The organism is Pseudarthrobacter sulfonivorans (genome assembly GCF_031454915.1).
Lineage (GTDB): Bacteria > Actinomycetota > Actinomycetes > Actinomycetales > Micrococcaceae > Arthrobacter > Arthrobacter sulfonivorans_C.
The window spans coordinates 114,156-575,528 of the sequence record NZ_JAVDRS010000001.1; the positions used below are offsets into that span (position 1 = coordinate 114,156).

At 64.2% G+C, this 461,373-nt stretch carries 401 protein-coding genes, 8 tRNA genes, 5 pseudogenes and 1 riboswitch (1 of these 415 cut by a window edge); of the genes and pseudogenes, 256 read left to right on the forward strand and 158 right to left on the reverse strand.

Annotated elements, in window-relative coordinates:
* Nucleotides 1–126: 126 nt before the first annotated feature.
* The 3 genes from J2808_RS00545 to J2808_RS00555 form a co-directional block, all read right to left on the reverse strand.
* Nucleotides 127–1,341 (reverse strand): AI-2E family transporter, encoded by a 1,215-nt coding sequence (locus tag J2808_RS00545; RefSeq protein ID WP_309810064.1) that lies wholly within the window; start codon nucleotides 1,339–1,341, stop codon nucleotides 127–129.
* 127 nt (nucleotides 1,342–1,468) lie between these two features.
* Nucleotides 1,469–2,149, reverse strand: coding sequence for a FadR/GntR family transcriptional regulator (locus J2808_RS00550; RefSeq protein ID WP_309810066.1), 681 nt, complete (start codon nucleotides 2,147–2,149; stop codon nucleotides 1,469–1,471).
* 6 nt (nucleotides 2,150–2,155) lie between these two features.
* On the reverse strand, nucleotides 2,156–3,379 hold the full coding sequence (locus J2808_RS00555) for an MFS transporter (protein ID WP_309810069.1): 1,224 nt from the start codon (nucleotides 3,377–3,379) through the stop codon (nucleotides 2,156–2,158).
* A 131-nt stretch (nucleotides 3,380–3,510) separates the two neighbouring features.
* On the opposite strand from J2808_RS00555, the gene J2808_RS00560 reads away from it, so the two are divergent.
* Nucleotides 3,511–5,121 (forward strand): CYTH and CHAD domain-containing protein, encoded by a 1,611-nt coding sequence (locus J2808_RS00560; RefSeq protein WP_309810073.1) that lies wholly within the window; start codon nucleotides 3,511–3,513, stop codon nucleotides 5,119–5,121.
* A 67-nt stretch (nucleotides 5,122–5,188) separates the two neighbouring features.
* Here the strand turns inward: J2808_RS00560 and J2808_RS00565 are convergent, their stop codons facing one another.
* Nucleotides 5,189–6,625, reverse strand: a complete 1,437-nt coding sequence (locus tag J2808_RS00565) for a PucR family transcriptional regulator (protein ID WP_309810077.1) — start codon at nucleotides 6,623–6,625, stop codon at nucleotides 5,189–5,191.
* Nucleotides 6,626–6,778: 153 nt separating this feature from the next.
* Between J2808_RS00565 and J2808_RS00570 the strand changes: the two genes are divergently transcribed.
* The 8 genes from J2808_RS00570 to J2808_RS00605 all read left to right on the forward strand — a co-directional run bounded on the left by J2808_RS00570 (nucleotide 6,779) and on the right by J2808_RS00605 (nucleotide 16,481).
* Nucleotides 6,779–8,209: a gamma-aminobutyraldehyde dehydrogenase gene (locus J2808_RS00570; protein WP_309810082.1), complete on the forward strand. Its 1,431-nt coding sequence runs from the start codon at nucleotides 6,779–6,781 to the stop codon at nucleotides 8,207–8,209.
* Between the two features lie 119 nt (nucleotides 8,210–8,328).
* Nucleotides 8,329–9,711: a 4-aminobutyrate--2-oxoglutarate transaminase gene (gabT, locus tag J2808_RS00575; protein WP_309810085.1), complete on the forward strand. Its 1,383-nt coding sequence runs from the start codon at nucleotides 8,329–8,331 to the stop codon at nucleotides 9,709–9,711.
* A 488-nt stretch (nucleotides 9,712–10,199) separates the two neighbouring features.
* Nucleotides 10,200–10,763 carry a soluble NSF attachment family protein gene (locus J2808_RS00580; protein ID WP_309810089.1) on the forward strand — a complete coding sequence of 188 codons (564 nt, stop codon included), beginning with the start codon at nucleotides 10,200–10,202 and terminating at the stop codon, nucleotides 10,761–10,763.
* Nucleotides 10,760–12,211 (forward strand): GT4 family glycosyltransferase PelF, encoded by a 1,452-nt coding sequence (gene pelF, locus J2808_RS00585; protein WP_309810091.1) that lies wholly within the window; start codon nucleotides 10,760–10,762, stop codon nucleotides 12,209–12,211. Before J2808_RS00580 ends, pelF begins: the two co-directional genes overlap by 4 nt.
* Nucleotides 12,195–13,856 carry a polysaccharide biosynthesis protein gene (locus J2808_RS00590; protein WP_309810093.1) on the forward strand — a complete coding sequence of 554 codons (1,662 nt, stop codon included), beginning with the start codon at nucleotides 12,195–12,197 and terminating at the stop codon, nucleotides 13,854–13,856. Before pelF ends, J2808_RS00590 begins: the two co-directional genes overlap by 17 nt.
* Nucleotides 13,856–14,866, forward strand: a complete 1,011-nt coding sequence (locus tag J2808_RS00595; RefSeq protein WP_309810096.1) for a hypothetical protein — start codon at nucleotides 13,856–13,858, stop codon at nucleotides 14,864–14,866. The genes J2808_RS00590 and J2808_RS00595 overlap by 1 nt, the downstream gene beginning before the upstream one ends.
* Entirely contained in the window at nucleotides 14,863–15,693 is an 831-nt protein-coding gene (locus J2808_RS00600; protein ID WP_309810099.1) for a hypothetical protein, read from the forward strand. The genes J2808_RS00595 and J2808_RS00600 overlap by 4 nt, the downstream gene beginning before the upstream one ends.
* The gene (locus tag J2808_RS00605; RefSeq protein ID WP_309810102.1) at nucleotides 15,690–16,481 is read left to right on the forward strand and encodes a spherulation-specific family 4 protein; all 792 of its coding nucleotides are present in this window, start codon (nucleotides 15,690–15,692) and stop codon (nucleotides 16,479–16,481) included. Before J2808_RS00600 ends, J2808_RS00605 begins: the two co-directional genes overlap by 4 nt.
* A 12-nt stretch (nucleotides 16,482–16,493) precedes the next feature.
* On the opposite strand, the gene rarD is transcribed toward J2808_RS00605, so the two are convergent.
* Nucleotides 16,494–17,501, reverse strand: a complete 1,008-nt coding sequence (gene rarD / locus J2808_RS00610) for an EamA family transporter RarD (RefSeq protein ID WP_397427957.1) — start codon at nucleotides 17,499–17,501, stop codon at nucleotides 16,494–16,496.
* Between the two features lie 84 nt (nucleotides 17,502–17,585).
* Between rarD and J2808_RS00615 the strand changes: the two genes are divergently transcribed.
* The 7 genes from J2808_RS00615 to J2808_RS00645 all read left to right on the forward strand — a co-directional run bounded on the left by J2808_RS00615 (nucleotide 17,586) and on the right by J2808_RS00645 (nucleotide 26,521).
* Nucleotides 17,586–18,584 carry a DNA topoisomerase IB gene (locus J2808_RS00615; RefSeq protein ID WP_309810107.1) on the forward strand — a complete coding sequence of 333 codons (999 nt, stop codon included), beginning with the start codon at nucleotides 17,586–17,588 and terminating at the stop codon, nucleotides 18,582–18,584.
* A gap of 136 nt (nucleotides 18,585–18,720) precedes the next feature.
* Nucleotides 18,721–20,154, forward strand: coding sequence for an FAD-dependent oxidoreductase (locus J2808_RS00620; RefSeq protein ID WP_309810110.1), 1,434 nt, complete (start codon nucleotides 18,721–18,723; stop codon nucleotides 20,152–20,154).
* 80 nt (nucleotides 20,155–20,234) lie between these two features.
* The gene (locus J2808_RS00625; protein ID WP_309810112.1) at nucleotides 20,235–21,623 is read left to right on the forward strand and encodes a helix-turn-helix domain-containing protein; all 1,389 of its coding nucleotides are present in this window, start codon (nucleotides 20,235–20,237) and stop codon (nucleotides 21,621–21,623) included.
* A gap of 159 nt (nucleotides 21,624–21,782) precedes the next feature.
* Nucleotides 21,783–23,309, forward strand: a complete 1,527-nt coding sequence (gene exaC / locus J2808_RS00630; protein WP_309810115.1) for an acetaldehyde dehydrogenase ExaC — start codon at nucleotides 21,783–21,785, stop codon at nucleotides 23,307–23,309.
* Nucleotides 23,310–23,367: 58 nt separating this feature from the next.
* Nucleotides 23,368–24,390, forward strand: a complete 1,023-nt coding sequence (adhP, locus tag J2808_RS00635; RefSeq protein ID WP_309810118.1) for an alcohol dehydrogenase AdhP — start codon at nucleotides 23,368–23,370, stop codon at nucleotides 24,388–24,390.
* Nucleotides 24,390–24,797: a DUF779 domain-containing protein gene (locus J2808_RS00640; protein ID WP_309810120.1), complete on the forward strand. Its 408-nt coding sequence runs from the start codon at nucleotides 24,390–24,392 to the stop codon at nucleotides 24,795–24,797. Before adhP ends, J2808_RS00640 begins: the two co-directional genes overlap by 1 nt.
* 176 nt (nucleotides 24,798–24,973) lie before the next feature.
* A complete protein-coding gene (locus J2808_RS00645) occupies nucleotides 24,974–26,521 on the forward strand; it encodes an amino acid permease (protein ID WP_309810123.1) in 1,548 nt (515 codons plus the stop codon).
* A 163-nt stretch (nucleotides 26,522–26,684) separates the two neighbouring features.
* On the opposite strand, the gene J2808_RS00650 is transcribed toward J2808_RS00645, so the two are convergent.
* Nucleotides 26,685–27,320 carry a DUF2461 domain-containing protein gene (locus J2808_RS00650; protein WP_309810126.1) on the reverse strand — a complete coding sequence of 212 codons (636 nt, stop codon included), beginning with the start codon at nucleotides 27,318–27,320 and terminating at the stop codon, nucleotides 26,685–26,687.
* 261 nt (nucleotides 27,321–27,581) lie between these two features.
* Here J2808_RS00650 and J2808_RS00655 point away from each other — a divergent pair, with 261 nt between their 5' ends.
* The 4 genes and pseudogenes from J2808_RS00655 (at nucleotide 27,582) to J2808_RS00670 (ending at nucleotide 29,817) form a co-directional block, all read left to right on the forward strand.
* Nucleotides 27,582–28,571, forward strand: a complete 990-nt coding sequence (locus J2808_RS00655; RefSeq protein WP_309810130.1) for an ABC transporter substrate-binding protein — start codon at nucleotides 27,582–27,584, stop codon at nucleotides 28,569–28,571.
* Nucleotides 28,525–28,776, forward strand: a pseudogene (locus tag J2808_RS00660) (ABC transporter permease); the annotation flags it as partial. The gene J2808_RS00655 and the pseudogene J2808_RS00660, both read left to right, overlap by 47 nt.
* Nucleotides 28,773–28,940: pseudogene (locus tag J2808_RS00665) on the forward strand (ABC transporter permease); the annotation flags it as partial. The pseudogenes J2808_RS00660 and J2808_RS00665, both read left to right, overlap by 4 nt.
* Nucleotides 28,930–29,817, forward strand: coding sequence for an ABC transporter ATP-binding protein (locus J2808_RS00670; protein ID WP_309810132.1), 888 nt, complete (start codon nucleotides 28,930–28,932; stop codon nucleotides 29,815–29,817). The pseudogene J2808_RS00665 and the gene J2808_RS00670, both read left to right, overlap by 11 nt.
* Before the next feature lie 10 nt (nucleotides 29,818–29,827).
* On the opposite strand, the gene J2808_RS00675 is transcribed toward J2808_RS00670, so the two are convergent.
* The 5 genes from J2808_RS00675 to J2808_RS00695 form a co-directional block, all read right to left on the reverse strand.
* On the reverse strand, nucleotides 29,828–31,855 hold the full coding sequence (locus J2808_RS00675; protein WP_309810135.1) for a DUF6541 family protein: 2,028 nt from the start codon (nucleotides 31,853–31,855) through the stop codon (nucleotides 29,828–29,830).
* Nucleotides 31,856–31,862: 7 nt separating this feature from the next.
* Nucleotides 31,863–33,068: a polysaccharide pyruvyl transferase family protein gene (locus J2808_RS00680; protein ID WP_309810138.1), complete on the reverse strand. Its 1,206-nt coding sequence runs from the start codon at nucleotides 33,066–33,068 to the stop codon at nucleotides 31,863–31,865.
* Nucleotides 33,069–33,174: 106 nt separating this feature from the next.
* Nucleotides 33,175–34,659: a catalase gene (locus J2808_RS00685; RefSeq protein ID WP_309810143.1), complete on the reverse strand. Its 1,485-nt coding sequence runs from the start codon at nucleotides 34,657–34,659 to the stop codon at nucleotides 33,175–33,177.
* Nucleotides 34,660–34,666: 7 nt separating this feature from the next.
* On the reverse strand, nucleotides 34,667–35,149 hold the full coding sequence (locus J2808_RS00690; RefSeq protein WP_309810146.1) for a Fur family transcriptional regulator: 483 nt from the start codon (nucleotides 35,147–35,149) through the stop codon (nucleotides 34,667–34,669).
* A 30-nt stretch (nucleotides 35,150–35,179) separates the two neighbouring features.
* Entirely contained in the window at nucleotides 35,180–35,932 is a 753-nt protein-coding gene (locus tag J2808_RS00695; protein WP_309810149.1) for a hypothetical protein, read from the reverse strand.
* A 76-nt stretch (nucleotides 35,933–36,008) separates the two neighbouring features.
* On the opposite strand from J2808_RS00695, the gene J2808_RS00700 reads away from it, so the two are divergent.
* Entirely contained in the window at nucleotides 36,009–37,280 is a 1,272-nt protein-coding gene (locus J2808_RS00700; protein WP_309810153.1) for an MFS transporter, read from the forward strand.
* Nucleotides 37,281–37,351: 71 nt separating this feature from the next.
* Nucleotides 37,352–38,218, forward strand: coding sequence for a zinc metalloprotease HtpX (gene htpX / locus J2808_RS00705; RefSeq protein ID WP_309810156.1), 867 nt, complete (start codon nucleotides 37,352–37,354; stop codon nucleotides 38,216–38,218).
* 77 nt (nucleotides 38,219–38,295) lie between these two features.
* On the opposite strand, the gene efeB is transcribed toward htpX, so the two are convergent.
* From efeB to J2808_RS00725, 4 genes are all read right to left on the reverse strand, one after another.
* Entirely contained in the window at nucleotides 38,296–39,573 is a 1,278-nt protein-coding gene (gene efeB / locus J2808_RS00710; protein WP_309810159.1) for an iron uptake transporter deferrochelatase/peroxidase subunit, read from the reverse strand.
* Between the two features lie 11 nt (nucleotides 39,574–39,584).
* Nucleotides 39,585–40,793 carry an iron uptake system protein EfeO gene (gene efeO / locus J2808_RS00715; protein WP_309810162.1) on the reverse strand — a complete coding sequence of 403 codons (1,209 nt, stop codon included), beginning with the start codon at nucleotides 40,791–40,793 and terminating at the stop codon, nucleotides 39,585–39,587.
* Nucleotides 40,794–40,830: 37 nt separating this feature from the next.
* On the reverse strand, nucleotides 40,831–41,688 hold the full coding sequence (gene efeU / locus J2808_RS00720; RefSeq protein WP_309810164.1) for an iron uptake transporter permease EfeU: 858 nt from the start codon (nucleotides 41,686–41,688) through the stop codon (nucleotides 40,831–40,833).
* A 241-nt stretch (nucleotides 41,689–41,929) separates the two neighbouring features.
* Nucleotides 41,930–42,421, reverse strand: coding sequence for a YajQ family cyclic di-GMP-binding protein (locus tag J2808_RS00725; RefSeq protein ID WP_309810167.1), 492 nt, complete (start codon nucleotides 42,419–42,421; stop codon nucleotides 41,930–41,932).
* Nucleotides 42,422–42,623: 202 nt separating this feature from the next.
* On the opposite strand from J2808_RS00725, the gene J2808_RS00730 reads away from it, so the two are divergent.
* From J2808_RS00730 to J2808_RS00740, 3 genes are all read left to right on the forward strand, one after another.
* Entirely contained in the window at nucleotides 42,624–42,878 is a 255-nt protein-coding gene (locus J2808_RS00730; protein ID WP_309811806.1) for a hypothetical protein, read from the forward strand.
* 180 nt (nucleotides 42,879–43,058) lie between these two features.
* A tRNA-Tyr gene (locus J2808_RS00735) sits at nucleotides 43,059–43,140 on the forward strand.
* 288 nt (nucleotides 43,141–43,428) lie between these two features.
* A complete protein-coding gene (locus J2808_RS00740) occupies nucleotides 43,429–43,860 on the forward strand; it encodes a CBS domain-containing protein (protein ID WP_309810171.1) in 432 nt (143 codons plus the stop codon).
* 98 nt (nucleotides 43,861–43,958) lie between these two features.
* On the opposite strand, the gene J2808_RS00745 is transcribed toward J2808_RS00740, so the two are convergent.
* Together J2808_RS00745 and J2808_RS00750 are read right to left on the reverse strand one after the other, a co-directional pair.
* Nucleotides 43,959–44,924, reverse strand: coding sequence for a LysM peptidoglycan-binding domain-containing protein (locus tag J2808_RS00745; protein WP_309810174.1), 966 nt, complete (start codon nucleotides 44,922–44,924; stop codon nucleotides 43,959–43,961).
* A 381-nt stretch (nucleotides 44,925–45,305) separates the two neighbouring features.
* Nucleotides 45,306–46,040 (reverse strand): potassium channel family protein, encoded by a 735-nt coding sequence (locus tag J2808_RS00750; protein WP_309810177.1) that lies wholly within the window; start codon nucleotides 46,038–46,040, stop codon nucleotides 45,306–45,308.
* 70 nt (nucleotides 46,041–46,110) lie between these two features.
* Between J2808_RS00750 and J2808_RS00755 the strand changes: the two genes are divergently transcribed.
* Nucleotides 46,111–46,668 (forward strand): acyl-CoA thioesterase, encoded by a 558-nt coding sequence (locus J2808_RS00755; RefSeq protein WP_309810182.1) that lies wholly within the window; start codon nucleotides 46,111–46,113, stop codon nucleotides 46,666–46,668.
* A 113-nt stretch (nucleotides 46,669–46,781) separates the two neighbouring features.
* The gene (locus J2808_RS00760; protein WP_309810186.1) at nucleotides 46,782–47,204 is read left to right on the forward strand and encodes a thioredoxin family protein; all 423 of its coding nucleotides are present in this window, start codon (nucleotides 46,782–46,784) and stop codon (nucleotides 47,202–47,204) included.
* A gap of 86 nt (nucleotides 47,205–47,290) precedes the next feature.
* Here the strand turns inward: J2808_RS00760 and J2808_RS00765 are convergent, their stop codons facing one another.
* Nucleotides 47,291–47,569: a putative quinol monooxygenase gene (locus J2808_RS00765; protein ID WP_309810189.1), complete on the reverse strand. Its 279-nt coding sequence runs from the start codon at nucleotides 47,567–47,569 to the stop codon at nucleotides 47,291–47,293.
* Between the two features lie 72 nt (nucleotides 47,570–47,641).
* Here J2808_RS00765 and J2808_RS00770 point away from each other — a divergent pair, with 72 nt between their 5' ends.
* Both J2808_RS00770 and J2808_RS00775 read left to right on the forward strand, forming a co-directional pair.
* Nucleotides 47,642–49,318 carry an AMP-binding protein gene (locus tag J2808_RS00770; protein WP_309810193.1) on the forward strand — a complete coding sequence of 559 codons (1,677 nt, stop codon included), beginning with the start codon at nucleotides 47,642–47,644 and terminating at the stop codon, nucleotides 49,316–49,318.
* A gap of 152 nt (nucleotides 49,319–49,470) precedes the next feature.
* Nucleotides 49,471–50,385, forward strand: a complete 915-nt coding sequence (locus tag J2808_RS00775) for a hypothetical protein (RefSeq protein ID WP_309810195.1) — start codon at nucleotides 49,471–49,473, stop codon at nucleotides 50,383–50,385.
* A gap of 77 nt (nucleotides 50,386–50,462) precedes the next feature.
* Here J2808_RS00775 and J2808_RS00780 read toward each other — a convergent pair whose 3' ends face one another.
* From J2808_RS00780 to J2808_RS00790, 3 genes are all read right to left on the reverse strand, one after another.
* Nucleotides 50,463–51,269, reverse strand: coding sequence for an ABC transporter permease (locus J2808_RS00780; RefSeq protein WP_309810199.1), 807 nt, complete (start codon nucleotides 51,267–51,269; stop codon nucleotides 50,463–50,465).
* Complete coding sequence (locus J2808_RS00785) at nucleotides 51,269–52,237, reverse strand: ATP-binding cassette domain-containing protein (RefSeq protein WP_309810202.1); 969 nt, start codon at nucleotides 52,235–52,237, stop codon at nucleotides 51,269–51,271. Before J2808_RS00785 ends, J2808_RS00780 begins: the two co-directional genes overlap by 1 nt.
* 187 nt (nucleotides 52,238–52,424) lie before the next feature.
* The gene (locus tag J2808_RS00790; protein ID WP_309810207.1) at nucleotides 52,425–53,396 is read right to left on the reverse strand and encodes a DNA-3-methyladenine glycosylase family protein; all 972 of its coding nucleotides are present in this window, start codon (nucleotides 53,394–53,396) and stop codon (nucleotides 52,425–52,427) included.
* Nucleotides 53,397–53,526: 130 nt separating this feature from the next.
* Here J2808_RS00790 and J2808_RS00795 point away from each other — a divergent pair, with 130 nt between their 5' ends.
* From J2808_RS00795 to J2808_RS00815, 5 genes are all read left to right on the forward strand, one after another.
* Nucleotides 53,527–53,919 (forward strand): VOC family protein, encoded by a 393-nt coding sequence (locus J2808_RS00795; RefSeq protein WP_309810211.1) that lies wholly within the window; start codon nucleotides 53,527–53,529, stop codon nucleotides 53,917–53,919.
* Between the two features lie 43 nt (nucleotides 53,920–53,962).
* Nucleotides 53,963–55,348, forward strand: coding sequence for a cystathionine beta-synthase (locus tag J2808_RS00800; RefSeq protein ID WP_309810214.1), 1,386 nt, complete (start codon nucleotides 53,963–53,965; stop codon nucleotides 55,346–55,348).
* A gap of 13 nt (nucleotides 55,349–55,361) precedes the next feature.
* Entirely contained in the window at nucleotides 55,362–56,525 is a 1,164-nt protein-coding gene (locus J2808_RS00805; RefSeq protein ID WP_309810217.1) for a cystathionine gamma-synthase, read from the forward strand.
* A gap of 66 nt (nucleotides 56,526–56,591) precedes the next feature.
* Nucleotides 56,592–57,083 (forward strand): winged helix-turn-helix transcriptional regulator, encoded by a 492-nt coding sequence (locus J2808_RS00810; protein WP_309810220.1) that lies wholly within the window; start codon nucleotides 56,592–56,594, stop codon nucleotides 57,081–57,083.
* A complete protein-coding gene (locus J2808_RS00815; protein ID WP_309810223.1) occupies nucleotides 57,080–58,411 on the forward strand; it encodes an MFS transporter in 1,332 nt (443 codons plus the stop codon). The genes J2808_RS00810 and J2808_RS00815 overlap by 4 nt, the downstream gene beginning before the upstream one ends.
* Here the strand turns inward: J2808_RS00815 and J2808_RS00820 are convergent.
* From J2808_RS00820 to J2808_RS00830, 3 genes are read right to left on the reverse strand one after another with little or no spacing between them, the layout of a single operon-like run.
* Nucleotides 58,408–59,934 carry an APC family permease gene (locus J2808_RS00820; protein ID WP_309810226.1) on the reverse strand — a complete coding sequence of 509 codons (1,527 nt, stop codon included), beginning with the start codon at nucleotides 59,932–59,934 and terminating at the stop codon, nucleotides 58,408–58,410. The two genes, J2808_RS00815 and J2808_RS00820, sit on opposite strands and share 4 nt — an antisense overlap.
* Nucleotides 59,935–59,965: 31 nt before the next feature.
* Nucleotides 59,966–61,195: a glutathionylspermidine synthase family protein gene (locus J2808_RS00825; protein WP_309810229.1), complete on the reverse strand. Its 1,230-nt coding sequence runs from the start codon at nucleotides 61,193–61,195 to the stop codon at nucleotides 59,966–59,968.
* Between the two features lie 2 nt (nucleotides 61,196–61,197).
* A complete protein-coding gene (locus J2808_RS00830) occupies nucleotides 61,198–61,761 on the reverse strand; it encodes a Tat pathway signal protein (protein ID WP_309810232.1) in 564 nt (187 codons plus the stop codon).
* Between the two features lie 182 nt (nucleotides 61,762–61,943).
* On the opposite strand from J2808_RS00830, the gene J2808_RS00835 reads away from it, so the two are divergent.
* The 4 genes from J2808_RS00835 (at nucleotide 61,944) to J2808_RS00850 (ending at nucleotide 65,696) form a co-directional block, all read left to right on the forward strand.
* Nucleotides 61,944–62,600: an MOSC domain-containing protein gene (locus J2808_RS00835; RefSeq protein WP_309810233.1), complete on the forward strand. Its 657-nt coding sequence runs from the start codon at nucleotides 61,944–61,946 to the stop codon at nucleotides 62,598–62,600.
* A gap of 418 nt (nucleotides 62,601–63,018) precedes the next feature.
* Nucleotides 63,019–65,226, forward strand: coding sequence for a DEAD/DEAH box helicase (locus J2808_RS00840; RefSeq protein ID WP_309810235.1), 2,208 nt, complete (start codon nucleotides 63,019–63,021; stop codon nucleotides 65,224–65,226).
* Between the two features lie 263 nt (nucleotides 65,227–65,489).
* Nucleotides 65,490–65,561 (forward strand) — tRNA-Thr (locus J2808_RS00845).
* Nucleotides 65,562–65,622: 61 nt separating this feature from the next.
* Nucleotides 65,623–65,696, forward strand: a tRNA-Met gene (locus tag J2808_RS00850).
* A gap of 613 nt (nucleotides 65,697–66,309) precedes the next feature.
* Here J2808_RS00850 and J2808_RS00855 read toward each other — a convergent pair.
* On the reverse strand, nucleotides 66,310–66,972 hold the full coding sequence (locus tag J2808_RS00855; RefSeq protein ID WP_309810240.1) for a hypothetical protein: 663 nt from the start codon (nucleotides 66,970–66,972) through the stop codon (nucleotides 66,310–66,312).
* A 145-nt stretch (nucleotides 66,973–67,117) separates the two neighbouring features.
* Nucleotides 67,118–67,798 carry a hypothetical protein gene (locus J2808_RS00860; protein WP_309810243.1) on the reverse strand — a complete coding sequence of 227 codons (681 nt, stop codon included), beginning with the start codon at nucleotides 67,796–67,798 and terminating at the stop codon, nucleotides 67,118–67,120.
* A gap of 190 nt (nucleotides 67,799–67,988) precedes the next feature.
* Here J2808_RS00860 and J2808_RS00865 point away from each other — a divergent pair, with 190 nt between their 5' ends.
* Complete coding sequence (locus tag J2808_RS00865; RefSeq protein ID WP_309810246.1) at nucleotides 67,989–69,086, forward strand: Shedu anti-phage system protein SduA domain-containing protein; 1,098 nt, start codon at nucleotides 67,989–67,991, stop codon at nucleotides 69,084–69,086.
* A 524-nt stretch (nucleotides 69,087–69,610) separates the two neighbouring features.
* Here the strand turns inward: J2808_RS00865 and J2808_RS00870 are convergent.
* A complete protein-coding gene (locus J2808_RS00870; RefSeq protein ID WP_309810249.1) occupies nucleotides 69,611–69,757 on the reverse strand; it encodes a hypothetical protein in 147 nt (48 codons plus the stop codon).
* Nucleotides 69,758–69,970: 213 nt separating this feature from the next.
* Between J2808_RS00870 and J2808_RS00875 the strand changes: the two genes are divergently transcribed.
* From J2808_RS00875 to J2808_RS00895, 5 genes are read left to right on the forward strand one after another with little or no spacing between them, the layout of a single operon-like run.
* Nucleotides 69,971–72,448 (forward strand): type I restriction-modification system subunit M, encoded by a 2,478-nt coding sequence (locus J2808_RS00875; RefSeq protein ID WP_309810253.1) that lies wholly within the window; start codon nucleotides 69,971–69,973, stop codon nucleotides 72,446–72,448.
* Entirely contained in the window at nucleotides 72,445–73,677 is a 1,233-nt protein-coding gene (locus J2808_RS00880) for a restriction endonuclease subunit S (RefSeq protein ID WP_309810257.1), read from the forward strand. The genes J2808_RS00875 and J2808_RS00880 overlap by 4 nt, the downstream gene beginning before the upstream one ends.
* A complete protein-coding gene (locus tag J2808_RS00885) occupies nucleotides 73,674–74,618 on the forward strand; it encodes a GIY-YIG nuclease family protein (protein WP_309810260.1) in 945 nt (314 codons plus the stop codon). Before J2808_RS00880 ends, J2808_RS00885 begins: the two co-directional genes overlap by 4 nt.
* Nucleotides 74,615–77,713: a type I restriction endonuclease subunit R gene (locus J2808_RS00890; protein ID WP_309810263.1), complete on the forward strand. Its 3,099-nt coding sequence runs from the start codon at nucleotides 74,615–74,617 to the stop codon at nucleotides 77,711–77,713. Before J2808_RS00885 ends, J2808_RS00890 begins: the two co-directional genes overlap by 4 nt.
* Nucleotides 77,700–78,428, forward strand: coding sequence for a M48 family metallopeptidase (locus J2808_RS00895; RefSeq protein ID WP_309810266.1), 729 nt, complete (start codon nucleotides 77,700–77,702; stop codon nucleotides 78,426–78,428). Before J2808_RS00890 ends, J2808_RS00895 begins: the two co-directional genes overlap by 14 nt.
* 19 nt (nucleotides 78,429–78,447) lie before the next feature.
* Here the strand turns inward: J2808_RS00895 and J2808_RS00900 are convergent, their stop codons facing one another.
* The 3 genes from J2808_RS00900 to J2808_RS00910 all read right to left on the reverse strand — a co-directional run bounded on the left by J2808_RS00900 (nucleotide 78,448) and on the right by J2808_RS00910 (nucleotide 80,286).
* Nucleotides 78,448–79,122, reverse strand: coding sequence for a helicase associated domain-containing protein (locus tag J2808_RS00900; RefSeq protein WP_309810273.1), 675 nt, complete (start codon nucleotides 79,120–79,122; stop codon nucleotides 78,448–78,450).
* A gap of 5 nt (nucleotides 79,123–79,127) precedes the next feature.
* On the reverse strand, nucleotides 79,128–79,265 hold the full coding sequence (locus J2808_RS00905) for a hypothetical protein (RefSeq protein ID WP_309810276.1): 138 nt from the start codon (nucleotides 79,263–79,265) through the stop codon (nucleotides 79,128–79,130).
* Between the two features lie 562 nt (nucleotides 79,266–79,827).
* Nucleotides 79,828–80,286 (reverse strand): hypothetical protein, encoded by a 459-nt coding sequence (locus tag J2808_RS00910; protein WP_309810278.1) that lies wholly within the window; start codon nucleotides 80,284–80,286, stop codon nucleotides 79,828–79,830.
* Between the two features lie 98 nt (nucleotides 80,287–80,384).
* Between J2808_RS00910 and J2808_RS00915 the strand changes: the two genes are divergently transcribed.
* Entirely contained in the window at nucleotides 80,385–80,639 is a 255-nt protein-coding gene (locus J2808_RS00915; RefSeq protein ID WP_309810281.1) for a helix-turn-helix domain-containing protein, read from the forward strand.
* A gap of 203 nt (nucleotides 80,640–80,842) precedes the next feature.
* On the opposite strand, the gene J2808_RS00920 is transcribed toward J2808_RS00915, so the two are convergent.
* Together J2808_RS00920 and J2808_RS00925 are read right to left on the reverse strand one after the other, a co-directional pair.
* Entirely contained in the window at nucleotides 80,843–82,522 is a 1,680-nt protein-coding gene (locus J2808_RS00920) for an ATP-dependent nuclease (protein WP_309810282.1), read from the reverse strand.
* A 167-nt stretch (nucleotides 82,523–82,689) separates the two neighbouring features.
* On the reverse strand, nucleotides 82,690–83,790 hold the full coding sequence (locus J2808_RS00925; protein ID WP_309810285.1) for a helix-turn-helix domain-containing protein: 1,101 nt from the start codon (nucleotides 83,788–83,790) through the stop codon (nucleotides 82,690–82,692).
* Between the two features lie 128 nt (nucleotides 83,791–83,918).
* Here J2808_RS00925 and J2808_RS00930 point away from each other — a divergent pair, with 128 nt between their 5' ends.
* Entirely contained in the window at nucleotides 83,919–84,104 is a 186-nt protein-coding gene (locus J2808_RS00930; protein ID WP_309810288.1) for a hypothetical protein, read from the forward strand.
* Nucleotides 84,105–84,356: 252 nt separating this feature from the next.
* Here J2808_RS00930 and J2808_RS00935 read toward each other — a convergent pair whose 3' ends face one another.
* Together J2808_RS00935 and J2808_RS00940 are read right to left on the reverse strand one after the other, a co-directional pair.
* Complete coding sequence (locus tag J2808_RS00935) at nucleotides 84,357–85,013, reverse strand: hypothetical protein (RefSeq protein ID WP_309810291.1); 657 nt, start codon at nucleotides 85,011–85,013, stop codon at nucleotides 84,357–84,359.
* 166 nt (nucleotides 85,014–85,179) lie between these two features.
* On the reverse strand, nucleotides 85,180–86,970 hold the full coding sequence (locus tag J2808_RS00940) for a cutinase family protein (RefSeq protein ID WP_309810294.1): 1,791 nt from the start codon (nucleotides 86,968–86,970) through the stop codon (nucleotides 85,180–85,182).
* A gap of 529 nt (nucleotides 86,971–87,499) precedes the next feature.
* Between J2808_RS00940 and J2808_RS00945 the strand changes: the two genes are divergently transcribed.
* Complete coding sequence (locus tag J2808_RS00945; RefSeq protein ID WP_309810295.1) at nucleotides 87,500–88,327, forward strand: TM2 domain-containing protein; 828 nt, start codon at nucleotides 87,500–87,502, stop codon at nucleotides 88,325–88,327.
* A gap of 243 nt (nucleotides 88,328–88,570) precedes the next feature.
* Here the strand turns inward: J2808_RS00945 and J2808_RS00950 are convergent, their stop codons facing one another.
* The 4 genes from J2808_RS00950 to J2808_RS00965 all read right to left on the reverse strand — a co-directional run bounded on the left by J2808_RS00950 (nucleotide 88,571) and on the right by J2808_RS00965 (nucleotide 91,381).
* Nucleotides 88,571–88,774, reverse strand: coding sequence for a hypothetical protein (locus J2808_RS00950; protein ID WP_309810299.1), 204 nt, complete (start codon nucleotides 88,772–88,774; stop codon nucleotides 88,571–88,573).
* A 100-nt stretch (nucleotides 88,775–88,874) separates the two neighbouring features.
* Entirely contained in the window at nucleotides 88,875–89,606 is a 732-nt protein-coding gene (locus J2808_RS00955) for a hypothetical protein (RefSeq protein WP_309810302.1), read from the reverse strand.
* Between the two features lie 516 nt (nucleotides 89,607–90,122).
* Complete coding sequence (locus J2808_RS00960) at nucleotides 90,123–90,800, reverse strand: hypothetical protein (protein WP_309810307.1); 678 nt, start codon at nucleotides 90,798–90,800, stop codon at nucleotides 90,123–90,125.
* A gap of 269 nt (nucleotides 90,801–91,069) precedes the next feature.
* Nucleotides 91,070–91,381 carry a helix-turn-helix domain-containing protein gene (locus J2808_RS00965; RefSeq protein ID WP_309810310.1) on the reverse strand — a complete coding sequence of 104 codons (312 nt, stop codon included), beginning with the start codon at nucleotides 91,379–91,381 and terminating at the stop codon, nucleotides 91,070–91,072.
* Between the two features lie 119 nt (nucleotides 91,382–91,500).
* Between J2808_RS00965 and J2808_RS00970 the strand changes: the two genes are divergently transcribed.
* On the forward strand, nucleotides 91,501–92,694 hold the full coding sequence (locus tag J2808_RS00970) for an RNA-guided endonuclease InsQ/TnpB family protein (protein ID WP_309810312.1): 1,194 nt from the start codon (nucleotides 91,501–91,503) through the stop codon (nucleotides 92,692–92,694).
* A 795-nt stretch (nucleotides 92,695–93,489) separates the two neighbouring features.
* On the opposite strand, the gene J2808_RS00975 is transcribed toward J2808_RS00970, so the two are convergent.
* The 4 genes and pseudogenes from J2808_RS00975 to J2808_RS00990 form a co-directional block, all read right to left on the reverse strand.
* Nucleotides 93,490–93,756, reverse strand: a complete 267-nt coding sequence (locus tag J2808_RS00975) for an endonuclease VII domain-containing protein (protein WP_309810315.1) — start codon at nucleotides 93,754–93,756, stop codon at nucleotides 93,490–93,492.
* 2,574 nt (nucleotides 93,757–96,330) lie between these two features.
* Complete coding sequence (locus J2808_RS00980; protein WP_309810318.1) at nucleotides 96,331–106,452, reverse strand: Tc toxin subunit A-related protein; 10,122 nt, start codon at nucleotides 106,450–106,452, stop codon at nucleotides 96,331–96,333.
* Between the two features lie 81 nt (nucleotides 106,453–106,533).
* Entirely contained in the window at nucleotides 106,534–107,367 is an 834-nt protein-coding gene (locus J2808_RS00985; protein WP_309810322.1) for an encapsulin, read from the reverse strand.
* Between the two features lie 279 nt (nucleotides 107,368–107,646).
* A pseudogene (locus J2808_RS00990) lies at nucleotides 107,647–107,838 on the reverse strand (ATP-binding protein); the annotation flags it as partial.
* A gap of 72 nt (nucleotides 107,839–107,910) precedes the next feature.
* On the opposite strand from J2808_RS00990, the gene J2808_RS00995 reads away from it, so the two are divergent.
* From J2808_RS00995 to J2808_RS01025, 7 genes and pseudogenes are all read left to right on the forward strand, one after another.
* Nucleotides 107,911–108,372, forward strand: coding sequence for a transposase (locus tag J2808_RS00995; protein WP_309810325.1), 462 nt, complete (start codon nucleotides 107,911–107,913; stop codon nucleotides 108,370–108,372).
* 455 nt (nucleotides 108,373–108,827) lie between these two features.
* Nucleotides 108,828–116,408: a SpvB/TcaC N-terminal domain-containing protein gene (locus tag J2808_RS01000; RefSeq protein WP_309811808.1), complete on the forward strand. Its 7,581-nt coding sequence runs from the start codon at nucleotides 108,828–108,830 to the stop codon at nucleotides 116,406–116,408.
* A 133-nt stretch (nucleotides 116,409–116,541) separates the two neighbouring features.
* On the forward strand, nucleotides 116,542–116,691 hold the full coding sequence (locus J2808_RS01005) for a hypothetical protein (protein WP_309810328.1): 150 nt from the start codon (nucleotides 116,542–116,544) through the stop codon (nucleotides 116,689–116,691).
* Nucleotides 116,692–117,215: 524 nt separating this feature from the next.
* On the forward strand, nucleotides 117,216–117,410 hold the full coding sequence (locus tag J2808_RS01010) for a hypothetical protein (protein WP_309810331.1): 195 nt from the start codon (nucleotides 117,216–117,218) through the stop codon (nucleotides 117,408–117,410).
* Nucleotides 117,411–118,839: 1,429 nt separating this feature from the next.
* Nucleotides 118,840–119,964 (forward strand): ankyrin repeat domain-containing protein, encoded by a 1,125-nt coding sequence (locus J2808_RS01015; RefSeq protein WP_309810334.1) that lies wholly within the window; start codon nucleotides 118,840–118,842, stop codon nucleotides 119,962–119,964.
* 180 nt (nucleotides 119,965–120,144) lie between these two features.
* Nucleotides 120,145–120,714 (forward strand): annotated as a pseudogene (locus J2808_RS01020) (IS3 family transposase); the annotation flags it as partial.
* A gap of 1,938 nt (nucleotides 120,715–122,652) precedes the next feature.
* Nucleotides 122,653–124,350, forward strand: a complete 1,698-nt coding sequence (locus J2808_RS01025) for an esterase/lipase family protein (protein ID WP_309810337.1) — start codon at nucleotides 122,653–122,655, stop codon at nucleotides 124,348–124,350.
* Between the two features lie 1,721 nt (nucleotides 124,351–126,071).
* Here the strand turns inward: J2808_RS01025 and J2808_RS01030 are convergent.
* From J2808_RS01030 to J2808_RS01045, 4 genes are all read right to left on the reverse strand, one after another.
* Nucleotides 126,072–126,452: a helix-turn-helix domain-containing protein gene (locus J2808_RS01030; RefSeq protein ID WP_309810342.1), complete on the reverse strand. Its 381-nt coding sequence runs from the start codon at nucleotides 126,450–126,452 to the stop codon at nucleotides 126,072–126,074.
* Complete coding sequence (locus tag J2808_RS01035) at nucleotides 126,449–126,844, reverse strand: hypothetical protein (protein WP_309810344.1); 396 nt, start codon at nucleotides 126,842–126,844, stop codon at nucleotides 126,449–126,451. Before J2808_RS01035 ends, J2808_RS01030 begins: the two co-directional genes overlap by 4 nt.
* A gap of 1,205 nt (nucleotides 126,845–128,049) precedes the next feature.
* Nucleotides 128,050–128,445: a hypothetical protein gene (locus J2808_RS01040; RefSeq protein WP_309810347.1), complete on the reverse strand. Its 396-nt coding sequence runs from the start codon at nucleotides 128,443–128,445 to the stop codon at nucleotides 128,050–128,052.
* A gap of 259 nt (nucleotides 128,446–128,704) precedes the next feature.
* Nucleotides 128,705–128,932, reverse strand: a complete 228-nt coding sequence (locus J2808_RS01045; protein WP_309810349.1) for a helix-turn-helix transcriptional regulator — start codon at nucleotides 128,930–128,932, stop codon at nucleotides 128,705–128,707.
* A gap of 345 nt (nucleotides 128,933–129,277) precedes the next feature.
* On the opposite strand from J2808_RS01045, the gene J2808_RS01050 reads away from it, so the two are divergent.
* Nucleotides 129,278–130,426: a tyrosine-type recombinase/integrase gene (locus tag J2808_RS01050; protein ID WP_309810352.1), complete on the forward strand. Its 1,149-nt coding sequence runs from the start codon at nucleotides 129,278–129,280 to the stop codon at nucleotides 130,424–130,426.
* 29 nt (nucleotides 130,427–130,455) lie between these two features.
* Nucleotides 130,456–130,550 (forward strand) — tRNA-Met (locus J2808_RS01055).
* A 67-nt stretch (nucleotides 130,551–130,617) separates the two neighbouring features.
* On the opposite strand, the gene J2808_RS01060 is transcribed toward J2808_RS01055, so the two are convergent.
* A complete protein-coding gene (locus J2808_RS01060; RefSeq protein ID WP_309810354.1) occupies nucleotides 130,618–131,154 on the reverse strand; it encodes a hypothetical protein in 537 nt (178 codons plus the stop codon).
* Nucleotides 131,155–131,543: 389 nt separating this feature from the next.
* On the opposite strand from J2808_RS01060, the pseudogene yidC reads away from it, so the two are divergent.
* The 3 genes and pseudogenes from yidC to J2808_RS01075 all read left to right on the forward strand — a co-directional run.
* Nucleotides 131,544–132,321: pseudogene (gene yidC / locus J2808_RS01065) on the forward strand (membrane protein insertase YidC); the annotation flags it as partial.
* A 56-nt stretch (nucleotides 132,322–132,377) separates the two neighbouring features.
* Nucleotides 132,378–132,935 (forward strand): dihydrofolate reductase family protein, encoded by a 558-nt coding sequence (locus tag J2808_RS01070; protein ID WP_309810357.1) that lies wholly within the window; start codon nucleotides 132,378–132,380, stop codon nucleotides 132,933–132,935.
* A 35-nt stretch (nucleotides 132,936–132,970) separates the two neighbouring features.
* Nucleotides 132,971–133,627 carry an SDR family oxidoreductase gene (locus J2808_RS01075; RefSeq protein WP_309810359.1) on the forward strand — a complete coding sequence of 219 codons (657 nt, stop codon included), beginning with the start codon at nucleotides 132,971–132,973 and terminating at the stop codon, nucleotides 133,625–133,627.
* A gap of 37 nt (nucleotides 133,628–133,664) precedes the next feature.
* Here J2808_RS01075 and J2808_RS01080 read toward each other — a convergent pair whose 3' ends face one another.
* The gene (locus tag J2808_RS01080) at nucleotides 133,665–134,867 is read right to left on the reverse strand and encodes an ROK family protein (RefSeq protein ID WP_309810361.1); all 1,203 of its coding nucleotides are present in this window, start codon (nucleotides 134,865–134,867) and stop codon (nucleotides 133,665–133,667) included.
* A 221-nt stretch (nucleotides 134,868–135,088) separates the two neighbouring features.
* Between J2808_RS01080 and J2808_RS01085 the strand changes: the two genes are divergently transcribed.
* The 8 genes from J2808_RS01085 (at nucleotide 135,089) to J2808_RS01120 (ending at nucleotide 143,200) form a co-directional block, all read left to right on the forward strand.
* Nucleotides 135,089–136,408, forward strand: a complete 1,320-nt coding sequence (locus tag J2808_RS01085; RefSeq protein WP_309810363.1) for an ABC transporter substrate-binding protein — start codon at nucleotides 135,089–135,091, stop codon at nucleotides 136,406–136,408.
* Nucleotides 136,409–136,434: 26 nt separating this feature from the next.
* Complete coding sequence (locus J2808_RS01090) at nucleotides 136,435–137,370, forward strand: carbohydrate ABC transporter permease (protein ID WP_309810365.1); 936 nt, start codon at nucleotides 136,435–136,437, stop codon at nucleotides 137,368–137,370.
* Complete coding sequence (locus J2808_RS01095; RefSeq protein WP_309810368.1) at nucleotides 137,370–138,254, forward strand: carbohydrate ABC transporter permease; 885 nt, start codon at nucleotides 137,370–137,372, stop codon at nucleotides 138,252–138,254. Before J2808_RS01090 ends, J2808_RS01095 begins: the two co-directional genes overlap by 1 nt.
* 49 nt (nucleotides 138,255–138,303) lie before the next feature.
* Nucleotides 138,304–140,025 carry a glycoside hydrolase family 13 protein gene (locus J2808_RS01100; RefSeq protein WP_309810370.1) on the forward strand — a complete coding sequence of 574 codons (1,722 nt, stop codon included), beginning with the start codon at nucleotides 138,304–138,306 and terminating at the stop codon, nucleotides 140,023–140,025.
* Nucleotides 140,026–140,071: 46 nt separating this feature from the next.
* A complete protein-coding gene (locus J2808_RS01105) occupies nucleotides 140,072–141,013 on the forward strand; it encodes an aldo/keto reductase (RefSeq protein ID WP_309810371.1) in 942 nt (313 codons plus the stop codon).
* Nucleotides 141,014–141,109: 96 nt separating this feature from the next.
* Entirely contained in the window at nucleotides 141,110–141,973 is an 864-nt protein-coding gene (locus tag J2808_RS01110) for an HpcH/HpaI aldolase/citrate lyase family protein (protein WP_309810374.1), read from the forward strand.
* Between the two features lie 40 nt (nucleotides 141,974–142,013).
* Entirely contained in the window at nucleotides 142,014–142,955 is a 942-nt protein-coding gene (locus J2808_RS01115; RefSeq protein ID WP_309810378.1) for a DUF2797 domain-containing protein, read from the forward strand.
* A 20-nt stretch (nucleotides 142,956–142,975) separates the two neighbouring features.
* Complete coding sequence (locus J2808_RS01120; protein ID WP_309810381.1) at nucleotides 142,976–143,200, forward strand: DUF3188 domain-containing protein; 225 nt, start codon at nucleotides 142,976–142,978, stop codon at nucleotides 143,198–143,200.
* Here the strand turns inward: J2808_RS01120 and J2808_RS01125 are convergent.
* Both J2808_RS01125 and J2808_RS01130 read right to left on the reverse strand, forming a co-directional pair.
* Nucleotides 143,190–144,866 carry a SulP family inorganic anion transporter gene (locus tag J2808_RS01125; RefSeq protein ID WP_309810384.1) on the reverse strand — a complete coding sequence of 559 codons (1,677 nt, stop codon included), beginning with the start codon at nucleotides 144,864–144,866 and terminating at the stop codon, nucleotides 143,190–143,192. The genes J2808_RS01120 and J2808_RS01125 overlap by 11 nt on opposite strands.
* The gene (locus J2808_RS01130; RefSeq protein ID WP_309810387.1) at nucleotides 144,863–145,243 is read right to left on the reverse strand and encodes an ArsR/SmtB family transcription factor; all 381 of its coding nucleotides are present in this window, start codon (nucleotides 145,241–145,243) and stop codon (nucleotides 144,863–144,865) included. The genes J2808_RS01125 and J2808_RS01130 overlap by 4 nt, the downstream gene beginning before the upstream one ends.
* Before the next feature lie 111 nt (nucleotides 145,244–145,354).
* Between J2808_RS01130 and J2808_RS01135 the strand changes: the two genes are divergently transcribed.
* The 3 genes from J2808_RS01135 to J2808_RS01145 are packed head-to-tail and all read left to right on the forward strand — an operon-like array spanning nucleotide 145,355 to nucleotide 147,382.
* On the forward strand, nucleotides 145,355–145,822 hold the full coding sequence (locus J2808_RS01135) for an FAS1-like dehydratase domain-containing protein (protein ID WP_309810392.1): 468 nt from the start codon (nucleotides 145,355–145,357) through the stop codon (nucleotides 145,820–145,822).
* 2 nt (nucleotides 145,823–145,824) lie between these two features.
* Nucleotides 145,825–146,262, forward strand: coding sequence for a MaoC family dehydratase (locus J2808_RS01140; protein WP_309810395.1), 438 nt, complete (start codon nucleotides 145,825–145,827; stop codon nucleotides 146,260–146,262).
* 52 nt (nucleotides 146,263–146,314) lie between these two features.
* Nucleotides 146,315–147,382: a UDP-N-acetylmuramate dehydrogenase gene (locus J2808_RS01145; RefSeq protein ID WP_309810397.1), complete on the forward strand. Its 1,068-nt coding sequence runs from the start codon at nucleotides 146,315–146,317 to the stop codon at nucleotides 147,380–147,382.
* 2 nt (nucleotides 147,383–147,384) lie between these two features.
* On the opposite strand, the gene J2808_RS01150 is transcribed toward J2808_RS01145, so the two are convergent.
* Nucleotides 147,385–147,876, reverse strand: a complete 492-nt coding sequence (locus J2808_RS01150) for a hypothetical protein (RefSeq protein ID WP_309810399.1) — start codon at nucleotides 147,874–147,876, stop codon at nucleotides 147,385–147,387.
* 37 nt (nucleotides 147,877–147,913) lie between these two features.
* Between J2808_RS01150 and J2808_RS01155 the strand changes: the two genes are divergently transcribed.
* Complete coding sequence (locus J2808_RS01155; protein WP_309810404.1) at nucleotides 147,914–149,011, forward strand: winged helix DNA-binding domain-containing protein; 1,098 nt, start codon at nucleotides 147,914–147,916, stop codon at nucleotides 149,009–149,011.
* A gap of 93 nt (nucleotides 149,012–149,104) precedes the next feature.
* Here J2808_RS01155 and asd read toward each other — a convergent pair whose 3' ends face one another.
* From asd to J2808_RS01210, 11 genes are all read right to left on the reverse strand, one after another.
* Nucleotides 149,105–150,235 (reverse strand): aspartate-semialdehyde dehydrogenase, encoded by a 1,131-nt coding sequence (gene asd / locus J2808_RS01160; RefSeq protein ID WP_309810406.1) that lies wholly within the window; start codon nucleotides 150,233–150,235, stop codon nucleotides 149,105–149,107.
* 88 nt (nucleotides 150,236–150,323) lie between these two features.
* A complete protein-coding gene (locus tag J2808_RS01165; RefSeq protein ID WP_309810409.1) occupies nucleotides 150,324–150,737 on the reverse strand; it encodes a hypothetical protein in 414 nt (137 codons plus the stop codon).
* 310 nt (nucleotides 150,738–151,047) lie between these two features.
* A complete protein-coding gene (locus tag J2808_RS01170) occupies nucleotides 151,048–151,266 on the reverse strand; it encodes an NF038396 family protein (protein ID WP_309810411.1) in 219 nt (72 codons plus the stop codon).
* A gap of 1 nt (nucleotide 151,267) precedes the next feature.
* Nucleotides 151,268–151,852 (reverse strand): dihydrofolate reductase, encoded by a 585-nt coding sequence (locus tag J2808_RS01175; RefSeq protein WP_309810413.1) that lies wholly within the window; start codon nucleotides 151,850–151,852, stop codon nucleotides 151,268–151,270.
* Complete coding sequence (locus J2808_RS01180; protein WP_309810415.1) at nucleotides 151,849–152,652, reverse strand: thymidylate synthase; 804 nt, start codon at nucleotides 152,650–152,652, stop codon at nucleotides 151,849–151,851. The genes J2808_RS01175 and J2808_RS01180 overlap by 4 nt, the downstream gene beginning before the upstream one ends.
* A 186-nt stretch (nucleotides 152,653–152,838) precedes the next feature.
* Entirely contained in the window at nucleotides 152,839–153,228 is a 390-nt protein-coding gene (locus tag J2808_RS01185) for a GntR family transcriptional regulator (RefSeq protein WP_309810417.1), read from the reverse strand.
* Nucleotides 153,225–154,694, reverse strand: coding sequence for a hypothetical protein (locus tag J2808_RS01190; RefSeq protein WP_309810420.1), 1,470 nt, complete (start codon nucleotides 154,692–154,694; stop codon nucleotides 153,225–153,227). Before J2808_RS01190 ends, J2808_RS01185 begins: the two co-directional genes overlap by 4 nt.
* 120 nt (nucleotides 154,695–154,814) lie before the next feature.
* The gene (locus J2808_RS01195; protein WP_309810422.1) at nucleotides 154,815–155,783 is read right to left on the reverse strand and encodes an NUDIX hydrolase; all 969 of its coding nucleotides are present in this window, start codon (nucleotides 155,781–155,783) and stop codon (nucleotides 154,815–154,817) included.
* A gap of 8 nt (nucleotides 155,784–155,791) precedes the next feature.
* The gene (locus J2808_RS01200; RefSeq protein WP_309810425.1) at nucleotides 155,792–158,041 is read right to left on the reverse strand and encodes an RNA degradosome polyphosphate kinase; all 2,250 of its coding nucleotides are present in this window, start codon (nucleotides 158,039–158,041) and stop codon (nucleotides 155,792–155,794) included.
* A gap of 148 nt (nucleotides 158,042–158,189) precedes the next feature.
* On the reverse strand, nucleotides 158,190–159,161 hold the full coding sequence (gene mshD / locus J2808_RS01205; RefSeq protein WP_309810428.1) for a mycothiol synthase: 972 nt from the start codon (nucleotides 159,159–159,161) through the stop codon (nucleotides 158,190–158,192).
* A gap of 226 nt (nucleotides 159,162–159,387) precedes the next feature.
* Entirely contained in the window at nucleotides 159,388–160,086 is a 699-nt protein-coding gene (locus J2808_RS01210; RefSeq protein ID WP_309810431.1) for a winged helix-turn-helix transcriptional regulator, read from the reverse strand.
* A gap of 380 nt (nucleotides 160,087–160,466) precedes the next feature.
* Here J2808_RS01210 and J2808_RS01215 point away from each other — a divergent pair, with 380 nt between their 5' ends.
* The 6 genes from J2808_RS01215 to J2808_RS01240 all read left to right on the forward strand — a co-directional run bounded on the left by J2808_RS01215 (nucleotide 160,467) and on the right by J2808_RS01240 (nucleotide 165,951).
* Complete coding sequence (locus J2808_RS01215) at nucleotides 160,467–161,201, forward strand: permease (RefSeq protein WP_309811809.1); 735 nt, start codon at nucleotides 160,467–160,469, stop codon at nucleotides 161,199–161,201.
* A gap of 169 nt (nucleotides 161,202–161,370) precedes the next feature.
* Complete coding sequence (locus J2808_RS01220; protein WP_309810434.1) at nucleotides 161,371–161,985, forward strand: nitrobindin family protein; 615 nt, start codon at nucleotides 161,371–161,373, stop codon at nucleotides 161,983–161,985.
* Between the two features lie 77 nt (nucleotides 161,986–162,062).
* Complete coding sequence (locus J2808_RS01225) at nucleotides 162,063–162,800, forward strand: flavodoxin family protein (RefSeq protein WP_309810442.1); 738 nt, start codon at nucleotides 162,063–162,065, stop codon at nucleotides 162,798–162,800.
* A 110-nt stretch (nucleotides 162,801–162,910) separates the two neighbouring features.
* The gene (gene ygfZ / locus J2808_RS01230) at nucleotides 162,911–163,996 is read left to right on the forward strand and encodes a CAF17-like 4Fe-4S cluster assembly/insertion protein YgfZ (protein WP_309810444.1); all 1,086 of its coding nucleotides are present in this window, start codon (nucleotides 162,911–162,913) and stop codon (nucleotides 163,994–163,996) included.
* Nucleotides 163,993–164,433: an ankyrin repeat domain-containing protein gene (locus J2808_RS01235; protein WP_309810447.1), complete on the forward strand. Its 441-nt coding sequence runs from the start codon at nucleotides 163,993–163,995 to the stop codon at nucleotides 164,431–164,433. Before ygfZ ends, J2808_RS01235 begins: the two co-directional genes overlap by 4 nt.
* Before the next feature lie 3 nt (nucleotides 164,434–164,436).
* Nucleotides 164,437–165,951, forward strand: coding sequence for a DHA2 family efflux MFS transporter permease subunit (locus J2808_RS01240; RefSeq protein WP_309810450.1), 1,515 nt, complete (start codon nucleotides 164,437–164,439; stop codon nucleotides 165,949–165,951).
* A gap of 7 nt (nucleotides 165,952–165,958) precedes the next feature.
* Here J2808_RS01240 and J2808_RS01245 read toward each other — a convergent pair whose 3' ends face one another.
* The 5 genes from J2808_RS01245 to J2808_RS01265 all read right to left on the reverse strand — a co-directional run bounded on the left by J2808_RS01245 (nucleotide 165,959) and on the right by J2808_RS01265 (nucleotide 170,031).
* Nucleotides 165,959–166,675, reverse strand: coding sequence for a GNAT family N-acetyltransferase (locus J2808_RS01245; protein ID WP_309810453.1), 717 nt, complete (start codon nucleotides 166,673–166,675; stop codon nucleotides 165,959–165,961).
* A gap of 27 nt (nucleotides 166,676–166,702) precedes the next feature.
* On the reverse strand, nucleotides 166,703–167,728 hold the full coding sequence (locus J2808_RS01250) for an ATP-dependent 6-phosphofructokinase (protein WP_309810456.1): 1,026 nt from the start codon (nucleotides 167,726–167,728) through the stop codon (nucleotides 166,703–166,705).
* A gap of 253 nt (nucleotides 167,729–167,981) precedes the next feature.
* Nucleotides 167,982–168,233 (reverse strand): PspC domain-containing protein, encoded by a 252-nt coding sequence (locus J2808_RS01255; protein WP_309810459.1) that lies wholly within the window; start codon nucleotides 168,231–168,233, stop codon nucleotides 167,982–167,984.
* A gap of 3 nt (nucleotides 168,234–168,236) precedes the next feature.
* Nucleotides 168,237–168,530 carry a hypothetical protein gene (locus J2808_RS01260; protein ID WP_309810462.1) on the reverse strand — a complete coding sequence of 98 codons (294 nt, stop codon included), beginning with the start codon at nucleotides 168,528–168,530 and terminating at the stop codon, nucleotides 168,237–168,239.
* Nucleotide 168,531: 1 nt separating this feature from the next.
* Complete coding sequence (locus tag J2808_RS01265; RefSeq protein WP_309810465.1) at nucleotides 168,532–170,031, reverse strand: PspC domain-containing protein; 1,500 nt, start codon at nucleotides 170,029–170,031, stop codon at nucleotides 168,532–168,534.
* Nucleotides 170,032–170,155: 124 nt separating this feature from the next.
* On the opposite strand from J2808_RS01265, the gene J2808_RS01270 reads away from it, so the two are divergent.
* Entirely contained in the window at nucleotides 170,156–171,583 is a 1,428-nt protein-coding gene (locus J2808_RS01270) for an ATP-binding protein (RefSeq protein ID WP_309810468.1), read from the forward strand.
* The gene (locus J2808_RS01275; RefSeq protein WP_309810473.1) at nucleotides 171,580–172,263 is read left to right on the forward strand and encodes a response regulator transcription factor; all 684 of its coding nucleotides are present in this window, start codon (nucleotides 171,580–171,582) and stop codon (nucleotides 172,261–172,263) included. Before J2808_RS01270 ends, J2808_RS01275 begins: the two co-directional genes overlap by 4 nt.
* A 115-nt stretch (nucleotides 172,264–172,378) precedes the next feature.
* Here the strand turns inward: J2808_RS01275 and J2808_RS01280 are convergent, their stop codons facing one another.
* Nucleotides 172,379–173,596 (reverse strand): pyridoxal phosphate-dependent aminotransferase, encoded by a 1,218-nt coding sequence (locus J2808_RS01280; RefSeq protein WP_309810476.1) that lies wholly within the window; start codon nucleotides 173,594–173,596, stop codon nucleotides 172,379–172,381.
* Nucleotides 173,597–173,866: 270 nt separating this feature from the next.
* Here J2808_RS01280 and J2808_RS01285 point away from each other — a divergent pair.
* The 9 genes from J2808_RS01285 to rplL all read left to right on the forward strand — a co-directional run bounded on the left by J2808_RS01285 (nucleotide 173,867) and on the right by rplL (nucleotide 180,407).
* Nucleotides 173,867–173,939: transfer RNA gene (locus J2808_RS01285), tRNA-Trp, on the forward strand.
* A gap of 81 nt (nucleotides 173,940–174,020) precedes the next feature.
* Nucleotides 174,021–174,305 carry a preprotein translocase subunit SecE gene (gene secE / locus J2808_RS01290; protein ID WP_164205861.1) on the forward strand — a complete coding sequence of 95 codons (285 nt, stop codon included), beginning with the start codon at nucleotides 174,021–174,023 and terminating at the stop codon, nucleotides 174,303–174,305.
* A 116-nt stretch (nucleotides 174,306–174,421) separates the two neighbouring features.
* Nucleotides 174,422–175,303: a transcription termination/antitermination protein NusG gene (gene nusG, locus J2808_RS01295; protein ID WP_309810480.1), complete on the forward strand. Its 882-nt coding sequence runs from the start codon at nucleotides 174,422–174,424 to the stop codon at nucleotides 175,301–175,303.
* 130 nt (nucleotides 175,304–175,433) lie between these two features.
* The gene (rplK, locus tag J2808_RS01300; protein WP_024365990.1) at nucleotides 175,434–175,865 is read left to right on the forward strand and encodes a 50S ribosomal protein L11; all 432 of its coding nucleotides are present in this window, start codon (nucleotides 175,434–175,436) and stop codon (nucleotides 175,863–175,865) included.
* A gap of 126 nt (nucleotides 175,866–175,991) precedes the next feature.
* Nucleotides 175,992–176,699: a 50S ribosomal protein L1 gene (gene rplA, locus J2808_RS01305; RefSeq protein WP_309810491.1), complete on the forward strand. Its 708-nt coding sequence runs from the start codon at nucleotides 175,992–175,994 to the stop codon at nucleotides 176,697–176,699.
* Nucleotides 176,700–176,822: 123 nt separating this feature from the next.
* Nucleotides 176,823–177,935 carry a GNAT family N-acetyltransferase gene (locus J2808_RS01310; protein WP_309810494.1) on the forward strand — a complete coding sequence of 371 codons (1,113 nt, stop codon included), beginning with the start codon at nucleotides 176,823–176,825 and terminating at the stop codon, nucleotides 177,933–177,935.
* A gap of 8 nt (nucleotides 177,936–177,943) precedes the next feature.
* Nucleotides 177,944–179,062 (forward strand): GNAT family N-acetyltransferase, encoded by a 1,119-nt coding sequence (locus J2808_RS01315; RefSeq protein ID WP_309810497.1) that lies wholly within the window; start codon nucleotides 177,944–177,946, stop codon nucleotides 179,060–179,062.
* A 305-nt stretch (nucleotides 179,063–179,367) separates the two neighbouring features.
* A complete protein-coding gene (gene rplJ / locus J2808_RS01320; RefSeq protein ID WP_309810499.1) occupies nucleotides 179,368–179,949 on the forward strand; it encodes a 50S ribosomal protein L10 in 582 nt (193 codons plus the stop codon).
* A gap of 80 nt (nucleotides 179,950–180,029) precedes the next feature.
* Nucleotides 180,030–180,407: a 50S ribosomal protein L7/L12 gene (gene rplL, locus J2808_RS01325; RefSeq protein WP_164205871.1), complete on the forward strand. Its 378-nt coding sequence runs from the start codon at nucleotides 180,030–180,032 to the stop codon at nucleotides 180,405–180,407.
* Between the two features lie 126 nt (nucleotides 180,408–180,533).
* Here the strand turns inward: rplL and J2808_RS01330 are convergent, their stop codons facing one another.
* Nucleotides 180,534–181,031: an aminoacyl-tRNA deacylase gene (locus J2808_RS01330; protein WP_309810505.1), complete on the reverse strand. Its 498-nt coding sequence runs from the start codon at nucleotides 181,029–181,031 to the stop codon at nucleotides 180,534–180,536.
* Complete coding sequence (locus J2808_RS01335) at nucleotides 181,031–182,230, reverse strand: acetyl-CoA C-acetyltransferase (protein WP_309810508.1); 1,200 nt, start codon at nucleotides 182,228–182,230, stop codon at nucleotides 181,031–181,033. The genes J2808_RS01330 and J2808_RS01335 overlap by 1 nt, the downstream gene beginning before the upstream one ends.
* A gap of 246 nt (nucleotides 182,231–182,476) precedes the next feature.
* On the opposite strand from J2808_RS01335, the gene J2808_RS01340 reads away from it, so the two are divergent.
* From J2808_RS01340 to J2808_RS01380, 9 genes are all read left to right on the forward strand, one after another.
* Nucleotides 182,477–182,944, forward strand: coding sequence for a hypothetical protein (locus J2808_RS01340; RefSeq protein WP_309810511.1), 468 nt, complete (start codon nucleotides 182,477–182,479; stop codon nucleotides 182,942–182,944).
* A 295-nt stretch (nucleotides 182,945–183,239) separates the two neighbouring features.
* Complete coding sequence (gene rpoB / locus J2808_RS01345; RefSeq protein ID WP_309810518.1) at nucleotides 183,240–186,749, forward strand: DNA-directed RNA polymerase subunit beta; 3,510 nt, start codon at nucleotides 183,240–183,242, stop codon at nucleotides 186,747–186,749.
* A gap of 119 nt (nucleotides 186,750–186,868) precedes the next feature.
* The gene (locus J2808_RS01350) at nucleotides 186,869–190,768 is read left to right on the forward strand and encodes a DNA-directed RNA polymerase subunit beta' (protein ID WP_309810521.1); all 3,900 of its coding nucleotides are present in this window, start codon (nucleotides 186,869–186,871) and stop codon (nucleotides 190,766–190,768) included.
* 347 nt (nucleotides 190,769–191,115) lie between these two features.
* On the forward strand, nucleotides 191,116–191,490 hold the full coding sequence (rpsL, locus tag J2808_RS01355; protein ID WP_011692814.1) for a 30S ribosomal protein S12: 375 nt from the start codon (nucleotides 191,116–191,118) through the stop codon (nucleotides 191,488–191,490).
* Between the two features lies 1 nt (nucleotide 191,491).
* The gene (gene rpsG, locus J2808_RS01360) at nucleotides 191,492–191,962 is read left to right on the forward strand and encodes a 30S ribosomal protein S7 (RefSeq protein WP_011692813.1); all 471 of its coding nucleotides are present in this window, start codon (nucleotides 191,492–191,494) and stop codon (nucleotides 191,960–191,962) included.
* A gap of 69 nt (nucleotides 191,963–192,031) precedes the next feature.
* On the forward strand, nucleotides 192,032–194,146 hold the full coding sequence (fusA, locus tag J2808_RS01365; RefSeq protein WP_309810531.1) for an elongation factor G: 2,115 nt from the start codon (nucleotides 192,032–192,034) through the stop codon (nucleotides 194,144–194,146).
* A 266-nt stretch (nucleotides 194,147–194,412) separates the two neighbouring features.
* Entirely contained in the window at nucleotides 194,413–195,603 is a 1,191-nt protein-coding gene (gene tuf / locus J2808_RS01370; RefSeq protein ID WP_309810534.1) for an elongation factor Tu, read from the forward strand.
* A gap of 157 nt (nucleotides 195,604–195,760) precedes the next feature.
* Nucleotides 195,761–200,020: a hypothetical protein gene (locus tag J2808_RS01375; protein ID WP_309810537.1), complete on the forward strand. Its 4,260-nt coding sequence runs from the start codon at nucleotides 195,761–195,763 to the stop codon at nucleotides 200,018–200,020.
* Nucleotides 200,021–200,047: 27 nt separating this feature from the next.
* Entirely contained in the window at nucleotides 200,048–200,176 is a 129-nt protein-coding gene (locus tag J2808_RS01380; protein WP_309811894.1) for a hypothetical protein, read from the forward strand.
* Nucleotides 200,177–200,183: 7 nt separating this feature from the next.
* Here the strand turns inward: J2808_RS01380 and J2808_RS01385 are convergent, their stop codons facing one another.
* Nucleotides 200,184–201,620: a GH1 family beta-glucosidase gene (locus J2808_RS01385; protein WP_309810540.1), complete on the reverse strand. Its 1,437-nt coding sequence runs from the start codon at nucleotides 201,618–201,620 to the stop codon at nucleotides 200,184–200,186.
* A 453-nt stretch (nucleotides 201,621–202,073) separates the two neighbouring features.
* Here J2808_RS01385 and rpsJ point away from each other — a divergent pair, with 453 nt between their 5' ends.
* From rpsJ to J2808_RS01540, 31 genes are all read left to right on the forward strand, one after another.
* Entirely contained in the window at nucleotides 202,074–202,382 is a 309-nt protein-coding gene (rpsJ, locus tag J2808_RS01390; protein WP_038464699.1) for a 30S ribosomal protein S10, read from the forward strand.
* 17 nt (nucleotides 202,383–202,399) lie between these two features.
* Nucleotides 202,400–203,050 carry a 50S ribosomal protein L3 gene (gene rplC, locus J2808_RS01395; RefSeq protein WP_108599010.1) on the forward strand — a complete coding sequence of 217 codons (651 nt, stop codon included), beginning with the start codon at nucleotides 202,400–202,402 and terminating at the stop codon, nucleotides 203,048–203,050.
* 4 nt (nucleotides 203,051–203,054) lie between these two features.
* Complete coding sequence (gene rplD, locus J2808_RS01400; RefSeq protein WP_164205889.1) at nucleotides 203,055–203,678, forward strand: 50S ribosomal protein L4; 624 nt, start codon at nucleotides 203,055–203,057, stop codon at nucleotides 203,676–203,678.
* Complete coding sequence (gene rplW / locus J2808_RS01405; protein ID WP_018773664.1) at nucleotides 203,675–203,980, forward strand: 50S ribosomal protein L23; 306 nt, start codon at nucleotides 203,675–203,677, stop codon at nucleotides 203,978–203,980. The genes rplD and rplW overlap by 4 nt, the downstream gene beginning before the upstream one ends.
* Before the next feature lie 29 nt (nucleotides 203,981–204,009).
* On the forward strand, nucleotides 204,010–204,849 hold the full coding sequence (gene rplB, locus J2808_RS01410) for a 50S ribosomal protein L2 (RefSeq protein ID WP_164205891.1): 840 nt from the start codon (nucleotides 204,010–204,012) through the stop codon (nucleotides 204,847–204,849).
* A 12-nt stretch (nucleotides 204,850–204,861) separates the two neighbouring features.
* Nucleotides 204,862–205,143 (forward strand): 30S ribosomal protein S19, encoded by a 282-nt coding sequence (rpsS, locus tag J2808_RS01415; RefSeq protein ID WP_011692805.1) that lies wholly within the window; start codon nucleotides 204,862–204,864, stop codon nucleotides 205,141–205,143.
* A gap of 38 nt (nucleotides 205,144–205,181) precedes the next feature.
* Nucleotides 205,182–205,547, forward strand: coding sequence for a 50S ribosomal protein L22 (rplV, locus tag J2808_RS01420; protein ID WP_003803798.1), 366 nt, complete (start codon nucleotides 205,182–205,184; stop codon nucleotides 205,545–205,547).
* A complete protein-coding gene (rpsC, locus tag J2808_RS01425) occupies nucleotides 205,548–206,381 on the forward strand; it encodes a 30S ribosomal protein S3 (protein ID WP_309810553.1) in 834 nt (277 codons plus the stop codon).
* Nucleotides 206,382–206,798, forward strand: coding sequence for a 50S ribosomal protein L16 (rplP, locus tag J2808_RS01430; protein ID WP_190987321.1), 417 nt, complete (start codon nucleotides 206,382–206,384; stop codon nucleotides 206,796–206,798).
* 2 nt (nucleotides 206,799–206,800) lie between these two features.
* On the forward strand, nucleotides 206,801–207,130 hold the full coding sequence (gene rpmC / locus J2808_RS01435) for a 50S ribosomal protein L29 (RefSeq protein ID WP_066293285.1): 330 nt from the start codon (nucleotides 206,801–206,803) through the stop codon (nucleotides 207,128–207,130).
* A complete protein-coding gene (rpsQ, locus tag J2808_RS01440) occupies nucleotides 207,127–207,435 on the forward strand; it encodes a 30S ribosomal protein S17 (protein WP_309810563.1) in 309 nt (102 codons plus the stop codon). The genes rpmC and rpsQ overlap by 4 nt, the downstream gene beginning before the upstream one ends.
* Nucleotides 207,436–207,866: 431 nt before the next feature.
* Nucleotides 207,867–208,235, forward strand: coding sequence for a 50S ribosomal protein L14 (gene rplN / locus J2808_RS01445; RefSeq protein ID WP_024366126.1), 369 nt, complete (start codon nucleotides 207,867–207,869; stop codon nucleotides 208,233–208,235).
* 3 nt (nucleotides 208,236–208,238) lie between these two features.
* Complete coding sequence (gene rplX, locus J2808_RS01450) at nucleotides 208,239–208,598, forward strand: 50S ribosomal protein L24 (RefSeq protein ID WP_024366125.1); 360 nt, start codon at nucleotides 208,239–208,241, stop codon at nucleotides 208,596–208,598.
* Nucleotides 208,598–209,179, forward strand: coding sequence for a 50S ribosomal protein L5 (rplE, locus tag J2808_RS01455; RefSeq protein ID WP_164205897.1), 582 nt, complete (start codon nucleotides 208,598–208,600; stop codon nucleotides 209,177–209,179). Before rplX ends, rplE begins: the two co-directional genes overlap by 1 nt.
* A gap of 79 nt (nucleotides 209,180–209,258) precedes the next feature.
* Nucleotides 209,259–209,657 (forward strand): 30S ribosomal protein S8, encoded by a 399-nt coding sequence (gene rpsH, locus J2808_RS01460; protein ID WP_056425243.1) that lies wholly within the window; start codon nucleotides 209,259–209,261, stop codon nucleotides 209,655–209,657.
* A gap of 18 nt (nucleotides 209,658–209,675) precedes the next feature.
* A complete protein-coding gene (gene rplF, locus J2808_RS01465; protein ID WP_309810574.1) occupies nucleotides 209,676–210,212 on the forward strand; it encodes a 50S ribosomal protein L6 in 537 nt (178 codons plus the stop codon).
* 2 nt (nucleotides 210,213–210,214) lie between these two features.
* Nucleotides 210,215–210,598 carry a 50S ribosomal protein L18 gene (gene rplR, locus J2808_RS01470; RefSeq protein ID WP_058931720.1) on the forward strand — a complete coding sequence of 128 codons (384 nt, stop codon included), beginning with the start codon at nucleotides 210,215–210,217 and terminating at the stop codon, nucleotides 210,596–210,598.
* Nucleotides 210,595–211,326, forward strand: a complete 732-nt coding sequence (rpsE, locus tag J2808_RS01475; protein ID WP_309810578.1) for a 30S ribosomal protein S5 — start codon at nucleotides 210,595–210,597, stop codon at nucleotides 211,324–211,326. Before rplR ends, rpsE begins: the two co-directional genes overlap by 4 nt.
* A gap of 3 nt (nucleotides 211,327–211,329) precedes the next feature.
* Nucleotides 211,330–211,536, forward strand: a complete 207-nt coding sequence (gene rpmD, locus J2808_RS01480; RefSeq protein WP_164205902.1) for a 50S ribosomal protein L30 — start codon at nucleotides 211,330–211,332, stop codon at nucleotides 211,534–211,536.
* The gene (gene rplO, locus J2808_RS01485; RefSeq protein ID WP_309810585.1) at nucleotides 211,537–212,031 is read left to right on the forward strand and encodes a 50S ribosomal protein L15; all 495 of its coding nucleotides are present in this window, start codon (nucleotides 211,537–211,539) and stop codon (nucleotides 212,029–212,031) included.
* A 218-nt stretch (nucleotides 212,032–212,249) separates the two neighbouring features.
* Nucleotides 212,250–213,560 (forward strand): preprotein translocase subunit SecY, encoded by a 1,311-nt coding sequence (secY, locus tag J2808_RS01490; RefSeq protein ID WP_309810588.1) that lies wholly within the window; start codon nucleotides 212,250–212,252, stop codon nucleotides 213,558–213,560.
* A gap of 5 nt (nucleotides 213,561–213,565) precedes the next feature.
* Nucleotides 213,566–214,135, forward strand: a complete 570-nt coding sequence (locus J2808_RS01495; protein ID WP_309811810.1) for an adenylate kinase — start codon at nucleotides 213,566–213,568, stop codon at nucleotides 214,133–214,135.
* 70 nt (nucleotides 214,136–214,205) lie between these two features.
* The gene (gene map, locus J2808_RS01500) at nucleotides 214,206–215,033 is read left to right on the forward strand and encodes a type I methionyl aminopeptidase (RefSeq protein WP_309811811.1); all 828 of its coding nucleotides are present in this window, start codon (nucleotides 214,206–214,208) and stop codon (nucleotides 215,031–215,033) included.
* Nucleotides 215,034–215,179: 146 nt separating this feature from the next.
* Nucleotides 215,180–216,190 (forward strand): P1 family peptidase, encoded by a 1,011-nt coding sequence (locus tag J2808_RS01505; protein WP_309810590.1) that lies wholly within the window; start codon nucleotides 215,180–215,182, stop codon nucleotides 216,188–216,190.
* A gap of 172 nt (nucleotides 216,191–216,362) precedes the next feature.
* On the forward strand, nucleotides 216,363–216,584 hold the full coding sequence (gene infA, locus J2808_RS01510) for a translation initiation factor IF-1 (protein ID WP_009358723.1): 222 nt from the start codon (nucleotides 216,363–216,365) through the stop codon (nucleotides 216,582–216,584).
* Between the two features lie 69 nt (nucleotides 216,585–216,653).
* Nucleotides 216,654–216,767, forward strand: a complete 114-nt coding sequence (rpmJ, locus tag J2808_RS01515; protein ID WP_009358722.1) for a 50S ribosomal protein L36 — start codon at nucleotides 216,654–216,656, stop codon at nucleotides 216,765–216,767.
* Between the two features lie 176 nt (nucleotides 216,768–216,943).
* Nucleotides 216,944–217,318: a 30S ribosomal protein S13 gene (gene rpsM / locus J2808_RS01520; protein WP_066293239.1), complete on the forward strand. Its 375-nt coding sequence runs from the start codon at nucleotides 216,944–216,946 to the stop codon at nucleotides 217,316–217,318.
* A 104-nt stretch (nucleotides 217,319–217,422) separates the two neighbouring features.
* Nucleotides 217,423–217,824, forward strand: a complete 402-nt coding sequence (gene rpsK / locus J2808_RS01525) for a 30S ribosomal protein S11 (protein ID WP_018769149.1) — start codon at nucleotides 217,423–217,425, stop codon at nucleotides 217,822–217,824.
* Between the two features lie 132 nt (nucleotides 217,825–217,956).
* Complete coding sequence (locus tag J2808_RS01530; RefSeq protein ID WP_056344331.1) at nucleotides 217,957–218,967, forward strand: DNA-directed RNA polymerase subunit alpha; 1,011 nt, start codon at nucleotides 217,957–217,959, stop codon at nucleotides 218,965–218,967.
* A 77-nt stretch (nucleotides 218,968–219,044) separates the two neighbouring features.
* On the forward strand, nucleotides 219,045–219,674 hold the full coding sequence (gene rplQ / locus J2808_RS01535) for a 50S ribosomal protein L17 (protein WP_309810598.1): 630 nt from the start codon (nucleotides 219,045–219,047) through the stop codon (nucleotides 219,672–219,674).
* 31 nt (nucleotides 219,675–219,705) lie between these two features.
* Nucleotides 219,706–220,599 carry a tRNA pseudouridine synthase A gene (locus J2808_RS01540; protein ID WP_309810601.1) on the forward strand — a complete coding sequence of 298 codons (894 nt, stop codon included), beginning with the start codon at nucleotides 219,706–219,708 and terminating at the stop codon, nucleotides 220,597–220,599.
* 39 nt (nucleotides 220,600–220,638) lie between these two features.
* Here the strand turns inward: J2808_RS01540 and J2808_RS01545 are convergent, their stop codons facing one another.
* Nucleotides 220,639–222,300, reverse strand: coding sequence for a sensor histidine kinase (locus J2808_RS01545; protein ID WP_309810602.1), 1,662 nt, complete (start codon nucleotides 222,298–222,300; stop codon nucleotides 220,639–220,641).
* Between the two features lie 256 nt (nucleotides 222,301–222,556).
* Between J2808_RS01545 and J2808_RS01550 the strand changes: the two genes are divergently transcribed.
* A complete protein-coding gene (locus J2808_RS01550) occupies nucleotides 222,557–223,450 on the forward strand; it encodes a response regulator transcription factor (protein ID WP_309810603.1) in 894 nt (297 codons plus the stop codon).
* Between the two features lie 7 nt (nucleotides 223,451–223,457).
* On the opposite strand, the gene J2808_RS01555 is transcribed toward J2808_RS01550, so the two are convergent.
* The 18 genes from J2808_RS01555 to J2808_RS01640 all read right to left on the reverse strand — a co-directional run bounded on the left by J2808_RS01555 (nucleotide 223,458) and on the right by J2808_RS01640 (nucleotide 239,341).
* Nucleotides 223,458–223,919 (reverse strand): Hpt domain-containing protein, encoded by a 462-nt coding sequence (locus tag J2808_RS01555; protein ID WP_309810604.1) that lies wholly within the window; start codon nucleotides 223,917–223,919, stop codon nucleotides 223,458–223,460.
* A gap of 92 nt (nucleotides 223,920–224,011) precedes the next feature.
* On the reverse strand, nucleotides 224,012–224,896 hold the full coding sequence (locus J2808_RS01560; protein WP_309810606.1) for a type II secretion system F family protein: 885 nt from the start codon (nucleotides 224,894–224,896) through the stop codon (nucleotides 224,012–224,014).
* A gap of 7 nt (nucleotides 224,897–224,903) precedes the next feature.
* Complete coding sequence (locus J2808_RS01565; protein WP_309810608.1) at nucleotides 224,904–225,839, reverse strand: type II secretion system F family protein; 936 nt, start codon at nucleotides 225,837–225,839, stop codon at nucleotides 224,904–224,906.
* Nucleotides 225,836–227,104: a CpaF family protein gene (locus tag J2808_RS01570; RefSeq protein WP_397427979.1), complete on the reverse strand. Its 1,269-nt coding sequence runs from the start codon at nucleotides 227,102–227,104 to the stop codon at nucleotides 225,836–225,838. The genes J2808_RS01565 and J2808_RS01570 overlap by 4 nt, the downstream gene beginning before the upstream one ends.
* Before the next feature lie 248 nt (nucleotides 227,105–227,352).
* Nucleotides 227,353–228,549: an AAA family ATPase gene (locus J2808_RS01575; RefSeq protein ID WP_309810615.1), complete on the reverse strand. Its 1,197-nt coding sequence runs from the start codon at nucleotides 228,547–228,549 to the stop codon at nucleotides 227,353–227,355.
* Nucleotides 228,546–229,304, reverse strand: coding sequence for a Flp pilus assembly protein CpaB (gene cpaB / locus J2808_RS01580; RefSeq protein WP_309810618.1), 759 nt, complete (start codon nucleotides 229,302–229,304; stop codon nucleotides 228,546–228,548). The genes J2808_RS01575 and cpaB (J2808_RS01580) overlap by 4 nt, the downstream gene beginning before the upstream one ends.
* A 30-nt stretch (nucleotides 229,305–229,334) precedes the next feature.
* The gene (locus J2808_RS01585; RefSeq protein ID WP_309810622.1) at nucleotides 229,335–230,399 is read right to left on the reverse strand and encodes a pilus assembly protein TadG-related protein; all 1,065 of its coding nucleotides are present in this window, start codon (nucleotides 230,397–230,399) and stop codon (nucleotides 229,335–229,337) included.
* Nucleotides 230,387–230,761 carry a TadE/TadG family type IV pilus assembly protein gene (locus J2808_RS01590; protein ID WP_309810626.1) on the reverse strand — a complete coding sequence of 125 codons (375 nt, stop codon included), beginning with the start codon at nucleotides 230,759–230,761 and terminating at the stop codon, nucleotides 230,387–230,389. Before J2808_RS01590 ends, J2808_RS01585 begins: the two co-directional genes overlap by 13 nt.
* Nucleotides 230,762–230,847: 86 nt before the next feature.
* Nucleotides 230,848–231,042 (reverse strand): Flp family type IVb pilin, encoded by a 195-nt coding sequence (locus J2808_RS01595; RefSeq protein ID WP_309810629.1) that lies wholly within the window; start codon nucleotides 231,040–231,042, stop codon nucleotides 230,848–230,850.
* A 259-nt stretch (nucleotides 231,043–231,301) separates the two neighbouring features.
* The gene (locus J2808_RS01600) at nucleotides 231,302–232,180 is read right to left on the reverse strand and encodes a type II secretion system F family protein (protein WP_309810632.1); all 879 of its coding nucleotides are present in this window, start codon (nucleotides 232,178–232,180) and stop codon (nucleotides 231,302–231,304) included.
* A gap of 9 nt (nucleotides 232,181–232,189) precedes the next feature.
* Nucleotides 232,190–233,131 (reverse strand): type II secretion system F family protein, encoded by a 942-nt coding sequence (locus J2808_RS01605; RefSeq protein ID WP_309810635.1) that lies wholly within the window; start codon nucleotides 233,129–233,131, stop codon nucleotides 232,190–232,192.
* Nucleotides 233,132–233,134: 3 nt separating this feature from the next.
* Nucleotides 233,135–234,448: a CpaF family protein gene (locus tag J2808_RS01610; protein ID WP_309811812.1), complete on the reverse strand. Its 1,314-nt coding sequence runs from the start codon at nucleotides 234,446–234,448 to the stop codon at nucleotides 233,135–233,137.
* Nucleotides 234,449–234,606: 158 nt separating this feature from the next.
* Nucleotides 234,607–235,806, reverse strand: coding sequence for an AAA family ATPase (locus J2808_RS01615; RefSeq protein ID WP_309810638.1), 1,200 nt, complete (start codon nucleotides 235,804–235,806; stop codon nucleotides 234,607–234,609).
* Nucleotides 235,803–236,570, reverse strand: a complete 768-nt coding sequence (gene cpaB / locus J2808_RS01620) for a Flp pilus assembly protein CpaB (RefSeq protein WP_309810642.1) — start codon at nucleotides 236,568–236,570, stop codon at nucleotides 235,803–235,805. Before cpaB (J2808_RS01620) ends, J2808_RS01615 begins: the two co-directional genes overlap by 4 nt.
* A 62-nt stretch (nucleotides 236,571–236,632) precedes the next feature.
* On the reverse strand, nucleotides 236,633–237,688 hold the full coding sequence (locus J2808_RS01625; RefSeq protein ID WP_309810645.1) for a pilus assembly protein TadG-related protein: 1,056 nt from the start codon (nucleotides 237,686–237,688) through the stop codon (nucleotides 236,633–236,635).
* Nucleotides 237,676–238,083, reverse strand: coding sequence for a TadE/TadG family type IV pilus assembly protein (locus tag J2808_RS01630; RefSeq protein ID WP_309810648.1), 408 nt, complete (start codon nucleotides 238,081–238,083; stop codon nucleotides 237,676–237,678). The genes J2808_RS01625 and J2808_RS01630 overlap by 13 nt, the downstream gene beginning before the upstream one ends.
* Before the next feature lie 124 nt (nucleotides 238,084–238,207).
* Nucleotides 238,208–238,399 (reverse strand): Flp family type IVb pilin, encoded by a 192-nt coding sequence (locus J2808_RS01635; RefSeq protein ID WP_309810651.1) that lies wholly within the window; start codon nucleotides 238,397–238,399, stop codon nucleotides 238,208–238,210.
* Nucleotides 238,400–238,675: 276 nt separating this feature from the next.
* Complete coding sequence (locus J2808_RS01640) at nucleotides 238,676–239,341, reverse strand: prepilin peptidase (RefSeq protein ID WP_309810654.1); 666 nt, start codon at nucleotides 239,339–239,341, stop codon at nucleotides 238,676–238,678.
* A gap of 295 nt (nucleotides 239,342–239,636) precedes the next feature.
* Here J2808_RS01640 and rplM point away from each other — a divergent pair, with 295 nt between their 5' ends.
* On the forward strand, nucleotides 239,637–240,080 hold the full coding sequence (gene rplM, locus J2808_RS01645; RefSeq protein WP_309810659.1) for a 50S ribosomal protein L13: 444 nt from the start codon (nucleotides 239,637–239,639) through the stop codon (nucleotides 240,078–240,080).
* Between the two features lie 38 nt (nucleotides 240,081–240,118).
* A complete protein-coding gene (gene rpsI, locus J2808_RS01650) occupies nucleotides 240,119–240,625 on the forward strand; it encodes a 30S ribosomal protein S9 (RefSeq protein WP_309810661.1) in 507 nt (168 codons plus the stop codon).
* A 484-nt stretch (nucleotides 240,626–241,109) separates the two neighbouring features.
* Here the strand turns inward: rpsI and J2808_RS01655 are convergent, their stop codons facing one another.
* Together J2808_RS01655 and J2808_RS01660 are read right to left on the reverse strand one after the other, a co-directional pair.
* Nucleotides 241,110–243,050 (reverse strand): glycosyltransferase family 39 protein, encoded by a 1,941-nt coding sequence (locus J2808_RS01655; RefSeq protein WP_309810663.1) that lies wholly within the window; start codon nucleotides 243,048–243,050, stop codon nucleotides 241,110–241,112.
* Nucleotides 243,047–244,285, reverse strand: coding sequence for a bifunctional glycosyltransferase family 2/GtrA family protein (locus tag J2808_RS01660; protein ID WP_309810666.1), 1,239 nt, complete (start codon nucleotides 244,283–244,285; stop codon nucleotides 243,047–243,049). Before J2808_RS01660 ends, J2808_RS01655 begins: the two co-directional genes overlap by 4 nt.
* Before the next feature lie 157 nt (nucleotides 244,286–244,442).
* Between J2808_RS01660 and J2808_RS01665 the strand changes: the two genes are divergently transcribed.
* Nucleotides 244,443–245,576 (forward strand): acyltransferase family protein, encoded by a 1,134-nt coding sequence (locus J2808_RS01665; RefSeq protein ID WP_309810670.1) that lies wholly within the window; start codon nucleotides 244,443–244,445, stop codon nucleotides 245,574–245,576.
* Nucleotides 245,577–246,060: 484 nt separating this feature from the next.
* Nucleotides 246,061–247,422 (forward strand): phosphoglucosamine mutase, encoded by a 1,362-nt coding sequence (gene glmM / locus J2808_RS01670; RefSeq protein WP_309810673.1) that lies wholly within the window; start codon nucleotides 246,061–246,063, stop codon nucleotides 247,420–247,422.
* Nucleotides 247,423–247,493: 71 nt separating this feature from the next.
* On the opposite strand, the gene mscL is transcribed toward glmM, so the two are convergent.
* Both mscL and J2808_RS01680 read right to left on the reverse strand, forming a co-directional pair.
* Nucleotides 247,494–247,883, reverse strand: a complete 390-nt coding sequence (gene mscL / locus J2808_RS01675) for a large conductance mechanosensitive channel protein MscL (RefSeq protein ID WP_309810675.1) — start codon at nucleotides 247,881–247,883, stop codon at nucleotides 247,494–247,496.
* Between the two features lie 71 nt (nucleotides 247,884–247,954).
* Entirely contained in the window at nucleotides 247,955–248,803 is an 849-nt protein-coding gene (locus tag J2808_RS01680) for a hypothetical protein (RefSeq protein WP_309810678.1), read from the reverse strand.
* A gap of 258 nt (nucleotides 248,804–249,061) precedes the next feature.
* Here J2808_RS01680 and J2808_RS01685 point away from each other — a divergent pair, with 258 nt between their 5' ends.
* Nucleotides 249,062–250,210: a hypothetical protein gene (locus tag J2808_RS01685; protein ID WP_309810681.1), complete on the forward strand. Its 1,149-nt coding sequence runs from the start codon at nucleotides 249,062–249,064 to the stop codon at nucleotides 250,208–250,210.
* A gap of 12 nt (nucleotides 250,211–250,222) precedes the next feature.
* Here J2808_RS01685 and J2808_RS01690 read toward each other — a convergent pair whose 3' ends face one another.
* Together J2808_RS01690 and coaA are read right to left on the reverse strand one after the other, a co-directional pair.
* Entirely contained in the window at nucleotides 250,223–251,080 is an 858-nt protein-coding gene (locus J2808_RS01690; RefSeq protein WP_309810683.1) for a M15 family metallopeptidase, read from the reverse strand.
* 20 nt (nucleotides 251,081–251,100) lie between these two features.
* Nucleotides 251,101–252,066, reverse strand: coding sequence for a type I pantothenate kinase (coaA, locus tag J2808_RS01695; RefSeq protein WP_309810686.1), 966 nt, complete (start codon nucleotides 252,064–252,066; stop codon nucleotides 251,101–251,103).
* Nucleotides 252,067–252,154: 88 nt separating this feature from the next.
* On the opposite strand from coaA, the gene glmS reads away from it, so the two are divergent.
* From glmS to J2808_RS01745, 10 genes are all read left to right on the forward strand, one after another.
* On the forward strand, nucleotides 252,155–254,047 hold the full coding sequence (gene glmS, locus J2808_RS01700) for a glutamine--fructose-6-phosphate transaminase (isomerizing) (protein WP_309810688.1): 1,893 nt from the start codon (nucleotides 252,155–252,157) through the stop codon (nucleotides 254,045–254,047).
* Between the two features lie 191 nt (nucleotides 254,048–254,238).
* A complete protein-coding gene (locus J2808_RS01705) occupies nucleotides 254,239–255,564 on the forward strand; it encodes a sensor domain-containing phosphodiesterase (RefSeq protein WP_309810691.1) in 1,326 nt (441 codons plus the stop codon).
* Between the two features lie 116 nt (nucleotides 255,565–255,680).
* A complete protein-coding gene (locus tag J2808_RS01710; RefSeq protein ID WP_309810693.1) occupies nucleotides 255,681–256,028 on the forward strand; it encodes a holo-ACP synthase in 348 nt (115 codons plus the stop codon).
* 37 nt (nucleotides 256,029–256,065) lie between these two features.
* Nucleotides 256,066–257,613 (forward strand): NAD(P)H-hydrate epimerase, encoded by a 1,548-nt coding sequence (locus J2808_RS01715; protein WP_309810696.1) that lies wholly within the window; start codon nucleotides 256,066–256,068, stop codon nucleotides 257,611–257,613.
* Nucleotides 257,614–257,685: 72 nt separating this feature from the next.
* Complete coding sequence (locus tag J2808_RS01720; protein ID WP_309810699.1) at nucleotides 257,686–260,484, forward strand: hypothetical protein; 2,799 nt, start codon at nucleotides 257,686–257,688, stop codon at nucleotides 260,482–260,484.
* 221 nt (nucleotides 260,485–260,705) lie between these two features.
* Nucleotides 260,706–262,961 (forward strand): glycogen debranching protein GlgX, encoded by a 2,256-nt coding sequence (gene glgX / locus J2808_RS01725; protein WP_309810700.1) that lies wholly within the window; start codon nucleotides 260,706–260,708, stop codon nucleotides 262,959–262,961.
* On the forward strand, nucleotides 262,958–265,270 hold the full coding sequence (treY, locus tag J2808_RS01730) for a malto-oligosyltrehalose synthase (protein WP_309810702.1): 2,313 nt from the start codon (nucleotides 262,958–262,960) through the stop codon (nucleotides 265,268–265,270). Before glgX ends, treY begins: the two co-directional genes overlap by 4 nt.
* Nucleotides 265,267–267,033, forward strand: a complete 1,767-nt coding sequence (treZ, locus tag J2808_RS01735; protein ID WP_309810705.1) for a malto-oligosyltrehalose trehalohydrolase — start codon at nucleotides 265,267–265,269, stop codon at nucleotides 267,031–267,033. Before treY ends, treZ begins: the two co-directional genes overlap by 4 nt.
* A gap of 92 nt (nucleotides 267,034–267,125) precedes the next feature.
* Entirely contained in the window at nucleotides 267,126–268,163 is a 1,038-nt protein-coding gene (gene mgrA / locus J2808_RS01740; protein WP_309810708.1) for an L-glyceraldehyde 3-phosphate reductase, read from the forward strand.
* A gap of 168 nt (nucleotides 268,164–268,331) precedes the next feature.
* The gene (locus J2808_RS01745) at nucleotides 268,332–269,417 is read left to right on the forward strand and encodes an inositol-3-phosphate synthase (protein ID WP_309810711.1); all 1,086 of its coding nucleotides are present in this window, start codon (nucleotides 268,332–268,334) and stop codon (nucleotides 269,415–269,417) included.
* 86 nt (nucleotides 269,418–269,503) lie between these two features.
* Here J2808_RS01745 and J2808_RS01750 read toward each other — a convergent pair whose 3' ends face one another.
* Nucleotides 269,504–270,127 (reverse strand): MerR family transcriptional regulator, encoded by a 624-nt coding sequence (locus tag J2808_RS01750; RefSeq protein WP_309810714.1) that lies wholly within the window; start codon nucleotides 270,125–270,127, stop codon nucleotides 269,504–269,506.
* A 94-nt stretch (nucleotides 270,128–270,221) separates the two neighbouring features.
* Here J2808_RS01750 and J2808_RS01755 point away from each other — a divergent pair, with 94 nt between their 5' ends.
* Nucleotides 270,222–270,737, forward strand: a complete 516-nt coding sequence (locus J2808_RS01755; RefSeq protein WP_309810717.1) for a DUF2306 domain-containing protein — start codon at nucleotides 270,222–270,224, stop codon at nucleotides 270,735–270,737.
* 40 nt (nucleotides 270,738–270,777) lie between these two features.
* On the opposite strand, the gene J2808_RS01760 is transcribed toward J2808_RS01755, so the two are convergent.
* The 3 genes from J2808_RS01760 to J2808_RS01770 form a co-directional block, all read right to left on the reverse strand.
* Entirely contained in the window at nucleotides 270,778–272,460 is a 1,683-nt protein-coding gene (locus J2808_RS01760) for a formate--tetrahydrofolate ligase (protein WP_309810720.1), read from the reverse strand.
* A gap of 9 nt (nucleotides 272,461–272,469) precedes the next feature.
* Nucleotides 272,470–273,762 (reverse strand): D-inositol-3-phosphate glycosyltransferase, encoded by a 1,293-nt coding sequence (gene mshA / locus J2808_RS01765; protein ID WP_309810723.1) that lies wholly within the window; start codon nucleotides 273,760–273,762, stop codon nucleotides 272,470–272,472.
* 61 nt (nucleotides 273,763–273,823) lie between these two features.
* Nucleotides 273,824–275,311: a family 4 glycosyl hydrolase gene (locus tag J2808_RS01770; protein ID WP_309810726.1), complete on the reverse strand. Its 1,488-nt coding sequence runs from the start codon at nucleotides 275,309–275,311 to the stop codon at nucleotides 273,824–273,826.
* 70 nt (nucleotides 275,312–275,381) lie between these two features.
* On the opposite strand from J2808_RS01770, the gene J2808_RS01775 reads away from it, so the two are divergent.
* The 6 genes from J2808_RS01775 (at nucleotide 275,382) to tsaD (ending at nucleotide 280,803) form a co-directional block, all read left to right on the forward strand.
* Nucleotides 275,382–276,473: a carbohydrate kinase family protein gene (locus J2808_RS01775; RefSeq protein WP_309810729.1), complete on the forward strand. Its 1,092-nt coding sequence runs from the start codon at nucleotides 275,382–275,384 to the stop codon at nucleotides 276,471–276,473.
* Between the two features lie 125 nt (nucleotides 276,474–276,598).
* Nucleotides 276,599–277,864 carry an alanine racemase gene (alr, locus tag J2808_RS01780; RefSeq protein WP_309810732.1) on the forward strand — a complete coding sequence of 422 codons (1,266 nt, stop codon included), beginning with the start codon at nucleotides 276,599–276,601 and terminating at the stop codon, nucleotides 277,862–277,864.
* Nucleotides 277,861–278,463 carry a tRNA (adenosine(37)-N6)-threonylcarbamoyltransferase complex ATPase subunit type 1 TsaE gene (gene tsaE, locus J2808_RS01785; protein WP_309810735.1) on the forward strand — a complete coding sequence of 201 codons (603 nt, stop codon included), beginning with the start codon at nucleotides 277,861–277,863 and terminating at the stop codon, nucleotides 278,461–278,463. The genes alr and tsaE overlap by 4 nt, the downstream gene beginning before the upstream one ends.
* Complete coding sequence (gene tsaB / locus J2808_RS01790; RefSeq protein ID WP_309810737.1) at nucleotides 278,463–279,134, forward strand: tRNA (adenosine(37)-N6)-threonylcarbamoyltransferase complex dimerization subunit type 1 TsaB; 672 nt, start codon at nucleotides 278,463–278,465, stop codon at nucleotides 279,132–279,134. Before tsaE ends, tsaB begins: the two co-directional genes overlap by 1 nt.
* 53 nt (nucleotides 279,135–279,187) lie before the next feature.
* Nucleotides 279,188–279,694, forward strand: coding sequence for a ribosomal protein S18-alanine N-acetyltransferase (gene rimI / locus J2808_RS01795; protein WP_309811814.1), 507 nt, complete (start codon nucleotides 279,188–279,190; stop codon nucleotides 279,692–279,694).
* Nucleotides 279,691–280,803 (forward strand): tRNA (adenosine(37)-N6)-threonylcarbamoyltransferase complex transferase subunit TsaD, encoded by a 1,113-nt coding sequence (gene tsaD / locus J2808_RS01800; RefSeq protein WP_309810740.1) that lies wholly within the window; start codon nucleotides 279,691–279,693, stop codon nucleotides 280,801–280,803. Before rimI ends, tsaD begins: the two co-directional genes overlap by 4 nt.
* A gap of 120 nt (nucleotides 280,804–280,923) precedes the next feature.
* On the opposite strand, the gene J2808_RS01805 is transcribed toward tsaD, so the two are convergent.
* Nucleotides 280,924–282,075: a glutamate--cysteine ligase gene (locus tag J2808_RS01805; protein ID WP_309810744.1), complete on the reverse strand. Its 1,152-nt coding sequence runs from the start codon at nucleotides 282,073–282,075 to the stop codon at nucleotides 280,924–280,926.
* Between the two features lie 371 nt (nucleotides 282,076–282,446).
* Here J2808_RS01805 and J2808_RS01810 point away from each other — a divergent pair, with 371 nt between their 5' ends.
* Together J2808_RS01810 and J2808_RS01815 are read left to right on the forward strand one after the other, a co-directional pair.
* A complete protein-coding gene (locus J2808_RS01810; RefSeq protein WP_309811815.1) occupies nucleotides 282,447–283,892 on the forward strand; it encodes a glycoside hydrolase family 3 protein in 1,446 nt (481 codons plus the stop codon).
* A 39-nt stretch (nucleotides 283,893–283,931) separates the two neighbouring features.
* Complete coding sequence (locus J2808_RS01815) at nucleotides 283,932–284,762, forward strand: shikimate 5-dehydrogenase (RefSeq protein ID WP_309810747.1); 831 nt, start codon at nucleotides 283,932–283,934, stop codon at nucleotides 284,760–284,762.
* A 37-nt stretch (nucleotides 284,763–284,799) separates the two neighbouring features.
* Here the strand turns inward: J2808_RS01815 and J2808_RS01820 are convergent, their stop codons facing one another.
* Nucleotides 284,800–286,035 (reverse strand): class I SAM-dependent methyltransferase, encoded by a 1,236-nt coding sequence (locus J2808_RS01820; RefSeq protein ID WP_309810749.1) that lies wholly within the window; start codon nucleotides 286,033–286,035, stop codon nucleotides 284,800–284,802.
* Between the two features lie 55 nt (nucleotides 286,036–286,090).
* Here J2808_RS01820 and J2808_RS01825 point away from each other — a divergent pair, with 55 nt between their 5' ends.
* The 3 genes from J2808_RS01825 to groL all read left to right on the forward strand — a co-directional run bounded on the left by J2808_RS01825 (nucleotide 286,091) and on the right by groL (nucleotide 288,676).
* Entirely contained in the window at nucleotides 286,091–286,474 is a 384-nt protein-coding gene (locus J2808_RS01825) for a hypothetical protein (protein WP_309810752.1), read from the forward strand.
* Nucleotides 286,475–286,694: 220 nt separating this feature from the next.
* Entirely contained in the window at nucleotides 286,695–286,988 is a 294-nt protein-coding gene (groES, locus tag J2808_RS01830) for a co-chaperone GroES (protein WP_056344177.1), read from the forward strand.
* Nucleotides 286,989–287,065: 77 nt separating this feature from the next.
* Nucleotides 287,066–288,676 carry a chaperonin GroEL gene (gene groL, locus J2808_RS01835; RefSeq protein ID WP_309810756.1) on the forward strand — a complete coding sequence of 537 codons (1,611 nt, stop codon included), beginning with the start codon at nucleotides 287,066–287,068 and terminating at the stop codon, nucleotides 288,674–288,676.
* A 133-nt stretch (nucleotides 288,677–288,809) separates the two neighbouring features.
* Here groL and J2808_RS01840 read toward each other — a convergent pair whose 3' ends face one another.
* A complete protein-coding gene (locus tag J2808_RS01840; RefSeq protein ID WP_309810759.1) occupies nucleotides 288,810–289,412 on the reverse strand; it encodes a dihydrofolate reductase family protein in 603 nt (200 codons plus the stop codon).
* A 76-nt stretch (nucleotides 289,413–289,488) separates the two neighbouring features.
* Between J2808_RS01840 and J2808_RS01845 the strand changes: the two genes are divergently transcribed.
* From J2808_RS01845 to J2808_RS01910, 14 genes are all read left to right on the forward strand, one after another.
* The gene (locus tag J2808_RS01845) at nucleotides 289,489–291,012 is read left to right on the forward strand and encodes an ATP-dependent DNA ligase (RefSeq protein WP_309810762.1); all 1,524 of its coding nucleotides are present in this window, start codon (nucleotides 289,489–289,491) and stop codon (nucleotides 291,010–291,012) included.
* A 117-nt stretch (nucleotides 291,013–291,129) separates the two neighbouring features.
* On the forward strand, nucleotides 291,130–292,764 hold the full coding sequence (locus tag J2808_RS01850) for a response regulator transcription factor (protein ID WP_309810765.1): 1,635 nt from the start codon (nucleotides 291,130–291,132) through the stop codon (nucleotides 292,762–292,764).
* A gap of 118 nt (nucleotides 292,765–292,882) precedes the next feature.
* Complete coding sequence (locus J2808_RS01855; protein WP_309810767.1) at nucleotides 292,883–293,176, forward strand: hypothetical protein; 294 nt, start codon at nucleotides 292,883–292,885, stop codon at nucleotides 293,174–293,176.
* Nucleotides 293,173–294,303, forward strand: coding sequence for a flavin-containing monooxygenase (locus J2808_RS01860; protein WP_309810769.1), 1,131 nt, complete (start codon nucleotides 293,173–293,175; stop codon nucleotides 294,301–294,303). Before J2808_RS01855 ends, J2808_RS01860 begins: the two co-directional genes overlap by 4 nt.
* Nucleotides 294,304–294,419: 116 nt before the next feature.
* The gene (locus tag J2808_RS01865; protein WP_309811817.1) at nucleotides 294,420–296,486 is read left to right on the forward strand and encodes an acyltransferase family protein; all 2,067 of its coding nucleotides are present in this window, start codon (nucleotides 294,420–294,422) and stop codon (nucleotides 296,484–296,486) included.
* Between the two features lie 218 nt (nucleotides 296,487–296,704).
* Nucleotides 296,705–298,216, forward strand: a complete 1,512-nt coding sequence (guaB, locus tag J2808_RS01870; RefSeq protein ID WP_309810773.1) for an IMP dehydrogenase — start codon at nucleotides 296,705–296,707, stop codon at nucleotides 298,214–298,216.
* A gap of 175 nt (nucleotides 298,217–298,391) precedes the next feature.
* Entirely contained in the window at nucleotides 298,392–300,251 is a 1,860-nt protein-coding gene (locus J2808_RS01875) for an ABC transporter ATP-binding protein (protein WP_309810777.1), read from the forward strand.
* An 80-nt stretch (nucleotides 300,252–300,331) separates the two neighbouring features.
* Nucleotides 300,332–301,468: a GuaB3 family IMP dehydrogenase-related protein gene (locus J2808_RS01880; protein ID WP_309810779.1), complete on the forward strand. Its 1,137-nt coding sequence runs from the start codon at nucleotides 300,332–300,334 to the stop codon at nucleotides 301,466–301,468.
* 80 nt (nucleotides 301,469–301,548) lie between these two features.
* Complete coding sequence (locus J2808_RS01885; RefSeq protein ID WP_309810782.1) at nucleotides 301,549–303,288, forward strand: glycerol-3-phosphate dehydrogenase/oxidase; 1,740 nt, start codon at nucleotides 301,549–301,551, stop codon at nucleotides 303,286–303,288.
* Nucleotides 303,289–303,333: 45 nt separating this feature from the next.
* Entirely contained in the window at nucleotides 303,334–303,822 is a 489-nt protein-coding gene (locus J2808_RS01890) for a PTS sugar transporter subunit IIA (protein ID WP_309810785.1), read from the forward strand.
* A 113-nt stretch (nucleotides 303,823–303,935) separates the two neighbouring features.
* Nucleotides 303,936–304,781, forward strand: a complete 846-nt coding sequence (locus tag J2808_RS01895) for an SURF1 family protein (protein WP_309810791.1) — start codon at nucleotides 303,936–303,938, stop codon at nucleotides 304,779–304,781.
* Nucleotides 304,778–305,278, forward strand: a complete 501-nt coding sequence (locus tag J2808_RS01900) for a DUF3817 domain-containing protein (protein WP_309810793.1) — start codon at nucleotides 304,778–304,780, stop codon at nucleotides 305,276–305,278. Before J2808_RS01895 ends, J2808_RS01900 begins: the two co-directional genes overlap by 4 nt.
* Nucleotides 305,279–305,381: 103 nt before the next feature.
* Nucleotides 305,382–306,971 carry a glutamine-hydrolyzing GMP synthase gene (gene guaA / locus J2808_RS01905; RefSeq protein ID WP_309810796.1) on the forward strand — a complete coding sequence of 530 codons (1,590 nt, stop codon included), beginning with the start codon at nucleotides 305,382–305,384 and terminating at the stop codon, nucleotides 306,969–306,971.
* A gap of 127 nt (nucleotides 306,972–307,098) precedes the next feature.
* Nucleotides 307,099–311,199, forward strand: coding sequence for a DUF4011 domain-containing protein (locus J2808_RS01910; RefSeq protein ID WP_309810799.1), 4,101 nt, complete (start codon nucleotides 307,099–307,101; stop codon nucleotides 311,197–311,199).
* A gap of 31 nt (nucleotides 311,200–311,230) precedes the next feature.
* On the opposite strand, the gene cpaB (J2808_RS01915) is transcribed toward J2808_RS01910, so the two are convergent.
* From cpaB (J2808_RS01915) to J2808_RS01925, 3 genes are all read right to left on the reverse strand, one after another.
* Nucleotides 311,231–311,977, reverse strand: coding sequence for a Flp pilus assembly protein CpaB (gene cpaB / locus J2808_RS01915; RefSeq protein WP_309810802.1), 747 nt, complete (start codon nucleotides 311,975–311,977; stop codon nucleotides 311,231–311,233).
* Between the two features lie 156 nt (nucleotides 311,978–312,133).
* Entirely contained in the window at nucleotides 312,134–312,397 is a 264-nt protein-coding gene (locus J2808_RS01920; RefSeq protein ID WP_309810805.1) for an FmdB family zinc ribbon protein, read from the reverse strand.
* 135 nt (nucleotides 312,398–312,532) lie between these two features.
* Entirely contained in the window at nucleotides 312,533–313,153 is a 621-nt protein-coding gene (locus J2808_RS01925; protein WP_309810809.1) for a 5-formyltetrahydrofolate cyclo-ligase, read from the reverse strand.
* A 121-nt stretch (nucleotides 313,154–313,274) separates the two neighbouring features.
* Between J2808_RS01925 and galU the strand changes: the two genes are divergently transcribed.
* The 6 genes from galU to J2808_RS01955 all read left to right on the forward strand — a co-directional run bounded on the left by galU (nucleotide 313,275) and on the right by J2808_RS01955 (nucleotide 318,504).
* Nucleotides 313,275–314,180: a UTP--glucose-1-phosphate uridylyltransferase GalU gene (galU, locus tag J2808_RS01930; protein WP_309810812.1), complete on the forward strand. Its 906-nt coding sequence runs from the start codon at nucleotides 313,275–313,277 to the stop codon at nucleotides 314,178–314,180.
* A 5-nt stretch (nucleotides 314,181–314,185) separates the two neighbouring features.
* Nucleotides 314,186–314,803 carry a GNAT family N-acetyltransferase gene (locus tag J2808_RS01935; RefSeq protein ID WP_309810815.1) on the forward strand — a complete coding sequence of 206 codons (618 nt, stop codon included), beginning with the start codon at nucleotides 314,186–314,188 and terminating at the stop codon, nucleotides 314,801–314,803.
* 106 nt (nucleotides 314,804–314,909) lie between these two features.
* Nucleotides 314,910–315,839, forward strand: a complete 930-nt coding sequence (locus J2808_RS01940; RefSeq protein WP_309810818.1) for a hypothetical protein — start codon at nucleotides 314,910–314,912, stop codon at nucleotides 315,837–315,839.
* A gap of 82 nt (nucleotides 315,840–315,921) precedes the next feature.
* A tRNA-Ala gene (locus tag J2808_RS01945) sits at nucleotides 315,922–315,994 on the forward strand.
* 224 nt (nucleotides 315,995–316,218) lie between these two features.
* The gene (locus J2808_RS01950) at nucleotides 316,219–316,707 is read left to right on the forward strand and encodes a DUF805 domain-containing protein (RefSeq protein ID WP_309810821.1); all 489 of its coding nucleotides are present in this window, start codon (nucleotides 316,219–316,221) and stop codon (nucleotides 316,705–316,707) included.
* A 201-nt stretch (nucleotides 316,708–316,908) separates the two neighbouring features.
* Nucleotides 316,909–318,504, forward strand: coding sequence for an ABC-F family ATP-binding cassette domain-containing protein (locus tag J2808_RS01955; protein ID WP_309810823.1), 1,596 nt, complete (start codon nucleotides 316,909–316,911; stop codon nucleotides 318,502–318,504).
* 37 nt (nucleotides 318,505–318,541) lie between these two features.
* Here J2808_RS01955 and corA read toward each other — a convergent pair whose 3' ends face one another.
* Genes corA through J2808_RS01970 form a run of 3 tightly spaced genes read right to left on the reverse strand, consistent with a single transcriptional unit; the run spans nucleotide 318,542 to nucleotide 320,459 of the window.
* Nucleotides 318,542–319,537, reverse strand: coding sequence for a magnesium/cobalt transporter CorA (corA, locus tag J2808_RS01960; RefSeq protein ID WP_309810827.1), 996 nt, complete (start codon nucleotides 319,535–319,537; stop codon nucleotides 318,542–318,544).
* 1 nt (nucleotide 319,538) lies between these two features.
* A complete protein-coding gene (locus J2808_RS01965) occupies nucleotides 319,539–319,964 on the reverse strand; it encodes a DUF1761 domain-containing protein (protein WP_309810831.1) in 426 nt (141 codons plus the stop codon).
* 9 nt (nucleotides 319,965–319,973) lie between these two features.
* A complete protein-coding gene (locus tag J2808_RS01970; RefSeq protein ID WP_309810834.1) occupies nucleotides 319,974–320,459 on the reverse strand; it encodes an Lrp/AsnC family transcriptional regulator in 486 nt (161 codons plus the stop codon).
* Nucleotides 320,460–320,627: 168 nt separating this feature from the next.
* Between J2808_RS01970 and J2808_RS01975 the strand changes: the two genes are divergently transcribed.
* Entirely contained in the window at nucleotides 320,628–321,866 is a 1,239-nt protein-coding gene (locus J2808_RS01975; RefSeq protein ID WP_309810836.1) for an MFS transporter, read from the forward strand.
* Between the two features lie 17 nt (nucleotides 321,867–321,883).
* On the opposite strand, the gene J2808_RS01980 is transcribed toward J2808_RS01975, so the two are convergent.
* Nucleotides 321,884–322,387: an Lrp/AsnC family transcriptional regulator gene (locus J2808_RS01980; RefSeq protein WP_309810838.1), complete on the reverse strand. Its 504-nt coding sequence runs from the start codon at nucleotides 322,385–322,387 to the stop codon at nucleotides 321,884–321,886.
* Between the two features lie 148 nt (nucleotides 322,388–322,535).
* Nucleotides 322,536–323,792 carry an MFS transporter gene (locus J2808_RS01985; RefSeq protein ID WP_309810841.1) on the reverse strand — a complete coding sequence of 419 codons (1,257 nt, stop codon included), beginning with the start codon at nucleotides 323,790–323,792 and terminating at the stop codon, nucleotides 322,536–322,538.
* A gap of 102 nt (nucleotides 323,793–323,894) precedes the next feature.
* Between J2808_RS01985 and J2808_RS01990 the strand changes: the two genes are divergently transcribed.
* Complete coding sequence (locus J2808_RS01990; RefSeq protein WP_309810843.1) at nucleotides 323,895–324,881, forward strand: LysR family transcriptional regulator; 987 nt, start codon at nucleotides 323,895–323,897, stop codon at nucleotides 324,879–324,881.
* Between the two features lie 62 nt (nucleotides 324,882–324,943).
* Nucleotides 324,944–325,921 carry an N-acetylglucosamine kinase gene (locus J2808_RS01995; protein WP_397427959.1) on the forward strand — a complete coding sequence of 326 codons (978 nt, stop codon included), beginning with the start codon at nucleotides 324,944–324,946 and terminating at the stop codon, nucleotides 325,919–325,921.
* Here J2808_RS01995 and J2808_RS02000 read toward each other — a convergent pair.
* The gene (locus J2808_RS02000) at nucleotides 325,907–326,935 is read right to left on the reverse strand and encodes a pirin family protein (RefSeq protein WP_309810846.1); all 1,029 of its coding nucleotides are present in this window, start codon (nucleotides 326,933–326,935) and stop codon (nucleotides 325,907–325,909) included. The genes J2808_RS01995 and J2808_RS02000 overlap by 15 nt on opposite strands.
* Before the next feature lie 295 nt (nucleotides 326,936–327,230).
* Here J2808_RS02000 and J2808_RS02005 point away from each other — a divergent pair, with 295 nt between their 5' ends.
* The 6 genes from J2808_RS02005 to J2808_RS02030 all read left to right on the forward strand — a co-directional run bounded on the left by J2808_RS02005 (nucleotide 327,231) and on the right by J2808_RS02030 (nucleotide 333,000).
* Nucleotides 327,231–328,331, forward strand: a complete 1,101-nt coding sequence (locus tag J2808_RS02005) for an ABC transporter ATP-binding protein (RefSeq protein WP_309810848.1) — start codon at nucleotides 327,231–327,233, stop codon at nucleotides 328,329–328,331.
* Complete coding sequence (locus J2808_RS02010; protein ID WP_309810851.1) at nucleotides 328,331–329,041, forward strand: ABC transporter permease; 711 nt, start codon at nucleotides 328,331–328,333, stop codon at nucleotides 329,039–329,041. Before J2808_RS02005 ends, J2808_RS02010 begins: the two co-directional genes overlap by 1 nt.
* A complete protein-coding gene (locus tag J2808_RS02015; RefSeq protein ID WP_309810854.1) occupies nucleotides 329,038–329,784 on the forward strand; it encodes an ABC transporter permease in 747 nt (248 codons plus the stop codon). Before J2808_RS02010 ends, J2808_RS02015 begins: the two co-directional genes overlap by 4 nt.
* Nucleotides 329,781–330,740 carry an ABC transporter substrate-binding protein gene (locus J2808_RS02020; RefSeq protein ID WP_309810857.1) on the forward strand — a complete coding sequence of 320 codons (960 nt, stop codon included), beginning with the start codon at nucleotides 329,781–329,783 and terminating at the stop codon, nucleotides 330,738–330,740. The genes J2808_RS02015 and J2808_RS02020 overlap by 4 nt, the downstream gene beginning before the upstream one ends.
* Before the next feature lie 135 nt (nucleotides 330,741–330,875).
* Nucleotides 330,876–332,096 (forward strand): pyridoxal phosphate-dependent aminotransferase, encoded by a 1,221-nt coding sequence (locus J2808_RS02025; RefSeq protein ID WP_309810859.1) that lies wholly within the window; start codon nucleotides 330,876–330,878, stop codon nucleotides 332,094–332,096.
* Nucleotides 332,097–332,145: 49 nt separating this feature from the next.
* A complete protein-coding gene (locus J2808_RS02030) occupies nucleotides 332,146–333,000 on the forward strand; it encodes a polyphosphate kinase 2 family protein (protein WP_309810861.1) in 855 nt (284 codons plus the stop codon).
* On the opposite strand, the gene J2808_RS02035 is transcribed toward J2808_RS02030, so the two are convergent.
* Together J2808_RS02035 and xseA are read right to left on the reverse strand one after the other, a co-directional pair.
* Entirely contained in the window at nucleotides 332,997–333,215 is a 219-nt protein-coding gene (locus tag J2808_RS02035; protein ID WP_309810864.1) for an exodeoxyribonuclease VII small subunit, read from the reverse strand. The two genes, J2808_RS02030 and J2808_RS02035, sit on opposite strands and share 4 nt — an antisense overlap.
* Nucleotides 333,196–334,521, reverse strand: a complete 1,326-nt coding sequence (gene xseA / locus J2808_RS02040) for an exodeoxyribonuclease VII large subunit (RefSeq protein ID WP_309810866.1) — start codon at nucleotides 334,519–334,521, stop codon at nucleotides 333,196–333,198. The genes J2808_RS02035 and xseA overlap by 20 nt, the downstream gene beginning before the upstream one ends.
* 200 nt (nucleotides 334,522–334,721) lie before the next feature.
* Between xseA and J2808_RS02045 the strand changes: the two genes are divergently transcribed.
* Nucleotides 334,722–335,573: a hypothetical protein gene (locus J2808_RS02045; protein ID WP_309810869.1), complete on the forward strand. Its 852-nt coding sequence runs from the start codon at nucleotides 334,722–334,724 to the stop codon at nucleotides 335,571–335,573.
* Between the two features lie 9 nt (nucleotides 335,574–335,582).
* Complete coding sequence (locus tag J2808_RS02050; RefSeq protein WP_309810872.1) at nucleotides 335,583–336,662, forward strand: 4-hydroxy-3-methylbut-2-enyl diphosphate reductase; 1,080 nt, start codon at nucleotides 335,583–335,585, stop codon at nucleotides 336,660–336,662.
* A 65-nt stretch (nucleotides 336,663–336,727) separates the two neighbouring features.
* On the opposite strand, the gene J2808_RS02055 is transcribed toward J2808_RS02050, so the two are convergent.
* On the reverse strand, nucleotides 336,728–337,960 hold the full coding sequence (locus J2808_RS02055; RefSeq protein ID WP_309810873.1) for a DNA recombination protein RmuC: 1,233 nt from the start codon (nucleotides 337,958–337,960) through the stop codon (nucleotides 336,728–336,730).
* Nucleotides 337,961–338,124: 164 nt separating this feature from the next.
* On the opposite strand from J2808_RS02055, the gene ychF reads away from it, so the two are divergent.
* Nucleotides 338,125–339,210, forward strand: a complete 1,086-nt coding sequence (ychF, locus tag J2808_RS02060) for a redox-regulated ATPase YchF (RefSeq protein WP_309810876.1) — start codon at nucleotides 338,125–338,127, stop codon at nucleotides 339,208–339,210.
* A gap of 337 nt (nucleotides 339,211–339,547) precedes the next feature.
* Here ychF and J2808_RS02065 read toward each other — a convergent pair whose 3' ends face one another.
* Complete coding sequence (locus J2808_RS02065; protein WP_309810879.1) at nucleotides 339,548–339,709, reverse strand: hypothetical protein; 162 nt, start codon at nucleotides 339,707–339,709, stop codon at nucleotides 339,548–339,550.
* Nucleotides 339,710–340,126: 417 nt separating this feature from the next.
* The gene (locus J2808_RS02070) at nucleotides 340,127–341,164 is read right to left on the reverse strand and encodes an LLM class flavin-dependent oxidoreductase (RefSeq protein WP_309810882.1); all 1,038 of its coding nucleotides are present in this window, start codon (nucleotides 341,162–341,164) and stop codon (nucleotides 340,127–340,129) included.
* A 245-nt stretch (nucleotides 341,165–341,409) separates the two neighbouring features.
* Here J2808_RS02070 and J2808_RS02075 point away from each other — a divergent pair, with 245 nt between their 5' ends.
* From J2808_RS02075 to J2808_RS02095, 5 genes are all read left to right on the forward strand, one after another.
* A complete protein-coding gene (locus J2808_RS02075; protein ID WP_309810885.1) occupies nucleotides 341,410–343,173 on the forward strand; it encodes an ABC transporter family substrate-binding protein in 1,764 nt (587 codons plus the stop codon).
* A gap of 274 nt (nucleotides 343,174–343,447) precedes the next feature.
* A complete protein-coding gene (locus J2808_RS02080; protein ID WP_309810888.1) occupies nucleotides 343,448–345,133 on the forward strand; it encodes a peptide ABC transporter substrate-binding protein in 1,686 nt (561 codons plus the stop codon).
* A 133-nt stretch (nucleotides 345,134–345,266) separates the two neighbouring features.
* Nucleotides 345,267–346,196 (forward strand): ABC transporter permease, encoded by a 930-nt coding sequence (locus J2808_RS02085; protein WP_309810890.1) that lies wholly within the window; start codon nucleotides 345,267–345,269, stop codon nucleotides 346,194–346,196.
* The gene (locus J2808_RS02090) at nucleotides 346,186–347,136 is read left to right on the forward strand and encodes an ABC transporter permease (protein ID WP_309810893.1); all 951 of its coding nucleotides are present in this window, start codon (nucleotides 346,186–346,188) and stop codon (nucleotides 347,134–347,136) included. The genes J2808_RS02085 and J2808_RS02090 overlap by 11 nt, the downstream gene beginning before the upstream one ends.
* 11 nt (nucleotides 347,137–347,147) lie before the next feature.
* Nucleotides 347,148–348,863, forward strand: coding sequence for an ABC transporter ATP-binding protein (locus J2808_RS02095; protein ID WP_309810897.1), 1,716 nt, complete (start codon nucleotides 347,148–347,150; stop codon nucleotides 348,861–348,863).
* A 90-nt stretch (nucleotides 348,864–348,953) separates the two neighbouring features.
* On the opposite strand, the gene J2808_RS02100 is transcribed toward J2808_RS02095, so the two are convergent.
* Nucleotides 348,954–349,838 carry an SGNH/GDSL hydrolase family protein gene (locus tag J2808_RS02100; protein WP_309810901.1) on the reverse strand — a complete coding sequence of 295 codons (885 nt, stop codon included), beginning with the start codon at nucleotides 349,836–349,838 and terminating at the stop codon, nucleotides 348,954–348,956.
* Between the two features lie 269 nt (nucleotides 349,839–350,107).
* On the opposite strand from J2808_RS02100, the gene typA reads away from it, so the two are divergent.
* On the forward strand, nucleotides 350,108–352,036 hold the full coding sequence (gene typA / locus J2808_RS02105; protein ID WP_309810903.1) for a translational GTPase TypA: 1,929 nt from the start codon (nucleotides 350,108–350,110) through the stop codon (nucleotides 352,034–352,036).
* A 142-nt stretch (nucleotides 352,037–352,178) separates the two neighbouring features.
* Here typA and J2808_RS02110 read toward each other — a convergent pair whose 3' ends face one another.
* A complete protein-coding gene (locus tag J2808_RS02110) occupies nucleotides 352,179–352,427 on the reverse strand; it encodes a putative acetyltransferase (RefSeq protein ID WP_309810906.1) in 249 nt (82 codons plus the stop codon).
* A gap of 130 nt (nucleotides 352,428–352,557) precedes the next feature.
* Here J2808_RS02110 and fdxA point away from each other — a divergent pair, with 130 nt between their 5' ends.
* The 3 genes from fdxA to J2808_RS02125 all read left to right on the forward strand — a co-directional run bounded on the left by fdxA (nucleotide 352,558) and on the right by J2808_RS02125 (nucleotide 355,560).
* Nucleotides 352,558–352,884 (forward strand): ferredoxin, encoded by a 327-nt coding sequence (fdxA, locus tag J2808_RS02115; RefSeq protein WP_056344030.1) that lies wholly within the window; start codon nucleotides 352,558–352,560, stop codon nucleotides 352,882–352,884.
* 13 nt (nucleotides 352,885–352,897) lie between these two features.
* Nucleotides 352,898–354,046: a succinyldiaminopimelate transaminase gene (gene dapC / locus J2808_RS02120; protein ID WP_309810910.1), complete on the forward strand. Its 1,149-nt coding sequence runs from the start codon at nucleotides 352,898–352,900 to the stop codon at nucleotides 354,044–354,046.
* A gap of 230 nt (nucleotides 354,047–354,276) precedes the next feature.
* Nucleotides 354,277–355,560, forward strand: a complete 1,284-nt coding sequence (locus tag J2808_RS02125) for a citrate synthase (protein WP_309810912.1) — start codon at nucleotides 354,277–354,279, stop codon at nucleotides 355,558–355,560.
* Between the two features lie 204 nt (nucleotides 355,561–355,764).
* Here the strand turns inward: J2808_RS02125 and galE are convergent, their stop codons facing one another.
* Nucleotides 355,765–356,778 carry a UDP-glucose 4-epimerase GalE gene (galE, locus tag J2808_RS02130; protein ID WP_309810915.1) on the reverse strand — a complete coding sequence of 338 codons (1,014 nt, stop codon included), beginning with the start codon at nucleotides 356,776–356,778 and terminating at the stop codon, nucleotides 355,765–355,767.
* Between the two features lie 65 nt (nucleotides 356,779–356,843).
* On the opposite strand from galE, the gene J2808_RS02135 reads away from it, so the two are divergent.
* Nucleotides 356,844–357,455, forward strand: coding sequence for a TetR/AcrR family transcriptional regulator (locus J2808_RS02135; RefSeq protein ID WP_309810916.1), 612 nt, complete (start codon nucleotides 356,844–356,846; stop codon nucleotides 357,453–357,455).
* Between the two features lie 94 nt (nucleotides 357,456–357,549).
* Nucleotides 357,550–358,161 (forward strand): hypothetical protein, encoded by a 612-nt coding sequence (locus tag J2808_RS02140; RefSeq protein WP_309810919.1) that lies wholly within the window; start codon nucleotides 357,550–357,552, stop codon nucleotides 358,159–358,161.
* Between the two features lie 33 nt (nucleotides 358,162–358,194).
* Here J2808_RS02140 and J2808_RS02145 read toward each other — a convergent pair whose 3' ends face one another.
* The gene (locus tag J2808_RS02145) at nucleotides 358,195–359,055 is read right to left on the reverse strand and encodes a transglycosylase SLT domain-containing protein (RefSeq protein ID WP_309810922.1); all 861 of its coding nucleotides are present in this window, start codon (nucleotides 359,053–359,055) and stop codon (nucleotides 358,195–358,197) included.
* Nucleotides 359,056–359,059: 4 nt separating this feature from the next.
* Complete coding sequence (gene dapD / locus J2808_RS02150) at nucleotides 359,060–360,088, reverse strand: 2,3,4,5-tetrahydropyridine-2,6-dicarboxylate N-succinyltransferase (protein WP_309810926.1); 1,029 nt, start codon at nucleotides 360,086–360,088, stop codon at nucleotides 359,060–359,062.
* Nucleotides 360,089–360,137: 49 nt separating this feature from the next.
* Here dapD and dapE point away from each other — a divergent pair, with 49 nt between their 5' ends.
* Nucleotides 360,138–361,271 carry a succinyl-diaminopimelate desuccinylase gene (gene dapE / locus J2808_RS02155; protein WP_309810929.1) on the forward strand — a complete coding sequence of 378 codons (1,134 nt, stop codon included), beginning with the start codon at nucleotides 360,138–360,140 and terminating at the stop codon, nucleotides 361,269–361,271.
* 75 nt (nucleotides 361,272–361,346) lie between these two features.
* Here the strand turns inward: dapE and J2808_RS02160 are convergent, their stop codons facing one another.
* The 4 genes from J2808_RS02160 to J2808_RS02175 all read right to left on the reverse strand — a co-directional run bounded on the left by J2808_RS02160 (nucleotide 361,347) and on the right by J2808_RS02175 (nucleotide 364,675).
* On the reverse strand, nucleotides 361,347–362,204 hold the full coding sequence (locus J2808_RS02160; protein ID WP_309810931.1) for an amino acid ABC transporter permease: 858 nt from the start codon (nucleotides 362,202–362,204) through the stop codon (nucleotides 361,347–361,349).
* Nucleotides 362,201–362,851: an amino acid ABC transporter permease gene (locus J2808_RS02165; protein WP_309810933.1), complete on the reverse strand. Its 651-nt coding sequence runs from the start codon at nucleotides 362,849–362,851 to the stop codon at nucleotides 362,201–362,203. Before J2808_RS02165 ends, J2808_RS02160 begins: the two co-directional genes overlap by 4 nt.
* Before the next feature lie 107 nt (nucleotides 362,852–362,958).
* Nucleotides 362,959–363,846: a glutamate ABC transporter substrate-binding protein gene (locus tag J2808_RS02170; protein ID WP_309810936.1), complete on the reverse strand. Its 888-nt coding sequence runs from the start codon at nucleotides 363,844–363,846 to the stop codon at nucleotides 362,959–362,961.
* Nucleotides 363,847–363,919: 73 nt separating this feature from the next.
* Nucleotides 363,920–364,675 carry an amino acid ABC transporter ATP-binding protein gene (locus J2808_RS02175; RefSeq protein ID WP_309810939.1) on the reverse strand — a complete coding sequence of 252 codons (756 nt, stop codon included), beginning with the start codon at nucleotides 364,673–364,675 and terminating at the stop codon, nucleotides 363,920–363,922.
* Between the two features lie 115 nt (nucleotides 364,676–364,790).
* On the opposite strand from J2808_RS02175, the gene J2808_RS02180 reads away from it, so the two are divergent.
* The 4 genes from J2808_RS02180 (at nucleotide 364,791) to J2808_RS02195 (ending at nucleotide 367,665) form a co-directional block, all read left to right on the forward strand.
* Complete coding sequence (locus J2808_RS02180) at nucleotides 364,791–365,576, forward strand: LOG family protein (protein WP_309810942.1); 786 nt, start codon at nucleotides 364,791–364,793, stop codon at nucleotides 365,574–365,576.
* 23 nt (nucleotides 365,577–365,599) lie between these two features.
* The gene (locus tag J2808_RS02185; protein ID WP_309810947.1) at nucleotides 365,600–366,019 is read left to right on the forward strand and encodes a DivIVA domain-containing protein; all 420 of its coding nucleotides are present in this window, start codon (nucleotides 365,600–365,602) and stop codon (nucleotides 366,017–366,019) included.
* Complete coding sequence (locus J2808_RS02190; protein ID WP_397427961.1) at nucleotides 366,016–367,263, forward strand: hypothetical protein; 1,248 nt, start codon at nucleotides 366,016–366,018, stop codon at nucleotides 367,261–367,263. Before J2808_RS02185 ends, J2808_RS02190 begins: the two co-directional genes overlap by 4 nt.
* Before the next feature lie 234 nt (nucleotides 367,264–367,497).
* Complete coding sequence (locus J2808_RS02195) at nucleotides 367,498–367,665, forward strand: DUF3117 domain-containing protein (protein ID WP_009357720.1); 168 nt, start codon at nucleotides 367,498–367,500, stop codon at nucleotides 367,663–367,665.
* Between the two features lie 47 nt (nucleotides 367,666–367,712).
* On the opposite strand, the gene J2808_RS02200 is transcribed toward J2808_RS02195, so the two are convergent.
* Nucleotides 367,713–368,345 carry an O-methyltransferase gene (locus J2808_RS02200; RefSeq protein ID WP_309810950.1) on the reverse strand — a complete coding sequence of 211 codons (633 nt, stop codon included), beginning with the start codon at nucleotides 368,343–368,345 and terminating at the stop codon, nucleotides 367,713–367,715.
* Nucleotides 368,346–368,576: 231 nt separating this feature from the next.
* Between J2808_RS02200 and sigE the strand changes: the two genes are divergently transcribed.
* The 3 genes from sigE to J2808_RS02215 all read left to right on the forward strand — a co-directional run bounded on the left by sigE (nucleotide 368,577) and on the right by J2808_RS02215 (nucleotide 370,531).
* On the forward strand, nucleotides 368,577–369,191 hold the full coding sequence (gene sigE, locus J2808_RS02205) for an RNA polymerase sigma factor SigE (protein WP_309810953.1): 615 nt from the start codon (nucleotides 368,577–368,579) through the stop codon (nucleotides 369,189–369,191).
* Nucleotides 369,192–369,199: 8 nt separating this feature from the next.
* Complete coding sequence (locus tag J2808_RS02210; RefSeq protein ID WP_309810955.1) at nucleotides 369,200–370,045, forward strand: anti-sigma factor; 846 nt, start codon at nucleotides 369,200–369,202, stop codon at nucleotides 370,043–370,045.
* Nucleotides 370,046–370,114: 69 nt separating this feature from the next.
* Complete coding sequence (locus tag J2808_RS02215) at nucleotides 370,115–370,531, forward strand: Sec-independent protein translocase family protein (protein ID WP_309810957.1); 417 nt, start codon at nucleotides 370,115–370,117, stop codon at nucleotides 370,529–370,531.
* 51 nt (nucleotides 370,532–370,582) lie between these two features.
* Here J2808_RS02215 and J2808_RS02220 read toward each other — a convergent pair whose 3' ends face one another.
* Genes J2808_RS02220 through J2808_RS02230 form a run of 3 tightly spaced genes read right to left on the reverse strand, consistent with a single transcriptional unit; the run spans nucleotide 370,583 to nucleotide 373,747 of the window.
* Complete coding sequence (locus J2808_RS02220; RefSeq protein ID WP_309810960.1) at nucleotides 370,583–371,710, reverse strand: Mrp/NBP35 family ATP-binding protein; 1,128 nt, start codon at nucleotides 371,708–371,710, stop codon at nucleotides 370,583–370,585.
* A gap of 11 nt (nucleotides 371,711–371,721) precedes the next feature.
* The gene (locus J2808_RS02225; RefSeq protein WP_397427962.1) at nucleotides 371,722–372,471 is read right to left on the reverse strand and encodes a DUF1003 domain-containing protein; all 750 of its coding nucleotides are present in this window, start codon (nucleotides 372,469–372,471) and stop codon (nucleotides 371,722–371,724) included.
* Complete coding sequence (locus J2808_RS02230; protein WP_309810963.1) at nucleotides 372,464–373,747, reverse strand: magnesium transporter MgtE N-terminal domain-containing protein; 1,284 nt, start codon at nucleotides 373,745–373,747, stop codon at nucleotides 372,464–372,466. Before J2808_RS02230 ends, J2808_RS02225 begins: the two co-directional genes overlap by 8 nt.
* A 77-nt stretch (nucleotides 373,748–373,824) precedes the next feature.
* Between J2808_RS02230 and J2808_RS02235 the strand changes: the two genes are divergently transcribed.
* Nucleotides 373,825–374,769, forward strand: a complete 945-nt coding sequence (locus tag J2808_RS02235) for a YflT domain-containing protein (protein ID WP_309810966.1) — start codon at nucleotides 373,825–373,827, stop codon at nucleotides 374,767–374,769.
* 97 nt (nucleotides 374,770–374,866) lie between these two features.
* Here J2808_RS02235 and J2808_RS02240 read toward each other — a convergent pair whose 3' ends face one another.
* The 4 genes from J2808_RS02240 to J2808_RS02255 all read right to left on the reverse strand — a co-directional run bounded on the left by J2808_RS02240 (nucleotide 374,867) and on the right by J2808_RS02255 (nucleotide 379,965).
* Nucleotides 374,867–375,700 (reverse strand): carbohydrate ABC transporter permease, encoded by an 834-nt coding sequence (locus J2808_RS02240; protein ID WP_309811824.1) that lies wholly within the window; start codon nucleotides 375,698–375,700, stop codon nucleotides 374,867–374,869.
* An 80-nt stretch (nucleotides 375,701–375,780) separates the two neighbouring features.
* Nucleotides 375,781–376,767: a carbohydrate ABC transporter permease gene (locus tag J2808_RS02245; protein ID WP_309810969.1), complete on the reverse strand. Its 987-nt coding sequence runs from the start codon at nucleotides 376,765–376,767 to the stop codon at nucleotides 375,781–375,783.
* A gap of 31 nt (nucleotides 376,768–376,798) precedes the next feature.
* Nucleotides 376,799–378,169 carry an ABC transporter substrate-binding protein gene (locus J2808_RS02250; RefSeq protein ID WP_397427963.1) on the reverse strand — a complete coding sequence of 457 codons (1,371 nt, stop codon included), beginning with the start codon at nucleotides 378,167–378,169 and terminating at the stop codon, nucleotides 376,799–376,801.
* A 197-nt stretch (nucleotides 378,170–378,366) separates the two neighbouring features.
* Nucleotides 378,367–379,965 (reverse strand): aminopeptidase P family protein, encoded by a 1,599-nt coding sequence (locus J2808_RS02255; RefSeq protein WP_309810972.1) that lies wholly within the window; start codon nucleotides 379,963–379,965, stop codon nucleotides 378,367–378,369.
* Between the two features lie 82 nt (nucleotides 379,966–380,047).
* On the opposite strand from J2808_RS02255, the gene J2808_RS02260 reads away from it, so the two are divergent.
* Nucleotides 380,048–380,896 carry a PHP domain-containing protein gene (locus J2808_RS02260; protein WP_309810975.1) on the forward strand — a complete coding sequence of 283 codons (849 nt, stop codon included), beginning with the start codon at nucleotides 380,048–380,050 and terminating at the stop codon, nucleotides 380,894–380,896.
* 1 nt (nucleotide 380,897) lies between these two features.
* Here J2808_RS02260 and J2808_RS02265 read toward each other — a convergent pair whose 3' ends face one another.
* The 4 genes from J2808_RS02265 to thiE form a co-directional block, all read right to left on the reverse strand.
* Entirely contained in the window at nucleotides 380,898–381,770 is an 873-nt protein-coding gene (locus J2808_RS02265; RefSeq protein ID WP_309810978.1) for a DNA-methyltransferase, read from the reverse strand.
* Nucleotides 381,771–381,778: 8 nt separating this feature from the next.
* Entirely contained in the window at nucleotides 381,779–383,479 is a 1,701-nt protein-coding gene (locus J2808_RS02270; RefSeq protein ID WP_309810981.1) for a DEAD/DEAH box helicase, read from the reverse strand.
* Nucleotides 383,480–383,771: 292 nt separating this feature from the next.
* On the reverse strand, nucleotides 383,772–385,262 hold the full coding sequence (locus tag J2808_RS02275) for an RNB domain-containing ribonuclease (protein ID WP_309810984.1): 1,491 nt from the start codon (nucleotides 385,260–385,262) through the stop codon (nucleotides 383,772–383,774).
* Between the two features lie 63 nt (nucleotides 385,263–385,325).
* A complete protein-coding gene (gene thiE, locus J2808_RS02280) occupies nucleotides 385,326–386,054 on the reverse strand; it encodes a thiamine phosphate synthase (RefSeq protein WP_309810988.1) in 729 nt (242 codons plus the stop codon).
* Nucleotides 386,055–386,081: 27 nt separating this feature from the next.
* Nucleotides 386,082–386,201, forward strand: a riboswitch (TPP riboswitch).
* Between thiE and thiO the strand changes: the two genes are divergently transcribed.
* The 4 genes from thiO (at nucleotide 386,194) to J2808_RS02300 (ending at nucleotide 389,300) form a co-directional block, all read left to right on the forward strand.
* The gene (thiO, locus tag J2808_RS02285) at nucleotides 386,194–387,516 is read left to right on the forward strand and encodes a glycine oxidase ThiO (RefSeq protein ID WP_397427964.1); all 1,323 of its coding nucleotides are present in this window, start codon (nucleotides 386,194–386,196) and stop codon (nucleotides 387,514–387,516) included. Its footprint overlaps the riboswitch before it by 8 nt.
* A complete protein-coding gene (gene thiS / locus J2808_RS02290; protein ID WP_309810989.1) occupies nucleotides 387,513–387,749 on the forward strand; it encodes a sulfur carrier protein ThiS in 237 nt (78 codons plus the stop codon). Before thiO ends, thiS begins: the two co-directional genes overlap by 4 nt.
* 4 nt (nucleotides 387,750–387,753) lie before the next feature.
* The gene (locus tag J2808_RS02295) at nucleotides 387,754–388,569 is read left to right on the forward strand and encodes a thiazole synthase (protein ID WP_309810992.1); all 816 of its coding nucleotides are present in this window, start codon (nucleotides 387,754–387,756) and stop codon (nucleotides 388,567–388,569) included.
* Nucleotides 388,570–388,631: 62 nt separating this feature from the next.
* Nucleotides 388,632–389,300 (forward strand): 4a-hydroxytetrahydrobiopterin dehydratase, encoded by a 669-nt coding sequence (locus J2808_RS02300; RefSeq protein ID WP_309810995.1) that lies wholly within the window; start codon nucleotides 388,632–388,634, stop codon nucleotides 389,298–389,300.
* 37 nt (nucleotides 389,301–389,337) lie between these two features.
* Here the strand turns inward: J2808_RS02300 and J2808_RS02305 are convergent, their stop codons facing one another.
* From J2808_RS02305 to J2808_RS02315, 3 genes are all read right to left on the reverse strand, one after another.
* Nucleotides 389,338–389,640 carry a hypothetical protein gene (locus tag J2808_RS02305; protein ID WP_309810997.1) on the reverse strand — a complete coding sequence of 101 codons (303 nt, stop codon included), beginning with the start codon at nucleotides 389,638–389,640 and terminating at the stop codon, nucleotides 389,338–389,340.
* Between the two features lie 66 nt (nucleotides 389,641–389,706).
* On the reverse strand, nucleotides 389,707–389,931 hold the full coding sequence (locus J2808_RS02310; protein ID WP_309811000.1) for a DUF3107 domain-containing protein: 225 nt from the start codon (nucleotides 389,929–389,931) through the stop codon (nucleotides 389,707–389,709).
* Nucleotides 389,932–389,981: 50 nt separating this feature from the next.
* On the reverse strand, nucleotides 389,982–390,647 hold the full coding sequence (locus J2808_RS02315) for a TetR/AcrR family transcriptional regulator (protein ID WP_309811003.1): 666 nt from the start codon (nucleotides 390,645–390,647) through the stop codon (nucleotides 389,982–389,984).
* A gap of 84 nt (nucleotides 390,648–390,731) precedes the next feature.
* Here J2808_RS02315 and moeB point away from each other — a divergent pair, with 84 nt between their 5' ends.
* Nucleotides 390,732–391,931, forward strand: a complete 1,200-nt coding sequence (moeB, locus tag J2808_RS02320; protein ID WP_309811006.1) for a molybdopterin-synthase adenylyltransferase MoeB — start codon at nucleotides 390,732–390,734, stop codon at nucleotides 391,929–391,931.
* A 93-nt stretch (nucleotides 391,932–392,024) separates the two neighbouring features.
* Here the strand turns inward: moeB and J2808_RS02325 are convergent, their stop codons facing one another.
* The gene (locus tag J2808_RS02325; protein WP_309811009.1) at nucleotides 392,025–393,338 is read right to left on the reverse strand and encodes a glutamyl-tRNA reductase; all 1,314 of its coding nucleotides are present in this window, start codon (nucleotides 393,336–393,338) and stop codon (nucleotides 392,025–392,027) included.
* A gap of 158 nt (nucleotides 393,339–393,496) precedes the next feature.
* Here J2808_RS02325 and hemE point away from each other — a divergent pair, with 158 nt between their 5' ends.
* The 10 genes from hemE (at nucleotide 393,497) to hemL (ending at nucleotide 404,451) form a co-directional block, all read left to right on the forward strand.
* Complete coding sequence (gene hemE / locus J2808_RS02330) at nucleotides 393,497–394,591, forward strand: uroporphyrinogen decarboxylase (RefSeq protein ID WP_309811012.1); 1,095 nt, start codon at nucleotides 393,497–393,499, stop codon at nucleotides 394,589–394,591.
* 4 nt (nucleotides 394,592–394,595) lie between these two features.
* On the forward strand, nucleotides 394,596–396,023 hold the full coding sequence (gene hemG / locus J2808_RS02335; RefSeq protein WP_309811015.1) for a protoporphyrinogen oxidase: 1,428 nt from the start codon (nucleotides 394,596–394,598) through the stop codon (nucleotides 396,021–396,023).
* A gap of 101 nt (nucleotides 396,024–396,124) precedes the next feature.
* Nucleotides 396,125–396,952, forward strand: coding sequence for a hypothetical protein (locus tag J2808_RS02340; RefSeq protein WP_309811016.1), 828 nt, complete (start codon nucleotides 396,125–396,127; stop codon nucleotides 396,950–396,952).
* 117 nt (nucleotides 396,953–397,069) lie between these two features.
* On the forward strand, nucleotides 397,070–397,771 hold the full coding sequence (hemQ, locus tag J2808_RS02345) for a hydrogen peroxide-dependent heme synthase (RefSeq protein WP_309811017.1): 702 nt from the start codon (nucleotides 397,070–397,072) through the stop codon (nucleotides 397,769–397,771).
* A complete protein-coding gene (locus tag J2808_RS02350) occupies nucleotides 397,768–399,024 on the forward strand; it encodes a ferrochelatase (protein ID WP_309811018.1) in 1,257 nt (418 codons plus the stop codon). The genes hemQ and J2808_RS02350 overlap by 4 nt, the downstream gene beginning before the upstream one ends.
* On the forward strand, nucleotides 399,021–400,004 hold the full coding sequence (hemC, locus tag J2808_RS02355; protein ID WP_309811020.1) for a hydroxymethylbilane synthase: 984 nt from the start codon (nucleotides 399,021–399,023) through the stop codon (nucleotides 400,002–400,004). The genes J2808_RS02350 and hemC overlap by 4 nt, the downstream gene beginning before the upstream one ends.
* A complete protein-coding gene (locus tag J2808_RS02360) occupies nucleotides 399,991–400,878 on the forward strand; it encodes a uroporphyrinogen-III synthase (RefSeq protein ID WP_309811030.1) in 888 nt (295 codons plus the stop codon). The genes hemC and J2808_RS02360 overlap by 14 nt, the downstream gene beginning before the upstream one ends.
* Entirely contained in the window at nucleotides 400,875–401,855 is a 981-nt protein-coding gene (hemB, locus tag J2808_RS02365; RefSeq protein ID WP_309811033.1) for a porphobilinogen synthase, read from the forward strand. Before J2808_RS02360 ends, hemB begins: the two co-directional genes overlap by 4 nt.
* Nucleotides 401,856–401,940: 85 nt before the next feature.
* Nucleotides 401,941–403,047, forward strand: coding sequence for an LLM class flavin-dependent oxidoreductase (locus J2808_RS02370; protein ID WP_309811036.1), 1,107 nt, complete (start codon nucleotides 401,941–401,943; stop codon nucleotides 403,045–403,047).
* A gap of 84 nt (nucleotides 403,048–403,131) precedes the next feature.
* Nucleotides 403,132–404,451, forward strand: a complete 1,320-nt coding sequence (gene hemL / locus J2808_RS02375) for a glutamate-1-semialdehyde 2,1-aminomutase (protein ID WP_309811039.1) — start codon at nucleotides 403,132–403,134, stop codon at nucleotides 404,449–404,451.
* Nucleotides 404,452–404,564: 113 nt separating this feature from the next.
* On the opposite strand, the gene J2808_RS02380 is transcribed toward hemL, so the two are convergent.
* The 4 genes from J2808_RS02380 to J2808_RS02395 form a co-directional block, all read right to left on the reverse strand.
* Nucleotides 404,565–405,302: an amino acid ABC transporter ATP-binding protein gene (locus J2808_RS02380; RefSeq protein WP_309811042.1), complete on the reverse strand. Its 738-nt coding sequence runs from the start codon at nucleotides 405,300–405,302 to the stop codon at nucleotides 404,565–404,567.
* Nucleotides 405,299–406,063, reverse strand: coding sequence for an amino acid ABC transporter permease (locus J2808_RS02385; protein ID WP_309811046.1), 765 nt, complete (start codon nucleotides 406,061–406,063; stop codon nucleotides 405,299–405,301). Before J2808_RS02385 ends, J2808_RS02380 begins: the two co-directional genes overlap by 4 nt.
* Nucleotides 406,064–406,081: 18 nt before the next feature.
* Complete coding sequence (locus J2808_RS02390; protein ID WP_309811049.1) at nucleotides 406,082–407,017, reverse strand: ABC transporter substrate-binding protein; 936 nt, start codon at nucleotides 407,015–407,017, stop codon at nucleotides 406,082–406,084.
* A 298-nt stretch (nucleotides 407,018–407,315) separates the two neighbouring features.
* Nucleotides 407,316–408,026, reverse strand: coding sequence for a 3'-5' exonuclease (locus tag J2808_RS02395; protein WP_309811052.1), 711 nt, complete (start codon nucleotides 408,024–408,026; stop codon nucleotides 407,316–407,318).
* Nucleotides 408,027–408,089: 63 nt separating this feature from the next.
* Between J2808_RS02395 and J2808_RS02400 the strand changes: the two genes are divergently transcribed.
* The 3 genes from J2808_RS02400 to J2808_RS02410 are packed head-to-tail and all read left to right on the forward strand — an operon-like array spanning nucleotide 408,090 to nucleotide 415,488.
* Nucleotides 408,090–408,506, forward strand: a complete 417-nt coding sequence (locus J2808_RS02400) for an MGMT family protein (protein WP_309811056.1) — start codon at nucleotides 408,090–408,092, stop codon at nucleotides 408,504–408,506.
* 32 nt (nucleotides 408,507–408,538) lie between these two features.
* Nucleotides 408,539–411,949, forward strand: coding sequence for an ATP-dependent helicase (locus tag J2808_RS02405; RefSeq protein WP_309811827.1), 3,411 nt, complete (start codon nucleotides 408,539–408,541; stop codon nucleotides 411,947–411,949).
* Nucleotides 411,946–415,488, forward strand: a complete 3,543-nt coding sequence (locus tag J2808_RS02410; RefSeq protein ID WP_309811059.1) for an ATP-dependent helicase — start codon at nucleotides 411,946–411,948, stop codon at nucleotides 415,486–415,488. Before J2808_RS02405 ends, J2808_RS02410 begins: the two co-directional genes overlap by 4 nt.
* Here the strand turns inward: J2808_RS02410 and J2808_RS02415 are convergent.
* Entirely contained in the window at nucleotides 415,475–416,785 is a 1,311-nt protein-coding gene (locus J2808_RS02415) for a macrolide 2'-phosphotransferase (protein ID WP_309811062.1), read from the reverse strand. The two genes, J2808_RS02410 and J2808_RS02415, sit on opposite strands and share 14 nt — an antisense overlap.
* Before the next feature lie 168 nt (nucleotides 416,786–416,953).
* Here J2808_RS02415 and nudC point away from each other — a divergent pair, with 168 nt between their 5' ends.
* The 3 genes from nudC (at nucleotide 416,954) to J2808_RS02430 (ending at nucleotide 420,832) form a co-directional block, all read left to right on the forward strand.
* Nucleotides 416,954–417,976, forward strand: a complete 1,023-nt coding sequence (gene nudC / locus J2808_RS02420; RefSeq protein WP_309811065.1) for an NAD(+) diphosphatase — start codon at nucleotides 416,954–416,956, stop codon at nucleotides 417,974–417,976.
* Nucleotides 417,977–418,073: 97 nt separating this feature from the next.
* Nucleotides 418,074–420,209 (forward strand): ATP-dependent DNA helicase UvrD2, encoded by a 2,136-nt coding sequence (locus J2808_RS02425; protein WP_309811068.1) that lies wholly within the window; start codon nucleotides 418,074–418,076, stop codon nucleotides 420,207–420,209.
* Complete coding sequence (locus tag J2808_RS02430) at nucleotides 420,206–420,832, forward strand: M48 metallopeptidase family protein (protein ID WP_309811070.1); 627 nt, start codon at nucleotides 420,206–420,208, stop codon at nucleotides 420,830–420,832. Before J2808_RS02425 ends, J2808_RS02430 begins: the two co-directional genes overlap by 4 nt.
* A gap of 10 nt (nucleotides 420,833–420,842) precedes the next feature.
* On the opposite strand, the gene J2808_RS02435 is transcribed toward J2808_RS02430, so the two are convergent.
* Entirely contained in the window at nucleotides 420,843–422,357 is a 1,515-nt protein-coding gene (locus tag J2808_RS02435; protein WP_309811075.1) for a zinc-dependent metalloprotease, read from the reverse strand.
* A 132-nt stretch (nucleotides 422,358–422,489) separates the two neighbouring features.
* On the opposite strand from J2808_RS02435, the gene J2808_RS02440 reads away from it, so the two are divergent.
* From J2808_RS02440 to J2808_RS02460, 5 genes are all read left to right on the forward strand, one after another.
* Nucleotides 422,490–423,683: a PDZ domain-containing protein gene (locus tag J2808_RS02440; RefSeq protein ID WP_397427965.1), complete on the forward strand. Its 1,194-nt coding sequence runs from the start codon at nucleotides 422,490–422,492 to the stop codon at nucleotides 423,681–423,683.
* A gap of 137 nt (nucleotides 423,684–423,820) precedes the next feature.
* A complete protein-coding gene (locus J2808_RS02445; protein ID WP_309811078.1) occupies nucleotides 423,821–426,799 on the forward strand; it encodes a UPF0182 family membrane protein in 2,979 nt (992 codons plus the stop codon).
* An 89-nt stretch (nucleotides 426,800–426,888) separates the two neighbouring features.
* Nucleotides 426,889–426,962, forward strand: a tRNA-Met gene (locus J2808_RS02450).
* Between the two features lie 383 nt (nucleotides 426,963–427,345).
* Nucleotides 427,346–427,422: transfer RNA gene (locus J2808_RS02455), tRNA-Met, on the forward strand.
* 130 nt (nucleotides 427,423–427,552) lie between these two features.
* Entirely contained in the window at nucleotides 427,553–428,485 is a 933-nt protein-coding gene (locus tag J2808_RS02460) for a cytochrome b/b6 domain-containing protein (RefSeq protein ID WP_309811080.1), read from the forward strand.
* A 27-nt stretch (nucleotides 428,486–428,512) separates the two neighbouring features.
* Here the strand turns inward: J2808_RS02460 and J2808_RS02465 are convergent, their stop codons facing one another.
* The 3 genes from J2808_RS02465 to J2808_RS02475 all read right to left on the reverse strand — a co-directional run bounded on the left by J2808_RS02465 (nucleotide 428,513) and on the right by J2808_RS02475 (nucleotide 433,007).
* Nucleotides 428,513–429,949, reverse strand: a complete 1,437-nt coding sequence (locus J2808_RS02465; protein ID WP_309811086.1) for a cryptochrome/photolyase family protein — start codon at nucleotides 429,947–429,949, stop codon at nucleotides 428,513–428,515.
* Nucleotides 429,950–430,047: 98 nt separating this feature from the next.
* Complete coding sequence (locus J2808_RS02470) at nucleotides 430,048–430,839, reverse strand: PspA/IM30 family protein (protein ID WP_309811088.1); 792 nt, start codon at nucleotides 430,837–430,839, stop codon at nucleotides 430,048–430,050.
* A 110-nt stretch (nucleotides 430,840–430,949) separates the two neighbouring features.
* A complete protein-coding gene (locus J2808_RS02475) occupies nucleotides 430,950–433,007 on the reverse strand; it encodes a TPM domain-containing protein (RefSeq protein ID WP_309811095.1) in 2,058 nt (685 codons plus the stop codon).
* 288 nt (nucleotides 433,008–433,295) lie between these two features.
* Between J2808_RS02475 and J2808_RS02480 the strand changes: the two genes are divergently transcribed.
* The 4 genes from J2808_RS02480 (at nucleotide 433,296) to J2808_RS02495 (ending at nucleotide 437,685) form a co-directional block, all read left to right on the forward strand.
* Nucleotides 433,296–434,885, forward strand: coding sequence for a S1C family serine protease (locus tag J2808_RS02480; RefSeq protein ID WP_309811098.1), 1,590 nt, complete (start codon nucleotides 433,296–433,298; stop codon nucleotides 434,883–434,885).
* A 258-nt stretch (nucleotides 434,886–435,143) separates the two neighbouring features.
* On the forward strand, nucleotides 435,144–435,935 hold the full coding sequence (locus tag J2808_RS02485) for an electron transfer flavoprotein subunit beta/FixA family protein (RefSeq protein ID WP_309811830.1): 792 nt from the start codon (nucleotides 435,144–435,146) through the stop codon (nucleotides 435,933–435,935).
* A gap of 14 nt (nucleotides 435,936–435,949) precedes the next feature.
* The gene (locus J2808_RS02490; protein ID WP_309811101.1) at nucleotides 435,950–436,903 is read left to right on the forward strand and encodes an electron transfer flavoprotein subunit alpha/FixB family protein; all 954 of its coding nucleotides are present in this window, start codon (nucleotides 435,950–435,952) and stop codon (nucleotides 436,901–436,903) included.
* 2 nt (nucleotides 436,904–436,905) lie between these two features.
* Nucleotides 436,906–437,685 carry a PIG-L deacetylase family protein gene (locus J2808_RS02495; protein WP_309811104.1) on the forward strand — a complete coding sequence of 260 codons (780 nt, stop codon included), beginning with the start codon at nucleotides 436,906–436,908 and terminating at the stop codon, nucleotides 437,683–437,685.
* 4 nt (nucleotides 437,686–437,689) lie between these two features.
* On the opposite strand, the gene J2808_RS02500 is transcribed toward J2808_RS02495, so the two are convergent.
* The 4 genes from J2808_RS02500 to J2808_RS02515 form a co-directional block, all read right to left on the reverse strand.
* Nucleotides 437,690–438,565, reverse strand: a complete 876-nt coding sequence (locus tag J2808_RS02500) for an anti-sigma factor (RefSeq protein ID WP_309811107.1) — start codon at nucleotides 438,563–438,565, stop codon at nucleotides 437,690–437,692.
* Between the two features lies 1 nt (nucleotide 438,566).
* Nucleotides 438,567–439,175 carry a sigma-70 family RNA polymerase sigma factor gene (locus tag J2808_RS02505; protein ID WP_309811110.1) on the reverse strand — a complete coding sequence of 203 codons (609 nt, stop codon included), beginning with the start codon at nucleotides 439,173–439,175 and terminating at the stop codon, nucleotides 438,567–438,569.
* A 197-nt stretch (nucleotides 439,176–439,372) separates the two neighbouring features.
* Nucleotides 439,373–439,840 carry a tRNA (cytidine(34)-2'-O)-methyltransferase gene (locus tag J2808_RS02510; RefSeq protein ID WP_309811112.1) on the reverse strand — a complete coding sequence of 156 codons (468 nt, stop codon included), beginning with the start codon at nucleotides 439,838–439,840 and terminating at the stop codon, nucleotides 439,373–439,375.
* 48 nt (nucleotides 439,841–439,888) lie between these two features.
* Entirely contained in the window at nucleotides 439,889–440,854 is a 966-nt protein-coding gene (locus tag J2808_RS02515; protein ID WP_309811115.1) for a J domain-containing protein, read from the reverse strand.
* Nucleotides 440,855–441,130: 276 nt separating this feature from the next.
* On the opposite strand from J2808_RS02515, the gene J2808_RS02520 reads away from it, so the two are divergent.
* On the forward strand, nucleotides 441,131–441,799 hold the full coding sequence (locus tag J2808_RS02520) for a hypothetical protein (RefSeq protein WP_309811832.1): 669 nt from the start codon (nucleotides 441,131–441,133) through the stop codon (nucleotides 441,797–441,799).
* Here the strand turns inward: J2808_RS02520 and J2808_RS02525 are convergent.
* Entirely contained in the window at nucleotides 441,796–442,218 is a 423-nt protein-coding gene (locus J2808_RS02525; RefSeq protein WP_309811118.1) for a hypothetical protein, read from the reverse strand. The genes J2808_RS02520 and J2808_RS02525 overlap by 4 nt on opposite strands.
* A gap of 117 nt (nucleotides 442,219–442,335) precedes the next feature.
* Between J2808_RS02525 and J2808_RS02530 the strand changes: the two genes are divergently transcribed.
* Nucleotides 442,336–442,971 carry a helix-turn-helix transcriptional regulator gene (locus J2808_RS02530; RefSeq protein WP_309811121.1) on the forward strand — a complete coding sequence of 212 codons (636 nt, stop codon included), beginning with the start codon at nucleotides 442,336–442,338 and terminating at the stop codon, nucleotides 442,969–442,971.
* Nucleotides 442,972–443,004: 33 nt separating this feature from the next.
* Nucleotides 443,005–444,237 carry a cysteine desulfurase family protein gene (locus tag J2808_RS02535; RefSeq protein WP_309811124.1) on the forward strand — a complete coding sequence of 411 codons (1,233 nt, stop codon included), beginning with the start codon at nucleotides 443,005–443,007 and terminating at the stop codon, nucleotides 444,235–444,237.
* Here the strand turns inward: J2808_RS02535 and J2808_RS02540 are convergent.
* Nucleotides 444,213–445,469, reverse strand: coding sequence for an NAD(P)/FAD-dependent oxidoreductase (locus J2808_RS02540; RefSeq protein WP_309811127.1), 1,257 nt, complete (start codon nucleotides 445,467–445,469; stop codon nucleotides 444,213–444,215). The two genes, J2808_RS02535 and J2808_RS02540, sit on opposite strands and share 25 nt — an antisense overlap.
* Nucleotides 445,470–445,678: 209 nt before the next feature.
* On the opposite strand from J2808_RS02540, the gene mnmA reads away from it, so the two are divergent.
* The 7 genes from mnmA to J2808_RS02575 all read left to right on the forward strand — a co-directional run bounded on the left by mnmA (nucleotide 445,679) and on the right by J2808_RS02575 (nucleotide 453,905).
* Entirely contained in the window at nucleotides 445,679–446,803 is a 1,125-nt protein-coding gene (gene mnmA, locus J2808_RS02545) for a tRNA 2-thiouridine(34) synthase MnmA (RefSeq protein WP_309811130.1), read from the forward strand.
* 189 nt (nucleotides 446,804–446,992) lie between these two features.
* A complete protein-coding gene (locus tag J2808_RS02550) occupies nucleotides 446,993–448,633 on the forward strand; it encodes an ABC transporter substrate-binding protein (RefSeq protein ID WP_309811132.1) in 1,641 nt (546 codons plus the stop codon).
* A 91-nt stretch (nucleotides 448,634–448,724) separates the two neighbouring features.
* Nucleotides 448,725–449,807, forward strand: coding sequence for an ABC transporter permease (locus J2808_RS02555; protein WP_309811136.1), 1,083 nt, complete (start codon nucleotides 448,725–448,727; stop codon nucleotides 449,805–449,807).
* Nucleotides 449,807–450,799 carry an ABC transporter permease gene (locus J2808_RS02560; RefSeq protein ID WP_309811139.1) on the forward strand — a complete coding sequence of 331 codons (993 nt, stop codon included), beginning with the start codon at nucleotides 449,807–449,809 and terminating at the stop codon, nucleotides 450,797–450,799. The genes J2808_RS02555 and J2808_RS02560 overlap by 1 nt, the downstream gene beginning before the upstream one ends.
* A complete protein-coding gene (locus J2808_RS02565; RefSeq protein WP_309811141.1) occupies nucleotides 450,796–452,508 on the forward strand; it encodes an ABC transporter ATP-binding protein in 1,713 nt (570 codons plus the stop codon). The genes J2808_RS02560 and J2808_RS02565 overlap by 4 nt, the downstream gene beginning before the upstream one ends.
* A 9-nt stretch (nucleotides 452,509–452,517) precedes the next feature.
* Nucleotides 452,518–452,904, forward strand: coding sequence for a chorismate mutase (locus J2808_RS02570; protein ID WP_309811144.1), 387 nt, complete (start codon nucleotides 452,518–452,520; stop codon nucleotides 452,902–452,904).
* Entirely contained in the window at nucleotides 452,895–453,905 is a 1,011-nt protein-coding gene (locus J2808_RS02575; RefSeq protein ID WP_309811146.1) for a uroporphyrinogen decarboxylase/cobalamine-independent methonine synthase family protein, read from the forward strand. Before J2808_RS02570 ends, J2808_RS02575 begins: the two co-directional genes overlap by 10 nt.
* 94 nt (nucleotides 453,906–453,999) lie before the next feature.
* Here the strand turns inward: J2808_RS02575 and J2808_RS02580 are convergent, their stop codons facing one another.
* A complete protein-coding gene (locus J2808_RS02580) occupies nucleotides 454,000–454,713 on the reverse strand; it encodes a DUF4166 domain-containing protein (RefSeq protein ID WP_309811148.1) in 714 nt (237 codons plus the stop codon).
* A 159-nt stretch (nucleotides 454,714–454,872) separates the two neighbouring features.
* Between J2808_RS02580 and mtrA the strand changes: the two genes are divergently transcribed.
* The 6 genes from mtrA to J2808_RS02610 all read left to right on the forward strand — a co-directional run.
* A complete protein-coding gene (gene mtrA, locus J2808_RS02585) occupies nucleotides 454,873–455,547 on the forward strand; it encodes an MtrAB system response regulator MtrA (RefSeq protein ID WP_190989387.1) in 675 nt (224 codons plus the stop codon).
* On the forward strand, nucleotides 455,519–457,354 hold the full coding sequence (gene mtrB / locus J2808_RS02590; protein WP_397427966.1) for an MtrAB system histidine kinase MtrB: 1,836 nt from the start codon (nucleotides 455,519–455,521) through the stop codon (nucleotides 457,352–457,354). The genes mtrA and mtrB overlap by 29 nt, the downstream gene beginning before the upstream one ends.
* A gap of 14 nt (nucleotides 457,355–457,368) precedes the next feature.
* Nucleotides 457,369–459,084 carry an LpqB family beta-propeller domain-containing protein gene (locus tag J2808_RS02595; protein ID WP_309811836.1) on the forward strand — a complete coding sequence of 572 codons (1,716 nt, stop codon included), beginning with the start codon at nucleotides 457,369–457,371 and terminating at the stop codon, nucleotides 459,082–459,084.
* A 63-nt stretch (nucleotides 459,085–459,147) separates the two neighbouring features.
* The gene (locus J2808_RS02600) at nucleotides 459,148–460,065 is read left to right on the forward strand and encodes a ComF family protein (RefSeq protein WP_309811152.1); all 918 of its coding nucleotides are present in this window, start codon (nucleotides 459,148–459,150) and stop codon (nucleotides 460,063–460,065) included.
* 160 nt (nucleotides 460,066–460,225) lie between these two features.
* A complete protein-coding gene (gene hpf / locus J2808_RS02605) occupies nucleotides 460,226–460,951 on the forward strand; it encodes a ribosome hibernation-promoting factor, HPF/YfiA family (protein ID WP_309811157.1) in 726 nt (241 codons plus the stop codon).
* 32 nt (nucleotides 460,952–460,983) lie between these two features.
* Nucleotides 460,984–461,373, forward strand: partial view of a winged helix-turn-helix domain-containing protein gene (locus J2808_RS02610; protein ID WP_309811160.1) — the beginning only. 879 nt of this gene lie beyond the right edge of the window; the window shows 390 of its 1,269 coding nt (coding positions 1–390); it begins with the start codon at nucleotides 460,984–460,986; its stop codon lies beyond the right edge, outside the window.

Sequence of the window (461,373 nt, forward strand, 5' to 3'; positions counted from 1 at the left end):
GCAGACTCCCCAGTGACGCGGACATTCCCTGGCGACGCGCACATTCCGTGGCGCCCCCGATATTTCCAGTGCGCCAGGGAAGGTGTGCGTCGATTTTGAAGATTCCGGGTCGAAATCGGGAAGCCCTCAGACGGGTTGGGTGTTGGGTGGCGGAAGGTCCGGGTTCATGTCCTGGAGGTGGGGATCCTCGGCGGTCCACACCTGGATGACCGCCCAGATGACGGCCGCCAGCGGGACGGACAGGACGGCGCCAATGATGCCGGCGAGGATGGTGCCGGCCGTCAGGGCCATCAGGATCACGAGTGCGTGGAGCTGGAGCGACTTGCCCATCACGATCGGCTGCAGCAGGTCACCCTCCAGCTGGTTCACGGCGATCACCACGGCCACCACAATCAGAGCCACCACCGGACCGTTGGCCACGAGGGCCACCAAGGCCGCAAGAATGCCGGCAACAGTCGCCCCCACCAGCGGGATGAAGGCGGTCATGAAGATGATGATGGCCAGCGGGAACGCCAGCGGAACCTGCATGATCAGGAGTGCTGCACCGATGGCCACGGCGTCCACCAAAGCCACAATGGCGGTGCCTCGGACGTAACCGCCGAGTACCTCCAGCGTGCGGCTGCCAACCCTGCGAAGTTTTGCTTCGCGCTGCCCGCTGAACGGCCGCAGGAAAAAGTTCCAGATCTTGGCGCCGTCTTTGAGGAAGAAGAACAGGATGACTACCATCAGGGCGCTCCCGGCCAGGAACTCCGTCACCACCGACAGCCCCGTGATGGCACCCGAGCGGACCTGGCTGCTGGTGGCAAACTGGATGATCCCTTCCCGCGCCTGGTCCAGCTGCTCCCGGTCGATCGGAATGGGGCCGTTGAGCAGGAACTGCTCCAGCTCGTCCAGCCCAGAGGATGCCTGCTGCGCCAGCTCGGCCCACTGGCTCCGCACGGAGAAGTAGATGACCGTGCCCACACCGGCCAGCAGGAGCAGGAGGGCCACGAACGCCACCCCCGTAGCCGCGGCGCCGGGCAGCCCGCGGCGGCGGAGCAGGTTCACGAACGGACCGATGGCGGCCGCAAGGATCAGTGCGATCAGGACCGGGATGACCAGGAGCTTGATCTGCATCAGGGCGTAAACCGAGACCACGGCCACCGCAAGGATCAACAGGACCTGGGCGGCGCGGATCCCCACCCTGCCCAGCCCGTCGGCCCACAACTCGCCCGGCGGCTTCCGCTCGCGCTGCTGGACGGGTGCCTTAAGATTTGGGGCCGGCTCGTTCGGGGCCCCTACAATCGGGGAATCCTCGCCCGGGTTCTCTGCGTGGATGTCCTGATGGGGTGCTCGTGACATGGAAACTCCTCGTCATCGGCGGGCACCGGAGTGCGGGTGGCACCCGGGGCGTTACGGCCTACGTCAGATCGTAAGCCTACTGATTTCCCCGTCAGGGCAGAAACTCCGGCCCCACCCGTCTGTCAGGCTAGGCCCGCAGCCACTCCGCGCAGGAGTTCAGGTTCTGGTTGACGCTGGCCACGGCGGCTTCGGCGTCGTGGGCCTCGATCGCATCCACCACGGCACCGTGGCCCTCGTTAGTGAGACCGTCCAGGCGGCCCTTGCGTTGCTGCTTGAGCAGGTCCTGGTGGAAAACGTCGCCGAAGCTGACGTAGAGCTCGTGCAGCAGCGGGTTCCCTGAAGCCTGGGCGACCCGCGCATGGAATGCCCAGTCGGCCTGGGCCCACCCTTCGTAGTCGGCCGCGTTCCAGGCGACCTCCCGGGCGGCGAGCACGGCACGCAGGGCCGCGACGTCGTCGGCCGTGGCGTGGCGCGCGGCCAGCCGGGCAGCCTGCGTGTCCAGGCCGAGCCTGACTTCGAGAATGTGCTCATCCGTGTGGTCCTGGTACATCCGGCGGGCGGCACCGGAGATTTCGCTGGTGGCGCGGACGTAGGTGCCGTCGCCGCGGCGGACCTCCAGCATCCCGCTGTGGGCCAGGGCTTTGATGGCCTCGCGGAGGGTTCCACGGGAGACGCCCAGGCTCTGGATCAGTTCCGTCTCGGAGGGGATGCGCTGGTGCAGCTGCCATTCGCCGGAATGGATCATCTGCCGGAGTTTGGCGGTGACTTCATCGGCGAGGGGTGGGCGGTGTGAGGTGCTCAGGGTCATGGCGTCCTACTTTTTCCGGGTCACGATGGGGCTGCGTGAGATGAGGTGGGCCACCACAACCTGGACCACGGCGAGGCCCAGCAGCAGTGCCACCGGCAGGGTCCAGCTGCCTGTGCCGCCGTACAGCAGGCCGGTGCCGAACGGACCGGCCGTGGCCAACAGGTAACCCGTGGACTGCGCCAGGGTGGACAGCGCAGTGGTCTCGGCGGTGCTGGTCCCACTGCGGCTGATCATCACCATCACCAGCGGGAAAATGCCGAGGCCAAAGCCGAGCAGGACAGCGGGAATGAAGGCCAGGCTCACGGGCAGGACCAGCAGTGACGCCAGGCCGGCCATCATGATGGTGCTGACCAGATACAGGGCAGGCCGGAGCATCCGGGGCCGTGAGCCGATGGCGAGGATCAGCATGCCGGCCGGCACGGACACCAATTGCATTAGCCCGAACAGCAGTCCGCTGTCCGCCGCGTTGAGGCCCATGCTGGTCAGCATCGAGGGGAACCAGCTGATGAGCGCATAGGCCAGCAGCGCCTGCAGGGTGAAGATGGCAGTGAGCAGCTGGCCCTTCCGGGTGCGCAGCAGGGGCCAAGGCGAGATGTTCGCGGCCGTGCTGCGGACGCTGTTGCGGTGCGTGTGCAGGACCATCGGCAGGAAGCCCAGGAACGCGGCCACCGCCACGAAGCCGAGGGCGCCCACCGCGGCTGACGGTGAACCCAGTGCCATGGACAGTGGGACGACGGCGACCGCGGCCACGGTGGCGCCGGTGGTCATGGTTACGGTGTACAACGCCGTCATGACCGACGTGCGGTGGGCAAAATGCTCGCGGATGAACGAGGGCATGGCCACATTGCAGACGGCCAGGCCGGACATTCCCACCACCGTGCCCGCAAGCAGCATGCCTGTGGCCGGGATCCCGCGCAGCAGGAGCCCGCCGGCCAGGAACGCCAGGGCCAGCAGGATGGCCTTTTCAACACCCAGCCGTCCGGTCAGCCATGAGGTCGCCGCCCCTGCCAGCGCAAAGCAGAGGGTGGGGATGGAGGGGATGACGGCTGCCACCAACGGTCCATAGCCCAGGACCTGCTGCAGGTCGTGCAGGAGGGCTGACGCGCCCGCGATGCCGGTCCGAAGATTCAGCCCGATCAACACCAGTGCCACCACGCCGAAGACGACGACGGTGCGCGGCTTTGGAGGTGCGGCGGGCAACGCGGGCGGAGCGGAAAGTGAAGCAGTCATCTCTTTAGGTTAGACGTTAGACGTTTGATGTCTAGGGTTCTGTGGGGAACCTCTCCCGGCTGTTAACGTGGCGGGCATAGACTCGGGCCAGCAGGCCGCTAGGCCCGATCGAAGTGGAAGGACGGCTGGTCATGGCTTCCGAGGACGTTGAGGTTGAGAAGAAGTACGACGTCGGCGAGGACGCCGAGGTGCCAGACCTTACGGAGCTCCCCGGCGTGGCCCGAGCGGGGGACCCGCGTGTGGACACCCTGGAAGCGGTGTACTTCGACACCGGGCGCCATACGCTCGCGGCCCGTGGCGTCACCCTGCGCCGCCGCACCGGAGGCGCGGACGCCGGCTGGCACCTGAAGCTGCCGCCGGAGTTCGTCGGGGGTTCGAAGGACGCCGATCCGAAAGACGCGGGGTCAGCTTCAGCACCACAGCGGCGCCGCGAGCTTCGCGCCCCGCTGGGCCAGCCCGACGTCGTACCTGACAGCCTGCTGGCTTATGTGCTGGCGTACCTGCGCGGCGATGATCCGGCGCCGGTGGCCCGGCTGGAAACGCACCGGACCACCCACCCGCTCTATGGCGACGACGGCGTCCACCTCGCAGACCTGGCCGATGACAGGGTCAGCGCCCACATTCTCGAAGGTGGTGCCCCGCCCGCTGAGGAGGCCAAAGCGCGGCGGTGGCGTGAGTGGGAACTGGAACTGGTCCACGGGAGCCCTGACCTTTTCCCGGCGGCGGCAGGGATCCTGGCAGCCGCCGGAGCCAGTCCGGCCGGCCACAGGTCCAAGCTGGCGAAAGCCCTGGAAGGATCAGGCACGGAAGAAACCCGGGACAACGGGGTCTCCGCTCCGGCGCCCAAGCCGCCACGCAAGAAAGGGCCGGTCTCCGACCTCTTGACCGCCTACCTCGCCGAACAGATCCGTGAAATCCTGGCTCACGATCCTGGCGTGCGGCTGGAGCAGCCAGAAGCGGTACACGATTTGCGCTCCGCCACCCGCCGCGCCCGTTCGGCGCTCGCAGCCTACCGGCGGATTTACAGTGCAGTGACCGTGCGGCGGCTCCGGGACGAGCTGAAGTGGCTCGGCGGGATGTTGGGATCGCCGCGCGACGCCGAAGTGATGCTGGACCGGCTGCGCGGACACGCCGCGGAGCTGCCCCCGGGACCCGTGTCGAAAGCGGCGGCAGACCGGCTCGAAGAAGAACTCGGCAATACCCTTGACACTGGCTACCGGAAACTCCAGAAAACGCTGCTTACCGAACGGTATTTCCGGCTCCTGGATGACCTCGAAGCCTTCCGGGACCATCCACCAACACGGCCGGACGGGGCAGCGCCGGCCCGTAAGGCGGCCGCCAAGCTCGCGGGCAAAGCGGCGAAACGGCTGCAGCGGGCAGCCCGGACGGCCAAGCGTGCCCGCCGGGGAACCCAGCACGAGACCGCCCTCCATCAGGTCCGTAAGGATGCCAAACGGCTCCGCCACGTGGCCGAGTCCATAGGCCCCGTGCACGGCAAACGTGCCAGGAAAATTGCCAAGGCCGCCCACCGCCAGCAGAAGATCCTCGGCGATTTCCAGGACAGCGTGGTTTCCCGGGACGTGCTCGCCAAGCTGGCGGCAGCGCCGGACCTGCCGGAATCCATTGCATCGGCCTACCTCACGCTCCATACCCGGCAGGTCCAGTTGGCAGCCGAGGCCGAAGCCAAGTACTGGAAGGCGCGCAAGAAGTCCCGGACGATCCTCCAACGCGGGGTCATTTAATGCCCATCCGGGGCCGTTTATTGGGCGGGAAGTGACCCCGCGTTGCAGTTGTCAGGCGTAGCCGTGGTCAGGTCCCTTGCCGCGCTCCGAGCCGCGAAACGGCCAGCGCCAGCCACAGCTGCACACGGTCCGCCGTGACCGAAGGATCGTAGCCCGTGAGTTCGGTGATCTGCGCCAGCCGGTACCGTACGGTGTTCCGGTGCAGGGTCAGGGCTTCGGCGACGGCGGCCACTGAACCGTTGTTGTTGAGGTAGCTTTCCAGCGTGGTCACCAGCTCCGACCCGTGGGCGGCGTCGAAAGTGCGCAGCGGGTTCAGCGACTCATGGGCCATGTCGGCCAGGGGAACGTCTTCGCTGGCAAGCAGCAGGGACGTCAGGCTAAGGCGTTCAGGTTCGTTCACCGGAAGGCCGTGGCTGGCCGCGTCCCGGGCCTCAAAGTAGCTCCAGCGCAGGCCGTTCGGTTTGGTGTACGCACCGCCGATCCCGATGGTCGCGTGGATCCCCGCCTCAGCCAGGTGGTCGCTGAGTTGCCGGGCCAGGGCGGGTGCCGCGCCGCCGTCGTCGTGCACCACGATCACCAGGTCCTGCCCGACGACGGCGGCCACCGCGTTCTCCAAAACCTGCGGCACCGAGGTGCTCACCAGTGCCTTGTGATGCGCGGCGGAAACCGCCAGCAGCACCACATTCCGGCGAGTGCTGTTCAGGCCCACGCCGGCCAGCCGGCGCTGTGCCTCGCTGGTCTCCAGGGCGCCGTGGATGACGTCCTCCAGGACCTGGCCGCACAGGGCACGCTGGGCCTGGCGCTGCTTGACCATGTTGTTCAGCTCCACGCTGATCAGGTTCTGGGCGTAGCCGATGATGCCTGAATCCTCGAAGGGCTGGCGGACCCACAGCGTGCAGGCATCGCGGCGGCCGGTGGGAATCGGGTAGGAGGCCCACGTGTCCGCGGTGGGGAGTCCGGTGCTGCTGTTGTACAGGTGGGCGGTGAACTGGGTGAGGGCAATGTCAGTGCGCAGCATGCCGCCGAGGTGCTTGAGGAGCTGGCTCAGGCCGCCGCCGGTGAGGAGTGCCCGGGCCAGGATCTGGTGGCCCGCGATCAGGCGTTCCAGCTTGGCAACGTGATCCGCGGACTGGGCGTCGGCCACCAGTTTTCCGATGGCGATGAACGGCGTCTCGTAGGGGACACGGACCACGGGAAGCCCCCAGCGGTTGGCCTCGGCAATGAGGGCCGGCGGCACGTCGTCGTGCGTAAGTCCAGTGCCGAACCCGATCCCCACAGCACCCGCGCGCTGGACCTGGCGGACAAACCGCCGCTGCTCCGGCGCCGACCGCAGCCGCATCCCGGTGGTCAGCACCAGTTCGCCGCCGTTGAGGAATCGCTGCGGGTCCTCAAGTTCGGTGACGGCCACCCAGTTGATGTCGTGGTGCCAGGTGGTTTCGGCCAGGCCGGCCTTGGACAGGCGGAGGGACTGCACGCCGAGCAGCATCGCGAGGGAAATGGCCATGAATCTAGGATAGCCAGGCGCTGGGCGACCGCACTAAACATGTAACCGAACGGTGTGCAGGTGACTATTCCATGAGCGGGGGCGGGGGCATAGGCTCGAAACATCGCACGTACCGCACCAGCGCTGGTTTTCCCCTGAAAGAGGTTGTACATCGTGGTTCAGACCTTGCAAAACTTCATTAACGGTGAGTTTGTCACCCCGGCAGGCACCGGCTTGCTGGACATCGTCAACCCCACCAATGGCGAGGTGGTGGCAAAGTCGCCGGTCTCCGTGCAGGCCGACGTTGACGCCGCCATGACCGCCGCGAAGGATGCCTTCAAGAGCTGGAAGCACGTCACTCCCGGCCAGCGCCAGCTGATGCTGCTCAAGCTCGCGGACGCCATCGAGGCCAACAGCGACGAACTCGTTGAAGCCCAGCACCGCAACACAGGACAGGTCCGTTCCCTCATCGCCTCCGAGGAAGTTGCCGCCGGGGCCGACCAGCTCCGTTTCTTCGCCGGCGCGGCACGCATCCTGGAAGGGAAGTCCGCCGGCGAATACTTCGAGGGCCACACCTCCTACGTACGCCGCGAACCCATCGGCGTAGTGGCCCAGGTGGCACCTTGGAACTACCCGTTCCTGATGGCCATCTGGAAGATTGGCCCCGCCCTGGCCGCTGGCAACACCGTGGTCCTCAAGCCCTCCGACACCACACCGGAATCCACCCTGGTGCTGGCCCGTCTGGCCGGCGACATCCTGCCCGCCGGTGTGCTGAACGTGGTGCTGGGAACCGGCGAAACCGGTGCCCTGATGGTGGAGCACAAGGTTCCCGGCCTGGTTTCCATCACCGGCTCGGTCCGCGCCGGCATTGCCGTGGCCTCAGGCGCCGCGCGTGGCCTCAAACGCGCCCACCTGGAACTCGGCGGCAAGGCCCCGGCCATCGTCTTCAAGGACGCGGACATCAAGAAGAGCGCTGCGGCCATCGCCGAGTTCGCCTTCTTCAACGCCGGCCAGGACTGCACCGCCATCACCCGGGTCCTCGTGGAGGACTCGGTGCACGACGACGTGGTGGCGGCCATGGTGGAGCACACCACGACCCTGCACACCGGCTCGCAGAACGATGAAGACAACTACTTCGGCCCGCTGAACAATGTGAACCACTTCAACGCCGTGACCTCCGTGGTGGAGCACCTCCCGGACAACTGCAAGATTGTCACCGGCGGCCACCGGGCGGGCGAGAAGGGGTACTTCTTCGAACCCACCATCGTCACAGGCGCCAAGCAAACGGACGACATCGTTCAGAAGGAAACGTTCGGCCCGGTCATCACGGTGCAGAAGTTCACCACTGAGGCAGAGGCACTGGAGCTGGCGAACGACGTCGACTACGCCCTGGCATCCAGCGTCTGGACGTCCGACCACGGCACTGCCATGCGGATGAGCCGCGACCTGGACTTTGGTGCCGTCTGGATCAACACCCACATCCTGCTCACGGCCGAAATGCCGCATGGCGGCTTCAAGCAGTCCGGCTATGGCAAGGACCTCTCCATGTACGGCGTTGAGGACTACACGCGCATCAAGCACGTGATGAGTGCACTTGATGCCTAGCTCAGCCGCCTGACTCACTTCTCCGGTGGTTGAGCTTCCCCACCGGCGCCCTAACCTCGCTTCGCTTCGGCCAGGGAACCCTGCCGGCGTGGCCCCATTCAGTCAAGAAAGGTTTCTCCATGACCGCCACCGCAAATGACATCACGTTCCGCCTGGAACAGAAGCGCCGTGTCCAGGCCGACTTCCCGGGCCCCAAGTCCATCGCCCTGACCGAACGCCGCAAGGCAGTGGTTGCCGCGGGCGTCGCCTCCAGCGTCCCCGTGTACGTGGCGGATGCCGACGGCGGGATCATCCACGACGTCGACGGCAACTCCTTCATCGATCTCGGCTCGGGCATCGCTGTGACCAGCGTCGGCGCCTCCGATCCCGCCGTCGTCGGGGCCGTCAAGGAAGCGGTGGAGCACTTCACGCACACCTGTTTTATGGTCACCCCGTACGAAAGCTACGTGGCCCTTGCCGAGCAGCTGAACCGCCTGACCCCCGGTGACCACGAAAAGCGCACCGTGCTGTTCAACTCCGGCGCCGAGGCAGTGGAGAACGCCGTTAAGGTGGCCCGACTGGCCACGGGGCGCGACGCCGTCGTCGCCTTTGACCACGCCTACCACGGCCGCACCAACCTCACCATGGCACTGACCGCCAAGGCCATGCCATACAAGTCAGGCCCGGCAGGCAGCTTCGGCCCGTTCGCGCCCGAGGTCTACCGCCTGCCGATGAGCTACCCGTACCGCGAGGAAAACCCGGAGATCACAGGTGCCGAGGCAGCCCAGCGCGCCATCACCATGATCGAAAAGCAGATCGGCGGGGAACTGGTCGCGGCGATCATCATCGAACCCATTCAGGGCGAGGGCGGCTTCATCGTCCCGGCCGAAGGCTTCCTGCCGGCACTGGCCGCCTGGGCCAAGGACAAGGGCATCGTGTTCATCGCCGACGAGGTCCAGTCCGGCTTCTGCCGGACGGGCGAATGGTTCGCCGTTGATCACGAAGGCGTTGTCCCGGACATCATCACCATGGCCAAGGGCATCGCCGGCGGGATGCCCCTTTCGGCGATCACCGGCCGCGCCGACCTGCTCGACGCCGTCCATGCGGGCGGACTGGGCGGCACCTACGGCGGAAATCCCGTGGCATGCGCCGCGGCGCTGGCCGCCATCGGTTCCATGGAGGAATACAACCTCGCCGGCCGGGCCCGGCACATCGAGGAACTGGCCACCGGCCGGCTGCGGGAACTGCAGGCCGAGCTGGCCGATGCGGGCAAGGCCGTTGTGGGCGACATCCGCGGCCGCGGCGCGATGCTGGCCATCGAACTGGTCCGTGCCGGTTCGAAGGAGCCCAACCCGGAGCTGACCAAAACGGTTGCCGCTGCCTGCCTCAAGGAAGGCGTCATCATCCTCACCTGCGGCACGTACGGCAACGTCATCCGCCTGCTGCCGCCGCTGGTCATCACCGACGCGCTGCTGAACGACGGCCTGGACGTCCTGGCGGCAGCCATCAAGGCCAACGCCTAGCACGCGGGCACCACCGGCAGGCGCCATCCCAAACAATGGGCGCTGAGCCCTAACTGAGTGAGTAAGGCAGTACCCGGCCACGGCCGGGTACTGCCTTTTTTCGTTCTGTACTCGCTTTCCGGCCGCTGCGCTAGGGGAAACTACCTAACCCCCCAGCCCTGCGGGGCATCAGTGAGTAAGTACCCCTAAGAAAATTTTTAGAGTACCAGTTACTCGTGTTCGCCGTCAGGAACGACCGTATGTTGATCGCAACGGAGGCGAAAACATCGGCTCCGGACAAGATCCACCTGTGAGGAGATGCACTTCCTGCCCCTCGATGCTGGCTCGTTGGCAACGACGTCAGCAGCGGGTAGCAGGCACCTCCCGTGGAGCGCGCTGAAGTCCCTGGGGCGTGGCGCGGTGCAACCCGGCAAAGGCGCCGCGGTCTGCAGGGTCTGCATACAGGAATTCAGCCAACGAACGCATCGCTCAAGACAAGGGGAATCTCAATGACTCAGCTGTCAACAGAAACTGAGGATCTTAAGGCCCACACCGCAGTCACGAGGGCGCCCTCTGTCAACGAGGTCCGCCGTCCCGGTCGTCGCCTGTCCGCACGCCACGACCTGCCTCCCGTGCGCCCGAATGCCGGATCCAACCCGGGCGTTTCGCCGATCAGCCAGGGCGAGGACCTGTGGGACGAGGGGCGTCTGGCTGCCCGTTCGGGGAACCACGAGAAGGCCATCACCTGTTTTGTCCGCGAAGCTGAGGCACGGACCGCGGAAGGCAGCCACGGCCGCGCCGCCATAGCGTTCCGGACGGCGGCGGAAGAGGCCCGCACGCAGGGGCAGGCGGAGCTGGGCGACCAGTTGCTCGACCGCGCCGCATCGGCCTACACGGAAGCAGCAGGGCGCACCGGACTTGCTCCGGGCACCGCGCACCAGGCATGGATCTCGGCGGCCAAGTGCTTCCTGCAGCTCCAGCAACTGGACCGGGCAGCGTCCTGCATCGAAGAGGCTCGACGCGTCGCAGCGGGCACCCACCGCCGCCTCGACCCCGCCCGGTCTGCGTCATGAGGATCCTGCTGACCACTGAGAGCACGTATCCATACTTCCAGGGGGGCGTTTCCACGTGGGCGCATGCGCTGGTCACCGGCATGCCCGAGCACGAGTTCGTGGTGGGGGCGGTGGTCGGTAACCCGTATGTGGACCGCGCCTTCGAGGTCCCGGCCAACACGACTGTGGTGAGCATCCCCCTGTGGGGGACGGAGACGGTGGCCGAATACGTCAAGCCGAGAGCGCGCGTCGGAAATCGGGGCGCGGGCCGGAGACGGTTACAGGAGCGTGCCTTCGCGGACCTGTTCCTGCCGGCGTACGAGGAAGTGATCGGAAACCTGCTGGAGCAGCGCGAACCGCGGGCGCTCGGTGTTGCCATCGCCGACATCGCGGAGTACTGCGAGGACCACGATCTGCGTGAGGCGCTGCGTGATCCCCGATGCTGGGAGCTGATCCGCACCCGGCTTGCCGAGCACCCGCTGCTCGGCGACATTTCGATGGCGGACGCCATCGACTTCGCGCGGTCCCTGTACCGCTACCTCATGCCGCTGGCCGTGCCCCTCCCCAACGTCGACCTGGCCCATGCATCGGGCGCCGCACTCTGCGCGCTGCCCGCGATTGCGGCCAAACTGCGCAAGGGCGTCCCTCTGCTCCTCACCGAGCACGGGGTCTATGTGCGCGAACGTGTTCTTCAGCTGGTCCGGGACGACACTCCGCTGCTGCGTAAGACGCTGCTTGGCAATCTCTACGGAGCGGTCGCCCGTTGCGCTTACGCGTACGCCGACGCCGTCCTGCCGGTCTGTGAGTACAACACCAGGTGGGAATACCAGCTGGGTGCCGATCCCAGCCGCCTCCAAGTGGTGTACAACGGCGTCGACCCGGACCAGTTCGTCCCGCAAACGGTCGAGCTGGACCGGCCGACCATCGCCTATGTCGGACGCATCGAGCCGCTCAAGGACGTGCTGGGGCTCATTACCGCAGTCGCCCGGATCCGGCAGGCGATCCCGGACGTGCTCTGTCGAATCTACGGTCCCGTCGATGACCCCCGTTACGCCGAGCGCTGCCGCGCCGCCGTCGGTACCTTCGGCCTCGAGGGGAATGTGGTGTTTGAAGGGACCACGAAGGACCCGGCCCAGGCGTACCAGGACTCGGACGTTGTGGTGCTCTGTTCCGTGTCCGAGGGCTTCCCCTACACCGTGGTGGAGGCGATGTGCAGCGGTCGTCCCGTCGTCGCGACGGCGGTGGGCGGTGTCCCGGAGGCATTGAACCGTCCCGAGCTGCTGGTCGAACCACAGAACCCGCAGGCGCTGGCCGACGCCGTCGTCGACCTCCTCCGGAAGACCCCCGCGGAACGCGTGGCCATCGGCGAAGAGTTCCGGGAGCGGGCCGTCCGGCTGTTCTCCCAGGAGCGCTTCCTCGAGGAGTACCGCGCCCTCTACCTAGGAGCTGTCAATGAGCAAGCTGCCTGATGACGCCGTCCTGGCAGACCTCATCACGGACCTCGACGATCTCGGGCCGGACCTGCACGCCGAGGCCCGATCGGTCGCCGGCCGCACGCGCCAGGCACAGGACGCCTTCGAAGTGGCCGTCATCCTCGGAACCGTGGGCTACAACGACCAACGCGCGCGCGAACTGGGCTGCCGGGACGTCTTCGACCTCTCGGAGAAGATCGTTTCACTCCTGCCCCTGTTCGACGGGCCGGCGGACGAGCCTCCGGTGGGCACCGTGGACCACATCGCCGAGCCACCGCCGGGCCCCGATCGGATGAGCCTGGGACTGATCGGACTGTCGCTGCTGTACTCGGCCCCGTGGATCGTCGCGGTGGTTGCGCTGGTGGTCGGTCGGGTGTCCTTCTGGTCCACCATCACCGCGCTGCAGTTCTCCACCACGACCAGCCTGGCGTTGTTCGCCGCGCTGGTGGTGACCGGCGGGTTCATGCAGGCGTTCGCCAGGAGGGGCCTGTTCTATGCCCTGCAGCACAACGCGCCCCTGTTGCGCTGGACGCTGTGGCGGACACTGGGGGCCGGCCTCGCGGCCATGCTCGTGGTGGTCGGAGGCGGTTACCTGATCCTCGAGTTCGTGCTGCAGGCTTACACGCCTGCCTCGAACCGGTCGTTCCTGTTCTTCGGGATTTCCATCGGAATCCTGCTGCTTGCCTTCTCGCCGCTGTACCTCGCCCGGGCACTGCGTGAAGTGGTGATCGCAGCCTGCGCCGGCGGGCTGGTTGCCATTGTCGGTGCGTGGTGGATCACGGATGAAAACTACATCAACCTTTACCTCGCGCAATCAGTGCAGTTCGCCGCGATATGGACTGTGATCATCGTGGCCGTGGCGTTCGATATTCCTGTCCTCCGACGGCTGGCCGCACCACCGGTCACGGTGGTGGGGGACCAGGCTATGGAGGAGCGGCGCGTCCTTGCGCCCCGGCTTGGCCCGGTGATGCGCACAGTGCGTGCCTACTGGGCCTACGGGAGCGGTTTCTTCGTCCTCCTCGTGATCGATCAGCTGATCGCGGGAGGCCTGTGGCACGGGGAGTTCAACTACAACGGGGTGTACCAGGTCGGTGTCGGTACCGGTCTGCTCGTCCTTATCCCGACCCTCACCTACGCAATCGCCGCCAGCTACCTGCTGCCAGCGCTTGTGCGGCGCCTGATGACCGGAAACCGGGTCTCCGGCAACGACGTGATTAACCGCGTACTCCTCAGCTTCTACCGCAAGCATTTGGCGATCACCCTGCTCGTCGGGCTGGTGAGCGGTGCTCTGCTGCTCGCTGCCACGGACTGGCTCACCACGGTGACCCTGCTCACGGTGGGCCTCGAGTCGGCACGGGACATCTACACCTACGCCTTGGCCGGCTACATGTTGCTGGGCATTGGAGCCTTCAACACCGGGCAGTTATTCAGCATGGGCCTGGCGCGCTTGCCCGCGGCAGTCGTGTGGACCGGAGCCGGGGTTTCCCTGGCCACAGGGCTTATTCTCTCGTCGCTGGGGAGCCCCCTGATGGGTCCCGTCACCGGACTGTTGGCCGGTTCCGCGGTGTTCGCCACCGTGACATCGGTGGCCGCCTACCGCATGTTCCGTCGTTTCGATCTCAGCTACTACAGGGCGTTCTGATGAAAAAGATGCGAACCACCATCCTTGCCGCCGTCGTTGTCCTCGGACTTACCGGAGCCGGTTTTGCTGCCGCACGCGCCGGCGAAAGCCCCACGCCTATCGCCTCGTCCCTGCAGTGGAACCTGCTGCGAACGGCCGAGGGAATCCTCATGGACGACCCGTTCAAGGAGGCCATCCCCAGCAGGGAGGTCCAGGACTCCTACGAATTCAACGGGGACACCGAGGACGCCCGGACATTCGTCCGGGCCACCGCCGGCGGCCTCGAGGTGGGGGTGAACCCGGATCCGCTGCGCCAGAGCCACAGCGGTCACTTCGCGGTCACCCACGACGCCTATCCGGAGACCAGCATCTTCCATGTGCGGATGTCGAAACAACCCGGTCAGGTCAAGTCGGCGGACGAGGTGGGCCAGGCGGTCTTCGCCGTCCAGACGGCCTCCACCAAGATCACCGGCCTCATCAACTTCATCGTGCTGTCAGCTGACAGCACAGAGGGGATGACCTCCTGGCGGGTGGGGTACATGTACGGGCATGTGAGGGACGCCGAGTACATCGGCTACTGGGGTACCGAGCCGTCGGTGAACGAGCCGGACACCCAGGACATCACCCTCCGCACGAACGGCCACAACACGCTGACTGTCTGGTTCGGCGAGAAGGAGGTGTTCCACTCCGATGACCTCGACATGGACATTGGGGCGCCGTACCAGCCGTACCTCGAGGTACAGGCCGTGAGGACACCCTTCTACTCCTCGTTCCAGGACTTCTGGATCGTGGAGAACGACACCATTCGACTGAGTGGCGCCCCGGCCGGGGCACATGTTGCGCTGGTCGCTGACGGAGTGACGCTGTCCGAGGAGACTGCCACGCCAGGCGGTGAAGCAAACCTGACCTTGCCCCCGTACGCCGCGAAGGGCAGTGGCACGTTGGAGATTACCGAGCCGGGGCGCGAGCCCGTACGGCTGGGGTCCTTCGACTACGCGGGCGGCGACCAGCTGCAGCTGGCCGTGAAATGACGCCTTGGAGGCTGGGTTCAGCGATTCTGGAGTCCGCACGCCGGGTAGTCCCCACGCTCGCGCCGAGCCCTGCCCCCTTGGGGCAGGGCTCGGCGGTCCGGCCCTTCGCGATCTACTACGGGTGGCCCAGCTACGTGAACGGGGCAAACGGCAAGGTGGGCAAAGCCGTCGGCGCATTCGAGGGCTACGGCGTGGTGGTGTTCGGTGACGACTCCGCGACCTCGGAGGGGGATCCCCTGACGGCCCCGATCATGGCGGGGGTCGCTGCCCGCGGCGGAGAACCGTACGGGTACGTCACCGTCGGTGTCAGCGACGGCGAGCCGAACCACTCCCTGGACGAGCTGCGAGCGCGGCTGGAAGCCTGGCGTCGCCTCGGCGCCCGCGGAGTGCTCCTCGACTGCGCCGGTGCGGACTACGGGGTGAGCCGGGCCAGGTTCGACGCCGTAGTGCAATATACGCACTCGCTGGGGATGCACGTGCTGGCGAACGCATGGAATCCCGACGACGTCCTGGCAGGCTCGCGCACGATGGGACCGGGGGACGGCTACTTGGGGGAGAACGACGTGCTCTCCGACGGCCGGTTCCTGTCGCCGGCCACCTACCAGCCGAAGCTGGCGAAGATGGCGAAGTACAAGGCGAAGCTGGGGATCACCCTCTACGAGACGTCCACAAGCTGGGACCTCCAGCACGCCGACGCCCTGACGGCACAGGTACTGGCCGCACTGAAGGACTATCCAATCGACGCGCTCCAGCTGAGCGACCCGCAGTACTGCTGCCTGGACAACGTCCTGATCAGTCCTCCGGCAGCGCTCAGGACCGGTCAGTGAGACTGATTCTGCGTCGGCTGCGGCTCCAAGCCACTGCTCTGTTGGCTGCCGCCGTGCTTCTTTCGCTCACCGGTTGCGAGGTGGGCGACTCCGGTCCACCCCCGGCAGCAGAGGCCGGGATGCGGATCGCCGTCCCCGCCTACGTCAACCCGCCCGACACGGCGTTCTGGCAAGCGTTGATCGATGCCGTCCCAAAGGTTCGCGACGTCATCGTCAACCCCGACAGCGGGCCGGGGGCGGCTGCGTCCGAACCTTATGTCCAGCTGATCAAGTCCTTGCGCGAGGCTGGCATCCGGGTGCTGGGCTACATCCCAACCGAGTATGGTGCCCGTGACAAGGCCCTGGTCAACGGGGAGATCGACCGCTGGCGGGAGTGGTATGGCGTCAACGACATTTTCTTTGATGAGGTGACGGCCGTTGCCAAGGGCGTTCCTACCTACGCTGCCTACGCCGCCACCGTCCACGAGGCTGGGGGTGCCGCGGTACTCAACCCGGGGTTGATGCCTGACCGCGCCTACTTCGAGTTCGCCGACGCAATCGTGACGTTCGAGAGTCCCGTGAGCTCATACTTCAACATGAAGGAGCCCCCTGCGTGGCTTCGCTCGGAGACGCGCACCGAGGTGTGGCATATCGTCAGTACTGCTCCGCTGGACAAACTTGGTGAGGTGGTGGACCGGGCCCGGCAGTACGGCGCAGACCATCTTTATGTCACCGACGACAGGGAGCCCAATCCGTACGACAGCCTTCCGTCGTACTGGGGGGCCCAGCTGGACGCCGTCGGGGGATAGCGGAGGCTACCGCTATGGGCTGGCGAGCCGCTTGGCCACGGAGTTCCGGCGGGCGGCAGTGAGCATATCCACTGTCAGTACCAGCAAAGCCAGCCACACCACGCCGAAGCCGATCCAGCGGTCCGGCGTCATGGCCTCGTTGAACACCACGAGCGCCACAACGAACTGCAGCACAGGCGCCAGGTACTGCAGCAGCCCGATGGTGGTCAACGGCAGCCGGCGTGCAGATGCTCCGAAGAACAGCAGCGGCACCGCGGTGAGTACGCCGGACGCCACCAGGAGCCAGAAGTGCCCCGGGCCCTGGTTGGCCAGGGTGGCCGAGCCGCTCAGGCCCAGGAACACCATGGTGGCCGCGGCGACCGGGGCCAGCACCATGGTCTCGACGCTGAGGCTGGTCACGGCATCCACCTTGGGGCCTACGCGCTTCTTCACGAACCCGTACAGCCCGAAGCTGAAGGCCAGTGTCAGGGCGATCCACGGCAGTTTGCCGTAGCTCACCGTGAGAACGCCCACCGCCACAAAACCGATCCCCACGGCGGCCCACTGGAGGACGCGCAGCTTCTCCTTGAGGACAATCACGCCGAGGAGAACCGAGACAAGGGGATTGATGAAGTATCCGAGGGAGGCTTCAACCGCCTGGCCGGTGGTCACGCCGTACGTGTAGGTCAGCCAGTTGACGGCAATGAGGGCGCTGGCGATGGCCAGGGCGCCGAACACCGCGCGGTTCCGGAAGGCAGCGGCCAGCGCACGCCAACACCGCGTGACGGTGATCAGCAGGACACAGAAAAGCAGCGACCAGACCACCCGGTTGGCCACGATCTCCACCGCTCCGGCGGGCAGCAGCGCGAAGAAGTACAGGGGCAGCAGCCCCCACAGCCCGTAGGCGCCGATGCCAAAGACGATGCCCGCCGTCGTCTCTTTGTCCACGGCCTTGAGGCCGGAAGCCCCGGGCCCACCCGCAGTCACTGCGGTGGCTTGAGTTGCGGAGGCTGGACCATGGGGAGTAGGCACGCCTTCCATAACACCATGCTCCGGGCAGGTATTCCGCCAAGTAGTCAGTAGGCTTGCCTTTATGGAACGGACGAATCTGCAGGATGCCGCGCCGTGAGGCTCCGCCGCAGCAACGCGAACGGCCGCGGCTACCGGCGCGTGGCCGCGGGGACGGGCTTCAGCTACCGCGACCTGGACGGCTCCACCCTGCCACCCGGCCCCATCCGGGACAGGCTTGAAAGCATCGGGATCCCGCCGGCCTGGACTGATGTGTGGATTGCGCCGTTCGACAACGGGCACATCCAGGCGACAGGCCTGGACGCTATGGGGCGGCGGCAGTACATCTACCACCCGGAATGGCGTGAGCGGAAGGACCGGCTGAAGTTCGATCGCGCCCTGCAATTGGCGGAGTCGCTGCCCACCGCCCGCCGGCTGGTCACCCTGGACCTGCGCAGCGACGGTCCCAGCCGCGAACGCGTGCTGGCGGCGGCCTTCAAGATGCTGGACAGCGGATCGCTGCGGGTGGGATCGGAGCGGTACACGAACGAGAACGGCAGCCGCGGCCTCGCCACGCTCCTGTGCGCGCACGTCCACGTCCACAAGGAGCGCCTGGAACTGAAGTTCCCCGCCAAGAGCGGGAAGGATTGGGAATCGGAAATCCACGACGCCGACCTCGCCGCCCTGGTGCGGACGCTGAAGCGGCGCGGCGGCAACGCCCGGCTGCTGGCGTTCAAGAACGGCAGGACCTGGCATCCGGTCACCAGCGCCGACATCAATGCCTATGTCAAGGAGCGCACCGGCTCGGACTTCACGGCCAAGGACTTCCGGACGCTGCGCGGGACCGTGGCCGCCGCCCTGAGCCTCGCGCGCAGCGGGCCCCAGGAAAAGGTGGCTGCGCGGAAGCGTGCCATCAGCATCGCCATGGAAGAGGCGGCCGCGGTCCTGGGGAACACGCCGTCGATCGCCCGCAAAAGCTACGTTGATCCCCGGTTGCTGGACCACTTTGCCGCCGGTGAGACCATCGATCCCCACCGGCCGCAGTCCGCGGAGTCGGAGCTCCGTGCGCTCCTGTACAGAGAAGGTGACGTGGTGCCGCTGCAGCGAAGCGGCTAGGCCTTCGCGGGACGCCGCATCAGTGCACGCACGTTTCGAACCCAGGCACATTTAGAATAGGGACACTGTCCGCAAGAGCACTGTGCGCTGCACGAAGCGCCTACGGCGCGAAATCCTCCTTCCAGAAGGGCTCCCGGTGTCCAACACAGGCGAAACCACCTCCAAGCGTCCACTCCGCGTTGCCATTGTCGGCGCGGGACCGGCAGGTGTTTATGCGGCGGACATCCTGACCAAGTCCAACGGCGTCAAGGACGGGGACTTCGAAGTCAGCATCGACCTGTTTGAGGCCTACCCCGCGCCCTACGGCCTGATCCGCTACGGCGTGGCGCCTGACCACCCGCGCATCAAGGGCATCGTGAACGCGCTGCACAAGGTCCTGGACCGCGGCGACATCCGCTTCCTGGGCAACGTCACGTACGGCCGCGACCTCACCCTGCATGACTTCCGGGCCTTCTATGACGCTGTGATCTTCTCCACCGGCGCCATCAAGGACGCGGACCTGCCCATCCCGGGCATCGACCTCGCCGGCTCCTTCGGCGGGGCAGACTTCGTCTCCTGGTACGACGGACACCCTGATGTGCCGCGTGAGTGGCCGCTGGATGCCAAGGAGATCGCCGTGATCGGCAACGGCAACGTGGCCCTGGACGTGGCCCGGATGCTGGCCAAGCACGCCGAGGAACTTCTCACCACCGAAATCCCGGACAACGTTTACCAGGGCCTGAAAAACTCCCCCGTCACCGACGTCCACGTCTTCGGCCGCCGCGGTCCCGCCCAGGTAAAGTTCACCCCGCTGGAGCTGCGCGAACTGAGCCACATGAAGGATGTGGACATTGTGCTGTACCCGGAGGACTTCGAATTCGACGAGGCCTCCGATGACGCCATCCGCAGCAACAACCAGATCAAGACCATGGTGAACACCCTCACCAACTGGCTCGTGGAGGAGCACGCCGAAGCGGAAGAACCGTCCTCCCGCCGCCTGCACCTGCACTTCCTGCACAGCCCCGTAGAGGTATACGACGACGGCGGGTCCGGCCGGGTGGCGGGCATCAAGTTCGAGCGGATGGAGCTGGACGGGACCGGCAACGTCAAGGGCACCGGCGAGTTTGTGGACTACCCCGTCCAGGCCGTGTACCGCGCCATCGGCTACCACGGCTCGCCGCTGGATGAACTGGAATACGATGCCAAACGCGGCGTAGTCCCCAACGAGGGCGGCCGCGTGCTGGACGCCGAGGGCAACACAGTCCCTGGAATCTACGCCACCGGCTGGATCAAACGCGGGCCGGTCGGCCTGATCGGCCACACCAAGGGCGACGCCCTGGAGACCATCGGCTTCCTGCTGGAGGACCGGCTCACCCTGCCCCCTGCCCAAAACCCGGATCCGCAGGCTATTATCGATCTCCTCCATGAGCGCGGCATTGAATACACCACGTGGGAGGGTTGGATCAAGCTCGATGCGCACGAAGCAGCCCTCGGCGCAGAATGGGTGGGAGACGACGGGACAGCCGACGTCGTCCGTGAACGCATCAAAGTAGTACCGCGCGAGGACATGATCAACATTTCCCGCGCCTAATACGAGTTTTTGTCCAGGTAATGCGCGCCATTTCGGGCGGCCAACCGGCATTATCTGGACAAAAACTCCGAGGGAGTTCGATGACGAACCTGATCCAGCCGCCGGCTTCCGCCGGCGAAGTGTCAGCGCTGGCCCAGCGGCATGCCCTGGCCGCCCACGAGCAGCTCGACGCCCGCGCGTTTCCAGACGCGCCGGAATTGCCCGGGCTGCGCCGGCTGATCCGGGAATCCTGGCAGCGGTCCGCGCGGTTGAAGGCCAATCCGGACAATCCCGAAGCCCCCCTCGCCCTGGACCAGGACGAGCTGGAGGAGTACCGGCGGCAGCATCCGCTGGCCAGCATCATGCCCGTGATCCAGAAACTGCTGGTCCAGCCCAGCCACGACAGCGGACTGCTGGTGGCCGTGGGGGACGAGGTTGGCCGCCTCCTGTGGGTGGAGGGGGATCCAGCCCTGCAGCGCCGCGCGGAAGGCATGATGTTCGTTCCCGGCGCTGACTGGTCAGAGGCCACAGTGGGCACCAGCGCCCCGGGAACAGCACTGGCGTTGGGCCGCGGCATCCAGATCTCCGGGGCGGAGCACTATCAGCGGTCCGTCCACTCGTGGAGCTGTACTGCCGTTCCCTTCCATGATCCTGATTCCGGCGCGCTGCTGGGCGTCGTGGACATCACGGGCAAGGCCACCGCCGTGGCGCCGCACACGCTGTCGCTTGTCGAAGCCACGGTGGCTGCTGCCCAGGCGCAGTTGCGGGTTGAGCGGCTTCAGCTGGCGGCGACCCTTGCCAGCAGGCCGGCCCGACGGCGGAACTCCAGCACCGCGCCCGGGTCCAGCCGGGCCGGGGGAGCGGGCGCCGGCGGCGGGAAGGAAGGCAGCCTCTACCGCAACAGCCTCCAGCTCCTGGGCCGCGACCAGGCTGTGCTCAGCATCGAAGGCAAGACTGTGGTCCTGTCCGCCAGGCACAGCGAAATCCTGGCCCTGCTCAGCACCCACCCGGACGGCCTCACGGCCGAGGAGCTCAGTGACCAGCTCTACCCGGGCGGCGGTTCCACCATGACGCTGCGCCCGGAAATGGTCCGGCTCCGGAAAGTGCTCCAGCAGCTCAATCCGGCCGCCGTCCCCGAATCCAGGCCGTACAAACTCAGCATGGACCTGGTCCCGGACAGCGGCCAGGTGCTGAACTGCCTGCAGCGGGGAGCCCACCGCATTGCGCTGGAAATCTACCGCGGCGCGGTTCTGCCGCGGTCCGAGGCGCCCGGCATCATCAGCCTCCGGGAGCGCGTCTCCTCCCTGATGCGCGAAGCGGTGCTGACCGACGGCAGCGCCGAGACGCTGCTCAAGTACGCGGCGCTCCCGGAGGCAAGGGACGACGTCGACGTCCGGACTGCCGCGCTCAAGCTGCTGCCGCCGCGCTCACCGAAGCGGGCCGCCGTCGTCGCCGACCTTGAGCGGCTGGAAGCCGAACTGCGCGCTTGACTCCCACCGCCGGTGGTTGAGCTTGTCGAAACCAGGCTCGACCTCTGCTGTGACCTGGCTCACTGGCGCGCAACCTGACTGCAACCTCCACACTCCTACGCTGAAACCAACGGCGGCCCCAGTATCAAGGCCACCTCATGCACAGCAAAGGAGCTAGCAATGACTGTTTACGCACAGCCCGGTACCGAGGGTTCGAAGGTCACTTTCAAGGACCGCTACGAGAACTGGATCGGCGGCGAGTGGGTTGCCCCCGTCAAGGGCCAGTACTTCGAAAACATCACCCCCGTCACCGGCAAGGTCTTCTGCGAAGTTGCCCGCGGAACCGCCGAGGACATTGAGCTGGCCCTGGACGCCGCCCACAAGATCGCGCCGTCCTGGGGCAAGACCTCGGTGGCCGAGCGCGCCGCCATCCTGAACAAGATTGCCGACCGGATCGACGAGAACCTTGAAATGCTGGCCGTCGCCGAATCCTGGGACAACGGCAAGCCCGTCCGCGAAACCCTGAACGCGGACATGCCGCTCGCCGCGGACCACTTCCGCTACTTCGCCTCCGCCGTCCGCGCCCAGGAAGGCAGGCTGTCCCAGCTCGACGACGACACTACCGCCTACCACTACCACGAGCCGCTCGGCGTGGTAGGCCAGATCATCCCCTGGAACTTCCCCATCCTGATGGCCGTCTGGAAGCTGGCCCCCGCGCTCGCCGCCGGCAACGCCGTGGTCCTCAAGCCTGCCGAGCAGACACCCACGTCGATCCTGGTCCTGATGGAGCTCATCGGTGATCTCCTCCCGGCCGGCGTCCTCAATGTAGTCAACGGCTTCGGCGTCGAGGCCGGCAAGCCCCTCGCGTCCAGCCCGCGCATCCGCAAGATCGCCTTCACCGGCGAAACGTCCACGGGCCGGCTGATCAGCCAGTACGCCAGCCAGAACCTGATCCCGGTCACCCTGGAACTGGGTGGCAAGAGCCCCAATATCTTCTTCAACGATGTGGCGGCGGACACCTCCGACGCGTTCTACGACAAGGCCCAGGAGGGCTTCGCGCTCTTCGCGTTCAACCAGGGCGAGGTCTGCACCTGCCCGTCGCGTGCCTTGGTTCAGGAAGACATCTACGACTCCTTCATGGCCGACGCCATCGCCCGGGTAGGAAAGATGATTCAGGGCAATCCGCTCGACACCGAAACGCAGGTGGGTGCCCAGGCCTCCAACGACCAACTGGAAAAGATTCTCTCCTACATCGACATCGGCAAGCAGGAGGGCGCCAAGGTGCTCATTGGCGGCGGCCGCGCGGAGCTCCCCGGCGATCTGGCGGGTGGCTACTACGTCCAGCCCACCGTCTTCGAGGGCCACAACAAGATGCGGATCTTCCAGGAGGAGATCTTCGGACCTGTTGTTTCCGTGACCCGCTTCAGCGACTACAACGACGCCATGGGCATCGCCAACGACACCCTGTACGGCCTCGGCGCGGGCGTCTGGTCCCGCAACGGCAACGTCGCTTACCGTGCGGGACGCGAGATCCAGGCTGGCCGCGTCTGGGTCAACAACTACCACGCCTACCCGGCCGGCGCCGCGTTCGGCGGGTACAAGTCCTCCGGCATCGGACGTGAAAACCACTCCATGATGCTGGACCACTACCAGCAGACCAAGAACCTCCTGGTCAGCTACAACGAGAACAAGCTCGGCTTCTTCTAAGCCCGGTTTACGTCCCACCGCATGACAACCGCTTCAAACTACGCAAGGGATTTCGCCAATGACGACGACAATGCAAGCAGCAGTAGTAACCGAATTCGGCAAGGATCTTCAGATCCAGAGCCTCCCCATTCCCACACCGGGCCGGGGCGAGGCGCTGGTCAGGCTCATCACCACCGGCGTTTGCCACACAGACCTCCATGCGGCGGAGGGGGACTGGCCGGTCAAGCCGGCCCCGCCGTTCATCCCCGGCCACGAAGGTGTAGGCGAAGTGGTTGCCCTGGGCGAGGGTGTCACGGACCTGGCTGTCGGCGACCTCGTCGGTAACGCCTGGCTTTGGTCCGCGTGCGGAGACTGCCAGTACTGCCGCACCGGCTGGGAGACACTCTGCGAGGTGCAGAAGAACGCCGGCTACAGCGTGGACGGTTCCTTCGGGGAGTACATGCTCGTGGACACGCGCTTTGCCGCCCGCATCCCGGCGGGCTCGGACCCCATTGAAGTTGCCCCGGTGCTTTGCGCCGGCGTCACGGTCTACAAGGGCCTGAAAATGACCGAGGCCAAGCCCGGCCAGTGGGTCACCATCTCCGGTATCGGCGGGCTCGGGCACATTGCTGTCCAGTACGCCGTGGCGATGGGCCTGCGCGTAGCTGCCGTGGATATCGCGGACGACAAACTCGCCCTGGCCAAGAAGCACGGTGCGGAGCTCACCGTCAACGCGCTGCACGAAGATCCCGCCGAAGTCATCCAACGCGAAACCGGAGGTTGCCATGGAGTCCTGGTCACCGCAGTACACCCGTCTGCTTTTGGCCAGGCGATCGGCATGGCCCGCCGGGGCGGGACGATTGTGTTCAACGGCCTGCCGCCGGGCGACTTCCCGGCGCCTATCTTTGAGATTGTGCTCAAGGGCCTGACGGTCCGCGGCTCGATCGTGGGTACCCGGCAGGACCTGGAGGAAGCCCTTGAGTTCTACGCGGAGGGCAAGATCCACCCCACTGTGTCAACGCGGGAGCTTTCCGAGGTCAACGCTGTTCTTGACGAGATGAAGCACGCCAAGATCGACGGCCGCGTCGTCATCAAGTACTGATGACGGAGGCGAGGCTTGACGCAGCAGTGACGCTGCCTGGGGAAGACATCTCCCGAGTGGCGCTCACGGCCGAGGCCGTGGAACTGCTCAGGAAACTGTGGGGCCAACACGGGCCCCTTATGTTCCATCAGTCCGGCGGTTGCTGCGACGGCTCCTCGCCCATGTGTTACCCGGCCGGGGAGTTCATCACCGCGGAAGCGGACGTACTCCTGGGGCTTTTCGACATCGCCGACGGCGTGCAGCCGCAGCCCCTGGAGTTCTGGATGTCCAGGGAGCAGTTCAACTACTGGAGCCACACCCATCTGACCGTGGACGTGGTCCAAGGCCGGGGGAGCGGTTTCTCGGTTGAGTCGCCGGAAGGCAAACGGTTCCTGATCCGGTCGAAGCTGATGGACTGGCCCGTCTAAGCGGTTCGGCATATAAGCCCTTGCGGCCCTCGAAAAGGAGGGCTGCAAGGGCTTTTTCGCAATTATCTTCGGCATTAGTGGCGTCTCACCATGCGGGACAATTGGGACCGTTCAGTGGGTGGACGGTAAAGTTGATAAGTCTGTTTCCTACACTATTCAGGATTGTGGAACCACTTATGAACCTTCTCCGGACCAAATCCATCGAGCAGTCCATAGCTGACGCCGATGAACCCGGACGCAAGCTCAAGCGGTCGCTCAGCACCTGGGACCTGATGATCATGGGTGTCGCTGTGGCCGTCGGAGCCGGGATCTTCTCGGTGGGCGCCAAGGCTGCGGCCAACTTCTCCGGGCCGGCCGTGACGGTCTCCTTCGCCATCGCCGCCGTGACCTGTGCCCTGGCCATCATGTGCTACGCCGAGTTCGCCACCGCCATCCCCGTCGCCGGGTCCGCCTACGTCTTTACGTACGCCACCATGGGCGAGCTGCTGGCGTGGATCATCGGCTGGAACCTGATCCTGGAACTCTTCACCGCCGCGGCTGTGATCGCCAAGTACTGGGGCATCTACCTCAGCAACGTCTTTGCGCTGATGGGGGCCGACGTTCCTGCGGCCGTTTCCATCGGCGGCGTGGACCTCTACTGGGGTGCCTTCCTGATTGTTGCGGTGTTCACGGTCCTCCTGGTGCTCGGAACCAAGCTCTCGGCCCGCGTGGGCAACGTCTTTACCCTGATCAAGATCGGCGTCGTGCTGTTTGTGATCGTGGTGGGCTTTACCTACGTGAAGGTTGAGAACTACAGCCCGTTCGTCCCTGCGGCTGAGCCCACCGCCGGCGGTTCTGCTGACGTCCTCAAGCAGTCCTTCTTCGGCTTCCTCACCGGTGCCGCCCCTGCGCAGTACGGCACTCTCGGCGTCTTCGCCGGCGCTGCCCTGGTGTTCTTCGCGTTCATTGGCTTCGATGTGGTGGCCACCTCCGCTGAGGAAGTCAAGAACCCGCAGAAGACCCTGCCGCGAGGCATCTTCGGCGGCCTCGCGGTGGTGACCCTGCTCTACATCCTGGTCTCCCTGGCGCTGACCGGCATGGTGTCCTACACCGACCTCGCCGCGGCCGAAAACCCCACGCTCACCACCGCGTTTGAGGCCGTCGGCAACACTACTGCCGCCAAGGTCATTGCCTTCGGTTCGCTCATTGGCCTCACCACCGTCATCATGGTGCTGCTGATGGGACTGTCCCGCGTGGTGCTGGCCATGAGCCGCGACGGCCTGCTGCCGCGGTCCCTGTCCAAGACCAGCGACAAGCGTTCGACGCCGGTCCGCCTCCAGATCATCTGCGGCGCTGCCGTGGCACTCGTGGCAGGCCTCACCAACGTGGATCTGCTTGAGGAAATGATCAACATCGGCACACTGTCTGCGTTTGTGATGGTCAGCCTGGGCATCCTGGTGCTGCGCAAGAAGCGCCCCGACCTGAAGCCGTCCTTCCGGGTGCCCTTCGGCAAGGTCCTCCCGGTGGTCTCCGCCGTGCTGTGCCTGTACCTTATGACCAACCTGGCCGTTGAGACGTGGATTTTCTTCGCCGGCTGGCTGGTCATCGGCATCATCATCTACTTTGCGTACGGCCAGAGGCACTCCCGCCTGAACGAAAAGTTCGCCGCGGCCAAGTCCGCGGTGGACAGTGGAAAACCAGGCGTCCAGGCGGCAGCCGAGGACGAGGCGCTCACCCGCCGGTAGGCCGGACGGCTGCAGCACCAAGACACAACCGCGGCACGCAGCTGCGTGTAGCAACAACAGAGGCATCCGCCCACCACCAGGTGGCCGGGTGCCTCTCTTGTTTGGAACACGCCAGGTCGTTACTGGCAGGGCCCGCCCCGCAACCGTAGAGCAAGCAGAGCTGTCACGGCGCGGCGTGCCGGCCCACCCATTCCACCAGGGGCCGTAGCTGGTCCCACAGCTCGGCCACCTTCCGGGCCGCCTCAGGCGTGTCCACCCACGCTGGCTGGCCCAGTTCGATTCCGGCGGAGAGCGACTTGTGCTTGAGCAGTTCGCCCCGGGCATGGTCCCGGTCATATCCGCGGGGTACGGTCTTGAGCTTCTCGCCCTCCACCACAAAGCCCGCGGCGGCCACGCCGTCCACGATGTGCCGCAGCGACTCACCCGTACCCGAGGCATCCACCGAATTCCGGAACCGCGCCAGCTGCGCCGGGGTATGGGAGTGGTAGCCGCCGCCGACCAACAGCCCGTCAGCGCTGACCTGCAGGTAATAGCCCACGCCTTCCTGCGCCGACGCGAAGGCGCCCTGGGCGGTCTTGTACGGCGACTTGTCCGGCGAGAACCTGATGTCCCGGTTGGGCCGGAAGATCTTGCCCGGCCCGAACCGCGGCTCCAGCTCGGCCAGCAGTGCCGTGACCGGGTCCCGGACCAAGGTGTCGTAGCTGTCCTTGTGCTCCAGCCACCACTCGCGGTTGTTGTTGTGCTCAAGTTCGGCGTAGAACTCAAAAGCCCCCGTGGGGATCCCCTGGAATGTACTCATGCAGTGATCCTAGGTAGTGAAATGACCTCCAGCCAGAGCCCACCGCGGCTATGTGGAAAGCTCCACCACCAGCCACGGATCCGGAAGTCGGACCCCTGTCCACCATGCGGTTGCATACGTATCATGAGGATAACGATGGGCCGATCTAGTTGACGCTTCAACGTCCCATGGCAGAGGCTTTCAGTTGAACGTCTGTTCGGACTGCGGATAGCGTCGGCTTGGGGGCGCCGTTGCTCCCATGCCCGTGCACAAAGGAGTGACATGAAACGTCGTACTGTTATCGCCGCCCTCGCCGCAGCATCCGTCCTGGGCTTGTCAGCCTGTGGGTCCGGTTCACCGAGTTCCCCAGGCGGCGGCACGTCCACTGCCGGTGCCACCGGGAGCACGGACCTGACCAAAGTCAGCGTTGGGGTGATCCCGATCGTCGACTGCGCACCGATCTACTTGGGTGACAAGCAGGGGTTCTTCAAGGAGGAGGGCCTGCAGCTGGACATCCAGACGGCCACCGGCGGGGCGGCAATCGTCCCGGGTGTGGTCAGCGGGAGCTTCGACTTCGCATTCTCCAACCTGATTTCGGTCATGGTTGCCAAGGACAAAGGCCTGGACCTGAAATTTGTCGCCAACGGCGTGTCAACCACCGGTGAAGAGGGGAACGACATCGGCGGCGTCGTCGTCCCGGCCGGGTCGGGGATCAAGTCCGCGAAGGACCTCGCCGGCAAAACCGTCTCGGTGAACAACCTCTCCAATATCGGCGACACCACCATCAAGTCGGTCATCGAAAAGGACGGCGGCGATCCCAGCGGCGTGAAGTTTGTTGAGGTGGCCTTCCCGGACGCTCCGGCGGCCCTGGCCAACAAGCAGGTGGACGCGGCGTGGATCCTGGAACCCTTCCTCTCCAAGGCTGTGTCCGAAGGCGGAACAATCGTCTCTTCGAATTTCGTGGAGATGAGCCCGGAATTGGACATCGCCGGCTACTTCACCAAGGGGGACACCATCAAGGGCAAGGCCGACCTGACTGCCAAGTTCACCCGTGCCATGAACAAGTCCCTTGAGTACGCCCAGGCGCACCCGCAGGAGGTCCGCGACATCGTGGGCACCTACACCAAGATCGACGAAGCCACCCGGGCCAAGATGATCCTGCCGCGCTACCGAGTCGAATTCAACCAGGATGCCTTCAAGACCCTCGGTGACGCCGCCGCCAAATATGGCACGCTGGCCAAGGCGCCGAACGCCGGCGACCTCCTCCCGTGAGCTCAGGCCTGTGGCGCTGGTGCGGGACTTCGGCCTGACCGCATTCTGGATCGCGGTGGGCGAAACCATGACGGCTTGGTTCCTTGGACTCATCATCGCCGGCGGCCTGGCCGTGCTGCTGGGCTTCGTCATTGGCTCCAGCGGCTTCCTGCGGAAGGCGACCAACTCCACGGTGGAGTTCCTGCGGCCCATCCCGTCCGTGGCTTCACCATCGTCCAGTTCCAGCGCTCCTTCGCCATCCCGGAAATGTGGTCCGGCATTGTGGTGCTTGGTCTGCTGGGCGGGGCCATGTCATTCATCTTCCAGTGGGCGGAGCGGAACATCCTGCGCTGGTACCACGGCCAGAAAGAGGTAGAAAATGCAGCCTGACGCATCCCCGGCCCCGTCCGGGAAGACTCTGCCGGAGGCGATGCTCTCCGTCCGGAGCCTGAAGAAGGTGTACCAGACCGACGGCGGCGACGTCGAGGCGGTGCGCAATCTGACCTTCGACCTGCGCGCCGGCGAACTGGCCTGCCTCGTGGGCCCATCCGGCTCCGGCAAGACAACGCTCCTGAAGTGCATCTCCGGGCTGATGGCACCCACCGAGGGCGAGGTGTTCCTGGACGGGAAGCGCGTGTCAGGGCCGCCCAAAAAGATGGCCGTGGTCTTCCAGGAATACGGCAGGTCCCTGTTCCCCTGGATGCGGGTCCGGGAAAATGTGGAGCTGCCGCTGAAAAACCAGGGTGTGGGCAAGGCCGAGCGTGACAGGCTTGTGGACGAGGCCCTCGAAGCCGTGGGCCTGTCCCACGTCCCGCGCTCCTACCCTTGGCAGCTTTCCGGCGGCATGCAACAGCGCGTAGCGATCGCCCGCGCCATCGCGTACCAGCCCGAGGTGCTGCTGATGGACGAGCCGTTTGCTGCCGTGGACGCCCAGACCCGTGCGGACCTGGAGGACCTGATCCGCACCGTGTGGAAAAAGCTCGGGATTACCGTACTGTTCGTGACCCACGACATCGACGAATCCGTCTATCTCGGCGAACGCGTCATCATCCTCTCCTCCTCACCCACCGTGATCCAGGAAGATATTGTCATTGACCTCCCGGAAGAGCGCGACCAGCTCAACACCAGGGCCCTGCCGCGCTTCACCGAGCTCCGGCACCACGTCTACGAACAGATCCAGATCGCCAAGAAGGGCCACCGCCCCGCGTCGGCAGGCACGCCCGCTGCGGCTCCCGCAGCGGCGCCGGGGGGCCCGACGGCGGGCTAGGCGCCCGTGCCTAGCCGCAGGCCGTGATCTTGTAGAGGGTGCGGCCATCAGCTGACGCCACTTTCTCCAAGCCTCGGCCGGTGGGCACGTTGTAGAAGCCGGGCCATCGCTTCAGGCTCGCACTGCCGTGGGATGCACCTGGAACGTCCTCGTAGAAGTGTGTGGCTCCGACGTCGAGCACTGCCTTGCAGATCGACTTGTCGGTCGCAAGTCGGTTGAACCCGGTGCGGAGCAGTTCCTTGGCAGGACTCCCGGACGTCGGGGACCCGAGCTGCGTGTACACCACGTGCCGTCCGGTTAGGGCGTAGAAGTAGGTTTCGCCATTGAACGGGTCCCCGATGACCACTGCGTCGGCCGGAAGCATCGCGCCGGACCGCTGTATGAAGTCCTGTTCGCCCCTGGAGAGGACGCCGGTGCCAGGCTTGTCGGACACCACGTAGTTCTGTGCGGCCACTGCCACCCGCTCCACCGACCGATAGCTCCCCGACCCCCAATACATTCCGCACGTCACGACGGCAACGGACAGGGCGACGAGGATCGCCGGAAGAGTCCTCCTGCCAACGGTGCGGGCGGAAGGCAGCCGCGCCGAGACTGCCCGATGAGCGGCCCTCGCCAGCACCGCGATGGCAAGGGCCGCCAGCAGGCTGCCCGTCATCGCGATGAACGGGGCGATCCTTTGCGTGTCCTTGTACCAGAAGCCCGTCAGCCACCGCAGCGCGGTTTCAGGTCCGGCGGCAAGCACATAGAGTGCGACAAAGGCCAGCCAGGAGACGGCAAGCGGCCTCGCATCCCTGATAAGGACCGCCGCGGCACCGCCAAGGATCACAAGCAGCCCCACTGCGAGGTTGAAATCGTCCGGAGCAGTCGGGGACAGGGCCGGAAACCTCGGAAGGTCGAAGAACGCCAGAAGCAGTGAATCCGGGACTTCTGCCCGCACCGCCCGCGGGTAGGCCATCACACCGGCGAGCACCCGGGAGTCGGCCAGCACAGAGTAGGCCGCCGCCGCGGCAGCAATGGAGGCTCCGGCCGCGGCGACCGCACGCCAGGGGCGGCTGCGAGCACCTCGCACAAAGAGCGGCAGCAAACCGGCTGCCACGAAGGGCAAAACAGCAACTGCTGTGGCAAAGACGGCACTCGGGTGCGCGGCAACACAGCCGCCGAGGACGGCGGCCAGCACAGCGGCAGGGAGGACATGCTCCCGGGCCGGCGTGCTGGCCCGCTCTGCGGAGGTCAGGCGCCTCAGAATCAGGACGCAGAGGGCCACAGCTGCCGGGACCAGGGCCGTGGCGAGACCGTTGGGCCACTGGCCGCTGCGGAGCAGCTGCGAGTAAGGAAAGCTGACGAACGAGGCCGCGAACAGCGGTGTCAGTGCCCAGGCCACCGGGTGCCGGGGCAGGACCGCCGAGGCGAGGAAGGTCAGGCCGATGGGCCAGATAATGCCGCCAATGACGAGCGAGGACAGGTTGGCCGTTTCCGTCAGGCTGCCGGGGACAAGCGACACAAAGCTGTGCCAGCCCGTGGGGTAGTACGTGGGCCGGCCGGCACCGAATATGGGAGCCACGCCCCACGGCGTGGCACTGCCGGACTCTTGGATCCACCGCAGCACGTTCAGATGGAAGATTGGATCCCAACCCTGCGAAACTGTGGCGGGGTCGCCGATTCCTCGGAGCAGCGCCAGGCAGGTCACCACGGAACCGATGGCCACACCCACACCGACAGCAAGTTTCACCGGCAAGCCGAGGCCTGCGGGACACAGCGGTGAGCGGAGGCTGAACCGCCTCCCTATCAGCCAAGCGGCAAGGACCGGCGGCACGGCAGTAAGGGCGGCCGTGGCGGCGTTCCATGGCACGCCCATGGAGTCCGTCACGAGGCTTCCGGCCAGGAATATCAGAAGGCTGATGGCCGGCCCGAGGGCGATGGCGGCGGGCAGGCCCGGTTTCAGCGGCAGGAGGACCAGCAGTCCCGGAAGGAAAGATACGGCGACAAGAAGAACTACGGTCAGAGCGTGGGGAAGCAGCTCAAGAAGCCAAGTCAGCATGGGTGTGTCAGCGCGCTCCGGACCGGATCTTGTTCTTCCGGGAAGCGGCCAACGCTTTGTTAAAAAGCTTGCCGGCCCCGGCTGTGAGGGATCCGCTCTTGCCGTCCAGTAGTGGATAGATATTGCCGGCCTCTTCACGCTTCTGCGCGCTGAGTGCAGGCAGGTCATCCCTCAGCTTTCCGCGCTGCTGCGGGATCGCTGGAGTGTCGCCGTCCAGGGCAACGGACCAGCCGCTACCCAGAGCGGCCAGCGACTCGTGCTTGACGTCGTAGTAGCCCTCTTTCACCCCGACAGCAATACCGCGGGCACCCACGGCTGCCGCCAGCAGGTGGAGATGGAAACGGGTCGTGACCCAGGTTTGCTCAGCGGAAAGCGGGAGGCCATCGGTCCACACCTGGGCGAACGGCACAAACCGGGATTCCGGGATGAGATCGTCCAGGCATTCGTAGGCGGCCCGGTCGGCTCCCGGAATCGCCTCGACATAGAAGGCCTTGATTCCCCGCCTGCTGGCGAGTTGGATTTCTGACCTTGCCAGTTCCACCGCGGCCTGGAACCGTCCCGGATCAGCCATGTCGCGTTGGATGCACACATAAAGCCCGGCAGGAGCTTCGTTGCGCCCGATTTCTCCGGCAATGCCCAAGAAGGCGTCGTCGAGGCCCAGTTCCAACCCGTGGGCGGCCGCGCTGGGGGCGTCGCGCGCCCTGGCGTACCCGAAGTTCTTGAACAGGGGAGTTTCCCCCGGGATCGGAGTAAGAGCCGGCATGAGGCCCTGTCCGGTGGCGAAGAGCCGGGCACCGGTCAGTTCGCTGACGGCCCGCATGCCGGCGATGAGGCCGGCGTGGTGCGGCCAGGTGTCATTGACAAAGCCCCCGCCGATTAGGTGGAGCGACTCGGCTTCCCGCATCTTGATGATGCCCAGATCGTACGCCGGGGTGCCCAAACCTGTGACGCGTTCGCGGATGTTTTTCGCCGCCACGTCGGCCGGGAACTCTGCGCTCTCGTGCACCAGGCGCCAGAGGGTGTTGGTGACGCGAAGCCGAGGATGCATGCCCTCGAACAGCACCTGCGCCATACCGGGCTGGGGGCTGTCCAGCCAGACGTCGGTGTCGGGCCGAGCTACAGCCAGGTATTTCAGCCACGCGGCGGCAATAAACTCATCGCCGAAATTGGGGTGGCCGGAGGTGCCCACCAGGTAAATGATTCCCGAACTCATTCACCCGACTATAGTGGCGCGCTCGTGCCGTGGCGAAAGAACACCCCGCCGCGGTGCTCCGCGTCGGGGTGTTCCGCAGTGCGGCTCAGGGCCGCGAGAGGACTGACTAGCCGATCTTGTTGGCAGCCTCAGCGTCGGAAGCAGCAGCGCCGGCGCCCAGGTTGGCGCGCAGCTTGGCGCCGAGTTCGGCGTCAACGTTGGTCCAGTACTGGATGGCGCGTTCCTTGATTTCGGCGGTCTTCACGCCGCCCACGGCACCGGTGATGGTCTCGAGCAGGCGGGCCTTGGCGCCGTCGTCGAACACTTCGCGGTACAGGGTACCGGCCTGGACGAAGTCGCCGTCCTCGGCACGGAGGGAGTGCGCGGAAAGCGTCAGCTCGCCGTCGTTCTCCCAGCCACCGGCGGGGGATGCCGGCTCAACAGCGGCAGGGCCGCCCACGGAGTTCGGTGCGTACACCGGAACGGAGGGAGCGTTGAACTGGTAACGCCCGGCGCCGTCCTGGCTGTAGTTGTTGACCTGGCTCTTGGGCTGGTTCACCGGGATCTGGGCGTGGTTGGTGCCCACGCGGTAGCGGTGTGCGTCGGCGTAGGAGAAGATGCGGGCCTGCAGCATCTTGTCCGGCGAGGCGGCGATGCCCGGCACGAAGTTCGACGGCGCGAAGGCGGCCTGCTCGATCTGCGCGAAGTAGTTCTCCGGGTTCTTGTTCAGCTCCATGGTGCCCACGTGGATCAGCGGGTAGTCAGCGTGCGGCCACACCTTGGTGAGGTCGAACGGGTTGAAGCGGTACGTCTTGGCGTCCTCGTAGGGCATGACCTGGACGTGCAGTTCCCAGGACGGGAAGTTGCCCTCGGCGATGTTTTCCTGCAGGTCGCGGATGTAGAAGTCCGCGTCCGAGCCGGCCAGTTCTTCGGCCTGATCGCCGGTCATGGCCTTGACGCCCTGGTTGGACTTGAAGTGGTACTTGACCCAGAAGCGCTCGCCCTCGGCGTTGATCCACTGGTAGGTGTGCGAGCCGTAGCCCTGCATTTCACGCCAGGAAGCCGGCAGGCCGCGGTCGCCCATGAGCCAGGTGACCTGGTGTGCGGACTCGGGGGACAGGGTCCAGAAGTCCCACTGCATGTCGGCGTCGCGCAGGTGGGTGCCCGGGAGGCGCTTCTGGGAGTGGATGAAGTCCGGGAACTTGATGCCGTCGCGGATGAAGAAGACGGGAGTGTTGTTGCCCACGAGGTCGTAGTTGCCCTCGGAGGTGTAGAACTTGACGGCGAAGCCGCGGGGATCGCGCCAGGTGTCAGGGGAGCCGCTCTCGCCGGCAACGGAGGAGAAGCGGATCAGCATGTCCGTCTCGGTGCCCGGCTGCAGGAACGCTGCCTTGGTGTACTTGGAGACGTCCGAGGTGGTCTTGAACGTACCGAACGCGCCGCCGCCCTTGGCGTGCACTACGCGCTCCGGCACGCGCTCGCGGTTGAACTGGGCCAGCTTTTCGATCAGGTAGTGGTCAGTCAGGATGATGGCACCGTCGGCACCAACTGACTGGGAGTGCGCGTCGGACGTGACGGGTGCACCTGACTGGGTTGTTGAAATGGCAGTCATTGTTCTCCTATTTCTCTGTTACTTGGTTACGTTCGGAAGGAAGTTTTTGGGACTGCTGGCAGTCCTGGCAGATGCCCTGGTACATCACATCTGCAATCTGGATGGTCATCGGCTTGGCGTTCTCATCCCAGTGCGGGGTAAGGCACGGGGCGTGCCCGACGGCGCATTCGACGTCTTCGACGCGCCCGCAGCTGATGCAGATGGCGTGGTGGTGGTTGTCGCCGACGCGCGTCTCGTACAGGGCGGGGGAGTGCGGGGGCTCGAAGCGGCGCAGCATGTGGAGGTCGGTCAGGTCCCCGAGGACCACGTAGACAGACTGCGCGGTGAGCTCAGGGAGTTCGGTGCGTGCAGCGGCAAGGATACTCTCCGCCGGGGAGTGGGGGTGGTGTTCGACGGCGTTCAGCACGGCGAGCCGCTGCTTGGTTACGCGGCGGCCATGGGAGCGCAGGGCAGCAGCCCATGCGTCGTGGCCGCCAAAGTGTTCCGTCATGCTTCTATTGAAACACTTATTATGAGTTCATCACAATAAGGCTTGGCTAACTTTCGGCAACGCGAGAAACTCCTGCAGGGGGTTGACGGACTCGCCTGCCGAGCGGCCAAGGGCGTGGACTTCCAGCCGTCCGGAGCCCGGATCCGGCACCACACAGCTCAGGCCGGTGACGCCGCGGCGTTCCGTCAGCCCCTGCAGCGCGGCGGCGAGCGCCAGCAGGTGCCCGGAGGTCAGCGGTCCGTCCGACTCCGGCGACAGGACAATGTGGTGCGGGCCGGCCTTCGCCGGGGGAGGGGACGCCGCCAGCCCTGGCAGAGGGACGTCCTCCGGAATCTCGGACGCGGCGGCTGACCGCTCCACAGCGAGGCGGCGCAGCGCGGCGCGGAGGCCGCCGTCGTACTCCACGAGCCCGTCCGCGGAGGCAGGCACACGGCGCTGGGTGGGAAGAAGCAACTGGTGTCCCGGGGTGACCGGCTCGCCGTCCCAGCGCCCGAACAGGTGAAACGTGGGGGTGGAGGACTCCACCTCCGGCTCGCCGATCGAGGCCCCGATCGGGTGCCACTGGTGTGCAAACAGCACCGTGCAGCGCGTGGCGCCGAGGACCTCGGCGAGGGCGCGCCGGGCGGCATCGTGGCACAGCAGCCAGTCGGCGGCGGAGCGAAGGTCAAAGGCAACGGCGGGGTTGGTGAGCCGGATGAGCAGATGGCCGGCGGTCAGCGCGGTCCGGGGCCGGACAATCTCCCAGATGTCAGATGCGTAAAGAAGCCGCCTGGACAGACTCATAAGCACCTCCTTTCCCCGCCTGAGGATACCAAGCGTGTGGCGCCCCGGGACACGGACGTCCCATTAGGGTTGCGGGGTGGGGAAATTACTGGCCGACATCACACCGCTCCGGGAGAGCCCTGCCTTCCGCCGTCTCTGGCTGGGCTCCGCAGTGGCCGCCGTCGGCAGCCAGCTCACCCTGGTAGCCGTCAGCCTGGAGGTCTACCGGCTCACGCAGGACAGCTTCTACGTGGGGCTGCTGGGCGTCTTCGCGCTGGTGCCGCTGGTGTTCGGCGGGCTGCTGGGCGGGTCCATCGCCGATTCCCACAACCGCCGCACCGTGGCGCTGCTCGCCACCTCGGTCCTCTGGCTCACCACCGGCCTGATCGCAATCCAGTCCTGGCTGCAGCTGGGAAACGTCTGGATTCTCTACCTCCTGGTCGCGCTGCAGAGTGGTGCCCAGGCGATTAACCAGCCTGCGCGAAGTGCCATCATCCCCACCCTGATCCGCAAGGAACTGCTCCCGGCAGCGAACGCGCTGAGCATGATGTCGTTTGGACTGGCCATGACGGTGGGGCCGCTGCTGGCCGGCGTGCTGGTGGCGTGGGTGGGATTCGGCTGGACCTACACCATTGACTTCATCTGCTTTGTGTTTGTCCTGTGGGCCGTATTCCGGTTGCCGTCGATGCCGGCGTCGGGGAGTGCCGGGCGGGCCGGGATCCGGTCGGTCATCGAAGGGTTCCGTTTCCTGAGCACACGGCCCAACCTGCGGATGACCTTCATCATCGACCTCGTGGCCATGATCCTGGCCCAGCCGCGGGCCCTGATGCCCGCCATCGCTGCGCTGATGATCGGCGGCGGCGAATCCACGGTGGGCATCCTGCTGGCCTCCACTGCCGTCGGCGCGTTCCTGGCCGGTCTCTTCTCCGGGCCGCTGGGCCGGGTCCGGTGGCAGGGGAGTGCGGTGGTGTGGTCGGTGATGGGATGGGGCGCCTCGATAGCGGGCTTCGGAGTGGTGGTGCTCCTGGCCGGCCGGACGGACGACGGCGGGGCCACCCTGTGGTTGCTGCCGGCGGCTCTGTGCTGTGCCCTGGCCGGGATCGCAGACTCCATCAGTGCCGTCTTCCGCAACACCATCCTGCAGGCCGCCACCCCGGACCATCTGCGGGGACGGCTCCAGGGGGTGTTCATCGTGGTGGTGGCCGGCGGCCCTCGCGTGGGGGACCTGCTGGCAGGCGGCGGGACTAAGATTTTGAGTGAGGGCTGGGTCCTGCTCCTGGGCGGGGCGTTGTGCGTAGTGGTGGCCTGGCTGGCGGCGCAGCTCCAGCCGGGTTTCCGGAAGTACGATGCCCACAACCCTGTGCCGTAGGGCCCCGGTTCCTGGAGCGATCTGTCCCCGAGATATTCACAGGGCGGTCTGGGCGATATGGAGGAGTGGACGTGCACAAGCATTACAACGGCCTCAAGACTGCAGCGCTGTTCGGTGTGCTCTGGGCTGTGCTGCTGGGCCTGGGCGGCCTGATCGGGCTCAACACCCGCAGCTCCGCTCCCATCTGGATCATGGCCGTGATCGGCGTGGCCACCACGGCTTACGGCTACTGGAACAGTGACAAGATCGCCATCCGCTCCATGCAGGCCTACCCCGTGACCGAGGCGCAGGCACCGCAGCTGTACCAGATCGTCCGGGAACTCTCCGTCCGGGCCAACCAGCCCATGCCGCGCATCTACCTCTCGCCCACCATGAATCCGAACGCGTTCGCCACGGGCAGGAATCCCAAAAACGCCGCCGTCTGCTGCACCGAAGGGATCCTGCAGCTGCTCGACGCCCGGGAGCTGCGCGGTGTCCTGGGGCACGAGCTGATGCACGTGTACAACCGGGACATCCTCACATCCTCGGTGGCCGCCGCGGTGGCCGGCGTCATCACGTCGGTGGGCCAGATGCTGCTGTTCTTCGGCGGCGACCGGCGCAACTCCAACCCGCTGGCCATGCTGGCAATGGCGCTCCTGGCCCCGTTTGCCGCCTCCCTGATCCAGCTCGCCATTTCCCGGACCAGGGAGTACGACGCCGACGAGGACGGTTCGCAGCTCACCGGCGATCCGCTGGCGCTCGCCTCAGCCCTGGCCAAGATCGAGCAGGGTGTCCGGATTGCTCCGCTCCCGCATGACCAGAAGCTCGTCAACACCTCGCACCTGATGATCGCCAACCCGTTCCGCGGCGGCGCGATGACCAAGCTGTTCGCGACGCACCCGCCCATGCGTGACCGGATCGCACGGCTGGAACGGATGGCGGGGCGGCCGCTCAACTGAGGGCAGCCGAATAACCCGGGTGCCGCCGTCGTAGTTCCGGATGGACAAAACCGGTCCGAACTGGTCCGAACGGAAAGCTAGGCGGAGAACAACCCCTCGCCCACAAAGCCGCCGGGGCGGATGCCGGGCGGAACGGCGAACAGCCCGGAGCCCGTGTGCACCAGGTACTCCACGGACAGCGTGTCCTGCCGGGCCATGGCGGTCTGCATGGGCACGTAGTGCGAGCGCGGGTCCTTCACGAAGGCGATGAAGAACAGGCCGGCGTCGAGGTGCCCCAGGCCGTCCGAGCCGTCGGTGAAGTTGTAGCCGCGGCGCAGCATCCGCACGCCCTTGTTCTGCCCGGGGTGGGCTATCCGGACATGCGCGTCGGCGGCGATCAGCGGCTCGCTGGCCCGGCCCATGGCGGCGAAGTCGGGAGCGGTGAATTCCGTTCCGCCGGAGAGCGGGGCACCCTCGGACTTGGTCCTGCCGATCAGGCCCTCCTGTTCGCGCAGCGAGGTCCGGTCCCAGATCTCGATGTGCATCCGGATGCGGCGGGCCACGAGGTAGCTGCCGCCCTCCATCCACGCTTCCGGGGCCGGTGCGCCGGCAGGCACCCAGACGTGCTCGTCCAGCAGTGCTGAATCTTCGGACTTGACGTTGTTGGTGCCGTCCTTGAAGCCGAAAAGGTTCCGCGGCGTCTGCTGGGCCCGCGAAGTGGAGGACGTTCGTCCGAAGCCCAGCTGGGACCAGCGGACATGCGCTTTGCCGAACGCGATGCGGGCCAGGTTCCGGATGGCATGGACTGCCACCTGGGGGTCGTCGGAACAGGCCTGGACCACCAGGTCCCCGCCGGTGCGCTGTTCCTGGAGGTCATCGCCCGGAAAGTGCGGCAGGTCGATCAGGGCAGCCGGCCGGCGGCCCGCCAGGCCGAAGCGGGCCGCACCGTCCTTTTCGAACAGCGTCGGACCGAAGCCGAAGGTCAGCGTCAGCCTGCCCGCGGTCAGTCCCAGAGCCTCCCCGGTATCTTCGGGCGGGGCATCGTACGGTCCGTTGACTGCGCCGGTGGTGCCCGCTTCCTTGCCCGCCGTCATCGCGGCGGCAGCAGCGGTCCACTCTTTGAGCAGCGCGATGAGCTCTTCGCGGTCATCCGTGATTACGTCGAAGGCCGCCATATGCAGCCTGTCCTGGGCCGGCGTGGTGATGCCCGCCTGCCGGTCGCCGTGGAACGGGACCGTGTCGCTTGCTGGCTGCGGGGCCGCGCCTGTGCCCGCCACGGCGTCATGGCCCAGGAAGCCCGCGGCGAGGCCGGCAGCTGCCCCGGCCCCACCGGCGCCGGCCAGGGCGAGGAGCCCGCGGCGCGAGACTTTTGTCATTGCTTCCCTGCCTAGAGGACGACGGCGGCGGTCAGGTTGGAGAGCGGCTCGCCGAGGGAGTCCACCAGGGTTGCCAGCTTCTGGACCTGGTCCGGCGTGAGCTCGTCGTAGTACACAAATCCGTCACCCTTGGCGTACTTCGACAGCTCAGTTTGCAGCGCCGCGAACTTGGTCTCAAGCTCTTTGGCCAGCTCAGGCTGCTTCTGGTCCAGGACCGGGCGCAGGTTTTCGAAGGCGATCCGGGCGCCGTCCACGTTGGCCTGGAAATCCCACAGGTCCGTGTGCGACCAGGCTTCCTCTTCGCCGGTGACCTTGCCGGTCGCCACTTCGTCCAGCAGTTCCTTGGCGCCGTTGCCCAGCTTGTCGGCCGTCAGCTCCACGGTGCGGGTACGGGTGAACAGGTCTTCGGTGTCCGTTACGAGCTGGGCGGCGATCTTGGCCCGTTCGGCGGCGGTCATGGCGGTGTAGCCGGCCGGCGGGAACAGGTCCTTCTCCGCACGGTGCCAGCCGGTCCAGGCTTCGCCCGGCTGCAGGTCTGCCTCGCGGAGGTCCAGTTTGGGGTCAAGGTCCCCGAAGGACTCCGCCACGGGTTCAATCCGCTCCCAGTGCAGGCGGGTGGCGGCGTACAGGTCCCGGGCCTTGGCGGCGTCGCCGGCGGCGAATGCTGCGGCGAAGGTCTTGGTGCCTGCCAGCAGCTGCTCGGTCTGGTCCTTCACGTACGCCGTGTACTGGGCCGTGGCCGTGTCGGTGAGCCGCTTCAGGTCGGTGTCGACGGCTATGGCGGTGCCGGAGTCCTTGACCGTGAATCCGGACCGGATGCCGTCACCCTCCATGCCCGGCTTGCAGGCGGTGACATATTTTCCGGCGGGAGCGGTGACCACCAGGTTGCGGCTGATGCCGGGGCCGATGTTTTCGACCTCGCCCACGATGCGCAGACCGTCCTCTGCGAGCAGATAGAACTCGGTGACCTGATCGCCGTCGTTCTTGACGGAGAAGGTGAGGTTCCCGCTGGGAGCCTCCGCGGCGGAGACTTTGCAGGCGTCGCTGGTGCTGGAAACCGTGATGGGCCCGTCGGCGGCCGCCGACGGCTTGGCGTTGTCCGTGCAGCCGGCCAGCGCGAGCGGGATCAGGGCGATGCCGGCCAGCAGGTTCAGCCGGGAGCGGAGGCCGCGAAGGGTCCGCTGGCGGGGAGGTCGGGGTGGGCGGGGGGAAACAGTCATGAGGGGTCCTTGAGGGGGTGCGTGGGGAGGGATGCTGTTAGGGGTTGGTGGCTTTGACCGGCTGGCCGGCGGTGGGGACAGCCGCCCGGCGGGTGTTTCGGCGGTGCGCGGTGAAGTAGAGGTAGAGCGTGGGTATGACGTATAGGACCCAAGCGGACGCTTCGAGCCAGGTGGTGGCGGGGGAGAAGTTCAGCGTCCCCTTCAGCAGCGTGCCGTACCAGGACGATGGCGGGACGGCGGCCGAGACGTCGAAGGCCAGCAGGTGCAGCCCCGGCAGGATGCCGGCCTCCTGCAGGTCGTGGATGCCGTAGGCGAGGACGCCGCCCGCGATGATAATCAGGGCGGCCCCTGTCCAGGTGAAAAAGCGCGAGAGATTGACCTTGAGCACGCCGCGGTGGAGGAGGTATCCCAGTCCTGCGGCGACCAGCAACCCCAGCAGGGCGCCGAGCAGCGGCACTGTGGACTCGCCGGTGGCCTGGGCGGCGGCCCACAGGAAGAGGGCCGTTTCCAGGCCCTCCCTGCCCACGGCGAGGGCGGCAACTATGACCAGTCCCCAGCCGCCGCCGGCCGCGGCCTTGTCGACGCTGCTGCGCAGGTCCTGCCCGAGCGATCGGGCGGTCCGGGCCATCCAGAACACCATCCACGTGACCAGCCCGACCGCCACGATGGAAAGGCCGCCGCCGATGGCCTCCTGGGCCTCGAACGTCAGGCCGCGCGGTCCGAAGGTGAGCAGCGCACCGAAGCCGATGGAGAGCCCCGCAGCGAGACCTACGCCCGCCCAGATGCGGGGGATGAGGTAGCGGCGGCCTGTCTTGACCAGGTAGGCGAGCAGCAGCACAACGATCAGCGAGGCTTCGAGGCCTTCGCGGAGGCCGATCAGGAAATTTGCGGTCATGGTCCGGTACTTTCGGGATGATGGAACCAAGCTAAGGCTCACCTAACCCCCGAAGATACTCCCGGGACGGCATTAAGCAAAACTGATATGCGCTAATTACGAACTTCGATGGGGAATTGCGGATCTGGCGGGGACCCCTGATGCGCTGAAACTGGCTTGTGGACACGAAAAAGGTCCGGGGACCACCAGAATGGGTGGTCCCCGGACCTTGGTCGGGCGGCGCTGCGCCGTATGTGTGTGGCTAGCTGCGGAAGTTAACGAACTGCAGGTCCGCTTCTTCGAAGTCCTTCAGCAGGTTCATGGTGGCCTGCAGGTCATCGCGGGACTTGGATGAGACGCGGAGTTCGTCGCCCTGGATCTGGGACTTGACGCCCTTTGGTCCCTCGTCGCGGATCAGCTTGTTGATCTTCTTGGCCAGATCCTGCTCGATGCCTTCCTTGATGGAAGCTTCCAGCCGGAATTCCTTGCCGGAGGCGAACGGCTCGCCGGTGTCCAGGGACTTCAGGGAGATGCCGCGGCGGATCAGCTTGGACTGGAGCACGTCCAGCACTGCCAGGACGCGCTCCTCCGAGTTGGCCTTCATCAGGATCTTCTCGCCGCTGAAATCGACCTCGGCGCCCACACCCTTGAAGTCGTAGCGCTGGACAAGTTCCTTCTGCGCCTGGTGCAGCGCGTTGGCTACTTCCTGCTTGTCCACTTTGCTTACGACGTCGAACGTTGACTCGCCTGCCATGACTCTCCTTGTGCTGGTGGGTGCCCTGAAAATGCCTGTGCAGGGCGTGGATCTCTGTATTCCAGCCTAATACGGATCGGCTCTGGCGCTACCGCGGAGCAGGCACGAGTGGATTCACAGTTCCCTCATAGCGGACGAACTGCGGGAACGAAGCCGGGCAGGAGAGAGTTGAATGAGTTGGAAGAAGCACGAAAGGGAAGCAATGCAACATCACGCCGTCCGTTACGTCACCCGAACCACCGCCGTCGCCGCTGGGGCAGTTGCCACCGCCGCCACCTCCGTCGCTGCAGCAGCCCTGGCCGGCTCCATCATCTTCAGCCCGGTGCCCGACGCCTCCGCACGGATGGATGGCGTCAGCGAGGACCTCCGGCGGGCCGTCCAGCTGAATCAGATCACCGAGGAGCAGGCTCTGAAGTTCGAGGCGAAGCTGGCCGGACGGATTCTTGGCGAAGCCTGACAGTCCGGTTTTCCGCGGAATTGCACGGCTTTTGGGGCCCGTATCCGTGGCGCAGAGGCTCGATTCGATTCTTCGGCAGAAGTTCTGTAAAGTTGTCTTGCCCGCGGTTACTGGAAGCGGAACGGCCCGGAAACGGACGTTCTGCAGACTGCAGCCGGGGGTGATCTTCTTTTGAAGTTCGGCAGATTACCCGAGCGGCCAAAGGGGGCTGACTGTAAATCAGCTGGCAACGCCTACGGGGGTTCGAATCCCTCATCTGCCACCCAAGGAAAAGCCTCCGGAACCACCAGGTTCCGGAGGCTTTTTTGTGCCCTCGGCCAAGGACGGGCGTGAATTACCGCCTGTCGGGAGCTTGTTCGCAGCTCCTTGCCGTGACGGTTGGGATCCGCGAACAAGCCCAGGAATTTTGCGCTGACAGGCCAGCCGGCACGGCCAAAATCAGGGGAGGAACCGTCGTCGACAGGTATTCACGGCCGGGCGTAGGCTGGCATCATCGGCGCATGTGACTCCGATGCCCTGCGTCGATTCATCCATCGATGAAGGAGGACCAATGAGTGCTGTACGTGAATTCATGACTACGGATGCCAAGTGTATTAAGGAAGACCAGACGCTCGAAGATGCCGCACGGATGATGCTGGACCTCGATTGCGGATCATTGCCGATCTGCGGTGATGACGGGAAGTTGAGGGGCATGATCACCGACCGCGACATTGTGCTCAAATGCGTAGCCGCAGGCCGGAATCCCCGCGAGGTGATGGCCCGCGAACTCGCCTCTGGCAAGCCTCACTGGGTGGACGCGGATGCAAGTGTTGATGATGCCATCGAAATCATGGAACGGCATCAGGTCCGCCGGCTCCCGGTCATCGCCGACCACAAACTGGTTGGCATCCTTAGCCAGGGTGACATTGCGCGCAACTACAGCGAGGAGCGCGTGGGCGAGTTGGTGGAGCACATTTCGGAGCGCCACCACATGTCTGCCTAGGCACAACACCGCACTAAACGCATTCAACATGACCTTGTCCGCGGTTCCTTGCCTTGAAGGCTGGGAACCGCGGACAAGCTTTGTGTGGGCCCGCCTTGTCAGTTCAGGGCGATCAGCAGCATCTGGCTGGTCCCCGGGATGCAGGTCTGCAGGATCGCCCGGGGGAATCCGCCGAATACCCGGAGGACGTCGTTCGTGGTGCCAGGATTTGGTACCTGGCCTCTCGCCGTCGCCTTGTACGTTCCGTAGCCGGGGATGCTGATGGTCTCACCCACGGCAATGCCGGAGAACCGGGCCCAGCCGCCACAGAAATCGTGCTCTGTGATGAAGAGTGAGTAGCCGTCATTCGGCGTGTAATGGATCGGCCCGATGCACGCGTCGACCATTGCCTGCCCGCCGGCACCTGCCACGTAGATGGTCCGGACCGCAGGGGCTGCCGGGGCCGCGGGAGCCGCCGCACGGGCAGGAGCCGGTGCAGCCGCCGGCGCAGCGGCAACGGGAGCCGGGGCGGGCGCTGAAACCCTGACGGCGGGACCCGTGAGTTTCAGCGTCTGGCCGGGAACGATGGTGCTGTAGGCATTCAGTCCGTTGGCGGCAAGCATCGCATTCATGTCCACGCCGTACCTGGCTGCGATCCCACCCACGGTGTCGCCGGGGACCACCGTGTAAAGGTTCGAACGGCTCGCCGCCGCGGGTTTAGACGCAGCCGGGGCCTTCGCCGGCGCGGCCGTCGGTTTTGGAACGGAGGCGGGATCAACTGTGTCCGGCTCCGTTGCGGCGGCATAGGGTTCGTCCAGAGGCGCGGGGGCCAGAGGCCGGGTGACGCGCACCACGGTTGAGTCCGCCGTCGTGATGGCCCCCGCCGGTGCAGGTGCCCCCGGCGTTGTAGCGGCGGGCCCTGTCAACGAGGCAACGCTGACGGAGGCGACCACGATGGCGCCCGCCATGCCCGCCCAAAGCTTGTTGCTGACCGGTTTGTGGCCTGGCATGAGATCGACCCGGGGGGCGTCTGTTTCGAAGTTTCGGCGGGGAGGCTCGGAGTTGTTTGCGGTCGGCTGGTTCATAGGTGGCCCATCAAGGGGTCGGCCCGGCAGCGGGTTGGGCGGCGATGCCACTAACTCCGGCTGCAGGACGGATCGGGGTGTGATGCGCTGCGCCGGTCCCGGTCTGTGACCGGCTCCGCGTAGCGCACGATGGGGGCGCCCGCATACCCAGAAGATACGGATGCTCCACAATGAAGCGGCATCATCCACCCCAGCATTGGAGGATGCGCCGGCAACTTTGTACGGCCCTAGGAATTTCGAGTCTAGGAAGTACGCGCAGGCTGGGCACGAGTAGGGGCTACCCTAATATTCCGGCTGGATACTTGGCCCTCCGGAATTTTCCTACTCGGCACTGTGGGAGTGACTACCTACGCCCGGCGATAGCCTGTCGGGACGCGCGGGTCAGGAGGCGCGGGATTCCTTCAGCTCGGCCACTTCGCGCCGCAGCGCCGCGATCTCCGACACCAGATCAGCCAATTCCGCCCGCACAGGTTCCTCGGCGGATTCCGCGGCAGCCTCGGTGGACTCTTCAACGCGCTGGACCAGCCAGGACGCGATGGATGCGGTGACCACACCCAGCACGGCAATGCCACTCATCATGAGAGCCGCGGCAACCACCCGGCCAATTGGCGTCACCGGGTACATATCGCCGTAACCCACTGTGGTGATGGTGGTGACGGCCCACCAGACGGCGTCGCCGAACGTCAGGATCTTGGCGTCGGGGGCAGTCTGTTCAACATCCAGCACCGCGAGCGCGCCCACAAACACCAGGAGCGCCGCTGATCCGGCCACATAGGTGACCACCCGGCCCCGAAGGGTCTCGCCCACTGTGCGGTGCAGTACGGAAATCAGCGTCACCAGCCGGAGCAGCCTGAGCGGACGGAAGAACGGGAGCGCCACAATCAGGAGCTCGTGCAGGTTCCAGAGGAACCAGCGGCGGCGGTTATCGGCCAGCCACAGGTTTGCGGCGTAGTCCAGTGCGAAAATCCCCCACGTCAGCCACATCAGGGTTTCAAGCCATGCCGCACCGCTGCCCTCGACGCGGCCCACCACCTGCCACGCGTAGGCCGCCAGGAACACCAGAGCCGTCCCCATCAGCGGCCACTCGGCAAGATCCCGGTAGCGTTGTTGCGTCATTTTCCACATCCTACGCGGCTGCCCGGAATCACAGATTTGCCACTAAGTTACCGCCGGGTAACATGGGCGTATGCACCTGCTTCTGCGCACCCTCCTGATGCTGTTCACGTCCACCCGCCGTTCGGCGCTGACCATCTGGGATTCTTCCTCTCTGCCGCTGCGGGTCCTGCCAACGGACATCGACATTGCCATGCACGTCAACAACGGCATGTACTTTTCCCTCATGGACCTGGGCCGCTTCGACCTGATGGTCCGCAGCGGCGTGTGGAAGAGGATGCGCCGGCGTGGCTGGAGTCCGGTGGCCGCAGGGGAGACCATCGCCTTCCGGAAGTCGCTGCAGCTGTGGCAGCACTACACCATCGAAACGAAGATCATCGGCCTGGACGCCAAAGCCATCTACTTTGAGCAGCGCATGGTGGCGGACGATGAGATTTACGCCCGTGCCTACATCGCTACGCGCTTGGTCAGCAAGGGCAAACCAGTCAGCCAGGAGGAGATCCTGCGCGAATTTGGCGAGCCGCCGGCGGACCTGGTCCTGCCCGAATGGATCCACCACTGGCGTGAGACCAATGCCCTGCCTGGCAGCCGGACTCCCGCGCCGCACCTGTGGGACGCCGCCACGGTCTGACACGCGCGGGGCGGATCGCAGCTTATATGCCGCGGATATTCCCGATGACGCGGGGAGCGAACAGGCCGTCCCCGGCCGGGACATCCACTCACGCCTCGCGTACCGTTGACACCATGGCAACACTAGACATCACAGGTGAACAGTTCGCATCGACCATCGAAGGCAACGACATTGTCCTGGTGGACTTCTGGGCTGAATGGTGCGGTCCCTGCAAGCAGTTCGGGCCCACGTACAGCGCCGTGTCGGAGAAGCACTCTGATGTCCTGTTCACGAAGGTGGACACCGAGGCCGAGCAGCAGCTTGCCGCCGAGGCCGGCATCACGTCCATCCCCACGCTGATGGCCTTCCGCGAAAAGGTCCTGGTCTTCTCCCAGCCCGGTGCGTTGAACGCCCAGCAGCTCGAGCAGGTTGTGGACGCCGTCAAGGCCCTGGACATGGACGAGGTCCACGCCCACGTGGCGCGCTCGCAGGCGGAAGCCGCGGCGGCCGCAGGCACCCCGGCGGGACCCCAGGACGGCACCCAGATCCCCGAGTGACTCTTAAGCCAACGCGGGGTCACATTTCGCCCAATAACTTCGGTTCTTTGGGCGAAATGTGACCCCGCGTTGTTGTTTGCGGAGAGCTACAGGCGTTCGACCTTCACCGGTTCGGCCAGCAGCGCGCTCAGGGATTCGTTGAGGTCCTGCACTGCGATGCCCTTGGAGTGCTTCTCCAGGTCTTCCTCGGATGCCCACTGTTCCGTCAGGACCAGTTTCTCGTCGGTGGCCTCGGTCAGCTCGTAGCTGATGCAGCCGGGCTCGTTCACCACCTCGTCGATGGCGATTTCCAGGGCGAGCTTCACACGGAAGAATTCGCCGTCGTTGGGGATGAACGTTGCCTGCAGGTCGATGGGTGCACTCATGGTTTTCACAATACCGGCCGGTGCGCTTCTCATATGCTTTTATTGCCCGGCTCCAGTTGGTAGCGTGCCAGCATGCGCGCCTACACAGCCGGGGACACTGACGTTCCGCTCCTTGAGGAAACCATCGGTGAGAACTTTGAGCGGGTGGCGGCCGAGTTTCCCTTCCACGACGCGCTTATCGAGGCCGCGGCGGTGCCCGGCGGTGACGCCCGCCGCTGGAGCTACACCAAAATGAACGACGACGTCGACCGCCTCGCGCGTGCGCTCCTCGCCTCCGGTGTCGCCAAGGGGGACCGCGTGGGCATCTGGAGCCCGAACTGCGCCGAATGGACACTCCTTCAGTACGCCTCCGCCAAGGCCGGCGCCATCCTGGTGAACGTGAACCCGGCCTACCGCAGCCACGAACTGGAATTTGTGGTCAAGCAGAACGGCATGCGGATGCTGGTCACGGCGCCGTCGGACCGGAACAGCGACTATGTGGGGATGGCGCGCCACGCCCTGGCGGGCTGCCCGGACCTGCACGAGCTGGTGTTCCTGCCGGATCCCGGGGTGGAAGGGCTCGACGCCGGTGACCCCCAAAGTGAGGCCGAGCTGACGTACGCCGAGCTGCTGAAGCGGGCTGACGCCGTCGGCCATTCCGGGCTGAAGGCGCGGATGGCGGAGCTGGACCCGCACGATCCCATCAACCTGCAGTACACGTCGGGCACCACGGGCTTTCCCAAGGGCGCGACGCTGACCCACCACAATATTCTGAACAACGGCTTCTCGATCGGCGAACTGCTCGGGTACACGGAACACGACCGGGTCGTGATTCCGGTGCCGTTCTACCACTGCTTCGGAATGGTGATCGGAAACCTGGCCGCGCTTAGCCATGGCGCCGCCACCATCATCCCGGGCCGCGGCTTCACGCCAGCGGCGGCGCTGGAGGCGGTCCAGGATTTCAGCGGCACGTCGCTCTACGGCGTCCCCACCATGTTCATCGCCGAGCTCGCGCTGCCCGACTTCGCCTCGTATGACCTGGCCACCCTGCGGACCGGGGTCATGGCCGGATCGCTGTGCCCCATCGAGGTGATGAACCGGGTCATTTCAGAGATGCACATGGTGGATGTGGCCATCTGCTACGGCATGACCGAGACCTCGCCCGTGTCCACCATGACCCGGAACGGTGACACGCTGCAGCACCGGACCGAGACCGTGGGCCGCACCATGCCACGGCTCGAAAGCCAGATTGTGGACCCCGGCTCCGGGGAAGTCCTCGAGCGCGGGAAGATCGGCGAGCTGTGCACCCGCGGGTATGCCGTCATGCAGGGGTACTGGGACCAGCCCGCCAAGACTGCCGAAGCCATCGACGTCGACGGTTGGATGCACACGGGCGACCTCGCCCAGATGGATGACGAGGGCTACGTGGTCATCGAGGGCCGGATCAAGGACATGGTCATCCGGGGCGGCGAAAACATCTACCCGCGCGAGATCGAGGAATTCCTGTACAGCCACCCTGCCATCCAGGACGTGCAGGTGATTGGCGTCCCGGATGCCAGGTACGGCGAGGAACTGATGGCCTGCATCATTCTGAAACCCGGGGCGGAACGGCTGGACGAGGCCGCGGTCGCGGAATTTTGCCGCGGCAGGCTGGCGCACTACAAAATCCCGCGCTACGTGGATGTCCGCGAAAGCTTCCCGATGACCGTCTCCGGCAAGATCCGCAAGGTGGAGATGCGCGAGGAAGCCGTAGCCCGCCTGGGCCTCTGACCCACCGTCTACCGCACCCACTGCAACGCGGGGTCACTTTTCGCCCGATAATTCGACGGTATTGGGCAGAAAGTGACCCCGCGTTGCAGTGGTGAGGGTGGCCTGTGGATAACTTAGGACGCTGTTCCTCCGGAACGCGCACACTTGGTGCCATGGTTACTGCTAAGCCACTCCCCGGGGATCTCGCCAAGCTACCCTTCACGGTCTACCAGGCGCGAGCCCTCGGTGTTGCACCAAAACGTTTGCATGCCAAGGACATGGTTGGCGCAGGGCGGCTGATTCGGGCGCACGCAGGCCGGGACGTTTCCTTGGTCGAGCGGGCACGCGTGCTCTGCGCTGCTACCCCGGACGCCTGGGTTTCTCATGAGACAGCGGCTGTATTCTTCGATTTGGGCCTCCCTCCTTGGTTGGGCCAGGAGCCGGCGATCCACCTCAGCAAGCCGCACGGATTGCCCAGGGTCCGGCGGGCTGGCATCATCGGTCATCGCGTGCACGTGATTCCAGGTGAAGTGGTGGAGATCGACGGAATCAGGGTTAGCGTACCGCCTCGGACATGGCTGGACCTGGCCCATGAGCTACCACTGCGGTACGTCGTGGCCATGGGAGACCAACTGATTCGCACGCCGCGGCCGGAGCTGGAGTTCCGCAGCCTGCCGTTCGCCCATAAGGAGGGACTGCGCCTGTTGGTCCGGCAGCATCCCAACATGAAGGGCGTCGAAAAAGCCCGGCTGGCCTTGGACGAGATGCGGGTTGGGTCGGACTCGTTCCCCGAAACGTTCCTTCGGCTGGCGCTCCTGGACGCGCACCTGCCTGAACCCGAATTGCAGCTCCGGCTTGATCCAGACAATCCGAGGTCGCCCGCAGCCGACCTTGGTTACCGAAAGCACCGGATCGCGGTGCAGTACGACGGCGCGCATCACCGGTCGAGGGAACAGCAGTCGCGGGATAACCGCCGCGACGAATTTTTCATCCGCGCCGGCTGGTCCTATTTCAAGCCGAACGCGGACGACCTCGCCGGCGGCTTTCAGGAGCTCATCGCCAGAATCAAACGGGCACGCCGCTCCTAGAGCAACGCGGGGTCACTCCTCGCCCGAAAACCGGCGTTTATCGGGCGAAAAGTGACCCCGCGTTGCAATAAAGGCGGTTAGCTGATGTTGCGGTTGATGGCCCGCACACCCACTACAAGTCCGACGGCGGCCGTCACCGATGCGGCGAGGAGGCCCAGCAGGGTGTCCGTCCCGACGCTGCCGGCGAACAGCTCACGCTCGGCGTTGACCAGATAGGTCAGCGGATTGAACAGGCTGGCCGTCTTCATCCAGTCCGGCCCGGCCTCGATGGGCAGCATGATCCCGGACAGGATCATCAGCGGGAAGAGCAGTGTCTGCTGCACACCCCAGAAGATCCACTCCTTGTTCTGCGAGACCAGCGCCAAGGCATAGGAGAGCGCGCCGAGTCCGATGCCGAAGATCCCCAGGATCACCAGTCCGAACAGCACGTGCAGCGGATAGAAAACGAAGCCGAACGGAATGCAGACCAGGGCGATCAGCAGGCCCTGAACCACCAGCGGCGCCCACTCCTTCAGTGCCCGCCCGATCATCAGCGACGAACGGGACAGTGGAGTGGCCAGGATCCGCTCGTAGGAGCCGGTCATCAGCTCGTACTGCAGGTTGGAGCCAGTCATGGACGTGCCAAACAGGGCAATCATCACCACCACGCCGGGCAGGAACCATTGCAAGGTCGACTGGCCACCAAAGGCCGGTGCTCCGACAGCGGCGCCAAGGAGCGGCCCGAACAGGCCCAGGAACACCAGCGGCTGGAGGAGCGAAAAGACCAGCGAGAACGGGTCGCGGAGCGGCAGCAGCATCTCGCGCCAGAACACGTATTTGGTGTCGCGGAGAATCTGGCCGAGGCCCGGCTTTTCCAGGTTCTCAACAGTGCTTTGGACAGCCATCAGCGGTCTGCTCCTTCCCGCAGGTTGCGGCCGGTGAGCTCCAGGAACACGTCGTCCAGCGTCGGAGGCTTCAGCTCCAGCGACTGGGCGGGAGCGCCGGCGTCGTCCATTTCCTTCAGCAGCGCCGGAGCCAGCCGCGCGCCCTCGGTGAGCCGGAGGCGGAAGCGGACCACGCCGTCGTACACGTTTTCGTTGATCTCCCCGCCGGCCGCGGCACGCCCCAGCAGCCCCCGGACGCTCTCGGCCGAGTCCGCCGCCACTTCGACGGCGAGCAGGTCTCCGGCCAGGTTGGCCTTGAGCCGGGCTGCGGTGTCGTCGGCGATGATCTGCCCGTGGTCGATCACAATCACGCGTTCGGACATCAGGTCTGCCTCGTCCATGTAGTGCGTGGTCAGCACGATGGTGGTGCCATGCTCGGCCCGCATCCGCATGATGTGTTCCCACAGGTTGGCCCGGTTCTGCGGGTCCATGCCGGTGGACGGCTCGTCGAGGAAGAGCAGCCGCGGCGAGTGCATCAACCCCAAGGCGACGTCCATCCGCCGCCGCTGCCCGCCGGACAGCTTGACCACGGTGCGTTTGGCGAGGTCGGCCAGGTCCAGCGACTTCAGCAGTTCCTGGGCCCGGGCGGTGGCATCGTTGGTGTTCATGCCGTAGAAGCGGCCCTGCATGATCAGCTCGTCAATCACCCGGAAGCTGTGGCCGCCGCCGTTCCCCTGTCCGATGTAGCCGATCCGGGACCGCACACCGGCCGGGTCAGCGGCCACGTCCACGCCTGCCACGGTGGCCGAGCCGGAGGTGGGCCTGAGCAGGGTGGTCAGCATCCGGAGGGTGGTGGACTTGCCCGCGCCGTTCGGGCCGAGGAACGCCACGAGTTCGCCAGGGGCAACGTCAATGTTGACGCCCTTGACGGCTTCCACCGTCTCTTTTTTGACGGTGAAGGTCTTGGTCAGGTTGTCAGTGTGGATCATGCGTGACTCCAGAGGATGCGGAAATCCGGGGCTCTGGTGCGGGCTCCATGGCGCCACGCTATACCCATCAGGCGCCCATCGCCAGAATTAACCGGTCCCGTCCCAGCCAGAACGCGGGGTCACTTCTCGCCCAATAAACCCCGATTATCGGGCAAGAAGTGACCCCGCGTTGCTGTTGGCCAGGACGTCAGTGCCGGCGGTGGTCCTGGATGGTCATCCGCGGCCCGAACGTGGGTTTGCGGAAGCCGCTGAGGCCGATCATCCGCACTACGCGCTGCCGCTGGCCCTTCCACGGCTCCAGCAGCGCCAGCATCCCGGCGTCGTCCGTCCGGTGTCCGGTCAGGGCCGCGCCCACATAGGCGGCGAGGTGGTAGTCGCCCACGGCGATGGAGTCCGGGCAGCCGTGGGTCCGCTGCACCACCTCGGCCGCTGTCCATATCCCGATCCCGGGAATGGTCTGCAGCTTTGCCGCCGCCTCAAGGGCCGGCAGGGCAGCCAGCCGTTCAAGCGCGACGGCGGATCGCAGCGCCCGCATGACCGCTGCGGACCGCTGGGGGCCCACTCCGGCCCGGTGCCACTCCCAGGAGGGGATCCGCAGCCATTGCGCCGGGGTGGGCTGGACGCGGAGCCCTTCGGGCGCGGCTGCGCCGGCCGCCGGGGCGGGGGAGCCAAAGCGGTACATCAGGTACCGGTAGCCGCGCCGGGCCTCGATGACGGTGACCTTCTGCTCCAGGATGGTGGGCACGAGGCAGTCAACCACCCGCCCGGTGGAGGGCAGGCGGACAGCCAGGTTCCGGCGTCGGGCCTCACGGACCATCCGGGGCAGGGTTGCGTGGAAGGCCGGTTCATCAAAGGCTGCCCAGTCGTCGTCGGCGCCAAGCAACCGCGGCACGCCGGCGAGCCCTGCTGCGGAGCCGGGACCCCAAGCCTGGGCGTCAACAGCCCCGTCCGCAGCGGCGGTGAGGCGCAGCGTGACCGGGCCATCCGGCGTCGCAAAAGCAGTCCACAGCCCGTCCGGCCGCAGCGAAAACGACGGATCCCCGGTGCCCCGCAGGAGCGTGCCCAGCGTCTGGTTCAGGCTGTACGGGCCGTCCGGATGCCACCGGAGGGACGCGTCCGCGGCGGCGGCCAGCCGGGCGGGTGCGTCAGCAATGGTCATGTATTCATCGTCCCACGGTGGGCTGACAACGGAGCTTCGGGAGGCCCTTACAGTCCGAAGATGCCGGGACTAGACTCCAAATGTGGCGCGGGGCGTCCGCGCTTTCCCCTCGCATTCAAAGGAGCATGCAGTGGCTGGAGTTGTGCATTTCGAGATCCCCACGGAAAACAAAGAACGCGCCAACACCTTCTACCAGACCGCGTTTAGTTGGAACCTGATCCCCATGCAGGGGATGGACTACACCAGCGCCATCACCACGCCCTCGGACGAGCAGACAGGCATGCCCAGCGCGCCCGGAGCCATCAACGGTGCCCTGTTCCCGCGTACGGACAGCCTCAAAACCCCCATCCTCACCATCGATGTGGACGACGTCGACGCCGCGCTGGCGCAGGTCGAATCCGCCGGCGGGTCCATCGCCCAGGCCAAGGACGCCGTCCCCGGGATGGGCTGGTACGCCTATTTCAAGGACACCGAAGGCAACATCATGGGCCTGTGGCAGACGGATTCCTCGGCGGGCAACTGACCCCCGGAAAGGGCAGGACGCGGCAGGCGGTAACTTTGTACCTATGAAGTACGCGCAGTCCGTCCTGGACCTCATCGGAAACACGCCGCTCATCAAGCTCAACCACGTGACGGAAGGCCTCAAAGCCACTGTCCTGGTCAAGCTGGAATACATCAATCCAGGCGGCTCCATCAAGGACCGCATCGCGGTGAAGATGATCGAAGAGGCGGAACGGACCGGCAAGCTGCTTCCCGGCGGCACCATCGTTGAGCCGACGTCCGGCAACACCGGCGTGGGGCTGGCGCTCGTGGCCCAGCAAAAGGGCTACAAGTGCATCTTCGTGGTACCGGACAAGGTGGGCGAGGACAAGCGGGCCGTGCTTCAGGCTTATGGCGCCGAGGTGGTGGTCACGCCCACGTCCGTGGCACCCGACAGCCCGCAGAGCTACTACAGCGTCTCGGACCGCCTGGTCACGGAAATTCCGGGTGCCTTCAAACCCGACCAGTTCTCCAACCCGGCCGCCCCGGGCAGCCACTACGAGAGCACCGGTCCGGAGATCTGGCGCGACACGGACGGCACCGTCACGCACTGCGTGATCGGCGCCGGCACCGGCGGCACCATCACCGGCACCGGCCGCTTCCTCAAAGAGGTGTCCGCGGACCGTCCCGAGGCCGACGGCGGCCGGGTCAGGATCATCGGGGCCGATCCGGCAGGTTCGGTCTACTCCGGCGGCACCGGACGCCCGTACTTCGTTGAAGGCGTCGGCGAGGACATGTGGCCGGCCAACTACGACAAGTCCGTGCCGGACGACGTCATTGCCGTCACTGACGCGGATTCCTTCGCCATGACCCGCCGCCTGGCCCGCGAGGAAGGGCTGCTGGTGGGCGGCTCCTCCGGCATGGCAGTGGTGGCCGCTTTGCAGACCGCCCGCGACCTCCCGGAAAGCGCCGTGGTGGTGGTCATCCTCCCGGACTCGGGCCGAGGCTACCTGGCGAAGATCTTCAATGACCATTGGATGCGCTCCTACGGCTTCCTTTCCGGCGGCGAGGAAGCGTCCGTGGGCGAGGTCATCAAGACCAAGAACGGAGAACTGCCGGACCTGGTGCACATCCACCCCAACGAGACCGTCCGCGATGTCATCAACATCATGAACGAGTTCGGCGTCAGCCACATCCCGGTCCTCTCGCAGGAACCGCCCGTGGTGATGGGCGAGGTCCTTGGTGCCGTGGACGAGCGGAGCCTGACCTCTAAGCTGTTCCGCGGCGAAGCGAAGCTGACGGACAAGATCTCCGAGCACATGGGGGAGCGGTTGCCGGTGATCGGATCGCTGGAAACCATCTCCGCAGCCCGCGAGCTGCTCTCCGACGTGGACACCGTGATGGTGACTTTCGTCGGCGCACCCGTGGGAATCCTCACCCGCCACGACCTGCTCGCCTACCTCAGCAACTAGCCAAAGGAACTCAATGTCTGTTTCTGAAAACCAGGGCTTCAACACCCGCGCCGTCCACGCCGGCCAGGCCTTTGAGCCCCGCACCGGCGCCGTAGTCCCGCCGGTTCACTTCAGCTCCACCTACGCCCAGGACGGCATCGGCGGCCTCCGCGACGGCTACGAATACGGCCGCGGCACCAACCCCACCCGTGACGCCCTGCAGGAACAGCTCGCGGCGCTTGAGGGCGGAACCCACGCGTACTCCTTCAGCTCCGGCCTCGCGGCGGAGGACTCCCTGATCCGGGCGCTGACGCGGCCCGGAGACCATATTGTCCTGGGCAACGACGCCTACGGCGGCACGTACCGGCTCATCAGCCGCGTGCTCGGCGACTGGGGGATCGGCAACACCCCCGTGGATATGGCGGACCTGGATGCGGTGCGCACTGCGGTGGCCGCGAACAAAACCCGCTTCGTCTGGGTGGAGACCCCCTCCAACCCGCTGATGAAGATCACCGACATCGAGGCGCTCGCCAAGGTAGCGCACGACGCCGGGGCCCTCCTGGTGGTCGACAACACCTTCGCGTCGCCCTACCTGCAGACCCCGCTCGCCCTGGGTGCCGACGTCGTGGTTCACTCCACCACCAAGTACATCGGCGGCCACTCCGATGTGGTGGGTGGCGCGATTGTGGTCAAGGACGCGGACCTCGCGGAGAAGATCGGCTTTGTGCAGTTTGCCGTGGGCGCAGTATCCGGCCCCATGGACGCGTTCCTCACCACCCGCGGGCTGAAGACGCTGGGTGTACGCATGGACCGGCACAGCGACAACGGCCAGGCCGTGGCGGAATGGCTGCTGCAGCGCCCCGAAGTGGAGGCCGTCCTGTACCCGGGCCTGCCCTCCCACCCAGGCCACGATCTGGCTAAGAAGCAGATGAAGAAGTTCGGCGGCATGGTGTCCGTCCAGTTCAAGGGCGGCGAAGCGGCGGCCCGCACGGTCGCGGAGAACACCTCGGTGTTCACCTTGGCGGAATCCCTGGGCGGCATCGAATCGCTGATGAACTACCCGTCGGAGATGACCCACGCCTCGGTCAAGGGCACCGAGCTGGCCGTTCCCGTCAACCTGATCCGGCTCTCCTGCGGCATCGAGGACGTGGAAGACCTGATCGCAGACCTGGAGCACGCCTTCACGTTCCTGAAGTAACCCCGCTCGTCCTGGTTCCCCGAAGGCACCCTGGCTTTCTTCAAGAAAGTTAGCTAGGGTGCCTTTATGGCACTTCGATCCGACTGGTCCCAACGCACCTGCAGCATGGCACGCGGCCTCGATATCCTGGGCGACCCGTGGACCATGCTGGTGCTCCGCGAGGTCTTCTTTGGCAATGGGCGCTTTGACGCCATGAAGTCCCGGCTGGCAGTGGCCGACTCCGTGCTCACCAAGCGGCTGGCGGGGCTCGTGGAGTCCGGGCTGCTGACGAAAAAGGCGTACGACGACGGCGGCCGCCCCCGTCAGGAGTACGTCCTGACGCCCAAGGGGGAGGACGCCCTTCCGGTCCTCAACGCTGTGGCCATCTGGTCCGAAAAGCATCTTCCCGCACCCTCCGAGCAGGCCCACATGTTCGTGATCCATTCCGGCTGCGGGCAACGGACCGGCTCCGCAGACACGTGCACGCATTGCGGGGAGCGGCTCACGGCCGCCAACACCAGCTGGCACAGCCTCACCCGCTCGGAATCTCCCGTCGAACTCGCAACGGCCACCGCATGAGCGGCACCGGATCGCGCCAGCGCCGCCGCCTGCACCCCGCCTGGACCGTTGCGGCCGTGGCCTTCCTTGCCCTCGTGGGAGCCGCCGGATTCCGGGCGGCGCCGGGTGTCCTCATGGTGCCGCTCCAGCAGGAATTCGGCTGGTCCACCACGGTGCTTTCGGCAGCCGTCAGCATCAACCTGGTGCTGTTTGGCCTGACCGCCCCGTTTGCCGCCGCCCTGATGGAACGCTTCGGGATCCGTGCCGTCACGGCCACCGCCCTGGTGATGATCGGTGCCGGCAGCGCGCTGACGGTCCTGGTCAACCAGTCCTGGCAGATCCTGCTCACGTGGGGGCTGCTGATCGGCCTCGGCACGGGGTCCATGGCGCTCGTCTTCGCCGCCACCATCGCCAATACCTGGTTCTCCAAGAGCAGGGGCCTGGTGATCGGCATCCTGACCGCCGGGAGCGCCGCGGGCCAGCTCGTGTTCCTGCCGTTCATCGCCATGCTGGCCCAGGATCCGGGCTGGCGGCAGGCCTCACTGCTGATCGCCGCCGGCGCGCTGGCAGTGGTTCCGCTGGTGCTGAAGTTCCTGAAGAACTCACCGGCCGACGTCGGGGCGTTGCCTTACGGCGAAACGGCACCTGAGGAGGGAGCGGCTGAGCCTGCTGCCGCTACAGGCCCGGCCGTGGACAGCGAACGCAGCAGCAACGCCGCCGTGCGCGCCCTCCAGGTCCTCAAGCGGGCCAGCCGGGAGCGGACGTTCTGGGCGCTGGTGGCCGGCTTCGCGATCTGCGGCGCCACCACGAACGGCCTGATCGGCACCCACTTCATCCCCTCCGCGCATGACCACGGCATGCCGCAAACCACCGCGGCAGGCCTGCTTGCCGTCGTCGGGATCTTCGACATCCTTGGGACCATCGCCTCCGGCTGGCTGACAGACCGCTACAACCCGAAAGTCCTGCTGGCCGTTTATTACCAGTTCCGGGGGATCGGGCTGCTGGTGCTGCCGCTGCTCCTGAGCGCCACCGTCCAGCCGAGCATGATCGTGTTTGTGGTGATATACGGCCTGGACTGGGTGGCCACGGTCCCGCCCACGGCAGCCATCTGCCGCAAGACGTTCGGCGCGGACGGCAGCGTGGTGTTCGGCTGGGTCTTCGCGGCCCACCAGCTCGGTGCGGCTGCGGCTGCCCTCGGCGCCGGTGCCATCCGTGACGCCACCGGCGAGTACACCTACGCCTGGTTCGGCGCCGCGGCCATGTGCACCATCGCCGCCGTGATCAGCGCGACCATCCGCAAGGACAAGTCTGACAAAGACCCCGCACCGGTCCCGGTGGCCGCCGCCTAGGCTGACGTTGTGGTGCCGGCCGCGGCGGCGGGCTTCCCGGTGAAGTACTCCCGCGTTGACGGCAGGAACCGGCACACCACTGCCAGCACAACGCCCAGAGCCAGGAGAACCACGCCGCTGACGAACGCCCCGCCGATGCCGAAGATCTGCGTGTCGCCGTAGGCCGGGTCCCACATCTGGACGGCGGAAATGAAGAACGCGGCGGTCAGGATCAGCGCCCCAAGCAGCGGAAGGATGCCGCGGAACCAGAGGTTGCGGGCAGATTCGCTGAGCGTACTCCGGAAGTACCAGCCGCACGCGAAGCCCGTCAGCGCATAGTAGAACGCGATGAACAGGCTGATGGCGCTGATGGAATCGGAGAGCAGATTCTCGCTGAGGAAACTCATGGCCACGTAGTACACCACGGCGGCGACGCCCATCACCTGGGTGGAGAATCCAGGAGTTTGGTTGCGCGTGTGGACCTCGCCGAACTTCGGTGGCAGCGCGCCATGCACACCCATAGACAGCGTGCCGCGGGCCGTCGGAAGGATGGTGGTCTGCGTGGAGGAGAGCACGGAGGCCAGCACGGCCACCACAATCAGCCAGCCCCACGGACCCAGGACCACATCCTTCATGGCCAGGAAGACATCGCTTTGGTTCGCTTCGTTGCCCAGCCCGATGCCTTCGGTGCCCACTGTGGCGTACATCATCACCAGCAGCGCCACCGAGACATAGATGGCCACGAGGACAAAGGCCGAAATTACGGCGCCGCGTCCGGGGGTGGTGGACGGGTTTTCGGTTTCCTCGTTGACGGCGAGGCAGGTGTCCCAGCCCCAGTAGATAAACAGAGCCAGCAAAGCGCCGTGCACCCCGGCGCCGGGATCGGCAAAGGCCCCGGCCGGGTTGAACCACTCGATGTCGAAGGCCTGGCCCTCGGGGGCGCCGCCCGCGATCCTGATGATGATCGCAAGCGCGAAGATGCCCAGCGAGACATATTGCACGTAGGTCAGGACGCGCTGGACATGCTCGCCCAGCCGGATGCCCCGGTAGTTCACCAGGGTCATAAAAGCAATGAACAGCACACCCGTGGCGGTTACTACCAGCTTGTTGTCGGCCAGCGAACCGTCGCCGATCAGTAGCCACAGGTACTGCCCCGCAACCTGCGCCAGGTTGGCCAGGACAACGATGCCTGCCAGAGCCACGCCCCAGCCGCCCAGCCAGCCGGCCCAAGGACCGAACGCCCGGCGCGACCACGTGAACGTGGTGCCGCAGTCCGGCATGGCGCTGTTCAGCTCACGGAAGGCGTAGGCGATGAACAGGACAGGAATGAAGCCGAGCACCAGGATCAGCGGAGTGTAGATCCCGTTGACGGCAACGATCAGCCCCAGCGTGGCAGCCAGCGAATACACGGGCGCCGTGGACGCAAGGCCCAGCATGACAGAGTCGCCGAGATCCAGGATTCCCGCGCGGAGTCCCTTGGCCGGGACGGCACTGCCGGACGGTCCGCCGGAGCCGCCGCCCGCCGTCGTCGTCCTCGCGCTCATGCTGTCACCGGGCTCGGAAATGTCAGGGGGCTCATAGTGCAATACCTGCTTTGCTTGATTTGCTGGATGTGCTGGACAGGGCCTGCGCTGAAAGCGGCGCCGGGGCGTCAATGGTGTTGGGCACAAAACGGCAAAAGTAGTCGGTGATGGGGCCATCCGATTCCCGGATCCCGCAGCCCACGGACTCGCCGTCCACCACCCACAGGCCCAGGACCGGATGGTTGCCGTCGAAGTCGGGCAGCGGCTGGAACTGCTGGTAGCACCAGCCTTCGCGGCCGTAGCCGCCAGGCTGCTCCAGGCTGATGCCCTTTGCGTGAATTTTGATGTTGTCACCTTCGCGCCCGTGGAGAGGCTTGGCCACCCATTCTTTGAGTGGCCCCGGCTCGTTGAGGTAGGCGGGCAGGAGGTTGGGATGGTCCGGGTACAGGTGCCAGAGGGCGGCGAGCAGGGCTTTATTGGAGAGCAACATTTTCCAGGCTGGTTCCACCCAGCGGGGACTGTGCGCACGTTGAAGCAGCCGGTGCCCGAACGGCTCCTTCATCATCAGCTCCCACGGGTACAGCTTGAACATGGTGCTGATCATGAAGTTGTCCAGATCCACAAAGCGGTTGAGGTTGGGGTCCCAGCCGATGTCGGACATGTTGATGCCGATGGTGGTCCAGCCTGCCTGGCTGGCAACATCGCGCATATAGGCGGCCGTCATCCAGTCTTCGCCGGACTCCTCGGCTTCGGAGTGGGCTATGTGCAACGTGCTCATCCCGGTGCGGTACTGCAGCTTCTTCCACTGCCGGATCAGGGCTTCGTGGATGCCGTTCCACTGGTCCTTCTCCGGGAACACGTCCTGCAGCCAGAACCACTGCGCGACGGCGGCCTCGATCAGTCCGGTGGGGGTGTCGGCGTTGTACTCGAGCATCTTGGCCGGGCCGCCCTGGCCGTCATAAATAAAGTCGAAGCGCCCGTACACGTCCATGTCGCCGGCCTGCAGCGACTCGGCGGCAAGCTCCAGGGCCTGCGGGCCGATGCCGATGTTCCCCATGGCGCCGGTGGCCAGGAACTTCGCCGCTTCCAGGCACATCTTGTGCATGTCCTCGGCCTGGATCTCGAGTGACTCCACCTCATCCATGGTGAATTCGTAGTAGGCGGCCTCGTTCCAGTATTCGATCTTCTTCCCACCAGGCATGGTGGTGGTGGAGAAGACCAGGCCCTGCTCTTCGATCTTCTGCTTCCAGCCGGGCCTGGGCTCCGATAACAACCGCTTCACGCCTAACCCCCCGTGCTTCCGCCCTTGGAGCTGCTGCCGAAGCCGCCCCTGCTGACGGTGCCGCCCTTGGTGCTGTACCCCGTGGACGCCTTGGCGCCGCTGGGGATGGTACTCGTGTAGCTCGGATATGCGGAGCGGTTCTGGCCCACGCCCGGCACACTGGCGCCGCGGGAGTAGAAGTACCACGCGTAGAGTGCGCCGCCGCGGCCCGCCGAACTGTTGCACTGGGCATCTTCCACCCGCTCGCCGGTCTCATCGTTGAAGCAGACCTGGGCGTACTCGGGCTCATCCTCGTTGCTTGCCACAATTGCGGTGATGGTGCCGGCCAAAAGGGCAGTGACGCCCAAACCCACGACGACGGTGCGCCGCTGGGAGCGCTTCTTGCGCGTGGCTGCCTCATGGGCCTGGCGCTCGCGGTCCCTCGCGAAGGGATCCACGGGAGTGACAGGTTCGTTCAGGAGTTCGGGGCGCAACTCCGGCTTGGGTACTTGCCATGGCGGGGGCTTGGGCGCGTCTTTGCCTTTGTCCTTGTCCGGACCGTTGGTTGGGTCGTTGTCCGCGTCCATGACATCCCCCCTCGGTAGTCCGTGCTGAAATCCGTGCTGAAAGCGGGCGCAACCGTGCGCCGGAAGCTGAATCCTGAAATCAGCCTAGCCGCTGCCCCGGCCGGCTGCGAGCGGGGACCGGGGGAGAAGTCCCCGCCCCGCCGCACCGACTTAAGGAACGTGCCGGAACTTACACTGGAGCCATGGAAACCGCATCAGTGCTTGCCGTCTGCCGCGTCCACCAGCTTCTCGCCGATGAAGGGACCGTCGGCGTCACGGCTATCGACAAACGCCCGGTGGAGGGTCCCGTTCGGGTCCATCGCCTGGGCTTGCACGGGGACGTCCAGGCGGACCGGATCAACCATGGCGGGGAGGACCAGGCCGTCTACGCCTATTCCCAGGCCGACGCCGACTATTGGACCGGCGAGCTCCAGCGCGACCTCCCACCCGGCATTTTCGGCGAAAACCTGCGCGTTGCCGGCATCGAAACCACCGGCGCCATCATCGGCGAACGCTGGAAGATCGGACTGGACGTCGAAGTGGAGGTCACGTCCCCGCGCACGCCGTGTGCTGCGTTCCAGCGGCACATGGACGAGCCCCGCTTCGTCAAGCGCTTCACCGAGGCCGGCCGCGTAGGCGCGTACCTCCGGGTGATCCGCACGGGAACCATCCAGGCCGGCGACCACATCCACCGCATTTTTGTGCCGAAGCACGGAATCACCGTGGGCAAGTGGTTCAGCGAACCTGACCTGGAGTCCATGGAGGCGCTTCGGGACGCCGACGCCGACGGCGAGATCCGCCTGCAGCAGCCTGAATTCGGGGTGAAGTTCGAACGGCTGGAGCGGCAGCTGGCCCGCTAGCCGCCCCGCAGGAGTGCCCGCCTAAGAGGCACCACCCGCGGCTATGTGCGCAAGCTCACCGCCGCCGTCGTGCGCTCAATTAGCCGCAATGCGGATTTGTACCTTACACTTGAAACATCCCCCACTCCGGAAATCCCTTATTCCTGCCCAATTTTTGAGGCAGGACTGGCAAGTGTTGGGGCCCGCACAAGCGATGCGGGCATTTTCATAGGGAGAGCCGGCTAAAGAAAACGCTGTACAGACTGCTGGGATAGCAGCCAAGAGATGCAGCGGGAAGTCCTGCCACGGGATTGCGAAAGCGCCGGACTTCTAAGTGACCGGCCGGTCAATGTATGCCCGGCACCCACGGCACACGTACTGCGGCTCCGCTCACCTCGGGTAGTGCCGCTTGGCCCCCTATGGATGAGGAAATTTCCCTATGCCCGAAAATCAGAACGACGCCACCGCCGAAGCGGTAACCGCCGAAACCGCTACCGTCGAGTTCACCGAGGCCGTTGTCCCCGCAGCAGAGCCCGCCACTGAGACTGAAGCTCCCGCAACCGAAACCGAAGCGCCTGTGGCCGAAGCGCCTGCCGCCAAGGCCGAAGAAGCGCCCGCCGCTCCCGCCAAGGCTGAGGAAGCACCCGCCGCCCCGGCTGAGGAAGAGGAAGAGGGCATCAAGTTCGCCGATCTCGGCATCGACGGCCGCGTCCTCGCCGCCCTGCAGGACGTCGGCTACGAAAAGCCTTCCCCCATCCAGGCAGCCACCATCCCGCTGCTGCTTGAAGGCCGCGACGTCGTGGGCCTCGCCCAGACCGGTACCGGTAAGACTGCAGCATTCGCAGTACCGGCACTGTCCCGCCTGGCCGAGCTCCACGACCTCAACGGCCCGTCCCGCAAGACCCAGGCCCTGGTCCTGGCTCCGACCCGCGAGCTGGCGCTCCAGGTTGCCGAGGCCTTCACCTCTTACGCCAAGCACATCGATGACTTCACCGTCCTCCCCGTCTACGGCGGCTCCGCCTACGGCCCCCAGCTCGCCGGCCTGCGCCGGGGTGCCCAGGTTGTCGTCGGTACCCCGGGCCGCGTGATCGACCACATCTCCAAGGGTTCCCTGGACCTGTCCGAACTCCAGTACCTGGTGCTGGACGAGGCCGACGAAATGCTGCGCATGGGCTTCGCCGAAGACGTGGAGCAGATCTTCCAGCAGACCCCGTCGGACCGCCAGGTTGCACTGTTCTCGGCCACCATGCCGAGCCAGATCCGCCGGATGTCCAAGCAGTACCTGAACAACCCCGCCGAGATCTCGGTCAAGTCCAAGACCACCACCGGTGCCAACACCCGCCAGCGGTACCTGCAGGTCATGGGCCCGCACAAGCTCGACGCCCTGACCCGTATCCTCGAGGTGGAAGAGTTCGACGGCGTTATCGCCTTCGTGCGCACCAAGATGGCTACCGAGGACCTGGCTGACAAGCTGAAGTCCCGCGGCTTCCAGGCTGCCGCCATCAACGGCGACATCCCGCAGCAGCAGCGCGAACGCACCGTTGACGCGCTCAAGGAAGGCCGCATCGACATCCTGGTGGCCACCGACGTCGCCGCCCGTGGCCTTGACGTTGAGCGCATCAGCCACGTGGTCAACTACGACATCCCGCACGACACGGAGTCCTACGTCCACCGCATCGGCCGCACCGGCCGTGCAGGCCGTTCCGGTGACGCCATCCTGTTCATGACGCCGCGCGAGAAGTACCTGCTGCGTTCCATCGAGAAGGCCACCCGCCAGCCGGTGGAGCAGATGCACCTGCCCACGGCCGAGACCGTTAATACGCTGCGCCTGGGCAAGTTCGCCGAGAAGATCACCGAGACCCTCGAGTCCGAGGACGTTTCAGCCTTCCGCGACCTCATTGCATCCTACGAGCAGGAGCACAACGTTCCCGCCGCGGAGATCGCTGCCGCGCTGGCCGTCATGGCACAGGGCGGACAGCCGCTGCTGGTCAAGGAACTGCCCGCGGCTCCTGAGTTCCAGAAGCGCGAGCGCTCCAAGGACGGCTTCGGCTCACGTGGGCCGACCCGTACGCTCACCGAGGGCAACGCCACCTACCGGATCGCCGTCGGACGCCGCCAGCGCGTTATGCCGGGCTCCATCGTGGGCGCCATTGCCAACGAGGGCGGCATTTCCTCGGCCCAGATCGGCGGCATCGACATCCGCTCGGACCACTCCCTCGTGGAGCTCCCGGCGGACCTGAGCCCCGAGCAGCTGCGCGCCCTGTCCCGCACCCGGATCGGCGGCGAGCTGATCCACCTTGAGCTGGACAACGGCCGCAAGCCTTCCGGTGGCGGCGAGCGTGGCGGCTACCAGGGCAACCGTGGCGGCGGAGACCGCGGCGGTTACTCCGGCGGCGGTGACCGTGGCGGCAACTTCAAGGGCAACGGCGGGTTCAAGAAGGAATTCCGCAAGTCCGACGGCGAGCGTTCCTCCGCTGACCGCGGCGGCCGCTCGTACAGCGACCGTTCAGAGCGCAGCGTTGGTGCCGAGAGCGGTTCCAGCCGCGGCCAGGCCAGCGATTCCCGCTTCGCCGGCCACGGCGACGGCTCGCGCAAGCCCCGCACCGAAGGCAGCCAGGGCGGTTTCAACCGCAAGGGCAAGTGGTAACCGTCAGCTAGTCTGACAAGTTTTTCCCCGAGGGGCCGGCTTTCGAGCCGGCCCCTCGGCATTTAACCCGGCCATAAGCCCGACCATTCAGTTGCCCGGATGTTCGCTTCGTCACATCAGTGCCGCGGCCGGGTTCCAATGGCTCCCCAGCAGGCCCCCGAAGGTACTTATTAGCCCGGATTTAGGCGGTTTTTCGTGTCCCGGGCCGTATCCGGCCGCCGATTTGTTGGTGGCCAAATCTTCCGGTAGAGTATTTACTCGTTGCCCCCCTAGCTCAGTGGTAGAGCGCGTTCTTGGTAAGAACGAGGTCACCGGATCGATTCCGGTGGGGGGCTCTGGATGAGGGCCTGTGTCAAGGCGGTTTTGACCGGCTTGATGCAGGTTTTTCTCATTCGTGGCGGTGTAGCTCAGTTGGTTAGAGCGCACGACTCATAATCGTGAGGTCGGGAGATCGAGCCTCCCCACCGCTACAGGCTAAGCCCCCGGAATCCCCCGAGATTCCGGGGGTTTCTAGTTAAAGAGAATTAACCCTTGACAGGTGGCCAATCTCCTGCATCCCCTTGTGTGATCGCCAAATCTCTAAGACGTGGCTACTAAATGGATGTTCCTCGAGCGCTCATCGGTTCATCCTGGCCGTGCGGCCTTCAGTCGCCCCTACAAGGGACTGGCGCCCTGCAGAGGCTGCTCAGGGCATCCGAACCTTCCTGGAGCCGCAGAAGGCGCTTGAGCGCCCAGTTGGCGACGCAGGCAAACCGCTACGAACATATCGAAACGTTCGCTAAGTGTGCCGGACATGGCCAAGGCCGGGATTTTCCTGCCAGGGCTAAGGCTTTAGGTAAACGGCAGCTCCGACGATGCGGGGCTATAGGCCTCGCCCGGTTTTGCGGTTGTCTCAGAGGCTTCTACAGGCGCGACCCTCATTTTGTTCCCGCTGATCAACCTCGGTGGATTCAAAGAATGACCAGAATGTCGGGGGGGCGAACCAGAAGTGCGCCCACTCACGAAGCTCGATGGGATGATTCCAGTGGCACTTTCCGATCAAGCCGGTGTGCCGTTAGTCACCGGGGACGCAGCGCGCAAGAATTAACTAGCGGCGGCTAACATTTCTGCCAGTATCGTCACACGGCTGTCGGTACCTGAATGGCGCCAGTCATTGACGGAGGTCAGGAGGTCTTCCCACGAGTCCACCTCTCGTTCTATACGACGCTGTCTTTCGTCAACACTTTCCGGGTCGGGGCTTGGTCCTCCTGCCTGAGCAACAGCAGCGGCGTATGCTCCCACAGCGTCCAACAACTCGGTTGCCTCATTTTCATGGGCATCCAATCGTGCTGCTGCAATCAAGGCGAGCAGAGACGAAATGGGAGGTCGAGATGGCACATTGATACCTGGTCCACCGCGGTTGATGTTAAACATGTTCGCCCTTACGGCAGCATCGTGGGCTCTCAGCGCCTCTATTCGCTCTGAAACCCCGACGTAGAGATCTTTGAGTGCGGAGTCGAACCTTAGCTGTTGTTCGAACCGCAAGCGGTGATCCTCTGCCTCGACCCGAGCGGTTTCAGATCTCTCGGCGATATTGCGGGCCTGCCACGCGATAACGACTGAAACTACTGCGACGGAGAACGAGGCCAGACCAGCGAGTGATGGAATGACAAGTTCTGACCAGGTCAGAAACGAGTCATCATCGGAAAGCTTCATCGTGAGCGCAACTACTTTCATGGCAATGGACGGAAGAATCACGGCGTGCATATAGCGAAGGCTATCCACCGCATGTAGCCGTAGCGCAAGGAAGGGCTGGCTATATCGCCCGTGCTCCAGACCGCGCCCCCCACACGGTGCGGCGTGACAGGTACTGCTCGGCCGTCCGACGGCCCGTCATCCGGGCGTCGTTAATCTAGCTGCCCATCTCCTCCCCATACTCCGCTCGCATCTCCGCCTCGAAGTCGGCGCGCATCTCCGCCTCGAACTCACGTTGTTCGGCGAGGAAATCCTCCTGTGCCTCGCCGTAGGCCCAAAGCACATCGATTCCGGCAGACACCATGTTGTATGTCTCCTCAAGGCACTTTCTAAGGCCATGGAAGTCGATGAAGTCCTGCGTGTCGGGAAGCCCACCAGGGTAGCGGAAGGTCTGGCCCTTCGGATCAGCCTCAATGAGCCAAGAGAGGGTGCGGCGGGTGTCGTTCGGCATTTCGGGTAGGTCGAGATGAGCGAAGTGTCCGGCTAACTCGGTAGCTATATCCCTCAGGCTGTGCGTCCTGTTGAGCCATCCCCGAAGTTTCTCTGGATCGAGCGACGCATCCTGTTCGCCGTTCGCCCGCCGGAGTTTGGCTGCATACTTGATCTGTTGTTTCAGCGATAGTTCAACTGCATGCCGCCATAGGTACATGAACGGCATAAGGATTGCGTCATCGATCGGCTGCCCACGGAATGAGGCAGCGAGTCGCTTTGCTGCCTCGACATACCCGAACTCGACGTCAGAGTCGCGTTGATACGGATAGCGAACGATGAGGCTCTCGCGATCTTCACTTGCGAAAACTTTGAACAGGTGCGGGCTTTTCTGTGGTTTGTTCCCCATCAATAAAGCATAGGGCTGGCATTGTCAGGAAACCGACTAGCCTCGCCCAGCACGCGGCAGGCGCCGAAGGCGCCGCGATGGCTTGGAGCGGGTGGCAAATCAGGGCTTGCTCACGTCAGGTATGGGAAGCCCTGCCTAGGACGCGTTAATACAAACCAAATGCGGATTCTGTCTCTGACAGAATTCTTCTATGTCTGCTGAGAAAGAGCTTCTGCTGCGATTGCGAACGGATTTAGCGAATCCCAACCTCCTCTCGATTGAAGATGTAGTTGTCAAAGCAGGTCCCCGTGCTTGGAAGACCGCTGCCCTCCTCACCTTCGGCGATAAATCGACGGGTGAGGTCAAGGGCCGCACCTTTGTCGTCCAAACTTGGGAGCGGAACACGCAGAGCTCCTACCAGTTCGAGAAACGAGCGGAGTATCGCTGGTTCTGTGAAGACGACGAGATCAACGCGGTCCAAGCCCTTCTCAACGAAAATCTTCCCAGCGACGGTAAGTTTGTTGTTGTCGAGGAGAACTCAACGGTGGTACTTCTGCAGAGACTTGCCAGGGGAGACTCCGCCCCAGCTGTCTCGCTAGTATCCGATCTCCTTAGGATGCCTGAGGTTCGTGAGGCTCTGTCAAAAAGTGATGCTGTGGCGGCGGGAAGTTCGTTAGTAGTCGCGCAGCGTCAGCGCGCCGCGCTGGCAGTTCTAGAGGCTGCAGTCAACAACCCCGACAGCAGTGAGCACGCACTGCAGTCAGCTTTGGATAACCAGTGGTGGCTCTTCGGGGGCCAATACATGGGGCAAAACCAGAGGCGGCAGCTAACGGCTCTCGACCAGTTGGATATCCCGTTGCTGCGTGCAGACGGGAGTATCCATGTCGTCGAGCTGAAGCGAGCCCACATTCCCAGGCTCGTGGAGCCGTATCGCAGTCACCTCATCGTTGGTAGCGATGTTCATCAGGCTGTAGGACAAACGATGAACTATTTGCGGGCGCTCGATGAGCAATCGGCTTCCATTCAGCAAACCCTGGGGATTGATGTGCGACGAGCAACGGCGACTGTGGTCATCGGCCACCCTCAGTTTCTGAACGGCAACCGAAGCGCAGTGGATGTGTCCCAGACGCTGCGCACCTATAACAGCCACTTATCTAGGGTTCAGGTGATTACCTACGCCGAGCTGATCGACGGAGCGAAGGCAGCGCTTCGGCTCGTTGATGTCCAGCCTGAGCTCTCCGAGGAGCACCCTGCTGACTTCCCAGGGCCGGATCCGGCATCCGGCTGGGAGAGCGAACCGCCGTTCTGAATCTGTGGCAGGGATCGGCCAATGTGGACTCGGGGATGGTTCAAAGCGCTGGCCTTGCACCGCCGGGCCAGTGGAGAGCTACGTCGACATCTCTGGCAGACCAAGATTGTCCGTGCCGTTTTGCCGTTAGTCGCAGAACTTCTACCAACTCCATATAGCGCGCGTACCTTCCGGGGCCGACGAGAGCGTGAGGCCCAAGCTCTCTAAGCCGGCATGGGCGCGTCGGTCATATACCGCCATGCGCTCAGGTACTGCTGCCAGTAGAACAGCTGACGCTAGTGCGTCCCCCTTTTGGAAACCAGGCAACGGTGACAATGCAGCCCTCCCGGCAGAAGCAGCTTTAGATACGGGCAGCAATGCGTCATTGACGGTCATTGACGGCAGACACGGCCTTCTCCGTTACATCCCGAACTTCCTGATCTTTCAAGATCATCAGGTCTCGAACCCATGGCGTGTCCGCACGGAGTCGCTTCCAGAAGCAGTGCCCCGATATCGGCCTTGCCAATGCTGGACCTCTCCCGAATTCAGTCAGCGCCCTCGATGAGCACCTCGTCGTGTGCCGGAGAGGTACCGGACATGTAGGCCGCGAGGGATTCGTGAAGTGTCTCCCAGACTTGCGGTTCGTCTACAACTCCAAGTGCTTCGTCCGGCTCGTCCCTAGCTCGAAGCATGCCACAATTTGACCAATCGTCCTGTTATGGCGAGCGGATGGGGCCGCGAGGGTTCTTAACGACGAGCAACCGTGGCTTTTCTGTGTCCAACGTTATTCGTGGGTCCCCGCTATGGCTTCGGTTAACTAGGTTCTTTCGTCGGCCAGATAGCGGCCATGATAGAGATTGAGTTTAAGACTAGATGGTGACCGTCGTGTGAGCTGGAACTGCCACATGACAGGTTCAACCGAATCGGGATCAACGCAAGGGGTACGGGCCGTGGCGCTCAAGAAATCGGATCTTTACAGCTCACTTTGGAAGAGCTGTGATGAACTGCGCGGTGGCATGGACGCCAGCCAGTACAAGGATTACATCCTGACGATGCTGTTCGTGAAGTACGTGTCGGATAAGTTCAAAACTGACCCGGACTCTCTGATCGTGGTACCAGTCGGCGGCTCTTTCGACGACATGATCGCAGCCAAGGGCGACAAGGAAATCGGCGACAGGATCAACAAGATCATCGCCAACCTCGCTGAGGCCAACAGCCTTCAGAAGGTCATCGACCTGGCCGATTTCAATGACGAAGAAAAGCTGGGCAAGGGTAAGGAGATCCAGGACCGGCTGTCGAAGTTGGTCACCATCTTCCAAGACCTCGACTTCCGCGGCTCTCGCGCAGAGGGCGATGACCTGTTGGGAGACGCCTATGAATACCTTATGCGACATTTCGCAACTGAGTCGGGCAAATCTAAGGGTCAGTTCTATACGCCGGCCGAGGTCTCACGAATTCTGGCCAAGCTCCTCGGTATCAACGCCGAGACGCAGTTTTCGGAGACAGCCTACGACCCCACTTGTGGCTCCGGATCCCTGTTGCTTAAAGTCGGCGATGAAGCCCCCAACGGCCTAACCCTGTATGGCCAGGAGAAGGACAACGCGACCTGGGCATTGTCCAAGATGAATATGATCCTGCACGGTAATGAGATCGCTGATATCCGCAAGGGTGACACGATAACGAGCCCCCAATTTACCAAGCGTGACCAGCTCGAAGTGTTCGACTTCGTGGTGGCCAATCCGCCCTTTTCGGTGAAGTCCTGGAGCAACGGTCTGGAGAATGAGTTCGGCCGTTTTGAATACGGCAGGCCACCAGAAAAGAACGGTGATTATGCGTTCCTGTTGCACATCCTGAAATCAATGAAGAGCACCGGCAAAGCGGCAGTTATTTTGCCGCATGGCGTCCTGTTTCGAGGGAACGCTGAAGCCGCCATCCGCAAACGGCTATTAAAGCAAGGCTTCATCAAGGGCATCATCGGGTTGCCCGGCAACCTCTTTTATGGCACGGGCATCCCCGCCTGCATCATCGTTTTGGACAAGGAAAATGCGGCAGCCCGGACCGGCGTGTTCATGATCGATGCTTCCAAGGGGTTCATCAAGGACGGCAACAAGAATCGACTACGTTCGCAAGATCTACACAAGATCGTTGATGTCTTTACTAAGCAGACCGAGCTCGAACGCTATTCGCGGATGGTCCCGCTGTCTGAGATTGCGGATGACAAGAACGACTACAACCTGAACATCCCCCGCTACATCGACTCCTCGGAGCCGGAAGATATTCAAGATCTCCAAGCCCACATCCACGGCGGAATTCCAGAGCGCGACGTCGCCGCCCTTGCTGGGTATTGGGATGCCTTTCCAACCTTCCGCTCGACACTTTTCCAGCCGAATCGCCCCGGTTACAGTGACCTAGCAATTGACGTCGCTGATGTGCAACAAACCATCCTCGATTCCATGGAATTCAAGCAGTTCGCCAAGGAGATTGGTGCTGAAGTTGACAACTGGTTCGGTGCCCACCGAGCCAGATTGGAAGCAATCACCGAGGACACGAAGCCAAATGCTCTCATTGCCGAGCTGGGCGAGGACTTGCTGGCTAGATTCAGGCACACCCCGTTACTAGACGAGTACCGCGTGTACGAGCAGCTCATGTCCTATTGGCACGATGTGATGCATGATGACGTCTTTCTCATCATGAATGACGGCTGGGCCGGCGCGGCAACCCCGCGCAAGACAATTGACGACAAGGAACGCAAACTGGCGGAGAGGCCTGACTTGGTCATTGGCTCCGGCCGTAGTGCCGCTAGGTACAAGATGGATCTAATTTCACCCGCGCTTGTCGTTGCCCGCTATTTCGCCGCTGAACAGATCAAACTGGACGAACTAGCTGTTGCTGCCGAAGAAGCCAGCCGCAGCGTCGAGGAATACACAGAGGCGCATGCCGTCGACGAGGGACTGCTTGCCGACGCCATGGACGATGACAAGATCACGAAGGTCCTTGCAACTGCACGTCTGAGGGCTGCCAGACGTGAAGCCACGGACCCAGAAGAAGTAAAAGCGTTGGAGCACCTTGTCGGGCTCTATGACTCCGAAACGGCAACCAAGAAAGCGGTCAAGGAAGCGCAAGTCGACCTCGACCTCGCTGCACTCAAGAAGTACGGCGACCTGGAAGCGGAAGAAATCAAGCAGCTTGTGCTCGATGACAAGTGGCGAGCTGCGATCGGCGGCCGTATTGCAGGCGAAGTGGATGGGCTCACCCTTGGACTGGTCGCACGGATTCAGGAACTGGGTGGGCGGTATGCGGCAACCACCACCGACCTAGACAGCATGCTTTCGGAGCTAGAAGGCAGGGTCTCCCTCCACTTGGCCAAGATGGGGATCAAATGACAGCATTTCCCACGGCGACTGTCCGGTCCTTGAGCGAGGTTGTTACGAAGGGCACTACACCCACTTCGCTCGGTCGTGCCTTCGTGTCGAGTGGTGTTCGCTTCATTAAGGTTGAAACCATCGCCACAAATGGAACTTACTTACCAGACAAAGTCGCTCATATCGATGCGGATACGCACAACTTGTTAGGTCGTTCTCAGCTACGTCAGGACGACATTCTGTTTTCAATTGCTGGTGCGCTCGGCCGCACGACGATCGTTGACAAGTCTTGGCTACCTGCAAATACCAATCAGGCTTTTGCCATTATCAGGCCCTGCAAACGGAGTGGTATCGATTCCCGGTACCTCCTCTGGGCGCTGAGGAGCCAAGCCATAGGAAGACATATATCGGAAATTAATGTTCAGGCTGCACAGGCGAACCTGTCTCTCGAACAAGTTAGATCATTCGAAATACCGGTCCCCGAAATGGACACTCAGAAGCTGATCTCCAAGGCCCTCGATGACGCCGATAACCTGATAACCACGCTGGAACGTTTGATCGGCAAGAAGCATGCGATCAAACAGGGAATGATGCAGCTGCTTCTTACCGGCAAGACCCGCCTGCCCGGATACACAGAGCCGTGGACGAAACAGCGCCTTGGAGCACTTGGTACCCTCTTAAAGGGCCGTGGAGTCAGGCGTGATGACGTGCGTGCATCCGGGATCCCCTGTATCCGGTATGGCGAGATATATACGGTCTTCAATGACTACACGCGATCTGCGAAATCTTTTGTTTCGCCGGAGATTGCTTCGACTGCGCTACCAATAAAAACGGGTGACCTTCTGTTTGCCGGATCCGGGGAGACCCGCGATGAGATCGGGAAATGCGTCGCCTATATCGGACCCATTCCAGCAGTCGCGGGCGGTGACATCGTGGTGCTTCGCGGTGATGTATTCAACTCCGTCTACTTGGGCCTGCTTGCCAATACTTCAGTCGTTGTCGATCAGAAATCCCGAGCCGGCCAGGGGGACGCCGTCGTCCATATCAGCAGCCAGGCTCTTGCTGACATTGAGGTGGAGCTTCCGCCTCGCAACGAACAAGACGCCATTGCTGAGGTTGTCGTCGATGTGGATCGTGAGATTCGTTTGCTTCGTGGCCGGCTGACAAAAGCCAAGGCTATGAAGCAAGGCATGATGCAGGATCTCTTGACTGGCCACACCCGCCTCGCCGTTGCGGACGTCGATGCATGAGTGCTGGCAAGTCGGTTCGTCTCTTCCTGGCTGATGGAACTCCAGGCGGTCTGTTGACGGCCGAGATCATGAACTGGACGGGGCATGTCGTGGCAGCCCCACGTTCGGATCTTGGGTCGCTGTTGAAGCGCCCTGAGGCCGGCCGCACCGGCATCTATATTCTTCTCGGTGATGATCCGGACAGTATGGGCGGTTCGCTGGCATATATCGGGGAAGGCGATGACGTAAGTAAACGGCTATACCAGCATTCCCGCACAGAGGACCAAGGTGGAAAGGACTTCTGGGAGCGGGCCATCGTACTCACGAGCAAAGACTCCAATCTCACCAAAGCCCATGCCCGTTATCTGGAATCTCGCTTAATTACATTGGCGCGACAGGCGAGCCGGGCTCGTCTTGTGAACGGCACTGCTCCCGCACCATTGCCCCTGCCCGAGTCTGACATATCGGATATGGAGTACTTCATCTCACAGGCCAAGATTGCGCTGCCGGTGTTAGGGGTGAATCTGTTTCGGAACACAAGCGTTTCAACCGCACCAATTGATCCGGTTGAGCCCAATCCGGCAAGTCAGCCTTCCGTCTCACCGCTTTTCGAAATGCGTCTAAAGAAGGATGGCATTGTGGCCACCGCTCACGAAGTAGACGGTGAGTTTACCGTGTTGGAGGGCTCCCTCGCTCGGCCCTCGTGGATCGGCGTTGAGGACGGTTATCGCCGGTTGCGGGACAAGCTGGAACAGGATGGCACCTTGGTCCCAACCGCTGATGGCAGGCTGGCTGTCTTCGCTCGGAGCCAGGTATTTGCCTCACCATCGGCCGCAGCTGCGATCGTGAGCGGACGAAATTCCAACGGCCGCGCGGAATGGAAACTTCACTCAAGCGGCATGTCATATGGCAGTTGGCAGAATCAGGAAATAGAACTAAATCTCGGGGGATCTGGCTTATGAGCGAGGTTGGACAGGTTGAACGCAAGACACAAATCCGGGTAGTGAAGCTGTTTCGAGAACAGCTTGACTATGATTATGGCGGCAATTGGGAGTACCGCGAGGGTAATTCCCACGTTGAAACTGAACTACTCGAACAGAACCTCCGGGCGCGAGGCTATGACGACAACCTGATCAACAAAGCCCTTGAGCAGCTCAAGAGGGACGCCTCACTGGGTGGCGGCCGTAAGCTCTACGAGGCCAACCGTGATGTCTACAACCTCCTGCGCTATGGCGTTAAGGTCAAGCCTGGCATCGGCGAGAACACCAAAACTGTCTGGCTGATCGACTGGGAGAACCCCGAAGCCAATGACTTCCTGGTGGCGGAGGAAGTCTCAATCAAGGGAGAGCACAACAAGCGCCCGGATATCGTGCTCTACGTTAATGGCCTGGCACTCGGTGTCATAGAGCTTAAGCGCTCAAAGGTCGGTGTCTCTGAAGGTATCCGCCAGAACATAGGAAATCAGCGCCAGGACTTCATCCGGCCATTCTTCACAACTGTTCAGTTGCTTTTTGCCGGCAATGACATCGAGGGCCTGCGCTACGGAGTCATCGAGACACCAGAGAAATACTGGCTGTCATGGAAGGAACCATCTGAGACAGAGGATCCACTGGATCGTGGGCTACTTCAGATGTGCCGCAAGGAGCGCTTCCTTGAGTTGATCCATGATTTCATCGTTTTTGACTCCGGCACCAAAAAAACCTGCCGTCACAACCAGTACTTTGGAGTCAAAGCAGCGCAGGAGCGCATTGCCAAGCGCGAGGGCGGCATCATCTGGCACACCCAGGGATCGGGTAAGTCCCTGACCATGGTGTGGCTGGCCAAGTGGATCCGTGAGCACAAGACTCAAGGTTCGGAGCAGGCCCGAGTCCTCATTATCACCGACCGCACCGAGTTGGACGAACAAATCAAGAAGGTCTTCAACGGGGTCAACGAGGACATCTATCGCACCAGCTCAGGACCCGATCTGATTGCGGCGCTGAACAAGCACGAGCCCTGGCTCATCGGGTCCTTGGTGCACAAATTCCGGTCTGGCGACGATGACCAGGCACGGGACGAGGCCAGTGGCGCCTTCATCGCCGAGTTGAACGCCACGATTCCCGCCGGCTTCTCTGCCAAGGGGAACCTTTTCGTTTTCGTAGACGAAGCACACCGCACCCAGTCGGGGAAGATGCATCAGGCCATGAAGCGGCTGCTGCCGGGCGCGATGTTTATTGGTTTCACCGGCACGCCGCTGCTAAAGAGGGACAAGGCGACCAGCATGGAAACCTTCGGTACCTTCATCCACACCTATAAGTTCGATGAAGCAGTCGACGATGGCGTGGTGCTGGATCTACGCTATGAAGCCCGCAATATCGATCAGGAATTGGTCTCCCATACCAAGATCGATCAATGGTTTGATTCCGCGACGAAGAACATGACCGACGTATCCAAGGCCGAGCTTAAGAAGCGCTGGGGCACGATGCAAAAGGTCATCAGCTCGGAGCCACGATCGAAGCAGATCGCCATGGACATCATGTTCGACATGGCCACCAAACCACGCTTGATGGATGGCGCGGGCAACGCCATGCTCGTCGGCGCCAGCATCTACCAGGCCTGCCAATTCTATGAGATGTTCAACCAAACCCACCTCAAGGGCAAGGTCGCCATCGTTACCAGCTACAAGCCGCAGCCGGGGGACATCTCCAAGGAAGACACCGGCCACGGCGCAACCGAGAAAATACGCCAATACAACATCTACCGGCAGATGCTCGCCGACTACTTCAATGAGCCTGCCGACCAGGCAGTGACGAAAGTCGAACAGTTCGAGAAGGAAGTCAAAGAACGGTTCATCAACGAACCGGGCCAGATGCGGTTGCTGATCGTCGTCGATAAGCTCCTCACCGGCTTCGATGCACCTTCCGCCACCTACCTCTACATCGACAAAAAGATGCGTGACCACGGACTCTTCCAAGCCATCTGCCGTGTCAACCGACTCGACGGTGACGATAAGGACTACGGCTACATCGTGGACTATCAGGACCTCTTCAACTCGCTTGAGGACGCGATCACTGATTACACCCAGGGAGCGTTCGAGGATTATGACGAGGATGACGTCAAAGGCATCATGAAAGACCGTCACGTCCAAGGACGGAAGGATCTTGACGATGCCCTGGAGCGCGTCCGTGCCCTCTGCGAGGCGGTGCTGCCACCCAAGCAACCGCAGCAGTATCAGCACTACTTTGTGGCCACCGAAGTCGGCAACGCCTCGCAAATCAAGGCCAATGAAGCCAAACGCGTAGAGCTTTACAAGTCTGTAGCTGCCCTTACACGCGCTTATGCGGCTATCGCCACCGACATGGATAAGGCCGGCTATAACGACGCTCAGGCAGCATCTATCGCAGCTGAGGTCAAGCACTACGTTGACGTCGTGGCCGAGGTGAAGGTTGGTGCTGGCGAGAACGAGGACTTCAAGCAGTACGAAGCCGACATGCGCTTCCTCCTCGACACCTACATTCGAGCCGATGCCTCGCAGGTCGTCGCAGACTTCCAAGACGTCGGGCTGGTGCAACTCATCGTCAAGGAGGGTGTCGCCGCCCTAGACAAGCTCCCCGAAGGCCTCAAAAAAGACCCAGAGGCCATGGCCGAGGTGATCGTCAACAATATTCGGCGGGTTATCGTCGACGAGCAAGCGATGAACCCCAAGTACTACGACACAATGTCTTCCCTGCTCGACGCCATCATTGAGAAGCGGCGTCTGGGGGCACTCGAATACCAGGAATACCTCCACGAGTTGATTGCACATGCCAAAGCTGTTGGAGCCGAAGGAACCGGCAACAACTACCCCGCATGGGCAGTAGACGGTGCGCAGCGGGCGCTCGTGGATTTCGACTTCGAAGATCCAAACCTGGCGGTGCAGGTTGACGCCGCTATCCGCGGTGGCAAGCCCCACGATTGGGTAGGCAACGTCATGAAAGAGAAGGTCGTAAAGCGAGCGATTCAGCGCGTTTTGCCCGATAGTTTTGATCGCTTCGACGAACTGTTTGATCTCGTGAAGGCCCGGCATGAGTACCGCTAACGCCTACATTCGAGTTGCCGGCATTGATGTGGACGTCGTCTACAAACACATCAAGAACATGCATATCGCCGTTTACCCACCACTGGGACGAGTGCGCGTGGCAGCTCCGGAGCGCCTGGATGATGACGCCATTCGACTGGCAATCGTTCAGCGGTTGCCCTGGATCAAGCGCCAACGGGAGCAACTGCGCAACGCCGTGCGCCAGTCCGAACGCGAGATGATAGCCGGGGAATCTCACTACGTCTGGGGACAGCGTTACAGGCTCCACGTCATCCACACGCCAGGACGGATTCGCTTCGACACCTCCGGCAACAAACTGATCATGCACGCGCCGGAAGACAGCGCACCAGAAGCCAGGCGAGATGCGCTGGATAAGTGGTATCGGCAGGCATTGAAATCTGAACTCCCAGCTCTCATGGCGAAATGGGAGCCAATCATTGGGCCTAAAGCCGCCAAGTGGTCAGTTCGCCGGATGAAGACCAAGTGGGGATCATGCAACCGGGAGTCGGCCCACATCTGGTTCAATACGGAGCTGGCCAAGAAACACCCAAACTGTTTGGAATACGTCGTCGTACACGAGATAACCCATTTGCTTGAACGCAACCACAACGAACGCTTTGCCGAGCTTATGGACGCTTTTCTGCCTGATTGGAGAGCGCGCCGGGACGAACTGAACACAGCGCCATTATCCGAAGAAAAGTGGGGCACGGCGTAGCTCAGGGGCCCCCGGCTGATCAGGCGCGAGGGACGTACCGGGCTCCGCGTGGGCGGCCGCGCGTCCTACCGTCACGCCAACCGGGAAGGAGCGTGTTGAGCTGTGTTTCTTTGTCTTGGTCCAGTTCGTTGCGGCGGTATTTAATGCGTTGGATGTGCAGCCACATGCCCAGGACACGTTCTTCTTCGGTGTCCGTCTTCTTATGGCGGGGCCAGTCATTCCCGGCAACCATGTAATCAGTGAGTTCACGCAGGCGTTCGTTCCACCGTTTTTGGTCGTCGTCTTTGCGGGTGCGCTGTTCCCAGCCGGGGATTTGATGCAGGCCGTCCCTGTAGATAGGGACGAGGGTGCCCCGGTCGTGGTCCTGCCGCCGGTTGACGAGCCAGGTGGCCAAGGACCGTTCCCGAGCAGAGGCGGATTTGGACGAGGGGAGCCGGCCCTCGGCCTTGTACAGGGCGATGGTGTCTTGGAGGTTTTGCAGCCCGGCGGGAGTGATGCGTGTGGTTTTGGTTGGGCGGGCTGCGTTGCGGTGGTCGTCCCGGAGGGACGGTTCCGCGGCTGCGGCGATGGCCAGGTGGTAGCGGACGGTGTTTTGAGCGGCGTCCGTTGTGGCGGCGATTTGGGTGGTGGTGAGTCCTTGCCGGTACATCTGGACCCATTCCGGGTGCGGGGCGGTCCGCTTTTGTTCGGGCATGCCGGTCAGCTGTCCGTTCGGACAGCGGTCAGCTTCGTGCCCTCCGGGCTGGCGGCTTCGGGTGCGGCCTTCGCCATCGCGGCGCTGTCGCAGTGGGCGATGGTGCTGGCGTTTGCCCTTTGGGGCGTTCGGGTGGTTTCCACCGGATCAGCCTAGTTGGCTCTCCTGGTTGGGGGCTGCTGGGCTGCCAGGGCATCGGGGGCGCGGTGCAGCCGCTGTGCGTGAGGGAGACAGGCCACGGCCGTGCGCCGGCGAGTTCGGTGGCCGGAGTGTTCATCCAGGCTGTGAAGTAGTTGGGCGGGACGCCCAGTTCCATACCGTGCCGGCACAGAGAGCCTACGTTGCCAAGCTGGCTGGCGGGGAGGAACTGAAAGCCCGGGCAGTAGGTGCCTCGCCGATGAAGACCCGGACGAGCTGCGCATCAAGGGGGCCGGGCCCGCGAAGGTGTTCCAGGAGAACTCATCTGGCGCATTTCCGACGAAATACCCGCTTAAACGGAGCCTGCAGGGTAGGGGCAGCTCCTTAGTTACGGTCCGCTGCCGCACATGACAGTCAACCGGCCTGCGCTCCAAGTGGCACTAAGACCCGAGTCACTAGCGCCCCGGCAGTCCCACGGGGACGAAGCGTTATGCATGAAGAACCCGCCAGAACCTTTGGGCAACTAGGTCACGGTGCCGACGGCAGCAACCACAGGCTACCTACCGTCTAGCTCGGTTTCTTCTGCAACATCCGTCGGTGCTGCCTGAACCATTTGCTGTACTTGGGTCGGCCAGTCTTCAAATCTCCCTCGATGTTCCGCAGCCAAGATACTCCCGCCCCATCCCGAAAGGATATCCGCGGCACTTCCAGGCTCCTGTACTTCGTCTCCTCGCCAGGGTGCAGTACCTGTCGTGCTCCTTGCTCAATGTACCGGCCAATGTGGTAGTAGAAGTGGACATCGTAAACCGACTCGTCGCTGTTGTTGCGGATGTGGAACCAGCGGTCCTCCATCGGTTCACCCGGAATAAAGTAGCTGAAGTAGTACACGATGCGCCGGGCCTGAGACGTGCGGCGCAGCTTTGAATCTCTGCGGATGACGTAGAAGGTGGCGAAGAAGGCCAAGCCGGCGAAGACCGCTGACGCCCATTGCCCGACTGTTCCCCACAATGACGACTCAAATTCCATGCGGTCAGTCTGCCAGAAATAACGAGCTGCCTAATCGAGCAAGTCGGAAGGGCCGGCCAACCACGTAGGAACGGGATTCGCCCGCATACGATAGGGCTATGCCCGTACCCGACAAGCACGCAGCGCGCTTCATGACCATCGAGCAGGTTGCCGAAGAGCTCAATGTCGGCATCCCCCAAGTCCGTTCATTGCTAAAGAGCGGGGAGCTGCGAGGGTTGCAGATTGGTGCCCGGGGGCTGTGGAGAACAAGCGTGCAGGACTTCGAGGATTACATAGCCGAGGCGTACCGTCAGGCAGCCGAGCGGGTTGAAGCCGGACTTGTCGAAGATGTGCCGTCAGAGACCGACGCATAGGGCAGGGGAGTCAGCGACAAGGTTGTGGGGCATAGTTACGAGAAATTCTGTTCTCTGTCGAACCTGTTCGATTCCACGAAATTAAGGCACGGTGCTCGTCCCACGGTTCAGTCGGCGAGACGTTGCATTTCCTAGAGATACGTGACGTGGATCAGCGAGCTCCCCTGATACAGAACCTGCCGGTCGATTCTCATGTCGAATGCCTACCCTGCCGAGTTGATCACTCCCTGTTGAATCTTGAGTGCCTTGTCTAGGACAGCACACACCAATGTCCACCGCGCCGACCATTCCGTATCGCGATCGGCCTCGGCGCGTGTTTTGAGGGCGTTGCCGAAAGCGGTTTTTGAATTGTCCTTCAGCCGAAATTTCATCAGGTCTCCTCCGGCATCTACTTGAAAATCGATGAAGTGATTAGCGCTAGATAAATAGTGATCGGAAACCCAGTTATCGGGGAACAGGCCCTCGATAGCGAATCCGGAACGCACATAGACGTACTCGCGATTTGAGTTAAAGGGGATCCCCACGTTGCCGAAATAAGCAGAAAGGTCGCTGACGGCTTTGATCCCTGCGTCGTCACCGTCAAAAAGACTGATGGTGGGCTGCTCCTTGCGGAGAATTTCGTAGTTAGCACGTACAAACCCTGCCAAGTGGGACGCGCCCCCGCGATCGCTAATCGTGGCGGCTCGCAAGTGTGGCCATTCGCCGTGCTCCCAGTCTTTCGATAGATCAAGGAACCAGCGGAGATACATCGAATCCGATTGACCTTCGGTCAGCACCGTTGAGGTCCCGAGCGAGAAGTAGTCAGCAAAACGAAGCCCTAGCCCTTTGCGTAGGATGGCCGTCGCCTTTTCGTGTGAACTGAAGTTGATGAGCGCGGTGTTCCCCTCGGAATCAAGCTGCGTGCCGACGACTCTCCGTGGATCGTGCGGTACGAACGCCATCGAGTGACTAGTCATGACCACGTTTGATGACGCGCCCAATTTCTCAAGTAGCTGTGTTGCGCTGCGTGATAGCTCTGGGTGCAAGAATGATTCAGGTTCTTCAATAAGCCAAATAGGCCGTTTTCCAGACTCGGACTCCTTTTCCGACACCCATTGGAGTGCAGCCATGAACGCTAGACTTTGAGTCCCTTGGCCCTTCCTTGCGAGCGGTGTTTTGTACGGGTCGCTCAGGTAGAAGTCGAAGCCGCTCAGCATGTTGTCAATGGAACCACCCTGGAATCCGAAAGAAGCCGAGAGACCGACTACACCGCTGCCGGCCAAGGCAGTCGTAATGTTCTTGGACACGTCATCCAGCTCTGACTGGATACTGTCCAAGAGCGGCTCGAGAACTCCGACTACCACACCTTGCACAAACGGCGTCAGCACATCATCGACCAGCTCACGCATGCTCTTCTCTGAGGGAATGAAGTGGCAGTGAAACTGGCCTAGGAGTTCCACGACGAGCTGTTTTTGGAGCCTGCTGATATTAGACTGAGCGGTTCCTTCGCGAGGTCGCTTTTGATTTGGAAAGAAGTTATAGATCGGCGTGCCAGAGGGTGAGAAGGTTAGGTAAAGAGTGACACCCTCGCTCGGACGCGTGAGCCCATACATTGAATAGAGGCGGTCGAGATCTGCGTAAAAATTGAGGTCCTGGCCGGTGGGATCACCGTCGAAATACCCGACGATACTCGTCCGGGATCCCTTTCCGCGAGGTGAGTCGTCAACCACGGAGTATCCATGCATGTTGTCGTATCCAGTGAAGAACATTTGGATCGACTGCAACAGGTTCGTCTTGCCACTGTTATTAGGGCCGATGATTGTCATGGTTTGGGTGAGGTCGAGGTACTGCTCCTGAGCCGAAACAGTTCTAAAATTCTTGACTCGAACGCCGTTGATACGCATCCCACGACTGTAATGGTGAGCCAAGCACCTTTAACGCAGGCATTCCGGAACAAACCCTGCCGGAACGACCAACGCGACTCGATCACCCGCCCAACATCAACCGGCAGCTCACCGCTGGTGGAGGCTAAATCGAACCTGTCACCTGTTCGTTCCGTATGCCCTTGAGTTCAGACGAGCGTTTGGACGGCATTCTGAGACTGGGTTAGAGCCTCGTCGGCTTGCGTGATCAGTTGGTTCAGGCCGTCGCCATCGAGCGTGGTCAGGAGACTCTGAACGTCAATCGTCAAGACCGTGATTTGTGCGGCTGCGATCTCGAAGAAGTCGTTGTAGAGCTGCCGGTCGCCATGACTTAACAGTTCCCAGGTCACTGGTCCCGACCCGACTTGGCTCCTGATTTGGTTCTCCCACCGGTTGAGTGCGTGGCCGGCATGTACCGCGATGTAGTCGAGCGTTTCGGTTGCTCGTGGGAGTATGTTCTGGAGCGCTTTGAAGCCAGGGGTGGTGGCGTCGAGTTCGGCTTCTGCCCGCTTTAGCTTTGCGTCGAATTCCTGCTGTCTTTTGCGGTTGCGCTTGGCGATCTCGACGATGCCGAAGGCGGCCAGGGGGGCCGCAGCGAGGATGGGCAGCACCATTGCGCCGCCGGCGCCAGCGGCTGCCAGTTGGGCGGCTCGTTTCAGCCAGACAAGTTGGAAGTCGGTTGCTGCCCCGCTCGTACTTGATGCGGGCGGTTGCGGGACGCCGTCTGTGGCAACTTGAACCTTGCTGTCTATGACGTCGATCGGGTCTTTGCCGTGGAGCTGTGTCGGATCGGGTTGTCGTGCGCCTTCAATGCGCCCCGCGATCTCAGTGAACTTTCCGAAGAAGTCATCGAGAGCCCGGTCCCGCGCCTCATTGAATACCCGGCTGAGGTCGGTGATGTCCCGTTTCCGCGCATCGATCTCCTGCTCAATCCGCCTATACCGATCCTTGGACCCTTCCGGGCTTCGAGACTCGGTAGCAGTGGCGTCGGCGGTGGCCGCCTCGACGTTTTCGACCGTCTGCCGGGAGACTCTCGTTTCCAACTCCTCCCGGGTGAGCCCGAGCGCTTCCGCAACACCGTCGAGCCGTTCGGCCCCCGGCCTCAGTTGTCCATTCTCCAGGCGTGAGATCGAAACACCGGCACCGCTGCGGTACCCGGCCTTAGTCCCGAGTTCGTCCTGGGTTAGCTTCTTCGCTATTCGGAGTTCCCGTACCACCTGCCCGAGAACCTGCATATGGTCTTGTGTCATGATCACACCGTATCGCACTAAATTAGTACGAGCTAGTTGACATATAGAAATTTAGCTAGCTAAATTGAGCTAAACCAAGGCAATTAGCTGAGGCTTCATTCGATCCGCCCCAACATGAGAAGGACTCAATGACTCGCATCAACCCCACCCAGCAGTCGCCCGACCGGGCCAACCTTGTTCGCCGTCTATACAGGCTTTCGCAGAACGACGCGGTCCGGGATGCCGGAAGAGACGCCACCCGCGACGCCACAAGCGTGACCAAATCCGTAAGGAAGCTGGTTGAGGTTATCCGCGATACCTGGCGGCGCGATTGAATGCGCCAGATCGAGGAGGAACAAGGGCGGGCCAGTAATTCAGACATCGAGCGCAAGTGACTTCGGATGCCATGGGCCTTTGGAGAATTCGCCTTTGCAAGATCGTTCTGAAAGTGGCCACTCGTGGGATTATCCGACTACACGACTTCTCCCGGGCGACTGCGGCCACAGTTCCACGTAGGTCATTGGACTGCTCCCCCGAACTGGGTCTGCGGAAGAACCGCAGCCGGGTAGTGAGCGGATAGAACCTGGTTAATCCTCGCGACTGCGCATGTACAGCCAGATGGCGTGATCCAGGACTCGCGGATCAACGTCGAGTTCGGCCGCGGCGGCGTTGACCAGCCTGCGCACGTATTCGTCGGAGACCGGCCCATGAGTTTCGAGGACGAGCTTAACGAAACCTTTGAGCCAGGTATCAGGCTTTACATCATGGGCGCCGATGAGCATCGTGAAGTAGTACCAGGTTACCGGGCCGAGTCCGGGCACGTTCACATAGGCAGCTCGATGGGCGGGGTCCTTGGGGTCGGTGTCGGCGGCAGTTTCAACGCCGATGCCGGAGAGGGCTCGGGCGGCCCGTACGATGGCCGCAGCCTTCGTTTCCGAGCCCGTCATCTGATGGTTTTGCAGGACCTCGGCAAGCTTTACCTCGTCGAAATCGGCGAGACGTGACAGAGAGTTCGGGGTCTGGTCGCCGAGGGCGTCCTTGTAGCGGCGCACTGCGGCACGTACGCCGGTGTCGGCTTTGCCGTAACGGGCGCGGATGGACAGGACGGCGTCGATAAGCGCCGCTTCGACCTGGTCCAGGTAACCGCCTGGCCATTCCGGGAATGGCTTCGGTAGCCGGGCATCTATTCCGGCCAGGAGGACCTTCAGGTCCTGATCGAAGTCTCGTGGAGCAATGTCTGTCATACGGTCCCCCGGGTAGTCGTCGACCGCCGTTCGGCGGTCTCCTTGTATTGATACATGAGAGCAGCCTCTTCGTCCCCTCCATCCACTTGCACCGCGGCTGCTCCGATACAAGGTGTCATGCGAGCCCGACTGAAGCCGAACTCATGTCGGCAGCTGCACAGGCTATTTACTGCGGCACCGTCACCTGAACGAAAGCATTTGCCGAATAAGGCTGGCCGTCGGGACCGTACGCTGTCTCTGAGACAGAGTTGCCGACCAAGTCCATGCTGCCATTGAGATAGTCCTCGTTCACTGTGCTCGAGCAGGACACCGTGAGGGACTGGCCGGGCGAGAGCGTACTCAACGGCAAAGGTACTGAGCCACAGAGCGACGAACTGAGCGGTCTTGTACTGACCGTCACGTTGCCGCTATTGAGAAGCGTGATCGTCCAGTCAGTGTCATAGCGGGTCCGCGGCGTCCCCGCCACGTCAAGGGTCAGCATCTGCACTGGGACAACGACTTGACTCGATGCGGTCTGCGTCGGGATCACCACAGTGTTGGCTACGTTGGAATAGTCAGACGAAGCGAATACCGCGCCGGCGGCCGTGAAGAAGCCCTGACTGATGTCAGCTGGCGTCAGCGGGTGCCAGCAGTCCCAGGCCCACTCCTCTCCCGGCGATACGTATGAATAATCTTGGGGGGCTTGGCCCGTCGTACCCCAAGTCTGCATCGGGATCGAGCATTCGGAAGTCGTCATGCCCGGCCAGAACTTCTCGGTTCCGTTGTTCTTGACCAGTACGTGGTAGGTCGCGTTGTAGCCCACTGCTGAGTACTGCGCCGGAACAGGGTCTGCAACGATGCGAACTGCCATGTCGTACGAGTTGGTCATCGGACTGACCGAAATAGTCGCCGTGCCTTGAAATGTCTGTCCGACTCGATCGCTGGCCCGGTACGTGAACGTCCAGCTGCCGACTTGCGTCGGGATTCCCGAGACACCATTCACACCTCCCCAAGTGAGCCCGGGTGGCAGGTTACCTGAGGTCATGACCATGTTCGTGAGGGGGTATCCGCTCTCCCGAGTGAACGTACCCGTGTAGGCAGCACCCACCGTCGCTGCAGCCGGGGAATAGGACACCTGTAGCTGATTCACCGCCATGGTTGTGAGGGCGAGTTGTCGACCGGCTTCCACGACCGCATGGTTCTTCTTGGTGTAGCCGTTCTTGTGAGCATTGACGCCGTACGTCAGCCCGGCGATCAGGTCCGTGGGGAACGGCCCTGCTGTAACAGCGCGTCCGTGGTCGCAGACAATGTCGCCGTAGTCGCAGACCTGGAACCAGCGTGAGTTCAAGCCATGCCCGACGTATGAGAGATGAGTGCTGGTCGCGACGAAGGATGCCCCCGAGGGGTAACCTGCAAGCCCAACCCCGTAGTCTAGCCCCTCCGTCGGCGAGCTTCCCAAGGTCACAACGTCGTCGAAGGCAACCCGGTCGCCGTCGCCTATTGTTGCAACAGCGTCGATCTTCGGGAGAATCCGATCGAGCACGCTACCAAGTGGGGCGCGGCTGAGGTCGAACACGACACGGTGGATCACCATGCCACCCTGGGAATATCCAGCCAGGACAAAACGTTCGTCAGGACAGTTGTGGGTGCGGTTGATAAGAGTGGCTTCTAATGAATGTACGCCACCATCAATGCTGGCAAAATATCCTTCCCACGCTATAGGTCCCCACACCGTCATGCTTTCGGCAACAGGCACGTCTGCTGCCGCGTAGTCGATGCCGGTCGCTGCGATTCGTCTGTTCTTCACGCTCGCGGTGAAGCTGTTGTATACATCCTCGACGCGCCGGCCCATGCCCCATTTGCCTTCATTCGGCTTCTCTCCGGAGCCGCGCACGCCCAAGAAGACAACGTCTTGACAGGGGGTTGTGTTGGTGAGGCGGACAATAGTGTTCCCGCTACTATCTTTGGCTGTAGCCATTGTCGCTGTGCTAACCACCAGCACCAACACAAGCAGCCCAGCGGCGAGTCTCCGAATCATCTTGGCCCCCCCAATTCATGCGGCCGGTTACCTCCGACGGCGATGTGCCAATCCTCAATGATCCAAGCGGCCGTGGCAAGCATTACTTTACGAGACTGATTTGGGCTGTTCATGTGGCTAATGCACCTTCGTTCTGAACTGGATCACGTCGAGGAGTGATCGGACCGGTTTAGTTGGCCAGGTTCCGGACGCCGAGGGCGGCCGCCGGGCCAGGGCCGAAGTGGTTAGCCGGCGTGAGGGGCCTGTAAAGAAACGAACTCCGGACTGGGCGTCCCCAGCACCGCCGACGCTGGTAGGAACAGGGGCCGCCCCGTGCGTTTGCTTCTCAGCTTTATCAAAGCATTGGATCAAGATCCGTATTACACGAGGGATCCCATGAGACGATTCACGCAAGCTGCAGGTCATGCGCAACGACGCATAAGCATTTCGGAAATCAAAGTACTTTAAATGGGGGAATCAATTGGGAAATATGAAGGGCAACCGTCTCAATACCGCTGCAAATGTCGGCACTTTTGTAACTAGCCGCCAGCAGCTGGAGCAGCAGAGGAAACTGGCAGCAGACACCAGTGCACTGCTGGACATTCAGAGGCGGCAGGCCTACGAAGCCGACTATGACCGGCTGCTGAACCGTACGGACCGGGATGTGGCAGAGGGGCGAATCACGCGGGGTCAGGCGGACTATAGCCTGCTGGCGGCCCGCACGGACCGTGCGGTGGTAGAGGGTCGCAAGACGCCGACCGACGCCTTCTATGACCTGCTTGTGGCACGAGCCGAGCTGGATGTGGCGGAGGGACGATTGACCCGCAACGAGGCGGATACGCATATCGAAATGGAGTGGTATAACCACATCAACCCTGCGCCCAAGCCAGGATCCCGCGTCACGCACTCATTCGGCGCCATGCTTAACGCGAGCCTAGGCTCGGCAACGGCCGGGTGGTACAACACGGAGACGGGTGTGGCCCGCCGCTGGGACGGTGCAAGATGGACGCTGGAGACCACATCTGCGACTACCGCCAAGGAGATAGCCCGCCACGAATGGCTGTCAGTCACAGCTGAAGGACGCGTCCAAAAGTCGCGGACGACGGCCGGGATCTTGGGGATCTTACTCGGCTTCGTCGGGGCGCACCGGTTCTACTTGGGCGACAAGGGCTGGGGCTGGTTGCAGCTTTCCGCGTTCCTCCTGACGTTCCCACTCACCTTCGGGCTTGTGAGCTTGTGGGGCATCATCGAGGGCATCATGATCCTATGCAAGGCGAATACTTTCAGCCGTGACGCTTTTGGGGTGCCGCTTAAGTAGACGCTCAGCCCCTTGCCGCGCGCACTAGCCAACGGGCAGAGGGTTTTGCGTCAGTCATCGTGGCCACTCCCACCAAGGGGGTGGCCACGGTCGCGTCGCCAGAGGTGGCTTGAACTGTGCCTGATGACTGTCCGGTCACTTCTGTAAGGTGCGAATCTAAGCTGGCAAGAATGGTACTGGCAGGTCGATCTCTTCGACCGACAGGGCCGGGCGCCCCTTGCCCGCGTTCGGGGGAAGGGACTGCTATCCTGCCACGATGCCGCCCAGTTTTTGCCTTACGGTTTCTATGCTTTTACCTGAAATCACCCAGTTCTTGCCGCCGAGAATGCGGTAGCCGAGTTTCTCCGTGTAGATACTCATTGCGGCAATTTGGTCGTCACGAGCAGACTCAGACGGCGCAATGCCCAGTAGAGTTTTGTCCTCGCATGCTAGCGCGGTAGTTTTCACGTCTGTTGGCTTGGAGCACTGTCCCACTTCGACGTATGCCCGTCGTCAGTCCTCAATAGTCGAGTAAACCTGCTGTCCATCCGGCGGCGCTGGAGTAACGCTAGCTTTCGCTGGCCGCGTCGGGGTTTGATACGGCTCTTTTTTGGTCTTCATATTCAGCGATTAATTCCATCTGCTCATTTCGGTATTCCTCGTAGCTCTCCAGATCGTCACTCAATTTGTCGTAATTCTGCGGGCGGGCGCTTGCTGGTTCCTGATCCTCACCTAGCGATATGAGGCCCAATAGCCAGTCATGCACGATGTCGAGGCGGACCCATTCCGGTCTGATGAAGTGGTCCAGAACCTGATCATCGTCTACAAGTCGTTGCATGAACGCAAGTTCGCCACGGAGCGCTTCGTCATTAATCAGCGACACTGCCTCATCGAAACGGATGCCCATAAGGTATTTGTCTCGTGCAGTCGCAAACGCTGCTTCATTATGCATGTTGAAATTCAGTGCTTTCAGGTGGCCTATGATTGCGAGGCAGTCCCGCAAACTGCGTGAGTCCTGGTGTTTTTGCTCGTGAACGCGTACGTGCGCGCGGTCCGCTGTTCTCTCGTCCACGAGGATGTGTCGTTCCATCCGCCACAGCCAAGCGGCCCCCCCGAATGCGACGGCGCTGCCAACAAAACTACCGATCAGGCCGGACCAAAATGCCTGGTGTTCGGGGGCCAGCGACGGTAAAGCGAGAAACCCGAAATAGATCAGCGCGGAAGCCAAGATTAGGCTTATTCCGATTGCCACCCAGAGCTGACGTGGAGTTTTGGTTCGATGTTGATCTGAATTTTGCACAACCAACAGTTTGGCACAGGTCGGTGATGCTGACCGGTGCCCCGGCCTACCAGAATTTACACACTCATCAGTTGCCCGCATGGTGGCCCAAGCATCAAGATGTGGGCTGTGTTTCAAGATAGACCGGTCTCAGGTGATCAGTTGATCTGCGGTTGAAATAGCCTCTTCCCGGCCTTCTGTAGACTTCTGAGGGCGGCCCTGCCGAATTGAGGTTCAGGCCTCTGGTCGCCGGCTCTTTGCATCGCTAGGGGACCGCCGCGGTAAGGACTGTCCGGCCGATCCGCCGCTAAGAGGAATCAGCCACATCGCCCCCAGGACTCCGGCGATACCCAAGGCGCTGGTGAGGTGACACACTTCCGGCATCAGGGCGTACATTGATTCCTTGAACCTATAGCAGCATATGGGCGTTAATTCCCGAATTCGCTCCCGCCAATCTACCTTCATCCATAAAGCGCCCCCCGGCAGCACGGAACCGAATCTGAAAGCGCGCCGCGGGCCCTTGTTGCGTCCGCGGAGTTAGTCGCCGGTCAGAGAGGTCGCCGACCAGTAAACGGTGTGTGAGGTCGGATAGGGCCGTCTTCTCGTGCGTGGGTTGAAGTCTGTATCCATGGCCTCGACGATCTCTAGACGTCCGTCGTCAATGACCATCGTCTCCAGATCGGATCCGCTCAATTGCTCGACCAGCCTTTGCCGGACGGGCTCGATCACCTCGAAGAGCAGGTCGTCTGCGATTTCCATCAGTTTTTGGAAGCGTTCCACCAGCGGCGGTGGCAACGTCTGTGACACGGTCGCAGCCGTCACATCCCGCACGCAAAGTGTTTCTGCATCAAGGACGCCCATGGCGAATGTTGTTGCGAGTTTGGATTGGGAGTGGGCAACCGTGGTGTTCCTGAAGGCACCCACCAGCCGGTGTACGTCGGCGAGGTCGTCGGGGATGTCGATGTAGTCGGTCAGCGGCTTTCTCACGTTCGAGGGGAAATACGTACGGCAGTATGCGATGACCGCAGAGGCGATCAGGTAGGTTGCCGCGTCCTCGAGCTGAGAGCCCTCGCCGCGTGACTGGATCGCGAGATCGAGGGCATGACGAGCCTCAGCCAGATCCGCCCCGTAACTCGACAGGTCGACGAACAGTCGGGCGTCTGCGGAGTCCGGCACGGTGACTACGTCGAAAACTGGTCCCTCAGTGCTGTTCACAGAACCATCATTGCCGACATCGACCTTCTTGGCGTCTATTGCGAATGTCGCGGCTTGAGGCAGTCAGGCAGGTTGCGGTATGCGCCACCGCTGGCGCCCAAATGGAAGTGGGGTGAGAACTACGCAGCCGCGGAACGTGTGCTGCACGTCGGCCGGGGCGCCTAGATCGATGGAACGACTTCTGGATGGTGCCTACCCCGCCGGAGGCGATACGTCGGCGGCGGTGGTCGACTTCCGCGTACGGCAAATGATTTAAGCCTTTTCCGGGCCTACTGGCCCATTGGTCGCCGGCCGCCTCGATATGGCGTGCTCTTCACTGACGAATCCGGCGGGAGGAGGAGCTCGGTCACAGGTATGTCGAGTACGTCGGCGATGTCCCAAAGGCGCTCGTAAGCCACGCTCTTCTTGCCCCACTCAATCCCAATAATCATGTTCCGGCTTAAGCCGGACTCCAGTGCCAAAGCTTCCTGGGACAGAGCCTGCTCAAGCCGCAGCTGCCGGATTCGCGCCCCGACCATTGCCCGGCGTTGCGCCCACCGGAGCGTCTGCTCCTCGGAGGACTGGTGCGGGCGAGTGGGCATCCATCCATGTCAGCTGACAATGTTAGCCTTGTCTGCTCTACTAGTGGTACATGCATGATTTGGTGCATCCTTTCAGACAAGGTCGGTGCGGACTTTATGGATACCTGCGGACGGATGTCATGATCCGGACCTACAAGTTCCGCATGGACCCGACGGCGAAGCAGGAGGCCTCGCTCGTGGCGATGTTGGACGACTTCCGATTCCTCTACAACGCCGCACTGGAGGACCGTAAGTACATGTGGGAGCGCCACCGGATCAACGTAACCGTCCGCACCCAGGATGCCCAGCTCAAAGAGATCCGCGCCGACAACCCCGACTACGAGCGCTGGTCCGCGGCCGCCGAATCCCAAACCGTCCTTCGCCTGGACAAGGCCTTCCAGGCGTTCTTCCGCCGCATCAAGGCTGGCGCGAAGAGGGTGGGCTACCCGCGCTACAAGGCGGCCACCCGCTTCAACACGGCCGTCCACCGCGCCGTCACGGGCGCGAAGTGGGACTCAGCGCCCCATCTAACGCAGACCCGGGCCTATTTCAAGGGCGTCGGGCACGTCAAGGTCAAGCAACACCGGCACGTCGTGGGGCTGGTAAAAACACTTACCATCAAACGGGAAGGTCGACGCTGGTATGTCATCCTCGCCGCCGAGCAGGAGTTGCAGGCGCCGCTCCCGAAGACCGGAGCCACGATCGGGATCGACCTCGCCACCGGCCACAATGGTCTGGCGTATACCTCCCAGGGGGAGCGGATCGGGAACCCGGCCTACAGGAAGGCTTCCCCGGGGAAGCTGGCAGAGGTCCAACAAGCCCTGTCCCGCACGAAGCAGCGATCCAACCGCCACCGTAAAGCCCGGGAGAGGGTCTCCGGCGTGTACCGGAAGATCAGCAACCAGCGGCGCGACTACCTACACAAAGTGTCCCGTCAGCTCGTGGACAGCTACGACGTTATCGTGGCGGAAGAACTTAACATCGCAGGCATGACCCGGCGTGCCGTCCCCCGGCCCGACGGAGCCGGGGGCTATCAACCCAATGGAGGGAACGCAAAGAAGGGACTGAACCGCTCCATACTCGATGCAGGCTGGGGAATACTCCTGGAATTTATACGCGCCAAGGCTGAAAGCGCCGGTCGTCAGTTCATCCAGGTCAACCCTGCCTACACCTCCCAGACCTGCAGTGAATGCGGGCACCGGGAGGCGGCCAACCGGAACGGCAAGGAATTCCTCTGCCTTTCCTGCGGGCACCGGGCAGACGCCGACAAGAACGCGGCGGTCAATATACTCAGGGCCGGGCTGGTCCTGCGGGAAGCGGCGCAGGCCGCCTAACGAGAAGGGCGCCGGGTCCTGAATGGCCACAGTTGACGCGGTGCAGCCACAGGTAGATTTCTTCGCCCCCCAGCCAAACCCGAGGCGGCCATCTGTTCCAGATTGAGGGTGGCATCGTCACGAACGGGCACGCTAAGCACCCGCAACGTCGTCCCGAGTGTCGTGATTCAGCAAAGTTCGTCCTGCCCAGCCGACTGGCTGAGGCCGTGGGGTGACCGAAAACCTTGGGCCGGCAGCCTGTTGGACTTCCTGCTATTCATCCGCACGTACACGCGCGTCTCTTGCCACCGTGCAACAGAGTACTAGAGCGCACGTGCGTCTCTCGCGACGCACGACGAATGCGTGCGGTGCGTCGCGAATGCACCTGCGTCTCTCGCGTGCGGACGGTGCGTCGCGGCACCTGCGTCTTGCACACAGCCATGGCTCGTTGTGCACCCACCTCCGCATCTTGTGAAGCGGATCCCTTGCCCTCGCGTTCACCTGCACGACAGCTCTGGACCCCTCCGGCCTCTCGCGCCTGAACGAGCGAGAGCGTTGCCCAACTGGCGCCGCGCCCACAGCCGGAAAACCCCAACTTTGGATCAGGCCCGACCTCCGGTGCGGGCGTGCCGAGGCGTTGTCGAGAATCCCAAGCACCTCCCCATCCAGACGCAGTGAGGCCACGACCGCCGGCAACCCCTCGCGTGGGTTCTCCACCACGATGGGACTGTCCCGTGGCATGCGCTTCAGCCTCATGGCCACAAGGTCCAGTGCATAGATGGCGCTCTCGGTCTCAAGGATCACGGTTCTCCTCCGTCAGTCCATCATGTCTTTGTGATAGGTGATGTACTCCGCTGCGGCTAGCAGCCGGTCGGCATCGTCATTGAACATGCCCATGCCAGTGTTGCAAGGCCTACACACCAGCCCCCGCACCTTCCCGGTAATGTGACAGTGATCGACGTGCAGTGGGCGCAACTTCTCGCATACGGCGCACAGGTTGTGCTGGTCCAGGAGCATCGCCGCATACTCGACGGCCGTGATGCCGTAGCGCTGGCGAATGCGGACGGCAAGCAACGGGTCCACACTGGCCACTGTGCAGCTCGTGCACATGACCAGCGCTATGCCACGGGCAAAGAAGTCAGCCATGGGCTTGAATCGCCCGCAGGTGTGGCATTGGATAGTCCCACGCGCAGGCATGCTACCTCCCCGTTCCGAGCAGCGAGAGCACCCGCTGCATCTGCTTGCAGTCGTCCTCAGAGTGGGGCGTGCGCCCCATCACCTTTGTGATCAGAGTACGGGCAAGACCTGCCACCGTGGGCTGACGTGTGCCAAGGTCGCCCGCTGCGGGTTCCTGGACAGCTCAATCCCCTCAGACCCCTGGGGGAGACCCAAAAGCGCTCACTGCGCCTTCCCGGCCGTGGTAGCGCCCGCGGTGCCGTACGGGTTAAGAAGCGATTAAGTATGACTTATTACTCCGGTAGTCTGCCTGGGCGAACGACGCCCCGGTAGCACCCGGCTCGTTCCGATACCGAGCCATCGGCCCCGAAGGGCTGACAGGTCGGCGAAAAGCATCCATCCAGGTCCGCGACACTTGACGTGTCGAGGACGTTTCAACACCCCGCATATGGGGTTGCCCACCGAGGGCAACCGTGCCGCTACAAGCCGGCAGGGCGGTGGTCGCCCAAGCGACCTTACCTTTCGTGTCATTGGTCCAGGGAAGAGTTTTTTGCCGTCAGGGCGCACCGGGCCACAGTGCCCTGACGCCGCAGATGGCCATAAAGTTCGCAAGCCTTCCGGCTATAGCTCTCTTTATTTATAGTGGTGTTTTTAGAACGGCGGCCAGTATCCCTGCCAGGGGAGGCGGGGTCCAGAGTTCCGGGTCGAGGCTGCCCCACCACGCGATTTCCTCGACGGTCCAGCAATGCCAGTAATCGGTCGTCCGGCTGCACCTCGCCCGCTGAAGCGACTACGCCGGGGATGAGCAAGGTGTGGATCGAGCTTTTATGAACCTCTCCTGGCTTCCTAAAGAGACCTGAGCGCGAGCCTTTTGAAGTGTTCGGTGATAGTACCTCATCCCGTATCCCAGCGATGAGACACAGGCTCGCCCTGTCAATCGTGGTTACGCCGCCGGCGGAGTTGTCGACCAGGGCATGCCGCGTGTCCAGCCGATCGTGGGCACCTTCCCTGTCGTGGAGCCGGGATTGTGGAGGTCCCACTCTCCGCGTCGTGGAGCCGAGTTCTCTTCCTCGATCCGCCCCGGGAAGGGTTGTTATAGGCCCTCGGTGGGGAATTTCTGAGAACGGTACTGGGCATGGCCTCCGGAGTACGCACTTGCCTATCAGCGTCAGTAATTTCGCCGTGGGAAGCGCTGCTAAACAATAGCAAATCGAGGGAGTGTGACTATGACGGGTTTGGATGGCCCCGGTATGACGGTAATTTTTGGCCCCACTTCCTGAAGTAACCCTAGGGGCGCGAAAGCCCGGCGCGACCTCGCGCTCGTGCCAAGGGCGGATGATGAGCGTGCCCGCGGGCGGCAACGCCGACTCTGTCGCGTCATCATCGAGAATCTCTGACGGGCGATCATCTTGTCATGGCCTTTCGCATTCCTCTCAGTCTGCGACCACTCACATGGCGGAAGATCCGGCCCTCTCCACGGCCCAGTCCCCCTCGGTTGTCAACCGGCAACAGTCTGGTATGTTCCGCCAGGAAGGCGTCGGCGCATCGCCCATCCGAGGGCCGCCGCTCACCGTCGGCTCACTGGCGCGCGGAATGGGTTTCCTTGACGGCGCCGAAGCGACAAGCCTCGCGCCAGGCGGGTGCCTGCGGTCACGGACGAGCTCCGCATCAGGAAGCCGATGGAATCGCGATGCCTGCTACGAGCCCTACCTCGGTGACGAGCACCCGCTCCGGGCCAGATGACTCAGTCAGAAGAGCGGTGTCCGGTCCTGGACCCGACATGATGACCAAGCAGAGTTCCAACGATCGCTACTAGGGGAGAAAGCACGGAGCTGACAACTCCTGGAACATTTTGAGTGCTGTGCTCGATCCATACGACGATAAGAACGAGCGCAACAGCTGTTATGAGCAGACTGGCCAGTAACCAACCCACAAACTTCAGGTTTACGAGTGTCGGAGGCGTATCTGGAGTGGATTTGGATTCGCTGTTCATCAATTTACTCCCGGAATGCTCATGCCTATTCAGAAACAGGGTGGCAGATTCTATGCATTGCCGTGCAGTTTAGTTGCGGCAAACCGTGGTGCCTGCTCACCTGGCCAAGAGTTCAGCTGGCGGTAGGGAGCTTGACTTCACCTTCCCTAAAGCCGACTTCCATACGTCCGGCTGGTGCTGCGCCAATGGACGTCCGCCGTCGTCCCATGTCCAACGATCGGACCGCGCGTGCGCGCCTCAACGCGCGGACGGTGTCGCCGCCCCTGTACCGCCGACGGCCGACTGTACGGAGTCACGGGTTGCATGCCGTCCGGGTCGGGTAACGGGACCAGGTCCTCAGCACCAGAGAATAGCAAGACGTCCGTCGTCGTGGGCCGGAACAACCTTCGCCGTGCGTCGGGCAACCTCCGCACCCGCGCGGTATCCAACCGAGACTTAATACGCCGTGAGCAGCGGCGGAATCGCATCCGACGTGGCCTGCGTCATGGTCATGACCGTCCTGCCTGTACGGGCGCCAGACGCCACCAGAAGGCGAGGACTACATCAGTCGGCTCGAGCGGGGCAGAGGACGTGGTCGCCGCGACGGTCCATGACGTCGATGCATTCTTGCTCACGGTGATAGGGGTCCACGGCCACGATGAGCCAGGGCTGGAAGACTGGGGTAGCGGATCTTCCTCGAAGTCAAACTCGTAGAGAGCCGCTCCGTCCTGTCTCGTGAGAGGTGTACCCCAGGGGATCGGAGGCTGGTCGTCGGAAGCGTAGGCACCCGCGGGGGCCGTGATAGTCAGCGGAGGGATGTCTCCCGAGGTCGGGGCGGGGCTACGGACGTAGAGGCTAACTTTCCAGATGGCAATGACCCGGTCGTGTACGAGGAACGGAAAGCGGTCGGTGCCGATCGAGATGGTCTGCGACGTTGGTGGGGAGCTGTTCAGTCTGGACCATTCGGTGGGCCATTCGTGGCGCAGGCTGACTGCCCGGACCAGCATGCCCTCGGCCCCGCTGGCGGCCACGTGCGCGTTCTGTGTGGCGAGCATGGTCCGGACCCGTTTGCTTGCGTCGTCCTTGAGCGCCGCACCCCCGTCGCGGGCGGTGTAGCGCAGGTGCAGCACGAGGTCGGTGATTGAGCCGTAGTCGAAGGAGCGGAACTCCGTGGGAAGCTCGAAGCGCCACCTGGAGATGGCTCCTGCACCCTCGAATGGCAGGTACCGCTCGTCGCGGAAGTTCAACTCGAACAGCCCCGAGTCACTCAATGCCGTGCTGATTGCCACCGATTGTACCGGGACGACGTCGCGCCGGTAGTCGGTCTGCTCGTTTCCCTTCGGGACGGTCGCGTTGGCCCGGACGGTGTTCTCCACAAGTGTGAGCGACCCGGCGACGCTCGTGTACGGCCCGACGACACAGGGCAGCGAGACCGATACGGTCCTGATCCGACGGAAATAGTGTCCGGCAAAATCCAGGTCGTAAGCGATCTCAGGGATTGCGAATTCGCACGATCCGCTGGTCTGCAGTTGCAGCAGCGCCATCGGGTCGAACATGGCCAGCGACACGGGCTTAGTGATCTCCAGTTCGCGGCGGTTCCGGTCCGCGTATGCCGCCTTGAGCCGCTTAAGATCGAGCGACAGCCGCTCACCGGCAAGCAGGCCACGGTGAGCCTCGTCCCAGGCGCCTCGGGTGACGATACCGGGGTCGGGGCTGCCGAGCTCGAACGCGAAGGAGCGTTGCGCCCGGCGGGCCACGTCATAGGCGAGTTGGTAGGCGCCTGAGTGCGCTTCCCCGAGCCGGTCAGCCATCCACTGGTACAGCTCGGTCGCAGTGAATTTCTCCCGCATGAATTGGTCGACCGACTTCGCGTTCTTTTCCTGCCGCTCATGCTGCTGGATCTCCCTCGCCGCCAGGTCGACACGGATCTGCGCCGCGAGGATCTGCTTGTCGACTGCTTCGAACTCCTTGGCGGCGGCATTCGACTGAAGTACCCACTCGTCATAGCGGCGTTGATGCCCGGCGATGATGGAGCTGCGGGCGGCCTGAAAGTTGGCGTTGCTGGCAAGCAGGGCGAAGAACTGTCCGACGGCGCCTAATGCAGACCCAATGTGGGAGCCGCCGAACTTGGCGTCCGCGTAGATTAGGTGGATGATCGCATCGGGGATGAGGTGTGCGATGCCGGCGGCGGTCTGGAAAGCGCCGCTGGTGAGCGAGTAGTTGTTGCCCACGTTGAGCCAGCCAAGATGGTCTGCCTCTTCGAGAGTGAGTCCATAGCCGCGGAGGTCAGGGTCCACCCGGTCGCTCGTCGCGGCGCCCAACTGCAGCCGGGAAGGCTCTAATGCCACTGGCTCGTTCTCAGGCGGTGTAGTGATCGCCCTCTTGCCCAACAAGCGTTGGTAGTGCCGGTACCGGACCTCCACCGAGGATCGGGACTGGCGTAGCGCGGTGAGGTTTGCTTGCACTTCATCGAGTTGGCGCTGCTTGAACTCACCGATTAGCTTCAGCAGCGACACTTCTTGGGTGGACCGCAGACGGGAAAGGTCCTCGGCATCCCTTTTCTCAAGTGCGCTGAGCAGTGCCGCGCCGAAGGACTTGACCTCGGCACACAGTTCCTCGGCGAGTCCGAGAGCGATGCTGAACCGGTAGGGTGTCGGCGGGGCGAAGGTCTCATTGAGGACACTTGTCACGTCCAAGCCGGCGGCGACCGCTTGCACGAGTAGAGCCGGGTCGATGCGCGGTTCGAACAGCGTGAGCCGGCGGTGAACGCCCTCAATGTTCTGGCTATTGCGTATTTTGACGAGCCTGTCTTCAGCGACGTCCCAGTAGCGGTCGAGCCGTTCGTTGCGGGGAACACCGAAGTTCAACGAATACAGGGACACTAGGACCCGCAGCCGCTCCACCGCCGTGTAAAAGGCTGCGGTGCCCCCCATTCCGTGCTGCACCAAGTACTGGAGCCATGCTAAGAGTTGCTTGAAGAACGGCGTGTCGGTCAAGGGGACCCAGTCGTCTGCGTTCCCGGCCCGGATAAGACTGGCAAACGTCGGCGGCTCACCTTGCGACGGTGGAGGCGGCAATTCAGCCGGACGGCGGCCGAGAAGTTCGTTTGCCAGTAGGTACAGCTGAGTGGCCTCGTTAATGGACTCGATCGTGTCCCGGCGGAATTGCTGGTCGCCCCAGGCGATGAGTACGTCGAGGTACTTGAAAACAACCATCCATTGGTAGGCCCGTACCCGCATACGGGCGATCCCGTCGGGCCGGAACGGCGAGGAGCGCGAGAAGTCCAGCTGGGCCTGGAAGAGGGCCTGCTCCTGCGGCGAGAGACGGCCGGCGGAGAAGTCGGTCAGCAGCAGGTCAATACCCGACCCGCTGCCTGAGGCGGCAAAGGGCGGGAAACGCCACCACTGCTGCTTGCCTGTCCCGCCGGTGGCGGTGGGGTCGAAGATCGTGTGTAGCCATCGCAGCGCCTCCCCGTATCGTTGATGGGTTGCCAAGGCGTGGGCTATCAGCATCGGTGCGTGAAAGAACAGCTCCCAGTCGTAGCCGGCGTACGGCAGGGCACGCTCGAACTGTGGATCATCCGCGTGGAAGGGCGCCGCAACGTCTGGAGCCAGGATGATGCCGTTGCCCTGGCCCGCGCTATGGTCCGGGAGTGTGATTAGTCGCAGCTCTTCCTGGTCCTCATCAAGGTTGCGCTGAACCCCGGCGTGAGCCGCTTCGGTTGCCGGCAGGAACGTCAGCTCGTCACGTTGCCCCTTAGTGACGAAACCAGCGGAGGCGGATGTCTCCGCCTCAAGGTATACAGGCCAATCGAGCGCTGTCGCCGCATCGCTGGCAGAGGCGGAAACGAAGATCCGTTCCTGACTCGCAGTCTTGGGATCGGGATTACCGAGTTTGGTACCGAAGACCTCTACCGGATCGCCGGCTGAAAATTGAAAACCCGACCTGTAGTGTTCTGCATTACCGACCCATGCGAGTTCCGCGGCCGCCTTCCAAGTGGCATCGCGTTGCCACTGCACCCCCGAGGTTGACCCCCAGTATCCGGAGGCGATAGGGAAGAGTCGCAACCGCCGGTTCGGGTCGATCTCCTTAGCGACATCATCACCTGTACTTTTCTGCCCAAGGTCGAAAACAAACCCAAACCGCGCATCGTGGTTCTCGATTATTAAAGTGCCGTTGTCGTCGCGTAGTAGTTCGACATCGAGGGATTCCTGCAGGGGGGCCCTGTCCCCAAATGTGGCCTTCGCGTGGATTGTCAGCTTCTTCTTACTAACTGCCCAGAAAAGGTCGCGGACGGCAATCTCGGTTTCGTACACGCCTTCACCCTTATAGGTAAGACGCACGGGGACAGTGGGTGTGCCGTATCTGAACGGCAGCCCAAAAATCGTACCAGGCGTTTCTGCCCAAATCACCACGTCGCCGCCGACGGGCTTATCGATGGTCGCCCCTGGTAGTACTATGTGGCGCTTGGGATTGTCGGTGGTCGCTCCCAAGACTTGGGCATGCACCTTAACGATGGGAAAGCCATCTAGTAGCCGTGGGGGTGGGGGGGAAATGACAACCCCCTTTCGTTGCCACGGGACCGGGTCAGGCCTCGGCTCACCGTCATCGGAGGACCCCCCGAAGCAGCGCACCAGAAGCCCATTGGGACCGGTAGGCTCCACGCGCAGGGCGAAGGTGGTGGCGACTTCCTTGTTGATTGCCTTCTGGTGAAGGATCGCGTTCGACGATTTCTGGGGCGCCAGCCATCCGCGTTGGTCGCGCCGACTCCAGGCCAGCCGCACAGCCCACAAAGGTGTCCCGACACCAGCTGTCGTGTCCGGGGTGCCAACCATTCCGTTTTCAGAGGTATCGCTCGTTTCCGCGGTGTTGACGTCCAGCCAGGCGACATACGGTCGGCCGTTTCGGACGAACACGACGAGGTGCTGCGTGTCGCCGACCACCTCGAGTGGCTCCCACGGGTCCCAGGACCCGGCGGCTCCCTGTGTCCGCCACTGTCTATAGAAGTACTTGACCGGATTGTTCGCGGTCTTGCCGACCAGATGCACGATGCCCTTCCGGGGCCCGACTGTCTCGTGGTACATCGCAATGACAGTGAGGCGGCTGATGTCGTCGAGGCCGTCCAAATATTGCCGCAACGCGTCGACCGCGCGCTCTGATGTGACCTCCGACTGCATGAGTGTGCTCTCAAGCGCAGCGAAAAGGTGGCTCTTGTCGTCTCGGAGGCTCGGTTCCAGCCAGTTTTCGGTGAAGAGGAGCACGTTCCGGTTGGCTTCCCAGACGCGATAGCTCCGGATCCACTCCCACGCTTTGGCGAAGTCCGTGGGTACGGCGGGAAGGTCTGTACGCTCGAGGTTCATCACCCATCGCTGGGTGAACAGCTGGACGGAGGAAATTGCCTGCTTGATCCTGGAGGTGCGCATGTCCGCCCCCATCTGCACATCGAGCAGATAACGGGCGTGCAGGTCCGCGGCGTCCAGGATACCGTCTCGGTGGACGAGGTAGTCGACGAGAGCCGTCCGCTGCCGTTCCCGCACCGCGTTCATGGCGGCCCGGACCCCGTCGGCGGCGTCCTCCGGCCCGTACTTGCCCGCAAAGAGTCCACGCGCAGCGGCTGCTGTTTCCTCGGACTGTTCGAGCGCGCACAGGCTCGCCGAGACATCAGCGGTCGCACCCAGCCGGCGCAGGATTTGCGCCGCGCGGATCACCTGGGTCAGCAGCAGCGGATCGCGCAGGTCTCCCGGTTGCGTGACCAGGCCATCCAGATGCAGAACCTTGGCTGCATCGGCGGGCAGCTCGTGGGCGCGTCCGATAATCGTGAGGATGGTATCGACTGTCTTCGTCGACTCGGTCGCCTCGCGTATCGCCTCGAGCGTGGCCGCCCCTGCGGGGACACGGTCTCGCAGCGCGTAGAGGGAGGACGCGCGGTGCCAGGCGTGGAAGGTGTCGGCGCCCGTCCTTTGTGCGGGTTGTGAGAAGCCCATCTGGGCGACGCCGGCGAATCCGTGCACCGGGTGGAACCAGTCTCGTTCCGTCGGGTGCACGCGCAGTGCAGAGAGCAGGGCAGCGACCCGCCGTAGCTCTGCCGCGGACCACAGCCAGGCTTGCATGAGGGCGTGTTTGGGATCTGCTGCGGCCTCGTGGAGGTTCCCCGTGGCGAACTCCCCCGAGCACAGTGGTGCTAGCACATCGGTAGGTGGGCTGGAGACTTGGGCGGTGAGGTCGAGGGCATCGAAGAGAGTGAGGTCGATGCCGAAGTGGTTGGCGGCCACCCGTGTGAGAACGCGGCGGCGTGCCGGCACTGACAGGGCCTCGTGCGCGGTCGTGAGGCGGGTTCGCGGGGAGGTCTCGCGCAATATCATGTCGCGCACGGCCGACGCGGATAACAGCGGCGATCCGCCGCGCCGCTCGAGGTGTTTGTCCGCGCTGGTGGCAAGACTTTGCACAGCTGCGGTGAGTAAGGGGTCATCGAAGTCGGCGGTTGCTGCTGTGCGCTCGGACGAATCCAAGTAACCGGCGAGGACGAGTTCCCGGGTGGTGCTGTCATACCGCAGGCGCCCGGTCGGGTCTGAAAGGCCGGGGGGGACGGGGCCGGGAAAGGTGAACGCAAGCCTGGTATCGGGCAGGTCGATGGACTGGAGCCAGACGGCGACACGGGAAACCTGCCGTTCCAGGCTCTCCCATTCGGCCCTGAGCTGGGCCGACGGTGAATTGGCGTCGGCGAGGGGGCCCAGACCAGGCACCGCCCCGAGGTCGGCGAACCGGGCTTGAACATCGGCGCCCGCGAGAGCTTCAGGGTCTGCGGTCAGCAAGTATGAACCGGGAACGGACCCGGGCTCGATCGCGAAGGGTGACCCGGCGGGCATGTGAGGGGTACCGGCTCGTGTGATGCTGACTGACAGGCGTAGGGTCGAGGCCAGGCCGACACCTGTCAGCCCGCCCGAAATGACCCGGTCGATCGCCCCGGGTGGCCAGCCTGCTGCCGCGAGGAGGGTGCGGACCCCGCTTTCCGTTGGATCCGCGGCAGCAGGCGTTGTTGCGGCACGTAGACCCGATTGGACGTCGGTCAGATCCTGCAGGAGCCTGGTAGAGGTCGCGCGTTGGGTTGCCAGGTCAGTCGGCGGGGTACCGATTGCCTCTCCGACCTGGTCCACGGTGAATCCGGACGCGCGCACCGCATCCACCAGATCGCGGAATCGAACCAGCCGCCGTGCCCGCTCGTCAGCGGGCGTCGCAGTGGGCTTTGGAAAGACGTCTTCTCCCGCGAGAGGAAGCAGCCGCCAGTATTCGGCCACGGTCAAACCCAGTGCCCGCGCGAAGGTGACGTGACGCGCCAGATCCGTCAGACCCGCCAGGGTCAGCCTGTCAGACGTGATCGCGGCCGGCGGCGTCAGAGCGGGCGGGACATCGACCGGCCTCAGGTGAAGAGCGCGGCAGATCTCGGGGAACTTATCGGCAATGTTCTTAAGTACGGGCGGGTCGATTTTCGCCTCCCTCTGGGCAGTGATATATGCCAACTCGGACCGATCCCGATCGAGTGCGAAATCCGGGTCCTTCATGCCGTCGGGTGTACTCAGGAGGAAGGTCCGTGCGTAGTAGCTCGATTGGACGGCTTCGGAGGCCGAGCGATAATCGGTGTGCTCGCCCGTCCCGGTGGCGCCGACCCAGAGGGCTACTACTTGCAGCGGTGCATCGAGCCCGTTGGCGAGTTCGTGCAAGGCCGCCAGAGCCTGGACTGCTGAATCGTCCAGTGAACGAGTGAAGCCGGTGGTGACTGCTTCGAGGACTAGGTCGAGGTTACCAGGCGCCCAACCTGTGATCCGCTGCAGCCGCAGGAACTGGTGCAGCCGGCCCAGCGTTGATTCGTTGAGGCCTGTGACCGTGATGCGGCCGACCCGGTTCTCCTTTTCGGGTACCAGAGCGGGAACGAGCCCACCGCTGACGTACCGTGAGGACAGCGACCCACGCAGGATCGGTAGGTCTACACCGCAGCGGTGCAGAAGGACCGAGAGGCGCGACAGAGCCCCGACCCAGTCGTCGGCGATAGGAGGGGCACCGGCGTCGCCGGAGGGTTCAGCGACAATGTTGCCGACATTCTTCAGGCCCCACAAGGAGCTGGGCCCACCTAGCGGGTATGGGGCCGTCAACTGGGCGAGCTGCCCAGCGCAGGTCTGCAGGACCTCGCTCGCGTCGAGAACCGAGCTGTTGCGCAGTGCGGGGCGCAGGGCCCGGATAAGTTCGAGGCGCGGCGTGCCCGCGGTCGCCAAACATGCGCGGACCTCTTCAGTGAACAGGTCGAACGGAAGCGACCATGGATATCGTGCCCCGGTCAGGACCTTGTAGGCGCGTGGATTGCGGTTTTCAGGGAACGCTGTTGGGTCGCTTGCGGACGTGGAACTGGTGAACGCGAGCCCGGTCAGCGTAAGCCCGCCGGGCGCATATGAAACAGCGTAGGTGTCCAGCGTTGAGAGGATCCACCGTCGTGAGGTGGCCGTGTCAGCCCGAATGGCATAGGTGCGGCGGGGGAGCATATTGGCGATGTACTCTGGCAGGCGTCCTTGGTCGAGGTCCTGGGCCAACAATGCCACGAGGTTGGCGCCGTCGCGGATCAGGTCCGTCACTATCGCTTCGCCCGCGACATGCTGAAGCGTGACGGCCCCACCGCCACCACCGCTCCAAGAAAGTGCAACAGCGACCGCTCGCCCCACGTCGAGGTCATACTGCTCCACTTCTCGTGCTGACCTAACCCGGGAAACAGTCGGCGTCTCCTCGACCGGCAAACGGTTCTCTGGAGCTAACAGCAGGAGCAATTCCGGCGGAACCGACCCGTCCCGCAGCGTTTCCCGTACGAGGTCGACCAGCTCGTCGGGCACCTTGCTGGTGCGTTGTCCTCTGCCCTTATGGAGGTAGGTGATCTCCTCTCTGCTCCGCAGCGCTTCCCACCGGCGATGCCTGTTTTTGAACGTTATCTCGCCGGGTGCCGACTCGGCGGGGTTCGGCAACGTGATCTCGCCGTCCAGCCGGTTTACTGTGGATTCCAGTACGTCGTGGACGGTCTGTGGCACCACATTCGCATCGAGCTGGTCCTGTTCAGCGGAGGTCAACCCGATGTCAGCGATCGGGAAGCAGACCGCGTTTTCCAGGATTTCGAGCACTAGGTCGACGTACGGCAGTTCCGTGTCGGTGTTGGCGCAGGTGAGTTCCAGCATGGCGATGTCCGGTCGCCGCTGTCGAAGAGCATCTTCTACACCGGTCCGACGAAGGGAGTTGAGCAGGTCGACTAGGTAGGCTGCCGGGCCCAAAACGCTGCTGCAGTGGCGGGACGCGCGGGTGGACAAGTCGCCGAAGACCTGACCAAGGCTCGGGAACCGGGTCAGAAGGGCCTGGCGGGCCGCGGATTCTGCGGGTGCCGGGGAGTCCGAACCTGCCAGGGCGGGTATCTGGGGTCCCATCAGCGCCGGCACCGTCATGCCTGCCACACCGAGTGTGGCGCCAACAATGAGGGTCGCGACAGAGTGGATCTCCTCGATCCTTGAAACGGGGACACGTCCGGCCAGCAATTCCGGCAATGCGTCGGGGCCGGCGGAGAATACGTCGACGGCAGATGTCAATCCCGCGCGCAGCAGTTCGAGCGCCTCGGTTTGGGTCGTGCCTAGGTCCAGCAGCCGTTGAGTAGTTTGCACCGCAGAGGCCAGCTCAGCGTCGCCCTGCAGACCTCGGTCGATCAGAAAGGGCTCGATGGGAGTCGACCTGAGATCGAAGTCGGGATTGGTGGCCAGGAAGGCAGACACTTTTTCTGTAGGAAAACCGTCGACGTCCACGGCGCCGCTACGGAGCTTCGCTTGGAAGGCCAGCGACGGCTGCTGTCGTTCGACGGCAGCAGCCAGGCGGGCTGCGACTCCCTCGACGTCGCTCATCGGCAGCGAGGAATGAGCCTCGGCTGCAATCGTGATCCAATCGTTGGCGCTCAGATTTGCTAGGTGGGCGACCGTCCCGTCCGGATCGGCGGGCAGATGCCGTTGCAGGACCTTTGCCAAACTCAGGTCGCCGTTGGTTGCTCTGGCCACTGCCAACGTGCTGTGGATCGCGGCCTCCTGCTGCGGTGACAGGGCAGCCCGGCTCGGCAACACCAGGTTTTCTGTACCTGAAGCAGTCCCGGTGGTCACCAGTATCTGGAGCTGTGAGGGCGACAGAGTCAAGTTCCCCGGCAGCGTGTCAAGCAGGTCTAATGTGGCCTCCCAGCCGGCGGCGACCGGGGCCTCACCAGAAGGCAATCCAGGGGTCTCTCGACCCTTCCCAAAATCAGCAGGCTCGGACGCATGGACTCCGACGGTTACGGTCCGATCAGACCGCAGCTCGGGCCTGTCCGAAGGATCCAACAACTGGAGCGCTTCGCCGCGGGGGACATCGCCACTCTCAATTGCGTCAGCGGTCGCTACATCGACCATCCCGGTCGGTGGCAAGCCTCTTTCTTTCTGAACGGCCACGATGAGCCGCCTCGTCGCCGCGCCGAAAAGGCGCATGGCCGACTCGGCGGGATCCACTGAGTATCCCAAACCCAAGAGTTGGCGGTGCAAACGGGCAACATGCTCGCCCTGATCGTCCAAACCTAGAATGCGCCGTTCGATCATTTCACCCGCCAATTCAAGCTACCTACCGTGATGTTGACTCGACAGAAAGAAATCCCAACGCTGACAGTGCTCTGATTCGCACTACTTTTTCTCGCCCTCAGGTTGCGGCTGCAGCCTCAGCAGGACCGCGCTACGGGTTTCCTTGAACCGGGTAATGTACCGTTCGTATAAGCGCCACAGGCGCAGTTCATCCAATGCGCCGTCCGCCGGCTCATTGCGCAGAAACTCCGCAACAGCTGCAACCGCCACCGCACGGTCGATTCGCCCTGCTCCAACAGACAGCACCAGGGCCTCGTCCTCGGGCAGAACCGTACACCGATGGACAGGACCGTCGCCCATCAGCCCACGGACGGCCACGATCGGCAGGTCGGCCGCGCCAATTGCCCTAGTGTGAAGCAGCCTATATAGAAGCGGCCCGGCCACCATAGCGTAGCCCGAGCGGTAGCCGTCGGTGTCTAGAGCGAACACGGCTCCGGCAGTGGCAGCAACCAAACCTTCGCCGGTCAGATTATCGGCCACGTCCGAGACTCGTTCGACCTGCGCGACCTTCTGGTAATTGTCTTTCCCCTTCCCCTCTTCGATCGCATCACGGATTCCCGTCCTGAACACCCGCTCGTCGTCGCCGCGGCTCAGCCGCTGGGCCGCCCGGCGCACGATAACCTGAGCGCTGGTCAAATCCGAATCTTCAGCCTGGGCTCGCGTCAGCCTGAACAGCTCTTGGCGCTCCTCCAACGGGATCTGCGTCACATCATCGACCGCGCCACTCTCGTAGTCGAATACGTCGGAAGCGACAGAGCGCGCGGACGCTGGCATCGGAAATTCCGGAACCACTCTGTGCGCTAAACGCGAGTCGGTTATCTCCTGCTGATACGCATGGGTGAAGATCTCCATCTGCGCATCTGTCCACTGGGTCATGCTGAGCCCCCGTAATTGATCGAAGACGAGCCCCTACCGGGGCTGGGCAATGTCGCCCCGTACTCAAAAGAGAAACCTGTGACTCTACGGCTGTCGTCGGGCGGCCTGCCTGCCTGATTTACTATGCGCCGAGTGGCGTTACCAGCGCGTTACCGTCGGGGGACCCACGGTTCCAGCGACCGAGTGTAGGTTCGATTGTCGGCTTCAGTGCTGAGTGTTCACGCCGACCGAAAGTCGGGCCAGTTTTGCCGATTAAAAACAGGGCTACGGGTTGTTGTTCTATGGGGCGGAAGCGGGTTCTTGTCTTGTACCGGAGCAGGTAGCGGCTTCGGTGACGTTCAGGACCTCGGCGTAGTGGACAATCCTGTCGATCATGGCGGAGGCCACGGTTGCGCCGCTGAAGACCTCACTCCAGCGGCTGAAGACGAGGTTGCTGGTGAGAACCAGGGATGCGTGCTCGTAGCGAAATGAGTCGCAGGAAGAACAGCGCGCCACCGACCTCGGCATCGATGCCCGCACAGCCATCACGGGGCGCAGGTCACGATGATCGCCGGGTGGGCAGAGGACGCCTCGACCACAGTAGACCAGCGGATCGCCCGGCAAGAAGCCACCCGGCGTGCTGCCGCGGTCAAGGACGCCGACCGGCACCTGCGCCGCATGAAAGCCCAGCTGAAGGAACTCGTCGACCAGCTCGCCCCCGGATTTCTGGTCCGCCCGGGCATTGGTTCTGTCACCGCGGCGGTCATCCTCTGCGCGTATTCGCACCACGGCCGGATACATTCCGAAACAGTTTTCGCCGCCCTTGCCGGCGTTTCCCCGCTGCCCGCGTCCTCCGGGAACACCGTCAGGCACCGCCTGAACCGCCACGATGACCGGCAGCTGAACATGGCCTTGGCCCTGGACATCATCGTGAAAGTCCGCTGGTCCGCGATGAGGCCACCAGGCTCTACACACAACGCCGGACCGGCGAAGGCCGGACCTACCGGGAAATCAAACACACTCTGAAACGCGTCTGCAGCCCGCGCAATCTTCCGCGAGCTGCAGACCCTCTTTGCTTGACAGCCGTCATAGAAAGGTCTCTTGAACCCTCGCCGGGCACCTCTACCGTGTCAGGACCGCCTGCAACTTTTTCATGCCAAGGCCAAAATTTTGTCTCAGAATGCCCCGACTTAGAGGCATTCGACCACGGCACCAAAGTCCCCCTTGGATCGGAGGCTCCCAGTCAGCTCCCGAGGAGGGAGGCAGTAACGGCCCGGTAACACTAGGGCTTGTATAGTGCTGCTCGGCGTCGATCTTTAGGCGGATCATTCGAGCCATGCGCGCACTCCTGATCACGCGATCCCGATGCCGGCCTTTTATGCGGAATACAACTTGGGGATGGGGGCGACGGATTGGACGCTGCGGAGCAGGGAGGCAGTTCGGCCGCGGACCGCAGACGCGTTTCAGGCGGCGATCAAGTGGTGCGAGGCCCCGGCCCGAACATAACAGCCCCACAGCTAGCCGCTGGTGCGGAGACCCCGGCCGTCACCGTTCCCAAGGGTGGTGGCGCGGTCCGTGGGATTGGTGAGAAGTTCTCTGCCAATCCAGCGACCGGGTGTGCTGGCCTCACCATTCCATTGCCGTTGAGCCCCGGCCGTGCCGGCTTCACGCCAGATCTTTCGCTCACCTACGACTCAGGTCAGAGTCAGGGAGTCTTCGGGCTGGGGTGGGCCCTGGCGCTGCCGATAATCTCGCGGAAGACCGAGAAGGGAGTGCCCCTCTACGACGGGAGCGATGTGTTTCTGCTGTCGGGGGCTGAGGACCTCGTGCCAATGCTGAACTCCACCGGCAAACCAGACGAGCACGCGCGGACCCTCGGCAATCTCAGTTATTCCGTACTGCGATACCAACCACGAATCGAAAGCTCGTTCGCGCGGATCGAACGCTGGACCCGCAGTGACGGCGATGTCCACTGGCGCTCGATCAGCCGGGAGAATATCAGCAGCGTCTACGGTCTTGACCTGCATTCGCGAATCGCCGATCCAGATGATCCTCTCCGCATCTTCAGCTGGTTGATCTGCGCCAGCTACGACAACAAGGGCAACGCCACCGAATACGAATACGTCCCCGAGAGCAGTGACGGCGTGGATCTCGCCGCCGCGCACGAGCGACACCGCACCGATCAGGGACGCTCGGCCAATCGCCTTCTCAAAGCAGTGCACTACGGAAACCGCGATAGTCAGCTCGTGTACGAGACTCTGGCGCCGGACCGGTGGATGTTCACTCTGGTCCTCGACTACGGTGAACACGACATGGACAATCCTGCGCCACACCATTCGGGCAGGCGACCTTGCCGGCAAGATCCCTTCTCCCGCTATCGGTCCGGCTTCGAGGTGCGCACCTACCGACTGTGCCGCAGGGCCCTGATGTTCCACCACTTCCCGGACGAAGCCGTCGGCGCGAACTGCCTTGTCAGATCGATGGCGTTCACCTACCGGCAGGACGGCAAAGAGGACACAGCGGATCGGCCGGGTCAGCCCTTGGGCTCGGTCTTAGAGTCGGTGACGGTCTCCGGCCATCGCACCGATCCAGCGGGCGGCTATATGTCACATTCGCTGCCGCCGCTCGAACTGGACTACACCGAGGCCGTCCTGTCCGATCAGGTACATACTCTTGACGCTGCGAGCTTGGAGAATCTGCCGGCCGGAATCGGAACCAGCGGCTATGAATTCGTCGATCTTGATGGTGACTCGACGCAGGGCATTCTGACCGCCCACGGCGAGTGGTATTACAAGCCTGCGTTGGGTGACGCGAGATTCGGTGCCCTTCAAAGTTTGCCGCGCCATCCGTCGGTATCGCTGACGGAACGACACACCCAGCTCCTGGATCTTGCAGGTGACGGAAGCTTGGACGTCGTGCAATTCACCGGTCCAGCGCCTGGGTTCTTCGAGAGGAACGACGACGGCTGGTCACCGCATCGCCCCTTTGTCTCTATGCCTCAGATCGATTGGGCCGACCCCAATCTGGCGCTCATCGATCTGACTGGAGATGGCCTCGCCGACGTGATGATCACGGAGGGCGACGCACTGATCTGGTATCCCTCCCTCGGAGAGGACGGCTTTGGCCCCGGGCGGCGCATCTCGGTCGCCAAGGATGAGGATCACGGGCCTCGGATCATCCTGTCCGATGGCACCGGGACCATCTTCCGGGCGGACGTTTCCGGGGACGGTCTCATGGATCTGGTCCGGATCCGCAACGGCGAGATCTGCTACTGGCCTGGGCTCGGTCGTACCTTCGGGGCCAAGGTGACGATGGACAACGCCCCGCACTTCGACCGGCCCGAGTTGTTCGACCCGGCGCGACTCCGAGTAGCCGACTTCGATGGCAACGGCCTGATCGATGTAATGTACCTTGCCGGTAGCGGCGTGGACTTGTACCGAAATCAGATGGGAAATGGCTGGGCGCCGCCCACCAGCCTCGCCGCCTTTCCGCCGATCAGCGACATTACAAGTGTCCGTGTGGCCGACCTGTTCGGTCGCGGCACCGCATGCCTGGTCTGGTCGTCGGAGCTGGCTGCGGATACCGCTCGTCAGATTCGCTACGTCGATTTGATGGGTGAAAAGCCGCACCTGTTGCGACGAATCCGAAACAACCTGGGCGCCGAAACGCTTATCAGCTACTCGACTTCCACCATCCAGTACCTGGCCGATAAGGCGGCTGGCCGTCCCTGGGTCACGAAGGTGCCGTTCACGGTCCATGTGGTCGCCAAGGTTGAGATGTTCGATCACGTCAACCGCACCAGATTTGTCAGCAGGCACCGGTACCGCAACGGACGCTTCGACGGTCCCGAGCGCGAGTTCTGCGGCTTCGCTATGACCGAACGGGAGGACACCGAGCAGTTCGCCGCACTGGTCGGAACCGACGAACTGCCGACCGGCGTCAACATCGATCCCATCAGCCATGTGCCGCCCGTCCTGACGAAGACCTGGTTCCATACGGGAGCTTTCGTCGATAGAGAACAGCTTTCCACCTTCTTGGAGCATGAGTACTACCCTCCCCCGCACCATGCGCTCCCGGAGGCCCCGAACTGGCGGCTGGACGATTCGGTCTTAGACGGCGTGACGACGCTAAAGGCTGAGCGCGAGGCCTGCCGCGCGCTTAAGGGGCGGCCTTTGCGACAGGAGATCTACGCATTAGACGGGAGTGATCTCGAACCTCATCCATACAGCGTCGTCGAGTACAACTACACGGTGCGTCAACTGCAGGAGCCTGCGAAGGGGCGCCCCGGGGTCTTCGCCGTTGACCCACGGGAGACCGTGACCGCAACCTGCGAACGGCAACCGGCACAGGCCCGGGTCGCGCATGAACTGGTGCTCGACGTGGATCCATTCGGGACGGTGCTGAACTCCGTGACGATCGCCTACCGGAGACCGGTCGCAGATACTGCGTTGCCGCAGCGCACCCAGGAGGTGCAGGCCACAACACTTCTCATGCAGACACTGGTAAGGGTGACCAGGATCGTCGATACCAGCCCCGATGCCGCGGACCGCCACTCTCCAGCCGACCGTGACAGCTACCGTGTGCCGCAGGCGTACGACGTGTCCAGTCGGCAAATCTCCGGATCGGCCGTCGACGCCGCCTCGGCCCGGCTCGCCCGAAGCGAGGTTACCCGACTACTTCAAGGCCCACTTGCGGCTGGGCTGACGTCGCGTCTCGTCTCGCGGCAGCGGATCCAGTTCGCCGTCGAGACGGACCCGCATACCGCCAGACCGTTCGGGCAGGCAGGCCCACTCGGCATCGTCCACCAGTCCTTCACGCTGGCGATGCCGCAAACGCTCGTCAATCAGGTGTACGGAAACCGGATCGCTGCGAGCGACCTGAGGGCGGCCGGATACGTCTGGGCCGGATCCGCCTGGTGGTTGCCGTCCGGGACAGTCCGCTACACCCCGCCCAACACCAGCGCGCCCGCGGCAGTCGCGGACTTCGCCAGGAAACACTTCTTCCTCCCGCGCCGATTCGTCGACCCGTTTGCCGCGGCTGCCGGTCTCGAACATGGCGTCTCGGTGGAGTACGACCTCCACGACTTGCTCGTCGTGGAAACCGTTGACGCGCTGAGCAACCGGATCACGGCTGGGGAGCGAGCTGTGTCGGACGAGCGGCTGTCCCGGCGGCTGGATTACCGGACGCTGGCGGCGTCCCTAATAACAGATCCCAATCGGAACCGAACGGCCGTCGTGCGCGATGCACTTGGTCGGGTGTCCGCCACGGCGGTCATGGGCAAACCGGAGGACGACACCCAGGACCGCGCTGTCGCCGTGGACACCGATCCGAACGAAAGTGTGCTTGCCGCATTCTGGGCAGATCCGCAGGGGCAGGCCGCTGCACTCCTCGGGTCCGCCACCACCCGGTTCGTCTACGACACCGATGCTTATATGCGGACCCGCACCCAGAGTGATCCGCAACCCTGTTGGATCGCCGCGTTGGCTCGTGAGCGGCATGTCGAGATCGCCGGCGCCCCAAGCCCAGTGCAGCTGTCGATCTCATTCCATGGCAGTACCGGCCAAGAGATCCAGAACAAGATGCCCGCGGAACCAGAGGTGTTGCCCGGAGGCGGTCGCGGGCCATCGCGATGGGTGACCACCGGCTGGGTGGTGCTTAACAATAAAGGCAAACCAGTCCGCCAGTATGAGCCATTCTTCTCCGGCACGAATGAATTTGAATTCGCCGCGAAGGCTGGTGTCAGCCCGGTGCTGCTCTACGATCCCCTGGGGCGTCTCGTAGCCACGCTGCATCCCCACCACGTCTTCCACAAAACGATCTACGGCGTCTGGGGCCAAACGGTGTGGGACGTCAACGACACCATCGCGATCAGCGACCCGCGGCAGGATGCCGACGTGGGGACCCTGCTAGCCAGGCTTCCAGAAATCGATGTCGTGCCGACCTGGTACCGGCAGCGATCCGGCGGTGCGCTTGGGATTGCGGAGCGGACGGCGGCGGAGCGGACCCTTTGGCATGCGGACACGCCTTCCCGGGTGGAGCTTGATCCGCTCGGGAGGCCGGTTCTTACAATCGGACATAATCGGACTCCGCCCGATCGAGCTGCGCCCGCCCGGGATGGCTGGCATCGCGCCTTCTCGGTGTTGGGCGTGAATGGTGACGAGATCGCGGTCCTGGACTGCCCGGACGACGCTCCCGGCCCAACGACTATCTCGCAGGATCGTCTCGTCGCGCGCTACACGAATGATCGAGCGGGACGGCGATTGCTCGAGGAAAGCATGGAGGCCGGGTCTGAGCGTGCGCTGTATGACGTGGTTGGTCAGCTTGTTATGCAATGGCGACCGGTGGCTGATCCAGCACAGGCTGGGGTCGAGCAGAGGACTGCGATTACTTTTGATCGACTTCGGCGTCCGGTCGACACCGTCTTGACGCTGAATGGTTCGCCGTCGGTGACCGAGCGCAGGACGTACGGGGAAGGCGCGCCGGATGCGGCGGTGCGGAATCTGCGCGGGCAGGTCTGGCAACTGCGTGACCAAGCGGGCTTAGTCACCACAGCCTACGACGTCCAGGGCAATGCGGTTTCGGCCTCGCTGCAATTAGCCCGTGAGTACCGCGGCATCGTCGATTGGACGTCGGCCACGCCGGAAAAAGCGAGCCACGTATCGATAGCTGAGTACGACGCCATCAAACGCCTTAAGGTGCAACATCATCCGGATGGAACGGCGGTGCATCACAGCTATGATGTGCGGGGGATGCTCCGTACGGTGCGCGCAGAACTGCCCGGTCAGCCATTGGGCCAGATATTCGTTCGTGACATCCGCTATGACGCGCATGGGCGGCGCACGATCATCGATCTGGGCAATGGCGTCCGGACGACACATACGTACGATCCGCTGACGTTCCGCCTTCTCCGTCTGGAGACCTCACGGGGTGCTGCCAAACCGCCTGGCGGACCGTATTTTCCGCAGGACGAGCCGGTACCGCCGGATAAGAGGCGCGGGGTGCAGAACCTGACGTATACGTATGATCCCGGGGGAAACATCACGAACATCGTGGATGACGCCCAGCCGCGCGTGTTCAACCTCAACACCAAGATCGATGCGAGCACTGATTATGTGTACGACGCGCTCTACCGGCTGGTGGAGTCGCGCGGCCGCGAACATCTGGGCCTGCAGTCCGCTCAACTGCGACCACCCACACCCACGGGTTGGAACGACATCCCTCGGGTCAACCCGGCCGACCGCCAGGCACTTGGGCTCTACGCCGAGCACTTTAACTACGACACGGCCGGGAACCTCCTGGAGCTTCGTCACAGCGGTCTCGCCCCTGGTGCTGCTGGCTGGCGGCGTGTGTTTACATACCGCTCGGCGGCACAGCTTCCGCAATCCGCAGGTATTTTCAGTAATCGACTGACCTCGACCACGGTGTTTCCAGCCAGCGGGCCGCCACTTACCGAAACCTACACCTTCGACGCGCATGGCTGTCAGACAGCGCTTCCGCCGATGCAGTCGATCATCTGGAACTTCCGGGGTCAGCTGGCGTCGTCGACGCGTCAGGTGGTGTCCACGGCGATGACACCGCAGGTAACCTACTACGCGTACGGTGTCAGCGGCGACCGGGTCCGTAAGGTGAGGGATCGATCGGGGGCTGTTCCTTCTCCTGAGTCAGAGCGTATCTACTTCGGGAACTATGAGGTGTATCGGGAGTTCTCTGGCTCGACCGCGCTTTCGCGCACGTCAGTGCACATCATGGACGGGCAGCAGCGGGTGGCCGTGATCGAAACCCGCTCCGGTAGTGCGCCTCTTGTGCGGTATCAGCTGAGCAATCACCTCGGCTCCGCAACGGGGGAGCTAGACCAAGCCGCCGAATGGATTTCGTATGAGGAGTACTACCCGTACGGCTCAACGGCGCTGTCCTTCATCCGCAACGGGGTTCCACCCAAGCGCTACCGCTACACCACGAAGGAGCGCGACGAGGAAACCGGGCTGAGCTACCACAGCGCCCGCTACTACGCTCCCTGGCTCTGCCGCTGGACCAGCGCAGACCCTTCGGCACCAGATGCAAATCGGTATTGGTACGTCGGAGACAGTCCTGCAATGCTGTCCGATGCGACGGGGAGATACGGAACAGCGGGCCACTACTACACCGTATTGTTCGTCTCTTTAGCCGCTGGATTCAGTCCGCAACGAGCATTCGAGAACGCGTTCTTTGCCCAGCTCCCGGACCAGATAGAATCCGTGCACGCGGTGTCCGCCGGGCTCCGCTTTGGGCAAGGCGTCGCAAACAATATGGGAAATGCCGTGCGGTCTGTGGCGCAGGATGCTCAAGCGCTCCCAAGCGGCATTGGTGAATGGCTGGAAAACGGGTTCAGGGGCTTGCTTGGGGTATCACCGGGAATGAACGAAGAACGCTTGTCCCGTGATCGCCAGCGTCACTCAGAGCAGGAGGCCTGGTCAGCGATTGCGGCCAATACGGCGGATGTGCAGTCTGGCTTCCACGTGCTCAACAGCCGATCTACCGCAACTGAGCGTCCCTATCGTCAAGCGATCACTCTGTCATTGTCAGGTGACCCAGTCGGACAGGGGCTTTCGCTGCATCCCGTGGGGGACAGCTACGCACACTCAATGCTGGATGATCCTAAACATCTTTATCCACCTGTCACGGGTCACTCGATTGAGCTCTGGGAGGGACACGAGCCCGACAAGATCTCACGGCGGCCGCGCCTTTACGAGAATTACGTCCTCTCGTTGACGCGCTTGTTGTCAAAAGTGACCGGGCGAACTCCGCTACTAGGAAGGCAATTGCGTGATTTCGTGGATGCTGTCGCGGCTGCTCCTGAAGAGGAACAGCCAGGAGTAATACGGGATTTGATCCGAAAGCAGTTCGGCATAGAGCCCCCGGCCTACCGACCTGAGAACCACGCTGCAGGAACACTTGATGATGTCCGGCAACAACCGGATGTGATCAACCCGGGGCTGATCGATCCGAGTCGCAGTTATCGCAATCCCATACCGTCTAACCTGACGGAGAATGCTCTCCTGAATTATGCACGAGATTGGCGTTGACATGACCGATCCAACAGAATCCGGGAGGGTGCGCAATTTCTCAGTGATGGGAACGGTGCGCAACCAGAATTAGCTGCCCCTGCCGGATGTCCGTGTAAAAGTGTTCTCTGTGCGGCTTCGTGAGGAAACGCTTGTGGGAGAAGCTGTTACCAATGGGGACGGCGGGTACTCGATGGAGGTGAAGCGATCCGAGGCCCTGCGGGTTCGCCTGTTTGACGATTCGGGCGAGCTGGCGGCGTCCCCGGTCCGGTTCCCTACGCTGGCGGTCACGTTCTTGCCCTGAGACACGGCATTCACGGCGGCCTGGCTGAGCGGGGTGGCGGCGGTTTGCCCTTCGGCCTTGGCTGGCACCGCCGTCGATCTGTTGCTGCAGGTGGTCTTTCACCAGCTGGCCTGTGTAGGCCTCGCTGATCGCGCGCGACCAGCGACGCATCTCCTGCCCTACGTGCCCAACGGGAGCGGGATGCCAGAGCAAGGGAGAACAGGATGAGGATCTCCGAAATCATCTCGGTCGTTCACCCGGATGATGAAAGTGACGGTGAAAGAATGGCGGCGGAACGCTTACGAAGGCTGTTTGGGGAGGGTCCGCGATAGGAAAATGACAATTCTCAAGCCCTACATCACGGCATTCAGTCACGCCGCCGTCCAATGCGGGAAGGGAAATCCCAAGGGTGTGCACATACTCGTGTGTGAGACGTGGAACGGTCCACGCCCGTCCGCCGACATGCACGCTGCCCACAACAACGGAAAGCCTCTGGACAAACACCCTCCAAAACCTTCGCTGGGCCACGCCAGAAGAGAACGGTCATGGCAGGGGTCCGTCACGGGACAGCCCGTCGAGGCACCGCCGACCATAATGCGAAGCTGACGCAGGAAAAGGCCAGGGCTATCCGCGCTCAACTCCCGGGCACATGGGGAACGATCAATCGTCTGGTGCGGGAGTACGGCGTGACCAAATCGGCGATCACCAATATCCGCGACAACGTCACCTGGAGGGAGTAACGAAACCCTGTGACACCCCCTTCGAGCAGCGAAGTGGGGGCATGAGAGTCTGACCTGAATATAGGAGTGGCAATTTCGTGAGCGGGCGGAGCCCTGACAGGAAGGTGCTTAGCGCCTGATTTGAGTATTCCGGTCTAAGCGGCTCTGCCATTGGTCATGGGCGATATTCTCCACATTCTGGAACGCTTCGGTTCCATGACTTACACATTACTGGCGTCAATGCTCGCCTTCGCATTCGTGCTTCCCTCCGCGGCGAACTCTGCGGACCACTTTAGAGATTCCATTAATGGCATCTTCGGCGGGACTAAGCCGCGCCGCACACGGAAGTGTTTTGGACCGCAAAGCCGTCAGTCGGACTTCATGACATGGCTATCGCCCTTAGTTGGGATTGGTTCGGGACCCAGGTGGACGACTTCCAGATCTATTTGACGGCACCCGCTCGTCATGAGTTGATGGTAAATGCTGCGACTTTTGGTAACTTCTTGGGCCGCGTCGTTTACTCACTTTTGATTGCCAAGACGACATCATCACCGGTTCGCGCTCTTGCCGCCGTATTGATATGCACCGCCGTGTTGGCTGAATTGGGGGAACCAACTTGGCTGTTCCTCGTAGGAGCTTTGGCGCTGTCGGTCGGTGTGGCCGTTGCTACGGCCTTGGTTGAGCGCTTAGGGCTGTCATCAACGTGTGCTCTGAGCTGTCCACGGTGTCGTTGCGGAACCATTGGAAGGCTATTGCCAAGGTCCACGCTGATTCTGTTCCAGCAAGATCGCGAGAAACCGACATCGAACCTGTCACGGCGTTGGCTACGGCGGGAATCGAGCTACCTACGCGTCGCCTACTACGTCAACTTAACACAGGGAACAAGGAGCTGCCGACCGATCCGGAGAGCATGGTTCTTGAAGCTTGGCGGGTTCAAGCATTTCTCTCCGCACTCGCTCGGCTTGTCGCCGAAAACTGCACAGAAGCAGAGGCAGAGACTCGATTGCAGTCAGAGTGGGAAGCTGCCGCGCAGCGACTTCGACGCCCACTAACGATCGGGCTGCCCGGGGTATCACCGAAGCAACGGCGTCTGTACCAGGTGCAGCGCGAGGACACGACCGTCGAGGCCCCGGATCTCCCCTTAATCTCAGTTTGGCCTGCACATTACGAGGGAGCCTCCGACTCTGAGATTGAGTCCTCGGCCACCGCGCTATTGGTTGCGCATCAAGCCATCGCCGACGACTCCATGGGGATAATGATGCCTACCGTCCCCTCCGGCCGGCGTGTGGTTTTGCGGACTCCGAAGTCATGCGCCAGATCTGCCCCTTGGTAGACCCAGCGTGTCCAACCGGATCGCACTGAAGGCGATGTGCAACGATGTCCCCAATGCTCAGATCTGACTGAGCGCTCGATCCTTCAAATCATTTCGATCCATTGGGAGTACTCATCAATGGCAGCGTTCGCCGGTATTGCCTCGTTCGTCATAGCTCTCTATCTGAGCTACCAGATCTTTCCAGACCCGGGTACGGGCGACATGGGGTATGCGGGGGGACGATTCATCTTCACGGCTGCGGTGACCACCATCGTTTCAGTCGTGGCCACCAGAGTGAGCAAGAGTCATTGGGAAGCGGAACGACGGGAAACGGAACGTCGTGAGGTGGCACTGAGACGCGAAGCGGGTAAACGGGAGGCCGAACTGCTGAGCGAGATTGAGCGCCTGCGTGAGGCCAAGCAGCAGTTCGAGGTAGAGCGAGAAACCGCGAACGAGGCGGCGGTAGACCGTGATCATTCACTTGGGGAAGTGCCTGAAGAAGCTCGCGCTGCGGCTAGGCATTCTCCTGGCGATCTCGAATTGGCTGACGATGCAAGAACCGCGAACACGTTGGTTGCACAAAAGTCGGTGGCTCCGATCGGAGCATCTGAAGCGGACCAAGAGCAGGACACCAACGTCGCCGATGAGCGAGCCTGGATTCTTCGCCAGTATTCGTCGATCGACAGTGCCGTCGCTGGCCAACGCGCGTTCGCATCCCTGTCATTGATCAGCGAGGGCGCGGCCTCCGCGGGAGGACAGTGGGGCTTGCACGCTGCGGTACATCGATCAGAGGTAGTGGAATGGCTGTTGAATGGGGCCCCGATCAATGGAGTGGCACGGATCGAGTATGGCGACAACCTCGTGCACTGGGAGACGCCACTTCTCACCGCATTCATCGATGGACACCTAGAAGTGGCTGAGGCACTTATTGAGAACGGCGCCGACGTGGACGCACCGAACATGGTTAGGTTCCCCAACGGCAGTGGGTTCGCTCATACGAGCCTGCACATGCTTGCCCAGCGGGGCGACAACTCGGGCGTAGCTCGTTTGATTGAGGCAGGCGCAGACGTGAACCGGCGGACGACTCTCGGCACAACGCCGTTGCACTTCGCAGCCGGGGAGGACAACCCTGAGTTGGTTGAGATGCTCCTGAGGGCAGGAGCCAATCGCAACGTGCGAGAGTTTAACACTGATCAGCCGGGAAGCCTAGGAGATCTCCCAGTGGAGAAGGCGGGTCCGAGGACTCGGTCATTGCTTTGCTGACGGCGTCGCTGCGGCCGACCGACTCACGCTTCGTCGATATCTTGGAGCGGGTTCGCGTCGACGCTCCATTTACCTTCGCAGGAGCGGTCTTAGTGGACGGCGACCGCACAAAAAATACAGCAGAGCGGATTGAGACCGCTCTGTCTCACCTCACAAAGGAGCGGCATTCAGTGATGATCGCGGGGCCTGAACCGGCAACCGGGCCCACCGGTTCACGATGATCTGGTGGAACGCGACTTCACCGCCGCTGCCCCGAACCAGCTGTGGCTGACGGACATCACCGAGCACCCCACGGCCGAGGGGAAGCTCTACCTCTGCGCGGTGAAGGACGTCTATTCCGGAAGGATCGTCGGGTATTCGATGGACCCACGGATGAAGGCCTCGCTGGCGGTCACCGCGCTGGAGAACGCTGTGCGGGCACGCCGCCCTGCCGGAACGATTGTTCATTCGGATCGTGGCTCCCAGTTCCGGTCCCGCCGGTTCGTGGAATCGCTCCGGCACCACGGGCTCACCGGATCCATGGGAAGGGTCGGTGCGTGCGCGGACAATGCCGCGATGGAATCGGTCTTCTCGCTGCTGCAGAAGAACGTCCTGGATCGTCAGCGGTGGACCAGCAGACAGCAACTCCGGTTGGCCATCACGACCTGGATCGAAAGGACTTACCACCGCCGGCGGCGGCAGAGACGGCTGGGAAAACTCACGCCCATCGAATATGAAACAATCAACCGGACCGCGCTCACAGCGGCCTAAGACCCCGAGTCAACAAAAGCCGGGGCAGTCCCATCGGTTGGGCGGTTCGTTTCGAACTATTGTGGTTTTGGATATATCTGGTAGGAACACCTTTTCTCGGCGTTGCATACCTCCTGGTCCCTGCTCTCGTCGTCAGGGGTCGCCACTGACTCGAACGGCAATCGCGGGATTTCATTCCTTCCCGAGTCATGTAGAACCCCTCCGTCCTCGATAGGGGTAGGAGGCTTGTCCCCTCCCATCTCCTCAATGCAATACGCCCCCGCTTCGTTTCCGGCGGGCGTAGTGCAGGGCGCCGTTACCTACGGTCCGTGCTGCCGGTCGATTCGGTCCGGGAGAATTGTCTCATCAATGAAACGGGCAGCCACTCCTTCCAAGTTGAGGGCGGCATCCTCATGCACGATATTAGGTCCCCGAAGCCGTCCCGCTCGCCGTGCAAGGCGACGCTTCCTCCGCTGGCCCGAGAGCACCGAGTGGATGAGGGTCAGCGCTGGGGAGAACCAGGACACCCGGTCACTCAATCGCCCGGGCACCTGCGTCTTTCGCCCCCGTGCCATGTGGGATCTGGCGCACCTGCGTCTCACTCGGACGCACAGCGCGTCCCCTGTTTCACCTGCGTCTCTTGCTATCGCACCGTGCGTCGCGGATTCACCTGTCTTTCGCGCACGTTCACGGCTCGCTGTGCACTCACCTCCGCGTCTTATCCACGCGGATGATCGGCACTCGTTCCCCCGCTACAGGGCACTGGATCCTCTGGCCTCTCCTGCGTGCCCCCAGCTGGCGCTGCCCATGGTCGCCAAAATCCCCACCTGGGATCAGGCCTGAAGTCCGGGCCCATGAGTGCCGAGGCGTCGTCAAGAATTCCCAGCACACGGCCTCTCGTGAGGGTCCCAGAGCCAGTCACCCACGGCTACATGCCACGCCATTGCATCCGTGCGGCTTGGATCAAAAATCGGGACCTCATTGCGAAGGGCCAGGCCCCACGCACTGGTGAGCGCTGCCCGAGAATCAGGCAGAAGGGACAGAGTATTTGGAGCTGCGTCGACTTGCTCCGAACCTCTCACCGTTATTAGCAAAACTGGGTTTGAGCCCTTGGGCCGCTGGGCATCACCCTAGCGAGAACTCTGACCTCGCAGGCCCGGCAACAAAGATCCCGGACAATAGTTCGGTTTAGAACTACGACAACCGGTACTTCAACGAAGGTGCCAGCCGGGGCGCCTCACACGCTTGCGAGACGTCGGCCATTTACGGCTCGCGAGGCCTATGTCCGCAAGTAGGCTTCGCGACAGGCCCGGCACGCTGAAATCCGGTTACTCCGGGTTCTCGGCCTGCAGCTTTTTCCGCTTGTGCCTGAGCAGATGCCAGCCAAGGGCGGCGACGAGGGCTGAGCCCACGAAACCGGCACTACCCCAGCCGGTGACTCTTCGCCCACGCCGGCAGCCTCCCTGGGGTCGCATACGCTGCGTCGACAGTTGCATGTGTGACACTTAGAAGCGCAGACGGCTCGTTGGTGCCGGCCAACCAATACGGTTGTCGCATATTCTCCGCACAGGTCTGCCGCGTGTCCTTTCTGCGGTATCGCTGCCACCCCGGTGGGTGCTGGTCGGCAGTCGGTCCGGCCCCATCAATGCCGTCTCGACTGGGAGGACAAGATGCTTGGCCGGGAATCGTGTTCGTGTGCGTAATCGGCCTTTCCCAGGTTCAGCGCCTTGATGCCTAGGATGCCCGTGGCTGGTGGGCGACCGTTACCACGTCTGGCCCTGGGATCTCCCTGGGTAGTAACGCATCAGTAACGCGGGGTTGAGTAACCTCTCTTCATGCCGCGTATTCACGGGACCGATGCACCGGTAAGCCGCTAAATGAAGCGAAGGAGTTACGCCCACGCCTGGTGAATTGAGATTGCCTCGATAAAACGGTTTCCTTAGCAAGGAGGGCGGGGCGATGGAGGCCCGTGCAGCAGCCAAAAAAGGCATGCTCGTTTACGTCCCAAGCATTAACTGGCGTCCGAGCCATAGCCAAGAGCTACTAGATCGCTTGGAAGATGATGGTTGGCAGGTACATATCTTCGAGCACAACAAGCGGACCTACAGCCTCTACCGAGCTGAAGACCTGGTGCAAAAGTTGTGTGTTCACATGCGTGCTTGGTCAGGCGAGAACCATGGTGACGACCGCCCAGGAAACATAGTCATGGTGGGCCATAGTCTAGGCGGGCTACTAGTCCGTGATGCACTCATGTCTGATGATGACGATGCCAGTATTGCGCAGCGTGGGATGTTGCCCGGTGCAACGCCTTGGACTGATCGAGTTTCAAGAGTGGTTCTAATAGCGAGTCCCAATGCCGGATACGATTTTCATTCCGAACCGTGGTTTCGGAAGTGGTTGTACGTACTCGCTTCACTTTTCGGTCAGTTCATGGTTGAACAATTCGAGATGGGCTCACCATATATGACGGAATTGCGTCTGCGATGGTACAAATACATGGTGCGACGAAGCGGCGATGATAACAACCGGTCACGTAGAGCCATCCGACTAGTGCAAGTGTTCGGCGATGAGGATAGGCTTGTTTCTTCCCGAGCCAATGAGGTTGATCCGACTGTTTTGACCAATGCCGCTGTGATTACTATTCCGGGAGCAAGTCACGGTAACATAATCAAGCTAAAATCTGCTGACTCTCATGACCGCTACGAGCTTTTATACAATGCCGTCAATGGTGATTTTCGCAATATGGCGATTCCTGCGACTCCGGAGGCGCAGGAGCCGGTTGTGTTCATACTGCACGGTGCGCGTTCGTCCAGTTACGGGAATTGGGTATCCGGGAGTGCCAGGTTGCTAAAAAATCCCGCGCCCGGGCACGACAGAACTTGGATGAAGGCGACTATTGTCACGGAATCCTACGGATACTTTGGTATTTTCAACTTTGTTAATCCATGGATTCGCCGAAGGAACGCGCGCCGCCTCCTACTGTCGTATGGCGAAAAGTTTATAACCCACAACCCGAATAATATGTATTTTCTTGGCCACAGCAATGGCACTTACATGCTCGGACGATGCTTGGAAAAGGTCCCCAGCATGCGCTTTCGACGAATTTATCTGGCTGCCACTGTACTGCCCAAAGAATATGAATGGAAAAAGATATTTGCCCGGCAGCAGGTGGGCCATTTTTCCAGTGGTAAATGGGTGAATGGAGACGTACATTGTGACAGGGGACGTCACGATGTACCTGTTGGATGGCTCTGCTCCATACTTCATGGACTCACCAAGGATATCGGGACTGGCGGGTTCGAGGGATTCTTAGAGTCGCCGCAGGGTCTGAAGGAACATAACTACGGTTACGCGGGCGGCCATAGCAGCATGCTCTTACCTAAAGTGAGTGCCGGGGAGCGGTCGGCGGCGACGGAACGTCGTTTGACCGAGATAGCGGCTTTTATTCGACATGGTCACGATCACACCGAACCAACATCGGGACCACCAAACGTGTTGTTCGCATTGGCCAGCAGAGTGCTGGGCGAAGTGTCCCAACCGTGGAGCCTGGCTTTTTTAGTCGTCATTGCGCTGAGCATCAGCTCGGGAGCCGCTTGGTATCTTCCTGTTGTGCTGGCCTCCGTTTACGCGGTAGTTACGCTGGCACGAGCAGCATAGCGGAATGATGCTCTGACCGTGCTTCGCCATTCGATGGTTGTGGCTCGCCTGATTTAGTTTGAAGTTTTTCAGAACGGTGGTGACGGCCGGTCGTCCCGCTAAGGCGGAGTGACCTTGGATCCGGGGCAGGGGTCCGTCCGCCAAGCAATCTCTTCAGATGACCAGATATGCCATCCGCCGAGAGGTTTTCCCTGTATCTCGTCATCCGACGCCGCCCGCATCGGGCAGAAAGTTGGCCCCTGGAATGCGGCATGTGTGGATGGAAGTGCTGTTCCACCTGGCCTCACTCTTCAAACGATCGGCGGTGCGAGCTTTCTTCCAATGTGCAGTGACTGTCGCTTCTGCGTTCAGGCCGGTGAGCAAGGAAGCCGTCAAAAGGTCATGCGGTCTGTCGTCTGCCTGCGTGGTCAACCATCGCTTGCAGTGTCCTTTTCACTGGCATTTTTAGCGATGATTCGTCAACCGCTTCGCGGCAAGCGTCGACGGTCCAGTAGGGACCGTTGGTTCTTCAACCCAGCGGCGGGCTCCATGGAGGGCCCTGATAGTCACTATGTCCCGTCGCAGTGTGGATGTTCCGCGGCGGGATGTATCTGACAGCTTGACTCCAATCGATGTACTGCCCCGTGCCCGCGCTCCCGGAAGATGGGGGCGCACGATGCGTTAGCGCGCGCTGCGTAGGGAATGAGGTGATGCACCGGAGCGGCCGTTCTCAGCAGATCAACCGAGCGGCCCGTACCCCGCAAGAAGGCTTCAGAGACGTTTCATTGACGTTCGGAGCCGACAGAGCTCCTGCAGGTGCCGCCTAATGCACCGTTGTCAAAATTTCGGCGTCTATAGCCTGTCTGGGCCTGTTCCCGGGCTGAGCCGCGGGGAGAGCTTTGCTCCGCGGCGTGGACTTGAGGAATGCCAACGGTTTGTCCTCTTCAGCGGAAACGTGTCAACGAGGGGCTGGCACTCCCGGCAGGGTGGCTTGGAGCGGGAGAAGCCGAGCTGATGGCCCCATGCCGCTTGGGCGGCGCAGGGGGAGCAGAGGCCCAAGCTTCCATAGTGCTTCTTGATGGAATCAAATGTGCTGGCTTGCCGAAGGGTCTCGACCCTCTTTCCCTTGGCTGGCCGGGGCGCGTTGTCGAGCATAGTTTTCCCCTCTTAGGACGATTGATCGCGGGCATGGATGACTGGTGCACCGCAGGAAAGTTGTTGAGTTACGCGGAGCTTGCTCCGCCCTCCGGGCTGCGGCGGCGCTCCAATTTCCTGGACCAGCGCTAGCTGGCCAGAACCAGTGCGGCCTCCTTCTGCCGTATCTTTGACGCCGGTGATGTCCTTGCCCCAAGGCAAGGTCATCGACTTCCTTGACCAGGTAATCGTTGGCCCGGACCGGATGTATGGCTCCTCGTCGGTCAAAATGGTTCCTTGCCCGAAGGCAAGTCCACCCGCGCCCTTCAGGGCGGCCGCATCAACTCCGGTGTTAGGGCATCGTTCTGCTGAGGTAGAACAGACCATGGGGTAGTTAGGCGCGGCATTTATCGATGACGGTGTCCGCCGCCCTTTGGGGGGCGTCGGCCATGAGGTAGGGCCATGAGGTAGTTGGAGATGAGGTAGATCATTGGGGTAGTTAGGTGCCGGCTTTGTCGCGGTTCGGGGAGCCGCATTTCCGGGGTACCCAATGAGTGACATTCTCTGGGTACCCCGGCGTTACTGCTGTGTGGGATTGAGGAGTTCGTCTACAGACGTCCGGCTTCGATGTCGTCGACGATGTCCTTTATCCACGGGGGCGGCTCCGAGGCTTCTTCGGCAGGACTCTGTATAGACACGTCTTCCCCGGTGGGAACCGTTATGGTGTACAGGATCGACGTGTTAGTACGCCGAACCTTGCGCAAGTAACCCCTCGACTCGGCCGTACCGGTGTGCTTGGAAACCACCGCCTCGGACAACCCCACAGCCTCCGCAAGGGTCTTCACCGAGGGCCATGCCTCACCCGTGTAGTTGTCAGCGAAGGTAGCCAGGGCCCAGCACGTGGCGCGGACGCCCGACGGAAGACCGGACTTCGCAATGGCATTGGCATACTGCAAAGGCTGCGCCTTCTGGCGCGGAACTGTGCTCACAGTTCTCCCTCCGGAATCAGCAGCGTCCAACCGTACCGGCGGCGGCCAACACCGTCGTAGAAATTGCGGTCAATGTATCCTTTCGACTGGAGTTCGGACATGATCTCCAATGACGTGAGATCCCGCCTCTCCCGCCCAAGCGAGGCATTAATCCGCTGCCAGTCCGTAAAGGACGCGCGCCCGATGCCAACGGAAAGGGCCATCACCTTCGCCACCCCGAGCGTCTCAGGCGGGAGGCTGACGTCGCTGGCGATTGCCTCGAGCCAGCGATCCAAGAAAGGGTTCCGCGCCGCGAACGCGGAGTTGCTGCCGCCGTGATCGTTGGACGTCGGCGGCTCACCTGCCTGCTTCACAGGAACCGCCTCAGGCGCCGGTTCGGTCAACTGGGTCATTAGTTACCTCCATTTTTTGGGTCAAAAAGGGCACGACACGGGCAGGAATTGCCCTGTCGGGTCTGAAACGAGATGATCGAGCGGTGAGCTACCCTGGTCCGGCGACGAGGCTGGTGGCGGAAACTAAACCGCGTCCCGGCTGGCTCATCCCGGCCCGGGTGGACCTATCCACCCCATGCCACCGCAGGGGCGGGCTGGACTCTTTCGTTTGGCTACTGGCAGCGCTCAGGGCACCTAAGGACGTTGCCAGTAGCCAAGAGGCGTCCTTGGTGCCATGCGCCGTACCGTTGTCAGATATTCGCCGCACACGGCCGCTACTGCCCAGCAAGTGGCGTGGACGGCCCGAGGGAATACAAGCGTTGGCCACGGCCGTCGGATACTACAAGGCTGGGGACGGCAAACTGGGAGCGGAAATCCTTACTCCTTTATCCCGGAAGCGTCAGCAGCCATCCGTGCGAGTGGGCACCCCCGTTACCCAGATAGCCGGCAGACTGAAGCTCCGAAATGCTGTCGAGTACTGCCAGATTCGTCCGTTCCCGGCGGAGCGAAACGTTCAAGCTCTGCCAATCGGTGGGCGCGACGTTCCCGCGCCCCATGGCGCAGGCAATGGCCGACGCAACCAACCAAGCCCCGCGGCTCACTGCCTTATCCTTGATGACGGCCCGTAGCCAGTCGTCCCTGTATGCGTTCATCGCGGCGGTCACAGAGCCTCCGCCCCGGCAATGCCGCAGAGGAGCGGCCGTGTGATAGCGCCCCCGGTCTGCCGGGTAAAGATCCGGTCCGATATCATCCGGTGCAACTCGGGGCGGGGACGCAACTGGTGCGCTGTAATGCATGTGTACATGGATTTCCTTCATTGATGGTTGCCAAATAAGGCATGAATGTGAGTTGACATGGACGGCCAGACTTGGCTTGGAAGATGCACGAACTAAGCGAGGTGTGATTTACCGGAAGCCATTGGGCCTGGCGCACCATGGATCCGGGTTGGGGAAGCTATCGGGTCGCCCACTGCTGGCGGGGCCCAGCTGATGACATCGACACGCAGGTAACGAGCTTGAGAACCAAACTTGGAAGCCTGGCCTTCGGAAAATTCGAGCAAAGGTGGCAATCGCCCAGCAGGTCGCCTTGACTCCCCGACGGCAGATTGGACTCCCGAACGGCTACCGCGTACTGCAAAGGACGCGAGGGCTGGCTCGGTACCTAGCTCACCGTTCCCCGTCCGGAATAAGCAGCAACCAGCCGTAGACGAATCGGTCGTCAGCATCCCGGTCGAGGTATCCGCCCAACTCGAGTTCTGACATGGTCTCGAACACCGCGAGATCCCTCCTGTTGCGCCCGAGAGCGGCGTTGATCCGTTGCCAGTCCGTGAAGGCCACGCGGCCGATGCCGGCGGACCGGGCCATGACAGTTGCCACGGCAAGCGCTTCGAACGGCAGACTGCCGTCGCTGGCGATGACGTGGAGCCAGCGGACCAGGAACAGGTTCATCGAGTTGATCGCTGCGAACGCGGGGCTGTGGGCGATCTCTGCGGCGGTCGGTGGCTCGCCCGTCTGCTTCGCAGGAACGGCCTCAGATGATGACTTATCTATCAACTGGCTCATTGGTACCTCCATTTTTGGGTCAAAAAGGGCACGACAAAGGCAGGAAAGTGCCTGGTCGGTTTGTAGCGAGATGATCGGGCGGATGCGCTGCTACCGCCGTTAGTGGGACATACGGTCCCAGGCTGGCTCACTGCACAGGCAGTGGGTTGGCGCAGTGGCCGTCATTCAGTCGAGCCGTTCCGGCTTGCCATGAGTGCGGTGACCATCACCGACTTCCGGCAGGTGGTAGTCCGGCGGCGGCACGTAAGCCGTCCTCTCCTTACCGGGTGATCTCCTGCTGTCGCATCCATTCCTCGACATCGGAGAGGCGGTAGACAATCTTTGATCCAACGCGCAAGCGCTTCGGGCCGTCAGTGAGGTGGGTGGCAAGGAATTTCTCGCTCATACCCATGAACGCCGCCGTGGTGCGGCGGTCCATGTAGAGAGACTGGGAAATCTGCTGGGCCTTTTCAACAGTGGCTGCGATGTGAACGGGGGGACGGGACAAAGAAACTCCTTGTGGCGGGGGCCGGTTGGCTGAAAGGCCGACCGGCGGCGAGATTCGTGTTGAGCGGACAACGAGGGGCGGTTGTTGGGGAATGTGACGGATTCAGTAAAAGGGGGACCGCTAGCGCCGCAAGGGCCCTTGAACAGATTCGCGGTAGCTCCGGGATCTGCAGAGGGTTTAGGAGAGGTCCTCATGTATCTATTCTGGTCGGCTGCGCGCTCTCAAATGAAAGGCAAGGAACCGCAAAATGTCCGCTTTTCGCCTGTTAGGCTGCGCGGGTTGCGGCCCCTCGGACGGCCGCGCCCTATGCTCGCGAATGCACGACTTTTTGGCTACAGTTGCGGTATGGCAATCAACAGGCTTCCCAACGGGATGTACCAGCATGACTACAGGGTGGATGAACAACGCCGCTACAAGCGGTTCCGCACGAAGGCTGAAGCCCAGGCCCACGAGCTGGAGATCCGGATTGCCAAAGCAGGTGGAACGCTGATGGACACCCGTAAGGGTGGCAAGATCAGATTCCACGACCTCTACCTGGAGTGGGTAGGGCGCATCGAACGCGTGGGGGCGAGGGGTGCCCGCCCCGCATCCCCTGTGACAGTGGCAGGCTACAGGCGCATTTATGAATCGCACATGCGTCGCCACTTCGAGAACCGGGCCCTCGCGACTGTAACCCTGACCGTGATCAATGAATGGTTGAAGACATTCTCCAGCGACGACGCCCGGCGACGGGCTTACCGTCAACTCGGCCGGATGCTTCAATTCGCCGTTGACTCCGGCTACATCGCTGCTAACCCTGCGCGGAACGCGACGATTAACAACGTGCCCACACCTTCGCCCACGCGGGAACCAGCCGCCTTGACTGCCCCGCAACTTAAAACGCTTGCAGAGCAGGCCGCAGGAGGTGGCCGATACGCGGGGAGGTCACACGACGCCTACGGGCTCATGATCCTATTTGCTGGCACTACGGGGCTGAGGTGGTCTGAGATCTCCGGACTCAAGGTTGACGCTCTCACGCTCGGCGACAGTCCAGAGGCTGTAGTCCGAACAACCCTCGTGCCCGTGGATGGGCGGTTGGAGTTCAGGACGACGACCAAGGGGCGAAAGCCCCGCGTCGTGCCGATTCCTCCCTCTGTTGCGGTGGAGCTTGAGGCGCACGTCAAGGGCAAGCCCGCCAAAGCCCTGGTCTTTACGTCGCCGTCAGGTGCGGAGCTGAGATCGTCCAACTTTGCACGTCGCGTATTCCATCCGGCGGTAAAGCGATGTCAAGCGTTGGACCCAACGTTTCCAGAGATCGTGTTCCATGACCTGCGGCGCACTGCCGTGACATTGGCGATCAGCACCGGAACCAACCCTAAAATGGCCCAGCTACTTGCGGGCCACAGTTCGGCCGTGACCACGATGGATGTTTACGCTCAACTATTCGCTCATGATGGGCAGTCGTCGGCGCGGGCCGTCGATGCCCTGCTGACCGCCCCCGCCGCAGCCAAGTGAGTGGCCACGGAAAATAGGGGCTACAAAATGGCTGTGCCGTAACCAGTGATCCTTGTGTTATAAAGGGATTACCGCACGACTCATAATCGTGAGGTCGGGAGATCGAGCCTCCCCACCGCTACCAAGAGGGCAGGTCAGAGGCTTTGAGCCCCTGACCTGCTTTTGTTTTAAGGACCGGATCAAACAGCTCGTTACTTCGGGCAGCGCAGGTCCGGGTTGTAGGCTGCGAACATGCCGGCCGGGTTGTCCCTCCATACCCAAGCGTGGAGTGCCCAGGATTTGGGGAACGGACCCGTCTCGAACTTGACACCGGCAATCGAAGGCTTCTTGGCTGCCGTCGATATGAATTCAACGGCTACCAGCCTGTACCGCCCATACTTATTCGGCATGTATACGAGAACCTCAGGCTTTCGGGCCTGGGTCTTGTTATCGATCAGATCCTGCTTCGCGTAGTGGTAGCCCATTGCCCCCACGCCGGGCTTTTCGATGCATCCAGTGATTCGCTTGTAGCCGTCCTTCTCCGCGTTCTCCAGCCAGCGATAGTCGTCGGTCACGTGGCGCAGGATCCTGACCAGCCGGCGCTGATCGTCATTGTCCCGCCAGTCGTCGCTGCGGTCCGAGCCCCCGTGCCCGGATCCTCCATGCGCGACCGCGGTTCCGGGAGCAAGTCCCATGGCAAGGACGGCAGCGGTGGCCATCGATAGGAGCCCGGTCTTGGTGCGATTCATCGTTGATCTTCTACCCCTCTGAGACCAATCTGTTCTGTTTGTGGGATGCGAAGCGTGGGAAGGGAGTCCCGCCACCTTCGCCAAGAGGCCGGCAGATTTCCCCGCGAACTGCCGGCGGATGGGCCGCTCGGACTGTTTGATCGTCCATCGACTTGAGCGGCGTATCCAGTATGCTCCTACTCCAAAACGCGGCGCTACGCTACGGGCGGGTAGTAGGGGTTGTGGGGGTGGGATATCGAGCCTCCCACCGCTACAGGCTAAGCCCCCGGGAACCACGCGCGCTTCGGGGGGTCTATCTCCAGACAGGGCAGCATGCTTTCACGCCACGGGGCAGTGACAAGCGCCGCTTTTCGCCGTAGCTTTGGCAGCACCTGGCGATGGGGATATCGGTGGACTTCTTCGAAACAATCTTGGTTCCGTTCAAGTGGCTGGTGTCCGCCGTCATGGTTTGGTTCCACGATGTCTTGAGCAGCGTCGGCATGCCGGCTGCGAACGGCTGGACGTGGACGGTGTCCATCATCGGGCTGGTGGTGATCATCCGTGCCGCATTGATCCCGGTGTTCCTGAGGCAGGTCAACGCCCAGCGCCGGATGCGGCTCCTCCAGCCGGACCTGAAGAAGCTGCAGGACAAGTACAAGGGCAAGACCGATCAGCTCTCCCGGCAGGCTATGGCGCAGGAGCAGATGGCACTGTACAGGGAACACGGCACCAATCCTCTCTCCGCCTGCCTGCCCATGCTGATCCAGGTGCCGTTCTTCTTCGCCCTCTTCCAGGTTCCTCTCCGGAATTACTTCTGCGGCCGGGCGAGGCCAGGGCATCGGCGCAATGAGTCACGAGCAGGTGGTGCAGTTCGACCAGTCGAGCATTTTGGGTGCCGGCCTGTCAGCGTCGGTGCTGCATGGCGGTCCAGGTGAGCCGGCGGCGGTGGCGGTCCTGACTGTCCTGATGATCCTGGCCATGACGGCCTCGCAGTTCATCACGCAGAGGCGGATCATTGCCAGGAGCATGCCTGAGGAAACCTCGGACAACCCCTTGATGCGACAGCAGAAGATGATCCTCTATGTCCTGCCGCTCATCTTCGGCGTTGGCGGCATCCTGTTCCCCATCGGCGTCCTGATCTACTGGACTACCACTAACCTCTGGACCTTGGCACAACAGTTCTTCATCAAGTGAGGGTTAGGCGGCGCCTATCCAACGGCGCACGACGGCGGCACAATGGGCGCATGGGCCAGCTCATTTACACAGGCATCGCGTCCCTCGACGGGTACATGGCGGACCGGGACGGCAACTTCAGCTGGAGCGAGCCGGACGAGGAAGTACACACCTTCGTCAATGATCTCGAACGCGATGTTGGCACCTACCTTTTCGGCCGCCGCATGTACCAGGTCATGGCTGTGTGGGAAACCTTCGATACGCCCGACCTGCCGGACTATATCCGGGACTACGCCCGGATCTGGCAGTGGGCAGACAAAGTTGTCTACTCCTCCTCGCTCGCCACCGTCAACACAGCGCGGACCAGGATCGAACGGACATTCGACGCCGACGCAGTCCGCATGCTGAAGGACGGCACAGACAAAAACATCGGCATCGGCGGCCCCACACTCGCAGCGGCCGCCCTGCAGGCCGGGCTCGTGGACAAGTGCCAGCTGTTCGTCAACCCGGTGGCGGTGGGAGGCGGCTTACGGTACCTGCCCGACGGCCTGAACCTGCGGCTTGAACTCCTCGAAGAGCGCCGGTTCGGAAACGGCGTGGTCTACCTTAGCTACCGAACCCTCGCCTGACAGCGTCCGAGGGTGTTGGGGGGCAGAATGGGGGCATGACCCGCATCGCTATTATCGGCGGCCACGGCAAAGTGGCCCTCCACCTGTCCACGCTCCTCGCCACAGAGGGACACAGCGTCACCTCGATCATCCGTAACCCGGACCACGCCGCAGACGTCGCGGCAACGGGGGCAATGCCGGCGGTCCTGGATGTTGAAAACTCGACGACGGCGGAAATCGCCGAAGCGATCAGCGGCCACGACGCCGTGGTCTGGTCAGCCGGTGCCGGCGGCGGGAATCCGACGCGCACCTATGCGGTGGACCGTGACGCGGCCATCCGGTCCATGGACGCGGCGGCGGAGGCCCGCGTCGGACGCTATGTCATGGTGTCCTATCTGGGCGCCGGACCGGACCACGGCGTCCCCGGGGATAACTCCTTCTTCGCTTATGCGGACGCCAAAGCGGCGGCGGATGAGTACCTGCGCGGCACGCAACTCGCCTGGACCATCCTGGGTCCCGGCAGCCTGACGGACCAGCCAGCCACCGGCCTGATCGAGGTCAACCCGCCGCGGGACGGCAACGGGGCAACCTCCCGCAGCAACACGGCCAGTGTGGCAGCGGCGGTGTTGGACCTGCCCGAGACTGCGGGGCGGACCATCGAATTCCGCGACGGCACCCTGCCCATTGCCGCAGCGCTCGAACCGAAGCCGTAGCGCCCAAGGCCGGGGCGGCGGCACCCCGATAGCGGGTTCAGGCGCTCACGGCGAGTTCCAGGTCCAGGCTGTTCTTCTCCACGTAGTCGAGGGCGCAGCGGACGGCGCCCACCGTCACCACGGAAGCGCCGAGAGGGGACACGGCAACCCGCGGGGGTGTGGCCGTGTAGCGGGGCAGGCGTTCGGCGATCGGCCCCAGGAGCACACCCGCGGAATTGGCCACGGCGCCTCCGATCACCACCAGTTCAGGGTTCGTCATGGTGGCGATGGACCCGATGACCCTCGCCATCCTGTCGGCCAGGCGTGCGAGTATTTTTAGTGCCACAGCATCGCCGGCCGCTGCGGCCGCGAAGACCTGTTCAGCCTCGGCGCCCTCGGCGGCAAACTCCCGGAGCGATGTTTTGGCTTTGCCGGCGACGGCATCCGCGGCCCACGTCCTGGCCATCGCGGCGATGCCGTACGTGTCTCCCACGCCCTCCAGGAATTCGAGGTAGGCGAGTTCGCCGGCGCCGCCGCCGCGGCCGTGCAGCAGCCGCCCGCCGTCGATCACCCCTGAACCCAGGCGTTCGCTGGCGAGGATCACCACCACATCGTCCACACCGGCCGCGGCACCGCGCCAGCGGTCCCCGAGGGCGGCCAGGTTGGCGTCGTTCTCCAGCAGGACAGTCCAGCCGCGGCGCTGGTACATGGCGGACTTCAGCCCGACGTCGAACAGGCCCCAGAAGTGCTGGGTGGTCAGCACCTCGCCGTTGCGGTCCACTGGGGCCGCTATTCCGGCGCAGGCGGCGAGGACGTCGTCGGGGGACGCGCCCACGCTGCGCAGGGCCATCATCGCGGCCTGGTCAATGCCGGCGATACGCTCCTCGGCTGATATTTCGGCATCCGCGAAGGGCTGGCTGGCCCGTCCCAGCGCTTTGCCGCGCAGGTCGGACACCACCACGGTGGCCTTGAGGATGCCCACATCCATGCCCAGGACATAGCCTGCCCGCTCGTTGAGTTCAAACCGGCGTGCGGGCCGGCCCTTCTGGTAGCCGCCGAATGCGCGCTGGTTTTCCAGTTCACGGATCCAGCCCCGATCCATCAGCTCCTCGCAGACCGAGATGGCCGTGGCCCTGGTGAGCCCCGTGGCATCCATGACTTCTGAGACCGTCACTGCCTGTGTGGCGCGGAGGAAGTCCAGCACTGCTCCGGCGCTGACGCGCCGCAAAAGCTGGGGTGTTGCCGAGGTAATTTCCGCCATGGTGTTGACCTCCTTGTGTCCTGCACCACATAATACTTGAGGAACTAAATTTAGATCCAAAATAAACACCCTGGCTTGCCACCATTTCCTGCGTTCCCCTCATCCCATCGCAAAGGAGCAACCGTGAAACGCACCCCAACGCATTTTCAGCCGTTGCCACAGCAGTACCTCGCCCGTCCGAGTTCCCTCAGGGCACTGCCGTCCACGTCAGCCCACGCGCTGTGAACGCAGCTGTGAAGGCTGGTCCGACGACGGTCCACCGGACGCTGAGCCGGCGGTCCCTGCTGCGGATGGCCGGGCTGGCCGGGGCGGCGGCACTGATGCCGCTCACCGGCTGCGCCTCCGGTGCCAGCCGGCAGGACGGCGTCACCACCCTTCGGTTTATGCAGAACAAGCCCGAAGTGGTGGACTATTTCAACCAGGTCATCAAGGATTTCGAGGCGCTCAACCCGGACATCCGGGTCATCCAGGACTTCAACGAGGGGAACTTCGTTCCAGGCCTTGTGCGCAATGATCCGCCGGACGTGGTCACCCGCGGCTTTGCCCAGGCCACCGGAGACTTTGTCCGCAGGGGCATTTTCGCTGACCTCGCCGACCTCCCCGAAGCCTCCACGGTTGATCCGAAGATCCAGGAACTCGTCAACTCGTGGGGCCAGTACAACGGCCATGAAACCAATGCCCTGCCGTTCTCCCTCGCAGCCGCCGGGGTGATTTACAACCGGGACATCTTTGATGCGAAGGGCGTGGCCGTTCCCGCCACCTGGGACGAGTTCGTGGCAGCCTGCGAGACCTTCAAAGCTGCCGGCATCACGCCCATCTACGGAACGTTCAAAGACCCCTGGACCCTCGCCCAGGGGATGTTCGACTACGTCTCCGGAGGCTCCCTGGACACGGCGGAGTTCTTCACCAGGATCAACGCCAAGGGTGCGGACATCAGCGCGGGCGCCGCGGAGTCCTTCACCAGCAACTTCAGGGCCGCGCTGCCCAAAATGCTCCAGCTCACCTCCTTTTCCCAGAACGGCGCCAGCAGTAAGAACTACGCCGACGGAAACGCGGCCTTCGCCAAGGGACAGGCCGCCATGTACCTCCAGGGTCCCTGGGCCCTGTCCCAGCTGGTTACCGCCAACAAGGACATCCGGGTGGGTACCTTCCCGCTGCCCGTCACGAACAACCCGGCAGATACCAAGGCCCGCGTGAACGTGGATATGGCGCTGTCCATCACCCGGAACACACCCAACATGGCTGCGGCCCGCCGCTTCGTGGGCTACCTGCTGGAACCGGCTGTGGTGAACACCTACAACGAAAAGAACGCGGCCTTCTCGCCGCTGAAGAACGCCCCGCCGGTGACCAACCCCCAGATCAGCGGACTGGACGAATCGGTCAGGAACGCCCGCTACTACCAGGGCGCCGCCACGTATTTCCCGCCGTCGGTTCCACTGCACAACTACATCCAGTCCTTTGTGTACAGCAAGAACGGGGACCAGTTCCTTGCCGCCCTCGACGACGAATGGCGCCGGGTCGCCGAACGGACGGCCGTCTGATGCCCACCACCTCTCCAGGAGTCCCCATGACCGCTTCCACCACCGTGGACACCGCCCGTTCCGTGCCGCCACCCGCCACGGGGGTGGGCGTGGTGCGGTCACCGCGACGGATCGACCCCACTTATTACTGGATGGTGGTGCCCGTCCTGGCGCTGTTCGCCTTCTTCATCACCCTGCCTGCGCTGGTAGGCGTCTTTTTCAGCCTGACCAACTACGCCGGCTACGGAGACTGGAAGTTCATCGGGTTCGCCAATTACGTGAACATCTTCAAGGACCCGGCCATCCTGCAGTCCTACATCTTCACCTTCGTTTTCGCCCTGACCACCACCGTTGTGGTCAACATAGTGGCGCTGGCGATCGCCCTCGGACTGAACGCGAAAATCAAGTGGCGCACCGGCATCCGCACCGTCTTTTTCATTCCCATGGTGCTTTCGGCCCTGGTGGTGTCCTTCGTCTTCAACTACCTGTTCTCCAACACGCTGCCGGTGCTCGCTGAACGGTTTGGTTTCACGCCACTTGCCACCAGCATCCTGGCCAACGAAAACCTCGCCTGGCTGGCCATTGTCCTGGTCACGGTGTGGCAGGCGGCGCCGGGCGCCACCATCATCTACCTCGCAGGCCTGCAGAGTGTTCCAGCGGAGGTGTATGAAGCAGCGGACCTTGACGGCGCGGGAAGTTTCCGGCAGCTGTTCAGCCTCACGCTGCCGCTGATTCTCGGGTACCTGGTCATCAACGTCATCCTCGGGTTCAAAGGCTTCCTGGGGACCTACGAGATCATCGTTGGCCTCACCGGCGGGGGCCCGGGCATGGCAACCCAGTCCGTGGCCATGCGGATCTTCTCCGGCTTCACCGGCGGGGATTACTCCTACCAGATGGCCAACGCCGTCATCTATTTCCTGATCACCCTGCTGATCTCCATCGTCCAGCTGCGCCTCATCCAGCGCCGGGGGGTTTCTCTCTAATGACCACATCACTATTGCCGCTGCGCAGGACACGCCGACCCGAACAACGGACGTCGGGAGCAGAAGGCTTCAAGATCAACTGGTGGCTCACCGCCCTGATGCTGGTGGCCTCCCTGACAGTGCTGCTGCCGCTGTACTTCACCGTGGCCATGGCACTGAAGTCCCCGGACCAGATTGGCACGGGGACAGGGCTCGCCTGGCCGGACCCGATGAACTGGGAGAACTTCGCCGCCGCCTACGTGGCCACCAACTTCCCGCGGGCCTTTATGTCCACAGCCTTTGTCACGGTATTCAGCGTCCTCGGTGCACTCATCTCCAGCTCTCTGGTGGCCTACGCCATCGCCCGGAACTGGACCCACCGGTTCTTCCGCGGGTCATTTGTGTACCTGCTCTCGGCCATGTTCATTCCCTTCCCGGTCATCATCCTGCCGCTGATCAAGCAGACAGCCATCCTGGGCCTGGATAATCCGGCCGGCGTGGTCTTCCTGCATGTGCTGGGCGGCATTTCGTTCAACGCCCTGCTCTACATCGCCTTTGTCCGCTCCATCCCGGTGGAGCTGGAGGAGTCGGCCCGGCTGGACGGCGCCACCACCTGGCAGGTGTTCCGCCGGATCATCTTCCCGCTGCTGGCACCGATGAACGCCACCGTGGGCATCTTCGCCTTCCTCGGCTCCTGGAACGACTTCCTGCTGCCGCAGATGATGATCGCGGACCCGGCCCTGCAGACCCTCCCCGTGGTCCAGATGCTGTTCCAGGGCGAGTTCAATACCAACTACAGCCTCGCGTTCGCGTCGTACCTCATGGCCATGGCCCCCACACTGGTGGTTTACATTCTGGCCCAGCGTTGGGTACTGTCCGGAGTCATGCGCGGGGCCGTCAAATAACTTTATGAATCCACCAGCAACAACCCCACCAATAGAAAAGGATCATCCTTTGTCCACCACTGCCACTCTGGCAACCTTGTCCGATTCAGACCTCGCGGCCGACCCCAACTGGTGGCGCCAGGCCGCCGTTTACCAGATCTACCCGCGCAGCTTCGCCGATTCCAACGGTGACGGCCTCGGCGACATCAAGGGCATCACTGCCAAGGTCCCATACCTGAAGGAACTGGGCATCGACGCCGTGTGGCTGAGCCCGTTCTACCCGTCGGCGCTCGCCGACGGCGGTTACGACGTGGACGATTACCGCAACGTGGACCCCAAGCTCGGTACGCTGGCGGACTTCGACGAGATGGCCAAGGCCCTGCACAGCGCCGGCATCAAGCTGATTGCCGACATCGTCCCCAACCACTCGTCCAACCGGCACGAATGGTTCCAGGAAGCACTCGCCTCGCCGCGGGGCTCCGCCGCACGGGACCGCTACATCTTCCGCGACGGGCTGGGCGAAAACGGCGACCTGCCGCCGTCGGACTGGGACTCCGTCTTCGGCGGCCCAGCGTGGGAACGCATCACCGAACCGGACGGAACCCCCGGCCAGTGGTACCTGCACATCTTCGCGAAAGAGCAGCCGGACCTGAACTGGGCCAACCGCGAAATCCGCGACGATTTCCTCAAGACCCTGCGCTTCTGGTCCGACCGCGGCGTGGACGGCTTCCGCGTCGATGTGGCCCACGCCCTGACCAAGGACCTGACCGAACCGCTGCTCTCCAAGCTTGAACTGACTGAGGCCAACAGCGGCACCGACGGGTTCGACGACGGCTCGCACCCCTTCTGGGACCGCGACGAAGTCCACGATATCTACGTCGAGTGGCGTGAGGTGTTCAACGAGTACAACCCGCCGCGAACCGCCGTCGCTGAAGCCTGGGTGCACGCCACCCGCCGCGCCCGCTATGCCAGCCCGGAGGGCCTGGGCCAGGCATTCAACTTCGACCTCCTCCAGGCCGACTTCGACGCCGAGGAATTCCGCGAAATCATCACCCGCAACCTGGCCGAGGCGAAGCAGACGGGGGCTTCGTCCACGTGGGTCTTCTCCAACCACGACGTCGTCCGGCACGCCACGCGCTATGGGCTGCCCAAAGCAGCGAAAGGACCTGCCGACAAGAAGCTCGCCAAGGGCCAGGACGGGAAGGCCTGGCTGCTGGCCGGCGGCCCCAAGGACGAGCTGGATGTGGAGCTGGGCGAGCGGCGCGCCCGCGCCGCCACGCTGTTGATGCTGGCCGTACCAGGTTCCGCCTATCTCTACCAGGGCGAAGAGCTCGGCCTGCAGGAAGTGGCGGACATCCCGGACTCCGAACGCCAGGACCCGGCCTTCTTCCGGAACAAGGGTGTTGAGGTGGGCCGTGACGGCTGCCGGGTGCCGCTGCCCTGGAAGGTTGAAGGGGCGTCCTTCGGCTTCGGCGACGGCGGAGCGCACCTCCCGCAGCCGGACTGGTTCAGCAAGTACGCGGTCGAGGCTCAGGACGGCACCAACAACTCCACACTGGAGCTGTACCGCAAGGCCCTGAAGCTCCGCCGGGAACTCCAGGCTGAGGAGGAACTGGAGTGGATCGAGACCGGCAACCCGGAGGTGCTGCACTTCAGCCGTCCCGGCGGCTGGCAGTCAGTGACCAACTTCGGGGACACCGCCGTCGACCTTCCCGCCGGAACAGTGTTGCTCACCAGCGACCCGTTGGAGGACGGCAAGCTGCCCGCAAACAGCACGGTCTGGCTGCGCTGATGCCATCTTCGGCGGCGGCGGCGGCCGTGCCGGGCGGGGCCGCCTGATGCAGGAACTCATCTATGGCTGCATGGGCCTGGGCGGCAGCTGGTCCGACGAGCCGCATGGCGCAGACCATGTGGACGAGGCTGCTGCCGCCGTCGAGGCTGCGCTGGCTGCGGGGATCACGCTGTTCGACCACGCGGACATCTACCGCAGCGGCAAGTCCGAGGCTGTCTTCGGCGAGGTGCTGGCGGCAACGCCCGGCCTGCGCCACCGCATCCGGCTGCAGACAAAGTGCGGAATCCGGCTCAATGAACGCGGGCTGGCAACGCATTATGACCTGAGCCGGGAAGCCATCCTGGAACGCGTTGACGGCAGCTTGAAACGGTTGCAGACGGACCATGTGGACGTGCTCCTGCTGCACCGCCCCGATCCGCTGACGGACCTGGCGGAGGTGGCGGCCGCCGTCGGGCAGTTGATCGCCGAAGGCAAGGTTCTGCAGGTGGGGGTGTCCAACATGTCCGGTGCGCAGATCCGGGCGCTGCAGGACCGGCTGGAGATGCCCGTGGTGGCCAACCAGCTGGAGATGAGCCTGCTGAAGCGGGCCTGGCTGGAGAGCCAGGTCCTGGTGAACCACGCAGACTCGCTGGACTACAGCTTTCCCCACGGCACAGTGGAATACTGCACCGGGAATGGGGTCACCCTGCAGGCGTACGGGGCGCTGGCCCGCGGGCTGTACACCGGTGCAGCTGCGGAAGACCCGACGGCGGCGGAGACGGCCGCCGCTGTCCTCGTCCGCGAGCTGGCCGGCACCTACGGCACCACGGGGGAGGCTGTCCTCCTGGGCTGGCTGATGAAGCATCCCGCGGGCATCGCGCCTGTGATCGGCACCGTGAATCCCGCACGGATCGCCGCGTGCGCGGACGCCGGCCGGGTGGCGGACGCCATGACCCGGGCGGACTGGTACGGGCTGTGGATCGCTGCGCGCGGCGGCAACCTCCCCTAACCCGCACCGGTGGTGGAGCCGGTAATGTTCGTATTGGTCACCCCGTCAGGCAATCCTGCTTAGCGCTGGCAGGGCCCGGCCAGATACGGTAGAAGCATGACGTCAACCACCGCCACCGAGACCGTTCGGCCCGAGCGCCACATCCCAGCTGAAATCGCCCGTTCCTGGCTTCTGGTCAACGCGATGAAAACCGAACTGTTCGACCAGTCGGCCGTTTCCCGCGCCGACTCGATCATCCTGGACATCGAAGACGCCGTGGACCCGTCACAGAAGGACCAGGCCCGCGGAAATGTCATTGACTGGCTGAGCGGCGGCGGCAAGGCCTGGGTCCGGATCAACGATGCCACCAGCCCCTTCTGGGCAGCCGACCTCGCCGGACTGCGCGGCACCCCGGGCCTGCTCGGCGTGATGCTCGCCAAGACCGAGTCAGCTGACCAGGTCACCGAGAGCTTCCACCGGATGGACGGCAAGACTCCCGTCATTCCGCTGGTGGAATCCGCACTCGGCATCGAGGAGGCCAACAACATCGCCAAGGCCCAGGGTGCCTTCCGCCTGGCCTTCGGCTCCGGCGACTTCCGCCGCGACACCGGCATGGCCGCCACGGCCGAGGCAATGGCCTACCCGCGCGCCAAACTGGTCGTTGCCAGCCGCGTGGGCAACCTGCCGGGCCCCATCGACGGACCTACTGTCGGCACCAACCACCCCATCCTGCGCGAGCAGACCGGGATCACCGTCATGATGGGCATGACCGGCAAGCTGTGCCTGGCCATCGACCAGACCAACGTCATCAACGAAGTCATCAGCCCCACGCCCTCCGACGTTGCCTGGGCCACCGACTTCATGGCTGATTTTGAAGCCAACGGCCGGGTCATCCGTGACGGTTCGGACCTGCCCCGCCTGGGCCGCGCCGAAAAGATCATGAAGCTCGCCGTGGCGTTCGGGGTGCAGCCGGCGCTCTGACGCCGCAGCCACCCTTTTGACGAGCAGTTCAGGAGACCCCGTGACCGGTACGCGCTATCTGGTTCACGGGGTCTTTTGGGACGGTGCCCCGGCCGCGTCCGCAGGGCACGACGGCGGCAGCCCGGTTCTCCGCCTGCAGTCACCATCCGGTGGCTTCCGCGAGGTGAGCCTCCAGCCGGGGGACCGGTTGGGTTTCGACGTCGCCGCCCGCGGCAGGTTCTGCCTGGGTCACCACAAGGTCCACTCCGCCACCAGCCGGACCCACGTCCTGTGCGCTGCCAGCGCGCCGGCGGCCAAGGGCAAACAATGCGAACGCTGTTTTGTGCTGGACGACTCCAGGCTCATCCATGACTTCCACCGCGGCGGCTACGTGCCCGACGGGCTGCGGACCTACCTCCTGCAGGAACACTGGCTCTACGTGGCGACCTTCGCGGGCGGGGCCAGCAAGGTGGGTACCGCGTCCGGCCTCAGGAAATGGAACCGGCTCGCGGAACAGGGAGCCGTGGTGGCCAGGTACGTGGCAAGGGCACAGGACGGGCGGGTAGTGCGGATCCTTGAGGACATGGTCACCCGGGAGGCCGGACTCGTCCAGCAGGTCCGCTCAGCCGCGAAGGCCGACGCCCTCACCAGCCCGTCGCCCGAGGCCGCACTGGACGCCGTTAACGCCGGCCACGCCGCGGGCGCGCGCGCCCTGCTGGCACAGGCCGCCGTCGAAGATTTTGACGTGGTGGACGAGCGCTGGGTACGGCCAGGGCAGGCAGCCGCACTCTGCAGTCCGGCGCTGCGCCACGCATACCCGCACGCGCTCGACGACGGCCAACACGGTTTCACCATCGCGGCGCTCAGCGGGGCCAACGCCCTGGCGCGGCTGGCCGGCACGGACTCGGAGTTCGTGGTGAACCTCGGCCAGCTGGCAGCGCGGACCGTTGTCCTGGGCGACTTCGCGTCGGACGTGCCGGCCGTGCAGGAATCCCTGTTCTGAACCCTCGCTAGAATTGGACGGTGCTGAACGAATTCTGGAACACCGCGCCCACCGCCTACAAGGTCACCGTCTTCAGTGCCATGGGGCTGATCGGCGTGGGAATCATCCTGAACCTGATCGGCAACACGTCCGGAAACCAGGGCCTGGCCACAGCTTCGCTGGCGGTCATCGGGCTGGGACTGGTCCTGCACATCGTCGGCATTGTGGTCCGGGGACAGGCGATCAGGAAAAACCTCAGGCGTTAGCCGCCGCAGCGTTCCGGCGCACATGGCTGCGGGCGTGCTCCACGGCAGCCGGAAGGTCCTCGAACAGATGCTTGTGGTGGCGCAGCGAACGGATCACACCGACGTTGGTCACCAGGGCAAGGTGGTCCGGCCGGACGCCCTTCAGGAGGACCGTGATGCCGCGCAATTCCAGAGCCGAGATGACCTCCACAAGCGCATGCGCGCCGGTAGCGTCAAGCATCCGCAGCTGCGAGAGCCTGATGATGGCCACCTGGATGTCCTTGACCTGGCTGATCTCCTGGAGGATGCGTTCCGCGGCGCCGAAGAACATGGCACCGTCCAGCCGGAAGACCGCAATATGCTCGTCACCGTCAGCGCGGAGCCCCGGAACCTCCTCACGCTGCACACTGCTCAGTGAGGCGAATTTGCGCAGCGTGAAAAGCGCGGCCGCGGCCAGGCCAATCTGGATCGCCACGATCAGGTCGAACGCCACGGTGATGATCGCCGTGAGGACAAAGACCGCCGCATCTGAGCGCGTGGAACGGAGGATCGCGTTCACCGTACGCCGGGACACCATCCGGACCGCGGTGACCATCAGCACGCCGCCCAGGGCCGCCAGCGGAATCCGGCCCACGAGCCCGGCGGCCAGGTAGACAATGCCCAGCAGCACCACGGCATGCACCACGGCGGACAGGCGGGTCTTGGCGCCGGAGCGCACATTCACGGCGGTCCTGGCGATGGCGCCCGTGGCCGGCATACCGCCGAACATACCGGCGGCGATGGAAGCCAGGCCCTGGCCCGTCAGTTCGCGGTCCGGGCTGTAGGCGCCGCTTGGGGTTGCGTCCGGCCCCGCCATGCCGCCTGCCACACGGGCCGAGAGCAGCGATTCGATGGCTGCGAGGGCGGCAATGGCGACGGCGGGCATCGCCAGGGAGCCCAGGGAGGCCAGATCCATGGCGGGCAGGGAGGGGGAGGGGAGGGAGTGCGGCAGCGCGCCGATCCTGGGTACGTCCAGCCGCAGGAGTTCGGCAGCCGCCGTCGCCAGCAGCACACCGAGCAAGCTCGCCGGCAGTGCCCGGAAATACTTCTGGAGCAGGATCATTACGACGGCGACACCCGCCACGAGCGCCAGCGTCAGCGCAACTGTGGGCGCCGCAGCTCCGGAGGCCGTCTCAATGGCAGCGAGCAAAGTGTTGTGGCCCGGGGTCCCGGCCGTCCCGGTCGCCAAGGGTACTTGCTGGAGGAAGATGATGGCCGCGATACCGAGGGTAAAGCCCTCCACTACTGGCCAGGGGATGAAGGCCACGGCCTTACCCAGGCCGCTGATGCCGAGGGCACAGACCATCAGACCCGCCATCAATGACACCAGTGCCACGCTCGCGGTCCCGTGCACAGCCACGACGGGCGCCAGGACAACCACCATGGCGCCGGTGGGCCCAGACACCTGGACGTGGGAGCCCCCCATGACGGCGGCCACCAATCCGGCCACTATCGCGGTGATAAGCCCGGCCTCGGCGCCTACCCCGGAACTGACCCCGAACGCGAGTGCCAGCGGCAACGCCACGATGCCCACCGTGATCCCGGCCAGGATGTCTGTCCGCCAGGACCCGCGGAGGCCGGTGTAGTCCCGCCGGGAGGGAAGGAAGCGGGTGAGGGCCCGTGAACTCGTGCGCAGGCCCGCGCTCACGACGCCGACTCCCCGGACAAGTGCCCGGCCGGCAGTTGCTGCGCCAACCGGAGCTGTTCGTTGGAGTCGGCGAGGCTGTCCAGCAGGAACGTGCGTGCGATGGCCAGCAGTTGTGAAATCCCGGGGTGCGCCAGGCGGTAAGTCACGGCATTGGCGCTGCGCACCGACGTCACCACCTTGTGCCTGCGCAGCGTGGCTAAATGCTGGGAGAGATGGGAAGCCTCCAGCCCTGTTTCGGTCAGGAGGTAGCTCACAGCTGCAGTGTTTTCGGGAGCGGCAGCCAGCAGTTCCAGGATCCTGATCCTTGCTGGGTGGGCCAGTGCCTTGAACAGGTTGGCTTTGATCTCGTAAAGGGGAGCCTGGGCGGGAGACAACATATGAGCGCTCCTCTGCGGATCGATTACGGCCCACTTGATGGGATGATAAATCCATCATATCAACCGGATGCAAGACCCCTGACTGCTGCCCGGAACGATAGGCTTGAGGCCATGACTATCAATCCGGACCTGCAGGGCCGCAGCTACCCTGCCGCAGAGGTGTACGACGTCGGCCGCGAGAAAATCCGCGAGTTCGCGCGCGCCGTCAAGGCAACCCACCCAGCCCACTTCGACGTCGAGGCCGCCAAGGCCCTGGGCCACACCGACCTGGTTGCGCCGCCCACGTTCGCCATCATCGTCGCGCAGCGCGCCGATGCGCAGCTGATCGAGGACCCGGATGCCGGCATCGACTTCACCCGCGTGGTCCACGCCGACCAGCGCTTCATCCACCACCGGCCCATCTTCGCCGGCGACCGCCTGGTGGCCGAACTCCACGTCGACGGCGTCCGCGCCATGGGCGGCGGCGCCATGATTACCACCCGCCAGGAAATTTTTGCCCTGACCGACGGCGGCACCGATTCACGCGAGGCCGTCGCCACCGCCACATCATCCATCCTCGTCCGCGGAGAGGGACAGTAACCATGAGCCCCAGCTTCCACGAACTCAGTGCCGGCCAGGACATCGGCAGCCGCACCATCGAGGTCACCAGAACCGACCTCGTCAAGTACGCCGGCGCGTCCGGCGACTTCAACCCCATCCACTGGAACGAAGCCTTCGCCACCGGCGTGGAACTGCCCGGCGTGATCGCCCACGGCATGTTCACCATGGGTGCCGCCGTGCAGCTGGTGACCGACTGGGCAGGCGACCCCGCCGCCGTCGTCGACTTCCAGACCCGCTTCACCAAGCCGGTTCTGGTCACCGACACCACCGGCACCACCGAGCCCGGCGCCACCATCGAGGTGAGCGGAGCCATTGGAAAGCTCGACGCCGAGGCGGGCACCGCCCGCGTGGACCTCACCGTCGTTTCGGCGGGCCAGAAAGTGCTCATGAAGGCCCAGGCCGTGGTCAGAGTCTCCTGATCCGGTGTATCCGTTCACAAGAGCTGCCTCGATTTCCCGATAGTGTGGATGGGTGACTTCCACTATGCTCTCCCAGCTCACCACGGCCGCCGTCGGGGGCCCCGCCGGCAAGTACGTTGAGGCCCGGACCGAGGCGGAAATCATCGACGCCGTCCGCACGGCAGATGCTGCGGGGGAGCCCGTCCTCGTTATCGGGGGCGGCTCCAACCTCCTGATTTCCGACGACGGGTTCCCCGGCACCGTGGTCCGGATCGCCTCGGAGGGATTCACGGTCAACGCCGAGGACTCCTGCGGCGGCGTGGCGGTAGTGGTCCAGGCCGGCCACAACTGGGATGCCCTGGTGGAGCACGCCGTGCTGCATGCCTGGTCCGGCATCGAGGCGCTCTCCGGCATCCCCGGGGCCACAGGTGCCACACCGGTCCAGAACGTCGGCGCCTACGGCTCTGAGGTCGCCCAGACCATCGCTGCGGTCCGCACCTGGGACCGGACCCGGAACGCGGTGCAGACCTTCACCAACTCCGAGCTGAAGTTCGGCTACCGGGATTCCATCCTGAAGCAGACCACCGTGGACGGGTCACCCCGCTACATCGTGCTGACCGTCGAATTTCAACTGCCAATCGGCCGGATGAGTGCGCCCATCCGCTACGCAGAGCTGGCACGCTCCCTCGGAGTTGAGCCCGGAAAACGGGCTTACTCCAACGATGTCCGGCGTGAAGTGCTCCGCCTGCGCTCGTCCAAAGGCATGGTGCTGGACGCCGCGGACCGGGACACCTATTCCACCGGCTCGTTCTTCACCAACCCGGTTGTTCCCCTCGAGGTGGCGGCGACGCTGCCCGAATCGGCGCCGCAGTATCCCGCCGGTGCCGGCGGCCTGGTCAAACTCTCCGCTGCCTGGCTGATTGACCAGGCCGGGTTCGGCAAGGGCTACGGCCTGGAACCGGACAGCGCCTCAGGCGGGCGGGCGGCGCTGTCCACCAAGCACACCCTGGCCATCACCAACCGCGGCTCAGCCAGCGCGAAGGACATGCTGGCGATCGCACGTGAGGTGCGGGACGGCGTCGCCGAACGCTTTGGCATTGAACTCCACCCGGAACCGCTGCTGATCGGGTTGACGCTCTAGCGTCAGCCGGGCTGTGCGGCGGCAGCGATGAGGCTTTCCTCGCTGCCTGTCAGCCTGATGTTCGCCGCCGTCCCCATCAGGGCGGCGGCCCATCCGGTGAGGGCGAGGTAGGGGCCGGTAAACAGCCAGACCAGGAACCCCGGCACGCCCGGGTTGGTGGTGGCGGTGAGGATGCAGACTGCCAGGCCGGTCACGGCGGTGGCGTGGGCGAGGATCCAGAGCACCCGGCCGCTGGGCGGGTAGAGCTTCCAGTCGCGGACGACGTGGAGCGTGATGCGGGTGACCCTGACGCCGGGAAACAGGACGGCGTATCCTCCGCCGAGGCAGAGGAACAGGGAGGGCAGCAACACCTCAAGCGCTGCGTCACCATAGCCCGGGTATCCCATGGCCGGGGCGAGCCCGACAGCCACGCCCACGAGGACCGCAACGGTCCCTCCCACCATCCATCCTTTTGTTTCACGCTCGAACAACTGCCACAAACTCCCCAAAGTCATGCTTCTACCCTATCGGGAGAGGTCCTAGGATGAGGGCATGGCAGCGAACCGGGTAAGCCGCAGGCTCATGGGCAGGCTCCGGCTGGCCTCGCAGGGGCTGCTCGGGCCCGGGCTGGGCTCGGTTCCGGACGCGGTCCGCTGGATGACGGCCACCCAGGCGCAGGACCTGCAGGCGGCGCTGTGGGCCATCGGCCTCCGTGTCCCGGGGTCAGGGCTGGCGGATGTCCGGGCTGCACTGGAGGACGGCAGCGTGGTCCGCTCCTGGCCGATGCGCGGGACCCTGCACCTGGTGGCACCGGAGGACCTGCGGTGGATGCTGGACCTGACCGCTGAACGGCTTACCCGGATGATCGCCGGCCGGCACCGGGAACTGGACATCACCTGGGCTGACGTCGAAAAGTGCCGCGACGTGGCCTTGGAGCGGGTGGCCGGCGGCGGTTCTGTCAGCCGCAGCGAACTTTTCGCCGTTTTTGAGGCCGCCGGGCAGCCCACCACCGGCCAGCGGGGGATCCACATCCTGGGGACGCTGTGCCGCCATGGCTGGCTGGTCCAAGGCCCGCTGGCCGGAAACCAGCAGTTGCTGGTGGCGTTCGACGAATGGATCCCCAACTCGCGGGAACTGGAGCGGCAGGACGGGATCGCCGAGTTCGCGCTGCGCTACTTCCGGAGCCACGGCCCGGCCACCCTCCGTGATTTCGCGTGGTGGACGCAGATTCCCCTGACCGAAGTCCGGTCCGCTTTCGAACAGATCCGTGGCCAGCTGGTGGAGCTGGAATTCGGCGATTCCAGCTATTGGGTGTCGCCGGAGACCGCATCCCTGCTCGACGGCGGCGTGCCCGGCCAACGGTCCGTGCTCCTGCTGCCCGGCTTCGACGAGTTTCTGCTCGGCTACCAGGACCGGAGCCTGGTGCTTGCGCCGGAGCATGCGAACAAGATCGTCCCCGGCGGCAACGGCGTGTTCAAAAAAACCATCGTGGCCGGGGGAGAGGTGATGGGCACGTGGGGCCGCGCAGGCACCAGCCGTAGCGCCGCCGTCGTGCCTGAACTTTTCGACGACGCCAGGCCGCTCGGTGCCAACGCGCGGGCCGCCTTCACAAGGGCCGCCGAACAGTACCTCGAGTTCCTCAACACCTGACAGCAAACAGCAACGCGGGGTCACTTACGACCCCTCCGCGGGCGCGGATCGGGCGGTAAGTGACCCCGCGTTGCTGTTTTAGCGGCGGGAGGGCTACAGGTTCCCGGTGGCGATGTTGAGCATGCGGCGCAGCGGCTCGGCGGCGCCCCAGAGCAGCTGGTCGCCCACGGTGAACGCGCTGATGTACTGCGGGCCCATTTCCATCTTGCGGATTCGGCCCACCGGGATGTCCAGGGTTCCGGACGCGGCGACGGGGGTGAGGCTGGCCATGGAGGCTTCCTTGGTGTTGGGGATGACCTTGGCCCACTCGTTGTCATCGGCGAGGAGCTTCTCGATCTCGGCAACGGACAGGTCCTCGCGGAGCTTGAGAGTCAGCGCCTGGGAGTGGGAGCGCATGGCTCCGATGCGGATGCACAGGCCGTCCATGATGATGCGGTTTTCGTCCGAGGTGCCCAGGATTTTGTTGGTTTCAACCCCGGCCTTCCACTCTTCCTTGGACTGCCCGTTGCCGAGGTCCGCGTCGATCCACGGGATCAGGGAGCCTGCCAGCGGCACGCCGAACTGGGTGGCGTCGATGTCTGTGCGCTGGTGGGCCAGGACCTTGCGGTCGATTTCGAGGATGGCCGACGCCGGGTCGTCCAGTTCCGAGCTGACCTCGGCGTTGAGTGTGCCGAACTGGCTGAGCAGCTCGCGCATGTGCCGGGCGCCGCCGCCGGAGGCCGCCTGGTAGGTCATGGAGGTACCCCATTCGACGAGGCCGTTCTTGAACAGCCCACCCAGGCCCATCAGCATGCAGGACACGGTGCAGTTGCCGCCGATGAAGTCCTTGGTGCCGTTGACGAGGCCCTTGTCGATGACATCGCGGTTGATCGGGTCCAGCACGATGATGGAGTCGTCGTTCATACGCAGGGTGGACGCGGCGTCGATCCAGAGGCCGTCCCAGCCGCGGCCGCGCAGCTCGGTGTGCACGCGCTTGGTGTAGTCCCCGCCCTGGGCGGTGACAATAATGGGCAGCTTCGCCAAGGTGTCGACGTCGAACGCGTCCTCGAGTTTGCCGGCACCGTTAGCAAACGAGGGGGCGGCACCTCCTGCGTTGGACGTGGAGAAGAACACCGGGTTGAGGTTGGCGAAGTCGCCCTCGTCCTGCATGCGCTGCATCAGGACGGAGCCGACCATGCCGCGCCATCCGACCAGGCCGACGGAGGGGGTAGCTGCTGTAGTCATTCGTACAGTTTAGACTTCGGAACCGGCACTGCGCAGTCGGTTACGTCACGGCCCAACGCACGACGGCGGCGGGTGCCCTGCTTCGGCGTCAGTCGAACTGCCGGGCTGTGGGTTCGGGAAGTCCGCGTTCGGCGCGAAGGCGTCTGGCCTTTGCCGCGACTACGGCCAGACGGGCGGCGTACGCCACCCCGGCCACACCTCCAGCGGTCAGAAGCAAAGCTCCCCACAGGGGATCCTTACCCTGGCTGGTTGGGCCCGCTACCAGGAGGATCGAGAATACCGCCACCGCGGCGAAGAACAGAGCCATCACCACAAATCCGCCGGCAGACCGCACGGTGGGGTGGGAACTGGCGGTCACCACGCCGATCTCATCCCGGGCGTAGCTGTGCAGCTCGCCGTTTATTGTCCGCGTGAGGACTCTTTGCTGCCCGGCGGCCACGGCCTGCTGGTGCCTTTGCCGTACTTCTTCATCCCGGCGGGAGCGCACATCGCGGCTATTCATTCGACGCCGTCATAGCGGCGCGCCGCTGGGTGCAGGGAGTCCGCGTTGTTTCCTGATTTTCTTGGCCTTGATCTCTGAGACGGCGCAGTGAAGCCCCCACCAGACCATCGCCGCCGCGAAGGCACTCAGCATAAGGAACCCCCAGGCTGGTTTTCCGTCCGGCGACCATGCGCCTGCTGCCATGACTGTGGTCATGATGCCAAAAGCCGTCATGACGGCGGTCACCACGAGGAGGCCCCGTAGCGTGGAGACCCCAGTACGTCCGCGATGGGGTGGCCTCCCCATCTGCGCAAACGCAAAAAACAAGCCGTCAGCTGCGTTTGCTTTCCTCCAGCACAGCCTGCTTCCGTGCGCGCAGGGCGAAGAACGCGCCGAACGCGAAGACCTGCGTGACCACCACCAGCACGATGGCCCCGGCGATCTTGTTGCCGCCCACGATCATGGTCAAGCCAACAATCGCAGACAGCAGCGCGAGCAACGGCAGGAGCATATAGCCCAGCACAAACAGTGTTTCCGGTTTTTTCAACATTTCAGCCCTGCGTCCTAACCCATTTGGTAAACCTGTACCGCGTCCCGTTGGCTGCCGTCAGCCACCCGTCCGGCGGGACGGCCGAAGCCGCCTCCCAAGTTTCGTCGAGCTCCGGAGCGAAGGTGTCGCCGTCGGCCTCCACATCGATGGTGGTGACCACCGCGATGTTGGCGAGATCGGTGGACTGGCGGAACACCTCGCCTCCGCCCAGGATCCACACAGTCTCACCGCCGTCGACGAACTGGGACTCCAGGAGCGCATCATCGAGGGAAGGAACCACGACGGCGCCCTCCGCCTCGGGTGAATCGCCCCAGTTTTTCTGCCGGGTAATCACGATGTTGGTCCGGCCAGGCAACGGACGGTACTTTTCCGGGAAGGACAGCCACGTCTTTCGCCCCATGATCACCGGGTGCCCAACGGTGAGCCGGGTGAAGTGCTTCATGTCTTCGGGCAGGTCCCACGGCATGTCGCCGTCCTTGCCGATCACACCGCCCGAGGTCTGCGCCCACACCAGGCCGACGCCCGTGACGGTGTCGGCAAGCTCCTCGGTAAAGGCCTGGGGGTCTGCTGTGTTCTCGGTGCTCATACGGCGATCGGAGCCTTAATTGTGGGGTGGTGCTGGTAGCCCACCACGTCGAAGTCGTCCAGCGTGTAGTCGAAGATCGAGGCCGGCTTCCGGGTGATCTTCAGCTGCGGGTACTCGTACGGTTCACGGTCCAGCTGCTTGAGGACCTGGTCCATGTGGTTCTCGTAGATGTGGACGTCGCCGCCGGTCCAGACAAACTCGCCCGGTTCCAGTCCAACCTGCTGCGCAACCATGCACGTGAGCAGGGCGTAGGAGGCAATGTTGAAGGGCACGCCCAAGAACATGTCCGCCGAGCGCTGGTACAGCTGGCAGGACAGCTTGCCGTCCGCCACGTAGAACTGGAAGAACGCGTGGCACGGCGGCAGGGCCATGTCCTTGAGTTCGGAGACGTTCCAGGCGGACACGATGTGACGGCGCGAATTCGGGTTGGCTTTCAGGTTTTCCACCAGTTCGGCGATCTGGTCGATGTGGCCGCCATCGGGAGTGGGCCAGCTGCGCCACTGCACTCCGTACACGGGACCCAGTTCGCCTTCGGCGTCGGCCCATTCGTTCCAGATGGTCACGCCCTGGTCCTGCATCCACTTCACATTGGATTCGCCGCGGAGGAACCACAGGAGTTCCACGGCAACGGACTTGAAATGCACGCGCTTGGTGGTGATCAGCGGGAAGCTTTTGCCCAGGTCGAAGCGGATCTGGCGGCCGAAAACGCTGGTGGTTCCGGTGCCCGTCCGGTCGGATTTGTGCGTGCCATGGGCCAGGACGTCGCGGAGGAGGTCTTCATAGGGCGTCGGGATGCTCACGGCTAAAGTCTACCGGGCGAGCTCGGGGGAGCAGCGCTGGCCGCCGCGGAAGACACGACCCCAACGATGATGATCGTTGTGTAGGCCATGATGGCCAGCACAGGAACCCAGACGACGGCCGGTCCGGTCAGACCCAGCCAGCCCTGAAGGCTAAGCCAGCTGTTCTGGGGCTTTTCTTGCGTCACGTCAGCCCTTTCTCAGCTTCCCACGGACCAGGTCCAGCAACAGCTCATCGCTTAGCCGGGCATCCCGTCCAGCATTGACCAGGAGGTCGACGGCGGCGGTCACCGCGTCGGGCAGTGGCACGCCTGCTTGGCCGGAACGGCCCGGCGACGGCTGCGCGACAACGGTGCCGTTCCGCCGTCGTGATTCAATAAGGCCCGCCGCCTCAAGTTCTTTGTAGGCCCGGTTCACCGTTCCGGCCGCGATGCCCAGGTCGGCGGCCAGGCTGCGGACCGTAGGTAGCCGGCTTCCTACGGCAAGGTCCCCGGTGGCGATCAGCGAGCTGATCTGCGAACGGATCTGCTCGTACGGCGGGGTCGCCGAACGCAGGTCTACGGACACGCCAGCGTTCATCGGGCCGCCTCCGGAACGGATCCCGCCGGGGATGCGGGAACGCGTGCGAATCCCCGAACCGGGATGACGGCGATTGCCACGCCAGTAGCCACGAGCAGTGCCCCGGCGGTGAGAGCCGGCTGCCACGTTGCGGTCCAGAATTCAGCAGGAAGATCCAAGGCCGGCGGCCAGGCAGCGCTTGCGGTCATCAGGAGCACGCCGCCTTGGACGCCATCCGATGGCAGTAAAACCACAAACCCGGCCTCCCGCAGTTTCCACTCACCCACGGCAGCCACCACCGTAATCGCCAGGTACAGCGCGGCGGCGATGATGCCCGTGGTGAGCAAAGCCGGGCTCACCACCTGGCGGGGCCTGGTCCTGGGTACCTCGTGGGAGCCATAGTTACGTTGAAGCAGCAGCTCGCCCGCGCCGGCCACGAGCAGGACGGCTGTTGCCATCAGTGCCACGAAGACCACGGCCTGCCCGGAAGAGCCGGCGCCCGGCAGAAAAAAACCGACCGCAAAAATCCCCAGCACCGCAACCACCACCGGTGCGATGCCCATGGCTGCCCCCAGAGAAACCGACAGCCTGGTGGCAGGGTGTGCAGCGGCCGGCGGTTCGGCAAGCCGTGGGCCGTTACCACCTGCGTGGGTGCCGGAGAGCTTCGGCGGCGCCCACCACCACATCGTCACCAGCACCACCAGCGCTGCTAATCCCGCGGGATTCGTCCAGCCGCCGGTTGCGTTGGCGGCAGGGTCCGGCCGGGCCGCGAAATTGCCGGCCACCGCGGCAAGCCCGGCGGCGATGGTTGCAACGGTCCTCAGCAGCCTGTTCATGGCGATGGTTCGCAGCAGGTCATTCTCTGCCGCATCCAGTGCCTCGAGCTGCCGGCGGCGGCTGATGAGCATCAGCACCAAGGCGGTTCCCAGGGCGAGGGCCAGCCACGCAGTACCCAGGCAGGCGGCAAGGACCCATCCCGGGATGCGTCCGTCCCCTCCGACGCGGTGGAAACCGTCGGAGCCTACCTGCTGGGTGCTGTACGGGATGGAGTCGTAGCGGGGAAGGCTTGCTATAAAGCCAATCAGAAGGGCCGATCCTGCAAAGATGGCCACCACCGTCCACGCGAGGCCGCGTGGCAGGAAGTCCCTGATCCGGCGGACCTCCAAGGTGGCCGACCTGCGGGGAAACTGCGGGCCGGGATAGCTCAGCTGCCCGATGGCGTGGACGGCCATGCAGCCAAGGATCGGCCATGCCAGCGCCCCCAGGATGCTTGCCGGCGTCGACAGGACAGCCGAGGAACTGCCCGCAGGAAGGATGCCGGCGGTTCCCGCGGATTGCAGGGAACTGGCCAGCCATCCGATCACGCCGATCCACAGCGCGTGCTGGGAAACGGTGACCGCCGACGTCCCGCCGCCCGGTGCCCGGATGACCCACCTCAGCAGCAGGTACACGCCGGAAGCCAACAGGAACGGCCAGAGCAGCACCATGGGTGGCACATTGTGGAAGGCAAATTCGAAACTGTCGGCGGTTGGCACATCATCCCCCAGATTCATGCATCAATGTACTAAGTATTTGATACAAAAATCCTGGGGTCAACGGCTTATGGCTCAGTCGTCAAAAGGCTTGAACTGCTCCACCGCCACGATGCGGTGCTTGTGGTTGACAGCCACGTGGCACACCACCAGTTCCCCCGGGGACAGGTACGGGTCAGCGTCCGGCAGGAGCGCACGCAGGCGGCCCGGCATGTGCTTGCCCAGTTGGGCCAGTACGGTGGGCAGCGCCGGCCGGTGGGTGCACAAGGCCACAGAATTGTGTTTATCCAGAAGCGACTCGATGACGGCCGCAGTCTTTTTAGGCGTGCGGGCATGACGGTGTTCCGTCAAAGCGTCCACGAGTTTGACCTTTGCCCCCGAGGCTTTCAAATACGGCGCCACCGTGGACACACAGCGCCGCCACGGACTGGTCACCACACGCGGGGGCTGCCACGCCTGCAACAGCCGGCCGACCGCCTGCGCTTGCCGGATCCCGGTGGCCGCCAGAGGCCGCTCACCTTCCGCTTTGGTCCAGGACGAGCGTGGTTTAGCCTTTGCGTGCCGCACCACAATGAGGGGCCAAGTGTCCAACTGGTCGTTTTTGTGGGCGGCCTGCAGATGCTCCAGAGGGGCGATGTCGGACGGGTTGGACAGCAGTCCGGCTGCGGTTTCCGGGGCGCACCACACTACGCGGTCCACCTCCTTGCCGTCAGGAACAAGGCGGTCCCCGTTAACGCGGACCGCCCAGTAGTGGACCACTTTGAGGCCCGAGGGCACGTGGTAGTGGATGGGCGGCAAGGGGATGCCCAGGGGTGCCGAAAGCCCGATCTCCTCCCGCACCTCACGTGCGGCGCATTCGGGGAGGGTCTCGCCGGGGTCAATTTTGCCCTTGGGCCAGGACCAGTCGTCGTATCTGGGCCGGTGGATCACCAGGACTTCAAGGCCGTCCGAATTGATCCGCCACGGGATGGCACCAGCCGCGACCACCGCGACCGGTTCGCCGGGATGGTCAGTCTGGTCTGCTACGAGGATGTCGCTCGACAACGCCGGCCCTACCGCCGGCTCAGGCTGCGCTGGCGCGTGCGCGATGCCAGCAGCCAGGACTGGATGTCGTCGAGGTGCGTACCGTCGTCGGAAATGTGGTGGCGGTTCCACATCCCCTCGTTGTCCAGGTGCCAGCTGGCTGTCTCCGGATCCATGTACCGGCCCAGCAGATCCAGAACGTAGGTGATGTCGTCCGGATTAGCCAGCTGGACCAGCGCCTCCACCCTGCGGTCCAGGTTGCGGTGCATCATGTCGGCTGAGCCGATGTAGACCACCGGGTCACCGCCGTTGGCGAACGCGAACACGCGGGAGTGCTCCAGGAAGCGGCCCAAAACGGAGCGGACTGTGATGTTCTCGCTGAGGCCCGGGACTCCGGGGCGCAGCGAGCAGATGCCGCGCACGATGACGTCCACCTTCACGCCGGCCTGGGAGGCGCGGTAGAGGGAATCGATGATGGCCTCATCCACCATGGAGTTGACCTTGATCTGCACGCGTGCGGCCAGACCGGCACGGGCGTTACGGATCTCGGTCTCGATCCGGTCAATGAGCCCGGAGCGGACAGAGCGGGGAGCCACCAGCAGGCGCTTAAACGTTGATTTGGGGGCGTAGCCGGACAGTTGGTTGAACAGCTTGGAAAGATCCTCACCCACCTGCTCGTTGGCTGTCAGGAGGCCAAGATCCTCGTAGTAGCGGGCCGTGCGTGGGTGGTAGTTGCCGGTGCCGATGTGGCAGTAGCGGCGCAGCCCGTCCACTTCCTGCCGGACCACGAGTGACAACTTGCAGTGTGTTTTCAGGCCCACAATGCCGTACACCACGTGAACGCCGGCCTGTTCAAGCTTGCGGGCCCAGGAAATGTTGGCCTGCTCATCGAACCGGGCCTTGATCTCCACAAGCGCCAGCACTTGTTTGCCTGCCTCGGCCGCATCGATCAGGGCGTCAACAATGGGGGAGTCGCCTGACGTCCGGTACAGGGTCTGCTTGATCGCCTGGACCTTGGGGTCTGCTGCGGCCTGTTCCAGGAACGCCTGCACGGAGGTCGAGAAGGAGTCATACGGGTGGTGGAGCAGGATGTCGCGGCGGCGCATGGCCGAGAAAACGTTGGCGGCCTTGGACGTCTCGGACTCGTTGAGGAACCGGGAAGTATGCGGCATGTGCTTCGGGTAATGAAGGTCGGCGCGGTCAATGCCGGCAATGACTGACAGGCCACGGAGGTCAAGCGGAGCCGGAAGCGAATACACCTCGGACTCTTCCACGCCGAGCTCGCGGATCAGCAACGCCCGGATGTTCGGGTTGATGTCGTTGGTGACCTCGAGGCGGACGGGCGGTCCGAACCGGCGGCGCAGCAGTTCCTTTTCCAGCGCCTGCAGGAGGTTCTCGGCGTCGTCCTCTTCAACCTCAAGGTCCTCGTTGCGCGTAACGCGGAAGATGTGGTGTTCCAGGACTTCCATGCCCGCGAAGAGCTTGTCCAGGTGGACGGCGATGACTTCTTCCAGAGCGATGAAGCGTGCCACGCGCCCTGCCACGGCCCCGGCCCGCGGGCCGTCGATGGAGATCAGGCGGGGAAGCTGGTCCGGGACCTTGAGGCGGGCGAAGAGTTCTTTGTCGCTCACGGGGTTGCGCACCACCACGGCGAGGTTCAGCGAGAGTCCCGAGATATACGGGAACGGGTGTGCCGGGTCCACGGCCAGCGGCGTCAGGATGGGGAAGACCTTTTCGGCGAACATCGCGCTGAGGTACTGCTTGGCGGCGTCGTCCAGTTCGTCCCAGTGCATCAGATGGATGTGCTCGTAGGCGAGTGCAGGGCGGATCTGGTCCGCGTAGACCTGGGCGTGGCGCTGCTGAAGGCGGTGGGCCTCGTCGCCGATCTTTTCAAGCACCTCTACTGGGCTGAGCCCGGCGGGGGAGGACACGGCGAGGCCGGTGGCGATGCGCCGCTTCAGGCCGGCAACCCGGACCATAAAGAACTCGTCCAGGTTGGACGCGAAGATGGACAGGAAGGCGACGCGCTCCAGCAAGTGGAGGTCGGGATCCTCGGCCAATTCCAGGACACGGGAGTTGAAGGCGAGCCAGCTGAGCTCGCGGTCCAGGAACCGGTCCGGGCGGATGTCGCCTTCGGGTACCAGGTTGGGCGCAAACTCGGGAATGTCGATCCGATCCTGCGTGGCGCGCGAGGCAGGTACTTCAGATGAGCCAAAGCGGGCCCGAACCGGCACTGAAGGGCCCTCGGACGTGATTGTTCCCGCGGGTTCCGGTTTCATGGTGTCTCCTCTTACCTGGCGCTTGATGCTGGCCCACGGCCGGCGCGGTTCTCTACCAACCTTACAATCAAACCCAGTCCAGAGGCCTTGGATTTCGCGCCAACAACGGCCGTGCGGCAGCCGAGTGGGCTAACTCACTCGGGCGGACCTAGACGGCCGCCACCGGCCCGTACATCACGTCCATGTCCCAGCGGGTGAAGCCCAGGCCACGGTAAAGAGACACTGCCGGTGCGTTATCCGCATCCGTATAGAGCATGACGGCATGCAGCCCAAGTCCCTGCAGGTACCTGATTCCAGCCACGGTGAGGGCCTTGCCCAGGCCCATGCCCTGCGCGGCCGGCGTGACGCCCACCGCGTAGACCTCACCGATCGCCGGGTGCGCCCCATGGCGCTGGTGCACTTTGGTCCAATGGAAACCCAGCAACCGGCCCTCTGCGTCCTCGGCCAGCAGGAAGCCGGCGGGATCAAACCATTCCTCAGCCATCCGGGCGTCCAGATCCGCACGCGTCAACGAGCCCTGCTCGGGATGGTGGGCGAAGGCGGCGCGGTTCGCTGCCAGCCAGCCGTCCTCATCCCGGCCCGGCACAAAGGCGCGGAGCGTGACCCCGTCCGGAAGGCCGACGTCGGGCAGTTCAGCGGTGGCGGTGGTCAGCCTCATCTTCCAGAGCTCGCGCACCGGCCCGTAGCCGTAGCGGGCGGCGAGGTCCGCTGCGGCCTCATGGTTGCCGTGGGACCAGGCCTTCAGCCCGTCCAGCCCACGCCCGGCCTGCAGCGCACCAACAAGACGGTCCGCTACGCCCTGGTTGCGGTAGCTGGGGTGTACTGCGATTTCCAGCACGCCGCTGCCGTCGGCATCTTCCACCACCACCGCCACTCCGGCCAGGTCCTGGCCGGAGGAGGGGTCTGAGTCCTCGTCCGGGGCGTAGAGGGCAAGGGTCAGGAGGGCGTGTTCGGCGGAATCGCCGGCGCGGAGCGTCACCACTGTCTGCTCGGACAGGGAAGGGTTGCCGTCCGATTCCTCGGCGGCTGCCAGGAGACCCAGGCAGTCCTTCAGCAGTTGCTCATCCACACCACCGTGGACAACGAGGACGGGCCATTTTTCCGGGTGCGCAGGACTCATGAGGCAAGGCTATACGCCCTGGCTGGAACGTGCCCCGATTTGATGGCTGCCAGGCGGTTACGTATAGTCGGTACCTCACCCGGCAGCAGGCCCGCCGGCGCGAGGGGGATCCACCACTGGGGTGGCCTCGATACGTTCGACCCGTATGTCCTCCACCAACAAAGTTCAATGCAACGCAACAGCCCCGGACCAATGGCCCGGGGCTGTTGCGTTAAGTGACTGGCTGTCAGGCTTCCGTCAGTTCGTCTTCCTGCTGCCGCACCAGGGTGAGGCGGTAGCCGACGTTGCGGACGGTGCTGATCAGATTCTCATGGTCCGCGCCGAGTTTGGCGCGCAGGCGGCGGACATGGACATCCACCGTGCGCGTGCCGCCGTAGTAGTCATAGCCCCACACCTCGGTCAGCAGCTGCTGGCGGGTGAAGACGCGGCCTGGGTGCTGTGCCAGGTACTTGAGGAGTTCGAACTCCTTGAACGTGAGGTTCAGCGGTGCGCCGTTGACGCGGGCGGTGTAGCTGGCCTCATCAATGACCACACCGGCCGCCCGGATCTCCGTGGGGGCGTCCTCTTTCTCGGGAACAGCCCGCGCCACCGAGAGCCTGATGCGCGCCTCCACTTCGGCGGGGCCCGCCGAATCAAGCACGATGTCATCCACAGCCCAGGCCGAGGAGACAGCCGCCATGCCGCCTTCGGTCAGGATCAGGACCAGGGGCGCGCTCAGTCCGGTGGCCTTCAACAGTTGCGTAAGGGAGCGGGCGCCCACCAGATCCTTGCGGGCATCCAGGAGCACAATGTCGCACGGGTCAGTCTCCAGCAGGGCGGTGGGCTCAGCTGCGAGGATGTGCACACGATGGTTCAGTAGTTCGAGGGCAGGCAAAATATCCACCGATGAACCAGTGCTGTTCGTCAATAGCAGGATGTGCGACATTGTTCCTCCAAGGGGCGTCCGCGCATCTTCGGGCGACTGAACCGGGTTTTCACCGGCCGGTTCCAGCTAACTGCTCTGGCCTGGGCCGGCTAGGGATCTATCCGGCCGGCAACCGTCGCAGGAAGCGTAGCTGAACTTTGAGTATACCGAACGGCCCTCCCTCGAACAGGGATTCCGCCTGCGCAGACCTTCGTTTTGCGACATATCCGGGTCATATAGGGCAGGATTGAGGAATGGGGCAGAATGCCCTGCCGCGGAGCGCGAAACCGCCGGGTCCAGAGCCAGAATGGGAATGCAGCGAATTGAGTGCAGAGCAGAAACGGCGCACCGAAACAGGCGGGCCCGTTGGGAACCCAGATGTGCGGACGCCGATGCGGTCACTGGGCTCGTGGGTCATCGGGCTCATCGGCATCGTGGGACTCGCGGCCATCATCACCGGCGTGTATGTCTCGCATGAGGCACTCGTCGGCGTCGCAATCATCGTTGCTGTGGCGGTAGGCATCGGCTGGCCCCACTTCCTCCGCATCCCTGCGAAGAAGACCCTTGCCGCCGTGATTGCGCTGCCCGGCGCCGGGTCGGCGCTCGCCGCCGGCTACCTCCCGGCACCCGGATTCCTGGACTGGACACCGTCCTTTATTGCGCTGGGGATGATGGCCGTGTTTGTGGTGCAGCTCATCCGCGGCACCGGACAGGCCAAACGGCTCGAATCCACCCTGGGGTGCTGCGCCGGTGTGCTCCTCTCCTGCCTCGGGGCAGGCTGGATTGCCTGCGCCCGGTTCAACGGCGTCCGCGAGATGATGCTGGTGGCAGCCATCAGCGCAGCCGTGGCACTGCTCGCCGGGCTGATCCGCTGGCCGGATAGGGTAGTGGCGCCACTGGGCATCGTCCTGGCAGGCCTGGCGGGGCCGCTGGCAGGCCTGGTCTTCTCCGACCTTGCCGTGTTGCCGGCCGCGATCTTCGGTGTGGTGGTGGGTGCGGTCCTGGTCAGTTTCCGCCGGCTCGTCACACTCCGCGGGGGTCCACTGAATCTCGCGGCGGCCCTTAGCATGGGTCTGGCCCCTGTTTCCGCTGTGGGCAGCCTCGCGTACTTCATAGACAAACTACTTATCTACTAACGGTTAGGATGGCATCATGTCCGTACTTGCATTTGAAATCTTCTTCCTTGTCCTGCTCGGCGTTGCGAGCCTCGCCATGGCCTGGTTCGCCGGCTTTGTGGTTTACCGGTTGTTCAAAGGCCAGAAGTAAACCCCGTTCCGGAGCGAGTACTTTCCTGAGGTAATTGTTGTGCCGATTGAAATTCCTACAGACCTGACACCTGAACTTGTTCCGCTTTCCTGGCTCATTGGTGAGTGGGAAGGCAGCGGCCGGCTTGGCAGCGGGGATGAAGGTTCAGAACACTTTGTCCAGCACGTTTCCTTCACGCACAACGGACTGCCGTACCTGCAGTACCGCGCGGAGAGCTGGTTAACGGACGACGACGGCACTCGCCTGCGGCCACTCACGGTTGAGACCGGCTTCTGGGCGCTGGAGCGCAAACAGCTTGACGCCGACGGCGGTCCGGGCCTGATTCCGGCGGATATCGTTCCGGCCCTCAAGAGCGCCGACGAAGTCGAAGCCCTGCGCAACAAGGACGGCGGCTTCGACATCTCCGTGTCCATTGCCCACCCAGGCGGGATCTCTGAGCTCTACTACGGGCAGATCAAGGGCCCGCAGATCCAGCTCACCACGGACATGGTGATGCGCGGCAGCCATTCCAAGGATTACAGCGCCGCCACCCGGATCTTCGGGCTGGTGGACGGCAACCTGCTCTGGCGCTGGGACGTTGCCGCGGGTGGCACGGAGCAGCCCGGCAAGGGGCTCGAGGCGCATGCCTCCGCCTTCCTGAAGAAAGTGTCCTGACGCGGCACCGAATCGCCGCCCATCAGTAGAATTAGCTTCCACAGCTTCACTGTCATTCGAGTGAACCAGGGAGCATCATGGCTGCACCGGAGAACCCCACCGACTACAGCGACCTGAAGGCCCTGTTCTTCAACGGCACGCTCAAACGGTCGCCGGAGACCAGCAACACTGGGGGCCTCATAGAGGTCAGCCGCCTCATCATGGAAAAGCAGGGCGTCAGCACACGTGTGATCAGGACCGTGGATCATGACATCGCCAGTGGTGTGTATCCGGACATGACCGAGCACGGCTGGCCATCCGATGAGTGGCCGGACCTGTACCCGGCTGTCAAAGAAGCGGACATCGTAGTGGTGGCCGGGCCCATCTGGCTGGGCGACAACTCGTCCCAGACCAAGAAGCTGATCGAGCGGCTGTACGGCCATTCCGGTGAATTGAACAGCAAGGGCCAATGGGCGTTCTACCCAAAAGTGGGCGGCTGCCTGATCACGGGCAACGAAGACGGCATCAAGCACTGCTCCATGAACGTCCTGTACAGCCTGCAGCACATTGGCTTCACCATCCCCCCGCAGGCAGATGCAGGGTGGATCGGGCCCGTAGGCCCGGGGCCCAGCTACCTGGACGAAGGCTCCGGCGGCCCCGAGTCCGATTTCACCAACCGCAACACCACGTTTATGACCTGGAACCTGCTGCATTTCGCCAGGGTGCTGAAAGATGCCGGCGGGATTCCCGCCTATGGCAACCTTCCTGAAGAATGGAAGGCCGGTACACGCTTCGATTTCGAAAACCCGGAGTACCGAGCCCCAACCGCTCCCTAACCTCGCAAGGCCGCCCAGCAACCCGGTGGTTGAGCCTGTCGAAACCCGGACGGATCTTCGGGAACATGTCGGGACCGGAATACTCACTGACTAAAGGACGTTCCCCCAGTATGACTACCCCCAGCCCACTCCTGTCGCGCCCTGGCGCCGTCGAGGCCTCCGGCCCGGACGCCGGCGTCGCATCCCACTACGGTGAGCCACTGCGCGAGCAGCGCGCACTCGCAGCCGGCACCGCCGTCGTCGACCTTTCCCACCGCGGCGTGGTGACCGTCAGCGGACCGGACCGGCTGACGTGGCTGAACACGCTGTCTTCGCAGCAGGTCACCGGCCTGCAGCCGGGGGAGTCCAGCGAACTGCTCCTGCTGAGCGTCCAGGGCCGGATCGAATTTGACGCCCGCGTAGTGGACGACGGCGGGACCACCTGGCTGATTGTTGAGGCCGCCGAGGCTGCGCCCCTGGCCGAGTGGCTGAACAAAATGCGGTTTATGCTCCGCGTTGAGGTCAACGACGTCTCCGGCGACTGGGCAGTGCTGGGCTCCACCAAGGACGTGGCGGAGTGGGCCGGGCTCCTGGCCTGGCGCGACCCCTGGCCCCATGTTGGTGCCGGCGGGTACGCGTATTCCGTAGTGGCGGAAGCTGAACACCCCGGGCTGGAACGGCCATGGATCGAGTACCTGGTGCCGGCCGCCGAGCTGGTGCAGACGGTTGGGGACCGCCCGCTCGCCGGCATACTGGCCGCCGAAGCCCTCCGCGTGGCTGCCTGGCGCCCCCGGCTGGGCGCGGAAACGGACGACAAAACCATTCCCCATGAACTGGACCTTCTGCGCACCGCCGTGCATCTGTCCAAGGGCTGCTACAAGGGCCAGGAGACCATAGCCCGGGTGCACAACCTGGGCCATCCGCCGCGGCGCCTGGTCTTCCTGCAGCTCGACGGGTCGCAGCACACCATGCCTGCACCGGGCAGCCAGGTCATGTTCGGGGAGCGGAAGGTAGGGACGGTGACCTCCGTGGCCCAGCACTATGAAATGGGTCCGGTGGCCCTTGCAGTCATCAAGCGTTCCGTCGCGCCGGATGAAATACTGACCGTGCTGGACGGCGAGGAACCTTACATTGCCGCCCAGGAAGTGATTGTTGCCCCCGACGCCGGCCAGGTAGTGGGGCGCCAGACAGGATTTTTGAAGGGGACCCGTTCATGACCGAAAACACCACGCCCGGCTCAACTCCGCCCGGCAGCCAAGGGCCCGGCAGCCAAGGGCCCGACGAGGAAACGCTCGCGCTGGCAGAGAAGCTCTTCCAGGCCGCCCGCGAGGGAGACACCGGGCTGCTGCGCGCCTACCTGGAAGCCGGAGCTCCGGCCACAATGACCAACGCGGCCGGCGATTCCCTCCTGATGCTGGCTGCCTACCACGGCCACGCCGAGACGGTGCAGCTGATCCTGCAGCACGGGGCGGAGGCAGACACAGCCAACGACCGTGGCCAGACGCCCCTGGCCGGCGCGGCTTTCAAGGGGTACACGGACGTGGCCCGCCTGCTCCTGGACGCCGGTGCCGATCCCGACGCCGGCACGCCGTCTGCCCGTGCCGCAGCACAGATGTTCGCCCGCACGGAAATCCTCGGCCTGCTGGGAGCCTGACGCTTGGAAAACGTAGCAAGGCCCTGGCCAGCCCTCTGGTCCCTGGTGATCGGGTTCTTTATGATCCTGATCGACACCACCATCGTTTCCGTGGCGAATCCCCGGATCATGGAGGGCCTGAACGCGGACATCAACTCCGTGATCTGGGTGACCAGCGCGTACCTGCTCGCCTATGCTGTGCCGCTGCTCATCATGGGCCGGCTGGGCGACCGCTTCGGGCCTAAGCGCCTGTATCTGACCGGCCTGACGGTCTTCACCCTTGCGTCGCTGTGGTGCGGACTCTCCGGCGACGTCCAGACCCTCATTACGGCGCGCGTTCTTCAGGGCCTTGGCGCCGCCATCATGACCCCGCAGACCATGGCCGTGATTACCCGCATCTTTCCCCCGGACCGGCGTGGCCCCGCGATGGGCATCTGGGGAGCTACCGCCGGCCTGGCAACGCTGGTGGGGCCCATCCTGGGCGGCGTCCTGGTAGATGGCCTGGGCTGGGAGTGGATCTTCTTCATCAACGTTCCGGTGGGCATCGTCGGCTTCATCCTGGCCTGGCGGTTCGTTCCATCCCTCAGCACCCACCCGCATAAATTCGACATCCCCGGCGTCCTGCTCAGCGCCGTCGGGCTGTTCCTGCTGGTTTTCGGAATCCAGGAAGGCGAGACGTACAACTGGGGGACCATCACAGGGCCCATCACGGTGTGGGGGCTCGTCATTGCGGGTATCGCCGTCTTGGCGGTGTTTGTGCTTTGGCAACGCCTCAACAAAGGCGAACCGCTGTTGCCGCTGGGACTCTTCAAGGATCGCAATTTCTCCCTGGCCAACATCGGCATCACCACCGTGGGCTTCGCCATCACCGCTTTCACGCTTCCTCTGATCTTCTACTACCAGATGGTCCGCGGCCTGACTCCAACCCAGTCCGCGCTCATGATGATTCCCATGGCCGTTATATCGGGCGGTCTTGCGCCGGTGGTGGGGAAGATCATCGACCGCGTCAATCCGAAGTTCATCGCCGCAGCGGGCCTGGTCCTGATGTCTGTGGCGCTCTTCTGGAACTCGGCACTGATGCATCCGGATACGCCCATCTGGATCTTCCTGCTCCCCAGCGCCGTCCTGGGCCTCGCCAATGCGGGAATCTGGGCCCCGCTGAGCACCACGGCAACCCGGAACCTCCCGCCGCGCCAGGCCGGTGCCGGCTCCGGGGTCTATAACACCACGCGGCAGATCGGAGCGGTGCTCGGCAGCGCCGCTATTGCCGTGCTCATCCAGGCGCGGCTGGCCGCGGAGCTTCCTGCGCAGGGTCCCGGGGCGGGCGGAATGGAGTTTGCCGGCCGGCTGCCCGAGGCGCTGCACGAGGGATTCTCGACGGCGATGGGCCAGTCCATCATGCTGCCGGCGGCCGTGATCCTGCTTGGGGCGGCTGTGGCGCTGTTATTCGCAAAACCGAAGGCGTTGGATGGCTGGGGTGCGGGGCCGGCACCTGCCGCTGCCGGGGCGGTTCCGGAGAGCTCAACCCGGCCTACGTAGCGGCAGTTCAGCCCAAGTGGACGCTGGTCTGGATGCCGCCGGCGGACAGGCCCAGCATCCTCGCCAGGGCAACCGCCCCGGTGTTGCTGACCTCCGCGCGCCATTGGACCGTCAGCCCGGCTGCCAGTGCTTCGTGGGCGGCGATCGACGCGGCCAGGGAACCCAGCCCGCGCCGCCGCCACTCGGGGTCCACCAGGACGCCCAAGTGGCCCAGCAAACCTTCCCATTCCCCATAGGCACCGCACGCCACCGGGACCCGCCGGCCGTCGACGTCGTGGACGATCGTGTACCTGTTTTCGAGCTCGGACAGTCCCACTTCGTTGACGTCGTCCGGCGGGCATAGCCCTTCCAACTCGATCGCTTCAGGGTTGCCGTGCGAAACGGTCAGTTCCTCGGACGGCTGGCGGAGCGGCAGGTCGTCTGCGAAGAACAGTGCCGCGGCGCCCAGGCCGTGGCCGCCGTGGGACCGGGTGAGGGTCAGGAGGGTTACGTGCTGGGCCAGCTCGTCGTCGGGGATTCCGGCGGCAGCGTCAATGACCCACTGCGGACCCACCAGTGCTGAACTGCCGAAAAGCCTGATGAACTCCACTGTCTTTGCCGCTTCGTCAGCCCTGACCACCCGCTCGCCGGAGGCCAGGGCCGCAGCGAAGGCGCCGTCGTCGAGCCCGAGGTGCCGGGCCCAAGCAAGCTGGATAATGGCGGCGGAACCGGGGTCAAGAGTCATGTCCCCAGCCTAGGCGGCGGACGCTGCTCAACCGAACAGGACGGCCGCTTCGTCGTAGCGGTTCTGTGGAACTGTCTTCAGCTGGCCCAGGGCCTTCTCGAAACCGACGTGCTCGATGTCGGTGCCTTTGAGGGCAACCATGGTGCCCCAGTAGCCTTCCACCACGGAGTCGATGGCGGCCATGCCCAGGCGCGTTGCCAGGACGCGGTCGAACGCGGACGGAACGCCGCCGCGCTGGATGTGGCCCAGGATGGTGGCGCGGGTCTCGATGCCGGTACGTGCCTCGATCTCCGGAGCGAGCTGGTCCGCGATGCCCCCCAGACGGGGGCGGCCGAACGTGTCCAGCCCGCGCTCGGAGTGCGGGGATTCCATGTGGTCCGGAACAAACCCTTCGGCCACAACGATCAGCGGCGCGCGGCCACGGTCGTGGGCTTCCTGGACCCACTCGGTGATCTGTTCGATGCTGACCTTCTGCTCCGGGATCAGGATGGCGTGGGCGCCGGCGGCCATGCCGGCGTGCAGGGCGATCCAGCCCACGTGGCGGCCCATGACCTCGGCGATCATGCAGCGGTGGTGTGACTCGCCCGTGGTGCGGAGGCGGTCGATGGCCTCGGTGGCGATCTGTACGGCGGTATCAAAGCCGAAGGTGTAGTCGGTGGCGTCGAGGTCGTTGTCCACGGTCTTGGGGACGCCCACGATCTTGAGGCCGGCGTCGGTCAGGCGCTTCGCGGCAGCCAGCGTGCCTTCGCCGCCGATCGCGATGATCGCGTCGATGCCGAGGCGGTCCATATGGGCCTTGATGACCTCCGGGCCGCCGCCGTTTTCGAAGGGGTTGGTGCGGGAGGTGCCCAGGATGGTGCCGCCCTGCTTGGCGATGCCGCGGACCATGGTGCGGGGGATGTCGATGATGTCGCCCTCAACCACACCGCGCCAGCCGTCCAGGAAGCCTACGAATTCGTGGCCGTGGATGGCGATGCCTTTGAGGACCGCTCCGCGGATGACGGCGTTCAGTCCCGGGCAGTCGCCACCGCTGGTAAGAATTCCAATTTTCATTTCTCTGCTCTAATCCTCGTTGAAGGGCGTATGGGCAGAGCGCCACGCTGAGCTCACCTAGATTGTAGTCGGTGGTGTGCGTTACGACACAAACCGGTTACAAAAGGCCCGTTCCATGGCAAGGACCACGGCGCATGTCCGTCAGGACGACGCCGGGGCGGAGGCGCCTGGTCACGGACAACGAAAAGGCCCCCGCTCCCGGAAGGATTCCGGGGGAGCGGGGGCCTGCGGTTCGTGTGCTCAGATGCCAGGATCAGCTGATGGAGCGGCGGTCCAGGAAGTTCTGCAGCGGGATGGAGTTCCTCTGGTCAGGAAGGACCAGCCAGGCCGCGAGATAGAGGACGACGGCCGGTCCGGGGAGGAGGCAGAAGACCAGGAAGGCGATCCGCACAAAGGCCACATCCACGTTGAGCTTGGCTGCGAGTCCGCCGCACACGCCGCCCAACCAGCGTTCCGGACCGCGTTTCAGGCCGAAGCCCCTGACGATGCTGAAAAACTTGTCCATGGCTCAAGACTTCCCTGTTGTGGGCTCGTTGTCACGTTTCCGGGCCGACAGCAGGCCGCCGACCACCAGGGCTGCACCGGCTCCGATCATGAGCCCGATCAGCACGTAGGTGCCGTTCAGGGTCACCACGCCCAGCTGGGCAACGATGATGATGGCGGCCAGCGCCAGGACGATGAGGCCCCAGACTATGGTGCCCACGCGGGCGGATGGCTGCTGCGGTGCGTCGGCTCCGGACTGGTGTGCCGCCGTCGTGCTTTCTGACGGGGATGCGTCCGGTGCCGGATCAAAGCTGCTCATGTCAGTTTCCTTCCTGGATGGTGATATTGCTGAAGGTGCCGTCGATCTCCACGACCAGGCTGGGCCCGGGCTTGTCGGTGTTGTAGCGCGTTTCCCCCGAGGTGTTGCCGCCGCGGTGCGCGTCGCCTTCGTTGAGATTGCCCATGGTCATGTCGGCTTCAATCTTGACGGGGACGTCGTCCGGGATGACCACGGTGACGTTGCTGGCTGTGACGTCCAGGGGAACCACGACGTCGGACGGCAGCGGGGCGGTGAGGTTCATTTTGGTGAGGTCGAGGTTGCCGCGACCCGCGGTGACGTTGTAGCCGTCCCGCGCCTGTTCAATGCTGATGGGCGTCCAGGCGACCTGGGTGAAGCGGACCCTGTCGCCGTTGCCCACAACATTGAATATGCCGCCGATGACCAAGGCCACTACGGCGAAGAAGCCGAGGATCCCGGACGTCTTTCCGCGCAGCCCGGCGATGAGGATGCCGAGGCCCAGGACGGCTGCGCCGCTGGCCCAGACGATCGCGTTGGCGGCGTCGCCGAGGTTGATCACGTTGGCGGCGTCGAGGGCTTTCAGCCCGCCGCCCACCAGGAGCGCTGTACCTGCGGTGATGGCCACGGCGGGGGCTCCAGGTCCGGAAGGACGGGCCTTGGGAGCCGGGGCCGGGCCCTGGGGCGGCTGGTAGCCGCCGTAATTACCGCCGCCGTAGCCGCCGCCACCGCCGTATGTGTCGCTGCCGTAGCCGCTGCCGTACTTGTCACCGCCGGGGAACGAACCGCCGGAGGGAGGGGTGGGGCCGAAGGGCGGCGTCGGTGCGTACTGGGGGTTCCCTGCAGAGCCCGTATCAGTCGCTGCGTAGGGCGAGGTGTACGGGGCCACGGGGTAGGTGGTTGGGTATGACGAAGAGAAGGAGGCGTTTCCGGCGCCGGCCGGCTGCGGTGTGGTGTTCATGGGAGCTCCGTTCCGGACCCTGTTGCGTTGTGTCAGGTAGTAGATGAGGTAGATGGCGCCGCCCACCCAGAAAACGGTCCAGAAGAATCCGCCGAAGCCGTTGCGGCTCCAGCCCCAGAATCCGCCGCCGAGTCCGGTCAGGCCCACGACGGTGGTGACCAGCGCGCCGGTCATGCCGCTCGACCATCTGCCGGCGCCGGCTTCCTGGACGTGGATGCGCCCGTCGGGCTCGGGCAGGAAGGCCCAGGCAATGCCATAAAGCAGGACGCCGACGCCGGCGAACAGCGTCAGCACGATGAAGATGCCCCGGACAATCAGCGGGTCAATGCCCATCCGGTGCGCGATGCCACCGGAGACGCCGCCGATCCAACGGTCGCGTCCGCGCTGGATGCCGTGGCTGCGGATCCAGGTGAAGAAGTCTGTTGACTGGCCGGGCACCTGGGGGCCGGCGTAGGGGCCTGCTGCCGGAGGCGGCAGGAGGGGTTCGGTGTGCTGGTCCTGTCCGCGGGGAGGGAGGGGTTCCGTGGGCTGGCCGTCGTCGGGGGTGGGGGTCTGCGAGTTCATACTTCGATCCTGCCGTCCGGGGCGGTTCGGCTCTACTGGGGAACACCCTGACTCGTCCCTGAGTTACCCCCGGTTCCGGCCGGAACCAGGTCCGGGGAACCCTGATCCGTGCTTGGATTGACACATGAGCACCGCCTTTACCCGCCCACCGCTGGTCCGCAGCACCGACCGTGTCATCGCGGGCGTATGCTCCGGGCTCGCGGCGCATCTGGGCTGGCCGGTGAAGAATGTCAGGATGGGCATGGCGCTCGCAACCCTCGCCGGCGGTGCCGGTCTGGCGTTCTATGCGTGGCTGTGGATCATGGTCCCCACCGCGGACGAAAGCGCCCGCCGCAATGCCCGGCGCCCGGCGTCGCCCATTGCCCCGACGGTGAGCCTGGTTCCCCCGCCTTCAACGGCGTCGCAGTCTTCGGGGCAGGCTGCCGCAGGCGCGCAGTGGGGAATGCCCGACGGCGGTGCTTCCGCTCCGGCCGCTGCCTACGGTACGGCCGCTGCTGACCCGCCTGCGGCAGGGTACGGCGCCGACGCCAGTCTGCCGTGGTTCCGGGTGCGCAGCATGCGGTATGGCAAGGAGATCCTGCTGGGAGCCGGCCTCCTGTTGGTGGCGGGCATCATGGTCGCCCAGCTCCTGGGCGTGGACGTGCCCCTGGGGACCCTCATTCCCGCGGCCGCCGTGCTGGGCGGAGCAGCCATCGCCTGGACCCAGCTCGACGAAACCCGCCGCGCCGGGCTGGTGGACAAAACCAAAGCCGATCAGGCCGGCGGCTGGGCACGTCTGGCCGCTGGCCTGGCGCTGGTGGTGGCCGGCGTCCTGGTGATGGTGTCCGGCTCCGGATCCTGGGAACAGACCTGGCTGGCGCTGCTGGCCTCGGTGGCGGTGCTGGGCGGTGTGGTGCTGGTGCTGCTGCCTTGGGCACTCAAATTCTGGCGTGACCTGGAGACCGAGCGCGCAGGCAGGATCCGCGAAACTGAGCGTGCCGAGATAGCGGCCCACCTGCACGATTCCGTGTTGCAGACCCTCGCCCTGATCCAGCGGCGGGCGGCCAACGAACACGACGTGGTCCGCCTGGCCCGGGCCCAGGAACGTGAACTGCGGGGCTGGCTGTTCCAGGACCCCGGCAAGGAAGCCGGCCAGCTTTCGGACCGGATCAAGGCCGCCGCCGCCGAGGTGGAAGACTTCCTGGGCAACGCCGTGGAGGTGGTGAGCGTGGGGGATGCCGCCATGACAGAAGCTCACGAAGCACTGGTCCAGGCCAGCCGCGAGGCCATGCTGAACGCGTCCCGGCACGGCGGCGGAACCGTTTCGGTGTACCTGGAAGTCTCAGACGGGCGCAGCGAGGTCTTCGTGAAGGACCGGGGCCCCGGCTTCGACCTGGACGACGTGCCAGAGGACCGGCTGGGCGTCCGGGAGTCGATCATTGGCCGCATGAAGCGCCACGGCGGGACGGCTTCCATCACCAGCACCCCCGACGGCACAGAGGTGCGCCTGGGCCTCCCGGCACGCCACCCGGACAAGGCGCTTAACCCGCAAAACGCGGAAGGAAAATCATGAACAACGCGCAGGGGACCGGGCCCATCCCCCGGACACAGCCGGTCCGGGTAGTGATCGTGGACGACCACGCCATTTTCCGGTCCGGCCTCAAAGCCGACCTTGACGCGAGCATCCAGGTGGTGGGGGAGGCCGCCACCGTGGAGCAGGCCATCGCGGTGATCGCCCGGGAGCGGCCCGAGGTGGTACTCCTGGACGTCCACCTCCCCGGCGGCCTGGGCGGCGGCGGGCGCGAAGTCATCGCAGGCTCCGCGGCGCTCCTGGGAACCACGAAGTTCCTGGCCCTGAGTGTCTCGGACGCCGCCGAGGACGTGGTGGCGGTCATCCGGGCCGGGGCCCGAGGCTACGTCACCAAAACCATTTCCGGGGCCGAGATCACCGACGCCGTGTTCCGGGTGGCGGGCGGGGACGCCGTGTTTTCGCCGCGGCTGGCAGGCTTTGTGCTGGATGCTTTCGGGACGGCTCCGGCCGACATCGCCGACGACGAGCTGGACAAGCTCTCCGCCCGCGAGCTGGAGGTGATGCGCCTGATCGCCCGCGGTTACAGCTACAAGGAAGTGGCCAAGGAACTGTTCATCAGCATCAAGACCGTGGAAACCCACGTGTCTGCCGTGCTGCGCAAGCTCCAGCTTTCCAGCCGCCATGAGCTGACCAAGTGGGCGGCGGAGCGCCGCCTCCTCTAGCCCGCCCACCCCGGACGCTCTTTCACTTCCTGTGGCTTAACCGCAAACGCTCTAGCACTCTCCTAAAGAAAGTGATAGAGCGTTTGCGTTTTCCTACAGGAAGTGGGAGAGCGTCCTACTTGGCTTTGCCCAGGAAGTCCTGGAGCCGGGCCACGCCGGTGGCCAGGTCCTCATCGCCAAGGGCGTAGGAGAGCCGCAGGAAGCCGGAGGGGCCGAAGGCCTCGCCCGGAACCACTGCAACCTCGACCTCGTCGAGAATCAGGGCAGCCAGTTCGGCGGAGGTCGACGGCGTCGCGGTGCCTGCCGCCGTCGGGAATTCCTTCCCCAGCAGCCCGCGGACGTCCGCGTACACGTAGAAGGCGCCCTTCGGCGTCGGGCATTCGACTCCGTCGATGGCGTTGAGTCCGGCGACTATCGCCTTGCGGCGTCGGTCGAAGGCCACCTTCATCTCGTCCACGGCGGTCAGCGGGCCGGAGACCGCGGCGAGGGCGGCGATCTGCATGATGTTGGAGACGTTGGAGGTGGCGTGGGACTGCAGGTTGGTGGCGGCCTTGATGACGTCGGCGGGGCCGATCATCCAGCCCACACGCCAGCCGGTCATCGCATAGGTCTTGGCTACGCCGTTGAGGATGACCACTTTGTCGCCCAGTTCAGGGGCGGCGGTGGCGATGGAGGTGAACGGAACGCCGTCGTAGGTCAGGTGCTCGTAGATCTCGTCGGTGACCACCCAGAGGCCCTTTGACGCTGCCCATTTGCCGATTTCGGCGACCTGCTCGGGGGAGTACACGGAGCCTGTGGGGTTGGACGGCGAGACGAACAGGAGGATTTTCGACTTCTCCGTGAGGGCGGCTTCCAGCTGCTCGACCGTGACCAGGTAGTCCTGCTCGGGGCCGGCGAACACCTCGACCGGGACACCGCCCGCGAGCCGGATGGCCTCCGGGTAGGTGGTCCAGAACGGCGTGGGAACAATCACTTCGTCGCCCGGATCCACCAGCGTGGCGAACGTGTTGTACACGGCCTGCTTGCCGCCGTTGGTGACCAGCACCTGGGACGGGTCCACGGTGTAGCCGGAATCGCGCAGGGTCTTCTCTGCGATGGCTTTCTTCAGTTCCGGCAGGCCTGCGGCGGGTGAGTAGCGGTGGTACTTGGGCTGGCTGGCAGCCTCAATGGACGCCTTCACGATGTAGTCCGGGGTGGGGAAGTCCGGCTCGCCCGCGCCGAAGCCAATAACCGGCCGGCCGGCCGCCTTGAGCGCCTTGGCCTTGGCATCAACGGCCAGGGTTGCGGATTCGGCAATGGCGGATATGCGCTTGGAGACGCGGGCGGAAGGCATGGCGGGTCCGTTCTTCGCTTGCAGCTCGGTGGCTGAATGGTGGAAATCGACGAGATCTACTCTATGCTGTTCAGCGGATCGATCGGATTGTCGGCGTGGATGTGACTGCAGGCCAGGGGCACACATGAAGGCGGAACGAAGGTCAGGAACGGGCTGGTTCGACGTAGACGAAGTTGTTGCGTAGACTGGTTCACCGGTGTTGAAACACGGATGATGACGTGCGCCCCAGTGAAAGCTGGCAATCGCGGCAGGGTTCGTTTTTCCTCCCATAGGGTAGTGGCGCAATTGGTAGCGCAGCGGTCTCCAAAACCGCAGGTTGCAGGTTCGAGTCCTGTCTGCCCTGCGCAAGCTGTTCCAGCGGAATGCCGGAGCACGCGCAGTAACCATGGTTCTGATCAGGACCGGGTAATCCAACATTGCAAAGATGAGCGAGGACCAGGTGACCGAAACAGCTGCCAGCAGCTCCAAGGGCCGCCCAGCTAAGAAGGACGCCAAGGCAAACTTCTTCGCTCGTATTGCACTCTTCATTCGCCAGGTCATCGGCGAACTGAAGAAGGTTGTTGCACCAACCCGCAAGGAACTGATCAATTACACGCTCGTGGTGCTGGTATTCGTGGCCATCATGATGGTCATCGTCAGCCTGCTGGATCTCGGTTTTGGTACCGCGGTCAGCTGGGTCTTCGGCGGGATCGCTCCCGGAGACCGCTAAGGCGCACCGTCCGCAGGCCGCGTGGCACTGACCGGGTAACCGGTAAGAATCCACGGGGTGTGCGGAATTGAGCCATTTAAATAGGCATGTTAGGCAATGAGGAAGCAGGAGACCAAGTGTCTGAGCAGGAGCTCGAGGTAACCGAGACTGAGCTGGAAGAGTCCACGGACAACACGGCGGCCCCCACGGTCGAAGCCGGTGAAGAGTCCGAGGTTGAGTCCGCTGCGCCCGATTCCGCCGACACCGACGACGATTCTGACGTTGCAGAGGATTCCGCTACGGCGGACGCCGACGACGATTCTGACGTTGCAGAGGATGACTCCGACGAGGATCCCGATTCAGAAGGCGACGAAGCTGACGCGGACGCCCTGGCAGCCGCAGCCGCCAAGGCTGAGGTTGACCCCGCCGATGAGTTCAAAGCCAAGCTTCGCCGCCAGGAGGGTGACTGGTATGTCATCCACTCCTACGCCGGTTACGAAAACCGCGTCAAGGCCAACCTTGAGACCCGCATCCAGACCCTGGACATGGAAGATTACATCTTCGAAATCCAGGTGCCGATGGAAGAGGTCGTTGAGATTAAGAACGCTCAGCGCAAGGTCATTAACCGTGTCCGCATCCCCGGCTACGTCCTGGTCCGCATGGACCTGACTGATGCCTCGTGGGGCGCCGTCCGCCACACTCCCGGTGTTACCGGCTTCGTGGGTAACGCCCACAACCCGGTGCCGCTGCGCCTCGACGAAGTCTTCTCCATGCTCGCGCCGGTCTTCGAAGAAGAGCAGGCCGAAAAGGGCAAGCCGGTTAACAAGCAGTCGCAGACCCCGGTTGACGTCGACTTCGAGGTCGGCGAGTCGGTCATCGTCAAGGAAGGTCCCTTCGAGACCCTCCCCGCCACGATCTCCGAGATCAAGATTGAATCCCAGACCCTCGTGGTGCTGGTTTCCATCTTCGAACGCGAAACTCCTGTCACCCTGGCGTTCAACCAGGTCAGCAAGATCTAGCAACCCGCACAGAATTCGTTCCGGACTGCCCGCTTAGCAGCACCGGAACGGCCGGCCGCCTCGCCATGGCGGCCAACAACCTGAGGCACGCTCCTGTGTCCCAGGAAGATATTGAGAGAAGGACCTTACATTGGCTCCCAAGAAGAAGGTCACCGGCCTCATCAAGCTGCAGATCCAGGCAGGTGCCGCTAACCCGGCTCCGCCGATCGGTCCTGCACTTGGCCAGCACGGTGTCAACATCATGGAATTCTGCAAGGCGTACAACGCTGCCACAGAAGCCCAGCGCGGAAACGTTATCCCCGTGGAAATCACGGTCTACGAAGACCGTTCCTTCACGTTCATCACCAAGACCCCGCCGGCTGCAGAGCTCATCAAGAAGGCTGCAGGCGTTGCCAAGGGTTCACCCACCCCGCACACCGTCAAGGTTGCAAAGCTGACCCAGGCCCAGGTCAACGAGATCGCCACCACCAAGATGGAAGACCTCAACGCCACGAGCCTCGAAGGCGCAGCGAAGATCATCGCCGGCACCGCCCGTTCGATGGGTATCACCGTAGAGGGCTAATAGCCCAACCGCCGGGCGACCGGCAACCAGAATCATTGAAATGTCGCGGGATCCTTGCAGGATCCTCGACTGTGGCAGGGCCCAGCGCGGTCCGCAGACCACAACTGCACAAGGAGAAATAGCAGCATGGCAAAGCGCAGCAAAGCATATGAGGCAGCAGCCGCCAAGATCGACGCGGAGAAGTTCTACGCGCCGTTCGAGGCAGTAACGCTCGCCAAGGACAGCAACCCGTCCAAGTTCGACGCCACCGTTGAGGTTGCCTTCCGCCTGGGCGTTGACCCTCGCAAGGCTGACCAGATGGTCCGCGGCACGGTCAACCTGCCCCACGGCACCGGCAAGGTCTCCCGCGTCCTCGTCTTCGCAACGGGCGACAAGGCTGACGCGGCAATCGCTGCCGGCGCCGACTTCGTTGGTTCCGATGACCTGATCGAAAAGATCGCAGCCGGCTGGACCGACTTCGACGCCGCCGTTGCCACCCCTGACCTCATGGGCAAGGTTGGCCGCCTCGGTAAGGTCCTGGGTCCGCGTAACCTGATGCCGAACCCGAAGACCGGCACCGTGACCGCTGACGTCGCCAAGGCCGTCAACGACATCAAGGGCGGCAAGATCGACTTCCGCGTCGACAAGCACTCGAACCTGCACTTCATCATTGGCAAGGTTTCCTTCGACGCCATCAAGCTGGCCGAGAACTACGCAGCAGCACTGGAAGAGGTCCTTCGCCTGAAGCCGTCCGCTTCCAAGGGCCGCTACATCCAGAAGGCCACCGTGGCCACCACGTTCGGTCCCGGCATCTCCGTTGACCCCAACGTCACGAAGGTCCTGACCGAGGTCTAGTCCTCACAGCGACTCCTGCCGGACCTGTCCGGCACACCGAGGGACCGTCCGGCATTGCGCCGGGCGGTCCCTTTGTCTTTGCGGGCCCCTCGACTAAACCGTTTGGATGATTAGGCTGGGGTGATGACCGCGTTGGCCATCACCCAAGTCAAGGTCCCGCCAGTGCCCGACGGCGGCACAGCCTTGCGCGAGCAAAGTCCGGACAGCGCCACTGACTTCCAGGAGTGCCACGCGCTGCTCGAAGCGCACGAACTGGAGAAGTGGGGTGACCTGGACCGCTGCCCCACATTCCTCGAGGACATGGAGTTCTGGCGCGGCAGCGAATACGAGGAGAGGCAGCTTTTCATCGCAAAGCGGGGCCGGGAGACCGTAGGCATCTGCTCGGTGACGCTGCCGCTGCGCGAAAACATCTCAACCGCCGGCATCCACGTCCTGGTGTCGCCTCCCTTTCGGCGGCAGGGCTGGGGACACCGGCTGCTGGAACACGCGGAAGCCGTGGCCGTCGGGCGGGGCCGGACGTCCCTGGACGGCTACTGTGAGTTGCCGGCTGAGCAGGTGGACCGGGCAGATCGGCTCCTACACGCTAAATCGGGAGCGGGCGGACTCCCCGTGGATGATCCCACCATCGCCTTCGCTAAGGCCGCCGGCTATGAACTGGAGCAGGTGGAGCGGGCCAGCCGCCTCACCTTGCCGGTCCCGCCGGGCCACCTTCAGGAACTTGAGGCCGCGGCATTCCTCCGGGCGGACGGCTACAACGTAGTGACCTGGGGCGAGAAGTGTCCGGACGAACTCGTGGCCGAGTATGCCATCCTCAAAAACCGGATGAGCACCGATGTGCCGACTGCCGGACTGGGCTGGGAAGCCGAGGACTGGGACCCGGCCAGGGTGCGGTATGAAGAACAATCGAACAGCCGGGGCGGGGTACAGGTCCAGGTCGCAGCAGCGCTGCATAAGTCCTCCGGCCAGCTCGTGGCCTATACGGTCCTGAACTGGCGGCCGGGCGTTCCCGCGAGCATCACCCAACAGGACACGCTGGTGACCGCCGAGCACCGGGGAAAGAGGCTGGGGCTGCTGATCAAAGCTGCGAACCTGAGGGCCGCCCAGGACCGGTGGCCGGCAGCTCGCTCGGTGCTCACATGGAACGCGGTGGAAAACCAGCATATGCTGGCGATCAACATAATGCTTGGATTCAGGCCTGCTGGTTATGAGGGTGAATGGCAGAAACGGCTGGGATGATGCCCCTTATGGCTAAAGATGTACAGATCGAGCAACTCTGGATCCCCGACTCCCTCGACGCGCCTGACGCAGCGGATTTCCTGGCCGCAGTGGAGGTAGGCCGCAAGGTCAGAATGCAGACATGGGGGAGTGACGACCTCGCGTACACCCCACTGGAAAAACTGCTTGAACTGGCTGATCCCTATGAACGCCAGATTATTCTGGTGGCCAAGGTCGACGGCCAGATTGTGGGCGCCGTGGACATCGCCCTGCCGCTGACGGACAACCTTGACCTGGCCGAATTCACCCTGGACATCCTGCCCGAAATCCAGCGGCAAGGGGTGGGCCGCAAGCTCCTGCTGGCCGCTGAACACCTGGCCCGCAGCGAGGGCCGCACGCAGATCCTAGTGGATACCAACCATCCCGGCGCCTCGCTGCACGAGTTCGAAAAGGCGCAGCTGGTCCCGGGCTCGGGGCAGGGTTTTGTGCCGCTGGAAAGCCGGGAAGTCGAATTCGCCCGCAAGACCGGCTACACGCTCCAGCACATTGAGCAATTCAGTTCCTGTGTGCTGCCGCTGGACACCAAGCTGGTGGCCGATCTGACCGCCGAAGCAGACGAAGCCAATAACGGCCGTTACCGGCTCCATCACTGGACTGACCGCTGCCCGGATGAGTGGCTGGAAGCCGTGGCGACGCTGGAAAACCAAGCGGGTGCCGCCGTCGATCCTTCCCTGGAGACTCCCATTGAGCAGGACATGGTGTTCGACGGCGGGATCCTCCGTGAAGCCGAAGAGGTCACCATCGCGCAGGGACGCCGGACGGTGGTCACCGCCGTCGAGCATCTCGCCACCGGAGCTTTCGTGGGGCTGACCACCATCAGCGTTCTGGCCCACCGGCCGGATGTGGTGTTCCAGGATGACACCCTGGTCCTGCAGGAGCACCGCGGCAACAAACTGGGCCTGCTGATCAAGGTGGCCAACATGGAGCGGCTCACCGAGCAGTTCCCCGATGCCCGGGTCATCTACACCTGGAACGCGCCGGAGAACAGGTACCTGCTGACGGTCAACCAGCAGTTGGGCTTCACTACCGCCGGTGTGACCGGTATCTGGCAAAAAGAGCTGCCGCACCTGGGGACCAGCAAGAGCTGAGCCACGATTCGCCCGATTTGGTAGAGGGGCGGCGCGTCCCGTAAGCTTGAACTACCAAAGACCGTCGGTTGTTGGAAATCCATTCTCCTGAACGCAGCTCAACTCTGCAGTTGTGCGCGGGAGGCCAAGTGGGTTTCTGGACGAAGGACCCTGACATAGGGCGGCCGGCGCAGGTGAACGAAGCAAACGCTCCACGGCAACAGCCATGTTGAGCCAAGCCCCGTGCATCTGCGCGGGGCGTTTTTAGTTTTAGCTCACCTGAGCGGGGACCGTCGCATACCGGCACTATCCCCGGAAGGAGGGTTATGGCAACGCCTACAAAGGTTTCAGCAGTAGCTGAGATCACTAACGATTTCAAGGAATCGAACGCCGCTGTCCTGACCGAATACCGTGGGCTCACCGTTGCACAGCTCAAGCAGCTGCGTGTTTCTCTCGGCCAGGACACCAAGTTCTCGGTCGTCAAGAACACCCTGACCGCCATTGCAGCCAAGGAAGCAGGCGTTGAAGCATTCAACGACCAGCTCTCCGGCCCCACTGCAATCGCGTTCATCAAGGGTGACGCAGTTGCCGCTGCCAAGAGCCTGACGGATTTTGCCAAGGCCAACAAGCAGCTGGTCATCAAGACCGGTTACTTCGAGGGCAAGGCACTGAACGCCAGCGAAGTTGCTGCCCTGGCAGCACTCGAGTCCCGTGAGCTGCAGCTCGCCAAGGTTGCAGGCATCCTCAAGGCTCCTGCTGCCGCCGCTGCACGCATCATCGACGCACTGCGCCTCAAGCTTGAAGAAGAGAACGGTGCACCGGCAGCTGCCGAGGCTCCCGCCGCTGAAGAAGCCCCCGAAGCAGCTGCAGAGGCTCCCGCCGAAGCACCCGCTGCCGAAGAGAACTAGTTTCTCTTTACCCACCAGACTCCGGTGCGAAGGCAACGGCCCAGGCCGCCAAGCACCACCTATAGGAAGGACGCCACACCATGGCGAAGCTCACCAACGAAGAGCTCATTGAAGCTTTCAAGGAACTGACCATCATCGAGCTCTCCGAGTTCGTCAAGCTCTTCGAAGAGACCTTCGAAGTTACTGCTGCTGCTGTTGCAGTTGCCGGCCCCGCCGGTGGCGGCGCTGCTGAAGAAGCCGAAGAGAAGACTGAATTCGATGTCGTCCTCGAATCTGCTGGCGAAAAGAAGATCGCAGTGATCAAGGAAGTTCGCGCCATCACTTCCCTCGGTCTCAAGGAAGCTAAGGACGTTGTTGACAGCGCTCCGAAGGCTGTTCTCGAAGGCGTCACCAAGGAAGCTGCCGAAAAGGCAAAAGAGCAGCTCGAAGCTGCCGGCGCTACCGTTACCCTCAAGTAACTCACGCTGCTTCACGGAAAACCCCGTCCACTTCGGTGGGCGGGGTTTTCCTGCGTTTAACCCCAACGCGGGGTCAGATACGGCCCTTGAAATGCCCTCTATTGGGCAGTATCTGAACCCGCGTTGCTAGTTCGGGTCCGAGATGTCAGCGACGACGGCGCCGAGTGCCGAGGTGAGCGCATCGGCCTCAACGAAGGCGCTGTAGCCGTGCTCGCCGGCGCCCATGGAGATCCGGCGGCCCGTGATGGTGGCATCGGCGTAAACGGGCCAGGCAGTGGTGCTGCCGAGGGGTGTGATGGTGCCGCGCTCGTAGCCGGTAGCGTCCAGGGCGACGTCGGCAGTCGGCAGCGACAGCTTGTTCACCCCCACCAGGGCGCGCAGCTTGGGCCAGGAGATCTGCCGGTCGCCCGGAATCAGCGCAAACAGGAACGTCCCGTCCTTGTGCTTGACCACCAGCGACTTCACAATGTCCGCCGGGGTGATGCCCAGGATCCCGGCCGCCTCCTCCAGGCTGCGCGCCGCCATCCGCTCCACGATCTCCACGTCGAGGCCGCGCGCGGCGGCATCAGCCAGGAAGCGCTGACGTCCGACGGCGGCGCTTCCGTTGCCGGCCTGCCCCACCATCAGTCCCGGTACAGCAGGAGGGCTTCGCCCTGGCCGCCGCCGCCGCACAGGGAGACTGCGGCTTTGCCGCTGCCCCGCCGCTTGAGTTCATGGGCCGCGTGCAGGGCCAGCCGGGCACCTGAGGCTCCGATCGGGTGGCCCAATGCGATGGCGCCGCCGTGGATGTTGCACTGGTCCAGCGGGTAGTCCAGGTCCTTCAGCGACTGCACTGCCACGGAACCGAAGGCTTCGTTGATTTCGATGAAGTCCAGGTCCTTCGTGCTCCAGCCCGCACGCTGCAAGGCGTTCATGATGGCGTTGGACGGCTGCGAATGCAGGGAGTTGTCCGGGCCCGCAACCTGGCCGGGCTTGCCCACAACAGCCAGGTAGTCCAGACCGTTGTCCTCGGCGAACTGGCGGGATGCCAGCACCAGTGCGGAGGCGCCGTCGGACAGGGGAGAGGAGTTGCCCGCCGTGATGGTTCCGTCGGTGACGAACGCGGCCCGGAGGCCGGCCAGGGTGTCGACGGACGTGTTGGGCCGGACGCCCTCGTCGGTGGCGACAACCACCGGATCGCCCTTGCGTTGCTTGACGCTGATAGGTGCGATCTCGTCGTCGAAGATTCCGTCCTTGGCAGCCAGTGCGGCGCGCTGGTGCGATTGGGCGGCCACATTGTCCTGTGAAGCCCGGTCGATTCCCAGCGACAGGTTCTTGGTCTCGGTGGACAGGCCCATGGACTGGCCGTCGAAGGCATCGGTCAGGCCATCATGGGCGGCCACATCCAAAGCCTGGATGGCCCCGTAGGTCCAGCCCTGGCGGGAGCCTGGCAGCAAGTGGGGCGCCCGGGTCATGGATTCCTGGCCGCCGGCCACCACCACGGTGGCGTCGCCGCTGCGGATCATCCGGGCCGCGTCGATCACGGCGGTAAGCCCGGACAGGCACACCTTGTTGATGGTGACAGTGGGGACGTTCCAGCCGATGCCCGCGCCGATGGCGCTCTGCCGCGCGGGGTTCTGCCCGGCGCCCGCCTGCAGCACCTGGCCCATGATGACCGCGTCCACCTTGCCTGCGTCCACACCGCTCGCGGTGAGCGCCGCCTTGATGGCGTGCGCGCCGAGTTCGACGGCGGTGAAGCTCGCCAGTTGCCCGTTCAGGCGCCCCTGCGGGGTCCGCGCTGCTGCCAGGATGACAACGTCAGTGTTGTCCGTGGAGTTGCCCATTGTGATCTCTTCCGCTCTGTAAACGATGTAGGCCAAGGCTATCGTGAGCCTCATCACCTACTAGTCCAAACGCAGAAGCGGCGCCGGTGATTCCGTGCGGACCGGCTCTGGTCTTGCCCTCGGGGCCGGCGGCGGCCCATAGGGGAGAACTACCCATGCACGTGATGTGCACCGTGTCGACATGATGCGTAGGGTGGACGGCGAACATCAAAGCGTCACCGCTACGCAAAAACAGGGAGCAGAATCTTGAAGAAAATCCTCGCCGCGGCGGCCCTCGCCGGCCTCGCCGGACTGACGGCCTGCAGCGTGGCCACTCCTGCTCCCGGCGCCGCCACGTCCCCGGCCACCCCCGAGACGTCCAGCCCCGCACCCTTCCAGGAGACGCCGTCGGGCTCTTCCGACGACTCGACCCCCCATGCAGGCGGCGTCAAAGCCGCATGCGAGCAGTTCAACAAGCTCTACGCGGACTACAAGGCCATCAATGGCGACGCCAACGCCTACGAGGACATCTACTTCGCGGCGCAGGACGCCAAGGACGCTGCGTCCGGCAACCAGGTTGGTCTGTTCACCTCCCTGAGCGTCCTCGCCCTCGACCGCTCTTCGACGGTCATCGGCGGCGAAGGGGTGGAGCAGTCGGCCAAGGACCTGATCCGTGACGCAGTCTTCGCCAACGCCCAGGAGTGCACGGCCGAGGGCATCACGCTGACGCTCTGACGCCGGGAAAGCGCCGAAAAATCAGTGCTTGCAATAACGCTGGATGTGGGGTAGACACGATATTGGTTTTGCCGTATCGTAGATATTTGCGTCTTCCCTGTTTACCTTCAGCCTTCATATAGCGGTGGGCTTTGCCTGGCAGCTGACCATCAACGTGCCGTCAACAACGTCATTGTATGGTCGGCCCCGGCCCCGGGTCATATAGCGGAACCGGTGGTAGCACTGCGGAGTCATTCCGCAGGGTGCACAGCGGGGGAGATCTGAAAACGCCTGAAGGTCTGTGGAAGGATCCCTCTTGGTCGCCTCGAGCACCTCTAATAACGAAACCGCTAACACCGCCGACAGCACTGATGGTGCCACTCGCCGGCTCTCATTCGCAAAGATTCACGAACCGCTTGACGTTCCGAATCTCCTTGCCCTGCAGACGGACAGCTTCGACTGGCTGGTCGGAAACGAACGCTGGCAGGCACGCGTAGCGAAGGCCGTCGAAGAAAACGATCTCAGCGTCGCCACCTCGTCCGGACTGTCGGACATCTTCGAAGAGATCTCCCCGATCGAGGACTTCCAGGGCACCATGTCCCTGAGCTTCTCCGATCCGGAGTTCGCTGACCCAAAGTACACCATGGCCGAATGCAAGGACCGGGACGCAACGTACTCGGCTCCGCTGTACGTCAAGGCCGAGTTCATGAACAACAACACGGGCGAAATCAAGCAGCAGACCGTGTTCATGGGCGACTTCCCGCTGATGACCGAGAAGGGCACCTTCGTCGTCAACGGCACCGAGCGTGTGGTCGTCTCCCAGCTGGTCCGTTCACCGGGCGCCTACTTTGAGCGCACCGCTGACAAGACCAGTGACAAGGACATCTTCACTGCCAAGATCATCCCGTCCCGCGGTGCATGGTTCGAACTCGAAATCGACAAGCGCGACCAGGTCGGCGTCCGCCTCGACCGTAAGCGCAAGCAGTCGGTCACGGTTCTGCTGAAGGCCCTTGGCTGGACCGAAGGCCAGATCCTCGAAGAATTCGGCCAGTACGACTCCATGCGTGCAACGCTGGAGAAGGACGCCACCGAAACCCGCGAAGACGCGTTGCTGGACATCTACCGGAAGCTGCGACCGGGCGAGCCGCCCACAGTCGAGGCTGCCCAGTCACTCCTGGACAACCTGTACTTCAACTCCAAGCGCTACGATCTGGCCAAGGTTGGCCGCTACAAGATCAACCGTAAGCTTGGCATCGACCGCTCCCTTGGCGACAAGGAAGCTTCGGTCCTGCACGTTGAAGACATCGTTGCCATGATCAAGTTCCTGGTTGCCCTGCACGCCGGCGAGAAAACCCTCACGGGCAAGCGCGATGGCCAGGACCACGAGCTGCGCGTCGAGATCGATGACATCGACCACTTCGGCAACCGCCGCATCCGCGCCGTCGGCGAGCTCATCGAGAACCAGGTCCGCACCGGCCTGTCCCGTATGGAGCGCGTTGTCCGCGAGCGTATGACCACCCAGGACGTCGAAGCCATCACGCCGCAGACCCTGATCAACATCCGCCCGGTTGTCGCAGCCATCAAGGAGTTCTTCGGAACGTCCCAGCTGTCGCAGTTCATGGACCAGAACAACCCGCTTTCGGGTCTGACCCACAAGCGCCGTCTGTCCGCGCTTGGCCCGGGTGGTCTGTCCCGTGACCGCGCAGGCATGGAAGTCCGAGACGTTCACCCGTCCCACTACGGACGTATGTGCCCCATCGAAACCCCTGAAGGCCCGAACATTGGTCTGATCGGTTCGCTGGCATCCTACGGCCGCATCAACCCGTTCGGCTTCATCGAGACTCCTTACCGTCTCGTTTCCGAAGGCGTTGTCTCCGATGAGGTCCAGTACCTGACGGCCGACGACGAAGCAGAGGTCCTGATCGCTCAGGCCAACGCCCCGCTGGACTCGAACAAGAAGTTCGCCGAAGAGACCGTCCTGGTCCGCGCCCGTGGTGGTGGAGGCGAGCCTGTGCTCGTTCCCGCCGGCGAGGTCGAGTTCATGGACGTTTCCCCGCGCCAGATGGTGTCCGTGGCTACGGCCCTGATCCCGTTCCTCGAGCATGACGATGCAAACCGCGCACTGATGGGTGCGAACATGCAGCGCCAGGCCGTGCCGCTGGTCCGTTCCGAGGCCCCGTTCGTGGGTACCGGCATGGAGCGTGCAGCTGCTGTCGACGCCGGTGACGTCACCATCGCGAAGAAGGCAGGTGTGGTTACCGAGGTCTCCGCTGAGCTGGTCATCATGCTCAACGATGACGGCACGGAAACCAACTACCGCATCAACAAGTTCGCCCGCTCCAACCAGGGCAACTGCTACAACAACCGCGTCCTGGTGAACGAAGGCCAGCGCCTCGAGGTCGGCGGCATCATCGCTGACGGTCCGGCAACGGACCAGGGCGAGCTCGCCCTCGGTAAGAACCTGCTCGTGGCATTCATGTCATGGGAAGGCCACAACTTCGAGGACGCCATCATCCTCTCGCAGCGCATTGTTGCCGAGGACGTTCTTTCCTCCATCCACATCGAGGAGCACGAGATCGATGCCCGCGACACCAAGCTTGGTGCCGAGGAAATCACCCGTGACATCCCCAACGTGTCCGAGGAAGTCCTGGCAGGCCTGGACGAGCGCGGCATCATCCACATCGGTGCTGAAGTTGAAGCCGGCGACATCCTGGTCGGAAAGGTCACCCCGAAGGGTGAAACCGAACTGACCCCGGAAGAGCGCCTGCTGCGCGCCATCTTCGGTGAGAAGTCCCGCGAAGTGCGCGACACCTCCCTGAAGGTTCCGCACGGCGAGTCCGGCACCGTCATCGGTGTCCGCGTCTTCGACCGCGACAACGACGACGAACTGCCCCCGGGTGTGAACCAGCTGGTCCGCGTCTACGTGGCTGCCAAGCGCAAGATCACCGACGGCGACAAGCTCGCCGGCCGTCACGGCAACAAGGGTGTTATCTCCAAGATCCTCCCGATCGAGGACATGCCCTTCCTTGCCGACGGTACCCCCGTTGATATCGTCCTGAACCCGCTGGGTGTTCCGGGCCGTATGAACGTCGGCCAGGTGCTCGAAACGCACCTTGGCTGGGTTGCCAAGACTGGTTGGAAGATCGAAGGCGAGCCCGAGTGGGTCAAGCAGCTGCCGAACCTGCCGCGCGAGAGTGGCTCGACCACTGTTGCAACGCCGGTGTTCGATGGCGCCCGTGAAGAAGAAATCACGGGTCTGCTGGACTCCACCAACGTGACCCGCGACGGCGACCGCCTGATCAACTCCTCAGGCAAGACCCGGCTGTTCGACGGCCGCTCCGGCGAGCCGTTCCCGGATCCGATCTCCGTGGGCTACATGTACATCCTGAAGCTCCACCACCTGGTGGACGACAAGATCCACGCCCGCTCCACCGGCCCGTACTCCATGATCACGCAGCAGCCGCTGGGTGGTAAGGCACAGTTCGGTGGCCAGCGCTTCGGTGAAATGGAAGTGTGGGCGCTCGAAGCTTACGGCGCCGCCTACACGCTCCAGGAGCTCCTCACGATCAAGTCGGATGATATCCACGGTCGTGTGAAGGTCTACGAAGCCATCGTCAAGGGCGAGAACATCCCCGAACCGGGCGTTCCTGAGTCCTTCAAGGTCTTGATCAAGGAAATGCAGTCGCTGTGCCTGAACGTGGAAGTACTCTCCACGGACGGAACCACAATTGAAATGCGTGACTCTGATGACGCAGTCTTCACGGCTGCGGAAGAACTGGGCATCGATCTGTCTCGTGCAGAGCCCAGTTCCGTAGAAGAGGTTTAGCAGGTGGCGTCCCGGGAAAAGCAAGCGGCCCCGCCGCGCTGACTTTTCCCGGGGCCTCACCTCCCTCATTCCGCACCCAAGACTTCAGAATTTAGAGAACAAGAGAGAACAGGGACCATATGTCCAGCGAATCCTCCTTCGGCCTCATGCAGATCGGCCTCGCCACCGCGGATGACATCCGTGGCTGGTCTTACGGCGAGGTTAAGAAGCCGGAAACCATCAACTACCGCACGCTCAAGCCTGAGAAGGACGGCCTCTTCTGCGAGAAGATCTTCGGCCCGTCCCGCGACTGGGAATGCTACTGCGGTAAGTACAAGCGCGTGCGCTTCAAGGGCATCATCTGCGAACGGTGTGGCGTTGAAGTCACCCGTGCGAAGGTCCGCCGTGAGCGCATGGGCCACATCGAGCTGGCCGCCCCGGTCACGCACATCTGGTACTTCAAGGGTGTCCCGTCCCGCCTGGGCTACCTCCTTGACCTGGCACCGAAGGACCTCGAAAAGGTCATCTACTTCGCCGCCTACATGATCACGAGCGTCGACGCCGACAGCCGCCACGAGGAACTGCCCAACCTTCAGGTTGAGCACGACATCGAGAAGAAGCAGCTGATCGACAACCGCGACTCCGACATCGCCACGATCGCCCGCGACCTCGAGAACGAAATCGCCCGCCTCGAAGGTGAAGGCGCGAAGGCTGCCGACAAGAAGAAGGCCCGCGACTCCGCCGACCGCCAGATGGCGAACGTGCGTAAGCGTGCCGACGCCGAAATCGAGCGCCTCGAGCAGGTCTGGGACCGCTTCAAGAACCTCAAGGTCGCTGACCTTGAAGGTGACGAAGGCCTTTACCGCGAACTGCGCGACCGCTACGGCCTGTACTTCGAAGGCTCCATGGGTGCCGAAGCCATCAAGAAGCGTCTTGAGAACTTCGACATGCAGGCCGAGTCGGACCTGCTGCGCGACATCATCGCCAACGGCAAGGGCCAGCGCAAGACCCGTGCCCTCAAGCGCCTGAAGGTGGTCAATGCGTTCCTGACCACCAACAACAGCCCGCTCGGCATGGTTCTTGACGCCGTCCCGGTGATCCCGCCGGAACTGCGTCCGATGGTCCAGCTGGACGGTGGCCGCTTCGCGACCTCCGACCTCAACGACCTCTACCGCCGCGTGATCAACCGCAACAACCGCCTCAAGCGCCTGCTTGACCTCGGTGCGCCGGAGATCATCGTCAACAACGAGAAGCGCATGCTTCAGGAAGCTGTTGACAGCCTCTTCGACAACGGCCGCCGCGGCCGCCCGGTCACCGGACCGGGCAACCGTCCGCTGAAGTCCCTGAGCGACATGCTCAAGGGCAAGCAGGGCCGTTTCCGCCAGAACCTCCTTGGCAAGCGCGTCGACTACTCCGGCCGTTCGGTCATCGTGGTCGGTCCGCAGCTGAAGCTGCACCAGTGTGGCCTGCCCAAGCAGATGGCACTGGAGCTCTTCAAGCCGTTCGTGATGAAGCGCCTGGTTGACCTCAACCACGCCCAGAACATCAAGTCGGCCAAGCGCATGGTTGAGCGTTACCGTCCGCAGGTCTGGGACGTGCTGGAAGAGATCATCACCGAACACCCGGTGCTGCTCAACCGTGCACCTACCCTGCACCGCCTCGGCATCCAGGCGTTCGAACCCCAGCTTGTTGAAGGTAAGGCAATCCAGCTCCACCCGCTGGTTTGTGGCGCCTTCAACGCTGACTTCGACGGCGACCAGATGGCAGTCCACCTGCCGCTGAGCCCCGAGGCCCAGGCTGAGGCACGCATCCTGATGCTGTCCTCGAACAACATCCTGAAGCCGTCCGACGGCCGTCCGGTCACCCTGCCCTCGCAGGATATGATCATCGGTCTCTACCACCTGACCACCAAGCGTGTCGGTTCAGCTGGCGAAGGCCGCGTCTTCTCCTCGGTTGCCGAAGCCATCATGGCCTACGACCTCCGCGAGCTGCACCTGAACTCACAGGTCAGGATCCGCCTCGAAGGCTTTGTTCCTTACGCAGGCTGGGAAGCCCCGGAAGGCTGGGAGCCCGGCCAGCCGGTGCTCGTCCAGACCTCCCTGGGCCAGGTCATCTTCAACCTGACCCTGCCCGAGGATTACCCCTGGGTTGAGAACGTTGCGGACAAGGGCGAACTGTCCACGATCGTCAACGATCTCGCCGAGCGCTACCCGAAGGTCATCACAGCGGCAACGCTGGACAACCTGAAGGATGCCGGTTTCTACTGGGCCACCCGGTCCGGCGTCACCGTCGCCATCTCGGACATCGAGGTACCCAAGGACAAGCCGCGGATCCTTGCCGGCTACGAGACCATGGCTGCCAAGATCCAGGGCCAGTACGACAAGGGCCTGATCGACGACGACGAGCGTCGCCAGGAACTGATCGAGATCTGGAACAAGGCAACCAACGAGATCGCCCAGGTCATGCGCGACAACCTGTCACCGATGAACACCATCAACCGCATGGTCTCCTCCGGTGCACGTGGTAACTGGATGCAGGTCCGTCAGATCGCGGGTATCCGTGGCCTGGTGGCCAACCCCAAGGGTGAAATCATCCCGCGTCCCATCAAGTCCTCCTATCGCGAGGGCCTGTCGGTGCTGGAATACTTCATCGCCACGCACGGTGCCCGTAAGGGTCTGGCTGACACCGCCCTGCGTACCGCCAACTCGGGTTACCTGACCCGTCGTCTGGTGGACGTCTCGCAAGACGTCATTGTCCGCGAAGAGGACTGCGGCACCGAGCGCGGCCTGGTCACGCCCATCGCCGTGCCGGACGCCAACGGCGAACTGGTCCTGGACGAGAACGTCGAGAACAGCGCCTACGCCCGTACGCTCGCTGTTGATGTTGTGGACTCCAAGGGCAATGTCCTTGCGGCCGGCGGCACCGACTGCGGCGACGTCGTCATCGCTGAGCTGTTCGCAGCCGGCATCACCGAGGTCAAGGTCCGCTCCGTACTCACCTGTGAGTCCAGCGTCGGCACCTGCGCCCTGTGCTACGGCCGCTCGCTGGCCACCGGCAAGACTGTGGACATCGGCGAAGCCGTTGGCATCATCGCGGCACAGTCCATCGGTGAGCCCGGTACCCAGCTGACCATGCGTACGTTCCACACCGGTGGTGCTGTTTCCGCCAGTGGTGGCGACGACATCACCCAGGGTCTGCCCCGTATCCAGGAGCTCTTCGAAGCCCGTACTCCGAAGGGTGTCGCACCGATTGCTGAAGCAGCCGGCCGCATCACCATCGAAGAGTCCGAGCGACAGATGCGCCTGGTCATCACCCCGGATGACGGATCTGAAGAGATCGCGTACCCGGTACTGCGCCGTTCACGTCTCCTCATTGAGGATGGCGAGCACGTCACGGTAGGCCAGAAGCTCATCAACGGCCCGGTCGATCCCAAGCAGGTTCTGCGCATCATGGGTCCCCGTGCCGCGCAGAAGTTCCTGGTGGACGAGGTCCAGGGCGTGTACCGCAGTCAGGGCATCGGTATCCACGACAAGCACGTCGAGGTTATTGTCCGCCAGATGCTGCGCCGCGTCACGGTCATCGAGTCCGGCGAATCGGATCTGCTGCCCGGCGAGCTCGCCGAGCGCAGCCGCTTCGAGGAAGCGAACCGCCGCGTTGTGTCCGAGGGTAAGACTCCGGCTTCCGGACGTCCTGAGCTCATGGGCATCACCAAGGCATCCCTGGCCACCGAGTCCTGGCTGTCCGCAGCTTCCTTCCAAGAGACCACCCGCGTCCTGACGCAGGCGGCCATGGAAGGCAAGAGCGATCCGCTGCTCGGCCTCAAGGAGAACGTCATCATCGGTAAGCTGATCCCGGCCGGCACGGGTCTCCCGCGCTACACCGAGGTCACCGTGGAGCCCACTGAGGAAGCAAAGGCCAACCTGTTCACCGGCCCCAGCGCATTCAGTGACTTCTCGTACGACTCCCTGGGCGGCGACGGAGCTCCTGAGTTCCACGCCATCCCGCTGGATGACTACGATCTTGGCAACGATTTCCGCTAGGCGTCCCTAGGAAGGCCCCGTTTCCCGCTGCTGCCGTTTGGCAGGGGGAGACGGGGCCTTTCGTATACACCCGATTAAGGCGCGGGAGCAAGCCGTGCTAGAATTTTGGTAATTGTTCTGTGTGGCAGTGGATGAAGGCCGCCGCAGCATCATTTTGGTTTTGTTCTCATGATGTTGGGTGTGAGCTTGTTTCCGGGTTGCGGGCTAGGTGCGCAACGAATGCCACTCTTTTGCACGCCTAGGCAAGATTCGAGATACCAAGGCTGCGAGGACAACGCCAAAACCGATGCAGTGACGGCTGACGCCTGAATGTGCCGGTAGAGATCAAACCAACGGAGAACACGAGAGTGCCTACGATTAACCAGCTGGTCCGCAAGGGCCGCACGCCTAAGGTCAAAAAGACCAAGGCCCCCGCGCTTAACGGCAGCCCGATGCGCCGCGGTGTTTGCACCCGCGTTTACACCACCACCCCGAAGAAGCCGAACTCGGCTCTCCGTAAGGTTGCACGTGTGCGCCTCAACGGTGGCGTCGAAGTCACCGCTTACATCCCCGGTGTGGGTCACAACCTGCAGGAGCACTCCATTGTGCTCGTTCGCGGTGGTCGTGTTAAGGACCTCCCCGGTGTCCGCTACAAGATCGTCCGTGGCGCCCTCGATACCCAGGGTGTGAAGAACCGTAAGCAGGCACGCAGCCGCTACGGCGCAAAGATGGAGAAGAAGTAATATGCCTCGCAAGGGTCCGGCCCCCAAACGGCCGCTCGTACTAGATCCCGTTTACGGCTCCCCGCTGGTCACCCAGCTCATCAACAAGGTGCTGGTTGACGGTAAGAAGTCCACCGCAGAGCGCATCGTCTACGGTGCCCTCGAAGGCGCCCGCGCCAAGTCCGGCGGCGACCCCGTAGCAGCCCTCAAGAAGGCCATGGAGAACGTCAAGCCTTCCCTCGAGGTCCGCTCACGCCGCGTTGGTGGCGCCACCTACCAGGTTCCGGTTGAGGTTAAGCCGGGCCGCTCCACCGCACTCGCCCTGCGCTGGCTGGTTGGCTACTCCAAGGCTCGCCGTGAAAAGACCATGACCGAGCGCCTCCAGAACGAAATCCTGGATGCGTCCAACGGTCTCGGTGCCGCTGTGAAGCGTCGCGAAGACACCCACAAGATGGCCGAGTCCAACAAGGCCTTCGCACACTACCGCTGGTAATACTTCCCGTACGCCGCCGGCTCAGCTGAGCCGGCGGCGAACGTGTAGTCCATCCGAAAGGGAGACACCGTGGCACAGGACGTGCTTACCGACCTTAGTAAGGTCCGCAACATCGGCATCATGGCCCACATCGATGCCGGCAAGACCACCACCACCGAGCGCATCCTGTTTTACACAGGTGTGAACCACAAGATTGGCGAAACGCACGACGGCGCTTCGACCACTGACTGGATGGAACAGGAAAAGGAACGCGGCATCACCATCACGTCTGCCGCCGTGACCTGCTTCTGGGAAAACAACCAGATCAACATCATCGACACCCCCGGCCACGTTGACTTCACCGTTGAGGTTGAGCGCTCACTGCGCGTCCTCGATGGCGCTGTCGCCGTTTTCGATGGCAAGGAAGGCGTTGAGCCGCAGTCCGAGACCGTTTGGCGTCAGGCTGACAAGTACAACGTTCCCCGCATCTGCTTCGTCAACAAGATGGACAAGCTGGGCGCTGACTTCTACTTCACCGTAGACACCATCATCAGCCGTCTCGGTGCCAAGCCGCTCGTTATGCAGCTGCCGATCGGCGCCGAGAACGACTTCGTCGGCGTCGTCGACATCCTGGAAATGCGCGCGCTGGTTTGGCCGGGCGACTCCAAGGGTGACGTCACCATGGGTGCCAAGTACGAGGTCCAGGAGATCCCGGCTGACCTCAAGGAGAAGGCTGAAGAGTACCGCGCAGCCCTCATTGAGGCCGTTGCCGAGTCCTCCGAAGAGCTCATGGAGAAGTACCTCGAGGGCGAAGAGATTTCCATCGAGGAGCTCAAGGCCGGCATCCGCAAGATGACCATCAACTCTGAGCTCTACCCGGTCTTCTGTGGCTCAGCGTTCAAGAACCGTGGCGTTCAGCCGATGCTCGATGCTGTCATCGACTACCTGCCGAACCCGCTCGACGTCCCGCCGATGATCGGTCACGATCCCCGCGACGAAGAGAAGGAACTGACCCGCAAGCCGTCTTCCGAAGAGCCGTTCTCGGCTCTGGCATTCAAGATTGCTGCGCACCCGTTCTTCGGCCAGCTCACCTTCGTCCGCGTGTACTCCGGTCACGTGGAAGCAGGCGCACAGGTGGTCAACTCCACCAAGGGCAAGAAGGAGCGCATCGGCAAGCTGTTCCAGATGCACGCCAACAAGGAAATGCCTGTTGAGGGCGCTACCGCCGGCCACATCTACGCAGCGATCGGTCTGAAGGACACCACCACGGGCGATACCCTGTGTGACTCCGCCAACCAGATCGTGCTCGAGTCCATGAGCTTCCCGGAGCCCGTGATCTCTGTTGCCATCGAACCGAACACCAAGGGTGACCAGGAGAAGCTCTCCACGGCCATCCAGAAGCTCTCCGCTGAGGACCCGACCTTCCAGGTTTCCCTCAACGAAGACACCGGTCAGACCATCATCGCCGGCATGGGCGAGCTCCACCTGGACATCCTGGTGGACCGCATGCGCCGCGAATTCAAGGTCGAAGCAAACGTCGGCAAGCCGCAGGTTGCTTACCGCGAAACCATCAAGCGTGCTGTAGAGCGTCACGACTACACGCACAAGAAGCAGACCGGTGGTTCGGGTCAGTTCGCAAAGATCCAGATCGCGATCGAGCCGATGGACACCGCCGACGGCGAGCTGTACTCGTTCGAGAACAAGGTCACTGGTGGCCGCGTTCCGCGCGAATACATCCCGTCCGTTGACGCGGGTATCCAGGATGCACTGAACGACGGCGTCCTGGCCGGTTACCCGGTTGTTGGCATCAAGGCAACGCTGATTGACGGCGCTTACCACGATGTTGACTCCTCGGAAATGGCGTTCAAGATCGCCGGCCGTATGGCTTTCAAGGAAGCCGCACGCAAGGCGAACCCTGTTCTGCTCGAACCGCTGATGGATGTCGAAGTCCGCACCCCTGAGGAATACATGGGTGAAGTTATCGGCGACATCAACTCACGCCGTGGCCAGATGCAGTCCATGGAAGATGCACAGGGTGTCAAGGTCATCCGTGCGCACGTCCCGCTGTCCGGTATGTTCGGCTACATCGGTGACCTGCGCTCGAAGACCCAGGGCCGCGCTGTGTACTCCATGACGTTCAACAGCTACGCCGAGGTCCCGAAGGCAGTTGCCGACGAGATCATCCAGAAGACCCGCGGCGAATAGTCCTTCGGACTTTCACAGCGACAAACTCGGGTGCGTTTCCGGATGACGGAAGCACGCCTGGTGCAGATGGCCGGAGCCCGGCCAGGATGCAGTCCCGGTTTTGGCCGGGTGCTGGCCATCTGCACGAACAGGCTCTAGGCACTAGTATTAGTTCCTGAATCTGCAATTTCACCAATCCAAAGCCCCCCAAGTAGACTTACCTGAGTTTCTGCCGCGACAAGCGCGGTTGAAGGGTAAGTCATTTGAAAACGTTCTAGGAGGAACCTGTGGCAAAGGCAAAGTTCGAGCGGACTAAGCCGCACGTTAACATCGGCACCATTGGTCACGTTGACCACGGTAAGACGACGTTGACGGCCGCCATTTCCAAGGTGCTGTACGACAAGTACCCGACTCTCAACGAGAAGCGTGACTTCGCGTCCATTGACTCTGCTCCCGAAGAGCGTCAGCGCGGCATTACCATCAACATCTCCCACGTTGAGTACCAGACCGAGAAGCGCCACTACGCACACGTAGACGCTCCGGGTCACGCTGACTACATCAAGAACATGATCACCGGTGCTGCGCAGATGGACGGTGCAATCCTCGTGGTTGCCGCCACTGACGGCCCGATGGCTCAGACTCGCGAGCACGTTCTGCTCGCCCGCCAGGTTGGTGTTCCCTACCTGCTGGTCGCGCTGAACAAGTCCGACATGGTTGACGATGAGGAACTGCTGGACCTCGTTGAAATGGAAGTACGTGAGCTCCTGAGCTCGCAGGGCTTCGATGGCGACGAAGCACCGGTTGTCCGCGTTTCCGGCCTCAAGGCTCTGGAAGGCGACCCGGAGTGGGTCAAGTCCGTCGAGGACCTGATGGCTGCTGTGGATGAGTCCGTTCCGGACCCCATCCGCGACCGCGACAAGCCCTTCCTGATGCCGATCGAAGATGTCTTCACCATCACCGGCCGTGGCACCGTTGTTACGGGCCGCGCCGAGCGTGGAACCCTCGCCATCAACTCCGAGGTCGAGATCGTCGGCATCCGCCCGATCCAGAAGACCACGGTTACCGGTATCGAGATGTTCCACAAGCAGCTCGACGAAGCATGGGCCGGCGAGAACTGTGGCCTCCTGCTCCGCGGTCTGAAGCGTGATGACGTAGAGCGTGGCCAGGTTGTCGTCAAGCCGGGTTCCATTACCCCGCACACCGACTTCGAGGCTAACGTCTACATCCTCTCCAAGGACGAAGGCGGACGTCACAACCCGTTCTACTCCAACTACCGCCCGCAGTTCTACTTCCGCACCACGGACGTAACCGGCGTTATCACCCTGCCGGAAGGCACGGAAATGGTTATGCCTGGCGACAACACTGAGATGACCGTTGCGCTCATCCAGCCCATCGCTATGGAAGATGGCCTCGGCTTCGCTATCCGCGAAGGCGGCCGCACCGTTGGTTCAGGACGCGTCACCAAGATCATCAAGTAATTACTTGCTGATCTAGGATCAGGAGACCGCTTGCCGGCCCTCTGATACTTATCAACAGCCCCGCCGCGTATCTACGCAGCGGGGCTGTTGTTTGATACAGTTAATCCACTCATTGGATTAATTGTGCAGGCTTCGTGCCCTGCGGAGAGGGATCACCGTGAGGGACGAATCTTATGAAGCGGGCTACCGCGCAGGCCACCTCCAAGGGTGGCTTGATGCCATGGCCAAGCTTCAGGCACAGGGACAGCCGGGTCCTGCATTCAGTGAGTCTCCACGCTCTGCTTCCGCGGGCCCGGAGCCGCGTGAAGGCCCGACGGCGGCACGCGACGCCGTGCCTGCGCCGCCTCCGGTGCCGGTCACCGGGGTCCAGCCCCCGTTGACGCCTGCATCGCCTGTGGCTGTCGTGTCGCCGTTACCTCCCGCATCGCGGGTCGTCCCGCCGCAGTCACCGCCCGCTGCATTCCAGAACTATCCGGAGACGCCGGCCGAACGTCAGGCGCGCCGCGAAAAGCGGGACCGCCAGAACATCAACATCACTCTGTACGTTGCCAGCCTTCTCCTCGTGGCGGCGGCTGCCCTGTTCATTGGCACAAGCCTTCCGCCCATGATGCGTTTTGCGGGCGTATGCACCGTGACGGCGTTGTTTTACGGCGCTGGCTTTGTGCTCCATGCCAGGGTGCCGAGGCTCCGGCCTGCGGCGGTCGCATTCACCGGCACCGGCCTCGCCATGGTTCCTGTCGCCGGGCTGGCGCTGTACAACTTTGCCCTGCCGGACGGACCCACTGCCTGGCTCCTCACGTCGCTGATCGGCACGGTTGCCTACGCTGCGGCGGCTGTCCGGCTGGAGAGCCGGGTGCTGGTGTACCTCTCGCTGACCTTCGTTGCGTCCACGGCATTCTCCGGCGTTTCCATCCTCGGTGGCGCGCTGGTCTGGTATTTCGCCGCCCTCATAGGCGTGGCCGTGCTGCTGACGGGCCTGGCCTTGGCGCGGCCGGGTTGGCTGCCGCCGGTTTATGTCAGGCCGCTGATGGTCCTGCATCCCTATGTGGTTCCCGCTGTGGCCGCCGCGGCAACGTGCGTACCGTTGTATCTGGACAAGGCGGAGTACGCGCTGATCATCGCCATGTGCGGGGTCTATTTCGCGTTGATGGCCGCGGTCCCGGGCCCATGGCGGCTCCGCAACTTCTATGCTGCCCGGGCTGCCCTGACGGTTGCGGCCGCCGTCGCGGTCTGGGACCTGACCGGCCGGGGGAGTGACGCGCTGCTGGCAGCCAGCGTCCTGCTCGCCGTCCAGGCAATCGGGGTGGCGGTACTGTCGGCCGGGCTGAGCATAGGATTCCACGAGGCGAAGCAGCAGATCCAGCCTGCCGCCACCGCAGGTGCAGGCGTGGGTCCCGGGAACGGTGGCGGCACCGGCACCGGCACTGGCACTGGCACCGGCACCGGAACTGCCGGCGGCCGCTGGCCGGCTGATGCCTCTGTGACCTTCGGCCTGCAGCTCGCAGCTACGGCTGCGTTCGGTATCACTGAGGCCACGGCCGGTTTCTTCCGCAGCTTGGCCGGCCGTGGCTCGGTGCAGGTGGATGGTCCGGTACCGCTGTGGGTTCCGGTGGCATTGTCGCTGGTGACGGGTATGGTGCTGGCAGCCAAGTGGCGGGGCCGGTCCGAATGGCCGCCGGTGGCCGCCCTCGTCCTCGCTGCGCTGGCTGCTCCGTCCATGGGCGCCTGGCCGTTTGCCATCATGCTGTTCCTCGGCGCAGTCTACTGGGCTGCCCGCGGCGCATTCGCGGCAGGTACCTCCCGCGGACAGCTTGTGCTGGGGGCCCGCGTGGCCTTCACATTGGCGGTCCCCGTGACGGCCGCAGCCGTTATTGGCCAGGGCCCGGCTCGGGCCGAAGCCGCGGTGTTCGCACTGCTGATGGCACTGGTGGGCCAGCAGATCCTGACTGCCTTCCTGCAGCGCGCCGGCGTGCGGACCCTGGCGCCGCAGACGACCCTCGGTGCTTTCGCCGGCGCGGGAGCCCTGGTCCTGATCGGGCTGCCATTCATTGAGGCCTCGCCTGACCATGGCCTGACGGCCGTTGCCTTGCTGATCCAACTTCCTGCCGCCCTTGCCATCGGGGCGATGCTGGTGCCGAGGCCGGCCGCGGACAAGGACTGGTCCGCGAGCGTGTGGGAGGCCGTGCCGCTGGGCATGTCGCTGATTGCGGCCGCCGTCGCCTTCCAGTCTGTCTCGCAAGGTGCCGGAAACATGGCGCTGATCCTGGTGGTGGCATATCTGGCTATCACAGCAATGCGCCTGCCGCTGCGCCAGCACCGCTGGGCATACTGGTGGTTCGCGAGGGCAGCAGCAACAGTCCTCGCCCTGACAGCCTTCCACCAGCTTCAACAAGAAGCAGGCCCCCTGGTTGTCGGGGACGAAGTGGTCCGTCCCGCCATGGTCCTCGTGACGGTGCTGGCACTCCAGGTAAGTTTGCCATTGGTGGCTGCCGCCCGCCGTCGTGCGCCCCGGTGGATCCTCGCGGATGCCGGCGCGATGCTCCTCATCCAATTGGCGGCCAGCGCCACCCTTGCGCAGACAGGTTCCGCAGACTGGCAGGCCACTTCCGCCGCCGGGCTCACGGCCCTGGGGGCCGCCGCGTCCGGCTACTTCCTCCGCCGGGAGGAAGGTTCCGTTTGGCTGGGCCCGGTTGCCTTCGGATCCCTGCTGGTCTTCAGTGACGGCAATCTGCTGAACGTCGAACTGATCCTGGGCATCTTCGCGGCCTATGCCGCGGTGATGGTGGTTGCCGAGCCGCGGCGTGTAAGGAAGGGCTGGTACTTTGTCGCGGCCCGGGTGCTGACTGCCGGCCTGGCGCTGGTGCTCAGCTACGACATCACCGCTTCCCCCACAGTGGTATCCGTGACCTTCGCCGTGGTGCTCGCCGCCCAGCACGGGGTCCGCTGGGCAATGCGCTCACGGCTGGCGGAAGTCCCCTTCCAACAGGCGGCCGTCTGGATCACGCTGGCGGGACAGGCGCTGCTGCCGCTCGTGTATACGGCGGGCCGGGGGACCTCCGGGTTGCTGGTGCAGGACCACGACGGCGGCCGCTGGGTAGTGCTGCTGGAACTGCTGATGCTCCTTGCCTCCGCAGTCGCGGCCAGGAAGCTGTTCGAGGCCCGGGGCGCCCTCTACTTCGCTGTGTACGCGGCGCTGTTCGGACTGCTCGCCCTGGGTCCGTTGTTTACCTTCGGTGGGACGTTCCTGGCGTCCGCGGTGCTAAGCCACACCGGGACGGCCTCGGCGGTACTGGCTGTGGCGCTGCTCGCGGCTGCTGCCGGCGTAGTGCGGCGCCGGCGGAACATTGGCACGGAGAACATCGAGCACTGGCTCTGGCTGGCGACCGCTGGCTCCTTCGCCGTCACCGCCCTGGTGGTCTCACCACTGGCGGAAATCTGGGTGACCGGTGCCTCGGTCCTGGTTCTTTCCGTGGTGTTCTTTGCAGCTTCGCATGTCGAGGGCCAGCCCGTGCTGTATCCGCCGGCAGCCTTGGCAGCACTCGGCGGCGCCATGGCCTTGGCGGCGGAGGTCCTTCCGGACCTCACCGGCACGTGGGGCGACTTCCTGCCCTGGTTGGCCGGCGCAGGCTCGGCGGCCGCGGTACTCTACGTTGTGCGGCTGGTTCGCAGTGGTCCGCTGCAGGCCGACCCGGTGCGCCGCTGGTCTCTTGCCGGGGCCGCCCTACTGGGCTTGCTCCTCGTGGCCATGGCCGGAATCCGGCACGATGCGACCTCCTGGACGGCCGCAGCCATCCTGGCCGCCGCCGTCGGGATCGCTCACCATGAAGCCCCTGAAAGGGCGCGCCGGATTGCCCTGGAAGTAGGCGCCCTGGTGCTCACTGCAGCGGTCCAGCGGGCCGCTATCTTCGCCCTGGACGGGCCGGACCGGCTCAGCGGCCGCGTGTTTGCCGGCCTGCCGGATCCGTTCTGGGTGGCCCAGTGGTACGTGGTCCTGGCCGCCGTCCTCGGTGGCTTGCGCTACCTCTCCGGCCATCAGGGCGCCGGGCGGTTCCTGCTGGGAGTTGCTGCCGGGCTGCTGTCGTTCAGCGGCCTGGGCGTGGTGTTTGGTGGGACCGGCACGCAGCAGTTGTGGGTGCTGGTACTGCTTGCGATGCTGCTGGTGGCGGGCCTGGTTGTCGGGGACCGGCTGTTTGTCTGGTGGGGAGCGGCCGGAGTGGCGGCCTGCATTCTGTGGGCGATGAGGAATTACACGTTCCTTCTCCTGGCGGTGATTGCCGTGGGGCTCATCGTGTTTGCCGTCTGGCGGCTGAACCGTGGCACGTCCGGGTCGGCGCCGGACGCCGGGCCAGAGGTGGCCCCGGATCCCGCGGGAAACCCCCGGTCCGGCGACCACCGTGAACCGTCCGGCCGTCACTGATACTGTTGCTAGCAGCGAGAGGAGTTCATGATGGAATGGCTAATTTTTCTGGTCATCGTGGCAGCCGTAGTGGCCGGAGTGTTCTGGGCCAAGAAGCATTTCCGCAACGAGATTGACCGCGCCAAGCGCATCAACCGGGCCAACAAGAACCAGTAGCCAGGCCTCAGCCGGCCAGCGGTTTCCGGGCCAGGCTGAGTGCCTTGTACCAGTAGAACGATTCCTTCGGCGTGCGCTCCAGCGTTTCGAAATCCACGTGGACCAGGCCAAACCGCTGTGAGTAGCCGGCGGCCCATTCAAAGTTGTCCATCAGCGTCCAGACGTAATAGCCGCGGAGTTCCACGTCGTCGGCGATGCCGCCAGGTGCGGTTGCCTCCATCGCATGCTGGAGATGTCCAGCGATGTAGTCGATCCGTGGCTGGTCCGGCACCGGACCTGTGACGTGCTCGGGCTCAGGGAAGCTGGCACCGCTTTCCGTGATGTAGATCGGGGGCAGGGCGTCCTTGTAGCGGTCCTTCAGTTCCCGCAGCAGGATACCCAGATGCTCCGGAGCCACCGGCCAACCGAAACCTGTTGTCTCGTACTCTTCAAACGGCACCTGATGTGCAGGAATTTTGATCATCGCTTCGGCCGGCACCGTCAGGTCATCGCCGGTGCCCTGTCCGGCAGCTACTTTCACAGGCTGGTAATAGTTCACGCCGTAGAAGTCCACCGGCTGATGGATGGTGCGGAGATCGGCGTCGGAAATCTTTGGCAGGGAACGCAGCCACGGCTTCGCGAGCCGAAGAGCGAAGGGGTACCGGCCCAGCAGGATCGGATCGGCATAGATCCGGTTCAGCATCATGTCGAAGACCTTGGCTACGGCCCTGTCGGCAATCTTTTCCGTGGCGGGCCGGACCGGGGAGTGCAGGTTGGTCACGCCGATCCCGCCCCGGACCCCCTCCGCCCGCAGGGCCTGGACGGACAGGCCGTGTGCCAGCAGTTGGTGGTGGACGGCGGGAAAAGCGTCAAAGAGAAGGTAGCGCCCCGGTGCATGGACGCCGAGGGCATAACCGTTCAGCACCACCGAGGCAGGTTCGTTGAGCGTGACCCACTGGTCCACCCGGTCACCAAAACGCCGGCCGGCCGCGGCTGAGTATTCAGCGAACCGTTCGGCGGTGGCCCTGTTCATCCAGCCGCCGCCGTGTTCCAGGGGCAACGGCGTATCCCAGTGGTACAGGGTGGCCATGGGGGAGATGCCCGCTTCAAGGAGCTGATCGATCAGGCGGTCATAGAAGTCCAGGCCCTGCTCGTTGAAAGCGCCGCGGCCATCCGGCTGGATCCGGGGCCAGGAAATGGAAAAGCGGTAGGAATCCACGCCGAGTTCACGCATAAGCGCCACGTCTTCGGCCAACCGGTTGTAATGATCGCAGGCCATTGCCGGCGAGTGCCCGTCCCAGATGGCTCCCGGCTTCTCCACGAAGGCATCCCAGCCGGAGGGGCCTCTGCCGTCGGTGGCCAAAGCACCTTCGATCTGGAAAGCGGCTGCCGCGACTCCCAGGGTGAAGGAACGCGGCAGGCGGCCGGCCAGATCCTGGATGGAAACGTCATTTTCGACGGTCATGCCCCCATCATCCATTCGTAAGTTGGGGAAGGCAATGGCCTGCAGCTGGGTAGCAGCAGTGTCGTTTTGAGGCCCCACAGCCACAGTCACTGCTGCCCAGGTGGGACAGTAGCCGCAGATTCGCTTCTCCGGATAATATCCGGCATACTAGATGAGTTGTTCAAGCGCTTCTTCGTGTCCCGATCCGGATAATGCCGGGTGTCAGGGTCCAAGTGGAAGCCCAAACATAACCCACTCCCCATGGAACTGCGGATTTGTATGCGTGCTAAACGCGACACGCCCGACCGCGGGGGTCGGTTACGTCGGCAGGTTGAGGAACCCGGATTCATCCGGATTCAGCTTGTGCGGCGGGTGGTAGTTCAGACTTCAAATGCTTCGGCAGCCACATGCAACAAGAAAGTGAACAGAGCAGCCCTACTCAGAGCAGCACTAACTGAAAGAGAGTCAGGCGACATGGCGGGACAAAAAATCCGCATCCGGCTGAAGTCATACGACCACGAGGTCATTGACGTTTCAGCCCGGAAGATCGTTGAGACGGTCACGCGCGCAGGCGCAACGGTAGTTGGCCCTGTGCCGCTGCCTACGGAGAAGAACATCTACTGCGTAATCCGCTCTCCGCACAAGTACAAGGACAGCCGCGAGCACTTTGAAATGCGCACGCACAAGCGTCTTATCGACATCATCGATCCCACGCCGAAGGCTGTTGACTCGCTTATGCGTCTCGACCTGCCGGCCGACGTGAACATCGAAATCAAGCTGTAGGGAGGTGCTGAGAGACTATGACCGCAACCCGTAACGTAAAGGGCCTGCTGGGCACGAAGCTCGGCATGACCCAGGTCTGGGACGAGAACAACAAGCTCATCCCCGTCACTGTGGTCCAGGCAGATTCGAACGTCATCACCCAGCTGCGCAACGCAGACACTGATGGCTACGTCGCTGTACAGATCGGCTACGGCCAGATCGATCCCCGCAAGGTCACCAAGCCGCTGGCTGGTCACTTTGAAAAGGCAGGCGTCACGCCTCGCCGCCACGTCGTCGAACTGCGCACTGCAGATGCTGACACTTACGAGCTGGGCCAGGAGCTTTCTGTTGAGCTCTTCGAAGCCGGCCAGAAGATCGACGTCATCGGCACCACCAAGGGTAAGGGCTTCGCCGGCGTTATGAAGCGTCACGGCTTCCACGGCGTTGGAGCTTCCCACGGTGCCCACAAGAACCACCGTAAGCCCGGTTCAATCGGTGGCGCATCCACCCCGAGCCGCGTCTTCAAGGGCATGAAAATGGCCGGCCGCATGGGCGCCGTTCGTCACACCACGCTGAACCTCACGGTTCACGCAGTTGACGTCGAGAAGTCGCTGCTCCTGATCAAGGGTGCCGTCCCCGGCGCCCGCGGCCAGGTCGTACTCGTACGCACCGCCGTGAAGGGAGCCTAGTTAAATGACTAGCACTGTCAAGGTTGACCTGCCTGCAGAGATCTTCGACGTTCAGACCAACGTGCCGCTGCTGCACCAGGTCGTCGTTGCCCAGCTCGCTGCTGCTCGCCAGGGTACCCACAAGACCAAGACCCGCGCCGAGGTTTCCGGTGCAGGTCGCAAGCCGTTCAAGCAGAAGGGCACCGGCCGCGCCCGTCAGGGTTCAATCCGTGCTCCTCACATGACCGGTGGTGGCGTTGTCCACGGTCCCACACCGCGTGACTACAGCCAGCGCACCCCCAAGAAGATGATTGCTGCTGCACTGCGCGGCGCACTGTCTGACCGGGCCCGCAACGGACGCATCCACGTTGTTGCTGAACTTGTGGAGGGCACCAAGCCGTCCGTCAAGTCCGCACTTGCAACGCTGCGCGGAGTTTCCGAGCGCAAGAACCTGCTGGTTGTCATCGAGCGCGCCAACGATGTTGCAGCACTTTCCGTGCGCAACCTCGCCGGTGTTCACGTTCTGTACGCAGACCAGCTGAACACCTACGACGTACTCGTCTCTGACGACGTTGTCTTCACCAAGGCTGCCTACGAAGCATTCGTTGCTGACAAGGCAGTAGCAAAGAACGAGGAGGATGCCAAGTGAGTGCAGCCACCATCAAAGACCCGCGCGACGTCGTGCTTGCACCCGTCGTATCGGAAAAAAGCTACGGCCTGATCGATGAGGGCAAGTACACCTTCCTGGTGGACCCCCGCTCGAACAAGACCGAGATCAAGCTGGCCGTGGAGAAGATTTTCTCCGTCAAGGTCGAATCGATCAACACCATCAACCGTGCCGGTAAGCGCAAGCGCACCAAATTCGGATGGGGTACCCGCAAGAACACCAAGCGTGCAATTGTGAGCCTCAAAGAAGGCACCATCGACATCTTCGGCGGTCCGCTCTCGTAGCGGAGACCACTTTAACGAGGAAATAAATTATGGGAATCCGTAAGTACAAGCCGACTACACCGGGCCGTCGTGGCTCGAGCGTAGCGGACTTCACCGAAATCACGCGGTCAACGCCGGAAAAGTCGTTGGTACGTCCGCTGCCCAAAAAGGGCGGCCGTAACAACACCGGTAAGATCACCACCCGTCACAAGGGTGGTGGCCACAAGCGCCAGTACCGTCTGATCGACTTCCGTCGCCACGACAAGGACGGCGTCAACGCCCGCGTTGCCGAAATCGAGTACGATCCGAACCGCACGGCTCGCATCGCCCTCCTGCACTACGTTGATGGCACCAAGCGTTACATCATCGCCCCGAACAAGCTGTCCCAGGGTGACGTCGTTGAGGCAGGTGCCGGTGCTGACATCAAGCCCGGTAACAACCTGCCCCTGCTCAACATCCCGGTCGGTACCGTAATCCACGCAGTTGAACTGCGTCCGGGTGGCGGCGCCAAGATGGGCCGCTCCGCCGGTGCATCGATCCAGCTTGTTGCCAAGGAAGGCCGCTTCGCCCAGCTGCGTCTGCCTTCCGGCGAAATCCGCAACGTTGATGTGCGCTGCCGCGCAACCATCGGCGAGGTCGGCAACGCCGAGCAGTCGAACATCAACTGGGGCAAGGCCGGCCGTATGCGGTGGAAGGGCGTTCGCCCGACCGTCCGTGGTGTCGCCATGAACCCGGTTGACCACCCGCACGGTGGTGGCGAGGGTAAGACGTCCGGTGGACGTCACCCCGTCAACCCGAACGGTAAGCGTGAGGGCCGCACCCGCCGCCCGAACAAAGAGAGCGACAAGCTTATTGTGCGTCGTCGTCGTACTGGCAAGAACAAGCGATAGGAGCCTGGACACATGCCACGCAGCCTGAAAAAAGGTCCTTTCGTTGACCAGCACCTCTTTGTGAAGGTGGACAGGGAAAACGAAAAGGGCACCAAGAACGTCATCAAGACCTGGTCCCGCCGTTCGATGATCATCCCCGACATGCTCGGGCACACGATCGCCGTGCACGACGGACGCAAGCACATCCCCGTGTTTGTCACTGAGTCGATGGTCGGGCACAAGCTCGGCGAATTCGCTCCCACGCGGACATTCCGCGGCCATGTCAAGGACGACCGTAAGGGCAAGCGCCGCTAGGCGCCTGCACTTACGTCAAAGACGAGAGAAGGAAAGCAATGGAAGCCAAGGCAATTGCGCGTCACATCCGCGTAACGCCTATGAAGGCCCGGCGCGTCGTCAACCTTGTTCGTGGTAAGCAAGCGAATGAGGCTCTGGCAATTCTGAAGTTTGCCCCACAGGCAGCTTCAGAGCCGGTATTCAAGGTAGTTCAGTCGGCAATCTCCAACGCCCGGGTCCTCGCGGACCGCGACGGTGTTGCGTTTGACGAAGGTGACCTCATCATCAGCGAAGCGTTTGTTGATGAAGGCCCGACCATGAAGCGGTTCCAGCCGCGAGCCCAGGGTCGTGCATTTCAGATCAAGAAGCGCACGAGCCACATCACCGTGGTAGTCGCTACCCCGGAGAAAGAGGAGGCTCGCTAAGTGGGACAGAAAGTTAACCCGCACGGGTTCCGACTCGGCATCACCACCGATCACGTATCGCACTGGTTTGCTGACAGCACCAAGGCCGGCCAGCGGTACAAGGACTTCGTTCGCGAAGACATCCGTATCCGCCAGCTCATGTCCACGGGCATGGAGCGCGCCGGTATCGCCAAGGTTGAGATCGAGCGCACCCGTGACCGTGTCCGCGTGGATATCCACACGGCACGTCCGGGCATCGTTATCGGCCGCCGCGGCGCTGAAGCAGACCGCATCCGCGGCGAGCTTGAGAAGCTCACGGGCAAGCAGGTTCAGCTGAACATCCTCGAGGTCAAGAACCCCGAGATGGAAGCTCAGCTTGTTGCCCAGGGCGTTGCTGAGCAGCTGACTTCCCGCGTGGCTTTCCGCCGCGCGATGAAGAAGGCCATGCAGTCCGCACAGCGTGCAGGTGCCAAGGGCATCCGTATCGCTTGCTCCGGTCGACTGGGCGGCGCTGAAATGTCCCGCTCGGAGTTCTACCGCGAAGGCCGTGTGCCCCTGCACACCCTGCGTGCGAACATCGACTACGGCTTCTACGAGGCCAAGACCACCTTCGGCCGCATCGGCGTGAAGGTCTGGATCTACAAGGGTGACGTCACTTCCAAGGAACTGGCTCAGCAGGCAGCTGCTGCTCCGTCCCGTGGCCGCGGCCCCAGCGATCGCCCGGGCCGCCCGGGTGGCGCTGACCGTGGTGACCGCCGCCGTCGTACCGACCGTCCGGCAGCAGAGGCAGCTCCGGCTGCCGAGGCTCCGGCAGTTGAGGCTGCACCTGCTGCAGTAGAAGGAGGACAGGCTTAAATGCTTATCCCACGTCGAGTCAAGCACCGTAAGCAGCACCACCCGGGTCGTTCCGGCGCTGCTACGGGCGGCACCAAGGTCTCCTTCGGTGAGTACGGCATCCAGGCCCTGAGCCCGGCATACGTAACCAACCGTCAGATCGAGTCTGCCCGTATCGCGATGACCCGCCACATCAAGCGTGGCGGCAAGGTCTGGATCAACATTTACCCGGACCGTCCGATCACGAAGAAGCCTGCCGAAACCCGCATGGGTTCCGGTAAGGGTTCGCCGGAGTGGTGGGTCGCTAACGTCAAGCCGGGACGGGTTCTCTTTGAGATCTCCGGCGTCGAAGAATCGGTAGCTCGCGAGGCCCTGCGCCTGGCAATCCACAAGCTCCCGTTGAAGGCACGCATTTTGCGTCGCGAAGGTGGTGAATAGAAATGGCAGTAGGATCCAAGGAACTGGCATCCGCACAGCTGGACACGTTCGACAACGAGCGCCTCGTTGAAGAACTCCGTAAGGCTAAGGAAGAGCTGTTCAACCTGCGTTTTCAGTCCGCCACCGGTCAGCTGGAGAACCACGGTCGTCTGCGCGCGGTAAAGAAGGACATCGCACGCATCTACACCGTTCTCCGTGAGCGCGAGCTGGGCATTCGTGCCGAGGTTGCCGCACCCGTTGTGGAAGCCAAGGAAGAGAAGAAGTCCAAGAAGGCAGCAACCAAGAAGGCCGAAAAGGCTGAAACGGTTGAGACCGAGGAGGATGCCAAGTGAGTGAAAAGGACGAGAACGTGACGGAAACTGTTTCCGCAGCAGCTACGGCTGGCGAACGCGGTGACCGTAAGACGAAGCGTGGCTACGTAGTCTCGGACAAGATGGAAAAGACCATCGTTGTCCAGGTAGAAGACCGCGTAAAGCACGCCTTGTACGGTAAGGTCATCCGCCGCAACACGAAGATCAAGGCTCACGACGAAGAGAACATCGCCGGCATCGGCGACCTCGTTCTCCTCGCCGAGACCCGCCCGCTGTCCGCTACTAAGCGGTGGCGCCTGGTCGAGATCCTCGAAAAGGCCAAGTAACACCCGCAGCCTGCCTGCAGGCAATGCACGGAAACCCTCGTTCCCTCCGGGAGCGGGGGTTTTCCGCGTTTGTGGGGGAGCGCACCCCTGGCGGGCCGGAAGCGTGCCGTGCGTGACGCCGTCGTCCGTTTGCGGGGGAGCGCCTGCGGTGATATGGGGATCAGCGCAAAATATGCTAAGATTTTGAGTTTGTATGGCGCCTTTCGTGCGTCGACATCAACCTCGTAAACAATCGTGCCACGGCATAGTGCCCCCTCGCGCTTCGGACCTGTCCGAAACCGCCTGGGAAGCAAATGTTTTTGGCACGGGAGTTTAGGCCTGGTCTGGCAAAATCCAGGCAGGTCAAGAGACACCCCGATCAACCGTTCCGCAAGGCTCATTCCGTAGGAAGATTTTCGGTCTGAGAACCGGCGCGACGCAAGGAGTAAATAGTGATTCAGCAGGAGTCGCGACTCAAGGTCGCCGACAACACGGGTGCTAAGGAAATCCTTACCATTCGCGTTCTCGGTGGATCTGGCCGTCGCTACGCAGGCATTGGCGACGTCATCGTCGCTACCGTCAAGGACGCAATTCCGGGCGGCAACGTAAAGAAGGGCGATGTTGTTAAGGCAGTCATCGTCCGTACCAAGAAGGAACGCCGCCGTGCGGATGGTTCCTACATCAAGTTTGACGAGAACGCAGCTGTGATCCTGAAGGCTGACGGTGACCCCCGCGGTACCCGTATCTTCGGACCGGTTGGTCGTGAACTTCGTGACAAGAAGTTCATGAAGATCGTTTCTCTGGCTCCGGAGGTGCTCTAGTCCATGGCTAAGATCAAAAAGGGTGACCTCGTTCAGGTCATCACTGGCGCCAAGGCTGAGCGCGGCGGCGACAAAGGTAAGCAGGGCAAGGTTCTGCGCGTATTCCCCGAGACCAACCGCGTGTTGGTTGAAGGCATTAACCGCGTAACCAAGCACACCAAGGTCGGTCAGTCGCAGCGCGGCACCAAGACCGGTGGCATCGAGGTCGTAGAAGCTTCGATCCACATCTCCAACGTGGCTCTGGTTGACCCGTCCACCAAGAAGCCCACCCGCGTCGGTTTCCGCACCGAGACCGTTGAGCGCGATGGCGTGAAGCGCGAAGTGCGTGTCCGCGTGGCCAAGAGCTCCGGGAAGGACATCTAATGACTGAGACTCTCGAGACTCCGGCAACGAAGATCGTTCCTCGTCTGAAGACCAAGTACGCCGATTCCATCAAGAGCACGCTCATTGAGGAATTCAGCTACAACAACGTCAACCAGGTTCCCCGCCTGGTGAAGGTCGTTGTGAACATGGGTGTTGGAGATGCCGCTAAGGACTCCAAGCTGATCGACGGCGCTGTCCGCGATCTGACCCTGATCACCGGCCAGAAGCCGCAGGTAACCAAGGCCCGCAAGTCGATCGCACAGTTCAAGCTGCGCGAAGGCATGCCCATCGGCGCACACGCAACTCTGCGTGGAGACCGCATGTGGGAATTCCTGGATCGTCTGGTCACGCTGGCACTGCCCCGTATCCGCGACTTCCGCGGCCTCAGTGGCAAGCAGTTCGACGGCAACGGCAACTACACCTTCGGTCTGACCGAGCAGGTTATGTTCCACGAAATCGACCAGGATTCCATCGACCGCACCCGCGGCATGGACATCACGGTTGTTACCACTGCCAAGACCGATGACGAAGGCCGCGCGCTGCTTAAGGCGCTTGGTTTCCCGTTCAAGGCCGAAGACTAATCTAGCTACGTAACAGGTCCTTCGCTGAAGCTTTGCGCTGCAGCGAGGAAACCGTTATGAGGAAGGGCAAGAGCCCAACATGACAATGACAGATCCTGTCGCAGACATGCTTACGCGTCTGCGCAATGCAAACTCGGCATACCACGATTCCGTGTCCATGCCGTACAGCAAGCTCAAGGCACGCGTTGCCGACATCCTGAAGGCCGAAGGTTACATCGCCTCCTGGAAAGAAGAAGACGCTGAGGTTGGCAAGAAGCTGACCCTCGAGCTCAAGTTCGGTCCGAACCGCGAGCGTTCAATCGCTGGTGTTCGTCGTATTTCCAAGCCGGGCCTGCGTGTTTACGCAAAGTCCACCAACCTCCCGCACGTGCTCGGTGGCCTGGGTGTCGCAATCCTGTCCACCTCTTCCGGCCTCTTGACTGATAAGCAAGCCGGCAAGAAGGGCGTGGGCGGCGAAGTCCTCGCCTACGTCTGGTAACGGGAAAGGAAGAGAATAATGTCACGTATTGGACGTCTCCCCATCACCGTTCCCGCCGGCGTTGAGGTCAAGGTTGACGGCTCTGTCGTCAGCGTCAAGGGTGCCAAAGGCGAGCTGAACCACACTGTGGCCAGCCCGATCGAGGTTTCCCTTGAAGCAGAGACCCTGACTGTCGCCCGCCCGAACGACGAGCGCGCCTCCCGTTCACTCCACGGCCTCACCCGCACCCTGATCTCCAACATGATCGAGGGCGTTACCAAGGGCTACGAGAAGAAGCTTGAAATCGTTGGTACTGGTTACCGCGTTCAGGCCAAGGGATCTGACCTTGAGTTCGCTCTCGGCTACAGCCACCCGGTAAATGTCTCCGCACCGGAGGGCATCACCTTTGCAGTTGAGACCCCGACCAAGCTCTCTGTTTCAGGTATCAACAAGCAGCAGGTCGGCGAGGTTGCTGCCAACATTCGCAAGCTGCGGAAGCCGGACCCCTATAAGGGCAAGGGCATTCGCTACGCAGGCGAAGTCATCCGCCGCAAGGTCGGAAAGGCTGGTAAGTAACCATGGCCATCTCAATTAATAAGAAGCGTACGAACAAGAGCAAGTCTGCTTCGCGCAGCCGCCGCCAGCTTCGTATCCGCAAGCGCATCTCCGGTACGGCTGTACGTCCTCGTCTGGTCGTCAACCGTTCCGCACGCCACGTATTCGTCCAGGTTGTCGATGACACCAAGGGCCTGACCGTAGCGAGCGCCTCCACATTGGAAGCCGACCTTCGTGCATTCGAAGGCGACAAGACCGCCAAGGCCAAGCGCGTTGGCGAGCTCGTTGCCGAGCGTGCGAAGGCTGCCGGTATCGAAGCTGTTGTCTTCGACCGCGGTGGTAACAAGTACCACGGCCGGATCGCTGCTGTCGCTGACGGCGCACGTGAAGGTGGGCTGTCACTGTGACGGAAGCAAACAAGGAAAAGGACACTGTGTCTGCAGATCAGAAGGCGACTGAAGCCGTAGCTGCTCCGGCCACTGAGACCACTGCTCCCGCAGCCGCTGCTGATGACCGCCGTGGTGGCGCTCGTCGTGGCGAGCGTGGAGACCGTGGCCAGGGCCGCGGCGACCGTGGTGGCCGTGGCGGCCGCGACGGCGGCCGTGAAGCTGAGAAGAGCCAGTTCGTAGAGCGCGTTGTCACCATCAACCGCGTTTCCAAGGTGGTCAAGGGTGGTCGTCGCTTCAGCTTCACCGCTCTGGTCGTCGTTGGTGACGGTAACGGCATGGTCGGCGTTGGCTACGGCAAGGCTAAGGAAGTTCCTGCCGCAATCGCGAAGGGCGTAGAAGAGGCCAAGAAGTCCTTCTTCCGCGTTCCCCGCATTGGCAGCACCATCCCGCACCGCGTTCAGGGTGAGGCCGCTGCAGGCGTCGTAATGCTGCGTCCGGCTTCCGCCGGTACCGGTGTTATCGCTGGTGGCCCGGTCCGTGCAGTACTGGAGTGCGTGGGCATCCACGACATCCTCTCCAAGTCGCTCGGTTCCTCAAACGCCATCAACATCGTTCACGCGACCGTTGATGCCCTGAAGCGCCTCGAAGAGCCGGCAGCAGTGGCAGCACGCCGCGGCTTGCCCCTCGACGAGGTTGCTCCGCCGGCAATGGTGAAGGCAATCCTGAACCAGAAGGCGGGTGTCTAAGTCATGGCTAAGAACCTGATTCCCTCCGACGCTCAGTTGGAGATCACTCAGATCAAGTCCGTCATTGGCGGCAAGCAGAACCAGCGCGACACCCTGCGGTCCCTCGGCCTGAAGCGGATCGGACACACCGTTGTCCGCACCGCCGACGCCGTGACTGTTGGAATGCTCAACACGGTTCCGCACCTGGTACAGGTAGAGGAGGCGAAGTAAATGGCAGAGAAAAACACTGCTGAGAAGGCACAGAGCGCGGCTGCTGAGAAGCAGAACGCTCTGAAGGTCCACCACCTGCGTCCCGCCCCGGGTGCCAAGACCGCCAAGACCCGTGTTGGTCGTGGTGAAGGTTCCAAGGGTAAGACCGCTGGTCGCGGTACCAAGGGTACGAAGGCCCGTTACCAGATCAAGGCTGGCTTTGCCGGCGGCCAGTTGCCGCTGCACATGCGCCTGCCGAAGCTGCGCGGCTTCAAGAACCCGTTCCGGGTTGAGTTCCAGGTTGTAAACCTGGACAAGCTCAACGAGCTGTTCCCGGAAGGTGGCGCAGTCACCGTGGAGAACCTGGTTGAAAAGGGTGCCGTTCGCAAGAACCAGCCCGTCAAGGTGCTTGGCACCGGCGACATCACCGTCAAGGTTGACGTCACCGCCCACGCATTCTCGGCCAGCGCCACAGAGAAGATTGCTGCAGCAGGCGGAACCACCACTGCTCTCTAGCAGTCGGTGGGCTGAAGCCCGTTGCTGACTCCCGGCGTGCAGGACCCCAGGGCCCTGCACGCCGGGAGTTTCTTCATATCCGCCCGCCGAATAATTCCCGCCGCCCGTCGCGGGGTTGACCCTGCGGATTATTCGCAGGACGCATCCACCCGTTAGACTCGGTTGTTGGGATTATTGAGACCCATCACACCACGCTTATTTACAACACAGGAGGACGCTTGCTTAGCGCATTTGGCCGGGCCTTTCGCACGCCTGATCTGCGACGCAAGTTGTTGTTCACGCTGGGAATCATCACAATCTTCCGCTTGGGTGCCTTCATTCCCTCGCCTGGTGTGAACTACCAGAATGTCCAGCAATGCTTGCAGAACGGTCAGACCGCAGGCGGGCTCTACCAGCTCGTCAACCTGTTCAGCGGCGGTGCATTGCTTCAGGTGTCCATCTTCGCGCTGGGCATCATGCCGTACATCACCGCCAGCATCATCGTGCAGCTGCTCCGTGTGGTCATTCCCCGGTTCCAGCAGCTGTACGAGGAGGGCGCCTCCGGGCAGTCCAAGCTCACGCAGTACACGCGGTACCTCACCATCGCCCTGGGCCTGTTGAACGCAACGACGCTGATCTCCTTGGCCCGTTCAGGGCAGCTGCTTCCGGGCTGTGCCCTGCCGATCATTCCCGACGACAGCGTCATCACCACGATCCTGCTGATCATCACCCTCACCGCCGGCACCGGGCTCATCATGTGGATGGGCGAGCTTGTCACCGAAAAGGGTGTGGGCAACGGAATGTCGCTGCTCATCTTCACCTCCATCGCGGCAACTTTCCCCACCTCCCTCGGGGCCATCTGGAGCTCGCAGGGTCCGGGCACGTTCTTCATGGTCCTGGGCATCGGCCTCCTGACCGTCGCCCTGGTGGTGTTCGTGGAGCAGTCCCAGCGCCGCGTTCCGGTGCAGTATGCCAAGCGCATGATCGGACGCCGCACCGTGGGCGGCACCAGCACCTACATTCCCATCAAGGTGAACATGGCCGGCGTGATCCCTGTGATCTTTGCTTCCTCCATGCTCTACCTGCCGGGACTGATCTCGCAGTTCAACCAGCCCAAGGCCGGTGAGCCGCTCCAGCCGTGGGTTGAGTGGATCAACAACAACCTGACCCGCGGCGACCACCCGATCTATATGGCGCTGTACTTCGCCATGATCGTGTTTTTCACATACTTCTACGTCGCGATCACCTTCAACCCTGAAGAGGTCTCCGACAACATGAAGAAGTACGGCGGTTTCATCCCGGGTATCCGTGCCGGTAAACCGACCGCGGACTACCTGCAGTACGTGCTCTCCCGGATCACGCTGCCCGGCGCCCTGTACCTGGGCTTCGTGGCGCTGATTCCATTGGTTGCACTGGTACTGATCAACGCGAACCAGAACTTCCCGTTCGGTGGCACCTCGATCCTGATCATGGTGGGCGTTGGCCTTGAAACCGTCAAGCAAATAGATGCGCAACTACAGCAACGTCACTACGAAGGGCTTTTGCGATGACGAAAATGTTGATTATTGGACCGCCCGGTTCCGGTAAAGGAACCCAAGCAGAACGTATTTCCGAGCGCCTCGGTGTTGTGGCGATTTCCACCGGTGATATCTTCCGCGCCAATGTGATGGGCGAAACGCCCCTTGGCATCGAGGCCAAGAAGTACATGGACGCAGGGGACTTCGTTCCGGACAGCGTGACCAACAAGATGGTCCGCGACCGCCTCAGCGAGGACGACGTCGAAAACGGCTTCCTCCTGGACGGGTACCCCCGCACCACCGCGCAGGTTGATTACCTCGACGGCATCCTCGCCAACAGCGAAGAGAAGCTCGACGTCGTCCTGCAGCTCACGGCCGACGACGAGGAACTCGTTTCCCGCCTGCTGGGCCGGGCCAAGGAAACCGGCCGGAGCGACGACAATGAAGCCGTAATCCGCCACCGCTTGGACCTCTACCACGAGCAGACCGAAGCCGTTGTGGCGAAGTATGCCGAACGCGGCATCCTGACCCAGGTTGACGGCATCGGAGGCATTGACGAAGTCACCGACCGCGTCATGTCTGCCATCAAGGCCGCTCAGGCCGCCTGAGCCAGGCAAACAGCATTTCGAGGCTCCTCCCGGCACCCGGGAGGAGCCTCAGCCATTGAAAGGACACACCATGGCCTTCGGCCAGCCCCGTATCGAATACAAAACCAACGCCCAGATGCGCACCATGCACGAGGCCGGCCTGGTCCTGAGCCGTGCCCTGGATGCCGCTGTTGCGGCGGCCGTGCCAGGCGTCACCACCAAGCACCTGGACGACGTCTTCGCCGCAGTGCTGAACGAGGCCGGTGCCAAGTCCAACTTCCTGGGCTACCACGGCTTCCCCGCTACCGTCTGCACGTCCGTGAACGAGGAAGTGGTCCACGGCATCCCCGGCGGCCGCGTCCTGAACGACGGCGACATCATTTCGATCGACGGCGGCGCGATTGTTGACGGCTGGCATTCGGACTCCGCGCGGACAGTCATCGTGGGCAAGGCCGATCCGGAGGACCAGCGGCTCTCCGACGTCACCCGGGCCGCCATGTGGCACGGCATCGCTGCGCTGGCCAAGAGAGGCCACGTCGGCGACGTCGGCGCGGCCATCGATGACTACGTGTCTTCAGTCCCGGGCAAGCCGCTGGGCATCCTGGAGGACTACGTGGGCCACGGCATCGGCTCAGAAATGCACATGGCACCGGATGTCCTGAACTACCGGACCAGCCACCGCGGCCCCAAGGTCAAGCCCGGGCTGTGCCTTGCCATCGAGCCCATGCTGGTCCGCGGCAGCATCGACACCGCTGTCCTGGCCGACGACTGGACCGTGGTGACCACTGACGGCCAGCGCTCCTGCCAGTGGGAACACTCCGTGGCCGTCCATGACAGGGGGATCTGGGTTCTTTCAGCGCCCGACGGCGGTGCGGAGCACCTGGTGCCGCTCGGCGTCGTCCCGGTGCCGATCCCGTAGGTTTCGACAGGTCTTTTCCCCTGCGACACAGAAAATCCCTGGGGACACCCGAATACCGGTGTCCCCAGGGATTTTCTGTGTCGCGGGCGGCTTTGGGCGTCGTTAAGCGGCTGTCCGGGGATAAGGCGCAGGGCACAATGGAGCTCATGGGAGCCATTACCGACGTACCGGGAATCCGCGTGGGGCACGCACAGAAGAACGACGACGGCTGGCTGAGTGGGGTGACGGTGGTGCTGCCACCGCCGGGGACCGTGGGGTCGGTGGACGTCCGCGGCGGCGGTCCGGGCACGCACGAGACCGATGCCCTGGACCCCACCACGCTCGTCTCCACCGTGGACGCCGTGGTCCTCACCGGCGGCAGTGCCTACGGGCTGGTCTCTGCCCACGGCGCGCAGCGCTGGTGCGAGGAAAACGGCAGGGGGTTCCCGGTAACCGGGGGAGTGGTGCCGATCGTCCCGGCCGCCGCCATCTTCGACCTGGGCCGCGGCGGCGACTTCTCAGCACGCCCGACGGCGGACATGGGCTACGCGGCTGCCGTCGCCGCAGCTGCGCAACCGGAAGGCCACGACGTCGGACGCGGCAATGTGGGCGCCGGCACCGGAGCCGTCATCGGGCGGACCTATAAGGGCGGGGTGGGCACGGCATCGGTCGGCTTGGAGAACGGCGTGATTGTCGGAGCCCTTGCGGTGGTGAACGCGCTGGGACTGCCGGTGGTGGATTCGAGCACGGTGGACGAACGCGGACCGGTGGTTGAGCCTGTCGAAACCAAGGCCGTGGATTTCGACAAGCTCAATCACCGGGAGCACAAGCTCAATCACCGGGAGGGCGCGCCGCCGCTGAACACAACACTCGTTGTTGTGGCTACGAACGCGGTCCTGGACCCTGCCGAGTGTTATCGGACGGCCTCCGCGTCGCATGCTGGACTGGCCCGGGCCCTCAATCCGTCGCACACGTTAGCCGACGGGGATACTGTCTTTTGCCTCGCCACTGGTGAGGTGCCCTTGGACCGGAGTACGGAAAGTGCCCGGCAGATAAGCCTCATCACGCTCCAGAGTGCGGCAGCCGACGTCGTACGCTTGGCAATTCTGGATGGCGTACAGAGCGCGGAGGCAGTGAGCACTCCCGCCGGTGAATATGGTGCGTACGGCCGTCTGTAGGTTACTATGCTCGATTTAACATTTACGCCGATAGAGGGTAGTGTTGCTTGTTGGTTGTCTGCCCTGCTGTGCCCTGTTTGGGACCAGAGGTGACAACCGATCCAACAAAAACGTTCGTGGTCATGTCCGGTGCAATCCGGCAGGGCTGCGGCAACAACAGTTAGCGGAGGGTATGGCCAAGAAGGACGGGGTCATTGAGATCGAAGGCGTTGTGACTGAGGCGCTGCCTAACGCGATGTTTCGCGTTGAGCTGACCAACAAGCACATCGTACTCGCGCATATCTCAGGCAAGATGCGCCAGCACTACATCAGGATTCTCCCTGAGGACCGGGTAGTGGTGGAACTGAGCCCTTATGACCTCACTCGGGGTCGTATCGTCTACCGCTACAAGTAAATTCTGGGCGGCATCAGCGTGAGCTGAAGGCTGCTCCAGTTGACCAACTGCCACACGCAAAGGAACGCCATGAAGGTCAAGCCGAGCGTCAAGCAGATCTGCGAAAAGTGCAAAGTGATCCGCCGTAATGGCCGGGTCATGGTGATCTGCGAGAACCCGCGCCACAAGCAGCGCCAGGGCTAATTTCCCTCTTGAGGGAAATCCTGGGTTGCTAACCCACGCAAGTAAATAAAAGGCAGCACAAGCTGAACTGGGACGTATGAGCCCGGACAGCTAACCCCCGGTCGGAGGCTGGGGCCGCACAGAACGTGCGGGTGTACTGCCTACGACCTCCGGTTTATTCAAGGAGCACTGCCACTATGGCTCGTCTCGCTGGCGTAGACATTCCCCGCGAAAAGCGGTTGGAAATTGCGCTTACTTACATCTACGGCGTGGGCAAGACCCGTGCACACGAAACCCTGGCTGCCACTGGCATCAGCGCTGACGTCCGTGTTAAGGACCTCACTGATACCCAGCTGGTTGAGCTGCGTGACTACATTGAAGGCAACTACAAGGTTGAGGGTGACCTTCGCCGCGAAGTAGCAGCTGATATCCGCCGCAAGGTTGAAATCGGCAGCTACGAAGGTATTCGCCACCGCAAGGGCCTGCCAGTGCGCGGACAGCGTACGAAGACGAACGCACGTACCCGCAAGGGTCCGAAGCGCACCGTTGCAGGCAAGAAGAAGGCCCGTTAAATCCTCCCCACTTGCCCCTAAGATCGCTGGCGCGATTTCAAGGAACCCTGCAAGTGTGGGCCCATCCAACGGCCTTCCCCCAATAACTTTCTGTAGGAGAAAAAATGCCCCCGAAGACTCGTGGCGCGGTTCGCAAGCCGCGTAAGAAGGACAAAAAGAATATCGCGCTGGGCCAGGCGCACATCAAGAGCACTTTTAACAACACCATCGTTTCCATCACGGATCCGAACGGCGCTGTTATCTCTTGGGCTTCCTCAGGTGAGGTTGGCTTCAAGGGCTCACGCAAGTCCACCCCGTTCGCAGCCCAGATGGCTGCCGAAGCTGCTGCCAAGCGTGCGCAGGAGCACGGCATGCGCAAGGTTGACGTTTTCGTCAAGGGACCGGGTTCCGGACGCGAGACTGCAATCCGCTCGCTGCAGGCCGCTGGCCTGGAGGTTGGCTCCATTCAGGATGTCACCCCCGCAGCGCACAACGGCTGCCGTCCGCCGAAGCGCCGCCGCGTCTAAGGCTTTTCCAGCAGCTTGAGCTTGCCCGGACCGTCAATGGTCCGGGCAAGCCCAGCCGCGTTAAGTCTTCAGACCGAATTTCCACCACCTGTGTTGCGTCATATAGCGGATGCTCGCCGAAAGGAAACCTAAGTGCTCATTGCACAGCGCCCCACCCTCTCCGAAGAGGTCGTCTCCGATAACCGCTCGCGTTTCATCATTGAACCGCTGGAACCGGGCTTCGGCTACACCCTCGGAAACTCCCTCCGCCGTACCCTGCTTTCCTCCATCCCCGGTGCCGCTGTAACCAGCATCCGGATCGATGGCGTGCTGCACGAGTTCACCACGGTTCCGGGTGTCAAGGAAGATGTCACTGAGATCATCCTGAACATCAAGAGCCTGTCGGTTTCCTCCGAGCACGATGAGCCGGTTGTTGCTTACCTGCGCAAGCAGGGCCCCGGAGTCGTCACCGCCGCGGACATCGCTCCGCCGGCCGGCGTCGAATTCCACAACCCGGATCTGCACATTGCCACGCTGAACTCGAAGGGCAAGTTCGAACTCGAACTGACCATCGAGCGCGGCCGCGGCTACGTTTCGGCAGCTCAGAACAAGTCCGGCGATTCCGAGATCGGCCGTATCCCGGTCGACTCGATCTACTCGCCGGTACTGAAGGTTACTTTCCGCGTGGAAGCAACCCGTGTTGAGCAGCGCACCGACTTCGACAAGCTCATTGTCGACGTTGAGACCAAGCAGGCCATCGCTCCCCGCGATGCTGTTGCTTCCGCAGGTACCACCCTGGTGGAACTCTTCGGTCTGGCCCGCGAGCTGAACACCGCAGCTGAAGGTATCGAGATTGGCCCGTCGCCGACGGATGCTGCCCTGGCAGCAGACATGGCCCTGCCGATCGAGGATCTGGACCTCACCGTCCGTTCCTACAACTGCCTCAAGCGTGAGGGCATCCACACCGTGGGTGAACTTGTTGCACGCTCCGAGGCTGACCTCATGGACATCCGTAACTTCGGTGCGAAGTCCATTGACGAGGTCAAGGCAAAGCTGGTTGAACTGGGCTTGTCCCTCAAGGACTCGCCTCCCGGTTTTGACCTCGCAGCACGCGCCGCAGCAATTGAAGAGGACGACGCCGCCTTCGGCGACGACGAACTCTAACAAACAGATCTTGGCCGGCTGGCTGGATGCACCACGGTGTGCGCAGCCCACTGGCTTCCATATGAGGAGAAACTATAATGCCTACCCCCGCTAAGGGTCCGCGCCTCGGAGGCGGAGCGGCTCACGAGCGTCTTATGCTCGCGAACCTGTCCGCCGCACTGTTCGAGCACAAGCGGATCACCACCACGGTGACCAAGGCCAAGCGCCTGAAGCCGTACGCCGAGCGTCTGGTGACTTTCGCCAAGCGCGGCGACCTGGCTTCCCGCCGCCGTGTACTCGGCCTGATCAGCAACAAGGGCATCGTCCACGAGCTGTTCACCGACATTGCACAGGCAGTGGAGAACCGCGATGGCGGCTACACCCGCATCACCAAGATCGGCAACCGCAAGGGCGACAACGCTCCCATGGCTGTCATCGAACTGGTTCTCGAGCCGGTTTCCGCCAAGCAGGCCGTTGTAGCCGAGGCTACTTCCGCTGCGAAGCGCGGCGCCGACAAGAATGAAGCCGCTGCTGCTCCGGCTGCAGAGGAAGCTCCCGAGGCCGAGGTTGTAGAGACCGAAGCTGCTGCTGCTCCTGAGGCCGAAGCCGAAGCTGCAACCGAAGAGGCCCCGGCCGCTGAGGAAGCTGCCACCGAAGAGGCTCCGGCCGCTAAGAAGGCTGCTAAGGCTCCCGCCGCTAAGAAGAAGGACGAGGACGAGGCGAAGTAGTTCGCTCGTTCCGTCGCATAGACTTAGGCCTATGAACCACCAAAAACCCGCGGCCCCCGTTTTGGGGGGCGGCGGGTTTTTGCGTGTGCGGCTTGATTTATCGTACGACGGCGGCCCCTTCAGCGGGTGGGCGCTGCAGCCTGGCCTGCGGACCATCCAGGGAGTCCTTGAGGATGCTTTGGCGCTGCTGGTGCGCCGTCCGATCCGCGTGACCGTCGCCGGGCGGACGGATGCGGGCGTGCACGCCCGCGGGCAGGTGGTGCACCTGGACCTGACCGAAGCCGAGTGGCTGGCGCTGCCACGCGGGCACGAACTTGATCCCGCCGTCGCGCTGTTGCGCCGGATCCGCGGGGCGCTTAGCCGCGGCCTGGGTGATTTGTCTGGGGCGATCGAGGTACACCTGGTGTCCCTGGCGCCGGTCGGGTTCGACGCCAGGTTCTCAGCGCTGTGGCGACGCTACAGCTACCGCATCGCGGACGGTCCCGCCCTATGGGACCCCCTCGAACGGTACTTCACGCTGTGGCACAAGAACCCGCTGGACGTTGACCTCCTGAACGAGGGCGCCTCAAAGCTGCTGGGGCTGCAGAACTTTCTCTCCTACTGCAAACCGCGGGAGGGTGCCACCACCGTCCGTGAACTGCAGCGCTTCGAGTTCCACCGCAGTGAGGACGGCGTTATTGTGGCCACCGTCCAGGCCGACGCGTTCTGCCACAACATGGTCCGGTCCCTGGTGGGATCGGCCCTCTTCGTGGGCGAAGGTGAGGAGGAACCGGGCTGGCTGCATGACCGGCTCATGGCCAAGAAACGCGACGCAAAGTCCGTCCTGGCGGCTCCGCACCCGCTGGTCCTTGAGGAAGTGGCCTACCCGTCCGACGACGAGATGCTGGCGAGGGCTGAGCTGACGAGGGCCGTGCGGAAGCACTAATTCCAAGCCCGGTGGTTGTTCATGGGTGTTTCGCGCTGCTCAACCAGCCGATTCGACGGGCAGGGTCATGGTGAACGTGCTGCCGCCGCCGAGGGCGCTGTGGCACGCGATGGCCCCGCCGTGGCGTTCCAGGATGGTCTTGGTGATGGACAGGCCCAGTCCCGCTCCCGGGATGGCTGCGTCGCGGGCGGACTTCGCGCGGAAGAAGCGGCTGAAGACCTTCGCGGCGTCCTCCGGGGCCATGCCCATCCCGGTGTCCTGAACGGCGAGCCGGACCCATTCCCTGGTCCCGGAGGCGCTGATGGTCACGGTGCCACCGTCGGGGGAGTACTTGATGGCGTTGGACACCAGGTTGTCCAGCGCCTGCCCGATCCGCAGCGGGTCGGCGTAGGCCCACAGCGGGGAGGGCACGTCGGCCACCAAGGCCACGGACGAGCGTTCGGCCTGCGCCTGGGCTGAGCCGATGCTGGTCTCCACGAGCCCGGAAATGTCAGTGCGTTTGGGGTGGACCTTTAGGGCTGAGGATGCCTCAAGCGTCAGGTCTGAGACGAGGGCAAGCAGGCGTTCGGAGTTGCGTTGGACAACTTCCAGGCGCTGGACTGCGACGGCGGACATGCCGTCGCTGTCCTCCAGCGCCAGGTCAACGTTGCCGAGGATGGAGTTGAGCGGGGACCGGAACTCGTGGGAAACGTTCGAGACCAGTTCCTGGTTCGCCGCGATGGCCTCCACGAGCCCCGTGACGTCGCTGAAGACCACCACCGCTCCGGTGAGGCGGCCGGCGTCGTCCATCAACGGCCTGGCAGCCGTGGACACCGCGCGCTGCTGCGGTGCCTCGCCGATCCAGACGAGATAGTCCGCGAAGGATTCGCCGTCGATGGCGCGGCGGATGGGACGCTTGTCCGGCGGCAGGGGAGTCACCTTGTCCTGGGCAAAGACGGGCTGCTGGGTGTCGTCGGCAAGACCGACGTCGGACAGTGCCGCGGTCTGCTGCCAGCGCCGCATCTGGTTGTTCGTCAGCAGCTGGTTTCCGTTCGTATCAACGGCAACAATTCCGACGTCGGTTGCGTCCAGGATGGTCATCAGGAGTTTCTCGCGTTCCCGGCTCGCGGCGAGCAGCTCCCGCAGTTCCTCGCCAAGGGCTTGCAGCTCGCGCTGCTGGCCGCGCATATTGACGCTGGCGAAGCGGATCGCCAACGATACGGCCAGCATCATCAGCGGGAACAGAACCAGGGCCGTGATGTCGGCCGCCGTGAAATTGGGAAATTTTCCGGCTGTCGAAGGAAGCATGACCAGGAACGGCCCCACGGCGCTCAGCACGAGGTTGGTCCGGACCAGCATTCCGGAGGCCGCCAGCCAGATGACCGGAAAGACCACCAGGATTGCCAGTCCGGGCAGGAGCGGTGCGGCTCCGTTCCGGAGAAGTCCGATCGCCAACAGGTCAAGCACCGGAATGATCAGATAAGCGCTGTTTCGCAGCCGCTCCCAGGGTGTCACAAAGCAGGCCACGAACAGCAGGAGGTGGAGGGCGAGTCCGGCCAGATAGGCAGGACTCGACAGAAGGGACGGCCACGTGAATGGAGTGGCCACGCCAATAATGCTGACAATGAGGGACAGCGGAAGCTGGCATAGAGCTACCTGCGTGCGGCGGCCGAGCTTCCTGAAATAGAGTGCCACTCCCCGGGGTGAAGGGCGCACAGCCATAGGGTCTCCAACTTTCCTGACGGCCCCCAACCGTCCCCAAAAGAAATTTTCAGCAGCCGAATTTCTGAAGGCTGGATCAGGCAACCTTCAGAATCCTAATGTGCATGTGTTGTCATGGTAATTGACTTTTCAAACCTAAACGCCAGAAGGGGTGTCATCTGCCGTTCATACTTGTAGCGTATAGAGAGTTGGAGTGGAAAAGGGGATTAGCGCTGGGCTGATGGGGGCCTTTTCCACCTGGCAACAGGGATAGTAAATGGAAGATCTTGGGGTAGCAGTAGTAATCGAAGACGACGCGGATATACGCAACCTCCTGGAGGGTGTGCTGCGTCAGGCAGGGTTTGTGGTCCATACCGCCGCCGAGGGACGGGAAGGCGTGGAGGTGGTCCGGAACAACGCGGCCCAGGTGGTCACGTTGGACATCGGTCTTCCGGACATTGACGGTTTTGAGGTCCTGCGGCGGATCAGGAACTTCAGCGATGCGTACGTGGTCATGCTGACCGGCCGGACCGAAGAGCCGGACTTGCTCTCGGCCCTGAACGCCGGCGCAGATGACTACATCGCGAAGCCTTTCCGGCCGCGCGAGCTCAGGGCGAGGGTGGCCGCAATGATGCGCCGGCCCCGCCATGAGATCCACCGGCCTCCGCAGGCGGCGCCTTCCTGGGCGGCTGCTCCGGCTGCACCGGCGTCCCTCGGTCAGGCTTTCTGGGGACACCCCGCGTTGGGGCAGGGTGCATCCGGAAACTCTTCACCCGGCCACTCCATGTCCGGCCACTCTTCAGCAGGACAGCCCGGGATCCTGCAGCATAACGGCCTGGTTCTGAACTACCGGACGCGCACCGTGGTGATCGGCGAGACAAATCTTGGGCTCACCCGGAGCGAGTTCGACCTCCTGCATACGCTGCTCCGCGGCGAGGGGGCCGTGTGTACGCGGTCCGATCTGGTCCGTGCGGTGCGGGGTGATCTCTATGAGCCCGATGCCTATATCAGTGAGGCCGATGAGCGGGCTGTCGAAGTGCACGTCGGGAATCTCCGCCGCAAGCTCCGGGAGGACCCGCACTCGCCGCGCTGGCTCCAAACGGTGCGCGGAGTCGGCTACCGGCTCGCTCCCCAGAGGACTGACCTGCAGGGCTGGCCTGGACAGGCCTGACCGGGGCCTAATCTTTGTGGATGTAGTTGGCCTGGAGTTCCGAGACGGTCCGGACTCCGTGTTCGGCCAAGCCTGCCAATAGTTTGTGGCCCTGGACGAAGTCGTCCTTGCGGACGGCGTCCTCTAAGGCCTGTGCCAGCACGGCCAACCGGATGCCGCCCACCATGGCGGACGTGATCCGCAGGCTGATCACGGCGTCCAGGGCGGCCGGGCGGTCCTCGGCCCGCACGGCTGCCTCCAGCCGGCTGAAACGCTGGTCCCACAAGGCCGCGTAGTCGCGGGCAAATCCGCGGGCGAGTTCTGGGCCGTCAAGTTCGGCTTCCAACTCGGCCAGGATCTCCGGTTCAACCCACCGCGCAGGCTCCCCGCCCGCCGTCGGCATGCCAGGACCCACGCTCCCTGCGGAGCCCGCAGCCACGGGCCCCGCAGGGACACCCCCGCTGCTGGAGGTGAGTGGTGGACTGTCCATGCTTCAAGGCTACTTCCTGTTGTTAAGTGGGAGCCCATTTTCAGTAGATCCTGTGGAAAACTTGAGTCATCCTTGCATGGGGTGGCCCGCCGTCATTGGGCGCTGAACGTGACAACCGTGTTGATAACAGCAGGGCCGAGAATGGCGATGAAAAGCACCGGAAAAATGAAGAACAACAGCGGGAAAAGGATCATCACGGGCAGTTTCATGGCCTTTTCCTCGGCACGCTGGCGGCGTTTCACCCTCATGACCTTGGCCTGGATCCGCAGCACCCGGCTGATGGCGATGCCGTAGGTGTCGGCCTGGACCACGGCCTGGACGAAGCTCCGCAGTTCGGGGATGCTGGTCCGTTCGGCCAGCGCCTGGTAGGACTCGCGGCGGCTGCGGCCCACCTGCATGTCCTGCAGGGTGCGGACCAGTTCCTCGGCCAGCGGTCCCTTGCCGTTTTCGCCGGCGCGGGCCATTGCCCCTTCGAAGCCGAGGCCCGCCTCCACCGAGATCAGCATCTGGTCCAGGGTGTTGGCCAGTTCCAGCTGGATGGCCTTCTGGCGTTCCATGCCCTTGCTGTAGAGGAGCAGATCCGGGATGAAATAGCCCAGGAAGAGGAGGAACATGCCCGCCAGCTTCATGATGGGCGTGCTTCCGACGGCGGCCAAGTAGATCCCGAGTGAGGCACCCGCCAAGCCGAGGGCCAGTTTCGAGCCCAGGACTTTTCCCAGGGGCATGGAGAGCGGCCGGCCTGCCAGTGAGAGCAGCCGGTCCAGGAACGCGACGTACGTAGGCGGGGTCAGCCGGCGCCCGATGGACTCGAGCAGGCTCGTTTTGGGCGGGGCCACCTCGCCGTTGAGAGTGGCCCCGCGGCTGAGGAGCTCGGCTGTGGCCACGCGGCCCTTCTGGTCGGCGGTCAGAAGTGACCAGGTGACTGCGCCAAGGGGAATGCAGACCAGAACCGTTGCGAGAAGGATCAGGGGGCTCATCGTCTCCTCAGAACTTCAGGTCGATGATCTTGCGCATCCACAGCGCGCCAATGGTCATCAGCACAAACGATGCGCCGATCATGGCCCAGCCCAGGGGATGGCTGAACATGGGGTTCATGTAGTTCGGGCTGACAGCGAGCAGCATGGCGACGATCCCGAACGGCATAGCGATGAGGATGTAGGCGGAGAACTTGCCTTCGGCGGCGAGGGCTTTGATGTGGCCCTTGATCTCGCCGCGCTCGCGGATGGTCTCGTTGACCTGGTCCAGGACCTCTGCCAGGTTTCCGCCCACTTCGCGGTTGATCTGGATGGCCTGGGAAACCCAGACGAAATCCTCGTTCTTCATCCGGAGGGCAGTGTCGTTGAGGGCGGCAAGGAGGTCGCGGCCCAGGCTGGTCTCGGTGATCACGCGCCGCATCTCCTCCGACGTCGGCTTCTGGGACTCCGCGGCGGCCGCGTCAATGGCGCGAAGAATACTGTGGCCCGCGCGGAGGCCGCCCGCGAGGAGCTGAAGGGTATCGCCGAGCTGGGTATCAAACTTCGCCCGCCGCTTCCCCGCGAGATACCCGAGGACCACGTGCCCCACAAACGGTGACAGCAGGGCGAGCAACAACCCGACCAGCGGCCCCACGGCCACGATGCCCACGAGGATTCCCACACACGCGCCCGCAGCCACCAGGATGAAGAACTCCGCCTGGCTCAGCCGGAGGCCGGCGTTTTCAAGCTGCGCCCGGGAGAAGAGCCGGACATTTCGTCCGGCCAGCATCCGCTCGAACGAGACCACCGCGGACGCTGAAAGGCGCGCCAGCGTGGTGGGCGGGTTTGCTTCGAACGGACGACGGCGGTCCATGGGCACCTCGGGCGTGCCGGGCGCCAGCACCGCGATGCCAAGGAGGCTGACAGCTGCCAGCAGGACGACGATCCCAATGTACAGAGCGGTCATTTGATCACCGGGGAGAGGGAGCCGGCAAAGACAGCCGGTGAGACGTGGATGCCCAGGTCCTCGAAGCGGTCGATGAACCGGGGCCGGATGCCGGTGGCCACCGGCTTGCCGAGGAACCGGCCATGGGCGTCCACCCCTGCGGAGTAATCGAAAACGAAGGCGTCCTGGAGAGTCACGATGTCCCCTTCCATGCCCTGCACCTCGGTGACGTGGGTGATGCGGCGGGACCCGTCGCGCAGGCGCGAGATCTGGACGATGAGGTTCACGGCGGAAGCGATCTGTTCGCGGATGGCCCGCAGCGGCAGGTCCATGCCGGCCATCAGCACCAGGGTCTCCAGACGGGCAACGGCGTCACGCGGCGAGTTGGAGTGCACGGTCGAGAGGGACCCGTCGTGGCCGGTGTTCATGGCCTGGAGCATGTCCAGGGATTCGCCGCCGCGGACCTCGCCCACCACAATGCGGTCCGGCCGCATTCGCAGGGAGTTGCGGAGCAGTTCGCGGATGGTCACCGCGCCCTTGCCTTCAGTGTTCGGGGGACGGCTTTCCAGCCGGACCACGTGCTGCTGCTGGATCTGCAGCTCCACGGCATCTTCGATGGTCACGATCCGTTCGTCTGCCGGGAGGAAGGAGGACAGGACATTGAGCAGCGTAGTTTTCCCGGTTCCCGTGCCGCCCGAGACGATGATGTTCAGCTTGGCCTTCACACAGGCGTCTAGCAGTTCAGCCATTTCCGGAGTCAGGGTGCCGAAGTCGATCAGGTTCCGGACCGTCAAGGGCACCTTGCTGAACTTACGGATTGTCAGCGACGACCCGCCCACAGCCAGGGGCGGGATGACGGCGTTGACGCGTGAACCGTCCTCGAGCCGTGCGTCCACCAGGGGCGAGGACTCATCGATCCGGCGTCCAACCTTGGACACGATCCGCTCAATCACCTTCCGCAAATGCTCTTCGGAGCTGAACCGGGATTCGGTGAGGGTCAGCTTGCCCTTGCGCTCCACATAGATCTGGTCCATCCGGTTGACCATGATTTCCGTGACGGCAGGATCGTCCAGCAGGCGCTGCAGCGGGCCATAGCCCAGAACGTCGTCGGCGACGTCGCGGACCAGCCGGGTGCGCTCATCGGCGGAAAGCGGGACCTGCTCAGCGTCGATGATCCGGGTGAGCTCTTCCTTTGCGGTGCTCCGCAGCTCGGCCTCGGTGACGGACGCGTCGTTGAACCGTGCGCCCATCCGTTCAAACAGGGCGCTCGCGGCCCGGAGTTTCATCGCCGCAAAGACATCCACGGGTTGCGCCTTGGGTGCCTGCGGGGGAGGTTCCGGCGACGTGGCGGGTGGAAGTACGACGGCGGGAGGCTGCGTTCCAGCGGAGTGCTCCACCCGTGCGGCGCTCGCCGCATGCTGCGGCACTGAGGTGCGTACCGGCGTCGTACCTTTGACGGCAGGGTTCAGGGCAACCGCCGGGTGGACGCCCTGGTTCCGTTCCTGGACGGATTGGATCCGGTCGGAGAGTTTCACTAGATGACCACCCTTCGGTGAAGCTTGCGTTGGGCCTGCGTCCGCCAGACGGGGTTGAAGCGTTCAACCAGCTGTTTGAGGCTTTTGACGGCGGGATCCTTTTTCGATTCCTGGAGGACGGGGATGCCCCGGTTGGTGGACAGGGCCACGGCGCGGGACCGCGGGATGCTGACGTCCACGGGCGCGCCGATGGTGGACTCGACGTCCTGGACCGTCAGGCCGGCCTTGGGATCGGCCATGTTCAGGACCACGTGCCGTGACTCAGGCCTGATTTCGAGTTGCCGGAGGACTTCCAGCCCGGACCGCAGGCCGCGCAGGCTGGGGATGTCCATGGCGCTGACCCACACCACATCGGTGCACTGTTCCAGGGCCGCGAGCCCGATCTCGGGGAGGCCGGGCGCGGTGTCCAGGACCACGTACTGGAATTCCCGCGCCAGCTGTTCCAGCAGGTGGGTGATTTGCTCGGGCGTGATGTGGTCTGCGTCCACCGGATTTGGGGGAGCGCAGAGGGCATAGATTCCGGCCGGGTGGACCGTGAGGAAGGCCTTGAGGACCAGGGAATCCTGGGCTGCGGCAGGTGTCACGGCGTCGGTGACGGTGTGCTCGGGGTTGAGGTAGAGGCCGGAGGCGACGTCGCCGAACTGCAGGTCCAGGTCCACGATGACCACGCTCATGGGGGCGATCTGGCCCAGGCCGATGGCGATGTTGGTGGCGAGGGTGGTTTTGCCCACGCCGCCCTTGGGGGAGAAGACGCCGACGACGAGTCCCGTGGCGCCGTTTTCGGGCGGAGAGGCGTCGAACGACCGGTTGCGCGTGGCGAAGGACTGGCAGGCACGTTCCAGGAGGACACGGATTTCTGCGGCCTCGGCGTGCGGGCTCAGCATGTCCCGGATCCCCGCCCTCATGGCGTGCAGGAGGAAGACGGGATCGGCGTCGCTGACCAGCACAATGCTGAGGCCGGGAAGCTGGACGTCGAAGACCTTGGCGAACCGCAGCGCTTCTTCCGGGGGTACGTCGGGTCCGATGATGAGAACCTCGGGCTGCTCCTGGTTGAGGAGGGCGAAGAGCTCCTGCGGCCCGGCGGGCAGGATGTCCGAGGCGAGCGTCTGGACCGAGCCCCGGAGTCCGTGCGCGACGGCCGCGCGGAGTTTTTGGTCAAAGTCGGTGTTGGGGGAGAGGAGGACGAAGCGGCTCACTTGTACACCACGTCCTTGCGCTCGATGCGGGGGCCGTTGTTCTTCGCGTTGAGGGGTTCCTTGGTGAGCCAGAGGCGGCCGAACTCGGAGGCGAAAACGATCTTGCCGGCGTTGATGTCGTTGACGGCGACGGTGAGCATGAGGGACCCCTCGGGAAGCGTGGTGTCCTGCGGGTCGGGCGCGCCTTCCGCCGGCTTTTCGGCGGGTGCGGTCTGCGGTGCCCGCTGGACCGCGGTCACCAGAGCCTTGCGAACTGTCAGCTGGCTCGTTGCATCGTCGAGATTGGCTTTGTTCGCTCCCTTCTCGAACGAGAGGAAAAAGCCAACGTGGTCGCCTACTTCGATTCGCCCGCCAACAATGCGTTTGGGCTCGACTTCGAAGGAGACTTCCTGAAGTCCCGCCGGTATTTTCACGGCGCCTTCGGACTTGACCGCCTCAGGGGCGATGAGACGTTCGGCGAGGAGCTGCTCGCCAGGGACGAGAGCTACAGCGCTAACGGTGCCGGCGGCATTATCCAGGGTGCTGAGTGCGGTGTCGGCGACACCGGCGGCCGGAACCTTCTCGATGACGAGAGACGCGGCCATCTCATTGACGGGAGTGCCGGCGGGAATGGCCTTATTGACCACCAGGACGTCCACCGGTTTGGTGGTGGCCATCGCGCGCTGGTCGGCGCCCTGCGCGTAGAAGATGACAAGGAGCGCGCCCACAATCGCCAGGGCAATCGCAGCCGTTCCGGCGAGCAGGCGAGACTTCACTTGTTACTCCTGGTGTGGTGGTGCGAATGATCAAAGTGTCATGCGGACGATGGTGGCCCCGTACTCGTCCACGGGTCCTAGGGTGTAGCCGTCGGCGAGGGAAACAAACTTGACGAAGCTGCCGATGATTCCGCGGCAGCCACCCTTACATTCCGTCGCCTTGGTCACGCCGGTTGTGCTCGAGATCTGGTTGCGGAACGTGTACGGCAGACTATTGTCATCAGGCCCTCCTTTGTCGTCGCCACCGCTGAATTTCCAGCCGGTCACATCAAAGGCGGCAAAGGAAACAAGGCTATAGATTGCTCCTGCTCCTGTGCCCGTGACCTTGTCGAAGACAGGAAGCAGAACAGTGACTTTGCGGCCTGCAGTCATTTCCGCTGCCCAGTGGTTCAGCTCCGTGACGCAATGTCCAGGGGCGTTGTTGCCGGTATCGCTGCCCCCCTCGCTGAGGGCAAGATCAATAGTGCCGCCGCACTTGCCGGTATCCGGGGCAAGCCAGCCGAAGCCGCCCGCCACCGCCGCACCGGAAGGACCGTAGTTGCAGTCCGGATTGGCGTCTTTGCCGTGGTCTTGGAGGCGTTGCAGCGATCCGTCGACGTGGCCCTTCACCTGGCAGATGGAGAAGGCCAGGGGAAAAGCTGTCCGCCCGGCCTTCGGGCTGCCCCACACAGCCGAAGCGCGGGCTCCCACCTGTTTGCTCGGGATACCGAGGATGTTTGCGAAGAACAACGAGACAGAGTTGTCTGCTCCGCCGGTTTCCTTAGCCGACGTTGTGACTGTCACCGTCCTGGCCGTGGTGTTGAGGTCGATGTTGTGCACGTTACTCATGCCGTCTAGGGCGTTTTGGTTCGCGAGGCTGCCAGCGAGAGGCGACGTCGCCGAACATGAACCGGTGGTCGATTTTCTAGCGCATTCTTGTGCGGTGGCGACGGCAGCGGCATCTGCACCGCTTTGTAGCTGCGCCCGCTCCGAGTAAATTGCTCCGACATCGACGGCGATAGCCACCGAGCCGAGCAGGACAACCATGAGAATGGCGACGAGCACCGAGATCGCACCGCGGTCCTTGCTCTGTACGCCCCGCGTCAGCCGCCGCACAGCATGACCCCTTTGCCTGTCATTGGGAACGGGCCCGCGATGCCGGTGAGGGTGGACAGGTTGTACGAGATGGTGAGTGTGACCTGGCTGCCCGAACTGCACACGGTGGTGCTGAGCGTGACGGCCGAGTTAGGAATAGTGCTGCTAACACTTGCCGCTGCATTTCGGGCTGCGGTCTTCGCGCCAGCGGGGTCGTTGGCAATGGCCATGACACGGACCCCGTCGCGGGCCGCATTCGTGAGGGTGATCTGGGCGTTATAAGCGCGGCCGAATTCGATCGTTCCCAGCACCAGCATCAAGAGGAGGGGCAGCAGGATCGCGAACTCGACGGCGGCTGCACCGCGTTCGGAATCGCGTGACACCTGCCGCACCTCCTCTTGAATGGATGGGTCCTCGACTAAGCAAGGTGATGCGAATCCGATATGGGGGTCCGGAACCGCAAGAGGGATTAGTTCGTGGGAAGGGTGGTCGGTACGGCGCCGCCCACGTTGTTGAACATGGTCTTGAGGTTGTCGCCGAGAAGGGTGACGGCGATGATGATGACGACGGCGATGAGCGCAACCATAATGCCGTATTCGACGGCCGTGGCGCCCTTCTCCTCGCGGCGAAGACGGATCATGAAGTTGGTGTAAAGAGAAAGCATTTCGTACTCCTGAGCGAGTCGGGTGGCTGGCCCTGCACCAGCTCTAAAACGAAGCTAGCAACCGTTGACCCGTCGTTGATCGAATCTTGCAACATCCTGCGCAAAGGTTTTCCCAGGTGCGCGTTTCCTGTGCTACTCCATGGCAGACACTGCGCTGAAGCTTGGGATCAAGGCTGCCCGGGCACACAAGCGGACCCCCTCGGTTCTGGGTGCCGAGGGGGTCCGGTATTTGGGGCGCCGAATGGCACCTTGGGACTGCTTACAGCAGCGTATTCATGATGTTGATGGCTGCCGGGCCCAGGAGAACGATGAAGAGCACCGGGAAGATGAAAACCAGGAGGGGGAAAAGTACTTTGACCGGGAGCTTCATAGCCTTTTCCTCCGCTCGCTGCCGGCGCTTCACCCTGGCCTGCTTGGCCTGCGTTCGAAGGACTTTGGCGAGCCCAATGCCGTACTTGTCGGCTTGGATAACAGCTCGCACGAAGCTGCGCAAGTCCGCAACCGACGACCTATCGGCTAATGACTGGTAGGCCTCTTGGCGAGGACGCCCAACCTGCATGTCCTGAAGCGTCCGCATCAGTTCTTGGGCTAGTGGTCCATCGCCGTATTGGCCCGCCCTGGCCATGGCAGCTTCGAAACCAAGTCCGGCCTCAACAGAGATCAGCATCTGGTCCAGAGTGTTGGGCAGTTCGAGCTCTATTGCTGCCTGTCGTTTGGTCCCCTTGTTATAGACCAACAGATCAGGAACAAAGTAACCAAATGCTGTAATCACGATTCCGATGCCCACACTCTGCAGCGAGGGCGAGTTCCGGAAGGCAAGTAAGCCAAGTATGGCTCCAGCCAGCGCGAGAATCGGTTTCGAAATGATCAGTTTGTCCAAGGGCATGGACGCTGGGCGTCCTGCTAGGGAGAGCCACCGGTCCAGTTTCGCTTCGTACGTGCCGGGGGTCAGCCTTTTGGCGACGCCCAGCAACAGGGGAGGACGCGTTGCGGCTATTGCCCCGTTTTGGGCGAATCCTTGGCCGAGGTTTGTCTTGACCGCCAGCGCACCACGGCGGTCCAGAGTCACAAGAACCCAAGTAAAGTACGCGAGCGGAAGCACAACCGCCGCAATTGCTAGGAAGGCTATTGGAGTCATGGTTGTCCCCTAGAACTTGATCTTTACAATGCGGCTCATCCAGAACCCGCCGATGACGAACATGACCAGGCTAACGGCCACCATTATGTTGCCCACGGGCTCGTCAACAAAGACGCTCATGTAGCCGGGATTGATGACGGAAAGCATGAGCGCAACCCCGACTGGCATGGCCATCAGGACAATTGCTGACATTTTGCCCTCCGCGCTGAGGGAGCGCACCTGGCCTTTGATCTCGCTGCGTTCTCGAATGGTACCGGCCACTTGTTCGAGCACTTCAGCCAAGTCGCCTCCCACTTCCCGATTTATCTGGATAGCCTGTCCAATCCAGCGGAAGTCCTCACTGCCCATTCGCTCTGCAGTTTCCTCCAAGGCCTGCCTTGCGTCCTTGCCGATGCGAGTTTCATTGACAATCCGCGTCAATTCCTCCGACGTGGGCGCCTCGGATTCCAAGCCGGCGGCCTCCAGCGACCGCATGACGCTGTGACCTGCACGTAGACCACCGATGAGCATCTGGATAGTATCGATGAGTTGAGCTTCGAATTTACCGCGGCGACGGTCCGTGCGAATACTTAGGACGAGCCGTACAACAAACGGCGTGGCCACACCGATGAGGATACCTATCACCGGAGTGGTCAGCAGCGTCCCAAGGAACCCGGCCAGGAAGGCAACGACGGACACCAAAACAGTGAAGTCTGCAGGGCCCAACTTGACTCCCGCGTTGTACAGCAACGCCCGGTGGAACGGTCCGCCGGACTTGCCCAGAACTCCGCCCATACGATCGACCAGCGACTGTGAAACTTTGCTGAATGAGGAATTTTCAGAGTAGGTCTGCGGCCGTCTGCGATCGACCGGAATTGCACCGTATCGTGGCCTTAGAACTAGAAAGAACAGCACAAGCAGCGCGCCGAAGCACAACACAATCGCGACTATGAAAAGCGCCGGGGTTTCCATGGCTTACCGCCTCGCCTGCGGAGTCATGGCGTTGCCAAAAACTGCCGGTGATACCGCAATCCCAAGTTCCGAAAATCGATCCAGGAATCGCGGACGGATCCCCGTCGATACGGGCTTGCCAAGGAATCGTCCTTGCGCGTCCATTCCCGCCGCGTAGTCGAAAACGAACACGTCTTGGAGGGTGACGATGTCTCCTTCCATTCCCTGGACCTCCGTCACGTGCGTCACGCGGCGGCTTCCATCGCGGAGCCTGGTGACTTGGATGATCAGGTCCACGGCTGACGACACTTGTTCGCGAATGGCGCGAAGAGGCAGGTCCATCCCCGCCATTAGCACCAGCGTCTCCAGGCGTGCCACCGCGTCTCGAGGAGAGTTGGCGTGCACCGTGGATAGGGAACCATCATGGCCTGTGTTCATGGCCTGCAGCATGTCCAACGATTCGCCGCTGCGAACTTCACCAACAATGATCCGGTCCGGGCGCATACGAAGTGAGTTGCGGACCAGTTCGCGAATACCGATCGCGCCCTTCCCTTCAATATTTGGCGGCCTGCTCTCCAACCGAACCACGTGCTCCTGCTGCAACTGCAGTTCAACAGCGTCTTCGATAGTAACAATGCGATCATCTTCGGGGATGAATGAGGACAGGACATTTAGGAGTGTAGTTTTTCCGGTTCCCGTGCCGCCGGAAACAATGATGTTCAAACGCGCCTTCACGCAGGCGCTGAGCAGCTCCGCCATTTCCACGGTGATCGAACCCCATTCGATGAGATTCCGAACCGTCAGAGGCACGTGGCTGAACTTGCGGATGGTGAGCGACGGGCCATTCACCGCCAAGGGCGGAATGATGGCGTTCACTCGCGAGCCATCCTCCAATCGAGCATCCACCAGCGGCGAAGATTCATCGATTCGACGGCCTACCTTGGACACGATTCGTTCGATGACTTTCCGTAGATGGTCATCGGAGCTGAATTGCGAACCAGTCAAGGTGAGATGGCCATTTCGCTCGATGTAGATCTGGTCAAAGCGATTGACCATAATCTCGGTTACGGAAGGATCTTCCAAAAGTCGCTGCAGAGGTCCTAATCCCATGACCTCATCCGCAATTTCGCGAATGAGGCGGCGCCTTTCTTCCGGCGAAAGAGGAACCTGCTCTTCGTCGATTACCGCAGAAAGCTCCTCTACCGCAGTTGCCCGGAGCTCTTCTTCGGAGGCCGAAGCATCGCCGAATCGCGTTCCCATCCGCTCGAAGAGCGCAAGCGCAGCCCGTTGCTTAAGGCCGGCAAGGGCATCGACAGCCGGCGGCTGCGTTCCATGCAGGGACGCTAATGGAGATCCATACGGTGCACGCGCCGGTGCCGCCGGAAAATCCGGAAGACCCTGCGCTGACGGAGTAGTTCCCCCCAAAGTATTTGCGATCTCCTCTGAGTTGGCTGATGCACCGCCATTGCTTGACTTGGAGAGCCGATCTGAAAGTCTCACGACACAACCACCCTTCGGTGAAGTTTGTTCTGGGCGGAGGACACCCACTGCGGATCGAATCGATCCACGAGTTTCTTTAGGCCCTTTGAGGCTGCGTCCCTGGTCGTGCTCTGCAAAACCGGAACGCCTCGATTCGTCGAGAACGGAAGCGTGCGTGAGCGTGGAACAACGGCATCAATCGGGACACCGATGGTGGCCTCGACATCCTGTACCGAGAGTCCGCTCTTGCGGTCCGCAAAGTTGAGCACGGTGTGCCTCCCTTGCGGGAGAAGTTGAAGTTCCTTGAGGACGCTGAAGCACTTGCGGAGACCGCGGACACTTGGAATGTCCATCCCGCACACCCAAACCCCATCGGTTGCCTGTTCAAGCGTGGCTAGGACATGTTCGCCCAAACCGGGAGCGGTGTCCACAACGACGTATTTGAACTCACCAGCCAGCTGGTTGATAAGGCGCCCGACGTGATCGGCAGTGATGTAGTCCGATTCGGCCGGTGTCCGTGGAGCGCAAAGGGCATAGATTCCGGCCGGATGTACCGTGAGGAACGCCTTAAGGACCATCGAGTCCTGCGAGGCAGATCCGTGCACGGCCTCCGTAATGCAATGTTCCGGTTCCAGCATGAGCCCCGAAGCCACGTCCCCGAACTGCAAATCCAGATCCACAATTACTACTCCCATCGGAGCGACCTTGCCCAAACCGATGGCCAGGTTGGTTGCCACGGTGGTTTTGCCGACGCCACCCTTGGGGGACATGATAGCGATGACTCGGCCTCTCTCTTGCCCTGACTCAGCAGCAGGGGCCATGCCCCTGCGGCGGCTGGCAGATGCGAGGCATGCACGCTCGAGGAGTATGCGGAGGTCGTTTACAACGATTTCCGGAGTGACCACGTCCCTAATGCCGGAATGCATGGCTCGAAGGACAAGCTCGGGGGCGGGCTCCGCAATTAGGAGGAGACTGACCTCAGGGTATTGAAGGTCGAATACAGTTGCGAGCTTCAGGGCATCCTCTGGAGCGACCCCAGGGCCAAGGATCAGGACTTCCGGCGGGGCGCCATTGAGCTGCCTGAAAACGTCGTCCGGTCCACCAGCCAGGACCTCGGGGGACAGGGTCTGTAGTTCGCCATGCAGCGCACCGGTGATAGCCTGCCGCACGCGGCTCTCAAAGTCCCGTACCGCCGTGATGGCAACAAAGCGGCTCACTTGTACAGCCCTCCGAAGGTAGTGACGGGGGGATCGCTCTTCGTTGAGGCAGGAGACTGCTTGGAGAGCCACAGGGTGCCAAATTCGGCGCCAAACACCATCTTCGCGGCGTCTGAGTCACTTCTGGCGACCGTTACGAACGCTGAACCGGTCGGCATCTGTACGCTTTTTTCGGTAGTCGTAGACTGTTCCGTCTCCGGAGTCGCCTTCTGTACTGCCGTGACCAAAACATCGTGAAAAAGAAGGCCGGTGGACTGCTTCCAGCCCTTGACCTCTGCTGGAACAGTTGCTCCTGCCGGCATGTTTTCGTCTGACGTGAAGGAAGCAAATACGGTCACGGTATCCCCCGCTTCAATCCTGCCGCCCAGCAAGCGCTCTGGGGCCAAGAGGAAGGTGACCTCTTCCAATCCGACAGGTACCGGCACAGTGCCTGGGACGAGTTCGCGCGGGTCAATCATGCGAGATGCGAGCAACTGTTCGCCGGGCTGAAGATCAACCGCTGTAACTTTGCCGTCAAGGTCGCTAAGTGATCCAAGCGCTCCCTCGGGTACGGCTGATTTAGGAATTGACTCTGATCGTATCTTGGTCCCAAGGTCAGATGCCTTAGTTCCGGCGGGGATAACCTCCTGGACAACCAGGATGTCGACGGGTTCCAATCCGGCCTGCGCACGACTTGCCGCACCTTGAACGTAAACGAAAAGTAGAATGGCACCAACGACGGCTAGTACGAGTGCCGCAATGCCTCCCAGTAGGCGTGATTTCACTTCATTTGCTCCTTTTCTAGATGAGACTGAATGAGCCGGGGGTACTCGGCTCTAGGTGGGCCTCAATTGCTTAGAAAGACCCGCGTGGCACCGTAATTGGGCAGTCCGCCCGTAGACGTGTTTCCCTCTTCCACAGAGACAAAGCGGGTGAAATATCCTTGAATGCCTCGGCAGTTGCCGCCGTCGCACGCTGGGGCGAGCGGATCCAGGTCGGTGAGCCCAGGACCACCGCCGAACTTGAAGCCGGTTACTTGAAAAGCGAGGAAGCCAGCCAACTCGTACGTAGTCTTCTGACCGTTCTTAGTGGCGTCGGTGAACACAGGAATGAGGACCGGTGCATTCTTGATCGTGGCAGGCATGCTTTGGCAGACACTTGGCAAGTCGTTGCCGGGGTTGCTGCCAACTTCGCTATTAGCGACGTCGACGTTCGTTGAGCAGCCAATGTCGGTGTCCAGCCAACCAAACCCGCCTGGTGCATAGCCATTTTGAACCTCGCAACCCGGAAAAGTCGGCACATTCTGGTCGTAGCGAAAGAGGACACGAGTGGGCACGGGATCCCCGGTAAAGGTCTTTGTCGAAGCAAATTCAGCCAGTTGCGCTGGCGTCAGAAAGTTTTTGAACACACACTCACTGATGGTCCAAGGCAAAGTTGTTGCTTCAGAAGGTGTGCCCCAGGAAGCTTCTGCTACGGCATGAATCACCGCCGTGTTATTGCCCAGTACTCGTGCAAAGAACAACGAAAAGCTGTCGCTTGTCGAACCTGCCTCTTGGGCATTCGCTTCAACCCGGACAGTGCTCGAATTTGGTTGAGTTACGGAGAAGACTCCGGTAGAGCCGTCATTCGCGTTTTGGTTTGCAAGTCGATTGTTAGGGTCGCCCATCGCATCGACGCAGTTGACAGCTTTTGCACACTGGCCGGCGATGGCCAAGGCTGTGGCGTCTGCGCCATTCTGAATTTGAGCCTTTTCGACGTACATCGCCCCGACGTCCACAGCGAGAGCTGCGAAACCTAGGAGAGCAACCATTGTGAATGCGACGACGACAGCCGCTGCGCCCCTCTGGCCGCTGTGAAGTCCTCTGGAACGAACTAGCCTCACTAAGCGTGTCAGCCGCCGCATCTCATCACTCCTACACCTTTAAGTTCCATCGGAAAGAGTCCTGGTGCTCCGAAGAAGCCGGCATCCAAGAACTTCGAAATGGACGACACGGTTACTTTGGTGGTGACGGTTACGTTCTTTCCGGATCCGCAGCTCGTCGCGTTATGGGTTACTGTCACACCGAGCCCGGTTAGTGAGGGAGCGGCCGCCAGTGCTGTTGTCTGGACGTTGAGACTGCTGTTCTTATAATGGATTGCAGCGTCGCGCGCACCTTCGCGCGCGGCCTGGGTTAAGGAGTTCTGAATGTTGAACACCCGGCCGAACTCCATGGTGCCGATAAGAATCAAAAGTAATAGCGGTAGTAGTACGGCCATTTCAACGGCCACTGCACCCCGCTCTTTCTGTTTCGGTTTCAAGACCGTCTCCCCGGACTCGGTTTGGCTATGTATTCCTGAGATCCAAGCCTTAGACTCGGAGAGCCAAATTGGCCCCGGTGACTGTCATTGGACTTGTCCCGGGGCCAATTGGCTTTACGATCAGTTAGAGCTTGAGGACCGTGTCATCGAAGAGCTTGTCGATGCCGACACCCAATGCAGCCGCACCCACCGCAACGATGATGGCGATGAGGGCGACCATCAGTCCGTACTCAACCATCGTTGCGCCCTTTTCCGATGAGAGGCGATCCTTGACGCCGGCGACGAATGCCATCATCGAGACCATAAGAGAAGTCATTGTATTGTCCTTTAATTCGGTGAAATTGATTTGAATGGATTTCAACGAATTTCCAGCTGCCCCCTAATTCCCTAGCGGCTGGACTTCGCTAAGAAGAGATTGTCATTCACGAGTTCCGGCAACAATGCGTAGAGGTACTCGACTTTCTCAGGGTCTATTCAATGACGTACTCGAAACACAATCCTGAGTACTCGCATTATGCATGTGTGTACGCAGGCCACTACTCGGACGCGGCAGCGTAACTGATCGATAGCGGCCCGGAGAGAGCCTCGCTGCCTAGATCAAGAAGAGCGCAACGGCCGCCGCGGCAAAAAGCATGGACGGCCCGTGGGGCACCTCAGAGGCACGTTCTCCGCGGTTCCTGCGTAGGACGAACAGCGTGACGATTCCGTTCAGGATGAAGCCCAGCAGGCCGCCGTACAGCAGTTGGCTCCAGCCTAGGTACCCCAAGTAAAGGCCGATTGGTGCCGCGAACTTAACGTCGCCCATTCCCATGCCTGCAGGGGAGATTAACGCCAGAATCAGGTAGACGGCGAACAGAATTGCCGCGCCGGCGGATGCTCGAAGCAGGTCTGTCCACCCCGATCCACCAAAAATCGCCGCCAGAAGGAAAAAGAGCCCGCCTAATAAGAGGGACAAAACCAGCGGGTTCGGTAGTAGATGCAACGAAATATCAATTCTGGCCAGCTGCACACCCGCAACGGCCAACAAGACGAACGCCGGAAGCCCGGCATCCGCTCCGAAGCGCCAAGCGAAAGCGGCGGATAGCAGGCCGGTGATCAACGCCGTCGACATGCGGACGCGCGTGGCCGGCAGCCCGCCGATGCGGGGGAGGAGCCTGGCGATCAGCGAGTCGGCGAGAGGTGAAAGAATGAGTCCCAGGAGTCCGATTCCGGCCACAAACAAAGGCAATGTCGAACCGGCGTTGCCCAAAGAAGTCATCGAGTTCCCCTGTTTGTACGGGCCGGCGGGTGGCGAAGGCTGTCCGGCTCACCCATTTTGACCCGGACGCCCGGTTCAAGCTAACATTGGTAGTCGTTGTGCGTGTCCTTTCTCGATGATGCGTGCCCGCTTGAGAATCCGGTTGCAGGATAACTACTCAACGAGCACATTCGAGACTTCTGGATGACTGGTTACATAGAGCCCTCACCTCTGTTCCGGTAGCGCATAGATAGTAGGTGCACACGTTTGAGTGACACCTTAACAAGAACGCCAGAACAAGAACGAGGCAAAAACCGTGCGTACGTACACCCCGAAGCCCGGCGATATCAACCGCCAGTGGCACGTCATTGACGCCACAGACGTTGTCCTTGGTCGTCTTGCTAGCCAGACCGCAATCCTGCTGCGCGGCAAGCACAAGGCCACCTTTGCGTCCCACATGGACATGGGCGACTTCGTCATCATCATCAACGCTGAAAAGGTAGCCCTCACCGGCGCCAAGCTGGAGCAGAAGCGCGCATACCGTCACTCCGGCTACCCGGGCGGCCTGACCTCCGTCAACTACGCGGAACTCCTGGAATCCAATCCGGTCCGCGCCGTTGAGAAGGCCATCAAGGGCATGCTCCCCAAGAACTCCCTCGCTGCACAGCAGCTGGGCAAGCTGAAGGTGTACCGCGGTGCAGAGCACCCCCACGCCGCCCAGCAGCCCACGACTTTCGAAATTTCCCAGGTCGCCCAGTAGTCCTGGCCACCAAACAACTTATCTATACAAGGAGAATCGTGGCTCAGAACGAAGAGACCACCGAAGCCGTAGTGGCTGAGGAACCCCTGACCAGCTACACCTCGGAAAGCGGTCCTGCGGAAGCAGAAGCGCCCAAGAAGGAACGCCCGGCCCTGACCGTTGCCGGCGCCGCAGTTGGCCGTCGCAAGGAAGCTGTTGCCCGCGTGCGCATCGTCCCCGGCACCGGCAAGTGGACCATCAACGGCCGCGCGCTGGACAACTACTTCCCGAACAAGCTGCACCAGCAGGATGTCAACGAGCCCTTCAAGATTCTTGATCTTGACGGCGCCTACGACGTCATCGCCCGCATCCACGGCGGCGGCATCTCCGGCCAGGCCGGTGCCCTGCGCCTCGGCATCGCTCGTTCACTGAACGAGATCGACGCCGAGAACAACCGCGCCACCCTCAAGAAGGCCGGTTACCTGCGCCGTGACGCCCGCGTCATCGAGCGTAAGAAGGCCGGTCTTAAGAAGGCCCGTAAGGCTCAGCAGTACTCCAAGCGCTAAGTCCGCTTGCACAAGAGCCCGTCCCGCCATTTGGCGGGGCGGGCTTTTGTCATGCAGAGTACGGAAAGTCTTCGTCGGCGCTGTCGGCCTCCCGACGTAATGGCTGGGACACCGCCACCCGTCGTTCGAACATCCCGATCAGTCACCCGCGGCCCGCAAAGGTGTGGATTTCGGTGTTTTGGCCTTCGGGCGGTTTTCTTCTCCGGTGGCACTACACCGCCGTTCATCTTTGGTGGCCGGGACCGAAGCCAAGGCAGAATTGCCGTGGAATTTTGCAACACCAGTCACCCTTCAGTAGTGCTGCGGACGATCGGAGGGAGCCGAAGCGGGCTATCTCTCGAACGCGATTCTGCCAGCAATATGCCGGAGACATTACCAGCTCCCCGCCGCTCACGTAGGGCAACGGGGCAGCTCACGTAGAGCAAGTGGAAGGACAGGCTGACTGCAATTCAGCACCTGTGCCCCTCTTAGGGCCGAACGCAGATCAGCGAACGTGAAATACATCGACGCCAGCGATCGGCTCAGGTTCGAATGTCTTGCGTGCCCATTCGACTATTCGGGCGGATTCTCCCATACCGTCAAGGGTTAAGGGCGGAAGATTCTCCAGCACCAGCGTCGAGACTCGGCCCTCTCGGACCAGCTCCTGAAACTCCTCAAGCGTCGGGTGCGGGTCAGTGCCATCAAAGCCACCGATTGCCAGCACCGCACGGCCGCTGGCCAGTTGGAGGTTCGCCGCAGAAGCGGCGCCCACTGTAGCCGCCGCCCATGTCACGGATTCTGAAGCGGAACGAGTGCGGTCGACAATTTCTGGGGGCGGTATGTCGCCAAACATGACAGCAAGGAGGTCCTCCGTCAGATACGGGGGGGCCTTCTTCCGATCTGGGTGATCGGTACGGATGCCAAGAATACTGGGACCAGCTATAACGCCTGATCCGGTATGGGGACTAGCAGCCGTATTCACCGACCACATGATTGGGCCGATCAGAAGGACAGTAGTTAGCGACCAAAAAGAAAATCGCGTGGTCGCTAGGTTGGGGGAACGGAGAGCGAGTAGTGCAATTGTGGGCCCACCAATGACGGCAAGAGTGATCGGAAAAAAAGGAAAGTCGGCTGTTGACCGAATTGCCGAGCCGATGGCGATGGCGAGGCATCCCGCCGTAGTCGCGGCCATCGTCACCCTGTATCGCAATTTTTGGTCCAATCGCCTATACAAGTAAAGTAGCCCAATTGATGCCAAGATACACATGGGCGGTACAGCAACTAGTGAATAGTATGGATGCACAATTCCTGACATGAAGGCCAAGATAGTAGCAGCTGTAAGGAACCAAATAGAGGAGAACAGCATAAGTGCACTCTTGATGGGATGGTCCGGGCGGCGCCGGAAAACGTAGAGCATCGCGATATACAGTCCCACGAGTGCGAAGGGAAGGAACCATCCAAACTGCCCAGAGAACTGGGGCTGAAGAAATCTATCAAACCCTGGATCAAGTTTCTCATCCATTGCACCAACGGAATCTGCCAGAGTCCGACTTGCATCCGCGCCAGTGAGGCGGTCCAGGCCGTTGTAGCCCAACGCGAGTTCGATCGCGCTATTGTTCCGAGATCCGCCGATAAATGGACGATCGGAGGGATCTGTGGCTTGGACAGCAAGAAGCCATGCGCCACCGACAAGTATGGCGGTGAGCCCCGATAGCATTAGGTGAACAAGGCGCTTTGGCCACGTCATCCTGGCAAAAAGTAGGTACGTCACGACAAACGCCGGAAGAATCAGGCCGATCTGCAATTGCTTGGTCAGGAAACCTGCACCAACCAGTGCTCCAGCTAGAACTAGCCAGCGCAACAGCTCCAGGTCGATGGCTCGGAGCACAGAGAAGGCAATCGCAACCATGATTAGGACCAGTAGAGCGTCAGGATTGTTGTAGCGGAACATGACCGCGCTCACCGGGGTGACAGCCATGAAGGCAGCGGCGAGCAGACCTGCTGACGCACCGAAGCGACTTCGGACTAGTTTGTAGAGAAGGAAAACTGTCGCTATGCCCATGAATGCTTGGGGCAGCAGTAAGCTCCAGCTGTTAAGGCCGAAGAGCCGGACTGACATCGACATGACCCAAAGGCTCAGTGGGGGCTTATCCACCGTGATTGCGTTGCCCGGGTCAGAGGATCCGTAAAAGAACGCGGTCCAGTCTTGGGCACCAGCCATGGCGGCTGCAGAATAATAGGAATTACCCCAGCCGTTGATGTCGAGTCCCCACATATAGAGGAGCGCAGATAGCGAGAGCAGGGCGAGAAGTGCGGGCCGCTCCCATGCGGGCGGCTGGCTCGAGGAGCGCAGACTAAGACGCCAAACAAAAGGTTTTTTACTGGATCCGAGCTCTTTCCCGATGGCCGCCGGCGTAGTGGGGTCCTGAACCGCAGGGCTCGTCATAGCGCTGGATCGCTAACAGGCTGCAGAGCGACCACCGTGGAATGCTTGTCGCTTCGGTGGACCCTAAATACCCAAATTCTGAGAAGCACGAACCGCATGAGCGTCGCAACGACATTGGCCGCCGTCAGGGTGAGTAACTCAGTGCTCGGGGCCGCGTCAAGGTTGACCGAATGAAGTACCAGCAATGACGAGGCCGTCATACTCCAGGCCAGTAAAAATACGACCAAGCCCTGAAACTGCTGCGTAAACAGTTTCACCGGTCCGCTGATGCCGAAGGTGAACCGTCGGTTGGCTGCAGTGTTTCCCACAGCAGTCATGAGTAAGGCGAGGAAGTTTGCTTCCTGGGCGCCGAACGCCCCTTGCAGCACTAAATACAGCAGCGCGAAGGCGAGCGTCGAGACAGCACCTACTAAGCCGAACCTAATCACCTGACCGAAGAAGCTTGGCCTGGCGGGCGCCACGATGGGCCGCCTCCCGAGCTCAGCGTAAATCGCTTGGACAGGAATAGACCCCTTGACCAGAGCTCCGGCCACGCGGACCATTCCTCGGACGTCATCGTAAGCAGTCTGCTTTATGTTCACCCTGCTGTCGGGGTCATCGATCCAGTCCACGGGAATTTCGTGGATGCGGAGTCCGGAACGTTCGGCAATGATGAGTAGTTCGGTGTCAAAGAACCAGCCGTTGTCCTCAATGTAGGGAAGTAAACGCTGGGCGACATCCGCTCGAATTGCTTTGAAACCGCACTGCGCATCGGAAAAGCGCACCTGCATGGTCCGGCGCAGCAGGAAGTTGTAGGACCGGGAAATGAATTCCCGCTTGGGCCCGCGGCTTACGCGGGAGTTTTGTCCCAGACGCGTACCGATGGAAATATCCGAATGCCCTGTCAAAAGCGGAGCCACCAGCGGCGGAAGCGCAGCAAGGTCTGTGGAGAGGTCGACGTCCAGATAGGCGAGGACTTTTGCCTCTGAAGCACCCCATGCATCGCGGAGTGCGTAGCCACGTCCTTTTACTTCTAGTCGGCGGTAGCTCACGTTGGAAAACTCCTCGCTGAGTCGAGCAGCGATCACTGGTGTTCGGTCAGTGCTTGCATTGTCCGCAATGGTTATTTTCCACGTTGAATGCATTTCGAGCGTCAGATATTCGGCGAGCCTCAGGATGCTTTTTTCGAGTACGGCTTCCTCATTGAAAACCGGGACTACAATTTCCAGCGCCAAGCCCCCATAGCTAGGTGTCATGCATCGAATCGTAGGGGCAGGTGATGGGCAGTGGCGAGACTTTCCGGCAAAGACAGGTATTATCGCAAAAAACCAAGTAGTCCAACTCCTGAGTCTTCGTGGCATTCAGGTAATTGATACTGGGTGCATGGGTGAAGGGATTCCATAATGTTGGCGTATGGGGGAAATTAACAACATACGCAGGACGTCGCGCTACACCTCACTAGACGGGTTGAGAGGCCTTGCCGCCTTGGTTGTGCTCGTGCACCATTGTTGCATGGTGTCTCCGCAGCTCGCCGAAGCTGCAGAAGGAGGTGAAGTGGGGCCGGCCGGGTCATGGGTTTGGTGGGCAACTGTCACGCCGTTGCATTTGATGTGGGCCGGCTCTGAGGCGGTCTTCGTCTTCTTCATCCTTTCTGGCTTCGTTTTGACTCTTCCCTTCGTGGGCAATTCACAACCAAGCTGGGCAGCTTACTTTTCGAAGCGCCTTGTCAGGATTTATCTACCAGTCTGGGCTTCGCTAGTTCTCGCGCTGCTGGCCGCATGGGCATTTCCACGGGTAGCCGCACCGGAATTCAGCTCATGGGTAAACATGCATGATGACGCGCCCAACGTTCTGGTAGATGGATTCTTGCTTCTTGGTACCGGCTCACTGAACACGCCACTTTGGTCGCTCCAGTGGGAGATGGTTTTCTCCTTGCTCTTGCCTTTGTATTTATTTGTTGCGGTGCGTATCGGGCGGGCGTGGCTGCCAAGTCTCGTAGGGCTCATATTGCTGATCGCTGTAGGAGGCATGATGGCCATGGCGCCTCCTGTCTTCCTGTCGATGTTTGGCATAGGGGTCTTGATGGCCTCAAAACGGGAAATGCTAGAAAAGTGGGGCCGGAGGCTTGGGCGCCGGGCATGGGCCACCCTGCTTGTAGCATCGATGGTTCTACTGTGTTCCCGTTGGATGTTGCCGCAACTACCAATGGGCATAGCAATGGCCACGACAGGCGGAGCGCTCCTGATATTTGCCTTCATTGGCAGCAAATCTGCCATCACGCTGGGTGACAATCCGACGGTCCAATGGCTAGGAACACGGTCGTTCAGCATCTATCTCGTCCACGACCCGATCGTCGTGTCAGTGGCTTTCTCTATGCATGGGGCAAACGCGTTTCACGTAGCAGTGACCTCAGTGAGCCTGTCGCTCCTGACAGCCGAGGTCTTTTTTCGATTGGTGGAGAGGTCAAGTCTCCGGCTGGCCAGGTTGGCCGGCCAGGCCGTAACGAATGGCGTGCGCTCCAATAGAGTTGTGATTTCACGGCCTTAGTTGGCACAGAGTCGATTGATCCCGGGGTGGCGAAGCGGGGGCGCTCGGGCCGCCCGGTTGGCCCAGTGTCTAGGTGATTTTCAATAAAAGCTTCCTTATCTAGCGTTGCGTCTGACGGCCACTTCTCGTGGATCCCTGGACGGAAGTGTTAGTTGACGCCGAAGCGTGGATAGGGATATTCGCAACCTTTGTAGAAGGACTCGCTGATGGCTGTTTGTACAAAGATCTGTATTCGACTCTTTGGCATGCAAAACCCGGGCGCTCCGAACCACTGCGTCAGGGCAAAGCAGTTGGCGTTGACCGCCTGCCGGTATGTACGCGTGCGAGCACTGCAAAGGCTTGAATGTGACGCCGAAGACGGCAGTTGCCGAGGCCAAGAAGTGGCTGTTCAGGTCTTCGTAGCTCCCGAGGCAAAGACTTAGAGGGACGGTGAATTTAAGCTGACTTTAAGCGCCCGCTTGCGCGTCCTCTAGACTTGTCCACGATGTCTAGATTATTTGGAACAGATGGAGTCCGGGGCCTTGCTAACGGCCTGTTGACGGCGGAGCTCGCGATGCAGCTTGCTCAGGCGGCGGCTGTGGTGCTGGGGCATGACCGCAATACCAACGGCAGCCGGCCCCGCGCCGTCGTGGCACGAGACCCCCGCGCCAGCGGTGAGTTCATCGCTGCGGCCGTCGAGGCAGGGCTCTCCAGCTCCGGTATCGACGTATATGACGCCGGAGTTCTGCCGACGCCGGCCGCTGCTTACCTGGTGGCTGATCTTGACGCCGACTTCGGCGTGATGATCTCTGCGTCGCATAACCCGGCGCCGGATAACGGCATCAAGTTCTTCGCCCGTGGCGGCCAGAAGCTCCCTGATGAGGTTGAAGACGCCATCGAGGAACAGATGAGCAAGGAACCCACCCGACCCGTGGGCGGCGACGTTGGCCGAATCCAGCGCTTCTCTGACGCCGAGGACCGCTACATCGTCCACCTCCTCGGCACGCTGCCTCACCGCCTGGATGGCCTCAAAGTCGTTCTGGACTGCGCCCACGGGGCCGCCAGCGGGTGCTCGCCCCAGGTCTTCAAGGACGCCGGCGCCGACGTCGTGGTTATCGGCGCTGAACCGGACGGCCACAACATCAACGACGGTGTCGGCTCCACGCACCTCGGCCAGCTCAAGGCCGCCGTCGTTGAACACGGTGCGGACCTCGGCATCGCCCACGACGGCGACGCCGACCGGTGCCTCGCCGTGGACCATGAAGGCAACGAAGTGGACGGCGATCAGATCATGGCGATCCTGGCCGTTGCCCTCAAGGCCTCGGGCAAGCTCATTGACAATGTCCTCGTAGCCACCGTCATGAGCAACCTCGGCCTCAAGATCGCACTCCGCGAGGCAGGCATCAGCATCCGCGAAACAGCTGTTGGGGACCGCTACGTCCTTGAGAACATGCGCGACGGCGGCTACAACCTCGGCGGCGAACAGTCCGGCCACGTGATCTTCGCTGACTACGCCACCACCGGCGACGGTGTCCTCACCGGTCTTCAGTTGGCCGCGCAGATTGCTCTGACCGGAAAACCGCTGAAGGAATTGGCCACAGTGATGACCAAGCTCCCGCAGGTCCTCATCAACGTCAAGGGCGTGGACCGCAGCCGCGTCGGCAGCTCCGAGCGGCTGGAGCACGCGGTGGCAGCGGCCGAAGCAGAGCTGGGCGACACCGGCCGCGTCCTGCTCCGCCCTTCAGGCACCGAGCCCGTGGTCCGCGTCATGGTGGAAGCCGGCGACGAAGCCACGGCTGAATCGATTGCTGAGCGGCTGGCCCAGGTGGTCCGCACCGAACTCGCGCTCGAACTGGTTGTCGACTGACCAAGTCATCAAACAACTATGGCCCGCCTCCATCAGGAAGCGGGCCACAGTTGGTTGGTGCCTAGGAGAACCTAGAGCGCCCGGTTCTGCAGCGAGTCGCGGATTTCGGTGAGCAGGGCGATGTGAGGATCTTCGGCTGCCTCTTCCTTGACGTCAGGCTTGATGCCAAGCCGGCGGTTGCGGCGCTCGATCATGTGGTTCATCGGCAAGATGACCACGAAGTAGATGGCGGCGGCCACCAGCACGAACGAAATGATGGAGGAGATGACGGATCCATACATGAATCCCTCCCACTGCATTTCTGCAATGCCCTTGGCACTAAACAGACGGCCGATCAGCGGTGTAAGCAGGCCCTCGACAATTGAGGTCACGACGGCGCCGAAAGCGGCACCCATCACGACGGCGACGGCAAGGTCTACGACGTTGCCCTTCATGATGAAATTCTTGAATCCTGTCAACATAGGACCCAAGCTAACGCATGAAGATGAGCCGCACATGACCAATCTGTAAATTGTTCCCTGCGTGTCGGGAACTATGCCTTCGTAGTGCTCGTTTCGCGGTACCGACCAAGGAAGGTCAAGAACTCCTGTCCGGTGACGCCCTCCAGCGTTAAGCCGAACTTGTCGTCCGGCCACTTCTCCAAGTCCCTTGCAAGCACCTCATCGGAGGGTGAGCGCGTCAGCAAATACTTCGCAAACTTCGGTGTGAGGTGCTTCAGATGCTTCGTTCTGTAGGCAATTTCGTCCCCTTGGGCGTAGCCCTTTGATGTCACAAACTGCATCTGGTAGTTGTACATGACCGACTGCAGAGCCTGCGCGATCAGCAGGAAGTCGTTGATCGCCCTTTTTGAATACTGGGCTGCTGCGACCTCACACAGGCCGCGCGGCTCCTGAAGCCCAAGTGCCGTCCACGCGTCGTGGATGACGGCGCTGCTTGAAGGTCTGAACGTCAGGAAATCCCGGATGTAGCGTTCGCCGGAGTGCCTGTATTTGAATTCACTGAGAAAGCGGGCCGTACCGCCACGCCAGGACTTGTAGAAGCTGGGGTCGCCGTCGTGCTGGCTGATCCCGTGGGCCTGGGAGAAAAGGCCGTCATGCTGGAGATCGTCGTCGAAGGCGGCCAACACGTCCGATGAAAACGTCCCGAAAAACTCGATGCCCTGCTCGAGCCGGTCTCGCTCGACGGAGCGCTGGGTCGCCATGAACTCGCGATGTCTGCGGTAGTGCTCTTCGGTCAGGTTCAGCTTTTTCTTCTGCTCCGCAGGGATGGCCGCGGTCCGCTTGGACTGCTCGCGGTCAAAGATGTCAATACGCAACTGGAAATCCCGCCGCGCCCGGTGGGCGAGCTCAGCAAGGATGCGGTCACGTTCGTCGGCAGCCATGGGAACAGCATAGGGGGACGGAGCCTCAGCGATGCCCATGGCAAGGACAGTGATGGGTAGGACGGTTTCCGCAACGTCGTGGCCGCCCCTTTTGCGGCCCTAGCCGGATGGGACCAACCGATGTTCACGAATCGATCGGTGAAATTTACAGCGAGGAGGGTTGAGCTGCTGCCGGTGGCGAGTTTTATGGAGTACTCGGTACGGGATTGGGGTATGTTCGCCGGAGAGCGGTAGCGCCGCGCGAACGAAGGGGATGGTATGTCGGAGTCCGGCGTTGAAATGGTGTGGCCCGCATTGTTGAAGGCCTGGCGGAAGGCCCAGTACGAGGAGCTGTGGCTGCAGTTCCGGCCCCGTGGCTCGAAGGATGTCTTTGAGGCAGTTGAGGCCGCGGTCCAGGCGGCGAACCAGGCCGTCGATGACGCCGGCTGGGATGACGTGTTCACGGGAGGGGTCTCGGATTCGGACGCCGGTCCGGTGGCACTGATGAGCAGGGCCGGGGAGGAGGAAGGAGTCCGCGCCTGGTTCACTGCTTTCGCCCAACATTTGCAGAGCCTAGGAAAATCCGGGCGGGTCACCGCCGCGCCGGAGGCTTTTTTCCCGGAGTGGCTGAGCGGCGCAGTCGAGATCCCGCGACAGCTCACGGCGTTCGTTTCCTACCAGACCAAGGACTTGGCCCTGCTGGACGCAGACGAACAGCGTCGCGCCTGGCATGTCCCGGCCCACCTGACGGCTAGCATCGCAGACGCCGGCACAGCGTGGGGCAGCTTCGAAGGTGCTGACGTCTATCTGCAGCGCAACATCCACCGCGTCAGGACGAAAAATCCAGACGTGGGGCAGGCGGTGGCGGACGCTGCCGCGAAATTCTCTATGGCTGGTGTGACGTATCTACGGTCAGAGCCACGCCGGAAGGTCTCGATGGAGCTGAGTACCCTGGGCCGGGTCTGCTATGAGGTCATGGACGACACGGCGCCTTGGCAGGAGCGGCTTGCGAAAGTCACCCGGGCCATGGTCGCGTTCCCCGGGGACACAGATTTGGCGTTTGTGCAGTACTGCCACGTCTACACCATCTCCTGGAGTGACCTCGCTAGTGTCAGTCCCGTCCTTCCCCATGTCAAGGAATATCATGTCCGCTACAACAGGCACCTGAACGGGCAGTACATCCCCGACGCCCACGGAATCCAGCTCCTCACTGACGCCCACCTCGCGCACGCGAACGACCTGTCCGACTGGATTATCGAGCCTCTCGGCGCAGGCAAACACTTCGTGCAGGCCAAAGACTTGGAGCCCTGGTACGCCAGCATCGACCCGGACGCGGACACACTGGCGAAGGCGCGTGCCGACTTCGGGGGTATGCTCCTCACGCCCGAGATTATCGCGGATAACCCGCCACCCTGGCGCCAAGGGTAAGTCTGCTAGGAGTCACGCGTACCCCGGCGCCGCTGCCACGCCGAAGTACTCCTCCACAGTGCTGATCCCGCGCCCAACCATGTCCGTGGCCGCCTCCACTCCGATGTACCGCAGGTGCCACGGCTCGTAGTAGTAGCCGGTGATCGGGTGGAACATCCACGGATACCGCACCACGAAACCGAAGCGGTGGCCGTTCGCCTTCGCCCACACCGCGGCCGGCTGGTCCGCGAAGCAGGGCTGGAAGCCGCACACCCCGCCGCCGTCGGCGATGTCGAAGGCCCATCCGGTCTGGTGTTCCGAGTAGCCGGGCCGGGCGCTGGCGGTGTCGGCATCGGCCTGGCCGCGGGCCGCCACATAGCCGTTGTAGGTGACCACCTGCGTGCCGTGCGAGCGGTAGCCGCTCGCCAGGGTCATTGCAACGCCGTCGCGCGCTGCCGCGGCGAACATCTCCTCCGCGGCAGCCGCCGTTGTGCTATTCAGAAGGGCCGCCTCGCCGGACACTGCGAGCTGCACCTTGGGCTTGACCAGGTCCGCCGGGGCAAAGTCGGCCGGCGCCAGCGGACGGTGCTTGTTCACCACCACCCAAGGGCTTGCCGGATCCGTTAGCGAGAACTGCCGCGGCAACGCCGCAGCTGCCGACGGCGGCGCGGGAGCCTGCGCAGGCGGCGCAACTGCCGCCGTCGTACTTTCCACCGCGGTGGGGGTGGCCGAAGGGGAGATCGTAGCGGCAGGAACGGGGGAGGACGACGACGGCGCCACCGCAGCGGGTGCCTCCGGTGTGCACGCTGCCAGGACAGTCAGTCCGGCCCCGGCGGCAAGGAAGCGGGCGAAGGACCGTCGGCTGGTGGCCGGCGGAACGCGGCTGGCCATGCAGTCGTGGCACACGTGGGTTAAACCTTCCGCAGGAGCATGCGGCGGATGGAGTGGTCCGCGTCCTTGGTCAGCACCAGCTGGGCGCGGCCGCGGGTGGGGAGGACGTTTTCCTCCAGGTTGGGCTCGTTGATGCGCTTCCAGATGTCCCGGGCCGTGCTCTCGGCCTCAGTGGGGGACAGCGATGCGTAGCGGTGGAAGTAGGACTCGGGCTGCGCGAACGCCGTGCTCTGCAGCCGCCGGAACCGCTCCACGTACCACTCCTCGATATAGGCGGTCTTGGCGTCCACGTAGATGGAGAAGTCGAAGAAGTCGCTCACGGCCAGGCCCTGCCGGCCGTCATGCCGCGGACGGGCCGGGGCCAGCACGTTCAAACCCTCTACAATCAGCACATCGGGGCGGCGAACCACCACTTCCTTTTCGGGAACAATGTCGTACGTGACGTGGGAATACCAGGGTGCCCGGACTTCCTCCGCGCCGCCCTTGACCTCGCTCACAAAACGCAGCAGCGCCCGGCGGTCGTAGGACTCCGGGAAGCCTTTGCGCTCCAGCAGCTGGCGCCGCTTCAGCTCGGCGAGAGGGTAAAGGAAGCCGTCGGTGGTGATCAGCTCGACGTTCGGCGTGCCCGGCCAGCGCCGCAGCATCTCCCGGAGCACACGCGCGATGGTGGATTTGCCCACAGCCACCGATCCGGCCACGCCGATAACAAACGGAGTGCGCTGCGTCTGCTCACCCAGGAATGTGGTGGTGGCCGAATGCAGCTGGCCGGCGGCCTCGACATAAAGGTGCAGGAGACGGGACAGCGGAAGGTAGACCTCGCGGATCTCCTTCATGTCCAGGGGATCGCCGAGGCCACGCAGACGGACAATGTCCTCTTCGTTAAGGGGCTGCTCCATCTGGGCGGCGAGCCGGGACCAGGTCTGGCGGTCCAGCTCAACGAACGGGGAGGCACCCTCGCCGTTCGCTTCGTTGCGTTGCAATGTCACTATAGAGATTCTGCCCCGCGCGCGCCTGAGAGCGAAATGCGGCACACTGAGTTTAGATCTCAACCCGGCTGCCGATAAGCTGGTGCGCATGTGTGGAATCGTTGGATATGTAGGCCATTCTGCTGACCGTGGCAATGCCGGTCACAGTGCGTTGGATGTAGTCCTTGAGGGCTTGCGCCGCCTGGAGTACCGGGGTTATGACTCTGCGGGGGTGGCGGTGGTCTCTGAGGGGTCCATCGAATTCCGGAAGAAGTCCGGCAAGCTGAGCAACCTTCTCGCCGAGCTTGAGGAGCACCCGCTGCCGGTGACGACGACCGGCATCGGCCACACCCGCTGGGCCACGCACGGCGGCCCCACGGACCAGAACGCCCACCCGCACCTGGCCGACGGCGGCAAGCTGGCCCTGATCCACAACGGCATCATCGAAAACTTCGCCGAACTCAAGCTGGACCTCGTGGCCAAGGGCTACACGTTCGAGTCCGAGACGGACACCGAGGTGGCGGCCGTGCTTTTGGGCGATATTTTCCGCACCAAGCTGGGCGGTGACGTGTCCGACGGCGGCCTCACCAAGGCCATGCAGCTCACTTGCCAGAGCCTCGAGGGTGCGTTCACCCTCCTGGCAGTGCACGCTGACCAGCCCGGTGTTGTGGTGGCTGCCCGCCGCAACTCGCCGCTGGTGGTTGGCCTGGGCGAGGGCGAGAACTTCCTGGGCTCGGACGTGTCCGGGTTCATCGACTACACCCGCCGTGCGGTGGAGCTGGGCCAGGACCAGATTGTCACCATCACCGCCGACTCCGTAGAGATCACGGACTTCTTCGGCGCCCCGGCCGAGGGCAAGGAATACCACGTTGACTGGGACCCGGAATCAGCCACGAAGGGCGGCTTCAGCTCCTTCATGGAGAAGGAAATCCACGATCAGCCGGACGCGGTCCGCCAGACCCTGCTCGGCCGCTCGGACCTCAACGGGAACCTGACCCTGGATGAGCTTCGCATCGATCCGGAGGAGCTCAAGAAGGTCAACAAGATCATCGTGCTGGCCTGCGGTACCGCCGCGTACGCCGGGACCGTGGCGAAGTACGCCATCGAGAACTGGTGCCGGATCCCCACCGAGGTGGAGCTCGCGCATGAGTTCCGGTACCGGGACCCGATCCTTGACGACAACACCCTGGTGGTCTCCATCAGCCAGTCCGGCGAAACCATGGACACCCTGATGGCTGTCCGGTACGCCCGCGAACAGGGCGCCAAGACCATCTCCATCTGCAACACGAACGGGTCCACCATTCCCCGTGAGTCCGACGCTGTGCTGTACACCCACGCCGGCCCGGAAATCGCGGTTGCCTCCACCAAGGCGTTCCTGGCGCAGATCACGGCGGCCTACCTGCTGGGCCTGTACCTGGCGCAGCTGCGCGGCAACATCTTCTCCGGGCAGATCAAGGACGTCCTGGCGGACCTGGGCAAGATCCCGGCGAAGATCCAGACCATCCTCGACGGCGCCGGGCCCCTGCGCGAACTTGCCCGCAGCATGGCCAACGAGCAGTCCATCCTGTTCCTGGGCCGCCACGTGGGATACCCCGTGGCTCTGGAAGGTGCGCTGAAGCTCAAGGAAATCGCCTATATCCACGCCGAGGGCTTCGCCGCCGGTGAACTCAAGCACGGCCCCATCGCGCTGATCGACGAGGGCAAGCCGGTGTTCGTGGTGGTCCCGTCCCCGCGCGGCCGCGACTCGCTGCACGCCAAGGTGGTCTCGAACATCCAGGAAGTCCGCGCCCGCGGCGCCCGCACCCTGGTCATCGCCGAGGAAGGCGACGAAGCCGTGAAGGCCTACGCCGAACACGTCTTCTACGTCCCCGAAACGCCGACGCTGCTGATGCCTCTGCTGACCACCGTCCCGCTGCAGATCTTTGCCGCCGAACTCGCTGCGGCCAAGGGCTACGACGTGGACCAGCCGCGCAACCTCGCCAAGAGCGTCACCGTAGAGTAACCGCGGGCTGACCGCCAGGAGCTGGTTTGTTCCCCAGCGAAACGGAAGCCCCGGGCCCTCAGGGCTCGGGGCTTCTGTGCTTACCCCCGACCATTGCGGAACGCAGCTAGCATGACAAGAGGGGGTGCACCATGGTCCGACGTCGTAAAACAAAAATTCAGTCATTCAAGGGCAGCCACATGCTCCTTTGCGTGCTCAGCGTGCAGGCGGCCTTTGCCATCGCAATCGTGATTGGATTGTACTTCTGGGCTCCCCACGCCCCTGAGACACCAGCCATAGCCGGCGTACTCAGCACCGTCGCCGGAGGTCTAATCCTGCTTGCGGGGTGGACCGCGGTGCGGGGCCTCCGCACTCAAAGCAGGGAGCATGACCGGAGCCGGGCCGTGTCCGACCTTATGGAGTCTGTTCTCGACACCAGCCAGGAATGGGTCTGGGCTGTCGATGGCCACGAAAACTTCACCTTCTCAAGCAGGGCAAGCACAACACTTCTCGGCTATGAACCTGACGAACTGATCGGCAGACCCGTCGGTACAGTTATCGATCCAGATGAGCTCGCCAGCGCGCGCGAGGCAATTGCAGATCTCTTGGGTGATCACGGTTCAGATTGGACCGGGATCAGGGTCTCCTACCGGCACCGCAACGGTGCTCCCGTCTGGATGGAAGTATCCGGCAGGTCACGCCCCACGAGGGAAGGACCGCGACCGGGTTTTGAAGGAAGCAGCCGTCCCCTGCCCACGCAAACTGTGAGGGCGCTCCTCAAAAACCGCATCAGGGAACGGATCGGCAGTGCGGTCCAGGGCGGAATGATCCTCACGGCCTTCCAACCCATCTACGAACTCACCACCGGAACCATGACCGGCGTTGAAGCGCTGGCCCGATTCCCCAGCGACGACGGCCGAAGCCCAGAGCACTGGTTCAGCGAAGCCACCAGCGTCGGCCTCGGCGGAGAACTTGAATTTGCAGCATTGGAAGCTGCACTCCTAAAAGCGACGAAGCTCCCCGAGAACCTCTATGTCGCGCTCAACCTCTCACCAGACACATGTCTGGATCCCAGGCTGCCCGTGCTGCTGGAACGGTCCGGTCTGGCCGCTGAGAGGATCGTTCTGGAATTGACCGAACGCCTGGCAGTGGACAAATACCTACCGCTTCTGGCTGCTCTGGAACCCATGCGCAAAAGCGGCCTCCGGATAGCCGTCGACGACGCCGGATCAGGCTTCGCCTCGATGCGCCATGTCCTTCAACTCCGGCCCGACATCATCAAAATGGACCGGAGCCTCATCGCCGGCATCGACATCGACTGGGGCCAGCGGGCGCTCGGCGCCGCCATGGTCGAATTCGCCCACCAAATCGATGCACATATCGTGGCCGAAGGCATCGAAACCCAAGCAGAACTCACAGCCGTCACCGAACTCGGCATGACCTCAGGCCAGGGCTACTTCCTGGGCCGACCCTCTCTCCACCCCGCCGACTGGGCGGCTTGGGACAAATCAGACATCATCGACTCTTCAATACACTGAGGATCGCCTCAAATCTTGGGGAGGCCGGATGCCTCTTCGGGGAGCCCTCCGACATCTAAAGCCCCTGCAGCGCGCAGTGCGCGCTGCAGGCATGGGCGTCACCGTAGAGTAGTGCCATGATTGTTGGCATTGGCGTAGACGTTGTAGACATTGAGCGGTTCGGCCGCCAGCTTGAGCGCACCCCGGGGCTCCGAGACCGGCTGTTCGTTCCCGCGGAACGCGAACTGAACACCCGCTCCCTGGCAGCACGGTTCGCGGCAAAGGAATCCGTGGCAAAGGTGCTCGGTGCCCCGGCCGGCATGAACTGGCAGGACTGCTGGATCGGCCTGGACCAGCACGGACCCACCATCCAGGTGAAGGGCACCGTCCTGGCTGTGGCCGAGTCCAAGGGCGTCAAGCGCTGGCATGTGTCCATGAGCCACGACGGCGGGATCGCCACCGCCACCGTCATCGCCGAAGGCTGAGAGCCCCAGCGGCTGAGCCACCACCGGACCTGACACCATGATCAGCGCCTATACCGGAACCCAGATCAGGGCAGCCGAAGAGCCGCTCCTTGCTGCCGGCATGGGCGCTGTCCTGATGCAGCGCGCCTCCTACGGCCTCGCCAACGCCATCGTGCACGAACTGCAGGCCCGCGGCCGGCGGCTCTACGGCGCCAGCGTGGCCGTCCTTGCCGGCAAAGGCAACAACGGGGGAGACGGGCTCTTCGCCGCATCCTTCCTGGCAGCCCGGGGGATGCGTACGACGGCGGTGCTCACCGCCGGTGCGGCGCATACCGAAGCGCTGGCTGCTTTTCAACGCGCCGGTGGGCGCGTGCATTTCCTCAGTGATGCGAACGCCAGCCGGCTGGCGGCCGAAATGGCGCGTGCCGACGTCGTGATTGATGCTGTCCTGGGGACGGGCGCCCAGGGCGGGCTGCGGGGAGCAGCCGCCGCCCTCGTCGCCTCCCTGGCAGACGTGAGGCAGACTTCCGGCGGGCCTGAGCTCATGGTGGCGTGCGACATCCCCAGCGGCGTGGACGCCGACACGGGGGAGGCCCATGCGCCGGTGCTGTCCGCGGACCTGACCGTAACCTTCGGGGCCGCCAAGGTGGGCCTGCTGGCGGACCCGGGCGCCGATTACGCCGGCCGCGTTCACGTGGTGCCCATCGGCATCGAGGCTGAACTGCCCTGGCCGGCCTTGCGCCGGCTTCAACCGCCTGACCTGTTGCGGCTGCTGCCACAGCCCGGACGGCGCGCGCACAAGTATTCCCGCGGGGTCCTGGGCGTCGTTGCCGGCTCGGCCGACTATCCCGGCGCCGCAGTGCTGGCGTGCCGCGGCGCGCTGGCCGCCGGCGTGGGCATGGTCCGGTACCTTGGCCCGCCCGAGGTGGCCCACCTGGTCCGGCAGTCCTGCCCCGAGGTGGTCTGCAGCGCAGGCGAAGTGGCGGACACCCACGTCCAGGCCTGGCTGGTGGGATCGGGCATGGGCCCCAGCGACTCCCACCAGCTCCAGCGCGCCCATGACGCCGTGGAGTCCGGCCTGCCGGTGATTGCCGACGCCGGCGCGCTCCCGGCCCTGCCGGACGTCCTGGGGCCGCAGGTGGTGCTGACCCCGCACGCCGGCGAGTTGGCAGCTCTTTTGAAGCGGCTCGGCGCTGATTACGAACGGTCCGCCGTGGAAGTCAACACCCTGGGCGCCGTGCGGCACGCCGCCGCCCTGACGGAGGCCACCGTGCTGCTCAAGGGCGCCACCACCCTGGTGGCATCGCCCTTCCAGGACTTCTACAGCCAGGCGGACGGCACGCCGTGGCTTGCCACGGCCGGCAGCGGCGACGTCCTGGCCGGGATCATCGGTGCGCTGCTCGCCCAGGTGGGGCCCGACGTCGGGCGCTTCCGTGATGCGGGCATCGATCCGGACGAGCGCTGGGCGGCGATCGCGGCCATGGGGGCAAGCCTCCACGGCCTCGCAGGCACTGCCGCTGCCGGCGGGGGACCGCTGAGCGCAGGGCGGATTGCGGAGTATTTGCCAGAGGTTTGGAGCCGGCTGGTGACCCCACCGGACGTCTAGACCGCCTGCTTGCCTGGGCGTACGATTTTGGGCACCGGCTGCGTCGCTGGCCGGCATCCTTGGGGAGGCGTCGTGGCCGATTCACCAGCACAGAACGTGGCAAGTGGAGAACCCCGGGCCGGCGGTCCGCGAGTCCTGGAACTTCGTGTCCACGGGATCAAAAACACGGCGCCGCACGACCTCATCGGCTGTGACCTGGAGCAGATTGAGCCCGTGGGTGACCGTGATTCACTTAGCGGATTCTGGACACAAAAAGACCCTCCCGCCGACTCGCCCACGCGGGTTGAGGCATACAGCTGGGGCAACCTGGCGAGAACTTCTCCGTCGTCGTCGTTCCTCAAGGGCGTGGGACGCGTGTTTGGCCAGGCCTTCTGGTTCCTGGTGGTCCCGTTCGCCCTGGCCAACGCGGCTTACTGGGCCCGGAGGCTGCCGGCCCCAGGCTCGGGTAGCCGCACCTTGGCGGCCGGGGCCGGCGCCGGCACGGTCAGGCTCTTCGCGTTGCTGCTGAGCCTGGTGTTCACCACCACCTTCTGCGCGCTGGCTTTCGGTCTGTTCGCCGTGGAATGTTTTCCAGCGACGGGCATCGGCCAGCCAACCGCCATGTGCAAGCAGCTGCCGGAGGCGCTGGATTTCATGACGGGCTGGTCACGGGGGCAGCGTCTGGCTCTGTCCGCGCTGGTGCCGATGGCAGCAATCCTTGCCGTGTTCGTCACAGCGAGGCTGGCCACTGTGAGGAATCTTGCTCCGGCCCGGGTCCGCTGGAATGAAGAAACCGGGACGACGGAAGGGGCCAGCCAGGCTTCACGTGGCGGGCCATTCCTGGCTTCGCCTGGTTTGTGGACCCGCCCCCACGTCTCCACTGTGACAGGCAGGGCCCACATTGCCGCCTGCCTCGCCTTGATCTGTATCCTGCTCCTGTCCGACAGCATTGGTTCCTTCTGGCCCCGCAATTGCCAGACCGCCCTTCGGATGCTCAGCGGCGACTGCATCGAGCAACTCGGCACGGCCATGGGCCAGGATGTCTTGGCGGCACCGTTGCTGGGCCTGGCGATAGTGCTTCTGCTGGCGTCGATGGTCACGGTGGCGTTCTTTTACCCCGAGGTGCGCGCGCCCTGGGAAGACGAAGTGGGCAACAAGTGGTCCAATGTCCTCTGGATCGGCGGAGTAGGCCTGGTGCTCGCCACCGCCGGCCAGCTGATCCTCGTTCCCACCCCGGACGTGGTTCCGAGCCTGCCGTTCGCGGGAACATGGGTGGCGTCCCTTCTTTTGCTGACCGCGCTGGTGGTCCTTGGTGTCTCGGGCCTGTTCATGCGCAGCGGACCGGCCTTTAGGTTCGCCACAGCTGGCGGCTCGGTGAGCTCTGCGGTGCTTATTGTCTGGGCGGCCGGCATGGTGGATGACTGGGTGCTGGCGATCCCAGCCATCATCACCGTGGGGTTCATCATTTATTACTTTGGCCTGCAGGCCGGTGACAAGGCCAAGCTTGAGGGGTGGCACGGCCGGGGGCCTGGCATCTTTATGTTCGCTGCCATCCTCACGTCCCATTTTCTGTCCAGCGCGTTGGTCCTGGGAACCAGGAAATTCCTTCAGTGGCCCATGGATGAGGAGCTCCCTGCCCGGCCCGAGGAGCTCTGGCGGGGTGCCGGCGGATCCAAGGTTGACCTCGACGAACTTCTGGAAGTTCCTGCCATTTACGGGGTAACAGGAGGGCTGCTTCTCTTTGGCATTGCCCTGGCGCTGGTGGGGTTCGTACCCGCCTGCGCCTGGCTGATCCTCAAACGCGGCCTCCTGCCCATGCAGCCCCCAACCCAGACCGGACCAGGCACCCGGCCTGTCCAGCCGCCGTCTTATTTCAGCGACATCGATGTGGATCCCCTTCTCCCGGACGAAGGGCCTGGCCCCGAACGCCGGAACCTGACCTACCGCCGTCGGCGGCTCTCGGCACTCACCCAGCGCGGCGAAGCGGCATTCGGGCTCCTCACCGTGCTGATCTGGCTTGCCGCGGTCCTGGCGATTGCCGCCTGCGCCTTCTGGAACGGCGCAGGCGCAACGGGCTATCGCGCCCTGTTGCTGGGTCCCCTGAGGGCAATCCAAGGAGATTTCGCCGGCTGGGGGATCGTTCTGGCAGCAACCCTCATCCTCGCTTTTATGGTGCTGAACGCCGCAACTTCCAAGGAAGAAAGGCCGCTAGCCATCCTCTGGGACGTGATGTGCTTCCTTCCCAATGCCGCCCATCCCTTCGGTGCCCCCAGTTACTCCAACCGTGTGGTTCCAGAACTCGCCCGGCGTATCTATGACTGGCTGCAGGCTCCGGCTCCGGCTCAGGCTCAGGCGAATGCGGGGCCGAACCATACCGTGCTGGTGTCCGCCCACAGCCTGGGCGCTGTGGTGGCGGTTGCTGCCATCTTCCATCTCAAGGCATGCCAGCCGGAATTGGACTTCAAACGGATCCGGCTGCTCACCTATGGTGTCCAGCTGCGCCCCTACTTCGGCCGCTTCTTCCCGGAATTGTTCGGCCCTGACGTGCTTGGCAACTGCCCCACCCGTGGACCGGGCCTCATCTCTATCGACCCATGGAAGAAGGCGCGGGAGAAGGAGACGGCATTGCCCGGCTCGGCGAGCCTGACCCTCTTGGACCTCTTGCGGGACGGACAGGCCACGTCGCCGGTTTGGAGAAACATTTGGCGCAGAACTGACTACTTGGGGTTTCCGGCCTACTCCCATTGCGAACGGGGCAATGACCTTGACGTTTACGCCGTGGAAACTGAGCCGCAGCGTTCCCAGTTTGCGGTTGCGACGCACGGCAACTACACGGCGACCACCACCTACGCCAAGGTGCGCGGGGAGATGCTTGCGGATTGGCCTGGCTGAGCGCCTGCCCGGCCAGCCGCTGTCCGGCGTCGGGCTTTCGGTGGTGTAGCGCACACGCCATAGCAGATGCGTGCGGTAAAGTCAGCGTGCTTAGTAAATACGGCGGACCGAAACGTAATAGTCACACCCACCCGCTACCGTAGGAATAAGTTCTGTACCGGCTGGGGTGGCGCGCTGATGTTTCGCGCGCCCCTGCTGTCGAACAACAATGAGGAGTACGCATGGAAATCTGGCCTGGATCGGCTTATCCGCTTGGCGCCACTTTTGACGGGACCGGCACGAACTTCGCGCTGTTCAGCGAACACGCCGAGAAAGTGGAGCTGTGCCTCTTTGATGAGGACGGTGTGGAATCGCGGTACACGGTCGATGAGGTGGACGGCTACGTCTGGCACTGCTACGTCCCGCAGGTCCAGCCGGGCCAGAAGTACGGCTACCGCGTCCACGGACCCTACGACCCCGATTCCGGCAACCGGTTCAACCCCAACAAACTGCTGCTGGACCCCTACGCCAAGGCAGTCCACGGTCAGGTGGACTGGGATCCGGCGCTGTTCTCCTACAACCTGGGCGAACCGGATTCCATCAACAACGAAGACTCCGCACCCCACATGATGATGGGCGTGGTGATCAACCCGTTCTTCGACTGGGACGGTGACCAGAACCTGCGCGTCCCGTACCACAAGTCGGTCATCTACGAGGCCCACGTCAAAGGCCTCACCCAGCTTCACCCCGAGATCCCCGAGGAGCAGCGCGGCACCTACGCCGGCGTGGCACACCCGTCGGTCATCTCGCACCTCCAGAAACTGGGCATCACCGCCATCGAACTGATGCCGGTACACCAGTTCGTCAATGATGGGACCCTGCAGGACCAGGGCCTGAACAACTACTGGGGCTACAACACCATCGGTTTCTTCGCGCCGCAGAACACCTACAGCTCCACGGGCGACACCGGCCAGCAGGTCCAGGACTTCAAAGCGATGGTCCGCTCGCTGCACCGGGCCGGCATCGAAGTGATCCTGGACGTGGTGTACAACCACACCGCCGAAGGCAACCACCTGGGCCCCACCCTGTCCTTCAAGGGCATCGACAACTCGTCCTACTACCGCCTGATGGAGGGCGACGAGAAGCACTACATGGACTACACGGGCACGGGAAACTCGCTCAACGTCCGCCAGCCCCACTCCCTGCAGCTGCTGATGGATTCGCTGCGCTACTGGGTCACCGAGATGCACGTGGACGGCTTCCGCTTCGACCTCGCTTCCACCCTGGCCCGCGAGTTCTACGACGTGGACAAGCTCTCCACCTTCTTCGAACTCATCCAGCAGGACCCCGTGGTTTCCCAGGTCAAGCTGATTGCCGAGCCCTGGGACGTGGGTCCGGGCGGCTACCAGGTGGGCAACTTCCCGCCGCAGTGGACCGAGTGGAACGGCAAGTACCGCGACACCGTCCGGGACTTCTGGCGCGGCGAACCCGCCACACTGGGCGAATTCGCCTCCCGCATCACCGGCTCCGCCGACCTCTACGAACATTCCGGCCGCCGCCCTGTGGCGTCGATCAACTTTGTCACCGCCCACGACGGCTTCACCCTGGCAGACCTGGTCTCCTACAACGAGAAGCACAACGACGCCAACGGCGAGGACAACAACGACGGCGAATCCCACAACCGTTCCTGGAACTGCGGGGCGGAAGGCCCCACCGACGATCCCGCTGTCCTGGGGCTGCGCGCCCGCCAGCAGCGGAACTTCATCGCCTCCCTACTGCTTTCCCAAGGTGTGCCCATGCTGCTGCACGGCGACGAACTTGGCCGCACCCAGCAGGGCAACAACAACGGTTACTGCCAGGACTCGGAACTGACCTGGATCAACTGGGAGAACATCGACCAGCCCCTTGTCGAATTCACGGCTGCGGTCAACGCGCTCCGCGCCAAGCACCCCACCTTCCGCCGGAGCAGGTTCTTCGACGGCCGCCCCGTCCTGCGGGGCGAAGGCGAACGACTGCCGGACATCGTATGGCTGAACCCCGAGGGTGAGACCATGAAGCCGGACGCCTGGGACAGCGGCTTCGGCCGTTCCGTGGGCGTGTTCCTCAACGGCGACGGCATCCAGGGCAAGGACACCCGCGGCCGCCGGATCACTGACGTGAACTTCCTGCTGTACTTCAACGCCCACGATGACATTGTGAACTTCACGCTCCCGGCCGACGAGTACGCGCCGGCCTGGGACATCATTATCGACACCGCCGGCCACAACGCCGACACCGAACCGGTCAAGGCCGGCGAGGCCCTCCCCGTTGACGCCAAGTCACTGGTGGTGCTCCGCGCCCACAGTGTTCCGGACGTTGAGCCGGACCACTCCGTGGCGGCATCGCTGGCGGCACTGACCCAGACATCCACCAGTGAAACCGAGTCGCTAAGCACGCCGACGGTTGCCGAGCCGGGGATGACCACGAAAGTCGGGGAGCGGAAGGGCTCCGCAAAGTGAAGGTTCCGGCGTCCACCTACCGGCTCCAGATCCGCAGCAGCTTCACGCTCTTTGACGCCGCTGAAACAGTCCCGTACCTGAAGTCGCTGGGTGCGGATTGGGTCTACCTGTCTCCCATCCTGACGGCGGAACGCGAGTCCGACCATGGTTATGACGTGACGGATCCGTCGTCGGTGGATCCGGAGCGCGGCGGCCCGGAAGGCCTGCTGGCGCTCTCCCAGGCCGCCCGTGCGCATGGCATGGGCGTGCTGGTGGACATCGTCCCCAACCACGTGGGCGTTGCGACGCCCGCGCAGAACCCATGGTGGTGGTCGCTGCTGCAGGAGGGCCGGGGCTCGCCCTACGCGGAAGCCTTCGACGTCGACTGGGATCTGGCAGGCGGGAAGATCCGTCTGCCCATGCTGGGATCAGATGCGGACCTGGACAAGCTCGAAGTCAAGGATGGCGAGCTCAGGTACTACGACCACCGCTTTCCGCTGGCTGAAGGAAGCTACACTCCGGGGGACTCCCCGCAGGAGGTCCACGGCCGCCAGCACTATCAGCTCATGGACTGGCGCCGCGCAGATGCCGAACTGAACTATCGGCGCTTCTTCGCCGTCACCACACTGGCGGGCATCCGGGTGGAAAACCATGATGTCTTCGAGGAAGCCCATGCCGAGGTGCGCCGCTGGTTCACCGAGGGCCTGGTGGACGGTTTGCGCGTGGACCACCCGGACGGCCTGGCCGATCCTGCCGGGTATCTGCGCTGGCTCAAGGACCTCAGCGGCGGTGCCTACGTCCTGGTGGAGAAGATCCTCGAACCGGGTGAGGTCCTTCCCGGCGACTTTGCGTGTGAGGGAACCACGGGCTACGACGCCCTGGCGGACGTGGACCGGGTCCTGGTGGACCCGGCCGGCGAGGCTTCGCTGGACACGTTGGATGCGGCCCTGCGGGGTAGCGACAGCCCGGCTGACTACGCCGAGATGATCCGGGGCACCAAACGGATGATCGCCGATGGCATCCTGCGGGCGGAAGTGCTGAGGCTGGCACGGCTGGTCCCTGCTTCCCAGGGGCTTCCCCTGGAGCAGGCCGCTGACGCTATAGCCGAGATCATCGCCTCGTTCCCGGTCTACCGCAGCTACCTGCCGGTGGGCGCCGAGGTGTTGAAGGAAGCCTGCGGCTCGGCGGCAGAACACCGTCCCGACCTCGCCTCTGCTGTGGGCATGCTCCTCCCGCTGCTGCTCGATCCTGCGAACCCCATTGCTGTGCGCTTCCAGCAGACCTCCGGCATGGTGATGGCCAAGGGTGTGGAGGATACAGCGTTCTACCGCTACACGCGGCTGGGCACGCTGACTGAAGTGGGGGCGGAGCCCACCGAGTTCTCGGTGTCTGTCGAGGAATTCCATCACCGCATGCGGCGCCGGCAGGAGGACATGCCAGTCTCCATGACCACGCTGTCCACGCACGACACCAAGCGCAGCGAAGACGCCCGGGCCCGAATCACGGTCATCGCGGAACTGCCGGACGAGTGGACGGCAACCCTGGCCACCCTCCGGGAGTTGGCCCCGGTGCCCGACGGCCCGTTCGAGACCCTGCTGTGGCAGGCAGTCATCGGCGCGTGGCCGGCGTCGCGGGAACGTCTCCAGGGCTATGCGGAGAAGGCTGCCCGTGAGGCTGGCAATTCCACCACCTGGACCAACCCGGATGCGGAGTTTGAAGCACGCGTCAAGGCGGCCGTGGATGCGGCGTTCGACGACGCCAGGGTCACCACGGTGGTGGAGGACTTCGTGGCGCGGATCGATTCAGCTGCCGCGTCCAACTCGCTGTCGGCCAAAATCATCCAGCTGACCATGCCCGGCGTGCCGGATGTGTACCAGGGCTCCGAGTTCTGGGAGCGGTCCCTGACCGACCCGGACAACCGGCGGCGGGTTGACTTTGCCCAGCGTGAAAAGGAGCTGGCAACGATCGACGCCGGCACGCTTCCGGAAGCAGGCACCGAAACCAGCAAGCTGCTGGTGACCTCCCGGGCGCTGCGTCTTCGCCGCGACCGGCCGGAACTGTTCCAGGACTACCGGCCCGTTTCCGCGTCCGGGGCGGCCGCAGACCACCTGGTGGCCTTCGACCGCGGCGGCGCACTGACGTTCGCCACACGGCTCCCCATGGGACTGGAACGCGCAGGCGGCTGGCGGGACACCGCCGTCGAACTTTCCACCGCCCTGCGTGACGAACTCACGGGGGAGCCCCACGGTCCCGGCCCCGTGCCGGTGGCCGACATCCTCCAGAGTTACCCTGTGGCGCTGCTGGTGCCCGTGAACGGAGAGAACGCATGAGCCTGACGCACCACGGATCCGGCCGCTTCGACGTCTGGGCGCCGGAGGCCTCGGCGGTCTCGCTCCTCGCCAACGGGCAGCAGTACCCCATGAAGCAGGTGTCCGGAGGCCCCGGGGCAGACGGTTGGTGGTCCGCGCCGGACGCCCCCGGGGACGCCGAAGTGGACTACGGCTACCTGCTCGACGGCGACACCAACCCCCTGCCGGACCCCCGGTCCCGCCGCCTCCCGGACGGCGTCCATGCCCTGTCCCGTACCTACGATCCCGGCTCCCACACCTGGCAGGACGCCGGCTGGCGCGGGAAGGAGCTGCAAGGCTCCGTCATCTACGAGCTCCACGTGGGGACATTCACCCCCGAGGGAACCTTGGATGCGGCGGCCGGCAAGCTGGGCTACCTGGCCGAACTCGGAGTGGATTATGTGGAGCTGCTGCCGGTCAACGGATTCAACGGCACGCACAACTGGGGCTACGACGGTGTTCAGTGGTTCGCCGTGCACGAAGGCTATGGCGGGCCCGCGGCCTACCAGCGATTTGTGGACGCCGCCCACGCCGCAGGGATGGGCGTCATCCAGGATGTGGTCTACAACCACCTCGGCCCCAGCGGAAACTACCTGTCCCGGTTCGGCCCCTACCTCAAGCACGGCGACGCCAACACGTGGGGGGACGCGGTCAATCTCGACGCCGCGGGGTCCGACGTCGTGCGTGAATACATTCTGGACAACGCCGCGCTGTGGCTTCGTGACTACCACGTGGACGGCCTGCGCCTTGATGCCGTCCACGCTTTTCGTGACGAGCGTGCCGTGCATCTGCTGGAAGAGTTCGGTGCGCTGGGTGATGCCATTGCCGCGGAGACGGGGCTTCCCAAGACGCTCATCGCGGAATCGGACCTGAACAATCCGCGGCTGATCTACCCGCGGGACGCCAACGGCTACGGCCTTGCGGGGCAGTGGAGCGACGATTTCCACCACGCCGTGCACGTCAATGTCAGCGGGGAGACCGCCGGTTATTACGGTGACTTCGGGTCCCTGAAAGTGCTCGCCAAGGTCCTCAAGGACGGCTTCCTGCACGACGGCAGCTACTCGAGCTTCCGCGGACGCCATCACGGCCGGCCTATCGACACCTCGCTGGTCCACCCCGCCGCGCTGGTGGTGTGCAACCAGAACCACGACCAGATCGGCAACCGTGCCACCGGGGACAGGCTGTCCCAGTCACTGTCCTACGGCCCGCTTGCCTTGGCCGCCGTGCTGACCCTGACCTCGCCGTTCACGCCCATGCTGTTTATGGGTGAGGAATACGGCGCTTCCACGCCGTGGCAGTTCTTCACCTCGCACCCCGAACCGGAACTGGGCAAGGCGACGGCGGAGGGCAGGATCCGCGAGTTTGAACGTATGGGGTGGGATCCCGCCGTCGTACCCGATCCGCAGGATCCGGAGACGTTCCGCCGCTCCAAGCTCAACTGGGATGAGGCTTTGGAGGGCCACCACGCGCGGCTCCTGTCGCTGTACCGGTCGCTGACCGCGTTGCGGCGCGAGCATCCCGATCTGGCCGGGCTGGGTTTCGCCGAGACTCAGGTTGAGTTCGACGACGACGCCGGCTGGCTGCGTTTCCGGCGCGGGTCCGTGGAAGTGCTGCTGAACTTCGCTTCGGAGGCGGTGCGGCTGGGCGTGGGCGGAACGGTGCTGCTCAGCACCGACGACGCTGCGCAGCCGGACGGCGGCTCGCTCAACCTCGCGCCATGGAGTGCCGCCATCGTGCAGGTCTAGGGTGATTGGCCGCGGGCTGGCTCCTGTCAGCCCGCGGCGTAACACTTCCCTCCCGTCCTGTTGCCTGCGTCACAGATGGCAGGATGGAACGTATGACTTATTCAGCCGCGGAAAACCGCTATGAATCCATGCCCTACCGCCGCGTCGGACGCAGCGGCCTGAAGCTCCCGGCCATCTCACTGGGACTCTGGCACAACTTCGGTGACGACAAGCCGTTCGACGTGCAGCGAGCCATCCTGCGCCGCGCATTCGACCTGGGCGTCACCCATTTCGACCTTGCCAACAACTACGGTCCGCCCTATGGCAGCGCCGAGACCAACTTCGGCCGCCACTACAAGGACGACTTCAAGCCGTACCGCGACGAACTCATCATCTCCAGCAAGGCCGGCTACGACATGTGGCCCGGTCCCTACGGCAACTGGGGCTCGCGCAAGTACCTGCTGGCCAGCCTGGACCAGTCCCTGACGCGCATGGGCCTGGACTATGTGGATATTTTCTACAGCCACCGGCCGGACCCCGAGACGCCGCTCGAAGAGACCATGGGCGCTTTGGACCAGGCCGTCCGTTCCGGCAAAGCGCTCTACGCCGGCATTTCCTCCTACACCCCGGAGCAGACCCTGGAAGCGGCCCGGATCCTGAAGGAACTGGGCACGCCGCTGCTGATCCACCAGCCGAGTTACTCCATGCTGAACCGCTGGACCGAGAACGGCGTTCCCAACGTTTATGAGGCTCTTGAGCAGGTGGGCGCGGGGTCCATCGCGTTCTCACCGCTCGCCCAGGGGATGCTCACGGACCGCTACCTCAACGGTGTACCCGCGGATTCGCGGGCAGCGCAGGACAAGTCCCTGGACGAGGGCATGATCACAGGGGAAAGCCTGGACCGTGTGCGCGGCCTCCACCGGATTGCCGAGGGCCGGGGCCAGACCCTGGCGCAAATGGCCATCGCCTGGATCCTCCGCAAGCAGGGCAGGGGCTCTTCCGTCACCTCCGCACTCGTTGGCGCGTCCAGTGTCCGGCAGTTGGAAGACAGCCTCGCCGCCACCAACAACCTCGACTTCGCGGACGACGAACTGCAGGCCATCGACGAGTTCGCCGTGGAATCCGACATCAACCTCTGGAAGCAGAAGTAGCGCCGCCACCCGGGAGGTAACACTTCGTGCCGGGGGCCGGGAACAATTCCGGCCCCCGCACAGTTGGGTAGTATGAATAGGCGCCGGGTGGCGCCCTGCCTGCTGTTCGCCGTCGTACGCTCTGGTACTGACCGTCCGGCGGCTGAAGTTTGTCCTCAAAGGAGTTCCGTGTCTTCAAATCCGATTCGTGTTGCCATCGTCGGTGTGGGTAACTGCGCCGCTTCGCTCGTCCAGGGTGTGCACTACTACCGTGACGCCGATCCTCAGGCTACGATCCCGGGTCTGATGCACGTTGAGTTCGGCAAATACCACGTCAACGACGTCCAGTTCGTCGCCGCGTTCGACGTCGACGGCAAGAAGGTTGGAGTCGACCTCGCCGACGCCATCCTGGCCAGCGAAAACAACACCATCAAGATCGCCGACGTTCCTCCCACCGGCGTGACCGTGCAGCGCGGCCACACCCTGGACGGCCTCGGCAAGTACTACCTCGAGACCATCGAGCAGTCTCCCGCAGAGCCGGTCGACATCGTCGCCGCGCTCCGCGAATCCAAGGCCGACGTCATGGTCTGCTACCTCCCGGTTGGTTCCGAGGATGCAGCCCACTTCTACGCGCAGGCTGCCATCGACGCCGGCGTGGCCTTCGTCAACGCCCTGCCGGTCTTCATTGCCGGCACCAAGGAATGGGCCGACAAGTTCACCGCCGCCGGCGTCCCGATCGTGGGCGACGACATCAAGAGCCAGATCGGTGCCACCATCACCCACCGCGTGATGGCCAAGCTCTTCGAAGACCGCGGTGTCACCCTGGACCGCACCTACCAGCTGAACGTCGGCGGCAACATGGACTTCAAGAACATGCTGGAGCGCGACCGCCTCGAGTCCAAGAAGATCTCCAAGACCCAGGCTGTCACGTCCAACGTCGAAGCCGAGCTGGCTGCCAAGGACGTCCACATCGGCCCGTCCGACTACGTCCAGTGGCTTGATGACCGCAAATGGGCCTTCGTCCGCCTCGAAGGCCGCAACTTCGGTGACGCCCCCGTCTCCCTGGAATACAAGCTCGAAGTCTGGGACTCACCCAACTCCGCCGGCGTGATCATCGATGCCATCCGTGCCGCCAAGATCGGCCTGGACCGCGGCATCGGCGGCCCGCTGCTCTCGGCCTCCAGCTACTTCATGAAGTCCCCGCCGGAGCAGTTCAACGACGACCTCGCCCGCGAAAAGGTCGAGGCCTTCATCCGCGGCGACCTGGAGCGCTAACCCCGCCTCCCACCCCGGACGCTCTCTCACGCAATGTGGGTTTTGCGTGATGCTCCCTCACCTTCCGGTGGGGGAGCATCACGTCCTTAAGCGCCGTCCTGGTAGCGGCGGATGGCGTGGCTGGCCTGAGCGAGGGCCAGGAGCTTGAGGAGCAATTGACTGTGCACATGCATGCCGACGGCGGCCGTGAGAATCAGCTTGTCGATGCTCTCCGGGGCGGTGGTGGCGGCAATGTCGAGTCCCGCGACGTCGTCCGCCGCCCTGCTATAGGTCTCCAGCTCGTCCTCTGAAACAGGAATATCAAGACTCGCCATCAGCTCAAGGTGGGCGCCCAAAGCGTTCCGGGCGTCACTCGGCGCATCCGGCCAACCGCGGAGACGCACGACGGCGTCAGCCGCCGCTGCGGGGTCCCCGCCGATCGCCGTGGTGTGGTTTTCAAGATTCAGTACCACCCGCTGAACCGCGGCGAGGAGACCAAGGCGGGGCACGCCGTCGTCGGCCATTTTTATGAGGCCGCGGATCTGCCCGATGTTCAGGCCGACGATCCGCCGGAGTGCCTGGATCAATTCGAGGCGTTCAAGGTGCCTGGCTGAATACTCCGCCCGGGTTGCGTGGATCGCCTCGCCGGCCGGCAACAGGCCTTCGCGCAGGTAGTACTTGATGCTCGCGGGCGAGATTCCTGACCGATCGCTCAATTCACTGAGCTGCATCTGCCCCTCGCTCCTGCCATGCCTCAGCAGGATAGTAAATCCCGCAGTGGCTATCCTGATGTACACCTTTGGATAGTGGCTCTATCCTAATGCCATGGAGCCTTGGGATGTACTACTTGTCAGCCACGTAATTGCTGCACTCTTTGTCCTCGCCATCGGACCCTTGCAAATCTTTCGCCGGCGCCGAGACCGTATCCACCGCACCATCGGCTACCTGTGGGTCTCAGCCATGTACTACGTCTGCTTCAGCAGTTTCTGGATTGTCTCCGACGGTCATTTCAGCTGGCTCCACGGGTTGTCTGCCTTCACCATCGTGACCGTCACGCTGGGCCTGGTCAGTGCCATCCGCCGCAACATCCGCTCGCACTTGGGAAACATGGTTGGCAGCTACATCGGCATTGCCGTGGCCTTCGTCTTTGCCGTAACGGTGCCGGGACGTGCCATTCCGGAGCTGCTTGCCGACGACCCCTCGTCTGTCGCATACGTCTGCGGTCTCGTGGTGCTGAGCACCGTGGTGATTTTCGTTTCGCTCAAGCGCGGCGGCCGCGTGCGCGTGGCTACCCGTTCTACTCAAGCAGTGGAGGCGGCTGCCGCCCGCACGGGTCCCTGACCCCACCGGAAAACCCCACATTCGGTGGGAGAGCGTTTGGTCAGGAGAGGCCTACCGGGTTGCCGGCGTCGTCCACGTCCATGCGCATGGCAGCAGGCGCGGCGGGAAGGCCCGGCATGGTCATCACGGCGCCGGTCAGGGCAACGATGAAACCCGCGCCGGTCTTGGGGATGAGATCGCGCACGTGGATGGTGAAGCCCTTGGGTGCGCCGAGCCGCGAGGCCTCGTCCGTGAAGGAGTACTGGGTCTTTGCCATGCAGACGGGCAGCCCGGACCAGCCGTTCTTTTCAATGTCGGCCAGCCGCTTCAGGGCAGGGACGGAGAAGTCCACGCCGTCGGCCCCGTAGATCTCCTGTGCGATGGTCCGGATCTTCTCCTCCACAGGCAGGTCCAGCGGATAGAGATGCCGGAAGCTGTTTGGCGCCGAAACCGCAGCGGCCACCTTCGCAGCCAGTTCGTCGCCGCCGTCGCCGCCACCGCCCCGGCCCCAGACGTCGGCGATTGCGGCGTGAACACCCTCCGCCGCACACCACTCCAGCAGCCAGTTCAGTTCTTCATCCGTGTCAGAGGAGAATCTGTTGATGGCCACCACCGGTGCCACGCCAAATTTCTCGACGTTATGCACGTGCCGCCGGAGATTCGCGACGCCGGCCTGCAGCGCCTCGAGGTCGGGTTCCGTGAGCCGGTCCTTGGGCACGCCGCCGTGCATCTTGAGCGCCCGGACAGTTGCCACCACTACGACGGCGGACGGCGCCACGTCACCAATCCGCGCCTTGATGTCCATGTACTTTTCCGCGCCCAGGTCCGCGCCGAAGCCGGCCTCGGTGACCACGATGTCCGCGAGCCGCCGGGCCGTCTGGGTGGCGATCAGCGAATTGCAGCCGTGCGCGATGTTGGCGAACGGCCCGCCGTGCACCAGGGCCGGTGTGCCGGCGATGGTCTGGACCAGGTTCGGCTTGATGGCTTCCTTCAACAGCAAGGTCAGCGCGCCCTGGACGCCGAGGTCCGCCACGGTAACGGGAACGCGGGTGTAGGTGTAGCCGAATGTGATGCGGCCCAGGCGTTCGCGGAGATCAGCCAGATCCGTGGCCAGGCAGAAGATGGCCATGATCTCCGAGGCCACCGTGATGTCGAAGCCGTCCTGCCGCGGCACACCCTGCGTGGGCCCGCCCAGGCCGATGATTACCTCGCGCAGGGAGCGGTCGTTCATGTCCAGGACCCGTTTGAACGTCATCCGCCGGGGATCGATGTTCAGCTCGTTGCCTTGGTAGATGTGGTTGTCCACGAGTGCCATCAGGGCGTTGTTCGCCGACGTCACGGCATGGAAATCACCCGTGAAATGCAGGTTGATCTCGTCCATCGGCAGCACTTGGGAGTAGCCGCCCCCGGTGGCACCGCCCTTCATCCCCAGGATCGGCCCCAGCGACGGTTCGCGCAGCGCGATCATCACCTTGTGCCCGGCCCTGGCCAGCGAATCGGCCAGCCCCACCGTGGTGGTCGACTTCCCCTCCCCGGCCGGGGTGGGCGACATGGCTGAGACCAGCACAACCTTCCCTGCGGGCGCCGGCGCCGTCAGGAGGGACGGATCGACCTTGGCCTTGTACCGCCCGTAATGTTCCAGGGCGGCGGCGTTGATGCCCGCCGCGGCCGCAATGTCCTCGATGGGCCTGATGATGGCCTGCCGTGCGATCTCGAGGTCGCTCAGGGGATTCAGGCCGGTCATTCGATCTCCTTAGGGCGCCGCGACGGCCGCGGCCGCCGCAATCGTTGAAACGGCCGGGATCAGCCGGCTTGCCAGCTGCTGTTCGACGGCGGTGTGGTAGGTCTCCAGCGTGATGGCCGCAGTGCGGTTCCAGCCCAGGTTTTCCGCCCGGATGGCGGCAGCACGGCCCATGTCGGCGCGGGTACCCGGATCGTCGTACAGGGCCTCGAGCGCATCCGCCCAGTCCTTCGCATGGTGCCCCTCCACCAGCAGCCCGGTCCGGCCATGGCAGATGGCCCGGGACAAGCCGCCCACCCGCGTACCCACCACGGGGGTTCCACAGGCCTGCGCTTCGATGGCCACCAGCCCAAAGGACTCGCTGTAGGACGGCATCACCACAACGTCCGCCGCCCTGAACCAGGACGCCAGCTCCGCCGCGCCAACCGGCGGAAGGTGCGTCACGACGTCCTCCATTCCGGCTTCGGCGATCAGGTGCCGGAGATTGAAGTCCTTGTTGCCGCTGAGTGCCCCCAGGATGGTGAGCCGCAGATCGATCTCAGGACGCCGTTTCCGCAAAAGCGCCGCGGCCTTGAGCAGCACCTGCGGGCCCTTCAGCCGCTGGATCCGGCCGGCGAAAAGCAGGTGGAAGGCCTCCGGCGGCACGCCCCGCTCGGCCCGGGACCGCGCCCGGAACGCCGGCGTAAACGTGCTGAGGTCCACGCCCGGCGGGGCCACATCGATCCGGTCGGCGTCGGCACCGTAATGGGAGACCAGTTCCTTGGCTTCGGCGCTGGTATTGGCAACGAGGCGGGCGGCGCCGTCCACGATCCGGTGCTCGCCCTCTTCGCGCCGCCGCGGCTCGGGCTGCTCTCCTGACTGCAGCAGGAGATTCTTGACCTTGGCCATGGTGTGCATGGTGTGGATCAGCGGGACGTCCCATAGCTCCGAGAGTTCCAGGCCCGCGATCCCGGACACCCAGTAATGCGAGTGGATGACGTCGTACCGTCCGTGAGCCTGGCGCTGGCGGATCTGGTCGATCTCGGCCACCAGGCTGTGGAGCAGGGCCGGCAGTTCTTCCTTGGGGATTTTCCGCGGCGGTCCGGCCAGCACGTTGTGGACGCACACGCCGGGGCTGGGATGCTCGACGGCGGGTTGCTTGGCTGAAGTGGAGCGCGTGAAGATCTCCACCTCCACGCCGGTTTCGGCCAGCGCGGAGGCCAGTTCACGGATGTACACGTTCATCCCGCCGGCGTCGCCGGAGCCCGGCTGCTCCATGGGGGAGGTATGGAGGGAGAGTAATGCGACTCTGCGGATCAGTGTCATGGCCTCTCCTTCCCGCCGCCGGCGCGGCGTCCGCCCCGGCTGTTATCCACTCGGTAAAACACTACTCCTGCCGCCACAGTGCACGCAGCGCCGGGAACGCGCGCTCGTATCCGGTCAGCAGCGCCGCCCCAAGATCGGTTGAGTCCACCAGGGGATGCCGGCTGAAAGCGCCGACGGCGGCCGCCCGGTCGCCGTGCGTCGCGGCCCGGACGGTCAGCTGCTCCACCTCCTTGACCCGGCGCAGCAAGGCGAGTTGCTCCGGCGCGGGCGCCGACTGTGGAAGCGGCACCGCGCCGTCGGGCGTTACCGTGCAGGGAACCTCGACGACGGCGTCCGCCGGCAATCCCGGAATGGCCGGCTGGGGTGCGGCTTCTGCAGTGGTGGCCGCCCCGGCAGGACCGGCCGGAAGGGTGTTGGGGGTGTTGAGGATCAGTTGGGTGGCGCCCGCATCAGGCTCGGTGCCGGATGAACCGCCCGCCAGCGCGCGCATCACGGCCAGGGCCACGCGTTCGTAGCCCCCGCCGGCGAGGTCCGACTCGTCGCGCTGCTCGCCGTGGGTCCGCGCCTCGGCGAGGTAGCCTTCCTCGCGGGAACGCCGGGCAGCGTCCCACAGCCGGTACGCCCCGGATCCGGCAGCCGCGAGCCTCGGGTACAGCTCGGCCTGCTGGTGGTGGATGGACTCGCCCCGGGTGGCGGCCATGGCCTGCATGGCCGCGGCGGCGCTGTCCAGCTGGTAGTAGTAATAGAGGTATTCATTGGGCAGGGCACCGAGCTCCGCGAGGAACGGCTGGGGGAAGAGCCGGCCTTCCTCGAAGGTCGCAAGGGCCTCCGCATCAGCGAGCAGGCCGGGAAGCCGGTCCCTGCCGCTCGCATCCAGGCGATACAGCCACCCGAGGTGGTTCAGCCCGTAGTAGCCCACGCCGTCGAGCCTCCCGTCAGGCAGCGAAAGGCCGGCCGCGCGGGCCGCCCGGTGCACCAGCCCGCCCGCGGAATCGCAGATCCCGATGACCTTCCGGCCAAGGACAGGCACCAGCGACTCGGTGACCATGCCGGCCGGGTTGGTGAAGTTGATCAGCCAGGCGTCCGGGCAGTGTTCCCGCATCTGCCGTGCCAGGTGCAGCATCTCCGGGATGGTCCGCAGGGCGTAGGAGATACCGCCCGCGCCGGTGGTTTCCTGGCCGAGCAGGCCGAGGTCCTGGGCCACGCGTTCGTCCGCGACTCTGCCGGCCGTGCCGCCGGGGCGGATCGCCGCGAACACCAGGTCTGTTCCGCGGAGTGCGTCCGGCAGGGACGCGGTGGTGCGGATCGCGGGCGGCCGCGCACCTGCGGGAGGGCCGCCGTCGGCGCCGCCAGCGGCAGCACCGCGGTCGGGCGTTGGCGTGGTGGACAACGGCATGGCGCGCAGGACCGCGGCGATGGCGTTGAGCCGGGCAGGGTCGACGTCGAAGAGCACCAGTTCGCTGACCAGCCCGGCGAAGGGGCCCGAGGCCAGCGCCCGGTAGACAAGGGGCACGCGGAATCCGCCGCCGCCGGCAATCATGAGCCGCATAGTCAGCAGTGTAGGCCGCCTGCGGGCGCGTCCCTACCGCAGCGCGGCGGCAGGGCGTAGTCTGCCGGACATGGACGCTATCCCGGACCGCCGCTTCGATCCGCTTTCCGCCGTCCGTACACAGGCCGACGGCGGGTTCGACCTCATCCTGGCAGGCACAGTTTTCCAGGACATCATCTTCACCGGCCTGCCGCACGCGCCCGAGCCCGGCACCGAAATCTGGAGCGAAGGCATGGGCAGCTGCCCCGGCGGCGTGGCGAACCAGGCCATTGCCGCGGCGAGGCTGGGCCTGAAAACCGGGCTCGCCGCCGCCTTCGGGGACGACGGTTACGGAGACTACAACTGGAAGATCCTGGCCGGGCAGGAACACGTGGACTTGAGCCTGTCGCGCCGCGTGCCGGGGTGGCACTCGCCGGTGACCGTATCGCTCAGCGTCCAGCACGACCGCTCCCTGGTGACACACGGCCATCCGGCCCCGGTGACGGCGTCCGACCTGATCGGCTCGCCGCCGCCGGCGCTCGCGGGCATCGCCGAGCTCGGTGTCGAGATTGAACCGTGGGCCAAGGCCGCGCACCAGGCCGGGGTCAAGCTGTTCGGGGACGTCGGCTGGGACCCCAGCGGGGAATGGGCTCCGGTCCGGCTGGAAAACCTGCAGTACTTCCACGCGTTCCTGCCCAACCAACGCGAGGCGATGGCGTTCACCGGGAAGGACAACCCGTGGTCCGCACTCTATGCCCTGGCGGACCGCGTGCCGGTGGCCGTAGTGACGCTAGGCGCGCAGGGTGCCATGGCCGTGGACTCCGAAACGGGGGAGGAGGAGTGGGTGCCGTCGTTGCCGGTGACGGCCTACGATCCCACCGGAGCCGGCGACTGCTTTGACGCCGCCTTCATTGTGGGCAGCCTGGCTGGCTGGCCGCTGGGCAACCGGCTCCGCTTCGCCAACCTCTGCGCCTCCCTGGCCGTGCAGGAGGTGGGTGGTTCGCTGGCCGCGCCCGGCTGGGGCGACATTGCCGACTGGTGGAAGCGGGCCAACGCACGGCCTGAACGACAGAGCAGCCAGTGGCTCCGCCGCTTTGGGTTCCTCGCCGACATTGTCAGCGACGTCCCGCTGGCCGCGCAGCGCCGGGCCACCGCCACCATCGCGCACCTCTCCGACGCGTAACGGCCGACGGCGGGGCCGCGCCTATGTGCCCGGGGTGCGCGCCGCGCCGCGGCCAGGCCGCCTGTGAGCCCGGCGATTATCCGGCTGTTATTTGCGGCTGGGCCGCCAGCACTAGAATCACTAAGGTGACTTACCCCGCAGCAACCGGAGACCTCAGCGCAGCCCCTGGAACGGATCCGCAGTACGAGCGGTCCGCCGTGATCGATCTGGCCGCCATCCGGCACAACGTCCGGCGGCTGGCTGACGCGGCCTCACCCGCCAAAGTCATGGCCGTGGTGAAGGCTGACGCCTACGGGCACGGCGCGGTTCCGGTGGCCCGGGCCGCCCTCGAAGCCGGCGCGTCCTGGCTGGGTGTTGCGCATATCTCCGAGGCCCTGGCGCTGCGGGCCGCGGGCATCGAGGCGCCCCTGCTGGCGTGGCTGCACACCACGGAAAGCAACTTTGCCGCGGCGGTGGCTGCCGGGGTCGACATCGGTTGCTCCGGCTGGGAGCTGGAGCGCATTGTGGCCGCCGCGCGTGACCAGGAGCGCCCGGCGCGGATCCACCTGAAAGTGGACACGGGCCTGGGCCGGAACGGTGCGACGCTCGAGTCCTGGGACCAGCTGGTGGGCGAGGCGATGGAGTACCAGGACGAGGGCCTGCTGCGTGTGGTGGGGATTTTCTCGCACCTGTCCGTGGCCGATGAACCCGAACGGCCGGAAACCGACGAGCAGCTGGCCGTCTTCCGCGAGGTGGTGGCCGTGGCCGAGGACGCCGGCGTGGACCTCGAAGTCCGGCACCTGGCCAACACCCCGGCCACGCTGTCCCGTCCCGATACCCACTTCGACCTGGTGCGTGTGGGGCTCGGCATCTACGGCCTCTCGCCCTTTGAAGGCCAGACGTCCGCCGAACTTGGCCTCCGTCCGGCGATGACGTTGCGCACGCTCGTGTCCCAGTGCAAGGATGTCCCCGACAGGCAGGGCGTCTCCTACGGCCTGCGGTATCACACCAGCGGACCCAGCACCCTCGCGCTGATCCCGCTGGGCTACGCGGACGGCGTGCCCCGTGTCGCCACCGGCGGGCCCGTCCGGGTGGCCGGCCGGACGTACCCCGTGGTGGGCCGGATCGCCATGGACCAGATGGTCATCGACGTCGGCAACATCGGCCCAGCCGGCGCGGACCTCTTCGGCGCCGAGGCAGTCCTGTTCGGGAATGGGAATGACGGCGGGCCCACGGCAGACGACTGGGCGGTCGCCGCCGGAACCAACAACTACGAGATCGTCACCCGGATCAGCCCCCGGGTGCCGCGCCGGTTCATTAACGAAAGTCCCGCCGTCGGGCGTTCTGCTGCGGAGCGTTCCACGGCGGAGCAGACCGCCGCCCCGCATCCTGGCGCGAAGGCCATGCCGTGAGCGTGCCCACCCAGGCGGAGTTGCCGGCCTGGGAACAGAAGCTCAGGGTCACGACAGCGGACCAGACCCACGCGCTCGGCGCGGCTTTGGGGGAGGTGCTGCAGGCGGGGGACCTGTTGGTGCTGACCGGTGAGCTGGGTGCCGGGAAGACCACTTTCACCCAGGGGCTCGGCGAAGGCCTTGGCGTGCGCGCGGGCATCATTTCGCCCACGTTTGTCCTGGTCCGGATCCATCCCAACCTGCCTGACGGCCCGCGTCCCGGTGGTCCCGACCTGGTGCACGTGGACGCGTACCGGCTTGGATCGGCGTCGGAAATTGACGACATTGACCTGGAGAACACGCTGGACTCGTCCGTGACGGTGGTGGAGTGGGGGCGCGGCCGGGTGGAGCACCTGACCGAAAGCCGGCTGGAAGTGGACCTGCACCGGGCCATCGGGCTGGACGCGGTGGGCGCCTCGGAACCGATCCCCGGCCACACCGACATCCTGGACTTTGACACCGAGGATGACGACGAGCCCCGCACCATCGTGATGCGCGGTTTTGGTCCCCGCTGGAGCGCCAAGCCCGTCCTCGGCGGCGAATTCGAAGGGACACCCTGATGCTCATCCTTGCTATCGATACCTCGGCCGTGGCCAGTGCCGCCCTGGTCTCGGACGACGCCCTCGAAGGCGTGGTGGCCAGCTTCTCCACCGAGGACACCCGCAGCCACGCCGAAGTCCTGGCCCCCGGCATCGAGGACCTGCTTGCCTCGGCCGGCGTCACCGGCCAGGACATTGATGCGATCGTGGCGGGTGTGGGCCCGGGTCCGTTCACCGGGCTGCGTTCCGGGATCGCGACCGCGCGGACCCTCGCCTTCGTCTGGGACAAGCCGCTGTACGGGCTGATGAGCCTCGACGCCGTCGCGCTGGAAGTGGCGGAGTCCACGGACGCGGCGGCCGAGTTCCTGGTGGTCACGGACGCCCGGCGCAAAGAGGTGTACTGGGCCCGGTATACCCTCGCGGAGGGGCAGTTGCCACAGTTGCAGGACGGCCCGCACGTCAGCTTCGCCGCTGACCTGCCGGACCTTCCGGCGTACGGGGCCGGCGCCGGTCTGTACAGCGATGTCCTGCGTGCAGACCCCGGCTTCAGCAAGGAACAGCCGGACGCCCTGTATCTCGGGCAGTTTGCGCTGGCCCGGCTTGCCTCCGGCGGACAGCTGCTCGACTCCACGCCCCTGTACCTCCGGGAATCCGACGCGCAGGTACCCGGGCCGCGGAAGCGGGCACTGTGAGTACGCCGGCCAGCACCGACCGTTCCAGCGAGGATGGCGTGGTCTTCCGGGACATGACCCTGGAGGACGTGCCCACGGTCAACGCCCTCGAACAGCGGCTGTTCCCGGCGGATGCCTGGCCGCTGCAGATGTTCCTGGCGGAACTGTCCCAGCCGGAAACCCGTCGCTACGTGGTGGCGGAAAGCGGCGGGGACATCGTGGGCTACGCCGGCCTGATGTGCATCGAACCCATCGCGGATGTCCAGACCATCGCCGTCGTGCCTGAATTCGAAGGGCGGGGGATCGGCTCGGCCCTCCTCACCCGGCTGATCGACGAAGCACGGCGGCGCCGGGCGGCGGACGTCCTCCTGGAGGTCCGCGAAGACAATCCGCGGGCGCAGCAGTTGTACGTGCGGTTCGGCTTCGAACAGATCCACGTCCGCCGCAAGTATTACCGCGACGGAGTTGATGCCCTCATCATGCGGCTGCAGCTCGTGCCGGACGGCGCCGTCCCCGGCGGGGTCCCCGCCGCCGAGCCCACAACGGAAGCAGACCCCACAACAGAAGTTGGCCACCCATGAACCGCTCGCAGCCACTGGTGCTGGGCATCGAATCCTCGTGCGACGAGACCGGAGTGGGCATCGTCCGGGGCACCACGCTGCTCACCAACACCGTGTCTTCCTCGATGGACGAGCATGTCCGCTTCGGCGGCGTGATCCCCGAGATCGCTTCCCGCGCGCACCTTGACGCCTTTGTCCCCACGCTGCGCCAGGCACTGGCCGAGGCCGGCGTGACGCTGGAGGATGTGGACGCCATCGCTGTCACGTCCGGTCCGGGGCTGGCCGGAGCACTCATGGTGGGGGTCTGCGCGGCGAAGGCACTGTCCGTTGCGACCGGTAAACCGCTGTATGCCATCAACCACCTGGTGGCGCACGTCGGCGTCGGGCTCCTGGGAAAGAACGACGGCGGTGCTGCCGCCGGCGCTGCGGCGGGTGCCCCGCGACTGCCCGAAAACCTGGGGGCCCTGCTGGTCTCCGGCGGCCACACTGAGATCCTGAAGATCAACAGCATCACCAGCGACGTCCAGCTGCTCGGCTCAACGATCGACGACGCTGCCGGGGAAGCCTACGACAAAGTGGCCCGCATCCTGGGCCTCGGCTACCCGGGCGGCCCGGCCATAGACAGGCTGGCCCGCACCGGCAACCCCAAAGCCATCCGGTTCCCGCGGGGCCTCAGCCAGCCGAAGTACATGGGCACCGCCGAGGAACCCGGGAACCACCGTTACGACTGGTCCTTCAGCGGCCTGAAGACCGCCGTGGCCCGCTGCGTCGAGCAGTTCGAAGCCCGCGGCGAGGAGGTTCCGGTGGCCGACATCGCCGCCGCATTCCAGGAAGCGGTGGTGGATGTGATCACGTCCAAGGCGGTGCTGGCCTGCCGCGAGCACGGCATCAAGGACGTCCTGCTTGGCGGGGGAGTGGCGGCCAACTCGAGGCTGAGGGAACTCACGGGCCAACGCTGTGCGTCGGCCGGAATCACACTCCACGTGCCGCCCCTGGACCTGTGCACGGACAACGGCGCCATGGTTGCGGCCCTCGGCGCACAGCTGGTGATGGCGGGAATCGAGCCGAGCGGCATCCGCTTCGCACCCGACTCCTCGATGCCGGTCACCGAAGTTTCACTCCCCGCCTGAGCCAGGTTGACCCCTCGAAACCCGGCGAACCGTTGCGGGGCACTTTGGGCGCGTCGTCGTAAATCACAACGGCGGCTGGCGTGTCCGCGTCGAAGTGCCCCGATTCGGGCAGGGACTGCGTTAGCCCGTCGGGCCGTTCCTCATCTGCTTGACCAGGTCCAGCACCACGGCCTGCAGGTCTCCGCCGTGCTCGGCGGCGACGCGGCGCTGGCGCTGGTAACCCGCGCCCCGGCGGATGATCTTTTCGACGTCTGCCAGCTCGTCGGGGCAACCGAGTTTCGCGGCCACCGGCTCCAGCCGGTTCAGGGTCTCGATCAGGTGGTCGGTGACCAGCTGCTCGTTGCCGGCGGCGTTAAGGATGATGATGGCTTCCATGCCGTAGCGGGCGGCACGCCACTTGTTCTCCTGGATGTGCCAGGGAGGCATGGTGGGGATGGTCCCGCCGTTATCCAGCGTGGTGGAGAATTCGTCCACGAGGCACTGCGTGAGGGCGGCGATGGCGCCCACTTCCTCCAGCGTGGCGAGGCCATCGCAAATGCGCATCTCGATGGTGCCGAGGTTGGGGACCGGGCGGATGTCCCAGCGGATCTCGGACAGGGTGTCGATCACGCCGGTGGTGAACATGTCCTGGACGTAGGACTCGTATTCCTCCCACGACCGGAACTGGAACGGCAGGCCCGCCGTCGGCAGCTGCTGGAACATCAGGGCACGGTGCGAGGCGTACCCGGTGTCCTCACCGCCCCAGTACGGGCTCGACGCCGAGAGCGCCTGGAAGTGCGGGAAGTAGTTGACCAGCCCGTCGAGAACCGGCAGGGCCTTTTCGCGCCGGTCCAGGCCCACGTGGACGTGCACGCCGTAGATGACCATCTGCCGGCCCCACCACTGGGTACGGTCGATCAGCTTGGCGTACCGGGCCTTGTCCGTCACCGGCTGCAGCTGCGGCGGGCTGAACGGGTGGCTGCCGGCGCAGAAAACTTCCACACCCATGGGATCGGTGATTTCGCGGACGGCGGCCAGCGACCTGCTGAGGTCTTCCTTGGCTTCGCCGGCGGTCTCGCAGATACCGGTGACCAGCTCCACCGTGTTGAGCAGGAGTTCCTGCTTGATGTGCGGGTGCTCGTCGTCGTCGTTGAGTTCGGGGTGTTTGGCTGAGACCCCGCGCAGCACCTCGTTCGCCACCGATGCCAGTTCGCCGGTCTGGCCGTTGACCAGCGCCAACTCCCATTCCACACCAAGAGTTGATTGCTTCGATGAAGCGAAATCAATCTTCAAATGCGTTCCTAACTGTTCGGTTATCCGTGGGCGTGCGCCGCGTTCAAGTCTAGTGCAGGGGTAGCATCGTCCTAATGGCTTTGTTCGTGCGGACCCGTGACAGTGTTCACAAAATTACTCTCTTCCTCACGGCTGCTGCTTCCGTAGCCGCCATGGCTGCCTGCACCCCCGTTCCGCAGACCGCCCCGGCACCCTCCGGCTCGGACTCCGCCCCGGCGCCCTCCGACAGCTTCGCTGCCTCGCCGCCAGTTTCAGGGCGTCCGACGGCGGCATCCCCTTCCGCTTCACCCTCACCTGCTCCCGGGCTGGAGCCGCTGGGCTGGGGTCCGGAGCAGCGGGACCAGAAGGTTGCTGCCGCCGCAGTGGCTGCGATGTCGGTGGAGGAGAAGGCGGGGCAGGTGCTGATGCCCGCGTACGCTGGGACCGATCCCGCAGCCCAGGCCGTCACCATCGAACGCCTCCATCTGGCCGGATCCATCATCATGGGCGACAACGTCCCGCTGGACGCCCGCGGCCAGGCGGACCCCGCAGCAATGTTGGCCGTGAACGCCCGGCTCGCGCAGGCCACCCGCGCCGACGGCAGACGCTGGCCCGGGCTGATCGGCGTGGACCAGGAGGGCGGGCTGGTGGCCCGGCTTGGTACGCCGCTGACCGAATGGCCAACAGCCATGAGCTACGGTGCGGCAGCCAATGCGCCGCTCACCAAGGATGCCGGCCGTGCACTGGCGGCCGAGCTGGCGCCGCTGGGCTTCAACGTGGACTTCGCGCCGGATGCTGACGTCACCATCGGCCCGGCGGATCCCACCATCGGGGCGAGGTCAATGTCCGGAAACCCGGACCGGGCCGCTCAGCTGGCGGTGGCGTTTTCCCAGGGGATGCAGGAGGGCGGCGTCCTGCCCGCCGTCAAGCATTTCCCTGGCCATGGCTCCGTCACCGCGGACTCCCACCAGGACCTTCCGGTGCAGCGGGCTACCGTAGGGGACCTCAAGGCCCGCGACTGGAAACCGTTCCGGGCAGCCATCGCCGCCGGGGTGCCAATGGTCATGACGGGGCACATCGCCGTGCCGGCGCTCGAACCGGGCGTTCCGGCGTCGCTTTCTGCCCCGACCTACGCTGCCCTCAGGGGCATGGGCTTCAAGGGCGTGGCCGTCACCGACGCCCTGAATATGGGTGCGATCCAGCAGCAATATCCGGGTGGCTCCGCGGCGCCGGCAGCACTTGCTGCCGGCGCGGACCTGCTGCTGATGCCCGCCGACGTCGGGCAGGCCCACTCGGCCATCGTGCGCGCCGTGGCCGCCGGAACCGTGCCGGCGGCTCGCCTGGACGAGGCGGCCACACGGGTTGCCACCATGATGACCTGGCGCGGCCGGGTAGCTGCGACACCGGGTAAGACGCCGGGAACCGCTCCGGGCCGCAGCGCGGGCACATCAGCCAAGGTTTCCGCCGCAGCCGTGACCGTCCTGTCCGGGCGATGCGCCGGGCCGATCGCACGGGCAGGCATCCGCGTCGCCGGCGGCTCCGACCAGGACAGGGCCCGGTTCGAGGCGGCGGCCGGTAAAGCCGGCCTTGCCATTGGGCGAGGCCCCCTGGTCACCCTCATCGGCTACGGCGGAGCTCCGGCGGGTGGCGACATCGCCGTGACGCTCGATGCGCCCTGGCCGCTGGCGGGTTCCAGTGCGCCGGTGAAGATCGCCCTCTACGGCCGGACGCCAGGCGCCTTTGGCGCCCTGGTTTCGGTGCTCACCGGCAAGGCGACCGCCCCCGGAAAGCTGCCGGCCGCCGTCGGACGCTTCCCGGCAGGCACCGGCTGCCCGTAACGGAACGCACCTGGTTGGGCGAACGCGTTTAATGGACGGGTGCCCATTCTTAATAAAGACATGACCCTCTGCATCTCGCTGTCGGCCCGGCCCAGCAACAACGGGACCCGGTTCCACAACCACCTCTACGACCAGCTGGACCTGAACTGGATCTACAAGGCTTTTGCCCCAACGGACCTGGCCCAGGCAATCGCAGGTGTCCGCGGCCTGGGGATCCGGGGCTGCGCCGTGTCCATGCCCTACAAGGAGGACGTGATGGTCCTCGTGGACGAGCTCGATCCCTCGGCCAAAGCCATCGATTCGGTCAACACCATTGTGAACACCAACGGCCACCTCAAGGCCTACAACACCGACTACACGGCGATCGAACAGTTGCTCAAGAGCAACTCCGTGCCCACGGATTACTCCGTGCTGGTCCAGGGCGCCGGCGGCATGGCCAAAGCCACCGTCGCCGCGCTGCGGGACGCCGGCTTCACCGACGTCACCGTCATCGCCCGGAACGAAAATACCGGCCGGGCGCTCGCAGAGCAGTACGGCTTCCAGTGGCGGGCCACGCTCGACGGCGGCACGGCAGACCTGATCATTAACGTCACCCCCATTGGTATGGAAGGCAGCATGGCAGGAGGCCCCGACGTCGACTCCCTGTCCTTCCCGGAGGACGCCATCGCCGCGGCCAAAGTGGTGTTCGACGTCGTGGCGCTGCCAGCCGAAACACCACTGATCAAGGCAGCACGCGCCGCCGGGAAACAGGTGATCACCGGCGCTGAAGTGGCCACCATCCAGGCGCTCGAGCAGTTTGTCCTGTACACGGGCGTGCGTCCCACCGACGAGCAGGTCCGGGCCGCCGAGGACTTCATGCGCGCCGAGTAGGACGCGTGCCTGTAGGCCCCGCCGATACGGCTCGGCTTCAGACGGGTTCCACCGAGATGGCCACCCGGTCCTCCCCGATGCGGGTCAGGACCAGGGTGGCCGTTTTGGTTCCGGCCTTTTTGTTCTTGCTGCCGCCCTTGCCGCCGGCGAAAAGCTGTTTCCGCAGTTCTTCGGGGGTGACAGACGTGCCGCGCTTTTTGATGTCCAGCACGGTGATGCCGTTCTCCTTGACCCAGGCCTTGAGTGCCTTGACGTTGTACGGCATCACTTCCAGCACCTTGTAGGCGCGGGCGAAAGGGGTGTCCAGCAGGTCCGGGGCGCAGATGTAGGCGATGTGCTCGTCAAGCAGGTGCCCGCCCAGCTGAAGCGCGACGTCGGCAACCAGACCTGCGCGGATCACTGCACCGTCAGGTTCGTACAGGTAGCCCTCTGCCGGACCCACCGGCGCGGTGGGACCGCCGTCGAAATCTTCGGCACTGGTAATCTCCGCGGCTCCCTGCGGCCCGAGCAGCAACGCAGCGCGGCGGATTCCTGGCCGGCTGACGGAGTTGAACCAGAGGGTCACTTCGGTGACATCGCCACCTACGGAGACCCACTGCGCCTCGCAGCCGGCAGGCACTGACTCGTGGGGCATGCCAGGACCCATCTTGACGCCGACGGCGCGCCCGGTGGCCGCGAGGGACTCCACAAAGGACAGTGGCGGCGAAAACGCCTCGGGATCCCAGATCCGCTTAGTACCCGACGTCGAGGTGACCCGGCGGGCGGGATCCAGCCAGACGCCGTCGATCCCGTCCAGCGGGACCGTCGTGGCGTCGGAGTGCACCACAGTGGCGTTGGGAAACGGGATGAGGTTGACCGTGGCGCAGGCGGCAGTGGTTTCGTCCATCTCCACTGCCGTGACCGTGATGTCCATCGAGGCCAGGGCCAGGGAGTCCGCGGCCAGGCCACAGCCGAGGTCCGCCACGTGGCGAACGCCGGCCTGCGCAAACCGTTCAGCATGCCGGGCCGCGACGTTGAGCCGGGTGGCCTGTTCGAGGCCGGCCTGGGTGAACAGCATGCTCCGGGCGAACTCTCCGAATTTCAGCTCGGCCTTGGTGCGGAGCCTGGACTGGGTGAGCACTGCGGAGACGAGTTCGGGGGAGTGCCCGGCCTTGCGGAGGGCTGCATTGAGCTCAAAGGCTCCGTCTTCGCGGTACGGCCCCAGGGACGCCAGCAGCTCCCAACCCTCGCTCGTGAGCAGTGGGGCGATTTGGTCCTGCGGCGCTTGTGACATGGGTTAAAGCCTAGTGGAGGCAGCCCGGCGCCCAGTTCCCGCTAGGGTTGAAGGTATGGAAGACAGCGCAGGCACCCAGCCGTCCGGACCGCCCCGAACCACCCACACGGACCTGGTGAAGATAGCCCGCCCCGCACTGATTGCCGGCGCCGCAGTAGCCGTTGTCTGCATCGCGCTGCTGGTGATCATCTTCTTCCTGGACACCTTCAATGCCACTGTTTACTCCGTGGGCGGCAAAGACATCCAGGACGCCACCGACGAAGCCCGGGACATCCGCGGCCTCTACGCCGGCGCACGCATCGGCGGCATTATTCTGCTGGTGATCTCGCTGCTGGCCGCCGCGGGCGGCGCCGTGGTGCTGTACCTCAAGCGCGGCACTGTTGATGAGGGCGACGACGGCGACGAAGACGTGGATTTCGAGGACCTTGCCGGCCGGTGACACCGGTCCCAATCTGTTCACCAGGGACATAATTCTGGCACTCGCCTTGACCGAGTGCTAACGAGTACATAGAGTCGTCATTAGCACTCTCCCTAGGAGGGTGCTAACACATGAAGAGCTGCCAGCCAGGCTGCTGCCGGCACCGCGACGACGGTTTGCCAGCCACGGCGAAACAGCTCAACTGTCCACAAATTTCGCTGACGTAGAAGGAGAGGTCCGAGTGTCGGTCTCTATTAAGCCTCTTGAGGATCGTATTGTTGTCCGCCCGCTCGAAGCCGAGCAGACCACGGCTTCCGGCCTGGTTATCCCGGACTCCGCACAGGAGAAGCCGCAGGAGGGTGAAGTTGTTGCAGTAGGCCCCGGCCGCTTCGAAGACGGCAACCGCGTTCCTGTCGACGTAGCCGTTGGCGACGTTGTTATCTACTCCAAGTACGGTGGAACCGAAGTCAAGACCGGCGGCAACGAGTACCTCGTGCTGTCCGCCCGCGACGTTCTGGCGATCGTCGTAAAGTAACTTTTTGGATCCCCGTGCCGCTGACCATGCATTCCGTTGGTCAGCTGTGCGGGGTTCTGTCTTGAAAGGACAAAACCATGGCAAAGCAGCTTGCGTTTAATGACGCTGCACGCCGGTCGCTTGAAGCCGGCATCGATAAGCTCGCCAACACTGTCAAGGTGACGCTCGGCCCCCGCGGCCGCAACGTTGTCCTCGACAAAAAGTGGGGGGCACCCACCATCACCAACGACGGCGTCACCATCGCCCGCGAAGTTGAGCTTGATGACCCGTACGAAAACCTTGGCGCCCAGCTGGCCAAGGAAGTAGCCACCAAGACCAACGATGTTGCCGGCGACGGCACCACCACGGCCACCGTGCTGGCACAGGCCCTGGTCAAGGAAGGCCTGCGCAACGTTGCTGCTGGCGCCGCTCCGGGCCAGATCAAGCGCGGCATCGAGGTTTCCGTTGAAGCCGTTGCTGCCCGCCTGCTCGAGAACGCACGCCCGGTTGAAGGCACCCAGGTTGCCAACGTTGCTGCCATCTCGGCCCAGAGCGACGAAATCGGCGAGCTCCTCGCCGAGGCATTCGGCAAGGTCGGCAAGGATGGTGTGATCACCATCGAGGAATCCTCCACCACGCAGACCGAACTGGTCCTCACCGAAGGCATGCAGTTCGACAAGGGCTACCTGTCCCCGTACTTCGTGACCGACAGCGAGCGTCAGGAAGCCGTCCTCGAGGACGCCCTCATCCTGATCAACCAGGGCAAGATCTCCTCCGTCCAGGATTTCCTGCCGCTGCTGGAGAAGGCGCTGCAGAGCTCCAAGCCGCTCTTCATCATTGCCGAAGACGTCGAGGGCGAGGCACTGTCCACCCTGATCGTCAACCGCATCCGCGGCACCCTGAACGTGGTTGCCGTCAAGGCTCCGGGCTTCGGCGACCGCCGCAAGGCCATGCTGCAGGACATCGCCACCCTCACCGGTGCGCAGGTTGTCTCCGCGGAACTGGGCCTTAGCCTGGACACCGTCGGCCTTGAGGTGCTGGGTACCGCCCGCCGCATCACGGTCACCAAGGACAACACCACCATCGTTGACGGCGCCGGTTCCGCAGAAGACGTCGCAGCCCGGGTTTCCCAGCTGCGCGCCGAGCTGACCCGCACCGACTCCGACTGGGACAAGGAAAAGCTCCAGGAGCGCCTGGCCAAGCTGGCCGGCGGCATCGGCGTGATCAAGGTTGGCGCAGCCACCGAGGTTGAGCTGAAGGAGAAGAAGCACCGCATCGAAGATGCAGTGTCCTCCACCCGCGCCGCCCTCGAAGAAGGCATCGTGGCCGGTGGCGGTTCCGCACTGATCCACGCGCTGAAGGCCCTCGACGAGGACCCCGCAGTGCAGGCCCTCGAAGGCGACGCCGCCGCAGCTGTGGGCATCGTCCGCCGCGCGCTGGTCCAGCCGCTGCGCTGGATCGCCCAGAACGCCGGCTTCGACGGCTACGTTGTCACGGCCAAGGTTGCCGAACTCGAAACCAACAACGGCTTCAACGCCAAGTCGGGCGAGTACGAAGACCTGATCGGCGCCGGTGTCATCGACCCGGTCAAGGTCACCCGTGCGGCCCTCCGCAACGCAGCCTCCATCGCTGCGCTGGTTCTCACCACCGAGACCCTCGTGGTGGAGAAGCCCGCTGACGAAGACGAGCACGCAGGCCACAGCCACTAATCCCCACCGGCTCCCAAGTCTCGCTTCGCTCGACTTGGGACCCTCGCCGGTGTGGGCCCACGGTCAGGTGACGGCGTGGGCCCTGCAGTCGAAAAACCGGTCCAGCTTCGGCTGGGCCGGTTTTTTGTTGCCCCTACGTGGCCGACATCTCCTGCGTTTCGACGTCGCCCGCGCGCTCGTAGACCAGGGACACGGCCCCCTTCGGGAACGTACGCGCCGGCTCGGCGAGGCGGAAGGACGCGGGGATGGTCCCGCCGTCGAAGAGGCGCTTGCCCTGCCCGAGGGTGACCGGATAGAGCCAGAGGTGGAGGCGGTCAAGCACGTCTGCCTCCAGCAGTGACCGGATGAGGACGCCGCTGCCGAACATGTGCACCTGGTCATACTCCTCGCGGAGCCTCCCGGCGGCTGCGGCATCCGGGAGGACCGTAGTGCCCGCCCAGCTCGGCTCGGTCAGGGTTTTGGAGACGACGAACTTGGGCACCCGGTTGAGCGTGCTGCCAATGTCGTCGGACTGGTGCGGCCAGTAAGCCGCGAAGATGTCGTAGGTCTTCCGGCCCAGAAGCAGGGCGTCGATGCGGCTGACCTCCGCGCCGATGGCCGCGCCGGCCTCGTCATCGGACACCGGCGCCTGCCAGCCGCCGAAAGCGAAACCGCCCTCAGTGTCCTCCTCTCGTCCGCCAGGCGCCTGGTAGACGCCGTCGAGGGTGATGAACAGGTTCGCGACGATGATTCCCATGCGTTCATTCTGGAACTGGGTTCCGGCGCTGTCCATAGTCTGCGGCAGCGCCCACCCGGCGTGGCAGACTGATGCCATGCTGCTCGATGAGCTCGTGAAAACCTCGGCTGCCGTCGCGTCCACCCGCTCCCGGCTGGCGAAGGTCGAGGCACTGGCCGATCTCCTGCGCCGGCTCGAGCCCGCGGAGATCTCGACCGCCGTCGGACTGCTCACCGCCAAGCCGCGGCAGGGCCGGGTGGGGGTCGGCTGGCGCGGCATGAAAGCGGCCATGGGGGAGCCGGCCGCCGAGCCGAGTCTTACGGTCGCCGACGTCGACGCCGCGCTGGATCGGCTGCTCGGCACCGCAGGCGCTGGATCCGCCGCGGAGCGCGCCGCGACCCTCCGCCTGCTCACGGCAGCAGCCACCGAACGCGAGCAGGCCTTCATCGCCGGCGTACTGCTCGGGGAACTGCGTACCGGTGCGCTCGAGGGGGTGCTGACGGATGCCGTTGCCCGCGCCGCCGATCGGCCCGTCGACGCCGTCCGCCGCGCGGCGATGCTTTCCGGCGATCTGGGCGGGACCGCCCTGCTGGCGATCACGGGCACGGCGGCCCAGTTCGACGCCGTCGGCCTCGTCGTCGGGCGTCCCGTGCAGCCCATGCTCGCCTCAACCGCGGCCAGCGCCAGCGCGGCACTGGAGGCCACGGGGGAGGCCTCCGTGGAATACAAGCTCGACGGCGCGCGCATCCAGGTGCATCGCGTCGGTGATGAGGTGCGGATCTTCACTCGCACCCTTGCCGACGTGACCCACCGGCTGCCCGAGGTGGTGGAGGTAGTGCGCGGACTCCCGGTGCGCGATGTGATCCTCGACGGCGAAACGCTCACCCTCGACGAAGACGGCGGCCCCCGGCCGTTCCAGGAGACCATGGCGCGGTTCGGGGCGGATGAGTTTCGCGCCACGGTGCTGCATCCCTGGTTCTTTGACGTGCTGCACATCGACGGACGCGACCTGCTCGACGAGCCGCTGTCCACGCGCATCGGCGTGCTCGAGAGCATCGCCCCCCAGCTCCGGATCCCGGGGGAGATCACAGCGGACGCGGACGTTGCTGAGCGGGTGTCGCGCGAGGCGCTTGCCGCGGGCCATGAGGGCGTGGTGGTGAAAGCGGTCGCCTCGACCTATGCAGCCGGCCGGCGGGGCTCCAACTGGATCAAAGTGAAGCCAGTGCTCACCTACGACCTGGTGGTGCTTGCGTGCGAGTGGGGGTCGGGCCGGCGCACCGGCCTGCTGTCGAACCTGCACCTCGGAGCCCTGGACCCGGCCGGAGAGTTCGGGGAACCCGGCGGCTACGTGATGGTGGGCAAGACTTTCAAGGGCCTCACCGACGCGCTGCTGCGCTGGCAGACAGAGAAATTCCAGGAGATCGAGGTGCGGCGAACGGCAGGCACCGTCTGGGTGGAGCCCGTCACCGTGGTGGAGATCGCGATCGACGGCGTGCAGCAATCCTCGCGCTATCCGGGCGGAATCGCCCTTCGGTTCGCTCGCGTCAAGCGCTACCGCGACGACAAGACGGCGGCGGAGGCCGACACGATTCAAACGCTGCGGGCCCTGCTGCGTTCGTAGCTTGTGCCGGTTCAGCGCCGGGCGTACCGTGGCGCTTAACACCGTCGCCGGCCCGCACCCGCCCAGCTTGCCACCGCCCGAAACGGGCTGGCGCAGGGTATCCGGAAGGAGGCCACGATGTCAGCCGAGACGGGCATCGACCAGGGCAGGTCAGCGTTCCAGAAACACCGCTGGACCGAGGCCTACGAGAACTTCCGCGAGGCCGACCAGAGTGGCGGCCTACCGGCCGCCGACCTCGAACGGCTGGCGACGGCCGAGATCCTGACCGGGGAAAGCACCACAGGGGTGGAGACCCTCACGCGCGCCCACGAGGAGTACCTGGTGATGGGCGACGTCGAGAGTGCCGCCCGGTGCGCGGGCTGGATGGGCATGCAACTGATGTTCATGGGTGAGCGGGCCCGGGCCGGAGGGTGGTTTGCCCGCGCTCAGCGGCTCGTGGATGAACAGGCCGAGCCGAGCGCCGTGCAGGGCCTCCTGCTCCTCCCCGAGGGCCTGGGCAAACTTTACGGCGGTGACCCGGCGGGCGCCCTGCAGGCTTTCTCCAGCGTTGCCGCATTCGGCCAGCGGTTCCACGACAGAGACCTGTCCGCGCTGGGCCTTCTCGGCACGGGCCAGGCCACGCTGATGCTGGGCCACCCTGACAAAGGACTCAAGATGTTCGATGAGGTCATGGTGGCCGTCACGGCAGGTGAACTCTCTCCGATTCCCTCAGGGATTATCTATTGTGCGGTCATTGGCAACTGCCACCTGGCCTTCGACCTGGAGCGGGCCCTGGAATGGACGGCCGCCCTGGACCGCTGGTGCAGTGAACGCCCTGACATGGTGACCTTCAGCGGCCAGTGCCAGTCACACCGTGCTGAACTCTTTATGCTCCACGGTGCCTGGGCCGAAGCCCTGGCGGCGGCTGCGGCTGCCCAGGGACTTTCCGTCAAGGGTGACCCCCAGGCGCTTTACGGAGGCTACTACCAGCAGGGCGAGGTGGAACGGCTGAGCGGAAAACTGGACGACGCCGAAACTTCCTACCGGCAGGCCGCCCGGTCCGGTTATGAACCACAGCCCGGCCTCGCGCTGCTCTGGCTGGCCCGGGGAAATGCGCAGCAGGCACAAGCGATGATCCGGAGGGCCGCTGCCGCGGCGGACCCCGCCACGCGCCGGAACATGCTGCCAGCCCTGGTGGAGATCGAACTGGCAGCCTCCGACCTGGAAGCCGCGCGGCGCGGTGTTCAGGAGTTGGAGGCCCTGGCCGTTGAATGCCCTATGCCCATGGTCCAGGCCGTTGCCTGCCAGGCGGACGGCGCGGTCCGGCTGGCCGCAGGCGATGCAACGGGGGCCCTGCACCCGTTGCGGGAGGCATGGCGGCTCTGGCAGGAGCTCGGTGTGCCGTACGAGGCTGCCCGCAGCCGGGTGCTGATCGGTTCCGCGTGCCGGGCCCTCGGCGATGAACTGTCAGCCGTGATGGACTTCGAGGCGGCCCACGCAGAGTTCCTGGACCTGGGGGCTGCTCCGGCTGCCGCCTGGGCAGCGTCGCTGATGCGGACAGGCTCCCAAACTGCTGCAGGACCCTTGACGGCCAGGGAGGCGGAAGTGCTCAGGCTTGTGGCCGCCGGCGGCGGAAACCGGGCCATCGCCGCAGAGCTGTACCTGAGCGAGAAGACCGTGGCCCGGCACATCAGCAACATCTTCCTGAAACTGGGGTTGTCCTCCCGTGCGGCCGCGACGAGCTATGCCTACGAGCATGGGCTGGTGGGTTGAACCCGAACATGAGCGGCCCCGTACGTTCGCCCTACACAGAAATACCCATACAGGCCGGCGCCGTAACTGCGTATTTTGGCCGACGCGGGCGCCTGAGCTGCGCCCGTAGCCTCAAAACATGAACCTTCCAGTCCTCGCAGGAACCCTTTCAACGGTGCTGTTCGCCTTGGGAATGCTGCCGATGCTGGTCAAGGCCGCACGGACGAAGGACCTGGCCTCCTACAGCCTCGGGAACCTGATGTTGACCAACGTGGCCAACGCCGTCCACTCCGTGTATGTCTTCCACCTGCCGGCGGGACCCATCTGGGCGCTCCACCTGGCCTACATCCTGGCGTCTGCGCTGATGCTGGCCTGGTGGCTCCGATACCGCGAGGCCGAAATTCCAGTCAATAACAAAGGAGAACAGAAATGAACAGCAATGGCGTGACCGGCACGCTGGACACCCTCATCATCGGTGGCGGACAGGCAGGCCTTGCCTTGGGCCACTACCTGAAGGAGCAAAACCGGACGTTCCTGATCCTCGATGCCCATCCAAGGACCGGCGACGCCTGGCGCCAGCGGTGGGACTCGCTCAGGGTCTTTACGCCGGCCAAGTTCGACGGCCTCCCCGGCGTTCCGTTTCCGGGCGATCCGTTGTCCTTCCCCACCAAGGACGAGATCGCCGCCTATCTGGAGGGCTACGCGGCACGGCTCGACCTGCCCCTCCTCAACGGAGTGCGCGTGCAACGCCTGTGGCGCGAGCCGGACCGATTTATCGCCGCGGCCAACGGCCGCCGCTGGCAGGCGCACAACGTTGTAGTGGCCACCGGCTGCAGCCAGGCACCCAAGGTACCCGGCTTCGCTGCAGACCTGGGGCCCGGCGTCGTGCAGTTCCACTCCAGCGAATACCGTAACGATCAGCAGTTGCAGGACGGTCCAGTCCTGGTGGTGGGCCTGGGCAACTCCGGCGCAGAGATCGCCCTCGAAGTGTCCCGGAAGCATTCCACCATCGTTGCGGGAAAGCCAACAGGCGAGCTTCCGGTCAAACACGGCCCGACGGCGGCAAAATACTTCCTGCCTTTGGTGCGGTTCGTCGGACTCTACGTCCTCACGCTCGGCACACCGTTCGGACGCAAGGCCGCGCCTTTCTTCCATGCACACGGAACCCCACTGATCCGGACCAAGTCCAAGGACCTGGCCGACGCCGGCGTGCAGCTTGTGCCGCGGGTCGCCGGTGTCCGCGACGGGCTTCCGGTGCTCGAGGACGGGACCCGGCTGGATGTTGCCAACGTCATCTGGTGCACCGGTTACCGGGACGACTTCAGCTGGATCGATCCGGCAATGCTCGACGACGGCGCGCTGCCGACGCAGCAACGGGGCGCTGCGGTGGGGACCCCTGGGCTGTTCTTCCTGGGCCAGGAGTTTATGTACGCGGCGGCGTCCGCGACCCTTCCCGGCGTGTGCCGAGATGCGCGGCACCTGGCGGGTAGGATTCCCGCTCCTGTCAGCAGCGGGGCCGCCGCGTCCGCCAGCCGGACTGGCGCCTCCAGCGCCACCTGAAACGCCGTGAAACCGCCGCTCCGTCGGCATCGGAACGCATCCCGTGATTGGCCAGAGGGCCGCACGGCCCCGTAGGGTTGATGTTTTTACCAGCCGGTCTTTAGGGGTCATTTGTGTTGATTGCGAGAAAAGAGGCTGCCTTAGGCGGTCCGGCGGACGCGCCCAGCGCCCGTCGGAAACCCACTTTCCGACCCGAAGTCCAGGGCCTCCGCGCGCTCGCTGTCCTCATGGTGGTGACCTACCACGTGTGGCTTGGACGGGTATCTGGCGGCGTGGATGTCTTCCTCCTGATCTCGGCCTTCCTGCTGACTTTGTCCTTCGTTCGGAAGGTCGAAGCCGGCACCTCCCTCAACCTCCTCCGGCACTGGCTGCACCTCTTCAAACGGTTGCTGCCCGCAGCCGTCGTAGTGATCCTCGGAGTACTCGCCGGAACCTGGCTGATCCTCCCGCAAAGCCGCTGGCCGGCAGTGCTGGACCAGGCCTGGGCGTCGCTGCTCTACCGGGAGAACTGGCTGCTGGCGGACACCGCCGTAGACTACTACGCCCAGGACCACGCCGGGGCGAGCCCGCTGCAGCACTTCTGGTCCCTGTCCATCCAAGGGCAGGTCTTTATCCTGTGGCCCCTCGTCTTCGCCGGCTCGGCCTTGGTGTGGCGGCTCCTGCTGCGGCGCTACAACACCAGTTACCGCGCCGTGCTGGCGGCCGCGTTCGCAGCCATCCTTGCCGCATCGCTGGCCTTTTCGGTTGAGCAGACGGCCACGAACCAGGCGTACGCCTACTTCGACACGAGGGCCCGGCTGTGGGAATTCGCCCTGGGCTCGCTCCTGGCCTTGGGCCTGCCGTTGCTGAAGCCCGGAAAAGTGCTTCGCCTGATCCTCGGCTGGACCGGCATGGTGGCCATGGTCTCCTGCGGCCTGTTGCTGACCGTGGACCGGGCCTTCCCCGGATTCGTGGCCCTGTGGCCCACCCTCGCTGCCGCAGCGATCATTGTGGCCGGCCAGAGCGGCAGTCGCTTCGGCGTGGACCGCCTCCTGAGCTGGAAACCGCTGGTCTCACTGGGCGATAACTCCTACGCACTCTATTTGTGGCACTGGCCCGTCCTGGTGCTGGCGCTGGCCGCCACCGGCGTAGAGTCACCCACCCTCATCCAGGGCGGGGCCATTATTGCCGCCTCCGTGGTCCTGGCAGTCCTCACCACCCGCTTTGTGGAAAAGCCGCTCCGTGAGTGGCACTGGCCGCAGGTGCGCGCCTGGCGCACCGCCGTCGTCGTTGCTGCCTGCTGCGCAATCCTGGCCGGACCGGTGGCGGTCTGGCAGACTAGCCTCTCCGCGGAGGAGGCTGCTACGGCGGCGCAGCCGCGCGAACTGACACCGGGGGCGGCCCAACTGACCGCAGGGAACGGCGGCACGCCAACGCCCGAGGCCCGAATCATTCCTGCGCCGGCTGCCCTGGATAACGACTGGGCGGGAATCCACGCGCCCTGTATCGACGAAAACTCCACTGTGGATCCTGTCCTGGAAGGGTGCCGACAGGCTGTTCCCTCTGGCGAGATCACCAAGCGGATCGTGGTGTTGGGGGACTCCCATGCGCAGCAGTACCTGGCCGCGCTTGCTCCCATCGCGGAAGCCCGCGGCTGGGAACTGGTCACGCTGTTGATGCCCGCCTGCCGTTTCGGCGCCGAGTCCGAGACCCGGAATGCCGAATGCAACGCCTACAACCGGGCAAGCGCAGCCTACGTACTGGAACACCGGCCGGATGCCGTCTTCACGGTGGCCACGCTGACCCACGAGGAAGCCCCGTTCGAGACCGAGGTGCCCGCGTACCTGGAAGGAATCCAGCCGATCGCCGACGCCGGAATTGAGATTGTGGGCATCCGGGACAACCCCCGCTTTACCTTCAGCATGCCTGAGTGCGCTCAGCGGAACGGACCGGAGGCCCCGGCCTGCAACCCGCCGCTGAACGAATCCCTGGTGGATCCCTCCCCGCTGGAGAGCTACCGCGGAAAAGTCGACGGACTGCACCTGATGGACCTGAGCGACTTCATCTGCCCCGGCGGCACCTGCCCCGCCGTGGTGGGCAACGTCTACGTGTACAAAGACGACAACCACCTCAGCCGGACGTATGTGGAAAGCATGATCCCCATGTTCGAGGAGCGGCTGCTGGCAGCCACGGGCTGGAAGTGACCGGCCTTCACATCCTTCGTGCCCTTGCTCACAATGGGCTGCCGGAATAGGGGGATTGGCTGCGAGGTTCTAATATTTATTCAAAGCTTTCCGCATGGCTCCCGTGCGCGAGGCACAAACTTATTAGGCCCCTGCACCGACCAGTCCCGTAATGACGGGCTGGTCATCAGCTGCAACCCCTACCCGTGAACAAAATACCCAAGGTAAGAGGCGCACTCATGACCCAGCCCGAGCACAACCCCTTCGGCTTCATCGGCCTGACCTACGACGACGTGCTGCTCCTCCCGGGCCACACGGACGTCATCCCGTCCGACGCGGACACGTCGTCGCGGATTTCCAAGCGGATCTCTGTCCACACACCGCTGCTGTCCGCTGCCATGGACACCGTCACCGAATCGCGGATGGCCATTGCGATGGCACGCCAGGGCGGCCTGGGCGTCATCCACCGCAACCTGTCCATCCAGGACCAGGCTGACCAGGTGGACCGCGTGAAGCGCAGCGAGTCCGGCATGATCACCAACCCGCTGACCATCGGCCCCGAAGCAACACTGTCCGAACTGGACGAGATCTGCTCCCAGTACCGCGTGTCCGGACTGCCTGTGGTTGACGAGGGCATGAGGCTCCTCGGCATTGTCACCAACCGCGACACGCGCTTTGTGCCGGAAACCGACTTCCCGCTGCGGCTGGTCAGCGACGTGATGACCAAGATGCCGCTGATCACCGGGCACGTTGGCATCAGCCGTGAGGAGGCCTCGCACAAGCTGGCCACCAACAAGATCGAAAAGCTCCCGCTTGTTGACGACCAGGGCCGGCTCAAGGGCCTGATCACCACCAAGGACTTCACCAAGGCTGAGCAGTACCCGCTGGCCACGAAGGACGACGAAGGCCGGCTCCGCGTGGGTGCCGCCATCGGCTTCTTCGGTGACGGGTGGGAACGCGCCATGGCCCTGATCGACGCCGGCGTCGACGCACTGTTCGTTGACACGGCCAACGGCCACTCGCAGGGTGTGCTGGACATGATCCGCCGCCTCAAGTCTGATCCCGTGGCGGCCCATGTGGACATCATCGGCGGCCAGGCTGCCACCCGTGAAGGTGCCCAGGCCCTGATCGACGCCGGCGCCGACGGCATCAAGGTGGGCGTGGGCCCCGGTTCCATCTGCACCACTCGTGTGGTGGCCGGCGTTGGTGTTCCGCAGATCACCGCCATCTACGAATCCGCCAAGGCAGCCATCCCGGCCGGCGTTCCCCTGATCGCCGACGGCGGCCTCCAGTACTCGGGCGACATCGGCAAGGCACTGGTTGCCGGCGCCGACACCGTGATGCTGGGTTCCCTCCTGGCCGGTTGCGACGAGTCCCCGGGTGAGCTGATCTTCGTCAACGGCAAGCAGTTCAAGAGCTACCGCGGCATGGGCTCCCTCGGTGCCATGCAGTCCCGCGGCAAGAACACGTCCTACTCCAAGGACCGATACTTCCAGGCCGACGTGTCCGGTGATGACAAGCTCATCCCCGAGGGCATCGAAGGCCGCGTCGCCTACCGCGGCCCGCTCGCGTCCGTGGCCTACCAGCTGGTGGGCGGCCTCCGCCAGACCATGTTCTACACCGGTGCCCCCACCATTCCGGAGCTCAAGGCCCGCGGAAAGTTCGTCCGCATCACGCCGGCCGGCCTCAAGGAATCGCACCCCCACGACATCCAGATGACCGTGGAGGCGCCGAACTACGGTTCGCGCTGACCTTCGTTGGTTGAGCCTGGGCCCACGCCAGCAGGGTTCCCTGGCCGAGCTTGCGAGGCTAGGGTGCTGGTGGGGAGCGAAACCCGGATTTCGGCAAGCTCAACCACCGGGGTTTCGACAAGCTCAACCATCAGGTCGGACGAGCTCAGCCACCGCACCGGACTAGGCTGAATCCATGTCCGAATCACGCCACCCCGCCGAACTGAACCCGAAAAGGGACGCTCAACGGCGTTTGGCGCTGAAGCCCTACGCCCGGGCCGTGGCGCAGGTGCTGCGCGTAAGCTTCCGGGCCTCGCCGGGCGCCGTCGTGATGAAGGTTGTGGGCTCGCTGATTTCGGCGACGCTGCCTTTGGTGACCACCTTCTTTGCCGCGCTGACCACCACGGCGCTGGCAGCTGCCTACGCCGGAGACGCCGCGGCCGGCCAGCAGGCCATCGTGTACGTCATCATCACCGCCGCTCTGGGGCTGTTCTGGGGCGCCTTCAGCAGCGTGGACCGCTACATCCAGCAGCTCATGAGCTTCAAGGTCGGAGCCATCGTGGGCGACCAGATGTACGAGCGCTTCCTGGCGCTGGAGTTCTGGCGCTATGACGACAAACAGACCGTGGATCTGTACGACCGCGCCAAGCGGTTCTCCGATTCCTACGCGAGGGTCCTGGACCGCATCGCCGCGATCTTCACCCAGCTCGTGTCGGTGATCCTTGCCGTCGGTGCCCTGTTGCTGGTCAGCTGGTGGATCGCCGTGATTGTCCTCGTGGCGATCGTGCCGAGCGTCTACCTGCAGTTCAAGCTCTCCAGGGAACAGATCGCGCACTGGAACACACAGGTGGATTCCCGCCGCCAGCGCCGGATGATCGAAACGAACCTGCTCCGCCCGCAGCACATCGCCGAAATGCGCCTGTACGGGATCGTGGGTTACCTCATGGACTTCCGCTCCAGGCTGCGCGACGCTGACGAGCGCCGGCGCCTGGACTTCCAGAAGCGCTACATTCCGAAGCAGCTGGCCGCGGACGCCCTGCAGTACGGCGCCGAGGTGGTCTCGCTGATCTGGGTGGTGGGGCAGATCATTGCCCGTGCCCAGCCGGTGGGCCAGTTCCTGTATGTCCAGCAGATCGTCAGCCGTGCCCTGTCCACGGCAAACAACCTGGTGTCATCCCTGAGCTCCATCGATGAGGACCTGGCGAACCTGAAGGACTACGAAGTGTTCATGGCGCTGCCGGTCCACTCCCGCCACGCACCGCCGCTGCTGCAGGCTCCCAAGACCGTGAAGCTGCGGGACGTCCGCTTCACCTACACGGGCAGCGACCTTGAGGTGATCCGCGGCATCAGCATGACCATCAGGGAAGGCCAGCACATCGCCATCGTGGGGGAGAACGGGGCGGGAAAGTCCACGCTGATCAGGATCCTGGCAGGGCTCTACGCACCGGACTCCGGGCAGGTAATGCTCGACGGCGTGGACCTCGCCGCCGTCGATGTCACCTCCTGGCACCGGCACCTGGCGGTGCTGAGCCAGGAATTCCTCAAGTACGAGTTCGCCACCGCCGCGGACAACATCCGCTTTGGCGACGTCGACTTGCCCCGGGACGATGACCGGATCCGGCGGTCGGCGGCCGATGCCGAAGCCCTCGAGTTCATCAACAAGCTGCCCAACGGCCTGGACAACCACGTCAGCAACTGGATGGAGGACCCCCGCGGCCGGAAGGGCAGCGGACTCTCCGGCGGCCAGTGGCAGCGCCTTGCCATGGCCAGGAACTTCTACCGCAACGCATCTTTCATGGTGATGGACGAGCCAACCTCAGCCATTGACGCCCTCGCCGAGCATCGGATCTTCACCCGCCTCTTCGCGGACCGCAGCAGCACCATCATTGCCATCAGCCACCGCCTGGCCACCATTGAGAAGGCGGACATCGTCTACATGCTCGAAGACGGCCGGATCGTGGAACAGGGCACCCACAAGGAACTGGTTGGCCTGCGGGGCCGCTACTTCAGGATGTTCGAGTCACAGCTCAGCCTCGACGCTCAGAGCGGGCCATAAGTCGCGTTGCCGTAAGGGCCGCGGCGGCCACCGCCACAGGCCGTCCCCGGTCAGGGCCACGGCTGGGATAACCTAGAGCAGTGACTTACGAGATCGAGATCGGCCGTGGCAAGCGTGGGCGTCGTGCCTACTCCCTGGATGACATTGCGATTGTCCCCAACCGTCGTACCCGCGACCCCAAGGACGTGTCGGTCTCATGGCAGATCGATGCCTACAAGTTCGACATGCCCGTGATCGCGGCACCCATGGATTCGGCCATGTCCCCGGCGACGGCCATTGCCCTGGGCCGGCTGGGCGGACTCGGCGTCCTTGACCTTGAGGGCCTCTGGACCCGCTACGAGGACCCGCAGCCCATTCTTGACGAGATCGGCGCCCTCCAGGACGAGGTCAACAGCCCCGCCGTCACCGGCCGCATGCAGGAGCTCTACCGCGCACCCATCCAGCCGGACCTGATTACCTCCCGCCTCGCCGAAATCCGCGCCGCCGGCGTGACGGTGGCCGGATCGCTCACGCCGCAGCGAACGCAGGAACACTACAAGACCGTGGTGGCCGCCGGCGTCGACATCTTTGTCATCCGCGGCACCACCGTGTCCGCCGAGCATGTTTCGAAAGAAGACGAACCGCTGAACCTGAAGCAGTTCATCTACGAACTCGACGTTCCGGTGATTGTGGGCGGCGCGGCCGGCTACACACCCGCCCTGCACCTGATGCGGACCGGTGCCGCCGGCGTCCTGGTCGGCTTCGGCGGGGGAGCCACCGCCACCACCCGCCGCGCCCTGGGGATCCACTCGCCCATGGCCTCCGCGATCTCCGACGTCGCAGCAGCCCGCCGCGACTACATGGATGAGTCCGGCGGACGCTACGTCCACGTCATTGCCGACGGCGGAATGGGCACCTCGGGTGACATCGTCAAGGCAATCGCCGTGGGCGCCGACGCCGTCATGCTCGGCAGTGCCCTCGCCAGGGCCGAAGAGGCTCCCGGCAAGGGCTGGCACTGGGGCCAGGAGGCCCACCACCTGGAACTGCCCCGCGGGGACCGGGCAAATGTCGGCACGGTCGGGCCACTCGAAGAGGTCCTCTTCGGGCCCGGCCACCACACCAACGGCACGTCCAACCTGATCGGCGCGCTGCGGCGCTCGATGGCCACCACGGGTTACTCGGACCTGAAGGAATTCCAGCGCGTCGACGTCGTGGTGTCCCCTTACACCGGCAACTGACCCGGGGACGCCTGCCCAACCGCGCGGCAAGGAAGTAGTGTGGATTTACTACCGGCAGCAGCGGCAATGGGAGGCGTTCCATGAACAATGTTCCAAACGAAGGCGGTGCCCTGGGCCCCGCAGCCCGGGAAGCATCGATTGCCCGGCTCAGGGCAACGTCCGAGCCCGGCAACGAACTGGATATCCTCATTGTGGGCGGTGGGATCGTCGGTACAGGGGCGGCCCTGGACGCGGTGACCCGCGGCCTCAGCGTGGGGATCGTGGAGGCCAGCGACTGGGCGGCCGGCACGTCCTCCCGGTCATCCAAACTGATCCACGGCGGCCTGCGCTACCTCGAAATGCTGGACTTCGGCCTGGTCAAGGAAGCCTTGCAGGAGCGGGGGCTGCTGCTCTCCGAACTCGCCCCGCACCTGGCCCGGCCGGTGCCCTTCCTCTACCCGCTGACGAAGCCGTTCCTCGAACGGCCGTATGTGGGGGCAGGCATCGCGCTGTACGACCTGATGTCCATCTCCAACGGGCACCGGCGTGGCGTTCCGTTCCACAAGCACCTCAGCCGGCGGGGGACCCTCCGGGCCGCGCCCAGCCTCAAAAAAGATGCCTTTGTGGGGTCGATCCGCTACTACGACGGCCAGGTGGACGACGCCAAATACTGTGCCAACCTCATCCGGACGGCAGCCCACTATGGCGCCCACGCCGTGAACCAGATGGCCGTTGTGGACTTCCTCCGTGAGGGCGAACGTGTGGTGGGTGCCAAGGTGGTCAACCACGAGGACGGCTCGCAGTTCAACATCCGCGCAAAGCAGGTCATCAACGCCACGGGGGTGTGGACTGACGAGACCCAGGCCATGGTGACCGACCGGGGACAGCTGAAGGTCCGGGCGTCCAAGGGCATCCACCTGGTGGTGCCGCGCGACCGGTTCCAGTCCACCGTTGGCCTGATCCTGCGGACCGAAAAATCCGTGCTGTTTGTGATCCCCTGGGGCCGGCACTGGATCATCGGCACCACGGACACCGACTGGCACCTGGACAAGGCCCACCCGGCAGCGTCCAGCAAGGACATCGACTACATTCTCGAACACGTCAACACAGTGCTCAAACGCCCCCTGACCCGGGAAGACGTCGAAGGAGTCTACGCCGGGCTGCGTCCGCTCCTGGCCGGTGAGAACGACTCCACCGCCAAACTGTCCCGTGAACATGTGGTGGCCCATCCCGTGCCGGGCCTGGTAGTAGTGGCTGGCGGCAAATGGACCACCTACCGCGTGATGGCCAAGGACGCGGTGGACGAGGCCACGCGCACCATGGATGAGCGCGTCCCGCCCAGCTGCACCGAAACGATTCCGCTGCTTGGGGCAAGCGGCTTCAAGGCGGCCTGGAACCGCAGGAGCAGGACGGCCGAAGAGTCCGGCGTGCACGTGGCCCGGGTGGAACACCTGCTCAACCGCTATGGCTCCATGACGCCGGAAGTGCTCGCCATCATCAAGGAACGGCCCGAACTGGCCGAGCCGCTGCCCGGCGCCGACGACTACCTGCAGGCGGAGGCTGTCTACGCTGCCACGCACGAGGGTGCCAGGCACGTCCATGACGTCCTGACCCGCAGGACCCGCATCTCCATCGAGGCGTGGGACCGTGGCGTGTCCGCGGTGCCGGTTGTCGCTAAACTGATGGGCGAAGTCCTGGGCTGGAGCGACGTGCAGCGCGAAAGTGAAATAAAGCACTACATTGCACGAGTTGAGGCCGAACGGCTCAGCCAGCAGCAGCCGGACGACGAATCAGCCGACGCCGCACGCCTGGGCGTGGAGGACATTGTTCCCTTGCGCTGAGAGCCATGCGCATCACCACTTCTCGCCTCTCTGAAGGGACATTCCTTGGCGGAACTACTTGACCGGTACGATGCCGACCTGACCACCTCCGATCTGGTGATCCTGGAGCTGGAGGCAACGGATAAAGCGGACGCGGCGGCACAACTCGCGGAACGTCTCTTCGCATCCGGCCGCGTCACGGACCTCCCGGGCTTCCTGGAACACGTCAATGCCCGGGAACACCAGCTCGCCACGGGCCTGCCCGGAGGAATCGGACTTCCGCACGCCCGCAGCGAATTCGTCTCGCGGACGTCCATCGCCGTCGGGATCACCAAGTACGGGCACGCCCTGGACTTCGGCGCCACCGACGGTCCCGCCACCGTCATCCTGTTGATCGCCACCCCGGCAAGCTCGTTTTCCGACCACCTGGAAGTGCTGGCAACCCTGGCCCGGTCTCTTTCGAAGGAGTCGTTCCGCGAGTCCCTCCGCCGGGCCTACGATGCCGAGGTCATCTCCGAGCTGATCAACTCCAGCCTGGTGTTCTTCGACCACTGAAGATTGGGGCAGCAGGGTCCCATACGCCCCGGCTGCCCCACTCCAGGCAGGCCCATTCCGGGCGGGGAGGGCCCGTTTAGTTGTTCTACAGCTGAACGAAGTACCTTTAAAGGGTGTGGAAAACAGCCCTTAAGCCCCGATGGATCGCAGGCCTGGTGTTCGCGATCGCCGTCTCCGGGGTGTTTGTCCTGCTCAGCCAGTGGCAGTTCGGGCGGTCCGTGCAACCCGAGGTTCCGGTCAGTCCGGCCACCGAGCAGACCAGGCCGCTTACGGAGACCCTGGAACCCGGAAACTTCTTCCCCGGATCGGTGTCGGACCAGATGGTCACCGCCGAAGGCTCATACGACGCCGCAAAACAGGTGCTGGTGCCGGGGCGGCTGAAGGACGGCAACAGCGGCTACTGGGTTGTCTCTGCCTTCGCCGTCAAGGGGGCGCCTGCCCTCAGCGGCGTCGCCGCTTCCCCCGAAACATGGATTCCCGTCGCCCGGGGCTGGGTGGCCGATCCCGGCGACGCCGGCGCACCGCCGTCGGGCGCTGTTCAGCTGACCGGACGGCTGATTCCCTCCGAATCGCCGCTCCCGGAGACCGCGCCGGAAGCGGGGCGAGCCACTGCTGTCTCCGTCGCCGAGCTCATCAACTACTGGGACATCAGCAGCTACCCGGGATTTGTCGCCGCCACCTCCGAGGTAACGGGCGGCTCCGACCTGAGCGCGGCGGCAGTTGGCGGAGACCTGAAGCCGCTGAACATCGGACCCCAGCCGCCGGCCCAAAAGGTCAACTGGCTCAACCTCTTCTACTCGCTGGAGTGGGTAGTGTTTGCCGGCTTCGCCCTGTTTATCTGGTGGCGGCTGGTGAAGGACGACTACCGGCGGGACCTCGAAGATGATCTCGACGACCACCATGACACCCCGCCCAGCCAGCCAACTTCTGAACAGCTCGAACAAAAGGTAAAGCCATGATCGAACCGAAGCCCGCCATCCAGCAGGATTCCCCGCAGGGAAAAACCAAGAAGCGCCGCTTCGGCGGTACCGAGGCGCAGATCCGGTCCGCGTTGAAGTTCTATAAGGTGCTGGCCTACCTGACCGGCGCCATGCTGCTGCTCCTGTGCGCTGAGCTGATTGCCCGCTACGCCTTTGGCCAGTACCTGTTCGCGGGCGGGACCAACGCCGTGACCGGGCAGCCGTTCGGCCTGGGCTTTGCAGACGCCGAACCCAAGGGTGTTGAGGGCGGAGCCAACCTTTCCGTCGCCGTGCTGATCGTCCACGGCTGGATGTACGTGGTGTACCTGATCTCCAACTTCCGCCTGTGGTCCCTGATGCGCTGGCCGTTCCTGAAGCTGGTCCTGCTGGCACTGGGTGGCGTGGTGCCGTTCCTGTCCTTCGTGGTGGAGAAGAAGTTCCACGCCGAGGTCGAAGCGGAACTGGCCGCGCACCCGCAGGCTGCACAGCGGTACTGAACCCTGCAACGGCGGCGGGGGCGTCCCGCCGTCGGACGTTCACTGCGTCACACCCACGGGCCTGAAGGTGCGGCGTGGCAACCGCGCAAAGTAGGCTAGTACGGTGACTACTCCCTCTGCATCCCAGACTTCCCAGAAGCCGGTGCTGGTTGTTGACTACGGTGCCCAGTACGCGCAGCTGATTGCCCGCCGCGTCCGGGAAGCGAATGTGTATTCGGAAGTGGTTCCGCATACCTACAGCACCGAGCAGCTCCTGGCCAAGAATCCCGCTGCCATCATCCTTTCGGGTGGCCCGTCCAGCGTGTACGCAGACGGCGCACCCTCCGTCGGTGCCGACCTGTTTGAGGCTGGAATTCCGGTCTTCGGCATCTGCTACGGCTTCCAGGCCATGGCAAACGCGCTGGGCGGCAAAGTCGACAAGACGGGCCTGCGGGAATACGGCTCCACCCAGACCACCATCCTCGGTGAGGGCCGCTCCGTCCTCGAGGGGATGCCGCAGCACCAGAACACGTGGATGAGCCACGGAGACTCCGTGCACGCGGCCCCCGAAGGTTTTGAAGTGCTGGCGACGACGGCGGGCGCTGAAGTGGCTGCCTTCGCCAACGAGGAGAAGTCCCTGTACGGCGTGCAGTGGCACCCGGAGGTGAAGCACTCGGCTTATGGCCAGCAGGTGCTGGAAAACTTCCTGTTCAAGGGCGCCAAGCTGGAGCCCAACTGGACCACGGGGAACATCCTCGAGGAGCAGGTGGACAGGATCCGCAAGCAGATCGGCGATGCCAGGGTCATCTGCGGCCTCTCCGGCGGCGTTGACTCCGCAGTTGCCGCAGCACTGGTGCAGCGCGCGGTCGGCGATCAGCTGACCTGTGTGTTCGTTGACCACGGCCTGCTGCGCGAAGGCGAAGCCGAACAGGTGGAACGCGACTTCGTAGCCGCTACCGGCGTCAAGCTTTACGTTGCGAACGAGCAGGAGCGGTTCCAGGCCGCCCTGGCGGGCGTCAGCGATCCGGAGACCAAGCGCAAGATCATCGGCCGCGAGTTCATCCGCGCGTTCGAGGAAGCCGAGCTGGCCATCATCGCCGAGGCGGCTGCCCACGGTGAAAAGATCAAGTTCCTGGTTCAGGGCACGCTGTACCCCGACGTCGTTGAATCCGGCGGCGGCGAAGGTGCAGCCAACATCAAGAGCCACCACAACGTGGGCGGTCTTCCCGAGGACCTGCAGTTCGAACTCGTGGAACCGCTGCGCGCACTTTTCAAGGACGAAGTCCGTGCCGTCGGCGCCCAGCTGGGGCTGCCCCAGGAAATCGTCGGCCGCCAGCCCTTCCCCGGGCCCGGCCTCGGAATCCGCATCGTCGGCGAAGTCACCAAGGAACGCCTGGACCTGCTCCGCAAGGCGGACGCCATTGCCCGCGCCGAGCTGACCGCGGCCGGCCTGGACAACGATGTGTGGCAGATGCCGGTAGTCCTGCTCGCCGATGTCCGCAGCGTCGGCGTGATGGGCGACGGACGCACCTACGGCCACCCGATCGTCCTCCGTCCCGTGTCGTCTGAAGACGCCATGACGGCCGACTGGTCCCGTTTGCCCTACGACCTCCTCGCCCGGATCTCCAACCGGATCACCAACGAGGTGGAAGGCGTTAACCGGGTGGTGCTGGACGTGACCAGCAAGCCGCCGGGAACCATCGAGTGGGAATAGCAGTGTGAGTGGCCGGTCTCCGTCAGGAGGCCGGCCATTGCTTTTTATCCGTTCAAATCCCGCAATTTGGCCTGACCCAGTGTTGCGGTCTCTCATCCGGGCTCCTTTTGCGGCTACGCTCGAAAGTATGCCGGTATGGTCCAAGGCGTCACGTGCAAACGCAGAAAAGAAGGCAGTAGTGTCAGTTGGTCAAGGCCACCCGGAGGGTTCTGAAGAGCTTGGAAAATGGCTGTCCGGGCTTAAACCCGTCACCGGGGCAGACACCATGCTGCGTTTCACCAAGACCCCCGAAGGTTCAATTGACCTGACCCATGCCCACCCTTCGGGGCTTGCCCAGCTGATGGCGGGCCGCCGCACCAGATTGTCCACCCTGATCCGTGACCACCAGCAGTACGTCGTGGCGGCGCGGGCATCACGGAACATCCGCTCCAAAATCTTCGAACTTGCAAACGACCGCGGTATTGATGCCGGGTACCTGTCCGCAGGCACCGTGGTGTGGACCTCCGCCGTCGGCGGCAAACCCCAGCGCGTTTCAGCTCCGGTCATGCTCACCGCAATTTCGCTCACGGTCCGTCCCGGCGAGGACGACTACGAGCTTCAGCTCACCGAGCAGGCCCACATCAACCCGGCCCTGGTCCGGCACCTGAAGACCATCCACGGCATTGTTTTTGACGTCAACGCAGTCACCCGCCTCGCCTACAGCACCGCCCGCTTCGATCCCCAGCCCGTCCTGGACCGGCTCGCTGGGCTCATCAGGCCCATCCACGGAGCGGAAGCTCAGCACAACCTGCTGGTTTCCACTTTTGCCGATCTTTCCGGCAATCTCGACGACCCCTGGATCAATGCGGGCAACCCACTCATCAACGCGCTGGCCAAGGCAGCCGGCGGCGAAGTGGTTGACGTTGACGAGCCGGACACGTCCCGCTTTCCCAGTCTTGACCAGCGCCACCCCGAGGACGAACTCCTCCTGCTGGATGCCGATCCGGACCAGCAGTACGTCATAGATGCTGCCCGTGCGGGGGACTCCCTGGTGGTCAGCACACCGCCGGGAACCGGCCAGACCCAGACTGCCATCAACACCATCGGCGCCCTGGTGGATGCCGGGCGGTCGGTATTGGTTGTCGGTGACCGCCGGGCCAGCCTCAACGAAATGTCAGCGCAGCTGGAATCGCTGGGCCTGGAATCCATCCTTTTCGAGCTCTCCGGCACAGCCACGCCACAGCAGTTCAAGGCCCAGCTGGTCCGCGCCATCGTGCGGAACGAGAAATCACTCGAACCGCAGTTGGGGAATCTCCACAGGACCCTCACCGAGCACCGGCACGCCCTGATGGACCATGTGGCTTCCCTGCACAACGTGCGCCAGCGCTGGGGCTGCTCGCCGTACCAGGCCATGCAGTCGCTCGCCGAGCTGACGTCCATCCACCCGGCGCCCGCAACCACGGTGCGGCTCAAGCGGAGCGTGCTGGACAGTATCCGCGACCGCAACGAACTTGCCGGCAGGCTGCGCCGCGCCGCGGAGCTTGGCAGTTTCAGCAGGGCGTCCACCACCAGTCCGTGGCACGGTGCCAGGCTCCTCACGCGCAAGGAGACCGAGGAAGCCCAGGAGCTGGCCCGCTCCGTGGCGACGAACCTGCCGGTCCTGCGTGACCGGATGTACAGCGTGGCCGAACACGCCGAGATCCGGCTGGGCACATCCTTCGCTGAATGGGGCGAGCAGCTCGAATTGCTCGTGGCTGTCCGCGAAAGCCTGGATAAGTTCACCCCGGACATCTTCGACAGGCCAGTCCACGACCTGATTTCCGCCACGGCATCCTCTGCCTGGCGCCGGGAGCGGAACGTCGACATGGCATCCATGCAGCGTTCCCGGCTGCGCCGAGTTGCCAAGGAGTACGTCCGTCCTGGCGTCCACATTGCTGATCTCCACAGTTCGCTGGTGCTGGTGCAGGAGCAGCGGGCCCTCTGGTCCGGCTACGCCACCACGCAGCGCCACCCGGCCGTTCCCTCCGGCCTCGCCGAGATGAACGTGTTGTACCGCTCGCTGGACCGGGAACTGACTGAGCTGGGGGAGGCGCTGCAGCACACGAAGGCCGGCGGGTCACTGGCCACCGCCCGCTATGAAGAACTCATGGAGCGGCTGGAGCGGCTGGTGGCGGACACGCACACCCTGAAAACCTTGCCTGAGCGCACGCTGCTCGTGGAAAACATGCGCGAACACGGACTGGGTGAACTTCTCGCCGACCTTGCCAACCGCGAGGTACCCGCAGAGTCCGTGGCCGCCGAGCTCGAGCTCGCCTGGTGGCAGTCCGCCCTTGAAGCGATGATCAGCGGCGACGATTACCTGGCCATGTCCGACGGTGACGCGCTCCGGCAACTGGAAGCCGAATACCGGCTCGCGGACAATGCCCACATCGCCAGCGGGGCAGCGCGCCTGCGCTGGGATCTGTCCGAACGGTGGCGGGCCGCGCTTGCAGAGCACCCCCGCCAGGCCCAGCTGCTGCGCAGCCTGCTCAAGGACGGCAGGGTGACCCTCGCCGCGCTGACGGCACAGGCGCCGGACCTTGTCCCGATGCTCGTACCCGTCTGGTCGGTCAGCCCGTACCTGATGACGGGGCTCCTGCCGGCCGAACAGCGCTTTGATGCGGTGGTCATCCTGGACGCTGAAGCGACATCGCTGCAGGCCGTCCTGCCGTCCATCGCCCGGGCCAAGCAGGTCATTGCGTTCGGTGATGCCAAGATCGCCAGCCCGCGGACTTTCACCGTGGGCGTGGAGCGCCTGGCCGTTGGCGAGTCGCCCCACCAGCGTGTCGAAAGCGCCTATTCCGCACTGTCTGCCGTGCTGCCCGTGTGGCGGCTGAATTTTGTCTACCGCGCCGTGGACGAGGACCTCGTCCTGCAGCTGAGCAAGAATTTTTACGACGACGGCCTCCGCCGGCTCCCCGAAGGACAGGCGGCCACAGGCCTGGACCGGGCCCTGACGGTGGAATACCTGCCGGACGGAACCGGCCTGCCGAGTGCAGACCACGAGGGCGTCGAGTCCGTGGTGGCCGAGGTCAACCGCGTGGTGCAGCTCGTTTTCGAACACGCACGCATGCGCTCCCGCACCTCCCTTGCAGTGGTCACCGCCAGCCTGCGCCACGCGGCCCGGATCGGCGAGTCCATCCGGCTGCAACTGCCCAACCACCCGACCCTGGCCGGGTTCTTCGGCGGCGGGCCGGAGTCGTTCCGGGTGGTTGACCTGGAGCGGGCGCAGGGCCTTGTCCGCGACCACATCATCTTCTCGCCCGGCTTCGGCCGCACCCCTCACGGCAGGGCCCTGCACAACTTCGGGCCGCTCTCCGCCGAGGGCGGCCGTGAAAAGTTCGCCCTCGCCATGACGCGTGCCCGGCGGTCAATCCACGTCCTGACGTGCTTCCAGCCCGAGGACCTCGATCACACCCGGCTTTCGTACGGCGCCGTGGACTTCTACGAGCTCCTGAACCGTGAGATCGCGGGAAAGACGGACCTCGGAACCCCGGCGTCCAGGGCCGCCGCCAGTGAGCAGGCACTCGGGGCCGATCCCCTCGTGGCCGATCTCGGCGACCGGCTGCGCGCCCGTGGCGCCCGGGTCTGGCACCAGTACGACGGCGTCATTGACGTCGTGGCGGCGGCCGACCCGCTGAGCACCATGGGCCAGGACGACGCCGATACCCCGTGGCCGGTAGCGATTGAGTCCGACGGCACGGAGCAGTACCGCACCATGAGCGTCCGCGAGCGGAGCCGCCTCCGCCCGCAACTGCTGGAACGGATGGGCTGGCGGTACATGCCGCTGTGGACCATCGAAGTCTTCACGGACCCGTCCACCTGCGCCGACCGCATTGCAGGTTACCTGGGCCTTGAAAATGTCCTCGCACCGGGCCGGGGCACCGCCTCCGGAGGATTCTTTGACGAGGACGTGGATTCGTTCACGCCGGGAACCGCGGAAAATGACGAATACCAGGCCGAACGCCTGGACAGTGAGGAGATGGTTACCGTGGTCCCACAGAACCCCGGCCAGGCCGGTACTGACGGCAATGACCAGCCGGACACCGAAGGCACCGGGCAGGCGCCAGCACCGGAAGACCAGCAGGCAGGTGCCGCAGACATCCTGCCGAACAAAGCTGCGGAGGATGACCCCAGGAACTGGGGCGATGACGCGGACAACGATCACGATGCCTGGCTGAAGGAAAACAAGCCGCCGCACTGGGGATAAAAAGGCAACGGCTGAGACCGGCCACGCTGCGTTACCCCGCCGCGCCCGGGGGACCCACCAGGACAAAAAACAGCTTGCCCTGCGTGGACGCGCCCGCCAGCCGGGCGGCCTGTTCAGGGGCGGCCGCCACCACAATCAGTCCGTCGGACTCGCCTGTGCCGAGCCACTGCCCCGTCTTGCCGCCCTGCCCGGAAGTCCAAAGGACAGCTACGGACGAAGCGAGCACTTCAGCGGGGGTGTTCTGGTCGTAGCCGTTGGTGCCGGTCAGCACCACGTTGACCAGCTGCCCGGGCGATACCAGCTGGATGGAGGAAGGATCTGCCATCCTCAACGGCACGGCAGCAGAGCCTGGCGGCGTTCCGGTCAGGAGGCCGGGCCCCAGCAGTTGGGAATCGGTCAGCAACTGGCCCTTCCGCAGCGGGGCTGCCAGCTGCTTGCCCGTGGCTTCGCTGGCGTGGGTCAGTGACCCGGCGTTGACCATCTGCGGCGGAATCTTCACCGGCGTCAGGTCGGCTGCTGCCAACGCCGAGCCTGCGGGCAGGTCCCGCGCTGCGGCCAACGCCGTAGCCGTGTCGGCAGGCGGGGGAGTGAGCTGATGGACAGTGATCCCGGCAGCGAGGCAAAGCAGGAGCGCAATGGCGAGACGTCGGTTCCGGCTAAGCCACGACCCAAGTCTCTGTCTGCCGCGGCGGCTGGTGCGTCGTGCCGGAAGCGGGTGGCGGACCGCACGTGGTGGCGGGGCGGACCGGCGGCTGGGGCGGAAGAGGGTGGCGGGCATGGGACCCACGCTACGTTCGGAGCACGGCGCCGGACAGCAGAAAAGGTGCCTATGTGGACAACTGCTCCGACGGCGTCGGACGCTGCCTTCGACAGCGCGCCGGCACCCGGCTTGGCGGGGGCAGTTCAGCCCGCGATGAGAGGGAGGAAGTAAACGTCAGCTGGCAGCGGCAGCGGCAGGTGCCGGTGCAGCAGCCGGGGCGGGTGCGGCGGCGGGCGCCGCAGAAACCGTGCTTCCCTTGGCGTCCCTGGAGTCGGTCCGGTAGAAACCGGAGCCCTTGAAGACCACACCCACGCTGTTGAACTTCTTGCGCAAGGCCCCCTGGCACTCCGGGCATGACGTCAGGGTGCTGTCAGTGAACGACTGGAAAACGTCGAAGGCGTGGCCGCAATCCTTGCAGGCGTAGGCGTAAGTGGGCACTGATGATCCTCCTCTGGAGCAAACGAGAGGTCCTGTGCCGTGATGAACGGAAACCGTCCATTAGCAGTCGCAGGGCCTGAGTGCCAATTCTATCACCCCCGGCCGGCGGACCCTCCAGAGCGCCGGGAGCGGCTGTCAGGACGGGTCCGTCAGTGCAACCAAACCGGACTGCGTCAGGGCAACAGGAACTTTCCGGTCAAACTCTTCGGCCGGAATGGTCCCGGCGGGCAGCACTTCGGAATCGAAGACGATGGCCGCCAGCGGTATGTCCAGCCCTTTACTGTCCAGTGAGCCCAGCAGGACATCGTAGTACCCGCCGCCCTGGCCGATCCGGTTCCCGCTCCGGTCCACGGCCGTGGCCGGGATGAAGAGCCCTGCCACTGACGCCATGACGTCCGTGTCGTGGCGGGCGCCGCCGGGTTCCATGACAGGGGCAAAGCGGCTCCGGACGAACTCGGCCGCGGGAGTCCAGTGTGCCCAGCTCAACCGGCGGCCAGGCTCACAGATGGGGAGCAGGACGGTGTGGCCGTGGCGGTGGAGTTCGCGGATCAGGGGCAGGGTGGGCGGCTCGGGGTCAACCCCGAAATAGGCGCAAAAAGTCGACGGCGTTCCGCCGGTCAACTGTTCGGCCCAGGCAACGCCGTGGACGGCCAGGGCGGCGCCCGCCGCGTCGCGCTGGTCCGGTTTCGTGGAGAGCCGGTGCTCGCGGTGGCGGGCACGGATGCCCTCTTTGACCACACTGTTGCCGTCGGACATGCCGTTCCCTCTTTCACGTGCCGTTGAGCCGCTGTGCCGCCTGCGGTGCGCTGATGCAGCGCCCTGGAGCCGGACCGGCCAATAATTACTGAATGATCAGCCCCTCCGTTAGATTAGTCCAGTGACTACCTCTCAGCAGACAGTACGCAAGGCCGTAATTCCCGCTGCAGGCCTCGGCACCAGGTTCCTGCCGGCCACCAAAGCGATGCCCAAGGAAATGCTCCCGGTGGTGGACAAGCCAGCCATTCAGTACGTCGTTGAAGAGGCCGTCAACGTTGGTCTCAACGACATCCTGATGATCACCGGACGCAACAAGCGCGCCCTCGAGGACCACTTCGACAGGGTTCCTTCGCTGGAGGACACCCTGGAAGCCAAGGGGGACCTGGCAAAGCTTGAGTCAATCCAGGCAGCCAGCAACCTCGGTGACATCCACTACGTCCGCCAGGGTGATCCCAACGGCCTGGGCCACGCGGTACTTCGCGCCAAGCAGCACGTCGGCAACGAACCGTTTGCTGTCCTCCTCGGCGACGACCTGATCGACGCCCGGGATGAACTCCTCAGCACCATGATTGAAGTCCAGGCCAAGACGGGCGGATCAGTAGTTGCCCTCATCGAGGTGGAGCCGTCCCAGATCAGTGCGTACGGGTGCGCCGACGTTCAGGCCATCGACGGTGAAGGTTACGTCAGGATCAACAAGCTCGTCGAAAAGCCCGAGGTTGATGAGGCACCCTCAAACCTGGCCGTCATTGGCCGTTACGTCCTGCACCCCGAAGTTTTTGAGGTGCTCGAGCGCACCGGTCCGGGCCGCGGCGGGGAAATCCAGCTGACGGACGCGCTTCAGGAACTGGCTGCGGGTGAAGGCGACGGCTACGGCGTCTACGGAGTGGTCTTCCGCGGCCGCCGTTACGATACCGGTGACAAGCTCAGCTACCTCAAGGCCTGCGTCATGCTCGCCATTGACAGCGACGACCTCGGTCCTGGCCTGCGCGAATGGCTGCCGGGCTTTTCTGCCGGCCTCGCTAAATAGCTGCCGTGCGTCCCGGACCAATCTGGCCCGCCACCCTGGAGTGCGGTGACCTGATCCTGCGTCCCATCAGGTACCGGGACAAGAGGGAATGGACAGAGGTCCGGTCACGCAACCGGGAGTGGCTGGCGCCTTGGGAAGCTTCCAACCCGGCGCCCGGTGGCGCCCTGCCGGACTATCGGCAGATGGTTCGGTCGCTCAAGATCCAGGCCGCCCAGGGCACGGCCTTGCCGTTCCTGATCACCGAGCGGGTTCCGAGGTCCGCCTCGCCGATCATCGTGGGCCAGTTGACGGTGTCATCGATCATGTGGGGCTCGGCCATGATGGCAACGCTGGGTTATTGGGTTGACCAGGCACGGGCGGGCCACGGCATTGCGCCCACGTCCGTTGCCATGGCCACCGATCATTGCTTCCAGGCCCTGGGCCTGCACCGGATGGAGATTAATATCCGGCCCGAGAACGGACCCAGCCTGCGCGTTGTTGAGAAGCTGGGCTTCCGCGACGAGGGCTACCGGCCCCGCTACCTTCACATTAACGGGGAATGGGCTGACCACCGGACTTTCGCCTTGACGGCCGAGGAAGTTCCCGAAGGACTCCTCAACCGGTGGCTGGCGTCCCGGGCCTGACGTCCAAGCACTTCCGAGGTCATAAATCCATTGATTTGGTACGTTGCCCGCGACACACCGAGGCTAATGCGGGTGTGGCTGACCTAATACTCATACGGTTTTGAATGTGGACTTCCCCCTTAGCAGCTCCGTGATCCTTGTGGTTGCCGTTGTGCTCTGGATCGTCTGGGTTGCGCCCTACGTCCTGCGGAACCGACGGCACCAGTTCCAGGCCGCTGCCGAGTATTTGGCGGACGTGCCACGTATTGAATCATCGGACCCGAGAGCCGGGACGGTCATGAACATTACCGCCCAGCAGGAGAAAGCCATGGATATCAGGAAGAGCCCCACAACCGCAGCCGCACCATCCGGCAGTGCGACCACGGGCGCGTTCCGGATCCGATATGGGCGGACAGGCATCGCCCTCGCCGGTGTTGCGGCACTGCTCACTGCTTTTGTTTCGGGCGTCCTGCTGCTGTTCGGCCTTGGCACTGCCTTGCTGCCCCTTGCCGGTCTGGCTGTCACCGTTTCGGCCGTCGTGTTGCTGCGCTTCCTGGCAGTGCGGGAACGGAAAGCCAAAGTGGACCGCGCCTTCCGCTCCGCCATGAGCGCGCCGGTCCGGCACAAGGAACCCCGGGCCGACGCGACGGACTCGCCGAGGCCGGTGTACAAGCCGGAAAGCCGGCTCTTTGACGCCGAGGCACACGAACCCGCCCCAAAGCCCCTCACCGCAATGGAACTCCGGGAAGCCGCTTTGGCCGTGGCTGTAGCCGCGGGGGATACAAGCGCCGCCACCGCGGTCCCCATGGCAAAGCCTGCTGACACCACCTGGGAACCTGTGGAGGTGCCGAAGCCTGTGTACGTCGAGGCAGCCAAGGCCGAGCGTCCGGCGCCCCAGCCGCTTGATCTGCCCGAGGCACCGAAGGCTGCGGGCAAGCCCTCCCTCAAGCAGGGGACTCCGGCCGCTATCCCCGCCGCGCAGCCGGCCAAGCCCCTTACGAAGGCCCAGAGCGCCCTGAGCAACCTTGACGACGTCCTGCAGCGCCGCCGCGCCTGATCCGCCAATTGGCAATGCGCAGGGAAAATTTGTAGCCTAAGTTCACCGGTGCCGCCGTTCTCCCGGGAACGCGGACTATTCCGGGGCTATAGCTCAGTTGGTAGAGCGCTTCGTTCGCATCGAAGAGGTCAGGAGTTCGAATCTCCTTAGCTCCACTCCAGGAAATCCCGGCTGAACTGCGGAAACGCAGATCAGCCGGGATTTTTGTTTTGACTGGGAAGAAGCTGGTCTTCGCCGGCGTGGTATGACAGCATTCGGGCTTAGAGTGTGCTCTCCTCGTTGCCGGATTTCAGCCCCAGTATGTCCACCGAATGGAATTTTGTCCCTGGCGCGGCATAGGATGGGCGTGTCTCGTACATCAAAATTTCCGGGGGAAACCATGAGCTATCCGCAATACCCGCAGCAGACACAGCCGCAGGCCATCAAGGGCGGCGACGTGCCGCTTTGGGCACCCTACTATGGCGCTTCGTTCCCGATAGCCGCCAAGCGCTTCTTCAAGAAGTACGCCACGTTCTCAGGCCGGGCCAGCAGGAGCGAATACTGGTGGTGGATGCTGGCGGCCGTCGCCGTGAGCATCGTCCTGAACACCATCGTCGGCTTGGGAACCACCGCAGCCACGAGCCTCGGCGACGCCCCGACTTACGGTCCTGTTGCCATCTTCGGTTACATACTGCTGGTCATCTGGGGACTGGCGACTCTCGTCCCGTCTCTGGCCCTGACAGTGCGCAGGCTGCACGATGGCAACTTCAGCGGCTGGCTGCTGCTCCTCGTGTTGGTGCCGTTCCTGGGCGCCCTCGCCGTACTGGTCTTCACGATTCTGCCGTCCAACCCGGCCGGGCAGCGGTTTGACCAGCCGGGCCGCGTCTAAGGGCACTAAAGGTTCAGCAGGAACCAGTTGAACCAAACAACACTGAAGGGCCTGTCCTGTGACAGGCCCTTCGTGCTGCGCCTTGAGGGCCCGCTGCATTCACGTTCGATCGGGACGTGGCGGCTATCGATTTCGTGAGAGAGTGGATGCGGCCGAATCGCTGTCTGCCGCCACTAACCAACACTGGATTGGACACCATCAATGAGTTTGATCCGGCTGAATGACGTCAACGTCAGCTTCGACAACGCGCAGGTACTCCGCGAAGCCTTCTTCAAACTTGAGGCCGGAGACCGCGTGGGGCTGATCGGAAAGAATGGCTCAGGCAAGTCCACCATCCTCAAACTCATCCAGGGCCAGGTGGCTCCCGATACCGGGACCGTCGCCGTGGAGCTGGGAACCATGACCGCCTACTTCTCCCAGTTCTCAGAGCTGAACGGCGATTCAACAATTTCCGAGGTCCTGGACGGCCTGTTTGCCCATGTGAAAGAGATCGAGGCCGAACTGGCCGGAATCGACGCGGCCATCGCGGCCGATTCCTCGGACGGCGCAAGGCTTGATGAGCTGATCCACCGCCAGTCCGAGCTGTTTGAGGCCATGGACCGGCTCAATGGCTGGGACTACCCGCGCAGCATCGACAAGGTGTTGACCACCCTGGGATTCAGCGACCACCACCGCACGTGCGCCATCGATGAACTATCCGGCGGTTGGCGGAACCGGGCAGCCCTGGCAAAGATCCTGCTCGAAGCCCCGGACGTGCTGCTGCTTGACGAGCCCACCAACTACCTGGACGTGGCCGGCGTCGAATGGCTTGAAGGCTGGTTCCGGTCGTTCAAGGGTGCCGCGATCATCGTCTCGCACGACCGGAAGTTCCTGGACTCCGTTGTCACCCGCATCATCGAGGTGGAGAACTTCCACCTGCACGAGTACCCGGGGAACTTTGCCGAGTACGTGGTGGCCAAACAGTTCCGGCTGAAGAGCCTGGAGAGCCAGTTTGTGCACGAGTCGGAACTGCTCGCTTTCGAAGCCGAAGGCATTTCCGACCGCCGCGAGGCAGCCAAGGCGGCCGGCAAAGGACTGGCGAACCAGCTGGCCAGGATCAAGAAGAGCAGGGCGCCCCGGCCCGTGGACCAGATCATCACGGAGATCTACGGCGGTCTCTACGTCAAAGACGTCCTGTGCCGCGTGGAGTCGCTCAGCAAGGCGCACGGGGGCAGGACGCTGTTCAGCGGCCTGAGTTTCGAAATCGGGCGCGGCCACCGGATCGCGGTCATCGGAGCCAACGGCAGCGGCAAAACCACGCTGCTCCGGGCGCTGACCGGGGAAGAGCCCGCTGACGCCGGCACCGTGGCCTGGGCCAAAGGCGCGGGCATGGTCTCGTACAACCAGGTGCTGGAAGAATTGGACGACGACGACACGGTCACCCATGCGGTCAACGCGATGCCGGACAGCCTGGCCCTGACGGCGACGAAGAAATCCGTCAACAGGTTCCTGGCGATGTTCCAGTTCTCTGAGGCCGACCTCAAGCAAAGAATCGGCAACCTCTCCGGCGGCCAGCGTGCCAGGGTGGCGATGGCCCAGTGCCTGCTCTCGGGCGCTTCTGTGCTCCTGCTGGATGAGCCCACAAACCACCTTGACCTCTCCAGCACCCAGGTCATGGAGCGTGCGCTGCTGCACTTCCCGGGAGCCGTAGTGGTGGTCAGCCACGACCGCTTCTTCACAGAGAAGATCGCGAACCGCCGTCTGGTGTTCAGCGCTGCGGCCTCGGGCCACGGTGCCGTGGACCTGCAAGCCAGCTGAACCCTGCAAGCCGGCTGAGCCGTGCGGGCCAGCTGGCTTAGAGCCAGCCCTTCCGTTTGAAGATGGCGTACATGAGGGCTGCTGTGCCTGCCATCAGCACCACGGCCAGGGGGTAGCCCAAGGTCCAGTGCAGTTCTGGCATGTAGTCGAAGTTCATGCCGTATACCCCCGCCACGAACGATGGCGCGAAGAAGATCGCCGCCCAGGATGAGATCTTCTTGACCTGTTCGTTCTGTTCGGCGCTGGCCTCGCTCTGCCGGTTGGCGGTCAGGGTCCCGTCCAGTGTGAGGGCGTTCTGCAGCAGGTCGCGGAAGGAATCCGCACGGGAGATCACCCGTTCCACGTGATCCTCCACGTCACGCAGACTGTGCTGCAGTTCGGAATCCACACCGTACTTTTCGAAGCCCCGTTTGAGTTGTTCCATTAGCTCAGGCAGGGGATGGATGGCGCGCTGGAACTGGATGACTTCGCGGGCGAGTTCATAGATCCGGCGGGACACTGTGGTGTCGCCGCTGAACAGTTGGTCTTCGATCTCGTCGATGTCGTTTTCCAGGCCGGCCACTACGGGTGCGTAGTCATCCACCACCATGTCCAGCAGGGCGTAGAGGACCGCTTCGGGGCCGTGCCGGAGCAGATCGGGGCGGCCCTCCAGGCGGCGCCGCACCCGCGCGACCCCTGCCGTTTCGGCGTGGCGGATAGTGACGACATAGTTACGCCCGGTGAAGATGTGCAGCTCGCCGAACTCCACGGTCTCGGTTTTATCCAGGTACCGCGCCGGCCGGAGCACCGTGAACAGGTGGTCATCATAGCGCTCCAGCTTGGGCCGCTGGTGCGCCGAAATGGCATCCTCCACCGCGAGGTCATGCAGCCCGAACTCGCTGGCCACCGCTGCCATTTCCGCCGCAGTGGGACGGTACAACCCGATCCAGGCCATGCCGCCATGGTGGGCGAGGGTCTCGAAGGTCTGCTCCAGGCTCTCAGGCTCTGCGCTGCGGACGCCGTCCACGTAGACGGCGTTGTCGATGATGGTCACGTCAGGACATGGCCCCGATGATGGCGCCGGCCACCGTCATGGCCAGCAGGTCGTGGCCCGAATCGATCAGCGTGACTGCAACGGGGCGGCCGGCGAAGCCGTTGTGGATGACATGGCCGCCAGCGCGGAACACTAGCGCCAGCACCAGGGCGAAGCAGCCGGCCGCCACGGCAGTGTCCAGGCCCAGCGTGCTGATCAGGACAGCCAGCAGGACGGCCGTCAGGGCCGCAGCCACCATCATGGGAATCCAGATTCCGGCACCGCCGCTCATGGTTTTGAGGTCCTCTTCGCTCTTTCCAATGGCGGCCATCCACCGTTTGCCCAGGACGGCGGGCATATACCAGACAAAGCCGATGGCCATGCTGGAGATGAAAGCCAGAAGCACGGCGAGCCAGTTGATCTGTGAAATGTGTGAGAGCCAATCCATCCTCGAATCCTAGCCTTTGCCCGGCACGGCTTGAGCGAGACGGCTGACCAGGGGCTCGGTCCGGTACGGAATGTGGGTGTGGAGAGCCAGGACTGTCTCGGTCCGGATGACACCCTTGATTCGGAGGATCTGGCGGAGGGCTGACTGCAGATTATGCGTATCGGTGGCCACGACGCGGCACCACACGTCGCCCCGGCCCGAGATCTCGTGGACCTCCAAAACCTGGGGCAGCAGGCGGAGGGCGCCCACCACTCCGTCCAACTCCCGGTGTGTCACTTCGATCGTGACGAAAGCGACGACGTCGTACCCCACCGCCGCGAGGTCCACCTCGCGTCCGCCGTTGTGCAGCACGCCGGCGCGGAGGAGGCGACGGACCCGCGACTGCGCCGTGTTCCGGGCAATCCCCAGTGCCTCGCTGAGGTCGCCGATCTGGATGCGGGGATCGCGGATGAGTTCCAGCAGGACCTTCAGGTCGGTGGGGTCGAGATTATTCAAACTGTCACTTTCGGTTACCAGCAGTGCAAATAGTTGCCTGTTTTGCTCAATTGTTCCATGAAGAATGGTCCTATCCGGCAGGAATGGCCCAGAATTTTGGTTATCCATTTGTATCCGGAGCGCGGTACCCACAAGGACCTCCCGCCCGGCAGACGCCAAGGCAGCGCAATGACAGTATTCAGTGAACTCCGCATGCGTCCGGCCACCGCCGGGCGCCATGGCTGGAATGCATCCACCACCTCACGGCTGGTGATGGCCGGTGCCGTCATCTCCCTGCTGCTGGTGGGCGCGAACCTGGCCACACCCCTCTACCCGTTGCTCCAGGCAAACCTGGGCCTCTCGCCGCTCGGTGTCACTGCGGCCTTTGCCAGCTACGTCCTGGCCCTCGTGGCCACCCTGATGCTGGCTGGCCACTGGTCGGACCACATCGGCAGGCGGGCTGCCCTCATTCTTGCCGTCCTCGCGGGTTTGGCAGGCGGCTGGGTGTTCTCGCAGGCGGACAACCTGGTGGCGCTGTCCGCTGGCCGTGCGATGCAGGGTGTGGCCGTCGCCCTGGCCACCGGAGCCAGCGCTGCCGCACTGCGGGAACTGCTTCCGTCCCGCCCGGAGTGGGCGTCCCGTTTCACCCTGCTGGCGACGGCAGGCGGCGTGGCCGCCGGCCCCGTCATCGGCGGCCTGCTGTCCATGCTGCCGGGGCCCACTACTGCGCCGTACTACGTTCACTCGGTAGTGCTGGCCGGCATGCTCGTGCCACTGTTCCTGCTGAACGCCCGGCCGGCCATCAACCCGCCGGCCGGGCTACGGCCCATCGTGGTCCTGGCTCCACGCCGGCCATCGGTGTCCACGGAGGCGAGGGGTGCGTTCTGGCTTGCGGCCGCCGTCGGATTCCTCAGCTTTTCAGTTTTTGGTTTTTGCCTGTCGCTGGCGCCCGGCTATTTCGCCCAGATCGTGCACACGGACTCGCGTCCGGTGATCGGCGCCCTGGCCGGGATGACGCTTGCCGCCTCGGCGCTGAGCCAGCTGATGGCGGTGCGGGGCCGCTTTGTGGTTCCGGCAGGGCTGACGGTTCTGGGAATCTCCGTGGTGCTGCTGGCGGCAGCGTCCGTCTGGCACAGCCTGCCCCTGCTGGTGGCGGCGAGCGTGTGTGCAGGGCTAGGCCAGGGCGTCGCCTTCCGCACGGTCTTCAATGACGTGGCTGCCAAGGTGGAGGTTTCACACCATGCGCAGGTCATCAGCACGGTTTACGTCATCACGTACCTTGGCAGCGCGGTTCCGGTCATCGGGCTGGGTTGGGCCACCGCCGTGTTTGGGCTGCAGGCAGCGGTGACGGCGTTTGTGCTGGTGTGCTGCGTCGCCGCACTGGCGCTCGCGGCCCTGACATTCAGCACGGCTGTGCGGCAGCGCTAGGCCGGCCGCCGGCACGCCTAGTCCGGCAGCGGACCGTGGTTGCCCTGGATGTGCTCGAAGACAAGGGTGGTTTCGGTGTGGCCCACCACGGGGTCGGTGGCGAGGTTGTCCAGGACCCAGTCCCGCAGGTCCTCGGTGCTTCCGACGGCGATGTGCAGGAGGTAGTCCACGGAACCTGAGGTGTGGAAAGTGGACAGGACAGCCGGCAGGTGCGGCACCCGGGCGGTAAAGCGGTCGATCTGGTCCCGGTCATGGGCCCTGAGCCTGACAGCCACCAGCGCCTGGACGGACCGGCCGATCGCCGAGAGGCTGAGTTTTGCTTCGAAGCCCTGCACGATGCCGCGCTCGGACAGGGCACGGGTCCGCATCAGCGCCGTGGATGGGGCGATTCCCACCAGCTCAGCCAACTGCTTGTTGGAGATCCGGGCATCCTCCACCAGAGCGGCGAGAAGCCGCTCGTCAATAGCGTCCAGCGGCTCGAAGTGGCTGCCCGGGCGGATGTTTTTTGGATTGCTGCTCATGGGATCTCCTCATATGTCCTTGGGTTCATCCTAGACGCCAGTTTCCGCCCGATCACCCCCAGTTGACCCACTTCGCCGAATAATCACTCGAGATCGGGGCTATTTGGTGACGGATAGTTCTGCGCCGGACCACCCAGCGCCCGGTACGTCAGCGTGGCGGACGACTCTCGCCGTTGCGTGCAGGATGCACGACGGCGACAATCACCGCCGTGATGCACGCGAGGGCCGCGATGGCCAGCGCAAGGGCCGTCCACCCCAAGGACTGGAAAACGATGCCGCCGGCCCAGCCGATGATGCTTGAGCCGAGGTAATACGCCAGGTTATAGAGCGAAGCGGCCTGGGCGCGGCCCGTGGTGGCAATGCTGCCGGTCCAGCCGGATCCGATGCTGTGGGCGGCGAAGAAACCACCGGTAAAGATCACCAGGCCGGCCAGGATCAGCGCGAGAATTTGCGCCAGCGTCAGCGCCAGGCCCGCGACCATCAGGATCAGGCCCGCCAGCAGAACGCTCCTGCGGCCGAAGCGCGCCGTCAGCCCGGCGGCCCACCGCGAGGTAAGCGTTCCCGAAAGGTAGGCGAGGAAGATCAGGCTGATCAGCGTGGCAGGCAGCGTAAAGGGCTCAGCGGACAGGCGGAAGCCCAGGTAGTTGTACACCGCCACGAAGCCCCCCATCATCAGGAACGCCTGGACGTACAGCGCCATCAGCCGGGGGTTGCGGACGTGGCCGCCGAGTGTCGCGAAGGCGCCGCGGAGCCCCGCGGCCCTCGTGGCGGTGAACCCTTTCGCCTTGGGTATCAGGAGCAGGAAAAGTACTGCGGACACCGTGGCCAACAGGGATACCCCCAGGGCGGCTGCCCGCCAGCCCCACAGCTCGCCTGCCGGGCCCGCCACCAGCCGGCCAGCCAGCCCGCCGAGGGTGGTGCCAGCAACATAGCTGCCCGCGGCCATCGCCGCATGGGCCCGGTTCACTTCTTCGTTCAGATAGGCGATGGCTATCGCCGGAATTCCGCCCAGTGCCATGCCCTCCAGCAACCGGAGGGTGAGCAGCATGCCGAAGCTGGGTGCGAGCGGCACCAGCAGTCCCAAAACTGTTGCTGCCGAGATTCCCCAGGTCATGGCCTTGACCCGGCCTATCCGGTCCGCGAGGAAGGACCATGGAATGACGGTGATGGCCAGGCCAACAGTGGCCAGCGAGATGGTCAGCGCTGCCTCGGCCGCGGTGACCTGCAGATCGGTGGCGATGGCCGGCAGAACCGCCTGGGTGGAATACAGCTGGGCGAACGTCGCCACCCCCGCGAAGGCCAGCCCTGCCAGGATCTTCCCGTAGGCGGCCGAGCCCTTGGGATGGCCCTCCCAGGCATTTCGGTGGACCGCATCGCTACCTGACGCGGTGGCGTTCTTTGGCATAGCTCAAGGGTAGGCTTTTGACATTCATGCTTCCAATGCATGTTTTAGCTAAAATCAATAGCAGAAACGGAACATTCGGAAGGTCATCAGGAGGAGCGGCCCATGCACCCAGATCATCAGCAGTTGGCGAAACTCCTGCCGCTGCTCCCCATCCTTGCCGAGCTGGGCCGCACTCAGCACGTCACGGAAACGGCCGAATTGCTCGGAGTACCCCAATCCACCGTGAGCCGGGCACTGTCCCGGGCAAGCGCCGTCGTCGGAACTGAATTGCTCATCCGGGACGGTCGGGGCGTGCGCCTCACGGCTGCCGCCCGGACCCTGCTGCCTTACGTCGACTCGGCCCTGACGGAATTCCAGGCCGGGCTGGACCTGGTCCGGCACGAATCGGACGTGGTGCGGGGGAAGATCTCGGTCTCCTTCCAGCACACGTTCGGCGAGGCCACACTGCCCCTGCTCATCAGCGCCTTCCGCAGCCGCCACCCGGAATCGGGATTCATCCTCCGGCAGGGGGCGCGGGATGCCTGCCTCGCCGAGCTCGCCTCCGGACAGGCGGACCTGGTCTTGACGGCCCCTGTGCCCGCGGCAAGCAGTACGGTCGTCTCGGCTGCCCTGTACCGCGAGCCACTCCGCCTGGTGGTGCACCACAGCCACCCGCTGGCGGGGCGCGGAAGCGTCGGCCTGCAGGACATCCGCAGGGATCCCTTCGTCGCGCTCGAGCCGGGGTACGGCATGCGGTCGCTGACAGATGCGTTGTTCCGCGAAGCCGGTTTCCGCCCACGGATCGCTTTCGAAAGCCAGGACACGCACACGGCCCGCGGCCTGGTCTCCGCCGGGCTTGGCGTCAGCATCCTGCCGCCCGGCGGCAACGGGCCAGGACGCCACGTCAGTCCGGAGACGGGCAATGTTGGCTGGGTTGAACTTGCGCTGGAGTCCGGGCTCGCCTACCGGGAAATCGGGCTGGGGTGGCGCCGGCGGAAGCCTGGTCCGGATGCGGAACCGGATTCCGTTCGGTATTTCCGGGAACTGGTCCTGCAGGAGGGGCCGCAACTGCTGGCTGGCCTGGTGGCCGCGCGCTCCCAAAGTGCCTGATGGCCGGGCATGCTGAAGCCCTCCGTTGAGACACGGAGGCGGCCTTTCAGTAGGCTGGGGACGTGACTGACACCGAGCACCCCCAGGCCTCATCCTCCGAAAACCTACTCCCGGCCGGAGGCGCGTCCGGAGCTGTTCCGAGCGCGCTGCCGGGCGTGATCATCGGCCTGGACATCGGCGGAACCAAGACCCGCGGCGTCCGTTTCGAGGACGGGGTAGCTGTGGCGGATGAGTCGGCCGGCAGCGCCAACGTCCAGAACGTCACCCCCGAACAAGCGGCGCTGAACCTTGCCGACCTGTTCGCCCGGATCGGTGGCGGCCTGGTGTCGCAGGTGTACGCGGGGGCAGGGGGCATCGATACAGACGACGACGCTGCCGCCCTCGCTGCATTGATCGAACCGCACGTCCCGGGAGCGAAAATCACGGTTGTCCACGATTCGAGGCTGCTGCTCGCTGCCGGCGGCGCCAGCACGGGTGTGGCCGTCATTGCCGGCACAGGCTCCGCCGCCTGGGGCCGGAACACGGCAGGGGAGGAGGCCCGGGCCGGAGGCTGGGGCTACCTGCTTGGTGATGAAGGAAGCGGCTACTGGCTGGGCCGTGAAGCTGTCCGGCACAGCCTGCGCCGCATGAACCAAGGGCTCCCGGCCGATCAGCTCACCGCCGCGCTTCTCGCCGCCTGCGGAGCGGACCACCCCAACAGGCTGATCGCACTCTTCCATTCCCCGGAGACCGGCCGCCGTTTCTGGGCGCAGCAGGCCCGCCTCGTGGTGGACGCGGCTGCGGCAGGCCACGAGACCAGCCAGAACCTGCTGGACCAGGCCGGCAAGGACCTTGCAGATCTCGCCGCGCAGGCGCTCCGGAAACTGGGAATCGAAGGGCCCGTCATCCTGGGCAGTGGACTGGGCATGAACGTGGTCCCGTTACAGGCGGCATTCCGGAAGCACCTGGCGGCTGCCGGCATTACCGACGTCCGGATCCTGGACCAGGATCCTGTGTTCGGTGTACTGCAGCTGGTGAAGGACCCGTCAGGATCCGTGTAACCGCCGCCGCGGGGCGAGCCTGACAGCCGGCATCGGGGGAGCCGGGATGCGGCCGGCTTCGGCCCCGGCGCCGGGTCCGTGTCCCGCCACCAGCCCGTAGCGGGCCCCGCGGGCCTCCTCGTCGGGCAGCACCGCCTGGGCTTCCCAGTCCTCGCGTGCCTGCTCCACTTCGTCATGCGTGCGGCCCACGAAGTTCCACCACATCAGCAGTTCCTCCCGGAACGGCTCGCCGCCGATGAGGAGGAACCGTGTGCCCGGCAGGGCTTCCACGTCCAGCGCCGGTCGTCCGGCACCCAAGTAGCCCAGCGGACCAGGCGGAACTTCCTGGCCGTCCAGTGTCAGCCCGCCGTCGAGCACCAGCACAGCATGTTCGAAGTCCGTGTTCAGTGGCAGGACGGCCCGGCCCTCGCAGGAAATGTCGGCCCCGACGATGGGCGAGTACATGGTGGCCGGCGATACCGCGCCAGCGAATTCGCCCACCATGACCGTTGCCGTGAAGCCCGGCCCTGTTGCCGAGGGCAGATGCCGGTGCTGCTCGAACGCGGGCTCCCGGTGGCGTTCACCGTCAGGCAGCGCAACCCAGAGCTGAAGTCCCCGCTGCAGTGGCAGCAGCCCGCCGGCGTCGGGATCCGGCAGGACCGCAAATTCGGAGTGGGAGACGCCGCGCCCGGCGGTCATGATGTTCAGTTCCCCGGGGCGGACCACCACGTCGCTGCCCACGCTGTCCCGGTGCCGGATGGTCCCGGCGAGCGGCCAGGTGACCGTCTGCAGCCCGGTGTGCGGGTGGGGGAGTACCGACATGGCGGTGCGGTCCGGGCCGAAACTGTCCAGGAAACACCAGGCGCCGATGGTGGGCAGGCCGCGTTGCGGGAGGGTGCGCTGGACATTCATGGCCCGCACGCCGCCCAGCGGAACCTCACGCTCGGGCCACAGCTGAAGGCAGGGACCGGACGTCCCCTCAGCACCGGCGGGCGGACAGAGTTCCTCTACGGGTGCCACTTCCAAGTTCGTCACAGTCCCACTCTAGGACGGGGCGGGTGCCGTGTCAGCGCGGAACGCCGCAACTGAGAATGCCGGAGTGCCCGCGTGGACCTACCCGCGTGGACCTGGCCGCGCGGACTCAACGCCCGCGCACCCATCCGGGCGGGGCAGGCCGACGAATGAATGATTACAGTAGGGATTCGCTTGCCCGGATTGCCTGCGGATCTGGTTACGCTGGGAACTGATTGCGTTACGGTAATTGTCAGTGAGCTTATGACCCCACGTCTCCACCGTCCGATGCCGTCCAACAGAACAGGTATGACCGGGAATGGACCCAGCCATGATTGAGTTCCAGAGCGTCACCAAGCAGTATCAGGGCGGAAATCCGGCCGTGGACCAGCTCACCATGTCAATCGACAAGGGTTCCATCACGGTTTTTGTGGGACCCTCGGGCTGTGGCAAGACCACTTCGCTGCGGATGATCAATCGCATGGTGGAGCCAACGTCCGGAGTCATCACCGTGGACGGGCGGGACGTCACCACTGTTCCGGCCGCCGAACTGCGAAGGTCCATGGGCTATGTCATGCAGTCCTCCGGGCTCATGCCGCACCGCTCGGTGCTGGACAACATCGCCACCGTGCCCAGGCTCAACGGTGTCTCCAAAACGGAGGCCCGCAAGCGTGCCACGGAGCTGCTCGACGTCGTCGGGTTGGCTTCATCACTGGGGAAGCGGTACCCGTCCCAGCTGTCCGGCGGCCAGCAGCAGCGCGTCGGCGTGGCCCGGGCGCTCGCAGCCGATCCGCCCGTCCTGCTGATGGACGAACCCTTCAGCGCCGTGGACCCGGTGGTGCGCGACGAACTGCAGCAGGAGCTCCTAAGGCTGCAGCAGGACCTCGCCAAGACCATCGTCTTCGTGACGCACGATATCGATGAGGCAACCATTCTTGGCGACAAGGTTGCCGTGTTCGCCGTGGGCGGCAAGCTGGCCCAATACGCCACCCCCGAGGAAATCCTGCGGGCACCGGCCAATGACTTCGTGGCCTCCTTCGTGGGCCGGGACCGCGGCTTCCGCCACCTCGGGTTCACCACGTCCGACGCCGTGGCCATCCACGCGGTGCCTACGCTCGTGTCGCGCGCCGGGCAGTTCGACGGCGACCCCGCGGCGGTGACCGACTGGCAGCTTGTGGTGGATGCGGACATGCGGCCCCTGGGCTGGGCGAGGCCGGGAACGGACTCTGACCTGATCCCGGGAGGTTCCCTGTTCCACCCGGGTGAATCCCTGCGGCGGGCCCTTGACTCAGCGCTGTCATCCCCTTCCGGCCAAGGCGTGGCCGTGGATGGCGAGGGACGGGTCCTGGGAGCCATCAGGGCCCACGAAGTCCTGGCCGTCATCGAGGCGGCCCGCCAGGTCAGGCAGGCTGCGCTCTGATGGAATGGTTCCTGGCAAACAGCGGGATGGTCCTGGAACGGGCCGGGCAACATATTGTGCTGGCCCTGGCCCCCATGGTCCTGGGGCTGGTGATTTCCGTCCCACTGGCCCAGTTCGCACGCGTCCATCCCGTGCTGCGGTCCGTGGTGGTGACGGCCAGTTCGTTGCTGTACACCATCCCGTCGCTGGCACTGTTCATCATCCTGCCCTCCATCCTGGGAACGCGGATCCTTGACCCCATTAACGTCATTGTCGCGCTGACCATCTACGCCGTGGCGCTCCTTGTCAGGGCCGCCCTTGATGCTTTCGACTCTGTGGAAGAGGACCTCCGGCAGGCGGCCACCGCCATGGGGTACAAACCCTGGCTCCGCTTTGTCCAGATCGACCTGCCGCTTTCCCTGCCGGTGATGTTTGCCGGGCTCCGAGTGGTCTCCGTCAGCAATATCTCGCTGGTCAGCGTTGCTGCGCTCCTGGGCGTAGGCAACCTGGGGATGCTGTTTACCGACGGCCTGCAGCGGAACTTCGTGACGGAGGTGGTGGTGGGGATTGCGGCCATCCTGCTGCTGGCGCTCCTGATGGATGCGGTGCTGGTCCTGCTGGAAAGGCTCCTGACTCCCTGGACGCGGGCCGCCAAAGCTGCAGGACCGTCCATTCCGGTCAGTGCACGCTATGTGGCCGACGCCAACGTCCATGCAGGGGCCGGCTCGTGAGCAACATTTTCACAGACACTCTGGCCTGGCTCGCCGACCCCAGCCATTGGACGGGCAGCTCCGGCATCCCGGCCCGCTTGGTGGAGCACCTCCAGTACAGCGGGCTGGTCCTGGTGATTGCCGCCGCCGTCGCCGTTCCCGTGGGCCTCTATATCGGGCACACCGGCCGCGGCCGCGTTGTGGCCGTTGCCGTGGCGGGCGCGCTCCGTGCATTGCCGACGCTGGGCCTGCTGGTCCTCTTCGCCCTCCTTGCCGGGAGCAGCCTGTGGCCGCCGGTCTGGGCCCTGGTGATCCTTACGGTGCCGCCGCTCCTCGCAGGGACCTACGCAGGCATCGCCAGCGTTGACAGGGCTGTGGTGGATGCGGCGCGGGCCATGGGGATGACCGAGCTGCAGATCCTGTTCCGGGTTGAGCTGCCCAACGGCCTGCAGGTGATGTTCGGCGGCGTTCGCACCGCCGTCCTGCAGGTCATCGCCACCGTATCGGTGGTGGCGTACCTGCCGCTGGGCGGGCTGGGCCGCTACCTTTTTGACGGGCTGGTCCTGCAGGACTTCCCGCGGATGCTTGCCGGATCGCTGCTCATCGCCGGGCTGGCCATCGTTTTTGACCTCATCCTGGCCGCGGTGCAAAGAACCGTTCTTTCGCCGGGCCTTAAGACCGATCCCCGCGGTGGCCGGACGGCCACCGCTGATCTCCCAGCTGCCGCGCCCGCGCCAGCTGCTGTTCAAGGAGGCACCCCATGAAAGACAACATCCGGACAACGCTCACCCGCAGGGGACTGGCTGGCCTGGCTGCCGGCGTCGGCATTGCCGTTGCGCTGACGGCCTGCGGCGGCAGCGATCCGCTGGCCACCCCCAGCACCAGCGCCACAAGCGGTGGCACCGCGGGCGGCTCGCTGATTGTCGGCTCGGCTGACTTCCCTGAAAGCCAGATCGTGGCGGAAATTTACGCCGGCGCCCTGAGCGCCGCGGGCATCACCGCAACCACCAAGCCCAACATCGGGGCCCGCGAAATCTACTTCAAGGCTGTCCAGGACGGGTCGGTTGACCTGGTCCCGGACTACTCCGGCAACCTGCTCTCCCACGTTGATCCAGAGGCTGCCGAGGTCTCGGCCGAGGACATCTACAAGGCGCTGCCGGAAAAGCTGCCGGAGGGTCTGGCTGTCCTGGAGGCATCCAAGGCGGAGTCCAAGGACGCCATGGTGGTCACCAAGGCCACCGCGGAAAAGTACCAGCTCAAGTCCATCGAGGACCTTGCCAAAGTCTGCAAGGACCTGACCATGGCCGCGCCGGCCACGTTCGAAACCCGGGCATACGGCTTCCCGGGGCTCAAAGCCAACTACGGCTGTGAACTGAAGGCACTGAAGCCGTTCAGCGACGGCGGCGGCAACCTGACCCTGCAGGCCCTGCTGACCGATGATGTCCAGGTGGCCGACATCTACACCACCACGCCGTCCATCGCCGACAACGACCTGGTGGTGCTGGAAGACCCCAAGAACAACTTCAAGGCCCAGCAGGTCCTGCCGCTGTACAACACGGCAAAAATGACCGACAAGGCCAAGGAAGCGCTCAACGCAGTATCGAAGATCCTGACCACCGAGGACCTGGTTAACCTCAACCGCGCAGTCAGCGGCAGCCAGAAGCAAAACCCCAAAGACGCTGCTGCCACTTGGCTGAAGGACAAAGGCATCGTTAAGTAGCGGTTAAAGTTTCGGGCTAAACCACGACGGCGGCTGCCGGACCCACGCGGGCCGGCGGCCGCCGTCGTACGCTGCTGCCACTCCTGTGTCCGAGGTCTCAACGGAAGTACATCCGTCCTATGGCATATTTGATGAATGGCAGAATTCAAGCAGTCCACCAAGCTTCGCAACGTCCTTTACGACATCCGTGGACCGATTCTTCAGGCCGCCCAGCAGATGGAGGCGGAGGGTCATCGGATCCTCAAACTGAACATCGGAAACCCGGCACCGTTTGGATTTGAAGCGCCGGACGCCATTCTGGTGGACATGATCCGCCACCTGCCACACGCCCAGGGCTACAGTGACTCCCGCGGAATCTTCTCGGCCCGCACGGCCGTTTCGCAGTACTACCAGACCCGCGGCATCCAGAACATCCACGTGGACGACATCTATCTGGGCAACGGCGTCAGCGAACTGATCACCATGTCCCTCATGGCGCTGCTCGACGCCGGCGACGAAGTGCTGATCCCCACGCCGGACTACCCGCTGTGGACCGCCTCCGTTGCCCTCGCCGGCGGTAAGCCCGTTCACTACCTCTGCGATGAGGAATCAGGCTGGCAGCCGGACCTCGAGGACATGGAAGCCAAGATCACGCCCCGCACCAAGGGCATCGTGGTGATCAACCCCAACAACCCCACCGGGGCCGTGTACCCGGGGGAGACGCTGAAGAAGATCGTGGCCCTCGCCGAGAAGCACGGCCTGGTGATCTTTGCCGACGAGATTTACGAGAAGATCCTGTATGAAGACGCCGTGCACGTCAACATGGCCGCGCTGACGGGCGACGACGTCCTGTGCCTCACCTTCAGCGGACTCTCCAAGGCCTACCGCGTCTGCGGCTACCGGGCGGGTTGGATGGCTATTTCCGGGCCCAAAAAGGACGCGGCGGACTACCTTGAGGGCATCAGCCTACTGGCCAATATGCGCCTGTGCGCCAACGTGCCGGCCCAGCACGCCATCCAGACGGCACTCGGCGGCTACCAGAGCATCAACGATCTCATCCTGCCCGGCGGGCGGCTGCTGGAACAGCGCAACAAGGCCTACGACATGCTCAATGCCATCCCCGGCGTCAGCACACAGCAGGCGCGGGGTGCCATGTACCTCTTCCCGAAGCTCGATCCCGAGGTATTCCACATCCGGGACGACGAGAAATTCGTCCTGGACCTGCTGCGCGAGCAGAAAATCCTGGTCTCCCACGGCCGGGCCTTCAACTGGGTCCGTCCCGACCACTTCCGGATGGTCACGCTGCCGCTGGTGAAGGACCTTGAGGAGGCCATCAACCGCATGGGGGACTTCCTGAGCAGGTACAAAGGGAACTAGCCTGTGGTGACGCGCCTGTTGGCGCGGACACTGCGGACAAAGGAACCCCATGGCCGGCTTGGTTGAGTTCAAACAGCACCCGTCCTCGACACTGAAGGCCGGGAGTGGCTTCGTCCTGGCCGAAGTGGACCCGGATTCCACCCCCGGTTTCACGGGCAACAAAGCTGACGGCCAGGCACTCCTGGCGGATCTGGACGACAAACTGGCCCAGCTGCAGGAGCAGCTGTTCGCCGAGTCCAGGTTCGGTGGAACGAAGAGGATTCTGCTGATTTTGCAGGCGATGGATACCGCCGGCAAGGGCGGTATCGTCAAACACGTCATGGCCGCCATGGATCCGCAGGGGGTTCAGTTCAAGGCCTTCAAGGCCCCCACAGAGGAGGAAAAGTCCTACGACTTCCTCTGGCGGATCGAGAAGGAAGTCCCGGCCGCCGGCATGGTGGGCGTTTTTGACCGCTCCCACTACGAGGACGTCCTCATCCACATGGTCCACGGCTGGGCGGCCCCCGCAGAACTGAAGCGGCGCTATGAGGCCATCAATGAGTTCGAAGCCCGGCTGACGGACTCAGGGACCAGGATCGTCAAAGTGATGCTCAACATCAGCAAGGACGAGCAGAAGGCGCGGCTGCTGGCACGACTGGACGATCCCGCCAAACACTGGAAGTACAGCAGCGGCGACCTGACCGAGCGTGCCTTCTGGGACGACTACATGTCTGCCTATCAGGCGGCCATCGACAACACGAACACCGAGGCGGCGCCTTGGCATGTGATCCCCGCCAATAAGAAGTGGTTCGCCCGGATCGCTGTCCAGCAGCTTCTGCTCGCCGCTTTTGATGACCTGCACCTTGAGTGGCCGAAGGCGGAGTTCGACGTCGGCGTGGAGCGCGAACTCGTCGCGAGGTCCTAGAGCGGCTGGTCGCGTGCGGCGGCGAGGCGCTTGCGGGCGCCCTCCAGCCACTCCTCGCAACGCTTCGCGAGCGCTTCGCCGCGTTCCCAGAGCGCCAGGGACTCCTCCAGGCTGGCACCGCCGGCCTCAAGCTTGCCCACCACCTGGACGAGCTGTTCACGGGCTTCCTCGTAGCTCAGGGCCTCAATTTCGGGGTCAGACTTTGTCTCGGGCATGTGCTTCTCCTTGTTCAGGTTCACCGGTGGATGTTGCGCCGAACTTGCCTTGGGCCACCCGCACAGACAACGCTGTTCCGGCCGGCGCCTCCGACGGGTCGCGGACCACGGCATGGCCCGCCGCTTCTGTGGCCCGGGCGGGCCGGCCGTTGGCAAGCTCCACCACGGCATAGCCTCGGTCCAGGGTTTTTTGTGGGGACAGGGACCGGACCTGGGCCTGCAAGTGGACCAGCTGGTCAGCTGCCCGCACCACTGTTGAGCTGACCGCCGCCGAGGAACGCCTCACGAGCCGTTCAATTTCCTCCGAGCGTACGGTGACCATTCCCTCGGGGCTGGCCAGGACAGGCCGGGAATGGAGGGAGGCGAGCCTGTCCGTCTCCCGGTCCACCAGCCTGCCGATGCACCGGCGCAGGTATTCCCGCGCCTGGCGCACGCTGGCCAGTTCTTCGGCAACGTCAGGGACGATCCGTTTCGCAGCATCGGTAGGCGTGGACGCGCGGAGGTCAGCGACGTCGTCCAGCAGGGGCCGGTCTGCTTCGTGCCCGATGGCGCTGACTACCGGGGTGGCGGCAGCCGCCACGGCACGGATCAGTTCTTCGCTGTTGAACGGCAGCAGGTCCTCCAGGGCTCCGCCGCCCCGCGCAATAACGATGACGTCCACATCCGGGCGGACGTCCAGCTCCCGGAGGGCGCGGACGATTTGGGACACCGCGGTGTTGCCCTGGACGGCGACCTCCCGGATCTCGAATTCAACAGCTGGCCACCGCAGTGCGGCATTCTGGAGGACGTCCTTTTTGGCATCCGAATCCCGCCCGGTGATCAGTCCGATCCGGTGGGGGAGCAGCGGGAGCGGCTTCTTCCGGGAGTCGGCAAAGAGCCCTTCGGCGGCGAGCGCCTGGCGGAGGCGCTCGATCCGCGCCAGGAGGTCGCCCAGACCGACCGGCCGGATGTCCCGGACCTGCATGTTGAGGCGGCCGGTCTTCAGCCAGAATTCCGGTTTGAGGAGGGCAACCACCCGGGAGCCGCGTTCCAGCGGCATGTTCTGGCGGTCAAGGACCTTCGTCCAGACGGACGCCGGCAGGGAAACTTCGGCGTCCACATCCCGCAGGGTCAGGTAGGCATTGCCGCCGCGGCGGTTCATCTCGATGACCTGGCCCTCTACCCACGCCGCCGGCGCGCGGTCGATATGGACCTTAAGTTTCTGGGACAGCAGCTGCAACGGCCAGGGATTGTCGGGGGTCGTTTCAGCAGCTGTGGCGGGCAGCGTGGTGGCAGCGGTGCCTGGCAGGGCAGTCTGTTCAGACATGCGCGCTGCCCCGGGAAACTGTGGCTGGCGGCGGCATGGCAGTCCTTTGTTCGGCAAGTGCGGTTACAGCTTATGGATAAGGTTGGATGGCGGCGGTCATTCAACCTTATCCATAAGCTGTACCACCCGGGGCTGACATCCGCTGTCCAGAAACCAGTCCTATGATGGCTTTTCCGCCGCCAACCAGTGAGGACCTGTTTTTGCGCACCTTTGTCTCAGCCGTAGCCGCCATCCTGGGCCTTCTGCTCTCTGCCGTGGCCATCCCGGCGATCTGGGCGGACCGCAACATCGTCCAGGAGGACGGCTTTGTGGCGCTGGCTGCACCCCTCGGCCAGGACGCCGAATTCCAGCAGCGGCTTGCGGTGGCCACTGTCGGGACCATCGACACCGGCACCATCCCGGATGCGCTGGCCGGCGTGGTCAAGCCCGTGCTGGAAGCGGCGGCCGGTAAGCTGACGGGCCTGCCCGGGTACCCGGCAGCGTGGGAGGAGACGCTCCGCAAGAGCCACCGGCTCAGTTTTGCCGATCCAGCGTCGCTGCCTCCCGAGGCCGATACATCGTCGTCGCTGACTTTAGACGTCGCACCCCTGGTGGCCCTGGCGACGGAAGAACTCTCGCGCGCCACCGGGCTGCCGCTTGACGCGCCGGATCAGACCCTGATCAGCGTTGGACAGTCGGACCAGCGGCAGCTGATCGAGAGGTTGTCCGCCTTCGCTCCGCTGGGCTACCCGCTGGCCATCGGGGCAGGAATCGCTTTTGCGCTGGCTCTGGTAACCGCCCGCCGGCGGTGGTCAGTGCTGGTCAGCGTGGGCTTCGGTGCCCTTGTGCTGGCTGGATTGTGGACCTTGGGCTCCCAAACGGTGCAGAATGCCGTGCTGGGGACGGCGAGCGGAAACGGGATTGCGGATATGTTCAGGGACGCCTTTGTGGCGGCTGCATCCGCGAGCTTTGCTTCATGGGTCACGGGCGCACTTGTTGCAGGCGGCGCGCTCCTCGTGGCGGGCCTTGTGACCAAGGTCGCCTCGCCGGGGCAGCGACGCCCCAACCGGTAGCATGGAGGCATGACTTCCTCCGCAGTTTCCCTCTCGATGCCAACTGTCCCGCGAAGGCGGCGCTCGCCGGAGGAAGTATTCGCCGCGTCGCCGGTGTCCGGCCCCAAGAGGGTTCTCCTCGCCGCTCCCCGAGGCTATTGCGCAGGCGTGGACAGGGCTGTTATTGCTGTGGAAAAGGCCTTGGAACACTATGGCCCGCCCGTCTACGTCCGCAAGCAGATCGTGCACAACGTCCACGTGGTGAGCTCGCTTGAGGAGCAGGGCGCCATCTTTGTGGACGAGACCGACGAAGTACCCGAAGGCGCCCTGGTCATCTTCTCGGCCCACGGTGTGTCGCCCGCCGTCGTCCAGTCCGCCGAGGACCGTGGCCTGCGCACCATCGATGCCACCTGCCCTCTGGTGACCAAGGTCCACAAGGAAGCGGTCAGGTTCGCCAAGGACGACTTCGATATTCTGCTGATCGGCCACGACGGTCACGAGGAAGTTGAAGGAACCGCCGGCGAAGCCCCGGAACACATCCAGATCATCAACGGCCCCCATGAAGTGGACAAGGTCACCGTCAGGGATCCGGAGAAGGTCATCTGGCTTTCCCAGACCACGCTGAGCGTAGACGAAACGATGGAAACGGTCCGGCTGCTGAAGGAGCGTTTCCCCACGCTTCAGGATCCGCCCAGCGACGACATTTGCTACGCCACCACCAACCGCCAGGTAGCCATTAAGAAAATCTCACCCCAGGCCGACCTGGTCATTGTGGTGGGATCAGCCAATTCCTCGAATTCGGTCCGGCTGGTGGAAGTTGCCCTGGAATATGGCGCCAAGGCGTCCTACCGCGTGGACTTTGCCAACGAGGTGGATGAGGCCTGGTTTGAGGGCGTCGCCACCGTGGGGGTTACCTCCGGGGCATCCGTTCCTGAAGTCCTGGTCACGGACGTCCTCCGTCTGCTGGCCGACTACGGCTACGGCTCCGTGGAGGAAGTGGTCACGGCAGAAGAAGATCTCCTCTTCTCGTTGCCCAAGGAACTCCGCGCAACCCTGAAGGAAGCCGGCGACGTCAGCCGCGCCCTCGGCGGACGCCGGTCCCGCGACTGACGCGCCCGCCCCTCGGCCGGCGTCTGCCGGTGCAGAGGGGCAGCCGTCAGCCTCGCGTCACCGCCTCAGGCTGCAGCGTCGTCCTGCTGCAGCTCGGGCGCGGCCAGCGAACGCGGGGTCACCTCGAGCGCTGCCGGGGTCAGCAGGCCTGACTCGTCCATGGCATTGAGCTTCCGGGCGGTGGGCAGGATCCGCGCTTCGAGGGTACCCACCATGGAGTTGTAGCGGTCCACCGACGACTTCAGCGAAGAACCCAGTTTTCCGACGTTCTCGCCCAGGGTTCCCATGCGCTCGTACAGCTGGCGGGCGAGGTCGAACAGTTCGCGTGCACTGTCCGTCAGCACATCCTGGCGCCACGTGAAGGCCACAGACTTCAGCACGGCCAACAGCGTGCTCGGCGAGGCCAGGACCACATTCCGGGACAGCGCATGGTCCAGGAGCGTCGCATCCGCCATTAGCGCTGCGGCCAGGATCGATTCCGCCGGCAGGAAGCAGATCACCAGCTCGGGGGAGTTGCCGGGAATGTCCCAGTATTTCTTGTTGCTGAGCGCGTCCACGTGGGCACGCAGGGCTTTTGCGTGGGCAGCGAGCAGCGCCTGCTGGGAGGCGTGGCTCCTGGCCGCGCCGTGACCGTTGAACGTGGAGTGGTCCGGCCCTGGCCCGGAGCCCAGTTCCTGTGCTTCGAGATACGAGGACAAGGGCACTTTGGCGTCCACCACGAGCTGCTTTTCGCCTGGGAGCTGGACCACCAGATCAGGCCTGATTGTGGTTTCGGCCCCGGCACTGTGGACCTGTTCGAGGAAGTCGACGTGCTTCAGCATCCCCGACGCTTCAACCACGCGGCGCAGCTGCACCTCGCCCCACTGTCCGCGGGCGCTGTTGGAGCGCAGGGCCGATTCGAGGGCGTGGGTGGACCGGATCAGCTGGGCATCGGACAGCCTGGCCTCCTGCAGCTGCTGCGCCAGCTGGCCATACTGCTCAAGGCGGTCGCGCTCGAGAAGTGCCACCTGTTGCTGGACTGCGGTCAGTTTCTCCGCCACGGGGGCGAGTGCGCGGAGCACGTTCCCGTCCTGGCTCCTGGACTCACCAAGCTCCCGGTTCTGCATGCTCAGGAGACGGCGCTCGGCGTCCGCCGCCGCAAACTGGGCGTTCACCTCGGAAAGGCGTGCGGAGACGGCATCGAAATCCTCTTCCAGGGCGTTGGTTCGCCGGCGGAAAAACAGGTAGGTGGCGGCGGCGCCGGCGAGGGCACCGAGCAGCAGCATCAACAGGGCAAGAATCAGGGCTAAAGCATCCATAGCTTCACTGTGGCATGGCCCTCTGACAATTTATGGAAGCGACATATTCCACCAGGTCTTCCTCCGTCCGCCAGCCTCGCCGGAGCTGGCTGTCGGCCTCCCCTGACACCCGCCGGCGGACCCGCTGGGGCCCTCGCGCCACGCAACCGGTAGAATCAATGCTCGTGGCTCTTACTATTGGCATCGTCGGACTGCCCAACGTCGGCAAATCAACTCTCTTCAACGCACTGACCCGCAACCAGGTCCTGGCAGCGAACTATCCGTTCGCTACCATCGAACCCAATGTCGGCGTCGTGAACCTGCCGGATCCCCGGCTCCAGAAGCTTGCGGAGATCTTCGGCTCCCAGCGCCTGCTGCCCGCTCCGGTGTCCTTCGTGGACATCGCCGGAATCGTGAAGGGTGCGTCCGAGGGCGAAGGCCTGGGCAACAAGTTCCTCGCTAACATCCGGGAGGCCGAGGCCATCGCCCAGGTAGTCCGCGTGTTCGATGACCCCGATGTCATCCACGTGGACGGCAAGGTGGATCCCCGCTCGGACATGGAGACCATCAACACCGAGCTGATCCTGGCTGACCTTCAGACCATTGAAAATGCCATTCCCCGGATCGAAAAAGAAGTCAAGATCAAGAAGCGGGAAGCCGCCGAGCTGGCAGCCATCAAGGTGGCCCAAGCGGTCCTGGAACGCGGCGACACCATCTTCTCCTCGATCAAGAGCGACAAGTTGGAGATGGAGCACCTCAAGGAGCTCAGCCTCCTGACCGCGAAGCCGTTCATCTACGTCTTCAACGCCGACGAAGGCATCCTGGGCAACCCGGAGAAGCAGGACGAGCTGCGGGCTTTGGTTGCCCCGGCGGACGCTATCTTCCTCGATGCCAAGCTTGAGTCCGACCTCGTTGAACTGGACGAGGAAGAGGCCCGCGAAATGCTGGAGATGAACGGCCAGGATGAGTCCGGCCTCGACCAGCTGGCCCGCGTCGGCTTCCACACCCTGGGCCTGCAGACCTACCTCACGGCCGGTCCCAAGGAAACCCGAGCCTGGACCATCCACCGGGGCGACACTGCACCGCAGGCTGCAGGCGTGATCCACTCCGATTTCCAGCGCGGTTTCATCAAGGCCGAAGTGGTTTCCTTCAACGACCTGGTCGAGGCCGGCTCCATGGCTGAAGCCAAGTCACGCGGCAAGGTCCGCATCGAAGGTAAAGAATACGTGATGGCCGACGGCGACGTGGTGGAGTTCCGCTTCAACGTCTAGCTCAACGAAGTGACAACTCACAACTTGCCGATCACGACAACTACTAGAAGACCCGCACGACCCCATGCACGGCGACGGGGCGGTTCCTGCGACCCGACCAGTATCTTGCCGATACTACCGAACGCCCACGTATCGCCCACAGTAAGCTGTTACAGGCCAGCGGAGTAGCCGTGATCGGCCTCAGCGTTATGGGAGTTCAGCAATAAGAGAAAGCCGGCGGAGTAATGCTCCGCCGGCTTTCCTACTCCAAGTTGTGCTATTCCCGGCGATGCCCTCCAACTGAAGGCGCTGAAACACTCAGCCGAGCGTATGGATTATCTCCTTGTCAGCCCTTGCATCACCGGACCGGGAACTCGTTGTCCTGGTAGAAGAAAGTGGGGTCAAAGAGCGGAACAGCAGGCGGCAAGAGCTTGAAACAAAGGCGATCGTCGTTGTTCCGGTCCTCAGCCTCGATTGCTTCTTCGAAGCCTGGCGTTGCGTATGTCAAAACTTCTGCCACAGATAGTGTTTGGAAGCCCTTCGGACAACCGTCTCCCTTGGGGGCTGCACTCGCCGGTGACGCGAGACTGATGGAGCAAGCGGCTACTACAGCACACACGGCGATGGCGTTTCTGGTTTTCATTTTGGTGCCTTTCAACGGGAGACCAATGGATAACCCCAGCCCGACCATCTGCTTAAGCCGGACTCTCAAGGTAGGCGAATGACGTCGTTGGCACTACAGTCCACGCAAATATTACGGACTGAAACCTGGACGACATTGGGCCAGCGGTGCCTCAGAAAGTGGCTACAGTCCGGGCGCATCCGCAAACTCTCACCCCAGGGCACCGGGGGCTATTGCTGGTCAATAGCGGCCACACTGCAATCATCTAAAACGCAGCGACCGACTCTGGGCCAACTCTGGGCAGGATCTGACCAGCTACGCCCGGGTCCATCCCAGGGCTGGACCCAGTGTGGTGGCAATGTCGGTGAGGATTTGGATGTAGTCCTCATGGGCGAAGCTGAAGGGCAGTGCGAACGCCACTTCGTCGACCTCCTGGAACCCCGCGTGTGCATACAGCTGTTCCGCAATCTGATCGCTGGTGCCAATGAGATCGGGGGCGAACAGCATCCCTTTTGGCCCCTGCGGCGCACGGGTCCGGGGCGTGCGTTCATCGACGTACCGCTGGTACTTTTCCCGCTGTTTCACTGACGCCGAATCGGTTGGGATCACCACCAGGCCTTGCGAGACCCGCGCGGGTCCGTGCGAGTGGGCTGAGGTCGCGGCAGCTTCACGGTAGGCGCGGATCTGTGACTGCTGGATTTGGGCAAACGCCGGTTCCTGATTCGTTTCCGGGAAGACCACACTGCTGGAGAGCAGATTGAATCCGTTTGCGCCGGCCCAGATGGCCGATTTCCTACTTGCCGCCCCATACCAAAGACGATCACGCAGCCCGGAAGAGTGCGGCTCGACGCGGTTGGAGAATTCCTCGACGAATCCCTGCTTGCCGGAAAACTCCCGGACCGGTTCCCCTGCAATCAATCGGGCAAGCCGGTCCACGCGAGCGTAGCTAAAGTCCTCCAGTTCGGCGGAATCCGGGTACAAATCGTGCTTCACGGTGTCGTAGTGCATTGGTTCACCCACGCTCAGGCCCGGATTGATTCGTCCGCCGGCGAGCAGATCCACGGTGGCCAGGTCCTCAGCCAGCCGCAAGGGGTTTTCCCATCCCATCGGGGTCACGGCGGTTCCAAGCTCGATCCGGGAGGTGCGTTGGCTTGCCGCGGCCATGATCGCTATGGGGGAAGAAATCCCGAACTGCAGATGGCGGTGGCGCAGCCAGACGCTGTCGAATCCGAGCCGCTCGCCCAGTTCGATGACCTGCAGCGTCGATTCATGACCCGCGGCCGGATGCGCCGGGTCGAACTGACCAATAGTGAGGAATCCGAGCTTGCGTAACGGTCGTGAGGGGTCGGGCATGGACTTCCTTCAGGGGTCGGTGTACGGCTGATCCTCATGATAGGCGGGGGAGCGGGGCGTGGCTCCTGGGACTGTTCCGAAGTTACCTTCCGAGTCAATACTCCGCGCGGACGCGGGCTTCGGACGGCATTGATCCGACCCCTGAACCGCTAGAATTCAAGGAAAACAACGACTTTCAACGTTGCGCGGGCAAACAAAATACGTTCCGCTGCAACGTCGGATTCCGGAATGGCAAAGGAGACCGCATGCCGCTGAGGCGTTTGATTCAGGTCATCACCGGGGCCGTCGCGGTGGCCCTGGTCATCTCAGGATGCTCCGGCTCGGGGGGAGCCACACCGGTGGTAGTGGGGGAGGCGAAGCGGGGCGGAAGCGCAACGGTGGCCGAGGTGAACGCCTTCACGTCTTTCAACCCGTTCAGTGCCGCCGGCAACACCGACATCAACACCAAGATCGGCCACATCACCCATTCCGGGTTTTACTACGTGGACAACGCCGAACAGGTCATCCGCAACGAGAAATTCGGCCGTTTTGAAAAGGTTTCCGACAGGCCCCTGCAGGTGAAGTACACCGTCAGCGAAGGTGTGAAGTGGTCCGACGGCGAGGCAATCGACGCCGGGGATCTCCTCCTGGCCTGGGCGGCCGGTTCAGGCTACTTCGACGACGCTGACGCCAAGGCAGGCACGGGCACAACGTATTTTTCTGCGGCTTCTGACAGGTCCGGCCTGGCTGCCACCGCCCTCCCGGAGATCGGGAGTGATGGCCGTTCGATCACCCTTGAGTACGCGTCACCGTACGCTGACTGGGAAGTGGCGTTCGACGTCGGACTTCCGGCCCATGTTGTCGCCACCAAAAGCGGCCTGAACGACGAAGATGACCTCATTGAGCTGATCAAAGGCTCACCCCGCGGCGACGCCGACGAACCCGCTGTCAATGCCCCGCTGAAGCGGGTCAGCAATTTCTGGAACTCCGGCTTCGACACCAAGACGCTGCCCCAGGACCCGGCCATGTATCTTTCCAGCGGCCCCTACATTGTCAGGGACATCGTGCCGGGCACATCGATGAGGCTGGTCCGGAACAGGGACTACGTCTGGGGGGCTGAGCCTTACCTGGATGAGGTTAACGTCCAGTTCACCGGCGACGTCCCCGCCGCGGCCGCTGCCCTCAGCAGCGGACAGGCGGACATCATTGCCCCGCAGCCATCAGCCGCTGCCGAGAGCCTCTTCGATGGGCTGGCCGCCCAGGGAAGTACCGTGGAGCAGTACAACCAGTCAGGCTACGACCACCTCGATCTGAAGTTCTTGGGCCCGTTCGCAGACAAGGATGTCCGCGAGGCGTTCCTGAAGACCGTTCCGCGGCAGGAGATCGTCGAGGACGCGGTGGGTGGATTGGCAGCCGACGCCAAGCCGCTGGACTCGCACGTCTTCCTGCCGTCGCACCCCCAGTACGCCCAGACGGTGAAGGACAACGGCTCCGCCGAATATTCAGCGGTGGATATCCAGGGTGCAACGTCGCAGCTGCGCGGTGCGGCCCCGACAATCCGGATCCTTTACAACAAGGACAATCCCAACCGGGTACGGGCTTTTTCCCTGATCCGGGAATCGGCCCGCCTTGCCGGCTTCACCGTTGAAGACGCAGGCCTTGGCAATGCGGACTGGGTGGCAGCGCTCAGCACCGGATCCTACGATGCGGCAATCCTCGGCTGGATCGGCCCCGGAGTCGGCGTCAGCCGCGTCCCGCAGATCTTCAAAACCGGGGGAGGGAGCAACTTCAACAAGTTCTCCGACCCCGACGCAGACAATGCCATGGAGCAGCTGGCCAGCACTACGGATCTGGCAAAACAGGACGAACTGATGGCCGACGTCGACAAACGGGTGTGGGCGAGCGCCTACGGATTGCCCCTCTACCAGACGACGGGAACGGTTGCGTTCAGCAGCCGCGTGACCGGAATTAAGCCCAGCTCGGGGCCGTTGGGCGTCTGGTGGAACGTGTGGGAGTGGCACCTGAAATAACCCTGAGGGCTGGCCCCCGGGCGCCGTGGGAGCGCGGCGGGGGTGCGATTCGCGGTGAGTCCTACCAGCGAGTAGCATGTGACTTGCGCAACTTCCCGATGCAAGCTAGTTAGTCACGATTAACTGGTTACGGTTTGGCAACGGTGTACCAGTATTTGGACTTTGTGCGGTTAGGCTACTCATATATGGGCTGCGTCACAGCATAAAATCTGTGGCGGGCCCACCGGGGAGCAAACGATTTCCCCTGAATCTCCCACAACTCATAGGAGGCGGAATGCGTTTCACGCGCACTTCCAAAGCACTCGGCATGGTGGCGATCGCCGCCCTTGCCTTGACCGGCTGCGGCGCTGGAGGCGGCAGCAATGATGGTGCCAGCCAATCTGCCGGTGATCCCAACAAGGTCATCACCGCGTACAGCAACGAACCACAGCACCCCCTGCTGCCAGCCAACACCAACGAGGTGTATGGCGGCCGCGTGGTTGAACTACTGTTCGAAGGCCTGACCAGCTACGACCCCAGTGGCAAGTCCGTCAACGCGCTGGCTGAATCCATCGAATCCGCCGATGGCCAGAACTACACCATCAAGGTGAAGAGCGGGACCAAGTTCACCAACGGCGAGGAAGTCACCGCCAAGAGCTTTGTGGATGCATGGAACTTTGCCGCGCTGAGCACCAACGCCCAGGGCAACAGCAGCTTCTTCGATTCGGTCGAGGGCTACGCCGACGTCAGCGCCACCACCAAGAGCACCGGCGCCGATGGCAAGGAAGTCGAAACCCCCAAGCCCACCGCCAAGACCATGTCGGGCCTGGTGCTGAAGGACGACACCACCATTGAGGTCAAGCTGAGCCAGCCGGAAGCAGACTGGCCGCTGCGCCTGGGCTACTCCGCCTTTATGCCGCTGCCGTCCGCGGCACTGGCGGACCCCAAGGCTTACGGTGAAAACCCTGTTGGCAACGGCCCGTACAAGATGGCCAAGGAAGGCGCCTGGCAGCACGACAGCCAGATCGAACTGGTCAAGAACGCTGATTACAAGGGAACCCGCGAGGCCAAGAACGGCGGTGTGACTTTCAAGTTCTACACCGATCCGGCCCCGGCCTACACGGACATCCAGGCCAACAACCTCGACGTCACCGACGTGCTGCCCACCAACGCGCTGCAGACCTACACCACGGACTTCCCGGACAACCACCTGAACAAGCCCTACGCCGGCAACTCCACGCTGAACATCCCGTCCTACCTGCCGGAGTTCAGCGGCGAAGCCGGCAAGCTGCGTCGCCAGGCAATCTCCATGGCGATCAACCGCGAAGAGATCACCAAGGTCATCTTCAACGGCACCCGTATTCCGGCCAAGGACTTCACCTCCCCGGCCGTGGATGGCTACAACGACAACGTTGCAGGCTCCGAGGTCCTGAAGTTCGATGCTGCCAAGGCCAAGGAAACCTGGGCCAAGGCAGACGCCATCAGCCCGTGGCCGGCCGACAAGACCCTTCAGTTGGCCTACAACACCGATGGTGGCAACAAGGAATGGATCGACGCCGTTGCCAACAACCTGAAGAACAACCTGGGTATCAAGGCTGAGGGCCAGGCATTCGCCAAATTCGCCGAAATCCTCAACCTGCGCACTGCCAAGACCCTGCCGGGCTTCACGCGTGCAGGCTGGCAGGCCGACTACCCGTCGCTGTACAACTTCCTGGGCCCGCTCCTGAAGACCGGCGCCAGCGCCAACTACGAGGAATACACGAATCCCGAGTTCGACAAGCTCCTCAATGAAGGCCTGGCCGCCAAGTCCACGGACGACGCCAACGCCAAGTTCACCCAGGCACAGGAAGTCCTGTTCCAGGACCTCCCGAACCTGCCGCTCTGGTACTCCGCCCGCCAGGCCGTCTGGAGCCAGAACGTCACCAACGTGGACTCCGGCTGGAACGGCGTTCTGCAGTACTACAACATCACCGCCAAGTAGTCCTCTGAACCCGTCCAACTCAAAAAGCTAATGGGGGTCCGGCCTATGGGCCGGGCCCCCATAGCCTTGACACCGGCAGGAAGCTGTTCGCAATGATTCCGTTCCATCACTCATCCGCTGCCGAGGACCTGCTGTGATCCAGTACATCCTCCGTCGCCTGTTGCAGGTTATCCCCGTGTTCCTGGGGACCACCCTGCTCGTTTACTTCATGGTGTTCGCCCTGCCCGGCGACCCCGTCCGGGCGCTCTTTGGCGACCGGCCTCCCAGCGAAGCCGTTATCGCAGCGGTCCGCCAGCAGTACAATCTCGACCAGCCGTTCTACGTCCAGTACGCACTGTTCCTGAAGAACCTTTTCACATTCAACCTGGGCGTCGATTTCACCGGGCAGCCCATTGCCGCGACCTTGGGCCGGATCTTCCCCGTGACCGCCATGCTGGCTATAGAAGCCCTCATCATCCAGGCCGTCTTCGGGATCACCTTCGGCCTGGTCGCCGGGCTCCGCAAGGGCAAAATCTTTGACGCCACGGTGCTGGTGGCCTCGCTGGTGGTCATCGCAATCCCGACGTTCGTTCTGGGCTTTGTCCTGCAGCTGTTGGTGGGTGTCCAGCTGGGCTGGGCAAAGCCGACCGTGGGGGCAAGTGCAAACTGGGGGAACCTGATCCTTCCGGCCACGGTGCTGGGGCTGGTTTCCTTCGCCTACGTCCTGCGCCTGACCCGGGCGTCCGTTATTGAAAACATGAACGCCGACTACGTCCGGACGGCGACGGCCAAGGGCTTGTCCCGTCCGCGCGTGGTGATCACCCACATCCTCCGCAACTCGATGATTCCGGTGGTGACCTACCTCGGTGCCAACCTGGGCGGGCTGATGGGCGGCGCGATCGTCACGGAGTTCATCTTCAACGTGCCCGGCGTCGGCCAGAAGCTCTACCAGGCCATCATCCGCAGCGAGGGGCCCACCATCGTGGCGATCGTGAGTGTACTGGTACTTGTTTTTGTCATCGCCAACCTGTTGGTCGATTTGCTCTACGCCTGGCTTGACCCGAGGATCCGCTATGAAAAGTAACCGAGAAATCGAGCATTTTGTCGCACCGGTGGAGGAAACCCCCCTCCTTGCGACCGATGCCGTCAAGACAGACGATGCACCGCTGAGTCTGTGGGCCGACGCGTGGCGGAAGCTCCGCCGTCGTCCGCTCTTCGTCATTTCCTCCATCATGATCGTCCTGTTGATCATCGTGGCTGCATTCCCGGGCCTGTTCACCCAGACGGCACCTAACAACGGTTGCGAGCTGGCAAACTCCAACGGGGCCCCGTCGCCTGGGCATCCGCTTGGATTCACCTTCCAAGGCTGCGATATTTACGCCCGCATGATCCACGGAACCCAGGCGTCCATCACGGTTGGCGTCCTGTCAGTCCTTTGTGTGCTGGTCATCGGTGTGACTCTTGGAGCACTGGCCGGGTTCTACGGCGGCTGGGTTGACGCGCTGATCGCGCGTCTTGGCGACATTTTCTTCGCGCTCCCGCTCATCCTCGGTGCTTTGGTTATTACCCAGTTGCCGATCTTCCGGGAAAACCGTGGCGTACTGACAGTTGTGATGGTGATCGTTGTGCTTGGCTGGCCCCAGATGGCCCGGATCACCCGCGGCGCAGTCATCGAAGTGCGGAACGCAGATTTCGTGATGGCTGCCCGTTCACTGGGTGTGTCGTCGATCGGATCCCTGGTCCGGCACGTCCTGCCAAACGCCTTGGCGCCCATCATCGTCCTGGCCACCATGGAGCTCGGTGTGTTTATCGTGGCCGAAGCCACGCTGTCGTTCCTGGGGATCGGGTTGCCCGGAAGCATCATGTCATGGGGAAATGACATTGCCGCGGCCCAGACTTCGATCCGCACCAACCCGACGATCCTGCTCTACCCTGCTGCCGCCCTGTCCATTACCGTCCTGAGTTTCATCATGCTGGGGGATGCCCTGCGCGATGCTCTTGACCCGAAGAGCCGCCAGCGATGAAGGATGCATACATGACTACGTCTGACGTCAGTTTCAACGAGGCAGATATCCCGGCCGACCGGCCGTTGCTCGAAATCCGGGACCTCGCCATCACGTTTGATACCAGCGGCGGTGAAGTAAAAGCGGTACGCAACGCGCACCTCACCATCATGCCGGGTGAAACGGTGGCAATCGTGGGTGAATCCGGTTCCGGCAAGTCCACGACGGCACTCGCGGCCATCGGGCTTCTCCCCGGCAACGGCAGGGTTTCCGGCGGGCAGATCCTGCTCGACGGCGAGGATATCTCGAATGCCTCCGAAAAGCGGATGATCGAACTCCGTGGCAGCACCATCGGTATGGTTCCGCAGGATCCGATGTCCAACCTGAACCCGGTGTGGAAAATCGGCTACCAGGTCAAGGAAACGCTGAGGGCAAATGGCCAGCCCAGCGGTCCCGAGGATATCGCCAAGGTGCTGGCGGAAGCCGGCCTGCCGGACGCGCACCGGCGTGCCAAACAGTATCCGCACGAGTTCTCCGGCGGCATGCGCCAGCGTGCCCTGATCGCAATCGGCTTGTCGTGCCAGCCCCGGCTGCTCATCGCCGATGAGCCGACGTCCGCACTGGACGTGACGGTCCAGCGGCAGATCCTCGACCACTTGGAGGGCATGACCGCCGAACTGGGGACTGCCGTCCTCCTGATCACGCACGATCTTGGCCTCGCGGCTGAACGCGCGGACAAGGTGGTGGTGATGTACCGCGGCCAGGTTGTGGAGGCGGGCCCTTCGCTGGAACTCCTGCGCAATCCGCGGCACCCCTACACGCAGCGGTTGGTTTCCTCGGCGCCCTCCCTGGCTTCCCGCCGCATCCAGGTGGCGAAGGACCTCGGCATCGAGACTGACGAGCTCCTTGCCCCGACCGAAGCTGTCGTTGAGGCGAACCTGCCGGACGATGTCCTGGAGATTAAGGACCTGACAAAGGTCTTCAAGCTCCGGTCCGGAGTGGGACGGGCCACGGATTTTACCGCCGTGGACAACGTCTCCTTCACCGTCAAGCGGGGAACCACCACAGCGATTGTGGGGGAGTCCGGCTCAGGCAAGTCCACCGTTGCCCAGATGGTGCTGAACCTGCTGCCTCCGACGTCCGGCAAGATCATCTTCGACGGTGTGGACACGTCCACCCTGAACAGGAAAGAGATCTTCGCGTTCAGGCGCCGGGTACAACCGATCTTCCAGGATCCCTACGGTTCCCTCGATCCGATGTACAACATCTTCCGTACCATCGAGGAGCCGTTGCGGGTCCACAAAATCGGCGACAAGGCGAGCAGGGAAAAGAAGGTCCGCGAACTGCTCGACCAGGTGGCGTTGCCACAGTCCACCATGCGGCGGTACCCGAACGAACTTTCGGGTGGCCAGCGCCAGCGCGTCGCCATCGCGCGTGCCCTGGCACTCGACCCGGAAGTGATTATCTGCGACGAAGCCGTCTCCGCGCTCGACGTGCTGGTCCAGGCCCAGGTACTGAACCTGCTCGCCGACCTGCAGTCGAACCTCGGACTCACGTACCTCTTCATTACCCATGACCTGGCCGTGGTCCGGCAAATTGCCGACCACGTCTGCGTGATGGAGAAGGGGAAACTGGTGGAGACAGGATCCACGGACGATGTCTTCGACTCGCCCCGGCAGGACTACACCAAGGCACTGCTGAACGCTATCCCGGGTGCCCGCCTGATGCTGCCGCCAGAGGTAGCCTGACCCGGCCGTGACATTGCGGGGGATGGAGCCGGTGCCTTTCGGGGCGCTGGCTCCATCCCGGGTTAAGGGCTCGATCCTTGTTTCAGCGAATCAGTTTTCCGGGACCTGCGCGGCGGCCTCCAAGGGCCCCAGCTCATCCGCTGGCGGCCCTTCGAGCCGCAGCTTCCGAAGCCTCGATTCGAGCAGCCGGCCCATGTTTCCCCGGCCATCGGCATCCATGTGTACATCATCTGCCAAATCCACGATCAGGTTGTACTTGGTCAACCAGTCGCCCAAGCTGATGAACGGGATATCGTGCCTTGCTGCGACGGTACCCAACAGCGCGTCCACCTCAGTCCTGCGGCCGCCGCCATGCTTGGCGCCACGGGCCAGCGTGCCGATCATGGCAATCTCCGTGCCCGGATACCGGTCCTTCAGGGTCTCGATCAGGCTGTCGGCGTTAGAAACTATCTCGGCGTCCGTTGCGCCTTTGGTGGCATCGTTGCCGCCGCCCTGGATGACAACCAGCGCCGGGGTTCCGTACGGAAGTTTCCAATCGCCATCCAGAAGAGCATCAAGGAAATTACCGGTGTGGCCGTTGTCCGCCACGTAGCCGGTTCCGCCGCGCCCGCAGAAGTGGACCTTATAGCCGACGGCGGTGAGGGCACGACGCGGCCAGGAGTCGGCGGGTTCGGATTGGGAGTCGCCGATGAGGAGGGCCGTATGCCGCATGTCCGGCACTACCACTTCGTCACGGCCGCTTGCCGGATTGTAGAGAACGGTGCCTGCGGGGAGGCGATCAGTCCCTGGAGGTATGTAGTGCCCCGCAGCACCACCTGCCGCCCCAGGCCCGGCCGCGACAGCCGGCGCGCCGGCGCCTGGCGCCTGCACGGTTGAAGAACCGGACGGTGCAGGTGGCAGCCCGCAGCCGCCGAGGAGGAAGCCGGCGGCGATTCCGGATGCGGCTAAGCGGGACAGTGCCGAGGGTTTTCGCATCTGTGGTTCTCCGGGCTGGCTTGACGTATCACAGTAATAATGGGGCATCAAGTCAAGAAAATCCAGTGACTTTGCTAACTCTTGAGCCGTGGCGGGGCCTGGTCAGCTGCTGAGGCCAGCCGAGGGCCCGTGTGTGATTTTTAGGCGCATTAAGCTGCAGCGCTTAGAATAATGGAAGGCGCCCTGTGTTTATGGGCCAATCCGTCGTGGACTCCGGTTGGAAATGCGGCGATACTCTACAGCTGACCCACTGAATCGAGCAATAACGCATGTCTGAAACCACCACCAACACTGCGGTAGCCACTGCATCGCGCAGTGACCTGCGCAACGTCGCGATCGTGGCCCACGTTGACCACGGCAAGACCACGCTGGTCGATGCCATGCTCAAGCAGACCAACTCCTTTGCTGAACACAACCACCTCGAAGACCGTGTGATGGACTCCGGTGACCTGGAGCGCGAAAAGGGCATCACCATCCTGGCCAAGAACACCACGGTGGCCTACAACGGACCGTCTTCCAACGGCGAAACTATCACCATCAACGTGATCGACACCCCCGGCCACGCCGACTTCGGCGGCGAGGTGGAGCGCGGCCTGTCCATGGTTGACGGCGTTGTTCTGCTGGTTGATGCCTCCGAGGGCCCGCTGCCCCAGACCCGCTTTGTGCTGCGCAAGGCACTGGCCGCGCACCTGCCGGTCATCCTCCTGGTCAACAAGACCGACCGCCCCGATGCACGCATCGAGGAAGTTGTCCACGAGTCCATGGACCTGCTCCTCGGCCTCGCTTCGGACCTCGCCGACGAAGTTCCGGACCTGGACCTGGACAAGATCCTGGAAGTTCCCGTGGTTTACGCCGCAGCCAAGGTAGGCCGCGCGTCCCTGGACCAGCCCGCCGACGGCTCCGCTCCTGAAAACGAAGACCTTGAGCCGCTTTTCAAGACCATCATCGAGCACATCCCGGCCCCGACGTACAACCCGAACGGTGTCCTCCAGGCACACGTGACCAACCTGGACGCCTCGCCGTTCCTGGGCCGCCTCGCCCTGCTCCGCATCTACAACGGAACCCTGCGCAAGGGCCAGACCGTTGCCTGGGCACGCGCCAACGGCGAACTCAAGAACGTCAAGATCACCGAACTGCTGGCCACCAAGGCGCTGGACCGTGTTCCGGCCGAGTCCGCTGGCCCCGGCGAGATTGTGGCCGTCGCCGGCATCGAGGAAATCACCATTGGTGAGACCCTGACCGACGTCGAGAACCCGCAGCCGCTGCCGCTCATCACCGTGGACGATCCCGCGATCTCCATGACCATCGGTATCAACACCTCGCCGCTGGCCGGCAAGGTCAAGGGCGCCAAGGTCACGGCCCGCCAGGTTAAGGACCGCCTGGACAAGGAACTGATCGGTAACGTCTCCATCAAGGTGCTGCCCACCGAGCGTCCCGACGCCTGGGAAGTCCAGGGCCGTGGCGAGCTCGCGCTGGCCATCCTGGTTGAGCAGATGCGCCGTGAAGGCTTTGAACTGACCGTTGGCAAGCCGCAGGTTGTCACCAAGACCGTGGATGGCAAGATCCACGAGCCGATGGAACACATGACCATCGACGTGCCGGAAGAGTACCTCGGCTCCGTTACCCAGCTCATGGCTGCCCGCAAGGGCCGCATGACCAACATGGCCAACCACGGCACCGGCTGGTGCCGGATGGAATTCATCGTTCCGGCCCGTGGCCTGATCGGGTTCCGCACCAAGTTCCTCACGGACACCCGCGGCGCCGGCATCGCAGCATCCATCTCCGAGGGCTACGAGCCCTGGGCCGGCCCGATCGAGTACCGCACCAACGGTTCGATGATCGCGGACCGTGCAGGTGTTGTGACGCCGTTCGCCATGATCAACCTGCAGGAGCGTGGCTCGTTCTTCGTCCGGCCCACCTCTGAGGTTTACGAGGGCATGATCGTCGGCGAGAACTCCCGCGCAGACGACATGGACGTCAACATCACCAAGGAAAAGAAGCTCACCAACATGCGTGCCGCTTCCTCGGACACCTTCGAGAACCTGACGCCCCCGCGCGACCTGACCCTCGAAGAGTCCCTCGAATTCGCCCGCGAAGACGAGTGCGTCGAGGTGACCCCGGAGTCCATCCGCATCCGCAAGCTCATCCTGGACACCAACGAGCGTGCCAAGGCCAACCGCGCCCGCGCCAAGGTCTAATCGAGTTTTTGTCCAGATAACCGCGCTTTAGGGCCGTTCAGCCCGGGTTATCTGGACAAAAACTCCAGTTTGTAGAGGAAGCTGCCGGTACGGCAGGCGGGATCCCCGCCGTCGTACCGGCAGTTTTTTGTTGTGGAGGGGGTCAGCTGCGGATGCGGGCGGGGCGCCGCTCAGGCGCCGGTGGCACTTCCTTGGCGGCGACCACAAGGTCCAGGGGAATCACGACGTCGGCCGTCCGCGTCCGCACTGTGCACCCGCCGTCGTCAGTGGCCACCAAGTGGCCCAGGGCATCCGTGAGGCCGCCGTCGATCCGGTAGCGGACCACAACCCTGGTTCCGGGTGCTGCGGCTGCCAGGAATTCTCGGGGCGTAGGCTGGGTGGGTCTCACCACTTCATACTAGGTGGCCAGCTAGGTTCGCGTGATCGCACTGGGAGATAATAGGCTCAGAAGTCAATAGTCCGGCGGGTGCCGGATTCAAGTGCCGGCCACTGCCGGGAAATATCGTGGAGAGGCAAGGGACGTGACGTACGTAATCGCGCAGCCGTGTGTAGATGTCAAGGACAAGGCATGTATTGAGGAATGCCCCGTTGACTGCATCTATGAGGGCGAGCGTTCCTTGTACATCCATCCGGATGAGTGCGTTGACTGTGGTGCGTGCGAGCCGGTATGCCCGGTTGAGGCCATCTACTACGAGGATGACACTCCCGAAGAGTGGGCGGACTACTACAAGGCCAACGTCGAATTCTTCGACGACCTGGGCTCACCCGGTGGCGCCGCCAAGGTGGGCAACACGGGCAAGGACCACCCGATGATCGCGGCCCTGCCGCTGCAGAACCAAGACCACTGAGCGGGCAGCCCCTGTGACGTCAGCGGTAAACACTTTTGGCCTGAGCCTGCCCGATTACCCCTGGGAAGCCATGGCGCCTTATCTGGCCAAAGCGTCCGAGCACCCCGGCGGGGCGGTCAACCTCTCCATCGGAACCCCCGTGGACCCCACGCCGGCGCTCATTCAGGAAGCCCTCAAAGCTGCCGCTGACGCCCCCGGGTACCCCACCGTGCACGGCACGCTTCCTTTGCGGGAAGCCATCGCTGCGTGGTTCGACCGCCGTCGCGGTGTTCCCGGCCTTGATCCGAAGAACGTCATGCCGACAGTGGGATCCAAGGAACTCGTAGCGTGGCTGCCACTCCTGCTCGGGCTCAAGCCGGGCGACGTCGTGGTCCGCCCCCAGGTTGCCTACCCCACCTACGACATCGGGGCTACTCTCGCCGGAGTCACCTCAGTGGCAACAGACAACCTGGACGAGCTCGACGACGCCACCCGCGCCAGGGTGCGCCTTATCTGGGTCAACTCCCCAGGGAACCCCACCGGAAGCGTCCGTGACGTTGAGTCCCTGAAAGCCCTTGTAGCGCAGGCACGCGAACTTGGCGCCGTAGTGGCCTCGGACGAGTGCTACGCGGAACTCGGCTGGGGTGTGTGGGATGCCCAGCGGGGCGGCGAGCCGGTCCCCAGCATCCTGGATCCCCGCGTTGCCGGCGGCTCCCACGACGGACTCCTGGCGGTATATTCGCTCAGCAAGCAGTCCAACGTGGCAGGCTACCGGGCAGCGTTCGTGGCCGGTGATCCGGCCATCATGGCCAACCTCGTCAACAGCCGCAAGCATGCCGGCATGATCGTGCCGTACCCCGTTCAGGAAGCCATGCGGGTTGCGCTGGGCGACGACACCCATGTCCTGGCCCAGAAGGACCTCTACCGCGGGCGGCGTGAACGCCTGGTGCCCGCGCTGCAGCGCTTCGGGCTGGAAATCAAGGATTCGAACGCGGGACTGTACCTCTGGTCCACTGCCGGGGAAGGGACTTGGGACACCGTGGACCGGCTGGCGGACCGGGGCATCGTGGTGGGCCCGGGCGTCTTTTACGGAGAAACCGGCAACGGCTACGTGCGCGTTGCCCTGACTGGCACCGACGAACGGATCGACGCGGCAGTGGCCCGGTTGGCTACCACGCCGTAACAATCGTGTGACTCGTACCACAAACGCGGCGTTTTGTGGGGACTTCGAAGGCCGCCGATTAGCGACACCAGCCCATCGAGCGGTACTTTTTAAGCGACTATCAATGGTGGCTTTCTACAAGAAGGCAGCCCGGGTGTTGGAATCCTGTAAGAACAGGAACAGTGCACGGCTCACCGGATGTTGGATCAAGCTTTCGACAGAGGCCCAAGGCGCCTCATGAAGGGGACTCCATGACTGAGACCAACAGCGCAACCCTGCACCATGCAGGAGGCGAGCTTAAGCTCCCGCGCATCCAGGTTGTTGAAGGAAACGAAGGCTACGACGTTTCCAAGCTGCTCAAGCAGACGGGCGCAGTCACCTTTGACCCCGGCTTCATGAACACCGCAGCAACCACGTCCGCTATCACCTACATCGATGGCGATGCGGGCATCCTGCGTTACCGCGGGTACCCCATCGAGCAGCTGGCGCAGCACTCCAGCTTCCTCGAAGTTTCCTACCTGCTGATCTACGGCAACCTGCCCAGCCCCACGGAGCTGGAAGCCTTCGACCAGCGCATCCGTCACCACACGCTGCTGCACGAAGAGCTCAAGGGCTTCTTCAGTGGATTCCCGCGTGATGCCCACCCGATGCCCGTGCTCTCCTCGGCTGTTTCGGCGCTGTCCACGTTCTACCAGGACTCGTTGGATCCGTTCAACGCCGAGCAGGTCGAGGTCTCCACGTACCGGCTGCTTGCCAAGATGCCGGTCATCGCCGCCTACGCCCTGAAGAAGAGCATCGGCCAGCCCATGTTGTACCCGGACAACTCCCACAACCTCGTGGAGAACTTCCTCCGCCTGAGCTTCGGCCTTCCGGCCGAGCAGTACGAAGTGGACCCGGTCATCGCCAAGGCGCTGGACCTCCTTCTCATTCTGCATGCAGACCACGAGCAGAACTGTTCGACCTCCACGGTGCGCCTGGTGGGCTCCTCCAACGCAAACCTGTTCGCCTCGGTGTCCGCCGGCATCAACGCCCTTTTCGGCCCCGCCCACGGCGGCGCCAACGAAGCAGTCCTCAAGATGCTCCGCCAGATCCAGGCCGACGGCACCAAGCCCGAGGACTACATGGAGAAGGTCAAGAACAAGGAAGACGGCGTCCGCCTCATGGGCTTCGGACACCGCGTCTACAAGAACTACGATCCGCGCGCCAAGATCGTCAAGGCCACGGCCCACGAAATCCTCACCAAACTCGGCGGCAACGACGAACTGCTTGAGATCGCCCTGCGCCTGGAAGAGAAGGCGCTGAACGATGACTACTTCATCCAGCGCAAGCTCTACCCGAACGTGGACTTCTACACCGGCCTGATCTACAAGGCCATGGGCTTCCCGGAGAAGATGTTCACCGTACTGTTCGCGATCGGCCGCCTGCCGGGCTGGATCGCCCAGTGGCGTGAAATGATCAGCGACCCGAACACCAAGATCGGCCGCCCGCGCCAGCTGTACATCGGCGAGCCCGAGCGCGACTACCCGGCCCGCTAATCCCCACCGGCTCCCACCGGTTCAAGTACGACGGCGGCCGGTCACCTTCTCCACGAAGGTGACCGGCCGCCGTCGTTGGTTACCATCCATTGATCCCCACCGGCCCCCTCGCCTCGCAAGCTCGGCCAGGGAACCCTGCCGGCGTGGGCCCTGCGCCGTTTTCAGGGCTCAAAACGGCGGTTACGGAGCAATCGATGGGGGAGGCTAGGCGGAGTAGCCCTGGGGGTTGTTCTTCTGCCAGCGCCAGTGGTCCTCGCACATCTCGTCCACGGTCTTGGTGGTGGACCAGCTGAGGTCGGCCAGGGCCGAGGTGGCATCCGCCCAGAACGCGGGGAGATCACCTGCCCGGCGCCCGGTGATCTCATAGGGGATGGGCTGGCCCAAGGCCTTCTCGAAGGACCGCAGGACCTCCAGGACCGAGGAGCCCTTGCCGGAGCCAAGGTTCCAGCGGAACACGCCGGTGCGGTCCGCTACGTGGTTCAGGGCTGCCACGTGGCCTTCGGCGAGGTCCACCACGTGGATGTAGTCCCGCAGGCACGTGCCGTCAGGAGTGTCGTAGTCGCCGCCGAACACCATCAGCTTCTCGCGGCGTCCCACGGCCACCTGGGCGATGAACGGCACCAGGTTGTTGGGAATGCCCTGGGGGTCCTCGCCGATGCGGCCGGACGGGTGCGCGCCCACCGGGTTGAAGTAGCGCAGCAGGGCGATGTGCCAGCGGCTGTCCGCGGCGCCCAGGTCCGCCAGGATGTCCTCGATCTGCTCCTTGGTGCGGCCGTAGGGGTTGTTGGCGCCGATCTCCATTTTCTCCACGTAGGGAATGGGATTGTGCTCGCCGTAGACGGTGGCCGAGGAGCTGAAGACAATGGATCGAACGTTATGGCGGTCCATGGCCCGGATCAGGTTCAGCGTGCCCACGAGGTTGTTGTAGTAGTACTTGAGTGGTTCACGCACGGACTCACCCACGGCCTTGAGTCCGGCGAAGTGGATGACGGCGTCAATTGAGTTGCCCGCGAAGACGCTGTCCACCGCGGCTTCGTCCACGAGGTCCACGTTGTGAAAGTCGGCAGTTTTGCCGCTGAGTTCGGCAACGCGCCGCAGCGATTCCTCACTGGAGTTCACCAGGTTGTCGATCACCACCACATCGTGACCGGCTTCCTGCAGGGACAAGACAGTGTGCGAGCCGATGTACCCGGTGCCACCTGTGACCAGAATTTTCATGGCTCCCACGCTATCCCAATTCCGCCGATGGATGGATTCCAGCACGGTTGTGCTAAAAAATAGAAGTGCCCAAAATAGTTGATGCCGAGGCCCGGCGCGCAGAGATCGTCGAAGCTGTCTTCAGGATCATCGCCGTGGACGGGCTGGAACGGGCGTCCCTGCGTGAGGTGGCAGATGAGGCCGGACTGGCCGTGGGCTCCGTCCGGCATTACTTCGCTGGCAGTGACGAGTTGCTCAGGTTTTCCTTCGCCGCGGTCGTGGACCGGATCCTGGCCAGGCTCACCGCGGCCCAGCTGGCCATGGCGGCCAGCGAACCCGGGTCGGACGCTGAACGCGAGGCTGTTTTAACCCTGCTGGGCGAATTCCTCCCGCTGGACGAAGAACGGGCCGTGGATGCCTGCGTCTGGATGGCATTCAAGAACGCCGCGAGGATCCGGCCCTTCCTCGCTCCGGAAGCCGACCGCAGCCACCGGGAGGTGGCCGCCGTCGTCGGGCAGGTGATCACCGCATTGGTCAAACACGACGGCGGCGGGCACCAGTCGCTGACAGTTGAGGCGGAGAGGCTGTTGGCGACGCTTGACGGGCTCTGCATGCATTCGCTCCTGCAGCCCGCGTGGATGACCGCACAGATGTGCCATGACGTCCTGGACCGGCACCTCAGGAGCCTTGCCGCCTGACATTACCGTCTGGTGGCAACGGGAATAGACTGGGAGCCGGGGGAGCGGAGCCGGCCAACCAAGCCGGTTAAGGCAGGCCACAGGAGGAAATGGAATGCACAACACAGGTGGTTCCGGCTGGCAGATCACCACGGACACGTCCGGACCCCTGATGATCGCGCTGTTCGTCCGTGACGCGGCAGGTCTCGACGGCGCCGGCCACCCAGCACTGTCACATGCCGCGCCCAAGGTCCGCCACGCCGACCATTCACATCTCACCGCCGACGTGGGCGGGGTCAGCGCACTCAAGACCGAATGGGAAGCCTGGTGGGAGCAGCTGCTCAAGGCCCACCCCCAGACTTCACCGGAGCTGTCCCCGCCGGCCTTTGAGGCGTTCGGCAACTCTCCGGCCCTCCAGCGTGTCCTGCAGGCGCACTTCGGCGCCGCCCTGACGTGGGCACGGGAGCGCCGGAGCGAATATGCCCGGGTGGAGGCCGAACGGGTAGCAAGCGGTTCGGACCAACTGCTGGGCGACATGGTGGATGACCGGCTGATGGAGGTCGGCCGGGAGGCACGGGACTTCAACCTGACCATCATTGAACTGCCGCTGAACGAACAGCGGGCGTGGTACCTGGAGCCGGACAAGATCATCATGAGCCATAACCTCATGTCCCAGCCGGAACTCTTCCGCAGCTATGTCCAGCCGGTGGTGGAAATCCTCGTCTAAAGCGGCTGGCGACGCGGGCTTCGGCGGGGCCGGTCAGTCACGGGTGCCCGCAGGCGCCACGGTGATCCTGACCCGGCCCTCCGGTGCGTCGGTTACCTGCCAGCCAGCCTGGTCCTTGCGGAACCAGCTCCGACCGGCAACATCCACCCGGGTCACGGCGAGGTCCTTGGCGTTGGCAACGGCCCAATGCGCCACGGACCATGCTTGGCTGCCGCTGGTTTCAACAACCAGCGATTCGCCCTCGGTGACGGTCCCGAGCGTTCCGTAGGCCTGGGCCAGTTCCGCCTCTACAGCATCGGGCAGGCCTGCCTCCTGGGGTGCGCGCAGTGTGCACTGTACCGCTTCCGGGGTCTGCCCGGAGAGTGCGGAAGCGAAGGACCGGCCCATCACCTCGTGCTGGGCGTAGGCGCGGGGGAACGCGGAGCGCTGGACCCTTTGGGCGGCGTCGGTGATCTCCAACGACTCATAGCCGGGGATCTTGACCAGGGCGTCGTAGAAGGCGTTCGCGGCATAATACGGGTCCATGACCTGTTCAGCGGTGCCCCACCCCTGTGACGGGCGCTGTTGGAACAGTCCGCGGGAATCCGGACCGGCCAGGTCGCCGTGGTCGATGTTGCGCAGCTTGGATTCCTGCATGGCAGTTGCCAGGGCGATGCTGGCGGCCCGCGGCGGAAGCCCGCGCTGAACGGCCACCGCCGTGATCAGCGACGCATTAACCGCCTGATCCGTTGCAAGTTCCGCGTGCTGGGTCCCGACATCTGCGGTGCAGCGCTCCGTAACCAGGGTTTCGGAGCGCTGCACAAAGGCCACCACCGTATAAACGCCGCCGGCTAAGAGCGCCAGCGAGAGCAGGAGCACGGTGACGCGCCGGAAACCACGTCCGCGTGCTGCCAACGCGTCAGTTGGCGTGGAGGGCGTCGTTGAGTTCCACCGTCTGACCCTTGCGCGGCAGGGCTTCGACGGCGCCCGTAGTGGAGTCGCGGCGGAAGAGGAGGTTGGGGACGCCGGAAAGCTCCGCTGCCTTGACGATCCTGGTGGTGTCCTCGCCCACCTCGTCCCTGGGGCCAGGAACACGCACGCGCGTGCCAGCCGTGACATAGAGGCCTGCCTCCACCACGGAGTCATCGCCGATGCTGATGCCGACGCCGGAGTTGGCACCCAGCAGGACGCGCTCACCGATGGCGATGCGCTCTTTGCCACCGCCGGAGAGGGTACCCATGATGGAGGCGCCGCCGCCCACGTCGCTGCCGTCGCCAGTGACTACGCCGGCGGAGATGCGGCCTTCCACCATGGAGGTGCCCAGGGTGCCGGCGTTGAAGTTCACAAAACCTTCGTGCATCACTGTGGTGCCTTCAGCGAGGTGGGCGCCGAGGCGGACGCGGTCGGCGTCGGCAATCCGGACACCGGAGGGCACAACGTAGTCCACCATGCGGGGGAACTTGTCGATCCCATAGACGGTGACGGCGCCGCGGCGGCGAAGCTTGGCGCGGGTCAGCTCGAAGCCTTCGACGGCGGCGGGGCCGAAGTTGGTCCAGACAACGTTGGGAAGCTTGCCGAAGATGCCGTCGAGGTTGATGGTGTTGGGCCGGACCAGCCGGTGTGAGAACAGGTGCAGGCGAAGGTAGGCGTCTGCGGTGTCGACAGGTGCTTCGTCGAGGTTGATCTGGACGAAGACCACCTTCTGCTCGGTGCCGCGGTCCGCGTCTGCACCATTCTCAGCGAGCTGGAGCAGGGTGGCGTCCGCGTTCTCCACGGCACGCAGGCGCTCGGCCGCGATGCCGAGTGCCGGTGCCGGAAACCAAACGTCCAGGACGGTGGCATCCCCGCCGGAAGTGGCGAGGGTGGCCAACCCGAACCCATAAGCGGAGCGGTCGTCGGAGGTTGCGTTCTGGTCTTTGGGCGCGGCGGAGGTAGCGGTCTCAGTCATGCTTCCAGTCTAGACAAGGCGGGCAGCGGGTTCGAACTAGACTGGCAACGTGACTGCCGAAACTGCCCCTGAATCGACCACCGTGACGTTGGACCTCCGTCAGGACGTTGCCACGCTGACCGCAGCGCTGATGGACATCAACAGCGTGTCCGGGAATGAGACGGAGCTGGCTGACGCCGTCGACGTGGCACTCCGGGCCATTCCGCAGCTGCGCGTGGTGCGCGATGGCGACTCAATCGTCGCCCGCACCGAGCTGGGGCGGCCGGAACGCGTCATCCTGGCCGGACACCTGGACACTGTCCCGTTGCCGACTACCAAAGGCGCACGTGGCACGGTGCCTTCCACCTGGGAGTCCGGCATTCCGGGGGAGGGCGTCCTGTACGGGCGCGGAGCCACGGACATGAAGGGCGGCGTCGCTGTCCAGCTCGCGCTGGCGGCCACACTGTTCGACGGCCGGGCCTCACCCAAGCGGGACGTCACCTTTGTGTTCTACGACCATGAGGAAGTGGAAGCGGTGAAGAGCGGCCTGGGCCGCCTGGTCCGCAACCACGGAGATCTTCTGGACGGTGACTTTGCCATCCTCCTGGAACCCACCCACGGCACGGTGGAGGGTGGCTGCAACGGCACCAGCCGTTTCGAGGCCACCACGGTTGGGGAGGCGGCGCATTCCGCCCGGGCGTGGATGGGCAGCAACGCCATCCACGCGGCGGCACCCATCCTGGCCCGGCTGGCGGCCTATGAACCACGGACCATCAACGTGGACGGCCTCGACTACCGCGAGAGCCTCAACGCCGTGAAAATCAACGGCGGCACGGCCGGCAACGTCATTCCGGACCGCTGCGTGGTGGAAATCAACTACCGTTTCGCCCCTGACAAGTCCCCGGACCAGGCGGAGGCCCATGTCCGCGAACTGCTGGCGGGCTTCGACGTCGTCCGCACTGACGCCGCAGCCGGCGCCCGGCCGGGACTGAACCACCCCGCTGCCGCGTCCTTTGTGGCAGCGGTCGGTGCGGAACCGAAGCCCAAGTACGGCTGGACCGACGTCGCACGCTTCAGCGAACTGGGCATCCCGGCGGTGAACTTCGGCCCCGGCGATCCGCTGCTGGCGCACAAGGACGAAGAACACGTCGACGCCGACGCAATCCGCGAATGCCTCCGGGCGCTGCGGAGCTGGCTGGGCTGACCCTACGCCCCACGCACAGCAGAAGGGTCCGCAGCTTGTAAGCTGCGGACCCTTCGGCCTGTCTGTTCGGTGTTGTTACTTCGGTTCCCGCACTTCGGGCAGTTCCGGTGCAACGACGGCGGTTGGCGCCTTGGCCACGCCGCCGGCGGCCTTCGTGGAGCCGCGGCGTTCGATCCAGACTGCGATCCGGGAAACACAGATATTGATCGCAATGTAGATGGCGGCGGCGACAAAGAAGATGGGGAACAGGAACGCGTTCCCCAGGAAGTCCGCCATCACCTGGACGGCACGGAGGAGTTCGCCGTAAGCCACGATGTAACCCAGCGACGTGTCCTTGAGGAGCACCACCAGCTGGGCAACCAGTGACGGCATCATCCGGCGGACAGCCTGCGGCAGTTCGACCAGCATCCGGGACTGGAAGCTGGTCAGGCCGATGGACAGGCCTGCTTCGCGTTGTCCCTTCGGCAGCGACTGGATGCCGGCACGGATGATCTCCGCGAAGATGGCGGCGTTGTACAGGACCAGTCCGGCGATCACCGCAATGAACGAGCTGGTGCCGAACACCAGCAGCACAAAGAGCATCATCAGGACAACCGGCATGCCGCGCAGGAACTCCAGGACCACACGGGTGGGGACCCGGATCCAAGTAACCAGGGAGATTCGCAGCAGGCAGAGCATGAGGCCGAGCGGGAAGGCGATCACTGCGGCGATGGCGGCGGCGCTGAGGGTAGCCCCGATGCCGTTTCCGAGGAGCATCCAGACATCGCCCCGGGTGAAGATGGCCCAGCGGCGGCCTTCAAAAATGCCCTGCTGGGCGAGGGTCATGATGATAAACGCCAAGAGGCCGAGGATCACCACTGTTCCAATGATGGAACCGATCAGGGATACCCGGCGGGCCTTGGGCCCTGGGACGTCGTAGAGAACTGAAGTCATCGGGCAATCGCCACCTTTCGTTCCACCGTGCTGGCGAGGATGCCCAGGGGAACGGTGAGGAGCAGATAGAAGAACGCCACGCCCAGAAGTACGGCCATGACCTGGTCGCCATTGGCATTGGCCATCTGGCGGCCGTAACCGAACAGTTCAAGGACGAAGAATGCGCCGGCGACGGAGGAGTTCTTGACCAGGGCGATGAGGATGTTGATCAACGGCGGGATCACCGTCCGCAGGGCCTGGGGCAGGATGATGAGCGAGAGCACCTGGCCGAACTTCATGCCGATGCTTCGCGCGGCCTCCGCCTGGCCGATCGGCACGCTGTTGACCCCGGACCGGACGGCCTCTGCGATGAACGCCGCGGTGTACGCGCTGAGGGCGATGATGGCGGCGACTTCGAACTGTTCGAACGTCACTCCGAGGCGGGGCAGGACGATGGCTGCAAAGAAGAAGGCAATGGTCAGTGGCGTGTTCCGGAGGACTTCCACGTACACCATGCTGAACCCGCGCAGGGCCGCCACGGGGGAGACACGGGCGGCGGCCAGGAGTGTTCCGACGATCAGGGCGATAATCCCGGAGACGGCAGACAGGAAAAGAGTGCGGAGAAGGCCTTCCCAATACAGGGGGAGGTTTTCGAGAATGACTTCCATAGGATCCTTCGGCTCTGGGCGTAGAGGGTCGAAAAACAGGCTGGCGGTTTCCGGGGGAGGCGCTGTGCACCATTTCCCCGGAAACCGCCGTGGCTACCTGGTGTTACTTAGTAGCGGTCGATGGCGGGAAGCTCAGGAGCGGTCTTGATGACCGAACCTGCAGTGGCTTCCCAAGCCTTCTTGTAGGACCCGTCCTTGCCGAATGCCTCGAGCTGATCGTTGATCCACGTACGGAATTCGGTGTCGTCCTTCTTCAGGCCGATGCCGTAGGGCTCCTTGGTGAAGGTCTCATCCGAAGCCAGCTTGAAGGCCTCCGGCTCCTTATCGACGAAACCGGCCAGGATCACGTTGTCCGTTGTGATGGCCTCAACCTGCTTGTTGCGCAGCGGCTCAAGGCAGGCGGAGTAGGTGGCGGCCGGTACGAGCACAGCTCCGTACTTCTCCACGATGGTGGCTGCCGGAGTGGATCCGGTCACGGAGCAGACCTTCTTGCCCTTGACGTCTTCAGGCTTGGTGATGGACGTGTTGTCCTTGTTCACCATCAGCGCCTGGCCGGCCTCGTAGTACGGGCCGGCGAAGCTGACAACCTGCTTGCGCTTGTCGTTGATGGTGTACGTGGCGATCACCAGGTCAACCTTGCCCTGCTCGATGAAGGGTTCGCGGTTGGCCGAGACTGTTTCGGACCACTCGATCTTGTCCGCCGCGATACCAAGCTTGGCGGCAATGAGCTTGCCCATCTCAACGTCGAAGCCTACCGGCTTGCCATCCAGGCCCACCTGGCCGAAGAGCGGCTGGTCGTACTTGGTACCGATCTTGATGGTCCCTGCCGAGGACAGCTTGGCCATGGTGGTGCCTGCGGCGAAGGTGGGCTTGTCGGCAACGGTGGGGTCGCTGGTGGTACCGGGGGTGCCGCCGCCACAAGCGCTCAGGGACAACGCCAGGGCCGCGGTAGCCGCCACGAAGAACGACTTCCGGCGGGTCATAAATGCCTTCATGACATTCCTTTCATTGATCGGCCGTGGGTCACGGCCTGGATGCGAACTGGTGTGTGTGTTCGGTGATGGGAAATCAGTGGGTGAGCAGCTTGGACAGGAAGTCCTTGGCGCGGTCGCTCTTGGGATTGGTGAAGAATTCCTCCGGCTTGGCGTCTTCGACGATCTGGCCGTCAGCCATGAAGACCACGCGGTCGGCAGCCTTCCGGGCGAAGCCCATTTCGTGCGTGACCACCACCATGGTCATGCCTTCCTTGGCCAGCTGGATCATGACATCAAGGACTTCGTTGATCATTTCGGGATCGAGGGCGGAGGTGGGCTCGTCAAAGAGCATGACCTTCGGCTTCATAGCCAGTGCGCGGGCAATAGCCACACGCTGTTGCTGTCCGCCGGAGAGCTGGGCTGGGAGCTTGGGGGCCTGGTGACCCACGCCCACCCGCTCCAGCAATGCCATGGCTTCCTTGTCCGCCTGTGCTTTGGCTACGCCTTTGACCTTGATGGGTCCAAGCGTCACGTTCTCAAGGATGGTCTTGTGCGCGAAGAGGTTGAAGGACTGGAAGACCATGCCGACGTCGGCGCGAAGCTGCGCGAGCTCCTTGCCTTCTTCCGGCAGCATCTTGCCATCAATACTGATGGTGCCGCCCTCGATGGTTTCCAGGCGGTTGATGGCACGGCACAGCGTGGACTTTCCCGAGCCCGAAGGCCCGATGACTACAACCACTTCGCCCTTGCGGACGTGGAGATTGATGTCCTTCAAGACGTGCAGCTGACCATAATGCTTATTCACACCATTCAGGGAGACGAGCGCATCGCCGGGCACATGAGTAGTCATAAGAAGAATCTAGCGAACAAAGACCGCCTATGACGGGAATCACGCCATGTTGCTGCGGATCGTGATTCAAGAGATACCTGCCGCGGGCATGGCGGCTGGGCACTAGCCTAGGGGGATGAGCATCAACGCAGATCCCGCCAAAACTTCCCAGCCGCGCCGTAAGGGGCCCCTCGAACTACGCCGCAAGCAGGCAGCTGTAGAGATGTCGGATCAACATCTGCTCGATACTAAGGGCGCTGGGCAGTTCGTCCATTCGGATCCCTGGCGGGTGCTCCGGATCCAGAGCGAGTTCGTAGAGGGGTTCGGCGCCCTGGCCGATCTTGGACCGGCCGTCAGCGTGTTCGGTTCTGCGCGGACCAAACCGGGCAGCCCGTACTACGAAAAGGGCATGGCCGTAGGCCGTCACCTGGCCGCGGCCGGCGTAGCCGTCATTACCGGCGGCGGTCCCGGTTCCATGGAGGCCGCCAACCGCGGCACCGTGGAAGGCAACGGTGTCTCCGTTGGCCTGGGTATTGAGTTGCCTTTTGAGCAGGGGCTGAACCAGTGGGTGGACCTCGGCATCAACTTTCGCTACTTCTTCGCCCGGAAGACGATGTTCGTCAAGTATGCCCAAGGCTTCATCGTGCTCCCTGGCGGGCTGGGGACGCTGGATGAACTTTTCGAGGCAATGGTCCTGGTCCAAACCCGGAAGGTGACGTCGTTCCCGATTGTGCTCCTCGGGGTCGACTTCTGGGGTCCGATGATCGAATGGATCAAGGGAACCCTGGTGGCCGAGGGCATGGTTTCCGAAAAGGACCTTGACCTGATCCAGGTGGTGGATGATCCTGCCGAAGCCGTGCAGCGTGTGCTGCACGGCACGGCCCCGGTTCCCTCCAGCAACGGGGAGCAGCGGCCCGAATAGCAGGCACGTCCATATCTGGCACGATGGGTGCTGTGAGTTTTTTCCTGGTTTTCCTCGCCGTCGTGCTGCTCGGCGCCACCCTCTGGGCGGGTGTCGGCGGACGCCGCGGCATCCTGCGCGGCGTGCGCCGCAGCATCGGGCGCGGCACCGAAGCCGATGCCGCGCCCGCTGACCATGAACCGCCGGGAGCCGGGGTGCTGTACGGCGGATTCCCCCAGCCCCCGGCCAACCTGCCGCCGGTGCTGCTGCCCGCCAACGCTGCACCGGCCGACGTCGACCATGTCCGGTTCTCCCTCGGCCTCCGTGGCTACCGTATGGATCAGGTGGACCAGGTCCTGGACGAACTGCGGGACCAGCTCGCCGCCAAGGACGCGGAATTGGTGGAACTCCGGACGCGGCTGGGCGACGCCGAACGGGCAGCGCGCCCGGAGGCCGGCGGTTGAGCACAGACACGGGGGATCGAACGGGCCCGACGGCGTCAATCACCGCACTCGGCGTGCGCGCCGCGGATGCGGTCAGACGCTGGCCGTGGTGGCTGCAGGTGGCAGTCCTTTATGCCGCTGCCCGGCTGGTCAGCGCGTGCATCTTCATGGCGGCGGCCCGCCACCAAGGGCCTAATCCCTGGTTTCCAGCCACCCCGGACTACTGGAATTTCATCAACATCTGGGATGCGCGCTGGTATGGGCGGATCATCACCGACGGGTATCCCGCACCGCTGCCCACGGACGCCGCCGGCAACGTGCAGGAAAATGCGTGGGCGTTCTACCCTCTCTTCCCGGCACTGGGCCGGGCGCTTGCCGGGTTGACCGGGTCCAGCCCTGCGGCGGCGCTGATGGTGGTGGCGATGCTTTCGGGGCTGGGAGCCGCACTGGCCGTGTACTGCCTGTTCAGGCACAAGGCTTCGCACAGTGCAGCCCTCTGGGGAACGGCGTTCTTCGCAACCTTTCCCGCGTCCGCCGTTCTCCAAGTCCCCTACGCCGAACCCCTGACCATTTTCCTCCTGGCCACCGCACTGTTACTGGTGGTCCGGCAGCACTACGTGTTGGCCATGCCGGTGGTGGTGCTCCTGTGCCTTTCCCGCCCGGTGGGTGTTCCATTCGCGGCCACGCTGGGACTGCTCTTCATCGCCCGGTTGGTGGAACGGGTCCGCGAGGGCCGGGCAGGCTCCCATGGGCCCCGTGAACTCGTGTCCCTGGCCGGCCTCACCGCCCTTTGCGGCGCCTCGGCCCTGCTCTGGCCGGCAGCGGCCTGGGCCGCCACGGGGGACATCGCGGCATACACCAAAACCGAAACGGTGTGGCGCGGCCATGACCTGGTGCCCTTCAAACCCTGGTTCGATACCGGCATCGACCTCTTCGGACCTGTCCTGGGCGTAGTGGCGCCGTTTGTCTTTGCAGGTCTCTTTGCGCTCCTGCTGTTCGCCCCGCCCGTGGTGCGGCTGGGCGCGGAGCTTCGCCTGTGGTGCGCCTGTTACATGGGGTACCTGCTGCTGTTCCTGCACCCCCAAACCAGCACCTTCCGTATGCTGCTTCCGCTGTTTCCGCTGGCCCTTGGTGCAGCTCTGCTGTCCCGCTCGCGGGCCTACCGCGGCACCGTCCTGACCATGTTTGTCCTGCTCCAGATCGTGTGGATCGTCTGGCTGTGGGCCTGGGCGCAACTTCCCGGCGGCGGCGATTATCCGCCGTGATCACGGGCGGTGCCGGGCTGCCGGATCGAGGAATCCGACGTGGCCGTAAATGTCCATCGATTAGCTACGTGCGGGTAATTACAGGATAATAGGTAGTAAGCAAGGACAACAGGATTCAGAAATGTTCAGGCATGGCGGCATCAGTACGGGCCGCCATGGCGGCTTGATTTGACCATGCGGACACAGCCCATCCGGGCTGATATGTCCTGGGACTAAATGGAGGGGAAATTCCTCATGGCGGCTATGAAACCACGCACCGGCGACGGCCCTATGGAAGTCACCAAGGAGGGCCGCAGCCTGATCATGCGCGTTCCGCTCGAAGGCGGCGGACGGCTTGTGGTGGAACTTAACGCTGCGGAGGCGGCCAACCTTAAGGAATGCCTCGTCGGCGTTACCGAGTAATAACTTCGCGGGGGAGGGTCCGCAGCCTGTCGGCTGCGGGCCCTTTCCTATTTTTTGACTGCTATCAGCAGGCCGTCGCCGGTGGGAAGCATCGCCGAAGCGAGCCGCTCGTCGTCGCGGATTGCCTTGCCAACCTGGCGCAGGACCACGGTGTTGGCCTCCCGGGCGGCAGGGTTGGCAACACGGTCCTTATCCAGGGCGTCATTAATGATCAAGAGGCCGCCGGTCTTAAGAAGCCGGATGGCCTGCTCCACGTAGCCGGGCAGGCCGGGCTTGTCGGCGTCGATGAATACGAGATCATAAGCGGCGTCGGTCAGGCGCGGCAGGACATCGCCCGCCCGGCCGGAGATGGTCCGCGTGCGGTTTGCCGGACTTCCGGCTTCCGAAAACGCCTCACGCGCCGCCTTCAGGTGCTCCACGTCCACGTCGATTGTGGTCAGCACGGCCTGCGGACCCAGCCCCCGCAGGATGCAAACGCCCGAGACGCCCGCCCCCGTTCCGATTTCGACGGCTGTCTGGGCCTTGGACCCTGCAGCCAACACCGTCAGGACCGCTCCGACACCCGCACCGATGGGCGTCACGCCCAACTCAAAGGAGCGCTCCCTGGCCCGCAGCATAACCTCATCCTCGGCGGGCAGATCTTCTGCATAGGACCAGCTCGTGGACTTGTCGGCGCTCATGAGGGATTCGCTTTCTGGGCAGCAAGGGGGAGTGTCTAGTACAGCGTACTGTGTCCGGGGGTGCCAGCCACGGAAGGAATCTGTTGCGCCTTCGGCTGAAGAGCCATGCCGGTCAGGAAATTCCCAGCCAACTTTGAAATGATGGTAATCCGGTCATCCGTGAGGGGATCGGCGCCGAACCAGAGATGTCAACAGTATCCGGGCGATAGCAATCCACGAGGGGAGTGGACGATGTCATCAGATGTGGCACCTGTCCCTGCAACAGACCTTTCTGCCGCTGTTTGGGTCAGGCCAACCTGGGAGGAAGTGGTGGCCAACCACTCCGCCAAGGTCTACCGGCTGGCCTACCGCCTGACCGGAAACAAGTTCGACGCCGAGGACCTCACCCAGGAAGTGTTCGTGCGCGTGTTCCGTTCCTTGGAGAACTTCAAGCCGGGAACACTCGATGGCTGGCTGCACCGCATTACCACCAACCTGTTCCTGGACCAGGCGCGCCGAAAGAGCCGCATCCGCTTCGACGCACTGGCTGAGGACGCAGAATCCAGGATTCCGGGACGCGAACCCGGGCCGGAACAGAGCTTCGAGCTGAACAACCTTGACCTCGACGTCCAGGCCGCCCTGGAGGAATTGCCGCCGGACTTCCGCGCCGCCGTCGTGCTGTGTGACTTGGAAGGCCTGTCCTACGATGAAGTTGCCGCCGCCCTCGGCGTGAAACTTGGGACGGTGCGTTCGCGGATCCACCGCGGACGGACCATGCTGCGTGAGAAGCTTGCCCACCGGGATCCCCGCCCGCAGCAGGGCCGCAAGCCCAAGCTGTCACTGCCCCGTATCGCCAGCATTCTCTGATCGGTACCATGACGCTCCAAAACCCCTTTGGCCGCCGGCATCACCGCGGCGACGACCACCTGCAAAGCTGCGGAGAGTGCGCAGCGACTGTCAAGCGCGAACGCCAGTACATCCAGCGGCTCCGCGAAGCCGCTGTGCCGCCTGCCAGCGACGACCTCACCGCGCGCCTGCTGTCCAGGACCCAGATGCTCGCGGCCAGCCCGGCGCCGGCCCCCAGCCAGCACCCGGCAGCGCGCGTCCTTGCACTCACTGCCGGCGGGACCGCCGCTGCGGCGGGAATCCTCGCCGTCAGCGCCTTCGCGCTGGCGGGGGACAGCCTTCCCATGGCCGGGACAGCCATGAACGGCAGCCTGGTCCAGCACGCTGCCCAGTTGCCCGCTGACGGCAGGGAACTCACGGCCCCGCAATTGTCCGCCCTCCGGTCAGAGGGATGGGTCTGCCCGGAGCTAAAGACCCTCGGCTTCCACATCCGGAGTGCTAACGCCATCACGGTCAACGGCTTGCCTGCGGTGGAGCTGCACCTCTCAGACGGGGAGCACTACGCCACCGTCGTCGAACAGCATCCCGTGGATGTCGCTGCGACGAGCGGGAGCCTGATGGTCAGCAAACTGGCTCCCTGGACCGCTACCTATGAGACAGCGGCAGGCAGGTTCACGCTGGAGTCCGATCTCCCTGCCGGCCTGGCCGATGACGCTATTCCGGTACTCCAGCGGCTCAGTGCTGTTGCTGTCGAAGGAATCGATGCCGGCGTCAGCACCAGGGCGGATGCCGCCGAGGACGCGGTCCGTGACGAATCGCCGGCAGCCCGGCTGGAGCGGGGAATCCGCAAAATCGGGGAGATGCTCACGCAGTGAGGCGGGCGGGTTCCCGGCCCGGAGGGCACGAATCGTCAGAGCGGCTTCGGAGAGGGTAATCTTCCTAAAGTGTTTGGAATCAACGGCCCTGAGTTCTTCCTGCTCCTGATCATCGGCATCCTGGTGATCGGTCCCCAGCGGCTGCCCGAATACACCCAGAAACTTGCGAACCTGGTGAAGGAAGTCCGCCGCATGGCCTCCGGCGCCCGGGAGCAGATCAAAGAAGAAGTGGGCATCGACATCGAGGATGTCGACTGGAAGAAGTACGATCCCCGGCAGTACGATCCGCGGCGCATCATCAAGGAAGCGTTGCTGGACGACGACACAAAACCTGTCAGTGCCGGGGCTCCCGCCGCTGCGGCTGCCGTCTCCGGAGCTGCCGTAACTGCTGCCGCCAGCGCGCCGGCAGTCACCTCCCGGCCCGGGCGCGTTGTCCAGACGTTGCCGCCGGGCACTGCGGCGCCGTTCGACACCGAAGCCACCTAAAGCCCCGCGGCTTTCACGCGGGCGCCGGCGCCTCGCGGCGGACGCCGTGCGTCAGCGGGGCTGCAGCCCCAGCTTCAATCCGGCCAGGCCACGCGGTTTGGCAGCAAGTTTGCCGGCTATCCCGTTCAGGGCAATCGCCGCCGGAGTCTCCGGCCGGCTCAGCACAATGGGCGCGCCGGCGTCGCCGCCCTCCCGCAGCAGTATGTCCAGCGGAATCTGTCCCAGGAGCGGAACGTCGGCGCCCACTGTCGCGGTGAGCCTTTCGGCGAGGACCGCTCCACCGCCGCTTCCGAACAGTTCCATCCGCCCGCCGTCGGGCATTTCCAGGTACGACATGTTCTCGATGACTCCGGCCACCGACTGTCCCGTCTGGGTGGCGATGGCACCGGCCCGCTCGGCGACGTCGGCGGCTGCCGCCTGTGGCGTAGTGACCACCAGGATCTCCGCCTTGGGCAGCAATTGGGCCACGGAAATCGCGATGTCGCCGGTGCCGGGAGGCAGGTCGAGGAACAGGGCATCGAGGTCACCGAAGTAGACGTCGGTCAGAAACTGCTCCAAGGCGCGGTGGAGCATCGGGCCGCGCCAGGCGACAGGCTGGTTGCCGCTGACGAACATGCCGATGGAGATCACCTTCACGCCGTATGCAACCGGCGGCAGGATCATGTCGTCAACCCGAGTGGGCGCCTGCGTGATGCCCATCAGGCCAGGAACGGAGAAGCCATAGACATCGGCGTCCACGATCCCTACCCGAAGCCCCTGCGCGGCGAGGGCACAGGCCAGGTTCACGGTGAGGGAGGACTTGCCGACGCCGCCTTTTCCGCTGGCCACGGCGAAGACCTTGGTCAGTGACCCCGGCTCATTGAACGGGATGCCGCGCTGGCCCCCGGCGCCGCGCAGCTGCTCTTTCAGGGCATCCCGCTGAGCCTGGTTCATCACCTTCAGTTCAACGTCGACGGCGGTCACGCCGGAAACCGCGGACAGCGCCTTTTCGGAATCGGCTGTGATGGTGTCCCGCAGGGGACAACCGGCGATGGTGAGCAGGACCGCCAGCCGTACCCGGCCCTCGGCAGTGATGTCCACGGACTCCACCATGCCCAGTTCGGTGATGGGACGGCGGAGCTCAGGATCGATCACGGTAGCCAGCGCAGCGTGGACTGCCTGCTCCAGGGTGGCGCTCATGCGGGCAGGGCTCAGCTTTCGGGGGTAGGGGTGTGCTTGGGGCCGGCGGGAGTGTCGATTGCGCCGGCTGCGGGGGCCGTCGCGACGTGGCTTGGTTTAACCTTCGGCATCTGCTGCGTGCGGGGGCTCCGCTGTTTGTCGCGCTTTTCCTTCAACTTTTCCTTGACCTTGTCACGGGGCGACTCGTGGCTGCCGGATCCGGCGGGGTCGTGCGTGCGCAGTTCCTCCTGCGCTTCCAGCATGTCTTCAAGGAGCGAGCGCAGTTCCGCCCGGACGTAATCCCGGGTGGCCACTTCGCGGAGGGCAATGCGCAGCGAAGCCAGCTCCCGGGTGAGGTATTCGGTGTCGGAGAGGTTGCGCTCTGCCCGCTGCCGGTCCTGCTGGAGTGAAACGCGGTCCCTGTCGTCCTGCCGGTTCTGGGCCAGCAGCAACAGCGGGGCGGCATACGAGGCCTGAAGCGAAAGCATAAGCGTCAACAGGGTGTAGCCGAGTAGGCGGGAGTCGAACTGCCACTCCTGCGGGGCCCAGGTGTTCCAGACCAGCCAGACCACCACAAAGACCGTCATGTAGACAAGGAACTGCGGGGTGCCCATGAACCGGGCGAAGCCTTCAGTGGCATGGCCAAAGGCATCGGGGTTGGGTGAGAACTTCGGCAGGATGCGCTGGCGGCCACTCAGGGGCGTATCCAGGCCACCCTTGGCTGGTGCTTTCCCTTGGCCGCGCTGGCCGCCGGGATTCTTGGGGGCGCCGGTGTCAGCCAATGCGGCCTCCCAGTTTTCTTATCGGGGCCTCGCCATCATAGGCGCGCCAGTCATCCGGCAACAGATGATCCAAAACGTCATCAACAGTCACCGCCCCCACAAGGCGGCCGTCATCATTGACCACGGGGAGGGAATTCAAGTTGTAGGTTGCCAGCGTCCTTGCCACCTCACTGATGTGGGCCTGGTCCGACAACGGCTCAAGGTTCTTGTCCACCAGATTGCCCAGCGGCTCGAACGGCGGGAAGCGCAAAAGTTGCTGGATGTGCACCACCCCGAGGAAACGGCCGGTGGGTGTCTCGAGCGGCGGCCGGGTAATGAAGATCGACGACGCGAGGGCGGGCGACAGTTCCTCGCGCCTGACGTGGGCCAGGGCCTCGGCCACAGTCGCCTCGGGTGGCAGGATGACCGGAACCGGCGTCATGAGCCCGCCGGCGGTGTCCTCGTCGTATTCGAGCAGGCGCCGCACGTCCTCCGCGCCTTCGGGTTCCATCAGCTGCAGGAGTTGCTCCGCCTGGGCGGACGGCAGCTCGCCGAGGAGGTCGGCGGCGTCGTCCGGATCCATCTCTTCCAGGACATCAGCGGCGCGCTGGACGTCAAGGGCCGAAAGGATTTCCACCTGGTCATCCTCGGGGAGTTCCTGCAGGACGTCGGCGAGCCGTTCATCCTGGAGCTCGCTGGCCACTTCGAAACGGCGCTTATCGCTCATCTCCTGCAGCGCTTCGGCGAAGTCCGCGGGCTTGAGGTCCTCGTGGTTGGCCACAAACTGCGTGGCCGCCTGCGGCTCGGTGCGGGCGCCCTGGAGGGCATCGGCCCAGTCAATGATCATGGTCTCGTTGCGCCGCAGCCGGCTGAGCGGGGAGAGCGAGTGGCCCCGGCGGACAAACAGCTTGCTGACGAACCAGTCGCGGGAGCGATGCTGGTCCATGGCGATGTCCTCGATGGTGGCGTCGCCGCTGCCGTCCCGCAGCGTGACCCGGCGGTCGAACATTTCCGCGACAACCAGGGTTTCGGCGCCGCGCTGTTCAAAGCGGCGAAGGTTGACCAGCCCGGTGCAGATGATCTGCGTCTGGTCGATCGAGGTGATGCGCGTCATCGGCACGAAGACGCGCTTCTTGCCGGGAACTTCGACGACGATACCCACCACGTGCGGGGCGCCGCGGCTTCCGCGGGAGAGCACCACAACATCACGCAACCGCCCCAGGCGGTCGCCCAAGGGGTCGAAGACATCAAGACCCAGAAGGCGGGCCACAAAGACGCGCGAAAGATTTGTGCTCACGCTTACAGGCTACCGAGTCTGCTCTCTTTTAGCTGAATTTGCAGGCGGCACACATGCTGATGGGCAAGAATGGGTGTATGTCAAACATTTTTGGTGCTCCCAAAGCCGGTGGCCCCAACGGGCCGGACGACGCCCGCGCGGTTCCGGCCGGTGACACCGTCGGCTCGTACACCTCCTACTTGGATGCCCAGAAGGCGGTGGACTACCTCGCCGACCAGCAGTTCCCGGTCCAGATGGTTTCCATCGTGGGCAACGAACTCAAAATGGTCGAGCGCGTAACAGGCCGCCTCAGCTATCCGCGGGTGGCCCTCTCCGGCGCGCTCAGCGGCATGTGGTTCGGCTTGTTCGTCGGCGTGATGCTGTCCTTCTTTGCACCGTCGCCTGGCTACTTCTCCATTCTCGCGTCAGTGCTGATGGGTGCTGCTTTCTTTATGCTGTTCGGCATCGTCACGTATGCCATGCAGCGCGGAAAGCGGGATTTCACCTCAACCAGCCAAGTGGTCGCCACGAACTACGACGTTGTGGTGTCGGTGGAGGCCGCCCACGAGGCGCGCCGCCTGCTCCAGCAGCTGCCCATGACCCGCTCGGACGCGGCCGCCGCTCCCTACACGCCGCAGGGCTACCAGAATCCGCACTACGGCCAGCCGGGTCAGCAGGGCGGCCCGGGCAACCAGCCTGGTCAGCCGGGCCAGGCACCTGTCCGCCCCTCGGGCTGGAACGACCCCTACGGCCAGCAGGGACCAGTCACTCCGGCTGCCGGCACGCCAGGACATGACGCCGGCCAGCGCGACGCTGCCGGCGCAGGACAGGGCGGCCAGCCAGATGCTGCGCCCCAGCCCGCGCCCGTCGCGGCGGTCCGCTACCCCGACCTTCCGGACGGCCGGCCCCAGTATGGTGTCCGGGTCGCGGCTCAGCCCGGTACGGGCCAGTCCGCTTCGGGCCAGCAGCCCGCTTCAGACGAGCCTGCCTCGGACCAGCGCCAGCCAGACTCCGCCAAGGACAACGGTGAGTCCGCGTCCTAGGCCGTGATGCACAAAAGAACTCCGTCCGAACCTGGGATCACTCCTGGGATCACTGGGGCCGGGCGGAGTTCTTTTTTGTCTCGGGTGGTTCCTCCGGCTATTTGACGCTGCCGGCTGTCAGGCCGCCTACGAGGTACTTCTGGAACATGAAGTAGAGCACCACCACAGGGACGGCACAGACCAGCGATGCCGCCATCATCTGCGAATACACGGGGATCGCGCCACCCTCCACGGCTGACGCGAAGACCTGCAGTGCTACTGCCGCGGTGTGCGTGTCCGGGCGGGTGAACACCGACGCGAACAGAACATCATTCCAGCCGAGCAGGAAGGCGAAGATTGCCGAGACGATGATGCCGGGCCAGCTGAGCGGGATGATGATCCTGAAGAGGATCCCGAGGTTGGAGGCACCATCAATGCGCGCCGCCTCCTCCAGTTCCCGTGGCAGTCCCCGAAGATAAGTGACCATCACCCAGGTTGAGAACGGCAGGGCGAACGTCAGGTACGCGATAAACAGGCCCCAAAGGGTGCCGATGACGGTCACACCCAGGTAGGTTCCTGCCGAAGAGAACAGCACGAATACGGGCAGGAGCATGAGGGTTCCCGGGATGGACTGGAGACCCAGCAGCCCGCGCAGCACCGTCAGTCGCCCCCGGAACTCAAACCGGACCAGCACGTACGCCGTGCCGATCGCCATCAGGGCCGAAACCACTGCCGTGGCACCGGAGACGATCAGGCTGTTCCCGATGGCCTTCGCCAGGCCCACGGAATCCCAGATCTTGTTGTAGCTGTCCAAAGAGAAGCTGCTGGGCCAGAACTCGCCACTGGCGACGCCCACGTCCGTGTTAAGTGACGCCAGGAAGATGTACAGGATGGGAATCAGTACCAGGGCGCAGAGCAGGATGGTGATAACCGCCAGCAGTGGCCGCGGCATAAGGCGGGTGACCTCCAGGGCCGCATCACGCCGGATGGGTTGTTTCGTCTGCCGCTCGATCGGGTTTGCTGCGTCGATGGTCATTTCTTTCCTCCCTCGTGCACGTCAAGCCGGACTGCGCGCAGGTAGATGAAGAGCGGAATGGCAATCAGGATCAGTGAAACAACCGCCATGGCTGCGCTGAGGCCAAACCGGAAGCTCTGGAAGCTGGTGACGTAGACCAGGATCGGCAGCACATTCACATCGGATGGCGCCGGCGCCCCGAACAGTACATACGGGAGGGTGAAGTTGTTGATGTGGTTCAGCGTTGCAAGGAGGAAAGCGAGCGAGACGGGCCCCTTCAGGTAGGGGAAGATCACGTACCGCAGCTTGTTCCACCACAGCGCCCCGTCGAGCGCCGAGGCCTCGTGGACCTCGTGGTCAACAGCCTGCAGGCCGGACAGCGCCAACAGGTAGATGAACGGCCAGGCCGCCCAGATTTCCACCCACACCAGCGTCCAGTACGAATTGGGACCGTTGAGCCACAGTCCGCCGTCCATTCCGATGTTGGTCAGCGTCACATTCACGATGCCGTCCGGCTGCAACATGGTCCGCCATACGCTGGCCACCACGAACGACGGCAGGACGTAGGGGATCAGGAAGACTGATCGCACCAGGGCGCGGCCACGGTAGGCGTTCTGTGTGACGACGGCAGCAGCCACCCCCAGCGGAACGGTTACCAGGGTGGAGATCACTGCGAAGGACACGGACAGCCAGATGGAGCGGAGCAGGTCACTGCTCAGCGCCGCTTCGACGTAGTTTTGGATGCCGATGAATTCGGCACTGACCCACCGGCGCAGGGTGTACTGATCGAGATCGATCAGGGACATCCAGATCCCCATGGCCAACGGGATGAGGATGACAACGGTCATCAGGAGCCCGCCGGGAATCAGAAGCCACAGCGGTCTGTTCTTTTCGCTCAGTGCCTTCCGGGGTTTCCCGCCGGGCGTGGGCTCGCCGGGTCCGGCGGCCGCCCCGGCCGCCGGACTGTTGCCCGACGGCCGGGGCTCTGTGACGCTGCTAGCCATTTCGGTACCTTCCGCAGTTGTTCGGTTGGTCCTACTTCTTGGCCCGGTCCAGTGCCGTCTGCGACTTGGCCTGTTCGTCCTTGAGCCGCTGTGTCAGGCTGGAATCGCTGACTTCGCCCGAGGAAAGGTCCGGGATGGATTGAACCACTACATTGGTCAGTGACAGCTGGACATCGCCCCAAGCGCCGCTGAAGGGCGTTGCCACGGACTTCGCACCTGACTCAAGAGCCGGCGCAATCACTGCGTTGCTGGCGAGTTCCTTGGCGGCTTCCGCGTTTGCTGGAAGCTGGCCGAAGACCTTGAAGTAGTTGAGCTGGACATCCTTCTCCGTGATCATCTTGATGAACGCAAAGGCGAGGTCCTTCTGCTTTGAGTAGTCGGCCACCACAAGGTTGTCACCGGAGAGGATGCTGGAAGCGGGCTGGCCGCCAGAGGGGTTGGCGGTCTCGCCCGGCGGGACGGTGGGCATCAGGGCGTACTTGTACTTGCCTTTGACCGCCGAGGCATCCAGCGCGGGGATGGACAGCGGCGAGGTCATGGGAAAGTAGCCTGCTTTGCCTGCGGCGAATGCTGCCAGGGCCTGCGGGTTGGCCCAACCGACCGAGGCAGGGTCAACTACCTTGTCCTTGGTAACCCACCCGAAGTAGGTCTCGTAGGCCTTCTTGGTGATGGGGTCGTCGAGGCGAACCTTGTCGCCGTCAATGATGGGGTTGCCGGCCTGGATGGACATTCCCCAGATGTACTTCCAGGGGTCGAAGTTGTCCTTGTAGGCCACAGCGACGCCGTACTGGTCGCCGGTGGTGAGCTTCTTGGCATGCTCGGTGAATTCGTCCCAGGTGGTGGCGGGCTTCTCAATGCCGGCAGCGGCCAGCAACTCGGTGTTGTAGGCCATCACGAACGGCCGGCTCACGAACGGGATGCCGATCTGATTGCCCTCGTCCGGGCCGGAAATGCCCAGAGCAGCGGGAACGAACTTGTCCTTGCCGCCGAGCTGGTTCCATTCGTTGTCAGCCAGCTTCACGAACGCCCCGGTGGAGTACGCCGTGGGAGTGAAAGTGGTGCCCAGGCCGTAGACGTCGGGGCCTTGGCCGGACACCACAGAGGTCTGGATCCGGGTCATCTCATCGTTGGCCGTGGCGAATGTCTCCCACTGGATGTCGGCGCCGGTTTCCGCCTTGAATTTCGTGCTCATTTCCTTGAACCAGGCCTGCTGCTCCTGGGGATACTGGGCCGTTACATTCATCAGGACGTTGAGCGTTTTGCCGGTGCCGTCCACCTTGCCGCCGGAAGCGCCTGAGGTTGTGCCTCCTGAATCGCCCGACCCGCCGCAAGCGGCAAGCATCAGGACCGAAATAGTCGCAGCGGCAATGGCACCGAGGCGACGTGGTTTGGACATACCCATGAGACTTCTCCTTTGAAGACATACATTGCGGCAGAGACCCCAGACTTGAGTCACAGTCTACGATTTCTTTCTCCGCGCACAGCGTATTCATCAGGAGGAGACTTTGGCAAGCGATTGCCAAAAACTGTTTATCAGAGCGTCACCAAGGAGGCTAGACAGGGCGCGGCCCGAAAGCGGCGTGCGGCCGCCCCCCAGTCTCAGGCGGTGTCCCCGCCCGCCGCGGCGTGGTGAGCGTCTCCGTAAATGCCTGCCATCCAGGATTCGACGTCGTCAGCCTTGCGGGGGAGCGCCGCGCTGAGGTTGACCGGACCGTCCGCCGTCATCAGGATGTCGTCCTCGATCCGCACGCCGATCCCGCGGTACTCCGCAGGGATGGCAAGGTCCTCGTTCTTGAAGTACAGGCCGGGTTCGATGGTGAAGACCATGCCGGCCGTGAGGATGCCGTCGAGGTAAAGTTCCCGCTTGGCCTGGGCGCAGTCGTGAACGTCGAGGCCGAGGTGGTGGCTGGTGCCGTGCGGCATCCACCGCCGGTGCTGCTGGCCTTCAGGGCTGATGGCTTCCTCGACGCTGACGGGGAGCAAGCCCCACTCCGCGAGGCGTTCGGCGAGCACAGTGGTGGCGGCAGTGTGGATGTCGCGGAATTTGGTGCCAGGCTGTGCCGCGGCGAATCCGGCGTCTGCCGCGTCAAGGACTGCCTCGTAGATCTTGCGCTGGACGGCCGTGAATGTGCCGTTGGCCGGCAGGGTCCGGGTAACGTCCGCGGTGTACAGTGAGTCGGCTTCCACGCCGGCGTCCAGCAGCAGCAGTTCGCCGGCGTTGATGCTGCCGGTGTTCCGGGTCCAGTGCAGCACGGTGGCGTTGTTGCCGGCTGCGGCGATGGTGTCGTAGCCCAGTTCGTTGCCGACTTCGCGGGCACGCGCAAAGAAAGCTCCTTCCACAACGCGTTCGCCGCGGGCGTGCGTCAGGGCGCGGGGAAGGGATTTGACCACTTCGACAAAGCCTTCAACGGTGGCTGCCACCGCCGTCATCATCTGTTCGACTTCCCACTCGTCCTTCAGGAGGCGGAGTTCGGACAAGGCTTCGGACAGCTTCTCGTCCAACGCGTCGAGGACGCCGAGGTCCAGGTTGTCCGGGTCCTTGGCGGTGTTGTAGCGGGCCGTGTCCACGAGCGCGTCGATGTTCTCATCCACCTTGCGGACCAGCCGGATGGAGATGCCGCCGATTTCCGGGGCACCCACGTTCTTGGTGATCGCTGATTCGAGTGCATCGATGTGCGCCGTGGGCAGGCCCAGGCGGGCTTCGAACTCAGCGAGCGTGGGGCGGGCGCCGATCCAGAATTCCCCCGAGCGGGAATCGGCGTAGAACTGCTCCGTATCCCGGCCAGCCAGCGGACGGAAGTACAGGGTGGCACGGTGGTGCCCGCCGTCGTCGCCCTTTCCTTCCCCTGCCGGCTCCAGGATGAGGACAGCGTCCGGCTCGTGGTCCAGGCCCAGGCCGGTGAGGTGCGCGAAGCCGGAGTGCGGGCGGAAGCGGTAGTCACAGTCGTTGGAGCGGACTTTCAGCGGGCCGGCGGGAATGACCAGGCGTTCGCCCTTGAACTGGTCGGAGATGGCCTTGCGCCGGGCCGCTGCATAGTTGGCCACGGCATCGCGTGCCGGCAACTGCTGGCCGGCGGGCGCCCAGTTGCTGGCCATAAAGGCCTTGAAGGCATCGGAACTGGGCCGCTGCGAGCGGTTGTTGACGCGCTCGTCGAGGGGCTGGGAAGCAGAGTTCAGGGTATTTTCGGCATCGTTCACGGCACCATCGTCTCACCAGCAGCCGGGCATGTGCGACAAAGGGGCCAATGCCTGGCCGGACGCGGTCAACTAGGCTGGGGAAGTGAGGATTGACCTGCATGCCCACTCCAACGTTTCCGATGGCACGGAAACCCCTGCTGACGTCATGGCCTCGGCGGCCAGGGCGGGCCTGGACGTCGTGGCCCTGACCGACCACGACTCCACCGACGGCTGGGCCGAGGCGTCCCGCGCGGCGTTGGACCACAGGGTGGCCCTCGTCCCCGGAATGGAAGTCTCCTGCCGGACGGAGCAGGGCATCAGTGTGCACCTCCTGAGCTACCTGCACGATCCCGTTCACCCGGGGCTCCTCGACGAAATCACCAAGGCCAAGGATGCCCGCCTCACCAGGGCAGAACGGATGGTAACCCTGCTCGCCGAGGACTACCCGCTGACCTGGGACGACGTCATCCACCACGTCGCTCCCGGGGCCACGCTGGGACGTCCGCACATCGCCGATGCCTTGGTGGCGGCCGGCGTGGTCTCGGACCGCTCGGAAGCCTTCACGTCCATCCTCACCTCGCATTCGCGGTACTTTGTCCAGCACTACGCACCCGACCCGGCAACCGCCGTCGAACTTGTGCGGGCAGCCGGAGGCGTCCCCGTCTTTGCCCATCCCGTGGCGTCAGCCCGCGGACGCATTGTGGGGGAGCGCACCTACCTGGACATGATCGACGCCGGCCTGGTGGGCCTGGAGATCGAGCACCGCGACAACCCTGAGGAAGGCCGCGAGTTCCTGCGCGGTCTCGCCGCCAAGCATGGACTCCTGGTGACGGGTTCATCGGACTACCACGGCACCGGCAAGCCCAATCTCCTCGGGGAGAATCTCACCACAGCGGAGGTGCTGGCCCGGATCGAGGAGCTGGGCACAGGTACCTCAGTGGTCCGCCCCTGACCTAGTTGGGCGGGAACGACGTAAAGGTCGCCTTGGCACCCAACCGCTTGGCCATAACGTCAATGGCGGGCTGGTTCTGGTCCACGCACACGAACTTCCGGTCCAGCTTGGCCGCCACGGCACCGAGCGTTCCGGAGCCCGCGAAGAAGTCCAGGCACCAGTCACCGGGCCGGCTGGACGCGGCTACTACACGGCGGATGAGGCCCTCGGGCTTCTGCGTCGGGTAGCCGGTCTTTTCCTTGCCGGTGGGGGAGACGATGGTGTGCCACCAGACGTCGGTGGGCAGCTTCCCCAGCTCCCGCTTGGCAGGAGTCACCAGGCCTGGAGCCATATAGGGCTCCCGGTCAACCTCGGCGCTGTCGAAGTGGTACTTCGACGGGTTCTTGACGTACACGAGGATGTTGTCGTGCTTGGTGGGCCAGCGGTATTTGGCGCGCGCCCCGTAGTCGTAGGCCCAGATGATCTCGTTCAGGAAGCACTCGCGGCCGAAGATGGCATCCAGCATCACCTTGGCGTAATGGACTTCCCGGTAATCCAGATGGAGGTACAACGTGCCGTCGTCAGCCAGCAGTCGCCAGGCTTCCACGAGCCGTGGCTCCAGGAAGGACCAGTAATCGCTGAACGCGTCATCGTAGCGGTGCAGGGCGCCCTTGATGGTGTCGTAGGAGCGGCCCTTGAAGCCCACGCGGTCGCCGTCACCGTCAGTGTTGAGCACCATCCGGGTTTCCTGGCGCGTCTGGGCCCGGCCGGTGTTGAACGGCGGGTCCACGTAAATGAGTGTGAAGGCGCCGTCCGGCAGCGAGGGGAGGAACTCCGCGTTATCCGCGTGAACCACCAGGTTGCTGCCGTCCGGCGCCCAGACGGTGTCAGTCATCGAGGCTGTTAGGCCTCCGCGTTGCCGGGCTGCGAGCCGTTGTCGGCACTGGCCACTACTTCGCCGTTGCGGCGGCGGGTGCGCGTCCGGCTGCGGCGGGCACGGGGGTCCACTTCGCCGTCGGCCGTAGCAGCAGTAGCAGACTCGGCGGCAGGCCCGGTGCCGGCGGCCGCCGCATCGGACGTACGACGACGGCGGTCACCGGAGCGGCCGCCCGTCTCGCCACTGCGGCGGCTGCTGTCGCGCCCACCTGAACGGCCGGCGTCGCGTCCGCTGTCACGGCCGCCGTCGCGTGCTGTATCCCGTGCACCGCCGCGCGTGTTCTTCTTGCCCGTCTCGCCCAGGTCCTCCAGGACCTCGGCGTCAACACCGGCGAGCGTGCGCTTGTTGCGGGGCAGGCGGCCCTTGGTGCCTTCCGGGATGTCCAGCTCTTCATAAAGGTGCGGGGAGGAGGAGTACGTCTCCACCGGTTCCGGGTAGCTCAGGCCCAAGGCCTTGTTGATCAGGCCCCAGCGCGGCATGTCGTCCCAGTCCACGAAGGTCACGGCGGTGCCCTTGTTGCCGGCGCGGCCGGTGCGGCCCACCCGGTGCAGATAGATCTTTTCGTCCTCGACGCACTGGTAGTTGATGACGTGGGTGACATCATCCACGTCGATGCCACGGGCGGCGACGTCGGTGGCAACCAGGACGTCCACCTTGTTGTTGCGGAAGGCGCGGAGAGCCTGCTCGCGGGCACCCTGGCCCAGGTCGCCGTGGATGGCGGCGGCGGCGAAGCCGCGGTCCACCAGTTCTTCGGCCACCTTTGCGGCGGTGCGCTTGGTCTTGGTGAAGATGATGGTGCGGCCGCGGCCGCGCGCCTGCAGGATGCGGGCAACAACTTCAACCTTGTCCATGCTGTGGGCACGGTAGATGAGCTGGCGGATATCGCGCTTGGTGAGGCCCTCGTCTTCGGGATCAGCTGCCCGGATGTGGGTGGGCTGCGTCATGTAGCGGCGGGCCATGGCGATGACGGGGCCCGGCATGGTGGCGGAGAACAGGAGCGTCTGGCGGACCGCAGGCGTACCGGCGATGAGCGTTTCGACGTCCGGGAGGAAGCCGAGGTCCAGCATTTCGTCAGCCTCGTCAAGGATCACTATCTTGACGTTCTTCAGCACCAGGTGCTTCTGCTTGTACAGGTCGATGAGGCGGCCGGGGGTGCCCACCACCACCTCGACGCCCTTCTGCAGGGCCTCCACCTGGGGCTCGTAGGCACGGCCGCCGTAGATGGTGGTGATGCGGGCATTGCGCTTCCGCGACGCGTTCTGGAGGTCGTTGGCCACCTGGACGGCCAGTTCGCGGGTAGGCACGATGACCAGGGCCTGCGGAGCGCCGGGAACAGCGAGCTTGTCGAAGCCGGCGTCGTCCGGACCCACCACGCGCTGCAGCGCGGGGATGCCGAAGCCGAGGGTCTTGCCGGTGCCGGTCTTGGCCTGTCCGATGATGTCGTGGCCCGAGAGGGCAACCGGCAGTGTCATGGCCTGGATGGGGAACGGGTGGGTGATCCCGGCGTCGGCCAGGGACTCGACAATATCGGCGCGGACGTTGTAGTCCGCGAAGGATTTCTCCTCGATCTCATGCGGCTTCTCGTCCGAGATGATGGTTTCTTCGGGTTCGATCGTTTCGATGCCGGAATCGTCAGTCAGGATCTGGTGGGTATGCAATTCACTCACAGGTGAGTTTCCTTATTCATTTGGGCATTGGCGCTGCCTGCTCAACGGGCCGGCCAACGTGGCCGTTCCGGAGCACGCTCGAAGCGCGCAAGCAAATCCAGTGGAAGCCGATCGCGGGCTATCTAAATGCTGGCACTGGTGACCAGCGGGTCAATCTCAAGATCGCGTAGGGGCGGGCTTGTTGAATTCAAAATCAAGGAAATCAACGACCGGGCATCCATATCTACTTCTTCAGTCTAGCCGTACGGACCCAAAACTCCGGCTTTGCCCGTTCAGGCAGGGCGGATGCAGGCTAGGACAGCAGCTCGAAGTGCACCTCACGGGCGGCGATGTCCGAGGAGATCAGGCGGACCCGGACCTTGGTCCCGGACTCCAGGTCGCCGGCGCAGCGGGCAGTCACGGCGGGCTCGGCGATCTGGATGACCCCCGAGGGGCCGGCTCCGTTCTTGCCATTGCCGTTTTTGCCGCCGTTGCCGTTCCCGTTGTCCTTCTGGGGCTTGGACCCGGAAATGACAATCGCGTCGAAGTCCTGGCCCACGTGGTTGACCAGCAGCGCGGCCTCCACCGTGTCCAGCGCCATGCGTTCCATCCGCGATGCCAGCTGGTCGGATCCGGCCATGATTTCCGGCAGGCTGGAGAGCGCTTCGCGGGCCCAGCCGGGCACCGGCTTGCCATTGCTCAGGGCCTCGCAGATCACCAGGACAAAGCGGTCGATCAGCCGCCGGAGGGGCGCAGTAGTGTGGGCATAGGCGGCGCCGATGGCTGACTGGATGGCATCTTCCGGAACGCTGCCGTCGAACGCGGTGTAGCTTGCTCCGCGGAACAGCATGCCGGCGGAGTGCAGGATAGCCAGTTGCCGGGGCTCGGTGGGATCCAGGCTGCGGAGGTACTCGCCGTAGCTTGCTTTCCCGTCCCACGGCTTGCCGAGAGCCACGGTCTGGAGCCGGAAATGCCTGAGTGAGCGCTCGTCCGGGGCTGGCATGGTGCGCAGGATGCCCACTTTCCCCGCCAGCATCAGGTTGGCTGCCGCCATTCCCGTCATCAGGGAAATCTGCGCATTCCAGTCCTCCACCGGAAGCTGCGGCGCCGCGGCAATCCGGTAGCCGCCGTCGGGCGTCTGCACGATTTCCTGCTCCGGCATGTTCAGACTGGCACCGCCGCGCTGCCGTTCCAGCTCTACGCGTTTGAGTCCCACTTCCTTCAGGAGCTGCAGCACGGGACTGGCGGTTCCGGCGTCGATTTCGGCCTGGACGTCCTTGTAGTTCAACTTGGCCCGGCTGCGGATGGTGGCCCGCTGGATAGTCACAGTGGAGACCTGGGCGGCGTCATCGAGCCCGAAGTCCCAGACGAACGCTGCACACAGCTGCCCGGCCAGGAGGCTCCCGGCCCCTTCGCTGATGACCTCAGGGTGAAGGGGGATGCGGCCGTCCGGGGCGTAGAACGTCTGGCCGCGGCGGCGGGTTTCGGCGTCCAGGCCGCCGCCGGGGCGGACAAAGGAGGGCACGTCCGCGATGGCATACAGGACCCGGTAGCCGGCGCCGGCACGTTCGATGAACAGCGCCTGGTCAAGGTCCGTGGACGACGCCGGATCGATGGTCAGGAACTCAACGGCCGTCAGGTCCGTGGCCGGCAGCTGGTGCGCAGCCACGGCTGCCTCGGCGTCCCGGACCGCCTCCGCCGGGTAAGGCCCCGGCAGTTCCAGCTCCGTCCGCAGGGCGCTCAGCGCTGCCTCGAGGGCATTGGTCTGCTCGTGGACGTTAGGGGCCAACCGATGATGTGACACGAAATTCAGGTTAGCCCGATTTCCATGAATCGTGCACGCTCCGCCCCGCTGCGGGCTGGATTCTCAGGATGCGGCGGCATCCAGGGCTGCCAGGAGGGCCACGGCCGCCGCGGTGGGGTCCGAGGCTTCCGTGATGGCGCGCACCACCACGATCCTGCCGGCCCCGGCCTCCACCACCTGCTCAACGTTGCCCAGGTCGATGCCGCCGATCGCGAACCAGGGCAGGGTGCTGCCGGCAGCGCTGACCGCCTCCGCTGCATACCGGACCAGGTCAAGGCCGACGGCGGCCCGGCCGGGTTTGGTGGGTGTGGCCCACACCGGTCCGACGCAGAAGTAGTCCAGGCCGCCGTCGGCAGTCAGCGTCGCGGACATCCGGATGGCACCTTCGATCTGTTCAGAGGTGTGGGTGGACAGGCCCACCGTGGCTCCGGCGCCGAGCAGGGTGCGGGCCGACGCCACGGGCAGGTCCTTCTGCCCGATATGGAAGACGGGAGCACCGGACAACATGGCGATGTCGGCACGGTCATTGACTGCCCAAAGCCGCCCGTGCCGGGCGGCGGCTGCCTGAAGAACCGCCAACAGTTCCAGCTCCTCGGCGGCCTCGATTCCCTTGTCGCGGAGCTGGATGATGTCCACACCGCCGGCAAAGGCCGCATCCACAAAATCTCCAAAGTCGCCGCGGTCCCGGCGGGCATCGGTGCACAGGTACAACCTGGCGTCGGTGGGCAGGCCGCTGCTGGAATCCTGGGCGGTTTGGCTGGCAAGGGTATAGGGACTGGAGTGCGCGTTCATGGAAACCACCATAGTTCCCCTAAACTGGGCGAGTACTGCGGGAGCCTGTTGCAGCCGTCACAAAGCGGCAGGGCTGAGAGGGCGTCAGAGCCGACCGCTTGACCTGATCCGGCTAGTACCGGCGTAGGGAAGGAAACACGTGCTCCCCCCATCCAACTGCGGACCTGCGAGCGCACCAAGCCAGGCAGCAGACGGCCCCGGTGCCGTCCTGCACGCCGACGTAGCCGTGATCGGTGGCGGCGTCATAGGCCACGGCATCGCCTGGGAGGCGCGGCGCTCCGGCCGTTCCGTGGCCCTGATCGATGACGCACCGGGCTCGGGGGCCAGCTGGGCCGCCGCCGGTATGCTCGCCCCCGTCAGCGAGCTTCATTACCAGGAGGAAGAGCTCCTGGGGGTGATGCTCGAATCCTCAGCGCTGTGGCCTGACTTCGCAGCCACGCTGGCAAAGGCAGGGGCGGCGGACACCGGATACCTCACGACGCCGACGCTCGCCGTCGGTGCCGATGCTGCAGACCGCCGCGCCCTCATGGACCTGCGGAGCGTTCAGCAGGCGAACGGCCTGCTGGTAGAGCCGCTGACCGTCCGTGAAGCGAGGGCCAGGGAACCGCTCCTCAGCCCGGCCATTTCCTGCGCCCTGGATATTCCGGCGGACCACCAGGTGGATCCGCGGAAACTGGTGGCGTCGCTGCAAAAGGTCCTGGCCATCCACGAACCAGGGGCAGGGACCGCAGTGGACGGAGCCCGCGAGGGTTTCGCCGTTGACCACCGGGCCACAGGCCTGCTCTGGGAGGACGGCCGCGTCAGCGGAGTGAAGCTCGTGAACGGCGGCTCAGTCAGGGCGGGGGAGACCATTGTGGCCAACGGCTTGCAGGCGGCCTCGCTGGATGGCCTGCCGGACGGGCTGCACTTGCCCCTGCGGCCCGTGCACGGCGACATCCTGCGCCTCGCAGTGCCCAGGCACTTGCAGCCGCTGCTCACGGCCACCGTCCGCGGCGTGGTCCACGGTGTGCCGGTCTATATCGTCCCGCGGCAGGACGGCACCGTGGTGATCGGCGCAACCCAGCGCGAGGATGCGCTGTCCGCCACGGGAGGCACGGCCCCAGCGGCCACAGCCGTCTCGGCAGGCGGCGTCTACCAGTTGCTGCGCGACGCCCAGGCACTGCTTCCCGCCGTCGCCGAGTTGGAACTCCTGGAATCCACCGCACGGGCTCGCCCGGCGACTCCGGACAACGCACCGTTGCTCGGCCGCGTACCTGCCCCTGCGCCGGAAGCCGGGCACCTCCCGGGGCTGATTATTGCCACCGGTTTCTTCCGCCACGGCGTGCTGCTGACTCCAGCGGCGGCGGCCATCTGTCGGGACCTGCTGGACGGCCGGGAGGACCCGCGCTGGCACGCACTGGGCCCGGCCAGGTTCTCCGGCCAGCATCAACACACCGTTCAACCTACGAAGGAAACAGCATGAACATCACCCTCAACGGCTCGCAGCATGCCGTACCGCGCGACGCCTCCATCACCACCCTGGTCAGCCAGATTACGGGCCGTCCCCTCGCCGCCAACGGCCAGGCAAGTGACGGGCAGAAACTCGGCGTGGCCGTTGCCCGCAACTCCGAAGTAGTACCCCGCAGCCAGTGGCATGCCACGGCGCTCGCCGAAGGTGACAATGTTGAACTGGTCACCGCAGTTCAGGGAGGCTGACACCATGACAGTAACCAGCAGCATCAGAACCGGGATCCACCCCGCCGCAACGGACCAGCTGGTCATCGACGGCGTTGAGCTTGGCTCGCGCCTCATCATGGGCACCGGGGGTGCCCCCAGCCTCGACGGCCTGGGCGCAGCCCTGCTGGCTTCCGGAACCGAGCTGACCACCGTGGCCATGCGGCGATACTCGCCGGCGGAGTCGGGCTCACTCTTCCAGCTCCTGACGGACCATCGGATCCGGGTCCTGCCCAACACGGCCGGCTGCTTCACCGCGCGGGATGCAGTCATGACCGCAGAACTGGCCCGCGAGGCGCTCGAAACGGACTGGGTCAAGCTGGAAGTCATTGCGGACGAGCAGACGCTGCTGCCGGACGCCGTCGAGCTTGTGGACGCCACTGAACAACTCGTGAACCGGGGCTTCAAGGTGTTCGCCTACACCAACGACGATCCCGTCCTGGCCCTGCGGCTGGAGAACCTGGGTGCCACCGCGGTCATGCCCCTTGGGGCGCCGATCGGCACAGGCCTGGGGATCCTGAATCCGCACAACATCGAACTGATCGTCTCGCGTGCATCGGTTCCCGTGGTGCTGGACGCCGGCATCGGCACGGCGTCGGACGCGGCGCTGGCCATGGAGCTGGGTTGCGACGCCGTGCTGCTGGCCACCGCTGTGACCCGGGCGCAGAACCCGGCGCTCATGGGAGAAGCCTTCAAACATGCCGTTATCGCCGGTAGGCTGGCGAAAGCGGCCGGCAGGATACCGCGCCGCGAGCACGCCTTGGCGTCATCGGCGATGGAGAACCGGGCCGAGTTCCTCTAGGCCGGGCACCCGCTGCCGCCGCCCGCCGGGACGGGCTTTTGGAACGAACCTAGGAGTCCGCTGTGGCCGGCAACCAAGACGTCCTCACCCGCGAACGGCTTGACGCTGCCCTTGCCGTGCTGCCTGACTGGCGGTACAGGCTGGGCGGGTTCGTCACGGTCTATAAGGCGCCGACGGCGGCCGCAGCGCTGGAGCTGATTGCCGCCGTCGGACGTCTCGCGGAAAAGCAAAACCACCATCCCGATCTTGACTGGCGGTACAACAGGGTGTTCATCCGGTACACCTCCCACGACGCCGGCGGCGAGGTCACCGAACGGGACGCCGCCGCGGCGGCGGCCGCCAGTGATGCGGCCGCCCGGGCAGGGGCAACGGCCCAGCCGGGGCTGTTCAGGACGGTGGAGTTGGGCATCGACACCGTGGACCCGGCGGAAATCGCCGAAGTATGGCGGGTTGCCCTTGGCTACAAAAAAGGCCCGGGTGGTGACCTGGTGGATCCTTACGGCCGCGGACCGGGCGTTTGGTTCCGGGAAACGGCGAAGCCCAACAGCAACCGGTTCCACGTTGACGTCCACTGGAGCAAAGCCGAAGCGGGGCCCGTCCTGGAGAAGACCGCGGCGACCGGGGCCTTAATGAACCGTGACCACGCACCCGACTGGGTGGTGGTCACGGACGCGCAAGGAAACCGGCTGTGCCTGTGCACGGAGGAAGGCCACCAACCGGAGCCGTTGTGAGCCCCCGGCTTGGCTGGCTGCCACAACTTCTGGTTTGCTACAACTTCAGGGCCTGGGTGAGCCGCTGGATATCGTGGCGTTCGCGGGTCCGTCCCAGATAGATGACGGCGCCGATGGCGGCCGCACTTCCAAGGACCATCGGCAGAACCCACGGGATCCAGGTCAGGCCGGGCTGGTAGCCAAAGCCTGCCGTGATGAAGACGATCCAACTGACCGCACCCACCGCGACGGCGACGCCGGCGGGCAGCCCCATGCCGTACCGGGTATGGCGTTTGTCATTGGCCCAGACAATAAAGCCGGCGGCGGCCGTGGCCAGGACAACGATGGTCAGCGAAAGCATGTGGTCTCCCTCGGAAAGCAGCGGGCCACCGCCAGCGGCGGTGACCCTGCTTGTAAAGCTCGTGTGCTAGAACTGGCCGAAACCGACCTTGCGGGCCTCTTCAGCGCCGATTTCCACGTAGCCCAGGGCGCTGCCGGGGACAATGATGATGCGTCCCTTGTCATCCTTGAGCCGGAGCTCGGTGCCCTTGGTGATGGCTTCTTCAACGACCGTAGCTACAGCGTCAGCATCCTGCGCCGATTCCAGTACGATTTCGCGGCCAATATTCTGAATGCCAATCTTAATTTCCAAAAGGGGGCCTCCCAGCCAATCAAAGTTTCTTGGGTTCTCTTATTTGTAGTCTAGGACTCTTTAGGGAAGCGGGAAATTCCGCGCCAAGCTAAACGGTAAATGAGGTCGCTGGCCACATCGAGGTCCAGATTCCCGTCCGTTTCCAACCAATAACGGGCGCTGACCTGCGCCATTCCGGCCAGGCCGCGTCCCAAAAGCTGCGCTTCCAGGTGCGGAAGTTTCGTGTCTTCGGCAATGACGCGGGCGACGGCGTCCGCGAAGGTTTTGTTGAAAGTCTCCAGGCGTGAACTGACATCGGGATCGTTGATGAGGTCCGATTCGAACACCAGTCGGTGCGCCTGGTCGTCGCTGGCGATAAAGCGGTAGTACGCCCGCATGACGGCCTGGACGCGTTCGTCGTTGTCCGTGGTTGAGCTCAATGCACCGAGCATCAGGTCCGTCAGCGACGCCAGATGGCTGTCCAGCAACGCCAGGTAGAGCTCACGTTTGGACGGGAAATGCTGGTACAGCACGGGTTTGCTGACATGGGCTGTCTCGGCGATCTCGTCCATTGCTGCGCCGTGGTAACCGTTGGCAACAAAAACCTCCTGGGCAGCCGCGAGGAGCTGGGCCCGGCGCTCGTCCCGGGGGAGCCTGGCGGACCGCTGGCCTGCTGTGCGTTGAGGTGCGGGCGGTTCCCCGCCGGACGCCCGGTCAGCCCGCGTTTCATGGACCACAGTTGCCCTACTTTCCCTTGCCGTTACTTACACAATACTGCGCGGTAATATGACCGGGCGGTATCTCGGGGCATACATTGAAGTATGGCTTCGACTTTGACCGCAAATGATTCCACTCTCTCGCTTAAACCGCTGGTTGAGCCCGCCGGTGAGCTTACCCCGGCCGAGGTGGAACGATACTCGAGGCATCTCATCATTCCGGAAATCGGTGCAGTGGGGCAGCGACGGCTGAAAAATGCCAAGGTGCTGGTGATCGGTGCCGGCGGACTGGGATCGCCCGCACTGTTGTACCTGGCGGCCGCGGGTGTGGGGACCCTCGGAATCATCGACGAAGACGACGTTGACCTCAGCAACCTCCAGCGCCAGGTGATCCACGGCGTCGCGGACGTGGGCCGGTCCAAGATCGAATCGGCCCGGGACTCGATCGCTGCGCTGAACCCGCTGGTGGAGGTCCGCCTGCATAACGCCCGGCTGGATGCCTCCAACGCGCTGGAGCTGTTCGCGGACTACGACCTGATCCTGGACGGGGCGGACAACTTCGCCACCCGCTACCTGGTCAACGACGCCGCCGCCATCTTGGGCAAACCTTACGTCTGGGGTTCGATCTTCCGTTTTGACGGCCAAGTCAGCGTGTTCTGGGAAAAGCATGGCCCCACCTACCGCGACCTCTACCCCGAGGCCCCGCCCGCCGGGTCCGTGCCCTCCTGCGGCGAGGGCGGCGTCTTTGGCATGCTCTGCGCAGCCGTGGGATCCCTCATGGTGACGGAGGCAGTCAAGCTGATCACCGGCGTCGGGCGTTCACTGTTGGGCAGGGTGGCACTTTTTGATGCACTGGGCGGCAGCTGGCGCGAGATTCGGGTGGCCAAGGACCCTGCCGGGGCCCCGATTACCGAGCTGACGGACTACGAGGCCTTCTGCGGCATCACCCCCGCTGTCTCTGCCGACACGGAACACACGGTCACGGCGACCCAGCTGGCCACCATGCTCGCGTCACGCAAGGCCGGCCTGAAGGACTTCGACCTGGTGGACGTCAGGGAAACCGGCGAACACGACATCGTGAGCATCGACGGCTCGGTGCTGATTCCGCAGGGCAGGATCCTGGCGGGGGAGGCCTGGGCGGAGCTGCCGCAGGACAAGGACATCGTGTTCCACTGCAAAGCCGGAACCCGGTCAGCAAACGTTTTGGAGGCTGCGCGGAAGGCGGGCTACCAGCGCGTGAGCCATCTCGACGGCGGGATCCTGGCCTGGGTGCGGGACGTGGAGCCGCAGAAACCCGTGTACTAGGCGTTACCCGTCACCAACGCTCTGTCACTTTCTTGAAGGAAGTGACAGAGCGCAGCCCGAAACCCGCATCAAGTGTGAGAGCGTCGCTGGGGGTTAGGCGGTTGCGGTGCCACGGTAGTCAGCGGGGCACTCAGCTTGGGCCGCAGCGGCGGGCTGCTCCACGGTGATGCCGTAGAGGGTTTCGAGGGCCGAAACGTAGTCGTCCTGCTGGCCGTTCGCTGCCAGCTCGCGGGCGCGGACCGTGGGAACGTGCAGCAGCTGTTTGACCATCCGGCGGAGCGCGAATTCCACTTCCTCGGCGGCCGCGGTGCAGCCGTGGCGGGCACGGACCCGTTCCATTTCGGCGTCAAGGACATTCATGGTGTGCCGGCGAAGCGCAACGATGGCGGAGTCCACGGAACGGGCTTCCCGTTCCTGTTCGAAGGCCTTTGCGGCGCCGGACACAATGCCGCTCGCGTGGGTCAGCGACTCGGCCTGCTCCTGCGGGGCTGCCAAACGCACGGATTCGAGCGTGAGCAGCTCAACGCCGTCGAGCTGGCCCACTTCAGGGTCAAAGTCATGGGTCAGGGCGAGGTCGATGGCGATCAGCGGCTGGGGAGACAAGGCGCGGACCTGGGCGAGTTCGTCGGCCTCGACCCGGGTGTCCGAGCCGCTGCAGCCGATCATCACATCGGCCGCGGCTACCGCCACCGGAAGGGACTCGGCGTCCAGCGCCGTTCCGCCGCGGGTGGCGACGAACGCTTCGGCGCGGCCCGACGAGGAGAACACAGAGATGTCTGTGCAGCCCCGTTCGCGCAGCAAAGACATGGTGGCACCGGCGTAGGCACCCGTTCCGAACAGGACAACTTTCTTCGCCGACCAGTCGGGGTTTTCGGAAAGATCTGTGGCCAGGTCCAGGGCGACTGACACGATGGACAAGCCACGCGACCCGAGGGCGGTCTGCGCCCCGACCTCCTTGGCCGTTTTGGATGCGGCCTGGAACAGCCGGACCAGGCCCGAACTGGCCGTGCCCTCGTGCTGGGCGGTGATCAGTGCGCGGCGGACCTGGCCGGCAATTTCGCGCTCGCCCACAACGGCTGAATCCAGTCCGGCGCTGACCGTGAAAAGGTGCTGGCTGACTTCCGGGCCGGTCCGCGTGCTGAAGGAGCGGGAGACGAGCTGTTCGTTCAGGCCGCTCAAGCCGCTGATCTCGGACACCAAGGCTGCCCGGGCCGCCTCCACGTCGTCGGCGTGCGGTGCTTCGCCGTAGATTTCGTAGCGGTTGCACGTGGCAAGCACAATTGCGCCCGTCACTGCCGGCGATCCGGAGAGTGCGGACGTAGCGATCCCCGAAGCACCGTTGCTCAGTTGAGCAACGGTCTCAAGATCGATGTCGGCGTGTGTAGCCACCAATGAAAAAAGAACCACAGCAGACCAATCATAGCTTTTTCGTGGCTTGGTAGAACAACCCGGCGTGCCGGTGCCGGCGGCGGAAGCCCGTGATTCGCGCCACCACGCCTCCAAAGCCGCCTTGAGTGACACGCTGTCGTTATCTTTTAGGGCCGAACTTGGGCACAATCGATGGCATGACTTCCAGCCCAGCCGTGTCCAATGCAGGTACCCTTGCCGCCAGCCATCCGCTGATGGACGGCCGCACCGCCGATTCCCCGCTGATCACCGCCTACCGTGGCGGCAAGCCGTCGCGGCGGCCCGTGTGGTTCATGCGGCAGGCCGGACGCTCCCTGCCCGAGTACCTGAAGGTGCGCGAAGGCGTGGCCATGCTGGACTCGTGCCTACGGCCGGAACTGGCGTCCGAGATCACCTTGCAGCCGGTCCGTCGCCACGACGTTGACGCGGCTATCTTCTTCTCCGACATTGTGATCCCGTTGAAGCTCGCGGGCGTCGGCGTGGACATTGTGCCCGGTGTGGGACCGGTGCTGGACAAACCTGTGCGCACTGCCGAGGATGTCGCGGCCCTGCCGCAGCTGACGTGGGAGGCGCTGGAGCCTATCCGCGAAGCTGTCCGCCTGACCGTGGCGGAACTGGGCAAGACGCCGCTGATCGGCTTCGCCGGCGCGCCGTTCACGCTCGCCGCTTACATGGTGGAGGGCAAGCCCTCCCGTGACCACCTGGGCCCGCGCACCATGATGCACGCGGACCCGGAGACCTGGGCTGCGCTGGCCAACTGGGCCGCCGACGCGTCCGGGCTGTTCCTCCGTGCGCAGCTCGAAGCCGGGGCCTCTGCCGGGCAGTTGTTTGATTCCTGGGCAGGGTCGCTGGGCCTCGCCGACTACACCCAGCATGTGGCACCGGCCTCGGCCCGGGCGCTGGACCACGTCCGCCACCTCGGCGCGCCGCTCATCCACTTCGGTACAGGCACCTCCGAACTCCTGGTTGCAATGCGCGACGTCGGCGTGGACGTGGTGGGCGTTGATTACCGCCTGCCGCTGGACGAAGCCAACCGTCGCCTGGGCGGAACAGTGCCGCTGCAGGGCAATATCGACCCCGCGCTGCTGTCCGCGCCCTGGGAAGTCCTCGAGGCCCACGTTCGCGACGTCATCAAGGCAGGCTCCGCGGCGCCCGGGCACGTGCTGAACCTTGGCCACGGTGTGCCGCCCGAAACCGACGCCGCTGTCCTGACCAGGGTTGTCGAACTCATCCACTCGATTTCCCCGGAGTAGTCGCGTGGGCAGTTCGTTGAAGCCGGCCGTCGTCCTGGGCGGCGGCATCTCCGGCCTGCTGGCAGCGCGGGAACTGGCCACTGCCGGACACACCGTGACTGTCCTGGAGGCGACCGCCACCTGGGGTGGCTGCGTAGGCCTCCACGAGGTGGCTGGCCTGACCCTGGACAGCGGGGCGGAGTCCTTCGCCACGCGTTCCACCGCAGTGGCTGAGCTCGCAGCTGAACTGGGGCTGGCCGGCAAGATCGTTGCGCCCCGCCCCGGCGGTGCCTGGGTGCAGCTTCCGGACGGCCCGAGGGAACTGCCCAAGACCGGTGTCCTGGGCATCCCCGCCAACCCGTGGGACCCGGAGGTACGGCGTTCCCTTGGATTTGTCGGCTCCCTGCGGGCGTCCCTGGATAAGTATTTGCCAGCCCGGGTTGGCACGTCAGCGGATGTTACGAGCGTCTCGGCGCTGGTGCGGGCCCGGATGGGCCGCCGGGTGCTCGAGCGGCTGGTAGCCCCGGTGGTTGGCGGCGTGCACTCCGCGGACCCCGGCCTCCTTGACGTGGACATGGTGGCCCCGGGTCTCCGCGCGGGGATCCGGACGCACGGCTCGCTGGCTGCGGCGGTGGCTGCCCAGCGCCACGGCGCCGTGGGGTCTTCCGTCGCGAAGGCAGGTTCCGCCGTCGCCGGCCTTGAAGGCGGCATGCACACCCTGGTCTCGGCCCTCATCAACGATCTTCGGGAACGCGGAGTCACGCTGCTGGGCGGTTCCACGGCGCGCGCTGTGGAGCGGACCGCCGATGGCTGGCGGGTCACCGCCGGCGAGGCTACGTACGACGGCGGCCTGCTCGTTGTGGCGCTTCCGGGCCCGGCCGCCGTTGGGCTGCTGCAGGAGGCGGTGCCCGCCCTGGCCGGCAGGAGTCCTGGGCAGGGGCCGGACGTCAGGCTCGTCACGCTGGTAGTGGACCTGCCTGAACTGGATCGCAGGCCGCGGGGCACCGGGATCCTGGTGGCACCCCAGACGCCTGGCATCCAGGCAAAGGCACTCACCCACGCCACCGCGAAGTGGGACTGGCTGGCTGCCGCGGCGGGGCCTGGGACGCATGTTCTGCGTCTCTCGTATGGCCGCCTGGAGGGCAGTGCAGTGGGCAGTGGCGCAGATGGCTCGCCGGTAGCGGACTCTGACCTCCTGACGGCAGCCCTGCGTGACGCCTCCACACTGCTCGAAGTCCCGGTTCGGGAGGAGGACGTCGTGGGCTGGGATGTGGTCAGGTGGCAGGGCGCCCTGCCGTTCGCAGCCGTGGGGCACAAGGCCCGGGTGGCCGGGATACGCAAACTTTGTTCGGCGGAGAGCGGACTGTGCATTGTAGGCGGGTGGGTGGCCGGCAACGGACTCGCCGCTGTTGTGTTCGACACACGGAAAGAAGTTCTCAGCCTGCTCAGCTGATCATCGCCCCTGTTCAGCGGAATATGGGCCCGGCGGCAGCTTCCGAGAGCCTGCATTTTCGGTTTTCAATCGGTCCGACGATGTGGCTAGGGTCGATATCTATGGTTATTTACAGGTCCGAAACTTCCCGTTCCAGGACCAGTATCCATGGGGGGCTACGGCGTGGCGCGGCAGCGGCCGCCCTCGGAGCGGTACTGGTATTTTCTGCAGGAGTCCCCGCCACCCAGGCTGCCGAGGGCAAAGGTCATACCGGCAAGCCCGCTCAGGCCAAGAACCACAAGGACGACTCCTTGATTGAGGGTGTGCTGAAAGGCCTGCTGGGAGGTTCCGACGGCGATAATTCCGACGGCGGTGACAACGAGACCACGGAATCGCCCGAGCCGGCGCCCACTTCCTCGCGCCGGGCTCCCGCCACCCCTGCCCCAACCAGCACAGCCCAACCGACGGAGCCGGAAACCCCGTCACCGACTCCCACAGCCGCGTCACCCACGTCGCCGGCCACGGTTCCCCAAAACACCCCCACCCAAGGAACCCCCACGCAGGGCGCCCCCGCGAAGTCGCCGGCGCCGTCGTCCAGGTCCAGGGATTCCGACGCCGGTTCAGCGGCTGGCGGAGCGGGCACCAGGACTCAAGGCCAGGCGGACGCGCCGGAAACGACGCAGCAGGCTTCCGAAGGATCGGAGTCCCACCCCGCCGGGGGCGGGCAGGAAGCAGACCCGGCGGCGGGGGAAACGACGGCCGGCGCCCACAGCACCGGCTCCACCGAGACTGCGGGATATCCGACGGCCGCAGGGGCCCCCTCGGCCCGGCAGAAGATGACTGCCGCCACCGGGCCCGCAGCCGAAACGGCGAAAGTATGGCTCGGCGTCGGCCTGGTAGGTTCAGCCGGGGCCGCCGGACTCCTGTTCGCCAGGATCCGCAAAATCTGAGCCTCCCGGGACACGTTTGTGGGGGAACCGGGCGGAGGCTGTGAAATTCAGCACTTCTACGTCTTGTAGAAGTCGCCGGTTTCGACTTGAGGGTAGGTAACGGGCAAACTGGTAACTATGAGCCACACTTCTGCCGAATCTGTCACTAAAACCGAAGAATCAGCCCAGCAGTTCTTCACCCTCTGGACCGTTTTCAAGCGCTCTGAGGACTTAGTGCGCAGCGCCGACGCTTCCGCCGACTTTGACGCCCTGCTGTCCCGGCTGGCCGACGCCGGCGTCACCCACCGCGGCAGTTACGACGTCTCCGCCATGCGCGCCGATGCTGACGTCATGGTGTGGCTCCACGGCCCGAAGCCCGAAGCGCTGCAGCAGGCCATCCGCGACATCCGCCGCAGCAAGCTCTTTGCCGGGACCGAGATTGTCTGGTCAGCCATGGGCGTGCACCGTGAGGCTGAGTTCGCTAAAAACCACACCCCGGCTTACTCCCGTGGTGTTGAACCGGCCGAATGGCTGTGCGTGTACCCGTTCGTGCGCTCCTACGAGTGGTACCTCCTGCCCGACGCCGAGCGCGGCAAGATGCTGCGCGATCACGGCATGCTGGGCCGCGAGTTCCCGCAGGTCATCTCCAATACGGTGTCCTCCTTCGCATTGGGCGACTGGGAATGGATCCTGGGTCTTGAGGCCCCGGAGCTCGTTGACCTGGTTGACCTCATGCGGCACCTGCGGTCCACCGAGGCCCGCCACCATGTGCGGGAGGAAATCCCGTTCTACACCGGCCGTCGCATCACCGCGGCCGAGGTCGCCGAGGTCCTCGCATGACCCGGTCCGATCCCCAGGCGGGCTCCACGGTCACCGCTGCCAACCCGGTCACCGAGGCCGGCCGCATGGGGCCCAAGGACTACGACGCCGTGCTGCTCGCCTCCTTCGGCGGCCCGGAAGGGCAGGACGACGTCCTCCCGTTCCTGCGCAACGTCACCCGTGGCCGCGGCATCCCCGACGAGCGGCTCGAAGAGGTGTCCCACCACTACCGGGCCAACGGCGGCATCAGCCCCATCAACCAGCAGAACCGCGAACTCAAGGCCGCCCTTGAAGCAGAGCTCGCAGCCCGCGGCATCAGCCTCCCGGTCCTGTGGGGCAACCGCAACTGGGACCCCTACATTCCGCAGACCCTGCAGGACGCGTACGACGCCGGCCACCGCAAACTGCTGATGGTCACCACGAGTGCCTACTCCTGTTACTCCAGCTGCCGCCAGTACCGCGAGGACATCGGCATTGCCCTGACGGAGTCCGGGCTGGACGGCCGGCTCGAGGTGGACAAGGTCCGCCAGTACTTCGACCACCCGGGCTTTGTGGAACCGTTTATCGAAGGCACCGCTGCCGGGCTCGCGGACGTGCGGGCACAGCTCGCCGACGCGGGCACTCCGGATGCCCCCATTCACATTCTGTTCGCCACGCATTCGATCCCCACCCGGGACGCCGACGCAGCCGGACGCTCCGAGGCCGAACCGCGCGAATTTGAAGAAGGCTCGGCCTACGTGGCCCAACACCTGGCAACGGGTGCGGCGGTCATTGAGAGGGTCAAAGCCGAATCCGGCCTGACCGCACCGTGGTCCCTGGTGTACCAGTCCCGCTCGGGCGCACCGCACGTGCCGTGGCTGGAACCGGACATCAACGATGCCATCGAGGAGTTGGCGGGCCAGGGTGTCAAGGGCATTGTCATCGTTCCGCTGGGTTTCGTCAGCGACCATATGGAAGTCGTCTGGGACCTGGACACCGAAGCCCTGGAGACCTGCCGCAACCTGGATCTGGCCGCCACGCGCGTTCCGACGCCGGGCACCCACCGGAAGTTCGTGAACGGCCTCGTGGACCTCATCTCGGAACGCACGCGTGCCAACAACATCAGCGACCGGCCCGCCCTGACCGGGCTGGGCCCGTGGTACGACGTCTGCCGGCCAGGCTGCTGTGCTAATTTCCGCGGCGAAAAGCCGACCATCGCCGGAGCTGACACCACTGTTGGCACCGGACATGACGAGTACCCGGCAGGCGCTGCCGGGGGAGAAAGCGAACTGTGACCGTGAGGATCGGAACCAGGGCCAGCAAACTCGCCCTGACGCAGACCCAGCAGACCGCTGACCAGCTGGCTGCCGTGGGCGGCTTCCCGGTGGAGCTGGTGCACATCACCACCGAGGGCGACGTCAAGACCGGATCGCTGTCCCAGATGGGCGGCACCGGCGTGTTTGTCGCAGCCCTGCGCGATGCCCTGCTTCAGGAGACCTGCGATGTCGCAGTGCACTCCCTCAAAGACCTCCCCACCGGCGCGGCACTTGGCCTGACCATCGCGGCCACGCCCAAGCGTGTGGATGTCCGGGACGTGCTGTGCGCGCGTGATGGCCTCAAGCTGGCCGATCTGCCGCAGGGTGCCACGGTGGGCACCGGCTCTCCGCGCCGCGCGGCCCAGCTGCGCGCTGCCCGCCCGGACCTGGACGTGCAGGACATCCGCGGCAATGTGGATACGCGCCTTGGCCGCGTGCCCGGCCTGCCCGGCAACGCCGCAGGCGCCCCGGGTGACCTCGACGCCGTCGTGCTGGCAGCCGCCGGCCTGGAACGCATCGGCCGCCTGGACGCCGTCAGCGAGTTCTTCGAGACCGACGTTATGCTCCCCGCGCCCGGCCAGGGGTCACTGGCTATCGAATGCAGGACCGCTGACGCCCCGCGCAAGGCCGGTTCCACCGAAGGATCCCAAGGCGTCCTGGCGCAGGCCCTGGCCGCGCTCAACGATGAAGACACGCGTCTCGCCGTGACCGCCGAGCGTGCCGTGCTGGCCCGTCTTGAGGCTGGCTGCGCCGCCCCGGTGGGTGCTTTCGCCTACCGCAAGGGCAGCATGCTGTACCTCGAGGCAGCGGTGTGCGCCGTGGACGGCACGCGGACGGTGCGCGAAAAGAAGGCGACAGACGGCCTGACCGAAGTCGGAGCCACACTCCTTGGCATTGAGGTAGCCGAACTCCTGCTCGCTGCCGGCGCCGCGGAGATCGCGGACCTTGCCGCGTCCTGACGCCCTGGCCGGAGATCTGGCCGGCGCCCTGGGTGGCAGGCGCGTCCTGATCACCCGGAGCGCTGACCGCGCCTGGCCGCTGGCCTCGCTGCTCAGCAGCCTGGGGGCCGAACCGTCGGTCCTGCCGCTCGTCGACTTCGAACGGGCAGCCGACCAGCTGGCGTTGGATGACGCTCTGGACGCCCTGGCCGCCGGGGGCTTCGACTGGCTTGTGGTCAGTAGCATCACCACGGTGCGAATGCTCCTGGAAAAGGCCGCCGAGCGGGGGACGACGCCGGCAGCCCTGGTGCACACCGGAACGCGTGTGGCCACCATCGGGCCGTCCTCCCGGCAGATCCTGGAAGCCGTTGGCATCCCCGTGGCGCTTGCCCCGGTGGACATCCAGTCCGCCGAAGGGCTCGTGGGCCTCTGGACGGCAGCCCCGGAACGCGTGCTGCTTCCGCAGGCGGACATCGCTGCGCCAGGACTGCGCGAGGGGCTTGCGGCCAAGGGCGCCGATGTGACCTCCGTGGTGGCCTACCACACCGTGGATTACCCGGCCCCGCCAGCACTCCGCCTGCAAGCGGAGCTGCCGGCCGCCGTCGACGGTTCCCCGCACGCGCAGCCGCGGGAGCTGAGCCCGCTGCAGGCCAGGGAAGAGCTCGACGCCGGACGGATGGATGCTGTCGTGGCGGCATCGCCGAGCGCCGCACGCCGCATCGCCGCGACCCTGCTGCCGCTGGGCAGTTGCCGATTCATCGCCATTGGGCGCCCGACGGCGGCAGAAGCTGCCTTGCTCGGCATTCCGGTGGCCGCCACCGCCAAAGTACCCACCCCGGACGGCATAGTGGCCGCCCTGGGCACAGTATTCGCCAACGAAGGGAACATCCGATGAGCTTTCCGAACCACCGCCCCCGCCGCCTCCGCACCACGCCCGCCATGCGCCGGCTCACCGCCGAGTACCGTCTGGCTCCGGCGGACCTGATTCTGCCGGCGTTCATCCGCGAGGGCATCAGCGAGCCGGCGCCCATCAGCTCCATGCCCGGCGTGGTGCAGCACACCACCGAGTCCCTCAAGCGCGCAGCCGCGGAAGCCGTGGAACTTGGTGTCGGCGGGATTATGCTGTTCGGCGTTCCTGCCGTGCGGGATGCCCGCGGCACCGCGTCCCTGGATCCGGATGGCGTCCTCAACAAAGCCATCCGCGATGTCCGCGCTGAGGTGGGCGATGACCTGGTCATCATGGGCGATGTCTGCCTGGACGAATTCACCGACCACGGCCACTGCGGCGTTCTGGATGCCGACGGCTACGTGGACAACGACGCCACGCTGGAGATCTATGGCCAGATGGCTGTGGCCCAGGCGGACGCCGGCGCCCACGTCCTGGGCCCGTCCGGCATGATGGACGGCCAAATCGCCGTTATCCGTCAGGCCCTTGAGGAGTCCGGCCACAAGAACACCGTCATCCTGGCCTACGCGGCCAAGTACGCCTCCGCGTTCTATGGCCCCTTCCGTGAAGCCGTGGACTCCCAGCTCAAGGGCGACCGCCGGACGTACCAGATGGACGCCGCCAACCGCCGCGAAGCGATCCTCGAGGTGGAATTGGACCTCGAAGAAGGCGCCGACATGGTTATGGTGAAGCCAGCCATGAGCTACCTGGACATCCTCGCTGATGTCGCAGCGATGAGCCCGGTCCCTGTGTCGGCCTACCAGATCTCCGGCGAGTACGCGATGATCGAGGCCGCCGCAGCACACGGCTGGATCGATCGGCGCGGTGCCGTCATGGAATCCGTCCTCGGCATCAAGCGGGCGGGTGCCAACACTGTACTGACCTACTGGGCCTCCGAGCTTGCGGGCTGGCTCAAGGAATCCTGACCAGTGGGAACCTGACCAGTGGCCTGTTGGAAGTGAATTCCGATGAGGCGGGAATGTTTCCGGACAACCGGTGGTTTGTATGCGTATGCATGAAAACAGTGAGCTTTCCGGAACCAATCCTCTAACCTCGGGCAACCCGACCGCCCCCGTCCCGGCGGACACCATCCTGTTGGGCGTCAGTACGTTCGGCGACGTCGACCTCGATGCCGACGGCGCACCCAAGCACCACGCCCAGGTGCTGCGGCAGGTGGTGGAACAGGCCAAGGTGGCGGACGCCGTCGGCCTCCACTCGTTCGGCGTGGGGGAACACCACCGCAAAGACTTCGCCGTCAGCGCGCCGGATGTGGTGCTGGCGGCCATCGCCACGGCCACCGAAAACATCCGGCTCGGCAGCGCAGTCACGGTCCTGAGCTCGGATGATCCCATCCGCGTCTTCCAGCGTTTCGCCACGCTCGACGCCGTCTCCAACGGCCGTGCCGAAGTGATCCTGGGCCGGGGTTCCTTCACGGAATCCTTCCCGCTGTTTGGCCAGGACCTTGCAGATTACGACGTGCTGTTCGAGGAGAAACTGGATCTCTACGACCGCGTGCGCTCCCAGAACCCGGTCAACTGGGACGGCCGCACCCGGGCGAGCCTCCGCGGCCAGATGGTCTATCCGCACGTGGAGGGCCGGCTGCTTCCCACCTGGATCGGCGTGGGTGGCTCACCCCAGTCCGTGGTCCGCACCGCGTCTTACGGCTACCCGATGGTCCTGGCTATCATCGGCGGCGAGCCGGAGCGGTTCCGTCCGTATGCCGACCTGTTCCGGCGCACCCTTGCGGAGGCCGGCAAGGAACCGCAGGCGCTGTCCGTGCATTCGCCGGGATATGTGGCCGAGACCGACGAACAGGCCCGTGAGGAGTACTACCCGCACTGGCTCGCCGTCCGGAACAAGCTTGGCGCGGAGCGGGGCTGGGGCCCGGCCGGGCGCGGCGAGTTCGAAGCCGCGGCGGACGAGGACGGCGCCCTGTTCATCGGTTCCCCGGAAACGGTGGCCGCGAAGGTGGCCAGGCTCAAGGACACCCTCGGCGCGGACCGCTTCGAGATGAAATACAGCAGCGGCACGCTGCCACACGATCAGATGATGCGCTCCATCGAACTGTTCGGCTCTAAGGTGGCTCCACGCGTTGCGGACATGCTCGCGGACCGCTAAGGCATCTTTGGAGGTGGGGGGAGTTGGAGCCCGCGCGTGGCGTGGGCTCCGGCAGCCACCGTTCCGGGATGGGAGAATAGGGGCATGACTCGTTCCGATGCCCTCTTCGCCCGTGCCCAAACCCTGATGCCCGGTGGCGTCAACTCGCCCGTCCGTGCCTTCGGCTCGGTGGGCGGGACGCCGAGATTCATGGTGTCCGCGAAAGGGCCTTACCTGACGGACGCCGATGGCAATGAGTATGTGGACCTGGTCTGTTCCTGGGGTCCGGCCCTCCTGGGTCACGCCCACCCCGCAGTGCTGGAGGCTGTCCACGCGGCGGTAGACCGCGGCCTGTCCTTCGGTGCTTCCACCCCGGACGAGGCCAACCTGGCCGCCATCGTGCAGGAGCGCGTGCCGGCCGCCGAGCGCGTGCGGATGGTATCCACCGGCACCGAAGCCACCATGACGGCAGTCCGGCTGGCCCGCGGCTTCACCGGCCGGAACCTCATCATCAAGTTTGCCGGGTGCTACCACGGCCATCTCGACGGACTCCTGGCTGCGGCCGGATCAGGGGTGGCCACCCTGGCGCTGCCCGGATCGGCAGGCGTCACCGAGGCCACCGCCGCCGAGACGCTGGTGCTGCCCTACAACGACCTCGCTGCCGTCGAGGCCGCCTTCGCTGCGCACGGGCCCAACATCGCCGCCGTCATCACCGAAGCCGCGCCGGCCAACATGGGCGTGGTGACACCGGGGGAGGGCTTCAACCTGGGGCTGTCCCGCATCACCCGCGAGCACGGCGCCCTGCTGATCGTGGACGAAGTGCTCACCGGCTTCCGCACGGGCTACTCGGGATACTGGGGCCTGACCGGCGGCGCGCCGGACGCGGCTGAGCCCTGGACTCCGGACCTGCTTACCTTCGGGAAGGTCATCGGTGGTGGAATGCCGACGGCGGCCCTCGCCGGGCGTGCCGACGTCATGGACTACCTGGCGCCCCTCGGCCCCGTCTACCAGGCCGGGACACTCTCCGGTAACCCCGTGGCCATGGCGGCCGGCGTCGCCACCCTGACGCACGCCACCCGCGACGTCTATTCATTTGTGGATGCGCGTTCGCTGGAACTTTCCTCGGCGTTGTCTTCGGCCCTGGACGGCGCCGGGGTGGACCACTCCATCCAGTTCGCCGGGAACCTCTTCTCCGTGGCGTTTGGAACGTCCGCCAACGGCGTCCACAATTACGCGGATGCCCAGGCCCAGGAAACCTTCCGGTATGCGCCGTTCTTCCACTCCATGCTGGATTCCGGCGTTTACCTGCCGCCCTCGGTCTTTGAAGCCTGGTTCCTCTCGGCAGCCCATGATGACGCCGCCATGAACCGGATCTTCGATGCCCTGCCGGCCGCCGCAAAAGCCGCCGCAGCTGCACAAGCCTAGGGCCGCCGTCGGGCGTTAACACACGCATAAACGAAAAACCCCGCCTCCCGGCCAATTCCCCCGCTGCATGCGAGGGGAATAGTCCGGGAGGCGGGGATTTTCTGTAACTGCGCTTAGAGGACGTCCGAGAGGAAGCCCTTCAGGCGGTCGGTCCGGGGATCCGTGAACAGCTGTTCCGGGGGACCTGTCTCGACCACCACGCCCGCGTCCATAAACGTCACGGTATCCGAGACGTTGCGGGAGAAGCCCATTTCGTGGGTCACCACCACCATGGTCATGCCGCCCTTGGCGAGATCGGTCATGAGTGCCAGCACGCCCTTGACCAGCTCGGGGTCAAGCGCCGACGTGGCCTCGTCAAAGAACATCACTTCAGGCTTCATAGCCAAAGCGCGGGCGATCGCGACGCGCTGCATCTGGCCACCGGAAAGGTTGGCCGGACGCACGTCCGCCTTGTGCTTCAGTCCCACCAGGTCAAGCTGCTCCAGGGCTTCGGCGCGGGCCTGCTCCTTGGACAGCTTGCGGAGCTTGCGCAGCGCCAGGCTGACGTTCTCCACCACCGTCTTGTGCGGGAATAGGTTGAACTGCTGGAACACCATGCCGATCCGCTGGCGCAGCTCGTCCGGGTTGTCCTTCAGGACCGACCGGCCATCCAGCAGGATGTCGCCCTGGTCCGGTTCAATCAGCCGGTTCATGACCCGCAGGAGCGTCGACTTTCCCGAGCCGGAGGGACCGATGACCGAAGCCGTGGTGCCTTTCTCCACGTGGAGGTCGATGCCGCGGAGGACATGGTTATGCCCGAAGGAGAGGTGGAGGTTCTTTCCGGTCAGGGTGCCGGAGGTAAATTCCGTCATGCGTGGGCTCCCTTGCCGATAGGTGCTGCAAGCTCGTCCGGTTCCTTCTTTTCCGGCCGGCCGGTGCGGAGCCGGTTGTCAATGAAGTTCACGAAGTGGGTCAGCGGAACGGTCAGGATCAGGTAGAGGATGCCGGCGGCCACCAGCGGGGAAAGATTCCCGGTGTTGGCCATGGCATCGTTTCCGATCCGGAAGATCTCGCGGTCCGAGGACGCCAAGCCGAGCATAAACACCAGCGACGAGTCCTTCAGCAGTGAGATGAACTGGTTCACCAGCGCCGGAAGCACGCGGCGGATGCCCTGCGGCACAACCACCAGGCGCATGGAGTTGCCATAGCTGAAGCCCAGGGCGCGCGAAGCCTCCAGCTGGCCTTTCTCCACGCTCTGAATGCCGGAGCGGAAGATCTCACCGATGTAGGCGCCGGCGATCAGTGTCAGCGCCAGAATGCCCAAAGGATACGGGTTACGCGAACCCGTGATTTCCCGGGCAATGGGGCTGAGCCCAATGCCTATCACCAGAATCACGAGAATGGCCGGAAGCCCCCGGAACAGGTCGGTGTAGATCCTCGCCGCCCAGCGGGCGGCAGGATTCCGGGAAATGCCCATGAGGGCGAGCAAGAGCCCCAGCAGGGACCCGAGAACGCCTGACGCCACCGCCAGGATCAGGGTGTTGGGCAGGCCCACCATAAGGAGGGAGGGAATGACCTTGGCCATTTCCTCCCAGTTCAGGAACGTATCACCAAGTTGCTCCAGGAGATCCATAAAGGATGAGGCCCCGGGTCAGCTCTGGGGAACCGAAGCAGCCTTGCTGCCCGGCTTCCAGTCGGCGGGGGTCTCGCGGTCCGGGTACCATTCCTTGGTCAGCTTGGTCCAGGTGCCGTCAGCAATGACTGCGTCCAGGCCCGAGTTCAGCGCGTCGATGAGCGGCTGGTTGTCCTTGTTCACGGCATAGGCCGTGAAGTTCTGGGTGTTGACCACGGATTCGGCGATGACAGTGCCGTCGCCGTCCTTGACCTGGCCCTCGGCCTGCTGTGAGGGCGCAACCCACGCGTCGATCTGGCCGTTGCGCACGTTTGCGTACACGGTGGCGTAGTCCGGGAAGCGGACCGGCTCGAGCTTCAGGGTGTTGGTGACGTAATCGTCCTGGACCGTGCCCTGGACGACGCCGATGCGGACGTCGGCGTTGAGGTCCTTGAACCCCTTGACGTCGCTGTCGGTCTTGGCGACCACGGCCATGAAGCCAAAGTCGTAGCCATTGGAGAAGCCCACGTTGGCGCGGCGGGCATCCGTGGTGGAAATTGACGAGGAGCCCACGTCGAACTGCTTGGTCTGCACCTGGGAAAGCAGGGCTGAGAAGTCAGTGGCCACGAATTCGACCTCGAGGCCGAGCTTGCCGGCAATGGCGCGCAGCAGCTCGTTGTCGTAGCCGGTGAATTTGCCTGAGGGGTCGATGAAGATGTTCGGCGGCGCGTCTGAGAGCGTGCCTACCTCAAGCTTGCCGGCGGTGTTCAGGCCAAGCTTGGTCTTGTCGATTTGGTCGAGCGGGGTGACGTCTGCAGTGGTGTATTTGTCCAGCGTCTGCTGGTCGCTGCCGGCCAGGGCGTCCGTGGGGCTGGCAGTAGGCTGGGCGCCCGAGCCGCCGCAGGCGGCCAGCGAGACAGCCAAGGCCAGCGCAACGGGAACGCCGGTCAGCCACTTCATGGCTTTAGTCTTCATCAGTAGTCACTTTCATCTGGGTCATCAGTTCAGCCGGGCCGCAGGGCGGGTGGATAGCGCCTGGCGCCTGCTGCGGCGTAGCCGGGCGTGGTGGTACCGCGGAACTTAATCATCTCATTTCCGGCTTTTCTGCAAGCTGGGCGAAGAAAGAGCTGTTTCCCGCCATGCTGGCCGAATAATATTCCGCTGACCGACGAAGGTTAACGGCCGATGAACGACCGTGGGTAACTGCAGGCGAATCGAGGGGCCCTGGGCGTGACAGTCAGGGTTTTCTGCCTATCTGTGAGTTAGCTCTCACCTAGAAGTCGCCGCGGCTGGCGTCTTCGGGCGGCAGGACAGGCCATTCGCCTTCGATCACGGCCGTAGGTTTGGTCTTGCGCAGGTAGTTCTGGAAGTCTGCCGCCTGACTGACGGCCCAGTCCTTCTGCAGTTCGTGCAGCTGGCTGGCCGGCATCTTGAGCTTGGGGAATTTGATGGCCATGGCGTCCAGCATCCGGAGCGTTGCCAGGGCGTCCGCTGCCGAGGTGTGGGCGTTATCCAGGTTGATGCCATACTCCTCGCACAGCGCTGTCAGCGTGCGCTTGCCCTTGCGGTAGCGGTCCACCTGCTTGTTCATGATGTACGGGTCCAGGACAGGGAACCGGCTGAGCTGCCGGACGCCATACCGGGCTGATTCCGCGGCCAGGACCGTGAAGTCGTAACTGGCATTAAACGCGATGACCGGGACGCCGGTGTCGAACAGTTCCTGCAGGACGGTTGCGAGCTCGCCGGTGACTTCGTGGGCCGGACGCCCCTCGCGCCGGGCCTGCTCCGTGGTAATGCCGTGCACGTCACTTGCCTCCGTCGGAATCTCAACGCCCGGATCGGCAAGCCATTCGTGTTCCTTGATCACGTCGCCCTTGTGGTCCACCACCGTCACCGAGGCCGTCACAATCCGCGCGGCACGGGAATTCCGTCCGGTGGTTTCGAGATCGAAGGCTGCGCGGGGGAGGGTGTTCCAGGTGGTCATGCTTCAACGCTACCGGCCGGCACCGACAGGATCCGGCAGCGCCACAGCGGCTAGTCTGGATCCATGCGGATTGAGTACGTCGAGGCGGTGCTGGCGGTGGTTGAGCTGGTTCCGCCGGGGACGGCTCTGGCCTATGGCGACGTGGCCGAGCTGCTGGGGTCCGGCGGTCCCCGGCAGGTTGGCCGCGTGATGAGCCACTACGGCAGTTCTGTGCCGTGGTGGCGAATTCTGAAGTCCAGCGGGCACGCCCCGGACGGGCATGAAGCCGACGCGCTTCGGCACTACCTGGAGGAGGGAACGCCGCTCCTTGGCCATCCCGAAGAGTACCTGCGGACGGGCGAAGGACGCTGGCGGGTGGATTTGATGGCGGCGCGCTGGTCTCCGGATGAAGACGATTTCGACCGGATCGACGCAATTGCAGAGCACCTTGAGCTGCGGCTGCACAGATTGTCAGTGGCTGATGATGGAATGTCCGTGTGACCCTAACAGTTCCCGATGTTGATCCCGCCGGCCTGTCCCGTGCCGCAACACACACCAGGTTCCCTGCTGGTGGCTCCGACGGCACAGGCCTCCGGCTTCTACCGCCAAGGCAGGTCCATGCCGAGGTCCCGGTGCTGTCAGCGGACCAGCGCGAAGCCGTTGAGGTACCGCATGGTTCGGGACCCGTACTGGTCCCGGGCGCGCCCGGCACGGGCAAGTCCACCGTCCTGATCGAAGCGGCCGTCCGCCGTGCCGTGCATGACGGCGTGGATCCGGAGCGAATCCTCATCCTGGCGCCCGGCCGCCTGGCGGCCGACTCGCTCCGTGACCGTTTCACGGCAAGGCTGGACAAGAGCCTGAGCACCACACCGGCCCGTACCTGGTCCTCCTACGCCTTTGACCTGATCCGCCGGGCCAAAGCGGAGGGAATCCTTCCGCTGCCGCGGGCCCCCCGCCTCCTGTCAGGCCCGGAGCAGGACCTCATCATCAGGGAACTCCTGGAAGGCCACCGGATGCCCGGACTGGAACTTCCTTGGCCCGCTGACCTGGAAGCAGCCTTGGTGACGCGCGGTTTCCGGCACGAAGTCCGCCTACTTTTTGACCGGATCATCGAATCCGGCCGAACGGCAGCTGACCTCGAGGAACTCGGGCGGCAATGCGGCCGGCCGGACTGGCTGGCCGCCGCTGCCTTGTACTCGGAGTACCGGGATGTCCTGGATCTGCGGATGCCCGAAGCGTTCGACCCCGCCGGCATCATCACCACTGCCCGGCAGATCTTCCAGGACGAGCCTGACTTCCTGGCCGCCGAACGCGAACGCCTGCAGCTGGTGCTGGTGGACGATGTCCAGGAAGCAAACCCTGCCGTTTTTGAACTGCTCGCAGACATCGCGGCGGGCAAGGACTGCTACGTCGCCTTCTCCCCGGATACCGTGGTTCAGGGCTTCCGGGGGGCACGGCCGGATCTCGTCGCTGACCTTCCGCAGCTGCTGTCCAGCGAGTCCAGCGTCCTGGAAAGGCCGCTCTGGCACGCCCACCGGCATGCCCCTGCCATCGCGGAGGCCTGGCTCGGAGTCGCCGGCCGGATCTCACAACGCGCCGGAGGGCAGTTGTCCCGGCGGCTTGAGCAGCCCGGCCCCGTGGCAGAGGCCGCCAACGCCGGAACCGCCGTTGTCAACGCCCCCGCCACCGGCGGCCCCGTCACCGAACCTAAGACAACGGCCGCAGGAACGGTGGAAGCGCACCTGGTCCCGTCGCCGGTCCACGAGCTGCGCTACGTCGCCCAGCGCATCCTGGACCAGCACGTTAACCATGGCCGCGACCTCGGGACGATGGCCGTGATTGTGCGCAACGGCGGCCAGCTCAGCGAGCTGCAACGCTACCTTTCCGGGCAGGGGATCCCGGTCCGCGTTCCGGTTGCCGAATCTGCGGTCCGCGACGAAGTGGCAGTGCGTCCTTTGCTCGATGCCTATGCGATCGCCCTTGACCCCGCGCTGCTGACGCCGGAGGCTGCCGTCGCACTGCTGACCTCCCGGATCGGCGGGGCGACCTCGATTGAACTGCGCCGGCTCCGGCAATCCCTCCGGCGCGAGGAGCTCCAGGGCGGCGGCGGGCGGACCAGCGACGCCCTGCTTGTCGAGGCGCTCCTGGAACCGGGCGCGTTGGTGACCCTGGGTGTCGAGGGCAGGTCCGCGCGCCGCACAGCCCGCATGCTCCAGGCCGGGCAGGGCGCTGCCGCCCAGCCCGGCGCCAACGCCGAGACAGTGCTCTGGGCCCTCTGGCACTCCACCGGGCTGGCCAATGCGTGGACCGAATCCGCCCTGTCCGGCGGCTCCCACGGGGCGCGGGCCGACCGCGACCTCGATGCGATGATGGCACTCTTCCACACCGCCGAGCGCTACGTCGACCAGATGCCCGGCGCCGGCCCTGAGCAGTTCCTCGAATACCTCCTGAACCAGGAACTGCCCATGGACACGCTGGCCGCGCGGGCGCAGGTGGACGACGCCGTGGAACTGATGACCCCGGCAAGTGCCGCAGGGCGGCAGTGGCCTGTCGTCATCGTGGCCGGGCTGCAGGAAGGTGTCTGGCCCAACACCCGGCTCCGCGGCGAGCTGCTGGGCAGCAGCCTGTTTGCGGACGCTGTGGAGCACGGTGTGGGCTATGCCCTGCAGTTGGACCCGCTCAGCAGGCTGCGGGAAATCCGCTACGACGAACTCCGGAGCTTCTCCACCGCCGTGTCCAGGGCGGAGCAGCTCCTCATCTGCACCGCCGTTTCCTCGGAGGATGACCAGCCGTCGTCGTTCCTGGACTACGTGGCGCCGCTCGAACCGGGTCTCGAGGGCCGGGGCTTCACGCCCGTGGAACGGCCCATGACGCTCCGTGCCCTGGTGGCCGAGTTGCGCCAGTACGCCCAGCTGGACGGCAGATACGAGCCCGAGGCTGCCGAGGCCGCCAGGGTCCTGGCGGCGCTGGCAACTGCGGAACCGCCCGTCCCCGGGGCCCACCCGGACAGCTGGTGGGGCCTGCTGCCGCTGAGTACATCGGAGCCGGTGGTCCCGGCAGGCGGGACGGTCTATGTCTCGCCTTCCAAGGTGGAGTCCGTGCAAAAGTCCCCGCTCGACTGGTTCGTCCAGGCCGCCGGGGGCGAAGCCGCCACCGATTTCGCCCGCAGCCTCGGAACCCTGGTCCACGCCATCGCGCAGGACATGCCAGAAGCCTCCGGGGGGCAGTACGTTGAAGAACTTCTCCGCCGCTGGCCCACGCTGGGGATGAAGGACAACTGGGAAGGCAAACTGGACTTCCAGCGGGCCGAAACAATGGTTCGAAAGCTCGCCCAGTACGTCCTGGTGATGCGGAGCGAGGGCCGGAGCCTGCTGGGCGTCGAGCAGGACTTCGAAGTGCGCCTGCCCGACCTTCCTCCGCTGCAGGCAGCGGACGCCGGTGGACTCGACTCCGGATCCTCCGACGTGGAGCCCCGCGTCACTGAACCACGCGCCGCTATCCTCCGCGGCCAGGTAGACCGCCTGGAGATCGACAGCGAAGGAAGGCTGGTCATTGTGGACCTCAAAACCGGAAAACGGCAACCGGGGAAGACAGAGTTGTCTCGCCATCCCCAGCTGGGGGCCTATCAGACGGCTGTTGTTGCCGGCGGCTTCGCGGACGCACCAGGGATGGCCGGTGCCGCAGGGCCAGACGCGGCCGTGCCGGGTGGTGCCGTTCTGGCACAGCTGGGCACCGCCACGAAGAGCCCTGGAGTCCAGCAGCAGGAACCGTTGGACCCGCAGGAAAACTGGGCCCTGGACATGGTCAACGATGCGGCAGCGCTGATGGCAGGCAACAGCTTCGAGGCGAGGCACGATCCTGCGAAGGGCGGTCACGGCGGTCATGGCTGCCGGCTCCCGGAAGTCTGTCCGCTCTGCATTCGCGGAAAGCAGGTCACGGAATGAGCCGGCAGCAGCCTCCCGAGCCCCTCTTCAGTCCCGAACGGCTGTCCGGGCTGTTGGGTGAAAAGAACACGCCCACGCCGGAACAATCCGCCATCATCTCCTCGCCCCTGGCCCCCCGGCTGGTGATCGCGGGAGCAGGCTCCGGCAAGACCGCCACCATGGCCGACCGCGTGGTGTGGCTCGTGGCCAACGGCTGGGTCAGGCCCGAAGAAGTCCTGGGTGTCACCTTTACAAGGAAGGCAGCGGGCGAACTGGCCACCAGGATCCGGGCGAAATTGGCTGCGCTGCAGCGCATCGCGGCCCTGGACACCGGGCATGCCGTGTTCCCGGAGGGCCTGCTCAGCAGTGACGCCCTTGAGCCCAAGGTGTCCACGTACCATTCCTTCGCCAGCGGAATTGTGTCCGACTACGGGCTGCGGCTCGGCGTGGAGCGGGACGTTGTCCTCCTGGGCGGTGCCCAGGCATGGCAGCTGGCCAGTGAAGTGGTGGAAGCGTTCGACGGCGACTACCGCCATTTCAAGGCAGCCAAGTCCACACTGGTCAAGGCAGTTATCCAGCTGGCCGGGGAATGCGCTGAGCACCTGCAGGAACCGGCCGGCGTCGAGTCCTGGCTGATGGCGCGGCTCGCCGAATTCGAAGGGCTGCCTTACGTGGCCGGTGCCTCGAAGAACGCACCGCAGGCGGCCGGTGAACTGGCCGCCATGCTGCGTACGCGGGCGAGCGTCGCTGACATGGTGGGGCGGTACACGGCGGCCAAGAGGGCCAGGGGAGCACTGGATTTCGGCGACCTCGTGGCGCTCGCTGCCCGCGTGTCCCGGGAGGTTCCGCTTGCCGCAGAGATGGAACGCCAGCGGTACAAAGTGGTTCTCCTGGACGAATTCCAGGACACGTCATACGCCCAACTGGTGCTGTTCTCACAGCTCTTCGGTGAGGGCCATGCTGTCACGGCCGTGGGTGATCCGAACCAGTCAATCTACGGCTTCCGGGGGGCCTCTGCCGGGCAGCTTTTCCACTTCGTCCGCCAATTTCCCGTCCGTCTGGAGAGCCTGGAGATCGGGGGCGGGCAGGCGACGTACCGGCTGGCGCCAACGTCGTACCTCACCACGGCGTGGCGTAACGGCCGGGGGATTCTCTCCGCGGCCAACATTATGTCGGAGGCACTGGGACGCGCGGAGGCAGCCAGGGCACCGGCCGGCACCACACCGGAGGCCGCCGCCGTGCCCCCGCTGCAGCCCAGCCCGTTCGCAGTGGAGGGGCAGGTGGTGCTGGGGCGCTTCGGTACCGACGTTGACGAAGCCACGGCCTTGGCCGGGGACGTCCTGAAGTACCGGGTTACGGACTTCGAGCGTGAGGCCGACGGCACTCCGGTGGCGCCGGCCCTGGCTGTGCTGTGCCGGCGGCGCGCCCAGATGGAAACCATCCGGCGGGAGTTCGAGTCGCGGGGGATCGCGTACGAAATTGTGGGGCTGGGCGGGTTGCTGGACACACCCGAGATCGTTGACCTCGTGGCCACGCTGCGGGTGTTGGCAGACCCGGGACGTTCGGATTCCCTGATGCGCCTCCTTGCCGGTGCGCGGTGGCGGATTGGGCCAGCGGATCTGATGGCATTCCGCGACTGGTCAAGCCAGCTCGCCCGCCGCCGCGGACATCTGGCTGAGGCTACGTCTCCGGATGCCGATGCCGGGGACCCCTCCGGGGACGCCGTCATCGAAAGCGACCTGACTGACGGAGCCAGCCTGGTGGAGGCCCTGGACTGGCTGCCACGTGAAGATTGGGTTTCCGCCCATGGCCGGGCGCTGACGGAACAGGCCCGCGAACGGCTCGGCACGCTGTCGGCGGAGCTCAGGCAGTTGCGCGGGTATCTGGGGGATGACCTGACCACGTTGCTGGGCGAGGTGGAACGCGCCATGTTGCTCGATATCGAGGTCGCGGCCCGCCCGGGGACCAGCATCCACCAGGCCCGCCGCAACCTGGACGCCTTCCAGGATGCGGCCGCCGGATTCCTGCGGACCTCCCACCGGGTGGACATCCTTGCGTTCCTTGCCTGGCTCGAGGCGGCTGCGGCCGAGGAGAACGGCCTCGAAGCACCGCCGCCGGACATCAACCGTGAGGCGGTGCAGCTCCTGACCGTCCACGCATCCAAGGGCCTGGAATGGGATGTTGTTTTTGTCCCGGGCCTGAATGCTGGCGCCTTCCCCAGCAACAAGGACTCCCGGTGGAGCAGCGGCGCGGCTGCCCTGCCCTGGCCGTTGCGGGGGGACCGTTCGGATCTGCCCCAGTGGGATACCGACCAGCCCGACCAAAAGGGCTGGCTGGACGCAGAAAAGGATTTCAAGGCAGCTGTCCAGGTCCACGGTGAAGGTGAGGAGCGCCGCCTGGCGTACGTGGCCTACACCAGGGCCAAGCACGTCCTGTGGGTTTCCAGCGCAGCCTGGGTGGGCTCCCGGGCAGGCCGCGCCGACATGTCGCCGTTCCTCGCTGAACTGGAGCAGCTTGTCGGCGACCCCATGAACGGTGCGGACATCGCAGGCGCCGTGGTGCACCCGGCATCGGTTGAGGAAGCCTCGTTGCCGGAGAAGAGCCCGTTGACCACCGAAACCGAGCTGGCCGGGTGGCCGTATGACCCCCTCGAAGGCCCTGCGGATCCGCGCACGGGTGAACGCCTGCGCACCGTCCCCGGCAGGCGGCTGGCCATGGAGGGTGCCGCGGCACGCGTCCGGGCCGCCCTGGGTGCACCTGGCGCCCTGGGTGCGCCTGGCGCCCTGGGTGCGCCTGGCGCCCTGGGTGCGTCAGGCGACGGGCACACGCCTGCTCATGGGGCCGGGCCCGCCGACGCGCCGGGAAGACCGTTACGGGGCAATGCCGCTGCCTGGGCCAGGGAAGCTGCCTTGCTGCTGGAACGCCGGTCCAGGCGGGCAGGCGGGCAGGACGTGCACCTGCCCGGCCACATCTCTGCTTCCACGTTGGTGGACCTGGGCGAGGACCCCGAGGCAGTGGTGGGCCGGCTCCGGCGTCCGGTCCCACGCGAACCGGGCATGTCAGCCCGGAAGGGAACGGCTTTCCACGCCTGGGTGGAGGAGTACTTCGGTACCGCCGGAATGCTGGACCTGGGTGAAGCCCCGGGGTCGGACGACCACATTGATGCCGCCTACGACCTCGACGCCATGGTGGCTACGTTCAAGGCCTCGGAGTGGGCCGACCGGTCACCGGCTTTTGTCGAAGTACCGGTGGAAACCCGGGTGGGGGATGTGGTGGTCCGCGGGCGCATCGACGCCGTCTTCCTGGATTCCGACGGCCGCTGGGACCTGGTGGACTGGAAAACCGGCCGCCGGCCCTCCGCGTCCCAGCTGCGGGCCAAGTCCGTCCAGCTCGCCGCGTACCGGCTTGCGTGGGCCCGGCTCAAGGGCGTTCCCGTCGACGAGGTCCGCGCCGCATTCTTTTATGTGGCGGACAACCAGGTGGTGCGGCCGCACGATCTGGGTTCCGCGGAGGAACTTGAAAAGATCGTGGCGGACGCGCTGGAAGCTAGTGCTTCCTGACGTCCACAATGTTGATCGCCGCGGTTGAGGTGTCTTCGGCCACAGGGTGCGCCGGTGCCTTGTCTTCGGGTGCGCCGTCCTGTGCGACGTCCGAGGGTGCTGCGCCCGCTGGTTCTCTATCGGCCACGGCCGCTTCCGCCGGCGTTGGGTCCGCCGGGATGGGGCTCACCTCGACGGCGGGCGGCACCGCTACCGGCTGCGCCGGCTCGTCAGGTACCGGCACGACAGTGACCGCCGGTACCGGGGCGACGGTGACCGCGGAGGCGGACGAAGCGCTCCCTGCTGGTGACGGAGTCACTGCCGGTGACGGCTCGGCGTCGGCAGTTACCCCGGCTCCGGCAGGCGCATGGCCCGGCAGCGGCTCAACGCTGATGGCCTGGCCGCCGTGTTCCTCGACGTCGGCCGCCAAGGTTGCCAGCATGCCTTCTGCTTCGGCCACCATTTCTGCATCGCCGGCGGCAATTCCCTTGACGAGGTATTGGGCCAGGGCGAATTCGGCGGACAATGCGGCCCGCCGCAGCAGATGCTGATCCGGAGCGTCGCGTCGGTTGTCGGTGTAGCTGGCCAGCACCGCGTCCACAAAGTCCTGTTCGTTGGAAGCAACCAGCCAGGCGAAGTCGTCTGCGGGGTCGCCGATCCGGAGATCGGTCCATCCAGTCACCGCTGTGACACGGCTGCCGTCGACCAGAAGGTTGTCTTCATGAAGGTCTCCATGGACAACGCTCGGGTTGAACCGCCACAGCGAGACGTCCTCCATGGCATGTTCCCAGCGGCGCAGGAGCGAGGCCGGAATTTTGCCGGTGGTGGCAGCCTGGTCCAGCTCGTTGAGCCTGCGCTGCCGGAATTCGTTGGGGGTGTAGCTGGGCAGGTCGGCGTTGCTGACCAGTGAGTGCGGAAGGTCGTGGATTGCCGCCAGCGCCGAACCCACCTCCCGGGCGAGTGCTGCCGGGCCGGCCGTCAGTTCCTCCACGCTGCGCGTGCTGCCGGCCAGGTGCGAGTAGACAAACGTGCTCAGGGCGCCGAGCCGGACGCTCCCGGCCACAGTCGGCATCAGGAAGGGCAGCTCTGCCCGGATGGCCGGGGCGAACGCCCGGAGAACCAGGAACTCTGTCTCAAGCCGTGCACTGGCCTCCGCATGCCGTGGCGACCGGACCCGCCAGCGCTTGCCTTCTGAGTCAAGGAGCAGGGCGGAGTCGAAATCCGCGGGATCGTCCGCGGCGGAGCTGACAGCTGTGGGGGTCAGCCCGGGGACTGCCGCGGTTGCCACGGCTGCCAGTTCGATCGGTTTTCTTCTCACCGTTCCACGGTAGATTGGCTGGCGGCCAACACAACGATGTGCGGCGGCGAGTCCCCAGATACCCTGCAAAAGTCGGCTCCACTGCCAAGTTGTGAGGTCCCTGCCACATGTTCCGCCGATTCTCCCCGGTAAATGTAAATTGTCGGTCCGAGTCAGTACGGTGGACACATGAGTCATGCGGAGTCTGCTACACCGGCCTACCAGGCGCAGGCAGTGCACCTGCCGGCCAACCACCTGGTCGATACCGTCCTGCCGGTCAGGCCAGCCATGGTGGATCGGGGCTCTGTTGGACGCGTCCGGCCCGGCATGGTTGAGGGATTACTAGGCAGCGGACGCACCCTGGCAGTTGTCCTGGCCGGGAGGCAGGCCCTCGTGCTGGCGAACCAGCTGTTCCTTCCCCCAGCCTCACAGTTGCTGGCCGGGCTCCGGAACCTGGGTACGGCCCCGGAACAGGTCATCTACCTCGGCGCCGCGTTGGCGGGCTCGGACCTGCCTGCCGGCACGGAGGTTGTCCTGGCAGTCCTGCCCGAAGCTGTCGCCCCGGGCGCGGCCGGAATCCCGTCGGACGCAGAGTGGGCCGGCTTCCGCGACATCGCTGCAGTCCTGAACCCCACCGGCACGGCGTTGTTCGTTGAGGCAAGCGCCATTGCCAACTGGCACGCCACACATACGCACTGCCCCCGCTGCGGTGTCCCAACCGTGGTGGAAGCCGGCGGCTGGGTGCGCCGCTGCCCCCAGGACGGTTCTGAACACTACCCGCGGACCGACCCCGCCATCATCGTGACCGTGGTGGGAACGGATGGCCGGCTGTTGCTTGGCGGAGGCGGCCCGGTGGATGCAAAGAATTACTCCACGCTGGCCGGATTTGTGGAGCCGGGCGAATCCCTTGAGCAGGCCGTCATCAGGGAAATTCATGAGGAAGTGGGCATCAGGATCGCCCGCTGCCAATACTTGGGCTCCCAGTCGTGGCCGTTCCCGGCGTCCCTGATGCTTGGGTTTTCCGCCATCACGGAAGATACAGAGGCAACGCCCGACGGCGTGGAAGTCACCCGGGCGCGCTGGTTCAGCCGGGAGGAACTGCAGGATGCCGTGCTCGCCGGCGAGATCACCATCTCCAGCCGGTTGTCCATTGCACGCTCCCTGATTGAGCATTGGTATGGCGGCCGGATTCTGGACCGCACCGACACCTGACCCCGGTGAGGCAGCTTCACGGGCCGGGCAGCATCATCGACCAGAAGCCTGCACATGGCAGTTCCACCCAGCAGTCCCAACAACCAGAGCAGCAGAAGTGACCACAGAGAATCCAGATAGTTCACAGTCCCTCGAGGAACGCATCCTCGGGGGACTTGATGCCGAACAGCGCGAGGTCGCCAGCACGCTGAACGGCCCGCTGTGCGTCCTGGCCGGTGCCGGCACGGGGAAAACCCGCGCCATCACGCACCGCATTGCCTACGGGGTGCATTCCGGTGTCTACAGTCCGCAGCGGCTCCTTGCCGTGACGTTTACGGCCCGCGCGGCGGCAGAAATGCGCAGCAGGCTGCGGGACCTGGGCGTGGGCAATGTGCAGGCGCGCACGTTCCACGCCGCCGCCTTGAGGCAGCTGCAGTTTTTCTGGCCGCAGGCTGTGGGTGGCACCCTGCCCAACCTGCTGGACCACAAGGCCCAGATGATCGCCGAAGCGTCCCGTCGCCTGCGGCTCAGCACGGATCGTGCATCCATCCGCGACCTCGCCTCGGAGATCGAGTGGGCCAAGGTTTCCATGCTGACCCCGGCCAACTACCTGGAGAACGCGCAGGGGAGGGGAACCCCCGGCGGCTTCGACCTCACCGCCGTCGCCCGGGTTTTCCAGTCGTATGAGGACGTCAAAACAGACCGCAATGTCATCGACTTTGAGGACGTACTCCTGATTACGGTCGGGATCCTGCAGGAGGACCAGAAAGTCGCGGCCACCGTCCGCGAGCAGTACAGGCATTTTGTGGTGGATGAGTACCAGGACGTTTCGCCGCTGCAGCAGCGCCTCCTGGAACTGTGGCTTGGTGGGCGGGACGAGCTGTGCGTAGTGGGCGATGCGAGCCAGACGATCTACTCGTTTACCGGCGCTTCGCCCAAACACCTGCTGGGTTTCAAGGCCCAGTATCCCGAGGCTAATGTGGTGAAACTTATCCGGGATTACCGTTCCACGCCGCAGGTGGTGAAGCTGGCCAACGACCTCCTTGCCGCCCGTCGCGGCGGCGGGCCGGTGGCTGATGCTGCCTGGGCGGCTCCGCTGCAACTGGTGGCACAGCGCCCGGCCGGGCCGGTGCCGCAGTTCACCGAATGCTCCGATGATGAAGCCGAAGCCGCCACGGTGGCACAAAAGGTCCGGGAACTGCTCGACGCCGGCACTCCCGCCAGCCAGGTGGCCGTCCTTTTCCGCACCAACGGACAGTCCGAAGCCTACGAGCAGGCCCTTGCGGCGGCCGGGATCGGGTACCAGCTCCGGGGCGGTGAGCGGTTCTTTGCCCGCAAGGAAGTGCGCGATGCCATTCTTCAGCTCCGGGCGGCCACCAGGGCTGTGGCCGAAACGGCCACACCCGAACCGCTGGGCCAGCTTGTCCGTGACATCGTTTCATCCCTGGGCTACACCGACGCTCCGCCCCACAACGGCGGCGCCCTGCGCGAACGCTGGGAATCACTGGCTGCACTGGTGGCGCTCGCGGACGAACTGGTCCAGGTCCGTGGCGAGCACTTCAGCCTCGCCGACTTCGTCAATGAACTCCAGGAGCGGTCGCTGGCCCAGCATGCCCCCACAGTCCAGGGCGTGACTCTTGCGTCGCTGCATGCGGCGAAGGGCCTGGAATGGGACGCTGTTTTCCTGGTGGGTCTCTGCGAAGGCCTGATGCCGATCTCCTTCGCGGACACTCCTGAAGCCGTGGATGAGGAACGCCGCCTCCTGTATGTGGGGATCACCCGTGCCCGCGAGCACCTGGCCCTCTCCTGGTCTACTGCGCGGACGCCAGGCGGCCGGGCCAACCGCAAGCCCTCACGGTTCCTCGACGGGCTGCGGCCCAACTCAGTGGCCAGCTCCAGTGTCCGCGGCAAGGGGCCGGCTCCGCGCCGGAAAGCCGCCACCCCCGCCACCTGCAGGGTCTGCGGGGGCATGCTGGCCACCGGCGCCGAACGCAAGGTGGGGCGCTGCAACGACTGTCCGCCCAGCTACGAGGAACAGACCTTTGACGCCCTCCGGCAATGGCGGAAGGAAATCGCGCTGGCCGCTGAAGTCCCGGCGTTTGTGGTGTTTACCGACGCCACGCTGACGGCCATCGCTGAGGCCAAGCCGTCCTCCCTGGAGGAGCTTGCGGCGCTGGCCGGTGTGGGGCCGGCCAAGCTCGAGCGCTACGGCGAGGACGTGCTTCGCGTGCTCGCCGAAAGCAGCGTCCTGTGAGAGGCCAGGGCGGCACGCAGCCACTCCGGCTGACCACCCCGGGCGGAGCGCCGGTGGAGGTGCGGAGGTCGGCCCGCCGGACCCGCACCGTGGCGGCGTTTTGGGAAAATGGGACGGCGGTGGTGGCCATTCCTGCCCGTTTCACCGCCGCGCAGGAATCCGAATGGGTCCACCGCATGCTGGAGAAGCTGCATCGCCAGGGGCAGAGGCGTGCTGACAAGGGACGGAAGCAGCCCGCCACGGATGCCGCGCTGGCGGCCCACGCGGCCGCTCTTTCAGCGCAGTACTTTGGCGGCAGGGCAGTGCCGACGTCGGTCCGCTGGGTCAGCAACCAGAACTCCCGCTGGGGCTCGGCCACGCCGTCGGAAGGAACCATCAGGCTCTCGGACAAGCTCCGACCCATGCCGCAGTGGGTCATCGACTACGTGCTGCTGCATGAGCTCGCCCACCTGCTGGTGGCCGGGCACAATGCCGCCTTCTGGAAGCTGTTGGAGGCCTATCCGGACACCATGCGGGCCAAGGCGTTCCTGGAGGGTGTCTCGTTCGCCACCTCCCGGGGCCTGGGAGCGGACGGCAACAACCCGGCCGACGCCACCGGGCTAAGCCACGGCGACGCCGACTAGGATTGCCGGCTCAGCCCTTGGGCTGGTCCCCATCGCCGGCGTCGGGATCTCCCGTGCCGGAGTCACCTGCGTCTGAATCAGGGGCCTCGGAATCGGTGGCGGCGGAAGAAACCGGGCCGGAAGCGCCGGGACCGGAGTCACCTGCGCCGGCATCGCCGTCCGAGTCGTCCTCCGGCGCGTCGTCGTAACCGCCACTCAGCAGCCTCTGGAGGGCATCATCCACTTCACTGTCGCTGGCCTCCGCCAGCTGACGGCGTCCACCGAAGCCTTGGGGGTCATCGAGGTCAGCCGCCGTGGGCAGCAGGTCCGGGTGCTGCCAGATGGCATCGCGTCCCGCGATGCCGCGTTCCTCCTTGAGGACGGCCCACAAGGTAGCGGCCTCCCGCAGGCGGCGCGGACGCAGTTCGAGTCCCACGAGCGAGGAGAAAGCGTGTTCAGCCGGGCCGCCGGTGGCGCGGCGGCGCCGGACCGTTTCACGCAGGGCGGCCGCTGAGGGCAGCATCTTCTCCGTGGCGGAAGCGGTGAGCTCGTCCACCCAGCCTTCAACGAGGGCCAGCGCGGTCTCCAGTTTTTCGAGAGCCTGTTCCTGGGCGGGCGTCCGCTGCGGCATAAAGACGCCTTTGGACAGTGCCTCCTGGATACCTTCGGGGTTGCTCGGGTCAAGGTCGCGGGCCAGTTCCTCGATGCGGGAGGTATCAATGTGGATACCGCGGGCGTACGCCTCAATCGCGCCGAGGAGATGGCCCCGGAGCCACGGAACCTGGACGAACAGGCGCGCATGTGCTGCCTCGCGAACGGCGAGGAAGAGGCGGATGTCGTTTTCCGGCAGGCTTAGGCCTTCGCCGAACGAAGCAACATTTGCAGGCAGCAGGGCCATTTCGAGGTCGGCCAGGGGCACTCCGATGTCTGTGGAGCTGACTACTTCCCCGGAGAGCGCGCCGATGGCCTGGCCCAGCTGCATGCCGAAGATCGCGCCGCCCATGTTCTGCAGCATGGACGATGCCCCGCCCATCATGGACTTCATTTCTTCGGGCATCTGTTCGGTCATGGCGCTGGAGAGCGCGTTGGCGATGCTGTTGGCGACCGGTTCGGTCAGGCGCTTCCAGGTGCCCAGGGTGGCTTCCACCCACTCCGCGCGGGACCAGGCCCGGCCGATCAGGCCGGTGGCAGGCAGGTCGGTCACCGGATCGAGCCAGAGTTCGGCCAGCCGGAGAGCTTCGTCGACGGCCCGGGTCTGCTGGGATGTGACGGACGGGTCGGCGGTGCTGGCGGCAACCCTGCGGGCGTTCTCGTGCGCGAGCTGCCAGTTCACGGGCCCCTCCGAGGGGGCGCTCATCATGGCCTGGACCTGTGAGAACATTTGCGCCAGGAGGTTGGGATCGTCCGGGAGTCCGGCTGCTTTTGCCAGTTCGGCGGGGTCGAAGTTTTCCATACCCTTGCCGCCCATCAGGTTCTGCAGCATCTCGGTCAATGGATCCTTTGGCGTGTCGTCGCCGTTGGACGGATTGAGTGGGTTGGAGGTCATGGTCCCGCCGATCGTCAGTTTGAGCGTTCAACTTCACGGTACCCCGGGCCGGGGCGGCTGTCTGCCGGACAGGCGCGACGTTCGCTGTAGGCAAAGAGCTGGCCGGCGGCACCACCGCGTAGTGTTGGTTCAGTGACTACAACCCGTGGCGACCATCCAAACGAGGACCACGCTCCCGAGCTCGACGCCGGTGCAGCCATGAGTGCCGGAGCCCCCGAAGGAAGACCAGCCGGCGGAGCGCCTGCCGGGCAGTCTGCCCCGCGTGGCTCCCAGCAGGGGGACAGGCGGGTGTCCGTCATGATGCTCGCAGGAATGCTGGCACTGGGGCTGGGGATCGCCGCGGGAACCATTCCGGTGCCCTACGTTGTGGAGAGGGCCGGGCCCACGTTCAACACCCTTGACCGGACCGGTGACAGTCCCGTGATCAGCGTTAAGGGACACGCAACGTATCCCGCCAAGGGCAACCTTGACCTGACCACCGTTTATGTCGAGGGCGGCCCGAACGGCCCGCTCAGCCTCCTGGGCGTGTTCGGCGCGTGGCTCGACGGGTCCAAATCCGTTTACCCGCAGGAGCTGATTTACCCTACGGGCACCACCAAGGAACAGGCAGAGGAACAAAGCTCGGTCGCCATGACCACCTCCCAGGAGAACGCTGTCGCTTCGGCACTGAGGGAACTCGACATACCGTTCGGCCAGCAGCTTCAGGCAGCGGGGCTTTCCGACGGCTCGCCGTCGACGGGCAAGATCGAAAACGGCGACATCTTCGAAACGATAAACGGCAAGCCGATCACGTCACTCGCCGTAGTCCAGGAGGAACTGGCCGCCGGCAAGGGCGCGCCGGCCACGCTGGTGGTGGAGCGGGCGGGGGAGTCCGTCACGCAGGCCATTACCCCCGTGGACAACGGCGCGGGCCGCTACATTCTTGGAGTCATGCTCAAGTACCTGTTCACGTTTCCGTTCGACGTGACGATTTCCCTGGACAAGGTGGGCGGCCCCAGCGCCGGCCTGATGTTCTCGCTGGGCATTATTGACACGGTCACACCGGGCGATCTGACCGGCGGCAAGCACGTTGCCGGCACCGGAACCATCACCCCCGACGGTGCAGTGGGACCCATCGGCGGCATCCAACAGAAGATGCAGGGCGCGCGTGCCGGGGGAGCCACGTTGTTCCTGGCCCCGGCAGAGAACTGTGACGACGTTGTGGGACATGTCCCGGAGGGGCTGCAGGTTGTCAAAGTGGAGAATCTCGCCCAGGCGCGCACCGCCGTCGAACTGGCCGGATCAGGCCAGGGCACGTCGGGTTTGCCCGTCTGTACCACCAACTAGACTGAGGCCAGGAACTAAGCTTTACCGCCACTCGTGGCAGATATGACGGACGTTGCCACACGCTTGACCGGTGCCGGACGTTAACCGCACGCACGCTCAAAAATGTAAATCTGACGATCAGCTATGAGGTACCGAGTTTGTCCCGTCCTACCAGCCCCATCCCGCCCGGAAGACCCCCATCACGACGCGGGGCCCTGACACCCACCCTGATAGTCGTTGCCCTCGCAGTAGTGGGCTTTATCTTCTTCGCCAATGTGTGGACCGATGTCCTCTGGTACCAGCAGCTCGGTTACTTCGAAGTGTTCGTGACCGAAAACCTCTCCCGGATCCTGATTTTCCTGGCCGGCTTCGCGCTGATGTTCCTGGCAGTCTTTTTTGCCATCCGGATCGCGTACCACGCCAGGCCCGTGTATGCACCGGACTCTGAAATGCGTGACAACCTCAACCGGTACCAGGCCCAGCTCGAGCCTGTCCGCCGCGTTGTGATGGTGGGCCTGCCCATCCTGTTCGGACTGTTCGCCGGAAGCGCGGCCGCCAGCCAATGGCAGAAAGTGCTGCTGTTCTTCAACCAGGAGCCGTTCGGTAAGGAAGATCCCCTTTTTAAGCTGGACATCAGCTTCTATGTGATGACCCTGCCGTTCCTGGGCTTCATCACAGGATTCCTCATCAGTGTTGTAGTGGTGGCCGGCATCGCCGGAATCCTCACCCACTACCTGTACGGCAGCATCCGCCTGCTGGAACGCGGCGTGTTCACCAGCCGTGCGGCGCAGATCCACCTCGCCGTGACCGGCGCAACCTTCCTGATCCTGCTTGGCGTCAACTTCTGGCTTGACCGGTATGCCGCGCTGCAGAGCGACGGCGGGCGCTGGGCCGGTGCGCTGTACACCGACGTCAACGCTGTTATTCCCACCAAGGCGATCCTCGCCGTCGCTGCAGCCCTGGTGGCCATCCTCTTCATCGTGGCGGCGATCATCGGTCGGTGGCGCCTGCCGGTCATCGGTACCGCCATGCTGATCATCACCTCAATCCTCGCCGGCGGCGTCTACCCGTGGGTCATCCAGCAGTTCCAGGTGCGGCCTTCCGAGGAGACGTACGAGCGGGACTTCATTCAGCGCAACATCGATATGACCCGGGCCGCCTACGGCCTGGACCAGATTCAGGTGGACCGCTACGACGCCACCAACACGGCCACGACCGGGGCCCTGGCTCCTGATGCCCAGACCACAGCCAACATCAGGCTTTTGGACCCCAACCTGATCTCTGATGCGTTTTCCCAGCTGGAACAGTACCGGCCGTACTACCAGTTCCCCGACGCACTGAACGTGGACCGGTACGAGGTGGACGGCAAGATCCAGGACACGGTCATCGCCGTACGCGAGCTTAACCCGACCAACGTCGCCACCAACCAGCAGGGCTGGCTCAACCAGCACGTTGTCTACACCCACGGCTATGGGGTTGTAGCGGCCAAGGGAAACAAGTTCACCGTTGACGGCAAGCCGGAGTTCCTCCAGTCCGGAATACCGTCCACCGGTGTACTAGGCGACGACACCACGTACGAACCGCGGATCTACTTCGGCGAAAATTCCCCGGAGTACTCCATCGTGGGAGCGCCCGAGGGCGCAGCCCCCCGTGAGCAGGACAGGCCCTCCGGCAAGGAGGGCGAAGGGGACAACCAGTACACGTTCGAAGGTGAGGGCGGCCCGAACGTGGGCAGCTTCTTCAACAAGGTTCTCTACTCCATCAAGTTCCAGTCCTCGGACCTGCTGTTGTCCGATGGCGTCAACCCGGACTCCCAGATCCTGTACGACCGCAATCCGCGGGACCGCGTGGAAAAAGTGGCCCCGTACCTGACCGTTGACGGCAACGCCTACCCGGCGGTCGTGGACGGCCGCGTCAAATGGATCGTGGACGGTTACACCACAAGCCAGTATTACCCGTACTCGCAGCAGGAACAGCTCTCAGCGGCCACCGCGGACTCGCAGACCTCCGCAGGCCGATCTGTCGCACTGCCCAACAGTTCGGTGAACTACATCAGGAACTCCGTCAAGGCCACCGTCGACGCCTACGACGGCTCGGTGACTTTGTACGCCTGGGATGACCAGGACCCCATCCTGAAGGCATGGCAGAAGGTTTTCCCCACGTCCCTGAAGCCTTACTCGGAAATGTCCGGGGATGTCATGAGCCACGTCCGGTACCCCGAGGACTTGTTCAAGGTCCAGCGTGAACTCCTGGGCCGCTACCACGTGACCGAGCCGGGCAGTTTCTACCAGGCGAAGGATGTCTGGAGCGTTCCCAACGATCCCACCGTGGATACCGACGTCAAGCAGCCGCCGTTCTACATGTCGCTCCAGATGCCTGATCAGGACAAGCCGGCCTTCCAGCTGACGTCCTCGTTCATTCCGCAGATTGTGAACGGCACGGCCCGCAACGTGCTTTACGGCTTCCTTGCGGCTGATTCTGACGCCGGCAACGAAGAGGGCGTCAAGGCCGAAAGCTATGGCAAGCTCAGGCTGCTCCAGATTCCGCCGGAGATCCAGGTTCCCGGGCCGGGCCAGGCCCAGAATAAGTTCAACTCTGATCCCACGGTGTCCCAGGCCCTAAACCTTCTGCGCCAGGGTGCCTCGGAGGTCCTCAACGGGAACCTGCTGACGCTGCCCGTGGGCGGCGGGATCCTGTACGTCCAGCCGGTTTACCTCAAGTCGACTGGCGAGACGTCGTACCCGACGATGCAGCGCGTGCTGGTTGCCTTCGGTGACAAGGTGGGCTTCGCTCCGACGCTCGACGGCGCGCTGAAGCAACTCTTTGGTGGTGACTCCGGTGCTGCAGCCGGCGACTCGGACAACACCGGCCAGACGCCTCCGACGCCGGGCGAGACTCCGCCGCCCAGTGCTGGCGCCCAGGCCGACCTGAAGGCTGCACTGGCGGCGGCGAATGCCGCCATCAAGGCAGGCCAGGCGGCCCTGGCGGCCGGCGACTTCGCCGCCTACGGTGAGGAGCAGAAGAAACTGGCTGCTGCCCTGCAGAAGGCTCTTGAGGCCGAGGAGAAGATTCCGGTAACGGCCCCTGAGGCCACACCGTCGCCGTCACCCACGCCGTCACCCACGCCCTCGCCTTGAGCAAGTAACTGACGGCGGCCCAGCGAGACACACATCACGCCACCAGGATTTGGCCTCCCGTTCACCGGACGGTAGAGTTGATCTTGCGACGCGGGGTGGAGCAGTTCGGTAGCTCGCTGGGCTCATAACCCAGAGGTCACAGGTTCAAATCCTGTCCCCGCAACTGGTGGAAAGTCCGGATTCTGGAAACAGAATCCGGACTTTCTGGTTTAAGCCGACAGGCACTCGGATTTTGGGGTTATAGGACAAAACGTATGTAAATCCCTGGCTTGGCAGCGGTGGTGATCCTCGTCAGAGCCCGTCCCGGCCGCAGCAGCGCCTTTCCGGCATCAGTCCTGGGAGCAGGGCAGCCCGCGCGCCTTCGCGGTGTCGTCCCAGTGCCAACGTCTTTCATGCAACCCGGATTTTTTGTCCAGATAACCTGCGATATCGAGGCGGTCCGGGGCAATGAGAGGACAATATCTCCGGAACGAAGGGGCGGGATGATGGCCGCCAAAGGCCACTGGTAATTGCCTCGTCCAAACTAGGGTAGTGTTGATCAAGCGACGCGGGGTGGAGCAGTTCGGTAGCTCGCTGGGCTCATAACCCAGAGGTCACAGGTTCAAATCCTGTCCCCGCAACCATGTGAAAGACCCCGACCGGCAGTTACGCCGGCCGGGGTCTTCTTTTGCCCGATAACTACTGGTTCCTAGTATTCTCGTTCGCAGAGCCATTTGAGCACTGGTCAGTCATTCTCGAGAGGAATGTTGTTCGATGTCCACACCCACGAAGAAGCCCGGTTCTGCGACGGGCAAGCGGTCCAGACTCTACTGGGGTGTGCCGGCCGTGCTTGTGGCATTGGTGCTGGTGGTGCTTCTCGCCAAGTGGATGACAAGCCTCCCGGCGGTGGCAGCGTTCCTCGCTGACTACCCGGGCCATTCAGAACTACCTGACGGTGCGCCCGTGGGGTTTCCGGCCTGGTTGGCATGGCAGCACTTCCTGAACGGTTTTTTCCTGCTGCTCATCATCAGGACCGGCTGGCAGGTGCGGACCACGACCCGTCCCAGCGGGCACTGGACCCGTAACAACAAAGGCCTCATCAAGACCAAGAACGCGCCCACCAAGATCACGTTGGAGCTTTGGCTGCACCTGACGCTGGACGCTCTCTGGATGCTCAACGGCCTGGTGTTCGTGGTCCTGCTGTTCGCCACCGGCCAGTGGACGCGGATGGTGCCCACCAGCTGGGATGTCTTCCCCAACGCACTTTCGGCGGCTCTCCAGTACGCGTCATTGAACTGGCCCACCGACAATGGCTGGGTCAACTACAACGCGCTGCAGCTGCTGACCTACTTTGCTACGGTCTTTATTGCCGCGCCGCTGGCGTTCATCTCCGGAATCCGGACTTCGTCTGCCTGGCCCAAGAAGGCACCGGCCCTGAACAAGGCTTACCCCATCGAGCTGGCACGCGCCATCCACTTTCCGGTCATGATTTACTTCGTGGCGTTCATCGTGGTGCACGTATTCCTGGTTCTCGCCACCGGCGCCTTGCGGAACCTGAACCACATGTACGGTGGCAGCGACGACGCCGGCTGGTTCGGGTTCTGGGTATTTGTCGCCTCGATTGCCGCGATGGTGGCGGCGTGGTTCCTGGCGCGTCCCCTCTTCCTCCGCCCCATTGCCTCGCTCATGGGCAAAGTCAGCCGCTGACAGTATTTGCCGCTTAGCGGGGGAGCGTCAGTCCTGCTTCTGGTCCTTGAGCTTCTGGTAGGTTGCCAGCGCGCGTTCCCTTGACTCGGGAAGTCCCACGACCGGCGCAGGGTAGCCCTCCAGGTCCGGCTGTTTCCACGGTTCGTGGATGGCCTTGCGGTTCAGCGGGGCCAGTTCCGGAATGAACTCACGAAGGTACCGGCCCTCGGCATCAAACTTCTTGCTCTGCGTCACCGGGTTGAAAATCCGGAAGTAGGGGGACGCATCGGCGCCCGAGCCTGCCACCCACTGCCAGTTTGCGGGGTTGCTGGCGGCGTCGGCGTCCACCAACGTGTCCCAGAACCAGGCTTCGCCCAGCCGCCAGTCGGCCAGGAGGTTCTTGACCAGGAAGGAGGCAGCGGCCATCCGGACCCGGTTGTGCATCCACCCTGTCTGCCACAGCTGCCGCATCCCCGCATCCACGAGGGGATATCCGGTCCGGCCCTGTTGCCACGCCTTCAGTTCGGCTGGGGTGGGTTCCTGCCATTCGAAGCGGTCGAACTCCGGGCGGTAGTTGCGGGTGGCCAGTTGCGGATTCGCATACAAAAGTTGCCAGCAGAACTCCCGCCACCCGAGCTCGGACCGGAAGATCCCGACGTCGGGCGTCTCCTCGCGGGGGAAGCGGAGGCGTATCTCGTGCCAGACCCGGAACGGACTGATCTCTCCGAAGCGGAGGTGGGGGGAGAGCCTGCTGGTGCCTTCCACTCCGGGCACGTCCCGCCCGTTACCGTACTCCTCGGCTGGCCCGTCGAGGAAGTCATCCAGCCGGTGGTGTGCTCCGGCTTCCCCGGGTTCCCAGGTCCGTGCCAGGCCGGCGCTCCAGTCGGGTGACACGGGCAGCAGCCGCCAGTCCGCGAGCGTGTCACTGCGGGCTGCCCTGGAACCGGTACCGGGGGAGGGGAGGTGCGACGGCGCAGGGAGGGGCGCACGGGGTTCCCCCGATGCCGTGCAGGCCCGCCAGAAGGGCGTGAACACCTTGTAGGGTCCACCGCTGCCGGTGGTGATGGTCCAAGGTTCAAAGAGCAGGTTCGCCTGGAAACTCTCGGCGTCGAGGCCGTTCTCCGCCGACCATGCCTTGATCTCCGCATCGAGCGCACGTTCGGGACCACCGTAGCGGCGGTTCCACAATATGTGCCTGGCGCCCGTTTCCTCCGCCAGTTTGCGGATGACCCGCTCTGCCGGTCCGCGCCGGAGGGTGAGCGCGGAGCCAGCCTTCGCCAGGTCTGCCGACAGGGACGTCAGCGAGTGGTGCAGCCACCACCGGGCGGCACCGCCGAGGGGACGGATCCCGTCGGATTCCTCGTCGAGGATGTAGACCACTGTGAGCGGCAGGCCGAGTTCGACGGCGCGTGAGAGGGCTGGATTATCGTCCAGGCGGAGGTCATCACGGAGCCAGACGATGGACGTTTCGACGGGGGAGGCCATGGACTCCACGCTACACACCCACGGCAAAGGCCGGAGTCGATAACTCCGGCCCTTGTCATGTATGGATGGACAGTCCGCTCAAACGGCGGACGCCATGGCTACAGCTTGTCGAAGTCGGCTTCGTCGATGGTGGATTCCGATCTGCCAGCAGCGCCGGATGCTCCGATAGCGGGCTTTGCGCCGCCGGACTTCAGGGCGGCGAGGCGTGCCTCGATTTCAACCTGCTCGCCGAGATCCTCGAGCTGGTTGAACTGGGCGTCGAGGCTCGACGCGGCAAGTTCCTGCTGGCCGCGGACCTTGGCCTCTTCACGACGGATCTTCTCTTCGAAGCGGCCAACCTCGCTGGTGGGATCCATGAAGTCGATGCTCTTAATGGCGTCGTGCACCTGGGACTGCGCTGCGGCCGTCTTGGAACGGGCCACCAGTTCGTTGCGCTTGCTGGTCAGCTCGTTGAGCTTGCCCTTCATCTGGTCCAGGCCGGTCTTGAGCTTGTCCACTACTTCGCGCTGGGAGGTAATGCTGGGTTCTGCTCCCTTGGCCTCGTTCTCGGCAGACATCTGGCGCTGCAGGGCCACCTTGGCAAGATTGTCGAACTTCTCGGCATCAACGCTGTCCCCGCTGGACCGGTATTCGTCTGCCTTGCGCGAGGCGGCCAGGGCCTTATTGCCCCAGTCCTGCGCGTTTTTGATGTCTTCGCGGTAGTCGTCCTCGAGCATACGCAGGTTGCCGATGGTCTGGGCCACCGCAGATTCTGCCTCCGCGATGTTGTTGGTGTAGTCCCGGACCATCTGGTCCAGCATCTTCTGCGGATCCTCAGCATTGTCCAGCAAAGAGTTGATGTTTGCCTTTGCAAGCTGCGCGATTCGACCGAAAATGGACTGCTTAACCATGGTGTTACCTTTCGTCCTGCTCAGTGGTGGCCACTGAAATCAGTGAACAGTTGTTGTACCGCTTCTATCCGCCGGTGGGCTCATTCCCGCCGGCGCCTAGCTTCATGGGGTCAGAAGTCCCCGCCGCCGCCGGAGTCGCCACCCCAGCCGCCCATATCGCCGCCGCCAAAGCCGCCACCGGAGTCCCCTCCGCCCCAGCCGCCGCCGTCACTGTGTCCGCCGCCCCAGCCGCCGCCGCTGCCGCCGTTGAGGATTGAGTTGATGAGGATGCCGCCCAGGATGGCGCCGCCGAGGCCGCCACCGCCGCCTCCCCGCCCGCCGAACATACTCCCGCCGCCGAAGCCTTGGTTTTCATAGCCGCCGAAGTTGTCGACGTCGGCCTGGGCAAGTTGTGCTGCCTGGGCCGCGAGGGCGTGTGCCTGCTGGGCGTAGGTCAGGGCTGTGACGGGATCGTTGCGCGAGATGGACAGCGCGTAGTCCAGATTGCGCTGGGACTCTGCGAGCCGGGTCCGGGCCTCCGTGCCCACCCCGCCGCGGCGGGCGGTGATGTAGTCCGAGGTGGCACTGATCTGTGCCTGTGCGGACATGATGGTCTGCTGCAGTGACGCCTGGGCACGCCGTGCCTGGTCCTGCTGGTTCCGGATACCGGTCAGGGACTGGTCCAAAGCCTGGTGCGCCGTCTCAACGCGCTGAAGGGTTGCGATGGGATCGATCTTGCCGCCCTTGATTTCGGCCTTGACCTGGCTCAGGGCAGCTTCAACGCCGGCCACCGGGCCAGCGAGTTCCGGGTGCTCGCCGGACTTGATCATGGCCTTGGCTTGGGCAAGGTCCTGCGAGGTTTCGACGACGGCCGCCTCCAGTCCGCTGCGGGCCTCGTCCAGGCTGGCGGAGACCTTGGCGATGGCATCGAGCAGGACGTTGGTCTGGTGCAGGCTCTCTTCCGATGCGCGTACGGCGACTGCGGCGAGGCTGCCTTCGCCGGATGCGAGCTTTTCCTCGGCGGTGGCCGTGGCGTTTTGAACAAACGCCAAGCGTTCCTTTGCCTGGGTGATGTTGTCAGCAACCTGCACGAGGGCACTGTCGGCATACTTGGCACGCAGCGTTGTCAGCGACTGTTCCGCGCTGGCAATCTTCGCATCGGCATCGCGTGCCCCGGCGCTGACGGCGGCCAGGGCCTGCGGGGCGTTCTTCTCCAGTTCCCGCAGGGAATCGAAGTCTGCTTTCTGCTCCTGGAGTGACCCGAGCGCTGCCTCGGAACGGCGAATGATTTCGCCGAGCCAGCTCCGCTGTTGTTCTTCCGTGTCCGGAATATGGTCATCCAGCTGCTGCTGGAGCTTGAACGATTCGGTCATGTGGGCTTTTGCCTCGGCCAAGGCCTTGGTGAAGTTGCCCACGGCGGCGTCGCCATACTGCGCCTCGGCGAACCCCAGTTCCTGCTCGCTGGACTTGATGGCGTCGTCGGCTTCGATGATGAGGGAGCCGCTCTTGCGCCGGAGTTCCTCGATGCTGAGCGAAGCCAAGGGATCCAGCTCGGCACCCTGGGGACCATAGCTGGCGCTGGATGCCTGGGCGGCCTTCTTGCGCTTGTTGCGGAAGTAGAGGTACGCGCCGGCTCCGCCAGCCACCGCTACGCCCGCGCCAACCAGAACGGCAGCTCCAGCGCCGTCACCTGGGACGTTGCCACTGCCGCCGCCAGCGGCGTCACCAATGGCCGCCGCGGTGTTTATTGCAGCTTGTGCATAGTTGTCGTTGGCAAGTTGGGGGCCGATGGCACCGCTCTTGATGTTTTCAAGTTGGGCAGCCGTGATCTTGCTGTTGTTGGGCTTATTCAAAACGTACTGCCTGGTGTCAGTAGCAACTGCAAAGACCAACGCGTTTGGCCCTAGGTTGGCCTTCTTAGCAACCTCGTCGCTCCACGCTTCACGATCGGTGGGGCTCTCAAACTTCTTCACTGTAACGACGTGAAGAACCATGGAACGCTCTGTCCCAAGCTTCTTGATTGCTTCTTGTACTTCAGCTTTCTTCGGGCCCAGGACACCGGCAGAATCAACGATCTTTGTCACCGGGTCCAGTGTCACCGGCGGTTCCGCCCATGCCGCGCCGGCGGGAATCGCGAGCAGCCCGGCCAGGCCGATCACGGCGAGAATTCGTTTGAACATTGACCGCATGTGCAACCCTTCAGCACGCCTGACACCTATTCGGGACGAATGAGCGTCTCAGAATGCAGCAGCGCCCCCACGCGTGGTGTAAAGCCGCAGGTCGCTGTGGCAATTCCTTTTGATTCTATGGTGCACCTATCGGTGCGTCCATTGCGGCGAATATGCCACCAGCGAAAAGCCCGCGGACCAGCCGTCGGCCGGACTATTTCCCACTCTCAGGAACCTCCCAGCGAACGTACGCCCGAGTTCCAGTCAGACGGTACATAGTTAATGCAGAAGAGGATGAAAGGAAGTCCAATGACTGAGAACCCAACCCCGGGTGCAGCGCCTGAGAACCGGGAGCCGGACGCAAACCGGAATCCGGACCAGACCCCTGCGGAGGCCCGCAGCGACGCTGGCGGTCACTCCAATCCGACGGAGCGGCTGGACCGTTCCGGGGCGCCCGAAAACCCAACGCAGCAACTGCCCGGTGCACCCCGTCCGGTTTATCCTCCCCGCGAGCCTTTCTACGGCCAGCAGGCCCAGAACCAGCAGCCGCCAGCCCAGCAGCCTCCGGCCCAGGGCCCCTACGGCCAGTCCAACTCCGGACATCAGTACGCCCAGCAGGGAGCGCACTCCGCGCTGCCGGGCAGCTACACGGGTCAGTACAACCCGGGCCAGCACAACCCCGCTGACGCCCCTCGCCGCAAGGCCGCCTTCGGCGTCGGAACCCTGGTCGCCAGTATCCTCGCCGCCGGCCTCGTGGGCGGTGGAGTGGCGACCGTCGCGTCGGGCGGTCTGTTCGATAACGGTTCCCCGTCGGCGGTCAGCAGCAACGGCCAGCCTGAAACGGTCATAGTCAACAACCAGGACGACGTCAACGCCATCACGGCGGCCGCACTGAAGGCGAGCCCCAGCGTGGTGACTATCAGCGCCTCCAGCGGCAGTGCCGGCGGGACGGGCTCCGGCATTGTCCTGGACGGCGACGGGCACATCCTCACCAACACCCACGTGGTGACCCTCGATGGCCAGAGCGCCAACGCCGCCCTGGAAGTCCGCACCAGCACCGGCAAGGTCCTCAAGGCCACGCTGGTGGGCACGGACCCGCTGTCCGACCTCGCGGTCATCAAGGTGGACGACACGTCCGGACTCACCCCTGCCAGCCTCGGCGATTCGGGCAAGCTCAACGTGGGGGACACCGCCATCGCCATCGGCTCCCCGCTGGGCCTCACGGGCACTGTCACGGACGGCATCGTGTCGACCCTGAACCGGACCATCAGCGTGGCGTCCTCGGCGGCTCCCAAAGAGGGAGACGAATCGCAGGACGACGAAGGCGGCTTCCAGTTCGCGCCCCCAGGCGGCGGCCAGGGCCAGAGCACCGCAGGCCAGGGTTCAATTTCCATCAACGTGATCCAGACTGATGCGGCCATCAACCCTGGCAACTCCGGCGGCGCTTTGGTCAACACCAAGGGCGAAATCATCGGCGTCAACGTTGCCATTGCCTCCGCCGGCTCGGATTCCTCGTCCTCCAGCGGCAACATCGGCGTGGGCTTCAGCATCCCGATCAACCACGCCAAGCGCGTGGCTAACGAGATCATCGACACCGGCAAGGCATCCCACGGCCAGCTGGGCGTCAGCGTCAGGGACAAGTCCTCCGGCAGTTCGTCGTCCAGCTTCTCCGTCGGAGCGGACGTGGCCACGGTCGAGGCTAACTCCGCAGCTGCCAAGGCCGGGATCAAGGTGGGCGACGTGATCACCAAGTTCAACGACCTGGCCATCAGCGAGCCCAACCAGCTGACAGCGGCCGTCCGCGAACAGTCCGGCGGCTCCGCCGTCAAGATCACTGTCCTGCGCAACGGCCAGGAGCAGACCTTTGACGTCACGCTGGGCACAGCCGCGGACCAGTAGTCACCGAAGCGGCAACAACTGAAGCAGCAAACACCCGACGACGGCGGTGGTCACCATGGTGAGCGCCGCCGTCGTTCGTTGTCCGCGGACCACGGCACCGGGCGCATGCCGTGACACAGGCGTTAACGGGACGGCAACGGAACCCGGCTATATGGTTAGCTAGGATCTACCCGTACCCCGGGCGTTCCGAGGCCATGACCCCACCCGGCTGGCTGTCCACAAGCATGGAAGGCTGCTGTAAATACAGTGGAAGAGACATTGAAGATCATCGTCCTGGTCAAGCATGTACCGGACGCGCAGTTCGACCGTCACCTCAACGGGGAGGGCTACACCACGGACCGCGACGAAAGCATCCTTTCGGAGCTGGACGAGTATGCGCTGGAGGCGGCCCTGCAGCTGGCTGAGGCCCGTGGGGGCGCTAAGGCAGGCAACCAGGTCATCGCGCTGAGCATGGGCCCGTCCGGTGCGGTCAACGCGGTCAAGAAGTCGCTGCAGATGGGCGCCACCGAGGGCGTGCATCTCACGGACGCCGCCTTGGCCGGTTCCGACGCCGCCGCCACCTCGCTTGCGCTCGCCGCCGCGATCCGCCACGTCGGCCCGGTGGACCTTATCCTCACCGGCATGGCCTCCACCGACGGCGAAACATCGCTGGTGCCGGCTCAACTGGCTGAGCGACTCGGCCTGCCCCAGGTCACCTTCGCGTCGTCGCTGACGGTCGACGGGGGACGGCTCACCGCCCGCCGCGACGCCGACACTTTCTCGGAAACAGTGGAAGCTTCGCTGCCGGCAGTTGTCTCCGTGACGGACCAGATCAATGAGCCGCGCTACCCCAACTTCAAGGGCATCATCGCCGCCAAGCGCAAGAGCATCACCACCCTGTCGCTGGCCGACATCGGCGTTGATCCCGTGCAGGTGGGCCACGCCGGTTCCTGGACCACGGTGACGTCCGCCGCGGAACGTCCGCCGCGCACCGCCGGCACCATCATCACCGACGAAGGCGACGCCGGCATCAAGCTCGTCGACTTCCTGGCCGCCCAGAAGCTGCTCTAAGAGGGATCACAGACATGGCTAACGTACTTGTATTCATTGACAACCCCGGAGACGCGCTCAAGAAGAGCAGCCTGGAGCTGCTGACCGTGGGCCGTGGCCTGGGCGAGACCGCCGTCGCCGTCAACGGTCACCTGCACCCTGCCGTCTCGGCCGCATTCGCCGAATATGGTGTCAGTGCCGTCTTCCAGCCCTCCGCTGCAGACCTGGATGACTACCTCGTGGCGCCCAAGGCGGCCTACCTCGCGGCCGCCGTCGGCGCCGCCGGTGCAGGCACCGTTCTCCTCGACAACTCGCCCGAGGGCAAGGAAATCGCGGCGCGCCTTGGTATCAGGCTCAACGCCGGTGTCATCACCGATGTTGTGGCGGTTGACGCCGACGGTACAGCGCACAAATCGGTCCTGGCCGGGTCCTACACCACAGCTGCCAAGGCTACGACGCCTATCTCCGTGCTGACCCTGAAGGCCAACAGCGTTACGCCTGAACCCGCTCCGGCGGCGACGGCACCGGGGACGTCCACCGTCGACGTCCCGGCGGACGGCACCGCAGCGGCGGCCCGCATCACCTCCCGCGAGCAGAAGGTGGCCAGCGGCCGCCCGGACCTTACCGACGCCCGCATTGTGGTTGCCGGCGGACGCGGCGTAGACGGCGACTTCGGCCCGGTGGAACAGCTCGCGGACGCCCTGGGTGCTGCCGTGGGCGCTTCCCGCGCGGCCACCGACGCCGGCTGGATCAGCCACGACGCCCAGGTGGGCCAGACGGGCAAGACCGTATCTCCGCAGCTCTACATCTCTGCGGGCATCTCGGGTGCCATCCAGCAGAAGGCCGGGATGCAGACAGCCAAGGTCATCGTTGCTATCAACAAGGACGCTGAGTCGCCGGTCTTCGAGATCGCCGACTTCGGCATCATCGGGGACCTCTTCGACGTCCTGCCCCAGGCCACGGAAGAGATCAAGAAGCGAAAAGGCTGACTTTGACTGAATCCGCTGCCTCAGCACAGAGCCCGTTCAACCCGGCCACACACCGGGTTGAGCGGGTGCTCTGTTTCGCCGCCCACCCGGACGACATCGACTTCGCTGCCGCCGGCACTATCGCCGCCTGGACTGCCGCCGGCGTCCAGGTCAGTTACTGCATCATGACCGACGGCGACGCCGGCGGATTCGATCCGGCTCACCGCGCAGAGATCATCGTCCTCAGGGCTGCCGAGCAACGCCGGGCCGCCGAGCTTGTGGGCGTCACCGACATCCACTACCTTCACGAGCGCGATGGCTACCTGGAACCCACCCACGAGGTGATGAAGGGTGTGGTGAAGCTGATCCGGGAAGTCCGTCCCGACGTCGTACTCGCCATGCATCCGGAGCGGAACTGGAACCGCATCCAGAAGAGCCACCCGGACCACCTGGCAGTGGGAGAGGCCGTGACCAGGGCTGTGTATCCCGCGGTGGAAAACCCGTTCGCGTACCCCGAACTGGCCGAGGCCGGATTGGCCGCCTACAAACTCCCCTGGCTGTGGCTCTATGCGGGGCCGGAGGAGAGGGAGAACCATTTTGTGGACGTCACAGACCACGTGGCAACCAAGCTCGACGCTATCCATGTGCACGTCAGCCAGCATCCCGACGTTGCCGCCATGGAGGTGGCGGTCCGGAACGGAATGCTGGCGAACGCCCGGCGCGGCAGCCTGGCGGACGGCCGCAGCGCCGAAGCCTTCCACGTCGTAGCGGTCAACGGTCCGGGGACCATCGCGGGCTTCTAAGCCGTTAGGCCCCCAGCGGTGCGGCTGCCACGGTGGGGAACGTCGGGGCTGCCGAGCCACCCACCGGCTCCACGGTGATACCAAGTGCTGCCGCCGAGGCGATACCCTTCACCACAGCAGGCTTGGACAGCGCAGCTTCGTCCATCAGGCCCTGGGAAACAGGTGCCGAGCCGTCCTTGGGGATCAGCCACATCTGGTAGACCTTGCCCGCCGGCGGTGCGGGCACCCCGTTCATCTTGACCACAAGGGCGTCCCTGGAGGACGAAATCAGGACCGTTGCCGTTCCGCCTGCAGCCACAGGGACTGAGGCCTCGCGGACGTCCTCGGCCCGGACCACCTGGTTCAGTGGATCGTTCTGGTCGGCGACGTAGCTGCCGACGGCGACACCACCCAGGGCGATCACCGCGGCGGCAGCCGCTGCGGCGAGCCAGCGGCGGGCGCCGGCAGGCCGGCGTCGTGATTCCCTGCGAAGCCTTGCAGCCGAAAGCTCATCCGTGGTCTCTGCCTGCGGGTGCCCGGCCGCCGGGACAGCGGCTGAAACGGAAGCCTGTTCAGCAGAATCACCGGCCGGGAGTTGGGCGAGGGACGGCAACTGCGACACAATGCGGGCGAACAGATCCGCGGGAGGTTCCTCCTGCGCTGTGAAAGACATCGCCAAAGTCTCCCGCGCCTGGCGGACGCGTTCCAGGAAGGCATTGCGCTCCGCTTCCGGGGCGGTGGAGATGTACCGGTCAATGGCCGCGCGTTCGTCCTCGCTGACCGCGTCCAGGGCATACAGTTCGGCAAGATCCACCGCCCGACCGGAATCCAGGTCGGACGCGATCTCTAGTCCGAAGGACCCGGGACGGCGCGGGCCTCCCTGACTGTTTATTTCTGTCATCTCAACTCACCCCCAGACATGTCTTCAAGCGGATCAGTCCGTCGCGGATGCGGGACTTGATGGTGGGTACGGCGGCATTCAGCTTCTCCGCGACTTCGCGGTAGGTGAGGCCGCCGTAGTAGGCGAGCCGCACGGATTCCTGCTGCGTATCGGTCAGCGTTTCCAGGCACCGGACCACCGCCTCGGCCTCAAGCTTGCTGTCGACCTCAGCCGAAACGGAGTCGTGGTCCACGTCCTGGCTGCTGGCGCCGTATTTTGCCTCGCGGTCAGTGGCCGACTGCGAGGAACGCACTCTATCCACCGCCCTGCGATGCGAGATGGTCATCAGCCACGACAGCGGACTGCCGGCCTCCGGATTGAACTTTCCGGCGTTCTGCCAGACCTGGAGGAAAACCTCCTGCGTGGTGTCTTCACTGAGTTCGGGATCGATAAGGACCCGGCGCGCCATGCCAAAAACCCGGCGCGAGGTCAGCTGGTAGAACTCCGCAAACGCGGCCTGATCGCCGCCGGCAATGCGGGAAAGGAGCCCGGCCAGGCGCTGGCTGAGATCCGCCGGTGAGTCTGTGACTGCGGCCGGGGACTCGAAATTTGGCGCGTTGGGAGTTTCCATCACACCCAAGCATAGGGCTCCGCGCGGTGAATCCGGGGCACTGCCGCCGCGCGGGGCACCGGATATGGCAGGCGCAAGGGCCGGCCCGGCCTGTAACAGTTTCACCTGCCGCTCCTTCATCACCTGGGAAGTGCTGTCGGGAGTGATTCGGTGCCGGAGACGCTGCGGATGGGCCTGCGGGTGCCGGAATCAGGTGCTCAGGTCTGGGCGCCGGCAAACCCCTGCTGGCGCCAGGCCTCGTACACAGCAATGGAGGCAGCATTGGCAAGGTTCAGCGAACGCAGGGAGGGCAGCATGGGAACACGGACGGTGGCGGTGACATGCGGGTCGCGCTTAATATGCTCGGGCAGGCCCACGGATTCCTGGCCGAACATCAGCACGTCGCCAGGCTGGTAGGCGATGTCCGCGTAACTGGCGGTCCCGTCGGAGGTGAAGGCGTAGACGCGTTCCGGCTGGAGCTCACGCCAGGCGTCCTCGATGGTTTTATGAACCGTCACGACGGCGAGGTCGTGGTAGTCGAGGCCGGCCCGCCGTAGCTTGGCGTCGGAGAAGTCAAAGCCCAGGGGTTCCACCAGGTGCAGTTCGGCGCCGGTGATGGCGGCCAACCTGATCGCATTGCCGGTGTTGCCGGGGATTTCGGGGGAATGGAAGAGGATTCGGAACACGGTCCAATCCTAGCCAGTCCATGCCTGGTCGCTGTTCAGTTCACCGGTTCAGTGCATGCCGCGCAGCAGCCGGGCGAGGATGGGCACGTTGACGGTATTGGGCGTCGGGCCCGAGGACAGGAAGTGTTTGAGGCCGCGGACCAGGCCTGCGGCATTGACCACCTGGACGGTTTCGCCGGCTCCGGACGTGCGCCGGTGGCGGTCGATGACGGGCTCGTGGAGGTTGCCGTCGGGGCTGTGGATGACTGTCCAGCCGGTGACGTTAAGTTCGGGGAAGATGTCCTGCATGGCCCGCACCACGTGGGCCAGTTGCGGCGGGGCGATGGAGCGTCCACCGTGGTTGAGGGTCTGACCGTCCCAGGCGTAAGCACCCTTGGGCAGGAGCATGGAACCGATGAGGGCCAGCCGGTAGCCGGACATGAGCGCATGGTCGATGTGGCTGTTGTCGGCGGGGGATTGCAGCCCATTGACCAGCCGGGCTGCCGGAATCGCCGGCAGCACCTGCCGGGTGATGAGCTGGACGGTCCGCATTTCACGCTGGATCCGGGCCTCGGCACCGAAAATTCCGCGTTTGCGTGGCATTCCGTGGACCTGCTGGCTTGCTTGGCTGAAGGGGATGAGCGGGACTGTCCCCGCCGCTTCGAAAGCAGCGGAGTCGTAGGGCGGGAGGTAGAGTGCGGGGTCGCCGGCGGTGTTGCGTGGCGTGCTGGGCCTGTGCACGGTGGCCGAGGCATGGCTGCCCGCGGCCGGCGCATCGAAGTGCGCTTCCGAGTCACCCGCGCCGGCCGTCCTGCCAGCGGTTCCGGCGGCGTACGAGCGGTCATAGGCTTTACGGCGCGTGGGGTCGATCAGGGTTTCGTAGGCAGCTGTCACCTGGCGGAACGCGGCGGCGTCCCCGCCGTGGTCCGGATGCGCCGTCCTCGCAGCCCGGCGATAGGCCACCTTGATCTCTTTGTCGGTGGCTGTCACGGCAACGCGGAGCACCTCGTAATAGGAGCTGCGGCTCTCGGTCAAGCACTCATCCTTCTGTTCGTCTGGCCAGTCCACGGCAGGCAGCCCGGTTGGCCCAGTTTAGCGGCCTGTCCACACAACGTCTGCGCAGATGGAAGTGGTTCCCGCCGCTGGCATACGGCAACAAACGTGCCGGTTCGGAACCGCACCCAGCGGAACGGGCCATGACACTGCCGCGGCGCTGGGCCGGGCTGTCGTGGCCGCCCGCGACGGCCTGCCGTCTAGACTCTTGGATGATGAACGGCAGGTTGGCCGTTCGGCAAGCATATTGGGGTGGACATGAAGGCACAGGCTGCAGCTGTACTCGTGGCGGGGGCCCTGCTGGGTGTGAGCGCACTGGCAGGATGCAGTGTTGGCGTCCCGGACCCGGCCGCCCCGAAAGTGGAGCAGACCGCCACGGCCCTTGCCACCCCCACCATCACGCCAGGCCATGACGCCGCGGCAGTGGCTGCCAAGGACATGCCCTTCTCTGCCGGTGCCACGTTGGCCGAAGGGGTCCCGGTGGGGATCTCGGGCGGACTCAAGAGTGCGCCCGGCTGGACGCCGGTCAAGGAGAACGTGGCCGGCGAAAGCCAATACCTGAAAGCCGACGGCTGCCTGGTGGCAGCCAAGGTCCGCACCAACCAGTCGCCCCTGGTACAGCCGGACGACAGGGAATCAACGATCGGCCTGTTTACTTACCTGGACCCCACAATCCTCCCCGCCTACCTGAAGACGGCAACGCTGCGGTGGGGCGGCGAGCCTGACAAGCGAGGGCCAAGCGTTGAAGTGCTGGTGCTGGAGAAGCCCGGTCTGCCCGGTGCCAAATCAACGGCCGTCCTGGCCCGGGTCTTCGGCACCGCAGCATCGTCGGTGTATGTCTCGATTTCCTGCCCCGATGCCGCCACCCTGGCGGCGGCCCGGGCCGAGGTAGCAGAGCGTCTCGTGGTGGTCCCGCCGTCGAGCTAGCCCTGGCGGCGCCAGGACCCGGCGGGCGAAAGCCGGTTGAGGGCAAGTGCGCCGACCAGCAGGCCAAAGTCCCTCAGGGCCACATCGTAGAAGTTGCCCAGCACCAGCAGATTGATGATGATTCCCAGCAGCCAGACGGCCACCAGGAGTGAACCGAACCGGGGACGGACGGCCACCAGGATGCCGGCGATGATCTCCACGGCGCCGACGATGTACATAAAAGTCTGCGCCGTGACCGGCACTACGGCGGTGGCAACCGGGGCAAGGTAAATGGTCCAGTCGGTGAGGATGTTGGTGAACTTATCCAGCCCGAAGAGGATCGGCGCGACCGTGAACACCGTCCGGAGCAGGAAGAACGCCTGCCGGTCCGGCGCCATCGTCTGCAGGCGGCCTGCCGACATGTTTTCGGTGGTTTTCATGGTGGTCTCCTTCTAAAAGTAGGTATCATAATTTTAGAAAAATCCGACGGATTAATCAATGGATGTTGTTTTTAGAAGGGTGGGCTAAGCGTGCGCAGACTTCCGTGGGGACGCCGCATGGCGGCCGTTGCCTCGCTCGGCGACGACAAACGCCGGCAGCTCTTTGAGCTGATAGCCGCCTCTAACGGTGCCGTCGGACGGGACGACGCCGCGTTGGCCCTCGGGCTGCCGCGAAGTACGGCGTCGTTTCATCTCGACCGGCTGGTCCAGGACGGCCTGCTGGCAGTGGAATTCCACAAGGCGGCCGGCAAAGCCGGTCCCGGTTCCGGGCGGCCTGCGAAGATGTATCGGCCCGCAGCGAGCGAAGTGGGCGCATCGGTGCCTGACCGGAATTACGATCTGGCCGGGGAACTGCTCGCCGCAGCCGTCGAGCACTCCACGGCAACCGGCGACGCAGTGGGTGATTCGCTGCGAACCACGTCCTACCGCAAAGGCCGGGAGCTGGCAGCAGGAGCCCAGAACCTGGTGGAGTTCATGGCAGGGGAAGGCTACGAGCCCATGCCCGACGGCGACGGCGGCCTGGTGCTGGCCAACTGCCCGTTCCATCGGCTCGCGGACGGGCACCCGGACGTGGTCTGCGCCATGAACGGTTCCTTCCTGCAGGGCGCGGCCGCGGCCTGTGGGGAACCGGAAGGGCGCATTGCACCCAACAGTGTCCCTGGCCAGTGCTGTGCCAGGATCACGCCGCCCTGAGTCCGTGACTGCCGGCGCGGCTAGAATTGATGCGTGCCCGTCTACCTCGATCATGCAGCCACCACGCCACTTTCTGCCGAGGCGCTGTCCGCCCTGACGCGGGAACTGTCCCGCACCGGCAACCCGTCATCCCTGCACGGCTCGGGCCGCCGTGCCCGCCGCTCCGTGGAGGATGCACGCGAAGCGATCGCGACGGCGGCCGGCGCCCATCCCTCTGAGGTCATCTTTACGTCCGGCGGCACCGAGTCGGACAACCTGGCTGTCAAGGGGCTGTACTGGTCCCGCTCTGGCGAAGACCCGGCCCGGCGGCGCATCCTCTGCTCCGCCGTCGAGCACCATGCCGTGCTGGACACGGTGGAATGGCTGGAGCGGCACGAAGGCGCCCAGGTCACCTGGCTGCCCGTGGATGGTGACGGTGTGGTGGACCTGGATGCCCTCGCCGCAGAGCTGGCGCGCGACCCCGGATCCATCGCCCTGGTGACGGTGATGTGGGCGAACAACGAGGTGGGCACCATCCAGCCCGTGCATCGGATAGTGGAGCTGGCGCATGCCGCGGGCGTCCCCGTCCACTCGGATGCCGTGCAGGCCTTCGGTTCACTGCCCGTGGACTTCAAGGCATCCGGCCTGGATGCGATGTCGGTGTCCGGCCACAAGATTGGCGGACCGGTGGGCGTGGGCGCCCTGCTGCTGGGGCGGGCCGTCGAGCTGACTCCGGTGCAGCACGGCGGCGGCCAGGAGCGTGACGTCCGCTCCGGGACACTGGACACCGCCTCCATTGCCGCGTTCGCTGCGGCGGCCGAAGCTGCCCGTGCAAGGCTCGGTGCTGAGACATCCCGCATCGCGGCACTCCGCGACCGGCTGATCGGCGGCGTGCTCGAGCGGGTGCCGGAGGCTGTGCTGCGCGGGCCGGCGGGGGAGGGCCGCCTGCCGGGCAATGCGCATTTCACCTTCCCAGGGTGCGAAGGGGATTCGCTGCTGTTCCTGCTGGACCTTGCGGGCGTGGAATCCTCCACCGGTTCTGCCTGCACCGCCGGCGTGCCGCGTCCGTCCCATGTGCTGCTGGCCATGGGCCTGGATGAGGAAACGGCCCGCGGCGCCCAACGCTTTACCCTGGGACATTCCTCCACGGAGCAGGATGTGGACGCCTTGCTGGCAGCCCTGCCCGGCGCGTACCAGCGCGCCCGCCACGCAGGGATGGCCGGTCACGAATCTTCTATCCAGACTGCCGGCACGGTGGCGCGTCAGGCCGGTGTGGGCAGGAGCTGATCGAGTCCGGCGGAAGCGTCGGCCAGGCGATCGGCCGTGACCGGCGTGCGCGCCGAGATGAGGGCCTTGATGGTCTTCTGCGCGCCGGGCTGGACCTTCCGCGGCCAGTTGACGCTCATCCCGGCCACTACCCGGGAATCCTGCTGCCAGAAGGCGATGAACTCCTTGTCCTCCAGCGAACCCCGGATCACCGGTTCGGCACCGGCGGCCAGCGTCGGGAAGCCGGAGTACTCCATGCTGACGTCGAACTGGTCTGTATAGAAGTAGGGAATGGTGCTGAGTGTGGCGTCCTGGCCGAGCATCGCCCTGGCCGCCACCTTGCCGCCGTTCAGGGCATTGGACCAGTGTTCGCTGCGGTGGTGTTGGCCGGTGAAGGGGTGCAAGGCGTTGGCGACATCACCGGCGGCAAAGATGCCGGGTTCGCTGGTTTGCAGCGACGCGTCAGTAAGGATGCCGTTGTCCAGTGCCAGGCCGGCCGCCTCGGCAAGTCCGGTCTCGGGAGCCACACCCACGGCAACGATCACGATGTCCGCCGGGAGCAATTCGCCGGAGTCGGTGATAACTCCGGTAACGGCGCCGTCCGTCCCCGTGAGCTCCCGTGCTGAGGCGGGAAGCCGGAAACCTACGCCGTTGGTCTCGTGCAGTCCCCGGAAGAACCGTCCCAGCTCCGGGCCGATGGCGCCCGCCAGGGGAATGTCCTCCAGGCCCAGCAGCGTGACGTTGTTGCCATACGCTGCCGCAGCGGCCGCCAGTTCCATGCCGATCCAGCCCGAACCGATCATCACCACGTTCTTCCCGCCCGCTGCCAGATTGCCGCGGAGCCGCCTGCTGTCATCCAACGTGCGGAACGTCGAAACACCGGCCAGGTCGCTGCCGGGCAGGCGCAGCCTCCGGGGCGATGCCCCGGTTGCCAGCAGCAGGGAGCCGTAGGTCAGGGACGTTCCGTCGTTGAGCTGCACAGCCCGTGTGGGCGGCCGGATGCCGGTGACCCGCATGCCCAGACGGAGGTCGACGTCGTTCTCCGCGTACCAGCCTGCCGGCACCACCGGGATGGAGTCCTCCGCGGCCTTGCCAAGCAGATACTCCTTGGACAGCGGCGGGCGCAGATACGGGTCGTGGCTTTCGGCGCCGACAACGGTTACCTGCCCGGTGAAGCCTTCTGCCCGCAGGGTCTTGGCGGCAGTGGCGCCGGCCAGGCCTCCGCCCACGATGACGATGTTTTGAACAGCCATGTCCGCCCGCTTCCCGCTGCTGCGCTCCAATTCTAAAACCGTTAATCCTGACTTTAGAAGTAACGCTCGGCGCAGTCAAGGTCTTTTGGGGAGGGTTCGGCGTGCCGATAGAATAGGGCGGCAGGCATTGTGTTATCTGTGCGTCCGCTACCTGAATGGCAGTGCGCCACTTGGTGCCGGCAGCCCCCCGAACCCAAAAGAAAGCCAGCATGCGAGTCTTAGCAGCCATGAGCGGCGGAGTCGACTCCGCCGTAGCCGCAGCACGTGCCGTCGAAGCCGGACACGACGTCGTTGGCGTTCACCTTGCGCTGTCCCGGATGCCCGGCACCCTGCGGACAGGCAGCCGCGGCTGCTGCACCATTGAAGACTCGCGCGATGCCTGGCGCGCCTGCGATGTCCTGGGTATCCCTTACTACGTCTGGGACTTCTCGGAGCGCTTCAAGGAAGACGTGGTCCAGGACTTCATCGACGAATACGCTGCGGGCCGGACCCCTAACCCCTGCATGCGCTGCAACGAGCGGATCAAGTTTGCCGCTCTGCTGGAGAAGGCCATTGCCCTGGGCTTCGACGCCGTCTGCACGGGGCACTACGCCAAGGTGATCACCGACGCCGAAGGCAACCCCGAACTCCACCGGGCCGCCGACTGGGCCAAGGACCAGAGCTACGTCCTCGGTGTCCTGACCCACGAACAGCTCAAGCACTCGATGTTCCCTTTGGCGGAGACGCCCTCCAAGGCTGAGGTGCGGGCCGAGGCCGAGCGCCGCGGGCTGTCCGTGGCGAACAAGCCGGACAGCCACGACATCTGCTTCATTCCCGACGGCGACACCGCCGGCTGGCTCGCCGAGAAGATCGACATGACCACCGGCGACATCGTGGACGAAACCGGCACCAAGGTGGGCGAACATCCGGGCGCCAATGCTTTCACCGTGGGCCAGCGCCGGGGCCTGAAGCTGGGCACGCCTGCAGCGGATGGCAAGCCCCGGTTCGTGCTGGAGATCCGGCCCAAGGAAAACAAGGTGGTCGTGGGGCCCCAGGCGCTGCTGGCCATCGACGAAATCCGCGGCATCAAGGTGTCCTGGGCCGGCCTGCCCATTGCGGAAATCGCAACGGGGGCCGAATTTGAGTGCCATGCCCAGGTCCGCGCACATGGCGACCCCGTTCCGGCAACAGCCCGCATGGTGCCCGGCGAGGGCGCCCCGCAGTTGCTCGTCACCCTGACCGAGGCGCTGCGGGGAGTGGCCCCCGGCCAGACGGTGGTCCTTTACCAGGGCAGCCGTGTGCTGGGCCAGGCAACCATCGACGCAGCCCGGTCGCTGCAGCGCGCCGAACTTTAGGCTGCTCCCAGGAGCCTGAGCAGAATGTTTGGCCCTGCTCAGGTAAATTTTGTGTCTCAACTCACAAAAATGCCGGTTGATGAGCCCGGCGTCTGATTGAATCTAGGCATCAGGACAGCGCGCTGCCCGCTCGAATAAACACCCCTAAGCGGGCGGCAAACGCGTACTCATCGAACAGAAAGTTCACAGATGACCAAGAGCACCAAAGCCTTGCGGAGCGCACTCGCGCTCGCAGGCGTTTCCGCCCTCGCCTTGACTGCCTGCACGGGCCCCTCCGGCGGCGGCGGAAGCAGCACCACACCAGGGGACACCGCGGGCAGCACCATCACTTACGGCACCACCGACAAGGTCACCGCCCTGGACCCGGCAGGCTCGTACGACAACGGTTCGTTCATGGTGATGAATCAGATTTACTCGTTCCTGTTGAATTCGAAGCCCGGCGGAGCGGATCCCGTCCCTGACCTCGCGGAATCGTCCACGTTCACCAAGCCCACGGAATTCACCGTCAAACTCAAGAGTGACCTCAAATGGGCCAACGGGCACGTCCTGGATTCCAAGGATGTCAAGTTCTCGTTCGACCGCCAGCTCAAGATCAACGATCCCAACGGTCCGGCAGCCTTGTTGACCAACATCGAGTCCATCGCCACCCCGGATGCCACCACGGTGGTCTTCACGCTCAAGCAGGCCAACGACCAGACGTTTGCGCAGATCCTCCAAAGTCCGGCCGCCCCGATCGTTGATGATGAGGTTTTCCCGGCAGACAAGCTTCTCAGCGACGAGGAGATTGTGAAGGCCAACGCCTTTTATGGCCAGTACGTGATCGACTCCTATAGCAAGAACACGCTGGTCAGTCTTAAGGCGTGGCCGGAGTACAAGGGCGTTCTGGGCAAGCCTGCCAACGCCGGCGCCACCATCAAGTACTACACCGACCAGACCAACATGAAGCTGGAGCTCAAGGGCGGCCAGATTGACGTTGCCAACCGCAGCCTGAGCGCCACTGACATCGACGACCTCAAGAAGGACTCCAACGTCGCGGTCCACGTCGGTCCCGGCGGCGAGATGCGGTACATCGTTTTCAACTTCAACACGATGCCCTTTGGTGCGAAGACCCCGGAGGCGGATCCGAAGAAGGCTTTGGCAGTCCGCCAGGCGGTGGCCAACATCGTAGACCGCCAGGCTATTTCGGACCAGGTATATAAGGGCACCTACCTGCCGATGTGGTCCAACGTGCCCTCAGGTTTCCTCGGCGCCAATGAATCCTTCAAACAGGAATATGGAGACGGTTCCGGCAAGCCCAGCCTCGACAAGGCCAAGAAGGTCATGTCCGATGCCGGCGTCACCGGCCCGGTAACCATTAAGCTCCAGTACAACCCTGACCACTACGGCAAGTCCTCCGGCGACGAATACGCCATGGTCAAGGACCAGTTGGAGAAGAGCGGGCTGTTCAAGGTGGATCTGCAGTCCACCGAGTGGGTCACCTACAACGCGGCCTCGAAGAAGGACAGCTACCCGGTCTACCAGTTGGGCTGGTTCCCCGACTTCAGCGACCCGGACAACTACCTGTCACCCTTCTTCCCCAAGGGCGGTTACATCAATAACCACTACTCCAACACGGACGTCGAAACGCTGATTGCCAAGCAGTTGGTCACGTCGGATAAGTCGGAGCGCGAAAAGACCATCCAGGAAGTCCAGAATCAGCTGGCCAAGGACATCTCCACGCTGCCGTTGCTGCAGGGTGCCCAGGTAGCTGTTTCCGGAAAAGACGTGAAGGGCGTGGAGTCCACTTTGGACGCATCGTTCAAGTTCCGCCTCGGCACCGTCTCCAAGTAATTCCGCAGACACACACCTAGGAGGCGGGGCTGACGGCCCCGCCTCCTAGGTGTTCCCAAATTTTCCTCGTTGCAAACCAAGCAGGGACAGCATGGCCACATTGATTGATGCGCCGCCGCCAACGGTCGCGGCCCCCACCTCCAAATCCGCGGGAGGTGGCCTCGGGAAGTACATCCTGGTCCGTTTCCTGCTGATCTTTCCCACCATCTTTATTCTCGTCACCCTGGTCTTCTTCCTCATGCGGATCACGGGCGATCCCATTACTGCGGCCCAGGGCGGACGCCTCCCGCAAGAGCAAATTGACGCATTGGTCCACCAGGCCGGCTATGACAGGCCGCTCTTCATTCAGTACCTTGAGTATCTTGGCCAGATCGCCACTGGCAACTTCGGCCGGACCATCTCAGATGGCAGGCCGGTGGTTGTAATGCTCACCAAATTCGGCGCCGCCACCCTGGAGCTGGCAATTAACGCACTCGTTGTGGCGCTGCTGATAGGAATTCCCTTGGGAATGTTTGCGGCACACAAACGCGACAAAGTGCCGGACGCTTTGCTGCGTTTCTTCGCGATCCTGTGCTACGCCACCCCCGTCTTCTTTGCCGGACTGCTGCTGAAACTCACCTTTTCCGTTGGCCTGGGCTGGTTCCCGGTGGCGGGCCGCGCGTCCACGTCAACTGAGCTGGCTATGGCCCGGCTGTCGGCGCCCACTGGCATCTACTGGCTCGATGCACTGCGGAGCAGCGACCTGGCAGCCTTCGGTGACATCGTCCACCACGCAGTCCTCCCGGCCGTTGCACTGGGACTGCTGACCGCGGGCGTCTTCCTCCGCCTGGTCCGGACCAATGTGATCGGCACCCTGGGCAAGGACTACGTTGAGGCAGGTCGGTCCCGCGGCGTCAGCGAATACCGCCTGGTGACCAAGCATGCCTACAAGCCTGCACTGATCCCCATCATCACGGTCATGGGCCTCCAAATCGCACTGTTGCTTGGTGGTGCAGTGCTTACCGAGACCACTTTCGAGTGGAAGGGCCTCGGTTACCAATTGGCGCAGTACCTCACGGCGCGCGACTTTGTCGCTGTCCAAGGCATCGTCATGCTGCTGGCCGTTATTGTGGCCGTCACCAATTTCGTCGTGGATATTGCCGCGGCCCTGATTGATCCGCGAGTGAGGTACTGATGGGCGCGGAAGCATTCACGCCAAAGAAGAAGTCCTTGTGGGACAGGCTGCCCGTCCTGTCCCACATCCGGCGCAGCGTTGGCCTGCAGCGCACCATGCTGCTGATCGGTGTAGTACTGTCCGCCGTGTTCCTGATGACGGCCCTTTTTGCCCCGTTACTGGCGCCGTACGGTTTTTCGCAAATCTCCGACGACGCCGGAACGTTCCCTGCGCAGGCCGAGCCGGGTGGCAAGCACCTGTGGGGGACCACGGTGGGCGGCTACGACGTGTTGTCCAGGGTCATTTGGGGATCGCAGACTGCGGTGACGGTGATCGTGGTTGCCGTCTTCATGGCCATTTTCCTCGGAGTATTCCTGGGTCTGGTCAGCGGCTACTTCGGTGGCTGGCTGGACCGGATCCTGGTAGTCATCGCTGATGCCATCTATGCCTTTCCCACGCTCCTCCTGGCCATTGTGGTCTCCATCGCCATCAACAAGGGCCAGTCCGGCTTCTGGGGTGGCATCCTCGCCTGCGGGTTCGCCATCACGGCCGTGTTCGTGCCGCAGTACTTCCGCGTGATCCGGGCAGAGACCATACGTCTCAAGGCCGAACCGTTTGTGGAATCTGCCCAAGTGGTTGGTGCCTCCAGCGTACGAATCATCGGCCGGCACATCTTCGCCAACGCGACCCGCACACTGCCGCTGATCTTCACCCTCAACGCGTCCGAGGCGATCCTCACCCTGGCCGCCCTGGGCTTCCTCGGCTTCGGCATCGAACCCAGCTCTGCGGCCGAATGGGGCTTTGACCTGAATAAGGCCATGTCCGATGCGTCTTCCGGCATCTGGTGGACGGGTGTGTTCCCGGGCACGGCGATCGTGCTCACCGTCCTGGGCCTGACCCTGGTGGGGGAGAGCATGAATGACCTTAACGATCCCCGCCTGCGCGGACGCAAACGGGCCGGTGCCAAGATCAAGGCAAAAGACACGACGAGCCAGAAAGAGGTGGCCGCATGAGCGATCCGCGGATCATCGAAGCCAGCCCCGGGCACGGCGCCGGGAAGGTCCTTGAAATCGACCACCTCAAGGTCACGTTCGCTACTGACGGAGGGGACGTCCACGCGGTCAAGGACGTCAGCCTCGACGTCCGGGACGGAGAGGTCCTGGCCATCGTGGGCGAATCGGGTTCCGGCAAGACGGTGACAGCGAAAACCATTCTGGGGCTGCTGCCGGAAACCGCCACCAGTGGGGGCGCCGTGCTCATCAACGGGAACAATGTGATCAGCGTCAGCGCCGCCAAGCTAAGGCAAATCCGCGGCCGGGATGTGGCCATGGTGTTCCAGGAACCCTCCACCGCCCTGAACCCGGTGTTCACCGTGGGCTGGCAGATCGCCGAGGGCATCCGTGCCCACTCCGGCGGTCCCGGCGGCAAGCGGGCCACGGCCAAGGAGGCCAAGGCCCGTGCCATTGAGGCCCTGCGCAAAGTGGGGATCCCGGATCCTGAGCACCGCGTGAACTTTTATCCTCACCAGTTTTCGGGCGGTCAGAAGCAGCGCGTCGTGATTGCTGCAGCCCTCGCCCTGAACCCGGGACTGATTGTCGCGGATGAGCCCACCACCGCCCTGGACGTCACAGTCCAGGCGGAGATCCTGGAGCTGCTGCGGGACCTGAGGGATAAATACGGAACGTCGATCGTGCTGATCACGCACAACATGGGCGTAGTGGCTGACCTTGCTGACCGCGTGGTAGTGATGTACCAGGGTGACGTTGTGGAGGAAGCGCCGGCACGGGTGCTGTTCGCGGAACCCAAAGAGGACTACACCCGGAAGCTGCTGGCGGCCGTGCCGCACTTGGGCAGGAACTCGGCCTCTGAAGGACTCAAGGAACGCGCCCACCAGCATTCACCGGTGCTGGTGGAAGCTTCCAACCTGACCATCGAGTATCCAGGCCGGCTAGGCACACCGGCCTTCAAGGCCGTGGACGGCGTCAGCTTCACCATCTCTGAAGGGGAGGTCTTTGGGCTGGTGGGCGAATCCGGATCAGGAAAAACCACCATCGGCCGGGCCATTGCCGGCCTGAACCGGACCACGGGCGGCAGCCTGAAGGTGCTCGGCTACGAAATGCTGAACTTCAAGGAACGGACGTTCAAGCCCCTCCGGAAGGACATCGGCTTTGTCTTCCAGGATCCGGCCGCGTCCTTCAACCCGCAGCTGACCATCGGCGACTGCGTGGCCGAGCCCCTGATCATCCACACCAACCCCAGCCCGGCGCAAGCGCGCCAACGTGTCGGTGAGCTGTTCGAATCAGTACACCTGCCGGCGTCGTACGCTGACCGGTACCCGCATGAACTCTCCGGCGGCCAGCGCCAGCGGGCGTCACTGGCGCGGGCGCTCATCCTCAACCCGAGGCTGCTGATCGCCGACGAGCCGACCTCGGCGCTCGACGTTTCGGTACAGGCCAAGGTGCTGGAACTGTTCAAGGAGATCCAGGCCGAATTCGGGTTTGCTGCACTGTTCATCAGCCACGACCTCGCGGTGGTGGACATCCTCTCGCAGTGGGTGGGCGTGCTGTACAAGGGCAAACTGGTGGAGCAGGGGATCGGCAGCCAGGTGATGGGGTCGCCGCAGCACGACTACACCAAGCGCCTGATCGCCTCCTTGCCCGTGCCTGATCCGGACGAGCAGGCGCGGCGACGGGCGGCACACCGGGCGTTGCTGGCCACATAGACTTGGAGCATGACGCAGCAAAACCATGATGTTCCCGACGCCGAAACCTACGACGCCGCCGCCAGTTCGCTGGCCGGCCAGGTGGACAACTCGGTGATGGCGGAACTGCTGTCCATCCGGTCCAGCATCGACAACATCGATGCCACCCTGGTCTACCTCCTGGCCGAACGGTTCAAAGCGACGCAGAAGGTGGGCTTCCTCAAGGCCGCACACCGGCTCCCGGCAGGGGATCCGGGCCGCGAAAGCGCCCAGATCGCCCGGCTGCGGCGGCTGGCTGAGGATGCCCACCTGGACCCCGCCTTCGCCGAGAAATTCCTGAATTTCATCATCGGCGAGGTCATCCGCCACCACGAAGCCATCGCCGAGGACCACCAGGCCGCTGCAGAGTGGAAGTAACAGCTACCGCGCTGGGGCCCTGGCCAGGCGAGGACCCCGTGGAGGCCGCGCGGATTATCCGTGGCGAGCTCGGCAGCCCGCACTTGCCGTTCCTGGCCGAGCTGCCGGACCGCGGAGTCGGCTCGGACGCGCTCGGGCGCACGGCCTCGCTCCTGGTTGAGCTGGCCGTGGATGTCCAGCCCTATGGGTGGCGGCTGGTGGATCGGCCCGGCAAGGACGTCCGCCGGGCCGCCTCGGCACTGTCCACGGACATCAATGTGCTGGCTGACGTTGCCGGTGCGGAGGACACACCGGCCGGCGAGCTCAAGGTCCAGCTGCTGGGTCCCCTCAGCCTGGCGGCCGGACTGCACCTCCACAACGGCGAGCGTGCCCTGATCGACTACGGCGCCCGCCGGGATATCGCCGACTCGCTGGCTGCCGGCATGGGCGCCTACCTGTCCCGGATCTCCAGTGCCGTGCCGGGCGCACAGTTGGTGGTCCAGCTTGACGAACCTGACATTGCCGCCGTCCTCGCGGGAACCATTCCGACGTCGAGCGGTTACCGCACGTTGCGGGCGGTGGGCGGCCAAGAGGTCACCGAGTGCTGGCAGTTGGTCATTGAAGCGCTCCGTGCGGCCGGCGCCGTCGAGGTGGTCATTGCGGTGCCCGAGGTGGAGGCCCCGATCGAACGGATCGTGTCGGCCGGCGCCGACGGCGTGGCCGTTCCGCTGAAGGCCCTGACGTCACGGCAGTGGGAGCAGTTGGCTGCTGCAGTGGAGGCAGGCAAGCGGGTCTGGGCCGGTGCGCTGGACCCCCGCGGCGGCAACCTGCCGAAGGTGGCCGACGCCGTCGAGTCCGTCTGGCGGCCCTGGCACCAGATGGGCCTGCCGGCGTCGTCCCTGGGCAGCGTACGCGTCACGCCGGCCGGGGGACTGGCGGGCCTCACGCCGTCCGCCGCCACGGCGGTGCTGGGCCGGCTGACGCAGGTGGCCGACGGGTTGAACCAGCGGGCGCACGGCTAACAGGCAGTCAAACGCGTGGTCATTCCCTGCCCAATAATCCCTCATCCTTGGGCAGGGAATGACCCCGCGTTGGCCCAGGACTAGGTACGGTGGGCTAGGTACGGTCTTCCCAGCGGTCCGGCCGTGCATAGCGGGGCAGGAGACTCTGCGCCGAACTGCCGCCGACATAGGGCCGAAGCCGGTACTGCATGTGCCCGGCATAGACGAGTACTTCCCCGATCTGCGGCTGGATGACCTTGACCTGGATGCGGTGCCGTCCGTGTCCGTCCGCGGTGTCCTCCCACCACTGCTCGGCGTACGCCTTGGCATCCACTGCAGCGGGCAGCGGCAGGCGGAGGTGGCCCAGGAACAGCCGCGAATCCTCTGAGACCCCGCGCAGCCTGCCCTCCTCTGTCACGCTGAGTTTCAGGTCAGTGACCATGCGCCGGAACCGGCCCAGATAGTCCACCAGGCGCGGGTTGCCGCCGGATTCCACGAGGCTGGTGGTGTCCTGGAATATCCTGCTGCGGCCGGGGAAGCGGATCTCCCGGCGGGCGGTGAGGCTGGAGCGGCCGAATGGATCAAGATGCGCGTGGTTCTCGATCCGGAACGGGATTCCCGCACCAAACTCCGGGAAGAACGCCTCCTCCCCGGATGTGAGCTTCAGCAATGGCCGCAGCCACGCCTGCCGGCACCCGGCGACGTCGAAAACGCCTTCACCGACGCCATAGTGTCCGGAGCCGGGCAGCAAGGAGAAGTACTCCTGCAGTTCGGGTTGCAGGCGGGTGAAATCTTCGCCCAGGGCCTGCTGGTAGATCGGGACGTTCATCGGTGACCTCCTGGACGGTACCGCCGGCTGCGCCGCGGTCTATTCCCAATCTACCGGGACGCGCATCCGGGCCTGGCGCCGGGAGCACGTCTGGGTGCTGCGCCATGCCGGAACGGCGTTGAACAGGACAAACCCTGTTCAATAGGGGAACATATAACTATGAAGGCACGCATTCTGGTAGTTGATGATGACGAAGCGCTGGCCGAAATGATTGGAATTGTTCTGCGCAATGACGGCTTTGACCCCGTCTTTTGTGCAGACGGCGGCCAGGCCCTTGACGTCTTCCGATCATCGAAGCCGGACCTCGTGCTGCTTGACCTGATGCTTCCCGGCGTGGACGGCATCGAGGTCTGCCGGCAGATCCGTTCGGAGTCGGACGTCCCCATCGTGATGCTCACCGCCAAATCCGACACGTCCGACGTCGTCCGCGGGCTCGAGTCGGGGGCCGACGACTACGTGCCCAAACCCTTCAAACCCGCAGAGCTGGTTGCCCGCGTCCGGGCGCGCCTGCGTCCGGGCGACCAGAAGGCGCCCGAAACGCTGCGGATTGCTGACATCACCATCGACGTCGCCGGCCACACGGTGAAACGCGCAGACGAACGTATTTCGCTGACGCCCCTGGAGTTCGACCTCCTCGTGGCGCTGGCACGGAAGCCTTGGCAGGTGTTCACGCGCGAGTTGCTGCTGGAGCAGGTCTGGGGCTACCGCCACGCGGCGGACACCCGGCTGGTCAACGTCCACGTACAGCGGCTCCGGTCCAAGATTGAACGGGACCCGGAAGCCCCGGAAGTTGTATTGACGGTTCGTGGTGTCGGCTACAAAGCAGGTTCCTGAGTCCTCCGGACCAGACGGTGCCCATGCCCCGGACCCAGCGGGGACCAAGGGGCCCGAGCATACGGATGCGCTGGCCGCGCTGCCTTTCCGCGCGCGGATCTGGCGGCGCCGCGGAATCATCGTTGGCCTGCGCGTGGCACGCCTCGTCCGGCTCGGACTGCAGCGTTTCCTCCCAGCCCTGCGCTATGTGGGACGTTCCCTCCAGCGGCGCTGGCGCCGGTCACTGCAGTTCCGGACCGTCCTCACCACGCTCCTGCTGGCTGTGACGTCTTTCGGCGCCGTGGGTGCCTACCTTTCAAACCAGATCGCCAACAACCTGTTCCAGGAGCGCCTGACCCAGGCCGAATCCGAAACCCGTTACAACGTCAAGCAGGTGCAGGAGACGTTCGACGGCGCCCAGGTTACCGATCAGTCCAGCGTCATTACGCTGGTGTACGACACCCTTAACGCCGTGGAGGGCCGCGGCTCGGTGATCCAGCGCCGGTACGTCTTTGAGGCCATGCCGGAGCAGACCAAGCCCAGGAACCGCTGGGTGGAGTCCAGGGCATCCGACCAGCTGACCGTCAGCGTCATTCCGCCTGACCTGCGCAAAGCGGTGCAGGAGTCAGGCAAGGATCAGTATTGGGCGTCCACCGTGATCCCGGTGGGAACCGAAGACCGCCCGGGCATCGCCGTGGGCAACAAGGTGACCTTTAACGGCACCGTTTACGAGCTGTACCTGATTTATGACCTCAATACTGCCCAGCAGACCCTCGACGAAATCCAGGGCGTCCTCCTGGCCGGCGGTGCGGTGCTGGTGCTGATGATCGGGGCCATTGCCTGGTACGTGACCCGCAACGTAGTCAGCCCGGTCAGTCACGCCGCCCTGGTATCGGAGAAGCTCGCAGCAGGGCAGTTGCAGGAGCGGATGGTGGTGAAGGGCGAGGATGAAGTGGCCCGCCTTGGAGCCTCGTTCAACCACATGGCTGCCAGCCTCCAGGAACAGATCACCCAGCTGGCCACGTTGTCCCAGATGCAGCAGCGGTTTGTTTCCGACGTGTCGCACGAACTGCGCACACCGCTAACCACCGTACGGATGGCGGCGGAAGTGCTCTACGACGCCCGCCACGACTTCGACCCCATCAACAAGCGTTCGGCGGAACTCCTTTACAACCAAGTGGAACGGTTCCAGTCCCTGCTGGCCGACCTCCTGGAGATCTCGCGGTTCGACGCCGGAGTGGCCATGCTCGACGCTGAGCCCGAAGACATCCTGCAGGTCATCGCCCACGTCATTGAAGGCGCGGCACCGGTAGCAGCTGAGTACGGCTCGGAAATCATCCTGCGTGCACCGGCCAGCGGGATTGTGGCGGAGATGGATGCCCGGAGGATCGACAGGATCCTGCGGAACCTCATACTGAATGCCGTGGAGCACGGCGAGGGCCGGCCAGTGACTGTTACTGTCGCAGCCAACCAGTCCGCGGTTGGAGTCGCGGTCCGCGACCAGGGGATCGGTATGACGCCGGCCGAGGCGGCCAGGGTCTTCGACCGGTTCTGGCGGGCAGACCCTGCACGTGCCCGGACCACCGGAGGCAGCGGGCTGGGCCTCTCCATTGCCATGGAAGACACCAAACTCCACAACGGCTGGCTGCAGGCGTGGGGAAATAAGGGCAGCGGGTCCAATTTCCGGCTGACCATCCCCTTGCGCCAAGGCGCGGAGATCGACCGCTCGCCGGTCCAGCTCGAGCCGGGGGACATCGTCCTGCCGGGCGGACAGGACGAGAAAAACATCGTTGTCCTCGGCCCGGCGCTACCGAAGGAACTGCCATGAAATGGGGGACAGCCATGACCGGTCCAGGGAAGAGCGGTCTGCTTGGAACTGTGGTCCTGGTGATGGTTGTTTTCCTGCTCGCTTCCTGCGCGCGTATCCCCACCTCCGGTCCGGTAGGAAAGAGCGAGGAGGGCAGCGCAGGCAACCTTAGTGCGCCAGTGTTCCTCCCGGCTGCACCGCAGGACGGGGCCGCCCCCGAGACGATCATTGAGGACTTCTACCGGGCGGGGAGTGGGTACGAGGACGACTACGCGGTCGCACGAGAATTCCTGACGCAGGCGGCATCCGTGGCATGGAAACCTGACCAGCGCGCCCTGGTGTACCGCAGCGCGAAAGTGGTGGAGACCGGCGTCGAAAACGTCTACAACTACCAGCTGGACGTGGCATACACCGTGGATGTTGACGGCATCGCCACCCAGTCTCCGGAAGGCACCATCGAGAACATACCGGCCACAGTAACCCAGGTGGACGGCCAATGGCGGATCTCAGCCATCCCGGACGGGACCGCGATCCCGGAGGAGACCTTCAAAGTCATCTACGGCGCCTCCCCCATCTACTTCTACGATCCCAGCTTCACCTATGCGGTTCCTGACGTCCGCTGGTTCATCAAGAACAAAACAGTCAAGGCCATGACCAGTGCCCTGCTTGCTGGGCCGGCTCCGTATCTTCGTGGTGCCGTAGTTAGCGCCTTCCCGTCGGGCATCAAGCTGGCCCGCGAGTCGGTCCCGGTGGTGTCCGGCGCCGCGCAGGTGGACCTCTCCGCCAAGGAACTCACCGAGGCGTCTGCGGAGGACCGGCTCCGGATGCAGACTCAGCTTTCGCTGACGTTCCGCAGCCAGCCCGACGTGGTCAATGTTGAACTGCGTGCCAACCAGGACCTGGTGCGCGTCGAAGACAACGGTTCGGTGCTCCCCCCCGTGAGGGACAAGGATGTGCCCTCGCGCGAGATCGCCGTCAGCGGCAACGAACTGGTGCGCTACGAAAACAACAGAGTGTCTCCGCTCCCGGACATGCAGCCGGTTTCCTCGCTCCGGCCCCGCTACCCGGCGGAGTCCCCGGTGTCGCAGACTGTCGCGTTCCTCAATGAAAGCCGGACGACGCTCTACAGCATGGTGCCGGGCCAGTCAGCCCGTGCCCTCACGACGCGCAGCACCATGACGCATCCATCCTTCAGCCTTCACGACTGGGTATGGGCGGCAGGGCCTGGAGCCAACGGCCGCACGGAAGTAGTGGCCTACCGGCCAGCCGGAGTGGCCAACGGCGCCACAATTCCCGCTGTTACCCTGACCCCTGCATGGCTCGCAGGCAGAACCGTCAAGGACCTGAGGATTTCCCGCGAGGGCGTCCGTGCCTTGGTTATTTCAGAACAGAACGGGCAGACCAAGGTCCAGGTAGCGGGGATCATCCGCAATGCCGACGGGACGCCCAGGGAGCTGACAGTCCCGATTACCCTGGTGACGGCCAGCAGCCCGGACCAGGGGGTCTGGGTCAACGACACTACCGTTGCCGTGATGAAGGGATCGGCCGCTGCAAACGTCACACCGGAACTGCTGTCCCTCACGTCCGGCCAACCGCAGCAGCTGGCACCCTGGCCAGGTCTGGTCTGGCTGAGCGCAGGCAACGGCGCCGAGGAAATTTACGGCCAGTCGGCGGAGGGAATTTTCCAGCGGTTGGGCAATGGCTGGTCGCCCCAGCTCAAGGGCCCCATCGATCCCTCGTTCCCCGGCTAGCGGTTTGTCCACATAGGGTCCCGGCCCGCTACCGGCGCCGCCGCTGCCGGGTGACCATGAGGTGTGCGAGATAAACAATCACCCGGTTCTGCTGCGGGCCGCCCGGCCGCCGCGGACCCGGACCTCCTGCCGCCCACGTTGTCCGCCAAGCACCGCGGCGGGCAGCCCCGCACGTGGCTGAAGGCCGCCGATCACGTAATGCACGCCGCCGGCGAGCTCCTGGCGCTCGCAGTTCCGGTGGACTGCGTCTGCTGCGGCGCGGAGGACCTGGCCCTTTGCGTTGCCTGCGAACGTCAGGTCCGTCTTCTGACCAGGCACCCGTTCCGGGCCGAGGAGCAGGCGCCCGCCCTGATGACTGTCGACGGCGGCGTCATCCTACCCGTGGTGGCCGCAGGGGTATACCGCGAGGAGTTGGCCCAGGCGCTGCTGTCGTTCAAACGCCACGGTCAGCACCACCTCAAGTCAGTGCTGGCGAGAGGACTGGAGGAGGGCATCGTGGCAGCAGCCGCCGGCGTGGACGGCGCCTGCCTGGTTCCAGTGCCCAGCAGCACCGGCGCGTTCGTCAAGCGGGGTTTCAGCCCCGTGCATCTCCTGCTGGCCGGAAGGTTGCAAGGCCACGCGGGCGCCGGCCCGCCTGTGGTGGACGTGATCCGGAAATCCAGACGCCCCGCTGCCCTGGAAAACCTGTCCGGAGGCCAAAAGAGTCTCGGCCGTGGAGCCAGGGCAGCGAGGGTCCGGGGTTCAATGACAGTCCCGGCGCGGTTGCACAGGCACGTTGTGGGCCGCCGTTGCATCATCATCGATGATGTCCTCACCACTGGTGCCACCCTTGCCGAAGCGGCCCGTGCCATCCACCTCAGCGGGGCTGTTGTGACCGGGGCAGTGGTCCTTGCAGCGACACGCCCGCCGGATTCAGCTGCTGGCGGAGCGCAGTCCCCGGCAGGTGGCGGAAAGCGGGCCGTCTTAGAAAAAAATAAATGAAGAAAGGATGAATAAGCGGTTGCTATGAACTAACGTCGGTGGTGGGTACCAAGAACAAGTTGTACCTTTCGATGGCGGCTCGGAAAGGGGCTCGACTGTCATTCAGCTCGGCCTCTGGGATGTTCCGCCGTCGTGTCACCGAAGTCATTTGGAGGGCACCATGGAGTTTATGATCAGCGGACGAAATCTGACGGTCTCAGACCGCTTCCGCGAGTACGCCGGTGAGAAGATCTCAAAGATCGAGTCACTGGGCGACAAGGTCCAGCGGGTGGATGCGAAGGTGTCCAAAGAAACGAACGCACGCCAGACCGGTGACCAACTCACCGTTGAAGTAACCGTTCTGGGCCGCGGACCTGTGATCCGTGCTGAAGCCAGCGCCGCAGATAAGTTTGCTGCCTTTGATCTCGCCTACACAAAGCTGCTTGAGCGGCTCCGCCGCGCCAAGGACCGCAAAAAGGTCCACCACGGGCGCCACACACCCAAGGCCGTGCGGGAGGCAACCGCTTCACTGGAGCCCGCAAGTACCAGTGAGCCGCTTTATGTGGAAGCAAGCCATCGCAGTGAGCCCCAGGCGGCCCCTGCAGAACGATCGCCTTATGAGGTCGAGAACGACATTCCGGCAGGGGATTCCCCAGTGCTGATCCGGCGCAAGGTATTCCCCGCAGCCTCCCTGAGCCTCGACGATGCCGTGGACAACATGGAGCTCGTCGGCCACGATTTCTACCTGTTTGTGGACAAAGCCACAAACACCCCCTCCGTCGTTTACCGCCGCCGTGGCTGGACGTACGGCGTCATCACCCTTGACCACGAATGCGAACCCGGGGACACCGTGGTGGAAGAGAAGATCATTGCCTACCGTTCCGACGATGAGGCTGCAAAAGTCTAGGGTGGTTCACACCCGCCAATGAAAGGACTGTCGTGTCAGCGACGCTGAGCCTTGACCAGGCCCGGCGGATCGCATTGGCAGCACAGGGACTCGACAAAGGACGGCCCGCCGGCCCCGTGACTTCACGGACGGTGGGCCGTACCTTTGCCCGGCTCCAGCTGGTCCAGATCGATTCCGTCAACGTGCTGTCCCGCAGCCATTTCCTTCCCTTCTTTTCGAGGCTGGGCAATTACGACCGCACCATCCTGCAGCGGATGTCCGGAACCCACCCCAGACGCATGATGGAGTACTGGGCGCACGAGGCCAGCTTCATCCGGCCTGAACTTTTCCCGGATCTTGTCCTGTGGCAAAAGCGCACGTGGGTGGGAGCCGGACGGCTGGAGCCCGGGCTCCGCGACAGCGTGGCCCGCCAAATTCTTGAT

What these genes read in the sequence shown, in the direction of transcription:
- J2808_RS01235 (WP_309810447.1), top strand. Translation starts at nt 163,993, where the DNA reads ATGACCGAAAACACCACGCCCGGCTCAACTCCGCCCGGCAGCCAAGGG.
- J2808_RS01635 (WP_309810651.1), bottom strand. Translation starts at nt 238,399, where the DNA reads ATGACTTCTCTTATGGTCTCGATGATGGCATTCGTCGCCGGCGTCAAG.
- J2808_RS02100 (WP_309810901.1), bottom strand. Translation starts at nt 349,838, where the DNA reads ATGCGAAAACCCTCGGCACTGTCCCGCTTAGCCGCATCCGGAATCGCC.
- J2808_RS00940 (WP_309810294.1), bottom strand. Translation starts at nt 86,970, where the DNA reads ATGGCTACAGCCAAAGATAGTAGCGGGAACACTATTGTCCGCCTCACC.
- J2808_RS00895 (WP_309810266.1), top strand. Translation starts at nt 77,700, where the DNA reads ATGAGTACCGCTAACGCCTACATTCGAGTTGCCGGCATTGATGTGGAC.
- nudC (WP_309811065.1), top strand. Translation starts at nt 416,954, where the DNA reads ATGAGTCATGCGGAGTCTGCTACACCGGCCTACCAGGCGCAGGCAGTG.
- J2808_RS00935 (WP_309810291.1), bottom strand. Translation starts at nt 85,013, where the DNA reads ATGACAGACATTGCTCCACGAGACTTCGATCAGGACCTGAAGGTCCTC.
- J2808_RS02530 (WP_309811121.1), top strand. Translation starts at nt 442,336, where the DNA reads ATGGCGGCCGTTGCCTCGCTCGGCGACGACAAACGCCGGCAGCTCTTT.
- J2808_RS02030 (WP_309810861.1), top strand. Translation starts at nt 332,146, where the DNA reads ATGGCCGGCTTGGTTGAGTTCAAACAGCACCCGTCCTCGACACTGAAG.
- treZ (WP_309810705.1), top strand. Translation starts at nt 265,267, where the DNA reads ATGAGCCTGACGCACCACGGATCCGGCCGCTTCGACGTCTGGGCGCCG.
- J2808_RS02175 (WP_309810939.1), bottom strand. Translation starts at nt 364,675, where the DNA reads ATGACTACTCATGTGCCCGGCGATGCGCTCGTCTCCCTGAATGGTGTG.
- J2808_RS02020 (WP_309810857.1), top strand. Translation starts at nt 329,781, where the DNA reads ATGAAAGACAACATCCGGACAACGCTCACCCGCAGGGGACTGGCTGGC.
- J2808_RS01660 (WP_309810666.1), bottom strand. Translation starts at nt 244,285, where the DNA reads ATGACACCTAGCTATGGGGGCTTGGCGCTGGAAATTGTAGTCCCGGTT.
- J2808_RS01250 (WP_309810456.1), bottom strand. Translation starts at nt 167,728, where the DNA reads ATGAAAATTGGAATTCTTACCAGCGGTGGCGACTGCCCGGGACTGAAC.
- xseA (WP_309810866.1), bottom strand. Translation starts at nt 334,521, where the DNA reads ATGTCTGAACAGACTGCCCTGCCAGGCACCGCTGCCACCACGCTGCCC.
- J2808_RS01600 (WP_309810632.1), bottom strand. Translation starts at nt 232,180, where the DNA reads ATGACTCCAATAGCCTTCCTAGCAATTGCGGCGGTTGTGCTTCCGCTC.
- pelF (WP_309810091.1), top strand. Translation starts at nt 10,760, where the DNA reads ATGAGGATCCTGCTGACCACTGAGAGCACGTATCCATACTTCCAGGGG.
- J2808_RS01900 (WP_309810793.1), top strand. Translation starts at nt 304,778, where the DNA reads ATGATCGAACCGAAGCCCGCCATCCAGCAGGATTCCCCGCAGGGAAAA.
- J2808_RS01275 (WP_309810473.1), top strand. Translation starts at nt 171,580, where the DNA reads ATGAACAACGCGCAGGGGACCGGGCCCATCCCCCGGACACAGCCGGTC.
- J2808_RS02185 (WP_309810947.1), top strand. Translation starts at nt 365,600, where the DNA reads ATGGGTGCTGTGAGTTTTTTCCTGGTTTTCCTCGCCGTCGTGCTGCTC.
- J2808_RS01850 (WP_309810765.1), top strand. Translation starts at nt 291,130, where the DNA reads ATGTCAGCCGAGACGGGCATCGACCAGGGCAGGTCAGCGTTCCAGAAA.
- J2808_RS01855 (WP_309810767.1), top strand. Translation starts at nt 292,883, where the DNA reads ATGAACCTTCCAGTCCTCGCAGGAACCCTTTCAACGGTGCTGTTCGCC.
- J2808_RS00830 (WP_309810232.1), bottom strand. Translation starts at nt 61,761, where the DNA reads ATGGACGCGGACAACGACCCAACCAACGGTCCGGACAAGGACAAAGGC.
- J2808_RS01955 (WP_309810823.1), top strand. Translation starts at nt 316,909, where the DNA reads ATGAGTTTGATCCGGCTGAATGACGTCAACGTCAGCTTCGACAACGCG.
- J2808_RS02390 (WP_309811049.1), bottom strand. Translation starts at nt 407,017, where the DNA reads ATGAAGACTAAAGCCATGAAGTGGCTGACCGGCGTTCCCGTTGCGCTG.
- J2808_RS01070 (WP_309810357.1), top strand. Translation starts at nt 132,378, where the DNA reads ATGGGCCAGCTCATTTACACAGGCATCGCGTCCCTCGACGGGTACATG.
- J2808_RS01550 (WP_309810603.1), top strand. Translation starts at nt 222,557, where the DNA reads ATGGAAGATCTTGGGGTAGCAGTAGTAATCGAAGACGACGCGGATATA.
- J2808_RS02560 (WP_309811139.1), top strand. Translation starts at nt 449,807, where the DNA reads ATGGGCGCGGAAGCATTCACGCCAAAGAAGAAGTCCTTGTGGGACAGG.
- J2808_RS00760 (WP_309810186.1), top strand. Translation starts at nt 46,782, where the DNA reads ATGGCAACACTAGACATCACAGGTGAACAGTTCGCATCGACCATCGAA.
- J2808_RS02055 (WP_309810873.1), bottom strand. Translation starts at nt 337,960, where the DNA reads ATGGATGCTTTAGCCCTGATTCTTGCCCTGTTGATGCTGCTGCTCGGT.
- J2808_RS01225 (WP_309810442.1), top strand. Translation starts at nt 162,063, where the DNA reads ATGGCTGCACCGGAGAACCCCACCGACTACAGCGACCTGAAGGCCCTG.
- J2808_RS01150 (WP_309810399.1), bottom strand. Translation starts at nt 147,876, where the DNA reads ATGACTTTGGGGAGTTTGTGGCAGTTGTTCGAGCGTGAAACAAAAGGA.
- J2808_RS02460 (WP_309811080.1), top strand. Translation starts at nt 427,553, where the DNA reads ATGTCCACACCCACGAAGAAGCCCGGTTCTGCGACGGGCAAGCGGTCC.
- J2808_RS00650 (WP_309810126.1), bottom strand. Translation starts at nt 27,320, where the DNA reads ATGAGTACATTCCAGGGGATCCCCACGGGGGCTTTTGAGTTCTACGCC.
- J2808_RS01565 (WP_309810608.1), bottom strand. Translation starts at nt 225,839, where the DNA reads ATGACCGCTCTGTACATTGGGATCGTCGTCCTGCTGGCAGCTGTCAGC.
- J2808_RS02035 (WP_309810864.1), bottom strand. Translation starts at nt 333,215, where the DNA reads ATGCCCGAGACAAAGTCTGACCCCGAAATTGAGGCCCTGAGCTACGAG.
- J2808_RS02305 (WP_309810997.1), bottom strand. Translation starts at nt 389,640, where the DNA reads ATGCTTTCGCTGACCATCGTTGTCCTGGCCACGGCCGCCGCCGGCTTT.
- J2808_RS00695 (WP_309810149.1), bottom strand. Translation starts at nt 35,932, where the DNA reads ATGAGTCTGTCCAGGCGGCTTCTTTACGCATCTGACATCTGGGAGATT.
- J2808_RS02095 (WP_309810897.1), top strand. Translation starts at nt 347,148, where the DNA reads ATGACTACGTCTGACGTCAGTTTCAACGAGGCAGATATCCCGGCCGAC.
- thiE (WP_309810988.1), bottom strand. Translation starts at nt 386,054, where the DNA reads ATGAACGCGCACTCCAGTCCCTATACCCTTGCCAGCCAAACCGCCCAG.
- J2808_RS00590 (WP_309810093.1), top strand. Translation starts at nt 12,195, where the DNA reads ATGAGCAAGCTGCCTGATGACGCCGTCCTGGCAGACCTCATCACGGAC.
- J2808_RS01545 (WP_309810602.1), bottom strand. Translation starts at nt 222,300, where the DNA reads ATGGCTGTGCGCCCTTCACCCCGGGGAGTGGCACTCTATTTCAGGAAG.
- J2808_RS00815 (WP_309810223.1), top strand. Translation starts at nt 57,080, where the DNA reads ATGAGCGGCACCGGATCGCGCCAGCGCCGCCGCCTGCACCCCGCCTGG.
- J2808_RS02470 (WP_309811088.1), bottom strand. Translation starts at nt 430,839, where the DNA reads ATGGTTAAGCAGTCCATTTTCGGTCGAATCGCGCAGCTTGCAAAGGCA.
- hemB (WP_309811033.1), top strand. Translation starts at nt 400,875, where the DNA reads ATGAGCTTTCCGAACCACCGCCCCCGCCGCCTCCGCACCACGCCCGCC.
- J2808_RS00780 (WP_309810199.1), bottom strand. Translation starts at nt 51,269, where the DNA reads ATGGCTGTCCAAAGCACTGTTGAGAACCTGGAAAAGCCGGGCCTCGGC.
- rpmJ (WP_009358722.1), top strand. Translation starts at nt 216,654, where the DNA reads ATGAAGGTCAAGCCGAGCGTCAAGCAGATCTGCGAAAAGTGCAAAGTG.
- hemE (WP_309811012.1), top strand. Translation starts at nt 393,497, where the DNA reads ATGACTTCCAGCCCAGCCGTGTCCAATGCAGGTACCCTTGCCGCCAGC.
- J2808_RS01165 (WP_309810409.1), bottom strand. Translation starts at nt 150,737, where the DNA reads ATGAATAGCCGCGATGTGCGCTCCCGCCGGGATGAAGAAGTACGGCAA.
- J2808_RS00800 (WP_309810214.1), top strand. Translation starts at nt 53,963, where the DNA reads ATGAAGTACGCGCAGTCCGTCCTGGACCTCATCGGAAACACGCCGCTC.
- rplP (WP_190987321.1), top strand. Translation starts at nt 206,382, where the DNA reads ATGCTTATCCCACGTCGAGTCAAGCACCGTAAGCAGCACCACCCGGGT.
- J2808_RS01555 (WP_309810604.1), bottom strand. Translation starts at nt 223,919, where the DNA reads ATGGACAGTCCACCACTCACCTCCAGCAGCGGGGGTGTCCCTGCGGGG.
- J2808_RS00785 (WP_309810202.1), bottom strand. Translation starts at nt 52,237, where the DNA reads ATGATCCACACTGACAACCTGACCAAGACCTTCACCGTCAAAAAAGAG.
- J2808_RS01985 (WP_309810841.1), bottom strand. Translation starts at nt 323,792, where the DNA reads ATGCCAAAGAACGCCACCGCGTCAGGTAGCGATGCGGTCCACCGAAAT.
- mtrA (WP_190989387.1), top strand. Translation starts at nt 454,873, where the DNA reads ATGAAGGCACGCATTCTGGTAGTTGATGATGACGAAGCGCTGGCCGAA.
- rplA (WP_309810491.1), top strand. Translation starts at nt 175,992, where the DNA reads ATGGCAAAGCGCAGCAAAGCATATGAGGCAGCAGCCGCCAAGATCGAC.
- J2808_RS01990 (WP_309810843.1), top strand. Translation starts at nt 323,895, where the DNA reads ATGCACCCAGATCATCAGCAGTTGGCGAAACTCCTGCCGCTGCTCCCC.
- J2808_RS02180 (WP_309810942.1), top strand. Translation starts at nt 364,791, where the DNA reads ATGAGCATCAACGCAGATCCCGCCAAAACTTCCCAGCCGCGCCGTAAG.
- guaB (WP_309810773.1), top strand. Translation starts at nt 296,705, where the DNA reads ATGACCCAGCCCGAGCACAACCCCTTCGGCTTCATCGGCCTGACCTAC.
- J2808_RS01820 (WP_309810749.1), bottom strand. Translation starts at nt 286,035, where the DNA reads ATGTCACAAGCGCCGCAGGACCAAATCGCCCCACTGCTCACGAGCGAG.
- J2808_RS02525 (WP_309811118.1), bottom strand. Translation starts at nt 442,218, where the DNA reads ATGAAAACCACCGAAAACATGTCGGCAGGCCGCCTGCAGACGATGGCG.
- J2808_RS01315 (WP_309810497.1), top strand. Translation starts at nt 177,944, where the DNA reads ATGGCTAAAGATGTACAGATCGAGCAACTCTGGATCCCCGACTCCCTC.
- rpsJ (WP_038464699.1), top strand. Translation starts at nt 202,074, where the DNA reads ATGGCGGGACAAAAAATCCGCATCCGGCTGAAGTCATACGACCACGAG.
- J2808_RS01255 (WP_309810459.1), bottom strand. Translation starts at nt 168,233, where the DNA reads ATGGACAAGTTTTTCAGCATCGTCAGGGGCTTCGGCCTGAAACGCGGT.
- J2808_RS00645 (WP_309810123.1), top strand. Translation starts at nt 24,974, where the DNA reads ATGAACCTTCTCCGGACCAAATCCATCGAGCAGTCCATAGCTGACGCC.
- J2808_RS00545 (WP_309810064.1), bottom strand. Translation starts at nt 1,341, where the DNA reads ATGTCACGAGCACCCCATCAGGACATCCACGCAGAGAACCCGGGCGAG.
- J2808_RS00685 (WP_309810143.1), bottom strand. Translation starts at nt 34,659, where the DNA reads ATGACTGCCATTTCAACAACCCAGTCAGGTGCACCCGTCACGTCCGAC.
- J2808_RS01075 (WP_309810359.1), top strand. Translation starts at nt 132,971, where the DNA reads ATGACCCGCATCGCTATTATCGGCGGCCACGGCAAAGTGGCCCTCCAC.
- J2808_RS01140 (WP_309810395.1), top strand. Translation starts at nt 145,825, where the DNA reads ATGAGCCCCAGCTTCCACGAACTCAGTGCCGGCCAGGACATCGGCAGC.
- J2808_RS00600 (WP_309810099.1), top strand. Translation starts at nt 14,863, where the DNA reads ATGACGCCTTGGAGGCTGGGTTCAGCGATTCTGGAGTCCGCACGCCGG.
- rpmC (WP_066293285.1), top strand. Translation starts at nt 206,801, where the DNA reads ATGGCAGTAGGATCCAAGGAACTGGCATCCGCACAGCTGGACACGTTC.
- J2808_RS02465 (WP_309811086.1), bottom strand. Translation starts at nt 429,949, where the DNA reads ATGGCCTCCCCCGTCGAAACGTCCATCGTCTGGCTCCGTGATGACCTC.
- J2808_RS01655 (WP_309810663.1), bottom strand. Translation starts at nt 243,050, where the DNA reads ATGACGAGCCCTGCGGTTCAGGACCCCACTACGCCGGCGGCCATCGGG.
- J2808_RS00745 (WP_309810174.1), bottom strand. Translation starts at nt 44,924, where the DNA reads ATGAACCAGCCGACCGCAAACAACTCCGAGCCTCCCCGCCGAAACTTC.
- mscL (WP_309810675.1), bottom strand. Translation starts at nt 247,883, where the DNA reads ATGTTGACAGGATTCAAGAATTTCATCATGAAGGGCAACGTCGTAGAC.
- J2808_RS00820 (WP_309810226.1), bottom strand. Translation starts at nt 59,934, where the DNA reads ATGAGCGCGAGGACGACGACGGCGGGCGGCGGCTCCGGCGGACCGTCC.
- J2808_RS02090 (WP_309810893.1), top strand. Translation starts at nt 346,186, where the DNA reads ATGAAAAGTAACCGAGAAATCGAGCATTTTGTCGCACCGGTGGAGGAA.
- J2808_RS01640 (WP_309810654.1), bottom strand. Translation starts at nt 239,341, where the DNA reads ATGACTTCTTTGGGCAACGCCGGTTCGACATTGCCTTTGTTTGTGGCC.
- thiS (WP_309810989.1), top strand. Translation starts at nt 387,513, where the DNA reads ATGAACATCACCCTCAACGGCTCGCAGCATGCCGTACCGCGCGACGCC.
- typA (WP_309810903.1), top strand. Translation starts at nt 350,108, where the DNA reads ATGTCTGAAACCACCACCAACACTGCGGTAGCCACTGCATCGCGCAGT.
- J2808_RS00755 (WP_309810182.1), top strand. Translation starts at nt 46,111, where the DNA reads ATGCACCTGCTTCTGCGCACCCTCCTGATGCTGTTCACGTCCACCCGC.
- J2808_RS00725 (WP_309810167.1), bottom strand. Translation starts at nt 42,421, where the DNA reads ATGGCAGGCGAGTCAACGTTCGACGTCGTAAGCAAAGTGGACAAGCAG.
- J2808_RS02380 (WP_309811042.1), bottom strand. Translation starts at nt 405,302, where the DNA reads ATGACGGAATTTACCTCCGGCACCCTGACCGGAAAGAACCTCCACCTC.
- J2808_RS01975 (WP_309810836.1), top strand. Translation starts at nt 320,628, where the DNA reads ATGACAGTATTCAGTGAACTCCGCATGCGTCCGGCCACCGCCGGGCGC.
- J2808_RS01110 (WP_309810374.1), top strand. Translation starts at nt 141,110, where the DNA reads ATGACGTCAACCACCGCCACCGAGACCGTTCGGCCCGAGCGCCACATC.
- mgrA (WP_309810708.1), top strand. Translation starts at nt 267,126, where the DNA reads ATGACTTATTCAGCCGCGGAAAACCGCTATGAATCCATGCCCTACCGC.
- J2808_RS02170 (WP_309810936.1), bottom strand. Translation starts at nt 363,846, where the DNA reads ATGAAGGCATTTATGACCCGCCGGAAGTCGTTCTTCGTGGCGGCTACC.
- J2808_RS02025 (WP_309810859.1), top strand. Translation starts at nt 330,876, where the DNA reads ATGGCAGAATTCAAGCAGTCCACCAAGCTTCGCAACGTCCTTTACGAC.
- J2808_RS01200 (WP_309810425.1), bottom strand. Translation starts at nt 158,041, where the DNA reads ATGAAACCGGAACCCGCGGGAACAATCACGTCCGAGGGCCCTTCAGTG.
- J2808_RS02520 (WP_309811832.1), top strand. Translation starts at nt 441,131, where the DNA reads ATGAAGGCACAGGCTGCAGCTGTACTCGTGGCGGGGGCCCTGCTGGGT.
- J2808_RS00945 (WP_309810295.1), top strand. Translation starts at nt 87,500, where the DNA reads ATGAAGGGCAACCGTCTCAATACCGCTGCAAATGTCGGCACTTTTGTA.
- J2808_RS02505 (WP_309811110.1), bottom strand. Translation starts at nt 439,175, where the DNA reads ATGGAAACTCCCAACGCGCCAAATTTCGAGTCCCCGGCCGCAGTCACA.
- J2808_RS01335 (WP_309810508.1), bottom strand. Translation starts at nt 182,230, where the DNA reads ATGGGCAACTCCACGGACAACACTGACGTTGTCATCCTGGCAGCAGCG.
- J2808_RS00860 (WP_309810243.1), bottom strand. Translation starts at nt 67,798, where the DNA reads ATGGGGAACAAACCACAGAAAAGCCCGCACCTGTTCAAAGTTTTCGCA.
- J2808_RS01980 (WP_309810838.1), bottom strand. Translation starts at nt 322,387, where the DNA reads ATGAGCAGCAATCCAAAAAACATCCGCCCGGGCAGCCACTTCGAGCCG.
- J2808_RS00835 (WP_309810233.1), top strand. Translation starts at nt 61,944, where the DNA reads ATGGAAACCGCATCAGTGCTTGCCGTCTGCCGCGTCCACCAGCTTCTC.
- J2808_RS01280 (WP_309810476.1), bottom strand. Translation starts at nt 173,596, where the DNA reads ATGCCTTCCGCCCGCGTCTCCAAGCGCATATCCGCCATTGCCGAATCC.
- J2808_RS01595 (WP_309810629.1), bottom strand. Translation starts at nt 231,042, where the DNA reads ATGCTTTCTCTTTACACCAACTTCATGATCCGTCTTCGCCGCGAGGAG.
- mshD (WP_309810428.1), bottom strand. Translation starts at nt 159,161, where the DNA reads ATGAGTCCTGCGCACCCGGAAAAATGGCCCGTCCTCGTTGTCCACGGT.
- J2808_RS00555 (WP_309810069.1), bottom strand. Translation starts at nt 3,379, where the DNA reads ATGACTGCTTCACTTTCCGCTCCGCCCGCGTTGCCCGCCGCACCTCCA.
- J2808_RS00790 (WP_309810207.1), bottom strand. Translation starts at nt 53,396, where the DNA reads ATGACCATTGCTGACGCACCCGCCCGGCTGGCCGCCGCCGCGGACGCG.
- J2808_RS01135 (WP_309810392.1), top strand. Translation starts at nt 145,355, where the DNA reads ATGACTATCAATCCGGACCTGCAGGGCCGCAGCTACCCTGCCGCAGAG.
- J2808_RS02565 (WP_309811141.1), top strand. Translation starts at nt 450,796, where the DNA reads ATGAGCGATCCGCGGATCATCGAAGCCAGCCCCGGGCACGGCGCCGGG.
- J2808_RS01170 (WP_309810411.1), bottom strand. Translation starts at nt 151,266, where the DNA reads ATGTTGAAAAAACCGGAAACACTGTTTGTGCTGGGCTATATGCTCCTG.
- hpf (WP_309811157.1), top strand. Translation starts at nt 460,226, where the DNA reads ATGGAGTTTATGATCAGCGGACGAAATCTGACGGTCTCAGACCGCTTC.
- J2808_RS01015 (WP_309810334.1), top strand. Translation starts at nt 118,840, where the DNA reads ATGGCAGCGTTCGCCGGTATTGCCTCGTTCGTCATAGCTCTCTATCTG.
- J2808_RS02370 (WP_309811036.1), top strand. Translation starts at nt 401,941, where the DNA reads ATGCATGAAAACAGTGAGCTTTCCGGAACCAATCCTCTAACCTCGGGC.
- J2808_RS02475 (WP_309811095.1), bottom strand. Translation starts at nt 433,007, where the DNA reads ATGCGGTCAATGTTCAAACGAATTCTCGCCGTGATCGGCCTGGCCGGG.
- rplD (WP_164205889.1), top strand. Translation starts at nt 203,055, where the DNA reads ATGACTAGCACTGTCAAGGTTGACCTGCCTGCAGAGATCTTCGACGTT.
- J2808_RS01775 (WP_309810729.1), top strand. Translation starts at nt 275,382, where the DNA reads ATGGACGCTATCCCGGACCGCCGCTTCGATCCGCTTTCCGCCGTCCGT.
- rpsH (WP_056425243.1), top strand. Translation starts at nt 209,259, where the DNA reads ATGACAATGACAGATCCTGTCGCAGACATGCTTACGCGTCTGCGCAAT.
- rplV (WP_003803798.1), top strand. Translation starts at nt 205,182, where the DNA reads ATGGAAGCCAAGGCAATTGCGCGTCACATCCGCGTAACGCCTATGAAG.
- mshA (WP_309810723.1), bottom strand. Translation starts at nt 273,762, where the DNA reads ATGACACTGATCCGCAGAGTCGCATTACTCTCCCTCCATACCTCCCCC.
- J2808_RS01495 (WP_309811810.1), top strand. Translation starts at nt 213,566, where the DNA reads ATGTTGATTATTGGACCGCCCGGTTCCGGTAAAGGAACCCAAGCAGAA.
- rplB (WP_164205891.1), top strand. Translation starts at nt 204,010, where the DNA reads ATGGGAATCCGTAAGTACAAGCCGACTACACCGGGCCGTCGTGGCTCG.
- J2808_RS01095 (WP_309810368.1), top strand. Translation starts at nt 137,370, where the DNA reads ATGACCACATCACTATTGCCGCTGCGCAGGACACGCCGACCCGAACAA.
- J2808_RS01560 (WP_309810606.1), bottom strand. Translation starts at nt 224,896, where the DNA reads ATGAGCCCCCTGATCCTTCTCGCAACGGTTCTGGTCTGCATTCCCCTT.
- rplC (WP_108599010.1), top strand. Translation starts at nt 202,400, where the DNA reads ATGACCGCAACCCGTAACGTAAAGGGCCTGCTGGGCACGAAGCTCGGC.
- rplX (WP_024366125.1), top strand. Translation starts at nt 208,239, where the DNA reads ATGGCTAAGATCAAAAAGGGTGACCTCGTTCAGGTCATCACTGGCGCC.
- J2808_RS00995 (WP_309810325.1), top strand. Translation starts at nt 107,911, where the DNA reads ATGATCGCCGGGTGGGCAGAGGACGCCTCGACCACAGTAGACCAGCGG.
- J2808_RS01665 (WP_309810670.1), top strand. Translation starts at nt 244,443, where the DNA reads ATGGGGGAAATTAACAACATACGCAGGACGTCGCGCTACACCTCACTA.
- J2808_RS00925 (WP_309810285.1), bottom strand. Translation starts at nt 83,790, where the DNA reads ATGACACAAGACCATATGCAGGTTCTCGGGCAGGTGGTACGGGAACTC.
- J2808_RS02200 (WP_309810950.1), bottom strand. Translation starts at nt 368,345, where the DNA reads ATGAGCGCCGACAAGTCCACGAGCTGGTCCTATGCAGAAGATCTGCCC.
- J2808_RS02295 (WP_309810992.1), top strand. Translation starts at nt 387,754, where the DNA reads ATGACAGTAACCAGCAGCATCAGAACCGGGATCCACCCCGCCGCAACG.
- J2808_RS01035 (WP_309810344.1), bottom strand. Translation starts at nt 126,844, where the DNA reads ATGACCCAGTTGACCGAACCGGCGCCTGAGGCGGTTCCTGTGAAGCAG.
- J2808_RS00880 (WP_309810257.1), top strand. Translation starts at nt 72,445, where the DNA reads ATGACAGCATTTCCCACGGCGACTGTCCGGTCCTTGAGCGAGGTTGTT.
- rplQ (WP_309810598.1), top strand. Translation starts at nt 219,045, where the DNA reads ATGCCTACCCCCGCTAAGGGTCCGCGCCTCGGAGGCGGAGCGGCTCAC.
- J2808_RS00750 (WP_309810177.1), bottom strand. Translation starts at nt 46,040, where the DNA reads ATGACGCAACAACGCTACCGGGATCTTGCCGAGTGGCCGCTGATGGGG.
- J2808_RS00890 (WP_309810263.1), top strand. Translation starts at nt 74,615, where the DNA reads ATGAGCGAGGTTGGACAGGTTGAACGCAAGACACAAATCCGGGTAGTG.
- glmM (WP_309810673.1), top strand. Translation starts at nt 246,061, where the DNA reads ATGTCTAGATTATTTGGAACAGATGGAGTCCGGGGCCTTGCTAACGGC.
- J2808_RS01090 (WP_309810365.1), top strand. Translation starts at nt 136,435, where the DNA reads ATGACCGCTTCCACCACCGTGGACACCGCCCGTTCCGTGCCGCCACCC.
- J2808_RS02220 (WP_309810960.1), bottom strand. Translation starts at nt 371,710, where the DNA reads ATGAGCGCCACCCTGGAGCAGGCAGTCCACGCTGCGCTGGCTACCGTG.
- J2808_RS00670 (WP_309810132.1), top strand. Translation starts at nt 28,930, where the DNA reads ATGCAGCCTGACGCATCCCCGGCCCCGTCCGGGAAGACTCTGCCGGAG.
- J2808_RS01385 (WP_309810540.1), bottom strand. Translation starts at nt 201,620, where the DNA reads ATGACCGTCGAAAATGACGTTTCCATCCAGGATCTGGCCGGCCGCCTG.
- J2808_RS02410 (WP_309811059.1), top strand. Translation starts at nt 411,946, where the DNA reads ATGAGCCGGCAGCAGCCTCCCGAGCCCCTCTTCAGTCCCGAACGGCTG.
- asd (WP_309810406.1), bottom strand. Translation starts at nt 150,235, where the DNA reads ATGACTACAGCAGCTACCCCCTCCGTCGGCCTGGTCGGATGGCGCGGC.
- J2808_RS01875 (WP_309810777.1), top strand. Translation starts at nt 298,392, where the DNA reads ATGTCCGAATCACGCCACCCCGCCGAACTGAACCCGAAAAGGGACGCT.
- J2808_RS02555 (WP_309811136.1), top strand. Translation starts at nt 448,725, where the DNA reads ATGGCCACATTGATTGATGCGCCGCCGCCAACGGTCGCGGCCCCCACC.
- tsaD (WP_309810740.1), top strand. Translation starts at nt 279,691, where the DNA reads ATGAACCGCTCGCAGCCACTGGTGCTGGGCATCGAATCCTCGTGCGAC.
- J2808_RS02010 (WP_309810851.1), top strand. Translation starts at nt 328,331, where the DNA reads ATGGAATGGTTCCTGGCAAACAGCGGGATGGTCCTGGAACGGGCCGGG.
- J2808_RS01950 (WP_309810821.1), top strand. Translation starts at nt 316,219, where the DNA reads ATGAGCTATCCGCAATACCCGCAGCAGACACAGCCGCAGGCCATCAAG.
- J2808_RS02340 (WP_309811016.1), top strand. Translation starts at nt 396,125, where the DNA reads ATGGTTATTTACAGGTCCGAAACTTCCCGTTCCAGGACCAGTATCCAT.
- J2808_RS00870 (WP_309810249.1), bottom strand. Translation starts at nt 69,757, where the DNA reads ATGCTTCGAGCTAGGGACGAGCCGGACGAAGCACTTGGAGTTGTAGAC.
- J2808_RS01810 (WP_309811815.1), top strand. Translation starts at nt 282,447, where the DNA reads ATGTCGGTGGAGGAGAAGGCGGGGCAGGTGCTGATGCCCGCGTACGCT.
- J2808_RS01505 (WP_309810590.1), top strand. Translation starts at nt 215,180, where the DNA reads ATGGGAGCCATTACCGACGTACCGGGAATCCGCGTGGGGCACGCACAG.
- map (WP_309811811.1), top strand. Translation starts at nt 214,206, where the DNA reads ATGGCCTTCGGCCAGCCCCGTATCGAATACAAAACCAACGCCCAGATG.
- J2808_RS02570 (WP_309811144.1), top strand. Translation starts at nt 452,518, where the DNA reads ATGACGCAGCAAAACCATGATGTTCCCGACGCCGAAACCTACGACGCC.
- J2808_RS00970 (WP_309810312.1), top strand. Translation starts at nt 91,501, where the DNA reads ATGATCCGGACCTACAAGTTCCGCATGGACCCGACGGCGAAGCAGGAG.
- rpmD (WP_164205902.1), top strand. Translation starts at nt 211,330, where the DNA reads ATGGCTAAGAACCTGATTCCCTCCGACGCTCAGTTGGAGATCACTCAG.
- J2808_RS02195 (WP_009357720.1), top strand. Translation starts at nt 367,498, where the DNA reads ATGGCGGCTATGAAACCACGCACCGGCGACGGCCCTATGGAAGTCACC.
- J2808_RS01540 (WP_309810601.1), top strand. Translation starts at nt 219,706, where the DNA reads ATGAACCACCAAAAACCCGCGGCCCCCGTTTTGGGGGGCGGCGGGTTT.
- J2808_RS01330 (WP_309810505.1), bottom strand. Translation starts at nt 181,031, where the DNA reads ATGGTGGGGCAGGCCGGCAACGGAAGCGCCGCCGTCGGACGTCAGCGC.
- J2808_RS02435 (WP_309811075.1), bottom strand. Translation starts at nt 422,357, where the DNA reads ATGACCTCCAACCCACTCAATCCGTCCAACGGCGACGACACGCCAAAG.
- J2808_RS01825 (WP_309810752.1), top strand. Translation starts at nt 286,091, where the DNA reads ATGGAAGACAGCGCAGGCACCCAGCCGTCCGGACCGCCCCGAACCACC.
- J2808_RS01570 (WP_397427979.1), bottom strand. Translation starts at nt 227,104, where the DNA reads ATGAAACTCCGGGCCGCGAGCGCCCTGTTTGAACGGATGGGCGCACGG.
- J2808_RS00680 (WP_309810138.1), bottom strand. Translation starts at nt 33,068, where the DNA reads ATGAGTTCGGGAATCATTTACCTGGTGGGCACCTCCGGCCACCCCAAT.
- J2808_RS01925 (WP_309810809.1), bottom strand. Translation starts at nt 313,153, where the DNA reads ATGTCCGACGGCAACAGTGTGGTCAAAGAGGGCATCCGTGCCCGCCAC.
- J2808_RS01130 (WP_309810387.1), bottom strand. Translation starts at nt 145,243, where the DNA reads ATGTTGTCTCCCGCCCAGGCTCCCCTTTACGAGATCAAAGCCAACCTG.
- J2808_RS02210 (WP_309810955.1), top strand. Translation starts at nt 369,200, where the DNA reads ATGACGCTCCAAAACCCCTTTGGCCGCCGGCATCACCGCGGCGACGAC.
- tsaB (WP_309810737.1), top strand. Translation starts at nt 278,463, where the DNA reads ATGCTCATCCTTGCTATCGATACCTCGGCCGTGGCCAGTGCCGCCCTG.
- J2808_RS02385 (WP_309811046.1), bottom strand. Translation starts at nt 406,063, where the DNA reads ATGGATCTCCTGGAGCAACTTGGTGATACGTTCCTGAACTGGGAGGAA.
- galE (WP_309810915.1), bottom strand. Translation starts at nt 356,778, where the DNA reads ATGAAAATTCTGGTCACAGGTGGCACCGGGTACATCGGCTCGCACACT.
- J2808_RS00840 (WP_309810235.1), top strand. Translation starts at nt 63,019, where the DNA reads ATGCCCGAAAATCAGAACGACGCCACCGCCGAAGCGGTAACCGCCGAA.
- J2808_RS01885 (WP_309810782.1), top strand. Translation starts at nt 301,549, where the DNA reads ATGAACAATGTTCCAAACGAAGGCGGTGCCCTGGGCCCCGCAGCCCGG.
- J2808_RS01910 (WP_309810799.1), top strand. Translation starts at nt 307,099, where the DNA reads ATGCCGGTATGGTCCAAGGCGTCACGTGCAAACGCAGAAAAGAAGGCA.
- J2808_RS01840 (WP_309810759.1), bottom strand. Translation starts at nt 289,412, where the DNA reads ATGGGAATCATCGTCGCGAACCTGTTCATCACCCTCGACGGCGTCTAC.
- J2808_RS02265 (WP_309810978.1), bottom strand. Translation starts at nt 381,770, where the DNA reads ATGACTGACACCGTCTGGGCGCCGGACGGCAGCAACCTGGTGGTTCAC.
- J2808_RS01080 (WP_309810361.1), bottom strand. Translation starts at nt 134,867, where the DNA reads ATGGCGGAAATTACCTCGGCAACACCCCAGCTTTTGCGGCGCGTCAGC.
- hemQ (WP_309811017.1), top strand. Translation starts at nt 397,070, where the DNA reads ATGAGCCACACTTCTGCCGAATCTGTCACTAAAACCGAAGAATCAGCC.
- J2808_RS00655 (WP_309810130.1), top strand. Translation starts at nt 27,582, where the DNA reads ATGAAACGTCGTACTGTTATCGCCGCCCTCGCCGCAGCATCCGTCCTG.
- J2808_RS01685 (WP_309810681.1), top strand. Translation starts at nt 249,062, where the DNA reads ATGTCGGAGTCCGGCGTTGAAATGGTGTGGCCCGCATTGTTGAAGGCC.
- moeB (WP_309811006.1), top strand. Translation starts at nt 390,732, where the DNA reads ATGGCTTCGACTTTGACCGCAAATGATTCCACTCTCTCGCTTAAACCG.
- J2808_RS00930 (WP_309810288.1), top strand. Translation starts at nt 83,919, where the DNA reads ATGACTCGCATCAACCCCACCCAGCAGTCGCCCGACCGGGCCAACCTT.
- J2808_RS00565 (WP_309810077.1), bottom strand. Translation starts at nt 6,625, where the DNA reads ATGGCCATTTCCCTCGCGATGCTGCTCGGCGTGCAGTCCCTCCGCCTG.
- J2808_RS00875 (WP_309810253.1), top strand. Translation starts at nt 69,971, where the DNA reads ATGACAGGTTCAACCGAATCGGGATCAACGCAAGGGGTACGGGCCGTG.
- J2808_RS01010 (WP_309810331.1), top strand. Translation starts at nt 117,216, where the DNA reads ATGGCAGGGGTCCGTCACGGGACAGCCCGTCGAGGCACCGCCGACCAT.
- J2808_RS01040 (WP_309810347.1), bottom strand. Translation starts at nt 128,445, where the DNA reads ATGAGCCAGTTGATAGATAAGTCATCATCTGAGGCCGTTCCTGCGAAG.
- J2808_RS01605 (WP_309810635.1), bottom strand. Translation starts at nt 233,131, where the DNA reads ATGGAAACCCCGGCGCTTTTCATAGTCGCGATTGTGTTGTGCTTCGGC.
- gabT (WP_309810085.1), top strand. Translation starts at nt 8,329, where the DNA reads ATGACCGCCACCGCAAATGACATCACGTTCCGCCTGGAACAGAAGCGC.
- J2808_RS01760 (WP_309810720.1), bottom strand. Translation starts at nt 272,460, where the DNA reads ATGACCGGCCTGAATCCCCTGAGCGACCTCGAGATCGCACGGCAGGCC.
- rplJ (WP_309810499.1), top strand. Translation starts at nt 179,368, where the DNA reads ATGGCAACGCCTACAAAGGTTTCAGCAGTAGCTGAGATCACTAACGAT.
- J2808_RS01265 (WP_309810465.1), bottom strand. Translation starts at nt 170,031, where the DNA reads ATGAACTCGCAGACCCCCACCCCCGACGACGGCCAGCCCACGGAACCC.
- J2808_RS01190 (WP_309810420.1), bottom strand. Translation starts at nt 154,694, where the DNA reads ATGGTGCTGCTCTGGCCGTTCCTGTTGGCTTCCGGCGTGTACCTGCTG.
- J2808_RS00690 (WP_309810146.1), bottom strand. Translation starts at nt 35,149, where the DNA reads ATGACGGAACACTTTGGCGGCCACGACGCATGGGCTGCTGCCCTGCGC.
- J2808_RS00810 (WP_309810220.1), top strand. Translation starts at nt 56,592, where the DNA reads ATGGCACTTCGATCCGACTGGTCCCAACGCACCTGCAGCATGGCACGC.
- J2808_RS02005 (WP_309810848.1), top strand. Translation starts at nt 327,231, where the DNA reads ATGGACCCAGCCATGATTGAGTTCCAGAGCGTCACCAAGCAGTATCAG.
- glgX (WP_309810700.1), top strand. Translation starts at nt 260,706, where the DNA reads ATGGAAATCTGGCCTGGATCGGCTTATCCGCTTGGCGCCACTTTTGAC.
- J2808_RS01770 (WP_309810726.1), bottom strand. Translation starts at nt 275,311, where the DNA reads ATGCGGCTCATGATTGCCGGCGGCGGCGGATTCCGCGTGCCCCTTGTC.
- J2808_RS00675 (WP_309810135.1), bottom strand. Translation starts at nt 31,855, where the DNA reads ATGCTGACTTGGCTTCTTGAGCTGCTTCCCCACGCTCTGACCGTAGTT.
- J2808_RS01175 (WP_309810413.1), bottom strand. Translation starts at nt 151,852, where the DNA reads ATGAGCACCGAGAACACAGCAGACCCCCAGGCCTTTACCGAGGAGCTT.
- cpaB (WP_309810802.1), bottom strand. Translation starts at nt 311,977, where the DNA reads ATGCCCGCCACCCTCTTCCGCCCCAGCCGCCGGTCCGCCCCGCCACCA.
- J2808_RS00855 (WP_309810240.1), bottom strand. Translation starts at nt 66,972, where the DNA reads ATGCACGCCGTGATTCTTCCGTCCATTGCCATGAAAGTAGTTGCGCTC.
- J2808_RS02125 (WP_309810912.1), top strand. Translation starts at nt 354,277, where the DNA reads ATGACTGAGACCAACAGCGCAACCCTGCACCATGCAGGAGGCGAGCTT.
- J2808_RS00920 (WP_309810282.1), bottom strand. Translation starts at nt 82,522, where the DNA reads ATGCGTATCAACGGCGTTCGAGTCAAGAATTTTAGAACTGTTTCGGCT.
- J2808_RS02235 (WP_309810966.1), top strand. Translation starts at nt 373,825, where the DNA reads ATGTCAAACATTTTTGGTGCTCCCAAAGCCGGTGGCCCCAACGGGCCG.
- efeU (WP_309810164.1), bottom strand. Translation starts at nt 41,688, where the DNA reads ATGACCGCAAATTTCCTGATCGGCCTCCGCGAAGGCCTCGAAGCCTCG.
- adhP (WP_309810118.1), top strand. Translation starts at nt 23,368, where the DNA reads ATGACGACGACAATGCAAGCAGCAGTAGTAACCGAATTCGGCAAGGAT.
- J2808_RS01260 (WP_309810462.1), bottom strand. Translation starts at nt 168,530, where the DNA reads ATGAGCAGCTTTGATCCGGCACCGGACGCATCCCCGTCAGAAAGCACG.
- J2808_RS00560 (WP_309810073.1), top strand. Translation starts at nt 3,511, where the DNA reads ATGGCTTCCGAGGACGTTGAGGTTGAGAAGAAGTACGACGTCGGCGAG.
- J2808_RS00730 (WP_309811806.1), top strand. Translation starts at nt 42,624, where the DNA reads ATGCAACATCACGCCGTCCGTTACGTCACCCGAACCACCGCCGTCGCC.
- J2808_RS00965 (WP_309810310.1), bottom strand. Translation starts at nt 91,381, where the DNA reads ATGCCCACTCGCCCGCACCAGTCCTCCGAGGAGCAGACGCTCCGGTGG.
- J2808_RS02580 (WP_309811148.1), bottom strand. Translation starts at nt 454,713, where the DNA reads ATGAACGTCCCGATCTACCAGCAGGCCCTGGGCGAAGATTTCACCCGC.
- rplO (WP_309810585.1), top strand. Translation starts at nt 211,537, where the DNA reads ATGGCAGAGAAAAACACTGCTGAGAAGGCACAGAGCGCGGCTGCTGAG.
- J2808_RS00770 (WP_309810193.1), top strand. Translation starts at nt 47,642, where the DNA reads ATGCGCGCCTACACAGCCGGGGACACTGACGTTCCGCTCCTTGAGGAA.
- rplF (WP_309810574.1), top strand. Translation starts at nt 209,676, where the DNA reads ATGTCACGTATTGGACGTCTCCCCATCACCGTTCCCGCCGGCGTTGAG.
- J2808_RS02595 (WP_309811836.1), top strand. Translation starts at nt 457,369, where the DNA reads ATGACCGGTCCAGGGAAGAGCGGTCTGCTTGGAACTGTGGTCCTGGTG.
- J2808_RS01750 (WP_309810714.1), bottom strand. Translation starts at nt 270,127, where the DNA reads ATGCAGCTCAGTGAATTGAGCGATCGGTCAGGAATCTCGCCCGCGAGC.
- J2808_RS01860 (WP_309810769.1), top strand. Translation starts at nt 293,173, where the DNA reads ATGAACAGCAATGGCGTGACCGGCACGCTGGACACCCTCATCATCGGT.
- J2808_RS01185 (WP_309810417.1), bottom strand. Translation starts at nt 153,228, where the DNA reads ATGAACGCTGGCGTGTCCGTAGACCTGCGTTCGGCGACCCCGCCGTAC.
- J2808_RS02240 (WP_309811824.1), bottom strand. Translation starts at nt 375,700, where the DNA reads ATGCCGCGGCCACTGCTGGCGGTTATCACCATCCTGCTCTGCGCCCTG.
- J2808_RS00885 (WP_309810260.1), top strand. Translation starts at nt 73,674, where the DNA reads ATGAGTGCTGGCAAGTCGGTTCGTCTCTTCCTGGCTGATGGAACTCCA.
- J2808_RS01680 (WP_309810678.1), bottom strand. Translation starts at nt 248,803, where the DNA reads ATGGCTGCCGACGAACGTGACCGCATCCTTGCTGAGCTCGCCCACCGG.
- J2808_RS01690 (WP_309810683.1), bottom strand. Translation starts at nt 251,080, where the DNA reads ATGGCCAGCCGCGTTCCGCCGGCCACCAGCCGACGGTCCTTCGCCCGC.
- J2808_RS02480 (WP_309811098.1), top strand. Translation starts at nt 433,296, where the DNA reads ATGACTGAGAACCCAACCCCGGGTGCAGCGCCTGAGAACCGGGAGCCG.
- mnmA (WP_309811130.1), top strand. Translation starts at nt 445,679, where the DNA reads ATGCGAGTCTTAGCAGCCATGAGCGGCGGAGTCGACTCCGCCGTAGCC.
- glmS (WP_309810688.1), top strand. Translation starts at nt 252,155, where the DNA reads ATGTGTGGAATCGTTGGATATGTAGGCCATTCTGCTGACCGTGGCAAT.
- dapD (WP_309810926.1), bottom strand. Translation starts at nt 360,088, where the DNA reads ATGACTGAGACCGCTACCTCCGCCGCGCCCAAAGACCAGAACGCAACC.
- J2808_RS01060 (WP_309810354.1), bottom strand. Translation starts at nt 131,154, where the DNA reads ATGAATCGCACCAAGACCGGGCTCCTATCGATGGCCACCGCTGCCGTC.
- J2808_RS00640 (WP_309810120.1), top strand. Translation starts at nt 24,390, where the DNA reads ATGACGGAGGCGAGGCTTGACGCAGCAGTGACGCTGCCTGGGGAAGAC.
- J2808_RS01715 (WP_309810696.1), top strand. Translation starts at nt 256,066, where the DNA reads ATGATCAGCGCCTATACCGGAACCCAGATCAGGGCAGCCGAAGAGCCG.
- J2808_RS02245 (WP_309810969.1), bottom strand. Translation starts at nt 376,767, where the DNA reads ATGGCTAGCAGCGTCACAGAGCCCCGGCCGTCGGGCAACAGTCCGGCG.
- rpsG (WP_011692813.1), top strand. Translation starts at nt 191,492, where the DNA reads ATGCCTCGCAAGGGTCCGGCCCCCAAACGGCCGCTCGTACTAGATCCC.
- J2808_RS01105 (WP_309810371.1), top strand. Translation starts at nt 140,072, where the DNA reads ATGCAGGAACTCATCTATGGCTGCATGGGCCTGGGCGGCAGCTGGTCC.
- J2808_RS02350 (WP_309811018.1), top strand. Translation starts at nt 397,768, where the DNA reads ATGACCCGGTCCGATCCCCAGGCGGGCTCCACGGTCACCGCTGCCAAC.
- J2808_RS02500 (WP_309811107.1), bottom strand. Translation starts at nt 438,565, where the DNA reads ATGACAGAAATAAACAGTCAGGGAGGCCCGCGCCGTCCCGGGTCCTTC.
- J2808_RS02400 (WP_309811056.1), top strand. Translation starts at nt 408,090, where the DNA reads ATGCGGATTGAGTACGTCGAGGCGGTGCTGGCGGTGGTTGAGCTGGTT.
- J2808_RS01155 (WP_309810404.1), top strand. Translation starts at nt 147,914, where the DNA reads ATGGCAGCGAACCGGGTAAGCCGCAGGCTCATGGGCAGGCTCCGGCTG.
- rarD (WP_397427957.1), bottom strand. Translation starts at nt 17,501, where the DNA reads ATGGAAGGCGTGCCTACTCCCCATGGTCCAGCCTCCGCAACTCAAGCC.
- J2808_RS02395 (WP_309811052.1), bottom strand. Translation starts at nt 408,026, where the DNA reads ATGACCACCTGGAACACCCTCCCCCGCGCAGCCTTCGATCTCGAAACC.
- secE (WP_164205861.1), top strand. Translation starts at nt 174,021, where the DNA reads ATGAGCGAGGACCAGGTGACCGAAACAGCTGCCAGCAGCTCCAAGGGC.
- J2808_RS00580 (WP_309810089.1), top strand. Translation starts at nt 10,200, where the DNA reads ATGACTCAGCTGTCAACAGAAACTGAGGATCTTAAGGCCCACACCGCA.
- J2808_RS00980 (WP_309810318.1), bottom strand. Translation starts at nt 106,452, where the DNA reads ATGATCGAACGGCGCATTCTAGGTTTGGACGATCAGGGCGAGCATGTT.
- J2808_RS01245 (WP_309810453.1), bottom strand. Translation starts at nt 166,675, where the DNA reads ATGACTCTTGACCCCGGTTCCGCCGCCATTATCCAGCTTGCTTGGGCC.
- J2808_RS00865 (WP_309810246.1), top strand. Translation starts at nt 67,989, where the DNA reads ATGTCTGCTGAGAAAGAGCTTCTGCTGCGATTGCGAACGGATTTAGCG.
- infA (WP_009358723.1), top strand. Translation starts at nt 216,363, where the DNA reads ATGGCCAAGAAGGACGGGGTCATTGAGATCGAAGGCGTTGTGACTGAG.
- rimI (WP_309811814.1), top strand. Translation starts at nt 279,188, where the DNA reads ATGACCCTGGAGGACGTGCCCACGGTCAACGCCCTCGAACAGCGGCTG.
- J2808_RS01350 (WP_309810521.1), top strand. Translation starts at nt 186,869, where the DNA reads ATGTCCAGCGAATCCTCCTTCGGCCTCATGCAGATCGGCCTCGCCACC.
- efeO (WP_309810162.1), bottom strand. Translation starts at nt 40,793, where the DNA reads ATGACTGTTTCCCCCCGCCCACCCCGACCTCCCCGCCAGCGGACCCTT.
- rpsM (WP_066293239.1), top strand. Translation starts at nt 216,944, where the DNA reads ATGGCTCGTCTCGCTGGCGTAGACATTCCCCGCGAAAAGCGGTTGGAA.
- J2808_RS01270 (WP_309810468.1), top strand. Translation starts at nt 170,156, where the DNA reads ATGAGCACCGCCTTTACCCGCCCACCGCTGGTCCGCAGCACCGACCGT.
- J2808_RS00910 (WP_309810278.1), bottom strand. Translation starts at nt 80,286, where the DNA reads ATGGAATTTGAGTCGTCATTGTGGGGAACAGTCGGGCAATGGGCGTCA.
- J2808_RS00740 (WP_309810171.1), top strand. Translation starts at nt 43,429, where the DNA reads ATGAGTGCTGTACGTGAATTCATGACTACGGATGCCAAGTGTATTAAG.
- J2808_RS00985 (WP_309810322.1), bottom strand. Translation starts at nt 107,367, where the DNA reads ATGACCCAGTGGACAGATGCGCAGATGGAGATCTTCACCCATGCGTAT.
- J2808_RS02160 (WP_309810931.1), bottom strand. Translation starts at nt 362,204, where the DNA reads ATGACTTCAGTTCTCTACGACGTCCCAGGGCCCAAGGCCCGCCGGGTA.
- rpsS (WP_011692805.1), top strand. Translation starts at nt 204,862, where the DNA reads ATGCCACGCAGCCTGAAAAAAGGTCCTTTCGTTGACCAGCACCTCTTT.
- J2808_RS02550 (WP_309811132.1), top strand. Translation starts at nt 446,993, where the DNA reads ATGACCAAGAGCACCAAAGCCTTGCGGAGCGCACTCGCGCTCGCAGGC.
- J2808_RS02075 (WP_309810885.1), top strand. Translation starts at nt 341,410, where the DNA reads ATGCCGCTGAGGCGTTTGATTCAGGTCATCACCGGGGCCGTCGCGGTG.
- J2808_RS02140 (WP_309810919.1), top strand. Translation starts at nt 357,550, where the DNA reads ATGCACAACACAGGTGGTTCCGGCTGGCAGATCACCACGGACACGTCC.
- groL (WP_309810756.1), top strand. Translation starts at nt 287,066, where the DNA reads ATGGCAAAGCAGCTTGCGTTTAATGACGCTGCACGCCGGTCGCTTGAA.
- J2808_RS01025 (WP_309810337.1), top strand. Translation starts at nt 122,653, where the DNA reads ATGGAGGCCCGTGCAGCAGCCAAAAAAGGCATGCTCGTTTACGTCCCA.
- exaC (WP_309810115.1), top strand. Translation starts at nt 21,783, where the DNA reads ATGACTGTTTACGCACAGCCCGGTACCGAGGGTTCGAAGGTCACTTTC.
- J2808_RS02490 (WP_309811101.1), top strand. Translation starts at nt 435,950, where the DNA reads ATGGCTAACGTACTTGTATTCATTGACAACCCCGGAGACGCGCTCAAG.
- J2808_RS02540 (WP_309811127.1), bottom strand. Translation starts at nt 445,469, where the DNA reads ATGGCTGTTCAAAACATCGTCATCGTGGGCGGAGGCCTGGCCGGCGCC.
- J2808_RS00805 (WP_309810217.1), top strand. Translation starts at nt 55,362, where the DNA reads ATGTCTGTTTCTGAAAACCAGGGCTTCAACACCCGCGCCGTCCACGCC.
- J2808_RS01710 (WP_309810693.1), top strand. Translation starts at nt 255,681, where the DNA reads ATGATTGTTGGCATTGGCGTAGACGTTGTAGACATTGAGCGGTTCGGC.
- J2808_RS00915 (WP_309810281.1), top strand. Translation starts at nt 80,385, where the DNA reads ATGCCCGTACCCGACAAGCACGCAGCGCGCTTCATGACCATCGAGCAG.
- J2808_RS00595 (WP_309810096.1), top strand. Translation starts at nt 13,856, where the DNA reads ATGAAAAAGATGCGAACCACCATCCTTGCCGCCGTCGTTGTCCTCGGA.
- J2808_RS01310 (WP_309810494.1), top strand. Translation starts at nt 176,823, where the DNA reads ATGACCGCGTTGGCCATCACCCAAGTCAAGGTCCCGCCAGTGCCCGAC.
- J2808_RS00625 (WP_309810112.1), top strand. Translation starts at nt 20,235, where the DNA reads ATGACGAACCTGATCCAGCCGCCGGCTTCCGCCGGCGAAGTGTCAGCG.
- J2808_RS02250 (WP_397427963.1), bottom strand. Translation starts at nt 378,169, where the DNA reads ATGGGTATGTCCAAACCACGTCGCCTCGGTGCCATTGCCGCTGCGACT.
- J2808_RS02165 (WP_309810933.1), bottom strand. Translation starts at nt 362,851, where the DNA reads ATGGAAGTCATTCTCGAAAACCTCCCCCTGTATTGGGAAGGCCTTCTC.
- J2808_RS00775 (WP_309810195.1), top strand. Translation starts at nt 49,471, where the DNA reads ATGGTTACTGCTAAGCCACTCCCCGGGGATCTCGCCAAGCTACCCTTC.
- ygfZ (WP_309810444.1), top strand. Translation starts at nt 162,911, where the DNA reads ATGACTACCCCCAGCCCACTCCTGTCGCGCCCTGGCGCCGTCGAGGCC.
- J2808_RS01210 (WP_309810431.1), bottom strand. Translation starts at nt 160,086, where the DNA reads ATGTCGCACATCCTGCTATTGACGAACAGCACTGGTTCATCGGTGGAT.
- rplL (WP_164205871.1), top strand. Translation starts at nt 180,030, where the DNA reads ATGGCGAAGCTCACCAACGAAGAGCTCATTGAAGCTTTCAAGGAACTG.
- J2808_RS01625 (WP_309810645.1), bottom strand. Translation starts at nt 237,688, where the DNA reads ATGCGGCGGCTGACACGCTTAGTGAGGCTAGTTCGTTCCAGAGGACTT.
- rpsK (WP_018769149.1), top strand. Translation starts at nt 217,423, where the DNA reads ATGCCCCCGAAGACTCGTGGCGCGGTTCGCAAGCCGCGTAAGAAGGAC.
- J2808_RS00550 (WP_309810066.1), bottom strand. Translation starts at nt 2,149, where the DNA reads ATGACCCTGAGCACCTCACACCGCCCACCCCTCGCCGATGAAGTCACC.
- J2808_RS00900 (WP_309810273.1), bottom strand. Translation starts at nt 79,122, where the DNA reads ATGCCCGAACAAAAGCGGACCGCCCCGCACCCGGAATGGGTCCAGATG.
- J2808_RS01380 (WP_309811894.1), top strand. Translation starts at nt 200,048, where the DNA reads ATGATGGAATGGCTAATTTTTCTGGTCATCGTGGCAGCCGTAGTGGCC.
- hemL (WP_309811039.1), top strand. Translation starts at nt 403,132, where the DNA reads ATGACTCGTTCCGATGCCCTCTTCGCCCGTGCCCAAACCCTGATGCCC.
- J2808_RS02080 (WP_309810888.1), top strand. Translation starts at nt 343,448, where the DNA reads ATGCGTTTCACGCGCACTTCCAAAGCACTCGGCATGGTGGCGATCGCC.
- rplE (WP_164205897.1), top strand. Translation starts at nt 208,598, where the DNA reads ATGACTGAGACTCTCGAGACTCCGGCAACGAAGATCGTTCCTCGTCTG.
- J2808_RS01845 (WP_309810762.1), top strand. Translation starts at nt 289,489, where the DNA reads ATGCTGCTCGATGAGCTCGTGAAAACCTCGGCTGCCGTCGCGTCCACC.
- J2808_RS01755 (WP_309810717.1), top strand. Translation starts at nt 270,222, where the DNA reads ATGGAGCCTTGGGATGTACTACTTGTCAGCCACGTAATTGCTGCACTC.
- J2808_RS01965 (WP_309810831.1), bottom strand. Translation starts at nt 319,964, where the DNA reads ATGGATTGGCTCTCACACATTTCACAGATCAACTGGCTCGCCGTGCTT.
- J2808_RS02070 (WP_309810882.1), bottom strand. Translation starts at nt 341,164, where the DNA reads ATGCCCGACCCCTCACGACCGTTACGCAAGCTCGGATTCCTCACTATT.
- efeB (WP_309810159.1), bottom strand. Translation starts at nt 39,573, where the DNA reads ATGACAAAAGTCTCGCGCCGCGGGCTCCTCGCCCTGGCCGGCGCCGGT.
- J2808_RS00765 (WP_309810189.1), bottom strand. Translation starts at nt 47,569, where the DNA reads ATGAGTGCACCCATCGACCTGCAGGCAACGTTCATCCCCAACGACGGC.
- J2808_RS01050 (WP_309810352.1), top strand. Translation starts at nt 129,278, where the DNA reads ATGGCAATCAACAGGCTTCCCAACGGGATGTACCAGCATGACTACAGG.
- rplR (WP_058931720.1), top strand. Translation starts at nt 210,215, where the DNA reads ATGGCCATCTCAATTAATAAGAAGCGTACGAACAAGAGCAAGTCTGCT.
- J2808_RS02050 (WP_309810872.1), top strand. Translation starts at nt 335,583, where the DNA reads ATGACTTCCTCCGCAGTTTCCCTCTCGATGCCAACTGTCCCGCGAAGG.
- sigE (WP_309810953.1), top strand. Translation starts at nt 368,577, where the DNA reads ATGTCATCAGATGTGGCACCTGTCCCTGCAACAGACCTTTCTGCCGCT.